This window comes from Pseudomonas sp. p106 (assembly GCF_003936645.1).
Taxonomy (GTDB): domain Bacteria; phylum Pseudomonadota; class Gammaproteobacteria; order Pseudomonadales; family Pseudomonadaceae; genus Aquipseudomonas; species Aquipseudomonas putida_E.
The window spans coordinates 1-429,122 of the sequence record NZ_RHQR01000001.1 but is presented as its reverse complement, the minus strand read 5'-3'; the positions used below and the strand labels follow the sequence as shown (position 1 = coordinate 429,122).

Annotated in this window: 438 protein-coding genes and 6 pseudogenes; 216 read left to right on the top strand and 228 right to left on the bottom strand. The window is 63.4% G+C overall.

Features of this window, described 5'->3' with window-relative positions:
* Positions 1-300 precede the first annotated feature (300 nt).
* The 9 genes from EGJ09_RS02200 to EGJ09_RS02160 all read right to left on the bottom strand — a co-directional run bounded on the left by EGJ09_RS02200 (position 301) and on the right by EGJ09_RS02160 (position 10,682).
* A complete protein-coding gene (locus EGJ09_RS02200; protein WP_125923097.1) occupies positions 301-1,548 on the bottom strand; it encodes a cytochrome c in 1,248 nt (415 codons plus the stop codon).
* Positions 1,549-1,559: 11 nt separating this feature from the next.
* Positions 1,560-3,344, bottom strand: coding sequence for a GMC family oxidoreductase (locus tag EGJ09_RS02195; RefSeq protein WP_012314419.1), 1,785 nt, complete (start codon positions 3,342-3,344; stop codon positions 1,560-1,562).
* Positions 3,345-3,347: 3 nt separating this feature from the next.
* Positions 3,348-4,085, bottom strand: coding sequence for a gluconate 2-dehydrogenase subunit 3 family protein (locus tag EGJ09_RS02190; RefSeq protein WP_125923096.1), 738 nt, complete (start codon positions 4,083-4,085; stop codon positions 3,348-3,350).
* Positions 4,086-4,310: 225 nt separating this feature from the next.
* Positions 4,311-5,594, bottom strand: coding sequence for an OprD family porin (locus EGJ09_RS02185; RefSeq protein ID WP_125923095.1), 1,284 nt, complete (start codon positions 5,592-5,594; stop codon positions 4,311-4,313).
* Between the two features lie 52 nt (positions 5,595-5,646).
* Positions 5,647-6,963, bottom strand: coding sequence for an MFS transporter (locus EGJ09_RS02180; RefSeq protein ID WP_046786349.1), 1,317 nt, complete (start codon positions 6,961-6,963; stop codon positions 5,647-5,649).
* Positions 6,964-7,028: 65 nt separating this feature from the next.
* Positions 7,029-7,553 (bottom strand): gamma carbonic anhydrase family protein, encoded by a 525-nt coding sequence (locus EGJ09_RS02175; RefSeq protein ID WP_125923094.1) that lies wholly within the window; start codon positions 7,551-7,553, stop codon positions 7,029-7,031.
* Between the two features lie 2 nt (positions 7,554-7,555).
* Positions 7,556-8,749: a CaiB/BaiF CoA-transferase family protein gene (locus EGJ09_RS02170; RefSeq protein ID WP_046786351.1), complete on the bottom strand. Its 1,194-nt coding sequence runs from the start codon at positions 8,747-8,749 to the stop codon at positions 7,556-7,558.
* An 11-nt stretch (positions 8,750-8,760) separates the two neighbouring features.
* Complete coding sequence (locus EGJ09_RS02165) at positions 8,761-9,669, bottom strand: hydroxymethylglutaryl-CoA lyase (protein WP_115274955.1); 909 nt, start codon at positions 9,667-9,669, stop codon at positions 8,761-8,763.
* Positions 9,670-9,770: 101 nt separating this feature from the next.
* Complete coding sequence (locus EGJ09_RS02160; protein ID WP_125923093.1) at positions 9,771-10,682, bottom strand: LysR family transcriptional regulator; 912 nt, start codon at positions 10,680-10,682, stop codon at positions 9,771-9,773.
* 196 nt (positions 10,683-10,878) lie between these two features.
* Between EGJ09_RS02160 and EGJ09_RS02155 the strand changes: the two genes are divergently transcribed.
* Entirely contained in the window at positions 10,879-11,730 is an 852-nt protein-coding gene (locus tag EGJ09_RS02155) for a LysR family transcriptional regulator (protein WP_115274957.1), read from the top strand.
* Positions 11,731-11,826: 96 nt separating this feature from the next.
* On the top strand, positions 11,827-12,822 hold the full coding sequence (locus EGJ09_RS02150; RefSeq protein WP_046786354.1) for an aldo/keto reductase: 996 nt from the start codon (positions 11,827-11,829) through the stop codon (positions 12,820-12,822).
* Between the two features lie 69 nt (positions 12,823-12,891).
* Here EGJ09_RS02150 and EGJ09_RS02145 read toward each other — a convergent pair whose 3' ends face one another.
* The 7 genes from EGJ09_RS02145 to EGJ09_RS02115 form a co-directional block, all read right to left on the bottom strand.
* Positions 12,892-13,950: a lipocalin-like domain-containing protein gene (locus EGJ09_RS02145; RefSeq protein WP_125923092.1), complete on the bottom strand. Its 1,059-nt coding sequence runs from the start codon at positions 13,948-13,950 to the stop codon at positions 12,892-12,894.
* Positions 13,940-16,399: an ABC transporter permease gene (locus EGJ09_RS02140; protein ID WP_125923091.1), complete on the bottom strand. Its 2,460-nt coding sequence runs from the start codon at positions 16,397-16,399 to the stop codon at positions 13,940-13,942. Before EGJ09_RS02140 ends, EGJ09_RS02145 begins: the two co-directional genes overlap by 11 nt.
* Entirely contained in the window at positions 16,399-17,055 is a 657-nt protein-coding gene (locus tag EGJ09_RS02135) for an ABC transporter ATP-binding protein (RefSeq protein ID WP_125923090.1), read from the bottom strand. Before EGJ09_RS02135 ends, EGJ09_RS02140 begins: the two co-directional genes overlap by 1 nt.
* Positions 17,056-17,142: 87 nt before the next feature.
* Positions 17,143-17,916 (bottom strand): IclR family transcriptional regulator, encoded by a 774-nt coding sequence (locus EGJ09_RS02130; protein WP_125923089.1) that lies wholly within the window; start codon positions 17,914-17,916, stop codon positions 17,143-17,145.
* A 69-nt stretch (positions 17,917-17,985) separates the two neighbouring features.
* Positions 17,986-19,443, bottom strand: a complete 1,458-nt coding sequence (locus EGJ09_RS02125) for an amidase (RefSeq protein ID WP_125923088.1) — start codon at positions 19,441-19,443, stop codon at positions 17,986-17,988.
* Positions 19,440-20,750, bottom strand: a complete 1,311-nt coding sequence (locus tag EGJ09_RS02120) for a citrate-proton symporter (RefSeq protein ID WP_046786359.1) — start codon at positions 20,748-20,750, stop codon at positions 19,440-19,442. The genes EGJ09_RS02125 and EGJ09_RS02120 overlap by 4 nt, the downstream gene beginning before the upstream one ends.
* A gap of 60 nt (positions 20,751-20,810) precedes the next feature.
* Positions 20,811-21,980: a M20 aminoacylase family protein gene (locus EGJ09_RS02115; RefSeq protein WP_125923087.1), complete on the bottom strand. Its 1,170-nt coding sequence runs from the start codon at positions 21,978-21,980 to the stop codon at positions 20,811-20,813.
* A gap of 476 nt (positions 21,981-22,456) precedes the next feature.
* Between EGJ09_RS02115 and EGJ09_RS02110 the strand changes: the two genes are divergently transcribed.
* Positions 22,457-22,699, top strand: a complete 243-nt coding sequence (locus tag EGJ09_RS02110; protein ID WP_042111452.1) for a hypothetical protein — start codon at positions 22,457-22,459, stop codon at positions 22,697-22,699.
* Between the two features lie 164 nt (positions 22,700-22,863).
* Positions 22,864-23,133 (top strand): DUF3077 domain-containing protein, encoded by a 270-nt coding sequence (locus EGJ09_RS02105; protein WP_125923086.1) that lies wholly within the window; start codon positions 22,864-22,866, stop codon positions 23,131-23,133.
* A 227-nt stretch (positions 23,134-23,360) separates the two neighbouring features.
* Here EGJ09_RS02105 and EGJ09_RS02100 read toward each other — a convergent pair whose 3' ends face one another.
* A complete protein-coding gene (locus tag EGJ09_RS02100) occupies positions 23,361-23,711 on the bottom strand; it encodes a hypothetical protein (RefSeq protein ID WP_125923085.1) in 351 nt (116 codons plus the stop codon).
* Between the two features lie 525 nt (positions 23,712-24,236).
* Here EGJ09_RS02100 and EGJ09_RS26905 point away from each other — a divergent pair.
* Positions 24,237-24,368: pseudogene (locus EGJ09_RS26905) on the top strand (DUF2345 domain-containing protein); the annotation flags it as partial.
* Between the two features lie 101 nt (positions 24,369-24,469).
* Here the strand turns inward: EGJ09_RS26905 and EGJ09_RS02085 are convergent.
* A complete protein-coding gene (locus EGJ09_RS02085) occupies positions 24,470-24,763 on the bottom strand; it encodes a hypothetical protein (RefSeq protein ID WP_125923084.1) in 294 nt (97 codons plus the stop codon).
* Positions 24,764-24,893: 130 nt separating this feature from the next.
* On the opposite strand from EGJ09_RS02085, the gene uvrA reads away from it, so the two are divergent.
* From uvrA to EGJ09_RS02065, 4 genes are all read left to right on the top strand, one after another.
* Entirely contained in the window at positions 24,894-27,410 is a 2,517-nt protein-coding gene (uvrA, locus tag EGJ09_RS02080; RefSeq protein WP_125923083.1) for an excinuclease ABC subunit UvrA, read from the top strand.
* Positions 27,411-27,527: 117 nt separating this feature from the next.
* Positions 27,528-29,177 (top strand): MFS transporter, encoded by a 1,650-nt coding sequence (locus EGJ09_RS02075; protein ID WP_125923082.1) that lies wholly within the window; start codon positions 27,528-27,530, stop codon positions 29,175-29,177.
* Complete coding sequence (locus EGJ09_RS02070; RefSeq protein WP_125923081.1) at positions 29,174-30,307, top strand: HlyD family secretion protein; 1,134 nt, start codon at positions 29,174-29,176, stop codon at positions 30,305-30,307. Before EGJ09_RS02075 ends, EGJ09_RS02070 begins: the two co-directional genes overlap by 4 nt.
* A 128-nt stretch (positions 30,308-30,435) precedes the next feature.
* Positions 30,436-31,068, top strand: a complete 633-nt coding sequence (locus EGJ09_RS02065) for a hypothetical protein (RefSeq protein WP_125923080.1) — start codon at positions 30,436-30,438, stop codon at positions 31,066-31,068.
* A 35-nt stretch (positions 31,069-31,103) separates the two neighbouring features.
* Here EGJ09_RS02065 and EGJ09_RS02060 read toward each other — a convergent pair whose 3' ends face one another.
* Positions 31,104-31,979 (bottom strand): AEC family transporter, encoded by an 876-nt coding sequence (locus EGJ09_RS02060; RefSeq protein ID WP_046787642.1) that lies wholly within the window; start codon positions 31,977-31,979, stop codon positions 31,104-31,106.
* 532 nt (positions 31,980-32,511) lie between these two features.
* Here EGJ09_RS02060 and EGJ09_RS02055 point away from each other — a divergent pair.
* The 6 genes and pseudogenes from EGJ09_RS02055 (at position 32,512) to EGJ09_RS02030 (ending at position 37,269) form a co-directional block, all read left to right on the top strand.
* Complete coding sequence (locus EGJ09_RS02055) at positions 32,512-33,804, top strand: MFS transporter (RefSeq protein WP_115274974.1); 1,293 nt, start codon at positions 32,512-32,514, stop codon at positions 33,802-33,804.
* 111 nt (positions 33,805-33,915) lie between these two features.
* Positions 33,916-34,227, top strand: a complete 312-nt coding sequence (locus EGJ09_RS02050) for a hypothetical protein (protein WP_125923079.1) — start codon at positions 33,916-33,918, stop codon at positions 34,225-34,227.
* Positions 34,228-34,275: 48 nt separating this feature from the next.
* Positions 34,276-34,827, top strand: a complete 552-nt coding sequence (locus EGJ09_RS02045; protein WP_125923078.1) for a YbhB/YbcL family Raf kinase inhibitor-like protein — start codon at positions 34,276-34,278, stop codon at positions 34,825-34,827.
* Positions 34,828-34,871: 44 nt separating this feature from the next.
* Positions 34,872-35,543 (top strand): bifunctional 2-polyprenyl-6-hydroxyphenol methylase/3-demethylubiquinol 3-O-methyltransferase UbiG, encoded by a 672-nt coding sequence (locus EGJ09_RS02040; RefSeq protein ID WP_125923077.1) that lies wholly within the window; start codon positions 34,872-34,874, stop codon positions 35,541-35,543.
* Positions 35,544-35,743: 200 nt separating this feature from the next.
* On the top strand, positions 35,744-36,580 hold the full coding sequence (locus tag EGJ09_RS02035; protein ID WP_012314347.1) for a bifunctional allantoicase/(S)-ureidoglycine aminohydrolase: 837 nt from the start codon (positions 35,744-35,746) through the stop codon (positions 36,578-36,580).
* Between the two features lie 89 nt (positions 36,581-36,669).
* A pseudogene (locus EGJ09_RS02030) lies at positions 36,670-37,269 on the top strand (START domain-containing protein).
* Between the two features lie 6 nt (positions 37,270-37,275).
* Here the strand turns inward: EGJ09_RS02030 and sodC are convergent.
* Positions 37,276-37,791 carry a superoxide dismutase family protein gene (sodC, locus tag EGJ09_RS02025; protein WP_125923076.1) on the bottom strand — a complete coding sequence of 172 codons (516 nt, stop codon included), beginning with the start codon at positions 37,789-37,791 and terminating at the stop codon, positions 37,276-37,278.
* A 206-nt stretch (positions 37,792-37,997) separates the two neighbouring features.
* On the opposite strand from sodC, the gene EGJ09_RS02020 reads away from it, so the two are divergent.
* The 3 genes from EGJ09_RS02020 to EGJ09_RS02010 all read left to right on the top strand — a co-directional run bounded on the left by EGJ09_RS02020 (position 37,998) and on the right by EGJ09_RS02010 (position 40,681).
* Positions 37,998-38,915, top strand: coding sequence for an AEC family transporter (locus EGJ09_RS02020; protein ID WP_046787648.1), 918 nt, complete (start codon positions 37,998-38,000; stop codon positions 38,913-38,915).
* 48 nt (positions 38,916-38,963) lie between these two features.
* Positions 38,964-39,575, top strand: a complete 612-nt coding sequence (locus EGJ09_RS02015; protein WP_125923075.1) for a cell wall hydrolase — start codon at positions 38,964-38,966, stop codon at positions 39,573-39,575.
* Between the two features lie 254 nt (positions 39,576-39,829).
* A complete protein-coding gene (locus tag EGJ09_RS02010) occupies positions 39,830-40,681 on the top strand; it encodes a CAP domain-containing protein (RefSeq protein WP_046787650.1) in 852 nt (283 codons plus the stop codon).
* Here the strand turns inward: EGJ09_RS02010 and EGJ09_RS02005 are convergent.
* Positions 40,648-41,643 (bottom strand): GlxA family transcriptional regulator, encoded by a 996-nt coding sequence (locus EGJ09_RS02005; RefSeq protein ID WP_119688966.1) that lies wholly within the window; start codon positions 41,641-41,643, stop codon positions 40,648-40,650. The two genes, EGJ09_RS02010 and EGJ09_RS02005, sit on opposite strands and share 34 nt — an antisense overlap.
* 106 nt (positions 41,644-41,749) lie before the next feature.
* Between EGJ09_RS02005 and EGJ09_RS02000 the strand changes: the two genes are divergently transcribed.
* The 4 genes from EGJ09_RS02000 (at position 41,750) to EGJ09_RS01985 (ending at position 44,335) form a co-directional block, all read left to right on the top strand.
* Positions 41,750-42,361: a LysE family translocator gene (locus tag EGJ09_RS02000; RefSeq protein WP_125923074.1), complete on the top strand. Its 612-nt coding sequence runs from the start codon at positions 41,750-41,752 to the stop codon at positions 42,359-42,361.
* Between the two features lie 98 nt (positions 42,362-42,459).
* On the top strand, positions 42,460-42,813 hold the full coding sequence (locus EGJ09_RS01995) for a cupin (protein WP_125923073.1): 354 nt from the start codon (positions 42,460-42,462) through the stop codon (positions 42,811-42,813).
* A 41-nt stretch (positions 42,814-42,854) separates the two neighbouring features.
* Positions 42,855-43,499: a DNA oxidative demethylase AlkB gene (gene alkB, locus EGJ09_RS01990; RefSeq protein ID WP_125923072.1), complete on the top strand. Its 645-nt coding sequence runs from the start codon at positions 42,855-42,857 to the stop codon at positions 43,497-43,499.
* A gap of 113 nt (positions 43,500-43,612) precedes the next feature.
* Positions 43,613-44,335, top strand: coding sequence for a ribonuclease (locus EGJ09_RS01985; RefSeq protein ID WP_115274981.1), 723 nt, complete (start codon positions 43,613-43,615; stop codon positions 44,333-44,335).
* 90 nt (positions 44,336-44,425) lie between these two features.
* Here EGJ09_RS01985 and EGJ09_RS01980 read toward each other — a convergent pair whose 3' ends face one another.
* The 19 genes from EGJ09_RS01980 to mnxG all read right to left on the bottom strand — a co-directional run bounded on the left by EGJ09_RS01980 (position 44,426) and on the right by mnxG (position 65,709).
* Positions 44,426-45,277 (bottom strand): CsgG/HfaB family protein, encoded by an 852-nt coding sequence (locus EGJ09_RS01980; RefSeq protein ID WP_046787657.1) that lies wholly within the window; start codon positions 45,275-45,277, stop codon positions 44,426-44,428.
* A gap of 33 nt (positions 45,278-45,310) precedes the next feature.
* A complete protein-coding gene (locus EGJ09_RS01975; protein ID WP_012314333.1) occupies positions 45,311-45,724 on the bottom strand; it encodes a curli assembly protein CsgF in 414 nt (137 codons plus the stop codon).
* Positions 45,721-46,128, bottom strand: coding sequence for a curli production assembly/transport protein CsgE (gene csgE, locus EGJ09_RS01970; RefSeq protein WP_046787658.1), 408 nt, complete (start codon positions 46,126-46,128; stop codon positions 45,721-45,723). Before csgE ends, EGJ09_RS01975 begins: the two co-directional genes overlap by 4 nt.
* A complete protein-coding gene (locus EGJ09_RS01965; RefSeq protein ID WP_046787659.1) occupies positions 46,125-46,652 on the bottom strand; it encodes a type II secretion system protein in 528 nt (175 codons plus the stop codon). The genes csgE and EGJ09_RS01965 overlap by 4 nt, the downstream gene beginning before the upstream one ends.
* On the bottom strand, positions 46,627-47,001 hold the full coding sequence (locus EGJ09_RS01960; RefSeq protein WP_039601767.1) for a type II secretion system protein: 375 nt from the start codon (positions 46,999-47,001) through the stop codon (positions 46,627-46,629). Before EGJ09_RS01960 ends, EGJ09_RS01965 begins: the two co-directional genes overlap by 26 nt.
* Positions 47,002-47,006: 5 nt before the next feature.
* Complete coding sequence (locus EGJ09_RS01955) at positions 47,007-47,480, bottom strand: type II secretion system protein (protein ID WP_039601768.1); 474 nt, start codon at positions 47,478-47,480, stop codon at positions 47,007-47,009.
* Positions 47,477-49,354, bottom strand: a complete 1,878-nt coding sequence (locus EGJ09_RS01950) for a secretin N-terminal domain-containing protein (protein WP_125923071.1) — start codon at positions 49,352-49,354, stop codon at positions 47,477-47,479. Before EGJ09_RS01950 ends, EGJ09_RS01955 begins: the two co-directional genes overlap by 4 nt.
* Positions 49,351-49,848, bottom strand: coding sequence for a hypothetical protein (locus EGJ09_RS01945; protein ID WP_125923070.1), 498 nt, complete (start codon positions 49,846-49,848; stop codon positions 49,351-49,353). The genes EGJ09_RS01950 and EGJ09_RS01945 overlap by 4 nt, the downstream gene beginning before the upstream one ends.
* Positions 49,848-50,411 carry a type 4a pilus biogenesis protein PilO gene (gene pilO, locus EGJ09_RS01940; protein ID WP_046787662.1) on the bottom strand — a complete coding sequence of 188 codons (564 nt, stop codon included), beginning with the start codon at positions 50,409-50,411 and terminating at the stop codon, positions 49,848-49,850. Before pilO ends, EGJ09_RS01945 begins: the two co-directional genes overlap by 1 nt.
* Positions 50,398-50,940: a PilN domain-containing protein gene (locus EGJ09_RS01935; protein WP_012314325.1), complete on the bottom strand. Its 543-nt coding sequence runs from the start codon at positions 50,938-50,940 to the stop codon at positions 50,398-50,400. Before EGJ09_RS01935 ends, pilO begins: the two co-directional genes overlap by 14 nt.
* 1 nt (position 50,941) lies before the next feature.
* Complete coding sequence (locus EGJ09_RS01930) at positions 50,942-51,736, bottom strand: hypothetical protein (protein WP_125923069.1); 795 nt, start codon at positions 51,734-51,736, stop codon at positions 50,942-50,944.
* Positions 51,717-53,426 (bottom strand): GspE/PulE family protein, encoded by a 1,710-nt coding sequence (locus tag EGJ09_RS01925; RefSeq protein WP_119688961.1) that lies wholly within the window; start codon positions 53,424-53,426, stop codon positions 51,717-51,719. The genes EGJ09_RS01930 and EGJ09_RS01925 overlap by 20 nt, the downstream gene beginning before the upstream one ends.
* Before the next feature lie 57 nt (positions 53,427-53,483).
* Positions 53,484-54,017: a response regulator gene (locus EGJ09_RS01920; RefSeq protein ID WP_042111969.1), complete on the bottom strand. Its 534-nt coding sequence runs from the start codon at positions 54,015-54,017 to the stop codon at positions 53,484-53,486.
* A gap of 237 nt (positions 54,018-54,254) precedes the next feature.
* Positions 54,255-54,896: a SurA N-terminal domain-containing protein gene (locus tag EGJ09_RS01915; protein WP_119688960.1), complete on the bottom strand. Its 642-nt coding sequence runs from the start codon at positions 54,894-54,896 to the stop codon at positions 54,255-54,257.
* Between the two features lie 12 nt (positions 54,897-54,908).
* A complete protein-coding gene (locus EGJ09_RS01910) occupies positions 54,909-56,435 on the bottom strand; it encodes an ABC transporter substrate-binding protein (RefSeq protein WP_125923068.1) in 1,527 nt (508 codons plus the stop codon).
* Between the two features lie 69 nt (positions 56,436-56,504).
* Positions 56,505-57,170, bottom strand: a complete 666-nt coding sequence (locus tag EGJ09_RS01905; protein ID WP_125923067.1) for an SCO family protein — start codon at positions 57,168-57,170, stop codon at positions 56,505-56,507.
* On the bottom strand, positions 57,167-57,823 hold the full coding sequence (locus EGJ09_RS01900; RefSeq protein ID WP_125923066.1) for an SCO family protein: 657 nt from the start codon (positions 57,821-57,823) through the stop codon (positions 57,167-57,169). Before EGJ09_RS01900 ends, EGJ09_RS01905 begins: the two co-directional genes overlap by 4 nt.
* Entirely contained in the window at positions 57,820-59,802 is a 1,983-nt protein-coding gene (locus EGJ09_RS01895; RefSeq protein WP_125923065.1) for a cytochrome D1 domain-containing protein, read from the bottom strand. The genes EGJ09_RS01900 and EGJ09_RS01895 overlap by 4 nt, the downstream gene beginning before the upstream one ends.
* Positions 59,803-59,820: 18 nt before the next feature.
* Positions 59,821-65,709: a manganese-oxidizing multicopper oxidase MnxG gene (mnxG, locus tag EGJ09_RS01890; RefSeq protein ID WP_125923064.1), complete on the bottom strand. Its 5,889-nt coding sequence runs from the start codon at positions 65,707-65,709 to the stop codon at positions 59,821-59,823.
* A gap of 313 nt (positions 65,710-66,022) precedes the next feature.
* On the opposite strand from mnxG, the gene EGJ09_RS01885 reads away from it, so the two are divergent.
* A complete protein-coding gene (locus EGJ09_RS01885; protein WP_046787671.1) occupies positions 66,023-66,310 on the top strand; it encodes a hypothetical protein in 288 nt (95 codons plus the stop codon).
* A 79-nt stretch (positions 66,311-66,389) separates the two neighbouring features.
* Here the strand turns inward: EGJ09_RS01885 and EGJ09_RS01880 are convergent, their stop codons facing one another.
* From EGJ09_RS01880 to EGJ09_RS01870, 3 genes are all read right to left on the bottom strand, one after another.
* The gene (locus EGJ09_RS01880) at positions 66,390-66,650 is read right to left on the bottom strand and encodes a DUF1652 domain-containing protein (protein WP_046787672.1); all 261 of its coding nucleotides are present in this window, start codon (positions 66,648-66,650) and stop codon (positions 66,390-66,392) included.
* Between the two features lie 281 nt (positions 66,651-66,931).
* Positions 66,932-67,804, bottom strand: a complete 873-nt coding sequence (locus tag EGJ09_RS01875) for an alpha/beta fold hydrolase (RefSeq protein ID WP_125923063.1) — start codon at positions 67,802-67,804, stop codon at positions 66,932-66,934.
* Between the two features lie 21 nt (positions 67,805-67,825).
* Positions 67,826-68,455, bottom strand: a complete 630-nt coding sequence (locus EGJ09_RS01870) for a LysE family translocator (RefSeq protein WP_125923062.1) — start codon at positions 68,453-68,455, stop codon at positions 67,826-67,828.
* A 128-nt stretch (positions 68,456-68,583) separates the two neighbouring features.
* On the opposite strand from EGJ09_RS01870, the gene EGJ09_RS01865 reads away from it, so the two are divergent.
* A complete protein-coding gene (locus EGJ09_RS01865) occupies positions 68,584-69,063 on the top strand; it encodes a GNAT family N-acetyltransferase (RefSeq protein WP_046787675.1) in 480 nt (159 codons plus the stop codon).
* A gap of 139 nt (positions 69,064-69,202) precedes the next feature.
* Here the strand turns inward: EGJ09_RS01865 and EGJ09_RS01855 are convergent, their stop codons facing one another.
* Positions 69,203-70,324, bottom strand: coding sequence for an MFS transporter (locus EGJ09_RS01855; RefSeq protein WP_177433139.1), 1,122 nt, complete (start codon positions 70,322-70,324; stop codon positions 69,203-69,205).
* 230 nt (positions 70,325-70,554) lie between these two features.
* Here EGJ09_RS01855 and mexE point away from each other — a divergent pair, with 230 nt between their 5' ends.
* The 5 genes from mexE (at position 70,555) to EGJ09_RS01830 (ending at position 79,362) form a co-directional block, all read left to right on the top strand.
* On the top strand, positions 70,555-71,796 hold the full coding sequence (gene mexE / locus EGJ09_RS01850; RefSeq protein WP_125923059.1) for a multidrug efflux RND transporter periplasmic adaptor subunit MexE: 1,242 nt from the start codon (positions 70,555-70,557) through the stop codon (positions 71,794-71,796).
* A 12-nt stretch (positions 71,797-71,808) separates the two neighbouring features.
* Positions 71,809-74,988, top strand: a complete 3,180-nt coding sequence (locus EGJ09_RS01845) for an efflux RND transporter permease subunit (protein WP_012314307.1) — start codon at positions 71,809-71,811, stop codon at positions 74,986-74,988.
* Positions 74,985-76,400, top strand: coding sequence for an efflux transporter outer membrane subunit (locus EGJ09_RS01840; protein ID WP_125923058.1), 1,416 nt, complete (start codon positions 74,985-74,987; stop codon positions 76,398-76,400). Before EGJ09_RS01845 ends, EGJ09_RS01840 begins: the two co-directional genes overlap by 4 nt.
* Before the next feature lie 200 nt (positions 76,401-76,600).
* Positions 76,601-77,656 carry a tetratricopeptide repeat protein gene (locus EGJ09_RS01835; protein WP_125923057.1) on the top strand — a complete coding sequence of 352 codons (1,056 nt, stop codon included), beginning with the start codon at positions 76,601-76,603 and terminating at the stop codon, positions 77,654-77,656.
* Between the two features lie 92 nt (positions 77,657-77,748).
* Positions 77,749-79,362, top strand: a complete 1,614-nt coding sequence (locus tag EGJ09_RS01830) for a response regulator (protein ID WP_125923056.1) — start codon at positions 77,749-77,751, stop codon at positions 79,360-79,362.
* Positions 79,363-79,367: 5 nt separating this feature from the next.
* On the opposite strand, the gene EGJ09_RS01825 is transcribed toward EGJ09_RS01830, so the two are convergent.
* Complete coding sequence (locus tag EGJ09_RS01825; protein ID WP_125923055.1) at positions 79,368-81,356, bottom strand: ATP-binding protein; 1,989 nt, start codon at positions 81,354-81,356, stop codon at positions 79,368-79,370.
* A 334-nt stretch (positions 81,357-81,690) separates the two neighbouring features.
* Here EGJ09_RS01825 and EGJ09_RS01820 point away from each other — a divergent pair, with 334 nt between their 5' ends.
* Together EGJ09_RS01820 and EGJ09_RS01815 are read left to right on the top strand one after the other, a co-directional pair.
* Positions 81,691-82,374: a type 1 glutamine amidotransferase domain-containing protein gene (locus EGJ09_RS01820; protein ID WP_115275006.1), complete on the top strand. Its 684-nt coding sequence runs from the start codon at positions 81,691-81,693 to the stop codon at positions 82,372-82,374.
* A gap of 134 nt (positions 82,375-82,508) precedes the next feature.
* Positions 82,509-83,315, top strand: coding sequence for a CSS-motif domain-containing protein (locus EGJ09_RS01815; RefSeq protein ID WP_125923054.1), 807 nt, complete (start codon positions 82,509-82,511; stop codon positions 83,313-83,315).
* Positions 83,316-83,331: 16 nt separating this feature from the next.
* Here EGJ09_RS01815 and hppD read toward each other — a convergent pair whose 3' ends face one another.
* Entirely contained in the window at positions 83,332-84,408 is a 1,077-nt protein-coding gene (hppD, locus tag EGJ09_RS01810; RefSeq protein ID WP_125923053.1) for a 4-hydroxyphenylpyruvate dioxygenase, read from the bottom strand.
* Between the two features lie 297 nt (positions 84,409-84,705).
* Here hppD and EGJ09_RS01805 point away from each other — a divergent pair, with 297 nt between their 5' ends.
* Positions 84,706-86,292, top strand: a complete 1,587-nt coding sequence (locus tag EGJ09_RS01805) for an EAL domain-containing protein (RefSeq protein WP_125923052.1) — start codon at positions 84,706-84,708, stop codon at positions 86,290-86,292.
* 32 nt (positions 86,293-86,324) lie between these two features.
* Positions 86,325-87,212, top strand: a complete 888-nt coding sequence (rarD, locus tag EGJ09_RS01800; protein WP_125923051.1) for an EamA family transporter RarD — start codon at positions 86,325-86,327, stop codon at positions 87,210-87,212.
* Here rarD and EGJ09_RS01795 read toward each other — a convergent pair.
* The gene (locus tag EGJ09_RS01795; RefSeq protein ID WP_125923050.1) at positions 87,175-88,746 is read right to left on the bottom strand and encodes a TerC family protein; all 1,572 of its coding nucleotides are present in this window, start codon (positions 88,744-88,746) and stop codon (positions 87,175-87,177) included. The two genes, rarD and EGJ09_RS01795, sit on opposite strands and share 38 nt — an antisense overlap.
* Positions 88,747-89,003: 257 nt before the next feature.
* Here EGJ09_RS01795 and EGJ09_RS01790 point away from each other — a divergent pair, with 257 nt between their 5' ends.
* Positions 89,004-89,585, top strand: a complete 582-nt coding sequence (locus tag EGJ09_RS01790; protein ID WP_125923049.1) for a LysE family translocator — start codon at positions 89,004-89,006, stop codon at positions 89,583-89,585.
* A 19-nt stretch (positions 89,586-89,604) separates the two neighbouring features.
* Here EGJ09_RS01790 and EGJ09_RS01785 read toward each other — a convergent pair whose 3' ends face one another.
* From EGJ09_RS01785 to EGJ09_RS01770, 4 genes are all read right to left on the bottom strand, one after another.
* Complete coding sequence (locus tag EGJ09_RS01785; protein ID WP_046787688.1) at positions 89,605-90,381, bottom strand: AraC family transcriptional regulator; 777 nt, start codon at positions 90,379-90,381, stop codon at positions 89,605-89,607.
* A gap of 143 nt (positions 90,382-90,524) precedes the next feature.
* Positions 90,525-91,943, bottom strand: coding sequence for a short-chain fatty acid transporter (locus EGJ09_RS01780; protein WP_012314293.1), 1,419 nt, complete (start codon positions 91,941-91,943; stop codon positions 90,525-90,527).
* Between the two features lie 148 nt (positions 91,944-92,091).
* Entirely contained in the window at positions 92,092-92,748 is a 657-nt protein-coding gene (locus tag EGJ09_RS01775; protein WP_046787689.1) for a CoA transferase subunit B, read from the bottom strand.
* A gap of 35 nt (positions 92,749-92,783) precedes the next feature.
* On the bottom strand, positions 92,784-93,482 hold the full coding sequence (locus EGJ09_RS01770; RefSeq protein WP_046787715.1) for a CoA transferase subunit A: 699 nt from the start codon (positions 93,480-93,482) through the stop codon (positions 92,784-92,786).
* Positions 93,483-93,621: 139 nt separating this feature from the next.
* Here EGJ09_RS01770 and EGJ09_RS01765 point away from each other — a divergent pair, with 139 nt between their 5' ends.
* Positions 93,622-94,527 carry a LysR family transcriptional regulator gene (locus EGJ09_RS01765; RefSeq protein WP_125923048.1) on the top strand — a complete coding sequence of 302 codons (906 nt, stop codon included), beginning with the start codon at positions 93,622-93,624 and terminating at the stop codon, positions 94,525-94,527.
* Entirely contained in the window at positions 94,515-95,336 is an 822-nt protein-coding gene (locus EGJ09_RS01760) for an aldo/keto reductase (RefSeq protein WP_115275012.1), read from the top strand. The genes EGJ09_RS01765 and EGJ09_RS01760 overlap by 13 nt, the downstream gene beginning before the upstream one ends.
* Positions 95,337-95,391: 55 nt before the next feature.
* Here the strand turns inward: EGJ09_RS01760 and EGJ09_RS01755 are convergent, their stop codons facing one another.
* From EGJ09_RS01755 to lexA, 4 genes are read right to left on the bottom strand one after another with little or no spacing between them, the layout of a single operon-like run.
* A complete protein-coding gene (locus tag EGJ09_RS01755; RefSeq protein WP_125923047.1) occupies positions 95,392-98,472 on the bottom strand; it encodes an error-prone DNA polymerase in 3,081 nt (1,026 codons plus the stop codon).
* Positions 98,469-99,887 carry a DNA polymerase Y family protein gene (locus EGJ09_RS01750; protein ID WP_125923046.1) on the bottom strand — a complete coding sequence of 473 codons (1,419 nt, stop codon included), beginning with the start codon at positions 99,885-99,887 and terminating at the stop codon, positions 98,469-98,471. Before EGJ09_RS01750 ends, EGJ09_RS01755 begins: the two co-directional genes overlap by 4 nt.
* 6 nt (positions 99,888-99,893) lie before the next feature.
* The gene (gene imuA, locus EGJ09_RS01745) at positions 99,894-100,514 is read right to left on the bottom strand and encodes a translesion DNA synthesis-associated protein ImuA (protein WP_125923045.1); all 621 of its coding nucleotides are present in this window, start codon (positions 100,512-100,514) and stop codon (positions 99,894-99,896) included.
* Complete coding sequence (gene lexA / locus EGJ09_RS01740) at positions 100,514-101,131, bottom strand: transcriptional repressor LexA (protein ID WP_177433133.1); 618 nt, start codon at positions 101,129-101,131, stop codon at positions 100,514-100,516. Before lexA ends, imuA begins: the two co-directional genes overlap by 1 nt.
* Positions 101,132-101,224: 93 nt before the next feature.
* On the opposite strand from lexA, the gene EGJ09_RS01735 reads away from it, so the two are divergent.
* The 3 genes from EGJ09_RS01735 to EGJ09_RS01725 all read left to right on the top strand — a co-directional run bounded on the left by EGJ09_RS01735 (position 101,225) and on the right by EGJ09_RS01725 (position 104,444).
* Complete coding sequence (locus EGJ09_RS01735; RefSeq protein WP_125923043.1) at positions 101,225-101,890, top strand: HAD family phosphatase; 666 nt, start codon at positions 101,225-101,227, stop codon at positions 101,888-101,890.
* A 119-nt stretch (positions 101,891-102,009) separates the two neighbouring features.
* Entirely contained in the window at positions 102,010-102,732 is a 723-nt protein-coding gene (locus EGJ09_RS01730) for a thioredoxin family protein (protein ID WP_046787697.1), read from the top strand.
* Between the two features lie 131 nt (positions 102,733-102,863).
* Positions 102,864-104,444: a sensor domain-containing diguanylate cyclase gene (locus EGJ09_RS01725; RefSeq protein WP_256658360.1), complete on the top strand. Its 1,581-nt coding sequence runs from the start codon at positions 102,864-102,866 to the stop codon at positions 104,442-104,444.
* Here EGJ09_RS01725 and ureG read toward each other — a convergent pair.
* The 8 genes from ureG to EGJ09_RS01685 are packed head-to-tail and all read right to left on the bottom strand — an operon-like array spanning position 104,407 to position 109,972.
* Positions 104,407-105,030 carry an urease accessory protein UreG gene (ureG, locus tag EGJ09_RS01720; RefSeq protein ID WP_119688944.1) on the bottom strand — a complete coding sequence of 208 codons (624 nt, stop codon included), beginning with the start codon at positions 105,028-105,030 and terminating at the stop codon, positions 104,407-104,409. The genes EGJ09_RS01725 and ureG overlap by 38 nt on opposite strands.
* Positions 105,031-105,041: 11 nt before the next feature.
* Positions 105,042-105,716, bottom strand: coding sequence for an urease accessory protein UreF (locus EGJ09_RS01715; protein ID WP_046787699.1), 675 nt, complete (start codon positions 105,714-105,716; stop codon positions 105,042-105,044).
* Positions 105,716-106,261 carry a HupE/UreJ family protein gene (locus EGJ09_RS01710; protein ID WP_046787700.1) on the bottom strand — a complete coding sequence of 182 codons (546 nt, stop codon included), beginning with the start codon at positions 106,259-106,261 and terminating at the stop codon, positions 105,716-105,718. Before EGJ09_RS01710 ends, EGJ09_RS01715 begins: the two co-directional genes overlap by 1 nt.
* Before the next feature lie 20 nt (positions 106,262-106,281).
* Positions 106,282-106,779 carry an urease accessory protein UreE gene (ureE, locus tag EGJ09_RS01705; protein WP_125923041.1) on the bottom strand — a complete coding sequence of 166 codons (498 nt, stop codon included), beginning with the start codon at positions 106,777-106,779 and terminating at the stop codon, positions 106,282-106,284.
* A 10-nt stretch (positions 106,780-106,789) separates the two neighbouring features.
* Positions 106,790-108,493: an urease subunit alpha gene (ureC, locus tag EGJ09_RS01700; protein WP_125923040.1), complete on the bottom strand. Its 1,704-nt coding sequence runs from the start codon at positions 108,491-108,493 to the stop codon at positions 106,790-106,792.
* The gene (locus EGJ09_RS01695; RefSeq protein ID WP_039602758.1) at positions 108,490-108,807 is read right to left on the bottom strand and encodes an urease subunit beta; all 318 of its coding nucleotides are present in this window, start codon (positions 108,805-108,807) and stop codon (positions 108,490-108,492) included. The genes ureC and EGJ09_RS01695 overlap by 4 nt, the downstream gene beginning before the upstream one ends.
* A 19-nt stretch (positions 108,808-108,826) precedes the next feature.
* Positions 108,827-109,129 carry an urease subunit gamma gene (locus EGJ09_RS01690; RefSeq protein WP_046787702.1) on the bottom strand — a complete coding sequence of 101 codons (303 nt, stop codon included), beginning with the start codon at positions 109,127-109,129 and terminating at the stop codon, positions 108,827-108,829.
* 9 nt (positions 109,130-109,138) lie between these two features.
* Positions 109,139-109,972 carry an urease accessory protein UreD gene (locus EGJ09_RS01685; RefSeq protein WP_125923039.1) on the bottom strand — a complete coding sequence of 278 codons (834 nt, stop codon included), beginning with the start codon at positions 109,970-109,972 and terminating at the stop codon, positions 109,139-109,141.
* A 329-nt stretch (positions 109,973-110,301) separates the two neighbouring features.
* On the opposite strand from EGJ09_RS01685, the gene EGJ09_RS01680 reads away from it, so the two are divergent.
* The 5 genes from EGJ09_RS01680 to EGJ09_RS01660 all read left to right on the top strand — a co-directional run bounded on the left by EGJ09_RS01680 (position 110,302) and on the right by EGJ09_RS01660 (position 114,538).
* A complete protein-coding gene (locus EGJ09_RS01680) occupies positions 110,302-110,679 on the top strand; it encodes a glyoxalase superfamily protein (protein WP_046787704.1) in 378 nt (125 codons plus the stop codon).
* Complete coding sequence (locus tag EGJ09_RS01675) at positions 110,676-111,038, top strand: hypothetical protein (protein WP_046787705.1); 363 nt, start codon at positions 110,676-110,678, stop codon at positions 111,036-111,038. The genes EGJ09_RS01680 and EGJ09_RS01675 overlap by 4 nt, the downstream gene beginning before the upstream one ends.
* Positions 111,039-111,231: 193 nt before the next feature.
* Positions 111,232-112,251 carry a branched-chain amino acid aminotransferase gene (locus tag EGJ09_RS01670; protein WP_046787706.1) on the top strand — a complete coding sequence of 340 codons (1,020 nt, stop codon included), beginning with the start codon at positions 111,232-111,234 and terminating at the stop codon, positions 112,249-112,251.
* Positions 112,252-112,488: 237 nt separating this feature from the next.
* Complete coding sequence (locus tag EGJ09_RS01665; RefSeq protein WP_046787707.1) at positions 112,489-113,169, top strand: response regulator transcription factor; 681 nt, start codon at positions 112,489-112,491, stop codon at positions 113,167-113,169.
* The gene (locus EGJ09_RS01660) at positions 113,147-114,538 is read left to right on the top strand and encodes a HAMP domain-containing sensor histidine kinase (protein ID WP_125923038.1); all 1,392 of its coding nucleotides are present in this window, start codon (positions 113,147-113,149) and stop codon (positions 114,536-114,538) included. Before EGJ09_RS01665 ends, EGJ09_RS01660 begins: the two co-directional genes overlap by 23 nt.
* 369 nt (positions 114,539-114,907) lie before the next feature.
* Here the strand turns inward: EGJ09_RS01660 and cysS are convergent, their stop codons facing one another.
* Together cysS and EGJ09_RS01650 are read right to left on the bottom strand one after the other, a co-directional pair.
* Positions 114,908-116,290, bottom strand: a complete 1,383-nt coding sequence (cysS, locus tag EGJ09_RS01655) for a cysteine--tRNA ligase (protein WP_039603150.1) — start codon at positions 116,288-116,290, stop codon at positions 114,908-114,910.
* A gap of 9 nt (positions 116,291-116,299) precedes the next feature.
* Positions 116,300-118,003, bottom strand: a complete 1,704-nt coding sequence (locus EGJ09_RS01650; RefSeq protein WP_125923037.1) for a glutamine--tRNA ligase/YqeY domain fusion protein — start codon at positions 118,001-118,003, stop codon at positions 116,300-116,302.
* 248 nt (positions 118,004-118,251) lie between these two features.
* Between EGJ09_RS01650 and EGJ09_RS01645 the strand changes: the two genes are divergently transcribed.
* A complete protein-coding gene (locus EGJ09_RS01645; protein WP_039603152.1) occupies positions 118,252-118,752 on the top strand; it encodes a peptidylprolyl isomerase in 501 nt (166 codons plus the stop codon).
* A complete protein-coding gene (locus tag EGJ09_RS01640) occupies positions 118,749-119,471 on the top strand; it encodes a UDP-2,3-diacylglucosamine diphosphatase (RefSeq protein ID WP_115275026.1) in 723 nt (240 codons plus the stop codon). The genes EGJ09_RS01645 and EGJ09_RS01640 overlap by 4 nt, the downstream gene beginning before the upstream one ends.
* 118 nt (positions 119,472-119,589) lie before the next feature.
* Here EGJ09_RS01640 and EGJ09_RS01635 read toward each other — a convergent pair whose 3' ends face one another.
* Positions 119,590-121,881 (bottom strand): acylase, encoded by a 2,292-nt coding sequence (locus EGJ09_RS01635; protein ID WP_125923159.1) that lies wholly within the window; start codon positions 121,879-121,881, stop codon positions 119,590-119,592.
* A 223-nt stretch (positions 121,882-122,104) separates the two neighbouring features.
* Between EGJ09_RS01635 and EGJ09_RS01630 the strand changes: the two genes are divergently transcribed.
* A complete protein-coding gene (locus EGJ09_RS01630; RefSeq protein ID WP_115275028.1) occupies positions 122,105-122,479 on the top strand; it encodes a fe2+ zn2+ uptake regulation protein in 375 nt (124 codons plus the stop codon).
* A gap of 36 nt (positions 122,480-122,515) precedes the next feature.
* On the opposite strand, the gene EGJ09_RS01625 is transcribed toward EGJ09_RS01630, so the two are convergent.
* Positions 122,516-122,704 carry a hypothetical protein gene (locus EGJ09_RS01625; protein ID WP_012314261.1) on the bottom strand — a complete coding sequence of 63 codons (189 nt, stop codon included), beginning with the start codon at positions 122,702-122,704 and terminating at the stop codon, positions 122,516-122,518.
* Between the two features lie 151 nt (positions 122,705-122,855).
* Here EGJ09_RS01625 and EGJ09_RS01620 point away from each other — a divergent pair, with 151 nt between their 5' ends.
* The 4 genes from EGJ09_RS01620 to EGJ09_RS01605 all read left to right on the top strand — a co-directional run bounded on the left by EGJ09_RS01620 (position 122,856) and on the right by EGJ09_RS01605 (position 125,323).
* Positions 122,856-123,314 carry a hypothetical protein gene (locus tag EGJ09_RS01620; RefSeq protein WP_046785436.1) on the top strand — a complete coding sequence of 153 codons (459 nt, stop codon included), beginning with the start codon at positions 122,856-122,858 and terminating at the stop codon, positions 123,312-123,314.
* A gap of 275 nt (positions 123,315-123,589) precedes the next feature.
* Positions 123,590-123,970: a transcriptional regulator gene (locus EGJ09_RS01615; protein ID WP_115275031.1), complete on the top strand. Its 381-nt coding sequence runs from the start codon at positions 123,590-123,592 to the stop codon at positions 123,968-123,970.
* 65 nt (positions 123,971-124,035) lie between these two features.
* Positions 124,036-124,692, top strand: coding sequence for a DUF2589 domain-containing protein (locus EGJ09_RS01610; protein WP_115275032.1), 657 nt, complete (start codon positions 124,036-124,038; stop codon positions 124,690-124,692).
* A 73-nt stretch (positions 124,693-124,765) separates the two neighbouring features.
* Positions 124,766-125,323: a DUF2589 domain-containing protein gene (locus EGJ09_RS01605; RefSeq protein ID WP_125923036.1), complete on the top strand. Its 558-nt coding sequence runs from the start codon at positions 124,766-124,768 to the stop codon at positions 125,321-125,323.
* A 10-nt stretch (positions 125,324-125,333) separates the two neighbouring features.
* Here EGJ09_RS01605 and EGJ09_RS01600 read toward each other — a convergent pair whose 3' ends face one another.
* From EGJ09_RS01600 to EGJ09_RS01590, 3 genes are read right to left on the bottom strand one after another with little or no spacing between them, the layout of a single operon-like run.
* On the bottom strand, positions 125,334-129,008 hold the full coding sequence (locus tag EGJ09_RS01600; protein ID WP_125923035.1) for a translocation/assembly module TamB domain-containing protein: 3,675 nt from the start codon (positions 129,006-129,008) through the stop codon (positions 125,334-125,336).
* A complete protein-coding gene (locus tag EGJ09_RS01595) occupies positions 129,005-130,747 on the bottom strand; it encodes an autotransporter assembly complex family protein (RefSeq protein ID WP_125923034.1) in 1,743 nt (580 codons plus the stop codon). The genes EGJ09_RS01600 and EGJ09_RS01595 overlap by 4 nt, the downstream gene beginning before the upstream one ends.
* A gap of 51 nt (positions 130,748-130,798) precedes the next feature.
* A complete protein-coding gene (locus EGJ09_RS01590) occupies positions 130,799-131,449 on the bottom strand; it encodes a GNAT family N-acetyltransferase (RefSeq protein ID WP_046785440.1) in 651 nt (216 codons plus the stop codon).
* Positions 131,450-131,612: 163 nt separating this feature from the next.
* Between EGJ09_RS01590 and xthA the strand changes: the two genes are divergently transcribed.
* Complete coding sequence (gene xthA, locus EGJ09_RS01585; protein WP_125923033.1) at positions 131,613-132,425, top strand: exodeoxyribonuclease III; 813 nt, start codon at positions 131,613-131,615, stop codon at positions 132,423-132,425.
* A gap of 161 nt (positions 132,426-132,586) precedes the next feature.
* On the opposite strand, the gene EGJ09_RS01580 is transcribed toward xthA, so the two are convergent.
* Both EGJ09_RS01580 and EGJ09_RS01575 read right to left on the bottom strand, forming a co-directional pair.
* Positions 132,587-133,339, bottom strand: coding sequence for an anti-sigma factor (locus EGJ09_RS01580; RefSeq protein WP_046785442.1), 753 nt, complete (start codon positions 133,337-133,339; stop codon positions 132,587-132,589).
* Complete coding sequence (locus EGJ09_RS01575) at positions 133,336-133,857, bottom strand: sigma-70 family RNA polymerase sigma factor (protein ID WP_046785443.1); 522 nt, start codon at positions 133,855-133,857, stop codon at positions 133,336-133,338. Before EGJ09_RS01575 ends, EGJ09_RS01580 begins: the two co-directional genes overlap by 4 nt.
* 129 nt (positions 133,858-133,986) lie before the next feature.
* Between EGJ09_RS01575 and EGJ09_RS01570 the strand changes: the two genes are divergently transcribed.
* From EGJ09_RS01570 to EGJ09_RS01555, 4 genes are all read left to right on the top strand, one after another.
* The gene (locus EGJ09_RS01570; RefSeq protein WP_115275563.1) at positions 133,987-135,033 is read left to right on the top strand and encodes a catalase family peroxidase; all 1,047 of its coding nucleotides are present in this window, start codon (positions 133,987-133,989) and stop codon (positions 135,031-135,033) included.
* Positions 135,030-135,563 carry a cytochrome b gene (locus EGJ09_RS01565; protein ID WP_046785444.1) on the top strand — a complete coding sequence of 178 codons (534 nt, stop codon included), beginning with the start codon at positions 135,030-135,032 and terminating at the stop codon, positions 135,561-135,563. Before EGJ09_RS01570 ends, EGJ09_RS01565 begins: the two co-directional genes overlap by 4 nt.
* Positions 135,564-135,647: 84 nt before the next feature.
* On the top strand, positions 135,648-136,850 hold the full coding sequence (locus EGJ09_RS01560) for an MFS transporter (RefSeq protein ID WP_125923032.1): 1,203 nt from the start codon (positions 135,648-135,650) through the stop codon (positions 136,848-136,850).
* A gap of 76 nt (positions 136,851-136,926) precedes the next feature.
* Positions 136,927-137,472, top strand: coding sequence for a cupin domain-containing protein (locus EGJ09_RS01555; protein ID WP_012314247.1), 546 nt, complete (start codon positions 136,927-136,929; stop codon positions 137,470-137,472).
* A gap of 57 nt (positions 137,473-137,529) precedes the next feature.
* On the opposite strand, the gene EGJ09_RS01550 is transcribed toward EGJ09_RS01555, so the two are convergent.
* Both EGJ09_RS01550 and EGJ09_RS01545 read right to left on the bottom strand, forming a co-directional pair.
* Positions 137,530-138,123, bottom strand: a complete 594-nt coding sequence (locus tag EGJ09_RS01550) for a 2-hydroxychromene-2-carboxylate isomerase (protein WP_125923031.1) — start codon at positions 138,121-138,123, stop codon at positions 137,530-137,532.
* A 26-nt stretch (positions 138,124-138,149) separates the two neighbouring features.
* Positions 138,150-138,881, bottom strand: a complete 732-nt coding sequence (locus EGJ09_RS01545) for an SDR family oxidoreductase (protein ID WP_125923030.1) — start codon at positions 138,879-138,881, stop codon at positions 138,150-138,152.
* A gap of 89 nt (positions 138,882-138,970) precedes the next feature.
* Between EGJ09_RS01545 and EGJ09_RS01540 the strand changes: the two genes are divergently transcribed.
* Positions 138,971-139,534 (top strand): TetR/AcrR family transcriptional regulator, encoded by a 564-nt coding sequence (locus EGJ09_RS01540; RefSeq protein WP_125923158.1) that lies wholly within the window; start codon positions 138,971-138,973, stop codon positions 139,532-139,534.
* On the top strand, positions 139,521-140,114 hold the full coding sequence (locus EGJ09_RS01535) for a DUF4157 domain-containing protein (protein ID WP_125923029.1): 594 nt from the start codon (positions 139,521-139,523) through the stop codon (positions 140,112-140,114). The genes EGJ09_RS01540 and EGJ09_RS01535 overlap by 14 nt, the downstream gene beginning before the upstream one ends.
* Before the next feature lie 15 nt (positions 140,115-140,129).
* Here EGJ09_RS01535 and EGJ09_RS01530 read toward each other — a convergent pair whose 3' ends face one another.
* Positions 140,130-141,122: a bile acid:sodium symporter family protein gene (locus EGJ09_RS01530; RefSeq protein ID WP_046785449.1), complete on the bottom strand. Its 993-nt coding sequence runs from the start codon at positions 141,120-141,122 to the stop codon at positions 140,130-140,132.
* Positions 141,123-141,240: 118 nt separating this feature from the next.
* Between EGJ09_RS01530 and ampC the strand changes: the two genes are divergently transcribed.
* Both ampC and EGJ09_RS01520 read left to right on the top strand, forming a co-directional pair.
* Positions 141,241-142,380, top strand: coding sequence for a class C beta-lactamase (gene ampC, locus EGJ09_RS01525; protein WP_125923028.1), 1,140 nt, complete (start codon positions 141,241-141,243; stop codon positions 142,378-142,380).
* Positions 142,381-142,678: 298 nt separating this feature from the next.
* Positions 142,679-143,011 (top strand): hypothetical protein, encoded by a 333-nt coding sequence (locus EGJ09_RS01520; RefSeq protein WP_012314240.1) that lies wholly within the window; start codon positions 142,679-142,681, stop codon positions 143,009-143,011.
* Between the two features lie 57 nt (positions 143,012-143,068).
* Here EGJ09_RS01520 and EGJ09_RS01515 read toward each other — a convergent pair whose 3' ends face one another.
* From EGJ09_RS01515 to EGJ09_RS01500, 4 genes are all read right to left on the bottom strand, one after another.
* Positions 143,069-143,368 carry a hypothetical protein gene (locus EGJ09_RS01515; protein WP_125923027.1) on the bottom strand — a complete coding sequence of 100 codons (300 nt, stop codon included), beginning with the start codon at positions 143,366-143,368 and terminating at the stop codon, positions 143,069-143,071.
* A 143-nt stretch (positions 143,369-143,511) separates the two neighbouring features.
* Entirely contained in the window at positions 143,512-143,700 is a 189-nt protein-coding gene (locus tag EGJ09_RS01510) for a hypothetical protein (RefSeq protein WP_115275044.1), read from the bottom strand.
* Between the two features lie 142 nt (positions 143,701-143,842).
* Positions 143,843-144,163 (bottom strand): YbjQ family protein, encoded by a 321-nt coding sequence (locus tag EGJ09_RS01505; RefSeq protein WP_012314237.1) that lies wholly within the window; start codon positions 144,161-144,163, stop codon positions 143,843-143,845.
* A gap of 96 nt (positions 144,164-144,259) precedes the next feature.
* Positions 144,260-145,147 carry an EamA family transporter gene (locus EGJ09_RS01500; RefSeq protein WP_125923026.1) on the bottom strand — a complete coding sequence of 296 codons (888 nt, stop codon included), beginning with the start codon at positions 145,145-145,147 and terminating at the stop codon, positions 144,260-144,262.
* 241 nt (positions 145,148-145,388) lie between these two features.
* Here EGJ09_RS01500 and EGJ09_RS01495 point away from each other — a divergent pair, with 241 nt between their 5' ends.
* Together EGJ09_RS01495 and EGJ09_RS01490 are read left to right on the top strand one after the other, a co-directional pair.
* Entirely contained in the window at positions 145,389-146,444 is a 1,056-nt protein-coding gene (locus EGJ09_RS01495) for a GlxA family transcriptional regulator (RefSeq protein ID WP_115275045.1), read from the top strand.
* An 82-nt stretch (positions 146,445-146,526) separates the two neighbouring features.
* Positions 146,527-147,732, top strand: a complete 1,206-nt coding sequence (locus EGJ09_RS01490) for an NAD(P)/FAD-dependent oxidoreductase (protein ID WP_046785453.1) — start codon at positions 146,527-146,529, stop codon at positions 147,730-147,732.
* Positions 147,733-147,789: 57 nt separating this feature from the next.
* On the opposite strand, the gene EGJ09_RS01485 is transcribed toward EGJ09_RS01490, so the two are convergent.
* Positions 147,790-148,692 carry a LysR family transcriptional regulator gene (locus EGJ09_RS01485; protein WP_115275047.1) on the bottom strand — a complete coding sequence of 301 codons (903 nt, stop codon included), beginning with the start codon at positions 148,690-148,692 and terminating at the stop codon, positions 147,790-147,792.
* A gap of 216 nt (positions 148,693-148,908) precedes the next feature.
* On the opposite strand from EGJ09_RS01485, the gene EGJ09_RS01480 reads away from it, so the two are divergent.
* The gene (locus EGJ09_RS01480; protein ID WP_371928061.1) at positions 148,909-149,877 is read left to right on the top strand and encodes an AbrB family transcriptional regulator; all 969 of its coding nucleotides are present in this window, start codon (positions 148,909-148,911) and stop codon (positions 149,875-149,877) included.
* A 29-nt stretch (positions 149,878-149,906) separates the two neighbouring features.
* On the opposite strand, the gene EGJ09_RS01475 is transcribed toward EGJ09_RS01480, so the two are convergent.
* Positions 149,907-150,386: a VOC family protein gene (locus tag EGJ09_RS01475; protein WP_125923024.1), complete on the bottom strand. Its 480-nt coding sequence runs from the start codon at positions 150,384-150,386 to the stop codon at positions 149,907-149,909.
* 243 nt (positions 150,387-150,629) lie between these two features.
* Here EGJ09_RS01475 and EGJ09_RS01470 point away from each other — a divergent pair, with 243 nt between their 5' ends.
* A complete protein-coding gene (locus EGJ09_RS01470; RefSeq protein WP_125923023.1) occupies positions 150,630-151,847 on the top strand; it encodes a hypothetical protein in 1,218 nt (405 codons plus the stop codon).
* Positions 151,848-152,105: 258 nt separating this feature from the next.
* Positions 152,106-152,756, top strand: coding sequence for a TIGR04211 family SH3 domain-containing protein (locus EGJ09_RS01465; protein ID WP_115275050.1), 651 nt, complete (start codon positions 152,106-152,108; stop codon positions 152,754-152,756).
* Positions 152,757-152,863: 107 nt separating this feature from the next.
* Here EGJ09_RS01465 and EGJ09_RS01460 read toward each other — a convergent pair whose 3' ends face one another.
* The gene (locus EGJ09_RS01460; RefSeq protein WP_046785459.1) at positions 152,864-153,745 is read right to left on the bottom strand and encodes a LysR family transcriptional regulator; all 882 of its coding nucleotides are present in this window, start codon (positions 153,743-153,745) and stop codon (positions 152,864-152,866) included.
* Between the two features lie 125 nt (positions 153,746-153,870).
* On the opposite strand from EGJ09_RS01460, the gene argC reads away from it, so the two are divergent.
* Together argC and EGJ09_RS01450 are read left to right on the top strand one after the other, a co-directional pair.
* Positions 153,871-154,812, top strand: coding sequence for an N-acetyl-gamma-glutamyl-phosphate reductase (gene argC / locus EGJ09_RS01455; protein WP_115275051.1), 942 nt, complete (start codon positions 153,871-153,873; stop codon positions 154,810-154,812).
* A 78-nt stretch (positions 154,813-154,890) separates the two neighbouring features.
* On the top strand, positions 154,891-155,577 hold the full coding sequence (locus EGJ09_RS01450; RefSeq protein WP_125923022.1) for a GNAT family N-acetyltransferase: 687 nt from the start codon (positions 154,891-154,893) through the stop codon (positions 155,575-155,577).
* 54 nt (positions 155,578-155,631) lie between these two features.
* Here the strand turns inward: EGJ09_RS01450 and EGJ09_RS01445 are convergent, their stop codons facing one another.
* Positions 155,632-156,171 (bottom strand): Rrf2 family transcriptional regulator, encoded by a 540-nt coding sequence (locus EGJ09_RS01445; protein ID WP_046785462.1) that lies wholly within the window; start codon positions 156,169-156,171, stop codon positions 155,632-155,634.
* 266 nt (positions 156,172-156,437) lie between these two features.
* Between EGJ09_RS01445 and EGJ09_RS01440 the strand changes: the two genes are divergently transcribed.
* A complete protein-coding gene (locus EGJ09_RS01440; protein ID WP_125923021.1) occupies positions 156,438-157,637 on the top strand; it encodes an NAD(P)/FAD-dependent oxidoreductase in 1,200 nt (399 codons plus the stop codon).
* Positions 157,638-157,861: 224 nt separating this feature from the next.
* Positions 157,862-159,487 (top strand): methyl-accepting chemotaxis protein, encoded by a 1,626-nt coding sequence (locus tag EGJ09_RS01435; RefSeq protein WP_125923020.1) that lies wholly within the window; start codon positions 157,862-157,864, stop codon positions 159,485-159,487.
* Positions 159,488-159,595: 108 nt separating this feature from the next.
* Here the strand turns inward: EGJ09_RS01435 and EGJ09_RS01430 are convergent, their stop codons facing one another.
* The gene (locus EGJ09_RS01430) at positions 159,596-160,999 is read right to left on the bottom strand and encodes a cytosine permease (RefSeq protein ID WP_115275055.1); all 1,404 of its coding nucleotides are present in this window, start codon (positions 160,997-160,999) and stop codon (positions 159,596-159,598) included.
* A 316-nt stretch (positions 161,000-161,315) separates the two neighbouring features.
* On the opposite strand from EGJ09_RS01430, the gene EGJ09_RS01425 reads away from it, so the two are divergent.
* The 10 genes from EGJ09_RS01425 (at position 161,316) to EGJ09_RS01380 (ending at position 170,857) form a co-directional block, all read left to right on the top strand.
* Positions 161,316-161,801, top strand: coding sequence for a flavin reductase family protein (locus EGJ09_RS01425; protein WP_012314149.1), 486 nt, complete (start codon positions 161,316-161,318; stop codon positions 161,799-161,801).
* Positions 161,802-161,867: 66 nt separating this feature from the next.
* On the top strand, positions 161,868-162,911 hold the full coding sequence (locus tag EGJ09_RS01420; RefSeq protein WP_125923019.1) for an LLM class flavin-dependent oxidoreductase: 1,044 nt from the start codon (positions 161,868-161,870) through the stop codon (positions 162,909-162,911).
* Positions 162,912-163,184: 273 nt separating this feature from the next.
* The gene (locus tag EGJ09_RS01415) at positions 163,185-163,781 is read left to right on the top strand and encodes an amino acid synthesis family protein (RefSeq protein WP_003256068.1); all 597 of its coding nucleotides are present in this window, start codon (positions 163,185-163,187) and stop codon (positions 163,779-163,781) included.
* A 68-nt stretch (positions 163,782-163,849) separates the two neighbouring features.
* Entirely contained in the window at positions 163,850-164,683 is an 834-nt protein-coding gene (locus EGJ09_RS01410; RefSeq protein WP_046785467.1) for an alpha/beta fold hydrolase, read from the top strand.
* Positions 164,680-166,161, top strand: a complete 1,482-nt coding sequence (locus tag EGJ09_RS01405) for an aldehyde dehydrogenase (RefSeq protein ID WP_115275057.1) — start codon at positions 164,680-164,682, stop codon at positions 166,159-166,161. Before EGJ09_RS01410 ends, EGJ09_RS01405 begins: the two co-directional genes overlap by 4 nt.
* Positions 166,162-166,174: 13 nt before the next feature.
* Positions 166,175-166,660, top strand: a complete 486-nt coding sequence (locus tag EGJ09_RS01400; RefSeq protein ID WP_039605333.1) for a flavin reductase family protein — start codon at positions 166,175-166,177, stop codon at positions 166,658-166,660.
* Between the two features lie 99 nt (positions 166,661-166,759).
* Entirely contained in the window at positions 166,760-167,149 is a 390-nt protein-coding gene (locus EGJ09_RS01395; RefSeq protein ID WP_012314144.1) for a carboxymuconolactone decarboxylase family protein, read from the top strand.
* A gap of 88 nt (positions 167,150-167,237) precedes the next feature.
* Positions 167,238-168,002, top strand: coding sequence for a GntR family transcriptional regulator (locus tag EGJ09_RS01390; protein WP_012314143.1), 765 nt, complete (start codon positions 167,238-167,240; stop codon positions 168,000-168,002).
* A gap of 2 nt (positions 168,003-168,004) precedes the next feature.
* On the top strand, positions 168,005-168,568 hold the full coding sequence (locus tag EGJ09_RS01385) for an NUDIX hydrolase (RefSeq protein WP_046785469.1): 564 nt from the start codon (positions 168,005-168,007) through the stop codon (positions 168,566-168,568).
* A gap of 105 nt (positions 168,569-168,673) precedes the next feature.
* Entirely contained in the window at positions 168,674-170,857 is a 2,184-nt protein-coding gene (locus tag EGJ09_RS01380; RefSeq protein ID WP_125923018.1) for a response regulator, read from the top strand.
* A 6-nt stretch (positions 170,858-170,863) separates the two neighbouring features.
* On the opposite strand, the gene EGJ09_RS01375 is transcribed toward EGJ09_RS01380, so the two are convergent.
* Positions 170,864-173,029, bottom strand: a complete 2,166-nt coding sequence (locus tag EGJ09_RS01375) for a response regulator (protein ID WP_125923017.1) — start codon at positions 173,027-173,029, stop codon at positions 170,864-170,866.
* Between the two features lie 140 nt (positions 173,030-173,169).
* Positions 173,170-173,784 (bottom strand): LysE family translocator, encoded by a 615-nt coding sequence (locus tag EGJ09_RS01370; RefSeq protein ID WP_125923016.1) that lies wholly within the window; start codon positions 173,782-173,784, stop codon positions 173,170-173,172.
* A 109-nt stretch (positions 173,785-173,893) separates the two neighbouring features.
* On the opposite strand from EGJ09_RS01370, the gene EGJ09_RS01365 reads away from it, so the two are divergent.
* The 5 genes from EGJ09_RS01365 (at position 173,894) to EGJ09_RS26505 (ending at position 178,772) form a co-directional block, all read left to right on the top strand.
* Complete coding sequence (locus EGJ09_RS01365) at positions 173,894-174,346, top strand: Lrp/AsnC family transcriptional regulator (protein ID WP_039604202.1); 453 nt, start codon at positions 173,894-173,896, stop codon at positions 174,344-174,346.
* A gap of 287 nt (positions 174,347-174,633) precedes the next feature.
* On the top strand, positions 174,634-176,046 hold the full coding sequence (locus EGJ09_RS01360) for a cytosine permease (RefSeq protein ID WP_125923015.1): 1,413 nt from the start codon (positions 174,634-174,636) through the stop codon (positions 176,044-176,046).
* Positions 176,047-176,266: 220 nt separating this feature from the next.
* Positions 176,267-176,506 carry a FeoA family protein gene (locus EGJ09_RS01355; protein ID WP_125923014.1) on the top strand — a complete coding sequence of 80 codons (240 nt, stop codon included), beginning with the start codon at positions 176,267-176,269 and terminating at the stop codon, positions 176,504-176,506.
* Complete coding sequence (locus EGJ09_RS01350) at positions 176,506-178,332, top strand: ferrous iron transporter B (protein ID WP_125923013.1); 1,827 nt, start codon at positions 176,506-176,508, stop codon at positions 178,330-178,332. The genes EGJ09_RS01355 and EGJ09_RS01350 overlap by 1 nt, the downstream gene beginning before the upstream one ends.
* A gap of 275 nt (positions 178,333-178,607) precedes the next feature.
* Positions 178,608-178,772: a hypothetical protein gene (locus tag EGJ09_RS26505; protein ID WP_168216541.1), complete on the top strand. Its 165-nt coding sequence runs from the start codon at positions 178,608-178,610 to the stop codon at positions 178,770-178,772.
* 21 nt (positions 178,773-178,793) lie between these two features.
* Here the strand turns inward: EGJ09_RS26505 and EGJ09_RS01345 are convergent, their stop codons facing one another.
* Entirely contained in the window at positions 178,794-179,498 is a 705-nt protein-coding gene (locus tag EGJ09_RS01345; protein WP_039602274.1) for an NUDIX domain-containing protein, read from the bottom strand.
* 138 nt (positions 179,499-179,636) lie between these two features.
* Here EGJ09_RS01345 and EGJ09_RS01340 point away from each other — a divergent pair, with 138 nt between their 5' ends.
* Both EGJ09_RS01340 and pncB read left to right on the top strand, forming a co-directional pair.
* A complete protein-coding gene (locus tag EGJ09_RS01340) occupies positions 179,637-180,287 on the top strand; it encodes a nicotinamidase (RefSeq protein ID WP_125923012.1) in 651 nt (216 codons plus the stop codon).
* Positions 180,284-181,483: a nicotinate phosphoribosyltransferase gene (gene pncB / locus EGJ09_RS01335; protein WP_125923011.1), complete on the top strand. Its 1,200-nt coding sequence runs from the start codon at positions 180,284-180,286 to the stop codon at positions 181,481-181,483. The genes EGJ09_RS01340 and pncB overlap by 4 nt, the downstream gene beginning before the upstream one ends.
* A 22-nt stretch (positions 181,484-181,505) precedes the next feature.
* Here pncB and EGJ09_RS01330 read toward each other — a convergent pair whose 3' ends face one another.
* A complete protein-coding gene (locus EGJ09_RS01330; protein ID WP_012314132.1) occupies positions 181,506-182,375 on the bottom strand; it encodes a LysR substrate-binding domain-containing protein in 870 nt (289 codons plus the stop codon).
* Between the two features lie 110 nt (positions 182,376-182,485).
* On the opposite strand from EGJ09_RS01330, the gene EGJ09_RS01325 reads away from it, so the two are divergent.
* Positions 182,486-183,547, top strand: a complete 1,062-nt coding sequence (locus EGJ09_RS01325) for a YeiH family protein (RefSeq protein ID WP_125923010.1) — start codon at positions 182,486-182,488, stop codon at positions 183,545-183,547.
* Positions 183,548-183,597: 50 nt separating this feature from the next.
* Positions 183,598-184,971 carry a nucleotide 5'-monophosphate nucleosidase PpnN gene (gene ppnN / locus EGJ09_RS01320; protein ID WP_046785477.1) on the top strand — a complete coding sequence of 458 codons (1,374 nt, stop codon included), beginning with the start codon at positions 183,598-183,600 and terminating at the stop codon, positions 184,969-184,971.
* A 103-nt stretch (positions 184,972-185,074) separates the two neighbouring features.
* Here the strand turns inward: ppnN and EGJ09_RS01315 are convergent, their stop codons facing one another.
* Complete coding sequence (locus EGJ09_RS01315; protein ID WP_125923009.1) at positions 185,075-186,241, bottom strand: GGDEF domain-containing protein; 1,167 nt, start codon at positions 186,239-186,241, stop codon at positions 185,075-185,077.
* 82 nt (positions 186,242-186,323) lie between these two features.
* Entirely contained in the window at positions 186,324-187,652 is a 1,329-nt protein-coding gene (pssA, locus tag EGJ09_RS01310) for a CDP-diacylglycerol--serine O-phosphatidyltransferase (RefSeq protein ID WP_125923008.1), read from the bottom strand.
* Positions 187,653-187,808: 156 nt separating this feature from the next.
* On the opposite strand from pssA, the gene EGJ09_RS01305 reads away from it, so the two are divergent.
* Positions 187,809-188,801, top strand: coding sequence for a GlxA family transcriptional regulator (locus EGJ09_RS01305; RefSeq protein WP_125923007.1), 993 nt, complete (start codon positions 187,809-187,811; stop codon positions 188,799-188,801).
* Positions 188,802-188,805: 4 nt separating this feature from the next.
* Here EGJ09_RS01305 and EGJ09_RS01300 read toward each other — a convergent pair whose 3' ends face one another.
* The 13 genes from EGJ09_RS01300 to EGJ09_RS01240 form a co-directional block, all read right to left on the bottom strand.
* Entirely contained in the window at positions 188,806-190,140 is a 1,335-nt protein-coding gene (locus tag EGJ09_RS01300) for an MFS transporter (RefSeq protein WP_125923006.1), read from the bottom strand.
* A gap of 114 nt (positions 190,141-190,254) precedes the next feature.
* The gene (locus tag EGJ09_RS01295; protein ID WP_125923005.1) at positions 190,255-191,466 is read right to left on the bottom strand and encodes a M24 family metallopeptidase; all 1,212 of its coding nucleotides are present in this window, start codon (positions 191,464-191,466) and stop codon (positions 190,255-190,257) included.
* Between the two features lie 437 nt (positions 191,467-191,903).
* Positions 191,904-192,422: a DUF2514 family protein gene (locus EGJ09_RS01290; protein ID WP_125923004.1), complete on the bottom strand. Its 519-nt coding sequence runs from the start codon at positions 192,420-192,422 to the stop codon at positions 191,904-191,906.
* Positions 192,419-192,850 (bottom strand): lysozyme, encoded by a 432-nt coding sequence (locus EGJ09_RS01285; protein ID WP_125923003.1) that lies wholly within the window; start codon positions 192,848-192,850, stop codon positions 192,419-192,421. Before EGJ09_RS01285 ends, EGJ09_RS01290 begins: the two co-directional genes overlap by 4 nt.
* A gap of 56 nt (positions 192,851-192,906) precedes the next feature.
* Positions 192,907-193,500, bottom strand: coding sequence for a tail fiber assembly protein (locus EGJ09_RS26900; RefSeq protein ID WP_305955509.1), 594 nt, complete (start codon positions 193,498-193,500; stop codon positions 192,907-192,909).
* A complete protein-coding gene (locus EGJ09_RS01275) occupies positions 193,500-194,291 on the bottom strand; it encodes a phage tail protein (RefSeq protein ID WP_125923002.1) in 792 nt (263 codons plus the stop codon). The genes EGJ09_RS26900 and EGJ09_RS01275 overlap by 1 nt, the downstream gene beginning before the upstream one ends.
* Positions 194,292-194,302: 11 nt before the next feature.
* Positions 194,303-195,316: a hypothetical protein gene (locus EGJ09_RS26500; RefSeq protein ID WP_177433132.1), complete on the bottom strand. Its 1,014-nt coding sequence runs from the start codon at positions 195,314-195,316 to the stop codon at positions 194,303-194,305.
* The gene (locus EGJ09_RS01265) at positions 195,316-198,819 is read right to left on the bottom strand and encodes a phage tail protein (RefSeq protein ID WP_125923001.1); all 3,504 of its coding nucleotides are present in this window, start codon (positions 198,817-198,819) and stop codon (positions 195,316-195,318) included. Before EGJ09_RS01265 ends, EGJ09_RS26500 begins: the two co-directional genes overlap by 1 nt.
* Complete coding sequence (locus EGJ09_RS01260; RefSeq protein WP_125923000.1) at positions 198,819-199,217, bottom strand: hypothetical protein; 399 nt, start codon at positions 199,215-199,217, stop codon at positions 198,819-198,821. The genes EGJ09_RS01265 and EGJ09_RS01260 overlap by 1 nt, the downstream gene beginning before the upstream one ends.
* A gap of 2 nt (positions 199,218-199,219) precedes the next feature.
* Positions 199,220-199,822, bottom strand: a complete 603-nt coding sequence (locus EGJ09_RS01255; protein WP_096010339.1) for a hypothetical protein — start codon at positions 199,820-199,822, stop codon at positions 199,220-199,222.
* Positions 199,822-200,406 (bottom strand): hypothetical protein, encoded by a 585-nt coding sequence (locus EGJ09_RS01250; protein ID WP_125922999.1) that lies wholly within the window; start codon positions 200,404-200,406, stop codon positions 199,822-199,824. The genes EGJ09_RS01255 and EGJ09_RS01250 overlap by 1 nt, the downstream gene beginning before the upstream one ends.
* A 16-nt stretch (positions 200,407-200,422) precedes the next feature.
* Complete coding sequence (locus tag EGJ09_RS01245) at positions 200,423-203,155, bottom strand: phage tail tape measure protein (RefSeq protein WP_125922998.1); 2,733 nt, start codon at positions 203,153-203,155, stop codon at positions 200,423-200,425.
* Between the two features lie 57 nt (positions 203,156-203,212).
* Positions 203,213-203,803 carry a hypothetical protein gene (locus EGJ09_RS01240; protein ID WP_125922997.1) on the bottom strand — a complete coding sequence of 197 codons (591 nt, stop codon included), beginning with the start codon at positions 203,801-203,803 and terminating at the stop codon, positions 203,213-203,215.
* A 180-nt stretch (positions 203,804-203,983) separates the two neighbouring features.
* Here EGJ09_RS01240 and EGJ09_RS01235 point away from each other — a divergent pair, with 180 nt between their 5' ends.
* A complete protein-coding gene (locus EGJ09_RS01235; RefSeq protein WP_125922996.1) occupies positions 203,984-204,184 on the top strand; it encodes a hypothetical protein in 201 nt (66 codons plus the stop codon).
* Here EGJ09_RS01235 and EGJ09_RS01230 read toward each other — a convergent pair.
* The 39 genes from EGJ09_RS01230 to EGJ09_RS01045 all read right to left on the bottom strand — a co-directional run bounded on the left by EGJ09_RS01230 (position 204,177) and on the right by EGJ09_RS01045 (position 226,385).
* Positions 204,177-204,383: a hypothetical protein gene (locus EGJ09_RS01230; protein WP_125922995.1), complete on the bottom strand. Its 207-nt coding sequence runs from the start codon at positions 204,381-204,383 to the stop codon at positions 204,177-204,179. The genes EGJ09_RS01235 and EGJ09_RS01230 overlap by 8 nt on opposite strands.
* Before the next feature lie 31 nt (positions 204,384-204,414).
* The gene (locus tag EGJ09_RS01225; protein ID WP_371928058.1) at positions 204,415-204,660 is read right to left on the bottom strand and encodes a DUF1799 domain-containing protein; all 246 of its coding nucleotides are present in this window, start codon (positions 204,658-204,660) and stop codon (positions 204,415-204,417) included.
* 68 nt (positions 204,661-204,728) lie between these two features.
* Positions 204,729-205,112, bottom strand: coding sequence for a phage tail assembly chaperone (locus EGJ09_RS01220; protein WP_125922994.1), 384 nt, complete (start codon positions 205,110-205,112; stop codon positions 204,729-204,731).
* Positions 205,113-205,121: 9 nt separating this feature from the next.
* A complete protein-coding gene (locus EGJ09_RS01215; RefSeq protein WP_125922993.1) occupies positions 205,122-205,781 on the bottom strand; it encodes a phage tail protein in 660 nt (219 codons plus the stop codon).
* Between the two features lie 72 nt (positions 205,782-205,853).
* Positions 205,854-206,504: a hypothetical protein gene (locus EGJ09_RS01210; RefSeq protein ID WP_125922992.1), complete on the bottom strand. Its 651-nt coding sequence runs from the start codon at positions 206,502-206,504 to the stop codon at positions 205,854-205,856.
* Between the two features lie 15 nt (positions 206,505-206,519).
* Complete coding sequence (locus EGJ09_RS01205) at positions 206,520-207,023, bottom strand: KilA-N domain-containing protein (protein ID WP_125922991.1); 504 nt, start codon at positions 207,021-207,023, stop codon at positions 206,520-206,522.
* Between the two features lie 128 nt (positions 207,024-207,151).
* A complete protein-coding gene (locus tag EGJ09_RS01200; RefSeq protein ID WP_125922990.1) occupies positions 207,152-207,565 on the bottom strand; it encodes a phage tail terminator-like protein in 414 nt (137 codons plus the stop codon).
* On the bottom strand, positions 207,562-207,987 hold the full coding sequence (locus EGJ09_RS01195; RefSeq protein WP_256658354.1) for an HK97 gp10 family phage protein: 426 nt from the start codon (positions 207,985-207,987) through the stop codon (positions 207,562-207,564). The genes EGJ09_RS01200 and EGJ09_RS01195 overlap by 4 nt, the downstream gene beginning before the upstream one ends.
* A 13-nt stretch (positions 207,988-208,000) precedes the next feature.
* Positions 208,001-208,390: a hypothetical protein gene (locus tag EGJ09_RS01190; RefSeq protein WP_125922988.1), complete on the bottom strand. Its 390-nt coding sequence runs from the start codon at positions 208,388-208,390 to the stop codon at positions 208,001-208,003.
* Positions 208,391-208,393: 3 nt separating this feature from the next.
* Positions 208,394-209,407, bottom strand: a complete 1,014-nt coding sequence (locus tag EGJ09_RS01185) for a hypothetical protein (RefSeq protein WP_125922987.1) — start codon at positions 209,405-209,407, stop codon at positions 208,394-208,396.
* Positions 209,404-209,925: a DnaT-like ssDNA-binding protein gene (locus EGJ09_RS01180; RefSeq protein ID WP_125922986.1), complete on the bottom strand. Its 522-nt coding sequence runs from the start codon at positions 209,923-209,925 to the stop codon at positions 209,404-209,406. The genes EGJ09_RS01185 and EGJ09_RS01180 overlap by 4 nt, the downstream gene beginning before the upstream one ends.
* A 42-nt stretch (positions 209,926-209,967) precedes the next feature.
* Positions 209,968-210,366: a hypothetical protein gene (locus tag EGJ09_RS01175; RefSeq protein ID WP_125922985.1), complete on the bottom strand. Its 399-nt coding sequence runs from the start codon at positions 210,364-210,366 to the stop codon at positions 209,968-209,970.
* 12 nt (positions 210,367-210,378) lie between these two features.
* The gene (locus tag EGJ09_RS01170) at positions 210,379-211,341 is read right to left on the bottom strand and encodes a DUF2184 domain-containing protein (RefSeq protein ID WP_125922984.1); all 963 of its coding nucleotides are present in this window, start codon (positions 211,339-211,341) and stop codon (positions 210,379-210,381) included.
* A 1-nt stretch (position 211,342) separates the two neighbouring features.
* Entirely contained in the window at positions 211,343-211,822 is a 480-nt protein-coding gene (locus EGJ09_RS01165) for a hypothetical protein (protein WP_125922983.1), read from the bottom strand.
* 12 nt (positions 211,823-211,834) lie between these two features.
* Positions 211,835-212,965 (bottom strand): DUF2213 domain-containing protein, encoded by a 1,131-nt coding sequence (locus EGJ09_RS01160; protein WP_125922982.1) that lies wholly within the window; start codon positions 212,963-212,965, stop codon positions 211,835-211,837.
* A gap of 3 nt (positions 212,966-212,968) precedes the next feature.
* The gene (locus EGJ09_RS01155) at positions 212,969-213,910 is read right to left on the bottom strand and encodes a hypothetical protein (protein WP_125922981.1); all 942 of its coding nucleotides are present in this window, start codon (positions 213,908-213,910) and stop codon (positions 212,969-212,971) included.
* Positions 213,903-214,283, bottom strand: a complete 381-nt coding sequence (locus EGJ09_RS01150) for a hypothetical protein (protein ID WP_125922980.1) — start codon at positions 214,281-214,283, stop codon at positions 213,903-213,905. The genes EGJ09_RS01155 and EGJ09_RS01150 overlap by 8 nt, the downstream gene beginning before the upstream one ends.
* A 12-nt stretch (positions 214,284-214,295) precedes the next feature.
* Positions 214,296-215,645, bottom strand: a complete 1,350-nt coding sequence (locus EGJ09_RS01145) for a DUF1073 domain-containing protein (protein WP_125922979.1) — start codon at positions 215,643-215,645, stop codon at positions 214,296-214,298.
* Positions 215,645-216,964, bottom strand: coding sequence for a terminase large subunit domain-containing protein (locus EGJ09_RS01140; RefSeq protein WP_125922978.1), 1,320 nt, complete (start codon positions 216,962-216,964; stop codon positions 215,645-215,647). The genes EGJ09_RS01145 and EGJ09_RS01140 overlap by 1 nt, the downstream gene beginning before the upstream one ends.
* Positions 216,961-217,581 carry a terminase small subunit gene (locus tag EGJ09_RS01135; protein WP_125922977.1) on the bottom strand — a complete coding sequence of 207 codons (621 nt, stop codon included), beginning with the start codon at positions 217,579-217,581 and terminating at the stop codon, positions 216,961-216,963. The genes EGJ09_RS01140 and EGJ09_RS01135 overlap by 4 nt, the downstream gene beginning before the upstream one ends.
* Positions 217,582-217,714: 133 nt before the next feature.
* Positions 217,715-217,936, bottom strand: a complete 222-nt coding sequence (locus tag EGJ09_RS01130; protein WP_125922976.1) for a YodC family protein — start codon at positions 217,934-217,936, stop codon at positions 217,715-217,717.
* Positions 217,937-218,056: 120 nt separating this feature from the next.
* A complete protein-coding gene (locus EGJ09_RS01125) occupies positions 218,057-218,353 on the bottom strand; it encodes a phage holin family protein (protein WP_158621124.1) in 297 nt (98 codons plus the stop codon).
* A complete protein-coding gene (locus EGJ09_RS01120; protein ID WP_125922974.1) occupies positions 218,350-218,742 on the bottom strand; it encodes a putative holin in 393 nt (130 codons plus the stop codon). The genes EGJ09_RS01125 and EGJ09_RS01120 overlap by 4 nt, the downstream gene beginning before the upstream one ends.
* Positions 218,743-218,762: 20 nt before the next feature.
* On the bottom strand, positions 218,763-219,020 hold the full coding sequence (locus tag EGJ09_RS01115; protein ID WP_125922973.1) for a hypothetical protein: 258 nt from the start codon (positions 219,018-219,020) through the stop codon (positions 218,763-218,765).
* Between the two features lie 134 nt (positions 219,021-219,154).
* Positions 219,155-219,700, bottom strand: a complete 546-nt coding sequence (locus tag EGJ09_RS01110) for a hypothetical protein (protein ID WP_125922972.1) — start codon at positions 219,698-219,700, stop codon at positions 219,155-219,157.
* Positions 219,697-219,837 carry a hypothetical protein gene (locus EGJ09_RS26415; RefSeq protein WP_158621123.1) on the bottom strand — a complete coding sequence of 47 codons (141 nt, stop codon included), beginning with the start codon at positions 219,835-219,837 and terminating at the stop codon, positions 219,697-219,699. The genes EGJ09_RS01110 and EGJ09_RS26415 overlap by 4 nt, the downstream gene beginning before the upstream one ends.
* A complete protein-coding gene (locus tag EGJ09_RS01105; protein ID WP_125922971.1) occupies positions 219,834-220,451 on the bottom strand; it encodes a recombination protein NinG in 618 nt (205 codons plus the stop codon). The genes EGJ09_RS26415 and EGJ09_RS01105 overlap by 4 nt, the downstream gene beginning before the upstream one ends.
* Positions 220,448-221,185 (bottom strand): NUMOD4 motif-containing HNH endonuclease, encoded by a 738-nt coding sequence (locus tag EGJ09_RS01100; RefSeq protein WP_125923155.1) that lies wholly within the window; start codon positions 221,183-221,185, stop codon positions 220,448-220,450. Before EGJ09_RS01100 ends, EGJ09_RS01105 begins: the two co-directional genes overlap by 4 nt.
* Positions 221,178-221,582: a recombination protein NinB gene (locus EGJ09_RS01095; RefSeq protein WP_305955513.1), complete on the bottom strand. Its 405-nt coding sequence runs from the start codon at positions 221,580-221,582 to the stop codon at positions 221,178-221,180. Before EGJ09_RS01095 ends, EGJ09_RS01100 begins: the two co-directional genes overlap by 8 nt.
* An 11-nt stretch (positions 221,583-221,593) precedes the next feature.
* Complete coding sequence (locus tag EGJ09_RS01090; RefSeq protein WP_125922969.1) at positions 221,594-221,827, bottom strand: hypothetical protein; 234 nt, start codon at positions 221,825-221,827, stop codon at positions 221,594-221,596.
* Positions 221,824-222,183 (bottom strand): hypothetical protein, encoded by a 360-nt coding sequence (locus EGJ09_RS01085; RefSeq protein ID WP_125922968.1) that lies wholly within the window; start codon positions 222,181-222,183, stop codon positions 221,824-221,826. Before EGJ09_RS01085 ends, EGJ09_RS01090 begins: the two co-directional genes overlap by 4 nt.
* On the bottom strand, positions 222,183-222,380 hold the full coding sequence (locus EGJ09_RS01080) for a hypothetical protein (RefSeq protein WP_125922967.1): 198 nt from the start codon (positions 222,378-222,380) through the stop codon (positions 222,183-222,185). The genes EGJ09_RS01085 and EGJ09_RS01080 overlap by 1 nt, the downstream gene beginning before the upstream one ends.
* Positions 222,377-223,183: a hypothetical protein gene (locus EGJ09_RS01075; RefSeq protein ID WP_125922966.1), complete on the bottom strand. Its 807-nt coding sequence runs from the start codon at positions 223,181-223,183 to the stop codon at positions 222,377-222,379. Before EGJ09_RS01075 ends, EGJ09_RS01080 begins: the two co-directional genes overlap by 4 nt.
* Positions 223,170-224,153, bottom strand: coding sequence for a phage replication protein (locus EGJ09_RS01070; RefSeq protein WP_125922965.1), 984 nt, complete (start codon positions 224,151-224,153; stop codon positions 223,170-223,172). Before EGJ09_RS01070 ends, EGJ09_RS01075 begins: the two co-directional genes overlap by 14 nt.
* A gap of 1 nt (position 224,154) precedes the next feature.
* Positions 224,155-224,793: a hypothetical protein gene (locus tag EGJ09_RS26685; protein WP_256658353.1), complete on the bottom strand. Its 639-nt coding sequence runs from the start codon at positions 224,791-224,793 to the stop codon at positions 224,155-224,157.
* Complete coding sequence (locus EGJ09_RS01060; RefSeq protein ID WP_012273060.1) at positions 224,790-225,647, bottom strand: BRO family protein; 858 nt, start codon at positions 225,645-225,647, stop codon at positions 224,790-224,792. The genes EGJ09_RS26685 and EGJ09_RS01060 overlap by 4 nt, the downstream gene beginning before the upstream one ends.
* Positions 225,648-225,725: 78 nt before the next feature.
* Positions 225,726-225,932, bottom strand: a complete 207-nt coding sequence (locus EGJ09_RS01055; protein WP_125922964.1) for a hypothetical protein — start codon at positions 225,930-225,932, stop codon at positions 225,726-225,728.
* An 18-nt stretch (positions 225,933-225,950) separates the two neighbouring features.
* Positions 225,951-226,151, bottom strand: a complete 201-nt coding sequence (locus EGJ09_RS01050; RefSeq protein ID WP_060476701.1) for a hypothetical protein — start codon at positions 226,149-226,151, stop codon at positions 225,951-225,953.
* A 30-nt stretch (positions 226,152-226,181) separates the two neighbouring features.
* Complete coding sequence (locus EGJ09_RS01045) at positions 226,182-226,385, bottom strand: YdaS family helix-turn-helix protein (protein ID WP_125922963.1); 204 nt, start codon at positions 226,383-226,385, stop codon at positions 226,182-226,184.
* Between the two features lie 83 nt (positions 226,386-226,468).
* Between EGJ09_RS01045 and EGJ09_RS01040 the strand changes: the two genes are divergently transcribed.
* The 15 genes from EGJ09_RS01040 to EGJ09_RS00965 all read left to right on the top strand — a co-directional run bounded on the left by EGJ09_RS01040 (position 226,469) and on the right by EGJ09_RS00965 (position 234,278).
* Positions 226,469-227,194, top strand: a complete 726-nt coding sequence (locus EGJ09_RS01040) for a helix-turn-helix transcriptional regulator (RefSeq protein ID WP_256658352.1) — start codon at positions 226,469-226,471, stop codon at positions 227,192-227,194.
* Between the two features lie 510 nt (positions 227,195-227,704).
* The gene (locus EGJ09_RS01035) at positions 227,705-227,899 is read left to right on the top strand and encodes a hypothetical protein (protein WP_064491408.1); all 195 of its coding nucleotides are present in this window, start codon (positions 227,705-227,707) and stop codon (positions 227,897-227,899) included.
* A gap of 73 nt (positions 227,900-227,972) precedes the next feature.
* The gene (locus EGJ09_RS01030; protein WP_125922962.1) at positions 227,973-228,158 is read left to right on the top strand and encodes a hypothetical protein; all 186 of its coding nucleotides are present in this window, start codon (positions 227,973-227,975) and stop codon (positions 228,156-228,158) included.
* 65 nt (positions 228,159-228,223) lie between these two features.
* Positions 228,224-228,520, top strand: a complete 297-nt coding sequence (locus EGJ09_RS01025) for a hypothetical protein (protein ID WP_125922961.1) — start codon at positions 228,224-228,226, stop codon at positions 228,518-228,520.
* 20 nt (positions 228,521-228,540) lie between these two features.
* Complete coding sequence (locus EGJ09_RS01020; RefSeq protein ID WP_125922960.1) at positions 228,541-228,846, top strand: hypothetical protein; 306 nt, start codon at positions 228,541-228,543, stop codon at positions 228,844-228,846.
* A 496-nt stretch (positions 228,847-229,342) separates the two neighbouring features.
* On the top strand, positions 229,343-229,678 hold the full coding sequence (locus tag EGJ09_RS01015; RefSeq protein WP_125922959.1) for a hypothetical protein: 336 nt from the start codon (positions 229,343-229,345) through the stop codon (positions 229,676-229,678).
* A complete protein-coding gene (locus EGJ09_RS01010) occupies positions 229,675-229,860 on the top strand; it encodes a DUF551 domain-containing protein (RefSeq protein ID WP_125922958.1) in 186 nt (61 codons plus the stop codon). The genes EGJ09_RS01015 and EGJ09_RS01010 overlap by 4 nt, the downstream gene beginning before the upstream one ends.
* Positions 229,861-229,880: 20 nt before the next feature.
* A complete protein-coding gene (locus EGJ09_RS01005) occupies positions 229,881-230,297 on the top strand; it encodes a hypothetical protein (RefSeq protein ID WP_125922957.1) in 417 nt (138 codons plus the stop codon).
* Positions 230,294-230,485, top strand: a complete 192-nt coding sequence (locus tag EGJ09_RS01000) for a hypothetical protein (protein WP_125922956.1) — start codon at positions 230,294-230,296, stop codon at positions 230,483-230,485. Before EGJ09_RS01005 ends, EGJ09_RS01000 begins: the two co-directional genes overlap by 4 nt.
* Positions 230,482-230,682, top strand: a complete 201-nt coding sequence (locus EGJ09_RS00995) for a hypothetical protein (RefSeq protein WP_125922955.1) — start codon at positions 230,482-230,484, stop codon at positions 230,680-230,682. Before EGJ09_RS01000 ends, EGJ09_RS00995 begins: the two co-directional genes overlap by 4 nt.
* A gap of 157 nt (positions 230,683-230,839) precedes the next feature.
* Positions 230,840-231,157 (top strand): hypothetical protein, encoded by a 318-nt coding sequence (locus EGJ09_RS00990; RefSeq protein WP_125922954.1) that lies wholly within the window; start codon positions 230,840-230,842, stop codon positions 231,155-231,157.
* Between the two features lie 158 nt (positions 231,158-231,315).
* Positions 231,316-232,242 (top strand): recombinase RecT, encoded by a 927-nt coding sequence (locus tag EGJ09_RS00985; protein ID WP_125922953.1) that lies wholly within the window; start codon positions 231,316-231,318, stop codon positions 232,240-232,242.
* The gene (locus EGJ09_RS00980; protein ID WP_125922952.1) at positions 232,239-233,006 is read left to right on the top strand and encodes a lambda exonuclease family protein; all 768 of its coding nucleotides are present in this window, start codon (positions 232,239-232,241) and stop codon (positions 233,004-233,006) included. Before EGJ09_RS00985 ends, EGJ09_RS00980 begins: the two co-directional genes overlap by 4 nt.
* Entirely contained in the window at positions 233,003-233,530 is a 528-nt protein-coding gene (locus EGJ09_RS00975; protein WP_125922951.1) for a hypothetical protein, read from the top strand. Before EGJ09_RS00980 ends, EGJ09_RS00975 begins: the two co-directional genes overlap by 4 nt.
* A 238-nt stretch (positions 233,531-233,768) precedes the next feature.
* On the top strand, positions 233,769-234,278 hold the full coding sequence (locus tag EGJ09_RS00965) for a hypothetical protein (protein WP_125922949.1): 510 nt from the start codon (positions 233,769-233,771) through the stop codon (positions 234,276-234,278).
* A 1-nt stretch (position 234,279) separates the two neighbouring features.
* On the opposite strand, the gene EGJ09_RS00960 is transcribed toward EGJ09_RS00965, so the two are convergent.
* Positions 234,280-235,071: a hypothetical protein gene (locus tag EGJ09_RS00960; protein ID WP_125922948.1), complete on the bottom strand. Its 792-nt coding sequence runs from the start codon at positions 235,069-235,071 to the stop codon at positions 234,280-234,282.
* A gap of 103 nt (positions 235,072-235,174) precedes the next feature.
* On the opposite strand from EGJ09_RS00960, the gene EGJ09_RS00955 reads away from it, so the two are divergent.
* On the top strand, positions 235,175-235,771 hold the full coding sequence (locus EGJ09_RS00955) for a hypothetical protein (protein WP_125922947.1): 597 nt from the start codon (positions 235,175-235,177) through the stop codon (positions 235,769-235,771).
* A gap of 68 nt (positions 235,772-235,839) precedes the next feature.
* Here EGJ09_RS00955 and trbK read toward each other — a convergent pair whose 3' ends face one another.
* From trbK to EGJ09_RS26405, 3 genes are read right to left on the bottom strand one after another with little or no spacing between them, the layout of a single operon-like run.
* A complete protein-coding gene (gene trbK, locus EGJ09_RS00950; RefSeq protein ID WP_125922946.1) occupies positions 235,840-236,058 on the bottom strand; it encodes an entry exclusion lipoprotein TrbK in 219 nt (72 codons plus the stop codon).
* Positions 236,055-236,222, bottom strand: a complete 168-nt coding sequence (locus EGJ09_RS26410) for a hypothetical protein (protein WP_158621122.1) — start codon at positions 236,220-236,222, stop codon at positions 236,055-236,057. Before EGJ09_RS26410 ends, trbK begins: the two co-directional genes overlap by 4 nt.
* Positions 236,219-236,374: a hypothetical protein gene (locus EGJ09_RS26405; RefSeq protein WP_158621121.1), complete on the bottom strand. Its 156-nt coding sequence runs from the start codon at positions 236,372-236,374 to the stop codon at positions 236,219-236,221. Before EGJ09_RS26405 ends, EGJ09_RS26410 begins: the two co-directional genes overlap by 4 nt.
* Positions 236,375-236,502: 128 nt before the next feature.
* On the opposite strand from EGJ09_RS26405, the gene EGJ09_RS00945 reads away from it, so the two are divergent.
* The 13 genes from EGJ09_RS00945 (at position 236,503) to EGJ09_RS00890 (ending at position 243,102) form a co-directional block, all read left to right on the top strand.
* A complete protein-coding gene (locus EGJ09_RS00945; protein WP_125922945.1) occupies positions 236,503-236,748 on the top strand; it encodes a hypothetical protein in 246 nt (81 codons plus the stop codon).
* Positions 236,745-237,470: a hypothetical protein gene (locus EGJ09_RS00940; RefSeq protein WP_125922944.1), complete on the top strand. Its 726-nt coding sequence runs from the start codon at positions 236,745-236,747 to the stop codon at positions 237,468-237,470. The genes EGJ09_RS00945 and EGJ09_RS00940 overlap by 4 nt, the downstream gene beginning before the upstream one ends.
* Positions 237,471-237,487: 17 nt before the next feature.
* Entirely contained in the window at positions 237,488-238,315 is an 828-nt protein-coding gene (locus EGJ09_RS26680; protein ID WP_256658351.1) for a hypothetical protein, read from the top strand.
* A gap of 413 nt (positions 238,316-238,728) precedes the next feature.
* Complete coding sequence (locus tag EGJ09_RS26615) at positions 238,729-239,001, top strand: hypothetical protein (protein WP_218567544.1); 273 nt, start codon at positions 238,729-238,731, stop codon at positions 238,999-239,001.
* The gene (locus EGJ09_RS00925; RefSeq protein WP_125922942.1) at positions 238,998-239,249 is read left to right on the top strand and encodes a hypothetical protein; all 252 of its coding nucleotides are present in this window, start codon (positions 238,998-239,000) and stop codon (positions 239,247-239,249) included. Before EGJ09_RS26615 ends, EGJ09_RS00925 begins: the two co-directional genes overlap by 4 nt.
* The gene (locus tag EGJ09_RS00920; protein ID WP_060545661.1) at positions 239,246-239,434 is read left to right on the top strand and encodes a hypothetical protein; all 189 of its coding nucleotides are present in this window, start codon (positions 239,246-239,248) and stop codon (positions 239,432-239,434) included. Before EGJ09_RS00925 ends, EGJ09_RS00920 begins: the two co-directional genes overlap by 4 nt.
* Positions 239,431-239,841 (top strand): phage protein NinX family protein, encoded by a 411-nt coding sequence (locus EGJ09_RS00915; RefSeq protein WP_125922941.1) that lies wholly within the window; start codon positions 239,431-239,433, stop codon positions 239,839-239,841. Before EGJ09_RS00920 ends, EGJ09_RS00915 begins: the two co-directional genes overlap by 4 nt.
* On the top strand, positions 239,838-240,116 hold the full coding sequence (locus EGJ09_RS00910) for a DUF4031 domain-containing protein (RefSeq protein ID WP_125922940.1): 279 nt from the start codon (positions 239,838-239,840) through the stop codon (positions 240,114-240,116). Before EGJ09_RS00915 ends, EGJ09_RS00910 begins: the two co-directional genes overlap by 4 nt.
* Positions 240,117-240,165: 49 nt before the next feature.
* The gene (locus EGJ09_RS26400; RefSeq protein ID WP_158621120.1) at positions 240,166-240,339 is read left to right on the top strand and encodes a hypothetical protein; all 174 of its coding nucleotides are present in this window, start codon (positions 240,166-240,168) and stop codon (positions 240,337-240,339) included.
* Positions 240,340-240,406: 67 nt separating this feature from the next.
* On the top strand, positions 240,407-240,784 hold the full coding sequence (locus EGJ09_RS00905; protein WP_125922939.1) for a hypothetical protein: 378 nt from the start codon (positions 240,407-240,409) through the stop codon (positions 240,782-240,784).
* A gap of 37 nt (positions 240,785-240,821) precedes the next feature.
* The gene (locus EGJ09_RS00900) at positions 240,822-241,556 is read left to right on the top strand and encodes a metallophosphoesterase (protein ID WP_125922938.1); all 735 of its coding nucleotides are present in this window, start codon (positions 240,822-240,824) and stop codon (positions 241,554-241,556) included.
* A 14-nt stretch (positions 241,557-241,570) separates the two neighbouring features.
* Positions 241,571-241,747, top strand: a complete 177-nt coding sequence (locus EGJ09_RS26495; RefSeq protein WP_177333902.1) for a hypothetical protein — start codon at positions 241,571-241,573, stop codon at positions 241,745-241,747.
* A 170-nt stretch (positions 241,748-241,917) separates the two neighbouring features.
* Positions 241,918-243,102: an Arm DNA-binding domain-containing protein gene (locus tag EGJ09_RS00890; RefSeq protein ID WP_125922936.1), complete on the top strand. Its 1,185-nt coding sequence runs from the start codon at positions 241,918-241,920 to the stop codon at positions 243,100-243,102.
* Here EGJ09_RS00890 and katG read toward each other — a convergent pair.
* On the bottom strand, positions 243,097-245,352 hold the full coding sequence (gene katG, locus EGJ09_RS00885) for a catalase/peroxidase HPI (RefSeq protein WP_125922935.1): 2,256 nt from the start codon (positions 245,350-245,352) through the stop codon (positions 243,097-243,099). The two genes, EGJ09_RS00890 and katG, sit on opposite strands and share 6 nt — an antisense overlap.
* Before the next feature lie 312 nt (positions 245,353-245,664).
* The gene (locus EGJ09_RS00880) at positions 245,665-246,543 is read right to left on the bottom strand and encodes a DMT family transporter (protein WP_012314122.1); all 879 of its coding nucleotides are present in this window, start codon (positions 246,541-246,543) and stop codon (positions 245,665-245,667) included.
* Between the two features lie 227 nt (positions 246,544-246,770).
* Between EGJ09_RS00880 and EGJ09_RS00875 the strand changes: the two genes are divergently transcribed.
* Positions 246,771-247,595, top strand: coding sequence for an aldo/keto reductase (locus EGJ09_RS00875; protein WP_115275071.1), 825 nt, complete (start codon positions 246,771-246,773; stop codon positions 247,593-247,595).
* Between the two features lie 26 nt (positions 247,596-247,621).
* Here EGJ09_RS00875 and EGJ09_RS00870 read toward each other — a convergent pair whose 3' ends face one another.
* The 4 genes from EGJ09_RS00870 to EGJ09_RS00855 all read right to left on the bottom strand — a co-directional run bounded on the left by EGJ09_RS00870 (position 247,622) and on the right by EGJ09_RS00855 (position 251,218).
* A complete protein-coding gene (locus EGJ09_RS00870) occupies positions 247,622-249,721 on the bottom strand; it encodes a bifunctional diguanylate cyclase/phosphodiesterase (RefSeq protein ID WP_125922934.1) in 2,100 nt (699 codons plus the stop codon).
* A 136-nt stretch (positions 249,722-249,857) separates the two neighbouring features.
* On the bottom strand, positions 249,858-250,352 hold the full coding sequence (locus EGJ09_RS00865; RefSeq protein WP_115275073.1) for a GNAT family N-acetyltransferase: 495 nt from the start codon (positions 250,350-250,352) through the stop codon (positions 249,858-249,860).
* Positions 250,353-250,472: 120 nt separating this feature from the next.
* Entirely contained in the window at positions 250,473-250,685 is a 213-nt protein-coding gene (locus EGJ09_RS00860) for a PLDc N-terminal domain-containing protein (protein ID WP_012314118.1), read from the bottom strand.
* Between the two features lie 53 nt (positions 250,686-250,738).
* On the bottom strand, positions 250,739-251,218 hold the full coding sequence (locus tag EGJ09_RS00855) for a hypothetical protein (protein ID WP_046785487.1): 480 nt from the start codon (positions 251,216-251,218) through the stop codon (positions 250,739-250,741).
* A 139-nt stretch (positions 251,219-251,357) separates the two neighbouring features.
* On the opposite strand from EGJ09_RS00855, the gene EGJ09_RS00850 reads away from it, so the two are divergent.
* On the top strand, positions 251,358-252,365 hold the full coding sequence (locus EGJ09_RS00850; protein ID WP_046785488.1) for a GlxA family transcriptional regulator: 1,008 nt from the start codon (positions 251,358-251,360) through the stop codon (positions 252,363-252,365).
* A 7-nt stretch (positions 252,366-252,372) separates the two neighbouring features.
* On the opposite strand, the gene EGJ09_RS00845 is transcribed toward EGJ09_RS00850, so the two are convergent.
* The gene (locus EGJ09_RS00845; RefSeq protein ID WP_012314115.1) at positions 252,373-253,044 is read right to left on the bottom strand and encodes a TetR/AcrR family transcriptional regulator; all 672 of its coding nucleotides are present in this window, start codon (positions 253,042-253,044) and stop codon (positions 252,373-252,375) included.
* A gap of 173 nt (positions 253,045-253,217) precedes the next feature.
* The gene (quiC, locus tag EGJ09_RS00840; RefSeq protein ID WP_012314114.1) at positions 253,218-255,125 is read right to left on the bottom strand and encodes a 3-dehydroshikimate dehydratase QuiC; all 1,908 of its coding nucleotides are present in this window, start codon (positions 255,123-255,125) and stop codon (positions 253,218-253,220) included.
* Positions 255,126-255,618: 493 nt separating this feature from the next.
* On the opposite strand from quiC, the gene EGJ09_RS00835 reads away from it, so the two are divergent.
* The gene (locus EGJ09_RS00835; RefSeq protein ID WP_046785490.1) at positions 255,619-256,992 is read left to right on the top strand and encodes an MFS transporter; all 1,374 of its coding nucleotides are present in this window, start codon (positions 255,619-255,621) and stop codon (positions 256,990-256,992) included.
* 35 nt (positions 256,993-257,027) lie between these two features.
* On the opposite strand, the gene EGJ09_RS00830 is transcribed toward EGJ09_RS00835, so the two are convergent.
* The 5 genes from EGJ09_RS00830 to EGJ09_RS00810 form a co-directional block, all read right to left on the bottom strand.
* Positions 257,028-258,440 carry a DOPA decarboxylase gene (locus EGJ09_RS00830; protein WP_046785491.1) on the bottom strand — a complete coding sequence of 471 codons (1,413 nt, stop codon included), beginning with the start codon at positions 258,438-258,440 and terminating at the stop codon, positions 257,028-257,030.
* A gap of 200 nt (positions 258,441-258,640) precedes the next feature.
* Positions 258,641-259,585 (bottom strand): LysR family transcriptional regulator, encoded by a 945-nt coding sequence (locus EGJ09_RS00825; RefSeq protein WP_046785492.1) that lies wholly within the window; start codon positions 259,583-259,585, stop codon positions 258,641-258,643.
* 136 nt (positions 259,586-259,721) lie between these two features.
* Entirely contained in the window at positions 259,722-260,432 is a 711-nt protein-coding gene (locus tag EGJ09_RS00820; RefSeq protein ID WP_039603624.1) for a YebC/PmpR family DNA-binding transcriptional regulator, read from the bottom strand.
* Between the two features lie 95 nt (positions 260,433-260,527).
* Positions 260,528-261,919, bottom strand: a complete 1,392-nt coding sequence (locus EGJ09_RS00815) for an FAD-dependent oxidoreductase (RefSeq protein WP_125922933.1) — start codon at positions 261,917-261,919, stop codon at positions 260,528-260,530.
* A gap of 14 nt (positions 261,920-261,933) precedes the next feature.
* Positions 261,934-263,250: an MFS transporter gene (locus tag EGJ09_RS00810; protein WP_046785494.1), complete on the bottom strand. Its 1,317-nt coding sequence runs from the start codon at positions 263,248-263,250 to the stop codon at positions 261,934-261,936.
* Positions 263,251-263,490: 240 nt separating this feature from the next.
* Here EGJ09_RS00810 and EGJ09_RS00805 point away from each other — a divergent pair, with 240 nt between their 5' ends.
* The gene (locus EGJ09_RS00805) at positions 263,491-264,360 is read left to right on the top strand and encodes a LysR substrate-binding domain-containing protein (RefSeq protein WP_125922932.1); all 870 of its coding nucleotides are present in this window, start codon (positions 263,491-263,493) and stop codon (positions 264,358-264,360) included.
* Between the two features lie 101 nt (positions 264,361-264,461).
* Positions 264,462-264,836, top strand: coding sequence for a DUF2784 domain-containing protein (locus tag EGJ09_RS00800; RefSeq protein ID WP_125922931.1), 375 nt, complete (start codon positions 264,462-264,464; stop codon positions 264,834-264,836).
* On the opposite strand, the gene tam is transcribed toward EGJ09_RS00800, so the two are convergent.
* The gene (gene tam / locus EGJ09_RS00795; RefSeq protein ID WP_046785497.1) at positions 264,826-265,602 is read right to left on the bottom strand and encodes a trans-aconitate 2-methyltransferase; all 777 of its coding nucleotides are present in this window, start codon (positions 265,600-265,602) and stop codon (positions 264,826-264,828) included. The two genes, EGJ09_RS00800 and tam, sit on opposite strands and share 11 nt — an antisense overlap.
* 102 nt (positions 265,603-265,704) lie before the next feature.
* Between tam and EGJ09_RS26675 the strand changes: the two genes are divergently transcribed.
* Positions 265,705-265,884, top strand: a complete 180-nt coding sequence (locus EGJ09_RS26675) for a hypothetical protein (protein WP_046785498.1) — start codon at positions 265,705-265,707, stop codon at positions 265,882-265,884.
* Between the two features lie 3 nt (positions 265,885-265,887).
* On the opposite strand, the gene EGJ09_RS00785 is transcribed toward EGJ09_RS26675, so the two are convergent.
* On the bottom strand, positions 265,888-267,297 hold the full coding sequence (locus EGJ09_RS00785; protein ID WP_125922930.1) for an amino acid permease: 1,410 nt from the start codon (positions 267,295-267,297) through the stop codon (positions 265,888-265,890).
* Positions 267,298-267,622: 325 nt separating this feature from the next.
* Between EGJ09_RS00785 and EGJ09_RS00780 the strand changes: the two genes are divergently transcribed.
* The 5 genes and pseudogenes from EGJ09_RS00780 to EGJ09_RS00760 all read left to right on the top strand — a co-directional run bounded on the left by EGJ09_RS00780 (position 267,623) and on the right by EGJ09_RS00760 (position 272,437).
* Positions 267,623-269,047, top strand: coding sequence for a PLP-dependent aminotransferase family protein (locus EGJ09_RS00780; protein WP_039601970.1), 1,425 nt, complete (start codon positions 267,623-267,625; stop codon positions 269,045-269,047).
* A gap of 342 nt (positions 269,048-269,389) precedes the next feature.
* Complete coding sequence (locus EGJ09_RS00775) at positions 269,390-271,129, top strand: S-type pyocin domain-containing protein (RefSeq protein ID WP_125922929.1); 1,740 nt, start codon at positions 269,390-269,392, stop codon at positions 271,127-271,129.
* Positions 271,126-271,392 carry a hypothetical protein gene (locus EGJ09_RS00770; protein ID WP_125922928.1) on the top strand — a complete coding sequence of 89 codons (267 nt, stop codon included), beginning with the start codon at positions 271,126-271,128 and terminating at the stop codon, positions 271,390-271,392. The genes EGJ09_RS00775 and EGJ09_RS00770 overlap by 4 nt, the downstream gene beginning before the upstream one ends.
* Positions 271,393-271,572: 180 nt before the next feature.
* A pseudogene (locus tag EGJ09_RS00765) lies at positions 271,573-271,764 on the top strand (LysR family transcriptional regulator); the annotation flags it as partial.
* 130 nt (positions 271,765-271,894) lie between these two features.
* Entirely contained in the window at positions 271,895-272,437 is a 543-nt protein-coding gene (locus EGJ09_RS00760) for a WYL domain-containing protein (protein WP_125922927.1), read from the top strand.
* A gap of 4 nt (positions 272,438-272,441) precedes the next feature.
* Here the strand turns inward: EGJ09_RS00760 and EGJ09_RS00755 are convergent, their stop codons facing one another.
* The 5 genes from EGJ09_RS00755 to EGJ09_RS00735 all read right to left on the bottom strand — a co-directional run bounded on the left by EGJ09_RS00755 (position 272,442) and on the right by EGJ09_RS00735 (position 277,870).
* Complete coding sequence (locus tag EGJ09_RS00755; RefSeq protein ID WP_125922926.1) at positions 272,442-273,176, bottom strand: hypothetical protein; 735 nt, start codon at positions 273,174-273,176, stop codon at positions 272,442-272,444.
* 98 nt (positions 273,177-273,274) lie between these two features.
* The gene (gene codA, locus EGJ09_RS00750; protein ID WP_125922925.1) at positions 273,275-274,516 is read right to left on the bottom strand and encodes a cytosine deaminase; all 1,242 of its coding nucleotides are present in this window, start codon (positions 274,514-274,516) and stop codon (positions 273,275-273,277) included.
* A 4-nt stretch (positions 274,517-274,520) separates the two neighbouring features.
* Positions 274,521-275,738 (bottom strand): PucR family transcriptional regulator, encoded by a 1,218-nt coding sequence (locus tag EGJ09_RS00745; protein ID WP_125922924.1) that lies wholly within the window; start codon positions 275,736-275,738, stop codon positions 274,521-274,523.
* Positions 275,735-277,000: a cytosine permease gene (codB, locus tag EGJ09_RS00740; RefSeq protein WP_115275088.1), complete on the bottom strand. Its 1,266-nt coding sequence runs from the start codon at positions 276,998-277,000 to the stop codon at positions 275,735-275,737. Before codB ends, EGJ09_RS00745 begins: the two co-directional genes overlap by 4 nt.
* A 240-nt stretch (positions 277,001-277,240) precedes the next feature.
* A complete protein-coding gene (locus tag EGJ09_RS00735) occupies positions 277,241-277,870 on the bottom strand; it encodes a glutathione S-transferase family protein (RefSeq protein WP_125922923.1) in 630 nt (209 codons plus the stop codon).
* Positions 277,871-278,016: 146 nt separating this feature from the next.
* On the opposite strand from EGJ09_RS00735, the gene EGJ09_RS00730 reads away from it, so the two are divergent.
* The 3 genes from EGJ09_RS00730 to EGJ09_RS00720 all read left to right on the top strand — a co-directional run bounded on the left by EGJ09_RS00730 (position 278,017) and on the right by EGJ09_RS00720 (position 280,337).
* A complete protein-coding gene (locus EGJ09_RS00730; RefSeq protein ID WP_012314095.1) occupies positions 278,017-278,538 on the top strand; it encodes a GNAT family N-acetyltransferase in 522 nt (173 codons plus the stop codon).
* Positions 278,539-278,664: 126 nt separating this feature from the next.
* Entirely contained in the window at positions 278,665-278,982 is a 318-nt protein-coding gene (locus EGJ09_RS00725) for a DUF2388 domain-containing protein (protein ID WP_012314094.1), read from the top strand.
* A 122-nt stretch (positions 278,983-279,104) separates the two neighbouring features.
* Positions 279,105-280,337, top strand: coding sequence for a M20/M25/M40 family metallo-hydrolase (locus EGJ09_RS00720; RefSeq protein WP_125922922.1), 1,233 nt, complete (start codon positions 279,105-279,107; stop codon positions 280,335-280,337).
* A gap of 60 nt (positions 280,338-280,397) precedes the next feature.
* Here the strand turns inward: EGJ09_RS00720 and glcC are convergent, their stop codons facing one another.
* Positions 280,398-281,165 (bottom strand): transcriptional regulator GlcC, encoded by a 768-nt coding sequence (glcC, locus tag EGJ09_RS00715; protein WP_125922921.1) that lies wholly within the window; start codon positions 281,163-281,165, stop codon positions 280,398-280,400.
* 196 nt (positions 281,166-281,361) lie between these two features.
* Here glcC and glcD point away from each other — a divergent pair, with 196 nt between their 5' ends.
* The 5 genes from glcD (at position 281,362) to EGJ09_RS00690 (ending at position 286,084) form a co-directional block, all read left to right on the top strand.
* Complete coding sequence (gene glcD, locus EGJ09_RS00710) at positions 281,362-282,861, top strand: glycolate oxidase subunit GlcD (protein WP_125922920.1); 1,500 nt, start codon at positions 281,362-281,364, stop codon at positions 282,859-282,861.
* Positions 282,861-283,913 (top strand): glycolate oxidase subunit GlcE, encoded by a 1,053-nt coding sequence (gene glcE / locus EGJ09_RS00705; RefSeq protein ID WP_125922919.1) that lies wholly within the window; start codon positions 282,861-282,863, stop codon positions 283,911-283,913. The genes glcD and glcE overlap by 1 nt, the downstream gene beginning before the upstream one ends.
* A 9-nt stretch (positions 283,914-283,922) precedes the next feature.
* Positions 283,923-285,158: a glycolate oxidase subunit GlcF gene (gene glcF, locus EGJ09_RS00700; protein ID WP_125922918.1), complete on the top strand. Its 1,236-nt coding sequence runs from the start codon at positions 283,923-283,925 to the stop codon at positions 285,156-285,158.
* Positions 285,151-285,552, top strand: coding sequence for a heme-binding protein (locus EGJ09_RS00695; RefSeq protein WP_125922917.1), 402 nt, complete (start codon positions 285,151-285,153; stop codon positions 285,550-285,552). The genes glcF and EGJ09_RS00695 overlap by 8 nt, the downstream gene beginning before the upstream one ends.
* A 193-nt stretch (positions 285,553-285,745) precedes the next feature.
* Positions 285,746-286,084, top strand: coding sequence for a hypothetical protein (locus tag EGJ09_RS00690; protein ID WP_125922916.1), 339 nt, complete (start codon positions 285,746-285,748; stop codon positions 286,082-286,084).
* A 201-nt stretch (positions 286,085-286,285) separates the two neighbouring features.
* Here the strand turns inward: EGJ09_RS00690 and EGJ09_RS00685 are convergent, their stop codons facing one another.
* The gene (locus EGJ09_RS00685; RefSeq protein ID WP_125922915.1) at positions 286,286-287,296 is read right to left on the bottom strand and encodes an AraC family transcriptional regulator; all 1,011 of its coding nucleotides are present in this window, start codon (positions 287,294-287,296) and stop codon (positions 286,286-286,288) included.
* 168 nt (positions 287,297-287,464) lie between these two features.
* Between EGJ09_RS00685 and EGJ09_RS00680 the strand changes: the two genes are divergently transcribed.
* Genes EGJ09_RS00680 through EGJ09_RS00670 form a run of 3 tightly spaced genes read left to right on the top strand, consistent with a single transcriptional unit; the run spans position 287,465 to position 290,105 of the window.
* Positions 287,465-288,649 (top strand): acetyl-CoA C-acyltransferase family protein, encoded by a 1,185-nt coding sequence (locus tag EGJ09_RS00680; protein ID WP_046785516.1) that lies wholly within the window; start codon positions 287,465-287,467, stop codon positions 288,647-288,649.
* Between the two features lie 13 nt (positions 288,650-288,662).
* Positions 288,663-289,511 carry a 3-hydroxybutyryl-CoA dehydrogenase gene (locus EGJ09_RS00675; protein ID WP_125922914.1) on the top strand — a complete coding sequence of 283 codons (849 nt, stop codon included), beginning with the start codon at positions 288,663-288,665 and terminating at the stop codon, positions 289,509-289,511.
* 12 nt (positions 289,512-289,523) lie between these two features.
* The gene (locus EGJ09_RS00670; RefSeq protein ID WP_012314083.1) at positions 289,524-290,105 is read left to right on the top strand and encodes a TetR/AcrR family transcriptional regulator; all 582 of its coding nucleotides are present in this window, start codon (positions 289,524-289,526) and stop codon (positions 290,103-290,105) included.
* A gap of 36 nt (positions 290,106-290,141) precedes the next feature.
* Here EGJ09_RS00670 and EGJ09_RS00665 read toward each other — a convergent pair whose 3' ends face one another.
* Positions 290,142-290,783: a DUF1109 domain-containing protein gene (locus EGJ09_RS00665; RefSeq protein ID WP_046785518.1), complete on the bottom strand. Its 642-nt coding sequence runs from the start codon at positions 290,781-290,783 to the stop codon at positions 290,142-290,144.
* Positions 290,773-291,357 (bottom strand): sigma-70 family RNA polymerase sigma factor, encoded by a 585-nt coding sequence (locus EGJ09_RS00660; RefSeq protein ID WP_046785519.1) that lies wholly within the window; start codon positions 291,355-291,357, stop codon positions 290,773-290,775. The genes EGJ09_RS00665 and EGJ09_RS00660 overlap by 11 nt, the downstream gene beginning before the upstream one ends.
* A gap of 199 nt (positions 291,358-291,556) precedes the next feature.
* Between EGJ09_RS00660 and EGJ09_RS00655 the strand changes: the two genes are divergently transcribed.
* From EGJ09_RS00655 to EGJ09_RS00630, 6 genes are all read left to right on the top strand, one after another.
* A complete protein-coding gene (locus tag EGJ09_RS00655) occupies positions 291,557-291,835 on the top strand; it encodes a DUF2282 domain-containing protein (protein ID WP_115275101.1) in 279 nt (92 codons plus the stop codon).
* 16 nt (positions 291,836-291,851) lie between these two features.
* Complete coding sequence (locus tag EGJ09_RS00650) at positions 291,852-292,685, top strand: DUF692 domain-containing protein (RefSeq protein ID WP_125922913.1); 834 nt, start codon at positions 291,852-291,854, stop codon at positions 292,683-292,685.
* Complete coding sequence (locus EGJ09_RS00645; protein ID WP_125922912.1) at positions 292,682-293,437, top strand: DNA-binding domain-containing protein; 756 nt, start codon at positions 292,682-292,684, stop codon at positions 293,435-293,437. Before EGJ09_RS00650 ends, EGJ09_RS00645 begins: the two co-directional genes overlap by 4 nt.
* Positions 293,438-293,447: 10 nt before the next feature.
* Positions 293,448-293,915: a DoxX family protein gene (locus EGJ09_RS00640; RefSeq protein WP_125922911.1), complete on the top strand. Its 468-nt coding sequence runs from the start codon at positions 293,448-293,450 to the stop codon at positions 293,913-293,915.
* Positions 293,916-294,053: 138 nt separating this feature from the next.
* On the top strand, positions 294,054-295,394 hold the full coding sequence (locus EGJ09_RS00635) for an MATE family efflux transporter (RefSeq protein WP_125922910.1): 1,341 nt from the start codon (positions 294,054-294,056) through the stop codon (positions 295,392-295,394).
* Positions 295,395-295,466: 72 nt separating this feature from the next.
* A complete protein-coding gene (locus EGJ09_RS00630) occupies positions 295,467-296,111 on the top strand; it encodes a TetR/AcrR family transcriptional regulator (RefSeq protein WP_125922909.1) in 645 nt (214 codons plus the stop codon).
* 8 nt (positions 296,112-296,119) lie between these two features.
* On the opposite strand, the gene EGJ09_RS00625 is transcribed toward EGJ09_RS00630, so the two are convergent.
* Together EGJ09_RS00625 and EGJ09_RS00620 are read right to left on the bottom strand one after the other, a co-directional pair.
* Complete coding sequence (locus tag EGJ09_RS00625) at positions 296,120-298,774, bottom strand: glycoside hydrolase family 3 protein (RefSeq protein ID WP_256658375.1); 2,655 nt, start codon at positions 298,772-298,774, stop codon at positions 296,120-296,122.
* Between the two features lie 76 nt (positions 298,775-298,850).
* Entirely contained in the window at positions 298,851-299,093 is a 243-nt protein-coding gene (locus tag EGJ09_RS00620) for a hypothetical protein (protein WP_115275108.1), read from the bottom strand.
* A gap of 485 nt (positions 299,094-299,578) precedes the next feature.
* Between EGJ09_RS00620 and gspE the strand changes: the two genes are divergently transcribed.
* The 13 genes from gspE to EGJ09_RS00555 all read left to right on the top strand — a co-directional run bounded on the left by gspE (position 299,579) and on the right by EGJ09_RS00555 (position 313,242).
* Positions 299,579-301,267: a type II secretion system ATPase GspE gene (gene gspE, locus EGJ09_RS00615; protein ID WP_125922907.1), complete on the top strand. Its 1,689-nt coding sequence runs from the start codon at positions 299,579-299,581 to the stop codon at positions 301,265-301,267.
* A gap of 1 nt (position 301,268) precedes the next feature.
* A complete protein-coding gene (locus tag EGJ09_RS00610; protein ID WP_125922906.1) occupies positions 301,269-302,468 on the top strand; it encodes a type II secretion system F family protein in 1,200 nt (399 codons plus the stop codon).
* Between the two features lie 10 nt (positions 302,469-302,478).
* Positions 302,479-302,901, top strand: a complete 423-nt coding sequence (gspG, locus tag EGJ09_RS00605; protein ID WP_046785525.1) for a type II secretion system major pseudopilin GspG — start codon at positions 302,479-302,481, stop codon at positions 302,899-302,901.
* 2 nt (positions 302,902-302,903) lie between these two features.
* Positions 302,904-303,344: a GspH/FimT family pseudopilin gene (locus EGJ09_RS00600; RefSeq protein ID WP_046785526.1), complete on the top strand. Its 441-nt coding sequence runs from the start codon at positions 302,904-302,906 to the stop codon at positions 303,342-303,344.
* Positions 303,341-303,703, top strand: a complete 363-nt coding sequence (locus EGJ09_RS00595; RefSeq protein ID WP_046785527.1) for a type II secretion system protein — start codon at positions 303,341-303,343, stop codon at positions 303,701-303,703. Before EGJ09_RS00600 ends, EGJ09_RS00595 begins: the two co-directional genes overlap by 4 nt.
* Positions 303,700-304,305, top strand: a complete 606-nt coding sequence (locus tag EGJ09_RS00590) for a prepilin-type N-terminal cleavage/methylation domain-containing protein (protein ID WP_125922905.1) — start codon at positions 303,700-303,702, stop codon at positions 304,303-304,305. The genes EGJ09_RS00595 and EGJ09_RS00590 overlap by 4 nt, the downstream gene beginning before the upstream one ends.
* Positions 304,302-305,015 (top strand): general secretion pathway protein GspK, encoded by a 714-nt coding sequence (locus tag EGJ09_RS00585; RefSeq protein ID WP_125922904.1) that lies wholly within the window; start codon positions 304,302-304,304, stop codon positions 305,013-305,015. Before EGJ09_RS00590 ends, EGJ09_RS00585 begins: the two co-directional genes overlap by 4 nt.
* Entirely contained in the window at positions 305,003-306,052 is a 1,050-nt protein-coding gene (locus EGJ09_RS00580) for a type II secretion system protein GspL (protein ID WP_125922903.1), read from the top strand. Before EGJ09_RS00585 ends, EGJ09_RS00580 begins: the two co-directional genes overlap by 13 nt.
* Entirely contained in the window at positions 306,036-306,647 is a 612-nt protein-coding gene (gspM, locus tag EGJ09_RS00575; RefSeq protein ID WP_115275113.1) for a type II secretion system protein GspM, read from the top strand. The genes EGJ09_RS00580 and gspM overlap by 17 nt, the downstream gene beginning before the upstream one ends.
* Positions 306,644-307,153 carry a type II secretion system protein N gene (locus EGJ09_RS00570; RefSeq protein WP_125922902.1) on the top strand — a complete coding sequence of 170 codons (510 nt, stop codon included), beginning with the start codon at positions 306,644-306,646 and terminating at the stop codon, positions 307,151-307,153. The genes gspM and EGJ09_RS00570 overlap by 4 nt, the downstream gene beginning before the upstream one ends.
* On the top strand, positions 307,150-309,387 hold the full coding sequence (gspD, locus tag EGJ09_RS00565) for a type II secretion system secretin GspD (RefSeq protein ID WP_125922901.1): 2,238 nt from the start codon (positions 307,150-307,152) through the stop codon (positions 309,385-309,387). The genes EGJ09_RS00570 and gspD overlap by 4 nt, the downstream gene beginning before the upstream one ends.
* Before the next feature lie 398 nt (positions 309,388-309,785).
* On the top strand, positions 309,786-311,918 hold the full coding sequence (gene mtlD, locus EGJ09_RS00560; RefSeq protein WP_119688787.1) for a bifunctional mannitol-1-phosphate dehydrogenase/phosphatase: 2,133 nt from the start codon (positions 309,786-309,788) through the stop codon (positions 311,916-311,918).
* A gap of 199 nt (positions 311,919-312,117) precedes the next feature.
* Positions 312,118-313,242 carry a mechanosensitive ion channel family protein gene (locus EGJ09_RS00555; RefSeq protein WP_046785533.1) on the top strand — a complete coding sequence of 375 codons (1,125 nt, stop codon included), beginning with the start codon at positions 312,118-312,120 and terminating at the stop codon, positions 313,240-313,242.
* A gap of 24 nt (positions 313,243-313,266) precedes the next feature.
* On the opposite strand, the gene EGJ09_RS00550 is transcribed toward EGJ09_RS00555, so the two are convergent.
* The gene (locus EGJ09_RS00550; RefSeq protein WP_115275117.1) at positions 313,267-313,647 is read right to left on the bottom strand and encodes a termination factor Rho; all 381 of its coding nucleotides are present in this window, start codon (positions 313,645-313,647) and stop codon (positions 313,267-313,269) included.
* Positions 313,648-313,862: 215 nt separating this feature from the next.
* On the opposite strand from EGJ09_RS00550, the gene EGJ09_RS00545 reads away from it, so the two are divergent.
* From EGJ09_RS00545 to EGJ09_RS00535, 3 genes are read left to right on the top strand one after another with little or no spacing between them, the layout of a single operon-like run.
* Positions 313,863-315,338, top strand: coding sequence for an MFS transporter (locus EGJ09_RS00545; RefSeq protein ID WP_125922900.1), 1,476 nt, complete (start codon positions 313,863-313,865; stop codon positions 315,336-315,338).
* A 16-nt stretch (positions 315,339-315,354) separates the two neighbouring features.
* Positions 315,355-317,208, top strand: coding sequence for an ABC transporter ATP-binding protein (locus EGJ09_RS00540; RefSeq protein ID WP_046785535.1), 1,854 nt, complete (start codon positions 315,355-315,357; stop codon positions 317,206-317,208).
* Between the two features lie 3 nt (positions 317,209-317,211).
* Complete coding sequence (locus EGJ09_RS00535; RefSeq protein WP_125922899.1) at positions 317,212-318,972, top strand: S8/S53 family peptidase; 1,761 nt, start codon at positions 317,212-317,214, stop codon at positions 318,970-318,972.
* 34 nt (positions 318,973-319,006) lie between these two features.
* On the opposite strand, the pseudogene EGJ09_RS26670 reads toward EGJ09_RS00535, so the two are convergent.
* From EGJ09_RS26670 to EGJ09_RS00470, 13 genes and pseudogenes are all read right to left on the bottom strand, one after another.
* A pseudogene (locus EGJ09_RS26670) lies at positions 319,007-319,147 on the bottom strand (DUF6021 family protein); the annotation flags it as partial.
* 297 nt (positions 319,148-319,444) lie between these two features.
* Positions 319,445-320,227, bottom strand: a complete 783-nt coding sequence (locus EGJ09_RS00525; RefSeq protein ID WP_115275122.1) for a cyclase family protein — start codon at positions 320,225-320,227, stop codon at positions 319,445-319,447.
* A complete protein-coding gene (locus tag EGJ09_RS00520; RefSeq protein WP_125922897.1) occupies positions 320,224-321,207 on the bottom strand; it encodes an NAD-dependent epimerase/dehydratase family protein in 984 nt (327 codons plus the stop codon). The genes EGJ09_RS00525 and EGJ09_RS00520 overlap by 4 nt, the downstream gene beginning before the upstream one ends.
* Positions 321,198-322,190, bottom strand: coding sequence for a fumarylacetoacetate hydrolase family protein (locus EGJ09_RS00515; protein ID WP_125922896.1), 993 nt, complete (start codon positions 322,188-322,190; stop codon positions 321,198-321,200). Before EGJ09_RS00515 ends, EGJ09_RS00520 begins: the two co-directional genes overlap by 10 nt.
* Positions 322,187-322,759: a cupin domain-containing protein gene (locus EGJ09_RS00510; RefSeq protein ID WP_046785541.1), complete on the bottom strand. Its 573-nt coding sequence runs from the start codon at positions 322,757-322,759 to the stop codon at positions 322,187-322,189. The genes EGJ09_RS00515 and EGJ09_RS00510 overlap by 4 nt, the downstream gene beginning before the upstream one ends.
* A gap of 70 nt (positions 322,760-322,829) precedes the next feature.
* A complete protein-coding gene (locus EGJ09_RS00505; RefSeq protein WP_125922895.1) occupies positions 322,830-324,020 on the bottom strand; it encodes an MFS transporter in 1,191 nt (396 codons plus the stop codon).
* Positions 324,010-326,508, bottom strand: a complete 2,499-nt coding sequence (locus tag EGJ09_RS00500; RefSeq protein WP_125922894.1) for an RND family transporter — start codon at positions 326,506-326,508, stop codon at positions 324,010-324,012. Before EGJ09_RS00500 ends, EGJ09_RS00505 begins: the two co-directional genes overlap by 11 nt.
* A 3-nt stretch (positions 326,509-326,511) precedes the next feature.
* The gene (locus tag EGJ09_RS00495) at positions 326,512-327,573 is read right to left on the bottom strand and encodes a YCF48-related protein (protein ID WP_125922893.1); all 1,062 of its coding nucleotides are present in this window, start codon (positions 327,571-327,573) and stop codon (positions 326,512-326,514) included.
* Between the two features lie 54 nt (positions 327,574-327,627).
* A complete protein-coding gene (locus tag EGJ09_RS00490) occupies positions 327,628-328,995 on the bottom strand; it encodes a DUF1329 domain-containing protein (protein ID WP_046785546.1) in 1,368 nt (455 codons plus the stop codon).
* Between the two features lie 14 nt (positions 328,996-329,009).
* Entirely contained in the window at positions 329,010-330,680 is a 1,671-nt protein-coding gene (locus EGJ09_RS00485; RefSeq protein WP_046785547.1) for a DUF1302 domain-containing protein, read from the bottom strand.
* 84 nt (positions 330,681-330,764) lie between these two features.
* A complete protein-coding gene (locus EGJ09_RS00480; RefSeq protein ID WP_125922892.1) occupies positions 330,765-331,889 on the bottom strand; it encodes an FAD-dependent oxidoreductase in 1,125 nt (374 codons plus the stop codon).
* Positions 331,890-332,029: 140 nt separating this feature from the next.
* A complete protein-coding gene (locus EGJ09_RS00475) occupies positions 332,030-332,368 on the bottom strand; it encodes a Rieske (2Fe-2S) protein (protein ID WP_371928057.1) in 339 nt (112 codons plus the stop codon).
* A gap of 12 nt (positions 332,369-332,380) precedes the next feature.
* The gene (locus EGJ09_RS00470; RefSeq protein ID WP_125922890.1) at positions 332,381-333,322 is read right to left on the bottom strand and encodes a VOC family protein; all 942 of its coding nucleotides are present in this window, start codon (positions 333,320-333,322) and stop codon (positions 332,381-332,383) included.
* Between the two features lie 279 nt (positions 333,323-333,601).
* Here EGJ09_RS00470 and EGJ09_RS00465 point away from each other — a divergent pair, with 279 nt between their 5' ends.
* Both EGJ09_RS00465 and EGJ09_RS00460 read left to right on the top strand, forming a co-directional pair.
* A complete protein-coding gene (locus EGJ09_RS00465; protein ID WP_046785551.1) occupies positions 333,602-334,540 on the top strand; it encodes a LysR family transcriptional regulator in 939 nt (312 codons plus the stop codon).
* A gap of 182 nt (positions 334,541-334,722) precedes the next feature.
* Positions 334,723-335,880: a S9 family peptidase gene (locus EGJ09_RS00460; protein WP_125922889.1), complete on the top strand. Its 1,158-nt coding sequence runs from the start codon at positions 334,723-334,725 to the stop codon at positions 335,878-335,880.
* Positions 335,881-335,954: 74 nt separating this feature from the next.
* On the opposite strand, the gene EGJ09_RS00455 is transcribed toward EGJ09_RS00460, so the two are convergent.
* Positions 335,955-336,335 carry a nuclear transport factor 2 family protein gene (locus EGJ09_RS00455; protein ID WP_115275131.1) on the bottom strand — a complete coding sequence of 127 codons (381 nt, stop codon included), beginning with the start codon at positions 336,333-336,335 and terminating at the stop codon, positions 335,955-335,957.
* Between the two features lie 257 nt (positions 336,336-336,592).
* Here EGJ09_RS00455 and EGJ09_RS00450 point away from each other — a divergent pair, with 257 nt between their 5' ends.
* Both EGJ09_RS00450 and EGJ09_RS00445 read left to right on the top strand, forming a co-directional pair.
* The gene (locus EGJ09_RS00450; protein ID WP_046785554.1) at positions 336,593-337,936 is read left to right on the top strand and encodes an amidohydrolase family protein; all 1,344 of its coding nucleotides are present in this window, start codon (positions 336,593-336,595) and stop codon (positions 337,934-337,936) included.
* 2 nt (positions 337,937-337,938) lie between these two features.
* Entirely contained in the window at positions 337,939-338,382 is a 444-nt protein-coding gene (locus EGJ09_RS00445; protein WP_115275132.1) for a heme-binding protein, read from the top strand.
* Here the strand turns inward: EGJ09_RS00445 and EGJ09_RS00440 are convergent.
* Together EGJ09_RS00440 and EGJ09_RS00435 are read right to left on the bottom strand one after the other, a co-directional pair.
* Entirely contained in the window at positions 338,373-339,302 is a 930-nt protein-coding gene (locus EGJ09_RS00440) for a LysR family transcriptional regulator (RefSeq protein WP_046785556.1), read from the bottom strand. The two genes, EGJ09_RS00445 and EGJ09_RS00440, sit on opposite strands and share 10 nt — an antisense overlap.
* A 102-nt stretch (positions 339,303-339,404) precedes the next feature.
* Positions 339,405-339,803, bottom strand: a complete 399-nt coding sequence (locus tag EGJ09_RS00435; protein WP_046785557.1) for a nuclear transport factor 2 family protein — start codon at positions 339,801-339,803, stop codon at positions 339,405-339,407.
* 183 nt (positions 339,804-339,986) lie between these two features.
* Here EGJ09_RS00435 and EGJ09_RS00430 point away from each other — a divergent pair, with 183 nt between their 5' ends.
* Genes EGJ09_RS00430 through EGJ09_RS00415 form a run of 4 tightly spaced genes read left to right on the top strand, consistent with a single transcriptional unit; the run spans position 339,987 to position 345,771 of the window.
* Complete coding sequence (locus tag EGJ09_RS00430) at positions 339,987-341,159, top strand: ABC transporter substrate-binding protein (protein ID WP_046785558.1); 1,173 nt, start codon at positions 339,987-339,989, stop codon at positions 341,157-341,159.
* 15 nt (positions 341,160-341,174) lie between these two features.
* Positions 341,175-342,044: a branched-chain amino acid ABC transporter permease gene (locus tag EGJ09_RS00425; RefSeq protein ID WP_046785559.1), complete on the top strand. Its 870-nt coding sequence runs from the start codon at positions 341,175-341,177 to the stop codon at positions 342,042-342,044.
* A 2-nt stretch (positions 342,045-342,046) separates the two neighbouring features.
* Positions 342,047-344,527, top strand: a complete 2,481-nt coding sequence (locus EGJ09_RS00420; protein ID WP_256658348.1) for an ATP-binding cassette domain-containing protein — start codon at positions 342,047-342,049, stop codon at positions 344,525-344,527.
* Positions 344,524-345,771, top strand: coding sequence for an amidohydrolase family protein (locus EGJ09_RS00415; protein ID WP_046785561.1), 1,248 nt, complete (start codon positions 344,524-344,526; stop codon positions 345,769-345,771). The genes EGJ09_RS00420 and EGJ09_RS00415 overlap by 4 nt, the downstream gene beginning before the upstream one ends.
* On the opposite strand, the gene EGJ09_RS00410 is transcribed toward EGJ09_RS00415, so the two are convergent.
* Both EGJ09_RS00410 and EGJ09_RS00405 read right to left on the bottom strand, forming a co-directional pair.
* Positions 345,740-346,435, bottom strand: a complete 696-nt coding sequence (locus EGJ09_RS00410) for a GntR family transcriptional regulator (RefSeq protein WP_039601266.1) — start codon at positions 346,433-346,435, stop codon at positions 345,740-345,742. The two genes, EGJ09_RS00415 and EGJ09_RS00410, sit on opposite strands and share 32 nt — an antisense overlap.
* Positions 346,436-346,509: 74 nt before the next feature.
* Complete coding sequence (locus tag EGJ09_RS00405) at positions 346,510-348,051, bottom strand: gamma-glutamyltransferase family protein (RefSeq protein ID WP_256658347.1); 1,542 nt, start codon at positions 348,049-348,051, stop codon at positions 346,510-346,512.
* Positions 348,052-348,189: 138 nt separating this feature from the next.
* Between EGJ09_RS00405 and EGJ09_RS00400 the strand changes: the two genes are divergently transcribed.
* Positions 348,190-348,438 (top strand): CsbD family protein, encoded by a 249-nt coding sequence (locus tag EGJ09_RS00400; protein ID WP_012314048.1) that lies wholly within the window; start codon positions 348,190-348,192, stop codon positions 348,436-348,438.
* Positions 348,439-348,561: 123 nt separating this feature from the next.
* On the top strand, positions 348,562-348,777 hold the full coding sequence (locus EGJ09_RS00395) for a TIGR02450 family Trp-rich protein (RefSeq protein ID WP_125922887.1): 216 nt from the start codon (positions 348,562-348,564) through the stop codon (positions 348,775-348,777).
* A gap of 51 nt (positions 348,778-348,828) precedes the next feature.
* Here the strand turns inward: EGJ09_RS00395 and EGJ09_RS00390 are convergent, their stop codons facing one another.
* Positions 348,829-349,599 carry an IclR family transcriptional regulator gene (locus EGJ09_RS00390; RefSeq protein WP_119688774.1) on the bottom strand — a complete coding sequence of 257 codons (771 nt, stop codon included), beginning with the start codon at positions 349,597-349,599 and terminating at the stop codon, positions 348,829-348,831.
* A 176-nt stretch (positions 349,600-349,775) separates the two neighbouring features.
* Here EGJ09_RS00390 and EGJ09_RS00385 point away from each other — a divergent pair, with 176 nt between their 5' ends.
* The 3 genes and pseudogenes from EGJ09_RS00385 (at position 349,776) to EGJ09_RS00375 (ending at position 351,004) form a co-directional block, all read left to right on the top strand.
* Positions 349,776-350,585 (top strand): shikimate dehydrogenase, encoded by an 810-nt coding sequence (locus tag EGJ09_RS00385; protein WP_125922886.1) that lies wholly within the window; start codon positions 349,776-349,778, stop codon positions 350,583-350,585.
* Between the two features lie 4 nt (positions 350,586-350,589).
* Positions 350,590-350,892: pseudogene (locus EGJ09_RS26970) on the top strand (FAD-dependent oxidoreductase); the annotation flags it as partial.
* Positions 350,831-351,004, top strand: a complete 174-nt coding sequence (locus tag EGJ09_RS00375; RefSeq protein WP_371928060.1) for an FAD-binding protein — start codon at positions 350,831-350,833, stop codon at positions 351,002-351,004. The pseudogene EGJ09_RS26970 and the gene EGJ09_RS00375, both read left to right, overlap by 62 nt.
* A gap of 93 nt (positions 351,005-351,097) precedes the next feature.
* Here EGJ09_RS00375 and EGJ09_RS00370 read toward each other — a convergent pair whose 3' ends face one another.
* The 3 genes from EGJ09_RS00370 to EGJ09_RS00360 form a co-directional block, all read right to left on the bottom strand.
* Positions 351,098-351,913, bottom strand: a complete 816-nt coding sequence (locus tag EGJ09_RS00370; RefSeq protein ID WP_125922885.1) for a sugar phosphate isomerase/epimerase — start codon at positions 351,911-351,913, stop codon at positions 351,098-351,100.
* A gap of 51 nt (positions 351,914-351,964) precedes the next feature.
* Positions 351,965-353,017: a Gfo/Idh/MocA family protein gene (locus EGJ09_RS00365; protein ID WP_125922884.1), complete on the bottom strand. Its 1,053-nt coding sequence runs from the start codon at positions 353,015-353,017 to the stop codon at positions 351,965-351,967.
* A gap of 164 nt (positions 353,018-353,181) precedes the next feature.
* Positions 353,182-353,958 (bottom strand): IclR family transcriptional regulator, encoded by a 777-nt coding sequence (locus EGJ09_RS00360; RefSeq protein WP_125922883.1) that lies wholly within the window; start codon positions 353,956-353,958, stop codon positions 353,182-353,184.
* Positions 353,959-354,142: 184 nt separating this feature from the next.
* Between EGJ09_RS00360 and EGJ09_RS00355 the strand changes: the two genes are divergently transcribed.
* Positions 354,143-355,855, top strand: coding sequence for an FAD-dependent oxidoreductase (locus tag EGJ09_RS00355; RefSeq protein ID WP_125922882.1), 1,713 nt, complete (start codon positions 354,143-354,145; stop codon positions 355,853-355,855).
* A 12-nt stretch (positions 355,856-355,867) separates the two neighbouring features.
* Here the strand turns inward: EGJ09_RS00355 and EGJ09_RS00350 are convergent, their stop codons facing one another.
* The 6 genes from EGJ09_RS00350 to EGJ09_RS00325 all read right to left on the bottom strand — a co-directional run bounded on the left by EGJ09_RS00350 (position 355,868) and on the right by EGJ09_RS00325 (position 362,195).
* Positions 355,868-357,160 (bottom strand): OprD family porin, encoded by a 1,293-nt coding sequence (locus tag EGJ09_RS00350; RefSeq protein ID WP_125922881.1) that lies wholly within the window; start codon positions 357,158-357,160, stop codon positions 355,868-355,870.
* Between the two features lie 138 nt (positions 357,161-357,298).
* Positions 357,299-358,612 carry an MFS transporter gene (locus EGJ09_RS00345; protein WP_012314033.1) on the bottom strand — a complete coding sequence of 438 codons (1,314 nt, stop codon included), beginning with the start codon at positions 358,610-358,612 and terminating at the stop codon, positions 357,299-357,301.
* Between the two features lie 209 nt (positions 358,613-358,821).
* Complete coding sequence (locus EGJ09_RS00340; RefSeq protein ID WP_046785571.1) at positions 358,822-359,463, bottom strand: N-carbamoylsarcosine amidohydrolase; 642 nt, start codon at positions 359,461-359,463, stop codon at positions 358,822-358,824.
* A 14-nt stretch (positions 359,464-359,477) separates the two neighbouring features.
* Positions 359,478-360,230, bottom strand: a complete 753-nt coding sequence (locus EGJ09_RS00335) for an Asp/Glu racemase (RefSeq protein WP_115275151.1) — start codon at positions 360,228-360,230, stop codon at positions 359,478-359,480.
* A 13-nt stretch (positions 360,231-360,243) separates the two neighbouring features.
* A complete protein-coding gene (gene nicD, locus EGJ09_RS00330; protein ID WP_125922880.1) occupies positions 360,244-361,050 on the bottom strand; it encodes an N-formylmaleamate deformylase in 807 nt (268 codons plus the stop codon).
* Positions 361,047-362,195 (bottom strand): FAD-dependent monooxygenase, encoded by a 1,149-nt coding sequence (locus EGJ09_RS00325; protein ID WP_012314029.1) that lies wholly within the window; start codon positions 362,193-362,195, stop codon positions 361,047-361,049. Before EGJ09_RS00325 ends, nicD begins: the two co-directional genes overlap by 4 nt.
* Before the next feature lie 327 nt (positions 362,196-362,522).
* Here EGJ09_RS00325 and EGJ09_RS00320 point away from each other — a divergent pair, with 327 nt between their 5' ends.
* The 4 genes from EGJ09_RS00320 (at position 362,523) to EGJ09_RS00305 (ending at position 368,334) form a co-directional block, all read left to right on the top strand.
* Positions 362,523-363,575, top strand: coding sequence for a 2,5-dihydroxypyridine 5,6-dioxygenase (locus EGJ09_RS00320; protein WP_125922879.1), 1,053 nt, complete (start codon positions 362,523-362,525; stop codon positions 363,573-363,575).
* A 68-nt stretch (positions 363,576-363,643) separates the two neighbouring features.
* Entirely contained in the window at positions 363,644-364,120 is a 477-nt protein-coding gene (locus tag EGJ09_RS00315; protein WP_012314026.1) for a MarR family winged helix-turn-helix transcriptional regulator, read from the top strand.
* Between the two features lie 167 nt (positions 364,121-364,287).
* Positions 364,288-364,755 carry a (2Fe-2S)-binding protein gene (locus EGJ09_RS00310; RefSeq protein ID WP_046785575.1) on the top strand — a complete coding sequence of 156 codons (468 nt, stop codon included), beginning with the start codon at positions 364,288-364,290 and terminating at the stop codon, positions 364,753-364,755.
* A 15-nt stretch (positions 364,756-364,770) separates the two neighbouring features.
* Positions 364,771-368,334, top strand: coding sequence for a molybdopterin cofactor-binding domain-containing protein (locus EGJ09_RS00305; protein WP_125922878.1), 3,564 nt, complete (start codon positions 364,771-364,773; stop codon positions 368,332-368,334).
* A 16-nt stretch (positions 368,335-368,350) separates the two neighbouring features.
* On the opposite strand, the gene EGJ09_RS00300 is transcribed toward EGJ09_RS00305, so the two are convergent.
* Positions 368,351-368,989, bottom strand: a complete 639-nt coding sequence (locus EGJ09_RS00300) for a TetR family transcriptional regulator (protein WP_115275155.1) — start codon at positions 368,987-368,989, stop codon at positions 368,351-368,353.
* A 307-nt stretch (positions 368,990-369,296) separates the two neighbouring features.
* Here EGJ09_RS00300 and EGJ09_RS00295 point away from each other — a divergent pair, with 307 nt between their 5' ends.
* On the top strand, positions 369,297-369,563 hold the full coding sequence (locus EGJ09_RS00295; RefSeq protein ID WP_046785578.1) for a hypothetical protein: 267 nt from the start codon (positions 369,297-369,299) through the stop codon (positions 369,561-369,563).
* Positions 369,564-369,669: 106 nt separating this feature from the next.
* On the opposite strand, the gene EGJ09_RS00290 is transcribed toward EGJ09_RS00295, so the two are convergent.
* Positions 369,670-369,921: a hypothetical protein gene (locus tag EGJ09_RS00290; RefSeq protein WP_125922877.1), complete on the bottom strand. Its 252-nt coding sequence runs from the start codon at positions 369,919-369,921 to the stop codon at positions 369,670-369,672.
* Positions 369,922-370,179: 258 nt separating this feature from the next.
* Between EGJ09_RS00290 and EGJ09_RS00285 the strand changes: the two genes are divergently transcribed.
* From EGJ09_RS00285 to EGJ09_RS00260, 6 genes are all read left to right on the top strand, one after another.
* A complete protein-coding gene (locus tag EGJ09_RS00285) occupies positions 370,180-371,589 on the top strand; it encodes an amino acid permease (RefSeq protein ID WP_046785580.1) in 1,410 nt (469 codons plus the stop codon).
* Positions 371,590-371,711: 122 nt separating this feature from the next.
* On the top strand, positions 371,712-372,248 hold the full coding sequence (locus EGJ09_RS00280; RefSeq protein ID WP_046785581.1) for a 2,4'-dihydroxyacetophenone dioxygenase family protein: 537 nt from the start codon (positions 371,712-371,714) through the stop codon (positions 372,246-372,248).
* Positions 372,249-372,345: 97 nt separating this feature from the next.
* A complete protein-coding gene (locus EGJ09_RS00275) occupies positions 372,346-373,251 on the top strand; it encodes a LysR family transcriptional regulator (RefSeq protein WP_125922876.1) in 906 nt (301 codons plus the stop codon).
* Positions 373,252-373,322: 71 nt separating this feature from the next.
* Positions 373,323-374,585, top strand: a complete 1,263-nt coding sequence (locus EGJ09_RS00270; RefSeq protein ID WP_125922875.1) for an aspartate aminotransferase family protein — start codon at positions 373,323-373,325, stop codon at positions 374,583-374,585.
* A 185-nt stretch (positions 374,586-374,770) separates the two neighbouring features.
* Positions 374,771-375,997 carry an MFS transporter gene (locus tag EGJ09_RS00265; protein WP_046785584.1) on the top strand — a complete coding sequence of 409 codons (1,227 nt, stop codon included), beginning with the start codon at positions 374,771-374,773 and terminating at the stop codon, positions 375,995-375,997.
* Positions 375,998-376,086: 89 nt separating this feature from the next.
* Positions 376,087-377,004, top strand: a complete 918-nt coding sequence (locus EGJ09_RS00260; protein ID WP_125922874.1) for a pyridoxal-phosphate dependent enzyme — start codon at positions 376,087-376,089, stop codon at positions 377,002-377,004.
* A gap of 51 nt (positions 377,005-377,055) precedes the next feature.
* On the opposite strand, the gene EGJ09_RS00255 is transcribed toward EGJ09_RS00260, so the two are convergent.
* Positions 377,056-377,514 carry a metallophosphoesterase family protein gene (locus EGJ09_RS00255; protein WP_125922873.1) on the bottom strand — a complete coding sequence of 153 codons (459 nt, stop codon included), beginning with the start codon at positions 377,512-377,514 and terminating at the stop codon, positions 377,056-377,058.
* A gap of 236 nt (positions 377,515-377,750) precedes the next feature.
* Between EGJ09_RS00255 and EGJ09_RS00250 the strand changes: the two genes are divergently transcribed.
* Positions 377,751-378,848, top strand: a complete 1,098-nt coding sequence (locus EGJ09_RS00250; RefSeq protein ID WP_125922872.1) for a carboxynorspermidine decarboxylase — start codon at positions 377,751-377,753, stop codon at positions 378,846-378,848.
* 32 nt (positions 378,849-378,880) lie between these two features.
* Positions 378,881-380,125: a saccharopine dehydrogenase family protein gene (locus EGJ09_RS00245; protein WP_125922871.1), complete on the top strand. Its 1,245-nt coding sequence runs from the start codon at positions 378,881-378,883 to the stop codon at positions 380,123-380,125.
* Positions 380,126-380,202: 77 nt separating this feature from the next.
* Here the strand turns inward: EGJ09_RS00245 and EGJ09_RS00240 are convergent, their stop codons facing one another.
* Positions 380,203-381,249, bottom strand: coding sequence for a class I SAM-dependent methyltransferase (locus EGJ09_RS00240; RefSeq protein ID WP_046785588.1), 1,047 nt, complete (start codon positions 381,247-381,249; stop codon positions 380,203-380,205).
* 231 nt (positions 381,250-381,480) lie between these two features.
* On the opposite strand from EGJ09_RS00240, the gene EGJ09_RS00235 reads away from it, so the two are divergent.
* From EGJ09_RS00235 to EGJ09_RS00225, 3 genes are all read left to right on the top strand, one after another.
* Positions 381,481-382,701, top strand: coding sequence for a putative DNA modification/repair radical SAM protein (locus EGJ09_RS00235; protein WP_115275162.1), 1,221 nt, complete (start codon positions 381,481-381,483; stop codon positions 382,699-382,701).
* Complete coding sequence (locus EGJ09_RS00230) at positions 382,692-383,534, top strand: TIGR03915 family putative DNA repair protein (RefSeq protein WP_119688760.1); 843 nt, start codon at positions 382,692-382,694, stop codon at positions 383,532-383,534. Before EGJ09_RS00235 ends, EGJ09_RS00230 begins: the two co-directional genes overlap by 10 nt.
* 165 nt (positions 383,535-383,699) lie before the next feature.
* Positions 383,700-385,868, top strand: coding sequence for a TonB-dependent siderophore receptor (locus EGJ09_RS00225; RefSeq protein ID WP_125922870.1), 2,169 nt, complete (start codon positions 383,700-383,702; stop codon positions 385,866-385,868).
* A 75-nt stretch (positions 385,869-385,943) separates the two neighbouring features.
* Here the strand turns inward: EGJ09_RS00225 and EGJ09_RS00220 are convergent, their stop codons facing one another.
* The 3 genes from EGJ09_RS00220 to EGJ09_RS00210 all read right to left on the bottom strand — a co-directional run bounded on the left by EGJ09_RS00220 (position 385,944) and on the right by EGJ09_RS00210 (position 388,649).
* Positions 385,944-386,915 carry a biotin-dependent carboxyltransferase family protein gene (locus EGJ09_RS00220; RefSeq protein WP_125922869.1) on the bottom strand — a complete coding sequence of 324 codons (972 nt, stop codon included), beginning with the start codon at positions 386,913-386,915 and terminating at the stop codon, positions 385,944-385,946.
* Positions 386,912-387,799, bottom strand: a complete 888-nt coding sequence (locus EGJ09_RS00215) for an allophanate hydrolase subunit 1 (protein ID WP_012314008.1) — start codon at positions 387,797-387,799, stop codon at positions 386,912-386,914. The genes EGJ09_RS00220 and EGJ09_RS00215 overlap by 4 nt, the downstream gene beginning before the upstream one ends.
* A gap of 91 nt (positions 387,800-387,890) precedes the next feature.
* Positions 387,891-388,649 carry a 5-oxoprolinase subunit PxpA gene (locus EGJ09_RS00210; protein ID WP_119688758.1) on the bottom strand — a complete coding sequence of 253 codons (759 nt, stop codon included), beginning with the start codon at positions 388,647-388,649 and terminating at the stop codon, positions 387,891-387,893.
* A gap of 119 nt (positions 388,650-388,768) precedes the next feature.
* Here EGJ09_RS00210 and EGJ09_RS00205 point away from each other — a divergent pair, with 119 nt between their 5' ends.
* The 3 genes from EGJ09_RS00205 (at position 388,769) to EGJ09_RS00195 (ending at position 392,579) form a co-directional block, all read left to right on the top strand.
* Positions 388,769-389,686 carry a LysR family transcriptional regulator gene (locus EGJ09_RS00205; RefSeq protein WP_046785595.1) on the top strand — a complete coding sequence of 306 codons (918 nt, stop codon included), beginning with the start codon at positions 388,769-388,771 and terminating at the stop codon, positions 389,684-389,686.
* 88 nt (positions 389,687-389,774) lie between these two features.
* The gene (gene treS, locus EGJ09_RS00200; protein ID WP_125922868.1) at positions 389,775-391,841 is read left to right on the top strand and encodes a maltose alpha-D-glucosyltransferase; all 2,067 of its coding nucleotides are present in this window, start codon (positions 389,775-389,777) and stop codon (positions 391,839-391,841) included.
* A 120-nt stretch (positions 391,842-391,961) separates the two neighbouring features.
* Positions 391,962-392,579 (top strand): riboflavin synthase subunit alpha, encoded by a 618-nt coding sequence (locus tag EGJ09_RS00195; RefSeq protein WP_125922867.1) that lies wholly within the window; start codon positions 391,962-391,964, stop codon positions 392,577-392,579.
* A gap of 130 nt (positions 392,580-392,709) precedes the next feature.
* On the opposite strand, the gene proP is transcribed toward EGJ09_RS00195, so the two are convergent.
* The 7 genes from proP to EGJ09_RS00160 all read right to left on the bottom strand — a co-directional run bounded on the left by proP (position 392,710) and on the right by EGJ09_RS00160 (position 401,907).
* Positions 392,710-394,212, bottom strand: coding sequence for a glycine betaine/L-proline transporter ProP (gene proP, locus EGJ09_RS00190; RefSeq protein ID WP_046785598.1), 1,503 nt, complete (start codon positions 394,210-394,212; stop codon positions 392,710-392,712).
* A 91-nt stretch (positions 394,213-394,303) separates the two neighbouring features.
* Entirely contained in the window at positions 394,304-395,278 is a 975-nt protein-coding gene (gene hemB / locus EGJ09_RS00185) for a porphobilinogen synthase (RefSeq protein ID WP_046785599.1), read from the bottom strand.
* Between the two features lie 126 nt (positions 395,279-395,404).
* Entirely contained in the window at positions 395,405-395,782 is a 378-nt protein-coding gene (locus EGJ09_RS00180; RefSeq protein WP_012313999.1) for a response regulator, read from the bottom strand.
* Between the two features lie 47 nt (positions 395,783-395,829).
* Positions 395,830-397,056, bottom strand: a complete 1,227-nt coding sequence (locus EGJ09_RS00175) for a hybrid sensor histidine kinase/response regulator (RefSeq protein ID WP_115275169.1) — start codon at positions 397,054-397,056, stop codon at positions 395,830-395,832.
* Positions 397,050-397,625: a chemotaxis protein CheB gene (locus EGJ09_RS00170; RefSeq protein WP_115275170.1), complete on the bottom strand. Its 576-nt coding sequence runs from the start codon at positions 397,623-397,625 to the stop codon at positions 397,050-397,052. The genes EGJ09_RS00175 and EGJ09_RS00170 overlap by 7 nt, the downstream gene beginning before the upstream one ends.
* Positions 397,622-398,443, bottom strand: coding sequence for a protein-glutamate O-methyltransferase CheR (locus tag EGJ09_RS00165; protein WP_046785602.1), 822 nt, complete (start codon positions 398,441-398,443; stop codon positions 397,622-397,624). Before EGJ09_RS00165 ends, EGJ09_RS00170 begins: the two co-directional genes overlap by 4 nt.
* Entirely contained in the window at positions 398,440-401,907 is a 3,468-nt protein-coding gene (locus tag EGJ09_RS00160) for a response regulator (RefSeq protein ID WP_125922866.1), read from the bottom strand. The genes EGJ09_RS00165 and EGJ09_RS00160 overlap by 4 nt, the downstream gene beginning before the upstream one ends.
* Before the next feature lie 249 nt (positions 401,908-402,156).
* Here EGJ09_RS00160 and EGJ09_RS00155 point away from each other — a divergent pair, with 249 nt between their 5' ends.
* The gene (locus EGJ09_RS00155) at positions 402,157-402,507 is read left to right on the top strand and encodes a response regulator (RefSeq protein ID WP_125922865.1); all 351 of its coding nucleotides are present in this window, start codon (positions 402,157-402,159) and stop codon (positions 402,505-402,507) included.
* Between the two features lie 44 nt (positions 402,508-402,551).
* Here the strand turns inward: EGJ09_RS00155 and cobF are convergent, their stop codons facing one another.
* Together cobF and EGJ09_RS00145 are read right to left on the bottom strand one after the other, a co-directional pair.
* Entirely contained in the window at positions 402,552-403,307 is a 756-nt protein-coding gene (gene cobF / locus EGJ09_RS00150; RefSeq protein WP_125922864.1) for a precorrin-6A synthase (deacetylating), read from the bottom strand.
* 65 nt (positions 403,308-403,372) lie between these two features.
* Positions 403,373-404,662, bottom strand: a complete 1,290-nt coding sequence (locus EGJ09_RS00145) for an OprD family porin (RefSeq protein ID WP_125922863.1) — start codon at positions 404,660-404,662, stop codon at positions 403,373-403,375.
* 354 nt (positions 404,663-405,016) lie between these two features.
* Between EGJ09_RS00145 and EGJ09_RS00140 the strand changes: the two genes are divergently transcribed.
* The 3 genes from EGJ09_RS00140 (at position 405,017) to EGJ09_RS00130 (ending at position 406,480) form a co-directional block, all read left to right on the top strand.
* Positions 405,017-405,376, top strand: a complete 360-nt coding sequence (locus EGJ09_RS00140; RefSeq protein WP_046785606.1) for a histone-like nucleoid-structuring protein, MvaT/MvaU family — start codon at positions 405,017-405,019, stop codon at positions 405,374-405,376.
* Between the two features lie 224 nt (positions 405,377-405,600).
* Positions 405,601-406,128, top strand: a complete 528-nt coding sequence (gloA, locus tag EGJ09_RS00135) for a lactoylglutathione lyase (RefSeq protein ID WP_125922862.1) — start codon at positions 405,601-405,603, stop codon at positions 406,126-406,128.
* A 109-nt stretch (positions 406,129-406,237) separates the two neighbouring features.
* On the top strand, positions 406,238-406,480 hold the full coding sequence (locus tag EGJ09_RS00130) for a hypothetical protein (RefSeq protein ID WP_039601125.1): 243 nt from the start codon (positions 406,238-406,240) through the stop codon (positions 406,478-406,480).
* Between the two features lie 58 nt (positions 406,481-406,538).
* On the opposite strand, the gene EGJ09_RS00125 is transcribed toward EGJ09_RS00130, so the two are convergent.
* On the bottom strand, positions 406,539-407,360 hold the full coding sequence (locus EGJ09_RS00125) for a shikimate 5-dehydrogenase (protein WP_125922861.1): 822 nt from the start codon (positions 407,358-407,360) through the stop codon (positions 406,539-406,541).
* Positions 407,361-407,580: 220 nt separating this feature from the next.
* Here EGJ09_RS00125 and EGJ09_RS00120 point away from each other — a divergent pair, with 220 nt between their 5' ends.
* Positions 407,581-407,763, top strand: a complete 183-nt coding sequence (locus EGJ09_RS00120) for a hypothetical protein (protein ID WP_012313987.1) — start codon at positions 407,581-407,583, stop codon at positions 407,761-407,763.
* A 242-nt stretch (positions 407,764-408,005) separates the two neighbouring features.
* The gene (gene pbpG, locus EGJ09_RS00115; RefSeq protein WP_042111355.1) at positions 408,006-408,932 is read left to right on the top strand and encodes a D-alanyl-D-alanine endopeptidase; all 927 of its coding nucleotides are present in this window, start codon (positions 408,006-408,008) and stop codon (positions 408,930-408,932) included.
* Positions 408,933-408,991: 59 nt separating this feature from the next.
* Here pbpG and EGJ09_RS00110 read toward each other — a convergent pair whose 3' ends face one another.
* The gene (locus EGJ09_RS00110; protein ID WP_125922860.1) at positions 408,992-409,423 is read right to left on the bottom strand and encodes a hypothetical protein; all 432 of its coding nucleotides are present in this window, start codon (positions 409,421-409,423) and stop codon (positions 408,992-408,994) included.
* Positions 409,424-409,623: 200 nt separating this feature from the next.
* On the opposite strand from EGJ09_RS00110, the gene EGJ09_RS00105 reads away from it, so the two are divergent.
* The 9 genes from EGJ09_RS00105 (at position 409,624) to EGJ09_RS00065 (ending at position 417,182) form a co-directional block, all read left to right on the top strand.
* Positions 409,624-410,958 carry a lysine N(6)-hydroxylase/L-ornithine N(5)-oxygenase family protein gene (locus EGJ09_RS00105; RefSeq protein ID WP_125922859.1) on the top strand — a complete coding sequence of 445 codons (1,335 nt, stop codon included), beginning with the start codon at positions 409,624-409,626 and terminating at the stop codon, positions 410,956-410,958.
* Positions 410,959-411,127: 169 nt separating this feature from the next.
* Positions 411,128-412,321 (top strand): PepSY domain-containing protein, encoded by a 1,194-nt coding sequence (locus EGJ09_RS00100; protein ID WP_115275179.1) that lies wholly within the window; start codon positions 411,128-411,130, stop codon positions 412,319-412,321.
* The gene (locus EGJ09_RS00095) at positions 412,318-412,857 is read left to right on the top strand and encodes a hypothetical protein (RefSeq protein ID WP_046785613.1); all 540 of its coding nucleotides are present in this window, start codon (positions 412,318-412,320) and stop codon (positions 412,855-412,857) included. The genes EGJ09_RS00100 and EGJ09_RS00095 overlap by 4 nt, the downstream gene beginning before the upstream one ends.
* The gene (locus EGJ09_RS00090; RefSeq protein WP_012313981.1) at positions 412,854-413,174 is read left to right on the top strand and encodes a hypothetical protein; all 321 of its coding nucleotides are present in this window, start codon (positions 412,854-412,856) and stop codon (positions 413,172-413,174) included. The genes EGJ09_RS00095 and EGJ09_RS00090 overlap by 4 nt, the downstream gene beginning before the upstream one ends.
* A gap of 11 nt (positions 413,175-413,185) precedes the next feature.
* Positions 413,186-413,755 (top strand): DUF6162 family protein, encoded by a 570-nt coding sequence (locus EGJ09_RS00085; RefSeq protein WP_125923152.1) that lies wholly within the window; start codon positions 413,186-413,188, stop codon positions 413,753-413,755.
* A gap of 16 nt (positions 413,756-413,771) precedes the next feature.
* Entirely contained in the window at positions 413,772-414,674 is a 903-nt protein-coding gene (locus EGJ09_RS00080) for a metal ABC transporter substrate-binding protein (protein ID WP_012313979.1), read from the top strand.
* Positions 414,671-415,417: a metal ABC transporter ATP-binding protein gene (locus EGJ09_RS00075; protein WP_046785615.1), complete on the top strand. Its 747-nt coding sequence runs from the start codon at positions 414,671-414,673 to the stop codon at positions 415,415-415,417. Before EGJ09_RS00080 ends, EGJ09_RS00075 begins: the two co-directional genes overlap by 4 nt.
* The gene (locus EGJ09_RS00070; protein ID WP_046785616.1) at positions 415,417-416,316 is read left to right on the top strand and encodes a metal ABC transporter permease; all 900 of its coding nucleotides are present in this window, start codon (positions 415,417-415,419) and stop codon (positions 416,314-416,316) included. Before EGJ09_RS00075 ends, EGJ09_RS00070 begins: the two co-directional genes overlap by 1 nt.
* Entirely contained in the window at positions 416,313-417,182 is an 870-nt protein-coding gene (locus EGJ09_RS00065) for a metal ABC transporter solute-binding protein, Zn/Mn family (RefSeq protein ID WP_125922858.1), read from the top strand. The genes EGJ09_RS00070 and EGJ09_RS00065 overlap by 4 nt, the downstream gene beginning before the upstream one ends.
* A 58-nt stretch (positions 417,183-417,240) precedes the next feature.
* Here EGJ09_RS00065 and EGJ09_RS00060 read toward each other — a convergent pair whose 3' ends face one another.
* The 8 genes from EGJ09_RS00060 to EGJ09_RS00025 form a co-directional block, all read right to left on the bottom strand.
* Positions 417,241-418,293, bottom strand: a complete 1,053-nt coding sequence (locus EGJ09_RS00060) for a DUF1615 domain-containing protein (RefSeq protein WP_125922857.1) — start codon at positions 418,291-418,293, stop codon at positions 417,241-417,243.
* 26 nt (positions 418,294-418,319) lie between these two features.
* Positions 418,320-418,871 (bottom strand): hydrolase, encoded by a 552-nt coding sequence (locus tag EGJ09_RS00055; protein ID WP_046785619.1) that lies wholly within the window; start codon positions 418,869-418,871, stop codon positions 418,320-418,322.
* A gap of 57 nt (positions 418,872-418,928) precedes the next feature.
* Positions 418,929-419,648, bottom strand: a complete 720-nt coding sequence (locus EGJ09_RS00050) for a thioesterase II family protein (RefSeq protein WP_125922856.1) — start codon at positions 419,646-419,648, stop codon at positions 418,929-418,931.
* Positions 419,645-419,866: an MbtH family protein gene (locus tag EGJ09_RS00045; RefSeq protein WP_012313972.1), complete on the bottom strand. Its 222-nt coding sequence runs from the start codon at positions 419,864-419,866 to the stop codon at positions 419,645-419,647. The genes EGJ09_RS00050 and EGJ09_RS00045 overlap by 4 nt, the downstream gene beginning before the upstream one ends.
* 112 nt (positions 419,867-419,978) lie before the next feature.
* A complete protein-coding gene (locus EGJ09_RS00040; RefSeq protein WP_119689145.1) occupies positions 419,979-420,380 on the bottom strand; it encodes a hypothetical protein in 402 nt (133 codons plus the stop codon).
* Between the two features lie 84 nt (positions 420,381-420,464).
* A complete protein-coding gene (locus EGJ09_RS00035) occupies positions 420,465-422,000 on the bottom strand; it encodes a DHA2 family efflux MFS transporter permease subunit (protein WP_046785623.1) in 1,536 nt (511 codons plus the stop codon).
* Positions 421,997-423,190, bottom strand: a complete 1,194-nt coding sequence (locus EGJ09_RS00030; protein WP_125922855.1) for an HlyD family efflux transporter periplasmic adaptor subunit — start codon at positions 423,188-423,190, stop codon at positions 421,997-421,999. Before EGJ09_RS00030 ends, EGJ09_RS00035 begins: the two co-directional genes overlap by 4 nt.
* 28 nt (positions 423,191-423,218) lie before the next feature.
* Positions 423,219-423,692, bottom strand: coding sequence for a MarR family winged helix-turn-helix transcriptional regulator (locus tag EGJ09_RS00025; protein ID WP_039603231.1), 474 nt, complete (start codon positions 423,690-423,692; stop codon positions 423,219-423,221).
* 243 nt (positions 423,693-423,935) lie between these two features.
* On the opposite strand from EGJ09_RS00025, the gene EGJ09_RS00020 reads away from it, so the two are divergent.
* Positions 423,936-424,946, top strand: a complete 1,011-nt coding sequence (locus EGJ09_RS00020) for a FecR family protein (RefSeq protein ID WP_119688742.1) — start codon at positions 423,936-423,938, stop codon at positions 424,944-424,946.
* Positions 424,947-424,950: 4 nt separating this feature from the next.
* Here EGJ09_RS00020 and EGJ09_RS00015 read toward each other — a convergent pair whose 3' ends face one another.
* Positions 424,951-426,270, bottom strand: a complete 1,320-nt coding sequence (locus EGJ09_RS00015) for a Na+/H+ antiporter family protein (protein ID WP_125922854.1) — start codon at positions 426,268-426,270, stop codon at positions 424,951-424,953.
* A gap of 216 nt (positions 426,271-426,486) precedes the next feature.
* Here EGJ09_RS00015 and EGJ09_RS26965 point away from each other — a divergent pair.
* The 4 genes and pseudogenes from EGJ09_RS26965 to EGJ09_RS26490 all read left to right on the top strand — a co-directional run.
* Positions 426,487-427,773: pseudogene (locus EGJ09_RS26965) on the top strand (HAMP domain-containing protein); the annotation flags it as partial.
* 102 nt (positions 427,774-427,875) lie between these two features.
* On the top strand, positions 427,876-428,631 hold the full coding sequence (locus tag EGJ09_RS26960) for a methyl-accepting chemotaxis protein (protein ID WP_371316831.1): 756 nt from the start codon (positions 427,876-427,878) through the stop codon (positions 428,629-428,631).
* 127 nt (positions 428,632-428,758) lie between these two features.
* The gene (locus EGJ09_RS26395) at positions 428,759-428,926 is read left to right on the top strand and encodes a hypothetical protein (RefSeq protein WP_158621119.1); all 168 of its coding nucleotides are present in this window, start codon (positions 428,759-428,761) and stop codon (positions 428,924-428,926) included.
* Positions 428,927-428,932: 6 nt separating this feature from the next.
* Positions 428,933-429,122 (top strand): hypothetical protein (locus EGJ09_RS26490; protein WP_177433130.1); only part of this gene is annotated, 190 nt, incomplete at its 3' end.

The following is a 429,122-nucleotide window of genomic DNA, read 5'->3' as shown; positions in this document are numbered from 1 at the left end:
GTCTACAGCCGACGCCAACCCTGTAGGAGCCGGCTTGCCGGCGATCACCGGCAAAGCCGGTGCCATGCACCGCAGCGCCTGCATCGCCGGCAAGCCGGCACAAAAGGTACTGCACCGGCCTGATCGAGTGGCATCCAAGCGGTTTAACCACCTTCCGTGGCACTGACATACTCAATTTCTACAGCCGGCGCCAACCCTGTAGGAGCCGGCTTGCCGGCGATCACCGGCAAAGCCGGTGCCCTACACCGCAGCGCCTGCATCGCCGGCAAGCCCCACAACGTATGGCGCCGGGCGCCGGCCTTAGCGGATGGCTTTCACATCACTGGCCGAAACAACACTGCCTTGGTTACCCCAACTGGTCCGGATGAAATTCACCACCTCAGCCACTTCCTGGTCGCTCAAGCGCCAGCCGAACGCTGGCATGGTGAGGTTCGACGGCGCGGTATGCGTCGCCGGCACCGTGCCGCCATCCAGCACCACATGGATCAACGAGGTGGCATCGGCCGTCTGCACCACCGGGTTGCCGGCAAGCGCCGGGAACACGCGGGTATACCCCTGGCCGTCGGTACGGTGGCAGGCAGCGCAGTTGTCGATGTACACCGCCGCACCCGGCTTGCTGTCGTCACCGTTCCACAAAGCCTGTGCCACGTGCTTGTCGTACACATGCGGCTGGTCGTGCGGGTCGCTTGCCGGCAGCGTCTTGAGGTAGCGGGCAATGGCCGTCAGGTCGGTATCGCTCAAGTGCTGCATGCTGTGTTCGACCACATCGCTCATGCCGCCGAACACGGCACTGCGGTCACTGCGCCCGGTTTTCAGGAACTGCACCAGCTGTTCCTCACTCCAGCTACCCAGGCCGTCCTTGTGGTCACCGCGCAGGTTCTTGGCGATCCAGCCTTCCAGTGGCGCACTGCCGGCCAGGAACTGCTTGCCATCAGCGGGGCTCAGGGCCTCTTCCTGCATGGTCAGGGCACGCGGGGTATGGCACGCGCCACAATGGCCCAAACCCTCCACCAGGTAGGCGCCGCGGCTGACCACGGGGTCGGCACCGGCCGGCGCTTGCCAGGCTTTCACCTCTGGTGCGAACAGGCCACGCCAGATCGCCAGCGGCCAACGCATGCTCAGCGGCCAAGGGATGTCGGTGGCCTTGTTAGGCTGCGCCACCGGTTGCACGCCTTGCATGAAGTAGGCGTACAAGGCGCGCATGTCCTCGTCCTTGACCCGCGCATAGGACGGGTACGGCATGGCCGGGTACAGCGTGCTGCCGTCCTTGGCCACACCTTTGCGCACGGCCAGGTCGAAGTCTTCGAAACTGTACTGGCCGATGCCGGTGGCATCCGGGGTGATGTTGGTGGAGTACACGGTGCCGATGGGGGTTTCCATCGGCAGCCCACCGGCAAAGGGCTTGCCGCCCTTGGCGGTATGGCAGGCCACGCAGTCACCGGCGCGGGCCAGGTACTCACCCTTCTTCACCAGCGCATCGGTAGCTTCATCAGCCTGGGCAGCCAGGCCCGTGCCCAGCAGCAGGGTCGCGATCAACAGTTTTTTCATGCCATCGCTCCTCAAGCCTGAACCAGCGGGCCGGGGTTTTTCAGGTACTGCTCGCGGATGGCCCGCGCCGACCAGTAGGTCAGCGCAGCCACCAGGCCGGTGGGGTTGTAACCCAGGCCCTGGGGGAACGCCGATGCGCCCGGCACGAACACGTTGTGCACGTCCCAGCTTTGCAGGTAGCGGTTCAAGGCACTGGTTTTGGGGTCGGTGCCCATGATCGCGCCGCCGTTGAGGTGGGTGGTCTGGTAGCTGGCGGTGTTGAAGTGCTCCTGGACCTTCTTGCCTAGCACAGCGATGGCCTTGGGGTTCATCGCCTGGGCGATCTTGCTCAGCTTGTCGACCATGAACTGGTTCATCTTGATGTCGTTTTCCTGCCAGTCGAAGGTCATGCGCAGCAGCGGCTGGCCGTAGGCATCCCGGTAGGTCGGGTCGAGGTCCAGGTAGTTGCCGCGGTACGACTGGTGCGCGCCGTGGGCGTCCATCGACAGCTGGTGGGTGTAGTAATCGGCCGTGGCCTTCTTCCAGGCACTGCCCCAGGCGGGCGTGCCGGGCGGGTTGGCAATACCGGCAATCGGCCGGCTGCCAGCCTGGTTGACCCACATCGGCGAGCCGCCGACGAAACCGTGCGGCCCATGGTCGAAGTTGTCGGCGTTGAAGTCGTCGATCGCCACCCCGTTGCCGCCGGCGCCGATGAAGTTGTTGGTGTAGGTGTCTTTGTCGAAGAACGCTTTCACCGTGCCCATGTTCTGGTAGGCGAAGTTGCGCCCCACAACCCCTTCGTTCTTGATCGGGTCATAGGGTTTGCCGATGCCCGACAGCAGCATCAGGCGCACGTTGTTGAACTGGAACGCGGCAAGGATGACGATGTCCGCCGGCTGCTCCACTTCCCGCCCCTGGGCATCGATGTAGGTCACCCCGGTAGCCTTGCGCTTGCTGTCGTCCAGGTTCACCCGCAGCACATGGGCATTGGCCCGCAGCTCGAAATGGGGTACCTGGCGCAGCGCCGGCAGGATGTTCACGTTGGGCGACGCCTTGGAGTACATGTAGCACACGTACCCACTGCAGAAGCCGCAGAAGTTGCACGGCCCCATCTGCGCCCCATAGGGGTTGGTATAGGGCCCCGATGTGTTGGCCGAAGGCAGGTTGTAGGGCTTGTAGCCCAGGCTGGCGGTTGCCTTCTGGAACAGCTGCGCCGACACTACGTTCTTCTGCGACACCAGCGGGAAGGGGTTGGAGCGGTCCGGTGCATAAGGGTTGCCACCCTTTCCTTCGCCGACCACCTTGCCGTTCACGGTCCAGGCCTGGCCCGAGGTGCCGAAGACCTTCTCGGCGAAGTCGAAGCAGGGTTCGAGCTCCTCGTAGCTCACGCCAAAGTCCTGGATCGTCATGTCTTCAGGAATGAAGCGTTTGCCGTAGCGCTCTTCGTAGTGGCTGCGCATGCGCAGCTCCATCGGGTCTACACGAAAATGCACGCCGGACCAGTGCAGGCCTGCGCCGCCCACGCCCTTGCCGGGCAGGAAGGCACCGAGCTGACGGTTGGGCAGCGCGACATCGTTGACGCTGTGGCGGATGGTGACGGTTTCTTTGGAGACATCCACGAACAGCTTCTTGCGCACACTGTAGGTCAGCTCATCGATGACCTGCGGGTAGCTGCCCTCGGGGTAGGTGTCCTGCATCGGTCCGCGCTCCAGCGCGACCACCTGCAACCCGGCCTCGGTGAGTTCCTTGGCCATGATGGCGCCCGCCCAGCCGAAACCGACGATCACCGCATCGACCTTCTTCATTGCATTGGCCATGCCTTACGCCCTCTCGCCACGAATCGATACTGCCGGGAACGGGTAAGGCTCGTTGCGCTCGACCCAGTCCATGAAGTCTGCACGGGCGCCGGGGAAGCCGATTTGCGTCCAGCCGACCATACCCTTGTTGCCACCGTGAATAGGGTCGCAGAAGAACCCCTCGCGGGTGTTCTGCACCAGCAGGCTGAAAAACACTTTGGCAGGCAGCTGTTCGAAAACGATCTCACCGGCTTCGATCTTGCCGAGAACCTTGTCTCGGGTAGCGCTATCTTGCTCGGCAAAGGTTTTACCGCTGGCGTTTTTGCACCATGCATCCGCAGCGGCGATGCCCAGGCGGTAGATCTGCTGGGGGCTCAGTTGCAGCTGGTAGCCAAGCTCTGGCGCAGCGTCGGCCTTGAACGGGCCCTGCATGTACCACTGGGCACCTGTGGCATAGGGGGTGTTCATCTGGCGATCGATAAACTCGGCGGCGCCTGCTTCGAGTGCGCCGGGGCCCAGCTCGTCATCGGGGATGATGCGCGACACCGCCGCCTGCACGAAGACCCATTCTTCGGCGGTGAAGAAAGTCGGCTGGTAATGGCCAGCGGGCGGTGTAGCGGGCACCTTGGGTTCGCGGGCCGGCTGGGCCAGCAGCTGGCCGGCACCAAGGCCTGTGCTGGTAGCCACGGTGACCACGGGAATAAGGGTCAACGTTTTGCGCAGGAAGTCCCGGCGCGGGTTGTCGGGGGCATGCTCAGGCATTGCAAGTCCTCATCAGCATTGGGGCGGCCTTGGGTTGCGCCGTCTGGGGGATCAGGGAGAGGCCCTGAGAAAGCCGCGTAATCTAGCTGGTTCGGAAACATTTTGAAACCGGTTTCATAGAGGGCGTTAGGCCCTCCCAACGCCGTTAACTTGATGACATGCGCCCAGAACGGCCCCTTCCAACACACACGATATCAACCTAAGAGCACATTTGTACTCCAACGCTCAAAACTCGACCGTGTACCCCACGATCACCCGATTTTCATCCGCCGCATCGGCAAAATTGGAGCGCATGGTCGCATTGCGCCAACGCAGCGACAGGTTCCTGAACACCCCCGACTGCACGACATAGCTGATGTCGGTGGTCCGCTCCCACTCCTCACCTTCGCCACCCCGCGCGGCCAGCGCCCGGCCTTTGCTGCTGGCAATCCGCTGTGGGTCGACCTGGTCACCCTTGACGTAGCGCACATTGAACGTCAGCCCCGGGATGCCCAATGCTGCAAAGTTGTAGTCGTAACGCAGCATCCATGCCCGCTCGTTGGCCAAGGCAAACGTGCTCACCTGCTGCTCGCTGAACAGGTAGGTATCGGTCCCGCCAACATACGCATAGGCGGTATTTCCACTGGCCTTCTGGTAACCACCGCTGAAGGTATGCCCGTGCAGGCCATAGCCGATGTTGGTGCTCAAGGTCCGGTTATCCACCTCGCCCAGCAACGCCCTGCCCTGGTCGTGCGCGTTGAACCAGCGCCATTCGGTGAATGCCTCCCCCGGCCCAAGGCCGGCCCTGTACTTGAACCCCGCAAAGTCCCGCTGGAACAGGTCTTCAAGCTGACTGGTGTGCACGCTGAGGGTCAGGCTCTTCGCCGGCTGATAATCGACACCCGCGTAGTACAGGCGGTCGCTGGTCACCGTGGCCGAATAGGCGCCCTGTTGCGCCATGGCGGTCAGGCTTTCAAAGTCGGTGGAGTCGCGCAGCTTGGTGGCATCGACCTGCAGCAAGGTAAAAGTGAAACGGTCCAAGTCCTTGCTGACCAACTGCGTACCCTTGAACCACTGCGGGAACAACCGGCTGTAGTTCGACACCAGCAATGGCAACTGGGGGCTCAAACCACCCAGCTGCAGTTGGCTCTGCGAAAGCTTCGCCTTGACGGTGGCAACTGCCTTGCCATAGCCATCCACCGCGCGCCTGTCGCTGCCGCGGGGCAACAGCCCGCTGCCGCTGCGGTCCGGGGACGAATCGAGCTTGACGCCGAGCATCCCTGCCGCGTCCAGGCCAAACCCGACGACACCTTCGGTGTAGCCCGATTGCCACTTGAGCAAAGAGCCCTGGGCCCACTCACCGCGCCTGGACTGGCTGGCAGCAGCACCGTGAAAGTCGCGATCAAAGTAAAAATTGCGCAGCTCCAGGCTGCCTTTGCCGTCAGCGACAAAGGCAGCCTGGGCCGATTGCCACGCACAGCACAACACCGCGAGCATCAGTGATGCCCGCCGTGAGACGGAAGTGTTCATGGGTTATGCCTTGTTATTGTTCTTGTTGTTCAGCGTCAAGGGCGTGCCAGGTTCAGACCTTGGGGTTTCTGACATAGCGCATCACCACCAGGCAGGCGAGCAGAATGAGCGGTGCAATCGAGAGCATGCCCATGTACGTGCTGCCTGTGATGTCGTTGATCTGCCCCACCATCACCGGTGCCACGATGCCGCTGAGCTGGCCCACGGAGTTGATTGCTGCGGTGCCGGTTGCAATCGCCAACCCGGAGAAGGTCGACTGCGGGATGGTCCAGAAGATCGGGATGGCAATGAACGTACCCGCTGTCGCCATTACCAGCGCCGCCATCATCGCCCACGACGAGCCCGAGAACAGGCACGCGAGCAAGTAACCGACGGCTGCGGCCAGCAGGCAGTACACCAGGTAGCGCTTGCGCTCGCCGGTGCGGTCCGAGCGCCGGGTGAGCAGCACCATGCCGACGCACGCCACCGCATAAGGCAGTGCAGACAACACACCGACCCACAGCATGTCCTGTACCCCTGATGACTTGATCAGGTGCGGCATCCAGAAATTCAGGCCATAGGACGCGCTTTTGATCACGTAATAGATGAACGCCATGATCGCCACTTCTCGGGTCAGCAGCACCCGCCACAGCGAACCCAGCACCGGTTTGTCCGCGCGTTTGTCCTGGGCAAGGTTTTCCTGCAACAGGGCTTTCTCTTCAAGGGTCAGCCACTTGGCCGACGCAATGTCGCGATCGAGCTTGCACAGCACCAGCACGCCCAGCACCACGCACGGCAGGCCCGACATCAGAAACAGCCAGTGCCAGCCGGCAAGGCCCAGTACACCGTCCATGGTCCCTAGCAAAAAGCCCGCCGCAGGGCCGCCAACCGCGCCAGCCAAGGGCACGGCCAGAAACCACAGCCCGTTCATCTTCGCCAGGTGCTTGCGGGGGAACCAGCAGGCCAGATAGAACAGGATGGCCGGCCCGAAACCGGCCTCCATCACACCGATCAGAAAACGCAGGAAGTACAGGGTGTAATGGGTATAGGCAAATACCAGAGCCGCAGTGGCCAGCCCCCAGGACACCATGATCCGGCAGATCCACGCCGGCGCGCCGTAGCGTTTCAGGCCCAGGCTGCTCGGCACCTCGAACAGCACGTAGCCAATGAAGAACATGCTCGCGGCCAGCCCGTAGGCCGCGTCGCTCAGGCCAAGCTCGGCCTGCATCTGGGTCTTGGCGAAGCTGATGTTGATGCGGTCGAAATAGGAGAACAGGAAACAGATGATGGCCAATGGCATGATGCGCCAGGCCACCCGCCGGTACAGCAGCAGTTCATTGATGTGACGCTCATTGCGCTCACGCGCCAGAACACCGGTCAAGGCAACCATGGTGGATCTCCGTTCTTGTAATTATTGGAGAGCGGCGGCGCCCTTCAGGGCGCCACTGAAGGGGGTTAGCCGATACGCACGAGCTTTTCCTTGCAGGCTTGGCCTTTGCGCACATAGTCGGCGGTATTGGCGTGCATGTGCGCGATGGCCTCAGGCGATAGCTCACGCACCACTTTGGCAGGTGCACCGAGGATCAGTGAATTGTCGGGGAAGACCTTGCCTTCGGTGACGATGGCACCCGCCCCCACCAGGCAATTGCGGCCGATGACCGCGCCGTTGAGTACCACCGCCTGTATGCCGATCAGTGCACCATCGCCAATCGTGCAGCCATGCAGCATCGCCTGGTGGCCGATGGTCACGCCACTGCCCACGGTCAGGGCGAAACCAGGGTCGGCATGCAGCACCGCGCCCTCCTGCACATTGCTGTGCTGGCCAATGTGGATCGGTTCATTGTCGCCGCGCAGCACCGCTTGCGGCCACACACTAACGCCTTGCGCCAGCGTGACATCGCCGATCACCGTAGCTTGCTCGGCAACGAAGGTTTCCGGGTGCAGGTTCGGGACAAGCGTGTCGTATCGGTAGATGGCCATTTTCAGCGCTCCTGCTCGTCAGTCTTGAGCACGCCTGCGGCGCACAGCTCGGCAATGTGCGCATCGCTGTAACCAAGCTCGCGCATGACTTTCTGGGTGTGCTCGCCAATACGCGGGATCGGCCGGCGCGGTTGCAGGCGCTGGCCATCGAGCGCCAGCGGCAGCAGTGGCATCGGCGTGCTGCTGCCGTCCTCCAGGGTGAGGTCAGCCATGCCCCCGCTTTGCATCAGGTGCGGGTCATCGAACAGCTCCTCCGGGCGACGGATCGGCGCGAACGGGATGCCATTGGCCTCAAGCTCGACCGCCAGTTGCTGCGCATCGAGTGTGGCGAACACCTCGGCCAGGTGCGCCAGCAAACGCGGCCGCTGCAACACCCGGTCGTTGTTGCTGGCCAGGGTGGGGTCGTCGCGCAATGCCGCCTGGCCAAGCACGGTGCACAGCGCCTGCCACTGGCCCTCCCCTGTGGCGGCGACAAACATCTGCTCCCCCCCGGCAAAGGTGAACACGTCATAAATGGCCCAGGCACTGATGCGGTTGGGCATTGGCGCTGCCGCCTCCCCCGTGACCACAAACTGCTGCATGTGCTGGGCGGCCAGCAGCACGCAGTTCTCGTACAGTGCGCTCTGCACCTCGCGGCCAACGCCGGTGCTGTTGCGCTCGTTGAGCGCGGCCAGCACACCAATGGCCCCGAACATGCCGCCCATGATGTCGTTCACCGAACTGCCCGCACGCAGCGGCCGCCCCACCGGCCCGGTCATGTAGGCCAGGCCCGCCATCATCTGCACCACTTCATCCAGTGCCAGCCGATTGTCGTAAGGGCCGTTGAGAAAGCCCTTGTGCGAGGCGTAGATCAGCCGCCGGTTGCGCTCGCGCAGCGCTGCGTAGTCAAAGCCGAGCGTATGCATGCGCCCTGGCTTGAAGTTCTCGATGAACACATCGGCCGTGTCGATCAGCGCGAGCACGGCATCCCGGCCCTGGGGCGTTTGCACATCCACGGCGATGCATTGCTTGTTGCGGTTGAAGGTGCGGAAAAACCCGGCGCCTGCGCCGAGCAAGCGCCGTGTGCCATCGCCACGGGTGGGCTCGATCTTGATCACCTCAGCGCCAAGATCACCGAGGATCATGCCGCAGGTGGGGCCCATGACCATGTGCGAAATCTCAACGACACGAATGCCGTCCAAGGGGAGTCTGGACATACGGGTAGCCCTTAGTAGTTGAGCGGCAGGCCGGCGCGGGCGAGCGCGCCGTACAGGGGTTCATCGGGCAAGGCATCACGCAGCACCTGGCGTGAGTCGATCAATGCCTGCAGGTCGATGCCGGTGTCGTAACCCATGCTTTGCAGCATGAACACCAGGTCTTCGGTCACGGTATTGCCGGAGGCACCTGGCGCGAACGGGCAACCGCCAAGCCCGGCCAGCGAGGCGTCCAGCTCGCGGATACCTTGCTGCACGGCGACCAGGCTGTTGGCCAGCGCCAGGCCACGGGTGTCGTGGAAGTGCGCGGCGCGCAGGCGCTCCCCGGCAATGGCCCGCACCGCCTGGATCACCTTGGCTACCTGCCCGGGGTTGGCGTAGCCGGTGGTGTCGGCCAGCGAAACCAGGTCGCAACCCGCCTCGATCACCTGGCGTGTCAATGCGCACAGGTCACCCAGCGGCACATCACCCTGACGGGTGCAGCCGAAGGCCACTGACATGCCGGCGATCATCTGCACGTCATGCCGGCCCATCTCGCTGCGCAACTGGCACATGCGCCCCAGCTCCTCAACCATTTCCTGCGGCGTGCGGCGTACGTTGGCCATGCTGTGGGCGTTGCTTACCGACACTGGGGCGACGACGCGTTGCGCACCAGACTCCAGTGCATCCTGGGCACCGCGCAGGTTAGGGGCCAGTACCGTAACCAGCAGGCCTGGGTAGGTCAGTGCGTGGGCGACCACCTGTTTGGCGTCGGCCATCTGCGGCAACAGCCTGGCCGGCACGAACGAGGCAACTTCCATGTGGCGCACGCCAGCGGCATACGCGCTGTCGATCCAGCGCAGCTTGGCGGCGGTCGGCATGACCGTCTGCAGGCTCTGCAGGCCATCACGCAGGCCGACTTCATTGATTGTTATTGTTGTCATCAGGGGGCTCTCTGTCTGAAGCGTGTGGCCAGACTAAGAGCCGCATGGCGGGCAGAAAAGACGTCTTTCACGGGCTGATCCATCGTCAGCCGCGATGGATATCAGGGCATAACCTGCCAGGCCGGCGCGCGCAGCAGCAAGTGGTCCAGCAGGCGCCGCGCCGACAGCGACAGCGCGTGCCGGTCACGCATGCAGATGACGAACTCACCCAACGCCCAGTCATCGGTCAGCGGGATCACCCGCAAGTCGAACAGTGGCGCATAACGCGCCACCGCCTCCTGCGGGAACACCGCCAGGCCCAGGCCGAACTGCAGCAGCCGGTAGGCCGCATCGAACGACGACACGTACGAGCGAAAACGCAATTCCTTGCCAGCTGCCTCGGCGCTCTTGCACATGAAACTGTTCAACGTGGCGAACGCCGACAGCCCGAGGTGCTCGTAGCCAAGCGTTTCGGCAAAGGCAATGCTGCTGCGCGCTGCCAGCGGGTGGCTGGCACCGACCACCACCGCCAGGTGGTCTTGCCGATAAGGCACGAACTCAAGGCCGCCGACTGCGGTGGACTTCCTGCAGATACCCAGGTCGGCATTGCCCTCCGCCACGCCACGGACCACATCGGGGCTGAAGCGCTCTTCGATATCGGCCTGGATCAACGGGTTTTCCAGCATGAAGGCCGACAGTTCCTCGGGCAGGAACTCCATGATCGACGAGACATTGGCCAGCACCCGCACATGCCCCCGTGCGCCCTCGGCGTATTCGCTCAGCTCACTGTCGAGGCGCTCCATGGCCCGGGTCAGGCCGCGGGCATGGCGCAACAGGGCAAGCCCTGCCGGGGTGGGTTCGACCCCGCGCTTGCTGCGCTTGAACAGCGTGGTGCCAAAGCGCGCTTCGATGTCCGAGATACGTTTGCTGACAGCCGAAGGCGCCATGAACGCCCGCTCACCGGCGCGGGCGATGGTGCCCTCTTCGCAGACCACGATGAACAGGTGCAAGGACAGGTGGTCGAGGGGCTGCATGGCGGTATCCGGGTAAGGAGAAGCAGCCATCCTAGCATCAGTTATTTGTGTTGCCCCATCGCCGGCAAGCCGGCCCTGGCAGCGATGGCGGTGCTTTTGAAATTGACGCGAAACGTGTGTGCCGGCGTTGGGGCCGGTTCAGGTCGTGGGAATCGCCAGGAGGCTTTATCATGGCCCTCCACCACAGAGGCCCGCCATGTTCGATTGGGAAGACCTGCGCCATTTCTGCGCCTTCATCAGCACCGGCTCCCTGTCGGCCGCAGCCAAGCAGCTGGGCGTCGACCACGCCACCGTGGCCCGGCGCATCGCCGCACTGGAAGCTGCGCTCAACCTCAAGCTGGTCGACCGCCGCCCCAGGGCTTACGTGCTGACCGAGCAAGGCCGCCGGGTGGGCGATTACGCCGAGCAGATGACCCAGGCCTCCTTCGCCCTGGAACACTTCGCCAGCGCAGGCCAGCAGCAGGTTGAAGGCCAGGTGGTACTGGCCGCCCCGCCCGCCTTGCTCGGCAGCCTCATTGCGCGGCGCCTGGCCACCCTGTGCAACCGCTACCCGCAGCTGCACCTGAAACTGGTCGGCAGCAAGTCGCGCGCCTCGCTGGCGCGCCGCGAGGCCGATATCAGCGTGGCCCTGGCCCGGCCCAGCGAGCCCACCCTGGTGGCCAGCCTGCTGGGCTACCTGGATTACCGCCTGTACGCCGCCCCCGGCTACCTGCGCAGCACCAGCACGCCGCGCTATATCGGCTACGATCAGTCCCAGGCCAAGTCGGCGCAGCAACAGTGGCTGCTCGCCCAGACCCACCACCAGCCCTTTGTAGTGCAAAGCAACGATTTGCGCATCCAGGCCCAGGCCGCTGCAGGCGGCATCGGCATTGCCTGCCTGCCGGCATTCATGGCCCAGGAGCATGGCCTGCAAGCCATCGGGGACGAAACACAGACCATGAGCATCGAACTATGGCTGGCCGTGCATGAAGACGTGCGCAACACACCGCGCATCAAGGCTGTAACCGATTTTTTGCAGCAACAGGTCAAGCCACTGCTGCGCTTGTGAATTTCTGCAGAGCTCGCCTGCACCGATACGGGATTTCCGCACGCCCACAGCCCCGCTAAGCTTCCCCCATCGCAAACGACCACCGAGGAGAAGCAGATGCAGTACGTCAAGTTGGGCAACACCGGCCTGGATGTTTCGAAACTGTGCCTGGGCTGCATGACCTTCGGCGAGCCGGGCGCCGGCACCCACCCCTGGACCCTCGGCGAAGCCGACAGCCGCCCGATCATCCGCCACGCCGTGGAGCAAGGCATCAACTTCTTCGATACCGCCAACAGTTACTCGGCCGGCACCTCGGAGCTGATCCTGGGCAAGCTGCTGAAGGCGTTCACCCGCCGCGAAGAAACCGTGATCGCCACCAAGGTGTTCTTCCCGGCCAACATGTGGGAAGGCAGCACCCGGCCCAACGAACAGGGCCTTTCACGCAAGGCGATCATGGCCAACATCGACGCCAGCCTCACCCGGCTTGGGACCGACTATGTCGACCTGTACCAGATCCACCGCTGGGACTACCATACCCCGATCGAGGAGACCATGGAGGCGCTGCACGATGTGGTCAAAGCCGGCAAGGCGCGCTACATCGGCGCATCCTCGATGTATGCCTGGCAGTTCGCCAAAGCCCAACAGGTGGCGGCCAGCAATGGCTGGAGCCGCTTCGTGTCGATGCAGAACTACCTCAACCTGATCTACCGCGAGGAAGAGCGCGAAATGATCCCGCTGTGCCTGGACCAGGGCGTGGGCCTGATGCCTTGGAGCCCGATGGCCCGCGGCCGGCTGACCCGCCCGCATGGCCAGCAGACTGAACGTACCCGTACCGACATTTCCGGCCAGTCGTTCTATGAAAAAACCGAAGTGGAAGACGGCCGGGTGATCGATGTGGTCGAACAGATAGCCCGCGAGCGTGGCGTGCCCATGGCCCAGGTGGCGCTGGCCTGGGTACTGGGCAAGCAAGGGGTTTCGGCGCCGATCGTGGGCGCGTCGAAGGTGGCGCAGCTCGATGATGCGATTGGCGCGTTGCAGTTCGAGCTCAGCGCCGAAGAAGTGGAGCGCCTGCAAGCCCCCTATGTGCCGCATGCAGTGACGGGCTTCAAGTAGGCCCGCCCGGGCCTCACCAGCGGCAAACCGATGCCCGCACAGGTACTGCACCCAGGCAGGTGCAGTACCTCAATAGCCCGTCATTTCCAGATACCCACGCCCCTCCTTACCCACACGCACCGGGCCCTCCCAGTAAGGGAAGCGTGTGCCCATCCAGGCCTTGGGCTCCAGCGCATCCACCTCGACATCCACCTGTACCGCTGGCACCTTGACCCGCCAACGGGTGGGCACCTTTTTGCCATTGTCCTGCCGCGTCCAGGCCAGCGGTGTCAGCTCGATCTGCCCGCCCTGCAGCGCACGCGCCTGCCCTTGGGCATCGACCCAGGTGCCCGCGCGGTAAGGCGGCCCCTGATCCTCGCGCACCTGGAACAGCATCAGCTTGGCGCCCGTGCCCAGGTGCAGCGAAAACCAGTCCCAGCCACTTTGCCCGGCGGCCAGCGGCTGGCTGCTCCATTCACGGTCAAGCCAGGCCTGCCCTGTGACGGCGACCCGCTGCCCCTCTCGCTCGACCTCGCCACTGACCCTATAGAACGGCTGGCTGTAGTAGTACGACGCCTGGCCCTTGCCGGATTTTTCGCTGTAACCCTGAACACCGTGCAGCAGCAGCGGCTGATCGCTGGTGAGGGCCAGGTCATAACCAAACCCTTGGCCCCTGGCCCGCATCTGCAGGCGGTCGACTCCGGGTTTGCCCTGCAACGACCAGTCGTTGATCCACGCCCGGAACGGTTGTGCCTCGACGCCAGCCTGGCCAACCCCGCCGCGCGCCAGCGTTTCACTGACCTGGTGGCCGCCCGGGCCGGTCAGCGCGGCGTGGCCCATCCACAGGTTGGGGCTGTTCCAGTTCCAGGTCTCAGGCCCAGGCCGCAAGGCGGAGCGGAACAACGTCCATTGCACACCCCAGCCACGGCCCTGGGCATCGCGCAGGTTGGCGGTGACGTACCACCATTCGATACGAAAGCCCCCATGCGCGCCATGGTCCCGTGGGAATACCAGCGCATGCCCCGGTATCACCTGCCTGAACGCCGCCGCATCGTCGCCCAGGCCCGCATAACTCTTGGGTTCTGGCGCAGGCGGGTCGCACCCTGCCAGCAGCAGGCAGGCCATCAATAGCAAGGTTTCAGCTTTCATCGGCAAATTGCCTCAACAGCGCGCCTGGCTGGCTGCGTGCCAGTTGCCACAACGGCCAGGCACTGGCCAGCAGGCTGGTCAACAGGCCCAGCACGGCCAGCTGCACCAGTTGCCCGGTAAATACATGCCAAGGCAGACGCCAGCCGAACGCCTGCACATTCACCACCGCCACCAGGCACCAGGCCAGCAGCAGGCCCAAGGGGATCGCCAGCAGCACGGTGAAGCAGCTGAGCATCAGCGTTTGCCCCAGGCTCAGCCAGGCCAGCCAGCGCCGTGGTACACCCAAGGCCCACAACGGCGCCAACTGCCCCAGGCGTCGCTGGCTCAAGGTCAGCTGGCTGATGAACAACGCCACGCCGGCAACCCCCAGGGTCAGGCTGTTCAATGCCGCCGTGACCGCAAAGGTGCGGCTGAACACCTCGCTGGACCAGGCTTTGAGGCGGGCCTGCTCCACCACCTGATTGTCATCCAGGGCATAGCGCCGTTGCAGTTCATCCTTCAGCGCAGCCACCCGTTCAGGCCGCACCAGCAGGCTGAAACCCGCGAGGCTGGCCGCTGGTGCATGGCTACGCAACCAGCCGGCGTTGACCAGCACATGGCCCTTGGGGTTGCCATAGTCGGCATAAACGCCCACCACGGTCATGGCCTGGGGCGGCTCGCCAGGCAACTGCAGCGTCTGCCCTACAGCCAGGCCAAGGCGCCGGGCAAGTTGCTCGCTGAGCATTGCACCACGGCCGGCGGCCAGCGCCTGCCAGGCGCCCGGTGCCTGCTGCAGCAGTGGCCAGTGCTGGCGGTAGAACGGGTGATCATCCACCCCCTGTACCTGCACCGGCCACTGCTGCAGGCGCCAGTCCACCCGCCAGCTGGGCAGCACCGCGCTGACGGTACGGTCTGCCAGCAAGCGCGCGTAGATCTGCTGCGCCTGCGCGCTGTCGCGGGGCGTGACGTACACATCGGCGGCCAGGCGCTGGTCCAGCCAGCCGATGAAGGTGCGGCGAAAGCCTTCGGTCATGCCGCCAACCCCGACACTGGCGGCCAAGGCCAGCAACAGCGCCATCAACGCCAGGCTCAAGGCCGGCAGTTGCTGGCGGCTGTCGGCAACGAACCACTGCGCCAGCGGGCGCTTGCACACCCGCGCCAGGCCGCCGAGCAAGAGCGCCAGCAACCCCGGCAACACCAGCGCCGCCGCCAGCAGCAAAGCCGCCAGCATGCCGAATGCACTGGGCAGCCCATTGCCCAGGTAGCCGCAGCCTGCCGCCACCATCAGCAGCACAGCGCCGGCGACACCCTGGCGCCGCAACCACGGCACTTGCGCCAGGCGCCAGGCCTGGGGCTGCGCCAAGGCCAGCAATGGCAGGCGCGCGGCACGCAGCAGGCTGTCGAGCCCCGCCAGCAGCGCGCCCAACAGGCTGACGGCAATGCCTGCCAGCCACCAGGTGGCCGGCAAGTGCAACTCCCCCGCCACCTGGGCGCCATAAAGCCCGCGCAAGCTGGAGGCGAAATCAGGCAGCATCAGTGCGGCCAGCAGGTAACCTGCAGCCACGCCTGCCACACCGCCCAGCACGGCAAACAACCCTAGCTCCAGGGCAAGGGCTGCCAGCAGCACCTGCAAGCTCACGCCGCAAGCGCGCAAGGTGCGGATCAACCCGCGCCGCTGCTCCAGCGCCAGGCCAATGGCCGCATGGGCAATGAACAGCCCCACCACGAAGGCCAGCAGGCCGAGGGCGGTGAGGTTCAGGTGAAAGCTGGCGGTCAGCCGCTGCAGGTCGGCATCATCGCCGGGCGGCTGCAGCTTCAGGCTCGCCGCAATGTCGCGCGGCAGTGGCCGGTCACTGTCGCTGAGCAGCCACGACAATTGCCCGGGGGCATTGAGCAAGGCCTGCGCCTGGCCGATGTCGACCACCACCACACCCGGTGCCAGCTGCGCATGCAGGGTAAGCGGCGGCAATACCTGCCCGTCCACCGTGGTCAGCTGCTCGCCGGGCTGGCGCCCTAGCTGGCGCAGCGTGTCCGGGCCCACCCACGCTTGCCCTGGCGTGCCCACGAACGCCTGCAGGTCAAAACCCTGCACATCGGCACCGGCAACGGCCATGCCCGGCAACAGGCCAAGCGGCTCGATCCCGACCAGGCGCAGCGCAACCTGCGGCGCTGCAGCCAGCCGCAAGCGCCCTTCCAGCACCGGCGTCACCGGCCAGCCCAGCCTGCGCAATTGCACATACAGCGCCTGGTCGAAGCGCTGCCCCGAGCGTGCCACCAGTTGCGGGCGGGCAGGCCCGGCGAGCACCGCACTGGCTTGTGCGTAGTCGTTGCGCGCCTGAGTGTTGAGCGCCTGAACGCCGGCCCACAGGGCCGTGGCCAGCCACAAACCGGTGAAGATGCTGATGCACTGCAGCCGGTGACGCCACCAATGGCTGCACAGGGCCTGCACGGTGATCCGTAAGCTGTTCATCACCCCTGCACCCGGCCCATCTGCAGCACGCAGCGGCGCTGCAGCATGGCGGCCAGGCGCTGGCTGTGGGTCACCATCAGCACGCTGCTGCCCGCCTCGTGCACCAGCTGCAGCAGCAGCGCCAACACCTCGTCGCTGCTGGCCTCGTCAAGGCTGCCGGTGGGTTCGTCGGCCAGCAGCAGCAAGGGCCTGCTGGCCAGCGCGCGGCCGATGGCAACGCGCTGCTGCTGCCCACCAGACAGTTGCTCCGGGTAGCGTTGCAGCAACGGGGCCAGCCCCAACCGGGTGGCCAGGTGCGTCACCCAGGCCGGGTCATGGCGCCCCGCCAGGCGCGCCTGGAAGGCCAGGTTGGCGGCCACGTCCAGGCTGCTGATGAGGTTGTACTGCTGGAACACCAGGCCGATGCCCTCGCGCCGCCAACGTGCCAAGGCAGCTTCGCCGCGGTTGTCCAGGGGTTGGCCATCGATCAGGATGCGCCCGCTGTCAGCGCGGTCCAGGCCCGCCAGCAGGTGCAGCAAGGTGCTCTTGCCGCTGCCGGATTCGCCCATCAGGGCCAGGCTGCTGCCGCGTGCCAGCGTCAGGTCCACCCCGCGCAGCACCTGCAGCGGGCCTTGGGCGGTGGCGAACGACTTGCACAGGTTCTCGACGACCAACATTGGGGGGGCCTTATTTGCCGGGTCAGACTGTAGGCATAGCTGCAAACGCCGCTTTGGGGCAAATGGCTTGTGCTGTTTTCAATGGCCTCAGTTCACCAACGCGTGCTGCACCTGCCCCACCGTCGCCGCCAAGCTGCTCAGGTGCAAGCTCAGCACCCGCTCCACCGGTGCCTGGTCCAGCGGCCAGTGCAGCGCAATGCTGCCCGCCAGCCGCCCCTCCACCCGCACCGGTAAGGCAATCGCCCGGATCAGGAACGGCAAGCGCACGGGGTATTCCCAAAACCCTTCGGTGCGCTGGCCAAAGCCTTTGTGCCCATCGGCCTCGATATCGCGCAACAGCGCTTCATCGCCCACCCGCTGATGCGTCGCCAGGCGCTGCACCTCAGCCGGCGCCAGCTCCTTCAGGCACGCCCGGCCCATGGCCGAGTGAAACAAGCTGGCATGGTGCCCGACGAGCTGGCAGTTGTGCGGGTAGCGCTTGCGCAGCACCTGCGGGATGGCGCTTTCCATCACCTCCAGCCGCTCGCCGTCGAAAGAAGAAAGGTCCGCCACCAGCCCGGTGCGCTCGCTCAGCTCCAGTAGCAGCGGCGCGGCGCGTTCCACCAGTTGGCGCTTGAAGCGCAGCTGGCGGTCGCCAAACAGGCGCCGGGCACACAAGCGGTAACGGCGGTCGCTCAGGCCACGGTAGACCCAACCCTGATCCTGCAAGGTGGCAAGCATGCGCGATACCGTGGCCTTGGGCAGTGCCGTCAGGTAGTGCAGCTCTTCGAGCCCCAGCGCCTGGTGCTCGCCAAGCAGTTCGACGATTGCCAGTGCCCGCTCCACCGAGCGCACGCCACCGCTGTCTGCAGTAATACCCATGGGTTCGACCTCCCTGTCTGTGCGTGGATGGTCATCATGCCCAGCAAGATACGGGCCTGCCCAGGGCTTTCAGCGCGCCTGCAAACACCCAGGCGGCCGCCGCGCTACCCAGCGCGTCAGTTGTTCATGGGCATAGGCCAGTTGCAGCACGGCGTGATCGGCCTGGGCCGGGCCTATGATCTGCAGGCCCATCGGCAGCCCGGCGGCGTTGAAACCCACCGGCACGCTCATGCTCGGCAGGCCGGCCAAGGTCGGGCCAATCACCACCTCCATCCAGCGGTGGTAGGTGTCCATGGCCTGCCCGCCAACCACCTTCGGCCATGGCTCGGCTGCGTCGAATGGGAACACCTGGGCAGCCGGCAACAGCAAATAATCGTAACGCTCGAATAATTTACCCAGCGCCTGGTACCACGCGCTGCGGTCCAGCGAGGCCTGGTAAACGTCCGCCGCGGTCAGGCGCAGGCCGCCCTCCGCTTCCCACTGCGCCTCAGGCTTGAGCATTACGCGTTTGCCCGGGTCGGCATACGCCGCGCCCAGGTTGCCGTGCACCAGGAAGTGGCGATGGGTGAGCCAGCATTGCCATAAACGCCCCAGGTCGAACCCCGGCTGGCACGCCTCGACCTCGCAGCCCAGCTCGGCGAAGTCTGCCAACGCTGCCTGGCACAGGCCCATCACCCCCTCGTCCATCGGCAGGTAGCCGTCAAAGTTGCCCAGCCAGCCAACCCGTACACCCTTGAAATCGCGCTGCAACCCGGCGGCAAAGTCACGTGGGCCGTCACTGAGCGACAGGGGCGCGCGCGGGTCGTGCCCGGCCTGCACCGACAGCAACCGCGCCACGTCCGTCACCGTGCGCCCCATCGGCCCCTCGGTGGCCAGCTGCTGCACGAACAGCTCCGGCGTTGGCCCATACGGCACCCGCCCTTGCGAGGGGCGCAGGCCGAACACGTTGTTGAACGCTGCCGGGTTACGCAGCGAGCCCATCATGTCGCTGCCATCGGCCACCGGCAGCAGGCGCATGGCCAACGCCGCTGCGGCGCCGCCACTGCTGCCGCCTGCCACACGGCTGTGGTCGTAGGCATTGGTGGTGGTGCCGAACAGCGTGTTGTAGCTCTGCGAGCCCAAGCCGAATTCCGGCACATTGCTTTTGCCGACAATGATCACCCCGCTCGCCCGCACCCGCGCCACGCTGATGGCATCATGCACCGGCACCTGCTCGGCAAACAGCGGCGAGCCCAGCGTCGTGCGCAGCCCCGCCGTGGCCGCCAGGTCTTTGACTGCCTGCGGCATGCCATGCATCCAGCCACGCGACTGGCCGGCGGCCAGCTCGCGGTCGCGCACCTCAGCCTCGGCCAGCAGCACCGCGCCCTCGCGCAGCGACACCAGCGCATTGACCTGCGGGTTGAAGCGCTCGATATGGCCCAGGTAGGCCTGCATCACTTCACGGCACGACAACTGGCGCGCGTGGATCGCCTCGGACAGCGCCTGGGCATCGAGGGCGACGATCGGGTCGATGGCTAACGGGTTCACGGTTTAACTCCAAGGTTGAAAGCGACAGCCTTGCCAGCGCGGGGTGCTTCTTTCAGGCAATAGGTGCCCAGCAGCGTCAACAGGCAGGCGAACAGCACATAGAACGACGGCGCCACCGGGGTGCCGAGCACCTTGCTCAGCCAAGTGACAATCAACGGAGCAAAGCCGCCGAACACCATCACCGCCACGTTATAAGCCACCGACACCCCGGTGGAGCGCACCTCGATCGGGAACTGCTCGGCCAAGGCGGTTGGCGCCGGGCCGAAGAAGCCGCCAATGGCGGTGCACAGCAGCAGTTGCATCACCAGCAGGCGCTCGATCGACGGCGCTGCGGCCACCCACACGTACAGCGGGTACACCATCACGAAAAATGCCAAGGTAAAGGCCATCAGCACCGGCCGCCGGCCAAGCCGGTCCGACAGCGCTCCGGCCAGGGGGATGACCACGGTCATCAGGCCCACGGCCAGCATCTGCACCAGCAGCACCTGGTCCAGTGGCAGGCCAAGGTTTTTGTGGGCGAAGGTGGGCATGTTCACCAGCACTACGTAAAACGACACCGTCGCACCACAGGCCAGGCCCATCGAGACCAAAAGGCTGCGCCGATGCTCCCGCAGCACCTGCCACAGGCCGGGCGCCTGGCCCTTGGCCTGCTTGCGCGCCTCCAGGAATTCCTCGGGTTCTTCCATGTGCTTGCGAATCCACAGCCCCACCGGGCCGATCAGCAAACCGATCACGAACGGAATCCGCCAGCCCCAGCTATCCAGCGCCTCAGGCGTGCACAGGTGGGTCACCAGCGCGACCATCCCCGCCCCGCTGAACACCGCCAGGCACTGCCCCACCAGCTGCCACGAGCCGTATAGCCCCTTGCGGTGGGCCGGTGCGCTTTCCACCAGAAACGCCGTTGCACTGGCGTACTCACCGCCCGTGGCAAAGCCCTGCAGCATGCGCGCCACCACGATCAACAGCGGCGCGCCCATGCCAATGGCCAGGTAGCTGGGGGCAAAGGCGATCATGGCGATGGACACCGTCATCAGGCGGATGATCAGTTGCATCGCCGCCTTGCGCCCTTTGCGATCGGAATAGATGCCCAGCAGCACGCCGCCCACCGGCCGCATGAAAAAGCCCACGCCGAAGGTGGCCAAGGCCATCAGCAGCGAGGCGTACTCGTCGTCGGAGGGGAAGAACTGGCGGGCGATGATGCTGGCCAGAAAGCCGTACACGATAAAGTCATACCATTCCAGGGCATTACCGATGACCGCCGCGACCACTTGCCGGGTACGCGACGCGCCTGTGTGTGAAGTCTGCATGCGGAACACTCCATCAATCTGTTGGCCAGAAACGGCGGCGGGCTGCAGCTTGAAGCTTCCCTAGTTGAGCCAGCGCTCGGTCAGGGCGCCCCAGTAGGCGGCGCCGGTCAGCAGGATGTCGTCGTTGAAGTCGTAGGCAGGGTTGTGCACCATCGGCCGCTGCACGCCGTTGCCGATGAACAGGTAGGCCCCGGGGCAGCGTTGCAGCATCCAGGCGAAGTCTTCGCTGCCCATCAGCTTGCGGGTGTTGCCGTCCACCGCATCGGCGCCGAGCAGCTCGACGCCGACCTGGTGGGCAAAGGCGTTTTCGTCGGCGTGGTTGACCAGCACCGGGTACGCCGGGCGGTGTTCGATGCTGGCGGTGCAGCCGTAGCTTTGGGCCTGGCTGACAATGATCGCCTGCACCCGCTCCAGGGTCTGCGCCCGCACCTCGGCGTTCAGCGCACGCAAGCTCAAACGCAGCAACGCCTGCTGCGGGATCACGTTGGCCGCCTCGCCTGCCTGCAGTGCGCCCACGGTTACCACGGCCGCCTCCTGGGCATCGATATTGCGCGCCACCACTGTTTGCAGGGCCATCACCACACTGGCTGCGGCCACCAACGGGTCGACCGTCAGGTGCGGCATGGAGCCATGCCCGCCGACGCCTTCGATGGTCACGGTGAGCAGGTCCTGCGAAGCCATCATCGGCCCTTCTCGAAAGCCCAGGTGCCCCGCCGGCAACCCCGGCATGTTGTGCATGCCGAACAGGGCGTCACACGGGAAGCGCTCCAGCAGCCCATCGGCCAGCATCGCCTCGGCGCCGCCCTGGCCTTCCTCGGCCGGCTGGAAGATCAGCGTCAGCGTGCCATCGAACTGGCGCGTGGCCGCCAAGTAGCGTGCCGCGCCCAGCAGCATGGTGGTGTGCCCGTCGTGGCCGCAGGCGTGCATGCAGCCCTGGTGGCGGCTGGTGTATTCAGCGCCGGTGGCTTCTACGATGGGCAGCGCGTCCATGTCGGCACGCAGGCCCAGTTTGCGTGGGCTGCTGCCATTGCGCAGCACGCCGACCACACCGGTTTTGCCGATGCCGGTGTGCACTTCGTAGCCCCAGTCTTTGAGCAGTTGCGCGACCAGGGCCGCGGTGCGGCTTTCTTCGAAACCGAGTTCGGGGTGGGCGTGGATATCGTGGCGGATGGCGTGCAGGTCGCTGGCCACGTCGTTGAGCCAGGCCAGGATGTGCTGGTGTTGCTGCATGTGGAATCTCCTCGCGCGGGTGGGTCCCGTTCTTGTTGTTCGCTTTGAGATCACGACGGTTTAGGCAGGTCGTGGTTGCGGACAGATAAGCGCGAGTGAGGCGGGAGCACAATTGAATGTGGTTTCACGTGGTGGAACATCACATGGGCGGGGATGTTTTCCTACAGAAACCGGCTGAAAAAATCAGATTAATTCCCTTTCTTGTAGTCCGTTTCCCAAAGATACTGCCGACGCCTGTTTTTCGTTGCACGCGCTAAACGTGGGCCATAGTCTCGGCCGGTCGCTGCCAATTCAGCGACCGGCTTTGACAGGCCGTCGATTGTTGTCCGTGTGCATACGCTTATGGCGGCTGTACGTGCGGGCACCTTCGTGTGCGCCGAGTGCCAACAATCTCGGTCTGTCAACCCGCGTACAGCTGCCACCCTCTTGTTTGACAGCAAGGCGGCTTGCAGCTCAACCATTGTTGGAGCGTAAGCATGCTGAAGATAGTCCCCGATCCACCCTACACTTCCCACTCCCTGGAAGACACACTCATGATGGCTGCTGACTACGCACTTTGCGCAGAAGCCGTTGCCCAGCAGGCGATGATGATGCAACCCAAATCGCCCTCCTCCTTGTTGATCATGACCTCCATGCACGAGCTCGAAACCTTGCGCAAATTGCTTGAGGTGGCCTTGGCGCAAGTGCAAATGCCGACAGAGCCGAGAACGCTGCACTAAGTCGCATCACGTCAGGCCTGGCCTGGCTCTTTCAAAAGTTAACCACTCGCACGGCGCCGCCCCTGAGGTTGTAGACGACCCTTAGGCGCTCGGTGAACCCGTGTGGGCCCGGTTTGCCGGCGAAAGGGCCAGCCCAGGCACCCGCATTTTCAGGGAGCCAACCAATGCCAAAAGACGGCACAAACGAATACGCCACACCCGGTAAAACCATGTTCTACCAGGCAGAGGGCCAAACCCAACCCCTGTTCTGCATCGCCCCAGGCATCCCCTGCCAAGATGCCCGGGAGCAAGCCTCGGAGCTGATGGGGTGTGTGCGCGATCTGACCATCACCGGGCTGATGGAAGAAAACCCGCAACTGATCTGGGCGTCCTATTACCTGAGCGCGCTGGCCAAGGCGCTGCTGGATGATGCCGAGTTGGGGATGCAGCGGTAGGTCAGCAAGCGGCGGGCTCGCCCATCGAGGACAACTTGGCTCCGTACGAAAAGTTGTGTATCGCTGCCACCGTTGGAGCTGGCTTGTCAGCGCCTTCAGGAGTTTTCATACAAAGCCAAGTGATGGGCCAGTTCGATAAGGCGATGCGGTGATCATGGGCTCTCAAATGGCTCGATTATGGCACCAAAGGAGTACTAGCCAACGTGATCTCACGTGGAGGAACCTATCTACCAAACGTGATTGTACAGCGCGTACCCACACGCTAGTACAGAAGCGATCAGAATGAACGCAGAAATCCCGCGCCCTTCATAAATATGGCTCCAAGGCACTACATGTACCAGCCGCTCAGGCGGCACGCTTTTCAGAAAACGGTAGCGAATGATGAAGTACGTGATGCTGATCAGGGGATAAATGAATACGGCTATCCCTGCGGCATCCAGGCCACCAAAAAGCGCCAGGAACGCTGGGGTAAACAGGTAGGCACACTTCACCCAAAAGTCCAGTTCTACAAGGTGCTCATGGACTTCACCGCCGGGGTGCTGCGCTTTTTTCGTACGTTTGCTCGTCCTTGCAGGCATTTGAAATCTCCTTTTCCACTTATTGCGGCTTGGCGCGCACCGATAGCCTTGCCTGGGACCAGCCCAGTACCGCCCACCATGCTCAATTAGCGTGGATTAGCAGGGGAAGCGACCAGAACAATAACTGTCAAGCATCTTTTCACACCACGGCGTAACGTTCCCTTTTGCCAGCGCTTCAGCAATCAGCCCGATATCGTCAGAGACATATGCTGCTACTTCGGGATCCTGGGTGACACGATACGTCTGTTTAAATGCGAACTCCCTCAAGGCAGAGATAGCAGCCTCATCATCAGCATCCTGATAATTCAATCCTTGCACCGCATTGAATGCATCAATCCAACATTTATCAAAGGGTGGCTGATCTCGCTTCCCGAGAATAACTTCCCAATTCTCGACACCCGCGACAACTGATTCAAAATAACCATTTTCTTGAATCATATTCCTAAGTGCAATCAGGCCTTCCATACAACCAACTCCGTTTAGCACCACGTTTTTGACATTAAAACTCAAAACGATAACAAAATCCGGGGCAAGACCCCGGGTTACCAGAAGCCGCTGCTGGTCGCCTCCTCCCCGGCCGACATCGCCACCGCCACCCCGCAGGATACCCACCTGCACAGCGGCAAGCACCTGACCGTGAGCACCGGTGAGGACGTTTGGAGCTGAATGCAGTGGACGGTGGTCCTGGGTATCGCAGCGACGCACAAGCCCTTCAGTTCTGGGACAGCGTGACGAGCAGCCTCAAACGCCTGTAGCAATCACCCTTCCACGAACAGCAGCCCGATCGTGAACAGCATTTGCCCCCCCAAGGTCCAACAGAGCCATCTGGGGCGGCGCCCAAAAAGCCAGACCACGGCGTTCAGTACCAAGGTGATCACGTTGGTGAGCCAAAGGAACGTCAAAGCCCACATGACGGAGGAGCTGCCAATGAGCATGGGGGCGTGACCGCCTGAGTCGAGCGCCACATACAGGGAGAACAGCACGCCCACAACGGCGATACTGATGGATGTGAAACCGATGCGGCGAGCCAACCGAGATTGCAAAAGCGTCATGCGCGGGCGCTGCCCCTTGAAAAGGGCACAGTCTACCCAGAAGCACCCACTCCACAAACAAAAGCACGTACGCCCTTGGCAATGGAAATCCTGTTAACTTGAGCTTGAATCCGCCGCCAAGGACCGCCCCATGCCACCACGCCACCCCACCCCGCCAGGCTTCATCCGCGTACGTGGCGCCCGTGAGCATAACCTCAAGAACATCGACGTCGACATCCCCCGCGACGCCTTGGTGGTATTCACCGGCGTCTCTGGCTCAGGCAAGTCCTCGCTGGCCTTCTCCACCCTCTACGCCGAAGCCCAGCGCCGCTACTTCGAATCGGTCGCGCCCTATGCCCGGCGCCTGATCGACCAGGTCGGCGTGCCGGATGTCGACGCCATCGAGGGCCTGCCGCCAGCCGTGGCCCTGCAGCAGCAACGCGGTACCCCTAGTGCGCGCTCGTCGGTGGGTAGCGTCACCACCCTTGCCAGTTCGATCCGCATGCTCTACTCCCGCGCCGGCAGCTACCCGGCGGGCCAGCCGATGCTGTATGCCGAGGACTTTTCGCCCAATACGCCCCAGGGCGCCTGCCCCGAATGCCATGGCCTGGGCCGGGTTTATGAGGTGACCGAGGCGACCATGGTCCCCGACCCGTCGCTAACCATACGTGAAAGGGCGGTGGCAGCCTGGCCAATGGCCTGGCAGGGGCAGAACCTGCGCGACATTCTCGTGACCCTGGGCTACGACGTCGACATCCCCTGGCGTGAATTGCCCCAAGAGCAACGCGACTGGATCCTCTACACCGACGAGACACCCACCGTACCGGTGTATGCCGGCCTCACCCCGGCGCAGACCCGCACCGCGCTCAAGCGCAAGCTCGAACCCAGCTACCAGGGCACCTTCAGCGGTGCCCGGCGCTATGTGATGCACACGTTCATGCATTCGCAGAGTGCGCAGATGCGCAAACGCGTCTCCCAGTTCATGCGCCCCAGCCCTTGCCCGCTGTGCCAGGGCAAACGCCTGAAGGGTGAAGCGCTGGCAGTCACCTTCGCCGGCCGCGACATCGGCGAGCTGTCGCGCCTGCCGCTGCAGGCACTGGCCGAGGTGTTGCGCACAGTGGCGGCGCCCGGTTACCTGGAGCAGCATGAAGACACCCTGACGCTGGAAAAACGCCTGGCCGCACAGCGCATCGCCCACGAGTTACTGGAGCGCATCGCGCCGCTGATCGACCTGGGGCTCGGCTACCTGGCCCTGGAGCGCAGCACACCGACGCTTTCTTCGGGCGAACTGCAGCGCCTGCGCCTGGCCACGCAGCTCAACTCGCAGCTGTTTGGCGTCATCTATGTGCTCGACGAGCCGTCGGCCGGGCTGCATCCGGCCGACAGCGAGGCGCTGTTCGAGGCGCTGCAGCGGCTAAAACAGGCGGGCAACTCGGTGTATGTGGTGGAGCACGACCTGGACACCATGCGCAGGGCCGACTGGCTGATAGATGTCGGCCCTGCGGCGGGTGAGCATGGCGGGCAAGTGCTTTACAGCGGCCCGCCACCGGGCCTTGCACAGGTTGCGGCGTCGCGCACCGGCGCCTACCTGTTCGCCGGTCAACAGCCGGCCAGCCGCACGCCGCGCCCGGCGCAAGCCTGGTTGCGGCTTGAAGGCATTACCCGCAACAACCTGCGTGAGCTCAGTGCGCAGTTTCCGCTGGGCTGCTTCACCGCGGTCACTGGCGTCTCTGGCTCGGGCAAGTCGAGCCTGGTCAGCCAGGCTTTGCTGGAGCTGGTGAGTGCACACCTGGGCCATGCCGCACAGCCGGCCGATGCCGAGGAACAGAGCCTTGAAGACGCGCCCGAGCAGCCCAGCAGCGGGCGCGTGAGCGCGGGGCTGGAGTGCATCAAGCGGCTGGTGCAGGTCGACCAGAAACCCATCGGCCGCACGCCACGCTCCAACCTGGCCACCTACACCGGGCTGTTCGACCATGTGCGCAAGCTGTTCGCCGCTACCGAGCAGGCCAAGGCCCTTGGCTACGATGCCGGGCGCTTCTCGTTCAACGTCGCCAAGGGCCGCTGCGCGACCTGCGAGGGCGAAGGCTTCGTCAGTGTCGAGCTGCTGTTCATGCCCAGCGTCTATGCGCCCTGCCCGACCTGCCACGGCGCACGCTACAACCCCCAGACGCTGGCCGTGACATGGCAAGGCATGACCATCGCCCAGGTACTGCAATTGACCGTCGACCAGGCGCTTGAAGTGTTTGCCGAACAGCCCCCGGCCCGGCGCTGCCTGCAGGTGCTGCAGGACATCGGCCTGGGCTACCTGCGCCTGGGCCAGCCGGCCACCGAGCTGTCCGGCGGCGAGGCGCAGCGCATCAAGCTGGCCACCGAACTGCAGCGCACCGCCCGCGGCGCCACGCTGTATGTGCTGGATGAACCCACCAACGGGCTGCACCCGCAGGACATCGACCGCTTGCTGGTGCAGCTCAACCGCCTGGTCGACGGCGGGCACAGTGTGGTGGTGGTCGAGCATGACATGCGCGTGGTAGCGCAGAGCGACTGGGTGATCGACATTGGGCCGGGGGCCGGGGAGGCGGGGGGCACGGTGGTGGTGAGTGGTACGCCTCGGGATGTTGCGGGGTGTTGTGCAAGCCGCACAGCCGAGTTTCTGGCCAGAGCCCTATAGCGCCTGTACTGGCCCTATCGCCGGCAAGCCGGCACAAGTACCCCGCTGCTCTCAAGCTCAGCGCAAACCCAGTGAGCCGGCTTGCTGGCCGTAGGGCCTGTGGGTACAGTCTGCGCCATGGATAAATACACCCCTCACCAGTGGCTCCCGCACGAAAAGCCGAGCCTGCCCGGTTCCCCTTCCACGCCCTTGCATACCCCGGCCAAACGCCTGGCCTTCGGTGTGGTCGGCCTGCTGGTGGCGATCACCGGCGGCCTGGGCAATGCGCTGGTCACCGCCAACCTGGTGTTTCTGCAGGGTGCCTTGGGCGCAACCACCGCAGAAATGGCCTGGCTGCCTGCCGCCTACGTGATGACCAACGTGTCGATCAACCTGCTGCTGGTCAAGTTTCGCCAGCAGTTCGGCCTGCGCGCCTTCACTGAAGTGTTTCTGGTGCTCTATGCACTGGTCACCTTCGCCCACCTGTTCGTCAACGACCTCAACTCGGCCATCGCCGTACGGGCGGCCCATGGCATGGTGGGTGCCGCGCTGAGTTCGCTGGGCCTGTACTACATGATCCAGGCGTTCCCGGCGCAGTGGCGCCTCAAGGCCATGGTGCTGGGCCTGGGTGCCTCGCAGCTGGCCCTGCCGCTGGCACGGATTTTCTCCGAAGACCTGCTGCAAATCGCTGAGTGGCGCGGCCTGTACCTGTTCGAACTGGGCCTGGCGCTGGCCGCGCTGGGTTGCGTTCTGCTGCTCAAGCTGCCCCCGGGCGACCGCTTCAAAACCTTCGAGCCGCTGGACTTTCTGACCTTCACCCTGATGGCCGGCGGCACCGCCCTGCTCTGCGCCGCCCTGTCGCTGGGGCGCATCGAGTGGTGGCTGGAGGCGCCGTGGATAGGGGTCGCCCTGGCAGCATCGATCGCCCTGGTGTTCAGCGGCCTGGCCATCGAGCACAACCGCCAGAACCCGCTGTTGATGACGCGCTGGCTGGGCAGCGGCGCGATCATCCGCCTGGGCTTGTGCGTGATCCTGATCCGCATGGTCACCTCCGAGCAGTCCACCGGCGCCGTGGGTTTTCTGCAAGTGCTGAACATGGGCAGCGAGCAGATGCGCACGCTGTACTGGGTGATGCTGCTCGGCGCGGTGGCGGGCCTGGCCAGCAGCGCGCTGACCATCAGCCCCAACCACCTGGTGCTCCCGCTGTTGATCTCGTTGCTGGCCATGGCCACCGGGGCGTTCATGGACAGCAGTTCGAGCAACCTCACGCGGCCGGCGCAGATGTACCTGAGCCAGTTTTTGCTGGCCTTTGGCAGTACCTTCTTCCTCGGCCCGTCCATGGCCCTGGGCATCAGCCACGTGCGCGCCAACCCGCGCAACCTGGTGAGCTTCTCGGTGCTGTTCGGCATCTGCAACAACCTCGGAGGCCTGATCGGCGCCGCGCTGCTGGGTACCTTCCAGACCTGGCGCGAAAAATTCCATTCCAGCCACCTGGTCGACCGCCTCAGCTACCTCGAACCGCTGGTCAACGCCCGCGTGCAAAGCGGTGGCGGTGGTTATGCCGGCATCCTCGCCGACCCGGCCCTGCGCAGCGAGGCCGGGCTGCGCGTATTGGCCAACGCGGCCACGCGTGAGGCCAACGTCATGGCCTACAACGATGTGTTCATGCTGATCGGCAGCATCGCTATCCTCACCATGATCTGGATTTGCATCCGCGGTTCCTGGCTGTGGTACACAGCCCGCCAGGCCGCTTCACCCGACTCCACCAGCGGTACTGCCAACCGATGACCGACCAAACCCGCACAACCACCACCACTGCCCTTGCCGAAACCCCGGAAGGCGCCGCACCGCCCAGCGAACCGACCAGCCCGGTACGCACGCGACGGGTGCGCATCCTGTCTTCGGTCATGTTCGCCTGCGTGGCCCTGGCCGGCATCCTGCTGGTGCTCTATGCCTGGCACCTGCCGCCGTTCGGCAGTGCCATAGAAAGTACCGAAAACGCCATGGTACGCGGCCAGGTCACCATCATCGGGCCGCAACTGAGCGGCTATGTGGTCGATGTGCCTGTGCATGACTTCCAGTTCGTCAAGGCCGGCGACTTGCTGGTGCAACTGGACGACCGCATCTACAAACAGCGCCTGGCCCAGGCCATCGCCCAACTGCAACAGGAGCAGGCGGCGCTGGCCAACAACCTGCAGCAGCGCAATAGCGCCGAAGCCACCATCGCCCAGCGTCAGGCCGCCATTGGCGATGCCAAGGCCCAGGCGGACAAGGCCCGCGCCGATCTTGGCCGCAACCAGGCGCTGGTCAGCGATGGCTCGGTGTCGCGCCGCGACCTGGACGTTACCCGCGCCAGCCAGGCCGCCGCCGTCGCCACCCTCGCCCAGGCCAAGGCCGCGCTGGCCATCGCCCGCCAGGACCGCGAGACGGTCATCGTCAACCGCGCCGCGCTGGAGGCCTCGGTTGAAAACGCCAAGGCTGCCGTGGAGCTGGCCCGCATCGACCTGGACAACACCCGGGTCACTGCGCCGCGTGATGGCCAACTGGGGCAGATCGGCACCCGCCTGGGCGCCTACGTCAACTCCGGCGCACAACTGATGGCGCTGGTGCCCGATACCGTGTGGGTGATTGCCAACATGAAGGAAACCCAAATGGCCAATGTGCGCATCGGCCAGCCGGTGACCTTCACCGTGGACGCCCTCAACCACCTGAAGCTGCGGGGCCATGTGCAGCAGATTTCACCGGCCACAGGCTCCGAGTTCGCCTTGCTGCAGGCCGACAACGCCACCGGCAACTTCGTCAAGATCGCCCAGCGGATACCCGTGCGGATCACTGTCGATGCCGACCAGCCAGCGGCGAGGCGCCTGAGCCCAGGGATGTCGGTGGTGGTGAGTATCGATACCCGTGATGAAAAATGACTGGCCCCGCGCGGGGTGAATCTGAGAACCGCGTCGAGATGCCGTCCTGCCACGATTGCGCCGCTCTAGCCCGTGGGTTCTAATTCTGACCCACCGGTTTTATCTTCGCCATCCAAGGACGCTTGATCATGTACAGGAAGCTCGTACCGCTGGCGCTGCTGGCCACTCTGGCCGGCTGCTCGGACACCACGGACACCAGCGAAACCCATTTCCAGAAAGCAGCGCAGGCCTACCTCGACACCCAGTACCCCCATTGCTTCGTGATCACATCTTTCCCCGCCAAGACCCAGGACTTCGATACCAACGGCACCAACAAGGCGCTGCATGCGCTGGCGCAAGTCGGCGTGGTCAGCGAGAAGGAAATCTCCCGCACCGAAGTGCCGGAACGTCTGTGGCAGCCGGCACGCACCGACATCTATTACGCCTACGACCTTACCGCTGAAGGCCGCAAGTACTACAAGGCCGATGCGCAGAAGATGCTCAACGGCAGCACCCGCGGCGGGCTGTGTTTCGGCAAGGCGCAGGTCACTGCGATCGAGCGTTTCACCGAGCCGGGTGAAGTGATGGGCCAGACGATTTCCAACGTCACCTATGCCTACACGATCACCGGCCTGCCAGCCTGGGCGGCTGACAACGAAGTGCAAGCGAACATCCCCCCGCTGCGTGAGGCCTTTGCCACCAACCAGACCCCGGCCAGGGAGACACGGGCGATGGTGCTGACCAACAAGGGCTGGGTGCACGAGCGCCTGTTTGATAAATGAGGGTGCCTACCGGCCCTTTCGCGGGGCCGGTCCCGTCACAGCCACCAGGCCAGCACCAGCGGTAACCAGGCAAACGACAGCACTGTCGAGCACATCACCAGGTTGGCCACCTGCTCCGGCTCACGGTTGGCGCGCACTGCCATCAGGTAGTTGAACACCGCCACCGGCATGGCCGACTGCAGCATCAGCACCGCGCGCTCCATCTGCTCCAGCCCCAACGCCATGCCCACTGCCCAACCCACCGCCGCCCCCAGCACGATGCGCAGGCCGCCCAGCACCAGGCCGCTGCCAATGTGCTGCGCGCGGATGCTCGCCAGCGATACACCCAGGGTCAGCAACATCAGCGGGATCGACATGCCACCGAGCAGGTCTGCCGTGTTGGCCAGCCAGCGCGGCAGCTCGAAGTCCAGGAAAATGATCGGCATGGCCCCAGCCAGGCTGATGACGATGGGGTTGCGCAACAGCGCCTTGAACGAGGCCGCCGTACCGGCGATGGCCATGCCGAGGGTGAACTGCACGATCGACAGGGTAAGGAAGAACGCTACCGCCAACGCCAGCCCATGCTCGCCGAAGGCGTACAGGCTGATGGGCAGGCCCATGTTGCCGGTATTGGGGAACATGAACGCTGGCATCAGCACGCGCCAGTGCTGGCCCGAGGCGCGACACACCAGCCAGCCGCCCAACGCCATCGCCAGCGTGCACAGCAGGCAGGCCATTGCCATGCTGGTGAAGGCTGCCGGGTCCAGTTCGGTGCGGCTGAGGGTCGACAGCACCAGCGAAGGGGTGCCCACCGTCATGACCATGCGGGCGACGAACGCGGTGGGGTAGTCCAAGCCCTTGCGGGCCCAGGCGTAGCCGATGCCGGCGACGATGAAGACCGGGGCCAGAACGGCGAACAGTGAAGCGAGCATGGGGTAGGCCTTCCTTGGAGCGTTTGGGCGACAGTATGCCGCAGCCTTCAACATCGCGGGGTTGCTTTGCAGCCCTATCGCCGGCAAGCCGGCACAGGGACAGCAGTATGCTTGGGATCACGCTGTCGGGGTGGGAGCTGGCTTGCCAGCGATTGGGCTGCAAAGCAGCCCCACACAATGTCGGCTCCAGACACAAAGCCGAAGTATTCCGACCTGCGGCGTCCTGTCGCACTCTACACCCCCTTGGGCAAACCCCTCGCAGGCCGTAGAATCGCGCCTCCTTTTCGCCCGTCGCCTTGAACGGTGGCAACCGGCAGCAACGACAGAGTCCAAGCCTGACCACATGCCCGTCCATGTGAAATAGGCTCAACCGACCCCGCCCGGCCCAGCTCTTTGTGCGGCCAGCGGTTGAGTCTTGCCCAGGTCGCATCCAGCCCAGGCACACCCGTGCAGCCTTGCGGCCCTCATTGGGCCTGTTTGGCGTGCGCGTTCGAAAAGGCGCTCCCAACCGCCACTCCAACTTGAGGTTTGTATGTCTGCGCGTTTGCTGGCCATGGCGCTGGCGCCCCTGCTCGGGCTGTTCATCATTGCCCTGGGCAACGGTTTCATGTCTTCCCTGACTACCCTGCGCCTTGGCGCTGCCGGTGAATCGGCAACGATGATCGGTATCGTCTCGTCGAGCTACTTCCTGGGCCTGACCCTGGGCGCGATCTTCAACGACCGGCTGATCCTGCGCATCGGCCATATCCGCGCCTACTCCAGCTTCGCCGCGCTGATCGCCGCGACCATCCTGCTGCAGGGCCTTTTCTACGACACCACCTGGTGGTCGATCCTGCGCCTGATCAACGGCTGGGCGGCGGTCGGTGTGTTCCTGGTGATCGAGAGCTGGCTGCTGCTGGCGGGCGACGCGAAAATCCGCGGCCGGTTGCTGGCCCTGTACATGATTGCCTTTTACGGCGCCGGGGTGATTGCCCAGGCCGGTTTGGGCGAAATCACTCACCTGGGTGACAGCGCTCCGTTCATGCTGGCCGGCATGCTCGCCGCGTTGTCGGTGCTGCCGATCGTGATCCTGCCGCGGGTATCGCCGCTGCTGGACCAGGTCGAACCGTTGAAACCGCGCCAGTTGCTGGGTGTGGCGCCTTCCGGGCTGGTCGGCTGCTTCGGCTCGGGCGTGGCCATTGCCGGGATCTACGCCTTGCTGCCGCTGTACCTGCAGCGCATCGGCCTGGACGTGGGCGAAGTCGGCAACATGATGGCCTGGGTGATCCTCGGCGCCATGCTGCTGCAGTATCCGGTGGGGCGCTGGTCCGACCGCAAGGACCGCCAGGATGTGCTGATCGCGCTGGCAGCGCTTTGCGTGGTGCTGTCGCTGATCACCGTGTTCCTGCCGTCGCAGTCATCGTTGCTGCCGGTGATGCTGTTCCTGCTCGGTGGTGGGGTGTTCACGCTGTACCCGGTGGCGGTCAGCCATGCGGCCGACCGGGCCCCGTCCGATGCGCTGGTACCGATGATCCAGGGCCTGCTGCTGATCAACTCGCTGGGTTCGGCCATGGCCCCGCTGGCGATTTCGCCGGCCATGACCGAGTTTGGCGAGGCGGGGCTGTTCTGGGCCTTTGCCGTGGTCAACCTGGGCATGGTGTGCTTTTTCCTGTGGCGCCGGGGCAAACGCCCGGCGGCGGAGCACCCGGCACCGTTCACCGCCTCGACCACGTTCTCGCCGACCGGCGCCGAACTGCGGGTGACCGAAGACCTGAAGCAGGCGGCGCAGGAGCACCCGCCGCTGGAGCCGGCAGAGGCTCAGGCCTCAGGCGTCAACGCGCACTGAACCCAGGGGGCTGCAGGGCACCCCTGATGGTGACCGCCCGTCGCCCCAAGGGCACCCCACCATCACTGGCCAGCCAAACGAATGACAGATCATCCGCACAGGAGATTCGCCATGATCCGCATTCGTCCCCTCCCCCTGCTCTTCACGCTCGCCTTGGGCCTGGGCTCGGCCACCAGTTTCGCTGCTTCCGATACCTCGAACACCAACACCGACACCTACCCGAAAACCGACCAGCAAGGCGGCAAGACTGCCGGTGAGGGCAGCAGCGTCAACAGCCCCGGCAGTAGCCAGGACAACGACAGCGCCGACACCGGTGGTGATGCGGCCGATGGCGCCGCAGGCGGCTCCAACAGCACTGGTGAAGCAACGGGGTCTGGCGCCGGGCGTACCGGCGGCACCGCCGAAGACCAGGACAGCCGCTGACAGCAGCCTGGGCTACACTGCGGCGAGTCGCCCTGCCAAGGAATTGCCATGAACCTCAAACCCTGGCTGTTCGCCGCGCTGCTGCCCTGCACTGCACTGGCCGCGGGCAGCGGCTCCGGTGCGCTGTCGATCAGCTCCGCGTCTTTCACCGATGGCGGCGTCATCGCCCTGCAGCAGGTCGGGCCCGACCCGGCCTGCGGTGCTGGCGAGCAGCGTTCCCCGCAGTTGAGCTGGGCGAACTTGCCTGCCGGCACGCGCTCGCTGGCCTTGGTGATGTTCGACCCGGACGGCGGCAAGGGTATCGGGGTGGTGCATTGGGTCGCTTATAACATCGACCCTGAACTGGGTAGCCTGGAAGAAGGCAAGTACGCCTTGACCACCAAGGGTGTGACCGTGGGCCGCAATTCGCGCGGCACCCTCACCTACCGCGGGCCGTGCCCGCCAGCCGGGGATAACCCGCACCACTATGCGTTGACACTGATAGCGACTGACATACCCATCGGCGTCTTGCCCGAGGGGCTGGACCGCAATGGTCTGATGGAGTTGCTGCAAGGGCATGCCTTGGGTGCGCAGAGCCTTGTTGGCCGGTATGGACATTGAGGTTGAAGGCGCCGGTTTTTTCGCAGGCAAACCCGGAGGCCACCATGCCCTCACCTGAAACAGCCCTGCGCCTCAGCTGGCAGCAAAACGCCAAAACCTGGATCGAAGCCGTGCGCAGCGGCGCCATCGAAAGCCGCCGGCAAGTTACCGATCAAGCCATCCTTGTGGCCATACTCGGCCGCCAGCCCGAACATGTTCTCGACCTGGGCTGTGGTGAAGGGTGGCTGCTGCGCGCCTTGGCCGAGCGTGGTATCGACGCCACCGGGGTGGATGGCGATGCTTCGCTGGTCGAGGCGGCACGGGTAGCCGGCTCGCCACAGGTGCACCTGGCAAGCTATGAGCAGCTGTGCAATCGCGCGGTCGAGATTGGCAGCGGTTACGACCTGATCTGCAGCAACTTCGCCTTGTTGCAACAGGACATCATCCCCCTGCTGGCGGCGCTTGGCGCACTGCTGGCACCCGGCGGTGCGCTAGTGATCCAGACACTGCACCCTTGGAGTGAGGCGCACGGTGATTACCAGGACGGCTGGCGCGAAGAATCGTTTGCCGGTGTTGCCGGCAAGTGGCAGCCGATGCCCTGGTACTTCCGCACCCTGGCCAGCTGGTTGAACGCGCTGGAAATGGCAGGTTTCAGGTTGGCGAGCCTGCAGGAGCCGCAACACCCACAGAGTACAGGGCCGCAGTCATTGCTACTGGTGGCTGAGCGGGTTGATTGACTGTGCCGACAGCCCGGGGGAAACCCTGGGCAAGGGCAAGCACAGCGTAGCGGCCTGGCATTCAGCAACCAAATACCGAGCATTCCAACATTTAATTTGTGGATGTGTGGGGCTGGCCCCTATGCTGTCAGTGCATCCCCTGCACGCACCGGCCGGTGTGGTCCAAGGCATGGGGAGAGAACAACAAGTCGAGATCGTTCATGTCGAATCACTCCTACTTCGCCCCCCACGGTGGGCACCCGGCTCAAACCGAGCTGCTGACTGACCGTGCAATGTTCACCGAAGCCTATGCCGTCATCCCCAAAGGCGTGATGCGTGACATCGTCACCAGCCACCTGCCGTTCTGGGACAAGATGCGCATGTGGGTCATCGCCCGCCCACTCACCGGCTTTGCCGAAACCTTCGCCCAGTACATCGTCGAAGTGGCCCCGGAAGGCGGTAGCGAGCGTCCTGAACTGGACCCCAATGCCGAAGCTGTCGTATTCGTCGTCGAAGGCGAAATCGACATCACCGTCGAAGGCAAGCACCACACCCTGGGCCAGGGCGGTTACGCATTCCTCGCCCCGGGCGCCGAGTGGAGCCTGCGCAACAACAGCAAGTCCAACGTCACCTTCCACTGGCTGCGCAAGCACTACCAGAAGGTTGAAGGCCTGGACATCCCTGAGTCGTTCGTCACCCACCGCGACAACGCCACCGTCATCGAAATGCCGGGTACCGAAGGCCGCTGGGTCACCACCCGCTTCGTCGACATGGCCGACATGCGCCACGACATGCACGTCAACATCGTGACCTTCCAGCCGGGCGGCGTGATTCCGTTCGCTGAAACCCACGTCATGGAACATGGCCTGTACGTGCTGGAAGGCAAGGCGGTCTATCGCTTGAACCAGGACTGGGTCGAAGTGGAAGCGGGCGACTTCATGTGGCTGCGCGCATTCTGCCCGCAAGCCTGCTACGCAGGCGGCCCAGGCAAGTTCAGCTACCTGCTGTACAAAGACGTGAACCGTCATGTGCACCTGACGCTGAACCCGCAGCGTTAAGCCCTGAATGCTGTAGCAGAGCCCGCCACCTGGCGGGCTTTGTGTTTGCCGCACATACTCAAGGGCCTACCCACTTCGCGGTGCACGCCATGAACCGCAGTACCCTGTTTGCTGCCCTGTTGGCCTTCACCTGCGTGCAAGCTGCTGATGACTGGAGCCTGGCTTACGACCGCGAAGGCATTCGCGTGTACCTGCGCGGCGTGACCGGCTCACCCTATCAGCAGTTCCGCGGGGTCAGCACCATGCAGGCCAGCGTGCGCACCCTCACCGACCTGCAGGAAAATCTACGTGTCGCCTGTAAATGGCTGTATGCCTGCGCGCAGATGCGCCTGCTGGAAGTCGCGGGCGACAGCACCTGGGTCTACCTGACCACCGACTTGCCATGGCCTACCCTGCCGCGCGACGTCATTCTCAAAGTCACCAGCGAACGGCTCGACGACGGCACCCTGGTACGCCACTTGAGTGCCGAGCCGAACAAGTTGCCGGAGCAGCCGGGGCTGATCCGTGTGTAGCACCTGAGTGGCGAGTGGGTCATGAAGCCGCTGGGCGAGCGCACGACCGAGGTGACCTATCAGCTACAGGCCGATCCGGCCGGGGATGTGCCAGGCTGGCTGGCCAACCGCTTCGTGGTGGATGCGCCGGTAGTGACGCTGCGCACCCTTCGGGCCGTGGCCGAGCGCCAGCCTTGAGGCAGCCTACTGAACCACCCCGCAAGCGACCCGTGCACCGCCGCCACCGAGCTTCTCGGGGTGGTCACTGTGGTTGTCGCCCCCTGCATGCACCATCAGCGCGTGCCCTGTGAAGTCCGAAGCCTTCAGGCGTGGCGCCAGTACCGGGTAGGTGGCCTTGCCATCTGCGCCCACATACAGCGCCGGCAGGTCGCCGCGGTGGCCGCTATCGTCGTAAGGGCCCTTGTGTGCATTGGTCGAGTCCGGATCCCAGTGGCCGCCCGCTGCACCTGCAGGCACAGGTTTGCCATTTTCCTCGGCAGGTGCGCAAGAAGGCTTCTGGTGCAGGTGGAAGCCGTGCACACCCGGTGGCAAGTCTTTGAGGTCCGGGGTGAGCACGGCGCCGTACTTGCTCTGCTCGATGCTGACGGTGCCGATCACTTTGCCCGGGCCGTCCGCGGCGGCCAGCTTCAGTTCCACGGTCTGCGCTGCCTGGGCGAGGCCGGCCGAGGCCAGCAAGGCGCTGAATACCAGTGCTTTCATGATGTATCTCCATGGTTTGAGGTGAGCGGGTGTCATACCCACATAACAGGTGGGACTGCACAGGTTGGCAGGCATTCAATCCAGCCACAGAATGAAATACTTCCTACCAGAACCGGTCAGCGTATTCTGCAAAGCCCAAATAAGCGTTTTTACCAACCCGCCAGCCGCGCTAACCTGTGGCCGTTACCCGGCCACGGACCCCGCCCATGCTCCACCTCCTGCTGACCACGCTGGCTCCCATCATCCTGCTGATCGCCCTGGGCACATTTTTGCGCGTACGCGGTTTTCTGGCTGAAACCTTCTGGCCTGGTGCTGAGCGCCTGAGCTACTACGTGCTGCTGCCATCGCTGTTCCTTCATGGCCTGGCCACCGCCAACCTGGACGGGGTGCCGGTGCTGGGCATGGTCGGCGTGCTGATGCTCTCTACCTTGCTCGGCGCCGCGCTGCTGGTGCTGTATCAAGGTGCGGTGAACCACGATGGCGCAGACTTCACCTCGGTGTTCCAGGGCGGCGTGCGGTTCAACAACTATATTGGCGCCACCCTGGCCGCCGGGCTCTACGGCAGTGCGGGCATTGCCCTGGCGGCGGTGGCGAACGCCGCCATCGTGCCATTGGTGAACCTGCTTTGCGTGCTGGTGTTCGCCCGTTTCAGCGCACGCCACAGTTCCCCGGTCACCGTGCTGCGGGCGATCTTCGCCAACCCGTTGATCGTGGGCTGTGCTGGCGGGCTGCTGCTGCGCGTCACCGGGTTGGGGCTCCCTGCCGGCATCGAGCCTACAGTCAAGGCGCTAGGCCAGGCCGCCCTGCCCTTGGGCCTTTTGTGTGTCGGCGCAGCACTGGGCGGCGCCAGCGTCGGCCAACAGGTACGCCCGCTGTTGGCGGCTTCGACGTTCAAGTTCCTGGTCATGCCGCTGACCACCTGGGGCCTGTGCCGCCTGCTCGGCCTGAGCGGCCAGGCGGCGGTGGTGGCGGTGCTGTTCCAGGCATTGCCTACAGCATCGTCGTCCTATGTCATGGCGCGGCAAATGGGCGGCAACGCACCGTTGATGGCGACCATCATCGCCTTGCAGACCGTGGCCGCCGCGGTGACCCTACCCTTGATGTTAATGCTTTCGCTCAATTGAAAACGCTTGGCTAGACTGAGGATCAGCAAACACTTCGGAACCTGGACCATGCGCCTATCGTGGATGGTGATCGGCTTCACCTCGGCCCTGCTCGCAGGCCCATTGAATGCCGCCGACACTGCCAAGGCCACTGTTGCCGAGGAAAAGGCCGAGGTGCTTGAAGAGAAGGTGGCCGACGATGCGCCAGCACCGAAAAAAGCCGAAACCCTGACGCCCAGTGAAGTCAAGGCAGTCGACCCCGCAGGCCAGGCGCCGCTGGACGACAGCATCACCTGCCTGGCACGCACGATCTACTGGGAAGCCAAAGGTGCCGATGAAAAAGACATGAGCGCTGTGGCCAGCGTGGTGCTCAACCGCCTTGGCAAGGACGGTTTCCCCGACACCATCTGTGGTGTGGTCAAGCAAGGGGTTGAAAGCAAGTCCTGCCAGTTTTCCTGGTGGTGTGACGGGCGCTCCGACCAGGTCGAGGAGCCGCAGCGCTACGACATCGCCAAGGAGATCGCGCGCAAGGCGCTCAACCAGCAGCTCAAAGACACCACCGGCGGCGCGCTTTACTTCCATGACCGCACAGTGCGCCCCGGCTGGGCCAAAGCCTACCGCAGGACCGCCCAGACAAGGCTCTTTCTGTTCTACAAACCCAACCCGGCGTTGGCGCGCTGAGCCGGGTGACTGTTGCGCAGCCCCTGACACCGGCGAACGTTTGCACACAGCGCGCAGTCAAACTCAAGCCCCGACAATGATGGGCAACGCATCGCACTTTTCAGGCAACCCGCGGTCTACCACCTCTTTTGTCGCCTGCAAGCCATTGCTGGTGTTTTGTTTTCATTGCTTTGCACGACACCGGGCCAAAAGCCTTGGGCTTGTGTAGGATGAGCAGCGCATACCAAGACGCTGCCAGTCACAGGGAGATCCACATGCGCGTCCTGTCATCCGTTGCCGCCTTGTCGTTAAGCCTGGCCGTTTCGACTTCGAGCCTGGCTGCCAACGGCGAAGAGGCGCAACTGATCGATTCGATCAATGCCTACCGCAGCCAGGCCCAACCCTGCGGCGATGGAGCATCGCTCGAGCTGCCGCCGCTCAACAGCGACACCCGCCTGGCGCTGTCGCCCGAAGGTACGCGCGACCTGCAGCAGGCCATGACCCGCGCGGCCTACCCCATGGTCAACGTACAGGCGATCAGCCTGTCCGGCCCGCGCGACGCCCGCGCCGCGATGCATGCCATCCAGGAAAGCTTCTGCCAGGTGGTGCTCGACCCGCAGTTCGTCGACATTGGCGTCAGCCAGGAAGGCCGCGACTGGCGCATCGTACTGGCGCGCCCATTGCTCAGCGGGCGCCTGGGCGACTGGCAGGCAGAGGGGCAAAATGTGCTGCAGGCGATCAACGCTGCGCGCAAGGCACCGCGACAATGCGGCGGCCAACCCTTTGCCGCGGCACCCGCGCTTGGCTGGAGCACCGCGCTGGCGGGGGTGGCGGCCAACCATACACGGGCCATGGCCAACCAGAATTTCTTCGACCACATCGACCGCGACGGCCGCACGCCGGGTGACCGTGCTGAACTGGCCGGCTACCTGTACCAGCAGATTGGCGAGAACATCGCAGCCGGGCGTGACTCGGCACAAAAGGTGGTAGATGGCTGGCTGGCCAGCCCTGGGCATTGCGCAACCTTGATGAACCCAGACTTCCGCGAAATGGGGGCTGCCTATGCAGTGGACCCCAAGAGCGATGCGGGCATCTATTGGACGGCGTTGTTCGGCACGCCGCAATGAGCCGCTTTGCGTAGCGCCTGCGCCGTGCAACCAAAGCGCTGTCGCACGCGCCTGCCCAGGTAACTGGCATCTCCAAGCCCTACTTCCTCGGCAATCTGCGCCAGGCCATGGCTGGAGTTGCACAGCCGCCAGCGGGCCTGTTGCAGGCGCATTTCCAGCCACCAGGCCTTGGCGCTCATGCCGTGGCTGGCCTGGAACTGGCGGTCCAGTTGCCGCCGGCTGATCCCCAGCTCTGCCGCCAATCGCTCGATGGACAGGCGCGCCCCCATATGGTGGCGCATCAACGCCAGCGCACGCTGCACCTGGCGCCCTTGCCCTGCGCCGGCCTCCAGCGAGCGCAGGGCATGGCGGCTGTCACGGGTCTCATCCACCAGCATGTCGGCCAACCCCTTGAGCGCGCGAGCGCGGCCACAGGCCTCTGACAACAGCGCCACCGCCAGGTCGATGGCTGCCGTGCCACCGGCGCATGTAATACGGGCCCCGTCGATGCAGTACAGCTGCTCGCGCAGTACCTGAAGGTGCGGGAACAATGCGCGGAACTCGGTTTCGTGACGCCAGTGCACAACCACCCTGTGCGCCTCCAGCAAACCACAGGCCGCCAGCAGGAAAACCGCGTTGTCGACGCCGACCAATTTCACCCCAGCCCTGGCTGCGCGCTTGAGCAGGCTCTTGTAGCGAGGAGCCAACCCGGCAGTTGCCTGCGCGTTGCGGCTGCCGAACAGCACCAGGTAATCGAAACCCTCCAGCGCCAGCGAATCGGTAATCGCCGCCACTTGCACCACCGCGCCGCTGCTGGAAACCACAGGCTCCCCGGTCAGCCCGCCGAGTGTCCAGCTGCAGTAGCGCTGGCGGCTGTAATCTTCGTCATCGGCGCTGAAACGCAGCTTGTCCAGAAATGCGCCAAAGGGCAGCAACGCGAAATCCGGCAAGGGCAGGATCAGCAGGCGAATATCGGGGGCCATGCGAGGATGTCCAGAAAGTACCTTCGAATGTCCAGATCATACCCTGCCCCAGCCACGCCGTCGCTTAGACTGGACACCTGAACACTGATCGAAAAAGGCGCGTTGCATGGCTCTGGATACCTGGCTCATTTACCTGCTGGCAAGCATCGGCCTGTCGCTGACCCCAGGGCCGAACAGCTTGCTGGCGTTGACCCATGGCGCGCTGTATGGCGCTCACCGTACCTTGTTCACCATCGTTGGCGGTGTGTTCGGCTTCAGCGCGCTGATCGCCCTGGCCATGTTCGGCCTGACGGCCCTGCTGCAAACGTCAGCGGCATTGCTGACGGTATTGAAGTGGGTAGGTGGCGCCTACCTGGTGTGGTTGGGCATTGCGCTCTGGCGCAGCCCGCCCTTGCACCTTGAAATGAACACGCGCCCCGCGCAGCTGAGCAATGCCGGTCTGTTCCGCCAGGGCCTGCTGTCGGCCATGGCCAACCCCAAGGTGCTGCTGTTCTATGGCGCATTCCTGCCACAGTTCATCGACCCGCAGCGCGGCTTGCTCACGCAGTTTGTGATCATGGCCGCCACCTTCGCCAGCGTGGAGTTCGTGGTCGAATACCTGCTGGCTCGGTTGGCGTTCCGTATCAGGCCTTGGCTGGCCAAAGCTGGCAAGGGTTTCAATCGGTGCTGCGGGGGCTTGTTCGCGTTGATCGGAGTGGCGTTGCCTTTCGGCCGATAAATCTCAGAAAATCCCTACATTCGAGATAGGTGGTCAAGAAGCGCGCGACCTTTCGATCCAGTCCATAGTGAAATACCTCCCATACAGCGAGATGCGCTATGACACCTGCCAACGTGCTGACCACCCTCCCACCGTGTGACCCTGCCACACCGGAACGGGTCGATGACCTCCTGCAACGCCCGGGCCTGCGTATCGAGCGCATTGTTTCAAGCGGCCAGTGCAGCCCTCCCGGGTTCTGGTACGACCAGCCCGAAGGCGAATGGATCGTGCTGCTGAGCGGCAGTGCCGGCCTGCGCCTCGAGCATGAGCCCTACACACGGCTGCTTGCGCCGGGTGATTGCCTGGACATCCCGGCCCATTGCCGCCATCGCGTGGAATGGACCGCACTAGGTACCCATACCGTGTGGCTCGCCGTGTTCTATAGCAGTGAAAAACCCTGGCCTGCCTGCTGAGCGGGTTAGAATGGCCACACACATCCCTCGACATCACGACCATGATCCAGTCCGATCTCGACCTGTTCGGCCCCCAGCCACAACGACTGGCCAGCCACACCGTGCTGTTGCCCGGCTTTGCCCTTGCGCAAGTCGAGCGGCTGCTCGACGCTCTGCGCCCTGTGCTTCGCGCAGCCCCCTTCCGGCACATGCGTACGCCTGGTGGGCTGCACATGGCGGTGGCCTTGACCAACTGCGGTTCGCTGGGTTGGGTCAGCGATGCCAAGGGCTACCGATACAGCCCGACCGACCCCGTCAGCGGCGAACCTTGGCCAGCCCTGCCTGAAGCCCTGCTTGACCTGGCCGGGCGTGCTGCGGCCGCGGCAGGCTTCGACGCGTTCATACCTGATGCCTGCCTGGTCAACCACTATCTGCCCGGTACCCGCCTGAGCCTGCACCAGGATCGCGACGAAGCGGACTTCGGCCAGCCGATCGTGTCGGTATCTCTGGGGTTGCCGGCGGTGTTCCTGCTGGGTGGTTTCCAGCGCTCGGACAAGACCCGGCGAATAGCGTTGAGCCATGGCGATGTGCTGGTCTGGGGAGGTGAGGACCGGTTGCGCTTTCATGGCGTACTGCCGATCAAGCCGGGCGTGCATCCGCGGATGGGTGAGCGGCGGATCAACCTGACTTTGCGCAAGGCGGGGTGATGCAGTCAAATAGCCACCCGACATTTTTGCCAGTAGACGCGCGCCCTCCTGTTCCCGGTTAATTGGGCTGACGCCGCCACTACCAGAGCGGCCTCGTTCAAGGGAGTGAACCCATGCGCATGTTGATCACAATCCTGCTAGTGCTGACCCTCTTCGGGGCAAGCCGCGTCATGGCGCTCGATGCCAATGAAGAGGCCTATGCCGATGCGCCGCCCGCCAAGTACCTGGTCTACTCCGTCACTTGGCAACCAACTTTCTGCATCATGCGGCCCTCAACGCCAGGCTGTGACCAGGCACCGCAACGCTTTCTCACCCACGGTGTCTGGCCCTACAGCGAAAGCATTGGCAACCTCACCAATCGTCACCCCCAGTACTGCACCAAGTCCCCTGACTGCACCAACGGCGAAGCCTGTGCAATGAGGGCCGATGAGATGAGTGCAGTGCTTGCCAACAAAGCCCTGCGGGACATCGTTACCCGCGAGCCCAAGGGTATGTTGGCGCATGAATGGCAAAAACACGGCACCTGCTCGGGCAAGGATATGCAGGCGTACTTTCAGGACTTCGTCGACTTGAGAAAGGTGGTCAGTTTTGACAATGACGCGTTCCAGGCGATGGTAGGGCACGCTACCGAGTTTTCGAAGATTCGCGAGGTCTTCCCTGAGAACACGGCGTTCAGATGTTACCGGGATAAGCAGGGTAAGCAGTACCTGCATGAGGTGTTCTACCTGATCGACGAAAAAGGGAACCCGTATAGGGACGAAACCAACCTGCAGATCGGCGTTCAGTGTGAAGCGCAGAAAACATGGATCCCGGAGCCTGCCAAGGCGACGTCCTGAAGGCAGGCTGTACGTGGACAAGGATGGCACCTCGAGGTACAGCGCGCTCGGACGCCGCTGTACCGGCGAGGGACGATCTCGTCTCCATGGTCATTGCGCCTGAGACTGGCTCAGGTACTTGTCCACCCCAGCCTTGCCATCCCCTGCATCCCCCGCCACCTGCCACAACCGCCGCTCGATCCCCTGTGCCAGCAAATGCCCTACCGCCGACTCGATAGCCGACAGCACGCACAACTGCGCGGGTTCGTTGGTGGTGTAGCCCACTTCTGCTTCGAGCAGCTTCTTGAACTCGATGAACTTGAACACCCCGGCGCTACGCCCCACCGAGTAGATGGTCTTGCTGGTCATCACGTTGGCCAGTACCTGCCCGGTGCGTACGTCCACCGCCCGCAGGTTGACCGTGACCTGATCGACCCGGTACTCGCGGGAGATGTCGATGCCCAGGTAGCGTGCCCCTTCCCCGCCGCTGCGCACATTGGTGTCGTAGGCGATGATGCCGCCTTCGAGCATCAGGTTGGCCGCTTGCAGCGGCGGCAGCTCGGTCTGGATGTTCTCCGGTACGTCGGCCTTTTTCTGCGAGGCGCGGATGATCTTGCGTTCGGTCAGCAGGTTCTGCAGGCCTTCACGCTCCAGCACCACGAACCAGCCGCTGGCATTGAGGGCATCCATCAGCATGCTCGCCGCCCCTTGGGTGACACTGGTGGAAAACGAGCTGGCCGGGGTCGGCTTGTATTGCCCGGTCTGGTCGCGGAAGCCATACACCACCGCCATCAGCCGGCCCTTGGGCCGTGGCATGTTGATCAGGTCGTAGTAAGTCGACGCGCGCGGGGTCAGGGTCGGGCTTTCCGAGTCCTGTTCGGCCGACATCGGTTCGCGCAGGCCGCAACCTTGGAGGCCTTGCAGGGCGGCGAGGATCAGCAAAGTGCTCAGCAGACGTTTCATGGTGTTCTCTCCCCAGATAACAACCCGTCCCTCTCAGGGGTTCAGGCCGCTGACCTCAATGATCGAAATTTCTCCTGTGACGCGGTCGGTGACCTTGATGCTCAGGGCACCGGAGTCATCGATCACATCGATCAGGAAGGCATCGGTGGCCATGCTGCCGGTTTGGCCATTGCTGATGTTGTCCAGCAACTGCGACAACATCCGCGACTCCAGCTGGTTGCTGAAGCGCTCCAGGGCCGAGGTACCGCCAAAGGCGGAGGTGCGGTCCTTGAGGTCGGGGTCGTCATAGTCGTTCTGCGCCTGGGCATTGTTCAGCAACCAGGTGCCGTTGAGCGGGTTGCCACCGAACGCCGGGTTGACCGGGGTGTACACCAGCTCCGTGGCCTGGGCGGTAACGGCGCAGGCCACGAGACAGGCGGCGATGCAGTGGGGTATACGCGTGTTCATAGCTCGTCCCTCTCCAGATCAGTGGTGTCTTGCAGCAGGCGTTGCAGCTTGCGTTGAATCACCTCCTGCTTGACCAGGTCGGCGGCCGCAACGGCCTCTTCTTTCAGTTGGGTGACGTTGGGTGGCAGAAAGCGGCGGTACAACACGTCGCGCTCGAACTCCACCGTGATCAGGCTGCCCCAGCGGGCATCCGGGCGTTCTCGCACCACCAGGTTGAAATCCAAGCGGCTGGTGGCGCGCAGGCGGTCGGCAAAGTAGTAGTAAAAGTCGTGGCCGATGTGCGAGATGGTGTTGTCGACGATAAAGCCCTTCATCTCGTCTTCGGCATCGGCCTGCGCCACATCGGATACCCCGGCGGCCAGCAGCAGGCCAAGGCTCAGGCAAAACACGTTCAGGCGTTTCATGGCGCGTCCCCCGGGCTGCTGTGGGTCTGTGCGCCACTGGCGCTTTCGTTGAAGGCCTGCTCGGCGACGAACTGCCAGTCGCTGTAGTGCTCGAGGCCTTCGAAGCCGGACCACTGCGTGTCGAAGCCGCTGCGTTTGAACGGGGTGGCGTCGGAGCGGCTGTGCACCCCGGTGATACGCCCGTCGATCGAACGCAACAGCCCCCATTCATCACTGCCGGTGACCGGGTCCGGGTACAACCGGCGGATGTGCCGTTTCGGCTCGGGAAAACGGTTGTCCTCAAGCAGGTCGGCCAGCGCCTGCGGGTACTGCGCCAGGCCTGGCGAAGCGCGGTAATAGCTGCGCAGTGCCTGGGCATACTGGCCACCCACCCACAGCAACTGACGCTCCTTTTCGCGCTGCGCCGCGCTGGACCACAGCGTGCCGCTGGACGCCAGGGCCACGCTGCTGGCTGCGATCAGCAGCAATACACCCAGGTAGGTGAAGCCGTTGCAGGCCTTACCATTGTGCGAAGTGGCTGCCATCACGTGCCCTCCCTGTCGCACCGCTCTTGATGTCGGCCACGCCTCCGGCCACCCCTTCTGGCGGCGGCACCAGTTGCCAGGCATCACCGCGTTCGGTAATCGGGTCGATCGGGGTGTTGCGCAGGTAGCGCTGCTCGACCAGTTGTTCCAGCGAGTCGGGGTAGCGGCCGGTGTCGCCGTAGTAGTGGTCCAGCGCCTCACGCAGCACCGCCAGGCTCTGGCGCAGGGCAGCCTCACGGGAGCTTTCCAGGCTGTTGAAGTAACGTGGCATGGCAATGGTCATCAGCGTGGCGATGATCGCCATCACCACCAGCAGTTCGATCAGGGTGAAACCTCGGCTGCGTTTCATGGCCGTCACCATTGCCCGTAGGGGATGTTGTTGAGGCCTTTGCCGCGGGCCTTGGAGTACACGTCGTAAACGTCTTCGCCATCACGCGGGTTGTCCGGCCCGCTGTCATAGGCGCGCAAGCCCCAGCCACCGCCGTCATCGTCTTTTGCCGCTACCAGCGGGTCGTGCGGGATGCGCCGCAGGAAGTAGAACTTGTTGCCCTTGGCGCTGCGTACATCGCGCACCCCGTCGACCAGTACCTGCAGGTTTGGCGGGTAGCCACTGGCATCCAGGCCTTTTTCGATGAAACCTGCGTCGAAGGCCCGTTTGTAGGCATCGATGGCATCGCGGATCTGGTACAGCGCCTGACGCAATTGCTGCTCCTTGGTGCGGCGCACCACGGTTTCGGTCAGCGGTGCAGCCATGCTGGCGAGCAGCCCGAGCAATGCCAGGGTCAGCACCACCTCGATCAGGCTGAAGCCTTGCACGCGGCGTTTCATGGCCGTGGGCCCTTGCCGGCAGGCACCACCGCCATCTGGCTGTCGACAACCGGTGCATCGCCAGGCGCCTGGCCCGGCTCATCGGCCGGCAGCGCGCCGGCTGGCAAAGGCAGGGCCAGTTGGCGCACCTGCATGCTCGATTCGGTACCGGTGGCGAACTCCATGTCCGAGGGGCTCTGGTAAGGCAGGTTGCGTACGATCCGCGGGGTGATCGCCAGTACCAGTTCGGACTTGCTCATGTCATCGCGGTTGCTGCCGAACAGCCGGCCCAGGCCAGGGATGTCGCCCAGGCCCGGGATCTTGTTGCCGCTGGAGGTCTTGTCATTGCGCACCAGCCCCGCCAGCACCTGGGTTTCGCCGTCGTGCAGGCGCAGGCTGGTCTGGGCGTTGCGGGTGTCGACCTGGACCGGGATGGTGCCCTGGCGGGTCGGCTCCAGCGGGGTGGCGTTGCTGACCTCGAGCGCCACCTTGATCGCCACCTCGTTGTTCAGGTGCACGGTAGGCTGCACTTCAAGCTTCAGACCGACATCCAGGTAGGTGACGCTTTCGGTGATCACCGGCCCTTGGGTGGAAGGTACCGAGGTGGCGCTGATGATCGGCACACGCTGGCCGATGTGGATGCGCGCCTGCTCGCGGTTGCTGACGCGGATCACCGGGCTGGCGAGGGTGTTGATGTCCTTGTCCTGGGCGTTGATCTTGGCCTGGGGCGCCGGCGAGATGCTGATACGCCCGGAGTTGATGCCGCGCAACTGGTCCAGCACGCTGACCGGGTTGCCCTCATCGCTCAGCACCCCAAAGGTATTGGGCCATTGCAGGCCAAGGTCGAGGATGCGCGAGCGGGCCACCTCCATCACCTCCACTTCCAGCACCACTTCAGGGTTGGACTGGTCCTGCGACTGCAGCAGCTTCTCGGCCATACGCACGGCGTCGGGGGTGTCGCGCATGGTCAGGGTATTGAGGCGCTCATCAACGAATACATCGCGGGTCTTGAGCATGGTCTTGACCATGTTCAGTGCGGTGTTGGCATCGATGCTGGTCAGGTAGAACGTGCGCATGACCAGTTCCTGGTAGTCCTTGGTCTTCTGCGGCGAGTCGGGGTAGACCAGCAAGGTGTTGTCGTTGACGATCTTCTGGCGCAGCTGGTTCTGTTCCAGCAACAGGGCTATGGCATCCTCGATGCGCACCTCGCGTACGAAGATGGTGGCCTTCATGTCCGGGCGCAGGTCCTTGTCGAAAATGAAGTTGATGCCGGCCACCTGGGACAGCACTTCGAAAATGACCTTGAGCTCGGCATCGCGAAACTCCAGGGTCACCGGGCGCTCCAGCTTGCTGCGCAGTTGCGGGAAGGGCTGCGCCGTGCGGGCCTGGACGTTCTCGATATCGCTGCGCAGCATGATGCCCTTCTGGTTTTGCGGGTCCAGGCGCAGCACCTCACGCATGTAACGCTCGGCACCGAACAGGTCGCCCTGGCGCAGCGCAGCCTGGCCCAGCGCAACACGGTCATCGAGGGTGCGCATCAGTTCCAGCTGGCGGATGCCCTCATGCGCGCGGCGGTTGTTCGGTTCCAGGGTGAGCACGCGGCCATAACCAAGGCGCGCGCCGGCGAAGTCGTGGCGGATGCGGTCGCTGTCGGCCTGGCCAAGCAGCGCCTCGACCGCGTGCTGGCGGCCTTGGGCCAGGGCAATGTTCAGGTCGGTGTCACGCGGGTCGTCGCGCAGCGCCTCTTCCAGGCGAGCGATACCGGCCTCGTACTGGCCTTCTTTCATCAGCGCCTGGCTGTCCTTGCGCACCGCGCTCGAACCGCAGCCGGCAATGGCCACGCAGAGCGCCAGCAGCATGAACGGAGCAGGCTTGCACAACTTCGATGGCTTCATGGTGCGCTCCCGACAGACAGAGTCTGTGACTGGTGCAAAGGCAGGTAGACCAGGCCCAGCTCATTGGCCGAAACCCGATCGAGGCGGTAGGTGTCGTCAATCACGTCGCCCTGGCGCACGACGTAGAGTTTTTCGCCGCTGCGCAGGAAGACCTGCAGGTCATCGCGATCGCCCAGGCGGCCGACGAACTGGAAAGGCAGCGCCGGGGCTGCGGGGGCAGCGGCTACCACCGAGGTGGCGACCACAGGTTGTTCGGTGACCGTGGCCAGGGCCTTGGGTTTGGTCCATTGCTGGCGGGGGAACAGGTCGCGCGTGGCCTGTTCTGGCTTCATCACCGGTACGCCGGCACTCTCAGAAACCGCTTGTGTGGGCGCCGGCTTGCCGGCGATCAGGGCCTCCTCGCTGTCCTCGCCGAACCAGTGCCCAGGCGCCCAGGCCAACGCCCCGGCAAGCCCCAGAAACCCCACCCACACCACTGCACGCTGAGTGTTCATCACGACCTCGACAGGTAAAGGGTCATGCGCAGGCGGCCATTGAGTTCACTGTCGCCAATGCGCTTGCGCTGCAGCTCCAGGTCTTCCAGCACCAGGGTCGGCAACTGGCCCAGCAGGCCGCGCACAAAGCCGCGGATCTGCGGATAGCTGCCGCGTACCGGCAGGACGATCTGGTAACGCGCCAGCTGGGTCTTGGGGTCGACACCCAGGGCGTACTCACCACGGGCCAGGCTGATTCGTTGGGCGCTGGCCAGGTGGTACAGGCGCTCGATCAGCTCGCTGGCTTCAGGTTGCCCTGGCAGTTGCTGGCGCAGGCTGTCCAGCGCTTGCTGTTCAGGCTTGACGGCGACTTTGAGCTCGCCGCGCCTGACCCGCTCGACCTGGGCGCTGGCATCGGCCTCGCTGGCGCGCAGCTCGCGCAGGGCCTGCCACTGCGGCAGCACCCCGGCCAGCGCTACAGCGACTGCCAGGACGGCCATTGCGGCACCGGCCAGGCCGACCGGGCCGATACGGCGCAACTGCTCCTGAAGGATCAGGCTGTTTATCGAGTCAGGGGCGCGCATGGCCGGTCTCCCAGGTGGCGGTAAGGGTGAAGCGCACCGGGTGCTCGGGTTGGCCCGCCACCACCTCATGGTTGAGCAGCGATACATCGCTGAGCTCGGTGCTCTGTTCCAGGCGGTGGTGGTACTGCAGCATCGCTTCCAGGTTGCGGGCCTCGGCGGCAATGCGCACCTGGCCCTTGCGGGCATCGGGCGTCAGGCTGAGCAGGGCCACGTCTTCCTGGGGTTGCGCTTCAAGCATGGCGAACAGTTGCTGCCAGGGCCGTTGCAGTTGCTGGGAAACGCTGCGCATCTGCGCCAGGCGTTCAGCCTGCTCGCGGCTGGCGGCGCTGTTCTGCGGGGCGACCGTGGCCGGGCGGCGGCCCAGTTGCAGCTCCAGGCTGTGCAGCCGGGCCTCAAGGTGAACCTGCTCGGCTTGCAGGTGCTGTTGCAGCAGTACCAGCACGGCCACCACCGCGCCGCCCAGGGCCAGCAGCGACCAGGCCAGCGGGCTGCTGCGCCGGGGCTGGAATTCCAGGTCGAGGCGGCGCATGTCAGGCCACCGCCCGCCACATGGCGCACAGCGGGTCGGCTTCGCTGGCCGGCTGGCACAGCTGCACCGCCGCCAGTTGCGGCACGTCGCCCCGGCCCGGGGCATGCAGGTAGACCTGCGGCATGTGCTCGCCATACAGCTCGCAGGTCCGTTCGATCAGCGCCTGCAGGGCTTGGTCGCTGTCGGCGCAGCCCTGCGTCAGCACCTGCTGCCAAGCGCCACCGGCGGCCAGCAGCAGCACGCTGCGCCGTGGCTCGGCGAGGACAAACAGGAAATCGCCCGCCTGCAGCTGCGATGAGCAGCGGTTGTAGGCAGCCATCAAGTACGGCTGCACCGAACGCAGGCGCAAGCGATTTTCCCGGGCCAGTGCCTGCAGCCCCTGCAGCAGTGCCTCAGGCAGCGCTGTGGCGATACGCGCAGCGCCGGCCGGCTCTGGCGAAAGGGCGATGCGCCAGTCGTCGAGCGGCTGGGCATAGAGGTTCTCGAAGCAGGCCCGGGCGTAGGCCTCAAGCTCGCGTGGATGGCTGATGGCAGCGCTCCAAGGCACCAGGCAGAACCGGCTGTAGCGCGCCGACAGCAGCACCTGGCACTGGCCACCGCGCACGGCATGCTCGCCCAGCAGCGCGGCCAGGGCCTGCAGGGCAGCATCCCAGGCCGGTTGCCCGGCGTCACCGGTGAAGGCGCGGCTGCCCAGCCATTGGTGCTGGTTGCCGTCCCAGCGGCCCAGGCCGACGCCTTCGGCGCCGAGCACGGCGCAGTAACGGGTAGAGGCATGATCACGCAATGAATGTGACACGGTTGATCTCCTCAAGCGTGGTACGGCCCTCGCGGACCAGGTCCAGGGCGGATGCGCGCAGCAGACGCAGGCCGCGCTGGCAGGCCAGCGCCTTGATCTGCGCCAGCGGGCGACGTTCGACGATCATCTGCCGCAGGTCGTCGTCCAGGTGCAGCAGTTCGGCGATGGCGCTGCGGCCGCGGTAGCCACTGCCGCGGCACTGGCCACAGCCCTGGGCGCGGACGAACGTCCAGCCCTGCACGGCGTCACGGGTAAGGCCGGAGGCGGCCAGGGTTTCGTCATCGGCCTCGCACGGCGTGCAGCAATGCGGGCAGGCCAGGCGGATCAGGCGTTGGGCCAGCACAGCGTTGAGGGCGGAGACGAAGCTGTAGGGGTCGACCTGCATCTGGCTGAAGCGGCCGATCACATCGAAAACGTTGTTGGCGTGGATGGTGGTGAACACCAGGTGGCCGGTAAGTGCCGACTGCACGGCGATCTGCGCGGTGTCGGGGTCGCGGATTTCGCCGACCAGGATCTTGTCCGGGTCGTGGCGCAGGATCGAGCGCAGGCCACGGGCGAAGGTCAAACCCTTCTTCTCGTTGACCGGGATCTGCAGCACGCCGGGCAACTGGTACTCGACCGGGTCTTCGATGGTGATGATCTTGTCCACACCGTGGTTGATCTCGCTGATCATGGCGTACAGCGTGGTGGTCTTGCCGCTGCCGGTGGGGCCGGTGACCAGGATCATGCCGTAGGGCTCGGCGGCCAGGCGGCGCAGGGCGCGCAGGGTTTCATCGGCAAATCCCAGGGCCTGCAGCTGCACGCCGCTGACACGGTCGGACAGGTCCTGTTTGTCGAGCACCCGCAGCACGGCGTCTTCACCGAAGATGCTGGGCATGATCGACACCCGGAAGTCGATCTGGCGCTCGCCTACGGCAACCTTGAAGCGGCCGTCCTGGGGCACGCGCTTTTCACCGATGTCCAGCTCGGCCATGACCTTGATGCGCGAAATCACCTGGTCGGCGAAGGCGCTGCCACTGGCCTTGCCGGCCGCGTTGAGCACGCCGTCGATGCGGTATTTGATGGTCAGGCCCTGGCCGGTCATGCCCAGGTGGATATCGCTGGCATGCTGCTTGAGGGCGTCGTAAAGGGTTGAGTTGACCAGCTTGACCACCTTGCTCTGGTCTTCGCTGATGCTGGTCAGCGACAGCCGTTGCAGCGGGTCGCTTTCGCTGCTGGCTTCGGCGTCGTGATCGAGGGCATCGACGGCGTGAAAGCTTTCTTCGTGGCGGGCCAGGAAGGTGGCAAGGTCGGCGGCGTGGGCCAGGTACAAAGGCGCGCCTTGCAGCACATCGTCGATCCAGGCCAGGCGGGCGTGGTCGAAGGGGTCGGCGAACACACCCAGCAGTTCACCGCCCTGCTCTATCAGCACGAACTCGCGCTTCAGGCATTGGGCCAGGCTGATCTTGTCGAAACGAGGGGTGCTGGCCAACAGGCTCTGGCTGTCCAGTACCGGGTAATGCAGGGTGCTGCCCAGGCGGCGGATGAAGGTGTCGGGGGTGTCGCAGGCGAGGCGTTCGAGGCAGTTGAGCAGGCGCTCGCCGCTGGCTTGCAGGCGGGCCTGGGCCATGAGATCGCGGGGGTAGCTTGAGGCTGGCGGAGCCTGTACCGGCGATGAGGCCGAAACGCTGTGGTCGAATACATCTGACATGGCCTGCGACTCCGCTCAGGGGGCGCGTCGCAGGCTCGGTGAGGGCTGCGGGCGCCGCTATTCCCCAGTGAGCAGTTGGTCGTCGTCGGGTCCAGGGGGCTTGGCGCCATTACGGCGGCGGTCGGCCAGTACCCAGCTACCATCGTACAACTGCAAGGGGAACGATTCGTTCCTGTTCTGGCGTCGTTCGACGAACCCTTCTGCCGGGTTGTCCGTGGCCCTGCGCCGGCGCTCGATGCCCATCAGGTCGAAGATCGGGCGCGCCAGTTCCGACAGCGGGAACGGCTTGAACAGGACATGGGTCACGCCAAGTTCGGCGGCTCGCTCACGGACCTCGGCGGTCGGGTGGGCGGTGATCAGCACGAAGTGGCACTGCCTGTTCTTGCGCACGGTCTCCAGGACCTGAAAACCCTCCATATCGGGCAAGCGGTAATCCAGCACGATCACATCCGGTGCCAGGCACTCAGCCAGGCCGATACCACTGGCACCGTCGTGGGCAACATGGACTTCCAGGCCTTGCGCCTGCAGGTACGCTTGCAGGTTTTGCGCAAGGGTCTGTTCGTCATCGACTACCAATACTCTGTTCACCAAGGTCGACTCCCAAGAACTGCCCGGTTACCCGGTCTGCGAAGTGCGGCCTTGGTAAGGCTTGAGCAGGCTTCGTGCCAGGCATGAATAGTCATGTTGCACCACGTCAAGTTATTGATTTTGCTGGCACCTTTGATAGCCCTACGAACAGGCTCAGGCCCGCTGCCCCACATCCGGGGCACCTGATGGCACTTTGCCAAGCCGTTATTCCCCAGCTTTGGGGAAACGCCATCGCAGGCTTCAGTCAGCGATTTCCACTTTAGCGGATTCGCGCAAACGTTGGCGCGCCGCTTGCCGTGACTGTGCCTGCAACTGGCTGATGAGCGAGGCCCTGGCCAGCACCAGGCCCTGTTCGCGTATGACCGAAGAATTATCACTTTGGTTCTGCGCTCCTTGCAGTCTCTGTTGGTTGGCCTGATAAAACGCTTCCACCTCGGCCTGGGTGGGTTCGGCTACCGCGCTGAGCTGGGCATACACCTGTTGCGCTGCCAGCTCCCGGTGCAGGTAGTCAGCGTATGCTGCGCGGTCGAACCCTGCCTCTGCAAGCCGTCTTTCAAACAGCGCTGGGCTTGCGAATGCCGCCTCGACTTCACCTAGCTGCGCCGACACCTGTTCATCACTGATGGCGATGCCGCGGCGCTGGGCTTCTTGCCACAGCAACTCCTTGTCGATCAGTTCGTCCAGGGCCTGGCTGCGCAGACGTTTGTACAGCGCAGGGTTGCGGATACTGGTCACCGCCCGCCCCTGTGCCTGCAGGTACTCGCTGAAATAGCGCTCCAGGCGCAGCAGCCCGATGTCCACACCATTGACCCGCGCCGCCGGGCTATCGGCCCAGCCCGCCTTGGCGACCAGCAGCAACAGGCACAGCAACAGGATACGCATGGCAACCTCCACTCAAGGGCTGACCGGTACAGGCCGATACGGGGCGACAGCTGTAAAGCGTGGCCCAGGCAGCGCCACCGCGACCACATGGGCGCCGGCCAGGCCCTGGCGCTGGCCCGGCCCGAAGCCCAGCGGCGGGGTCAGGCCGGTATCGACGCCATGCAGGCCCTCCAGCGCCGCAACCAGGCGCTCGCGGCTGGCGTCACGGCCGATCTGCTTGAGGGCTTCGCCAAGCAGGCGCAGGGCACATAGGGTGTTGACTTGCAGCGAGGCCTGACGCGTGTCGAGGCCTTGACGCTGCTGCAGGCCGGCCAAGGTCGCCATGCCCTGTTCGGTCCAGTCGGCCGGCACGAACGGATAGGCCAGGAACACCCGCTGCGACCACTGGGCCGGTAGCGAGGCCACGGCACCGGCCACCTGGCTGGAGGTGGCGAACAGATAGGGGGCACGGCCTGCCGCCTGCAACGCCGTGGCCAGCTCGGCAAAGGCCTGGGCGCGGCCTAGAAAAACAATGCCCTGCCCCTGCACCGACTGGCCTTTGAAGGCCTCGACCGGTGCTGGCGCCCAACCCAGCTGCTGCAGGCGCTCGCGCACCTGTTCGGCTTGCGCCGCCTGGTCATCGCCGGCATACACCACACGCAAGCCATCTGGCGCCAGGCCCAAGGTATCGCGGGCATGCAAGGCCAGGCTCAGCAATTGCGTGGCGATACCTGGCATGGGGTCGAATATCTGCGCACTGCCGCCACCGCGCGGTGTACTGCCAACCAGTGGCACGCCGTGCTGTTCGAGCAGCAGGGCCAGGCGCGGGTCGAGCATCGGTGCCAGCGGGCTGATCAGCGCAAATACCCGCTGCTGCTCGAGCAACTGCTGCAGCGCATGCTCGGCACTGGCCAGGTCGCTGCCGGGGTCGATCACCACCAGTTCCAGGCGCCGGCCATGAACGCCGCCCTGCTGATTGAGCTGGGCCACCCCGTCCTCGAGCACCGCGCGCACCACCTGCCCGGCCTCGGCCAACGGCCCGCTGGCGGGCAACAGGGTACCCAGGCGTAGCACCCCTTCTTCCACGCCAGGGTCGCGCTCATCAGCCAGGCGTTTGAGGTAGGCGGTGAGGTTGCGCTGGTCGGCCAGGGTCAGTTCAAAGCGAGGCATGGCCGGGTCCAGGCGGTTGCCGGCCGGGTCCAGGCCGTGCTGGATGGCGCGGGCCAGGCTGTTGTCGGTGTAAGCCGGGTAGCTGCGGCCGTTGCTCTGGCGTGCGCCCTGGCCCTGGGCCAGGCGCTGCCAGTCGAGGCTGGGCGGGCGCACCCCGCCTTCGGCGCGGCCACGGCCATCATTGCCGTGGCAACTGGCGCAGGGCAACACGCTGGCGGGCACGCGCATGTCGCTGGCACCAACGCGGGCCAGCAATTGTGCGTCGCTGCTGGATAGGCCTTCGCGGTACAGGCGTTTACCGGCTTGCTCGTGGGCGGTGAGGTCAAGGGCAAGCGCCTGAGCGCAGCAGGTCAGGCCCAGCGCCAAGCAAAGTAATCTCGCTGTGTTCATTCTGGCCTCATCGCCGGCAAGCCGGCTCCCACTGTGTTCTGCGCCGCGGCGCAGATCCTGTCAGTGCATTTACCGTCCGGCCAACGGCTGGGTCAGCAACTGCATGCGCTGGGCAATGGCCGCTGGCGGTGCATCGGGGCGGATCTTGCTCCAGCGCTTGCCCGCCACGTCACCGGCTATCAGCTGGGTCGAGTGCTGCTCGGGGCTGGGCAGGAACTGGCCGATACGCCCCAGCACCAGATCGACGCTGGCCTTGTCGCCGGTCAGGAACAGCCAGTTGGCGCTGTCCACCCCCTGTTTTTCAGCAAAGGCCTTGAGCGCTGCCGGGGTGTCGTTGAGCGGATCGCTGCTGATGGACACGAAGGTCACCTGGCTGGCCAGCTCCGGGCCCATGGCCTCGCGCACCTCACGCAGCTTGCGGGTGATCAGCGGGCAGGCATCGGTGCAGTGGGTGAAGATGACGTTGAGCATCACCACCTTGTCTTTGAGCACATCACTGTAAAAGCGCAGCGCGCGGCCATTCTGGTCCTGGAGCACGGTGTCGGTGAACCAGGTGTGCGCATCGCGGGTGCCTTCGCCACTGGTCATCACCGGGGGCGAAGGCTGCGGGCTGGGAGCGCTCGGTGCATGGCCTTCGTGGGCCATGGCGACCGACGCGAAGATCCACAGGCAACCGGCCAGGGCCAGCCAGTCGAAGCTGCGCATGCCGACGCGACAGGACGCTTGGCTGCTCATGGTTGCACCTCCTGGTGCTCGGCGATGGCCGTACTCTTGGCATGCACCCGACGGGCGCTGAGGCGGTTGATTTCGTCGATCAGCACGGCCGGGTCGGTGAAGCCGTAATAACGCGTCCAGTGGCCGCTGTGCCCGTCACCCACCATGATCAGCGGGGGGTGCTGGCTGAGGTCGGCACTGAAGCTGCCCAAGCCTTTGAGGGTCTCGGTGATGGCATAGGGCGAGCCGGTCAGCCAGCTCCAGCCGGGGCCGTGCTGGAAGGCCTTGGCGTAACTCTGCAAGCGTTTGGAGTCGTCACGCTGCGGGTCCACGCTGATCGACACCAGGCGGATTTCCTCGCCTACCCGGCCACCCAGTTGCTGCTGGACCTTGCCCATGATCGAAGACACTACCGGGCATACCGTGGTGCAACTGGTGTAAATGAAGCCCATCACCACCAGATGATCGCCGACCAGGTCCTTCTCCAGCCGCACCGGCATGCCATCCTGGTCGAGCAGTGAAACATCGGCAAAGCGCACACTGGCTTTCTCCTGATGTGCCGCAGGCGGCTGCGGAGCATGCCCACTGTGGTCATGGCCCGCGTGGGCCATAGCGAGCTGGCTGGCCATGGCCATGGAAAGTGCGAGCAGCTTGCAAGAATGTCTGGCGTTCATTGCACATTCCTCACTTCAGTCTGGGAAGCAGTAGACGCTGCAGCCGGCAGGACACGCAGGCTGGTGTAGTTTTCTTCGGCGAACTTGTGCCCCAGCGACGGCGACTGCACATGCAGGTACCACGCGCCGGCTTCAGGCAGCATCAGTGCAGCCTGGTAAATACCCTCGCCCACCTCTTCCAGGCGCAGGTTGCGCGGCATCGATGACGGCGCCAGGAAGTAGCGCAGGGTCAGGTCGTCCAGGCCAAGGCGCGGGCGGCCGTCGTCACCGAGGATGCGCACTTTGGCGGTGATGGCGCGGTGCTGTGGCAAGGGCTGGTCCAGGCCGATGAACTCGGCATGCGCGCCCTTGCGCTTGACCGCATCCGGGGCGGCAGCCACGTCGGTGCTGAAACAGTGGATGATTTGCGGCTGGTTGAGCAGGAACGCCACGTCGAACTTGCCCGACGCCGGCATCTTCACCGTCGAGCCATACACCCCCGGGGCCAGTTCGCGCAGGCTGCGGTCGATGACGATGGCGGCGCGGGCCTGGTGGCCGCGGTTGTTGTAACCCGACATCGGGGCATTCATGCCTTCGGTATAGAAGTACGTGGTGTTGTCCACCGGATTGACCACGAATACCGAGTTGTCATCCCGTGACACCGACAACCCCTGGGCCAATGGCAGATCCCCGGCCTGGCGCGGCGCGGCGGGGCCGGCATCGAAGCCCTGGATGATCGGCTGACGGCCTTCGCCCAGGCTGCTCAGGTTGATCATGCTGACCTTCGAAGACGCCAGGCCGCGCACGTAGGCATAACCTTTGGTGAACGTCAGTTGGTACGGCTCGGCCGCCACCGGGATGCGGTGGATCAACCTGTCGGTACTGGCATCGATCACCAGGGCCTGGTTTTCCAGAGTGTTGAGGACGATGCCGTAACGGCCATCACTGCTGAAGCGCATCGGCCCCAGGCCCTGCTCGGCCTGGACGGTATGGCGCAACTGATGGCTGCGGGCATCGTACACCCGCACCGTGCCTTCTGAACCATCGCTCACGTACACCGCCTGGGACAGCGCCGAGTAGGCCACTGCCAACGGATGCGGGCCAACTTCGAGGGTTTTCACCAGGCGCATCTCGGGGATGTCGATGATGCTCAGGGTGCCGCCGTCGCGGTTGCTGACGTAGGCGTAGCGCGAATCGGCGCTGAAGGCGATTTCGTGGTGCCCGGAGCCGGTGGCGAAGCTCTTGAGCGTGGTGCGGCTATGCACATCGATCACCGTCACCCCGCCCTTGGCCGGGTCGTCGCTGTTGTTGCCGACCCACAACCGGCGCTGGTCCGGCTGCAGGGCCACGCGCAGCGGCATCTCGCCGGCCTCCAAGGTGGCCACGCGGGTAAAGGTTTCGGTGTCGATCACCGCGACCTCGCCGCGTTCGGGAATTGACACGAATACCTGCTTGTCATCGCCGGTAGCCACCCAATCCATGGGCCGACCCGGCAAATCGATGCGTGCCAGGGTGCTGGTAACACCGCCCACCGAGACTGTCGGGTCGATCACGGTCAGGCTCGCGTCCTTGTTCAGCACCAACAGGAAGTAGCTGTTCAGGTCCAGCAGCGGCCTGGCGCCGATGCTGCTCTTGAGAAACAGCGCCACCCGGGCCTTGCAGCTCTGGTCGCGGCTGCTTTCCAGTGGGGCCGACTGCGCCGGGTCGATCCACGCCCCTGGCGCCATCCCCGACAACGGTTGGCCGCTGTTCTGGTCGGTGACCTTGAAGCGGATATTGGCGAAGGCGCCTTCGCGCAGCTCGCTCCCGGCCAGGGGCCGGGCTTCGAACTCCACGGTCACCCCATCCCGGCTGAGCCGGTGCAGCGCCTGCGGGTCGGCAGGTTCCTGCAGCAGCTCGCGCGGGTCGCACCAGAGCTCCTCGTAGGCCACGCCCAAGCCGATCAACGCCGTGCCCAGCAATACCCCCAGCACGGCGGGGCGGATTTTCCTGTTATGCATATTGGTGCGCCCCTTTTCTTATTGTGCCGGCGCCGTTGCCGGCGGTGCGTCGTCGGTAACCCGCAGAATCCCCCACAGCCCCGAGGTATTGCCGTAGGCGGCGTAGTCTCGGAACAGATAGTCGCCCGGCACCGCGTTGGCGCCCCCGGCGCTAGGCAACATGAAGCTGAAGTGCGCGGCGGGCAGTACGCTCTCCTGGGCACCGATGTACATCGACATCGGGTTGTAGCCAAAGCGCACCGACCCGATCCCAGGCTGCTTCATCGGGTAGCCATCGAGGTCGTTTTTCTCGGCCTGGTAGGCATGCAGTGGCCACAGGTGCCCGTCAAGCTGGTAGGTGATGCCACGGCTGCCGCCACTGGGCATCACCACATGGTTGCGCACGGGTTGACCGGGTTTGGCATACAGCACCGGGGTTTGCGGGTCGCTGCCCACCAGGGCATTGCTGTAGGCCATGTGCGCGTTGGGTACATCCGCGAAGCCAAAGCCATCGGCACGGCCAAACGGAGCGTCCGGTGCCAGGCCGAAGCGCAACCACAGCGGCTCGGTCTTGTAGTTGATGGCCATGTTGCCGTTGTCTTTGGGATCACCTGGCACACCGTTGCCTTCGGTGGCGATACCCTCCACCGGGCGGCCGTCGGCCCAACGCATGTTCAGCGCACGCTGCCAGACGGTGACGAAGTCGCGGTAGTCCGGCTGGCCACTGACCTTGACCGTGGCCTGGGCCCGGCTGGCCGCGTCCTCGGTGAAGGTCGCGGTCTGCGGCAGGATGCTCATGGCGCCCACCAGGCCTTTCTGCGGTTGCTTGATGACATCCGCCGGGGTGAGGTTGAGGGCGCCGAACTCGATTGCCGTGGTGCGGATGTTGTCCACCGTGCGGCCCAGTTGCAGCACCGGCTTGCCTTCACGCTCCAGGTGCCCGGCATAGTACTGGTACACCCTGGTCGGGTAGGCACCGCTGTTACCGCTGCGCGGCGGTACGGTCTGCTCCGGGTTGAGGCCGACGTTGACGCCATCGGACTTGGTGATGTCATAGGCCAGCAGCTGTGCGTGCAGGCCAACGTGGCTGGAGGGCCGGATCAGGTTGTTGTTGAAGGCGGTAGCGCCTTCGCTGTCATTGCGGTCGCGCTTGACCACGTTCTGCATCACCGCCGTGCTGGGCAGGTCCGGCATCACCAGCGGCAGGCGGTTCTCCAGGGTGATGCTGATGCAGTCGCCGGCATTGGCTCGCAACACCAGAGGCTCGACCGGCACCCCGGCCTTGAGCTTGCCGGTGCTGGTATCCAGGTCGGCCTTGCGCACGTACAGCACGGCGGTCGGGTCGTGCAGTGGCGCGCTGTGCCCGCCCACGGTGAAGGTGGTGCCATCCTCCTCGTCGGTCACCGTCACCTGCGGGATGCTGGTGGTACGGCTGTTGAACACCAGGGTGCCGCCATTGGCCTTCAGCGGGCCGCCGACGTGCTGGCCGATACCGGCCGGGTCGTTGATGCTCACACCGTTGCGGTTTTCGAGGATGTCGTTGGCCAGCGCGGCGACGATTTCGTAGTTGCGCTTGACCGTTGGCCGGCTGCCGACGCCGCTGGGGTTGGCCGTGGTTCTCGGGCAGATGCCATCGAAGTTGATGGTGTTGCGCATGGCCACCGGCTGCGGGTTGTTCGGCAGCGCGAACAGGTCGGCACGTTGCGCGGTGTAGTTGCGCATGACGCCCCAGATGCCGTTCCAGTAGCCTTCCAGCGCTGCGTCCAGCGAATACAGGTAGTCGCCATTGGTGGCTGCGGAGCTGGAGATCATCGACACCGGCGCCAGGAAGCCCAGCTGCTCGGATATGCCGATCATCTGCGAGGCCTTCCACCCCGAGTTGGAGCTGCTGCCGTAGCCGGTGCCGTTCTGCAGCCATTTGACGCCGTGCATCGTGACGTTGTGCTCCTCCTCATAGCCGCCAGCGTGCATGCGCAACCGCACGTTGTCGCCAGAGTAGGTGCGCAGCATCGGGGTGAACGGGTCGCCTGGCTCGCTGCCTGCCGTGTTGATGTGCGGCGGGAACAAGGTGGTGCCACCCGTAGGGCCGACCGCAGAGTTGATCGCCGAGGGTGCCAGGTTCATGGCCGGGATGGCACGGTCGGTACGGCTCTGCAAGGCATACCCCAGGTCGCCACCGAGGCCGTCGGCCTGCATGCCGCGTTTGCCATCCGGCGCCACCTTGTTCGGGTCGAACACGCGCAGGGCCAGCGGCTCGTTGCGGTAGTTGACGACGAACATGCCCGGGTCATCCACGGAGATCGCCTGTGGGCATGGCCGGGTCGGGCAACCAGGGTTGAGGCCACCGCGCGATTCGACGATCGACTCCAGCAGGTTCGAGGCCTTCTGCCGCACCGGCGGGTTGATGGCGTAGCGGAAGCTGTCGGCCGTGGCTGGGTAGGCCTGGGCGTTGGGCACACCATCGGGGCCGGCGCCCACATACACGCCCGCTTCATAGGCATGCTGGAAGTCGCTGTACTCAAGGAAGAACTCGCGATAGCTGTCGTTCTTGCCATCACCGTCGTTGTCGCCGGTATTGATCACCGCCTGCCACGAGGTCGGGCCACCGTCCTGGCGCAGGGCGGGGTTGTACAGCTGCTCGCCGGTTTCGGCGTGGTGCCAGGTGGAGCCGGCAGGCTCGGCCAGCACAGTGGCATACAGGCCCAACTGCTGGTGGGTCGATGGGCCGAAGTGGTCATGGGTGAAGATGGTGCCCAGGCCGCGGTCGACGTTGTGCACGTTGACCAGCGGGTCGGCGAACCAGCGCTGCATGGCTGTGCGCGCGCCCACCCAGTCGGCCCGGCCAAAGCGGCCGAAGTACGGGTGCAGCTTGGCTGTCGGGCAGGCGGCGGTGCCGTCGCGGCTGTCGCCCTGTGAACAGCCATTGAACGCACGGATGGCGTTCACGCGTTCCACCACGCTGCCGGGTGAGAGGACACCGTCCTCGTAGTTCCAGCCGTTGGCCGAACCGTCGGCTGCGGTCAGGTCCCACTTGGGCAGGTGGATATGCTGGCCGATCACATCGGTCGGTGTACGCACCTGGTAGTCGTCCATTTCATAGAACGCCGGGATCAGGTTGGTCTGCTGGTACATGGTGCAGTCGAAGGTGTTCATGCGCATTACCAGCGGCTCTGGTGGGCGCTGCTTGGTGATCACTGGCCAGGCGTCTTCCCACAGCGCCAGGATGCGCGCCTGTGGGAAGTGATAGCCGACTTTGTTGTACACCGCGTCGAACTGGATGTTGGCCGCCTTGTAGATGCGAGGGCGGTCGGCAGTGAACGTGGAGGCACCGCGGAAGTTGATGCCGCTCAGGCTCTCGCCGCTGAAGTATTCGCCCGTGGACGATGCCTGGGTAAGGCGTTTGCCGCGGTCATCCATGCAGGGTTCGAAGAAGGGGGCGCCGGCGGTTGGCAGTGCACCATTGGTGCGAAACGCCTTGGCCACCGGCTGGCTGCCAGGGATCAGGGCAAAGCTTGGGTGCTCGGCCTTGGCGTGGAACTGCATGGCGGCCTGCTCGACGTCGGTACCCTCCTCGGGGAGATAGATCGGCTTGGCCTTTTCTACCACCTTGGAAAAATCAAGCTTGGTGGTGGTGGTCACGGCCTCACCACCGGCCGACACTCCATCGAGGGCATGGCGGCCCAAGCCGCCATCCCAACCGTCGACCTGGTTGCCATCGAGGTTGGCCCACAGTGCTGCGCCGCTGTCTTTGAGCTGGCGCGCCATGGCCGGGTCGAGCATGTCCAGCGGCGGGGTCGGCGGACGCTGGCCGACACTGCTTTCCATGCCGCCGATCCAGAAGGGGTAACCTGGGTTTTTCAGGGTGCCGTCAGCGTTGCGGTTGGTTTCGCTGCGGTCGACCAGTGCCAGCGAGCCTACAGCCTTGGCTGCGCCTGGCGCGTCGCTGTGATCGTCATCGCCGTGCTCTGGGTCATCATGATCCTCGTCATCCTCGGCGATCAGCTCTTGCGCCAGTTTCGGCACGACCACGACCTTGCCCGGCATCGGCGCCATGGCTTTGCCTGGCAGCGGCACGATTGCCGGGATCGGCGTACCTGCAATGATTTCGCCGTCCGGCAGCGCACGTGCGCCGGCCGCCGGCTTGCCGCTGCGCAAGGCGAACGGCGTGTCATGGAAGCCGCCCTCCCCCTGCCCGCTGACTTCCAGGCGGGTACCCTCCTCGAACACATCGTGCACCCGCCACATGGCCCACATGCCTTGGGCGAAGTGCGGATAGAAGTGGCAATGGTAAATGGCATCACCCGCCACACGGTTACGGTTGCCCGAGCCGCCGTTGGCGATCTCGTAGGTGTACCCAACACCTGGGCCTATGCCCTGGGCGTCGATGTAGTCGGAGTTGTCGTCATTGGGGTTGAACAGCCACTGGTGGCCATGCAGGTGGAAAATGTGTTGCTCATGGCCGTTGTGGGTGTTGCGGAACTTGGTGAAGTCGCCAATGTAGCTGTGGTGCACGTTGGCCGGCTCCGACGGGTACAGCGCCATGTTGGCCTTGACGCCAATGGCGCTGGCCGGCGGGGTCTCGCCTGGGCGAATGTGTTCCAGGCCGATGTTGGCTGGCACGTCCACCAGGGTGCCGATATCACCCACGGTGTGCGCGCTGAGGAAGAACTCTTCATAGGCGCAGGACAGGCAATCGTGCATCGGCCCGACCCCCAGGCGGTTGGCCACGACTTCCGCGCCCATGCCCCCCGAGCCGTAGTTGATCATGAACGAGTCGCGCGTAGGCTCCAGCACATGCCCCATCACCGGGTCGGCCCAGTAGCCGGGGAAGGCCTGAGTGGCGGCCACTTCATCGGCAAACTGCGAGGCGAAATCGCGGAATGCCTCCAGGCGGTTGGGTAAGGCCGGGTTGCGCTTGTTGATGCTTTCCAGTGGGTAGGTGGAACGCGGGAAGCTGCCGTCCGGGTTGGGCCCCATGACAATGGCGTCGGTTTCACTGCTGAGGATTTCGTTGCCGTCGACCATGGCGATGATCGGCTTGCCGGCCTTGCCTTCGGCTATCCACGGCTCAACCTGTGGGTAGCGGGCCTCGTAGTCGACCACGGGCTGGCCGGTGGCGGCACGGCCGGTACTGGCCAGGCGCATTTCCTCTTCGGTCAGGGTGTTTCGATAGGTGCGCCCACCTTTGGGCACCACCACCACCTGGCCGAACAGGCCATTGGCGACGTTGCCGGCGTTACCCTGGCCGCCGAACGTGGCACCCTGGCTGGTGGCGGCGAAGGCACCTTCGCGCTCGGCGTAGAGGGTGTAGCTGCGGGTAGCGCCCGGGGCGATCAGGAAGTTGCCATTGCGGCCGGTGTTGGCGGCAATGTCGCCGATGCTGTTGACGGCCTGAAGGCCGTTGACCTGAAAGCCGACGTGGCGATCAGTGACCTGCTCGTCGGCGACGAAGTGCTCGCCCCCGTCATTCTCCACTTCTGCAGCTTCTTCGGTTTCATCGCCTTCTTCGGCTTCTTCTCCCTCTACACCTTCGAACTCGTTCTCATCATGGTCGATACCGTGTTTGTTGGGATTGGCCTGATAAGCCAACAGGTTGGTCAGGTTGACCGTCAGGCAATCACCGGCGGCAACCCGCAGCACGATGGGACGTGGGCGTTTGTCCGGGCGCAGGGTCACCTTGCCCGGCACTGCGGCGCCCCCCTTGCTCAAGGGTACCAGGTGCTCGTCCACCACATCCTGACGCAGGGCGAACATCATGCCGTTGGCGTTTTGCGCGCCAAGGCGGTTGAACATCAGGGGCTGGTCCAGGGCGATCACGTTGGCCACCAAGGTGCGCTGGCATTGCACAGCCGCCTCGCTGGTCGCTGTCCAGCCCAGCAGGGCCAGTACAAGTGATGTGAGGACGGGGCCTTTGTTGGGGGTCGACATGCTGCACCTCCGGGACACAGGAACTGTGCAAGAGGGTCAGCAAGGTGTATGCCAGAAGCAAATATCCTTTTTATTCAATGGCTTGGGCGATCAATCGAACCGGATTGGGGTGGATTCCCCGCTGCGCCCCCCACATCAGGGGATGGTATTCGTTGTCATTGCGGGGGGTGTGGGTCACCAGAAAATGGGGTATTCATGGTTTGCCGCAGGGGTGGGTAAACGACCTGTAAACAGGCCCCATAAAAAGTTGAACGTCCGCACTCAGTTGCTTTCCACATGCTGATCGACGTCAACTTCCAGGAGCCCCGCAACGATGAAGATGCCCGGCCGTGCCCCCAACGCCAACGTGCAACTGGACTATGTGCGCGACACGCTGTTCGGCCCGATTGCCATGAGCGTTGAATGCCAGTGCCAACTCGCTGCACTGAACGTGCAGGGGCGCCCTGCCCTGCGCCTGCACATCTGCCCGCCGCTTCCAGACAAAGTCGAGCGGGCGCACAGCGTGGCCTTCGTGTGGGATGGCCGCAGTTACCATGGTGTGGTCCGTGACCAAGGCAAGTGTGGTGATGGCGGGCTGAACCTGCTGCTGGAGCTGCAATGAGCCGATCAACGACGGCGAGGTGGGCTGACGGCAGAATATGGCGCCCGGCCAGCTTCGGCTGACCGGTGCCCCTGGGTGGTCAGGCGATCGCCTTCAGCGACGCTGGCTGGCTGTCACGCAGCGCATGCAACTGGTCAACCAGTTTCACCACGTCACGGCAACTGTTCAGGTTCTGCAATGGAACGCCTGTAAGCGTCACACCCTGCTCCATGTTTGGCCCCTGACCCAAGCGAATGGTCAGGCTTGTGCCATCCAGGCAACTCACTTCACAAAGATCAGGCAGGCAGGCCTGTTCGATCAGTTGGCGCATTTCCAGCATCGAAACACCTATCAACGACATGTTAAGACCCTCTCTTGAGTGGATGGCCTGTTTATCGGAGTACGCCTTTGGCAGGCAGGGTGCCAATTGATAATGCCCATGCCCGGGCGGCCGTCCATGCGCCGGGGCAATTGATGATGCGCAAGATCAACTAGCACCTTAGTGGAAGAACCGGCAAGCCCTCTTACCGTTCGATCCAATCGAGGCACTTCACGACAGGCGGTCAGCGCTGGCGACCGCGTGGCGGGTAGCGCATAAACAGTGCCAATGACGTCGAGCGCCCCCGCCCATGTGATCGTTGCTCAGCCTTTGAGGTGCTCCAGTACCTGTTGCGCCGCCGCGGCCGGATCCTCCTGCATGAAGCAGTGACCTCCGGCGACCTGACGAGCCTGGACCCTGGGGTTGATCGCGGCCAGCCGCTGCACCGAATGCGGCACGAAAGGATAGGTCTGTTCGCCATACAACACACGGGTGGGAACCTGAATGGCGGCAAGATGCGCCCACATGCGCGTCGGGAAGGAACTGAAAATTTCCACTTCACGGCTGGGCCGGCACTTGAGCACCACGCCCTCACCGCAATCGCCGATGGCATGCTCGATGTAGGCCTGCAGCGCCCCATCGCTCCAGCCCTTGAAGATGCCCCGCCCCTGCAGCGAAGCCGTTGCCGCTTCGCGGTCGGGCCAATGGCTGCGGCGGTTGGCGGCCTTGCGCGCCAGGGCATGCCGGCGGTGCAGGCCCACCAGCGCAGCAGCCCCCATGACCCCGATCATGCGCCGGCTGAACAATACCGGGTCAAGCAATACGGCGCGCTCGAACAACCCAGGCCTGATGGCCAGGATCAGCCCGGTGAGCACGCCACCAAAACTGTGCCCCAGTGCATAGCGAGGTACCTCGCCATACTCGCCACGGCCCGCTTCGAACGCCTCCACTGCCAACTCAGCCGTGCGGTTCCAGCCGCGGAACACCCCGCCATGGTCACTGTCGCCGTGCCCCTGAACATCACTGAGCCAGAGGTCGAACTGCTCGCCGAGACGCGCCAGCATCGGCTGGTAGGCCAGGCAGCAGAAGCCATTGCCGTGCAAGAAATGCAGCAGCGGCTTGCCGCTGGCCGGCGAGCGCCAGCCGCGTAAGGTGAAACCTTCGGAGCATTGGTGAGACCAGGGAATCAACTGCATCGGTTTGCCGTACTCGACGCGTTACGAAAACGCCGATTCTACAAACAGCAGCGGGTAAAGCGATATCACCAGCAGCAAGGCCATCAGGACATTGAACAGCATCAGCCAGCGCGGGTTCTGCAGCAGGTTGCGCAGCGCACTGCCAAACATCACCCACACGCCGACGCTGGGCAGGTTGACCAGGGCGAACACGGCCGCGATGACGATCACGTTCAGCACATAGCCCTGGGCCGGTGTGTAGGTGGTGATCGCCCCTACCGCCATCACCCACGCTTTGGGGTTAACCCACTGGAACGCGGCTGCCCCCCAGAAGCCCAGCGGCTTGCGGACATTGGCCGAATCGGCGCTCAACGGGCCGGAGGTGGCGATTTTCCAGGCCAGGTAGAGCAAATAGGCGGCGCCCACGTAACGCAGCACGGTGTACAACGCAGGCCAGGCCTTGAACACCTCGCCAAGGCCCAGACCAACGGCCAGCACCAGGACCATGAAGCCGATGCTGATGCCCAGGGCGTGAGGGATGGAGCGACGCACGCCAAAGTTCACCCCAGAGGCCAGCAGCATGGTGTTGTTCGGGCCTGGGGTTATCGAGGAAACGAAGGCAAACAGCACAAAGGCCATCAGCAGGTCGAAAGAGGCAAGCATGGCAGGCATTCCAGAATGGTAATGAGTGCTGTCACACTACGGCAGTCGCCTTCCGTACAACCGGTACAGTTACATTAAATTACGCAGATACACATGACTGTATCGATACGACGCATTGCTTATCAAGGAAGCCCAGCATGAGCCTTACCATTCGCCCCGCAGTACGCACTGACGCCGCACAGATTCTTGCATTCATCACCGAACTGGCCGAGTACGAGCGTGCGCGCCATGAAGTGGTCGCCACCCTTGCCGATATCGAGCACAGCCTGTTCGATGAGGGCAGCACGGTGCACAGCCTGATCTGCGAACGCGATGGCCAGGCAGTGGGGTTTGCCGTGTATTTCTACAGCTATTCGACGTGGCTGGGGCGCAACGGTATTTACCTGGAAGACCTGTACATCACGCCTGAGCAGCGCGGCGGTGGCGCGGGCCGCGACCTGCTGCGGCACATTGCCCGCGAAGCCGTAGAGAACCGCTGCGGGCGGTTGGAATGGAGTGTGCTGGACTGGAATGAACCGGCGATCGGGTTCTACAAATCGCTGGGGGCCGAGCCGCAGGATGAGTGGGTGCGGTACCGGCTGGATGGGGACAGGCTGCTGCAGTTTGCCCGCGGTTGATCAGTAACCTGTGTGGGCTTGCCGGCGATGCAGGCGCTGCGGCGCAGGGCACCGGCTTTGCCGGTGATCGCCGGCAAGCCGGCTCCTACAGGGACCCCGCTGCTCTCAAGCTCAGCGCTAACCCAGTGGGAGCCGGCCGTCACGCGCCGCTGCGCACACGATGCATCACCACCCCCACCAGCACCACATTGACCAGCGCCAACAGGCACAAGGTCACCAGCACCCCCATCGCGCCAAAGTGCTCGAACAGGTAGCCCCCCACCACCGGCGTCAACGCTTGGCCGATCAGCGACGGCCGCGACATGCGCCCCATTAACAGCACGTATTGCGCAGGCGGCATCATCGCCAAGGGCAACAGCCCGCGCACGATCGCCCGCAAGCCATTACCACAACCGAACACCAGCAGGCCCACGGCCGTGGCCGCCGGCACCAGTGTCACCAGCAGCAGACCGACCAGCACCAGGCTGACCCAAGCCAAGGCCGTCCAGATCGGATGGCGCTGGCCGGTCAGAATCTGCAACACCCTGGAGGCCACCTGGCTGGGACCGAGCATCGCCGCCAGGCCAATTGCCACCGGCAGCGAGTGCCCAAGGCCCTGGAGCACGGCTACCAGTTGCACGGCAATTGCCGTCATGATGATCGCGCCAATAGCGAACATGCTGGTCAGCAGCAGATAAAGCTGGCGGTCGACCCCGGTCGCGGTGCCTTGATCCTGTGCCTTGCGCACCTCCACCCGCCCCCCGGCCGGCAACACTCGCCAATACAACGGCGCCACCACCACCAGCAGCACGAGCGCATAGCAGGCGCAGGTGGTGCGCCAGCCCAGGTGTTCAACGGCCAAGGCCACTGTCGGCCAAGACAGGGTCGAGGCGAAGCCGGCGATCAGGGTGATGCCCGTGATTGCCTTGCCCGCACCCTCGCCATACAACCCGCCAAGGGTGGCGAACAGTGCCTCGTACAGCCCCATCGCCATGCCGACCCCGATCATCGCCCAAGCCAGCAAAAACAGCCCCAGGCCCTGGCTGGCTGCCATGATCAGCAAGCCCACCGCAACCACGGCGCCACTGGCTGCCATCTGCGGACGGCCACCGTAGCGTGCAACAAGGCGGCTGGACAGCGGGGCAAACAGCGCCGAGACCATCAAGCTCAGCGATAGCGCACCGTACACCCACTGGCTGGGCCAGCCGGTGTCGCGGCTGATCGGCTCGGCCATCACCGCCATGAGGAAGAACGAACCGCCCCAGACCAGGATTTGCAGTATGCCCAGGCAGACGATGCCGAGGGGCCCGGGTAGTTGCGGGGAGCTGTTCACGATCGGGCCTTGGTTCACATACGGGGGAGGATCAGAGCCGGCACCCTACCATGCTCGCCATCGATGAAATATCCCGACATATCATTGCGCGTGATAATAACCTTCGCTGCGTTCGATTCGTGCGTCACGCGCAAGGCACTCACACTCCGCCCACTACTAATACTTTGGCGGAGTTCTCCATGGACCACTCACTCAAACCCTTGCGCTTCCCCCTCGCTGCCCTGGCAGTGGTGGTGCTCAGCGCTTGTGGCCGCACCCCAGATGCCGTGCAGGCTCCCGCCGCGCCCAAGGTCACCGTCGCCAAGGTGATCGAGCAGCCGATCAACGAATGGGACGAATTCACTGGCCGCCTCGAAGCCCCGGAAACCGTCGAAGTGCGCCCGCGCGTGTCCGGCCAGATCGACCTGGTGGGCTTCACCGAAGGCGCTCAGGTCAAGAAAGGCGACCTGCTGTTCCAGATCGATCCACGCCCGTTCCAGGCTGAAGTGCGCCGCCTCGAAGCCCAGTTGCAACAGGCCAAGGCCACCGCCATCCGCAGCGCCAATGAAGCTCGCCGTGGCGAGCGTCTGCGTGACAGCAACGCCATCTCCGCCGAGCTTGCCGAGTCGCGCAGCAGCGCTGCCGCCGAGGCCCGCGCCGGTGTCGATGCGATCCAGGCCCAGCTTGACCTGGCCCGCCTGAACCTCAGCTTCACCCGCGTCACCGCGCCGATCAGCGGCCGCGTCAGCCGCGCCCAGTACACCGCCGGCAACATCGTCACTGCCGATGTCACGCCACTGACCAGCGTGGTCTCCACCGACAAGGTCTATGCCTACTTCGATACCGACGAGCGCGTGTACCTCAAGTACACCCAGCTGGCGCGTGAAGGCCAGCGCGGCCAGGCCACCCCGGTCTACCTGGGCCTGACCAACGAAACCGGCAACCCGCACCTGGGCCACATGAACTTCGTCGACAACCAGGTCAACCCGCGCACCGGCACCATCCGTGGCCGCGCCGTGTTCGACAACCGCGACGGCCAGTTCACCCCTGGCCTGTATGCCCGCCTGAAGCTGGTGGGCAGCGCCCAGTACGACGCCGTACTGATCAACGACGAAGCCGTGGGCACCGACCTTGGCAAGAAGTTCGTACTGGTCATGGACAAGGACAACAAGGCGACCTACCGCGCCGTGGAACTGGGGCCCAAGCTCGAAGGCCTGCGTATCGTGCGCAGCGGCCTGGGCAAGGATGACCGCATCGTGGTCAAGGGCCTGCAGCGGGTACGCCCTGGCTCGCCAGTCACCCCGCAGGAAACGCCCATGGCCAGCGAGCAGACCCTCGCCGCCCTCGCCCAGCAGCGCCAGGCTCTGGAAGCCAGCAACCCGGCGCCGAAGGTTGCCGGCACCCATGCAAAAGTCGCCGGCGCCCAAGCGCCGCGCGGTTAAGGGACAACACCGATGAACTTTTCGAAATTCTTCATTACCCGGCCGATCTTCGCCGCGGTGCTGTCGCTGGTGCTGCTGATCGCGGGCTCCATCTCGCTGTTCCAGTTGCCGATCAGTGAATACCCGGAAGTGGTGCCGCCTACCGTGGTGGTGCGCGCCAACTTCCCGGGTGCCAACCCCAAGGTGATCGGCGAAACCGTCGCCGCACCGCTGGAGCAGGCCATCACCGGTGTCGAGAACATGTTGTACATGTCCTCGCAATCCACTGCCGATGGCAAGCTCACCCTGACCATCACCTTCGCCCTGGGCACCGACCTGGACAACGCGCAGGTGCAGGTACAGAACCGTGTCACGCGCACCCAGCCCAAGCTGCCGGAAGAAGTGACCCGTATCGGTATCACCGTCGACAAGGCTTCGCCCGACCTGACCATGGTGGTGCACCTCACCTCCCCGGACAACCGCTACGACATGCTCTACCTGTCCAACTACGCCATCCTCAACATCAAGGATGAACTGGCGCGCCTGGGCGGCGTGGGCGATGTGCAACTGTTCGGCATGGGCGACTACTCGCTGCGGGTGTGGCTCGACCCGAACAAGACCGCTTCGCGCAACCTGACCGCCGGTGACGTGGTCGCGGCCATCCGCGAGCAGAACCGCCAGGTTGCCGCGGGCCAACTGGGTGCCCCGCCCGCCCCCGGTTCGACCAGCTTCCAGCTGTCGATCAACACCCAGGGCCGGCTGGTGAACGAGGAAGAGTTCGAGAACATCATCATCCGCGCCGGTGCCGATGGCGAAATCACTCGCCTGAAGGACATCGCCCGGGTCGAGCTGGGCTCCAGCCAGTACGCCCTGCGCTCGCTGCTGAACAACCAACCGGCGGTGGCCATTCCGATCTTCCAGCGCCCGGGCTCAAATGCCATCGAGATCTCCGACGAAGTACGGGCGAAGATGGCCGAGCTGAAGAAAGACTTCCCTGAAGGCATGGACTACAGCATCGTCTATGACCCGACCATCTTCGTGCGCGGCTCCATCGAAGCGGTGGTGCACACCCTGTTCGAAGCGCTGGTGCTGGTGGTGCTGGTGGTGATCCTGTTCCTGCAGACCTGGCGCGCCTCGATCATCCCGCTGCTGGCTGTGCCGGTATCGCTGATCGGTACCTTCGCGGTGATGCACCTGTTCGGCTTCTCGCTCAACGCCCTTTCGCTGTTCGGGCTGGTATTGGCCATCGGTATCGTGGTCGACGACGCCATCGTCGTGGTGGAGAACGTCGAACGCAACATCGGGCTGGGCCTCAAGCCGCTGGAGGCCACGCAAAAGGCAATGGGCGAAGTGACCGGGCCAATCATCGCCACCGCCCTGGTGCTGTGCGCAGTGTTCGTGCCCGCCGCGTTCATCTCCGGGCTTACCGGGCAGTTCTACAAACAGTTCGCCCTGACCATCGCCATCTCGACCGTGATTTCGGCGTTCAACTCGCTGACCCTGTCGCCGGCCCTGGCCGCCGTGCTGCTCAAGGACCACCACGCACCCAAGGACCGTTTCTCGCGGCTGCTGGAAAAACTGCTGGGCAGCTGGCTGTTCGCCCCGTTCAACCGCTTCTTCGACCGCGCCAGCCACAGTTACGTCGGTGGCGTGCGCCGGGTCATCCGCTCAAGCGGCATCGCCCTGTTCGTCTATGCCGGCCTGATGGGCCTGACCTACCTGGGTTTCTCGTCCACCCCGACCGGTTTCGTGCCAGCGCAGGACAAGCAGTACCTGGTGGCGTTCGCCCAGTTGCCTGACGCCGCCAGCCTCGACCGCACCGAGGCGGTGATCAAGCGCATGAGCGAAATCGCCCTGAAGCAACCCGGCGTGGCTGACTCGGTAGCCTTCCCGGGCCTGTCGATCAACGGTTTCACCAACAGCCCCAACAGCGGCATCGTGTTCACCCCGCTCAAGCCGTTCGATGAGCGCAAGGACCCGAGCCAGTCGGCAGCGGCCATCGCTGCGGCGTTGAACGCCCAGTTCGCCGACATCCAGGATGCCTACATCGCGATCTTCCCCCCACCGCCAGTACAAGGTCTGGGCACCATCGGCGGCTTCCGCCTGCAGATCGAAGACCGTGGCAACCTGGGCTACGAAGCGCTGTACAAAGAAACCCAGAACATCATCGCCAAGAGCCACAACGTGCCGGAGCTGGCTGGCCTGTTCACCAGTTACCAGGTGAACGTGCCGCAGGTCGATGCGGCCATCGACCGGGAAAAGGCCAAGACCCACGGCGTGGCGATCACCGACATCTTCGACACCCTGCAGGTTTACCTGGGCTCGCTGTACACCAACGACTTCAACCGCTTCGGCCGCACCTACCAGGTCAACGTCCAGGCTGAGCAGCAGTTCCGCCTCGATGCCGAGCAGATCGGCCAGTTGAAGGTGCGCAACAACCTGGGCGAGATGATCCCGCTGGCGACCTTCCTGAAGGTCAGCGACACCTCCGGGCCTGATCGCGTGATGCACTACAACGGCTTTATCACCGCGGAAATCAACGGTGCGGCAGCCCCGGGGTACAGTTCCGGCCAGGCCGAAGCGGCCATCGAGAAACTGCTGAACGAGGAACTGCCCAACGGCATGACCTTCGAGTGGACCGACCTGACCTACCAGCAGATCCTCTCCGGCAACACCGCGCTGCTGGTGTTCCCGCTGTGCGTGCTGCTGGCGTTCCTGGTGCTGGCAGCCCAATACGAAAGCTGGAGCCTGCCGCTGGCGGTGATCCTGATCGTGCCGATGACCTTGCTGTCGGCGATTACCGGAGTGATCGTCTCCGGTGGTGACAACAACATCTTCACCCAGATCGGGTTGATCGTACTGGTTGGCCTGGCGTGCAAGAACGCCATCCTGATCGTCGAGTTCGCCAAGGACGAACAGGCCAAGGGGCTCGACCCGCTGGCTGCGGTGCTGGAAGCCTGCCGCCTGCGCCTGCGGCCGATCCTGATGACCTCGATTGCGTTCATCATGGGCGTGGTGCCGCTGGTGTTCTCCTCCGGTGCCGGCTCGGAAATGCGCCATGCGATGGGTGTCGCGGTGTTCTCGGGGATGATCGGCGTGACCGTGTTCGGCCTGTTCCTGACACCGGTGTTCTTCTTCCTGATTCGCCGTTTCGTCGAACGTCGCCAGGCCCGCAAGGCCGAACGTGTTCAATCGCTGGAGAACCACGCATGAAGCTGCTCAAACCCCTGACCCCGAGCCTGCTGGCCCTGGCCCTGGCGGCCTGCGCGGTAGGCCCGGACTACAAAGCGCCGGACACTGAGCCTGCGCGTTTGGCCAGCGACGTGCAGGCCAAGGCCTTCGACCGTAGCCGCTTCGAAAGCGTGTGGTGGAAGCAGTTCGATGACCCGGTACTCAACCAGTTGGTGCAGGCTTCGCTGGACGGCAACCGCGACCTGCGCGTGGCCTTTGCACGGCTCAAGTCGGCGCGGGCGATCCGCGATGATGCCGCCAATGACCAGTTGCCGGTGGTCACCAGCCGCGCCAGCAGTGAGCTCGGCAAGGGCCAGGTACCCGGCCAGACCGATCAACGGGTCAACAGCGAGCGTTACGACCTGGGCCTGGACATGGCCTGGGAGCTCGACCTGTTCGGCCGTATCCAGCGCCAGATCGAAGCCAGCGACGCTCAGGCAGCGGCCGCCCAGGCCGACCTGCAACAGCTGCAGGTCAGCCTGATCGCCGAACTGGTCGATGCCTATGGCCAACTGCGTGGTGCACAACTGCGCGAGAAGATCGCCGTGGCCAACCTCAAGACCCAGCAGGAGTCGCGCAGCATCACGGTGACCCTGCGCGACGCCGGGGTCGGCAACGAGCTCGATGTGGTGCGCGCCGACGCCCGCCTGGCCGGGGTCGAAGCCACCGTGCCACAACTGCAGGCCGAGCAGGCACGGGCTCGCCACCGGATTGCCACCCTGCTCGGCCAGCGCCCGGATGCCCTGAGCGTGGACCTCTCGCCCAAGGCCTTGCCGGCTATCGCCAAGGCCCTGCCGGTGGGCGACCCGGGTGAGCTGCTGCGCCGCCGCCCGGATATCCGTAGTGCCGAGCGCCAACTGGCCGCAGCCACCGCCAATGTGGGCGTGGCGACTGCCGACCTGTTCCCGCGGGTGAGCCTGAGCGGCTTTTTAGGCTTTACCGCGGCGCGCGGTTCGCAGATCGGTTCGTCGGCAGCCAACGCCTGGGGGCTGGGGCCAAGCATCACTTGGGCTGCGTTCGATCTGGGCAGCGTGCGGGCCCGACTGCGCGGTGCCAAAGCCGATGCCGAAGGGGCCTTGGCCAACTATGAGCAACAGGTACTGCTGGCTTTGGAAGAGTCGGCCAACGCCTTTAGCGACTATGACAAGACCCAGCAGCGGCTGCTGTCGCTGATGCGCCAGAGCGAGGCCAGCCGCAAGGCGGCTGACCTGGCTTCGGTGCGTTACCGCGAAGGTACGGTGGATTATCTGGTGCTGCTCGATGCCGAGCGTGAGCGGCTGAGCGCCGAAGATGCACAGGCGCAGGGCGAGGTTGACCTGTATCGCGGCATTGTCTCGATCTACAAGGCGCTGGGCGGTGGCTGGCAGCCGGACTCGGTGGCCAGCGTGCGCTGAGCTCCCACTTTTTAAACGACTCCTTTGGTTGGCTCCTCCCCCAACCGTTTGCCCCGCTGGCCTTGGCTTGCGGGGCTTTTTTTGGTTTGTTTACAGGTCGCTGATGGTGCGGCCGGGCGCATGCCTTGATTGCTGTGCTGCCCTTGCAGCCCACGCCAATCTGCCCCAAGCTTCCACTTCCCCCGCCATGGCCCCCTCCGATGCCCACACGCCACCGCTACCTGATCGCTGTGTTACTGCTGATTCTGGTATCAGTCGGCATCGCCTACCTGCGCCGGGATACCCCGCCAGCACAACCGACACTACCCCCGCACAGCTACGCCAAAGCCCTACGCCAGGCGCATGAAGGCCAACCGGGCGCCGCGCGGGTGCTCTACCAGCAACTGCAACGCAACGACCTGGCGCCGATCCGCCGCGCAGCCCTGTACGCAGAGCTGCCCAACTACCCCTCGCCACAAGCGCTGAAACTGGCCCGCATGGACCTGGAAAACGATGAGCCCTTGGTCCGTCGCGCAGCCATCGCCAGCATCCGCCGCCTGCTGCCCGCCGCACAACGCAGCCTGGTTCTTGGCCCCCTGCTCGATGATGACGAGCAAAGCGTACGCTTTGCCGCCGTCGATGCCTTGCTTGGCCTGGACCCCGACGCCATTGGTCTGTACTTCGGCCCACTGCAGGCGGCACTGGAGCAATACCAGCAAACGCTGGAAAAACAACCTGAGGATGCGGCGGCCCAGGTGCACCTGGCACGCCTGTATCTGCATGAGAATGACTACACCGAGGCCGCAGCCGCCCTGCACCGCAGCCTTGCATCAAATCCGGACAACCTCGACGCCCTGGCGACCCAGGTACGCTTGCTCGAACGTCAAGGCCATCACGACCAGTCCCGGCAGGTACTGGCCCAGGCACTGGCGCTGCGACCGGATTCGGCCTTCCTGCAACACGAACTGGGGCGCTGGCTGATCCGCCATGGCCAGCGCGAATTCGCCCTGCTCGCGTTGTCCCGCGCGGTCGAGCTGGAGCCGGACAATGCCGACTATCGCTATAACCTGGCAGTGACCCTGCACGACCTGGAACAGTCCGATGCAGCGCAAAAGCAGCTTGAAACCCTGCTCAACCGGCAACCGGCCAATCGCCGGGCACGGGTGTTGCTGATTCAATACTGGAAAGAAACAGGTCAATTGCAGAACGTTCAGGTGCTGCTTGCCGAACTGGAGCGGCAAAACCCTGATGACCCATTTCTGCAGCAAGGACTTTAGATACGTTGAACCCTGGGGGTTTGCCTGCGGTCCAGTGGGTAACGGACCACTCACGGCTTGGCCAGGCATGGCTGCCCTTAAGGAGAATCGCATTGGCCAGCTCGCTGTCGCTGGACGAACGTGCCTTGATTCTGGCACCCAGGCAACTTGCCACGCACACCTCGACGTTTCTGACGGGTGCTGGCATCGATTGCGTGTGTTCGCGCGACATCACCCATCTGCGGGACGGGCTGGACAGAGGCGCAGGCTTGCTGGTCGTCGACGAACACACGCTCAACAGCAGCCAAAACGAACTGCTGCAGGCTTTTATCGACCAGCAACCGCCCTGGTCGGACCTCCCCATCGTGCTGCTCACGCAAACCCCACAAGCCTCAGCCAGCCCCTGTACGCCCCCCGACCATCCACTGGGTAACCTGACACTGCTGGCTATTCCGTTCGAAGATGAACAGTTGCTTGAACTGATCAAGTTGGCGCTGCGTCAGCGTCGCCGGCAATACCTGGCTCGCGACCAGTTAGTCGATCTGCAGCAACGCCTGGATGGACACCGCGAGGCACAGCACAGCACCGAGCAGGCTATGCACCAGACCCGCAAGATGGACGCCATCGGGCAATTGGCCGGGGGGGTGGCTCACGATTTCAATAATCTGCTGACCAGTATCGGGGGGAGCTTCGAACTGATCGACAGGCGGTTGAAACAAGGCAGCACCAAGGGGCTGGAAGGCCTGCTCAGCAGGGGGCAGGAAGCCGTTTCGCGTGCAGCGCGCCTCACCCATCGGCTGTTGGCGTTTTCGTCCCGACAATCGCTGCACAGCCGTCGCATCGACTTACGGGCGCTGCTGCAGCCACAACGGCTGGAGGCCGTACTGCAGCATGGCGTATTACTGCAACTGCAAATACCTGAACACACCTGGCCAGTGGCCGGCGACGACACACAATTGCAAGAAGCCGTGGACAACCTGCTGCTCAATGCCTGCGAAGCCATGCCCAACGGTGGCAAGGTGCGTGTCGAAGCCAGCAATCGAGAGGTAGCAGCGACGCAGTTCGCCGATGGCAGCCTGGCGGTGGGCGACTATACGTGCCTGAGCGTCACTGACGAAGGCCAAGGCATGTCGCAGAGCACGCTCGAACATGCCTTCGAGCCGTTCTTCAGCACAAAGCCGGTGGGCCAGGGTATCGGCCTGGGCCTTTCGATGGTCTACGGCTTCAGCAAACAGTCCCAGGGGCATGTGGTACTGCATAGCCAGATAGGCCAAGGTACCCGCGTAGATCTTTACCTGCCGCGCCACCTGGAGCAGGAGCAAACCCAGGTGCAAGCAGCCCCACCACGTTCACAGGGTGGCGGCCGCACGGTACTGGTGGTCGAGGATGATCCGGATGTGCGCCAGTTGTTGTGCCAGACCCTGCAGGAGCAGGGTTTCCCGTGTTGCAGTGCCTGCAACGCCAGTGAGGCCCTGCAGGTATTGCGCTCATCGAAGGCAATCGACCTTTTGGTCAGCGACGTAGGCCTTCCGGGCATGAACGGGCGGCAATTGGCAGAGATCGCCCGTACCTTGCACCCGCATTTGCCCATATTGTTCATCACTGGCTACACCGAAACGGCAATGGCCCGGGAGGGTTTTCTCGGCGCCGGCATGCAACTGATGTGCAAACCATTCGAACTGGCGCAATTTCATGCCCGAGTGATGCAGATTCTCGGTGAGACCTGACGGGCTCAGTCGTCCAGCAACAGCAGTGCCTGGTTGGCCAAGGTCGACAATTCAAAGGGTTTGATCAGCAGCGCCGTGCCTGGCACTTGCAACAGGCCAGGTTCCAGCGGTTGATCGGTATAGCCGGTGATGAACAGCATCTTCTGGCAAGGGTTGACCGTACGCATGGCCTTGGCCAATTGCTGCCCACTGAAGCCTTCAGGTAGCCCGATGTCGGTGATGACCAGATCGTACGGGCCATCGTGACGAAAGCGCTCCATCGCGGTATTGGCGTCGGCCACATCACTCACCGTAAAACCTCGCTCGCTCAGATACTCGCCCATGACCGTGCGCAGGTTATGCTCGTCGTCGATCAACAACACACGCCGCCCACTGGCCAGGGAAACCTGGGGCATCGCCGCAGCAGGCGTTTGCGGTATCGCTTCCAGGCATCGGGGGAAGAGCATGCAGACCTTCGTACCTTGCCCCGGTGACGACTCGATCCATACGTAACCGCCAGATTGGCCGACGAAGCCATGCACCATCGCCAGCCCCATCCCTGAGCCGCGCCCAGTGGGCTTGGTGGTAAAAAATGGCTCGAAGGCCTTGGCCACATCCTTGGCCGGCATGCCATGGCCATCGTCCATGATCTGCAAGCCAAGATAGTCACCTGGCGCCAGACCGCCCTCTTCAGGGAAGGCCGAGGCCAGCCTGGTGTTGATCGTGCGAATCGCAACGTTGCCGCGGCCCAGGCAGGCTTCTCGCGCATTGGCGCACAGGTTGATCAGGCTGCTTTCCAATTGGCCGACATCCAGACACACGGTCCATGGGTCGACATCCAGTTCCCAGGACAAACTCATTTCAGTGCCAACTGCATGGCGCAACATCGGTTCCATGGCAGCCAGGTGGCGGTTCATGTCCAGCGGTGCCGGGGCCAAAGGCTGATGGCGGGAGAAAACCAACAGGCGGTGGGTCAGGTTCATGGCCCGCTGCACCGAGTCGCGCGCCAACGCCACGTAACTGTCAATGCGCTCCATGCGCCCCTGGCTCAAACGCCGCTGCAACAATTCAAGGCTGCCGCCAATACCCGACAACAGGTTGTTCATCTCATGGGCCATGCCCCCGGCCAGATGACCGACCACCTCCAGCCTCTGGGTGTTGCGCAGCAGGACCTGAGACTGACGCATGGCCGCCTCACGGTCGCCTGTAATGTCTCGCCCAACGGCAGTCAGCACCGAGCCGTCGAAGCTGCCACTCCAGTGGAACCAGCGGTAATGCCCGTCGACATGGCGCACACGTGTTTCGAGCTCTGCAGGCCCTCTGTCGTTGACGAAATCGATTGCAGCCGCTTCAACTTCATCCCTGTCGGCCGGATGAACCAGTTCCAGGATCGACATGCCCCGCACCTCAACCTCGCTCCACCCCAGGGCGCGATGCCAGGCCGGGTTGGCTGCCAGCATCTTCAGGTCCAGGCTCACGGTGATCATGGCATCGCGCGACAGGCGCCACATGTAGTCGCGGTCAGCCATGTATCGCGCTATCTGACGCTCGAATGTCTGCGCCTGCTCGCGCCACTTGCCATGTGCAGCCACACCGGCGGAGCTCTGGATCACGGTGTGAAGCATACCTACAACTTCATGGTGCTCGTCACGAATTGGCGCATAACTGAAGACGTACCACGCCTGCCCCCCCGTCTTTGCGCACTTGATCTCATAAGGCTGATCATCGACAAAACTGGTACCACCCTGCAGTGCCTTGAACACCCATGGACCGATATCGTCCCAAACGTCGCTCCACAACGAATCGAAGCGCCTGCCCAGTGCCTGATCCAGGCCACCCAGCAGCGCCACATAGGAATCGTTGTGAACAACGGTCATATTGGGCCCCCAGACCACGGCACTGGGGAAAGAGGAAAGGAGCATCATGTCGATCGCAATGCGCAACGAAGGCTCCCAGTGCGGCAAGGGCCCAAGGTCCGTATGCCGCCAGTCGAACTGCACGATCCTCTCCCTCATGCCACCAGCCGACTCTTTTGTAGGGGTCAGTAATACGCCGTTCGGCGAGGGATCGTAAGGTGTGCTGTTAGCGACCAAAGTGATGGTTCCACTGTTGCTCAAGACTGACGAAGTGATCCTGCATCATCGGCTCCCCGGTTAACTGCTGCAATAGGCCTTTGGCACCACGCCTGCACTCTGGCACCCAAGAGCGGGCAGTGCAAACAACATCGGCCAGCGCAGGAAGCAGCACAAGGCCACTCCCCATACGCTTGCCCGCAAACGCCAGCTATGCTCTATAGGCTTTGCGTGCCATGAGCTGACTTCCCGTTTGATTACAGGCAGGAGTGTAGTAATGAGCAAGAAAATTCTGGTGGTGCTGACCAATACCGCCAAATATCCGACCCTGAGCAGGGCAACCGGTTTATGGCTGGGTGAAGCCGTGCATTTTGTCGATGTGGTTCAGCAGGCAGGTTTTACGGTCGACTACGTCAGCCCCGGCGGCGGCTACGTGCCAATCGATCCGCACAGCCTGCAGATGGCCCCCGAGTTGGATTGGAGCTATTACAACGACAAGGCCTTCATGAACCGGCTGGGCGCCTCGCTAAGCCCCGGCCAGGTCACAGCGGACGAATACTGTGCCATCTATTACACCGGTGGCCATGGCGTTATGTGGGACTTCCCTGACAACCCGCAATTGCAGGAGCTGGCGCGCAAGATATACGAAAAGAATGGCGTTGTGGCCGCTGTCTGCCACGGGGTGGCAGGCCTGCTGAACATCAAGCTCAGCGATAACAAGTTGCTGCTCAAGGACAGCCAGGTCACCGGTTTTTCCAATACTGAAGAAAAGCTTGCCGAACTCGAGGAGGTGGTGCCGTTTCTCACCGAGAACGAACTGGGAGCACGAGGGGGTATTTACAGCAAGCATGATGATCCCTGGAAGCCTTTTGTAGTCTGTGACGGCCGCCTGATCACGGGACAAAACCCCGCCTCTACGCGTTTACTGGCAGAGAAGGTAATTCAGACGCTCAATGGGTAATCCTTCTTACGTCTCGACAATGCAAATCCTCAGTCAGACACGGTTGCGGATTACAGTAGGGGCACCCCTGAATACATAGGCTCTTCGGTCAACTGTCCATCCCGGACAACTCGGATCAGGAGGGCTGCAGTCCCATGTCAAAATTCAGGGTTCTCGGTCGCAGCATGATGGCGCTGCTGCTGACACTGGCGATCAGTTTGATACCTGTTGCGTCAGGCTTGATGGTGATGGTCTATCAGCATGACAACAAGCTCAAAGAGACGGCTCGCGTATCGTTGAAGGAAGCCATCTTTTCCATTGATATGTCCCTTAACCGCTTGCACGACGCTGCTTTGGTGGCAATGCCGCTGGCTGGCAGCGCTTGCGAGACAGCCAAGGCGCACCTGTTGAAACAGGTTCAAGACGTCCGTTACCTGCGAGCGCTGGCATTGACCGCCGATGGCCGTATCTACTGTGACACCCTGGTTCCTCCCCGTGCGAAAAACAGGTTTGCGACTGGCTCCGAGGCACCGGTACAACTGATCTTCGATTCTCCTGCAGCGCCCAATGCAGTGCTTGTCGCCTACCAGCTTCGCCGCGAAAATCTGGGTGTGATAGCGTCAACCTACGGCATGGAGCTGCGCAACGAACTGCGTGCATTTCAAACCGGGCTGGTGTTGCTGCTGGAGTTCCAAGATTTTTACATCTGGGCAGATGGCGACAGCCGAGACCCTGCCCGCCCCTCTCAATCCGAGTTCTTCATGACCGGGAAATCGGACAAGTACGGCTACACCGTCAAGGTCGGCTATCCCGACGGCTTTGCCGCTGATGAAAGGCGCCAGATGCTGATGCAGATCCTGCCGTCACTTGCGTTGATCGGCATCATCACGGGCTCGATTTTCTACTGGGGGCTGTTCAGGCAATGGGGTAAACGTGACTGTACCGCCGCCCGAAAAGCATGACGGCGGTACACTTCACTTATTGAACGTCGAGCACACCTCGGCGAACCTGGTCGCGCTCGATCGACTCGAACAGCGCCTTGAAGTTGCCTTCGCCAAAGCCGTCATCGCCTTTGCGCTGGATGAACTCGAAGAATACCGGCCCGAGCAAGGTTTCAGAGAAAATCTGCAGCAGCAGGCGCTTGTCGCCTGCCTCGGAAGCGCCGTCCAGGAGAATGCCGCGAGCCTGCAATTGGTCGACCGGCTCACCGTGCCCTGGCAGGCGCTCTTCGAGCATTTCGTAATAGGTCTGCGGCGGCGCAGTCATGAAGCGCATGCCGTAGTCCTTGAGCGCATCCCAGGTCTTGAGCAGGTCATCGGTGAGGAAGGCCACATGCTGGATGCCCTCACCGTTGAACTGCATCAGGAACTCTTCGATCTGCCCCGCCCCTTTGGACGATTCTTCATTGAGCGGGATGCGGATCATGCCATCCGGAGCGGTCATGGCCTTGGAGGTCAGGCCGGTGTACTCGCCCTTGATGTCGAAGTAACGAATCTCGCGGAAGTTGAAGAGTTTTTCGTAGAAGCCGGCCCAGTAAGCCATACGGCCGCGATACACGTTGTGGGTCAGGTGATCGATGATCTTCAGGCCTGCGCCTGCCGGGTGGCGGTCGACGCCTTCGATGAAGTTGAAATCGATGTCGTAGATCGAGCTGCCTTCTTCGAAGCGGTCGATCAGGTACAGCGGAGCGCCGCCGATGCCCTTGATCGCCGGCAGGCGCAGTTCCATCGGGCCGGTTTCGATCTCGACTGGCTGGGCGCCCAACTCCAGGGCACGGGCATAGGCTTCATGAGCGTTGCGTACCCGGAACGCCATACCGCACACCGACGGACCATGCTCGGCTGCAAAGTAGGAGGCGATGCTTTTCGGCTCGTTATTGAGAATAAGGTTGATGCCACCTTGACGATAAAGGTGCACGTCCTTGGAGCGGTGTGTCGCCACCTTGGTGAAACCGAGCATCTGGAACACCGGCTCCAGAACGCCAGGGGTTGGCGAAGCCAGTTCAATGAATTCAAAGCCCATCAGGCCCATAGGATTGTCGAAGATATCAGCCATGTTCGTGTCCTCATCTGCAGCGAAAATTATTGAGTGCGTGGGATGTGGTACGAAAATGGCGGCGAGCAGGGGATGCCGCGCACGCTTCTGGCGAGGAAGTCACCAATGATCAGCTTGAACCCTTGGTTTGTCATATAGTCCCATTCTCGGTGGGGTTGATCCTTCAATGAAGAAAGACCTTATTGTTGTAATCGTAAACCGATTCTACAGTGCGTAAATTTCTTTGTCGCGCATTAGTTCTCCGCCCGCGCCGACAAACGGCTATCCTCAGTCATTTCATGTAAAGATTACGCCAACATGCCCCTGCGCAGTAAAAGTCCCGCCCGCTGGAGCTGGCGCACCCTTCTCCCCTGGGGCGTTGGCATCTTGCCTCTGGCGTTCGGCCTGATCGTGATGAACTGGCAAATCGAGCGCGAACTGCGCGCCAGCAGCCAGGCCACCACGCGGCAAGTGGTCGAACAGGTCGAGCATATTCTCGACAGCCTTTCCGGTGCCGCTCAGGCCCTGCTGCCGTTGGCTGGCAGCCCGTGCGGGCAAGTCGAACTGGCCTTGCGTGGGCAAGTGACGCGCAACGCCTTTGTGCGTTCGACCAACCTGTTCCGGCAAGACACGCTGTACTGCACCTCTCTGTTCGGCGAGTTCGACGAGCCGGTAGACGCCCGCGACTACACCGATGGCAAGCTGTGGCTGATGGACGGCAATTCGGTGACACCCGGGCACCCATTGCTGGTGTATCGGGCCAGTGACGGCGACCGAGGCGCCATCACCACCGTGGATGGCGACCATCTGCTGACCGCACTGCGCCTTATCGGCCCCAGCGAGGCGCTGCAATTGCGTGTCGGCACGGCGTGGATGGGCAAGGATGGCGTGGTGCATCAAGGCCTACCGCCCACCGCAGCCATTGGCGACGTGACACTCGGATCGACGCACTACCCTTTCAGCGTTCACGGCGGTTATGCCGCCGACAAGCGAGGCGAAGTGCTGCGCAGCCGCTACCCGGCACTGCTCAGCTTGCTGCTGTTGCTCGGCATGGCGGCAGGTTGCGCATGCCGCTGGCAGATCCGCCGCGCCAACTCACCACGCGCCGAACTGCGCCGCGCACTGGAAGCTGACGAGTTCCTGCCGTACTTCCAGCCAGTGGTACGCAAAGGCGATTATCGCTGGGCTGGCGCCGAAGTGCTGATGCGCTGGAACCACCCGCACGAGGGCTTGGTGCGCCCCGACCTGTTCATTCCCTATGCCGAACACAGTGGCCAGATCGTCGACATGACCCGTGCGCTGATGCAGCACACGGCGCACAGCCTGGCGCCTTACGCTGCGTTGCTGGAAGACGGCTTCCATATCGGCATCAACATTACGGCCGATCACTGCCGTGACCTCGCCCTGATCGACGACTGCCGCTCATTCCTCGAGCACTTCCCCCCCGGGCGGGTGGTGCTGACGCTGGAGCTGACTGAACGCAAACTGATCGAGGCCACCGGGGTAACCCTCGAACTGTTCGAAAAACTCCACGAAATGGGCGTGATGATCGCACTGGATGACTTCGGCACCGGCCAGTCCAGCCTCAACTATCTGCGCCAGTTCAAGGTCGACTACCTGAAAATCGACCAGAGCTTCGTGGCAATGATCGGAGGTGATGCACTGTCGCAGCACATCCTTGACAGCATCATCGAGCTGTCGGCGAAGCTAGGCCTGGGCATCGTCGCCGAAGGCGTGGAAAGCGAAGTGCAGCGCGACTATCTGGCCCGTTATGGCGTGGACTTTCAGCAAGGCTATCTGTTCGCCAGGCCAATGCCGGCCGCGCAATTTCTTCAGGCACTGGCCACGCGCCCCGGCGTGAGACAGTTGCCGCATGACGCGGCCCCTGAGATCATGCGCGGCTGATCCAACCGCCCATCCCGCTATTCGAGGCATTCGTGTCAAAAGGCATTCTCTGTTCGGTCATGGCCTCCTGCCTGTTCGCCGTGATGTACTTCTATACCTCCCTGCTCACCCCGCTCGATGGCGAAGAGATCTTCGGCTGGCGCACGCTGCTGACGCTGCCCTGCCTGACGCTGTTCATGCTGGCCAGCAAAGACTGGAAACGGGTCGGTGACTTGCTGGCGCGCGTGCGCCAGACCCCAGTGCTGCTGCTGGGCATGGTCGGCACCTCTTGGCTGATGGGCGTGCAACTGTGGCTGTTCCTTTGGGCGCCCCTGCACGGGCGCAGCCTCGAGGTCTCGATGGGCTACTTCCTGCTGCCGCTGGCGATGGTGCTGACGGGCCGCCTGGCTTACGGCGAACGCCTGTCACGCCTGCAAAAAGTGGCAGTGGCCTGCGCTGCGCTGGGCGTGGCGCATGAGCTTTACCAGCACGGCAGCTTTGCCTGGGAAACCATGCTGGTGATGGTCGGCTACCCCGTCTACTTCGTGCTGCGCCGACGCTGCCGCACCGACCACCTGGGCGGTTTGTGGTGCGACATGTGCCTGTTGCTGCCCTGGGCCCTGTACTTCGTCATCCAGGGGCCGTTGTCCAGCGCTGACCTGCTCACGCACCCAGGCCTTTACGGCCTGATTCCGCTGCTGGGTGCGATCAGCGCGTCAGCCCTGATCGCCTACGTGCTGGCCAGCCGACTGCTGCCGTTCAGCCTGTTCGGCCTGCTCAGTTATGTAGAACCGGTGCTACTGGTGGGCGTGGCGCTGCTGCTGGGCGAAACCATCGGCCCGGATCAGTGGCTGACTTACCTGCCGATCTGGGCCGCGGTCCTGGTGCTGGTGCTTGAGGGTTTCAGGCACCTGCTGCGCCAACGTCGCCGTTCGGTTTGAGCCGCACCTGGCGCACCCGCCGTTCCTCCACCGCCACCACAGTCATGCTCCAGCCGTTCCAGGCCAGGTGGTCACCGACCACCGGCAGGCGGTCGAGCAGGCTCATCACCAGGCCGGCAAGGGTCTGATAGTCTTCGGTGGCACGCGCGCTGAAGCCGGTACGCGCCTGCACCTGGCTGAGGTTCAGCGCACCGCTGACGACGAAGCCGTCACCGTCCTCGATGATCGCCGGGCCTTCCACCTCGCTGGCATCAGGCAGCTCACCGGCGATCGACTCGAGGATATCGGTCATGGTCAGCAGGCCGGTGAAGTCACCGAACTCGTTCACCACGAAGGCGATGTGCGTCGACTGCCCGCGCATCTGCTCCAGCGCATTGAGAATGCTGAAGCTCTCCAGCAGGTTCAGCGGCGCCCGGGCCATGCGCTCCAGGTCCGGCTGGTTGCCCGAGAGCAGCTCCTTGAGCAGCTCCTTCTTGTGCACGAAGCCCAGCGGCTCATCGATGCGGCCGTCACGAATCAGCGGCAGGCGCGAGTAAGGTGAGTTGGCCAACGCCTCGGTAATGGTTGCAGCAGGCTGCGCCAGGTCGAGGACGTCGACTTCGGTACGGGCAGTCATTACCGTGCGGATCGGCCGCTCGGCCAGGTTCAGCACCCCACTGATCATCACCCGTTCGCGGCGGTCGAACAGCACATGTTCTTCACCACCGGCGACCAGGTCAGCGATCTCCTCGCCGACCTCGTCAGCCTCCACCCTGCGCCCGCCGAGCAAGCGCAGCACGGCGTGCGCGGTACGCTCACGCAATGGCCGATGCTGCTGCAGGCTTTGCTTGCGGCGGGCACGGGCAAGCTGGTTGAACAGCTCGATGAGGATCGAGAAACCTATGGCCGCATACAGATAGCCTTTGGGGATATGGAAGCCCAGGCCTTCGGCGGTCAGGCTGAAGCCGATCATCATCAAAAAGCCCAGGCACAGCATGATGACCGTCGGGTGGGCATTGACGAAGCGGGTCAGCGGCTTGCTGGCGACGATCATGATACCGATCGAGAAGATCACTGCGATCATCATCACCGACAGGTGTTCGACCATGCCGACGGCAGTAATCACCGCATCCAGCGAGAATACGGCGTCGAGCACCACGATCTGCGCCACGATGGGCCAGAACGCGGCATGGCGCACCGCGCCACTGGCCTGCGTGACATGGCCTTCGAGGCGTTCATGCAATTCCATGGTGGCCTTGAACAGCAAGAACACACCGCCGAACAGCATGATCAGGTCGCGGCCGGAGAAGCTCTTGCCGAACACCTCGAACAACGGCGCGGTCAGGGTGACCATCCACGAGATACTCGCCAGCAAGCCCAGGCGCATGATCAGCGCCAGGCTCAGACCGATCACCCGCGCGCGATCGCGCTGATGCGGCGGCAGTTTGTCGGCCAGGATGGCGATGAACACCAGGTTGTCGATACCCAGTACCAGCTCAAGGACGATAAGCGTCAACAGGCCCAGCCAGGCCGTGGGGTCGGCTAGCCATTCCATTAACGGGTACTCACGAAGGAAGCGTCACGAAGACGGGGAAAGGATGGCCAGGACGACCGAAAACTGGGGGGTTCCGCGAAGGTGCTCATGGGGACCTGAATAGAAAATAGGGAAAATGATCCTACAAGAGCAGAACATTATTCTGATAGCGCCAAACTATTACAAAACCTGTACGCAGTTTTGGGGGACTTTTCTTCAATACCACGGCTTGGCTTCTGGGCAGCATGGCAAACACCCCCTTCACACGGACATTCCCGATGAGCCTGTACCTTTCAATGGCTGCGTTTGCGCTGGCAGCATCGATATCCCCTGGCCCTGTCAACATCGTCGCCCTTGGCAGCGGCGCACGTCACGGCCTGCGCGCCAGCCTCGCGCACGTTGCCGGCGCGACCTTGGGCTTTTGCCTGCTGCTGGTGCTGGTGGGCCTGGGCTTGCACGCCCTGTTGTTGCGCTGGCCGTTGCTGGGCGTGGCGCTGCACTGGGGCGGCGTGGCGTTTCTGCTGTACCTGGCGTGGAAGCTGGCCAGTGATGACGGCCAGTTGGGTGGTGAGCAGCAGCAACGTGCACCTTCGGCCTGGGAGGGCGCAGCCATGCAGTGGCTGAACCCCAAGGCCTGGCTGGCGGCGGTGGCGGGCGTGGCTGCCTATACCGGTGGCGAGCAGCAGATGCTGTGGCTGTTCACCTGGATCTATGGGCCGATCTGTTTTGTTTCGGTGGCCAGCTGGGCTTGGGCAGGCAGCATGATTCAGCAGTACTTGCGCAAGCCGCGCTACCTGCAGATGTTCAACCGAGGCTTGGCGTTACTGCTGGTGATCAGTGCGCTGTATCTGCTCGCTTGATGCTCGCTGAGCCGGGCCTTCAGGCCTTGCGATAATGCCCGGGTGTCGCCGCCAGATGTTGCTTGAACGCACGCTGCAGATGCGCCTGGTCGGCAAACCCTGCCTCCAGTGCCACCTCGGCAATCGCCCGCCCCGTGCGCAGTTGCGCGCGGGCATACTGCACGCGCTGATCCAGCAGGTAGCCATGCGGCGTCAAGCCGAAACGCTGGGCAAAGGCACGGATCAGATAAGAGCGGGACAACCCGCTGGCGGCACAGATGTCTTGCAGCGTCAGCGGGTCGGTGCGGTGGGCCCGGATGAACGCAGCTGCCGCCTCCAGCTGCGGGTGATGGGCTTGCGTTTTGCCGGTAGCAGCCTGCAGGTAGTCTGGCAGTGCATTGAAAAAACACGCAAGCCGGGCCTCTCGGTCATCCAGGTTGCCGTCGAACAGGTCGGCAAACACTTGCAGCACGGCACTGTACAGTGCCGGCGAGGTACTGCAGGTTTGCGCCGGCAAGTTGAAACCCAGCGCCTTCAGCCACGGCATGTCGACGAACAGCATCAGGTACGACCACCCCTGCCCTGCAATCGGATTGCACGTGTGGACCACACCGGGGTTCATGAGCACCGTGGTACCAGCGCCCACTTCGACTTGGCTGGTCCCACTCAGGTAGGTGCTGCGCCCCCCGGTGATCACACCGAGCGAAAAGCTCTCATGGGAATGGGCGGCATAGCACACCTGACGCCCATCCCCAACGCGCCTTGCTTCTACAAAAGGCAACGCCGAATCCCGCCAGAACCGCGACACCTCGATCATCGCCCTGCCCTCACCTGCTGCTGTAGCCGGGCCTCTGCTCAGACGCTAACGCCTGCGCGACAAGAGCCACGCTTCGTGCCCGGCTCGCCATGATACACACCCGTAAAAGGTGTGTTCAGCCGCGCCTTCTATGAAAGTTCAGCTCAAGGCATCACCGGCGGCACGTACTGCAAGGTCGTACCCAACGCCCACAGCAGCACCAGTACCAGCGGCACATGCACCAGCAGTTGCACGAACGAAAAGCCGATCAGGTCACGTGCCTTCAGGCCCAGCACCCCCAGCAGCGGCAGCATGTAGAACGGGTTGATCAGGTTCGGCAGCGCTTCGGCGGCGTTGTAGATCTGCACTGCCCAGCCCAGGTGGTACTGCAGGTCGTTGGCCACCAGCATCACGTAGGGCGCCTCGATGATCCACTTGCCACCGCCCGAAGGGATGAAGAAACCCAGCACCGCCGAGTACACGCCCATGAGCACGGCATAGGTGTCATGGGTGGCGATCTGGGTGAAGAAAAGCGAAATGTGGTGGGCCAAGGTCTGCTCGTCGACCCCCTTCACCTGGGTGAGGATGGCGGCGATCGAGCCATACAGCGGGAACTGGATCAACACCCCGGTGGTGGTCGGCACCGCACGCGCCACGGCGTCGAGGAAGCTGCGTGGGCGCCAGTGCAGCAAGGCACCGAGCATGATGAACAGCAGGTTGTAGGTATTGAGCCCGGAGATTGCAGTAATGGCCGGTTTGGTGGCGAACTCCTGGTACAGCCAGCCGCCGGCCAGCGCCACCATCAGCAGGATAAGGATCGGGCTATATTCCAGCCATTCACCCGGGCGAGTGCGCTGGGGTGCGGGCGGCGCGGTAAAGCTGGGGTCGACACCGCAGTCTTCGGCACTGCGCGCACTGTTCGGGCCGGGTGCGGTCGCGTAGGCGATCACCAGCGAGACGATGACCAGCGCGGCCAGCAACACCCCGGACTGCCAGAGGAAGATGGTCTCGGTGAACGGAATCACGCCGGTTATCGACAGAATGGACGGCGGCAGGCTGGCCGGGTTGGCCTGCAACTGCGCCGCTGAAGACGACAGGCCCAAGGCCCAGACCGCACCCAGGCCCAGGTAAGCAGCGGCACCGGCGGCGCGGTAGTCCATCTTCAGGTCACTGCGCCGTGCCAGCGCGCGCACCAGCAGGCCACCGAACACCAGGGACAAGCCCCAGTTGAGCAAGGATGCCAGCATCGAGATCAGCGCCACCCAGCACACCGCCGAACGGCCGTTCTTCGGCACCCGCGCCAGGCGGTCGATCAGCCGTGCGGCAGGGGGTGAGCTGGCCACCACGTAGCCGCCGATGACCACGAAGGCCATTTGCATGGTGAAAGGGATCAGGCTCCAGAAGCCATCGCCAAAGGCCTTGGCGGTATCGGTAGGTTTGGCGCCCATGACCATGGCGCCGAGGCATACCAGCACCACTGCCAGGGCAGCGAACACCCAGGAATCAGGGAACCAGCGCTCGGCCCAGTTGGAGCAACGCAGGGCAAAGCGGGCGGAGCGGCTGTCTTGGATTTCAGCGGCCACGGTAACTTCCTTTTATTGGTTTTATGGGGGGCTACGTTTCAAGCACAACGCACAAAACCCTGTGGCAACGACGGCTCCGGCGAAAGCGTTGGTGCATTGACCATCGCATTCGTAGCTGCCGCCGCTGCCACAGGGCTGGGGGGGTGTATCAGAAGGTCATTTCCTTCACATCATCCGGCACGATCAGCTTGCCGGCGGTTTTCGCGATGATTTCTTCAACACTCACCCCGGGCGCGGTTTCGCGCAGGATGAAGGCGCCGTTGTCGATTTCCAGGTAGGCCAGGTCGGTGAGCACCTTGCGGATGCAGCCGGCACCGGTCAGCGGCAGGCTGCAGCGCGGCAGCAGCTTGGACTCGCCATCCTTAGAGGCGTGGGTCATGGTGACGATGATGTTCTCGGCCCCGGCTACCAGGTCCATGGCGCCGCCCATGCCCTTGACCAGCTTGCCCGGGATCATCCACGAGGCGATGTTGCCCTCGACGTCCACTTCGAAGGCCCCGAGCACGGTGAGGTCGACATGGCCGCCACGGATCATGGCGAACGATTGTGCCGAATCGAAGATCGAGGCGCCGCGGCGGGCGGTGACGGTCTGCTTGCCGGCGTTGATCATGTCGGCGTCGATCGTGCTCTCGGTGGGGAATTCGCCCATGCCCAGCAGGCCATTTTCCGACTGCAGCATCACATCCATGTCAGCAGGGACGTAGTTGGCCACCAGGGTGGGGATGCCGATGCCGAGGTTGACGTAAAAGCCGTCCTTCAGTTCACGTGCGACGCGTTGTGCCATCTGTTCGCGGGTCAGTGCCATGGTGAGAATCTCTTTGTTGTTCTGGAGGACGGCGCTCAGGCCTTGACGGTGCGCTTTTCGATGCGTTTTTCGAAGGTGCCCACAATGACCCGGTCGACGAAGATGCCGGGGGTGTGGATCTCGCTGGGCAGCAGCACGCCTGGCTCGACGATCTCTTCCACTTCGACCACGGTGATCTTGCCGGCGGTGGCAGCCAGCGGGTTGAAGTTTTGAGCAGTGTTGCGGTAAACCACGTTGCCGTAGTGGTCAGCCTTCCAGCCTTTGACGATGGCGAAGTCACCGGTGATCGATTCTTCCAGGATGTATTTGCGGCCCTTGAACTCGCGCACTTCCTTGCCTTCGGCAACTGGCGTGCCATAGCCGGTGGCGGTATAGAAGGCCGGAATGCCGGCGCCGCCGGCGCGCATTTTTTCGGCAAGGGTGCCTTGCGGGGTCAGTTCCACTTCCAGCTCGCCACTGAGCAACTGGCGCTCGAACTCGGCATTCTCGCCTACGTAGGAGGCAATCATCTTGCGGATCTGCCGCTCTTCCAGCAGTACGCCCAGGCCGAAGCCATCGACGCCGCAGTTGTTGGAAACCACGGTGAGGCCCTTGACGCCACGGCGCTTGATTTCGGCGATGAGGTTTTCCGGGATGCCGCACAGGCCGAAGCCGCCGGCCAGTACCGTCATGTTGTCGGTCAGGCCTTCAAGGGCCTGTTCATAGGTTGCTACGCGCTTGTCCAGTCCGGCCATGCTGATCCGCCTTTTGTAGTTGTTGACCGACGAGGCTGTCGGTGAGCGTGTGCAGGCATCTTCACCGCTGGCGACTGATTTGTTAATTTTGTTTTCGTCATCGATTGATAACTTTTTCAAAACAACCTGCGAGCCCGCCATGAACGTCAAGCAACTACGCGCCTTCGTCGCCGTGGCCAAGTACCAAAGTTTTGCCCAGGCCGGCGAACACCTGCATGTCTCGCAACCGGCATTGAGCCTGACCATCAAGGCGCTGGAGGACAACCTTGGCGGCGCCCTGCTCACCCGTACCACGCGCAGCGTCAGCCTGACGGCCGAAGGTGAGGTACTGCTGCCACTGGCCCGGCGCCTGCTGGCCGACTGGGACGACACCGAGGAGATGCTGCGCCAGCGTTTCACCCTGCAATTGGGGCGGGTGTCGGTGGCGGCCATGCCGGCTTTTGCCGGCAACCTGCTGCCCCACTCACTCAAGGTGTTTCGCCAACGTTACCCGAAGGTCAACGTCACGGTGCACGACGTGATCAACGAGCAGGTACTGGAACTGGTGCGCCACCGCCGCGTCGAACTGGGCATCGGCTTCGAACCGGAAAACACAGACGGCCTGAGCTTCCACCCGCTGTACCTGGACCGTTTCGTTGCCGTGGTGCCCACCGACTCCCCGTTGGCCGAGCTGGCCGAAGTCAGCTGGGCGCAGTTGCTGGCCGAGGATTTCATCGCCCTGCAGCGCCCTTCGGCCGTGCGCCTGCTGCTGGAGCAGAACGTGGCGGCACTGCACGGCAAGCTGGCGGTGGCGTTCGAAAGCCACCAGCTCTCGACCATTGGCCGCATGGTCGCCAGTGGGCTGGGCGTGAGTGCGGTGCCGGCGCTGTGCATCAACCAGATGCAGGAGCTTGGCGCGCGTTGCATTACCCTGGTAGCGCCCACCGTCGAACGGCGGATCGGCGTAATTGCCTTGAGCGACCATAAACTTTCCACTGCAGCGCAGGCGCTGCTCGAGGTACTGCTTTCCCACACACAGACTCCGGAGGTGACATGCGTTACATGAAACTGGCAGGTTGCAATGTGCCGGCCATTGGCCAGGGCACCTGGTACATGGGCGAAGACCCGGCACGCAGGGCTGACGAGGTGGCCGCCCTGCAACAAGGCATCGACCTGGGCATGAACCTGATCGATACGGCCGAGATGTATGCCGAAGGTGGCGCCGAGGAAGTGGTCGGGCAGGCCATTGCCGGGCGGCGCGATCAGGTCTTTCTGGTCAGCAAGGTGTACCCGCACAATGCCAGCCGGCGCGGCGTACCCGCTGCCTGTGACCGCAGCCTCACTCGCTTGGGCACCGATGTCATCGACTTGTACCTGCTGCACTGGCGCGGCCAATACCCGCTGGAAGAAACCGTCGAGGCGTTCGAGCGCTTGCGCGAACAGGGCAAGATTCGCCACTGGGGTGTTTCCAACTTCGATGTCGACGACCTGCGCGAGCTGGACAACCCTGATTGCGCCACCAACCAGGTGCTGTACAACCCGGTGCAGCGTGGCATCGAGTTCGACCTGCTGCCCTGGAGCCGGCAACGCGGGCTGCCGACCATGGCTTACTGCCCGTTGGCCCAGGCCGGGCAGCTGCTGCAGCATCCGCTATTGCACGAGATTGCAGAGCGCCATGGCGCCACCCCGGCGCAGGTCTGCCTGGCCTGGGTGACGCGCGAAGACGGGGTCATAGCGATTCCCAAGGCGGTGTCGCCGGAGCACGTACGGTTGAATGCGGCCGCCGCAGGCTTGACTTTGACCAGTGAGGACTTGCGGGCCATTGACAGGGCATTCCCGGCGCCAACACGCAAACAGCACCTGGCAATGGTCTGACAACTCGGCCAACAACGGCGACTGCGGCTGCTTTGCAGCCCGTTCGCCGGCCAAATCAATGGAAGTCCCGGCTCCTCACATCCAGCCCCTGCAGCAACACACTGACATCCTCCAACCGCCGTGCAATCAGGTGCCGCACCCCGTTCGCCTGTTCCAGGCGGCCACTCACCTTGAGCAATTGAGACCCCACCAGCGCGCGCCGCTGCCGTTCGGCCAGCTCGCGCCAAACCACCACATTGACCATGCCGAATTCATCCTCAAGGGTCACGAACGTCACCCCGCTGGCGGTCTGTGGCCGTTGCCGCCCCACCACCAGCCCAGCCACGGCGACTGCATCGCCATGCTCAACGCCCGCCAGTTCCTGCGAGCTGCGACAGCCCAGCACCCGAAGGCGCTGGCGCAGCAACGTCAGCGGGTGGGGCCCCAGCGTGGTGCCCAAGGTGGCGTAGTCGGCCACCAGGTCTTCGCCGACAGTAGGCACAGGCAATGCCACCGCGGCTTCGGGCGTTGCCTGCAGTTCGGCGAACAGGGGCAGTTGCGGCTGCACCGCCGCGACCTGCCAGCGTGCCTGGTGGCGATCCTGTGCCAGGGCGCGCAACGCACCGGCATCGGCCAGCCGGGCGCGGGCTTTGCTGTCGAGGCCGGCACGCAAGCACAGGTCCTCGACATCGCGCCACGGCCTGGCCGCCCTCGCCGCTTCGAGCCGCCGAGCATCGGCTTCGGCGAAACCGCGGATCTGCCGCAACCCCAGGCGGATGGCCAAGGCACCCTCGGCGACTGGCTCCAGTGTGCAATCCCACTGGCTGTGGCCTACATCCACCGGCCGTACCTCGATCCCCTGGCGGCGTGCCTCCTGCAACAGTTGGTCGGGGCTGTAGAAGCCCATCGGCCAGCTATTGACCAGCGCACAGGTGAATATCGCCGGCTCATGGCATTTGAGCCAACTGCTGGCATAGCACAGCAAGGCGAAACTGGCCGCGTGCGATTCCGGGAAGCCATAACTGCCAAAACCCTTGATCTGCTCGAATATGCGCTCGGCAAACGCAAGGTCGTAGCCGTTGCGCAGCATGCCCTGCACCAGCCGTTCGCGGTGTGGCTCCAGGCCGCCATGGCGCTTCCAGGCGGCCATGCTGCGGCGTAACTGGTCAGCCTCGCCGGGGCTGTAGTCTGCCGCCACCATGGCCAGTTCCATGACCTGCTCCTGGAACAGCGGCACGCCCAAGGTGCGCTCGAAGACTTCCTTGAGCTTGAGCGATGGGTAGGTCACCGGCTCCTGCTTCAAGCGCCTGCGCAAGTAGGGGTGGACCATGTCGCCCTGAATCGGCCCCGGGCGCACGATGGCGACTTCGATTACCAGGTCATAGAAGGTGGTGGGCTTGAGCCGCGGCAGCATGGCCATCTGAGCGCGTGATTCGATCTGGAACACGCCCATGGTCTCTGCGCGGCTGATCATCGCGTAGGTGGCCGGGTCTTCGGGGGGGATCGTCGCCAGGGTCAGGTGCCGGCCCCGGTGCTGCTGCAGCAGGTCGAAACAGCGGCGCAAGGCACTGAGCATGCCCAGGGCGAGCACATCGACCTTGAGCAGGCCGACCATGTCCAGATCGTCCTTGTCCCACTGGATGACCGTGCGTTCAGCCATGGCGGCGTTTTCGACTGGCACCAGGTGGTCCAGCGGTTGCTCGGAAATGACGAAGCCGCCTGGGTGCTGAGACAGATGACGGGGGAACCCTATCAGCTGCGCGGCCAGCACCAGTATGCGGCGCAACGAAGGGCTGCCGGGCTCGAAGCCGGCCTCGGCCAGGCGTTGCTCGTCCGGGATGCGATCGCTCCAGCGGCCACAGCACTTGGCCAGGGCATCGACCTGATCGGCAGGCAAACCCAGCACACGGGCGACATCACGCACCGCGCCAGCGGCGTGATAGGTGTTGACCACTGCGGTGAGCGCTGCGCGGTGCCGGCCATAACGCCGGAACACGTACTGGATCACTTCTTCGCGACGATCGTGCTCGAAGTCGACGTCGATGTCCGGTGGCTCGTTGCGCTCGCGGGACAGGAAACGCTCGAACAGCAGACGATGCTTCATCGGGTCGAGCTCGGTGATACCCAGCACGAAACACACCACCGAGTTGGCTGCCGAACCGCGGCCCTGGCAAAGGATGTGCTGGCTGCGGGCAAAGGCGACGATATCGTGCACGGTCAAAAAGTAACTTTCGTAGCCAAGCTCTGCGATCAAGGCCAGCTCCTTGGCCAGCACCGCGCGCACCTTGTCGCTCGGCCCCGACGGCCAGCGATGCGCCAGGCCACGCTCGCACAGCTGGCGCAACCAACTGGCCGGGGTTTGCCCCTCGGGCACCAGTTCACGCGGATACTGGTAGCGCAACTCACCGAGGTCGAACTGACAGCGTTCGGCAATGCAGAGTGTTTCGCTCAGCAGGTCGGGCGGATAAAGCTCGGCCAGTTGCTCGAGCGTACGCAGGTGACGCTCGCCATTGGCGAAGAGAAACCGACCTGCCTCGGCGACGCTGCAATGCTGGCCGATAGCGGTCATGCAATCCTGCAAGGCCCGCCGGCCGCGTACGTGCATGTGTACATCACCGCAGGCCACGGCGCGAATGCCCAGTTGCCCAGCCAGGCCGCGCAGCCGGGCCAGGCGGGCCTGGTCATCGCTGCCCCGATGCAGGTGCACACCCAGCCACAAGCGTTCGCCGAACAGGGCATGCAGCCACTGGCCGGTGACCAGGTCGCTGGAGCCCTCGGCAAGCCATAACGCCAGCAGCCCTTGGTGCAGTTCGCGCAGGTCGTCACGGAACAATTGGTAGCTGCCCTTCTCCGCTCGCCGACGGGCGCGGGTAATCAAGGCGCACAGGTTCTGGTAACCACTAAGGTCCTGTACCAGCAACACAAGCTTCGGGCCGTCGTGCAGGCGCACTTCACTGCCGACGATCAAGCGTATCTGCTGCGCTTTGGCAGCCTGCCAGGCACGCACGATGCCGGCCAGGGTGCACTCATCGGTAATCGCCAGGGCTTGGTAACCCTGTTCCCGAGCCCGGCGCAGCAGCTCTTCGGCGCTGGATGCACCGCGCTGGAAGCTGAAGTTGGACAGGCAATGCAGTTCGGCGTAGCCCGGTGCGCTCATGCGAACCAGCCCTGCAGCCACAAGGGGCCGGGCTGGGCCAGGTCGCGATAGGCCCAGCCGCGCAGGCCTTCTCGGGTTTCGATGCGGTAATAGTCGCGGCGCACATCACCGCCATCCCACCAGCCCGACTCGATACGCTCGGCCTGGCCCAGCACCCTGTGAACGCTGGCGTCCAGTGCCAATGGCTGGGGCAACAGCCAGCCTGGGCGGCTCCCAGGCAAGGCGGGCAGGCTGCCCTGCCCGCCTTGCTCGGCGGACTGCCAGGCACATTCGGGGCGGTGGTCGGCTTCAGCGCGCAGGCCCTTGACCGCGTCGTCGCCCAGGCGGGCACGCAAGCGCTCACGCAGTTGCTCCCAGGGTTGGGCCTGCTGGGCGCGTGGGTCGAACAGCGCGTGGTGCTGGGGCACGAAAGCCGGCAAGTCATCGGCCACCAGGCGCAGTTTACGCACCGGTGCCGGAATGCGCAGAGGCTCCAGGCGCCCGCGCGCCAGCTCGAAGAGCATTGCCGCATCACGTTCTGCAGCCAGTAAGCCAACCTGCAGTTGCGTGTCCGGCCCCTCGGCGTGCTCCAGGTACAGGCAAAACCGCTGCACACCGCAGTCTCGCCCGGCGAGGAAAGCGGCCAGGTCGTTGAGCATGCGCCGCAACGGGAACAGCAACGCCTGGTGCGATTCGACGTCGAAGTTGAGCTCCAGTCGCGTTTCGAAACGGTCCGGCGGCTGATAGAAACCCAAGCCAAGCGTACGCAGGCCCAGCAACTGGTCCAGGTGCAACTGGACCTGGGCACTGAAGCGCCTGGCCAATGCATCACGCGGCAAGGCCAGTACCTGGCCGAGCTGATGCAGCCCCATGCGGGCGAACGCTTCGGCGGCGTCCTGCGGTAAACCCACCCGCGCAATGGGCATGCGCGCAAGCGCCGCCCGGGTTTCTTGCGGGCAGCTCAATGCCAGCCCGTCATGGCCGTTGGCAAGCATGCGCGCCGCCACCGGGTTGGTGGCCAGGACAATCCGCTGACGCAGCCCCAGGGCTGCGAGTTCCTCGCGCAGGCGCGCCTCGAACACCGGCCAGGGGCCGAACAGTTGCAGGCTGGAGCCCACTTCCAGCAACAAGGCACGCGGGTAGTGCAGGCTGACCTGGGCACTGAAGCGGTAGGCCCAGGCCGCCAGCAATTGCTGCAGTTGCTCGATGCGCGCCGGGTCTGCTTCAACACAGGTGAAACCGTCGGCCAAGGCGCGGGCGGCCGTCAGGGTTAGCCCAGCGCGCAGACCGAGCGCCGCCGCAGCGGGGTTTACGGCTTGCACCACACGCCGCTGCACAGGCCCGCCAATCAGCACCAGTGGCGCATCGGCGTCATCGCGTTCACGCAGGATCGAGTCCAGCGCCAACTGCGGTAATAAGATGCAGGCCCAGAGCATGTTGCATCAACCCTGCCCGACACAGGCTATGGCTGCAGCCGGCGGTAAACCGCCCCGGCACTTGAGCACACGCCATTGCGCGGGCCGCGCGTCGATGGCGATGCGCACCGCGGCCGGGGATGGATTGTGCGCAGCCTGTTGTGGCCTGCAGGCAAAAGCCAGCGCCTGCCCGGTTTCTGCCGCCACCTGCAAGCGCCGCAACGCACGGTCATCGGCACGCTCCGGCCAGCACAGCACGGCGGCGCAACTGCCAGAGCGCAGGCACTGCTCGGCAGCCCAGAGCGCGTCAGCCTGTTCGGCATCGACCTGGACCAGCCAGCGCAAGTCCACCCCGGCCGCTTGCCAGGCCGGTGCGTAGGGAATGAAAGGGGGCGCCACCAGCACCACTCGCCCGCCATCGGCGGTCAGCCGGGCCAACGAGGGCCACAGCAGTTGCAGTTCGCCACACCCGGGGCTGGCCAGCAGCAACTCGCTCAGCGCAGCCGCGGGCCAGCCACCCTCCGGCAACCGTTGATCAAGCGCCGCATGGCCAGTGGGCTGCAACCCGGTCGGCCGTACCCGGGCCTGCCGGCCGCGCCAGACCTGGCGCTGGTCCAGCAACCGGTCAAGATCGACCACCGCGCCCATCAGTCGCGCCTCAACAGGCCGCAGAACACGCCTTCGATGAAGAATTCGCGCTCAGGCCCCACATCGATCGGCGCATAGGCAGGGTTGCGTGGCAGCAGCCGGTAGCCGCCCGCTTGGCGTTGCAGGCGTTTGATGGTGACCTCACCGTCGAGGCGGGCGACCACGATCTGGCCATCACGGGCCTCGCCTTGCTGGCGGATGCCCACCAGGTCACCGTCGAAGATACCGTCATCGATCATGGAGTCGCCGCGCACCTTGAGCAGGTAGTCCGGTGTGCGTCGGAACAGGCTGGGGTCAATCAGCAACTGCTCGTGAATGCCAAGGTCGGGGCCAATCGGCGCGCCTGCAGCCACCTGGCCCAGCACGGGCACTTCGAGAATTTCCGGGCGGCGCAAGGGTGCGGCCAGGCGGATGCCCCGTGCCTGGTTGGGCGTGACGTCGATGTAGCCGGCCTGACACAGGGCAGTGATGTGCTTGCGCGCAACGCTGCGTGATGCAAAGCCGAAGCGGATGGCGATGTCGGCAAGGCTCGGCGGCTGGCCATGATCGGTGATGCGTTCACGGATGAAGTCGAAGATTGCGCGGCGTTTGGGGGTGAGATTGTCCATGGAGCACATTTGTACTCTTTTCGTCGAAGGCTGAACAGCCCCCTTCGTCGCCAGGTTTCGTTATCATCCCCTGACATGAGTTTTCTACTGCCTGGATGCCTGATGCTGACTGCACTGCTGTTCGATCTCGACGGGACCCTCACCGACACCGACACCCTGCATTTGCAGGCCTTCCGTCAGTTGCTGCGCGACCATGACGGCCGTGAACTGACCCAGGCCCAGTTCGATTCGCAGATCAGTGGCCGGGCCAATGGGCCATTGTTTGCCGAGCTGTTTCCAAACGCCGGCGCGCATGAATGCCTGGCCCTGGCTGATCGCAAGGAAGCACTGTTCCGCGAGCTGGCCCCTGCCCTTGAACCCATGCCGGGCTTGCTGCGCCTGCTGGACTATGCCCAGGCGAGCCGTATCGACATGTGCGTGGTGACCAATGCACCCCGGCTCAATGCCGAGCACATGCTCAATGCAATGGGCCTTGGCGCACACTTCGAGCATGTACTGGTGGCCGAAGAGCTGGAACGGCCCAAGCCTGACCCGCTGCCGTACCTGACCGGCCTGCAGCGCCTGGGGGCAACGGCCGAGCAAGCGCTGGCGTTCGAGGATTCGTTGCCGGGCGTGAACGCGGCGAGCGGTGCCGGGATCTTCACCGTGGGGGTGGCGACTACACAGGCAGCAGAACGGCTGATGGCTGCGGGGGCCAGGCTGGTGGTGGATGATTTTGACGATCCACGGTTGTGGGAGGTCATTGAAGCGATGCAGTGTGGCGATTGAGCCTCATGGTGTGACTGGGGTGGCGCGGCGCACAACCATTCGTCGCAGCAACAGGGCCTGCTGTCGATCTCACCCCGCCCCGCTCGACCACACTTGAACCCCCGTGCGGAGTCATCCTCATGAACCCTCAAAAGCCCGACATCGTCTCGCGCAGCCAATGGCTGGCCGCCCGCCGTCAGCTATGGCTGCATGAAAAGGCCTTCACCCACCAGCGCGACGAGCTGGCCGCCGCCCGCCGCGCCCTGCCCTGGGTCAAGCTGGAACAGCCCTACCGTTTTCAAGGCCCGGACGGCCAGCTGAGCCTCGCCGACCTGTTCGCCGGGCGCAGCCAATTGCTGGTCTACCACTTCATGTTCGCCGAAGGCTGGAGCGAAGGTTGCCCAGGCTGCTCGTTCCTCGCCGACCATTTCGACGGTGCCAACCTGCACCTGGCGCATCACGATGTTTCGCTGGTCGCCGTTTCGCGTGCCCCCCACGCTGAGTTCCAGGCATTTCGCCAGCGCATGGGCTGGCGCTTTCCCTGGTACTCGTCAAACGGCAGCAGTTTCAATGAAGATTTCGGCGTCAGTGTCGCCACTGGAGGCAACAGCCAATACAACTACGAACCCTATACCGGCAACGAAAGCGAGCTTCCTGGGTTGAGCGCCTTCTACCGGGACCCGGGCGGCACAATCTTTCATACCTACTCCACCTATGCCCGCGGGCTCGACATCCTGGTCAATACCTACAATTTCCTCGACATCGCGCCATTGGGGCGCAACGAGGCAGGCACCATGGATTGGGTGCGGCATCACGATCGCTACGAAGGCCAGCCCGGCAAACCTCATTGCTGCCATGACTGAACACGCCACAGTGCCGCCTGTGCCATGGCTGAACAGCCCAGGCGGCACAATGGCTGCAGTTCGGCAGAATACGGCCATACTTGAGCCCGTCGCCCTTGCATTACAGGCCCCCCATGCTCAAGCGCTTGCCCATGTTCCACCTACGAACCCTGGTTGTCGGCATTGTAGTGCTGGCGTGCCTGGCAACCCTGTGCAACACCCTCGCTGTCGCCTACCGGGTGCAGCACCGCGCCTTGGTAGACCTTGAGCTGAAGGCCAACCAAGCCTATGCGAGCAAACTGGCATCGGATATCAACGAGTTCCTGCGCTCGGCACACAACCACCTGTCCTACACCGCCGGGCAGCTGGACGGTGGCCTGGACGACATGACCATGCTGAAAAGGGAAGCCAAGCGCCTGCAGGTGCAGGACAAGGACTTCAACTCCATCGTCATCGTCAACGCCCAAGGTCAGGTGCTGGTGGCTTATCCGAACATTGAACAGGTCACCAGCCACCACCAGCACTCCAGTGAAATCCGCCAAGCCGTGCAAGCCCGTCAGCCGTGGGTCAGTTCCGCCTACACCTCGCGGGGGGGCGAACTGGTGATATTCGTTTCGCAGCCGGTCTTTGCCGCCGATGGCCGTTACCTGGGCATTGTCGGCGGTTCGGTGTTCCTCAAGAAAGAAAGCGCACTGCATACGTTGATTGGCCTGCACTACCAACAGGACGGTACCTTCGCTTTCGTCGCCGACGCCAATCAACGCCTGCTGCACCACCCCGACCATGCGCGCATTGGCACCCAGGTCAGCAGCAGCCCGACGATCAGCGCGGCCTTGCGTGGCGAGGCAGGCACCCTTGAAGTGCCCAACTATATCGGCGTTCCCATGCTCGCAGGCTTTGCCCCGGTGCCTGAAGCGCACTGGGCAGTGGTGGTCCAGACACCGCGGGATCTGGCCTTGGCACCACTGGGCGAAATGACCCGCAAAGTGCTGCTTTATATCCTGCCGGTCAGCATTATCGGCTTGCTGTTGATGCTATGGATGACCTACCGCCTGACCTTGCCGTTACGCCAACTGGCACACAGCGCCAGTCACCTGTCCGCCACCCAGACCGGCGAACAGCTGCGCCGTATCGACGCGTGGTACGTAGAGGTCGCAGCCATCCGCCGCGCCTTGCTGACAGGCGAGCAATTGCTGCAGGAAAAATTTGGCAAGCTGCGCCAGCAGGCTCAGAGTGATGCCCTCACTGGCCTTGCCAACCGGCGTGCCATGCAGCTGGCGCTGGATGCCTTGATGCAAAGCTCTAGAGCATTCGCCGTGCTGGCCCTGGACATCGACCACTTCAAACGGGTCAACGACACCTTTGGCCACGATGCTGGCGACGAGGTGCTCAAACACCTCGCCGAGCTGCTGCGTCACAATTCACGCCAGGATGACCTGCCCTGCCGGGTCGGCGGCGAGGAATTCACCATGCTGCTGCCGGACACTGGCCTGGCCGATGCCCGGCGCATTGCCGAACGGATACGCAGCGCAGTCGAACAGGCTGACTCACCCCATGTGGGCAAGCTTAGCGTGTCGATTGGCGTAGCCTGCCGCCGGCCCGATACACAACAGGCCGACAGCGTGCTCAAGCAAGCCGACGAGCAGCTATACAAGGCCAAGCACAGCGGCCGCAACCGCGTCGAAGTGCTTGACCTCAGCCCCTCACCCCCAGCATCCCCCGCTCCACGATGAAATCGATCACCGCCTGCAGGCCCTCGCCTTTCTTCAGGTTGCTGAAAGTCCAAGGGCGCTCCGGGCGCATACGCTGTGTATCGCGCTCCATCACCTCCAGCGAGGCGCCGACGTAGGGCGCCAGGTCGGTCTTGTTGATCACCAGGAAATCGGACTTGGTGATGCCGGGGCCGCCCTTGCGCGGGATCTTCTCGCCTTCGGCGACATCGATCACGTAGATGGTCAGGTCGGCCAGCTCCGGGCTGAAGGTAGCACTAAGGTTATCGCCACCGCTCTCCACGAAGATCACTTCAAGGTTGCCGAACTTGCGTGCCAGCGCTTCCACTGCTGCAAGGTTCATCGAGGCATCCTCGCGAATGGCGGTGTGCGGGCAGCCACCGGTTTCGACGCCAACGATGCGCTCGGGCTCCAGGGCGCCAGCCTCGGTGAGGATGCGCTGGTCTTCCTTGGTGTAGATGTCGTTGGTGACCACGGCGATCTGATAGTGATCACGCATGGCTTTGCACAGGCATTCGAGCAGCGCGGTCTTGCCGGAGCCGACCGGGCCGCCGACGCCTACGCGCAGGGGTTGCTGATAGCTTTGCATTAAGGCAGTCCTCAAGAACGGAACAAACGGGTGTATTGGGTTTCGTGACGCGATGATGCAATGGCCAATAGCGGCAGGCCGCCACCGAGCTGGTCGTCGCCAAGCGCCAGGGCCTGGTCGATGACGCCGGGCAGTATCTCGCCCAGGTCGCGCAGCAGGGTCTGGGCCGCCTGCTGGCCGAAGGGCACCAGTTTGACCCCAGCCATGACCGCGCCCTCCAGCCAGGCGAAGGCATGCCCGAGGGCAAGCTGGCGCAACGGGATCGACCAGTGCACGGCCAGCCAGGCCATGCCGCCCAACTGGCTGAGCTCAAGGCTTGGGCGCCAGGCCGGGGCCTGGCCCAGCTGCCAGCCATCGAGCAAGCGTGCCAGGGCCGCGCCACGCTGCTGCTCTTCCAGGCGCAGCTCGGCGGTTTCGCGGTTGGCCAGCAGAAAGCGGCTCCAGCGCGCAAACGCGTCGGCATCATCGGCCTTGCACGCGTGGTACAGGCGCGCCAGCACCGGCCAGTCCAGGTAAGCGAGGGTGTCGTGCATCTGCTCGCGCTGCCAGGCGCTGAAGCTTTTGATGTCACGCACCCAACCCGCCTCGACGGCCCACTCAAGGCCCTGTGAGTAGGTAAAGCCACCCACCGGCAAGCCGGGGCTGGCCAGCTGCAACAAGCGCAGCAGTGCCAGATCGCTGTTCATCAACCGGCCAGCACAACTGCGGCGCCGGCAAGCATGCCGCCGCCAAAGGCTTTCTGCAGGGCGCTATGGCGGCGCAGCAGGCAACCGACAGCGAAGCCCACTACCAGCAGCAAGCCGCTGACGGTGACGAAGCCGGCGCTGAACAGCCAGAAGGCGCTGGGTGTGGCTTCCACGCCGTGGGCCCAGCCATGGAACAGGGCAAACACCGGCATGGCCAGCGCCAGCAGCAATTGCCGGCTAGGCAGCAGTACGGCAACGCCAGCCACCAGCACCGACACGGCGATCATGGTTTCCATGCCCAGCACATCACCGAACAGGTGGCCGCATAGCGCACCAGCGAACATTGCTGCCAGGGTTGCCAGCGGCAAGGCCAGGTTGCGCCGGGTCAAGGCCGCCAGTACGCCGGTCCCCAACAGCATCAACAAGTGGTCAAGGCCGGTCAGCGGATGCAGCAGGCCATCGTGCAGCGGGTTGCTGTCATGGCCGGGGTGGGCGAAGGCCGGCAGCGCAACCAGCAGCAGGGCAAGGGCGAGCGTTTTTTTCATTGTGGGCTCCAAGGGGCAGTTCAGGAATGGGCTGGTAGGCGCACGAAGGGGTGATCATGCGCATGGCTGTGGCTGTGGCTGTGGCTATGCGGTGCGCTCTGGTAGGCACCGGCTTCCGGCTCGAACGGCGCCTGCTCGGCCTCGACCGTCAGGCCCAGGCCGCGCAGCATGTCGTCGAGCACGTGGTCGTGCTGGTAACGCAGCAGGCCCGGCTCGATCTGCAGGGGGACGTGGCGGTTGCCCAGATGGTACGCGGCACGCGCCAGCAGGTGCGGGTCGCTGCAGCGCACGGTCGATACTGCCTCGGGCGCTGCGAGTACGCGCACCACCTGGCTGCCGGCGGCGTCGGCCAGCAGTTCGCCACCGCGCAGCAGGTGGCCGCGTTCGAGCATCAGGCCGGCCTCGCGGCCATCGTCGAGGGTTACGCGCAGGCGGCTCTTGATACGGCTGTCGACGTCCAGGGTAACGGTGCCGGTGATAGTGTCGGATGCATCGATCCGGCGGTTCAGGACAATCATCTTCGCTCCTTCAGAACAGGAAATAACGCTGGGCCAGCGGCAGTTCGCTGGCCGGCTCGCAAACCAGCAGTTCGCCGTCGGCGCGCACCTGGTAGGTCTGCGAATCGACTTCGATCACCGGTTGCAATGTGTTGTGGACCATGTCGGCCTTGCGCACCCGGCGGCAGCCGTGGGCCACACCGATCAGGCTCTGCAAACCCAGTTCCTGGGCCAGGCCACGGTCCATGGCGGCCTGGGGCAGGAAGGTCATGCGCGTGGCATGGCGGGCGGCACCGAGCGCGCCGAACATGGGCCGGTAATGCACTGGCTGTGGCGTCGGGATCGAGCCATTGATGTCGCCCATGGGCGCTGTGACGATCATCCCGCCCTTGATGACCAGCGCCGGCTTGACCGCGAAGAAAGCCGGCGACCACAGCACCAGGTCAGCCAGCTTGCCCACCTCCACCGAACCCACCTCATGGGCGATACCATGGGTGAGCGCAGGGTTGAGGGTGTATTTGGCGATGTAGCGCTTGACCCGGAAGTTGTCGCTGTAGCTGCTGTCCGGCGCCAGCGGGCCGCGGCGCACTTTCATCTGGTGGGCGACTTGCCAAGTGCGCAGCACCACCTCGCCGACGCGGCCCATGGCCTGGGAGTCGGACGAGGTCATGGCGAAGGCGCCCATGTCGTGCAGGATGTCCTCGGCGGCGATGGTTTCACGGCGGATGCGTGATTCGGCGAACGCCACGTCCTCGGCGATGCTCGGGTCCAGGTGGTGGCAGACCATCAGCATGTCGAGGTGTTCATCAACGGTGTTGACCGTATAGGGCAGGGTCGGGTTGGTCGAGGACGGCAGCACGTTGGCCTGCCCCGCCGCGCGAATGATGTCGGGTGCATGGCCGCCGCCGGCCCCTTCGGTGTGGAAGGTATGGATGGTGCGATCACCGATGGCGGCCAGGGTGTCTTCAATGCAACCGGATTCGTTGAGGGTGTCGGTGTGGATCGCCACCTGGATGTCCATTTCCTCGGCGACGCTCAGGCAGCAGTCGATGGCTGCCGGGGTAGACCCCCAATCCTCGTGCAGCTTCAGGCCCACCGCGCCTGCAGCGATCTGCTCGCGCAGCGCTTCAGGGCGCGAGGCATTGCCCTTGCCCAGCAGGCCGATGTTGATCGGCAGGCTGTCGGCCGCCTGGAGCATGCGCGCAAGGTACCAGGGCCCCGGGGTGCAGGTGGTGGCGTTGGTACCGGTGGCCGGCCCGGTGCCGCCGCCGATGAACGTGGTGACGCCACTGGTCAGCGCCTCTTCCACCTGTTGCGGGCAGATGAAGTGAATGTGCGAATCGATGCCCCCGGCGGTGACGATCTTGCCTTCGGCCGCGATCACTTCGGTGACCGGGCCGACCGGCACGGTGACGCCCGGTTGCACGTCAGGGTTGCCGGCCTTGCCGATGGCAGCGATGCGCCCGTGCTTGACGCCGATATCGGCTTTCACGATGCCCCAGTGGTCGATGATCAGGGCGTTGGTCAGCACCAGGTCCATGGCCTGGGCTGCAAGCATCTGGCCCTGCCCCATGCCGTCGCGGATGACCTTGCCACCGCCGAACTTGACCTCTTCGCCGTAAACCGTGAAGTCCTTCTCGACCTCCACCCACAGGGCAGTGTCGGCCAGGCGCACGCGGTCGCCAACGGTAGGGCCGAACATGTCGGCATAGGCCCGACGCGAAATGCGGCTCATGCCTGGCCCTCCAGTGCGCCCATCACTTTGCCCTGAAAGCCATACACCTCGCGCTTGCCGGCGTAGGCTACCAATTGCACGGTACGCGCCTGGCCCGGCTCGAAGCGCACGGCAGTGCCGGCCGGGATGTCGAGGCGAAAGCCGCGGCTAGGCTCGCGGTCGAACACCAGTGCCTCGTTGACCTCGTAAAAATGGTAATGAGAGCCCACCTGCACCGGCCGGTCGCCATGATTGGCCACTTTGACACTGACCGTTGCACGGCCGACGTTGAGTTCGATGTCGCCGGCGGCGACCTGGATTTCACCTGGGATCATGCTGGGCTCCTCGGCCAGGTCAGACGATGGGGTCATGTACGGTCACCAGCTTGGTACCGTCAGGGAAGGTGGCTTCGACCTGCACGTCATGGAGCATCTCGGGAACACCGTCCATGACCTGATCGCGGCCGATCACTTCGCGGCCCAGGCTCATCAGCTCGGCTACCGTGCGGCCATCACGGGCGCCTTCGAGCACGGCGGCACTGATCAGCGCCACCGCCTCCGGGTAGTTGAGCTTCAGGCCACGGGCCAGGCGCCGTTCCGCCAACAGTGCGGCGGTGAACAGCAGCAGTTTGTCTTTCTCTCTCGGGGTCAGCTCCATGGCGCTCTCTCAGGTGGCCCAGATGCGCGGCGGGCACGCCGGCAGGCCGAGAACGGCCGGCCGCAGCACGTGCCAGAGGCGCTGCAGGGTGTGTTGCAGATGTTGGTTGTCGTGGTCCAGCAGGCGAATCACCAGCAGCGAACCCAGCAAGGTGGCGCCGGCGGGCGTTTTCAGTTCCTCGAGCAGAGGCCGCACCCTTTCCAGCACGGATGGGTCTGCCGGGGACGCACAGAAGGTAGCGAGCAACGGGTGGCCGCCGAGCTTGTCGAGCTGGCCACCGGTGATGCGCAGGCGTTCGCACAAGCCAGGGTCATCGGGCAACTCGATGCTCAGACGGCTGTCCAGCGCGCCCTGATCGAATCGCTCGCCCATCACCGGGCGGCCCAGGCACAGCGTTTCCCAGGCCAGCAGGCGAGCACCGGGCTCAAGGGTGAAGCGGCTGTCGAGGCTGGCGCGAGCACCGGAAAAGAAAATGCTGTCCTGGGGCAGCCACTCCAGGGTGCTGCCCGCTTGCAGATGGAAACGTTGGGTCAGCCACGCGGTTGGGCCGATACTTCGATAAAACTTGCTGGCGCCGGGCATGGTCAGCAATGCATGGCTGCCAGGCTCTAGCTGAATATCCAGCTCCAGGCGGTCACCGGCAACGATGCCCCCTGGCGGGTGCAGCACATAGACGTGGCACGGCGCACCTTCCGGGTAGAACGGTCGCTGCACCAAAAGCGGGCCGAAATGGCGGCGCGCACCAAGACGAGTCACACCTCCACGCTCGACAAAGCGCAACTGCAGGTGGGCACTCCAGCCTGCATCCTGTTCAGATTGTTCGACGCGCTCGGCCAGCAACATCCTATAGCCCCTGATATCCACGGCCTGGCGGCCGTTAAAAGGATCACCGCCGCGCACTGACGTGCTGCAGGCTTGACCACTCGATCAAATTCGATTGGCTGGGATATAGCAGTTTGCGGGCCAACTACGCAGGTGAAGCCACATGAAACATATTGCGCGAGGCTCTGGCGTGGGGCATGCCGGGTCATGACGCACGACACGAGGGCACTCACCAGCCCTGTTTCGGTGCTCGAATCAGCCAGGGTATTGCGCCGCGAACAAGACAGTCCGCCGTGACAATCAGTAGACTGGCAATCCAGTCAAGTACCGCCCACGGCCAAGGAACCGCCATGCCTCTCGCCCCTGCCATCCCCATCCTGCGTATTTTCTCGGTCGAAAAGGCCAAGGAGTTCTACCTCGACTTCCTCGGCTTCACCCTGGACTGGGAGCACCGCTTCAGCCCGGACCTGCCTTTGTATGCGCAAATCCATCGCGACGGCCTGGTCCTGCACCTAAGCGAGCATCACGGCGACGCGTGCCCAGGCTCGACGGTGTTTGCCCGTACCGACGAACTGCTGGCGCTGGAACGTGAACTGCTCGACAAACAGTATGGTTACGCCCGCCCACAGGCCGAGCGCGTCGACTGGGGCCTGCAGATGCAGATACGCGACCCGTTCGGTAACCTGTTGCGTTTCTGCCAGCAGATCGATGACGAGGCCGCGCAATGAAAGCATTGGGCAAACGCGAGCTGGCGCGCCTTGAGCGGGAACTGGTGGCGTGCCTGACCGACGCCTGCGAAACGGCCAAGGCGCAAATCGTCGGGTTCAGCTGGCTGACACATCGCCTGGACCCTGATCAGTTCCCTGCCAGCTTGCGCGTTACGTGGGTCTTCGAGCGCGAGGTGGACAAGGCCGCAGCGCTGGCGGGTGATGCGAAGGCACGCATGCTCAAGCTGACGGCCCAGGCGCTGGACGAGGCAGGTATAAGGCTGGATCACCCGGCATGGCATGTGCGCTTTGACAGCGAAGAGGCGTGTGAGCGTAGCCACGGCGGGGATTGGAACAGGCGGCTTGGTGCCGGGCGGTAGCGCTGGAGGGAGGCACATGGCGCAGTGCTTGCCCTGATCGGTCTCAAGGGCACAGCGAACCCATCGCCAGCCCCCCGCCCCATCCAATTCGTGACTGGCCGTTCCCGATCCGCGGCGGATGTATTATCGTGGCGAGGTGCGCATATAACAGCAGCCTGAGCGATCGGGCACTTGCAAGACAATCGAGGGTGTCATGAGTAACGAAAGCATTAACTGGGACAAGCTGGGTTTCGACTACATCAAGACCGACAAGCGCTACCTGTCCGTGTGGCGCAATGGTGAGTGGGACAAAGGCACCCTGACCGAAGACAACGTGCTGCACATCAGTGAAGGCTCCACTGCCCTGCACTATGGCCAGCAATGCTTCGAAGGCCTGAAGGCCTACCGCTGCAAGGACGGCTCGATCAACCTGTTCCGCCCTGACCAGAACGCCGCCCGCATGCAGCGCAGCTGCGCCCGCCTGCTGATGCCGCACGTGCCGACCGATGTATTCATCGAGGCCTGCAAGCAAGTGGTCAAGGCCAACGAGAAGTTCGTCCCGCCACACGGCAAGGGTGCCCTTTACCTGCGCCCGTTCGTGATCGGCACCGGCGACAACATCGGCGTGCGCACCGCCCCCGAGTTCATCTTCTCGGTATTCGCCATCCCGGTTGGCTCGTACTTCAAAGGCGGCATGAAACCGCACAACTTCCAGATTTCCAGCTTTGACCGCGCCGCCCCGCAAGGCACCGGCGCCGCCAAGGTCGGCGGCAACTATGCGGCCAGCCTGCAGCCAGGTGCTGAAGCCAAGAAAGCCAACTTTGCCGACGCCATCTACCTCGATCCGCTGACCCACACCAAGATCGAGGAAGTCGGTTCGGCCAACTTCTTCGGCATCACCGCCAACAACGAATTCATCACGCCGAAATCGGCCTCGGTACTGCCAGGCATCACCCGCCTGTCGCTGATGGAACTGGCGTCCTCGCGCCTGGGCCTGAAGGTGATCGAAGGCGATGTCGAAATCAACAAGCTCGACCGCTTCATCGAAGCCGGTGCATGCGGTACCGCCGCAGTGATCACCCCGATCGGTGGCATCGAGTACAACGGCAAGCTGCACGTGTTCCACGACCTGGAAAAGGTCGGCCCGGTCACCCAGAAGCTCTACAACGAGCTGACCGGTATCCAGAGCGGCGACGTCGAAGCGCCGGCGGGCTGGATCGTCAAGGTCGCCTGAGCCATCGCGCCACGCTGAACCACGGGGCATGCCAGACGCTGGCATGCCCCTTTTTTTGGCTGAGCGTTCCGGCCCCATCGCCGGCAAGCCGGCCCACAGGGATTGCGTCATCTTTAGACGTTGAGCAAGACAGTTTGCCCCGCAGCAAACGAACTGCAGCCAGATGAATTTTTCTTAAATTCCCGGCAGTCTATTCTTTGGCACAATCAAGCCTCCATTAGACGCCCAGGAACCAGCATGCCACGCGTACTGACCATCGAAGACGACGCCGTCACCGGCCAGGAAATCGTCGCCGAACTCACCAGCCACGGTCTGGAAGTGGATTGGGCTGACAATGGCCGTGAAGGCCTGGCCAAGGCCATCGGCGGCGGCTACGACCTGATCACCCTGGACCGCATGCTGCCAGAGGTCGATGGCCTGACCATCGTCACCACCCTGCGCAACCTGAAAATCGCAACGCCCATCCTGATGATCAGCGCGCTGTCCGACGTCGATGAGCGTGTGCGAGGCCTGCGTGCCGGTGGCGACGACTACCTGACCAAGCCATTCGCCTCCGACGAGATGGCCGCACGGGTGGAAGTGCTGTTGCGGCGCAATAGCGTGCCGATGACCCAGACCCGGCTGCAGGTCGCCGACCTGCAACTGGACCTGATCAGCCATGAGGCCCGCCGCGGCGAACAGACGCTCAACCTGCTGCCCACCGAGTACAAGCTGCTGGAGTACCTGATGCGCCATAGCGGCCAGGTGATCACGCGGATGATGATCTTCGAGGAAGTCTGGGGCTACCACTTCGACCCTGGCACCAACCTGATCGATGTGCATATCGGCCGGCTGCGCAAGAAGATCGATGCCCCCGGGCAGTCGCCGCTGATCCGTACCGTACGGGGCTCCGGCTATGCCATTGCTGAACCCGTCTAAGGGCTGGAGCTCCTCGACCAGCCGCCTGCTGGCGCTGTACAGCTTCCTCTTCGTGGCCTGGAGCAGCATCCTCATGGGGGTGCTGTACTTCGAGGTGTCCAGCTACCTGAACAAGCTGACCCGCCACTCCATGCTGCAGCGCCAGCACCTGTTCGCGCACATGAGCGGCAAGCAACTGGACGACGCGCTGATCGCCAGCCAGGCGTTCGAGGAGCGCGCCTTTGATGCCTACGGCCTGTTCGACGCCCAGCTCAACCCGATCGGCGGGCGTATCCGTGCAATTCCGCCGGAACTCGGGCTGGACGGCAAGGTGCATGAACTCGAGCGGTGCCTGGACGCCGATGACCCGCACATGCCGCGTGACAGCTGCGACGCGGTGGCAATCAAGGTTCAGGACGGCCGTTGGCTGGTACTGCTGCGCGACAACGGCTCGTTGTTCGTGGTGACACGCATAATCCTGCACGCCTTGCTATGGGGCATCTCGTTGACCCTGATCCCAGGCTTCGCCGGCTGGTACCTGCTGCGCCGCAGGCCTTTGAAACGCATTCGGGCCATACAGGCGCAGGCAGAGCTGATCGTCGCCGGCGACCTCACCCACCGCCTGCCGCTGTCGGCCCGCCGCGACGAGCTGGACATGCTGGCCGCCATCGTCAACGCCATGCTTGACCGGATAGAACGGCTGATGCATGAGGTCAAGGGCGTGTGCGACAACATTGCCCACGACCTGCGCACACCACTCACCCGCCTGCGTGCACAGCTGTACCGCATCCGCCAGCAGACCGGGCTGGACTCGGCACAAGCCGAGGCACTGGACCAGGCCATCGGCGAAACCGATACCCTGATGGCACGTTTTCGCGGCCTGTTGCGCATCAGTGAACTGGAGGATCGCCAGCGCCGCGCCGGCTTCGTTCAGCTGGACCCGCGTGAGCTTCTGGTGGAGTTGCACGATTTCTACCTGCCCCTGGCCGAAGATGGCGGTATCCGCCTGCACCTGCAACAGCCTGAGCACTTGCCGGCGCTGCATGGGGACCGTGAATTGCTGTTCGAAGCGCTGGCCAACCTGGTGGGCAATGCCATCAAGTTCACGCCAGAAGGTGGCCAGGTGGCCATTACGGCTACGCAGGACGAAGCAGGCGTGCATATCGCTATCGAGGACAGTGGGCCTGGGATTGCGGAAGAAGAGCGCACTGCCGTGCTGAAGCGCTTTTATCGCAGCGAGGAAGGCCACCGCCACCCGGGGTTCGGGCTGGGTTTGTCGATCGTTGCGGCGATCGTCGACCTGCATGGGTTTGGGCTGGAGGTGGGTGACAGTGAGCTGGGTGGGGCTAAGCTGGTGTTGCATTGCCCGTTGCCGGGGTTGCCCAGGTAAAAGCGGGGGCTGCTATGCAGCCCATCGCCGGCAAGCCGGCTCCCACCACGACAGCACAACCTTCAAGCCCTGTGCAATACCTGTCGCCGGCTTGCCGGCTCTCACTACGACAGCACAACCTTCAAGCCCTGCGCAATACCTGTCGCCGGCTTGCCGGCTCTCACTACGACAGTGCAACCTTCAAGCCCTGCGCAATACCTGTCCCCGGCTTGCCGGCTCTCACTACGACAGTGCAACCTTCAAGCCCTGCGCAATACCTGTCGCCGGCTTGCCGGCTCTCACTACGACCGCGCAACCTTCAAGCCCTGCGCAATACCTGTGGGAGCCGGCTTGCCGGCGATGGGGCCGCAAAGCGGCCCCTTCACATCATCAGTCAGCCAGACGCCAGGTAGTCGCGCCCTTGCTATCCTCCAGCACCACGCCCATGGCGGTCAGCTGGTCGCGGATACGGTCGGATTCTGCCCAGTTCTTGTCGGCACGCGCCTGCAGGCGCGCCTGGATCAGCGCTTCCACTTCAGCCGCATCGACCTTGCCCTCAGCCCCTGCACGCAGGAAGTCATCGGCCTCCAGCTGCAGTACACCCAGCACATCACCCAGCTCACGCAGGCGCCCTGCCAGGCCGGCAGCCGCATCCGGGTCGCTGTCGCGCAGGCGGTTGATTTCGCGCACCAGGTCGAACAGCACGGCGCAGGCTTCGGGGGTGCCGAAGTCGTCGTTCATCGCCACGCTGAAGCGCTCGACGAATGCCTCACCACCCTTGGCCGCCACACGTGGCAAGCCACGCAGCGCGTGATAGAAGCGCTCCAGGGCGCCCTTGGCATCACGCAGGCTGTCCTCGGAGTAGTTGATGGCACTGCGGTAGTGGCTGGCCACCAGCAGGTAGCGCACCACCTCCGGGTGATACACATCGAGCACGTCACGGATGGTGAAGAAGTTGTTCAACGACTTGGACATCTTCTCGCCATTGATGCGGATCATGCCGCAATGCATCCAGGCGTTGGCGTACTGCTTGCCGGTCGCCGCTTCGCTCTGGGCGATTTCGTTCTCGTGGTGCGGGAACTCCAGGTCGCTGCCGCCACCATGGATGTCGAAGCTCTCGCCCAGGCAGCAGGTGGACATCACCGAGCACTCGATGTGCCAGCCCGGACGGCCAGGGCCCCAGGGCGAATCCCAGTACGGTTCACCCGGCTTGACGCCCTTCCACAGTACGAAGTCGAGCGGGTCCTGCTTGGCCTCGTCGACCTCGATGCGGGCACCGATGCGCAGGTCCTCGATCTTCTTGCGCGACAGCTTGCCATAGCCGACGAACTTGCCGACCCGGTAGTACACGTCGCCATTGCCCGGCGCGTAGGCGTAGCCCTTGTCGATCAGGGTCTGGATCATCGCGTGCATGCCGGCGATATGGTCGGTGGCACGCGGTTCCTGGTCCGGCTTGAGGATGTTCAGGCGCCGTTCGTCCTCATGCATCGCATCGATCATGCGGGCCGTCAGCGCGTCGAACGTTTCGCCGTTCTCGTTGGCCCGATTGATGATCTTGTCGTCGATGTCGGTGATGTTGCGCACGTAGGTCAGCTCATAGCCGCTCTTGCGCAGCCAGCGGGTGACCAGGTCAAAGGCCACCATGCTGCGGCCATGGCCCAGGTGGCAATAGTCGTACACGGTCATGCCGCACACGTACATGCGCACCTTGTTGCCATCGAGCGGCTTGAAGACTTCCTTGGTTTTGCTCAGCGTGTTGTAAATGGTAAGCACGGTGGTTCCTTAGCTGCCCCAGGAGTCACGCAGGGTGACGGTGCGGTTGAACACCGGGCGGCCCGGCTGGCTGTCCTTGAGGTCGGCGCAGAAGTAGCCTTCGCGCTCGAACTGGAAGCGGTCTTCAGGCTGCGCCTGGCCCAGCGACGGCTCGGCACGGCAGCCGGTCAGCACTTGCAGCGAGTCCGGATTGATGTTGTCGAGGAAGCTGGCGCCCTCCTCGGCCTTTTCCGGGTTCGGCGAGCGGAACAGGCGGTCGTACAAGCGCACTTCGCATTCGACACTGGCGTCTGCCGGCACCCAGTGGATCACGCCCTTGACCTTGCGGCCCTCGGGGTTCTTGCCCAGTGTGTCCGGATCGTAGGAGCAGCGCAGCTCGACGATGTTGCCCTCGGCGTCCTTGACCGCTTCGTCGGCGCGAATCACGTAGCTGCCGCGCAGGCGCACTTCACCAGCCGGTTCCAGGCGCTTGTAGCCCTTTGGCGGCTCTTCCATGAAATCGTCGCGGTCGATGTACAGCTCGCGGGCGAAGGGCAGCACGCGCACGCCCATGTCTTCCTTGGGGTGGCGCGGCAGCTCGAGCTGCTCGACCTGGCCTTCAGGGTAGTTGGTAATGACCACCTTCAGCGGGCGCAGCACGCACATGGCGCGCGGCGCGGTGCGGTCGAGGTCGTCACGGATGCTGAATTCGAGCATCGACATGTCGACCACACCGTCGGAGCGGTTGGTACCGACCATCTCGCAGAAGTTGCGGATCGAGGCCGGGGTGTAGCCGCGACGGCGGAAGCCCGAGAGGGTCGACATGCGCGGGTCGTCCCAGGCGCTGACGTGCTTCTCGTCGACCAGCTGCTTGAGCTTGCGCTTGGAGGTGATGGTGTAGTTCAGGTTCAGGCGGCTGAACTCGTACTGACGCGGATGCGCCGGTACCGGCAGGTTGTCCAGGAACCAGTCGTACAGCGGCCGATGGCCTTCGAACTCCAAGGTGCAGATCGAGTGGGTGATGCCTTCGATGGCATCGGACTGACCATGGGTGAAGTCGTAGTTGGGGTAGATGCACCACTTGTCACCGGTCTGGTGGTGGTGGGCATGACGGATGCGGTACAGGATCGGGTCGCGCAGGTTCATGTTCGGCGAGGCCATGTCGATCTTGGCGCGCAGCACGCGCTCGCCATCCTTGAACTCGCCGGCCTTCATGCGCGCGAACAGGTCGAGGTTCTCTTCGACGCTGCGCTCACGGAACGGGCTGTTCTGGCCTGGCTCGGTCAGGCTGCCACGGTAGGCCTTGGCCTGATCAGGGGTCAGGTCACAGACATAGGCCTTGCCACGCTTGATCAGTTCAACGGCCCAGTCGTGCAACTGGTCGAAGTAGTTCGAGGCATAACGCACGTCGCCGGCCCAGTCGAAGCCCAGCCATTTGACGTCGCGCTGAATTGCATCGATGTACTCCTGGTCTTCCTTGGCCGGGTTGGTGTCGTCGAAGCGCAGGTGACAGACGCCGCCGAACTCCTTGGCCAGGCCGAAGTTGACGCAGATCGACTTGGCATGGCCGATGTGCAGGTAGCCATTGGGCTCCGGCGGAAAACGAGTGACGATGCTGCTGTGCTTGCCCGAGTCCAGGTCGGCCTGGATGATCGGCCGCAGGAAGTTCGCAGGGACGGCGGGGGCGCCTTTGGCAGCGGCGTTGGGCGCGTTGTCGGCAGTGGGCTTGCTCATAGGATCCTTGAATGCACGTGTCCGGCCTGGGTAGGCCGATTGAATCAAAGGGCCTATCATAGCCGAAGCAGTCAAGCTGCTGACAGCCGGGCTCGGACAAACTGCCGTGATTTATCGCAGCTTTTTGTCGCGGCCTGGCAAAATGGCCAGTGCGCGCCATGTGTCGCGGTCGCCCGATCCTGCGTCAGGTGACTACAGGCGCACTGCGCACCCTAATTCCCGAATGCCTTGAAAGAGCGAATTCCAGCATGTCCAAAGTCAAACTGACCACCAACCACGGCGTTATCGTCCTGCAACTGGACGCCGAGAAAGCGCCGCTCACCACGGAAAACTTCGTTCAGTACGTCAAGGACGGTCACTACGATGGCACCGTGTTCCACCGTGTGATCAAGGGTTTCATGATCCAGGGCGGCGGCTTCGAGCCGGGCATGAGCCAGAAGAAAACCCGCGCCAGCATCCAGAACGAAGCTGACAACGGCCTGAAGAACACCAAGTACAGCATTGCCATGGCACGCACCATGGAGCCGCACTCCGCCTCGGCCCAGTTCTTCATCAACGCCTCCGACAACGACTTCCTCAACCACAGCGGCAAGAACACCCAGGGCTGGGGCTACGCGGTATTCGGCGAAGTGACCGAAGGCCGTGAAATCGTCGACGCCATCGAAAAGGTCGCCACCGGTTCCAAGGCTGGCCACCAGGACGTACCAAAAGACGACGTGATCATCGAGAAAGCCGAGATCGTTGAGTGATACTGCTGATCTCTGATCTGCATCTGCAAGAAGAACGCCCGGACATTACCCGGGCGTTTCTTGATCTGCTCGACGGCCGCGCACGCCATGCCAAGGCGCTTTACATCCTCGGCGACTTCTTCGAAGCCTGGATCGGCGACGATGCCATGACGCCGTTCCAGCAGTCGATCTGCCAGGCCGTGCGCCAGCTGAGCGACAGCGGCACTGCCGTGTACCTGATGCACGGCAACCGTGACTTCCTGATTGGCGAGGCTTTCTGCAAGGCCGCCGGCTGCACCCTGCTGGCCGACCCCAGCGTGATCAGCCTGGGCGGCGAGCAGGTTTTGCTGATGCATGGCGACACCCTGTGCACCCGCGACATCGGTTACATGAAAATGCGCCGTTATCTGCGCAACCCGTTGAGCCTGTGGATTCTGCGGCACTTGCCGCTTGCCACCCGGCAAAAGCTGGCGCGCAAGCTGCGTAACGAAAGCCGTGCACAGACGCGCATGAAGGCCACCGAAATTGTCGATGTCACACCAGAAGAAGTGCCAGCGGTGATGGCGGCACATGGCGTGAAAACGCTGGTGCATGGCCACACTCACCGGCCGGCGATCCACAAGCTGGTGGTGAACGGGGAGCCTGCCCGGCGCATCGTGCTGGGCGATTGGGACCGTCGCGGCTGGACCCTGCAGGTGGATGCGCAGGGCTTTCAGCTGGAGCCGTTCGAGTTTTCCTGAAACTGATAGCTTCGCCATACCGGCCTCATCGCCGGCAAGCCGGCGCCTACAGGTACGCCACTATCCTTGATACCTGTGGGCCGGTTTGCCGGCGATGAGGCCGGTACAGGTTTGTAACTTAAGGCTGGCTCGCCACTGCCCCCTTGTCCCGCTCACTGATCACATACTGCCGATACTCGGGGTCAGCCTTGATTTGCGCCTCGGTGAACGGGATGGGCGCCAACTGCTTGGCCGAGAACGCTTTGGTCTGGTCGCTCGCATGCGCCGATGCGGCTTCGCTGGACTGCGAGAAGGCCAACAACCCGCACGCCTGGGGCCCCTTATCGGTGAAGCTGACCAGTTGCAAGTAACTGGTGCCACTGACCACCAGCCGCTTGCCCGGCCCATGCGGGACGCTGTAGATCGCGTTATACACCCCCAAGCCCTGCGGGCCGCCCGGCACCGGTGTGCCATCGGCCGCCTGCTGGATCTGCCCCCAACGGCTGTCTTCAGCAACGCCGGCTTTGGCTACCTGCTGCAGTGAGGCCAGCGCCGCTTCGCGCAGCAACTTGCGCACCGCCGCCTGCTCCACTGCCAACCCACGCGGCGTGTGTTGTGGGTCTGCCGGGTCGAAGGCCACACGCCAGCTTTGCGGATACCTGGCCAAGGCGTCGACGATGTTCTGGAAGTGCACCAGGCCAATGCCACTGTTCAGGTCAGCCTTGCCATCCCAGCTCGCCAGGCTCGCACATAGCGCCTGCAAATCGGCCTCAGCGCCTTTGCACCATTGCAACAAGTCTGGAAGCACCAGGCTGGCCAGGTAGACCTCATCATCCATCACCATCCGCTGCAGGTCCTCCACACCCAGCTTGGCCTTGCCTTGCAGGCGCTCCAGCGCGAAGCGCCCGCGCATGCCCAAGGGCTGGTCGCTGCGGCTGATCAGCGGCGAGTACCCCGTCAACGGCTGGGCGGGGTTGGTCATCCATGCCGGATCGTTGGAGCTTTGCACAAAATCGTTGCGCGCAAGGCTGGGCAACAGATGCGCCGGGAAGATGCCAGGCTGCGCTGCCTGTGCATCGACCTTCCACTGGCAGGCGCTGCGCGAACCGTCGAGCACCACCAGCGGCCCTTGCGCCGCCGGGTTGCTGCACTGGCTCAGCAACTGCTGGTCCACATAAGGCACCACCGACTGGTTAAGGTACAACGCCTGGCCACCGGCATCGACGGCCAAGGTATTGACCCAGGGGATGCCCTGCAACTGCTCGACCGAGCCCTTCAGTGCCGCCAGGCTATCGGCACGGTTGATGCGATACCACTGCTGCAGCACGCGGGTATTTTCCAGATTGGCGTCGCGCAGGCTGTAGGCCGCTTTGCTGTCCCAGTCCAGGCGCCCTGGCCACTGCACCACCGGCCCGAAGCTCGAACTGTAGACCTGGCGCTGCACCTGGCTCAGCGTGCCATCCTCAGCCTTGACCGTGACACTCACAGCCTGGCGCGTCAGCGGCAGGGACTTGCCATCGAGCAGGTAGCGGGTCGGATCCTTGGGGTCCAGTTGCAGTCGATAGAGGGTGAAGTGTTTGGACGTATCGACCGTGTGGGTCCAGGCCAGGTGACGGTTGAAACCGATGTTCACTACCGGCAAGCCAGGCAGTGCGGCGCCCATGACGTCCAGTCGGCCAGGGATGGTCAGTTGCATCTGGTAGAAGCGCATCCCGCCCATCCAGGGGAAATGCGGGTTGGCCAGCAATAGCCCGCGGCCGTTGGCCGAACGCTCCGCACCCACTGCAACGGCGTTGCTGCCGCGCTCCGAAGCGAAGCGCTGCTGCTGGGCAAGTGCCTCGCCAAACGTGGGCGCTGCCTGCTGGCTCGCCAACTGCGGCGGCCGGGCAGCCGCCAGCGCTTCGGCGAACTGGCCCAACCCACCCTCAGCCAGCAGACGGCGGGTCAGCTTGACCAGGTCCAGGCTGGTGATCGGCCGCAACCACTGACCATCCCCGCACTCTGCCGGCAGCCCTTGGCTACGACGCTCGGCCAAGGCGCGGTTGAAACCACTGGCATAGCCCTCCAGCAAATCACGCACCTGAGCAGGTTGGGCCTGCAGGAAGCTGTTGACCGCAGTCGGCGTATTGAACCAGGTGAAGAACAGGTCGCTGGTCAGGTTATCGCGCTGCTCGAGGGTTTTGCCCTGCGCGCCAAAAAAGCGCGAACGTTCACCGTTGACCGTCAGTACTTCATTGGCCAGCAGGCACAGATTGTCTTGGCCATAGGCATAACCGATGCCGTAACCCAGGCCGCGCTCATCCTTGGCAACGATATGCGGCACGCCGAAACTGGTACGGCGAATTTGCGCAGTGGCATCAGACTTGGGTTCCAACGCCTGCGCGGCCATGCTGGAGACAACCAGCGCGGCCGCAAGGCCAGCGCAGGTCATGGGACGTGAAATTGAGAGCACGGGCACTCCTCGGCTTCTGGGATCATTCCCAATCAGACGAACGCCCACATGAAAATTTTACGCACAAGGAGAAACAGATTCGTCTTCATGAGACCGGCAGAGAATCTTTTTTTTGCGCAAAGGCTGCAGATTCTCCGTTCTCATTCGTCCTAGTAAGTGAGGCACCCATATTTCGGGAAAGTCCACGAAAAGGAGCATTCACATGTACAACCCGCAATCCTCACTTCAGACCGGGCGAACCCCGGCCAAAGCGGCCAATGGACAGGACGCCTGCGGGGAAGAGCGTGTCGGCAACGAACAGATCCGCGAGTTGCTGCGCACCTATGGGCTTCGTACCAGCCTGATTCGTCTCAAAGTGATCGATGCCCTGCACAGCGCCGGCCGTTCCGGCCGCAGCATTGGCGTGCGCGGTGTGCACGCGCATCTGGAACAACTGGATATTCCGCTGTCGTTTCTCAGTGTGCGGGAGGTGCTCAAGCGGCTGTGCGCAGAGGGCGTGATCAACCTGGGCAACGACAAGTGCTACAGCCTCAACCCGCAAGCGCGCGCCGTGCTCGAGCAACCCTCTGCACGCTGAGCGCATGGCCGGCCATACCTGGCCGGCCGGTACGGGTCAGGGCTTGACCTTGCGCCGCAGGATCCCGTTGATCACGACCACCACCACCGCAATGGCGATGGCCAGCAGCTGGAAAGTCTGTTCACTGATGGTGCCCTGCTTCTGCAGGTGTGACAGGCCCAGCATGAGGCCCAGCACCACCAGGATGATAAGAATCGAATATTTGAGGCGCTGCACGTGTGTCATCGATAGTTCCTTGCAACATCGGGGGCAAATGGCTCGCAACGAGCCGGGGCAATGATACAACGCCCGTGGCTTTCGGCGCTGCATTTCCTGCTTAGCGTGGCACCTCAAGCCTGAAAGCATTGGCCTTCCTACCGCCCATGCTGGAGGCTCCATGCTCAAGCCCGCCCTGCTCATTCTGTTGTTACTGCCCTCTCTCCCCACCCACGCCCTGGATATCCGCCAGATACCACCTGAGCAATTGCTCAAAATGGGCCGCGAACTGGCGGACTACGCCGGCAGCAACCAATGGCAACAGTTATGGCATCGAACAAGGGCAGCCGGGCACCTGCTCGCAAGGCCCGGCCACGCCCATTTCACAATCGAGCAGCCGCAGTTGCCAAGGCTCGCCTACGAAACCTTGGCCAACGCCGGACAAGTCGAAGCAGTGGGCAAGACCCTTGCGCTCTATCGCCGATCCTTCCCCGGTAAAGTGCTGGGCCGGCACGATAAGCAATCTCTCAGTGCCCTCTGCCTCGTGGTCGACTGGCGCAGTCTGCCTCAAACAATGGCCGATTGGCCCCACGCCTACCTGCGCAACGTGAGCTTGATGCATGTTTACCCCTGCGGTTGAGGGTACTGGCACCCAGTTGCCTCACGGAAAAGTGCCCCCCTGAGTATCAACGGCTGTAGGGCAACGCCAGAGCGATGTCCTACAACACGCGAAATCGTTGCCTTCAAATCTTGCTCCCCGAGGCTACAACAGCTGGACCACTTGGCGCCTAGCGACGTTATTCGACACTCACTGACAATCCTCTCACGCCAACGACAGAACGCCGATGGTAATCGCTGACCCGCCATTGCGGCTCATCAAAGCATCGCGCCCCATCTACCGCGAGGGAGCACCACATGGAATTGCCAGATCTCACAGCCATCGACATCAGCCTTCTGCCGCACTCGTTGCAGTCACTGATCGAATGTATCGGCATAGAAAACGCCTACCAACTGACCTGCGCCTTCGGCGGAAGGCCCAAATACATCCCCAAGCATCGTGAGCGCACCAAGCTCGCCGACGTGCTCCCTGGCGAAGCTCTGGACGCCCTGATCAAGCGGTTTGCCGGTGTAGCACTGGAAATCCCCAAGCCAGACCACTTCCTGCGGCAGTTGCGCAACCTGCAAATCCAGAAAGAAAGCGCTGAAGGGCTGTCACGCAGCCTGCTGGCCGACAAGTACGGCCTGAGCCTGCGCCAGATCGGCAATATCCGTCGCCAGGAGCCTTGCACGCGCTGACGACCCCCACCCGGCCGCACTGACGGCCGTATTTGCATCATCCAACAGAGAAAGAGAATCCAGCAATGTCCCTAGACAACAGCCTTATCGGATCGGTCATCAACGCCTTGCCCATGGACCGTATGATCGCCGGGCCGCTACAAGCCATGGTTCAGGCTCAGGTCACTGCGAGCAAATCCTATGCGGACTTCCTCATGCAGGTCTGCGTACAGGATGGCAAAGCGGTTGCCATCCAGTTCGACTATGACGAGACCATCGTCAACGAACAGGGCGAATACAAAGGCGTCGTCAGCAAGTCCATGAAGGTCCCGCTGCTGGCGGCCATTACCCACCCGAACATTGTCATTGAAGAAGGCAAGGTCGAGTTCGAACTGACCATCAGCCAAGCGGCTGAGGATTTCAGTGAGTCCAGCAAAGGTGGTGACATGGCCGCCTCGCTGGGCTGGGGCCCTTTCAAGCTGGACATGAAGGGCAGTATCAGCCACAAGTCCACGCAGACCCGCAAGTCCGATACCCGTGCCCGCTATGCATTCAACACCACCTTGCGCCGCCAGGATCCACCAGAGGCGGTGATGAGGGTCATCGATTTCCTCACCGATGCTGCCACCAAACCGACGGTGGTACCCAACTCGACCCTGATAAGCACGGATGCGATTTCCGATGCTGACGTACTGAAGGACGATACAGCGAGCACCGCCTCTGCAGGTGCCACCACTCCCTGATCCTTCGCCCTGTCTCAAAATGTCCGCCTCGCTGAACACAGCGGGGCTCCCCGTGTACCAAGGAGACAAGTGAGTGGACAACCACCCTGCCCCCATGACCGCGATTGACCTGCGGGATATCACCCGTGGCCTGCAGGAAGCCGCTGCGGCAACCAATAGCCTGATTGCCCAGCAGTACATCAATCTGTTCGATCACTTTTTCGACATCGATCCGCAGGCGCTCGGGGCTCCTATGAAAGCCAAGATGGTCGAGGTCGCCATGGACGACAAGCATGTGATACGCGTGCCGTTGTTCGCCCTGGTTTCACCCAAGGGGCTGGCTCTGGAGCGCATGCAGGTCGACCTCTCTGTGCGGGTCAATGGCACGGAGGCGCTGCGTGCGATGCAGGCGAATGAGGAGGCCGGCGGCGCTGCGGCCTTCAAGGTCACCATTGGCGCCCAGGGCCGCCAGGGGGAAACGCGAGACCCGGACGAGGTACAGCTCCGCATGCAGTTTCAAGCCAGCGAGCCACCCGAGGCGCTCAACCGGCTGATCGAGGAATATACCAAGCTGATCAACCCCACCCGCAAGCCGCCCACTGCGCCTGCCCCTGAAACCAATGAGTTCATCGAGGCCGCCACCGTGCGGTGATGGCGCCCCTTCAGAAGTCGCGCTTGTAGAAAATATCCAGCGAACTGGCCAGGCCACTCGCCGCCTCAAGGTAGACCTTCTTGCTCAGCTTGTAGCGCAACGCAATGGTATTGGCCGGCTCGAACACCCCTACCCCATATCGCAAGCTCAGTTTCTCGGTCAGGTTACCGCTAGCCACCACACTGGTGGAGTTGCCCGAGCCCTCAGTGTCCAACTGGAAATCGTCAATACCCAGGCTTGACGCGAGGCTGCCGGTGATTCCTGCGCTGCCAGCCAGGCCCAGCCCCAGGGCCGCCTCGGCAAGCATGTTGTTGTCCTCGCCCGAAGTGCCCAGCGGTCGGCCCAGCACCAGGTAGGACAGCGCCTGTTCCTGGCTCATCGCCGGCTCCGAAAACACCTTGGTAGTAGGCTGCTCGGCACTGCCGCTCAGGCGAATACCGGCGATCACGTCATCAACCTGCCGAATGGCTTCGATGTCCAGGTAGGGCTGGTCGATGGGCCCGGCGAACAGCAAGCGCGCACGGCGAATGGTCAGGCGCTGACCGTAGGCACGATAGCGTCCGTCAGCCAGGCTCAACTCACCACGGGTGTCCATGTTGTCGCCGATGTGTACATGGCCGAGCAAGTTGGCGGTAAGCCCAAAACCGCTGAACGACAGTTTGTCTTGCCCAACCTCTACATCAATGTCCATGGCCATCGCCATGGGCGTTTTGCCTTCCTCGGTCTGGTGGCCGACGATGACGGTGTCGTCCGATACTTTCACGGTCGATGGCGGCAGTTCGCGCACCGTGATCTTGCCTTTGGGCACCAGCACCTTGCCGGTCACCGCCAGTTTGTCGTCGATCAGGCGCAGGCTCAGGTCCGGCGCAACCTCAAGTGTTGCGTAGGGTTCGACGGTAACCGGCAACTGCTGGCCCTGCAGGCGCAGGTTCATGCCCAGGGCCTGGCCCCAGGTCAGGTCTCCGCTCAGCCGGCCACGGCCCGCCTCGCCACTGCGCCAACCACCGTTGAGCTGAACCTGCTCGCCAGCGATCAAGGCCTGCAGCGACAGGTCCTGCAAACTGACGGGCAGCTCAGCACCACTGACCTCGCCACCACTGAGCATCAGGTTGCCGTTGACCTTTGGCGCCAGCAAGGTGCCGGACAATCGGCCACTGCCATTCAATTGGCCTGCCAGGCGCTCGACCATCGGTACGAAAGGCCGGGCAACCGACAGGTCCAGACCGGCGAGGCGGAAGTCACCCGACAGCGGCTTGTCTTTCCCCAGCGGGTCGAGACGGGCGTTCAAGCTCAACTCGCCGAGGCGCTCGCCACGGAAATTCAGCCGTGTATCGATGCGGCGAGGCGCCAGGGTGCTGTCCAGGCGCAGCGCCTGGTAAGGGAAATCGATCCAGCGCCCATTGTCCCGCACCCTCAGGGTGCCGCCACTGGCATCGATACGCACGACACCCTTGGGGCCGCTGGCTGGAATGTCCAGATTGACGTCAGCGTTGAGCAGCCCCTGCCAGGCGAAATCCTTCGGCAGCCATTGGGCCAGACTGTCCAGCGGGAACTGTTTGAGGTGATAACGCAGGCGCGGCTCTGGTGCCAGGCGTTGATCCTCGCCACACAGGCTGGCCTGACCGGAGCGCCAGCAGTGGGCACCGAAGTCCAGTTGGCCGCTGGCCAGGCGCTGCAGGCGGGCCGGCGCCTGCAACTGCCAGTCCTGGCCACCGGCCTGGACTCTGCCGCTGGCCAGCCGGCCACGCCAGTCCCCCTTGTTCAACTGGCCGTCGAGCCCCAGGTCAAGCTTCAACTGCGGGCCATCGAGGCCCAGGGTCAGGGCTTGCTGGCGGATATCGCCCTTGCCGTTGGCCTGCAAGGTGCCCAACGCCGTATCGCCCAGGCGAATACCATTGGCCTTGAGGTTGATCACGCCACGCTGGGCGTTGTCCAGGCGTGCATTGAGGTCAAGCCGCTGGATACGGTTCTGCTCCTGCGCCAACTGCTGGCCTTGCAGGGTGAGGGTACCCTGGGGAGCGCTCAGCGTGCCGCTGACACCCAGCCGCCCTTTGGCCTGGCCTCGCAGCCCGGGCCACAGTTGCCCGAGCCGGGGCAGGTCGAGGTCGACACGCCCGGCCAGGCGCTGCTGCAGGCTGCCACTGCCGTTGATGCGGTTGTCACCCAACTGCACGGCCAGCGCACCGAGGGTCCAGTTCTGCCCGGCGCCTTCGGCCTGTACCTTGAGCATCGCCGGCTGGCCGCGCAGGCGGCCCTTTAGATCAAGCTGGGTATCGAGGGTGAGCTGCTCACCCTTCATTTCACCTTTGCTGCGCAACGGACCGGCCAGGGTACCGGGCAGTTCGGCGAGCCAGTAGGCGGGGTCGAGTGCCGACAACTGCAGGTCGACATCCCAGGCCAGGGTATCGGCAAAGCGCACCGCGACACTGCCGGCTGCCTTGCCTTGCCCGGCGGTCAGGGCCAATTGCGGCAGGCGCACCTGGCCAAGGTCACCCTCGAAAGGGCTGGCCAACGTAAAGGCTCCGGCTGGGCCGTCGAGGTCGCCATTGAAAGTACCCTGGTAACTGCCATCGCGGTATTGCACCTGCGCGTTGAAGCGCTTGAGCGTGACATCTGGCGGCGCGTCCAACGGGTACAGACGTAGCCACGGGAAATCCTGCCAGTCGAGCTGGGCATCGGCCACCAGGCCTTGCTGCCAGTCGGCGCTGGCCTGCAGCTTCACGTGCTGAGCGTCGCTGGCAGAAAGGTCCAACGCCTGAACGTTCGCCCCTTTGGCATCTACCTTGCCCTTGAGCAGCAGGGCGATCGGTGCCTGTTCTGCCGGCAGGCTGGCGCTACCGGACAACTGATAACCTTTGAGCAAATCGCCCTCGGCGTCGAGCTTGAGCTGATTGAGCTGCAGCGTGTCCGGCAGCGTTTGCGCGGGTTTGAAGGCATCGGAGCGCAGCTGCAACCTGGCCGGCAAGTGCTCGGCCAGTGCCTGCAACTCACCGGTCAGGCGCGCGTTGAGATAACCGCTGCTGGTCGCATCCAGTTCAAGGGTTTTCTGCAACTCGCCTTTGGCGGTCAGTGCCAGTTGCCAGGCCTGCCCTTGCACCGCAGGCAGTTGCACCTGCCCCTGCAGTTGCACCGGCCAGTCACCCTCGGGTTGCAGATCGCCCTGCACATTCAATTGCAGGTCATCGCGCTGCAGTTGCAGGCTGTCGATCTGCAGCCCTGTGGCAGTCCAGTGCGCCGCCAGGTGAAGATCGCCGAGCAGGTCGCTACCATCGAGGCGCACCTGACTAACCTTGACGTCACCCAGCTCGATGGCCACCGGCAGCCGCAAAATCGGTAACTGCAGCGGCCCGCTGTCGGCAGGTTGCTCGCTCGGTGCGAACAGCATGTCGATACGCTGGGCATGCAGTTGATCGATGCACAGCGTTGCCCGCAATAAACAGCCAGGTGTCCAGTTCAGCAGCGGAGCCAGCACTTCGACGCGGTTGCCGCCGTCAGCCCAGGTCAATTGGCTCGCCTGCCACCTGCCCGCAAGGCGCCCTTGAAAGTTATCGACCTGCAGGCCTGGCACGCGCCCAAGTACCCAACGGCTGCCGCCTTCGGTACCAAGTATCGCTGCCAGCGCCAGAACAACCAGTAACACACTGCCAAGCAGGCCCAGCAGAATGAATTTGAACACACGCATCACAGCTCAGGCCCCATGGAGAAGTGCAGGCGGATACCACCGTCGTCATCAAGGGCCTTGGCCAGGTCAAGGCGCAATGGCCCGACCGGCGAAACCCAGCGCACGCCGATACCGACCCCGGTCTTGAGGCTCGGCAGCTCCAGCGTGTTGAACGAATTGCCCTGGTCGACGAATGTCGCCACACGCCACTTCTCGGTCAGCGAATACTGGTATTCGACGCTGCCTGCCACCAAGTAGCGGCCACCGATACGGTCGCCGTCGCTGTTCTTTGGCGACAGCGTCTGATAGTCGTAGCCGCGCACGCTCTGGTCACCACCGGCGAAGAAACGCAGCGATGGCGGGATGTTGTTCTTGTAACCGTTGGTGGCGCTGCCACCGAACTGCACCCTGCCGAGCAAGCGGTGGTTGTGCCCGAGCGTGGTCAGGCCCTTGAGCAGCACGTTGCCATGCAACAGGTTGGTGTCGGACACCAGCCCTTCCTTGGCCACCTGGGTATCGAACTGCAGGCGGTAGCCATTGTGCGGGTCGATGCGGTTGTCGCTGCGCAGGTAGGAGAAACTTACGCCCGGCATAAGCAGGTTGCTCAGGCCCGAATCGTCGCCAAGGCGATACTCTTCACGCTGGTACTTGAGCGAGATCACCCGTTGCCAGCCACTGGGCAGCTTGCTGTGCCATTCCGGCCCCACGGTCAGCAGCTTGCTGAGTGTGTCTGTACCGGCGATCTCTTCATTCTGATAGCCGCCAGCGAAACGCAACTTGTCGGTCAGGGGCGGGTCAAGGGGCACGTCGTACCACAGCCCCACGTTTTGCCGGGGGGCTGAAAGTTCTGTTTCCCAGCCGTAGCTGTGACCTTGGGGGTTGACCCAGTGGCGTGTCCAATTGGCTTTGCCGCGCGGCCCGACATCCGTCGAGTAACCCAGGCCCAGGCCTATTGTCCGCGGTTTGCGGGTATCGAGGCGCACGTCCACGGGGATTTGCTCAGCCACTGCGGCAGTGGGCGCAGCATCGACCCGCACACCCTCGAAATAGCCGCTGGACTGCAGGTCGTTGTTCAGCTCAGCGACCAGTTCGGAGTCGTATGGCGTGCCCGGTTCGAACGAGACCATGCGCTGCAGCAGTTCTTCGTCCAGCGGCGTGTCGCCACTGAACCTGACCGCACCCAAGCGATAGCGTGGGCCGCTCTGATACACCAGTTCGATATCGGCCACCCCGGCCTGCGGGTCGACGGCAAGGCGCTGGCGGCTGAAATGCCCACTGAAGAAGCCGTAGCGCGACGCCTGGTTCTGGATCAACCGTTTGGCGTCCTCGTACAGCCCATGGTTGAGTTGCTCACCGGCGCGCAGGGCTTTGCTGTCGGGTACGCGAAACGCTTTCATCTCGCTGGCAGGCCCTTCGATGCGCACGGTTACGTTGCGCAAGCGCACAGGCTCACCCGGGTCGATATGAAGGATCAGCTTCGCCGGTTGGTCGGCCTTGGCAGGCGGCCTGACCTCGCTATCGATCTGCGCCTGATAGTAGCCAAGCGCTTGCGCCGCTTTTCGCGCCTGCTCCTGCGCCCCGCGGCTGAAGCGCAAAAGCGCCTCTTCATCGCGGTCACCCAGGGTACCTATGTAGCCTTCGACATTGGCTTTGAGCGCTTTGTTGGCAGGGTTTACCTGCACAAGCAATTCGCTCTGCCCCCATGCTGTGAAACTGGCGGCCCAGAAAACCAGGCCCCAAGTCAGTCTTCCTGAATACGTCATGCGGCGCATGCTACCAGAGCCAGGCGCTCAAGGGAGCCGCCTGGCGGGCTTTCATGCTGTCGGGGAAATTGAAGATACCGGACAGGGATGAAAAAACACTCTTTCTCGGATTGGCCCTACAGCCACCTCGCCAATCTCCTCATACCCCTGGCGCTCATAGAACGGGAGGTAATGCTCGTTGCCCGAATCCAGCACCACGCCTTGTGTGTTGGGGTCTTCTGCGCACCAGTCGTGCACGGCCTGTAACAATTGTTCGCCATAGTGCTGACCGCGAAAAGCTGGGTGCACACCCAGGAGCGGCAACATGTGGACCTGTTCTGTCGGCAGGCAACCGACCAGCGCCGCCTGATAATCCATGTAGCGTCGGGTGCAGCGTTGCCCGGTGCCCAGCAGCATGCGCAGGCGCCAGGCCCAACTGTCGGCCACGCCCAACCGGCGCTGCGGCGGTACGATCAGCGCCAACGCTATCAGGCGGTCATCCAGCAACAGGCCAATGGCCGGCAACTGCAGGTAGAAATGCTGTCGTACCCACTCGCGCACCATCACGCGCAAGCGTCGTTCATAGCCAGGGCGCTGGGCCTCGAAGATGTAGGCAAAGGTGGGCTCTTTCAGGTAGGCGTTGTACAGCAGTGAGCGTGCCTCACGGCTGTAGCCATCATCGAGTGTGCAGATGCGAGCCTGGGCGGCAGTGGCTTCGGGCATTGCGGGCAGTCCTCCTGGAATGGGCATACAGTGCCTTGGAGGAGCCCCACGGCGCATCGTTCCCCCCTTGAGTGCACGTTAGCAGCGCCTTCGCGAAGCCGCCACGCTGGTGATCAGGGACGATGTCGGCTAGCATCCGGCCTTTTACCGGGATTGTCTTTCCATGAAGATCGTCTGTTTCAACATCAATGGCCTGCGGGCCCGCCCGCACCAGCTGGCGGCGCTGATCGAAAAGCACCAGCCGGACGTGATCGGCCTGCAGGAAACCAAGGTCAGCGACGATCAGTTCCCCTTGGCCGACGTTCAGGCCCTGGGCTACCACGTGCACTACCATGGCCAGAAAGGCCACTACGGCGTCGCCCTGCTCTCGCGCCAGCCCCCGCTGAGCCTGTTCAAAGGCTTTGCCACAGACGAAGAAGACGCCCAGCGCCGTTTCATCTGGGGCACGTTCGCTGATGCCAATGGCACGCCGATCACCATCATGAATGGTTACTTCCCGCAGGGCGAAAGCCGCGACCACCCCACCAAGTTTCCGGCCAAGCAGCGTTTCTACAGCGACCTGCAGGCGTTGCTGGAGGGGCAGTTCAAGCAGGACCAACCGGTGCTGGTAATGGGCGACATGAACATCTCGCCCCAGGACTGCGACATCGGTATCGGTCCGGACAACGCCAAACGCTGGCTGAGGACAGGCAAATGCAGCTTCCTCCCCGAGGAACGCGAGTGGATGGAGCGCCTCAAGGGCTGGGGGCTGGTGGACAGTTTCCGCCACCTGCATCCAGAAGTAACGGACCGCTTCAGTTGGTTCGACTACCGCAGCCGCGGCTTCGAGGACGAGCCCAAGCGTGGCCTGCGCATCGACCTGATCATGGCTTCGCAGCACCTGGTGCCGCGGATCAAGGCCGCAGGTGTGGACTATGAGCTGCGCGCAATGGAAAAACCCTCGGACCACGCGCCGATCTGGCTTGAATTGAGCTGACAGGCTCCGGCGCCTTCACGAGTGAGGCAGCCCAACGCTTGTCGTGTGAACCGGCTCGCAGCGATGCAGGCACTGCGGTGCATGGCACCGGCTTTGCCGGTGATCGCCGGCAAGCCGGCCCCCACAGCGGACGCGTCGCGACGGGGGGGGGCTGACCGACACTAAAGGCCCAACCGCAAGGCCTCCCCCACACCCGCCCCGCGCACATCATCCGCCGCACTGACCAAGGCAAAGTTATAGGCCCCATGCGACCAATACCTCGCCTCCAGCTGGCCATCGACACGCTGCCCTTGCGGCATGCGCTCGAAACGCTCCCCAGGTGAGCGCAGGAACAGGCTGATGCGCTGCCCTTGGCGGTCCTGGAACACCAGCAACGCCGCTGGCCCTTGCTCATTGCTCAACAATCGTGCGCCCACAGGCTGGAACCCGTAGCCGGTGAGGTCAGGCAGCTGCCCCACCCTGCTGAAATGCCTGCCCAGCCAGTCGCGCAACTGCGTCGGGTCACTGGCCTGGATATCCAGCGCCTCGCTGCCGGCGAACAAGCGGTGCGCCTGAACGGCGTCAGCCATGGGCAACTCGTTCCCTGCCAGCGTGACCTGCCGGGCCTGCCAACCACCCACCCCGCCTATGCCCAGTGCCAGCAGCAAAACCGCAGCCGAAGCCAGGCGGCGTTGGCGCCGTTGACGCACACGCCGCTGCAACTGGCCCCGATCCAACTGCGCCGCCCTAGGTTGATCGCCAAACCCGGCCAGGGCCGTGCGCAAGCGTCGAGCATCGTTGCGCCAGGCCTCGATACGTGCAGCTTGCTCAGGGTTGGCCGTCAGCCAGGCCTGCACCTCGGCACGCCGCGTCGGCTCGAGTCGATCGTCAACATAGGCATGCAGTTCGTCTTCGCTGGGTATCAGGCGCGTCATTTCAGTCTCCGCAAGGCCGGGGGCTGGGGGTTGCCCTCAGTCAGTTCACGCAAGGCGGCACGGGCACGTGACAGGCGCGACATCACTGTGCCGATGGGGATGCCCAGTGCCTGGGCCGCCTCCTTGTAGCTCAGCCCTTCGACACTCACCAACAGCAACAAGGCACGCTGTTCGGTCGATAGCCGGGCAAAGGCCTGCAGGTCGGCCTGGGCCAGAACGATGCTCTCGATGTTACCGCCGAGCGCTTCGCTTTCCTGCTCCGCGCGGCCGAACCACGATAGCCAGCGGTTATGCAGGCGCTCACGGCGTTTACCGTCGAGAAACAGCCGGTAAAGAATGGTGAACAACCAGGCACGCAGCGCATCGGCATCACGTTGCTGGCTGCTGCGGCTGAGTGCACGTTCTACAGTGCCCTGCACCAGGTCGTCGGCGCTGCCCGGTTCGCGGCTCAGCCACAAGGCAAAGCGGCGCAGGCGCTGCAGCAACTCGCGCCACTGCTGTTCGTCCAGGTCGTGCATGGCAAGGTACCGGCTCGGGGGTTGTCAGTGTAGGGGGCAGACGCGCCGCCACAAAATTTATTCCCATCGATGGAATAAATAGTTCCCTGCCCCGTCGTACCGGCATCTTCACTGAACCGGATGAACACCATGAACTCACCCTTGCACGGCCCGGACAAGGCCCTGCGCCTGGCCGGCATTGGCGCCGTGATGCTGGCTTTGGGCGCAGGCTTTGCCTACGCCGCAGGCTGGATCGGCGGGCCGCAGCTGACTCCGCAACGCATCATCGACACCTTCGAAGCCCAGGCCGGCCACTACCCGGGCTATCGCAAGAACCACGCGAAAGGCCTGTGCGTCAGCGGCTACTTCCAGCCCAGCGGCCAGGCCGCCACGCTGTCGACAGCACGCGCGTTCACCCAGGATCGGGTACCGGTAATCGGCCGCTTCGCCATCGGTGGCGCCAACCCGTTCGCCCCCGATACGGGCATACCGGTGCGCAGCCTGGCAATTGAGCTGAGCACCGACGACGGCCAAGTCTGGCGCACCGGGATGAACAACCCCCCTGTGCTGGCGATCAGCACACCACAAGGGTTTTACGACCAGGTGCTGGCCAACGCGCCAGACCCTGCCACCGGCAAGCCGGACCCGGCAAAGCAGCAGGCCTTCTTTGCCGCCCACCCGGAAAGCGCTGCCTTCCGCCAATGGGCCGCAAGCTACAAACCCAGCGACAGTTTCGCCAACACCCAGTACCACAGCATCAATGCCTTCCGCCTGATCGACGCCAGTGGCACTGCGCACCCGGTGCGTTGGCAGCTCGAGCCACAAACGCCTTTCGCTGCCCTGCCCGGCAAGGTCGACGACAAACAGTTCCTGCAGCATGACCTGCAGCAACGCCTGACCCAGGGGCCGTTGCGCTGGACCTTGCGGCTTGTACTGGCCAACCCCGGCGATGCACAGGACAACCCGGCCCAGCCCTGGCCCGCCGAACGGCGCAGCGTAGATGCCGGCACCCTGGTCATCGAACAGGTGGATGCACCGGAGCAAGGCGCTTGCCGTGACCTGAATTTCGACCCGTTGATCCTGCCCAGCGGCATCCAGCCTTCCAATGACCCGATTCTCGCTGCCCGTTCGGCGGCCTACTCGGAGTCCTTCAACCGCCGCAGCCGCGAATCCCTCGGCGCAGGAGCCCGCCCATGAAACCCGAAGCCTTCCACCCCCTTGCCCGCTTGGTGCATTGGCTGATGGCGATACTGATCATCGCCATGCTGTTCATTGGCGTGAGCATGGTTGGCGACCTGTCGCTGCGCCACCCGGTGCTGGTAGAGTTGCACAAGGCCACGGGCCTGGCGCTGCTGCTTCTGGTGATCGTGCGTATCGGTCTGCGCCTGAGCCTTCCTCACCCCCCTCTGCCACAAGACCTGCCCGCGCTGCAGCGGCTCGCCGCAGGCGCATCGCACCTGTTGCTCTACGCGTTGATGCTGGCAATGCCGCTATTGGGCTGGGCCATGCTGTCGGCAGGCGGGTATCCGCGCCCGCTGCAACTGCCCGCGATCGCCCCGCACGACCTGCAACTGTACGCAATGTTGCGCCAGGCGCATGGCTGGGCCGGCTACCTGTTGTTCGCTACGGTACTGGTGCACCTGGGCGCGGCGCTGATGCATGCACTGGTGCGCCGGGACGGGGTATTGCGTAGCATGTGGCCAGGGCCGCTGCGCCGCAGTGACTGACGGCATGCGGTGCATGGGCTGGCCCGCAACGCTGAATGTCTCATCGATCTGCACGCCGTCTGTTCAACTGCCCTGGACTGCCCAATGAATGTCGCAAAGGACCCTGCCCCCTTGACCACCGCCAGTACACTGGACACGCGCCCGTTGCTGCTGGCCAACATGGCCTGCACCATGGCGATGATGGCATTCGTCGCCTTGATCGGGCCCATCGCCCGACTGCTCGGCATGGCCACCTGGCAAGCTGGCGCTGCGGTGACTGTGTCAGGTGTGGTCTGGGTGCTGCTGGCCCGCCCCTGGGGCCGCGCAGCCGACCGCCTAGGCCGCCGACGCATCCTGTTGCTGGGCAGTGCCGGCTTCACGGTGGCGTATTGGCTGCTGTGCCTGTTCGTCGAAGGCGCATTGCGCTGGCTGCCCGGGGCTACCTTGGCGTTCGTCGGCCTGATGCTCGCGCGCGGCTGCATCGGTGCCTTCTACGCGGCCATCCCGGTGGGCTGCAATGCGCTGATCGCCGATCATGTCGGGCCACAACAGCGCGCCCGTGCCATGGCATCGCTGGGTGCAGCGAATGCCGTGGGCCTGGTACTCGGGCCGGCGCTGGCGGCATTGCTGGCACGGTACAGCTTGAGCCTGCCCTTCCATGTGATGTCGCTGCTGCCTGCCAGCGCGTTTCTGGTCCTGCTGTTCAAACTCAAGCCACAACCCCTGGCCCATCGCCATGCGCCCAGCCCGGTGCACTTGAGCGACCCGCGCCTGCGCCGGCCGCTGCTGGTGGCATTCAGCGCGATGCTCAGCGTGACGGTGTCGCAGATCATCGTCGGCTTCTTCGCCCTTGACCGCCTGCAGCTGGGGCCGGCAGAGGCCGCCCAGGCTGCCGGCATCGCCCTGACCACCGTCGGGGTGGCACTGATCCTGTCACAAGTCATCCTGCGCCAGCTGGAATGGCCACCGCTGAAGATGATCCGCGTTGGCGCCAGCGTTTCGGCACTGGGCTTTGCCGCCGGTTCGCTGGCTACCAGCGCGCCGTGGCTGTGGGGGTGCTATTTTGTCGCTGCCGCCGGCATGGGCTTTGTCTTCCCGGCGTTCTCGGCACTCGCCGCCAATGCCATGCACGCTTCAGAACAGGGCGCCACCGCCGGCTCCATCAGCGCAGCTCAAGGTATGGGCGCGGTGATCGGCCCGCTGGCCGGGACACTGGTCTACGCCCTCGACCCACGCCTGCCATTCCTGGTGGTGGCTGTGCTGTTGCTGCTGGTCGGGCTGTGGCCTATGCCGCGCTCACGCGCCTGACAAGCACAGCGCGCGAGCGTGCAGAGTGTGTTTTAATGCGCCCATTATTTTTAACACCTCTGATTACAAGGCGGCTATGGACACGGGGACACGACTCAAACTGGTGCGTGAACGCAACAACCTTTCCCAACGCGAACTGGCCCGCCGCAGCGGGCTCACCAACTCGACCATTTCGCAAATCGAGCAGAACCGCGTCAGCCCATCGGTAAGCTCCCTGAAAAAACTGCTCGAAGGCATCCCGATGACCTTGGCAGAGTTCTTCAGCTTCGACGAGCCGGTACGGGAAGAGCGCTTCGTGTTCCGCGCCAGCGAGCAGCCCGACCTGGGCCGCAATGGCCTGCGCATGCTGCTGGTCGGTGCCAGCGTCGAGGCACGGCAGATGCGCATGCTGCGTGAACTGTATGCACCGGGTGCCGATTCGGGTGAGCCGATCGTGCATGCCGAAGGCGAAGAATGCGGACTGGTCACACGGGGCACCGTGGAACTGTGGGTCGATGGCCAGGTCAGCGTTCTGAACTCCGGCGATGGTTACTACATCCCCACCACCCTGCCGCACAGCTTCAAGAACATTGGTCAGGACGAGGCGGAGATCATCAGCGCCAACACGCCGGCCAACTTCTGATTCAAGGCCCAATGGGCCGGGCTGATCGCGGCCAGCACCGCGAACAGCCCGCAGCGCTCAAAGCTTCAGTGCATCGGCCACGAAGTCCAGACGATCCTGGCCAAAGTACATCTGGCCATCGACAAAACAGGTCGGCGCACCAAACACCCCGCGCTCCACAGCCTCTTCTGTCGCCTGTTTCAATGCCGCCTTCACCTCTTCGTCGCCAGTCAGCAGCTGAAATTCAGCGGCGGTAAAACCGGCTTCAGCGAGCACCTGCTCCAATACGGTGACATCACCAAGGTTGCGCCGTTGTACCCATAACCCGTTGAACAGCGCCGCGAGCAAAGCGTCGAAGCGTTCCGGCGCGCGCAACTGCGTGCCCACCAGGCCACGCATCAAGGCCAAGGTGTTGATGGGAAAGCCAGGCGGCAGCCCGAACGGCACGCCATAGCGCGCGGCAAACCGCGACAGGTCGGTGAACATGTAGCGCCCCTTGGCGGGGATCATCACTGGCGACGCGTTGCCTGTGGCCTGAAACACGCCGCCAAGCAACATCGGCCGGTAACGCAACGCTGCGCCATGGCGGGCGCACAGCGCCGGTAGCTGGGTCCAGGCCAGATAGCTGGCGGGGCTACCCAGGTCGAAGAAGAACTCCACGGTCTTGCTCATGCAACGCACTCCTTTAAGGGTAGGGCTTACCAGCGCTCCATCCACGGGCGCAGGTCGAGTTCGAAGGTCCAGGCGTCGCGTGGCTGTGCGTGCAGGAACCAGTAGCTGTCGGCGATGTGCGCCGGATCCAGAATGCCGTCCTGATCCTTGAGGGCGTAGCGTTCGGGGAAACTGTCACGGATGAATGCGGTGTCGATGGCGCCATCCACCACCACATGGGCAACGTGGATATTGCGCGGCCCCAACTCACGCGCCATGCTTTGCGCCAAAGCCCGCAGGCCATGCTTGGCTCCGGCGAAGGCCGCAAACCCGGATGCGCCACGGGTGCCCGCGGTGGCACCGGTAAACAGGATTGTGCCGCGCTCACGCACGACCATGCGCCGTGCCACCGCCTGGGCGGTGAGAAAACCTGCGAAGCAGGCCATTTCCCAGATCTTGAAGTACTTGCGCGGGGTTTCCTCAAGGATGCTACAGGGGACATTGGCGCCAATATTGAAAACGAAGGCTTCGATCGGCCCGATATCCCGCTCGATGGTTTCGACAAGCTCGGCGACTTCATCTTCCTTGCGTGCATCGGAGGCAAAACCGTGTGCCTGTCCGCCGGCAGCACGGATCTCTTCCACCAAGGGTTGCAGTTTCTCGACCTGACGCCGTGTGACGCAGGCGATGTACCCCTCACGGGCAAAGCGCTTGGCGATTTCGCCGCCAGTGGCATCTCCCGCACCGATCACCAGCACCACTTTTTGTTGTTCTGTCATACGCGCCTCAATTGATGAACGATCGTTTAGTAAACGAACGCTATGTTACGATCACCGGCATCGTCAAGCCCGCCCGCGAGGTTTTTCAGGTGCGCTACTCAACTGAACACAAGCAACAAACCCGTGACAAGCTGCTAGCCAGCAGCGGTGCGCTGGCCAAGCGCGGCGGTTTTGCCAGCACCGGCGTGGCCGGGCTGATGAAAGCCATCGGCCTGACCGGCGGCGCCTTCTACAACCACTTCCCGTCCAAGGACGACCTGTTTACCGAAGTGGTCCGTCAGGAGCTTTGCAACAGCCCGCTGGCACGCCTGGCCAATCAGGGCGCCAGCCGCGAACGCCTGGTGCGCTGCCTGCAGCAGTACCTGAGCCTGGCGCACCTGCACAATCCCGAAGGCGGTTGCCCGCTGCCGCCACTGGGCGTGGAGATTGCCCGAGCCGAACGGCCGGTGCGTGAAGAGGCCGAGCACTGGCTGGTGAGCCTGCACAGTGCGTGGAGCCAGGCGCTGGAGGATGAAGCCCTGGCCTGGGTGCTGATCAGCCAGTGTGTCGGGGCGCTGGTGGTCGGGCGCATGCTGGCCAGCGAGTCGGTCCAAACCCAGCTTCTGCAAGCCAATCGAAGTTGCGTCGAAAGGGCTCTGAATGAGAGCTGCTAGCCTGCTGTGTGCAATGTTGCTGAGCACTACGGCCTCGGCCGAGCAGGCCTGCCCACCAGGGCAGTATCAGGTCTGCCTGATGGGCTGCTTCTGCGCGCCGATCGACCTTGGCCAGGCCGGCCAGGTGCTCAAGGACGTCGAGGTCATGGCCTCCAGCAGCCTGGCCTTCGCCTTGCGCCAGGCCCGCGATGAAGCTACCGCCAACGGCAGTGAACCGATCCCCTTGCACATCCGAGCCCAGCTTGAGGGCTGGTATGCCTTTGCCGTGCTCGATGCAGCGCGCTATCGGGTTGGGGACGAGCAGCAGATCAGCGCCGCCAATGCTCTGCTGCAGAACCCGGATGTGAATGCGGTGACGCTGATCGACACGATCATCTTCCGCCATGCCAGTGATGCAGAGGACAACGTGGCACTGTGGGCGCATGAGCTCAAGCATGTGCAGCAGTATCAGGAACTGGGGGTAGAGGAATTCGCCCGTCGCTATACGCGCAATTACGAGGCGCTCGAAGAGCCGGCCTACAAGATCGAGGCCGAGGTGGGCAAGGCCTTGCGCCAGCGCAGTTCGGGGCAGGCTCGTTAGCCTTCACCGGCCTCATCAGGAGGAAGCAGTAGCCCCCTCACCCTCTTCCACCCTGCTGGCATACCGCTGCGCCAGCACCGCACACACCATCAACTGGATTTGATGGAACAGCATGAGCGGCAAGATCATGGCGCCGATGCCACTGCCCACGAACAACACTTGCGCCATTGGCACACCCGTGGCCAGGCTCTTCTTGGAGCCGGCAAACAGGATGGTGATGCGGTCTTCCAGGCTGAAGCCCAACACCTTGCCCAGCAAGCGGGTACCGTACAGCACTACAGCCAGCAGAATCCCGCATACGGCGAACAAGCCCGCCAGGTGCTGCGGCGATACCGTGTGCCACAAGCCCGTCACTACCGCCTCGCTGAACGCGGTGTAGACCACCAGCAGGATCGAGCCCTGATCCACCACTTTGAGCCAGCGCGCATTGCGCTTGACCCATGCGCCAATCCAGCGCCGCGCAATCTGCCCGGCGATGAAGGGCACCAACAGCTGCAGGGTGATTTTCAGCACTGCATCCAGGCCCGACCCGGTATCGCCCCCAGCCCCCAACAGCAGCATCACCAGCAGCGGCGTCAGGAAGATCCCGATCAGGCTGGACGCCGCTGCACTGCAAATGGCAGCTGGCACGTTGCCGCGGGCCAACGATGTGAAGGCGATGGCCGACTGCACAGTGGCCGGCAAAGCGCACAGGTAGAGGACGCCCAGATACAACTCGTTGCCCACCAGCGGCACGAACAGTGGCTTGAAGGCAAGGCCGAGCAACGGGAACAGCACGAAGGTGCAGGAGAACACCAGCAAGTGCAGGCGCCAGTGCCCGGCACCGGCGATGATCGCCTCGCGCGACAGCTTGGCACCGTGCAGGAAGAACAGCAGACCGATGGCCAGGTTGGTCAACCAGCCGAAATACACCGCGCCATCACCAGAGCAGGGCAACACGGTGGCGATCAGCACTACCCCGAGCAAGGCCAGGGTGAAGTTGTCGAACAACATGCGCAAATACTTCATAACAGTTTCCGTCTTGTCGTTGTGCAATGACAGACGATAAGGTCTTGGGCTTTTTCCCGCTAACGCTGGAACCCCCACCGGTGTCGCTCAACGGACACAGACTGAAAAGGATCTTTGCATGCACTTCGCTCCCCTCATTGCAGCTACCGCGCTGGCGTTGATCGCCGCCACGGCAAACGCAGCCGATCCCCTGCAGGCCCAGGTGGACGAGATCATCCGCCCACTGATGCATGACCAGGACATCGCCGGCATGGCCGTAGGCCTGTACGTAAACGGCCAGGCGCACTACTTCAGCTACGGCGTGGCCAGCAAGGCCGACAACAAACCCGTCACCGCCGATACGCTGTTCGAGATCGGTTCATTGAGCAAAACCTACACCGCTACCCTTGCCGCGCTGGCCAGCGCCGAAGGCAAGCTTGATCTCGACGCACCGGCCCAACGCTACCAGCCAGCCCTTGCCGGCACGTCGCTGGGTAAAGCCAGTGTGCTCGAACTGGGGGCGTACAGTGCCGACTGCCTGCCCCTGCAGTTCCCTGACACTGTCCAGACGGACGAGCAAGCGCTGGAGTTCTTCCGAACCTGGAAGCCCCGTGCTGAACATGGTACCCAGCGCTGCTATTCCAATCCCAGCCTGGGGCTGTTCGGCGACTTGGCAGCACGCGCGCAGCAGCAGCCATTCGCAGAACTGATGACCAAAAGCCTGTTGCCACAAATGGGCCTGAAACACACCTACCTGCAGGTACCTGCCAGCGCGCAGGGCCTCTATGCCCAAGGGTATGACGCACAAAACCGGCCGGTGCACGTCAGCCCGGGCCCATATGCCGATGAGGCCTACGCAATCAAGACCAGCGCCAGCGACCTGCTGCGCTACGTGCGCCTGCACATGCAGCCAGCCGAGCTGTCGCCTGCGTTGAGAAATGCGGCCGCCATTACCCAGGCGGGCTATTTCCAGGTCGGTGCAATGACCCAAGGCCTGGGATGGGAACGCTACCCCTACCCCGCAGCGCTCGAAACGCTGGTCGATGGCAACGGTTCACGGATGGTTCGGGAGCCTCAGGCCACCCAGCGTCTGAACCCGACGCGCCCCGCCCTGCCCCAGGCCTGGTACAACAAGACCGGCGCCACGGGCGGCTTTGGCGCCTATGCCGCGTTCATTCCGGCCGAAGGCAAGGCCATCGTTCTTCTGGCAAACCGCAATTATCCCAACGAAGAACGCGTGCGTGCGGCCTACCGGATCCTCTCCAGCATTGACCGCTGAAAGGCACCCCGAGCAGGATTGTCCGACAAGATGTAGTGAAAAAAAATATTCACTACAAAACGGTTGACGCCATTCATCGCGCTTGGGCATGATGAAGCCGTCTCCCTGATCGGGAGCGGTGGCAAGGGTGTTCCAGATGGCCTGCGCGGTAACGCAGGCCGTCCGTGGAGAGGGAACTGTCCAAAAGGCAGCGTGAGAAAGCCCCTGTTGCGATGCTGCTGTAGCAGCCTTGGTAGTGCGCTACATGCTGTAGCGCCAACTGTGAAAATCACCAACAAAAACGGGTAATGGGGGCTTTATGATGAACTTGAACAACAATCCCACAATTGACCAACTGGCCCAGCTGTTTGCCATGCGCAAGGACAGCCTCGACGACCACCTGCTGTGGGTCAGCCAAACCGGCGAAGTGCGCCTCGACCGCCTGCCGCCGAACACCATCGAAGATGAATTCGAAGAGCACCTGCCCAGCATGCGTGCCCGCTTCAAGGTCTACCGCCGTGGCCAGGGCTACGTCGGTAAGAAGGCCGCCGCCGACACCGAGTTCGTTGGCCGCGTGCTGCAGACCCTGCAACAAGAATGGCCCGCCGCCCGTGAGCGGCAGGCAGTCAAGGTGATCGAGCCGCTCAACTGACCCTTCATTGAGCTGCCACACCACTTCCTGAGCCCGGCCCGCATAGGCCGGGCTTTTTCATGCCTGGCGACGCTGTCGCTGCGGCAATGCCAATGCGCCGGTCGCCAGCGCCCTGGCCCGCTCGACGCCCCATACCAAAGCACGTGTCATGGTCTCACCCGGGCGTGCCGGGTAATACTCTTCCAGCAACGCCTTGCCGTCCTGGCCGTATAGCCCAAGGAACAGTTGCGTGGCGCCCAGCCGTGACAGGCGCACCTGTACATCGATGGTGGTGCCATCGCTCAATGCTTCATCGTGGCTGCGGCAGTGCAATTGCGCATCGGCCCACTGCCAGTAAGCCTCTTCCCTGACCCGCATGCAAACAGTGCTCCTTTCCTGAGATACCCAGGCAGAAGACCACAGCTGCATCGATTCGGCGAGCACAACCCAGCGTTACCATGAGCAAGATCAAACAAGGAACAAAAAAACCCCGCGAAGGGTGCGGGGTTATGTGAACGGGGTCACTTTCTCGGGGCAACCCTCGGCGTGAAGCGGCCCTTTTTGCTGCGTTGCAGATGTGCCGGTTGCAGCTGCTGCGAATCATCCAGCGTCATGTGGGCAAAGCCCAGGCGAAACGCTGCCTGACCGCAGCGCACCTGGCTGTTGATGGGGAACGCATCATTCATGTCTTCGAAAAAGGACTCACTCATGCCCTGTCTCCATTTCAGTGGCGACCGCGCCGGCAAGTGAAGGGTTTTGCCTGGAAAAACGCAGCCTGTGAAAGTGAGACTAGCCGGTCATTTACGGACTGCTCGGGCAAACCACCCGGAGCCGACAAGTGGCACAATGCCTTTATTTCAGGCGCACAGCGGTGCCCGTGGCGAACACTACAACCATGCCGCCTTGCACTGAGGGCATGCTGATTTCGAAATCCACACCCACCACTGCATCGGCTTGCAACTGCCGTGCCCGTGCTTTCAGTTCCTCGGTTGCCTGCTCGCGGGCGAGGCGTAGTGCGCCCTCCAGCGTCTGTGAGCGGCCGCCGAAGAAGTCGCGAAAGCGTGCAAAGAAATCGCGCACGAAGTTGATGCCTTGCACCGATTCGGAGCTGACTACGCCAAGGTATTCAGCAATCGGCCGGCCTTCGAGCTGGCTGGTGGTGGATATGATCATCGCAGGCTCCGGTGGCGTGACAAAAGAGCCCGAGTCTAACAAAGCATCGGCCCTTCGGGTTTACCCGGGAGAGGGCCGAACGGCTCTACACAACCATTATTGAGCGCTCGCAGCCCGTAACCGCTGGCCAAGCTTGGGTCCGAACACATTGACCAGCAGCCCGAGCATCACCAACAGCGCCCCCCCCCCCTGCACTGCCGTCAGCCGCTCACCCAGCAACCAGGCGGAAGAGCTCAAGCCAATCACCGGCACCAGCAACGAAAACGGCGCGACCTTACCCGCCGGGTGCCGCGACAGCAGCGTGCTCCACAAGCTGTAGCCGAGCATGGTGGCTACGAACGCCAGGTAGATCAGCGCCAGCACCGAGCTCCAGCTGATATTGGCCAGCGCATGGCCGATACGCTCGGGCCCTTCCAGCCACCAAGACAGGGCCAAAAACGGCAGCGGCGGGATCAGCCCGCCCCAGATCACCAGCGCCACCAGGTCGACCGAGCCAAACCGCCGTGTGATGATATTGCCCATGCCCCACATTGCGCCTGCGCACAAGGTCAGCAGTAGCGCCACCATCGGCACGTGGCCACTGTCCTCGCTGCCGATCAGCGCCAGCCCGCTGGCTGCAACCAGCAAACCCAGCAGGCTCGCCAGGCGCAAGCGCTCACCCAGAAACAGCGCAGCGAACCCGAGGGTGAAGAAAGCCTGGGATTGCAACACCAGTGACGCCAGGCCTGGCGGCATGCCGCTATACATGGCCTGGAACAGGAAGGCGAACTGCCCCAGGGAAATCGTAGCGCCATAGGCGATCAGCCAGCGCCACGGCAGTTTCGGCCGCTTGACCAGCAAGATCGCCGGGAACGCAACCAGCAAGAAGCGCAACGCCCCCAACAGCATCGGCGGCAGGCCATCGAGGCCCACCTTGATGACCACGAAATTGACTCCCCAGGCGACGATCACCACCAGGGCAATCAGCAGGTCCTTGAGCGGCATTGCAGCTTCCTTCTTCAGGCGTTCTAGACATATTTCGTTACAGCATAAAGCCATTTGCACATGCTGGACCGGCACAGTTAGGCTTCGGCCTTGCGCAACAGTACAGATATTCTGGAACGGGCTCGGGCGTTCACCCTGACTCAACCTCCCTGTAACGTTGCACAGCGCGACCAACTCATGCCTTGGGGCGCCCGGTGACCCAATAGTCAAGCGCAACTTTTCGTTTCAATCAGGCCACACCATGACCGATATCGCAGGGCAACTCGACCCTCCCCTGTTACCCGTCGACCAGCCTCGGGTGGTGGTCTTCGTTGCCTACCCCGCCATGGGCCTGCTCGACCTCAGCGGCGCGCAGACCGTGTTCTGGGCAGCCACCAAGGCCATGGCCGAGCGCGGCCTGCCCGGCTACCGCCTGCATACCGCCAGCCTCGACGGTGGCCTGCAGCCAACCGCCGAAGGCCTGGTGGTGGCCACCGAGCGCCTGGATGATGCCATGGCCCAGGCCGTCGACACGTTGATCGTACCCGGCGCGCCGGACATCATCCGCAGCCTTCCCGAACACGGTCCGCTGGTGGCCTGGCTGCGCCGCGCCAGCCAGCACGCCAGGCGCACGGCATCGGTCTGCAGCGGCACGTTCCTGCTGGCCAGTGCCGGCCTGCTCGACGGCCGTCGTGCTGCCACCCACTGGGCCATGTGCGAGGTGTTGCGGCGCGACTTCCCGGCCGTGCAGGTCGACCACGAATCGATCTTCGTCCAGCAAGGTACCCTGTGGACGTCGGCGGGTGTGAGTGCAGGGATCGACCTGGCACTGGCGCTGGTCGAGCTGGACTGCGGCCGCGACGTCGCGATGCAGGTGGCGCGCGAACTGGTGGTGTTTCTCAAGCGCCCGGGCGGCCAGGCGCAGTTCAGCGAACTGCTCAAGCTGCAAGGCCAGGACTGCGCGGAGTTCGAAGCCCTGCACCTGTGGCTCAATGAGAACCTGGGCGACCCACGCTTGAGCGTGGAGCGCCTGGCCGAACAGGCGCACATGAGCCTGCGCAATTTCACCCGGGTGTACAAACTGAAGACCGGCCGCACCCCTGCCAAGGCGATCGAGGTGTTCCGCCTGGAGGCGGCCCGGCGCCAGCTGGAAAACACCGACAGCCACATCGAGCAGGTCGCCCGCCTGTGCGGCTTCGGTAGCGAAGAACGCATGCGCCTTGCCTTCCAGCGCCACCTGGCCGTCACCCCGCGCGACTACCGTGCGCGCTTCGCCCGCAGCGTGCCGCTGGCCGAAATTCAGGGTTCTTTGGCCTAGGGCCCGCGCTTCGTCGCCCGTAGCATCGTTGATCGCAAACAAGGGCTACCTTGTTCTATCCGGACCTTCCAGGAGCACAACGATGAAAAACATCCTGATCATTGGCGCAGGTTTCGCCGGGCTGTGGAGCGCCCTGAGCGCTGTCCGCCAACTGGACCTGCATGGCCGTACGGATATCGAGGTGACGCTGCTCGCGCCTCAGCCCGAATTGCATGTGCGCCCACGGTTCTACGAGCCCGACGTGCACACCATGGCTGCACCGTTGCAGGCGTTGTTCGAGGCGGTGAGTGTGCGTTTCGTGCAGGGCACGGCGTTCCACATCGACGAAGCCGGCAAGCGTGTGAGCTACCGCACCCAGAGCGGCACCGAATGCAGCCTGCCCTACGACCGCCTGATCATGGCTTGCGGCAGCGTTCTCAACCGCCCGGACATGGTCGGTATCGAACATGTCTTCGATGTCGACAAGATCGACAGTGCCGCACGCCTTGAGGCCCACCTCAAGTCCTTGGCCAACCTGCCCGACACCCCTGCACGCAATACCGTGGTAGTGGCGGGCGGCGGCTTCACCGGCATCGAGACCGCGACCGAGCTGCCATCGCGCTTGCGCAATATCCTTGGCGAGCAGGCACGGCTGCGCGTGGTGGTGGTCGACCGCGGCGTGAAAATCGGTGCAGCTTTGGGCGACGGCATTCGCCCCTCTATCGAGCAGGCCTGCGAGTCACTGGGTATCGAATGGATCTGCGCGGCCAGCGTGGCCTCGGTCGACCCCGAAGGCGTACTGCTGGACAACGGCCAGCGCATCGAGGCCGGTACAGTGATCTGGACCGTGGGCTTCAAGGCCAACCCGTTGACCGAGCAGATCAGCGGCGAACGCGACCGCCAAGGCCGCCTGCACGTGGATGGCAGCCTCAAGGTCAAGGGCAATGATGCGGTGTATGCCGCCGGTGACGTGGCCTACGCGGCCTGCGATGAGGCGGGCAACTACGCGGTGATGTCCTGCCAGCATGCCATCCCGCTCGGGCGTTACGCGGGCAACAACGCTGTGGCCGAACTCATTGGCGTGGCGCCCATGCCCTACAGCCAGCCCAAGTATGTGACCTGCCTCGACCTGGGTGCCTGGGGCGCGGTATACACCGAGGGCTGGGAGCGCACGGTCTCGCCGCCCACGGACAAGGCCGAAGCGAAGGTGCTGAAGTCGCAGATCAACTCGATCTGGATTTATCCGCCAGCGGCCACGGACCGTCAGGCAGCATTGGCGGCGGCGGACCCGACCATACCAGTGGCCTGACCCAGCATCCATGGCCCACGCTTGGCAGCGCGGCAACACCTGCGCCGCGCAAGCAGTTCAATCCCGCTCGAAGAAGCTTGGGCCCTTTTCCTTCAGCAGCGCTACCAGCGCCCCGGCTGCCGGCGACAGGTAGCCGTCGGTGCGCACGGACACCGCCACGGTCCGGCGCATGGTGGTTTGCTGCAGAGGCACCTCGCGCAACCACGTCATCCCCAACCCGTGTTCCAGCGTTTCCCGTGCGACAAAGCTGAGCAGTCGCGTCCGGGCGATCAGCCGTGGCAACAGTGAAATCGCGTTGGTTTCCACCTGCACTTGCGGCGCCGGCAACTGGTGGCTGATGAATACATTGTCTATCCAGCGCCGCGCTGTAACGGTCGGCCCTGCCAGCACCCAGCGGTACTGGCAGAGGTCCTTTAGCTCGATGGGCCCGCAGAACACCGGATGCTCGGCGCTGGCCACCACGATCGCCTCATCTTCAAGGATGGCATGCGTGGTGAACTGCGGGTCATCGGCAAGCTGCGGCGAAATGATCACATCCAGGCGCCCCGCCCGCAGCGACTCCTTGAGTACATCGTCCTGCGCGATAGACAGCTTCAGGGTTACCTCAGGGGCCCGCTCGAGCAAGGCGGCGGTCAGGTGGGGCAGCAAGTGGTCGGCCATGCTCGCCGCGCAGCCCAGGCGAATGTTACCCACCAGCCCATTGGCAAAATCGCGCACCTCACGCTCGGTTTCGGCGATGTTCAGTTGCAGTTGCCTGCCCCGTGCCAGCAACAGCTTGCCGACATCGGTGAGTTTGATGCGGCGGCCGTCGCGCTGAAACAACCGGGTGCCCAGCGACTCTTCAAGCCGTTGAATGCTCTTGGTCAGTGCCGGCTGGCTGCGGTTGAGCTTTTCTGCGGCTCGGCCCAGATGGCCGAGTTCGGCGATGGTTTCGAAGTAGGTGAGATCACGCAGGTCCATGATTCATGAATTTCAGTTATGGATTCATCAAAAGTAGAAAATAGACTTGATCGATTACGCAGTCGATAATTTTCTGCGCTGGCGTTGCCAGCCCGCGTTGTCGCTACGCAAGGAGTATCCCCGTTGCAGACTGCCCTCCCAGGCTCTTCCAGAACCCCCATCCTGTGGTTAGCCCTGCTGACCTGCGCCGGTGCCTGCGGCCAGCTGCTGCATGCCATGGCCGTACCGGCCGGCTTGTTCCTCGGCCCCATGCTGGTAGCCATTGCGTTTGGCGTATCCGGAGCACGCTTGAGCATGCACCGCCAGGTGTTCCGCTTCGGCCAAGGCTGTGTTGGCCTGCTGGTCGCACACTCGGTGACCTGGGCTGTGCTGGTCTGCATGGCGCACTCCTGGCACATGATGCTGGTGGCCACCTTCATCACCGTTGCCCTGAGCGCCCTGGTCGGGCTCGGTACCGTGCGTTTCGGTGGCATACCTGGCAGCACGGCTGCGTGGGGAACCGCGCCGGGCGCGGCCTCGGCCATGGTATCGATGGCCGAGGAAAACGGCGCCGACGCCCGGGTGGTGGCGACCATGCAATATGTGCGGGTGGTGTGCGTGGTGATGATCGGTGCACTGGTCAGCCACCTGCTGGGCGCTACGCCGGGCAACGGCGCCGCCAGTTCACCGGCGGTGATGCAAAGCCCGAACCTGTTCGACACGGCACTCAGCGTGGGCGTAGTGCTGTTCGGTATGCTGGTGGGTAGCCGCATGCCGGCCGGCGCCCTGCTGATGCCGCTGTTGCTCGGCGGTGCGCTGCAACTGGGCGGCGTGCTGACGATCACCCTGCCCGCACCGCTGCTGGCCTTCGCCTATGGCGCCATCGGTTGCTACATAGGCCTGCGCTTTGACCGGCAGACCGTGCGCTATGTGTGGAAGCGCTTGCCGACGATGATTGCCGGCGCCATGGCCTTGATCATCCTGTGTGCCGCCTGTGCCTGGGTACTGGCAATGGCCATGGATACCGACTTTCTGTCGATGTACCTGGCCACCAGCCCCGGGGGGCTGGATGCCATGGCGATCATCGCGGTCGAGACGCATGCCGACGTCGGGCTGGTGCTGGCGATGCAGACCTTGCGCTTGTTTGGCGTGATTCTTACCGGGGCCTTCTGTGCTCGGCAGATCATTCGAATGACACAGGCATGACCTGCCTGATGCGCGCCCTGCGCTGACGGTCAGCCACGCAACGCCGCCTCGATTGCGGCCACATCGATCTTGCCCATGTCCATCATCGCCTCGAACGCCCGCCTTGCCGCCGCCCTGTCCGGGTTGCCGATGGCTTCGATCAGGATCCTTGGGCAGATCTGCCAGGATATTCCCCACTTGTCCTTGCACCAGCCGCAGACGCTTTCTTGTCCGCCATTGCTGACGATGGCGTGCCACAGTCGGTCGGTCTCGGCCTGGTCCTCAGTGCTGACCTGAAACGAAAATGCCTCGCAGTGGCTGAACGCCTTGCCGCCATTGAGCCCCACGCAAGGGATGCCCATGACGGTGAATTCGACCGTGATCACATCACCCGCCTTGCCTGAGGGGTAATCACTCGGTGCCTGATGCACCGCGATCACCTTGCTGTCGGGGAAAGTGCTGGCGTAGAAGTTCGCAGCGTCTTGCGCGTCGTGGTCGAACCACAGGCAAATCGTGTTCTTGGCAGTCATGGCTAGGCTCCAGGGATAGGCCGGGACCTTTCAGTCTAGCCCCTGGGCACGGCACGACGATGGGCGGGGCGCACGCTTGATCGGAGTGCGTCAAGCGCAGTGATTGCCGATGTCTGGCCAAATCAGAAAATCCCTACACGCAGCGGAGAATTATCGAGTCTTTGCACGCTTCACTTATCCATCCGGCAAGCACGATCATCTCCAAAGCGGCCTATAACCGACTTTTTTCAGGGAGATTCAGGTTTGTCGGACTTCCAAGCAAAGCTGCAGCACCTTACCGCTGAACAGGTCGAGGCGCTGTACAGCGAATACATCAGCGGTGAAAAGATTGCACACCTGCTCGAGCGCTACGCCATTGACGTGGCACCCAGCAGCCTGATCAAGGCGTTCCCGCCCCTGCCCTGCGCCGACCTGTGTTGCCCCTACTGCAAAACCAGCCTGTATGAACGGCGTAAAAGCCGCACAGCTTCGAGCTGCCACGAAAACATGGCCTTCTGCAAAACCTGCGAGCATCGCCATTACTTCCCCGGGCGTACCCAGTGGCGCCGCGATTGCGCGTGCCAACCGTGCCTGGCGGCGCGCCAACAGGCCAGGCTGGAGCTGCAAGCACAACAGCGCCAACGCATAAGGGAGCACTGGTCACTGGCCAGACGCCGGCCGATACCTCTGCGCAGCCTTTCGATAACCCGCAAGCTGCAACTGTTGGCCCTGCTCGAGGTGCGAATGGACAAACAGCTTGACCGCCTGCTCCCGGCAGAGCATCCCACTGGCGATGAATGTCTCAGCCCGTCCAAGACCATGGATGCAAACCTGCTGCAGGCTTTGCAAGAAGACCTGATCCTGCTGGTCGACCCTGATTCGCCGCCGGTATGTTTCAGCAATGACCCAACGCCCAAGGCATGGCGTGACAAAGTGTACTGGGTGGTCAATGTAAGCCTGCACGGGCACCAACGTACGCGCCTGGCGCCGCTGCATCGCGCGCTGCTTGAGCTGCTGGGCGCAGGCCCCCGGCCCGAGTGGCGCGAAGAGCTCAGCGAGGCAATCACAACCTTGGCGATTGAAGAGGTGTTTGCCTGCATTGCTTCGCGCTGCGCTGCGCATGGCCTGCCGTTCGAAGCTAGCGCAAAGGCCGAGCGGGTTGTCGCGCAACTGCTCGGTATGCTGCCAGTAGCGTCTGCCTGGTCGCTTGTCGACGGCGCGGTGCACGGCGCGCTTGCCTACAGGGCGCGCAGCCATGTCACGCCGCTTCATGCCAGCAGCACCATTCCCGCCAACATGCTGGCGGCGGCTGAACGGGCCGTGAGGGAGCAGTGGCAGTTCAGCCCGTGCAGCTACGCCAGCAACGCAGTGCTCAACCACTACAGCCGTGTGCTGTTCGATGTACTCCTGCGACAGGCGGATCACGGCCTGCGGCGCAGGATTGCCGAGTACATCGAGCAGCTTCCCTGTCGTGGCGCATAACGGCAGTCACTTCAGGGTTTTTTCCAGGCCCTTGACGATCCCGCGAACAGGCTGCTTCCGACAGGCGAAGCAGCCTGTTCGCCGAGGCGCTCTAGCCCGCCCTTTGCAACATCCTGCAGACAATTCCTACCCCCAGCAGTGAACCTGCTTGCAAAAATGCGGTCTTTCGCTGACGGTCAATCCACCGACCGGTTCGCCGGCCCAGCCAACGTTCCAGCGTCACCGGGCCTATTTTTCCTGATGCAGCGAAGACCCAACATGCCTGAATCCCGCCCAGCCTCCCTCGCCCTCCCTGCCCTGCGCGGCACCCTGATCGCCGCTCTGGTGGCTCTCGCCGCCCCCGTGCATGCCCAAGAGCCGGCCAGCGATGCGCGCTGGGTCAGCGACAGCCTGAGCACCTATGTACGCAGCGGCCCTACCGACGGCCACCGCATCGTCGGCACACTCAAATCCGGACAGAAGCTGACCCTCATCGGCAGTCAGGGCAACTACAGCCAGGTGCGCGGGCAGAACGGTGACCTGGTGTGGATCCTCTCCAGCGACCTGCAATCGGTCCCGGGCCAGGGTGAGCGCTTGCCTGAACTTGACGCACAGGTAGCGCAGTTGTCCGGGCAGCTGAAAACCATCGACGACAGCTGGAAGAACCGCGTGCAGGGCATGCAGGAAACCCTCGACTCGCGCAAAAAGCTGGTCGACGAACTGCAAGCACGCAACCAGGCATTGAACGAACAGCTTGATCAGACCCAGTCGAACCTGCGCGACGCTCAGGCACGCTTGGGTGATGAGAACAAACAGGTAATGATGCGTTACATGGTCTACGGCGGCAGCATTGCCGGCGCGGGCCTGCTGGCGGGGCTGATCCTGCCGGCGCTGACCCGTGGTCGCAAGAAGAACGACCGCTGGTTCTGAGGCTTGTCCGGCCAGGCAACGGGTTGCCAGTACCGGCCTGATCGCCGACGAGCCGGCTCCATAAGCCCCAGAACGAGGTTCCTGAACGGCGGGCTTGCCCGCGCCATTTACTGCCGCAACCGCTCCAGCGCCTGCAGTACGAACCTCGTCGCCCGTTCGGTCTCGCCTTCCCGGCAGGCAATCCCCAGTTGCCGCCACAAGCCAGGGCGCAGCGGCCGGCGCGCTATGCGCCGGTCCAGTTCGGCCATCTCGCCTTCCTGGGGCAGCAAGGTTGCGCCATAACCGGCACCCACCAGGCTCTTGATCGCATCGTTGTAGTTCAACTCGATCCGCGGCTCAGGATACAACCCGGCGGCAGCGAACCACTCTGCGGTCACCCGCGACAGTTGGGTGCTGCTGTCATTGAGAATCAGCGCTCGCTGCCCCAGCCAGGCCGGTGTAACCCTGGCCGGCGGCTGCCAGTCGGCCGGCACGTAGGCCAGGATCGGGTCGCGCCGCCAGGCGGTGACCTTGATGCCCTTGCCCGCCACCTGCGGCAAAGCCACCAGGCCGATATCCAGGGCGCCTTCGCGCAGCCGCAGCAGGGAAGCCTGGGAGGTCAGCACCTGCACCTGCACATCGATGCCTGGATGTGCCACCCGCAAGTGCTCCAATGCCTGGGGCAACAGGTGGGCGATGGCGCCGGTCGAGGCGCCCAGGCGCACCCGACCGGTCAGGCCTTCGACCTGGCGCCGCACTTCATCCAAGGCAAGGTCGGCATCGGCCAACAGCCGGCGGGCACGTACCAGCAGGGTTTCGCCGATGGCGGTGGGGCGCACCTGGTTGCGGTTGCGGGTCAACAGCGGCGCACCGACTCTCGCCTCGAGTTCGGCCACGTGCAGGCTGATGGTAGGCGGCGCCAGGTTGAGCTGGCGCGCAGCCTCGGCGAATGACCCCAGGTCGGTAATGACCACAAGGGTGCGGAGGCGATCGAGGCTGATTTCACGCATGGGGATGGGCCGGTTCAGGGTGCATTTCGTTCAGAAAATATGAACGTCTGCATCATGATATTCAAATTTTATTTACCAAGACGACAGGCGAGCATAGGCCATCTTCCTTTTGAACGGACCCGACCATGCGCACCCCTATTGTCTTCATCGACGGCGACCAAGGCACCACCGGCCTGCAGATCCATGCCCGCCTGCAAGGGCGCACCGATTTGCAACTGCTGACCCTGCCCGAGGCCGAACGCAAGGACCCGCAACGGCGCAGCGACGCCATCAACAGCGCTGACATCGCCCTGCTCTGCCTGCCCGACGCCGCCGCGCGCGAGGCCGTGGCGGCCATCCGCAACCCGGCGGTGCGGGTGATCGATGCGAGCTCCGCGCATCGCACCACCCCCGGCTGGGTCTACGGCCTGCCTGAACTGGACCCGCGGCAGGCCGAGCGCATTGCTTTGGCCAAGCGGGTCAGCAACCCCGGCTGCTACCCCACTGGCGCCATCGCCCTGCTGCGCCCGCTGGTGCAGGCTGGCCTGTTGCCCGCCGACTACCCGCTGAGCATCCATGCCATCTCCGGCTATTCCGGCGGTGGCCGTGCGGCGGTCGAGCGCCATGAGCAGCCCGGGGCGCAGCGGGCGCCCACCCTGCAGATGTACGGCCTGGAGCTGGCGCACAAGCATGTACCGGAAATCCAGCTGCATGCAGGCCTGGCGGCCCGGCCGATGTTCCTGCCTGGTTATGCGGCCTATCGTCAGGGCATCGTCCTGAGCATCCCGCTGCAATTGCGCCTGCTGCCAGGCCAGATCCGCGCCGAGCAATTGCAGGCATGCCTTGAACGGCACTACCAGGGCGCACGCCACGTGATGGTGTCCCCACTGCACCAGCAGGGGGCGGCCTCGCCGCTGGATCCTGAGGCATTGAACGACAGCAACGACCTGCGCCTGGCCCTGTACGCCAACCCCGAACACGGCCAGGTACTGCTCACGGCAGTATTCGACAACCTGGGCAAGGGCGCCTCGGGTGCGGCGGTGCAAAACCTCGAGCTGATGGTCGCAGCACCGCAGGCACACGGCTGACAGGTAAAAAGGGGTAGACTGTGCGCCCCGCATCAACCGGTGCGGGGCGATACAACAGCCGCCGGAGCCCGTCCACCGATGTTCATTCTGAGCCGCCTCGACAGCGTGCCGCCCGAATCCTTCCAGAACCAGATCCGTGAGCTGGTGATCCACCATGTCGGCGAACTGAGCAGCGTCGCCATTCGTGCCGACAACCCGTTGTACCCTCTGTACCAATACGGCGTCGGCATGGAGGTGCATCAGTACCTGCAGGCCATGGACGGTACTCGCGGCCTTGCCGTGGAGCTGACCCTGGCACTGGACGCCGAAGCGCCGGACCAGATGCTCGGTTTCGCCCTTACATTACCGGCCCAGGACAATGCGCAGGCCTGTGCACTGGCCTTTCTCGCCGTGGTGCCCGGGCATCGCCGTCAAGGTATCGGCCGCGCCTTGCTGGCCGATGTGCAGGCACGCTTTGCCAGCGTCGAACTGAACGCCTTTGCCAACCAGGTGCCATGGTTCGAAGCGAGGGGCATGCAGGTGGTGGCCGCCAGTGGGCCGCAAGTGTTGATGAGCAGCACCGGCCAAGCCAGCGGCGCGCTGATCGGCCGCCTGGATATCGCGCCGATTTACCAGGCCACTGAAGTGCACCAGATTCATACCTACCTGCTCAATCAGCAGGGTGAAGATGCGATGCTCGAAGCCGAGCAGCAGCGCGATGAGTGGCTGGATGAGCTGACGGAGCAGGCCCGCGCCTGTGTGAGGCAACGCAAGACGGTGCATTGACCGTGGGGCCTGATCGCGGGCGCCCCCGCGATCAGGCCTGAACAAGCACTTGAGCTAGACCTGACTAACCGGAATATCTCCCCCACCCTTGCCATCGCGCCGCTCCCCTATCCAGTCACTGACCTGCTGGCCGAACTGCGCCGGTGCCTTGCGCCCGAAGCGCCGTGCCAGGTCGAGGATAGTCTGCTGCGCCAGGGCCTCTTCCATCCGCTTTTGCGCCCCCAGCATTACTGCATGGATCGCACAGGTGCCCTCGGTGGCCCAACCCGGCGGTGAGCCTTCGAACAGCGTGCAACGCTCGCGGATCTCGCGGCAGTCGAAGATCTTCTTCGGCCCGTCGATGGCATTGACGATGTCCAGCACGGTGATCTCGTCCGACGGCCGGGCCAGTCGAAAGCCCCCCCGCACGCCTTCGGTCGCTGCCACCAGTTTGGCCCGGGCCAATTTGGTGAATACCTTGGCCAGGTATTCCTGCGGCACCCCCTGCAACTGCGCCAGGTCGCGAACACTCGACTCGCGTGTGTCACCGCGTTCGTCCACCAGGTACAGCAGGCAATGGATGCCGTATTCAACGCCAGCACTGTAGAGCGACATATAAATCTCCGACCAAACTTGTCGCCAATATTACGCTTACCGGCGTGCAATGGCAAAGCCATGAAATGCCATTGGTCGCTAGCCGTGCTCCCTGAGAATACCTATCAAACCCTTTATTCATAGGTCTTTCAACGCTCAGATCGGCTTCTCGGCCAAGGCTCGGCTGGAAAAAAGAGTTGCACGAGAGAACTACGATCAATACAGTCGTAGTTGTTTCGCACAGACACACACCCGTCGAAGCCCCCCCTTACCCACGGAGCATCCTCATGAAATCTAACGTTTTGATCATCGGTGCCGGCTTTGCCGGTGTATGGAGCGCTTTGAGCGCCGCCCGACTGCTCGACCAGGCCCGGCGCGACGACCTGAGCATCAGCGTGCTGGCGCCCCAGCCTGAACTGCGTATCCGGCCACGCTTCTACGAAGCCGACGTGCATGGCATGAGGGCGCCAGTGGGTGAGCTGTTCGAAGCCGTGGGCGTGCAGTTCCTCGCAGGCCATGTGCAGACCATCGACGCCCAAGGGCGCAGCGTGAGCTACACCGACGCGAGCGGCCTGCCCCGGCAGATCGCCTATGACCGCCTGATCCTGGCAGCCGGCAGCCAGGTGGCACGCCCGGCGATAGCAGGCGTGGCCGAACACACCTTTGACGTCGACCAGATGGAGTCGGCCGTGCGTCTCGAGCAGCACCTGGCGGGCCTGGCCGCCCTGCCCGCCTCACCGGCACGCAACACCGTGGTGGTTTGCGGCGGTGGTTTCACGGGCATCGAGACCGCTACTGAAATGCCTGCCCGCCTGCATGCCGTACTCGGTGACGCTGCGGTGCGCGTGCTGGTGGTCGATCGAGGTGCCCAGGTTGGCGCCGCGTTGGGTAAGGGCATCACGCCGTCGATTGTCGCGGCTTGCGAACAGGCGGGCGTCGAGTGGTTGGCCGGCACCTCGGTGGTTGCCGTCGATGCCGGTGGCGTCACCTTGGACAACGGCGAGTATATCGCCAGCAAGACCATAATCTGGACCGTGGGCGTCAAGGCAAGCCCGCTGACCACCCAGGTAGCGGGCGAGCGCGACACCTTCGGCCGTCTAAAGGTGGACGACCACCTCAAGGTGGTTGGCCAGGCACACATCTACGCCACGGGTGACACCGCCTGGGCAGCCGTCGACGAACTGGGCAACCATGCGCTGATGACCTGCCAGCACGCCATCCCCATGGGCCGCTACGCAGGCAACAATGCCATGGCCGACCTGCTCGGCGAACAGCCGGTGGTGTATCGCCAACCCAAGTACGTCACCTGCCTGGACTTGGGCGGCTGGGGCGCGGCGTTCAGTGAAGGCTGGGAGCGCGAACTTAAATTGCAGGGCCAGGAAGGCAAGGCCCTCAAGCGCCAGATCAACAGCGTATGGATCTACCCGCCAGCCGCTGACCGTGCCTTGGCCCTGGCGGCCGCCGACCCATTGATTCCGATCGTTTGACGTAACTTCCTGACAGATCCGTCAATAAATGACGGATTTGTCAGCAGATGACGCTGCATTGAATGTCTGGTCAATAATGATGGCAATATGGCACTATTCTGAAAAACAATAATCAGAGGTGAGGCACATAACTATATTGCAGCACATTGAGCGCTTGGCATCGCCCCGTTGAACCGGGTGTGTGCCCATTTGCTTGATTGCGCACCACCGTCAAGGAACATTCCATGCAGTTACGGAATATGAAGATCGGCATTCGCGCTGCCAGCGTATTTGCCCTGTTGGGCGCCCTGGTCCTGGTCATGGGCCTTATCGCACTCTATGAAACCCGGCAGATGGACGAGGCCACGGACGAAATCCGGGTTACCTGGATGCCCGCCGTGGTCGCCCTCGGTGACATCAGTACCAACCTCGGCCGCGCCCGCGCCATCACCCTGCGCGCCGCGCTGGATGACAGCCCCACCGAGCGCATGCGCAACATCGAGTTGTTCAAAGGCATCAATGAACAACTCAACAACGGCCTGAAGGACTATGAAGCCACCATCATCGCCGCCGATGACCGTGCCCTGTTCAACACATTGATCGCCGCCCATCGACAGTACTTCGGCCTGCAGTCACAGGTACTCAAAGACATTGCCGCCGGCCGCATGGCCGAGGCCAAGCAGCAGATCAGCGGCCCGCTCACCCAGTACGCCGATACCATGATGAAAGCCCTGTCGGCCTTGATCACCTACAACAGCAAGGGGGCCGAACAAGCCTCGCAGCGCAGCAGTGACGTGGCCGACGAAGCCTTCGCAGCCATTATCGGCTCACTGCTGGTGATCATGATCGCCCTGGTGGCCATTGCCACCGTGCTTACCCGCAGCATCGTCGTGCCATTGGCAGATGCCGTGGCCGTGGCCGAACGTGTCGCCACCGGCGACCTGACCCAGGACATCACGGTTACCGGCCGCGATGAGCCGGCTTTGCTGCTGCGTGCCCTGAGCCGCATGCAGGCAAGCCTGCGCGATACCATTCGCAAAATTGCGGCCTCATCCGACCAGCTGGCCTCGGCTTCGGAAGAGCTGCACACGGTTACCGAAGATACCAGCCGTGGCCTGCACCAGCAGAGCGCGGAGATCGACCAGGCGGCCACGGCCGTCAACCAGATGACCGCCGCCGTAGAAGAAGTGGCGAACAACGCGGTGAGCACTGCCGATGCGTCCCAGGGCGCCGACCGCACCACACGCGATGGCCGCGAGCAAGTCAACCAGGCGCTGGCCTCGATCCAGCACCTGGTCGATGACGTTACCGGCACCTCTGCCGAAATCGAGCAGTTGGCCAGCAATGCCAACGAGATCAGCCGCGTGCTCGATGTGATTGGCGCGATTGCCGGCCAGACCAACCTGCTGGCCCTCAACGCCGCCATCGAAGCCGCACGTGCTGGTGAAGCGGGCCGCGGTTTTGCCGTGGTCGCCGATGAAGTGCGTGCCCTTGCCCACCGCACTCAACAGTCCACGGCAGAGATCGAACAGATGATTGCCGGGATTCAGAACGGTACCGAGCGGGCAGTGACGGCCATGCACAGCAGCCAGGGGCGTGCCACCGGTACGCTGGAAGTGGCACAGGGTGCCGGGCAGGCGTTGGAAGTGATTGCCGAGGCGATCGCTTCGATCAACCAGCGCAACCTGGTGATCGCCAGTGCTTCGGAAGAACAGGCACAAGTGGCGCGGGAGGTGGACCGCAACCTGGTCAACATCCGCGACCTGGCGATGCAGACCTCGGCGGGCGCCAACCAGACCAGTGCGGCGGCGCAGGATTTGTCGCGCCTGGCGGTTGATTTGAACGGCATGGTCGCGCAGTTCAAAGTCTGAGCTGAAACTGCTGGGGCCGCTTTGCGGCCCTTTCGCGACACAAGGCCGCTCCTACGCAAATGTTTGAGCTTTTGTGTCGCGAAAGGGCTGCAACGCAGCCCCGGGCAACTACCCCTTGGCGCTAACAGCCCGCACAACCTTCTCGGCCTTGCCCCGCGTAGCCAGGCAGTAATACAACGGCACCGTCACGATCAAGCCGAACAGCCAGGACAAGTCCGCGCCCTCGACAATGTTCGAATAGGGCCCTACATAAAGCGACGTGTTGGCAAACGGCAACTGCACCAGAATCCCGCACGCATAGGCAATGATCGCGTGGGGGTTGAAGCGCCCGTAAATTCCGCCGTCAGCGCGGAAGATCGAAGCAATGTCGTATTCACCCTTCTTGATCAGGTAAAAGTCGATCAGGTTGATCGAAGCCCACGGCACCAGCACCAGCAACAGCGCCAGGATCAGCCCGATAAAGTGGCCGATGAAGTCCGCCGAGGCATTCAGCGCAACCATCCCGCACGCCACCAGGATCACTGCAGCCAGCATTACCCGCACCTTGATGCTGGGCGTCCATTGGGCGAAGAAGGTCTGGATGGCGGTGACGATCGACAGCACCGCACCGTACAGGTTGAGGGCGTTGTGGCTGATGATGTTGAGCAGGAACAGCACCATCAGGATCGGGCCCAGCCAGCCGGTGGCCTGCTTGACCGCATCCATCGCGTCGGTGCCTTGGGGCACGCACAGCACCGCCACCGCACCAAAGCTGAAGCACAGGATGGTGCCCAGGGTGGCGCCGAAGTACGTGGCCCAGAACGGCTTGGCAATACCGACTTCCTTGGGCAGGTAACGCGAGTAGTCGGAGGTGTACGGCGAGAAACTGATCTGCCAGATGGTCCCCAGCGACACGGTGGCGATGAAGCCCGACAGGTTGAACGCGCCTCGGCTGAAGAAGTCGGCCGGCAGTTCCTGGGTAAACATCATGATGAAACCGGCCAGCAATGCCGACCCCATCACCCAGGTGCCAATGCGGTTCAGGCTATGAATGAAGCGGTAGCCGATAACACCGATCGCCGTCGCGCTCAGGGCCCCGATGACGATCGCCGTGGGCATCGGCACGCTTGGGGCAATGCCGTGGATCGACTTGCCTGCCAGCACGATGTTGGAAATGAAGAAACCAACGTAGATCAACGCCGTGAAGAACACGATCAGCAGGGCACCGTACCGGCCGAACTGGCCGCGGCTCTGCACCATCTGTGGGATGCCCAGTTGCGGTCCCTGTGCAGAGGCCAGGGCGATGACCACGCCCCCGATCAGATGGCCCAGCACGATGGCGATCAGGCCCCACAGCAGATTCAGGTTAAATACCTGGACCACCATGGCGCCGGTGACGATAGGCAGTGGCGCGATGTTGGTACTGAACCAAAGGGTGAACAGGTCGCGCGCCTTCCCATGGCGCTCGGCAGGTGGAACGTAATCGACCGTGTGATTCTCGACAAACTGGTGTTGCGATGACGGTTGGGACATGGTTTTCAGCTCGAAAGGTCGTTTTTATCTTTGTAAGGAAACCGCGTCTAGGCGGCCTCTCAGCTGCGGACCATATTATGGTATTCCAAGCTTTTGACAACACTGATTCGGTTTTATAAACCCTTACTGATCCGGTTCAGCAACCGAGGCCACGCCCTGATTATTTCAGCAAAGCCCCATTTCATGCGGCCTTGAGCCATTCATCATGTTTTTTACAGCACTAAAAATTCCGCTTGCAAAACGAGTATTACGGTATACCATCAGACACATCAACGATAAAAAGCGGCCCACCGCTACCCCCTTCGAGGTACACGCCATGATCGACGCAACCGTTTACAAGAACGTCTTGGGCTCCTTCCCCTCAGGCGTCACCGTCATCACCACCCTGGACGACGACGGCTCGATCGTCGGCCTTACCGCCAGCGCCTTTTCTTCCCTGTCGATGGACCCGCCGCTGGTGCTGTTCTGCCCCAACTACAGTTCCGATTCCTACCCTGTGCTGATCAAGAACAAGCGCTTTGCCATTCACCTGCTCTCCGGTGAACAGCAGGCTGAAGCCTACGCCTTCGCCAAAAAGGGCAAGGACAAGGCCGCCGGTATCGAGTGGACCCTGAGTGAACTGGGCAACCCGGTGCTGGCGGGGGCCACTGCGGTGATCGAATGCGAGTTGTGGCGTGAATATGAAGGTGGCGACCACGCGATAATGGTCGGCAAGGTGCACAACCTGATCGTTCCCGAGCAGGCCCCACGGCCGATGGTCTACTGCCGCGGCAAAATGGCCAGCCTGCCCGCCTTCGCCTGAGACGCCTAACGTTATTACTGACGCCTGGCACGCCAGGCGAGACTTTCAAGCTGCGAGGAATGCCCCATGAAATTTTCGTTGTTCGTACACATGGAACGTTGGGATGAACAGGTCAGCCACCGCCAGCTGTTCGAAGACCTCACCGAACTGACCCTGATGGCCGAAAACGGCGGTTTCAGCACCGTGTGGATCGGCGAACACCACGCCATGGAATACACCATTTCGCCAAGCCCGATGCCGCTGCTGGCCTACCTGGCGGCACGCACCGAGAAGATCCGCCTGGGCGCCGGCACCATCATTGCACCGTTCTGGAACCCGATCCGCGTGGCCGGCGAGTGCGCCCTGCTCGACGTGATCAGCAACGGCCGCATGGAAGTGGGCCTGGCCCGGGGCGCCTACCAGTTCGAGTTCGACCGCATGGCCAATGGCATGCCGGCCACCGACGGCGGCAAGGCCCTGCGCGAAATGGTCCCAGCGGTACGCAAGCTGTGGGAAGGCGACTACGCCCATGAAGGCGAAGTCTACAATTTCCCCACCTCTACCAGTGTGCCCAAGCCGGTGCAGCATGGCATGCCGCCGATGTGGATCGCTGCGCGCGACCCGGACTCACACAACTTTGCGGTGAAAAACGGTTGCAACGTGATGGTCACCCCGTTGATGAAGGGTGATGAAGAAGTACTGGACCTGAAAAACAAGTTCCAGGCTGCGCTGGACAACAACCCCGAGGTGCCGCGCCCGCAACTGATGGTGCTGCGCCACACCCACGTGCACAGCCCGTCGGAGCCCGATGGCTGGAAAGTCGGCGCCCAGGCCATTTCGCGCTTCTACCGCACCTTCGATGCCTGGTTCGGCAACAAGACGGTCCCGGTCAACGGCTTCCTGGAGCCAAGCCCCGAATCGAAGTTCGCCGAGGTGCCGGCCTTCGCGCTGGAGAACATCCGCAAGAACACCATGATCGGCACCCCGGAAGAAATCATCGCGCGCATCAAGTACTACCAGGAACTGGGCGTCGACGAGTTCAGCTTCTGGTGCGACAACAGCCTGCCCCACGCCGAGAAGAAGAAGTCGCTCGAGCTGTTCATCAAGGAAGTGGTGCCGGCGTTCGCCTGAATTCCCATTGCCTGAAAGCGTTGCGGGATCAGCCCGCTCCCGGGGGCCGTCATGGCCCTCGCGAGCGGGCGTTTTTTTAGCTGCAAGCTGCAAGCAAGGGCGTACGTGCTCGTCCGCGTGCTTGTGGCTTGGAGCTTGCCGCTTGTGGCTCGAGGCCTGCTCACGCCGCCTTTCGTCTCCTCATCAGAGAAATTTCCAGCGGCCTCTTGCACAACAAATATTATGGTATACCATCAGACAACAAGAGCTGATAACCCTCACCAGGAGCCCCTCATGAGTTTCGAAATCCGCAAGATCGTCACCTACTCCGAAGAGACCCGTATCGAAGGCGGCAAAGCCACCGACAAGCCGGTGACCATGGTCGGCCTGGCCGTGGTGATCAAGAACCCATGGGCCGGCCGCGGCTTCGTTGAAGACCTCAAGCCGGAAATCCGCGCCAATTGCTCCGAGCTGGGTGCGCTGATGGTCGAGCGCCTGACTGCTGCCATCGGTGGTGCCGACAAGATCGAAGCCTACGGTAAAGCTGCCGTGGTCGGCGCTGATGGCGAGATCGAGCACGCTTCGGCGGTGATCCACACCCTGCGCTTCGGCAACCATTACCGCGAAGCCGTACAAGCCAAGAGCTACCTGAGCTTCACCAACAAGCGTGGCGGCCCGGGCACCTCGATCCAGATCCCGATGATGCAAAAGGACGACGAAGGCCTGCGCTCGCACTACATCACCCTGGAAATGCAGATCGAAGACGCCCCGCGTGCCGACGAAATCGTCGTGGTACTGGGCGCTGCCGACGGCGGCCGCCTGCACCCGCGCATCGGCAACCGTTACATCGACCTGGAAGAACTGGCTGCCGAAAAAGCCAACGCTCAATAACAACAACCAAGACGGGCCGGGGCGTGGCGTGCTTACCCGCCGCGCCCGACCTTCAAGGAGCGCCCTCCATGATTCAGCCTGTCGCTGAACGTACACCGGCCGGGACCAGTTACCTGGCCCAAGGCCAGGGCCAACCCGTGGTGCTGATCCACGGCGTGGGCCTGAACAAGGAAATGTGGGGCGGGCAGTTCGTGGGCCTGGCCAACGACTACCGCGTCATTGCCTACGACATGCTCGGCCATGGCCAGAGCGCACTGCCTGCCGCCGACACCGGCCTGGAAGGCTACGCCGCCCAGCTGGCAGAACTGCTCGACCACCTGCAGATCGCCCAGGCGACCGTGATCGGCTTCTCCATGGGTGGCCTGGTCGCACGTGCCTTTGCCCTGAACTACCCGCAGCGTTTGTCTGCGCTGGTGGTACTCAACAGCGTGTTCAACCGCAGCCCGGAACAGAGCGCCGGCGTCATCGCACGCGCGGCCCAGGCTGCCCAGCAAGGCCCCGACGCCAACGTCGACGCCGCGCTCGACCGCTGGTTCAGCCGGGAATACAAGGCAGCCAACCCGGCGCAGGTCGCCGCGATTCGCCAGGTACTGGCGAGCAACGACCCGCAGGGTTACCACACCACTTACTCGCTGTTCGCCACCCAGGACATGTACCGCGCTGGTGACCTGGGCAGCATTCAGGTGCCGACACTGATCGCCACCGGCGAACTCGACTCGGGCTCCACCCCGGCCATGACCCGCCAGCTCGCTGCCAGCATTCCTGGCGCGCAAAGTGTGGTCCTCGCCGAGCAACGGCATATGATGCCGGTGGAGGCACCCCGTGAAGTCAACAAGATGCTTCTGGATTTCCTCAGCCAAGCCCGCACCCTCACCGAATCCGCCAAGGGGATTGTTGCATGACCCTCGTTCGTTTCCAGATGTGCATCGACGGCCAATGGCTCGATGCCCAGAGCGGCAAGACCTTCGACAGCCTCAACCCGGCCACCGCCCAGGCCTGGGCGCAACTGCCCGACGCTGATGAAGCCGATGTGGAGCTGGCCGTCCAGGCCGCCCAGCGTGCGTTCGACAGCAAAGCCTGGCGCAGCATCACCGCCACTGCGCGGGGCAAACTGCTGCGCAAGCTGGGTGACCTGATTGCCGAGAACAAAGAACATTTGGCTCAGCTGGAAAGCCGTGACAACGGTAAGCTGATCCGCGAAACCCGTGGCCAGGTCGGTTACCTGCCGGAGTTCTTCCATTACACCGCGGGCCTGGCCGACAAACTCGAAGGCGGCACCCTGCCGCTGGACAAGCCGGACCTGTTCGCCTACACCGTGCACGAACCAATCGGCGTGGTGGCCGGGATCATCCCGTGGAACAGCCCGCTGTACCTCACCGCGATCAAGCTGGCGCCAGCCCTGGCCGCCGGCAACACCATCGTGCTCAAGCCTTCCGAGCATGCCTCGGCGACCATCCTCGAGCTGGCCCGCCTGGCCCTGGAAGCTGGCTTCCCGCCGGGCGTGGTCAACGTGGTCACCGGCTACGGCCCCAGCACCGGCGCTGCGCTGACCCGCCACCCGCTGGTGCGCAAGATCGCCTTCACCGGCGGCGCCGCCACCGCTCGCCACGTGGTGCGCAGCAGTGCCGAAAACTTCGCCAAACTGTCGCTGGAGCTGGGCGGCAAGTCGCCGAACATCATTTTCGCCGACGCCGACCTGGACAGTGCCATCAACGGCGCTGTGGCCGGCATCTATGCCGCCTCCGGGCAAAGCTGCGTGGCAGGTTCACGTTTGCTGGTACAGGACGAGATCTTCGACGCGTTCGTTGCCCGCCTGATCGAGCGGGCCAAGCGCATCCGCATCGGCAACCCCCAGGACGAAGCCAGCGAAATGGGCCCGATGGCCACCGCCCAGCAGTTGGCCGTGGTCGAAGGCCTGGTTGCTGCGGCCAAGGCTGAAGGCGCCAAGTTGCACATGGGTGGCAAGCGTGCCGAAGTCGAGGGCGAAGGCTGGTACTACGAGCCGACGCTGTTCGAGTGCGACAGCAACTCGATGACCATCATGCAGGAAGAAGTGTTCGGCCCGGTCGCTGCGGTCATCCGCTTCAAGACCGAGGAACAGGCCCTGGCCATTGCCAACGACTCGCAGTTCGGCCTCGCTGCCGGCATCTGGACCCGCGACCTGGGCCGTGCCCACCGCCTGGCCCGTGACGTACGTTCGGGGATCATCTGGGTCAACACATACCGCGCAGTGTCGGCCATGGCACCGATCGGCGGCTTCAAGAACAGCGGCTACGGCCGTGAAAGCGGCATCGATTCGGTGCTGGCCTATACCGAGCTGAAGACCGTGTGGATCAACCTGTCCACCGCGCCGATGCCCGACCCGTTTGTGATGCGCTAAGAGGTAATACACGATGATCGAACCAGGCATCTACAAAGACGTGATGGGCTCCTTCCCGTCCGGGGTTACGGTGGTCACCACCCTGGACGCCGACGGCGCCATTGTCGGCATCACCGCCAGCGCGTTCAGTGCGCTGTCGATAGACCCGGCGCTGGTGTTGTTCTGCCCCAACTACGCCTCTGATACTTACCCGATCCTGCGGGACAGCAAGCAGTTCGCGATCCACCTGCTGTCCGCCGAGCAGACCGCCGAGGCCTATGCCTTCGCTGGCAAAGGCAAGGACAAGGCCAAGGGCATCGAGTGGCACCTGAGCGAGCTGGGCAACCCGCTGCTGGCCAAGGCCACGGCGATCATCGAGTGCGAGTTGTGGCGCGAATACGACGGCGGTGATCACGCGATCATCGTCGGCGCGGTGAAAAACCTGGTGCTGCCCGCTGACCCGGTGACCCCGATGGTCTATCACAGAGGCAAACTGGGCGCCCTGCCGCCGCTGGGCTGATGCCCTTGGGGCTGCTGCGCAGCCCGATACTTCTTTTTCAGGGGCCGCGCGACCCTCTCACCCTTGGTTGCGGCCCCTCTTTTGATTCGGAGCTAGGCAATGAGCAACGAAAAGTACGAAAAAGGCCTGCAGATCCGTACGCAGGTGCTGGGCGAGGACTACGTCAACCGCTCGATCCAGAACGCCGACGACTTCACCAAGCCTTTGCAGGAGCTGGTTACCGAGTACTGCTGGGGCCATGTCTGGGGCCGCGATGGCTTGTCGCTCAAAGAGCGCAGCATGATAAACTTGGCCATGATTTCCGCGCTCAACCGGCCCCACGAGCTCAAGCTGCATATTCGCGGCGCCTTGCGTAATGGCCTGAGCCGTGAACAGATTCGCGAGATCCTGCTCCAGGTCGGCATTTATTGCGGCGTGCCCGCGGCGGTGGACAGTTTCCGCCTGGCCCGCGAGGCGTTCGCCGAAGCCGATGCGGAGTCAACCCGTTAACAACGGGCTGTTCGAACCACTGCAGGGAGCACCTCGGTTCGGGGTGTTCCGCGATGTTGGCGAAACAGCCTCATAAAGAGCGCACCTGATGAAACGCCAGCCACTCGACGACAGCTTCAAGGTCAACCGCAACCCCGTAACACTGCGTGAAATCGTGCTCGACAAGCTGCGCGGCGCGATCATGAATTTCCACCTGCTCCCGGGCGATCGCCTGGTCGAGCGCGACCTCTGCGACCGCCTCGGCGTCAGCCGTACCTCGGTGCGTGAAGCCCTGCGTCACCTGGAGTCCGAAGGCCTGGTGGAATTCGCCGATGCCAAGGGCCCACGCGTGGCCATCATCACCCTGGAAGACGCCCGCGATATCTACGAGCTGCGCTGTGTACTCGAAGGCCTGATCGTGCAGCTGTTCACCCTCAATGCCAAAGCCAAGGACATCCGGGCCCTGGAGCGGGCGCTGGAGGTCAACCGCGAGGCACTCGAGGAAGGCGAGTTGCAACAGGTGCTGGACTCTGTGCAAGGCTTTTACGAAGTGCTGCTCGAAGGCTCCGGCAACCAGGTCGCAGCGCAACAGCTGCGCCAGCTGCAGGCCCGCATCAGCTACCTGCGCGCCACCTCGGTGTCGCAGCAAAACCGCCGTGGCGCCAGCAACCTTGAAATGGAAAAAATCGTCGACGCCATCAAGAGTGGCGACCCGCTGGTCGCCCACCAGGCCTCGGTCGATCATGTGCGGGCCGCCGCCAAGGTGGCGCTGGACTACCTGCGCCAGAAGCAGGACGACAACACCAAGGTGCGCGACATGGTCGAGCCTTTGGCCCTGAAGGAACCCCGTATAGAACCCCGCATAGGCCGCTGACCATGCCCAACGCCCCGCGCTACTGCCCGCACTGCACCACAGAACTGGCCCGGGGCGTTCCCGACGGCGACACCCACGAGCGCCTGCACTGTACCGGGTGCGGCTATGTCCACTACATCAACCCGAAGATCATCGCCGGCTGCATCATTGAGCGCGATGGCAAGTACCTGCTGTGCCAGCGGGCGATCCCGCCCCGCCCAGGCACCTGGACATTGCCGGCCGGGTTCATGGAGGCCGGCGAAACCACCGAGCAGGCAGCGCTGCGTGAGGTGTGGGAGGAAAGCGGTGTGCGTGCCGAAATCGTCTCGCCCTACTCGATCTTCAGCGTGCCGAAAATCAGCGAGGTGTACATCATCTTTCGCGCCATCGCTACCGAGGAAACCGGGCAGTACGGGCCCGAGACGCTGACCTACACGTTCTTCGAACCCGACCAGATCCCTTGGGAAGAGATCTACTACCCGGCGATACGGCAGATTCTCGAGCGTTACATCCTCGAGCGGCAGGCTGGGGTGTACGGGATCTACATGGGCAATGACGACACCGGCAAGGTGCACTTCATTCGCTGAGCCTGCTGCGGCCTCATCACCGGTGCAGGCTGCATAAAGCCCTCGCCAATCCGCTATTCTCGGTGCACCCTTATCATCCCCGGCAGAAGGATGGGCAGAGCACACATGGCTAAATGGCTGGACGGCGGCGGGCTGATGGCCGAACGCATTCGCAATCACGACTGGACCACCACCTCCCTGGGCCCGATCGAGACCTGGCCTGACGTACTCAAGACCACCGTGGCCCTGTGCCTGGCCTCGCGCTTTCCTCAGGCAATTCTCTGGGGGCAAGACCTGCTCACCCTGCACAACGACGCATTTCTGCCAATTCTTGGCAAAAAACCGCAAGCGTTGGGCAAGCCGTTTCGCGAAGTATGGCAAGAAGCCTGGGCCGACATCGAGGCCATGGCCGAACGCGCCTTGGGCGGTGAAGCCGTCTATATCGAGGACTTCCCGCTGACCATCGACCGCAACGGCGGCCCGGAGTGCGCTTACTTCACTTTTTGCTACAGCCCTATCCGCGACCAAAACGGCGAAGTGGTGGGCATGCTCGACACGGTCACCGAAACGACCGCCAGCGTGGTCACCAACCAGCGGCTGGCGTTTCTGGACGACCTGGGCCGGGCCGTGGCCAATGCCACCGACTCGGACCGGGTAATGACCATCACCACCGGCATGCTGGTGGAGCACCTGCAGCTGTCCAGCTGTGCGTACGCCGTGATGGATGCAGACCAAGATGGCTTCACCATCTGCGGCGACTCTGTAGCACCCGGCTCGCCACGGCTGGTGGGCCACTACCGCCTGGGCGACTTTGGCCGCCTGGCGGTCAGCCGGCTGCGCAATGGCCTGCCGCTGGTTATAACCGACAACCTGAACGAACTGCCCAGTGAGGAAGCCGCCACCTTTCAGGCCATTGGCATTACCGCAACCATCTGCATGCCATTGATCAAGGCAGGCCGACTCACCGCGCTGATGGCCATCCACGACAAGGCGCCACGGCGGTGGTCGCCTTACGAGCAGGCGCTGATCGGAGAAGTGACGGAACGTTGCTGGGCGCATATTCAGCGGGTCCAGGCCCATGCCGAAGTGCGCGAGGCGCTGGCCGCACTGGAATCGCTCAACGCAAGCCTGGAACACCGGGTCGAAGAACGCACCGCTCAGCTGTTGCATACCGAAGCGGTCCTGCGCCAGGCACAGAAGCTCGAAGCCATCGGCCAACTGACCGGTGGCGTGGCCCATGACTTCAACAATCTGCTGACGATCATTCGCTCGTCACTGCACTTCCTGCAGCGGCCGAACCTCGACGAAAGCCGTCGCGAACGCTATCTCAAGACCATGACCGACACGGTCGACCGCGGCGCCAAGCTGACCGGCCAGCTGCTGGCCTTCGCCCGTCGTCAGGCATTGAGCCCCCAAGTACTCGAAGCCGGATCGCGCCTGCAGGCCATGGCCGACATGCTTGATGCCGCTACGGGCGCGCGGGTCCAGGTAAAACTGGAGTTGCCATCGACGCCATGCCACATCCGCGCCGACCTCAGCCAACTGGAAACCGCAGTGATCAACCTGATGCTCAACGGCCGTGATGCCATGGCTGGCGAAGGCACCTTGCACCTGCGCCTGCTGCCCAACCAAAGCATGTCTGGCCTGCGCGATCATCAAGAGCACCCAGAGCCGTTTGCCGCCATCTCGGTGGTGGACAGCGGTGTCGGCATCGCCGCCGAGTTGCTCGACCGTATCTTCGACCCGTTCTTCACCACCAAGGCGCCCGGCGAAGGCACAGGGCTTGGACTGTCGCAGGTGTTCGGCTTCGCCAAGCAATCAGGGGGCGATGTAGAGGTAGCCAGCATCCAGGGCCAAGGGACCACCTTTACGCTGTACCTGCCACAAGTGGAACAGCCTGCCGAGCAGGCCAATGCGGCCGCAGAGGCCAGCCAACCGCTGGTGAGTGGCGCGCGGCGAAGAATATTGGTGGTGGAGGACGACCCGGACCTGGGCACTTTCACCGCACAGATCCTCGAAGACCACGGCTACCGGATCAGCTGGGTGAACTCTGCGGAAGAGGCCTTGATGGCGTTGGACGGCGCGGCGGGAGATTTCGATGCGGTATTTTCCGATGTGATGATGCCCGGCATGGGCGGCTTGGCCCTGGCCCGCGAGCTACGCCGCCAGCGCCCGCAATTGCCTGTGATCCTCACCTCCGGCTACAGCGACGCGATTGCCGAAGGCGGCCATGAGGGGTTCACATTCCTGGCAAAGCCCTATTCGGCAGAGCAGGTATGCCTGCTGCTTGGGAAGGTGCTGGGGCCCTGATGGCTGTCAAGGCTTGCCGGTAAGCAAGCGCGCCACACTCTGCGCCAGTTCTGCGCGCCGGTACGGCTTGCGCAACACCTCGAAGCCCTTGAGTTCGCGCGGTGTCAGGTTGGCGTAGCCGGTAATGATCAGCACTGGCAGGTCAGCCTGACGCTCGCGCATCCGTTGAGCGAACCGCACCCCGGTCATATCAGCCATGACATGATCGGTCACCAGAACATCCGGCCACCAGCCCTTCTCCACCAGCTGCAACGCTGCAGCGGCACTGGCGGCTTCGGTCACCTGATAACCCAGTTCACGCAACTGCAGCGCTGTGGCATGGCGCACGATCTCCTCGTCGTCCACCAGCAGCACCCGAAGTGCGCCGTCGGCAAGCGGTACTTCGGCCATTTCACTGTCACGACACACCGCAGCCACATCGCTGCTCGGCAGCCATAACGTGGCAACGGTACCCTCCCCTTGCTGCGAGCGTATCTGGAAGCCGCCACCGGACTGTACGGCCAGCCCCTGGACCATCGGCAGGCCAAGACCAGTGCCCTTTCCCACGCCTTTGGTGGAATAGAACGGTTCGACGCAGCGGCGCAACTGATCTTCGTCCATGCCACTGCCACTGTCGCGAACCTGCAGCCACACCAGCGTCCCTTCAGTGAGGCCCGCAGGCCTTGGGGGCCCGTCGGCCTCAAGCCCTGCGCAGATCCTCAAGGTGCCACCGTCGCCCATGGCGTCGCGGGCGTTGACCGCAAGGTTGAGCAGCGCCAGTTCCAGTTGATGGGGGTCTACGAGGACTGCAGGCAGGGCTGGGTCAATCTGTACCTGCACGGCAACTGTCGGCCCCAGTGATCGGGCCAGCAGCTCGTGCATGTCTTCTACCAGAGCGGCCAACGACACGGCCTGTGGCTTGAGCGTTTGTCGGCGGGCAAAGCTGAGCAACCGCCCGACCAGATTGCGCGCACGCTCGGCAGCCTGCAGCCCCCCGTCGATCAGGCGCGGGGCACGTTCGGAGTGCGGCTGCCGGCGCAGCAACTCAAAAGAGGCGATGATGGGCGTGAGCATGTTGTTCAAGTCATGGGCAATACCGCCAGTCAACTGCCCGATCATTTCCAGCTTGTGCGCTTCGTGCAACTGCAGCATCGCAGCCTCACGCTGGGCGAGTGCCGCCGTGACGCGCTCCTCCAGGCTGTCGTTGAGCAGGTGCAGGGCGCGTTCTGCGCGGGCATGGGTAATGGCCGCCCAGCCTTGCTTGGCGGTTTCCGCCACCAACTGGCATTCCTCTTCAAGGCACTGGCGCGGGCTATGAAAGTGCACGCCAAGCATGGCCTCCAGGCGACCGCCACGCAGCACCGGTACATGCAGCGTGGAGCATAGGCCGCTCAGGGGTGACGTTGCGCTGTCATGCGCTTGCTGCACCACCTGCCCTGCCGCCAACTGCTCATGCAGCGATGCGCCGTAAGTCGCATAGTGGTGTTGACCGACCAGCGAGGGCACGCCCTCAGCCCAATCGTGCGCGACCTTGAAACCTGCGCCATCGCCCTGATCTTCGCCAAAACAGACTTGCGCCGCCCCCAGGTGCTCGGCCAGGCGGCTCACCACATAGGCTTCGATGCGGTCTGCTTCGCCCAGCCCGGGCAACGTGCGGCCCAACTCCAGCAAGAACGCCTGGTTCTGCTGGAGGCGCACCCGCTCGGTGGTCTCGGTGACCAGGCACAGCACACCGCCGACACTTCCATCGGCCTCACGCACCGCGGAATAAGACACATCGAAGTACACCGTCTCACCCAATCCGTGGCGTTCTATATAGAAGGGGCGATCCTTGGCCGAGAAGGTCTGGCCAGTCTCACGCACGCCACGCAGCAACGGCTCGAGGTCATGCCACAGTTCGCGCCAGTATTCCTTGCCTGGACGCCCCAATGCGTGGGGATGCTTGCTGCCAATGGTCGGCGCATAGGCGTCATTGTAAAGCGCAGCAAAGGCCTCACCCCAAAACAGCACGAACTGCGCCTGGGCCGGCAATAATGTGGCCATCACCGCCTGCAAGTGGGGCGACCATGCTTGAGGCGGGCCGAGCGGCGAGTCGCTCCAGTCCATCGTCTGCAGCAGGGTGCCGATGGCACCGCCATTGAGCAGGAAGTGTGGTAGCGGATTGGGGGTTTCGTGTCGTTGAAGCGGTTTCATGTCTGGGAAGTCCCGGGCATATTGCCATCTATCTGAGGATAAGAGATGTGCAATAAACAGTTCGTTCCCAGGGATTGGCCGTTAATTACTCGCCCGCTCAGCCGAGCATGCGCAGCCGAGCATGCGCAGCACAGGCACCATCAGCCGAGTTGCCCGATCATCAACCCCAGCGCCACCAGGATCATCACCGTTCCCGATAACCGCCCGACCCACTTCGCCGCCTCCGGCCGGGTACTCAGGACGGCTTTGGCGCCATAGCCGACCAGCAGATAGATCACCAGCGAACTGCACAGGTGGACCAACCCCAGCAGCAGGATCTGCACAGGCACCGGCCAGCTCGACTGTGGGTCGGTGAATTGCGGCAGCAAGGCCAGGAAAAGCAGGAACACCTTGGGGTTGAGCCCGCTCACGCAAAAGCCTTTTAGCGCCCAGCGCGAGCCGCTATCACCTGCATCACCCGGCCCTCCTTGCGGCACCGCCGGGCTCAGCAACAGGTTGCCGCCCAGCCAGAGCAGATAGGTGCAGCCAGCCAAGGTCAGCAACAATAAGGCCAGCGGGTGCCCGGCAACCAGGCTGCCCACGCCAGCTGCAACGATCAGGGTTGCCAGAAAATGCCCGGACAGCATGCCGGCTACCGCAGGCATCACCCAGCGCCCGCGCATGCCGGCCGAGATGGCGTAAGCCCAGTCTGCACCGGGGGTGATCACGAACAGCAATGACACGGCCCAGAACGCCGTCAGCACACTGATTGCCACTTGAGTCTTCCTTCACGGGATTTGGAGTGAGGAAAGCGTACGGATTCCATCAAGGGATTATCTTTCGTATATTTCCCTTTCAGGCCTTATTGATGGAAGATTCTTCTCCGTGGACAGGACAGACCGCAAGATACTTGCCGAACTGCAAAAAGATGGTCGTTTGTCGGTTACCGAGCTGGCCGATCGCGTGGGGCTGAGCCTCTCGCCTTGCCATCGGCGGCTAAAGGCGCTGGAGGAATCGGGGGCCATCCTCGGTTACCACGCACGCCTGGCACCAAGCGCCCTGGGGCTGAACTTCGCCGCGCTGGTGTTCGTCACGTTGCGCGAAGTCACCCGTCAGCCGGTGGCGGATTTCGAGGCGGCACTGGGCGAAATTCCGCAGATCGTCGAGGCGCAGCGGCTGTTCGGCGACCCGGATTACCTGCTGCATGTCGTGGCAAAAGACCTGCCGGCGTTTCAGAAACTGTATGACGAACAGCTGACCAGCATTCCCAACGTGAAGCGCTTGAGTTCGACCTTGGTGATGAAAGAGGTGATTCAGGACCGGATGCTGCCGATGTAATTGCATGCACTTCAATCGGGCAGCTCGCACCAACACCGCACACCCGTTTGAACGCATATCTGCTCAAACCGGCCAAACCCGCGCCTCCCAGCCCGGTGGCGCGCTCTTTGCTACCACTGGCCCCTTAACCTTTTGTCAGCCTTAGGTTTTTTAAGGTTTATGGGCACATATTTACTAATTTCTCCTTCCCCCCGCACCCCGCATCATCGCTCCAACAAGAACGCGTCGCCCTTTGCCGGCACGCACCCGGGCAGCACCCGATGCCCCACCTTGCCTTGGAGTCAGTCATGACCAGTGCAGCCAATTCGGCACCCCTCATAGAAAAACACACGATCGGCTACGTGCCCCCGCAAGACCGCCATGGAAAGGTAAGGGATCTGTTCACGCTGTGGTTCGGCGGCAACATCGCACCGCTGCCTATCGTCACCGGCGCGCTCGGCGTGCAGCTGTTTCACCTGAACCTGCTGTGGGGCATCATCGCCATTCTGGTTGGCCACCTGGTCGGCGGGGTGCTGATGGCGCTGCACTCGGCCCAGGGCCCGCAAATGGGCATCCCGCAGATGATCCAGAGCCGCGCCCAGTTCGGCTCGCTCGGGGCACTGCTGGTGGTGGTGATCGCCGGCGTAATGTACATCGGCTTTTTCGCCTCCAACATCGTCCTGGCCGGCAAATCGCTGCATGGCGTGGTAGACAGCGTGCCGGTACCGGTAGGTATCGTCATCGGCGCGCTGGGCTCGGGGATCATCGGCATCATCGGCTATCGCTTCATCCACGTGCTCAACCGCATCGGCACCTGGGTACTGGGCATCGGCATCGTGGTCGGTTTCGGCTACATCTTCACCCACGTGCAGAGCGACGATTTCCTCACCCGCGGCGGCTTCAACCTGGCCGGCTGGCTGGCCACCGTGTCGCTGGCGGCGCTGTGGCAGATCGCATTCGCCCCCTACGTGTCGGACTATTCGCGTTACCTGCCGGCTGACGTGAAGGTGTCTTCTACCTTCTGGACCACCTACCTGGGGTCGGCGCTGGGCTCGAGCCTGTCGTTCATCTTTGGCGCCGTGGCAGTGCTGGCGATACCCGCCGGCATGGACACCATGGACGCGGTCAAGCTCGCCACCGGCACCCTCGGCCCGATCATGCTGGTGCTGTTCCTGCTCAGCGTGATCAGCCACAACGCCCTCAACCTCTATGGCGCAGTGCTGTCGATCATCACCCTGATCCAGACCTTCGCCTACCGCTGGATCCCCACAGCCAAGAGCCGTGCGGTACTGTCGCTGATCGTGCTGGCGGCCTGTTGCGTAGTGGCAGTATTCGCCTCGGCGGACTTCATCGGCCACTTCGTCGACATGGTGCTGGTGTTGCTGGTGGTGCTGGTGCCGTGGACCGCGATCAACCTGATCGACTTCTATGTGATTCATAAAGGCGACTACGACATCCAGTCGATCTTCAAGGTCGATGGCGGTATCTACGGGCGCTACAACCCACAGGCGCTGACTGCCTATGCAGTGGGTATCGTGGTGCAGATTCCGTTCATGAACACGCCGCTGTACGTGGGGCCGATCTCCGAGCACATCAACGGTGCCGACCTGTCCTGGCTGGTGGGCCTGCTGATCACTTCGCCGCTGTACTGGTGGCTGGCGAGCCGCGACAGTGCCTATCGCCGTCGCCAAGCCAGCGCCAAGCTCGCGGCCGCAAGCTGATCAGGCAGATGCGCCAGGGCCTGGCGCAATGACAATCGCCTGGAAACGGGCGGTTGTGACAGCTCAGGGCGCCGCCAGCCACTGCTCGGTGTGTGAGCGTCTGCTGATAATGCCGCAGTTGTTTGGCCTTTCGTGAAGATATCTTCACCTTCCTTGCATCTGCCCAGTGCGGGAAATAGGATTATCGCAAATCCGAATCATTACCATCACGGGTAGTTCGATGTATCTGTGCGACTTGCCGCGTCAGCAAAAAGCGTTCGTCACCGAAGTTCTGAAGGCGGACACCACTGACTGCCTCAGCCAGCGCCTGCAGGATATCGGATTTGTCCCCGGTGAACCCGTAGCGGTAGTGGCGCGCGCGCCGTGGGGCGCAGACCCCATTCTTGTGCAGGTTGCCGGCACCCGCTTCGCTCTGCGCCGTAATGAAGCCATGCGCATAGTGGTCGAGGTAGCCCTCTGATGTCCGGGACCCGCTTAGCCCTGGTCGGCAACCCAAACTGCGGAAAGACAGCACTCTTCAACTTGCTCACGGGTGCTCGGCAAAAGGTGGCGAATTACGCTGGGGCGACGGTCGAGCGTAAAGAGGGCGTGCTTCGCACACTTTCAGGCCGAGCATGCTGCGTTCTAGATTTACCGGGCACTTACAGCCTTTCTGCCGTGAGCGAAGATGAACGGGTAACACTGCGCGTGCTCCAAGGCGACTATCCCGGCGAGAAACGCCCTGATTTACTACTGTGCGTAGTCGACGCCACCAACCTTCGTTTGCACCTGCGTTTTGTTCTTGAAGTACAACGCTACGGCATTCCCATCATCCTGGTCTTGAACATGGCCGATGCGGCGCGCAAGCGCGGTATATGCATCGACACGAGCAAGCTGTCAGCGGCGCTGGGTGCACCTGTTGTGCAGACCATCGCTGTTCGTCGCGACGGGGCTGATGAGTTGCTCAAGGCACTCGATGCCAACTGCGAACACCACGTCGCAGCGGTGCCGATGACAGGGGATCTGCACACCCGGGTTCGTCAGATTCTCGCGACTTGCGTGGTAACCCCGCAGTTGGGCGATACACGCGTAGATGCCATTGACCGATGGCTGATACACCCGCTAGCGGGCCCTTTAGTGCTGTTGACGGTCATGCTGCTGGTTTTTCAAAGTGTCTACCTGGTTGGTAAACCTATCACCGATGCCATCGCTGACAGTTTCGACATGCTGGCAACGGTGACCCGCACCCTTCTACCTGCCGGACCGCTACAAGGTTTGCTGTGCGACGGATTGATCGGTGGCCTGGGCACCGTGCTGGGTTTCATGCCGCAAATTCTGGTGCTGTTCTTCTGTATTTTCGTTTTGGAGGAGTCCGGTTATCTGCCCCGCGCAGCGTTCATACTCGATCGACTGATGCGAGGGGTGGGCCTGTCGGGTCGTTCGTTCATTCCTTTGCTGTCAAGCTTTGCCTGCGCCATCCCGGGAATCATCGGGGCACGCAGCATCAGCGATCGTTACGACCGGCTTACAACCATACTGGTAGCACCGTTGATGACCTGCTCGGCACGCTTGCCGGTATATGCGCTTCTGATAGGCGCCGTGATACCCGACAAAACCATAGCCGGGGTGCTTGGCTTGCAGGGGCTGGTACTTCTTGCGCTCTATTTACTGGGGATCATTGGTGCCATGGCCGTAGGCTGGGTATGCAAGCAGCTGAGGCCAACGGCCATGGCGCAACCGCTGCTGATGATGGAGCTGCCTGCCTACAGGATGCCCTGCGCACGGGACCTGGCCCAGAGACTGTGGGAGCGTGGGTACCTGTTTCTCAAGAAACTCACGGGGGTGATCCTGGCCCTTACGGTCATCATGTGGTTCATCTCTACATTCCCAAGTGCCCCTGTGGGTGCTGCCGGAGCCGCTATCGATTACAGCGTGGCGGGCTATCTGGGCAAAGCCCTGCAGCCGCTTTTTGCGCCGCTGGGTTTCAACTGGCAAATCACCTTGGCACTGATCCCGGCATTCGCAGCCAGAGAAACGGCGGTGGCAACGCTGGCAACGGTGTATTCAGTGGCTGGCGCCGAGGATGTGTCGTCGCTTGGCCAAGCCTTGTCGGCCCAGATCTCGTTGGCCAGCGCGTTGTCGCTGATGGTGTGGTTCGCATTCGCGCCTCAATGCATGTCGACCTTGGCGGTGATCCGTAAGGAGACTGCCAGTTGGCGGCAGGTAGGTTTGGCGTTCGGCTATATGTTTGCTGTAGCGTACGTCATGGCGTGGCTGACCTACTGCATCGTTCGGGCTGCCTCATGAGCCTCCTGGTTCAGTACGCAATCGTAGCGCTTGTGCTGCTTGGCTGCGCGCGCAGCCTGTGGCGCCGTTTGAGACCGTCCGCGGCAGGAACTTGCGCAAGCAATGGGTGCGGCACCTGCGCTGCAGGATGTCAGCCGGCCCAAAGGATACCGGCTGAAAATCTGCCAACGACCACCAAGGGCAGCGCCGAACAAGCGCCATGACGGACATGCCCTCCACCAGCCTGGGCGGCGTAAACCGCTCGGGTTTTTTGTCGTTTTCCGTTGGAACACCAAATGAAAAAATTGATCCTACCTGTCGCCATTTTCATCAGCGTTATCATTGCTGGGAAAGCATCCGAACACTTCGGGTTAGAGGGCGGCTGGAAAATCGGCCTGCTCTGCATCGTGGCAGCCGTTGTCCAGATCCTGATTACGCGTCACCAACGCACGCAGCGATAATACAAAGAATAGAAAGCGCCATTATTTGCCCTCGGGCAACAGGCTCCGGTCGAACATGAATGGCCGATCTCCCTGCGGCGTATATTGATACAACTGCTGTGGCCTGCCGAGCCGCGGCTGATTCTTCTCCCCCGTATCACACACCCAACCCAGCTCACGCAGGCGCTCCAGGCGCTTGCGCAGCGAGGTGTTGTTCACGGCCTGGCCCAGGCACGCCTGCACCGCCCCCAATGCATCGAGCACCGTGAACTTCTCGGCCAGCAGGTTCAGCGGCAGGCTGCTGTACACCGTCTTGCTCGCCAACCGTTCGCGGGCGCGCTCCACCAGCAGGTTGTGATCGAACGGCAGCAGGACCTTGCGGCCCAACACACTGTCCAGGTCAAAAAAGGCCAACTGGTCACCTTCGACCTGCTGCCGAGGGTCAAGCAAGGCAAGGTAATAGGTGCTCAACGACCAACCGCGCGGGTCGCGGAAGGCATTGCCTTCGGTGCCTACCTGCTCCAGGTAACGCGGCAGCACCCGGGCCTTCTCGCCCAGCGCGCGCTCAGCGGCGGCCTCCAGGCTGGTGTCCGGGGTACGGCCATTGACGAGCACGCCGGGCAAAGCCCACTGAGCGGCATGGGGCTCGCGCTCGCGGCGATGCAACAACACTTGCAGATGCTGGGCTTCGGGGGCCAGGCGCAGCGCGACGATATCGACGCTGGCCAGGACTTCGGCTGTACTCACTAAAAGGCTCCACTGCTCAATGACGCAATATTCCACCAGAGCGCTTAACTTGGGCAAGCATCGATAACTGCAGGACATGTGCTTGACACACTTATATCACCAGGTGAATTATATAGCCAGACCAGCGAGGAGAGCCCCATGAAAATCGCCAGTTTCGATGTCGACGCGCAAAACGGCTTCACCGTCAATGCCCCACAGGAATTGCCGGTGCCCGAAGGCAATGAAATCGCCGCCGACCTCAACACCATGGCCCTGCGCGCCGACCTGCGCCTGGGCAGCAAGGACGCGCACCCGGCCAATGCCGCGTGGGTGGTCACAGAACCTGGGCAAATGCTGCAACCGCTGACGCTGGCCAATGCCGACCTGACCTGGGTCAGCCACTGCGTGCCAGGTACGCCCGGCTTCGAACTGCTGCCAGGCCTGCCCGCCCCCATCGATTACGACTACTTCGTCTGGAAAGGCGTCGAACCCGACCTGCACCCTTACGGTGCTTGCTACCACGACCTGGCCGAGCGCCGCTCCACGGGCGTGATCGAATACCTCAAGGTGCAGCAGGTAGGCGCGGTGATCGTTGGTGGCCTGGCCCTGGACTACTGCGTCAAGACCACCGCCCGGCAGCTGCGCCAGGCGGGCTTCCAGGTACTCCTGTACTTGCCTGCCTGCCGCGCCCTGACCCAGGAAGGTGCCATCAGCGCGTGCGGCGCACTGGCCGCCGAGGGCGTCATCCTCTGCGGCGACGAGGCCGCGCTCGACCACCAGCTCTCTCTGATCAAGGAAGACCGCCCATGAGCGAAAGCGTTTTCGGCCCACGCATCGTCCAGAACCTGCTGGACACCGACTTCTACAAGATCACCATGATGCAGGCGGTGCTGCACAACTACCCCAACGCCGAAGTGGAATGGGAGTTTCGCTGCCGTAACGGCGAGGACCTCTCGCCTTACCTGGCTGAAATTCGCTATCAGGTGGAGCAACTGGCAGACGTCACAGTCACCCACGACCAACTGGCGTATCTGGAGAAAATCCCGTTCATCAAGCCGGACTTCATCCGCTTCCTCAGCCTGTTCCGCTTCAACCTGCGCTATGTCCAGGTCGGCCTGGATGACGCCGGGCAACTGGCGATCCGCGTGCGCGGGCCGTGGCTGCATGTGATTCTCTACGAGATCCCGCTGCTGGCGATCATCAGCGAGGTACGCAACCGCTACCGCTATCGCGAAGTGGTGATGGAACAGGTGGGCGAGCGGCTGTACCAGAAACTGGACTGGCTCAAGGCCCATGCCAGTGCCGATGAGCTGGCGGGCTTGCAGCTAGCCGATTTCGGCACCCGGCGGCGCTTCTCGTACCGTGTACAGGAAACCGTGGTACATACCCTCAAACGCGATTTCCCGGGGCGCTTCGTCGGCACCAGCAACGTGCACCTGGCCCGCGAATACGAGCTCAAGCCCATCGGCACCATGGCCCACGAATGGTTCATGGCCCACCAGCAACTCGGCCCGCGCCTGGTCGACAGCCAGGCTGCCGCGCTTGAGTGCTGGGTGCGCGAATACCGTGGGCTGCTGGGCATCGCGCTGACCGACTGCATCACCATGGACGCGTTCATGGGCGATTTCGACCTGTACTTCGCCAAGCTGTTCGATGGCTTGCGCCACGATTCGGGCGACCCGCTGGCCTGGGCAGAAAAGGCCATCGCCCACTACCAGAGATTGGGCATCGACCCGCAAAGCAAGACGCTGATCTTTTCCGACGGGCTGGATTTCGCCAAGACGCTTGGGCTGTACCGCGCCTTGCACGGGCGCATCAATGTGAGTTTTGGCATCGGCACCAACCTGACCTGCGATATCCCCGGCGTCGAGCCCATGAACATGGTGATCAAGATGACGGCCTGCAATGGCGCGCCGGTAGCCAAGATCAGTGACAGCCCAGGCAAGACTCAATGCCGCGATGAGAACTTCGTGGCGTACCTTAAACATGTCTTCAAAGTGGCTTGAGCACTGTCATATATCATGAGTGTCACGTACACAGCGCCATGAACCGCGCCGCCGCCCGCGAGGGCGTGGCCGCATGCGGCAGCAGGATGGAAAAGTGCCTGACCAACGGCTGCGGGGCGATATGCAAGCGCTGCAGTGCGCCACCCTCATGCCTGATCGACATCGCCGAAACGAAGCCGATGCCCATCCCCGCCCGCACCGCCTCCTTCACCCCTTCGACCCCGGCAATTTCCAAGGCTACGCGCATGGCCACGCCACTGCGCGCAAATGCCCGTTCAACGATCTGCCGAACCCCGGAGCCGCTTTCACGCAGCACCAAGGGGTAGCTGCCCAAGGCCTCCAGCGTCTGACCCGCCTGATTGGCCAACGGGTGAGCGCTTGGCACGATGGCGACGATTTCGTCCTCACGCCACGGCGTGACACCCGTGCCCAGCGGCAGTTCCTGCCCGGGCGGGCCTTCGATCAGGGCGATGTCCACACTGCCCAGCGCCGAGACGATCTCTGCGGTATTGCCGTGCAAGGTGCTCACCTGCACCTCGGGGTATTGCGCATGGAAGTCGGCGATCAGGTAAGGCAGCAGGTAGCTGGCGGGCGTAGTGCTGGCACCGATGCGCAAGGTGCCGCGCTCCAGCCCGCGCATGGCGTCGCGCAGAGCCTGGGCCTGGCGAAAGGTTTCGCGCAGGCGTTCGGCATGGGCCAGCAGTTGCTCGCCGGCCGCAGTAAGCCGCACGCCGCGGCCGGCGCGCTGGTACAGGGGCTCGCCGAATGCGTCCTGCAGCAGCTTGAGCTGGCCGGAGACAGCCGGCTGCGACAGATGCAAGGCCAACGCTGCATGGCTGATGTTGCCATGCTCGGCAACGGTGGCAAACGTTATCAGTTGTTCCGGGGTCATAAATGCAAAATATCAGCTAAGCGGATATTTGCCATCCTGAATTACGATTTTTTATAAGCTTATAACCAAATTAAAGTAGGCCCTGTCGAATCACTGTCCGGAGGACTCAAATGGCCACGGTACCGTCCAACCCTGCCTTTGCCCCTACCCTTTCTACCCGAGGGCGGCTCAACGGCATCCTGTTCGTCGCATTGTTCGCGTTCGCCGTCACCCAACTGGCGGCCATGCCCGTCATCGCCAACCTGGGCATCAGCCCGCTCATCGTCGGCATCGTCGCCGGAGCCCTTTACGGCAACGCCCTGCGTGATGGCGTACCGGCCAGTTGGGCGGCGGGCATCAATTTCTCTGCCCGCGGGCTACTGCGCATCGCGGTGGCCTTCTTCGGCCTGCGTGTCAGCCTGCAGGAAATCGCCGAAGTCGGCTGGTCAGGCCTTGCGGTCTCGCTGCTGGTGGTGGTCAGCACCCTGCTGATCGGCCTGTGGTGCGGCATGAAGCTGCTCAAACTGGACCGCGATACCGCCTTGTTGACCGCCGCCGGTAGCGCCATTTGCGGCGCCGCAGCAGTGCTGGCCTTCGAATCGGCGCTGCGCAGCGCACCGCACAAGAGTGCCATGGCAGTGGGCAGCGTGGTGCTGTTCGGCACCCTGTCGATGTTCCTGTACCCGCTACTGATCAACAGCGGCTGGTTGCCACTCGATACCCTGGGTGCCGGCCTGTTCCTGGGCGGCACCGTTCATGAGGTTGCCCAGGTGGTGGGCGCGGCAAGCAATGTCAGCCCCGAGGCCACGCACATCGCTACCATCGTCAAGATGACCCGGGTGATGCTGTTGGTGCCGGTACTGCTGGTGGTGGGTGTGTGGATCAGCCGTACCCGGCTGCCGGGCCAGGCACAGGGCAACGGCCGCATCGCCATGCCATGGTTCGCCTTCGGCTTCCTCGCGCTGGTATTGGTGAACTCGCTGCAGGTATTGCCAGGCAGCGTGACCCAAGCGGTCAACAGCCTGGACACCTTCGCCCTGACCATGGCCATGACCGCACTGGGCATGGAGACACGCTTGAGCCAGATCCGCCAGGCCGGCCCGCGGGCGCTGGTGACCGGGGCGATTCTCAACCTGTGGCTGCTCGGTGGCGGGCTGGCGATTACGCTGGGTGTGCAAAAGCTCTTCGCATGACTTATGGTGTTGTCAAAGAAGGATGTTTTACCTGCACAGGAAAGACTTAGATGCCCCAACGCCATGTCATCAATGCATCCGTCAGCCCCAAAGGCAGCCTGGAGACGCTGTCGCAACGTGAAGTCCAGCAACTGAGTGAAGCCGGCACCGGTAGCCTCTACACCCTGTTCCGCCAGTGCGCCCTGGCCATCCTCAACACCGGCGCCCATGTCGACAATGCCAAGACCATCCTCGAGGCCTACAAGGACTTCGAGGTACGCATCCACCAGCAAGACCGCGGCGTGCGCCTGGAGCTGCTCAATGCACCCGCCGATGCCTTCGTCGATGGTGAAATGATCGCCAGCACCCGCGAGATGCTGTTCAGCGCCCTGCGCGATATCGTCTACACCGAAAGCGAACTGGCCAGCCAGCGCATCGACCTGGAAAGCTCCCAGGGCATCACCGACTACGTCTTCCACCTGCTGCGCAACGCACGCACCCTGCGCCCGGGCGTGGAGCCGAAAATGGTGGTGTGCTGGGGCGGCCATTCGATCAGCAGCGAGGAATACCAGTACACCAAGAAGGTCGGCCACGAACTGGGCCTGCGCAAGCTGGACATCTGTACCGGGTGCGGCCCGGGCGTGATGAAGGGGCCGATGAAAGGCGCCACCATCGCCCATGCCAAGCAACGCATGCACGGCAGCCGTTACCTGGGGCTGACCGAACCGGGCATCATTGCCGCCGAGGCGCCCAACCCGATCGTCAACGAACTGGTGATCCTGCCGGACATCGAGAAGCGTCTGGAAGCCTTCGTACGGGTCGGCCACGGCATCATCATCTTCCCAGGGGGCGCCGGTACTGCCGAGGAATTCCTCTACCTGCTGGGCATCCTGATGCACCCAGACAACCAGGACCTGCCCTTCCCGGTGGTGCTGACCGGGCCGCGCAGCGCCGAGCCGTTCCTGCTGCAGCTGCATGCCTTCGTTGGTGCCACCCTGGGTGAGGCCGCCCAGCGCCACTACCAGATCATCATCGATGACCCGGCCGAGGTCGCGCGGCAGATGGTCGAAGGGCTCAAGGAGGTCAAGCAGTTCCGCCGTGAGCGCAACGACGCGTTCCACTTCAACTGGCTGCTGAAGATCGACGGTGGCTTCCAGCACCCGTTCGACCCGACCCACGCCAACATGGCGGAACTTGCCCTGCGCCGCGACCTGCCGCCGCATGAACTGGCCGCCAACCTGCGCCGGGCGTTCTCCGGCATCGTTGCCGGTAACGTCAAGGACAAGGGCATCCGCCTGATCGAGGAGCACGGGCCCTATCAGATCCGCGGGGAAAGTGCGGTACTGGAGCCGCTGGGGCGCCTGTTGCAGGCGTTTGTCGACCAGCACCGGATGAAGCTGCCCGGTGGCGCAGAGTATGTACCTTGCTATCAGGTTGTGACCTGAGGACAACAGGACCGCACTGCGGCCCATCGCCGGCAAGCCGGCTCACACTGGGTTTGCGCTGAGCTTGACAGCAGCGGGGTACCTGTGAGGGCCGGTTGAAAGGCTACCTGACCGGGTTCATCTCGCTGCGTTCAACCAGGCGAATGCTGTTACGCCCGCCACGCTTGGACTGATACAGCGCCACATCACCCTGCTCGATCAACGCGGCCAGGCTCGCCGGCGGATGGTCGAACAGGTTGGCGCCAATACTCAGGGTCACGGCCTGCGGGGTCGGCATTGCCTGCTCGGCAAATTGCTGGAACTGGCTACGCAAAACACCGCCCAGCTCCACCACCCGCTCACTGCTGGCATCGCTGAGCAGGATGACGAACTCATCCCCGCCCAGCCGCGCCGCCAATGACCGCTCCGGCAACACCGCACGGATCATCTCGCTGAGCGTGACCAGCAGCCGGTCGCCCGCCGCGTGGCCATGCAGGTCATTGACCAGCTTGAAATTGTCGATGTCTATCAGCAGCAGTGCCCCAGGCCGGGCCGGGCTCACGTCCTTGAACAGGTGCGTGGCGCGGACTTCCAGCGCCCGGCGGTTGTACAACGCCGTCAACGGATCGCGGGCAGCCAGCCGGGCGATCCGCTCTTCACGCCGATAACGCACAGTACCGGTCATCGACAGGGCGATCAGCATGATCGCCATGGCTCCCTCAACCAGCGACACCTGAATGATCAGGCCGCCGAAGGTCGCCAGGTCGATCAGCGTGCCAGGCGTCACCGCGATGACAGCCTTGACCACATAGAACAGGCCATGGATGAGCAGCACATAACGCAACTGCACCGCCCCCACGCTCAACGATTTGCCGTGCGGGCGCAACAGCAGGCTGGCCTTGAGCGTGAGCAGCGCCACCAGCAGCGAGTTGACCATCAGCATGACCTTCGACCACTGAGGCCCCACGGGCAGCAGCAGCAAGGCAAACCAGGCGACGACGATCAGCATCCAGCCCCGCGACAGGCGGGCCTGGGTAAAGCGCAGCACCCCCAGCAGGAAAAACGCATGCGCCACCACCAGCAAGCCGTTGGCGAACCAGATACCGATCAACAGCAAGCCGATCCCGCGCAGCAGGGCCAGGGTGGAGCCGATGGTGATGGTAGCGAAACCCGCGCTCCAGAACAGCAGCGAGGGTTCGCGGACGCTGCGCCACTCGATCGCCAGGTACAAGGCTGCGGCGGCAGCCAGGGCGATGGTGATGGTCAGCATCGTGGGTGGATCAAGCGCCATGAAAGTGTTGGCCTGTCTGGTTAACGTGGAAAACGGCTGATTGTATTCGTTTGCCATGACTTTTCAGAGAGGTAAAAACGGCTCACAACACCCGCTTGATCAACGGCTCCAGCCGGCTGAAACGCAAGCGGCGCAAGAACCTGCGCACTTCTTTGGGGTGCTCTGCCTTGACGCCCAATTCATGCGCCGAGCCGATCTTCGGTGCAAACCGGCGAATGCCCTCCAGTTCCACTTCCCGCGGCACCGTCCATTCGCCCTGCGGGTCGTCGATCAGCAGCCCGTTCTCCAAGTCCAGGTTGAACCCGCGCGGGTTGAGGTTGTTGCCTGTCAGCAACGAGTAACGCTGGTCGACCCAGACGCCTTTGGCATGAAAGGTATGCCCAGGGTCGTTCCAGATCCGAACCACCAGTTGGCCGCTGACGATGCTGGCATGGCGGCGCCGGGCAAAGGCGCGCAGGTTGTCTTCATACAGATAGGGCAACGCGCCACTGGCGCTGAACGGCTCGCCGGGTGCGATATAAAAATCATTGGCCGTAAGGTGGCCGACAATCAGTTCCACCCGCACGCCGCGATCCAGGGCGTGGTCGATCTCGCGCATCACCACCCGGGGCGGGTTGAAATAAGGCGTGCTGATGATGATCTGTGACCGCGCCGCAGCCAGCAGCGCGCACACCGCGCGGTTAAGCGGGTTGCCACGGCCAACGCCGAGCAATGGCACCACCCGCAGGCCCTGCCCTGCAACGGCAGCCGGTGCGTCATACGCCATGCGCCGCAGCCGTGCACGCAAGCGGCGAATATCGCCGCGCAGGCTACGGTTGGCCGGTGGCGCCGGCAGGTCCAGGCGCGGCGTTGCAGTGTGGTGCAGCAGCCGCCGCACCAGGGCGACCATGGCATCGGCCAGCTCAGGCGACTGGAACAGGTGGTAACGGTCCAGGCGATAACGGTCGAAACGGTGCAGGTAGACGTTGTTCAGGCTGGCGCCGGTATAGATCACACAGTCATCGATCACGCTGCCCTTGAGGTGCAGCACGCCGAACAACTCACGGGTTTGCACTGGCACGCCATGAATAACCACGTCCAACCCACGCAGCTGACGCTGGGCCTGGTACCAGGCGGCATTGCCCGGCTGACGCCCGGCGCCCAGCAGGCCACGGCGTGCGCGAAACCAGTCGACCACGATGACGATCTCCAGGCCCGGCCGCGCCGCCTTGGCCTGGTACAGGGCATCCAGCACTTCCTGCCCGGCCTCGTCCTCCTGCAAGTACAAGGCGACGATGACAATGCGCCGGGTCGCAGCGCCGATGCGCTCAAGCAAGCGGGTGCGATAGGCCGCGGCATCGGGCAGAACCTCGATGGCCTGCGGCGCGATGGCGAAACCTGGCAGCGCGGCCAGCATGGATTCGGGGTTCAAGTAGCTTCACCTTCTGTCTGCATTCAGGTCCATTCCTGGCCATCACGCCGGGGTGTAAGATCGACCGGGCAACGACCCATAACAACAAGAAACATGCGAGGCCTGTTTTTCACTGCCCCCGACGAATCACGCCTCAGCTTGCACAGGAAGATCGCAATGGTCCACCCCGTTTCTGCAATCGTCTCGCCTTGCCCAGCCAAGACCTTCGGTTTTCTGGTGCTGCCCAACTTCACCACCATCGGCCTGGCGTCGGCGGTGGAAACCTTGCGCATGGCCAACCTGGCAGCCCGCCGCCCCCTCTACCGCACCGTATTGCTCGCTGCCAGCGAAGCGCCGGTGATGGCCAGTAATGGCATGCGTATCCTGCCTGACCATGCCATCGCCGAGGCCCCGCCGCTGGATGCCCTGTTCGTGGTCGGGGCCAACCCGATCGACCGCAGCCGAGGTAACCGGCCACTGATCGACTGGTTGCGCCAACTGGCCCGCCAGCACGTACCGCTAGGGGGCATCTGTACCGGCAGCTACCTGCTGGCCAAAGCCGACCTGCTCAAAGGCTATCGCTGCACCATCCACTGGGAGGACATCGAGGCCCTGCAGGCGCATTTCCCCGGGATCGTCATATCCAGCCAACTGTTCGAACTGGACCGCGACCGTTACACCTGCTCCGGTGGCGTTGCGGCCATGGACATGATGCTGCAGCTGGTCGCCCGCGAAGCCGGTGGCCAGGACATCGCCGCCAAGGCGGCCGAGTTGCTGCTGTGCGACCGTGTGCGCGGCGAGCGCGAACGGCAGCGCGTACCGTTGCGCACCTTGCTGGGCAGTGCCCAGCCCAAGCTTAGCCAAGTGGTGGCGATCATGGAGGCCAACCTGGAGGAGCCGCTGGCGCTGGAGGAACTGGCCAGCCTCAACGAGGTGACCGTGCGCCAGCTCGAGCGGCTGTTCCACAAGTATTTGCAGCGCACGCCCAGCCAGTATTACCTGGAGTTGCGGCTGTCGCGGGCGCGGGAATTGCTGTTGCGCAGCGACGTGCAGGTGCGGGAGGTGGCGCTGGCGTGCGGGTTCAGCTCGCCGGCGCATTTTTCCAAGAGCTACAGCCGCTTCTTTGGCCTGTCACCGCTGGGGGAACGGCGGCAGGCATCGTTGCACTGATACCTCAGTCTTTCAGTTCATCATGGGCCGTTTCCCGGCACATCAACATGGCAACCAGCGCCACCAACGCTGCCGCCAGCAGGTACCCGGCCGGCGCCAGTTTGCTACCGGTCACATGAATCAACCAGGTGGCGATGAACGGTGCCGTCCCGCCAAACAAGGCGTTGGCCAAGTTGAAGCTCAAGGCAAAGCCACTGAAACGCACGCGGGTGGGGAAAATTTCCGCGAGCAGGCACGGCAAGGTGCCGTCGTTCATCGCCAGCATCGCCCCGAAGAAGATCTGGATCGCCAGCACCACCAGCAGCGGCTGGCCATCGAGCAGCTTGAACAGCGGCACGGTCAACCCCAGGAACAGCAGTGAAGCAACCACCAGCATGGTCTTGCGGCCAAAGTGGTCAGACAGGCGTCCCATCAGGAAAATCAGGCCAATGTAGGTGGCCAGCGAAACCGTCGAGGCGATGAACGAGTCACGCTCGCTCATGCCCATTTCATTCGACAGGTAAGTGGGCATGTAGCTGAGCAGCAGGTAGAACGCCACAGCATTGAGGCAGGTAACCCCGATACCGATGGCCAGGCTGCGGCGGTGCCGGCTGAGCAGTTCGCGGATCGGCGCCGGCGTCATGCAAGCCTTGTTTTCCAGCCGCTGTTCCATCTCCAGGAACTTGGGTGTGTCCTGCAGGCTCATGCGAATATAACGCCCCACCAGGCCGAACGGCGCCGCCAGCAAAAATGGCAGGCGCCAGCCCCAGCTGTGCAAGTCTTCAGTGCTGAGCAGCTCATGCAAGGCCGCGACGAATGCCGCACCGAACAACAGCCCGGCCGCGGTGCTGGCCGGCACGATGCTGGTGTACAGCCCCCGTCGGCCAGGCGGTGCGTATTCGGCGAGAAACGCCGCAGCGCCGGCATACTCGCCCGAAGCGGAAAAACCTTGCACCAGGCGGATCAGCAATAGCAGGCACGGTGCCCACAGGCCGATCTGCGCATACCCCGGCAGCAGGCCGATGCAGAAGGTCGAGATCGACATGATGAGGATCGACAGTGACAGCGCGTTGCGCCGCCCATGGCGATCGCCAAAATGGCCCCACACCACCCCGCCCAGCGGGCGTACGAGGAAGGACAGGGCGAATACCGCGAACGTCGCCAGCAGGCCGCTGGTCTTGTCGGTTTGCGGAAAGAAGGTGGCGGCGATGATGGTCGCCAGGTAGCCGTAGGCCGCGTAATCGAACCATTCGACGAAGTTGCCCATGAAACTGGCACGGGCGGCCTTGCGCAGGGCCTGGCGTTCGGCGCCTTGGGAGGCACCGGCGAGGGTGGGAGCATTCAGGGTGGTGCTGGACATGACGGATACCCTCTGGTTCTTCTAATTGGAGGCAGGGTCTGAAGGTCATACAGTTAATTGTTATTGTGTTGTTTGTGCCGGCCTCTTCGTTCGCGCAGAGGCCGGCACCTGTCATCATTTGCGAATGATGTTGCGCTCCGGTCCATACGGGAACTTGGTGATGTTCTCGGCACCCGTTTCATTGACGATCAGGATGTCATGCTCGCGGTAGCCCCCTGCCCCCGGCAGCCCTTCGGGCAGCATGATCATCGGCTCGATCGATACCACCATGCCCGGTTCCAGCACCGTATCGATATCCTCGCGCAGCTCCAGCCCTGCCTCGCGGCCGTAGTAGTGGCTGAGGGTGCCGAATGAGTGGCCATAGCCGAAGGTGCGGTACTGCAGCAGGTCATGGCGCAGGAAGATCTCGTTCAGCTCGCGGGCGATATCGCAGCAGCGCATGCCCGGTCGCACCAGCTTTAGCCCTGCTTCGTGCACCTCGACGTTGGCTTGCCACAGGCGCAAGTGCTCGTCCGGGCAGTGGCCCAAAAACAACGTACGCTCCAGTGCGGTGTAGTAGCCGGCGATCATGGGGAAGCAGTTGAGGCTGAGAATGTCGCCCGGGTTGACCTTGCGGCTGGTCACCGGGTTGTGCGCACCGTCAGTGTTGAGCCCCGACTGGAACCAGGTCCAGGTGTCCATCAACTCGCTGTCGGGGAAACTGCGGGCGATCTCGCGGACCATCGCCTGGGTGGCATGCAGTGCCACTTCATATTCCGGCACCTGGTCCTGCAGCGCCTCGACCACCGCCGCACCGCCAATGTCAGCCACCCGCGCACCGTGGCGAATGAGCGCCTGTTCTTCGGCGGACTTGATCATGCGCATGCGCATGCAGGGCGCACCGATGTCCAGCAGCTCGGCCCTTGGGTAGCAGGCAGCGAGCTTGGCATGGTTCTGCAGGTTGAGGTGGTCGTACTCCACGCCGATACGCGACGCCAGCGGCAGCGCCTGCTGGATGGCCACGAAGTAGTTGTCGCGCTGCCAGTCGGTATAGACGATGTTGTCGGTGCCGACCGTGCGACGCCAAGGTTGGCCACCGTCGATGTTGGCGCTGATCGACACCACCTTGTCGTGGGTCACCACCAGTGCATAGGGGCGACCGAACGAACAGTAGAGGAAGTCGCTGTAGTAGTTGACGTTGTGGTAGGAGGTGAAAATCGCCGCCTCGATATCCTGCTCGGCCATGTAGGCCCGCAACCGGGCATGCCGGGCGGCATATTCCTGTGCGGAAAAGGTCGGTTTGGCCTTGTTGCCGTTGCGGATCTTCAGGGTCTGGGGCATTTGCATGGTCGGTGTTCCTTGTCGTTGTGAGCACGCTGTTTCAGGCCGGCCGCCTGAGATGCATTGCAGCAGAACGAACGAGGACGCTTTTGTACCTATCCGACCTGGAATTGGCGCGATGGCCACTGCCCCATTGCAAACAAGCCGGCCCCCACAAGCACTCCACCGCCTTCAGGCTTTGTGGTGTAACTGTGGGGGCCGGCTTGCCGGCGATTGGGCTGCAAAGCAGCCCCAGTCATCGCGTTTATTTCAAATCAAAACGATCCAGCTCCATCAGCTTGCGTGGCAAATTTGCAGCCCTTTAAACACAAGGGCTGCATCGTTTCGACAAGTCATCCTTTAGGGCCTCTTGGGGCCTGCATGGCTCTGTAATGCCAACTTTATGGCAGCACTGCCATTCCCGCATCCGGCGTTCTGCCGACCGCTTCCCTTCCTTTATAAACCTACTCACCGCCATGGCGGATTCCATCGGCGACAGCCTCACAGGCCAGCCCAGCTATTCGACTTCGCTCAAGCGCTGTCGAGAGGTCTCCCGCCATTCGGTCAGCTTCTTCAAGCAATCCCCCAAGCACCACGACGGCAGAGGTTCCTGCCTGGCGCTGCTGGGCAGCGATGGTATCGCAGGTGGCTCGGTGCCCGGCGCGCAGTCGGGCGATTTCCCCGAGCAGGCCACCAGCAGCAGACTCAGCAGCAGCGGCGCGGCCTTGGGCCAGTTCCAGTTGTTGTCGTGCACTCTCACCCTCCTCGTCCGCCACTGCTTGGCGGCGTTGTTCTTTCTGTCTGTCCTGGGCAGCGGCGCGCCGGTCGCGCTCGGAAACCTCCAGACGGTAATCGGCCAGTTCGCTACGGGCAGTGCTGGTTTCGCCCTGCGCCACCACCACCCGGTACTGCTGGCCGCCGACGACCAACATCAGAGCGATCAGCCACCAGCCCCAGGCCGGTACCGCAGCAACCCAGGTCACGCAGCCTCCAGGAACAGCTCACGCTCTGCTGCGCGTCGGCGCACCAGCCCAGGAAGCACCTTGCCACCCGCCTTGTTCCAGCGCGGAAATTGCTCCGCAGCGCCGGCATAGTCACCAGCATTGAGCAGTCGACGAAGCGTGGACGACTCAAGGTTGGCAGCACCCAGGTTGTAGGTGAAGCTGATCAGCGCATCCCACTGGTTCTGGCTCAATGGCGCCGTGATCAGGCGCTCAACCTCGGGCTCAAAGCGCTGCACGTCATTCAGCAGCATGCGCTCGGCCTGCTCGTTGGTGATCGATATGCCAGCGCTTACGCCCCGGGTGGTGCCGTAGCCGATGGTCCAGACGCCGACGGCATCCTGATAGGCCTGCAGGCGCAGGCCCTCAAACGACTTGATCAGGCACAAGCCGCGCTGCGATGTACGCATGGGTTTTCTCCAGGCAAAAAAATACCGCCAGGCGGCGGTCGGTGGATTCGGTCGGGTCAGGCCGGCAGTGCGGGCCACTCGATGCTGTTCGGGTAGCCTTCCTGCTCGGGCACCCGGCTAAGCGCGACGCGGTATTTCTTCCAGAGCTTGAGGCGCGCCTCTTCGTCCGTCGTCGCTTCGTCGATGTCGACCGCATCCTGCAGCGGGGCGATTGCGGCATCGGCTACAGCCCGGCGCTGTGCCAGGTCGGCAACAGCTGCGGCAAGCATCTGTTCTGCAGCGGCTTGTGCCTTTGCTTCGGCAGTAATTACCTGCGACCAATCGATCACACCGGCAGTGGCAGCCAGGCGTTCGCCCATGTCCAGACCAGGAAGCTGCACTTGGCCGTCGGCTGGGTGGAGGTCCACCGGGAAGCGGGCAATCTCAGGCGCATCGGCAGAGTGCGGCAGCATTAGAGTCAGCACCAGGTCGCCGTTCACACGCTCAACTGGCGCGATCACGAACTCACAGCCGACCGCTTCAGCAGGCAAGGTCGCACCATCGGTCAAGCGTGAGAAGTCTAGCGACGTGCCGTTCACTTCCAGGGTCTCGCCGGCCTTGACCACTGCGAGCTGCAGGTCAGATCGGACTGGAGAAAGCTTGATGATCATCAGTACCACCTCCCGATGGCCTTCCAAGAGAATGTCACGTCTGCTGTGGACGAAATGTAGAGTTGGAAGGTCATTGTTCCGTTAGCGGTGTTCGCTCGATAAGGGACGCAGATAACCCGATATGAACCGCCAGTCACCCCGCCGCTCAGCTCAACGGGAGCCGAACTGGCAAATGCCACAGGCCAGGTGATTGTGTAGCCAGCGGCCGAAACGAAGACGGACGTAACGATTGCGGTTGTGATACCGCTGGTATAAGTCGCCTCACCCCAACAAATCATCGCCCCACAGGCGTATTTGATGTAGTGCCCATTGGCGTTGCTGCCCTGCTCAAATATGGCGCCGGTCGGGGTTCCGCCGCTCTGGCTGACGGTACCGACAATTTCAGCCACGGCGGCCGACTTCAGGCCAAGGCCACTGCGCCCCAAGGCCGCTGTATTGCCACCGGTACCGCCCTTGTTCACTGGCACCACGTTCTCGGTCGAGACAGAGCCGAGGCCAGCCAGAGTCGAACCCCAAGTGTTCGCGATATCGTTGAACTTGTCGGCCAGGGTCTTGGTGTAGCCCTGCACCGGCGTGATGGCGTAGGTACCACCGCTCACCGTTGCGCCTTGATAGGCCGGCAGAATGCTCAGCACCGTGCCGCTGGCAATGTTGGTCACCTCATACCAACGCCCGTCCGGGCCAAGGAAGGCATCCCCTACCCTGCCATTTGCCGAAAAGTTGGTGCCGGTACCGGTCACCGTATTTTGGCCAGCCGTGATCGCCACGGTGCCAGTTCTGTACCAAGGCATAGGGTTTCCTTTTAGATCGGCCGCATCAAGCGGGCAGCGAAGAGAGTTCGGCCGTTATTCGCCGAGCCATAGGTTTGGCTGTTGGCGGCGCTGTAGGCCTGAAGAAATGAACGATCAGTTCCAATGAATCCAACCGGGTTGTCGTATGAACTTGAACCGTCAAAAAACGGGCCACCGATCACCGAGTTGGCCAGAAAGTAATCTTGGGCACTGGATGTCCAGGGCATGCGGTAGCTTGTCCAGTAGTACTGGGGATCAGCGAGATCAGACCCGCTCCTCACAAAGCGGTCATTGCTTGGAAAGCCGTTCATGAGGATCAGGTTGTCGGTGGTCACGAAGATCTGCGCTCCAGTTTCATCCCGAAGCCTCAGTGCGTAATCCCCAGCAGAGCCCGAGGAGCCGAATACCCCCGCAACCCAGCTCACTACGAATTTCTGCGTGTTGCTGACGCCAGGCCACCAACTGAGTGAAAAACCCGTCCAGTTCCCTGCGGACCCTCGCATGGTGAACTTGTAAACCATCCCTGGACTATCGAGGTTCAAGAACACAAACGGCTGGTCCACCGTGGTGATAGGCGAACTGAAGGTGACAGTTCGATCCAGGACCGCGCTTCCTGGACCAAGGAAACCCATGGTGAACGCGCCATTCCTGGCCAGCGTCAGCACGCGGTTTGCGTTGTCGATCTGTGTGAAGCTCGAGCCGTTACGCGTCCTCAATCCGTATAACGCGACTTTGTCCGGGAGACCGTTGTATTCAAGGATCGTCACATTGAAGGTGCCGGTACTGGGGCGTCTCAGCTGCAACTGGCCAGTTGTCCACCATGCCGCAGGTAGCTCGCCCCCGGGGTTCACCGGAGTCACCACCACGAACGAACTGGCCTTGATCTGTGGGATTGCGAAGTACTGGTCGACGGTGCTCCCGCGGCCGGTCACTCGCGTGGTGTAGGCAGACCGCACGGTGGTTACCGTCGTGTCCAGAGTTACCACACCGGCCGAATCCTTAGTGCGTGCGCCATAGAGAGCCATTAGGACAGCCTCCCCAGGGCGCCGCGCTCAACGCTGTTGGCGTCGTACACGTAGATGCCTTTGTTGTTGAGAAGAACGGAGCCGTCAGCGTCCTGCCCGCGGACGGTAAACGCGCCTGTGACCATATTCAGTTCAATCAACGGCCGGCCGGCAGAATCTACAGCCTGGGAGCGCAGCGTCATCCCGAGGACGATGTTCTGGATATAAGCCGAGTTGATGAAGGCCTGGTTGATGTATACCTGGCCGCCTTGAACCACGAACGGCGATGACAATGTGCCGTTGACACCGTTGACCACAGCAAATCGATCAGCCGAGACCAGGAACTGACTCTGCAGCCCGGCCGGACCGTTCTCGATGCCAAGCCCGATACCTGCGGCTACATACTGGCCTTGGGCATTGACCTGCATCTTCACCGACCACATGGTGCTGGCTTTGTTGTCCAGGGCAGCCAGCGCCTGGCTGGTGATTTGGATCGCTGCAGAGGTCCTTTGGACATCAACGTTCGTCTTCCCAAGCTCGCCATTGGTCTTGTCTAGGCCGGAGTTGAACGACACCTCCAGCGTCTCGGTCTTGCGGGCTTGGACTTCAATCTCGGACGCCCGCACCTTCGACTCTTCGGCTATTTTGGCGGTGTTCTCCCAGCCCTTCAGTGCGCCAGCCAGCTCGCCTTCGCCGCTGTCGTCACGCTCACCTTGGGGAGCGGTGAACGACGCCTCCATGTAGCCGATGCGCTGCCCCAACGCCTCGTCACCAGATACCCGAGCCAGTTCTTCGTTGCCGATCGACGTTTCCGCATTATCGACACGGGCGTTGAGCGTCTGTAAACGGGACGCTGTCGACGACTCATTGTCGGTGACCGTCGTCTCCAGGGCCGATATGCTGGCCGAGTTGGTTCCGACTTTGGTGTTGACGTCCGTAAACCTGCTGGCCGTAGCCTGCTCATTCGTGACGACTGTCTGCTCCAGGCTGCGGATGCTGCCGGTGTTGCCGTCGACTCGCGCCTCTACACCGGTAATCCGCGATGCCATCGCTTCGTTCTGAGTTGCCCGGGTGCGCGACTCATCGGACACCTTGGCCAAGGTGTCCCAGCCCCGAAGCGCATCAGTGAGTTCGCCTTCCCCGGCATCATCCCGGTAGGCCGACTGTACAGCTTGGAGCATGGTGGCCGTGACAGTGAGCTTGCCATCGACCGTTGCAATATCGGCGGTGTTCTTATCCACCGCCTGCGCCAGGCCGTTTGCAGTTTCCGCGACACTACCGATATCAACCCAGTAGGTCGGGTTCGGCGGCGAGTTGCTTCCGTCTGCAGCTGCGGGAACCGGCGCGATTGCCATGTACAGGCGCTGGCCACTGCGCACGGCGTCGTTCTTGGCATAGGCGTCAGTGGCCACATACTCAAACGGGTCGCTGATCTCACCGATCTGGTCCTCGAGGTCCTGTTTGGCCTGGCTGATCCGATCATTCACAGAGCCTGGCTGATCCCCCGAAATCTTCTCAATTTCCTCCTGTAAATGCTGCCCGAGCTGCGTATCCTCGATCTGCCCAGCCAATGCATCCAACATGGCTGTAACGTCGTTCGACGTGGACGCCGCGATCTTCAGGAAGCCGCTGACACCGTACGCGTTACGCGAACGGATGAAGTAGTAGTAGTTGGTAAAGAAGGCCAGTCCCGTGTGCGTCAGGCTTAACCCCTGCCCCAAGTAAAGCGCCTGCCCGGCGGGCGTCTGCGGGTCTTCACTGAAGAAGTACTCGTAGGTGCCGCCATTCAGGCTGTGCAACGGGTTGCTCGGGAAAAGCGTGATAGTGTCGATGGTGGACTGTACCGTGCATGCCTCGGGTATGGGCGGCCCATCGATGTTGACCGTGATACTCGCCTCGCCGGAGCGCGCCAGCGGGCCCAGGGCGGCGACACTCATCGTGTAGTTGCCAGACGGAAGGCCCGAGAGTGGCAGCTGCAGCGTCGTTGCCGGCACTTGCTGCGCCTGGACGGCCGTATTGCCTTGACGCACGGTGACCGCGTAGCCAGTGACGACGCCCGCCGGCGCAACCCAAGACAGCACGCCCTGCACAACCTCGGCGGTGCCATCGGTCGTCCAGACCAAGTTGGTCGGGCTGCCCAGCCCACCGGTTGGCAGGCTGATGAAGCCGATGGGGTTGTAAGGCTGCCCCACGGCATCGTCGAACTGCGCTGCATCATACTGCTGCAGCTGGGCGGTACAACCTTGGTCCGCGCCCATACTCCAGTTAGTGACGATGAACTCTCCCAGGATGTTCAGCGATGGCAGGTTCACACGCACGGCCCGGCCTGGCCGGCAGTTGTAGCCCAGGAAATTCATTGGAATGCTGATGGTACCGCCCGCACGACGGCGCCGCAGTTCGATGTTCGCCAAGCGCTGGGCCTGGTAGGCGTCGGTGACGTAGGAGAAGGACAGCGTTTCTGCCGCCTCGCCACCATCCTCAATCACCCATTCGGCAACGCTGACCTCCGGATAGTCGGTCTCCGTCCACGATTGCGAGGTATCGATGAAGGTGCCGCGGACGGTGTTGATCGCGGCGTCATTAGTCGGCTCGGTGCTGCCAGTGATAGTGCCGACCACCATGTCTTCGGTGATCTCGAAGTCAAAGGGGCCGTAGTAGGCCCCGGCCTGGAACATCCAGCGCCCACCGACACGGATGGTCCGGCCGCCGCACGCGGCCTCTAGCTTCTGGAGCACGCTGGTGCGCTGCTCGTCAGCGCCGATCACGCAACTGCTCCGGTAGCGCGGGCTGGCGGTGTTGTCGGGGTTGGCGACAGACTCGTCGCAGACGTTAGCCCCGCTGGCGAAGGTCTCAAAGACGATCTCGTCGTCCGGTACGCCGCAGCGGTTACGCAGAAACCACAGGATATGCAGTGCAGTATTTTCGGTGTAGATGGACATCCCTGTACGCGGGTCGTAGATGTCGCTCCGGCCGCGCACGATGAAGCGTGCGTCAGGGATGCCAGACGGGAACTTCTCGGCGCTGTACTTGAGCGACAGTCGAACGACCGATAGGCCGCGCCCGATTTGCTCGTTTTTCCAGTCCGGGCAGTTGGCCTTGAGGAAGGCGTTCACCTGGGTCGGGTTGACGACCAGTTCATAAGAGGCGTGCTCTCCGTAGGTGGCGATCTCCTCCTCGCCCAAGTAGATGTTCTCCAGAGCGTCGACGGGGCCCTCACAGAGTACGTACACCAGGTGCAGCCACTCGCCATCGGTCTGGCCACCAACCTGCTCCTGCGCCCACACCAGCACGCCGCCGGTGCTGACGCGGCCCAAGATGAAGCGCGCCGGCGCCTTAGAGGAGCGGACGGTCTGCGCCGAAGGCTCGTTGTCGCGCAGAGGCGACTTGGTGTTGAGCTTTTCCTGCTGCTCGGCCATGTAGAAAGCCATGCCGGCGCCAATAGCTGCGCCCACCGGGCCGCCCTGGACGAAGCCAATCACAGCACCAACAGCTACCTGAGCAATCTTCTTGACGCCACCGGACATTATTCGACTCTCCAGACAGCTAGCGGGTCGCACACCACGCGGGTGACCCCGTCGTCAGTGGTCGCCCAGAATTCGTTTGCCCAGTACACGGCCATGGACCGGCCACCGGGCGCTTCGTACATCGCGATGTCACCGCGCTGGATGAATGCCGGCGCCACACGGGCGAAGCATGCATCCCAGGCAGCCTCAAGGCTGCCGTGCCGCTTCTTCAAAGCCCGCTTCGCTCCCGCCTCGGTCTTGTAGGTGCCGCGATACGCCTCAGCCGGGTCGGTACCGCACACAGCCACCGCGCAGTCCGCAGCGAACAGGCAGCAGTCGAAGTCGCCCCATGAAAAAGGCCGCTCTAAGGCGGCCTTGATCACTTCGCTGAGGCGTGTGGTCCAGTCTCGGTAGCGCATGGCTATTTCTCGTAGGTGAACGTCGGGGCGTCCTTCTTGGAGCCCCAGTAGATGGGCCATTCGGACATCTGGGCGATGGCGTAGAAGAATCGGTCGCCCTGGTGGCGGGCGCGGTGGTTCTCGTCGGTGAAGCGCTCGGTACCCGTGCGGCTCCACTCGGCCATACGGTCAACGATCGGGACGGTGATTTTGTTGCCGTCCTCACCGTTGCCTGCATAGGAAAAGGTGGCGGCGTCCATTCGGCCGGAAAACAGGATGTCGGCGGCGTAGTTGCCCTGCTCGTCGAACACGACAAACATCAGCTTGCCCGAGCGCCCGCGGCATCCCCGGATATTGGTCTCAGTGATGATGTAGCTGTCCAGTCCGGTGAGGGCCAAGTCGATCGACATGGGCGAGTTCGAGTTGTCGCTCTCCTGCGACTGCCCGACCTCGCCGAACTGCCCTACCCCCAGATACGTGATGCCGCCGATCACCAGGTCACCGGTACCGGTGTGCGCGTAGACCGGGCCATCCTCGAAGTCGAGCTGGCAGGCGTACACGCTGAGGAATTTGCCGGTGGCGATGATATCGACCACGCTCTGGCTGAATGGGAACGTCGAGGGCATCAGAAGGCCTCCCTGAACTGGTAGCTGCCGTTCGACACGGCTTGGCGCACGGTCATGCTCCAGGTGTCCTGGGTCATGCGCATTTCTGAGTACGGATTGAGGTATTCGATGGCGGCACCAACCTCCAAGGTCTGGCGAATGCGCTTGTTCACCTGCGCCACTGCCTGCCCTTGGGCGTTTGCCACGGCTGGTTTGATCACTTCGAACATCTCGCCTCCGACCGTCATGTAATCTCCGACGGAGAACACCGGCGCGTTCGGGGTGGCGCCGCCAACCTGGATTGAGCGGGACTGCGACGGGCCGCTGACGACCTTGAGCGCTCCCACACTGTTACCGCGCCGCCGAGTGAATGCCGGCACGTTGACCGTGCCGAACATCCCATCCAGCTCCCCGAGAAACGAAGTCAGCTGCCGCTCCTGCTTTCGCGTGAGGAGCCCGAACGTAATGGTGCACTGCCAATACGCCCCCGGCTGCCCAACAATCTGCTGGGCGTTCGAGAGCGTCGAGGTGAAGGCGCGGCTGTTGTTGACCAAGCCCCACGTCATTTCAGACGGGCGCAGCGATGCCGGCCATTGGATAGCCATGCAGTACTCCTTTTTGCTATCGGTTGCGGGCGATGAGCTGCCGCGCCGGGCCATTCATCTTGAAGTCGCGAAGGACTAGGTTGTAGCCGTCCTGAGCGCCTTTCTGTGCGGCCTGCTGTATCCGGGCCAGGGTCGCTTCGTCGGCGGTGCCTTGGACCGTGATGTCCTGGTGGATCGCCGGCATCTGCCCCGTAGACGCATCAGGCTGGCTGCCGGCGTAGGACGACGCATTTGAAGCAATGCGCGGTGTCACGAATCCGCCCGAGGCATAGCCCCTGACGTTGAGGCCTTCGAGGTAGTTACGCATGCCAGGCAGAGCAACCACCTCCTTGCGGAGGACGAATTCGCCGCCGTGCACCACGCCCTTCGGCTCAAACTTACCGCCGTCACCCGTGTAGCCGCCGCCCGAGAAGCCTGAAGAGGCGATCGTTTCGCTGTAGCCAGTCATGGTGCCCTGCCCCAACGCCTGACTTCCACCGGTCAGGAAACCGAATGCCGAGCCAAGGAAGCCTGCCGCCGCCTGACGCACCTGGATGCGGATTAGGTCCTCGATCACCCCGTCAGCGAAGTCCTTGAACGACAGCTTGCCGGTCTTCACGAAGGTGACCACGGCGTCTTCCATGTTGCTGAAGGCGTTGGTGAACAGGTTTCGCGTTTGCCCGGCGACGTTCTGCGCCTGCTCCAGGTAGGTGCTGAACGCGGCGCGCGCGCCCAGCGACCAGTCGGATTGCTGCTCGTCGACGCGCAGGTAGTACTGCTCCTGCATTGCCAGGCGCTGATCCAGCGCGCTTTGCAGTGCGGCATTTTCCTTCTGGTACAGGGATTCGCTTATCCTCCCCTCGTTGCGTTGCTGCAGCAGGTTGTCCATCTGCTGCTGGTACTGCTGCTCGATGCTGAAGCGCTCTTGCAGGCGCTGCTGGGCGACATCGCCCAGGCCCATGCCGGCCAGGTTGTTGCTCAGGCCCACCGAGGCGCGCTGCAACTGGCTGTTCAGGTTGCTCTCGAAGGCCGCAAGCTTCTGCGCCTCCTCGGTGGCCACCTTGCGTAGCTGCATCTCGCGCTCGAGCGCGGCGTTGCGCTTCAGCTGGGCGGTGATCAGGTCCTGGTTCGCCAGCAGCGATTTCTGGTCGGCGGTGAGCGTCTGCTTGTCCTTGATGTCGGCCAGCTGCTGCTCCCAGCGCACCAGGGCCTGGCCAGCCTCTCCCAACTTCTGCATCTCGCCCACCTGGGCGCCGATTAGCCCGTTCTGCTGCTGGAGGACAGAGTATTGCTGGCGGGCCTGGTCGAGGGCCTTGGTGCCGGCGTCCTCGCGATAGGCAGGGGTTTTCGGGCCCGGCTTGTCCTTGAACTGCTCGCGGGCGGCCTCGCGCAGCTGATTGAGCTCGGCTTCGGTGTAGACTCGGCCGCCGTCGCCTTTCGCCGACTTGCTGGCCAAAGCATCGATTTCCTTGAGCCTGGTCGCGAGCTTTTCCTGATTGCTTGCGGTGGTGCGCAGTTGGCCGTTCAGGGTTTCCTGGGCAAGAATGGAGTCGCGTTGCCGCTGGCGGTAGTTCTCTTGGGCCTGGTCAATTGCTTGCTGAGTTTTGAGTTGCCCTTCAAGCGCAGCCACCCGACTTCTGGCGACCTCAAGGTCTGATCTCGCCTGAGACCCGCTCGCTACTATGGGATTACCCTCAGCACTCCTTTCGAGCTTGCCCAACTCCTCTCGCGCCTCGGCCAGCTGATCAGCCAATCCTTGCGATCGTCCGAAGCTAAGCGCGGCATCTCCCGCACCCTTTGCCGCACCCCAAACTCCACGCCAGGCCCGCTCAATCCATCCCAGGTTCTCAGTGATTTCCCTGGTCCTTGAATCGATGGTCTGCGCGTAGGTATCTGTGAGCAGCTTGGCAGCACCGACAGTGTCCCCCTGCTGCCTAAGGGCAACGATCTGGGCGTAGGTGCTCGCAGTGAGGAAGTTGTACTGCTCATTGAGTTCGCGAGCGGCCGCGACAGGATCTTTACCTATCTTGACGAACTCTGCGACAGTTTCCTCTACTGCGCGGCCGGTAGCATCGCGCATTTGCAGAGCCGCTGTCGCCACGACACCGAAACTGTCGCCAGCAATTTTCCCGTTGCCAGCCAATTGCGCTAACACATCGGCGGCGGCGCCGGTGGTGCCTACAGTTGTGCTGATCTGCCTGGAAAGGTCAGCCAGAGCGCCAGCATTGCTTCCCGCTGCGTTGCCAGTGAGCACAAGAGACTTGCGAAACTCATCTGCCTCTTGAGAGCCCTTGTAATAAGCAATCCCCAGTCCTGCAACTGCAGCGCCCGCTATCGTGAAAGGGTTTACCAGGCCGGCGACGTAGCCTCCAAGGGCCCTGGCGGCCGGGCCTATTCCGCCAAACTGATCCTTCAGTTGCCCGCCTTGCTGGAGCAAGACAGTAAACGGATTCATGCCGCCCTGAAGAGATACAACAATATCGGTGAACTGGGCAGGGACGCCGCGCAAAGCGTTAACGTACGCCTTTGTCGACATTCCAGCGGCCTGGGCCTGCCGTGAATAGCCATCCATGGCGCGCTCGGCGGCCTGGGCACTCCCAGACAAGTCCTTGATTGAGACACCGGTCGTCTTCGCTTGCAGGCCGACTCCGGCCGCAGACTTCTCGGCCCGCTCTCCCGCGCTTGCCAGCTTGTCCAGGTCTTCAGCGGCCGCCTCCGCTTCAGCTGACTCTACCTTGACTTTCAGAACAGCAATATCGCCCTGGCTCATATATTCTCCACCAACAAAAAAGCCGCCCTAAGGCGGCTCGTTTGATGCTATCAGTGCTTACTGATCATTTTCGTTCACGTAAATATGATTGTAAGGCTTAGGCTTCTTGTATACGTCATCCCAGGAACGCGAGTAAAAAGCCATTTTTGAAACCTGTGAAATTGACCAGCCAGAGTTTGCGTCTGATCGCTCAAGGAGATATTTAAACGCATAGCCCTTTTCCTTGTTTGCCTGCTCCTCGCTATCAAGGGAGGCCCCAGGATCAGGCGGGGTCGTGTTCTTAATCAATGCGGTGACAATTGCACGAGTATCTGACTGGACATCAACAGACTCTATCTTCCGCTCGTACCTATCGGTAACCGTTGAGCATGTCGTACCGAAATTCAATTCGTCGTCAGCGATAGCCTTGGTTTTTTCTTCCAATTCCGCACGCGACTTGACGAGCTCTGTACAAAGCTCGTCATTCAAACGAATGCCAGCGTCTTTCAATGCCCACCATGACTTTACCGTCATGTCCGGCGACACATTGGACACCTTGATCTCAGACACAGCTTTCTTTGCGCCTGACAGCGCTGTATTGGTTTCACCCTTATCGAAGCAACCCGCGAGCGCCAAACTTGCCACGCCAACCAGCACCATGCCCTTCATGCACATCCTCCTTTTTGAAGATGCGAATCTACCACGCCATCACCCTGTCCGTGCATCCAGCGTGGATGGAAAGCCAGTACCGCGCCATCATCCCGCGTAGTAGCGTTGCACCTCCAACGAACCGCCCTGGTCCGTTGCCGGAAAGCCCATGGACTGGGGCATGCGCTACAAGGAAATTCCATGCAAAACAGCAAAAAGGTCGTTAGCGAATTGAATTCGGCGGTCCAAAAATTCAACCAGACGATGAGGTCGGTCGGATCTGGGCGGCCAGACGCGCAGAGCGCTGCTGACTGCTTCAATCGGCTCGTAGCTGCGATTACCGATATCGATAAAAGGCTGCTGGCTTTAGAGGAGGCGCAGGAAGCCAAGCAGCCTAGCTGAGCACCGTCGTGAATTCGATGGTGGTATCTCCATAGCCTTCAACATCTGGCAGAAGCTTCTCCAGATGCATGCGGGTCATTTCTCCATCATCAAAAGCTGGATCATTGCCGTACTTGAGGCGAAGTGCGGCAGTGATCTCGCGCGCGCTCAGACTGAACGTATCAACTCGGCAGTGGATGGTCTCTGTGGTCTTGCCCATGCTTCTCTCCTGCGGCTAGGCCGCTGCTGCTCTACTCCGCCGCCTCAGCCATCACCGCCAGCGCCTCGTTCTCCATGACGCGCAGGTCGTGGAATGCCTCGGCCAGCTCGCGGCGCTTCAGGCCAATCATCTTGGCGGTATCGGGGATGGCGGTGTAGTCGAGGCCAGACGGACCTCCCGGACCCAGGCGCCATTGAGTGCCCAGGGCTTCGAACAGGCAGAAGGCCGGCCATACATCCGGCCAGACCTCCACCTCCTCGACTTCAATGTCGTCCAAGGTCAGGCCCAGGAATGCCAGCTGTTCGGCGGACGGGCCTTGCTCGTACAGGGCTCGCGCCGCCGCCTTCAGTTTCCCAGGCGGGCCGGCCTGTAGGCTTCCTGATAGGCATCGAGAACAGCCTGAGGCGCGCCGACGCAAGTCGACACCAGGGCCGCGATGGCTTCGTCGGTGAACTCGTCGTCGAAGCTCCAGCCGGTCGTGACAACCTTGATCTGCTCGGCCTGCAATTCCAACTGGCGCGCAGTGAATTGCTCGAGCGTCCAGCCCTCGGTCTTGGCCTTCTCGGCATTCTCCTCGGCCGCCTGATTCCAGCCGTCGTACAGCTTGGCCAGATCAGTGCGATCGAAGTAGCGGAACTGGAAGTCGACCGACACCGGCTCGGCGCCTACGCGGGGGATGCTCACCGCAGCGCTGAACGTGGGGTTCTGCGCAATCTTGATCTTCGCCATGAGGTCTCCTTAGGCCGCTGCCAGGTAGCGAAGCGGGCGACCAGACAGGCCGACACTGATGGTGCGGGTCATGATGTTGTTCCGCTCCATGGTCGGCGTGGGCGTGATGCTGACGTAACCCGGGTACAGGATCTGGTCGCCGTTGCGCAGCTTCAAGCGGATGACAGTCAGTTCCTTGGACTCGTCGAAGCCCTCGACGGCGCCTACGTACGCGGCGGCCGGCTGGTCCTCGACCACGATCGACAGGTTCAGCGGGTTGCGGTTGGTCGGGAACTGGCGGTCATCATCGTCCTCAAGATAACCGACGGTGGCGAACTGCTGTTCACCGCCCGAAGGGGTGAAGCCGGTTACCTTCGAGATCTGCACCCAGCCCGAGACCGGAACAACAGAGCCCAGGCCTGCGCCGGGGGTGTAGATCTCCGCATTGGCGGTGCTGATGCTGCCCAGGCCAAAGCTATCGGCCATCGGGTTGGTGACACGCGCGGCGCGGTCGGTGAGCCTTGCCCAGCCGGAATCGATCAGCACGACGTCGGTGGCGTCCAGGTCGTGACCGACAGCACTGACTACTGGTGGCGCGGCGTTGGTGATCGCGGTGAAGGGGATAGCGGCGCCCAGGGTCGAGGCGATCTCGATAATAGCGCCGTTCGGCAGCGGGAAGCGTGCGGCCATGGTGTTTTCCTCTTGGTAGAAACGAAAAAGCCCGCACGCGGCGGGTAGATGGCTGGAAGTTCAGGTGGTTGCTCAGCGTGAGCGCTTGAGCTCGTCGAGAACCAGGCGGCAGCCCTCTTGGGCGCCTCGCTGGGCAGCGGTCTGGATTCTGCGGATGAAGTTTTCGTCGGTATCGAGTTGCTCTTGGCTGACCCCAATACCATCACTGGCGCTGATCTTCTCGATCTGGGAGCAGAGATCTACGCCCAATTGGCTCTCGGCGATGAAGCTTGCAAGATAATCCTGAACCGACGAAAACCCTTGCGACTTGGCTTTCTCGAAGATGCTCAGGCCTGGGCCAAGCCCTGACATGACTAGCTTGCCTGACGAGGAAAATTGCGCATAGAGTTGCGCTTTCGACTCAGCAGCTCGCATGGAGATCTCGCCTTTTTTCAAGTCGATTTCTACAAGTGGCTGCCCCTTTGCGTCAGTCGATTCGGATGTAAATTTAGCTTCTTGGATGCACCCCTCATTGATGTAGGTGATGCCATCCACGACGATGAAGGGCTCGGCCAAGTCCTGCCGGGTTAGGCAGATAGCAGCAAGCTGCTCGTCGGTTGGCTTTACCTCCTCGGCATCCAGGCTGCCGATCCGAACGGGACCATGCGGGCCTCCGTTCATCTCAATCAGGCCATTTTCCATCTTCCAGCCGGATACACCCGGCACATAATCGGCGCTCTGCATCAGTTCCTTCTCCTATTAAGCGGCGTCAAGGCCGAGAGTCATTTGCAACTGGTCGCGCCAGTAATCGACCTGATGCTCCAGGCCCGGCTTCTTCCAGCGGTACTTGGCCAATTCGCGGCCGCTGAGGCTTGCGACCTGCTTGGCATCATCCAGCGCACGACAGGCGCGGTCGAACTGCTGCTTCTCGTTGAGCTCGCCGCGCAGGAGGGCGTCGATGTGTAAGTCAGCCCAGACGGCAAACTTCAGATCCAGCCATCTCGCGAAAGAGACGCCCAATTTTGGGTGCAGCCAGGTGCCGCTCTGGTATCGGCCCCGACGCGTTTCTAAAAGTGATCCGGGGTCACAATTAAGCGCCTCGGCTAGGACGGCCATGTATTGTTTGGTCTCGTCCTGCTTCAACCAATCGACTGGGCGCTTGCCGAATCGCTTTGCCACGTCGGTGGCGTTGATCCAGCCTTCGCTGTTGAAGCGCACTGGCTGGCCTTGGTAGTGAAACGGAATGACGTTACTTGCATTCATCGATAACACCTCGTTCATCGGGCGAATAGAGACGCAGCCGGGGCGGACGGATGAACGAACATCCACCGTTCGGCTGTACGGGCCTAGGCTGCGTGTTTGGTTGGGCGCCCGGTGCGCCCCTTGAAGATTTACCGGTCCGCGACGCCGCGGTAGGTGAAGCTGGCCGGGATCGTGTAGGTCGCCGACTCTGTGATAGTTGGGCCCTGCTCTACCGGTTCGGTTATCAGGCCCTCGAAGCCACTGCGGATGAGCTCAGAGTCGACCGGGAACAGTTCTGACAGCGCTGCGATAAGCGCCTCAGCAATGCCAAGGGCCTGTCCGGTCGGGCAAACTATGCTGACCTGGTAGATCCCGCTGTATTCGTAGGCCTCGCCGGCCAGGTAGCGGCAGAGCGTACTGGCTGGCAGCTGAAAGGCGCGGAGGTAGGTTTCTCCGGGTTCGGCCTCGAACTCCTGGCCGAAGTTCGCCACCCGGATCGGGCGCGCGACTGCCCAGGCGGCCAGCTTGATCTCGATGGCCTGGCGGGCGCGTGCATGGCTCATGCGGTGACCTCTTGAACGGCTTGCTCGACGATTTGCTGGAAGCGATCGCGCGTAATCCTGACCATGCCCTTGGGCGCTTGACCGCTGTGGCCATATTCCAGAGGGATCGAATAAATCAGGTTGTTGACCAGGTAGGCGGTCTGGCCGTAGCTCAGGTGCTGCGCGTCGGCCACCAGCTTGGCGATGGTTTCATGCCCTTGCGGGTCGTAATTGTCGAGGCTGGCACTGGCCGGGGCATCGACGGTGAACTGCCAGTTGCCGCGGAATCGACCGGTGTCCACCGGTGACAGCCGGATGATCGTTGTCCCTATCTCGATCATGACGCGGCGGAACACCTCGTCCATGTCTTCCACGGTCTGGTCGCGGAACTGCTGCAGCTGCTGGGCGAACGAGCCATTCAGGCCGCCGAAGCGCGATGTCATGTGACTGGCCATGCTATGCCCTCGCCTGCACTTCGAAGCCGACCGCCAGGCCCGCGTAATCCCACGGCTTCACGCCAATGACGGTGTAGGTCTTGCTATCGAACAGGATGCGGTCTTGCGTGGTCGGCTCCGGCAGGTCGCTGCCGTCGAGCTTCTCGGGTGAGACCAGCAGCTTGACGTCGCCCTGCTTGATCACGGTCCCGTCGATGTCGCGCAAGGCGAAGGTGTCGCGGAAGGCTGAGCCCAGGTGCTCAACCGTTAGCGACGTTGATCCGCCCGCCTCGGGGTCGTACGGGCCCTGCTGGCGGCGCTGTAGCGTCATCTCGGCGCCCTTCCCGCCCTTTGCCCGCGGCGCGAGCATGCGCACCGCCAGCGCCCGGCTGCGGTCGTAGATGTCAGCCATGGGTCAGGGCCTCAGGTGGTAGATGATGTAGCAGCGGCAGTTGGCGGTTTCGTCGTAGCCGGCACCCAGGCTTGAGTCGCCCGGGTAACGCAGCAGCGCGCCGCTGTTGGTGCGGAAGGCCTGGCCCAGTATTACGGTCTGGCCGCGCATGTGCCGGTGGCTGTTGCGAACCTTCTCGTCGGCCCGGTCGCGCCATTCCTTCTCGATCTTCGCCCGGTCGATACCCTGGGCAACCAGCTGCTCCCAGGCCTGATCGCGGCCGGCGTTGAACGACTCGGCTGCGGCGGTCCTGGTCAGCATCTCGACGTGCGTCTTCAGCAGTCGCTCGGAGTACCGGCCAGCAATCTTGTCGACGTCGGCGGCAGCCACTGGCTTGCCGGCCTCCAGCGCGCGCCGGACGATGCCGTCGAAGCGGCGGTCGCGCCGGGTGCGAGCGAAATACTTGCGCATCTCGTCGGGGTCGCCGCTGAGCAGCTGCTGCCTGGCATTGACCACGTACTGCGCCATGTTGCCCGGCAGGCCCAGCACGCCACCGGTGCGCCGCCCTGTCTGCGGGCTGGTGCGCCCGACCAAGTCCAGGGCAGCCTGGCGTGCGGTGCGCTGTGGCCCGCCAATGGTGCGCCGGCTGCCCATGACGGCCCGGATAGCATCGCGCACACCGTCGGTGGACGCCTGGCGCGCCTGCTGGACCTGCTGAGCGATCCTGGCCTGGGCCTGCTCGGTGGATGGGTCGAACTCCTTCCGCCCGATCTCCCGGCGCAGCGGCGCGGGCAGCACAATGGCGACCATCTCGAAGCGGCCGCCGACCAGGAACGCGCCGCGCATCGCCTCGGCGAAGACTGCCAGCGCGCCCAGGCTCAGCAGCGCCACCAGGCCCTGCTCGTCATCCTCGGCAATGAGCCGCTCGACCTCCGCGATCACCGCAGCATCCACTGCGGCGCGGATCGAGTCGAGGTAGGCCCGCTGCATGCCCGGTTCCAGGGCCTCGATGGCTCGCAGGATCTCGACGGCCGTCATACGACGTACACCGCCGGCGCCGGGCAGCGCACGATCAGCAGCGGGTACAGCAGTGAATCGATGATGCCTATCACCGGGCGGATACTGGGGTTGCCGTTCTTGGCCACAGCAAATTCCTGCTCGAGCGGGCCGACCTTCTCGCGCTGCACCACCTGGGACGGCACGAAGTCGGGATTGAGGCTGCCCGGGGCGGCCTGCTCGCGGGCGGCTGCCTCATAGGTGGCCTGCTCGATGGCAGTAGGCACCACGTCGCTTGGCACCTGGTCGCCCATACGGTCAATGGCGCCGGTGCGCGGCCACTGCAGTGCCTGGCCGTAGCCTCCAGCCTTCTGGCCTGGGAACACGTACACGCAGCCAGCGGTATTGGGGGCGGCCTGGCCGACCATGCCGTCTATATACCCCGATGCCCGCACCAGGGCAGCCTGCTTGACCTCGTCAGTGGCTGCGGCCCAGGCGGCATTGCCGCGGGCAGCCAGGTACGCATCGGCGCCAGCCAATGTTCCGTAGAAATCGGGCATCGTGGTATCTCAAATAAGTGGGCGGCGAACCGCCCGGGGTTGTTACTGGTGCTTGGCCAGCTCGGCCTGCAGCTCTTCCAGGGTGACGTCGTCGCCAACGGCAACGCCCTTCTCGGTGAGCTTGGCGATGATGTCTTCCTTGGCCTTGGCATCAGCCTTCGCCTCAGCCTCTGCCAATTTCTCCTGCAGGGTCTTTACGCTGGAGTTCTTGCCAGCCTCGACTCCCAGCGCTTTTAGCTTGGCGAACAGCGCCTCCCGGCCATCCTCGCCTGCCTCGGCCTTCGGCGCTGCGCCGGAGACTTTCAGGAAGTCCAGACGAGAAGCCTGCTTGTGGCCGGGCTCGGTCAGTTCGAGGTCACGGGATTGGCCAGGCAGCAGGAAGACCACGCCGTTAACGGTGTGCACGCCCTGCGGAGCCTTCGAGTTGTTGGTCACTTTCATGACGCTCTCCTATCAGGCCACCGGGGCGGTGATTTCGTCGAGGTATGCGACCGCGCCTGGCAGGCGGATCTCGGTGCCACCGGTGCGGGCGATGATGCCAGTCTCGAAGCCCATGATGGACTTCTGACGCGGGGCCAGCACGCGACGTGGCATCGGAAGGTGGAAGCGAACCACTTCCGGATCCTTGCGATACGCGACCAGGCGACCACCACCGTCAGCGGAAGCGTTGCGGGCCTCACGCAGCGGCGCGATATCCAGCGGCAGGCCAGTCTCAGCGGTGTAGATGTTGTTGCGGCGCGCGTATTCCAGCACGGTGATCAGGCCATCACCGGCGCCCAGGCGGGCGGTGGCGATGTAGCGGAACGCGTCAGGAGGCAGGCGCAGGGTGTCGGCCCACTCGACTTCACCGGTATTGGTGCGAATCGAGCCCAGCACGCCGTTGATGTCGGCCATGATCTGGTCGACGGTCTTGCTCGACCAGTAGGTGGAGCCACCGGTACCGGATGCAGCCGCGTCCACGCGGGAGACGTTGCCGTCGTTCAGCAGGCCAGTCCAGCGCTTCTCGGCGCTGCCCACGAAAGCGATGCTGTTCAGCAGGCGCTCTACCTTGTCGGCGGCCGAATCGGCCTTGGTACCGCTCAGGTTGATGCCGTACAGCTGGGCCTGGTTGACCTCCTCCAGGTTCCACTCCCAGCCAGAGCCGATCATGGCGAAGTCGTGCGACGCCTGATCATGGGTGGCCGAGTTGAACGGCATGTCGGTACCGGAGCCAGACAGGAACTTGGCCTCGCCCGCGGTATCGACGGTGAAGAAGGTGGTGCCGATGGCCCATGGGGCGCCCTCGGTCACTACGGGGATGCTCGCCGCGTAGTTGAACGCAGGGTAGCGGCGCGTGTAGATGCGGGTTTCGATGTTGCGGCCCTGGGCCAGAACAAACGGAAACGCCGACTGCGCGTCTTCGAAAACTTGAGGCATGTTAAGCGCTCCGATGTTTGAGGGAGATTTCGACGATGTCGCCGTTCGCACCGGTGGTGTCGAAGAAGGCGCCCGGGATCAGCACAGCGCCCTCGGCGGCCGTGGTGACGTAGCGGTTGGTCGCAGCGACGTAGTACACGTCATCACCCGGGACAACCGCGGCGCCGGCGGTGACGTACATCTGGCCTTCGGTCATGAACGCGCCAGTGAAGTCCTGCGGGTAGCCGTCAACCAGCGTCGAGCCAGTGGCAACCGGCGGCACGGCAGCGGTCAGCACGGCCAGGCCGAGGAACAGGGTGCCAGTGGCGGCGATCTTGTGATCATTGCCAGCGCCTGCCACGCGGAAGCCAGGAGCGCCGAACACGATGCCCTCGGCATTCGAGACGGTGCGGGAGATCTTGTTGCACTTCTCCTCGTTGGCGACCAGGCCGGGCACACCCTTGGCGGGTGCATCGGTGTAGCTGTTTTGGTAGATAGCCATGGCGGGGTCTCCTTAGGCCTTGGGCAGGTGGGCGGTCTGCATGTCAGCGATCATCTGCAGGCGAGCTTTTTCGGCCTCGTCACCAGTGGTCTTGCCGTCCTGCTGGATCATGTGCTGACGGAATGGGTCGCCAGCCGGGTTCTTGGCAGCGTCCTCGAGCAGCATGTCGAAGCGAGCGTCGATGTAGGCCTCGCTCTTGCCTGCAATGGCGGCGTCGCCGATCTTGGCGATAACCACGGCCTTGCGGATCTCGGCCTCGCCCTTACCGGCGTAGTCACCGTCGTGGATGGCCTTGGCCTTGCCGATCAGGTCAGCGCGCGCCTGGACACGCTTGTCGATGTCGGCATCGCTGAGTTGCTTGGCTTTCAGGCCGTCGATCTCGGCGTCCTTCTTGGCCAGCTCGCTGTCCTTGGCGGCCAGGTCGGCGGCGTGAGCATCCTTCAACTGCTGGATGGTGGTCGCCGAGTCGGACAGCTGGCGGGTCAGCTTGTCGATCGCCTGGGCGCCCTGGTCGGTGGTTTGAACGGACAGGCCATCAACAATGACCGTGCGCAGGGAATCAGCCATTTGATGGCCTCCTTGTGGGGGTTGGGTTTGGGTGTCGCCGATGCGGAATTCTTCTCCAGCGCGAGCTCGATGCTCGAGGCTGAGATGGTTCATGTTCATTGGCCCAGCGGAACAGTGGAAATACTCACCATCCGGGGTGTAGCCATCTTGGAAAATGACTTCGCAGCTGTAGCCCATGGAAAGCTGCCGTTTGCCGGCCTCGTAGTCAGCGATTGCCGCCGCATCCATGAGGACCAGCGGCACGTCTACGCACTCGCCGTCCCGGATTACATCTCCTCCGGTCTGGCCTACTGCGAGCTCTTTCCAGTTGCTCGCATCAACGCCTTTGCCGCCGGGGTGGCCATTGGTCATCGGTCGATGGGCGTAGGAACGCATGGCGTCTTTGTGGAATACCGAACTTTCAGGCCGGTACATCTTGACGATTGGCACATCTCGCAAGCCGTGCTTGTTGTCAGGGTCTATCTCGGTGCCCAGGTAGTCCTGGATTCCGGTGCGAGCGACCTTGGCTCTCGCTGTGAGGTAGCCGTCAGCCGTCCGCCGCACATTGGAAGCGGTGACAGAGTCTTGAAGAATCATGGTTTACCTCAGGGCAACTACCCGGCAGGCGATGGTGAAGCTCGCGCCCAATGCCAGCAGCGGGGCTGAGAAAGTCACGACCAGCGTATTGGCGGCATTGGCCACGACGTTGTGGATGGCGTACCCGGCAGGCAGCGCAGCTGTTGGGAATAGCAGGATGTCGTCGTCCTTCTGAACACCCTGTACCGTGAGCGTGACACTCCGGATGCCAGCGGACAGCGCCAGGTTGGCGGTCTGAGTGACGATGACCGTGCCGAGCGAGACCTTGGATGACGGGCCGGTGATGGCTGACAGCAGCACCAGGTCAGCCCAGGTGCCGCCAGACTGCCGCCATTGGATCGCAGTTGTCGTCTTCTGCAGCTCGATCGACTTGCCGTTGCTGCCGGCCAGCGACGAGACCGCGATCAGGCTTCCCCAGGCCCCGCCGGTTTGGCGTGCCTGGATGTAGCCGTCGGCGACCTGAATCTCGACCGACCTGCCATCGGCGGGCGGGTGCGCCCCGAGGTAGACCGATACCGCCTGGGATACCTGGGCGTCCGTTGCGTTCTGGCCTGCTGCCGGTGGATTGGCTGCAATGTAGGTGCTGACCGCTGCCTGGATCTGCTCGACAGTAGGACTGACCCCGGGCTGGCCGCGGTTGTACGCCTCGTAGTCGGCATACGTTCCTTGGTGCCCGTCGTCAAGCCAGAGTTGATAGGCCGACTTGCCTGGAGCCCCAGGCGACTCGACCACCACTTGCTCCTCGCTGACCGTCGGCGCGAAGTCCTGGGCCTGGGTGAGGTCGGTGGTGTAGCCGTTCGGCCCGATGTACATGCCCTGCGTGTCGCTGACCGGTACGTCCATCGAACCCATCACCTGGAGCGCAACCTTGCTGCCGCTCATTACCGAACGCAGCACCGGCAGGCGAACGAACGTCTGGCTCGGCGGAGGCTTGATCTCAGGCATTGAGGCTTGCTCCGTAGTAGGCGATGTTGACGATGGCCCCGGCCTGCTGCGCGATCAGCCGCATGTCGAGCATGACCGCGTCGTAGACCAGCGACTCGCCGATCATAAGCGGCATGCCGATGGCCTGCGTGGGGTCTACGCCGTCGTCTCGGTAGCGAACCGGTGCACCCTCGACCTTCATCAGGGCGACGATGGTTCCAGCCGGAGGAACAGGCGCCGGAGCCACCGCATCGATGGCGACCGGCACCTGCTGATAGCCGAGGGCGTACAGCTGCCGAGTGCCTGCATAAGTCCCGCCTGGGCCGATCAGCATCACGGGCACGACTTCGCGCGGCCCACCGTCACCGGTTACCGTGGGTAGAGTGTCTGGCATGCTGCCTCCCTGCTATTGATCGTTCTCGGTGGTGTCCGGCTTGCCGGCTGTCTCGGTGACGCCCTCTTCCTCGCCCTCATCCAGTTCGGCGCCGAACTCCTCGACAGCAGCCTCAAGCCCTGGCAGGACACTTTGCTCGACCAGTAGCGTGGTGGCCGCCTGGCTCAGCGCGTCCGGAGCCCACAGATTGGTCTCGCCCAGTACCTTGATCGTCTCGGCGGTACGCTTGGCGATCTCCGAGCGCTCGGAAGCGGTTGGCTGCCATAGTGGGTTCCAGACGTAGTGGATCTTTGCGTCGCGAGAGCCCAGCGCGGAGCGAATCAGGCATTCATCGAGCAGGCTGATGGCAGGAGCAAGGTCGAGCTCCTGCATCGCTTGAATGCGGTCGTAGTAGTTGCGCAGGTCAGACTCTCCGGTCGAGCTCATGCCCGATGGCGACTGACCCAGGAGTCGAGTGGCCGGGATGTCAGCAGCACCAGACACCGCCTGCAGGAAGCGATCCATGATGTCAGGCAAGGAGCCGAAGCTGGCCGACTTGGACTCGTACTCTTCGTCCTTGTCCATGACGAGCGAGCCGCTGATCCCTTTGCCGGTGGCGGCCAGGCGCAAGCGCTCGAGCACAAGGTTCGCATACCCCTTGTCACCTTGCAGGCTGCTCATCAGGTCAGGGATACGGAACACGTCGACCTTGGCCTCGAACACCAGGCTCGCGACGTTGGCCATCGTGCCATCGGATTGCTTGATGGCATTGACCAGCGCCTGGAGCACTGAATCACCCCAGCCGAATTCAAGTCCGGTGGCGTATTCAGGCTCGGGATTCTCGGCGCCGATGAATACAACCAGGCGCGACGGGTGAACGGTAGTGCTGCTGCCGGTCAACGTGTAAGCCTTGGGCAGCCCGAACCGGTCCGATTGCGGGTCCTGCTCCAGCTCGGTTGGCGAGAGCTGCCGACGACTCATCACCGTCAGGTACTTCACGCCGCCCGCCCTGATGCGGTCAGGGTTGAGCGGCTGAGACAAGTCCCGGTCACCTGTGCCGATGAAGATGGCCGCCCCGCCGAACAGTCGCGCGCGGGTCATGGCCTGCTTCACCTTGGCGCGAACGCCCAGGCGAATCTCCTCGGCCTCGATCTTCTCGATCTGTTTCTTGTCCGCCTGCCAGGCTCTCCAACGGCGGGTAGCGTCCAAGGGCGGGATATCGACGATCTTGCGCGGCAGCCAGGCCCCGCGGTAGGCGTTGATCAGCTCTTCGTCGCTCATCACGACGTGGGCATAGGTCGACCCCGCCGCCTTGTCCCGCCCGGTGCCCATGCCGGCCACCAGGTTGACCAGCTTGTCGCTGAAGAATTGAACGACGCCCATTAGGAAACACCTTCGTAGGAGAAACGGCCCTTCGCAGGCCATTCAACGTCGACGCAGTAGCCGATCGCGGTTGTGATGTGTTGGTACTGGTTCTTCTGGTCCTCTTGGAACGTCGAACCTTCTTGGAGCTGGACGGTTGCCAGGCCCTTGTGGCACCAGGGTGCGGTTGTGGGATTTACGAACAGGCTGCTCTCGCCTGAGGCAGTGAGGATCTTGGCGCGCACGGCGTTCTGCCGATCCTTGATGGCTGGGTGTGCAGGCTTGACCTTGCGCGTATAGCGCCAGCCGGCCGCCTTCAGCACCGCTTCAATGTCTGTGTAGTCCGAGGCGTGACCGTGCTTCTCGCCCGCCTTGCCCGCCGGGTCGCCGTAGATCAGCACATGCTTGTTCTTGTGGTCCTTGTATCGCTCGACGAACTCAAGGGCCGCCTGGCGAGATATAGCGCTGGTCAGCACGATCTCATCGAGTAGATACAGGTCATTGCCGTTGTTGCGCCTCACGCCGATGGCTGACGACAGAGGTGTGAAGTTCTGGTCATGCATCCACATTAACTGTTCGTGCGACTCGATGGTGGCGGATGTCTGGTTGTGCTTGCCGTAGTCCTCGTAGATCCGGCCGGATGCCGTCTCGAAGCTGGCCTCGAACTCCTGCTTGAACTGCTTGGGCGACATGGCGCGCTTCATGGCATCCATCACGTCGGGCGGCAGGATCTCGGCCGACTTCCAATGGAACACCCTGAAATTCGGGTCTTGCCCGCTCTCGGCCTGCATGCACAGGTCGTAGTAGTGGTTCAGACCGTCTGGCACGCCAAGCAGCCAGCACCAGGCCCGGTAGTCAGGCATGGTCGGGTTGACCGTGTTGAGCGCCGGCAGGATGTTGGCCTCCCAGGCGTCCGGCTTCACGTCGGCGAATTCGTCGATGCCACCTCCGGTCCAGGGGATACCCTCGATCCGCTGTGGCTTGTCCAGGCCGATGACATGGATCTCACTACCGTTTTCGAGGTAGATGATCAGGTCCGACTCAGATGGCCTGCGGCTGTGCATGCTGGACAGCGTGAAGGCCTTCAGGTCGTCCCAGAAGATCTTCTTGGCCTGGGCGTGGGTCGGTGCCGCGGCGAAGTATGGCCCGCTGTAGGCCGTGGCCTGCTTCACGAGGAACCGCTTGAACCGCTCAGTCTTCCCGCTACGGCGGCCTGCTGGCACCAGAGGGAAGCGAATGCCCGACGGCACAGCGGCCATCAGTGCCAGCTGAACCGGGTGATCCTTGAGCTTGTACCAGCGCGCAAGTTGTCGATCGAGAATCAGGTTGCCTGTGTTCATCCTGGCAGTCTCGCTATCAGGTCGGCCAGCAGCTGGGCATTGGAAGACTGCGACCCGGCCTGCAGAGCCTTAAGCTCGGTCTTGCGCTTCTCGATCTCGAGCCGCTTCAGCTCAGCATCAAGCTCGGATGGCCCGCCATGCCCGAACATGCCCAGGTGCCGACCGATATCAACCAGAGCGCCCTTCTTGTCATGCAGCTTGACCTTGAGCCCGTCCTTCCCCTGGGAGACCTCGGCAATGGCTCCGGCCGTGTCGTCGTCGATCTCGGTGGAATCGATCAGGGCCAGGCCGTGGTAAGGCACCATGTCCTCAGCGCACTCTTCCTCGCCTTCAACCATGCGGACCATCGTTTCACCCCAGCGAACCACCTTGCGGATGTCGCTGAAGCCGATCTTGGCCAGCTCCTTGAGCACCATGTCCTGGGTGATGGCCACTCTCCCTGACCGCGCCTCCATCTCTCGGGCGATAGCCTCTTGAATGACAGGTTTTGACAGGTTCTCTGTACCCATCTGGCGAGCAGTCTTTTTGCTGTAGCCCGTACGAATAGCGGCCTGCGTGGCATTCAGGTCAATCAGGTACTCATCGACGAAGCGCTGCTGTTTTGATGTCAGCGCCATAGGAAATCCTTGAGATCTCAATGCATCACACGGATGTAATCGGGACGCTAGAGCCTGCTTTTCTGAGAGGAATGAAAAAGGGCCAAGACCTGGTGTGGCCTTGACCCTTCGATGTCACGGATATGCAGTCGTATCAGCCGCGGCCAACCATGAAGCCAACCGACGGCGCAGCATATGGCTTCAACACGCCCGCATCGAAGACCTGCTCATGCATCTTGGTCTTCTCGAACCATTGGCACTTGACGCCGTTCTGTGGCCCAAGCCCAGACCCGCTGTAATCGCCGACATCAGCGACAGTCATTTTCGGGCCACCACTGCGCATCACCACCACATCACCTACGTTGAAGCTGGACATATGTCACTCCCATGGGATTGGAATCTCTGTGATGGGGCTGTCGTGCCATCATTTCAATTCCACGGCTGTGACATGATGTTTCGCGCCACGAAACGGCGCACCTCGATTTTGTGGCGCGGATCAGCGCTGGAAGTTGAACGCCTGGGCCACGTTGCCGCGCGCCCGAAAGATCAGCAGGAAGATGATGGCGAAGATCCCGGTGTTGAACGGGGACACGATCGGCCACTCGCCGTAGAAAAGCACCCGCCCCATGATGCTCAGCCACTGCTGGCCGAACAGGGAAGCCAGGCCGAACGCCAAGAGGCTCGGGAAGAAGTGGTAGGCCGAATTCCCACGCCGGTACTTGAACGCGATCATGAAGCAGCTCGCGCCGCTGAAGGCAGCCTGAAGCAATGCGTAGATGTGGACTTCGTTCATTGCTGCCCTCTCCTGGCGAGCAGGCCCCAGACGAACTGGGCCCATCGCGGCGGCTTGCCTGTCTGAATGGACTCCACAAGACTCATGGAGATCACGATGCACAACAGACCAGCAATGAAGGACGCAATTCCCGAAGTCTTTGTCCAGGCCTGGGCGAGGAACTCGGCGGCACCGAAGTAGCCGCCGATCCATCCCACGATCAGGTAGCCAATGCGCTGCCAGTTGCTGATGTCCTTCGCGAATAGCACGAAGAAGAAGGCCCCGCCGAATGCGCCGATGACCGCCGACAGGTCGACGCCCGGGAACATCGCGGCGATGGTGATGCCGGTCCCGCCAACCGCAAGCGGTGCAGCGGCGGCGGTCGCGGCTGTAGTGAAAGCGTCGGCCATGTCTGGTCCCTAGTCTTGGCCTACCAAGGCCGTGGTCGAGCCCAATGCATGCCGGTGGCTGAACTGTATAGGGCGAAGATGATGATCCCGGCACTCAGGAGGGTGCAGAGCAGGGATATTCGATCCCAGTGGGCTTCGTGCACACCGTCTCGGTGCTTGAGGCCCTGGATGATGAACAGGACGCCCAGGAAGATATTGGCGCTGATGTCGCGGTGGGCGGTGTAGCTCAGTAGGGCCATGGCGAATGCCAGCAGGCTCCAGCATGTGGACCTGGACATTCAGCCTCCGGGGACTTTTGAGGGCCTCTTTGGGCACAAAAAAGCCCGACTCAGTGGCCGGGCTCTAATTCGTCATTCTTAACACGCAAGAAGGACAAGATAGGGATAAATGTATGCCACTCTGCCACTAGTCGTCAAGCGGCAATTTGAGCAATGAGCCCCTCCCCATCCAAGATGGCCTGCGCCTCGCTCAAGGCCTCATCCACCCGGCGGCGCAGGTCCTTGCAGATGGCCGATTTCCAGCGGTACTGCGTGCGCTCAGCGACCGGCTCATCCAGCCAGTTGTCCATGCAGTACCAGCCGGCCGGCAGGATGTTGGTTGACCGCTTTCCTTCCTGGCCTGGCAGCTTGGGCATGGCCCAGGTCACGACGGCTGCATGCCTGAACCGCTCGGGAGCAGGCGACCGGATAGCCTTGGCGATGGAGATGATCGCGGCATGCTTGCGCTCTGTGTGCGTCGAATACTGGGCGACCAGGACAAGCCATTGCTCGGGCGAGAGCTGGGCGCGCAGCCGGGCATGCACCATGCAGTCGACGAGGAAAGCAGCCTCCTTGCCCACGATCTCCCCCTTCTGCTTGGCGCACTGCACCTTCGGTTCGAAGTCGCACCCACCCGCGCTATTGATCGTCTCAGCGGCCAGGGCCCGCACTACTGCTGCCACTACGTTTCGATAGGTCACGCCACACCCCCTACTCGCTTGCACTTCTCCACCAGCGCCTCTTGCGCCTCACGCTTGCGGGCCAGGGCGAACCCCATCGCCAAGACCAAAGCCGACCCGGCGAGCTGCAGGCCAATAAATCCGATTGCGAGTGTCATGCAGCCTCCTTGAGCTGTTTGGTCTTTGCCCGGTAGTGAGCCTTGATGGCCTTGAGGTCATCGATGGTGTAGCGCTGGGCCTCATGAGGCCCTTCAAGTCGATCGACACGCTCTTGGCCGATCTTCTGGATCAGTCGCTCGCGGTATCCCTGGGCAACAGTGCGGCCCTTGGCGGCGTACTTGCCCGAGCCGCCATTGCAGGACTTGAGCTGCTTGTGGCAGTTGTCTTCGTCGAAGCGGAGCTCCGGATAGGCGCCGCGACCGAGGAAATGACCAGCGTCCCACTTGCCACCGGTGAGCCAGTCTTCGTCCGGCCCATAGCTGCCGCAGCAGATGCAGGGCTCGTTCTTGTCGCGCTCGCGGATGAAGGCGTTGAACTCGACCTGCGCCTCTTTGATGTAATCGGCCCGACTCTTGAGCTTCTCCTTGCGCACCTGGATCTCGCGGCGCTCGCGCTGGGCGATGGCCTTGCGAGCCGTTTCCCGCCCCTGCGGTGCCAGGGCCAGGGCGCAGGCCACGCTGCACGCCTTCTGCGTCGAGAGCGATGGCCGGAACTTGTCGCCGCAGGCCTTGCAGGTCTTCTGCTTCATTTCCTTGAGGGCTACGCGGGTCATTCCGGCACCGCCTGCGAAGCGCTTGATTCAACAAAGCCAAAGCCGGGGGCTGGTGGATAAAATTTTCCATTGCTTGTACGGCCCTGGCACTTGTAGCGGAGAACGTGCTGAGCAATGCCCTCGGCCGCCGCTGCCTCAGGGAGAGTGTCGTAAGCCTTCCCATTAACCAGCCACGCCTTTTTGCGCTTCGCGTACATGCCAGGTTGACGCTCAATGTGCTTCCACGCCTTCCCGTTGCGAATGAGGCCTACAAGCTCGGCTGTTACGCCGTGCCGGGAAGCAACCTCTGCATGTGAATCTGGTGAGCGCAAAATCGAGGTGACGTCTTGCTCGGTAAGCTTCGAATTCGGGCTATCAGCGCCCTTGATTGCTGTTCCGTGTAGCTCCCTGTCTTTCGCGTTTTCGGCCTTGGTGCCCCAGCGAAGGTTCGAGTGCCTGTTGTCTTTGCGATTTCCGTTGCCATGGCAGCACTCAAGCCCGGCCGGGGCCGGCCCGGTAAATGCCTCAAGAACGCAGGTGTGAACGGTCAGGTTCTTCTTCACGCCAGCCTTGTGAGACAGGAATTTTTGATAGCCCGCACCATCATCCGTAATGACGATCATTGCCCCAGGGAAGAACCTTCTGTGGCCACGTCTATCTACGAAATCCCGGTCAACAGATCTAACCCGGCCTAGATCGCTAACCTGGTACCAGCCCTCCAGGCCGACAATGTCCTTCCAAATTTCCTCAGTCATAGCGCCCGTCCCAGTAGTCCTTTTGCGTCCAGCGAACGCTGTGTTCTGCCCCGAAAGCCTCAACCCATGAAATTAGGTCGGCGCACTGCTTCACGCTGAGCTTGCTTGTGCGTTCGTAAATGACGTCAAAGCCGTTACCGTCTACCGCTGGTATCAGTTGAGGCTGCTCGCCGCTCTCACGCAGCCAGGCGGCCGTCAGGAGGCGCTTCCAGATCAGGACGTCCCACTTCTTGCCGGCGTGCTCGACCTGCTTGGCGATATCGGACAGGCAGGCGTGGAGCTTCTTGTTCTGCTCGCTGCTGCGGTCCTGGTCCTTGATCACGATCTTCTTCGGTCGGGTGAAGTCCTGGGCCTGCAGGATGCCGAAGAGACGATTGGCGTCGGCCATGCTGTGCATCACGAAGTCGGTCATGACACCACCGCCTTCGGCTGAAGCCGCTCCAAGCGCTCGCGCAGCTCGTTGATCTCATCCTGCGCGGCGTCCATCACCTTCTGCGCCTCGTGCACGTCGATCCAGTTGCCGCTGATGTCCTCGAACTTCTGGATTCGAGTGCCAGAGGGCGCAAGCAGGAAGCTGAAGCGCGGGATAGCGTTGAGCCGATCCCAGAACTCGAAGCCTTCGCGGGTCTTGATATTTCTCATGGCGCCACCTTCAGGCCCAGGGCCTCGATCGCTTCCTTGGCTTCAACCCTGCGGCACAGGCCGAATATCTCGTCTGCATCCTCAACGTCGATCATGCTCGGGACGAATTCATGATGGCGGTGCGAGTCATACGCTCCCTCGAAGCCAACTACCTTGGGCAGTTCCACCACCACGGCCTCGCGGGAGGCCTGCCAGGCCCACCAACCAGCGTGGGCGATAGGGTTCGAGTAGGTGCCGTCAGGTTCTTTCTCGACGAAGAAGAATTTCACCGACGACCTGAATCCTTCGCCACACCGAGCAACCATCTCCTCGACAAAAGCTGCCTCAAACTGCTCGCGCATCTTGTTGGTGTCCATCAGTGCTTCTCCTGCGCGTGCCATTTGGCCTTGTATTCGGCGATGAAGTCGGCCGGGAACTGCGAACGCCAGCCGCACCGGCACTTGAACTGCTCGCCATCCCAGGTGGTGCGCGGCATCAGGTGCGGACATAGCTCTCCACCGCAGTACGGCGAGTAGCCTTCGCGGGTCATCAGGTTTTCTCGAACTAGGCTCACACCCCCTCCCCGGCCGGCTGCCCGGCGCGCTTGATGTTCAACTGAGCAATGGCGACGCGTGTCTGCCGCTTGCGTAGGTAGGTGTCGACCCGGCGGCGCTGGGATTCCTTGGCACGCTCGCGGTCTTTCTTGGCTTTCGAGGCGGTCAGGATGCAGCGCACCTCCGCCAGCTTTTCGCGGACCTTGGGGCTGACCTTGGCGCGCACCTCACCAGTGAGCAGGCCGGCAATGGCCTGGCCGTCTTCGGTGATTGGCGCGATGCGCAGGTCGGCCAGGTACTTGGCCCCGGTCTCATGGGTGATGAGCTGGGCGCGGACGGCCGACTCGATCGCGGTCACGCGGCGGCCCTGGTCGTAGCCCAGCGAGACCTCCCACTTGGCCGGCTGATCCTCGGCGCGGGCGAAGCTGACCAGGCGCTCGTAGGCGCTCATGAACGCCATCCGGGCGCCGATCTTGTCGCCAGCCTCAAGGATCGGAGCGGATGCGATCATGGCCTGGCGGATTTCAGTGGTGAGCACAACGGTCTCGTGCTCGTCACTGGCCGCCAGCGCGATGGACCATGCCTCATCCTTCCCCGGCCGGCTGTCAGCCGCATGGATGTGCTTGAGGACCATGCCGAGCGAAAGGCGCCCAGCAGGCTCTCTACGGCACGCACGCAGTGCGCCGATGATGACGCCAGGCTCATACGCCGAAAGGTCCTCAGCGATGAGCTGAGCGCCTCCAGCGCTGATCGCTTGCCCCATCGCCTCGGCGGTGGCGCAGATGGCCACGGCCAGTTCGGCTTGTTGGTCAGAGGAAAGCATTGCGCTTACCCCCTTGGCTGTTACGGATTGCGTCAGCCGCCTCTTGCGCCGCGTTCATATTCGCCTGGGTCTGCTCTTGCTGGCGGGCAGTCGTGGCGTTCATCTGGCGATTGGTCACCCACTGGGTGTGGTAGGCCTCGGCTTTGGCCAGCAGGTCGCCCAGGTTGTGGCAGCCGTTGATCAGCTTGGCGTCGTTGATCCGCAGGTAGAACGCGGCGACATGGTGAGCAACCTCAATCCCGAGGCGGTCAATCAGCTGGCCCATCTGCCCGCCTGCCTTCGCATTCCATACCGGCCAGGTGTGATAGCGCTTGCGGTAGGCCATGGCGTAGTTGGCCCAGGCCTTGAAGGTTTTGCAGGACTGATCCTTCGGGCCTGGCATGTCCGCCGGGATTTCGCAGCGCGGCTCTTCGCCCCCAACAGGGATCAGTGCAACCACTTTTCCGGCAGGCTGGTTCGGCTCGTCCGAACCTTCCTGCGAACACTGACTGGTACCCTGATTGGTATCCTGATTATTGGTATCCTGATTTGTCGGATTTTTTTCCGACCTTGGCTCGGATTTTTTTCCGACCATGCTCGGATTTTTTTCCGAGGTAGATCGGATTTTTTTCCGACCTTTGGTACCAGTAGGCGGGGTCGGATATTTTTCCGACCCATCCAGTTTCTGGTTCCACTCAGTGGCCTTCTCCGTCAGACGGAACAGCGTGATGCTGGACGTGCTGGAAAGCTCGATAAGTCCGACCTCTTCCAAGGCTTTCAGCATGCGATAGGCGGTATCAGGCTTGCCGGTGAGCAGCGGGAGCTCGTCGGTGATCTTGGCCTTGCTCAGGGCGAAGTAGATCCCGTCCGGCGTCTGCATAGGCTTTGCCCAACTCGGGCAGCCATAGACGAACGAGAACAGCAGCGCCTGCTGGGAGTTGAGCCCCCATTCCAAGGCCTTCACCTGGTTGATGGTGAGGGTGAACTGCATATCAAATACCCCCTTGGGCTTTTTCGCTGCGGCGCTTGTCGCGGTAGGCGTAAACCTCTTCCAGGCCTTCCTCGATCTTCACCACCTCGCGGTCGAAGTAGGCTTGGGCCTGCGTTTCTTCTTCCGGAGGCAGTTCGCCAGGGCCGCGCAAGCCGTTCCAGATCCACTGCATCGCGGCATCGGCGCCCTTCCCTTTTTGCCACTCCACAACGGCGGCACGCATGCCAAGCAGATAGCGCCCAAACAGCAGGTCGAGCTCCTTGACCTGCATGCGCAGAGCCTCGTTCTCGTCAGAGATGCCGCGCTTGATGCGACGCTCAGCCTCAACAGTAAGCCTCCACGCCTCGTTATCGGTTTTGAGCTGATCTCGCTCAATGCGGAGCGCGCGGGCCTTTCGGAACTGCTCGCTATAGAGCAACTGAATGCGCTCGATCTCTGCCCAGTCCGAATCCACGCCAGCCTTGAGCCGCTCGATCTCGGCCAGCAGGGACAGGATCGTGGTCGGCCCTGCAGCGCCAATAAAATCGCGCTCTGCATCGCCAGTAACACGGGATAGTCCGAATGACTGAGGGCTGTACCAGTCTGGAACTTTGCTCGCAGCCTCGGCCATCGCCTTGAGTTGTGCCTTGTCGATGCTCATGCTGCACCCCGCACGGCCTTGTCGTGGGTGTGCAGGCCATCCCAGTTCTTCTTCATGGGCAGCTCACCAGCCAGGTACAGCTCGTACAGGCGCACGGCCCCCTTACGCAGCAGGATCGGCGTGTAGCTGATGAACGCCTCTTTCCCGTGCGGGGTGATCTCCTGCTGGTGCTCGGTCATGTACTTGTCGCGGGCATAGGCGGCCACGCGGTACCGGGTGCCGGACTTGCTCTCGTTGTAGAGCCAGTTGCGGCGCTCAAGGAAGTGCCCGACCTGCATCACGTTGACCCCATTGAGGCCCTTGCAGAACTGGACGTGGCTCATGCCTTCCTTGAACAGGTTTTCCAGGTGGTCGATCTTCTTGGCCTGGGCCTCGACCTGCACGGTGAGCAGGACGCGGGCTTTCTCCGATTCCAGCGCCATCTGGAGGATTTCCAGCTTGCTGAGGTCGGCGGGCTGGGCGGGGGCGGTATAGCCACCCGTTTTGCGAATGCTGGGCAGCACTTCGCTCACCACCCATTCCTCAAAGCGTTCGGCTTGAGGCATCTTCGAGCGCATTACCAGCCGGTATACGTCGCGCTCGGGGATGATGTTTGCCGACGGGCCAAGGGTGAACGAATCGTTCACCCCCACCGGACGCGGGCTTTTGCAGTGGTCGCGCACGGCTTTTTGTGGATTGGAGTAGCCGAGACCTTCGGCCACATCACGGGCAGAGAACCAAGGCTCACCATCAACAAGCACGACACGAACGTCGAACCCCTCGAAATTGAACAGGTTTACTGTGCGCGCCACGAAATCGTGGTTCGCATTTTGTGGCGCGAGGGCCACGGTATTGCTTTGGATGGTCTGGTGCATATATGATGACCTCACACAAGCGTTACGAATGCAGTACAAGAAACCGGGCGGCCACCCGGTTTTTTTGCGCCTGCGTTTTTAGGTGTCACTTTTGAGGCCCTCTTTCTGGACCAATTGGACTACCTGTGCTTTTGGCCTTCCGAGACGACTCGGTCCGCCCATGGCCAGGAACTCGATGGCTACTGCCTCAAGCGCCTGGTCGATGCTCAAGCCCTTGCTCAGGGCAAAGGCACTGATCTTTCTCTTCGCACCATCACTCAGGTGCTCGTAGTCGATTTCGGGCACGTGACCTCCATAGGGCCCCTAGGCCGCGCTAGACTGCTTGTCGTCCTTGCTCAGCGCTTCAATCGCACCGTTTTCCACGGCCCACTCGATCATTTCGTAGAGGTAGGTCGCGTGCTGCATCTCTGCGCGCTCTGCTGCCCGGGCCAGGATGCGGTCCAGGGTTTTGTTGAAACGGACCTTCCGAGGCGTATCACGCTTGTGGGATTGGTCTGCGTACATGCGGGTACTGCTCCTTGCGGTTGAAAGTGATTAAGCGGCTTCAGACGGGTACAGATCCGGGCGCAGCTCATGCCGCGAAACACCGGTGACCTTCTCGATAGGGAGTGCTTGGCGAGCTGGCACGCCTCTGGTCTTCCAGTAGGAAACGGCCATCGGCGTAACGCCCAGAAGCTCAGCCAGGGCTTTGCCCGAGCCGGCGGCGTAAATTGCACGCTCCAGAGGTGTGATTTCCATAAACAGTCCGCCCTAGGCGAATAAACATATCTCAACAATACGTTTATTTAATAAACAACGCAAGCCCGGTAAACTTCCTGTTTATGAATACCGAGACTTCAGGCGATCGCCTGCGACAACTGATGAATGAGCGGGGCTTGACCCCAAAGATGCTGGCTGACCAGCTGAACGTGACGCCCCAGGTCTTGAACAACTGGTTCAAGCGTGGCTTGCCAGCGCGCGCGGCCTTCCTGGCGGCCAGAGAGTTGCAGGTTTCGGTGGAATGGCTAGAGGATGGAACCATCCCAATCAGTGGGGGCCCGCCAGATCCGTATGTGCCTGCCTCAAATGCAAGGCTTCTAGGTCCAATCGATGCCTGGGACGACGACACGCCACTGGATGATGACGAGGTTGAGGTGCCGTTTCTCAAGGAAGTTGAGCTATCTGCCGGAAGCGGCCGCACAGTAGTAGAGCAGTCTCACAAGCAGAGGCTGCGCTTTGGCAAGCTAACCTTGCGCCGCCAGGGCGTTCAACCTGGGGATGCTGTTTGCGTGACGGTCAGCGGCAATAGCATGGAGCCGGTTCTTCCCGACAAGAGCACCGTCGGCGTTGATCAGGGCAGCACCGCGGTTGTAGATGGCAAGATGTACGCCATCGACCACGACGGCCAGCTCAGGGTAAAAACCCTCTACCGCCTACCTGGTGGCGGCATCCGCATGCGTAGCTTTAACCGCGACGAGCATCCGGATGAGGAGTACACCGCGCAGGAGATGATCGACCAGAACATCATCATCAAGGGGAAAGTCTTCTGGTCATCTGTCCTCTGGTAGCAGCCAAGAATCCCAGTACAGCCCGCCTAGTGCGGGCTTTTTTGTGCCTGCGATTTGACCTGGGCGTTTACTCGATAAACAAAAATAAACAAAAGGTGTTGACGTGTTTATAAACATCGCGTTTACTTGGCTCAACAACGAGGCGCTACACAGCCCCTCGAGAGGCCCTCAAGCCTCACCGCTCTTTCACATTGATGGGAACCTCGCGGATCGATCCCGGCAACGGCACAGCGCGAGCAATAAATTCGATCCCCATGCCAGCTCTGGAACTGGTGAATAGACCGCATTGCCTCTACCGGCGACCGGCGATCAGACAGCCCCGAAAGGCTGCCCACGACAGGGAGAACCCTGTACGGCTGATCGAGAGCGAAACGCTCGAACCGTTACGCCCAGTAGGCACGAAAGACCCGGCAAGCAATGCGCCCCGCCACCCCGGCGGTAATGGGACAGAACGATTTACTGATGCCGGTTCACTGAGCCGGCATTGGAAATCAACTGGAGGAAAACGAGATGGTTTACCGCAACGAGAAAGGCCAGTTCATTACCGAAAAGGCCGCGATGATCGAAGACTTCAAATTCTTCATCTCGGAATACAAGCGTTGGGCAATCGAAGCTCTGCGTAAGGGCGACAAGAAAACCGCGATCGAGATGCGCGAAAACATGGACAGCGTTCGCCGCTCGCTCAACGAGTTGGTTGCGGCGTAATCCGCATGACAGCCGATTCCCCGGTGCGCCTCAAGCGGGGCGCATCAGGGGGAATCCACTGGAGGAACACGACATGCACTTGAAAGACCAGGGCTTCAAGTTCTGCATCAGCCCGGACAAGAAGCAGGGCCAGTGGCTGCACCCAACGGTGTTCAAGATCATGCATCCCGACTGGACGGACGTCACGGAATGGCCGACTGAGCAACTGGTGGCCTACCTGATGCCGGTGCCTGAGCAGCAAGAACTGTTCGCAGCATGACGATTTCACTCGCAGCCATTCCCACGAGTGGCTGCTGGGAAATCAACCGCCCTGGAGGGCAAAGCATGAGCATCACATTCGACGCGGATAGCGTCAGCGTTGAAAGCGTGGGGCGTAACAGTCAGGTGCGCGTCACAGTTGACGCCAAGCCTCGGGAGATTGCCTCCGAGCTGGATATCGACGACCGCCTGCACGACCTGGAACCTCACGAGATCGTGAACCGCATCGGTGCCGGCAAGCTGCTGGAGACCATGGACGAGGCAGAGATTTCCGAATGGCTGGCCAGCAGCAACGTAGACCCGAACGATTTCCTCAGTGCTATCGGCGAGGAAACGGTCTTGAAGTGGCTCAACAACGAGTAACCGCCCTGGAGGGCAAGACGATGAGCTGCACCTGCATCAGCGATGCCGTGAAGCTGGTTACGGACCAGCTTGCTGAGGAGACGCCAGGATCCGGGCCTTTCTATATGCGCGCAGAGGGCCACAACCTTTCGCTTAACGTCGAGACCGGAAAGGCCATGCGCCGATTCTGCGTCGAAGTCACAGGCCACTACATGACGCCGAAGAAAACCGGCGGCATGAAGCGCGTGAACAAAACGGTTTCGGTGGTCGCGAACTACTGTCCGCTCTGCGGCAAGTCGTGCACCACCGAAGAGCCGGAAGAGGCAACCAACGCCACGCCAGCATGACGAAAACTGGCCGTCGGGAATCGCTGCGCAAGTTCGACGTTAAAGCACAGGCAGCGTGACAGCCGGAAAGACGGCCCGATGCCCTGCTCCCCATCGCAGGCTGCATCGGTGATGTGGCTTGTAGTTTGCCTCGGCGGATCAGGGGCGCCACACCAAGCTGGTGCGGCCAGTCAGGTAGCGCTGCCGAAGCTGGCGTAAGTCTTTGGGGTTCGAATCCCCGCCAAGTCACATCACCGATGCAGAGAAGCGCCCAGCTCCGGGCGCGGTTACCGAAGCACCTGTGGACGTCCCTTCCCTCGCTCTGGGGGTAAACGAATTGCGCCGCTGGATGGGTCCACGCCAAGCCAGCTGCCGGGGTAGCGCCCGGCCTCTGCATCCCCTCCCTTCACTTCGACCGCATCAGACAGGCTCCAGCCCTGCGCTCTCACGGCGCGCAGTAGGTTTGGTCACCTGCGCTGGCGCCTGCCTCATGCGGTTGGCTACCGAGGTTCACACGATGAGCAAGCACACTCCCGGCCCTTGGCATGTCCAGGACGATCACGGAAAGCGCTGGATCGAGACAAGCGGCAATGACGACACCATTGCGGAGATTCACCGTCGAGCCAGCAAAGGCGGCGTCTACTCCTGCAAAGAGGCTTCCGCCAACGCACAGCTGATAGCCGCCGCGCCTGAACTTCTCGCCGACCTTGAAGAGGCAGCGAAAACCCTGCGTCGTTACGAGATCCTCCATTGGGCAAAGGAAACCAACGAGAGCGATGCCAAGGCCAAGGTGAATGGTGATCTTGCTGCGCGCTTTGAGCGGACGATAGACAAAGCACGGGGTAAGCCATGAGCGGTTGGATCAAGTGCAGCGACAGGCTGCCCGAGGAGATCAAGGCGGATTATTTGATCGTCTGCGAGTCCGGCGAAGTCGCGCTTTCCGAATACGTCTACGACGACACCGAAGGTTGGGGATTCTGGTACGACCCGTACGCGACGCATTGGATGCCCCTCCCTTCCCCACCCACCGAGTAACCCACCACCTGGAGGCGACCATGGGCGCACTTCGAGCAGCACAATGGCGGTATGACCATGCTGAGCCTGACGACGACTCGGCGTATCAGGAAGCGGCGCAGAACTGGATTGAGAGCAAGGCCGAGGAACTGGTCGGCGGCTGCGACGTGCTGATCCCGCAGCGATTCGGCGGCCCGGTCGGCGTCCACCAAGAGCAGTTCGTGGCCAAGGTCGCCGAGCACCTTCGTGCTCTACAAGAGGCTGAGAAGGACGACCTCAACGCCTTGGCCCTCCTCCTGCTTCAGGCGCAGGCCGGTGGCACAGTGAAAAGCATGGTCCCTGACATCCTTGGCCCAAGCGACCACGTCAACGGCAAGCTCTACGAGATCGCTGAGTCAATGCTTGATGAATACGCCGAGCAGGGCCTGCAGTACGAGGCAGACGAGGCGCGCCTATGAGCCCCCACGTTCTGCTCGACAACGAACTAGAAACGCTGGCCGACCCATCAACCCCGGTGAGTTGGTCCGTGATGATCCAGAAGCAACTAACCGAAATGATGGCCGACCAGCGCATCACCATCGAAGAGTTCAACCACTACTGCGGGCGCCTCAACAAGATCGTTGATGGGCGCAAGGAGGCTGCATGACTACGCCAATCGTGAAAACGCTCATTGACGAGCAGGTCGAAGGCCTGGGAGACGTTCTCAAGCTACCGCGCGAAACCCTCGTGTGCGAGTTGGAATGCCCCGTCAAAGGCAGCTGGCGACAACCACCTCGCGACGCCAGCGCGTTCATGGAAGGCGACTGGGGAGTTGATCCTCGCGGTCGTTTGGTGGAGCTATGACCAGCCTCCAACGCGCCCGCCGAATCGCTACCTGGCGCGGCTCCTTCATCGCCCTCACCTTCTGCACCGGCTGGCTCCTCCTGAGCGCTCTGGCCGGCACCATCACACAGTAACCACATAATCAGCGCCCACCGCATGGATGGCGCGGGAGATTCGTATGCCTGAACAAAAGCACACGCCAGGCCCTTGGTTTATTGGAGGCCGTCTTCCTCACCAAGAAACGAAAATCTGCACAATCGTAGGCGGCGAAGCTGTGCATGGCAGCTCGGCCGCTGTTTCTGACTGGAGAGCGGATGCTGCGCTTATCTCTACTGCTCCTGACCTGCTTGCCGACCTGATTGAAGCAGCGTCGACCCTTCGTCGCTACGAAGCGTTGCACCGCGCAAAGAATACCGACGACAGCCTCAAGAAGGCTGAGGTCAACGCCGAATTGGCATTGCGCTTCGAGCGCACCATCGCCAAAGTCACACCCTGAATCACACGCACCCGAGCCCGGCGGGCCCTTAGGGGATAACCGGACCTACCCGGAGCGTAAGCGGCGAGAGCGCGCAACCATCCACCGCAGCCAGGGCCTGGAGCGTACCTCCGTGCCTGGGTGACCTGGCATTCATCAACTATCAACCGGAGGCGATCATGAGCAACGCCGTTGCCACAATCTCCCAGGACATTTACGGCACCCGCGACTCCTTCGCCTCGGTGCTGACCGACCGCTCGCTGAATTTCGAGCGCGAGGCTGAATTCGCGATCCAAACCATCACCGCCAACGACTACTCCATGAAGCTGGCCGTGCAGAACCGGCAGTCGGTGGTCAATGCAGTGACCAACATCGCTGCCATTGGCATTAGCCTGAACCCGGCCAAGAAGCAGGCTTACCTGGTGCCACGAGACGGCAGGATCTGCCTCGACATCAGCTACATCGGCCTGATGGATCTGGCCATGAACACAGGCGCCATCCGCTGGGCCCAGTCGGAACTCGTCTACACGAGCGACAACTTCGCTCTCAACGGCTTCGACAAGCCACCAACCCACTCCTACAACCCGTTCTCCAAGGATCGCGGCGAGATGATCGGCGTCTATGTGGTGGTCAAGACCGCCGACGGCGACTACCTGACCGAGACCATGAGCGTGGACGAGGTCAATGCGATCCGTGACCGGTCCAGCGCCTGGAAGGCCTGGATCTCAAAGCAGAAGTCCTGCCCATGGGTTACAGACTGGGGCGAGATGGCCAAGAAAACCTGCGTGAAGCGGGCCTACAAGTACTGGCCGAAGACCGAGCGCCTGGAAGAGGCCATCCACTACCTCAACACCGAGGGCAACGAAGGTCTTTCGCCAATCAACGGCAAGCCTCAGGCCGATGCCGATCTTGCGCGGCGCTGGATAGACCAGGCTGTGTCGTGCCAGTCGGTCGACGCGCTGCAGCAGATCTGGCAGGCCGGTCTGGCCGACATCAAGGCCGCCAAGGACATGGCCGCGTACAGCCAGTTCAAGACGCAGGTGGAGAAACGCCGCGCAGAACTGCTTGAGCTCGAACCCGCAACTCTGGAGGGTGAACCGCAATGATCCTGATCGAATGCGAACAAGGCAGCGCCGAGTGGCACCGGGCGCGCGCCGGCTGCATCACCGCAAGCATGTTCGGTGTCGCCCGGTCGCGCACCGGAGGCCTGGACGAGAAGCAGCAGGCCTACGTTACCGCAATGCTGGCCGGCGCAAGCGAAGGCGAGGCCCGTGCTGTGGCCGGCTACAAGACCGCGCCACGCGCCGAATCCATCCAGCTGGCCCTGCAAGGCAAGCCGGTCGGCCAGCCTACCGAAGCTGCGCTGAATTACGCCTTCAACCTCGCCGTTGAGCGGATCGCCGGTGAGGCCCTGGACAATGGCTTCGAGACTTGGCAGATGAAGCGCGGCCACGAGCTTGAGCCTATGGCCCGGATGGAGCACGAGATGCAGACGGGCCTGATCGTTCAGCGGGCCGGCTTCGTGACAACCGATGATGGCGCGTTCGGTGCCAGCGCAGACGGCCTGATCGGCGAGGACGGTGGCAGCGAGTACAAGTGCTTCATTGCTCCTGACAAGCTACGGGCCTTCCACATCGACAACGACGCCAGCGGGATCATGGACCAGGTACAAGGCTGCATGTGGATCACTGGCCGCAAGTTCTGGCATGTCGGCATGTACTGCCCTGCCCTGGAGGCAGTTGGCCGACAGCTATGGTGGGCCGAATTCAAGCGCGACGACGACTACATCGAGCAACTGGAGGCCGACCTCTGGCAGTTCAAGCTTCTGGTGGACGGCTTTGAGGCCAAGCTGAGGAGCAAGGCAGCATGAACCCATCAATAGACCTGGAGGCAGCGAAGGCTGCCTTCTTCGCGTCTGGCGGCCAGCTTGTCGTGCTGGAGGGCTTTACCTACCGGCCACTGCCGGAGCGCAAGCATCCAAAGCCCAAGCAAAAACGGGCCAAGCCAGCTGAGCATAAGGCAGTAAGCCAGCATAAAAGCCGTGCCAGGGCCCGCGCCGAAAAGGTTGCCGAACTCGCCAAGACCATGACCTGTGGCGAGGTAGCGAAACTTCTCGGAGAAACCAAGAGCGCGCTATGGGGTGTGGCGGCACGCGAAGGCTTCAAGTTCGCCAGTCCGCCACGACAGCCCAAGCCGGTGAAAGACCCCGTAGCCCAAGAAAAGGCAGACCGGGATCTCGCAGATCAGATCATTGCTCTGCGCGACTGTGGGATGTCCCGCTGTCGAGCCACGGCAAAGCTAGGCATCGGAAACCGCAAGCTGGAACGGATTCTGGTGGCCTTCGGGATCAACTTTCCGCTGCAAAGGCACGGGGGTTCGGCATGCCAAGAGTGAAGCCTGAAAAAATCCACCCACTCCCCTATTACCAAGGCCGGACCGCTCGTGCTGCCGGTCGCTGCCGGGCGTATCAGCCTCACCCCGAAATGTCGGTCGACAGCGCCTGGTGGCTCGGGGGCTGGCACGACTGCGACATGGAGTTATCGCATGAACCGAAGAATCAGCCGATCGCTGCAACTGCACAGGCGGCGCGAGCAGTTCAACCTACCGCCCAGCGGATTGAAGGAGGTGCCGTATGGCGATGTCACCGCAAGAGCGCGACAAGCGACGGCGCGAGAAAGCCGAGCGCCTGCAGGAAGAAGACCTTCGCTTGAAGGTTCGACCAGGGACTAAACAGGCCCTGCTGGAAATGATGGAGTGGGCCGGCATCGAGGAACAAGGCGAGGCGATGACGCTGATGATTCATCACATCGAAGCGCTCGGGCATCACGCACTGTTCAGGATCGCGCGCCACGAAATCGAGGCTCACCGATCTGTGGCGCGCAGTGAGGTGCTACGTCTGAACGCTCGCCCACGCACCTCCCAGCACCTGGCCGCGATCTGCGGATGGGCAGACCTCAACCCTGGACGAATGATGGAAGCGCTGATACATGGTGTCCACGCACTGGGCGAGAGGCACGGGGCGAAGTTCATCACACCGCCCCGCCATCAGATCAGTATATCGCCACGCATGGCCCTGGCCTTCGACCGGAAGAGCATGCTGATGATTCAGCAGGACCCGGGGGATGAGATACTCAGGCCCTAAATCAAGTCTTTTCTTTGCTGACTCGGTTCATGAGATCCACAAAAACATCGATTGATACGGAAACTATTCCAGATAAGGGGTAATTCGGCTGTCGCCATGGGTCAATCAATGCCAAGGCTATCAGCAGATGGTTAACGATCCCTATTTGCTTGTCTATGAACGCTTTAACGTCCCCAGCAGGTTTCGGAATGCCTGCCGGTGTTGCGTATAGGAGCGTGTTCCTGAAGTTCGCTCGTTGATCTATAAGCCGTCTGATCTCGTGGGTTTTATCAAGCCCTAAAAGCTCCTTCATCTCAGCCTGAAATTCTTCCGCTAGCGTCCGCTCCCCCTGGACCACGAGATGCAAAGGAGGTGTCGGATGAACCGCGGTATTCGAACGGCCGAGTTGGATAGCTACACGTAAACCGATGCGGCCATCAATATCATCAAAAAAAATGCGGTGCTCGCCTAACTGCTCGCCTGCCTGAGCTTTGCGGTTTTGAAACCACTGCATGACCGTACCTACAAACAGAACTACGGCATGCTTATCGTCGTGTCTTCGGAAGTGGAGTTTTTCTGCGCCCTCATAGCCCACATCTTTCAGTGAGTTGATTAATGCAGTGGCAGCCTCTTCTTCCGCGCACACGGCGCGAAACGCCGCCATAGCCGGGTCAATGCTCGAGATCTCTACGGACTTGCGGAGGTGGGAAATTGCGTTAATTGCGGCCCACTTTGTCCGGCCAGAGCAACCCTCCAAAAATCCCTGAAACTGCTTGAGGACTTCGACATCAAGGCTCCGCGCTGCGTTGTCCATGCTTCACAATCCCGACTTAAATTTCAACCAATACCTCATCTCAAACCAAATTGCCACCATGCCGCATCCGGCAACGGAGGGCGGCGCATGCATGGAGAAAGCCATGGACAAGAACACCAAGATCCTCATCGCCGAGATCCCGGGCGAATGGACCGAGCGCACCCGCTCCGGCCACACGAACATCTGGAATGGCAAGGATCATGATCGTCCGCATCGTAACGGCCTGCCCGAGGTGAAGCTTGAGCCGCCAGAGAAGGGTTTGTATGCCGAACGCATCGACGGCGCCTGGTATTGGGTCTCCGGTTGCAATAAGTGCAACGGTGAAGCGGGCAAGTGGAGCTACATCGTCTGCGACGCGCACAACGTATGCAGCTGCTGCGGAACTCACCGCTCCCAGTTGACGGACATCCCATGGGGTACACGAGATGGGTTCAACTGCAAGCCTTGCCAGGAGCGTCTGGACGCTGCTGCCAAAGCAGGGGCCCTGGCCAAGTTTGCTGAAGCGGAGTACGACGACTCAGACTTCGAGTATCAGGACGACTGCAAGTGTCCGCATTGCGCCTCAGTCATTCACATCGAAACCGAGGACTACGGCGACAAAACGATGGCCTGCGACGTGTGCGATGGCCAATTCGAGCTGACCCTCAACTACGAGATCACCTTCAGCACAAAGGTCATCGGCGAGCGCGTTACGGCCTGACCCTCCGGCGCTGCCCGCAAACGAAAACGCCGCCTGATGAGGCGGCGCTGGATGACGAAGAACCGACGTTACCAGGTCTTCGGCTCTGACTTCTTGTACGAACCACCAGTCATGCACTTCTCGACCAGATCTTCGCGAGCCTTGTTGTCTGGAAGCGTTTTCAGGTAATCGGGCTGGCAGTGTTCAGTAGTCGGCTCGTAGGCGGCAGTGTCGGCGGCGTCTTCTTTGCAGCCGGCAAGTCCTGTAGTGACCGCCGCCGTGAGCATAAAGGCAAGCGAGCGCATCATGGCTTGAAACCTTGATCTGGGGTCTTTGGAGGCGGGATGTCCCAGAGCTTGTCGCTAGAATCCTGCTGGGCCTTGGCTTTTTCCTCGGCTTCTGACTCGAAGCATCCGCTGAGCATTACGGAACTGACCAATGCCAGCATGGCGAGTGCAATAGAGCGCTTCATGGCGTGAAGCCCTCGTCCTTGCTCCGGTCTGGCTTGGGGATGTTCCAGAGCTTTTCGCCGGCCGCCGGCTTTTCAGTCTCGGAATCCCAGCAGCCGCTAAGCGACAGCGCAGTGATAGCTACAAGAATTGCTCCAATGATGGTGCGTTTCATGAGGTTCCTTCCTGTGAAATGGCCGGGCGTTATAGCAAAGATCCACACCTCCCGCAAAACGTGGCGCTGTGCCATCAGTCAGCGCCTTCCCCTATTCAACGATCACGCCACACCGGCGAGGACCGCCCATGAACATCTATCGCCACACATTCACCGCGGTCTGCCCGAACGACGCCGAGGTGATCGTCTACAGCCTGGAGATCCGTAGCCCGCAGATGATCCTCGTCGAGCACATCAAGACGGCCACCGCGCTCATCAAGGAAGGCTATCAGGAGCAGATCGCCGACGAGCTAGCCGAGCGCTTCGGCGGCGACCAGGTGATCAAAGCGGTGCACCAGGGCGTCGAGATTGAAACGGTGAGGCTGAGCGGATGATCCACTATCACGGCACGCCCATCGGCGGATCACGGCAAGACGCGGCGCGGTTGCTTGCCGGCAGGCACGCCTTGGTGCCATTCCCCCGCCAGGACGACATTGGCATCGTCGCCGAGGCCTGCCAGACCTTCGTCTTCGACAACGGAGCTTTCACCGTGTGGAAGAAAGGCGGTCAGGTCGACGTGGAAGGCTATACCCGCTGGGTGGATGACTGGCACCGGCACCCTGGCTTCGACTGGGCATTGATCCCAGATGTGATCGACGGAGACGAAGAAGCCAACGACCGCTTGCTCGAGCAATGGCCTGGCCACCTGCCGGGCGTGCCGGTCTGGCACATGCATGAGTCGATAGAGCGGCTGGAGCGCCTGGCAAAGGCCTGGCGAACTGTCGCCCTGGGAAGTTCCGGGCAGTGGCGATCACCCGGTACCGCCGCTTGGTGGAAGCGCATGGGCGCAGCGATGGATGCGATCTGCGACGACCTGGGTCGCCCCATCTGCCGCCTGCACGGCCTGCGAATGCTTGACCCGGCTATCTTCCAAAGCCTGCCCCTGGCATCCGCTGACAGCACGAACGCCGCGGTGAATGGCGGCAGCATCAGCCGATTCGGAATGTACACCCCACCATCGGCCGGCCAGCGCGCCAGCGTGATCGCCGATCGAATCGAATCCCACACCAGTTCCCCTATTTGGCAGCGCGAGAGCCAGGCCGAACTGGCCTTGTGAACGACAGAGGTATCCCCATGCCCACAGAAAACCGATCCAGCAACAACGAGATGGTCAGTGTGCCCGAAGGCTACATGCTGGTAGAGCGCAGCATCTGGACAGAACAGCAGGTCGAGGCCGCCACAGCGTGCATCACTCGCCTGAAAGGCGTGCACGGCATGCGCGACCGCGACTTGGCGATGGCTGCCATAGATGCCGCCCAGTGCAAAGCGCCCGATATCGCCCTGGCCGACCTACTTCCAGCCCCGCAGCCCCACCCCGAGCCAATAGCCTGGATGGTTGGTACTGCCATCTGGTGGACCAAAGAAGAGGCAGAGAGGGATGCGGCAAATACTGGGCTACCGATTGTTGATCTGGGGCCGATGACCGGTGCCGCCGAGGTTGATCGGCTGCGGGTAGAGCTTGGCTACATGCGGGAGGAGCGCGACGACCTTAGCGCCAAGCTCGATCGTTTCTACTCGCGGAGCCATGGCATCAAGAACCTGGCCGCCATCGAGGAGCTGAGCGACAAGCTGGCCGAGCGAGATGCGCTGCTGCGCGACAAGTCTGGCGACCTTATCCGCATGGCGGCTAACCTAATCAGCGCACCGTTATTCGCTCTGCAAGACCTTCAGGACGAAGACAAGAAAATGACCAGAGCACGGGTTGACCATGCCGTTGACGTTGCTGATGCACGATTGAAGGATGCCGCCTACGAGCTACGCCGGATCGCTGTTGCCCTATCCGCCAGCGCAGGACCAAGCTCGCCAACATGGTCGTGCCAAGCATGCCAGGCTGAGCAACCAACTGACCGCGCGTGCGATGCGTGTGGCGGCCAAACCGCGTTGATCGCCGCCGAATCCTGACAGTAGTACATCCGTACTCTTTCCGCTGTTACCCCTCTCCCCTCTATTCACTGCCGCGATATGGCGGCCAAGGAATCATCGTGCCCGAGAAAAGTGGAATCATCCTCAACCGCGCGGCGCTTGCTGTAGTGCTCGAGCGCCAGCGGCAGGTCAGCGACGAAGGCTATTCGCTGTATCGCGATGACGGCTACACCAGCGGCGAACTGGCCAGGGCGGCGAGCGTCTACGCACGGCTGGCAGGTCAGCCTGGCACCATGAGCACCGATTGGCCGTGGGCGCCGGGAACATTCAAGCCAAGCGCTGATCGGCGCCGCGACCTGGTGAAGGCTGGTGCGCTGATACTCGCAGAGATCGAACGCCTCGACCGCCAAGGCCTGATCAGGCCAGCAGTGGTGCGCCGTGACGAATACGGCATGTTTCAGCACCCTGACCTGCCCGACTTCGACGAGGGCGACGTCGAGAAAAGCAGGGATTGGGTCGCCCAGCAGGGGCTTGAGGTAGTCCGAGTCGAACTCGAAACCGACGCACCGGAGGACATCGCAGAACGCTACTTCGAGTCTGGCGACCCCGATTGCAGCTACTGGGATCCAAGCAAGCCAGAGGGTGATGGCTGGTTCTGCCTGGCCATCTACGACACAGACGCCGGGCCATCATGCTGGTGGGGTCGTCGAGTGGTGACGCCATGACCCGCCTCGCCCTCTGCCTCCTGCTGCTGGCCACCGGCGCCAGCGCAACCGAGAACGTCATCGACGTGCAGCGCGACAGCCAGCGCGGCGTCACCTGCTACCTGCTAAATGGCGTCGGCATCAGCTGCATCCCCGACAGCCAGCTGCAGGCCGGCAACAAGCGCCAGCTCTCCCCGCACGAAACACAACCCGAACCTACACCCGCACTGGCGCCTGGGCGCTGGATTGATGAGAGGTATCAGCTGTGAGCAAGACAGTCATTCTGACCGGGAAGGCCGTCGTCAACTTCCGGAAGGTCATTGAGGGTGTACCTGATGATGAAGCCCAGGACTTAGTGGACATGGCCGATCTTCGGGAAAGCCAGATTGTTGAGGATGATCTGCTCGACATCGAGTGGATTCACGACGACGTTGCGATTGAGGTGCACACATGACCGACCTGATCGAAGTGAAGACGGCAGACCTGGTGGGCGAAGCGCTTGGCTGGGCCGTTGGCAAAGCCGAAGGGCTGAACCTTGAACTGGTCCAGCCGCAGTACGGCAACCCCTGGCGGGTGTTCGCACGGTACCAGGGCCAGGCCATCGAGCACACCAAACGCTACAACCCGTGGGAAGACTGGGCGCTGGGCGGGCCACTGATTGAACGCATCGACCCAGAAGAACGCCGAGTTCCCAAAGTGCTTGGCGGCGGCCGCGGCGCAGAGGTTTGGATCGATCTCGGTGACGGCGATGCCCGGGCGGGATTCGGTAGCGGTGAAAACCGTTTGATCGCAGCAACACGCGCCTACGTCGCCGCCAAGCTCGGTGATACCGTTCAGGTGCCGAAGGAGCTATGCGCATGACCGTATACGTCGACGACATGAACGCCGGCTTCGGCCGCATGAAGATGTGCCACATGTTCGCAGACAGCACCGCAGAACTGCTGTCAATGGCCGACAAGATCGGCGTGCAGCGCAAGTGGATTCAGCACGCCGGCACCATCAAGGAGCACTTCGACATCTGCCTGAGCAAGCGCGCCAAGGCTGTAGCCATGGGCGCTGTCGAGATCACCTACCCCGAAGGCACGCAGCAGTTGATGCGCCAGCGCAAGGCGGCAGCAAAGGAGGCCCAGCCATGATCCTGCCCCTGATGTACATGGCCTACCTGATCTACAAAGGGCCGCGACCATGAAAGCACGAATGACCTACTGGAACGGCTCCTGGTGGTGCCGACGTATGGGAGTGACCGGCCAGGGCACCACCATGAAGGAAGCCTGGGACGACATGTGGAGCCTCTATTTCGAGGCTGTCCGCCCTGCTCGCCCGCAGACGTTCCACTCCCCGCGCATCCGCTGCGGCTAAGCCGAAACTTCCCCCATCCCCAACGACTCAAGCCCGCCGACATGCGCGGGCATGGAGAGCTATTGCCATGACGAAACACAAACACACGCCCGGCCCATGGGAAGTCCTGAACGAAACCGAGGTTTTCACCGGTCTCGGCGCTGACAGCGGCGATGGCGTGAAAGCGCTCCCCTCTGACGGCTGGATGATCGCTGACTGCGGCGACTGCGTGACCTTCACCGAGATCGGCCCTGCGGAACTCAGCCGGGACCTGCGCCGGGCCAACGCAAAGCTGATCGCCGCGGCGCCCCTGCTTCTGGCCGACCTGACCGCAGCCGCCGCCCAGTTGCGCAAGTACGAAACCCTGCACAGGGCCAAGGGCACTGCTGACAGCCTGGCCAAAGCCGAGGTCAACGCTGAGTTGGCGTCACGGTTCGAACAGACCATCGCGCAGGCCACGACCTGACCACCAACCTGCCGCCACCGGCGGCGTGGAGACACCAATGCTCGAAAACATCGAGGTGGTGCGCATCAAGCGCTTCGCCGCAAACACGGCTGGCCGCGATTTCGCGGTCGGCGATATCCACGGGCACTTCACCCGGCTGCAGCGTGCCCTGGACACAGCCGGCTTCAACCCGGCAGCTGACCGGCTTTTCAGTGTCGGCGACCTGGTCGACCGTGGGCCGGAAAGCCTGTCCGCCATGGAATGGCTTGATCAGTCTTGGTTTCACGCTATTCGCGGCAATCACGAGGAAATGACCGTATCGGCCTTCCGCGAAGGAAGCACCGACCTGCACTTCTGCAACGGCGGAGCCTGGTTCTACGCGCTATCGCAGGATGAGCGGGCCGATGTTGTTGTGGCGCTTGAAGCCCTCCCCCTGGCCATCGAGGTCGAAACAGCGCGCGGGATTGTCGGAATCGTTCACGCGGACGTGCCATACGGTCGCTGGCCTGATTTCAAGCTGAGCATTGAGACTGGCTCCCCGGCAGAGGTGGACCATGTTCAGGCCGTCGCCCAGTGGTCCCGCAGCCGGATCAATGAGGGCAATACCGAACCAGTATCTGGCATCAGCGCCGTAGTGGTCGGACACACCCCGCTCCGGCAGCCGGCCGTGCTCGGCAATGTTTTCCACATCGACACCGCCGGCTGGATGGATGGCCACTTCACCCTGCTGGAGCTTGGCTCCCTCCAGTGCACGCCACCAATCAAGCCAGGCGTCAGCCACGACTGGGACTGACCAAGGAGGCATCCATGAACCTGATCGATTGCTACGTCACGAAGATCCTCGGCGAGCCGTACCGCATGTTCGGACACTGGTGGGTTGAGGCCGAGTACGAATCGGAAGGCCGCCCAGGCAAAACCCGGCTCATGTTCCGCACCGAGGAAGCCGCCCGTGCGGCGAAGGTCGGGCACCACTTCACGGCCTGAGGAGGCCCTAACATGGTCCGATACAAGACCGTAGAACAGTTCTCTCGCGAATCCGGCTACACACCCGACGCCATAAGGACCAAAATCCGTGACGGCAAATGGCCGAAGCACATGGTCTGGCGCAAAGCGCCGGATGGAAGAATCCTAATTGACGTTGAGGGGTATTACTCATGGGTAGAGATGGGGGAGGCGTCAGGCCCGCGTCTTCAAGTAGTATCGAAATCACATTCCAATACCAGGGCGTCCGGTGCCGGGAACGGGTCCAGCTCAAGCCCACCGCCGCTAACCTGAAAAAGGCCGAGCAGCATAAGGCTGCCATCGAGTACGCCATTTCAAACGGAACGTTCGACTACGCAGCCACATTCCCGCGATCAAAGCGTGCTGCCCAGTTCGCCAGGACCAGCTCGAACCAGAATATCGGCGTCTACCTTGACGAATGGCTGGAGCGGAAGACGCAGAACTTCAAATCGAGCACCACAGCCCTGTACCGGTCGATCATCAGGTCGGTGCTCAAGCCAATGTTCGGGAATCTCTCGCTCGGAGAGCTGAACAAGAAGGTGATCAAAGATCAGTTTTCCGGGTACAAAGTGTCGAACAAGAGGCTGACGACTGTTCAGACCTGCTTTCGGTCAGCTCTCAATGATGCGGTAGAGGACGAAATCATTGAGACGAATCCTCTTTCTGGATGGGCATATAAGAATCGGGAGGAGGTCAAAGAAGAGGACGATGTGGACCCGTTCACCCGGGAAGAGCAAGAAGCTCTGCTCAAGGCATCACGAGGAGAGACATGGGCGCAGCTTCAGTTCGCCTTTTGGACGGGGCTTCGTCCTAGCGAGCTGATTGCGCTGGAATGGGGGGATATCGATTGGATCGCTGGTGAGATCCGAATTGTCCGGGCCAAGACTAGGGCAGCCAAGGTTCCCGAGTCGACCAAAACCGCCTCAAGCCGGAGAACGGTTAAGCTACTTGGCCCTGCAAGGGAGGCACTGCTCAAGCAGAAGGAGCTGACCTTTCTGGCCGGAAAGCACGTATTCCTGAACACAATCACTGGCGAGCCATGGCGGCATGCTGGCTACATCTACCGAGTGATCTGGGTTCCTGCTATGAAAAAAGCAGGCGTACGGTGGAGGCGCCCTTACCAGAGCCGACACACATACGCCTCGATGATGCTCAGCGCTGGCGAAAACCCAATGTGGGTTGCCCAGCAAATGGGCCACAAAGACTGGACCATGATCGCCAAGGTTTATGGTCGCTGGATGCCCTCCGCTGACGTCGGAGCCGGAGGGCGCGCAGAGGCACTTTTTGCGAGTAATGCCAGCGTTATGACAACATCACCCCTAGACCCCGCATTATAAGTCGAAACGATCCAGCTCCATCACCTTCACCCAAGCCGCAACGAAGTCCTTGACGAACTTGTCCTTGCCATCGCTGCTGCCATACACCTCGCTCAGCGCCCGCAACTGCGCGTGCGAGCCGAACACCAGGTCCACACGGGTGCCTGTCCACTTCACCTGCCCGGTCTTGCGGTCGCGGCCTTCGAAGCTTTCGTTGTCGCCCGAGGTGGCCTTCCACTCCACACCCATGTCCAGCAGGTTGCGGAAGAAGTCATTGCTCAGGGTGCCAGGCTGGTCGGTGAACACGCCGTCCTTGCTGCCGCCATGGTTGGCACCGAGCACCCGCAGGCCGCCGATCAGCACGGTCAGTTCCGGCGCGGTCAGGGTCAGCAACTGGGCTTTATCCAGCAGCAGTTTCTCGGCCTTGACGCTGTAACGCGCCTTGGTGAAATTGCGGAAACCGTCAGCCAGTGGCTCGAGCACGGCAAACGACTCGACATCGGTCTGTTCCTGGGAGGCGTCGACGCGGCCCGGGCGGAATTGCACGTTGCCAGCGTAGCCGGCATCCTTGGCGGCCTTTTCCACCGCGGCGGTACCGGCCAGCACAATCAGGTCGGCCAGAGAGATGTGCTTGCCACCGTTGTTGAATTCACCCTGGATCTGCTCCAGTGCCGCCAGCACTTTGCCCGTGCCCTGGTTGGCTGGCCAGTCCTTCTGCGGCGCCAGGCGCAGGCGCGCACCGTTGGCGCCACCGCGCTTGTCGGAACCACGGAACGTCGAGGCGGCCGCCCAGGCGGTGGATACCAGCTCACCGACGCTCAATCCCGACGCCAGTATCTTGCTCTTGAGCGCGGCAATGTCCTGCTCACTGGGTAACGCTTGATCGGCCTTGGGCAGCGGGTCTTGCCAGAGCAGTTCCTCGTTGGGCATTTCCGGCCCGAGGTAACGTGCCAGGGGGCCCATGTCGCGGTGGATCAGCTTGTACCAGGCACGGGCGAAGGCGTCTGCCAGCTGGTCGGGGTTGTCCTTGAAGCGCCGGGCGATCGGCTCGTAGATCGGGTCGAAGCGCAGGGCCAGGTCAGAAGTGAGCATGGACGGTGCGTGGCGTTTGCCTGGGTCATGGGCATCCGGCACGGTGCCAGCGCCTTTGCCCTCCTTGGGCTGCCACTGATGGGCACCGGCCGGGCTCTTGGTCAGTTCCCACTCGAAGTTGAACAGGTTGTTCAGGTACTCGTTGCTCCAACGCGTTGGCGTAGAGGTCCAGGTCACTTCCAGGCCGCTGGTGATGGTGTCGCCACCCTTGCCGGTGCCAAATTTGTTGGCCCAGCCCAGGCCTTGCAGTTCAAGGCCGGCGGCCTCCGGTTCGGGGCCGACGTTATCAGCAGGGCCTGCGCCATGGGTTTTGCCGAAGGCATGGCCACCGGCGATCAGGGCCACGGTTTCTTCATCGTTCATGGCCATGCGGCCGAAGGTTTCGCGGATATCCTTGCCCGAAGCCACCGGGTCGGGGTTGCCTTCCGGGCCTTCCGGGTTGACGTAGATCAGGCCCATCTGCACGGCGGCCAGCGGGTTTTCCAGGTTGCGCTCGGCCGACAGGTCGCGGTTCTGTTCTTCACCATGCTTGGCGGGTTCGGCCACCAGGTCCCCCTGCCCGGGCGCCTGGGCCTTGACCTGGTCCTTGCCGTAACGGGTATCGCCGCCCAGCCAGACCTTTTCCGAACCCCAGTACACGTCTTCGTCCGGCTCCCACACATCCGCCCTGCCGCCGGAAAAACCGAAGGTCTTGAACCCCATCGATTCCAGGGCGACGTTGCCGGTGAGCACGATCAGGTCGGCCCAGGAGATCTTGTTGCCGTACTTCTGTTTGATCGGCCACAGCAGGCGCCGGGCCTTGTCCAGGCTGACGTTGTCGGGCCAGCTGTTGAGCGGTGCGAACCGCTGCTGGCCAGAGCCGGCGCCGCCGCGGCCGTCACCGATGCGGTAGGTGCCGGCGCTGTGCCAGGCCATGCGGATGAACAACGGGCCATAGTGGCCGAAGTCGGCCGGCCACCAGTCCTGGGAGTCGGTCATCAAGGCGGTCAGGTCTTGCTTGAGCGCCTGGAAGTCGAGGCTCTTGAACGCCTTGGCGTAGTCGAAGTCCGGGTCCATCGGGTCGGACTTGGCGCCATGTTGGTGGAGAATCCTGAGGTTGAGCTGGTCAGGCCACCAGTCTCGGTTGGTGGTGCCGCCACCTGCGGTTTGATGGAACGGGCATTTCGATTCGTTCGACATCTGCTGTTACCTTTGGGTCGGTTATCCAGATTTCCGGTCTATGCCAGGTGTTCTTTGAGCCGAGCACATGGGCTCATGCCTACCCCTCATCAGGTCAGGTCGGTCACGTTCCGACAGGGGCTTGCGAAGCTGTCACGGCGTGGCGGCAGGGTCTTGCACCCAGGTGCTCTGACGCCGCCCGCAGGGGAATTCGCAGGGCCACGGTCAAGACTAGTCGAGCTTGGGCAGACTTCTAATAGAGTGGCTATTGGAGGGTGATAGGTAGGCTCTGTCAGGATTGCCGGGCAGGCGACAGCGCCCCCTGCCACCGGCTCACTTCCTGCGTTGCATCCAGGCAGCCCCAAGCCCACTCAGGCAGATGATGGCGATACCCAGCAAGGTGGTGCTATCGGGCACTTGCCCGTAGATCAGCAACCCCAGCAAGCCGGCAAACACGATCTGGCAATAACTGAACGGCGCCAGCAGAGCTGGCGCGGCGTGGCGGAAGGCCTGGGTCAGCAGCAGGTGCGCACTCATGCCGAAACCGCCCAGTGCCAGCATCAGCAGCGCGTGGTCCCAGCGCGGCAGCTCCCAGAAAAACGGCACCAACGCACTCATCACCAGCGTGTTGCACAGCCCGGCGTAGAAGTTGCTGGTGGTGGGGCTGTCATGGGCGGCGAGTATGCGCGTGAGCAACTGGTAGAAGCAAAAGCCTAGCGCCGAGCCGAAGGGGTACAGGATTGCCGGGGTGAACATCGCGCCACCGGGGTGCACCACCACCAGCACGCCGATGAAGCCCAGCACCACCGCCACCCATTGCCCTGGCGTGACGCGCTCCTTGAGCAGCGGCGCCGACAGCGCAGTGACCAGCACCGGGGCCAGGAAGTTGACCGAGGTCGCCTCGGCCAGCGGCAGGTACTGCAAGCCGGTGGTGAACAGCAGGCTGGTGCTGAGCAGGCTCAACGCGCGCAACGTCTGTAGCACCGGGCGCCGGGTGCGCAGCACATTCAGGCCGGATTTGGGCAGGAATATGCCGGCCATCAGTAGTGTGTGCACCAGGTAGCGGGCCCACACCACCATGATGATCGGGTAGAGCCCACCGAGGAATTTGGACAAGGCATCGTGGCTGGCGAACAGGAACGTGGCCACCACCACCAGGGCGATACCGCGCAGGGGGTGGTTGACTCCGGACAGCGGTGTGCTGGAACTCATGGCGTTCTCGATGGCGGCGCTGCGGCATGCAGCGCCAGGTGAAGGCAGTGCGACAACAGGGATTCTAGAAGAGATACGACGACTTAAGGAAGGTCAATTGACACGCCGGTTCAAGCCAATGTGTTTTCCGTTCGCTGATCGACCACTTTCAGCTCCCTACTCGTGGTCCCTGACAGGCGAAACGCGCACCATCGAACGTGGCCCTCGAACCCGAACAAGGAGTTTTCATGCATAGGCTCACCACCCGCAACGGCCTCGACCTACCCAGCATCGGCCTGGGCACCTGGCCGATGACCGGCGCCGAGTGCACGCGTGCAGTTCACCAGGCACTGGAGCTGGGTTACCGGCACATCGATACCGCCACCGCCTACGACAACGAAGCTGCTGTTGGCCAGGCGTTGCGCGACAGCAGCGTGCCACGCGAACAGATCCACCTGACCACCAAGGTCTGGTGGGACCGCCTGGCGCCCGAGGCCATGCGCCAATCCCTGGAGAACAGCCTGCGCGCCCTGGGCACCGAGCAGGTCGACCTGTTCCATATTCACTGGCCCGGCAAGGACTGGGACCTGGCCCGCAGCATCGAGACGCTGGTGGCCCTGCGTGACGAGGGCAAGGTACGCAGCATCGGCGTGGCCAACTTCCCCCTCGGCCTGCTGCGCCAAGTGATCGAAACGCTGGGCGCGCCGCTGGCGGCGATCCAGGTGGAATACCACGTGCTGCTCAGCCAGCAACCGCTGCTCGACTACGCCCGCCAGCACGACCTGCTGCTCACGGCGTATACCCCGCTGGCCCGCGGGCGGGCGGCGGCGCAGCCGGTGATCCAGGACATCGCCCGCAAGCATGGTGTGTTGCCGAGCCAGGTGGCGCTCAAGTGGTTGCTGGACCAGGACGGCGTGGCGGTGATCCCCAAGGCCAGCAGCCGCGAGAACCAGCTGAGCAACCTGGCGGCGCTGGATGTGCGCCTGGATGATCAGGATCGGGCGCTGATTGCCGGGTTGCCAAAGGATCAGCGGGTGGTGAACCCAGACTTTGCGCCGGACTGGAACAGCTGAATGCCAGGGGCCGCTTTGCGGCCCCTTCAACCCACCGCCAAAGCCACCTGCTTCAACCGCTCCCCCGCCGGCACCGGCCGCCCATACAAATAACCCTGAAAGTGCGAGCACCCCTCCGCCGCCAGGCGCTGCATCTGCTCTTCGGACTCCACCCCCTCTGCCGTGGTCTTGATCATCAGGCTGTTGGACAGCTCAGTGATCGCCCGGATGATGGACATCGCCTCGCGGCTGTCGCACATGTCATGCACGAACGACTTGTCGATTTTGATCCGGTCGAACGGGAACGAGCGCAGGTAACCGAGCGACGAATACCCGGTGCCGAAGTCATCCAGCGAAATCGACACCCCCAGGTCTTTCAGCGCGCGCAAGGTACGCACGTTCTCCTCGCTGTTGCCCAGCAGTACCGATTCGGTGATTTCCAGCTCCAGGCGCTGGGGCGCCAGGCCCGAGTCGGCCAGGGCCAGCGCCACGGTATGGACCAGGTTGGCGTTCTTGAACTGCACCGGTGACAGGTTGACCGACACCGTCTGCTCACTGTCCCAGCTGGCCGCCTCCTGGCACGCCAGGTTCAGCGCACGGGTGCCGAGTTCGTGGATCAGCCCGGTCTCCTCGGCAATGGGAATGAAGTCCATGGGCATGACCATGCCACGGGTCGGGTGCTCCCAGCGCAACAGCGCCTCGTAGCCAGTCACGCTGCTGGTCTGCTGGTCCACTATCGGCTGGTAATGCAGGTGCAACTGCCCAAGGTGCAGCGCAGTGCGCAGGTCGGTCTCGACCAGGCGGCGCTGGCGGGCGGCGACATCCAGTTCGACGTGGAAGCACTCGTAGCGGTTACGGCCATTGCGCTTGGCTTCGTAGAGGGCCATGTCGGCGTAACCGAGCAGCTGCTCGGCCTGCTCATTGTCATCGGGGGCGATGGCGATGCCGATGCTCACGCCCACCGTGAACTGGTGGCCTTCGATCTGGAACGGCGGGCAAATCGCTTCAATCAGGCGCTTCGCCGTATTGCAGGCAGCCTCGCGGCCGTCCAGGCCAGTCAGCACCACGGCGAACTCGTCGCCGCCCAAACGGGCCAGGGTGTCTTGCTCGCGCAGCTCGCGGCGCAGGCGCTTGCCCAGGGCGCGCAGCAGCTTGTCGCCGAAAGCATGGCCGAGGGAGTCGTTGATGTTCTTGAAGTTGTCCAGGTCCAGGCACAGCGCTGCGGTCAGCTTGTCGTTCTGATGGCCGCGCACCAGTGCCTGCTTGAGCCGCTCGTTGAACAGTGTGCGGTTGGGCAAACCGGTCAGCGCGTCGTGGTGCGCCATGTGGTGGATCTGGGCGTGGGCGGCCAGTTCCTCGGTGGCGTCTTCTGCCACGAACAACACATAGTCGGCCTGGCCCTCGCGGTTCTGGCTGAGCAGTGCGCGGCTGCGCAAGGTACGCGGGCCACAGGCGGTATCGACCCGGGTTTCAGCAGCATAACCCTTGGGGTTGCGCGCGCCACGGGCGAGCTGCTGTTCCAGGTAGTCAGCCGCAGCCGGTGCCAGGCACTCACCCGGCAACTGGCCGATCATGCTGCTGCCGCGACCACCGAACAGGCGTTCGGCCTGCTGGTTGGCCAACAGGATGCGCTGGCTTTCCAGGTCCTGGACGATAACGCTGGCGGGAATGTTGGCGATCACCGAATCAAGGAACTGCGAGAGCTTGGTCATCTCCTGGCTGTACTGTTCAGCCAGCTCCTTGGCCTGCAACAGCTCCAGTTCCTGCTGGCGCCGCTCGGAAATGTCGCGGGTGACCTTGGCGAAGCCAATCAGATGGCCGTTGTCATCGCGCACCGCCTCGATCACCACGTGGGCATGAAAGGTCGAGCCGTCCTTGCGCAGGCGTGCGCCGGTTTCTTCGAAGCGGCCCGTGTCGCGCGCCTGCGCAAGGTTCTGCTCGGGCAGGCCGGCGACGCGCTCGGCTTCGCTGTAGAACAGCGAGTAGTGCTTGCCGACGATTTCGTCGGCAAGGTAACCCTTGGCCCGCTGGGCGCCCGGGTTCCAGTTGGCGACGATACCGTCGGGGGTGAGCAGGTAGATGGCATAGTCCACCACGCTCTGGATCAACAGCCGATACATGATGTCGGGGCTTGCGACTAGCGACATGAAAATTTCCCTGAACCTGCAACGCGCACGAAAAGGAACCCCAGGCCAGAGCGACCGGGTCTTGAATACGAGGTAATGGCATTATGCCGCTTGAGTGGATTTTGTGAAGTGGCTCACAGTTTTTTGCCAGCGCCGCTCAGTGGTAAGCGGACGTAACCTTATAGGTGAGCAGGTCCGGGTCATCACCCAGCACGATTTGCTGCACCGGCCGCGGCAAGTCGGCCACGACGGCTTTGCAGAAGGCAACGGCGGTGGGGTCCGGCGCATAGCAGCGCAGGAGCCAGTCTCCGGCACCGCTGAGCAACTGCAGCGCGACCGCACGGCCAATACCCTGCCGGCGGTAGCGCTTGAGGATGAACAGGTCGGCCAGTTCACTGGCATTGATGCCAGGCAGCTCGCTGCGCTCGACCAGCACGAAACCGGCAATGAAACCATCCACCAGTACCAGGTTTGCGCTCCAACCGTTTGCAAGCCAATAGCGCTGCAGGTGCTCTTCGTGAATGTAGAAGCGCCCGTCTACCTCGACGTCTTCCTGCTCCCAGTCAGAGGACTCGTAGGCATAGAACTGATAGAGATTACGGATCAGGTCGGCCTGGTCGCGGGTAGTGGTGAGCAATTCGATGGGCAGCATGGGGGGCTCGGGCACAGGGGTGGTTGAAAGGCTTTCATGTTGAAAGTACCGGCCCCCAGATTATGGCTCAACTCAGCGCCATGAACGGCATCAGGCGCCCCGCACCTGATGCCGTGCCCCTCACTTTTCTTGCAGTACCGCCCTGCCCTTCACTGCCCGCGGCCCGCGCCAGGCCCAGAACAGCAACCCGGGGAACGGGGCGTAGACGACGAAGACGATCCATAGCATCTTGCGCTCCGCGCGCCGTTCGCTGCCGATGATGTGCCAGATGGCGAAGATCTCCAGCAAGATGACCAAGGCCGCGACAATGATCCAGATCGTTCCGATTTCCATGAGCACTCTCCCGTTGGCATGTAAAGGGTTGGGTTACTGCCAGCGGCAAGGGTTCATTCGGATTTACTTGCCTGGGCCTTCTCCAGTGCAGCCTTCAAAGCCTTCGCATCAGCGAACTCCTGCTGGCTGACCAACGCACCCTGCTCAAGCTGCAACCACAGCACCTTGCCTTCCTGCCCAGGATAGCGGCTGGCCACCTGCCCTTCACGATCAAGCATAACCCGGTAGTTGTAATCACGCATGGCCGGGATGGCGAACAGCTTGCTGATCAGCGCCGGCATGCGCTGGATATCCGCCACAAACACCGCATCGCGCGACTCCAGGTAGCCCTTGGGCTGTTCAGCCAGGGCCGCCTTCACCAGCTTGGCGCCGTCCATGTCGCGGGCCACCAGCAGCACATGCGTGCCGGCGTCCAGGGTATAGGGCTGGTCATGCTGGTCGAGCAGCGTCCACGGTGCGAGCTTTTCCCCGGTTTGCAGGGCGTTTGCCACCAGTGGCAGCAGGCTGAACAACAGGGCGACGGCGTATTTCATCGAGGTTCTCCAGGTGGGAGGCGCCAGCATAGCCCAGTTGCCTCAATACGACCTCCAATACCACAGGCCCACCCAGGCGATTGTCTTTCCCCTAGCTACCGGCCACACTCGCCAGGCCATCCAGGAAGCGGAGTCCAGAGTGCCCACCCCACGCCAGTTCAGCAAGAAGACCAGCACCACCAACATGCTGCGGCTCAAGGCCACCGCGGGCAGCCCCCAGGCGCCCTACCGCGTCGACTTCGTCCTGCTCAAACACTTCTCCATGGCCAGTTTCACCGTGGCCATGGACGTGCTGGTCACCGCCAACCTGCTGCGCGCCGACAGCTTCAGCTTCACCCCACTGTCGCTGGACGGCGACCGGGTGCTGAGCGACCTGGGCCTGGAGCTGGTGGCCACTGACCTTGTTGCCAGCGAACTGAAAGCACTTGACCTGCTGATCATCTGCGGAGGCTTGCGCACACCGCTGAAGTACCCTGAACTGGATCGCCTGCTGGATGACTGCGCCGCCCACGGCAAGGCCCTGGGCGGGCTATGGAACGGCGCCTGGTTTCTTGGCCGCGCCGGGGTACTGGATGACTATGGCTGCAGTATCCACCCCGAGCAGCGCGCCAGCCTGTCCGAGCGCAGCCCGCAGACACGCATCACCCCGGCCAGCTTCACCCTGGACCGTGACCGGCTCAGCGCCGCCAGCCCCAATGGCGCCATGGAACTGATGCTCGGCCTGGTCCGCCGCCTTTACGGTGACGGCCTGGCAGAAGGCGTCGAAGAAATCCTGTCGTTCTCCGGCGCCCGCTACCGGCAGGTCGGCCCGGGGGCGAAAAAGTCGATGAGCCTGCACCTGCGCACCATCGTCGAGCTGATGGAGAACAACCTCGAGGAAACCCTCAGCCTCGACCAGTTGGCGGCCTACAGCGGCCGCTCGCGGCGGCAGATCGACCGCCTGTTCCAGGCCCAGTTGGGCACCTCGCCGCGGCGCTACTACATGGAACTGCGCATCACCAAGAGCCGCCGCCTGCTGCAGTACTCCGACCTGTCGGTGATGGAGGTTGCGGTGGCCTGCGGCTTTGTTTCGGTGTCGCACTTCAGCAAGTGCTACGCGGCCTACTTCGGCTACCCGCCGTCACGTGAGCAACGGCTGGGCGAGTGAACGGCACTCAGGCCTGGATGTAACGCATCACTGCTTCGCAGATCATGGCCTTGTGGCGCAGTTTGACCTGCTCATCCAGCAGGTCGATCTGGAAGATATCGCCGAAAGTATGGCGGTTCGAGACCCGATAGAAGCAGAACGCGCTCATCAGCATGTGCAGGTCGATGACCTCGATGCCCGGGCGGAACACCCCCTCTTGCACGCCACGCTCCAGCGTGCGGCCCAGCGCCTGCAGCACCAGGCTGCTCATCTCGCGGATGGCCGGGGTTTTCTTCACGTACTCGCCGTAGTGGATGTTTTCGGTGCAGACCATGCGCACGAAATCGACGTTGCGGTCGTGGTGGTCGAAGGTGAACTCGGTCAGGCGCTGGATGGCCTGCTCGGCCGGCAGCGACTCCAGGTCCAGGCGGTGCTCGGTCTTGCGGATGTCGCCGTACAGCTTGACCAGGCACTCGACGTACAGCTGCTCCTTGCTGCCGAAGTAGTAGTAGATCATGCGCTTGGAGGTGGCTGTGCGCTCGGCGATGGCATCCACCCGCGCGCCCGCCAGGCCTTGCTGGACGAACTCGTTGATGGCGGCCTGGAGGATGTCCTCGCGGGTTTTTTCAGGGTTGTTCTTGCGCGACTTGCGTGTCCCTTCGATCTCGGGCTGGCCGAGGGGGGCAACGGGATTGCTCATAGCTGCTCACGGGGTATTTATTGGGATTTGGACGGGATTATCCGTGAGTGGAGGGTTGGAAGGAAGCGCGCTGTTGATCGGGTGGGCAGGATTGGCGGGGGCCCAGCCTGAGCCCCTTGATCAAGCGCTGCACAGGCAGCGCCCGATCTCACAAGCCGTGAACCCTTGGGCCGTTACAGCACCGGCTTGCGCGCCGCTCCGCTGCGCCGCTTGGCCATCGCCGCCAAACGCACAGGAACGTTGGCCGCACCGTACCCGGCATACCCCCCCTTGCGCTGGATGATTTCAAAGAAGAACCGGTCCTCGAACGCCTCGGTGTATACGTGGAACAGCTCGCCACCCTGGGCATCGCGGTCATACAGCACGTTGTAGTACGCCAGCTCGCTGAGGAACTCGTCGTCGAAATCGAAACGCGCCGCCAGATCGTCGTAGTAATTGAGCGGAATTTCCAGCAACGGCACACCGGCTTCCTTCGCCCGGGCCACTTCCTTGAAGATGTCGGCACAATCGAAGGCGATATGGTGAACGCCCGACCCGCGATAGCTCGACAGCGCGTGGGCGATGGCGGTGTTGCGGTTTTCCGAGATGTTCAGCGGCAGGCGCAGGCTGCCGCACTGGCTGCGCAGGGCGCGGCTTTTGACCAGGCCGTACGGGTCGGGCAACACCACTTCATCATCTGCGGCAAAGTCGAACAGGCTCTTGTAGAACAGCACCCAGCTGTCCAGCGACTCGGCCGGCAAGGCCAGGGCCATGTGGTCGATGCGCTGCAGGCCACCGGTGCTGCTGGCGCTCTGGTCCAGGCGGAAGTCGGTGTCGTACAGCGACGGGCCTTCCTTGCCCTGCTCCACCAGGTAGATCAGGCTGCCATCCGGGGCGCGTACTGCAGGCACCTCACATTCGTTGGGGCCGACCAGCCCACGGAACGGCTGGCCGCGGAAGTCGGTGGCGCGTTGCAGCGCCGCGTGCTCGTCCTTGACCCGCAGCGCGGTGGCGCACAACGATGGGCCGTGGGCCTCGAAGAAGTTGTGGCCAAAGGAGTAGGGCTCGGCATTGAGCACGATGTTGATGTCGTTCTGGCGCAGCAGGCGTACGTCCTTGCTGCGGTGCTTGCCGGCGTCGGCAAAACCCAGGCGCTTGAGCCAGCTGCCCAGACGCGCGCCGACCGCTTCGTCCACGGCAAATTCGAGGAATTCCACGCCGTCGTAGGTACTGGCGGCGGGCGGTGCGAACAGCACACCCGGCTCGATCGCAGTGCCCTCCTGTTGCAGGCGTAGGCGGGTCTGTTCCTCCAGGTACAACAGCGAACGCAGGCCATCGGCGGCGTTCTGGCGCGGTGGTGCGGCGCGGAAGCCGTCGTTGAAGATTTCCAGCGACAGCGGGCCGCGATAACCGGTGGCCAGGATCGGCGCGAGGAAACCGGCCAGGTCCATTTCGCCCTGCCCCGGGAAGCAGCGGAAGTGGCGGCTCCACTCCAGCACATCCATGGCCAGGATCGGCGCGTCGGCCATCTGCACGAAAAAGATCTTGTCGCCGGGGATGTCGCGGATCGCGGCAGGGTCGCCCTTGAGCGACAGGGTGTGGAAGCTGTCGAGGATCACGCCCAGCGCCGGGTGGTCGGCCTGGCGCACCAGGTTCCACACTTGCTGGTAGGTGTTGACGTGACGGCCCCAAGCCAGGGCTTCGTAGCCGATGCGCATGCCGCGTTGGCCGGCGTGCTCGGCGAGCAGGCGCAGGTCGTCCACCAGCAGTTGTTCTTCGCCCAGGGCGTCGGCCTGCACGTTGCTGCACACCAGCACCAGGTCGGTGCCCAGCTCTTGCATCAGGTCGAACTTGCGCTCGGCGCGGTCGATGTTCTTCTGCAGGCGGTCGCGGCGGCAGCCTTCAAAATCGCGGAACGGCTGGAACAGGGTGATGGCGATGCCGAGGTCGGCGCACATCTGCCGCACCTCGCGCGGGCTGCCGGCATAATAGAGAAGATCATTTTCGAAGATCTCGACGCCGTCGAACCCGGCGGCGGCGATGGCTTCGAGCTTTTCCGGCAGTGTGCCGCTCAAGGACACGGTGGCTATCGAACGCTGCATGGTGGAATTCCTTGTTATGGGGCTACTGGGCTGGAAGCTGGGGCTAAGCAACACACCATCAGACTTCTTGGCATGATGAATTATTCGCAGGTAAAGTCATGGCAGCAATCACTTTGTACGGAACGGTTAGTTTTGCGTTCGATTACCGCACAAAACCCGTTTTGGCGAATTGATTCACTGCCACCCCTGCGCAACCATGAGACCAGACGCAGGCACACCGACCACCACTTTCTGCCCAGTGGCCGTTCGGCACAACCTGCGCTCACAAGCCCAGCGCCACGACATAATAAGTTCAATAAAACGGGTACAGACCTATGCAAACATCCCTCGCCTTGCAACCCGCACCTGCTCGATCGTTGTCTCCAAACAGACTTGGCTCGCGATCGTCGGCCCTTTAAGCACCCACATACTCCCGATAGCGATCGCACACCCACTGGCTTGCCGCCTGACGGCACCGGCTGTGCGGCGACCAACAAAAACAACGGAGACAACGATGGCTAACTCCAGCTCTCAAGCCAAGAAAGCGACCGCCAGCGGATGGATAGGCTCGGCACTCGAGTACTACGACTTTTTCATCTATGCCCAGGCTGCGGCACTGATCTTCCCGCAGATCTTCTTCCCCAACACCGACCCCAAGATGGCGATCATCGCCTCGCTGGCCACCTACGGCGTGGGTTACCTGGCCCGTCCGGTCGGCGCCTTCGTGCTCGGCCACTGGGGTGATACCCGCGGGCGCAAGAACGTGCTGCTGCTGTGCATGTTCCTGATGGGCATTTCGACCATGGCCGTGGGCCTGCTGCCTACCTACCACGATATCGGCATGCTCGCCCCGGCCTTGCTGGTGCTGCTGCGCCTGGTCCAGGGCTTTGCCGTGGCCGGTGAAATCTCCGGGGCCAGTTCGATGATCATGGAGCACGCACCGTTCGGGCGGCGCGGCTACTTCGCCAGCTTTACCTTGCAGGGCGTCCAGGCCGGCCAGGTAATGGCGGCGGCGGTGTTCCTGCCACTGGCCTACTTCATGCCCAGCGAGGCGTTCAACGACTGGGGCTGGCGCATTCCGTTCCTGATGAGCGCCATCGTGCTGATCGCAGGCTTCATCATCCGTAAGGAAGTGCACGAAACTCCGGCCTTCGTGAAGGAAGAGAAGCAGGACAAGGTTGCCAAGTCGCCAATCAGCGAGGCCTTCCGCCACAGCTGGAAGCACATGGTGCTGGTGATGTTCATGGCCTTGATGAACGTGATCCCGGTAGTTGCCACCATCTTCGGCGCGGCCTACGCGGTACAGCCGGCCTACGGCATCGGCTTCGACAAGAGCGTGTACCTGTGGATCCCAGTGGTGGGCAACATCGTTGCAGTGCTGGTTATCCCGTTCGTGGGCAATCTTTCCGACAAGATCGGCCGTCGCCCGACCATGATCGCCGGTTGCCTGGGCTCAGGCCTGCTGGCCTTCGTTTACCTGTATGCAATCAGCATCCAGAACGTGCCGCTGGCCTTCGCTACCTCGATCCTGATGTGGGGCATGGTCTACCAAGGCTACAACGCGGTGTTCCCAAGCTTCTTCCCTGAGCTGTTCAACACCCGCTACCGCGTGTCGGCCATGGCCATTGCCCAGAACATCGGCACCATGCTGACTGCGATGCTGCCGGCGTTGTTCGCCCTGGTAGCGCCACCAGGCTCGGATAACATTCCGCTGGTGGTTGGCGGCCTGGCGTTCTTCATCACCTGCGTATGTGCCCTGGCAGCGTATGTCGCGCCGGAAACCCATCGCCTGGCGATGGAAGACCTGGGCAACCCGCAGGCCAAGCCGATGGACAAGGAAGCCTATGAGGCCAGCCGCAAGGGTAGCCTTCAGACAGTGAGCCACTGACAGACGCAAGGGGCCGCACTGCGGCCCCAAGCATTTCAGCCGTTGACCACTGCCTGCAAGCGCTGCCACAACCGCTCGACATGCTCGCGCTCAGTGGGCAGCGCCCCCACCGAAACCCGCACCATCCAGCGCCCGTTCAAGGTCGCCGGCGTGACATAAGCCTCACCGGAGGCATTGAGCCGCTCAGCCCATGCCTTGGTATGCGCATCCAGCGCCTCCCCTTCCAGCCCCCCAGGCCGATGCACAATGCACAAGGTCTGCAACTGTACCGGCGCCAACAACGCCCACTCCCCTGCCGCCTCAACCTGTTCGGCCAGCCAACGGGCATTGTCCAGGTCGCGCCGCAAGCGCTGCTGCAACGCCTCGACCCCCTCGCTGCGCAACATGAACCACAGCTTCAGCGCGCGGAAGCGACGCCCCAGCGGGATGCCCCAGTCACGCAGGTTCTTCACCTCACCATCGACCGCCGACTGTAGGTAGCTGGGGTTGGTGCTCATCACCCGGATCAGGTGCTGCGGGTCTCGCACGTAGTAGATCGAACAGTCGAACGCCACCCCCAACCATTTGTGCGCGTTGACTACCACAGAGTCGGCCAGCTCGATGCCGTCCCACATCCAGCGGCATTCGGGCAGGATCATCGCTGAGCCGGCCATGGCTGAATCGACGTGCAGCCACAGCCCCTGGGCCTGGGCGATTTCGCCAATCTGGCGCAAGGGGTCCAGCGCCGTGGTGGTGGTCGTGCCGGTGGTAGCGACCACTGCGCAGGGTTGGTTGCCTTCGGCCAGGTCCTGTTCGATGGCCGCCAACAAGGCATCGGGGCGCATGGCGAACTGCTCGTCGGTGGCGATCAGGCGGATGTTGGTGCGGCCGAAACCGGCCAGCAGCGCGGCCTTGTCCACCGAACTGTGGGCGTGGGCGCTGACATACACGATCAGCGGTTTGGCTTCGGCTTGCAGGCCGCCACGCACCAGGGCGTAGTCGGTGGCACGTTCACGGGCACAGATCAGCGCGACCAAGGTGCTGGTAGACGCTGTGTCCTGAATCACGCCGCTCCACTGCCCCGACAGGCCCAGCAACTGGCGTACCCAGTCCAGAGTGGTTTCCTCCAGCTCGCTCAGCGCAGGGCTCGATTGCCATGACAGGCCCAGCACACCCAGGCCCGTGCTGAGAAAATCGCCGAGCACCGAGGACAAGGTGCCGTTGGACGGGAAGTAGCCATAGAAATCGGGGTGTTGCCAATGCGACAGGCCTGGCATCACCAGCGTGTTGACGTCATCGAGGATCGCTTCGAACGGCTCGCCCTGTTGCGGGGCGCCGGCAGGCAAGGCAGCTTTAAGGTAGCCGGGCTCGACCTGGGCCATCACCGGGCGGTCACCGACGCTCTGGCGGTAATCGGCGATCAGGTCGATCAATTGATGGCCGTACTGGCGGAATTGTTCTGGGGTCACGCGCGGTCTCCTGTGGGTTGTCCGCTGTCAGGCCCACCCCCATCGCCGGCAAGCCGGCTCCCACAGGTACTGCACTGGGCTTGAAGGCTCTGGGCACCTGTGGGAGCCGGCTTGCCGGCGATGGGGGCATCACCAACAGCACAAGGGCCCCAGTCTAGGCGCCTGCCGCCACGCCAATAACCCCGCTTGGCGCATACCTGCTATGGCAAAGCCGCATGCCCACCCTGCACGCCGAACTGAGACTGGCGCCACAGCTCGAACACCCGGTTGCGCAACCAGCGGTGCTCGGCCGACGCCTGCAGGCGCTGGTGCCACACCACCCAGTAGCGCTGGGTATGCTCCACAAACCCCAGCGGCCGCCAGGCCAGGCCATGCAGCCGGCACAGTTGGCAGGCAATATGCTCGGGCACCGTCGCCAGCGCCTGGCTGTTGCCAATGACCTGCACGGTGGCCGAGAAGAACGGCACTTCCAGGCTGATGCGCCGCTGCAGCCCCTGGGTGCGCAGGTGGCGGTCGATGAAGCTGTCCTTGTCGCCACCGCCGGAGATGCGCACGTGCTTGAAGGCCAGGTAGTCGTCCTGGCTCAGCACTTCGCAGGCCGCCAGCGGATGGTCCCGGCGCATCAGGCACACCGCACGGTCCTCGCCAAGCAGGCGACCGTGCAGGTTGGCCGGCGATTCGTCGAACAGCGTGGTCGCAAGGTCGATCTCGCCGCTGGCGAGCAAAGCGTATTGCCCGGCCTGCCAGGTGCGGTAGTCGATGCTCACGCCCGGTGCTTCCTGCTCCAGCGCCGCCACCAGCAGCGGCAGCATGTGCTCTGCAACATAGTCGGACGCGGCCAGGCAGAAGCGCCGCTCGCAACGGGCCGGATCGAACGCGGCCGGCTGGCGCAGGGCCTGAAGCTCTTCAAGCACCTGGCGCAGCGGCTCGACCAGGGCTTGGGCGTACTCGCTGAGCACGTAGCCACGGCCCTGGCGCACCAGCAATGGGTCGTCGAAGGCTTCGCGCAGATGGGCCAGCTGGCGGCTCAACGCCGACTGGCTGACGCCCAGGCGCTCGGCGGCGTGGCTGAGGTTTTTCAGCTGCAGGAGGCAGTCGAGGGTACGCAGGTGGGCGAGGCTGAGGGAGGCGAAGGTTGGGTTCATGCAGGCTTCCCCAGGCTGAACACAGGCCCATTCGCCGGCAAGCCGGCCCACACAAGTACCGCGCAGAACCTGAGCTTTGCACTGTACCTGTGGGAGCCGGCTTGCCGGCGATTGGGCCGCAAAGCGGCCCCGTCTTTTACTCGGTCAGGCCAACGTAGACGTTCTGTACGTCGTCGTTCTCGTCGATCGCCTCGAGGAACGCCTCGACTTCAGCCAGTGCCTCGGCACTGAGGCTGGCAGCGCTCACCGGGTTCTTCGGGGTGTAGCCGATCTTGGCCGAGGAGACGGTGAAACCATGCTCGGGCAGGGCTTTCTGCACTGCATCCAGGTCGGTGGTGTCCGTGATGAACAGGGTCGAGCCCTCTTCTTCACCTTCTTCAAAGTCCTGGGCACCGGCTTCGATGGCGGCCATTTCCGGGTCGGCATCGCCGTCGGGCATGGCTTCGATCAGGCCCACATGGTTGAAGTCCCAGGCCACCGAACCGCTGGCACCCAGCTGGCCCTTGCGGAACAGCACGCGAATCTGCGCGACGGTGCGGTTGACGTTGTCGGTCAGGCACTCGACGATCAGCGGCACCTGGTGCGGCGCGAAACCTTCGTAAGTCACCGCCTGGTACTGCACGGCATCACCGTCCAGGCCCGCGCCCTTGCGGATTGCCCGGTCCAGGGTCTCGCGGGTCATGGAAGCCTTCTTGGCTTGCACGATGGCCAGGCGCAGGCGTGGGTTCATGTCGGGGTCGGCGCCCGACCTGGCTGCGATCTGGATTTCCTTGGACAGCTTGCCCATGATCTTGCCCTTGGCATTGGCAGCTGTTTCTCTATGCTTGGCTTTCCACTGTGCGCCCATGTCGACTCTCTTGTTTCAGCGGCCGGTTCAGGAAGCGACCGGCCAAAAAGTGGGAGCAGTTTATACGCCCTCGGGCCAGTGTTCGACAAGAAATCTCACGCTTTGTCGGCCTTGCCCGCCGCCGCTGCGAACCGGGCCAGCCGCACGTCCAGGTGGCGTGGCCGCAGCCCCCGGTCTTCGGCGCGCTCCTTGCGCCGGATTGCATTGCGCACCATCAGCGACCCCAGGTAACGGATCGGCTCCGGCGGGAACAGCCCCAACGGGCCCTTGACCAGTGGCGAGCGGGTCCACGGGTTGTCCAGCCCCAGCGCCAGCGACGAGAGGATCTGCCCGCCCATGTGGCACGGCCCTACCCCGCTGCCAGAGTAGCCGAAGCCATAGAACACGTTGCCCTGCCCGTCCAACCGCCCGAAGAACGGCAGCCCGGTCACCGAGCGGTCGGAGGGGCCGTTCCAGCTGGCCGCCAGGGGCACCTGGGCCAAGGCAGGGAAGAAATCGGCCAGGCTCTCACGCAGCAGCGGCCGGTATGGCGAGGGTTGATCGAACACAGGCAGCATGCGCCCGCCATAGGCGAAGGTGTTGCCACCCTTGCCGAGCATCAGGCGACCATCGGAGGTGTTGTGGTAGTAATGCACGAAGATCCGTGAGTCCAGCACGCTGATGCCGTTGTTCAGGCCGATCTCGTGCAGCAGCTCGGGGCACGGTTCGGTGATCACCATGTCACTGGAGACGATCGCCACGCTGCGCTCGAACTGCGGGAAGGCACGCGCCATCCAGGCATTGAGGCCGAGCACCACGCGGTCGGCACGCACCGTGCCGTGGGCCGTGCGCACCAGCGCCGGGGTGCCATGCTCCAGGCCGGTCATGGCCGTGCCTTCATGAATGCGCACGCCGCGCTGCAACGCCACACGCCGCAGGCCGCGAACCAACCGGCCAGGCTGGACGGTGGCGGCGGCCGGCGAAAACCAGCCCTCCAGGTGCCGCGCCGAGCCGGCCAGGCGCTGCACCTCATCCAGCGGCAAACGCTCGAATGAATTGATCCCCTTGTGCTCCAGCGCAGCGATCACCGCATCGGTTGCACCCACCTGGGCCTGGTTGGTGGCGGTGTACAGTGTGCCGTCCAGGCGGTAGTCGCACTCGATGCCATTGGCCGCGCAAAACGCGCCAATGGCACCGATGCTGCGCTCTGACTCGCTTACCAGGCGCACCGCTTCGGCCACCCCGAACAGACGCTCGAGGGTGAAGTACTTGGCCGACCAGGACAACGCGCAACCACCGTTGCGCCCACTGGCGCCCGCACCGCAGATGTCAGCCTCGATCAGCAGCACGTCCAGCGCCGGCACCGCCTCCTTGAGCATCAGCGCGGTCCAGAGGCCCGTGTAGCCGCCGCCGACGATGCACACGTCGCAGCGGGCATCGCCTTGCAGTGGCGGGCATACCGCGTCCTGTTCACAATCCAGGGCCTGTTGCAGCCAGAAGGGTCTCATTCGCTCGCTTTCCTTTAGGTACGCAGTGGCTTGATCGCCATGCTGGTGTTGGGCGCCACATCATTGGCCTGGGCTGCGCTGGCCGGGCGGCTGTTCCAGTGCGGCAGCAGCACCAGGGCCGAGAACAGTGCGCAGCCGGCGAACACGATGAACACCGTGACGCTGTCGAAGTAACCGGGCAACAGGCCGCCGAGCACCGCGCCCACCGAACCGCAGCCATTGACGAAACCGGCTGCCGTGGCACCGGCCTTGGCGGTGCCGAAGTCGATGGCCGCCGCGCCGCTGATCATCGAGTCTGGCCCGTACAGGGTCAGGCCCATGAAGAACAGCAGGCCAACCACCATGGCGATGCTGCCGCTGTGCATGGCTGCCATGAACGCTGCCAGGGCCACGGTCAGCAGCACCAGGCTGATCACACAGGCCGGCATGCGCCGGGCGCCAAACAGCTTGTCCGAGGCCAGGCCGATGATGATCGGGCCCAGCAGCCCGGCCAGTTCAAAGGCCGTGGGGATGATCGCAGCACCCACCTTGCCGACCGAGGGCATCTGCTCGAAGACGATCACCGGCCCCCATAGCAAGATCGCGTAGCGCGCCGGTTTTAGAAGAAAGTACGCCAGGCCCAGGGTCAGTACCGTGCGGTTGCGCAGGATCTCGCGCAGCGGCGCCCACACACTGCACAGGCTGCCGGCCGGGGCCATGCTCTGCGGCTCGGGCTCGACCGCCGGCAAGCCCACATCCTCGGGTTTGTTGCGCTGCAGGAAGAAGAACAGCACCGCTACCGCCGCCACCACCGCGGCAGTGGAGAAGAATGCCGCCTGCCAGGTGCCGATCAGGGTATAGGCCCACCAGCCGGCGAACGGCGAGGCGACCAGGCCGCCGAATGCATAGCACGAGCTCCACAACCCCAGTACCCGGCCGCGCTGCACGGCGGGGAAGAAGCTGCCGATGTTCTTGCACAGCCCGGCCCAGCCGGTGGACTGCGCCAGGCCCTGGATCAGCATGCAGGTGGCGAAGATCGGGAAGGTCGCGTAGCTGCCCATCACCACAGCTGCCGCCGCCGAGATCAGCAGGCCACCGAGCACCACCACGCGCGGGCCGAAGCGGTCGGCAAGCATGCCCCAGGTGAACTGGCCCACGGCATAGGCGGCCAGGTAGATGGCGTCGAGGTTGGCCATGGAGGCCTTGTCGAGCATGAAAGTCGGGTCTTCACCAATGCCGAGCTTGGCCACCGAGAAGGCCTTGCGGGTGAAGTAGAAGGCGGCGTAGGCCAGCCAGGTGATAGCGAAAATCTGGATGCGCCAGCGTTTCAACGCGGCTAGGGAGTGATTCATGTGCGTCTGACCTCTTGCTCAAGTGTGCCGGCAGAATGTGAATAAACGCCTGTCTTGTTTTTGTGTTGCGCACTGCATGACGTGGCTCGTCATCTGGTCAGATGGCGCAGGGGTGCGCGCCATGCCCGGCGGCCGCTTGTGGCAGCGCTGGGTTGGTCAGTATGGAAACAGGTGGTGACTGATAAATAAAATCGATTTATCGTATTTCACACATAAGCTCAGCTTGTTACTGGAGTTCACATGTCGGTGTCCCACGCTCAACTCAGGGCTTTCCACGCAGTGGCCGTGCACGGCAGCTTCACCCGGGCGGCAGAAAAGCTGTTTTTGACCCAGCCGGCCGTGTCCGACCAGGTGCGCAAGCTCGAAGAGCGCTTCGGGGTGCTGCTGTTCCACCGCAACAAGCGTTCGGTGCAGTTGACCGACCTGGGCGAACGCCTGCTGGGCATCAGCAAGCGCCTGTTCGCCTGTGAGGCCGAAGCCCACGAACTGCTGCAGGACTCCCGCGCCCTGCACACCGGCAGCCTGGTGCTGGCGGTGGATGCGCCGGTGCATGTGCTGCCGCAGATCGCACGTTTCTGCCAGCGCTACCCGGGCATCCAGGTCAAGGTCGAGACCGGCAACACCGACGAGTCCCTGGCCCGGCTGTTCAGCTATCAGGCTGACCTGGCACTGTTAGGGCGCGATGTCGACGATGAGCGACTGCACTGCATGCCGCTGCGCCGCGACCCGATGGTGGCGTTCGTCTCGCACAACCACCCCTGGGCCAGCCGTGGCTCGATCAGCCTGGCGGACCTGGACGACACGCCGCTGGTGCTGCGCGAGCCTGGCTCGGTGACCCGGCAGACACTGGAGGAAGAAATGCAACGCGCCGGGTTGAAAATACGCGCGGCAATCCAGGTCGAAGGCCGCGAGGCCGCGCGCGAGGCGGTGGTGGTGGGGATTGGCGTGGGGGTGGTGTCGGCCGCTGAGTTCGGCGCCGATGCGCGGGTGTGCGCGCTGCCCATTGTCGATTGCCAGCGGCACCTCACCGAGACACTGGTATGTTTGAGCGAGCAGCGTACACGGCGGGTGGTGGCGACGTTCCTGCAGTTGGTGCAGGAAAGCTTGTAGGGGCCTTCCCGGCCCTATCGCCGGCAAGCCAGCTCCCACTGGTTTTGCGCTGAGCCTTCATAACTATGCTGGGTATACATTCCTCTCAAAATGCACAACTCATGATTTTCCGCCTAGCCGCCGACACGCTGGTGCTGCTGCACCTGGCCTTCATCCTGCTGGTGCTGTTCGGCGGCCTGCTGACGCTCAGATGGCGCCCCGCCCTGTTCATCCACCTGCCCGCCCTGGCCTGGGGCCTGGCGGTTGAGGGCCTGCACCTGGAGTGCCCGTTGACCGGCTGGGAGAATCGCATGCGCTTCGCCGCAGGCGATGCCGGCTACCACGGCGGCTTCGTCGAGCACTACATCTGGCCGCTGATCTACCCCGCGGGGTTGACGCCGCAGATCCAGTGGCTGCTGGGCGGCGTCGTGCTGCTGGTCAACCTCGGCGTCTATAGCTACGTGATCTGGCGCTGGCGCCATTCACCTACCGCGTAGCAATCACAAACAGCCGCGGGAACGGCAGCAGCACCTTGCCGTCGGTGGCCGCCGGGTAGTCGTGCTGCATGGCCTGCAAGTACATCTGCAGGAAGCTCGCCTGCTCCTGCTCGTCCAGCCTGGCCAGATAAGGCCGCAGGGCCGAGCCCTTGAACCACTCCACCACGGCCTCGGCGCCACCGGTCAACGGGTGATGGTAGGTCGTGCGCCACACATCCACCCGCGTACACAGCGGGCTGAGCAGGTCGTAGTAGAACGCTGCGCTATGCCGGGGCGGCAAGCTCAGGTCGGCGAATTTTTCGGCCCAGGGGCCGCGGCCGGCAATCTCGCGCAACTGGCGGTGGGCCGGCTCGTCGAGGTTGTCCGGGGTTTGCACGGCCAGGCTTGCACCTTCACTCAGCTGGCGCACCAGGTGCGGATAGAGCGAACCGTGGTCGGGCACCCATTGCAGCGAAGCGTTGGCCAGGATCAGGTCCTGCGGTTCGGGGGCGGTCCAGTGGGCGATATCGGCAATTTCGCAACGCACCCTGGGGATGCGCAGGCGCTGGCGTGCGCGCGCCTTGTCGATCATATCCGGGTCGCTGTCCAGGGCAGTCACCTGGGCATCGGGGTGGCGCTGCAGCAGTATTTCGGTGGAATTACCAGGGCCGCAACCTAAGTCGGTAGCGTGGCGCACCGGGCGGGGAGGCACCGCGGCAAGCAGGTCGCGCACCGCACGGGTGCGTTCGTCTTCGAACAGGGAATACTGGGTGGCGGACCAGGCCATGAGGGGCTCCTTTTGGCGGGCAATGTGCTCAGCATAAGCCATCTGTCGCCTGTACGGGCCCTGTCGCGGGAACTGTTAGCTCATCCTTGAAGTCAGCCCCTTATGCGCATGCCCATGAAACCATTCCTCGCCCTGGCCCTACTGGCCCTGATCAGCGCCGCCGCCCTCCTCGGCTCACCGTGGATGAACGGGCGCTTTCACATGCCAGCGGACAAAACTCCCGCCCATCAACGCGAAACGGCCGGGTCCTCGAGGGAGCCGGCCGCTTCGGGCAACCACTAGCGCTTAGTGCTTGCGGGCGCTGCGCATCTGGTGCACCAAACCCATGGCCACCACGACGGCGGCAGCAATGCCGGTGGAGATCACCAGGATCTGGTAGTCAGGCATGAAGGCCATGGTCACCAGTGCGGCGACGATGAAGGCGATCACCAGGTAGGTCAGCCACGGGAACAGCCACATCTTCAGGCGTACTTCCTTGCCCTCGGCGATCAGCTTGCGGCGCATGCGCAGCTGCGAGAAGGCAATCACCAGGTACACCAGCAAAGCGATCATGCCGGTGGTGTTCATCAGTGTATCGAGCACGTCTTTCGGGCGCAGGGTCTCGCTGAAGTTGATCAGCGCACACACCACGGCCACGGCGCACGAACCGATGATCGCGTTCACCGGTACGCCGGTACCGGCGCGGGTTGTCTTGAAGAACGACGGCGCATCGCCACGCTGTGCCAGCGAGAACAGCATGCGCGAAGCGGTGTAGTGGCCCGAGATCAGGCAGCTGCTCACCGACGTCAGTACCACGAAGTTCATCAACAGCTCGGCATACGGCACACCCAGCAGTTCCAAGGTGCGGCGGTAGGCGCCATAACCGGAAACGCCCAGGTGCGGGTCGTTCCACGGCACCAGGCAGACGATCAGGAAGATCGAGCCGACGTAGAACAGGCATACACGCCACACCACCGAGTTGGTGGCCTTGACGATCTGGGTGGCCGGGTCCTTGGCTTCGGATGCGGCGATGGTGACGATTTCGGCACCGAGGAAGGCGAACATCACGCCAAGCAACGCACCGATCACCGTGGTGATGCCATTGGGCATGAAGCCTTCGGCGGTCAGGTGGGTGATGCCGCGCACTTCACCGAACTGCCAGATGTTCATCACCGCTGCAGTACACACGATCAGGAAGCAGACGATCGCGATCACCTTGATCAACGCGAACCAGAACTCGAACTCGCCGTAGTGCTTGACGTTGAAGAAGTTGACGGTGATCAGCACCAGGGTCGTGGCCAGCACGAACACGTTGACGCTTACATCAGGGAAGAAACCATGCAGGATCTTGCCCGCCACATAAGCTTCCCAGGCCATGAGGATGACCCAGTACCACCAGTACAGCCAGCCGATGGTGAAACCGGCCCAACGGCCAATGGCGCGGTCGGCGTAGGTGGAAAACGAACCGGTGTCGGGCGACGAAGTCGCCATTTCACCCAGCATGCGCATGATCAGTACCACCAGGATGCCGCCTGCCAGGTAGGCCAGGACAGCAGCCGGGCCGGCGCTGTGGATCACGCTGCCGGAGCCGACGAACAAGGCGCCGCCGATAACCCCGGCGATCGACATCATCGTCAGGTGGCGCGACTTGAGCGAGGCACTGAGTTTGCTCTCGTGCCCGCTGTTCGCGGTGGTGGTTGTGGATGTTGCGTCCATCAGTTGTGTACCCCGTGCTTCTTTTTATCCAAGGAAAACTGTAAGACCGCGATGGTCATCGGCCTCACCTGTACATCAGTGCTAATGCGGGCAGGAGGTGTGCTGTTACACACGCAGGCCTTCCATGGCGGCCTGCTGACGCGCCCCAAGGTTTGCCCCTGGAGCGAACTGAACATGCTTTATGTGGCGCTATCTGACACCTAATGTAAAAATGTCCGACACATAGAGCCATGCACAGTGGCATGAAAGTCGCACTGCACTGTACAGGTCGCCGATGCAATACACCCTGCAGGCGCCTGCCGTTACGCACCCTCAAGGCCCCCGAATGCTTGAATTACACCCAGACTCCTCGACGCCGTTGGTCAACCAGATCATCGACGGGCTGCGTGAGCTGATCGACAACCAGACCCTCAAGCCAGGTGCCAAGGTCCCGTCGATCCGCGCGTTTGCCGCGACCTATTCGGTGAGCACCTTCACCGTGGTCGAGGCTTACGACCGCCTGGTCGCCCAGGGGCTGCTGGTGAGCAAGGGCAATGCCGGGTTCTTCGTCAACCGCGCGGCGGCCGAATTGCTGGACAACCACAGCGCCGAGGCCGACGCCAGTCGACCATCGTTCAACTCCGAATGGTACCTGCAGCAGATCTTTGAGACCCGTCAGTTGCCATTCAAACCGGGCTGCGGCTGGCTGCCCAACGACTGGATGTACGAAGAAGGCCTGCGCCGCGGCCTGCGCCAGGTTGCCGGCAGCCCGCTGGAACTGTCCGGCTATGGCGACCCGATGGGCCTGCCGGAATTGCGCGCGCTGACCGCGCAGAACCTGCAGCAGGAACTGTCGATCGTCGCCAACACCGCCCAGCTGATGCTCACCCACGGTGCCAGCCAGGCTTTGGACCTGGCCGTGCGCACGCTTGTGCGCCCCGGTGACGTGGTGCTGGTGGACGACCCCGGCTACCCCAACCTGATGAGCATTCTGCGCACCCAGGGCGCCACCTTGATCGGCGTGCCGCGCACCCCCAACGGCTACGACCTCAACCACCTCGAACAGCTGTTGGCGCACCACCGCCCGACGGCTTTCTTCACTCAGCCGCACCTGCACAGCCCGACCTGTTCGCGCACCCCGCTGGCGCAGCTGCACCGCTTGCTGCAGCTGGCCAGCCAGCACGGCTTTCGCCTGGTGGAAAACAACCTGTACGCCGACATGGTCGCCGAGCCGCAGCCGTGCCTGGCCAGCCTCGACCACCTGCAGCAGGTGGTGTACGTGGGCAGCTACTCCAAGAGCATTTCGCCCAACGTGCGGGTCGGCTACCTGTTGGCCAACCCGGAACTGGCGCAGAAGCTGCTGCACCTGAAGATGCGCTCGGGCCTGACCACCTCGCAGGTGATGGAGCGTGTGGTGTATGCCGCGATCATCGACGGCCGCTGGCGCAAGCACCTCAAGCGCCTGCGCCAGCGCCTGGCCGAGGCCCACCAGGAAGTTGGCCGGCACCTGCACCGGCTGGGTTTCGAGCTGTTCATCGAGTCGGATGAAGGCATGTATATCTGGACCCGCCACCCGGCCATCCCGGACAGCGCAGCGCTACTGGATGATGCGCTGGAGAAAGGCATCATGCTCGGGCCCGGGCAGTTGTTCATGGTCGATGCCAAGCCGACCGGGTGGATGCGGTTCAACGTGGCGTTCAGTACCGACCCTGCGATGTGGGAGTTGTTGGAGAAGGTGTTGGTGAAGCACGTGCGCCGGGCGGGGATTTAGGGCTCAGGGATTGTGCTGTGGGGCTGCTCGCCGCGGCATTTCCAGCGTCTGCGACAGCGAGCGCCGCGCGCGGCGCTCTATCCGCAGGGTGCTATGAGCAGGCACATCGTGTGTTCACACAATACCTCTGCGTAGGTAAACACCGGGGCCGATAACCACAGCCCTGCTCATGCCTCGCTGCCCAGTCTTCGAACGCACCCTCAGTCGCTGCGGCGCCACTCCCAATGCCTGGGCGAATAAAGTCAGGGCCATGAAAGTGGCCTAAGAACCAATTCCATCTTAGTCTTGGGTGACAACAGTCACATCATATTTCTCTCCAAACCTGCATCACAGGAAAGAGAAATGACTGCCCGCAGAACCATAACAAACCCTGAACTTGACGAAATATACTCCTCCGCGCCTTTTGATTATGACTTCGAAACCTTGCTCTCATGGAAACAGCCTTTCACAATACCAATAACGCCGCCAGACATAACAGCGCTTACTGACAATGCGCTTTTGGAGAGTGCTGAAAGTATTGCGCAGAATGTGATCAACAGCATTGAAGCGTCTTGTCCTGCGGGGGAACCCGGTCTTGCAACCTACTTGGAAAAGCAGTATCTAGACATTGACCAGACTCACAGCGAAACCGCCGGCAAGCTCTTTGCAAAAAAGGCACTGCTCCTGCTTCTTTACAGCGAAATTCGTCGTCAGGCAGGCCAGCACACAGACCTCTACAACGGCATTCATGTTTACGCCCCAAACGACCAGACCTTGGCCCAGTTTTTCGAGGTCACGGCATACGTATACATCGAAGAAGAAAGCGAATTCTTCATAATTGAAGAGGCATTGTACAAACTCGCAATCAGCCTCACTGCCGCCCAAATCGAAATTGTGCTGAAGCGTTGCCTGAAGAAGGTTTTGAGAGAGCTGGAAAAAACTCACCATACAGCAACATCAGTTCTACAAAACAGAAACCAGGAGCGCCCTCACAGCAACACCATCATCCTGACGACGAACCCAACAATTCAATTAGGCACAACCCAAGGCCCCATAGCAATAAGTCGATACATTGAATTCGGACTGAAGTATGCAGGACGTAGACTGATTAACATGGCCGAAGCTGCAGCATTGCGAATTTTCAGACTGGGTATCGGCGGTGTCCTTTACTCCCCTGAACTAGGGAACTCTGACCTGTACCATGATTCGGCCTTGAGCATCCCGGCAGAGCTGCTGATCCCTGACCTACCCGAGAACCTTAATGAGCTTGCTACAACCGAAGGTCTCCTTGAGTCCCCGCTTCGAATCCACACTGACCTCGACACCTACATCCTTACGAGGCATCTGAGTACAGCAGATGCAGCGCACCAGATACCCGTGCGCGCCCTCATATTCGATGAAGCGAGTAACAGTTACGTCTCGGTCCCATCAAGGGACTTCCCGATACGACTTACATTCCCCATTCATGTCGCTGGTGGCTCTTCGACCACATCTCCAGGCATACCCGTCAAGCCCAACCCCTATAAGGGTGTAAATCTCGAAACGGCCAGCAGCGCGGCGACGCCCTTCCCCGCAAATGAACCCCAAAATCCCAGAGATTGCATTTACTGCTTCCCGGTAGAGTCTGGCCTGCCGCCGTTATATATCGTATTCAATTCGCCGTATCCCGGCGCTACAACTATAGGCACATACAGCGGCAGGGCCTACAATCCAGACAAAGCAGGCGGGCCTATCGAACGCCTGGACTGGCGAGAAGCCACGATCAACCAAACGGGAGTTGACCTAGTCAAATTGCATGTCAGTCGATTCGAACCCTCCGATGCCAATGACATCATGATCGACAGGCTTGAAAAAATCCTACAAGGCACATCACAAGCGACCGACACAGATAAGCGATTCTACACTCATGAAACAAGGGAGCTTGAGCGCTTTCGCGCACTTGGAATCCCAGATAAAATCAGACCAAGCGATGTTGGTGAGGTGTGGAACAATACACACACAGCAACACTGGAAGACTACCAACTCACCTCAGAACCCGAACTGCTTTACACTCCAGAAGCCATCGAAGCAGATAACCAACAGATTGCGCGAGAAAACAAATGAACACGATCAGCGAAATAGTAACGAACGAGAGCCCCACAGATGTCATTTTGTGGCTCGCCAGGAGTGATGGCATTTCTCACCCACGGCTCGACAATCTGTACAACCGGCATGCATGGGTAAACATTGGCGATTGCCTGCAACTCATGAACTTGATCAAGAAAATGATTGACGAAGGACTGATACAACAGGGTGGATACGGGTACATCAAAGGTCCCAATTGGCGAGAACCCGATTTTTTGACCCAAAAAAAGTATGTGCTCTGAGCAGCGCTGACACCACAGCTCCAGGAAGCGAAATCTCGTTCGCCAAGATCGAAGATCAGCATAGACGCCGGCAGCAACAACAAAGTTGCCGGCAAACAGCACTTACCGCCAATCTGCCCCGTCCATTCGCCTCCAGGCTCTCCAGGTTCCCCTCTCCTGTGCAATCACACACGGCAAGCGCAACGGGAGATCTTCGTCGGTTTCACCAGCGACCAGATTGGCGGAATGCTCTCGCCGCTGACCATCGTCCGTGACCAGCAGGGATTTCCCGACCGCATCGTGGCGTCTTAGCCGAGCCTTGAGGAAATGCTCCGCCTGGTGATCGCCGGCTTTGGCAGCGCCTGCCTGCCTGAGCATGGGGTGGCGCCGAATCGTGAAACAAGTGCGCAGGCCGCTCATCCTGCTGAACTTGGATCCTATTCACTGAACGGGTATGCTCGCGGCAATAGCCAATTGCCATCATTCAGGCATGCACCACGCCTGAACTTCAAGGACGAGCCCTTTGCCCAGCAACTCTACCCGCCACACGATCGCCCGCCAGTGGCAACTGCTCAAATTGCTGCCCGACCGCCATCCGGGCATGAGCTCCACACAGTTGCAGGCCGCGTTGGCCAAGGTCGGCTACAAGACCAGCAAACGCACGGTGGAACGTGACCTCAATGAGCTTGCGTCGCTGTTCCATTTACGCTGCAACAACAAGGGCATGCCCTACGGCTGGTACTGGCAGCCAGGCCGCAGCCTCGGTGAGGCTCAGCAACTGCAGCCGGATGCGCTCTGCCCTGCCCGGCAGATCGAATTGCGCGCCTGGGTGGATGACGCCCTCGCACGGCGCCTGGAGGACCAGCCCTTGTCAGATGACATGCGCCTGGCCCCGCACGGCAACGGCGGGGCGACCCTGGATGCCACTGTCGACGACAGCCGCGCGTTGATGGGCTGGCTGCTGTCCCAAGCGGGCTCCATACGTGTACAGGCGCCAGAGGCATTGCGCACAGCCGTGATCGAGCAGTTGCGCCAAAGCCTGGCCCTGCACGACGGCAGCCACTAAGTCATCAGGAGGGCAATGCGGGCTTGCGTGGCCGCGCAAGGCAGGCGTAGCCCAGGCCCAGCACACTGAGCCCCAGCACACCAAGCAGCACCATCAGCTCCCGGCTGTAGCGCGCCACCAACGCCGGGAAACCGATGAATTCTCGATACACCTGCACATCCGCCACACCGTCGGCATGGCTGATGCTGATACCCCCCTGGCGGATCTGCGAGTAGTCGGCATCGAAATACACCCACACCTTGCACGCCCTGCCTTGCTCGATGACCGGGATCTCGACCATGGGCGTGGAGGCCTCGTAGAGGGTGTCGTTGCCTGAGCCGTCGCGCACTTGCACCAAACCCTTGGCCGGCAGGCGCACCTTGACCTCGCGCACCTCGGTGTGACCGGTGTTGCGCAGCTCTATGAGCAAGCCGGTACGGTGATCCACCAACCCGGCCTCGAACGGTTTGGCGAACAGTTGGGCGTAGGGTGCCTGGGCCAGGTCGATCAGCCTGTCGACCTGATCCTGGCTCAGCGCCCCCTGGCCAATGCCGGCGATGCGAGGCTGCAGCCGCTCGTACTTGAGCTGTTCGTTGGTCTTGCTGATGCGCTCGCTGAACTGGCTTGGGTAGGTGAGGTAGGAATAGGTCAGGGAAGCTTCGAGGCGGGCGTTGTCCTTGAGCACCACGTAGGCCACCAGCCAGACCATCAGGCCAAGCAACAGGGCTACGAGCAGTTTCCCGATTTTGTCCCAACTCAACGGTAGGTTTCCTTCTGTCACGGCATGGACGGTTCGGCGGCCACAAAGGGTGCCAAGTTCAGCGTCGCCAGGCAAGCACTCAGTGGCCCCTTCCCGCTTCAGGCGAACCGTTCGACCTGCGCCTGTGTACGGCGCATCAGCACCTTGCCGTGGCGCACCGACACCAGCGCATGGCCCTGGCTGCGCACCATCTCATAGTCGTCCGGCGCCGACAGCAACAAAAGGTTCGCCGGGCGCCCCACCTCGATGCCGTAGCGCTCACCAAGGTTGAGCGTGCGCGCACTGTTGTCGGTGATCAGGTCCAGGCAACGTTGCAGGTCTTCGTAGCCCAGCATGTGGCAGATGTGCAGCCCTGCCTCGAGTATGCGCAGGATGTTGCCATTGCCCAGCGGGTACCAGGGGTCGACGATCGAATCCTGGCCGAAGCACACGTTCATGCCTGCCCGGTCGATCTCGGCCACACGCGTCAGCCCGCGGCGTTTGGGGTAGCTGTCGAAGCGCCCCTGCAAGTGGATGCTCTCGGTCGGGCACGAAACGAAATTGATGCCCGACATTTTCAACAGGCGGAACAGTTTGGAGCAGTAGGCATTGTCATAGGAACCCATGGCCGTGGTGTGGCTTGCGGTCACCCGTGGCCCCATCCCGCGCACCCGCGCTTCTTCGGCCAGCACCTCGAGGAAGCGCGACTGCGGGTCGTCGGTCTCGTCGCAATGCACGTCTACCAGGCAGCCCGTACGCTCGGCCAGCTCCATGAGGAATTTCACTGACGACACGCCCTGGTCGCGGGTGTTCTCGAAATGTGGAATGCCGCCGACCACGTCGGCGCCCATCGCCACCGCCTCGGTCATCAACGCACGGCCGTTGGCGTACGACTCGATGCCTTCCTGCGGGAACGCGACGATCTGCAGGTCGATCAGCTCGCGCACCTCCTCACGCACCTCGACCATCGCCTTGAGCGCCGTGAGCTTGGGGTCGGTCACATCCACATGGGTACGCACATGCTGGATGCCATGGTCCACGAGCATGCCGATGGTCTTCTTGGCGCGGGTCTTGATGTCGTCGTGGGTGGTGATTGCCTTGCGCTCGGCCCAGCGCTCGATCCCCTCGAACAGCGTGCCGCTCATGTTCCAGTTCGGCTCACCGGCGGTCAAAGTGGCATCGAGGTGAATGTGCGGCTCGACGAAGGGGGGCACCACCAGGTTCTGTTGGGCGTCCAGGTCGTCGGGGCTGGCGGGCATGACGGCATTGGCCTGGGGCACAATGGCGGCGATACGCTCGCCGTCCAGTTCGATGCGCATCAGGCAGGGCTTACCGCGCAGTCGTGCGTTGATGATGTTCATGGAGTTACTCCTTGCCTTGGGCTTCGGTCATGCGCCATATCAGCATAGCGACCGCAGCGTTCATACGGAAAAGCGGGTCGTCCAGGGACTGCCCGCTCAGTTGCTCGATGCGTTGCATCCGTTGGTTGATGGTGTTGCGGTGCAAACCCAGGCGCTGCCCGGCCTTGAGACCGTTGCCGTTTTCCTTGAGCAGCGCGTCGAGGGTGTGCAGCAGTGCGTTGGGCTGTTTACGCCCGGGGGCGCGCAGCGGGCCGAGGGTCTGGGCGACGAAGTCATCGATCAGCGAACGGTCGACGATGCCCTGCAGCAGGCGCAATACACCGAGCTCGCTGAAGTCGCACAAGCCGGTGGCCGGGCGCAGGTTTTGCGCAACCTCCAGGGCCTGACGCGCCTGGTTGAGGGCTTGGCGGTAATGGCCACAGTCCTCGGCGAGGCTCGACAGGCCCATGAACAGCCCCATCTCACCTGCCTGCGCGGCCAACTGCCGGTGCAGGCCGGCCAAGGCTGCACGCAAGTCCGGGGTATCGGGCAGCAGCAACACGAACAGGTCACCGGCCAGTTGCGCGGTGACCGCGCCGGCCCGGGCCCGGCACCAGGCTTCAAGCCGGTCTTCCAGGGTTTGGCGGGTGTCCTGCCACAGGCGTTCGCCTTTGGCCAGGCCATGCCGCTCGAACAGCCCGTCGACCGCCGACAAGCGCAACGCCACCAAACGCCGCGGCCCGTCCAGGTCGAGCTGCAGGTGCGCGGCCCGCTGGCGGGCGATGGCCAGGCTTGGATAGTCACCGGTCAGCAGTTGCCCGAGGATGTCGTTGCGCGAGCGGCGCACCTGGGCCATCTGTACCAGTGCGGTACCGATCAGGTGGGTGACCACCACCATCTTCAGGGCATAGGGCTGTTCGATCAGTGGCAACCCCAACTGCTCGGCGCGCGCGATTACCGCGGCCGGAATACACTGGATGAAGGTACCGCCCGTGAGGATCACCATGCCGGCGATACCCACCGCATCGCCGTCTTCGACCAGGCTCAACAGGTTGCCCTCGCCACGTGGGTGGTTGATGCCGGTGACGAACACCAGCTCACCGCCCATCACCCATTCGGCGATGCCCTCGTTCTCCGCCACGTAGGGCCAGCGCACCCGCCGCTGCAGGTTGCGTGCGCCAGCCCGCACGCTCATCTCGTGCAGGCCGGGCAGGTGCAGGATCTCTTCCAGGGCCAGGCTCACGGCTCGGCCCGCGCCTGGCCCAGTGCCCGGCGTCGGCCGCCGAGCTCAAGCAGCACGATATAGCACAGCGCCGAGGCGCCGATACCCACCAGTGGCGCCACCCAGGGCGAGGCATAGGCCGCCAGCGCACCGACCCCATAGGCGAACAGCCCCAGCAGGTTGTAGCGCGGCAGGCTGACCGTGGCCAGGGCCGGATACTTGCCACGGTGGCGGTACCAGAAGTCGGCCATGATCACCCCACCCACCGGCGGGATGATCGAACCCAGCAATACCAGGAAGGGAATCAGCAACTCGTACATGCCACCGATCGCCAACACGATGCCTACTCCTGCCGCCACCAGTGTTGCCGTGCGCCGGCGTTCGCTGCGCACCAGGTGACACGCTGCGGCGGCAACGTTGTAGATGGTCGGCCCCTGGATGGTCCACAGGTTGAGGCAGAGCATGACCACCGCTGCGAACGAGAGCCCTTGCAGCATCATCACCTCGACGATGTCGGCCTGCTGGTAGACCATCGCGCACCAGGCACCGGCCACGACCATCAGCCCGTTGCCGAGCAGAAATGCCACCATACTGGCCGTCACCGCCACCCGCCCGCTGCGCGACAGGCGCGTCCAGTTGGTGGCTTGGGTGGCGCCGCTGGCAAAGGTGCCGAAGACCATGGTCACCGCTGCCGAGAAGGTCATGGTCTCATGCGGCACCAGCGCCGCCAGTTGCTGCAGGCCACCCACGTCGCGGGTGGCGATTACCATGGAGACGATCAACAGGGCGAACATCAGCGGTACCGATACCCGCGACAACAGGTCCAGCCCCTTGAAACCGACCAATGCCGTGATGCTGAAGCCCAACCCGAACAGCACCATCAGCGGCACGGTGAAGCCCTCGGCCAGCCCAAGCAGCTTTACCAGCACGATCGCTACAGTGGCCGTGCCCCACGCATACCAGCCCAGTTCGGCGAAACCGAGCAGGAAGTCCGACAGCCGGCTGCCCGCCTCGCCGAAGCAGAAGCGCCCCATCAGTACAGTGTTGAGCCCGCTGCGCGAAGCGATGAACGCCAGCGCGGCGGCGTAAAGGGCCAGCAGCGTGTTGCCGAGGGTGGCGATCCAGAGCATGTCGATGAACCCGAAGGCCATGCCCAGCTTGCCCCCGGCGAACATCGTGCCGGTGAAGAAGGTGAAACTGAACAGGACCATGGCGATTGGCAAAAGGCCCTTGCGGGCGTGCTGCGGCGCCTCGCAAAGCGGGAATTCGGAGGGGGAACTCATTGTCAGGTGCTCCGGGTTTAGGTTGGAGCAGCTAGAGCAATATGCGGGCCGCTTTTTGCTGGCCGATGTACGGCGAAATAGCAGGCGCACGGCATGACAAATAGTGTGCAGGTTGCACAGAATGGCCCGTTCTTGATGGTTTTTTATGTGCCTGTTGACTCAATTTGAGGCCGCCGCGCACCAAAGCAGGACGCGGCTGGGTAGTTTTCACCCGGCCGCCCTCAAGTACGACGCGGCCGATCAGACCGGCGCTGTGCGTGGCATCAGTTCATAGGGATGCTTCCAGCCCGGCAGCGCCTGGATACGCGCTTTCCACGCTTCAATATGGGTGAACTGTGCCAACGGGATGCCGGTATCTTCCGGCATGAACACATAGCCCGCCAGCGACAGGTCGGCGATGGTCAAGCGCCCACCGACCATATAGGGCGTTTTCGCCAAGTGCGCATCGACCACCCGGTAAGCAGCCGTGGCGCGCTCGCGCAGAAACTGGGTTACCGGTGTTTCGCCAGCGTTCTTCAGGCAGAAAATGAACCGCAGCGCCGCGTAATAGGCAGTGAACTTGTGGTTGTCGAACAGCATCCAGCGCCAGATTTCGCGCTTTTCGTTGTCATCGCGCGGGCCGAACTGGCCGGTGCGTTCGGCGAGGTATTCAAGGATCAGCGCCGACTGGGTGATTTTCTGGCCCGCATGCTCCAGCACCGGCACTTCGCCCTGCTCGTTGACCTCATCACGCCAGCTTTGCTCACGAGTCTGGCCGTTGAAGAAATCGACGAACACCGGCTGCCAGACCTGGCCGGTGAGTTCGAGCATGAGGGCAGCTTTATAGGCATTGCCGGATTCGGCGAAGCAGTGCAGTTTGTAGTCGGGCATGGTGGTCCTTCATTTTCCCAGGGTCGATGGCGCTGTTCGTGGGGACCGCAAATGGGTCGTCAAGCTGAGCAGACCACGCCCGCTCGACACGGTCAATGCAGTACGCGCAAAGTAGAGTGGTACTCCTTCACGCCAGGATGGCCCGTATGCCCTACCCCACACTCCCTTTCTCCCTGACCACCCCGCGCACCCGCCTGGTCCGCCCCGACCCGGCCCTTGCAGCGCAACTGCGCCAGGCCCTGCTCGAAAGCTACACCCTGCACCAACCCTTCCTGGCCTGGGCCAAACCTGACTGGACGCTGCAGGAAGTACGCGAGAGCCTGCAACTGAGTGCCGGTGAATTTCTCGACCCCGCAGCCGAAAAGCGGTACTTCGTGCTGCACGCGGACAGTGACGCAGTCATCGGCTGCATCGGTCTGCGCCCGGGCAACGCAGAGTACGAGGTAGGTTACTGGGCCAGCCAGGCGTTCAGTGGCAAAGGGCTGATGCGCGAAGCATTGACCGGCCTGCTCGATGCCATCGCAACCCCGGTGTGGCTGACCACCGATATCGACAACCAGGCCAGCCAGCGCCTGGCAGAGCGCGCCGGCTTCGTCATAGCCGGCGCCAAGCTCACCGAACTCGATCCGAGCACGCCGCGCCCGCTGTATCGACGCTCACCAGCATAAGCGCTGAAAGTTTTGTCAATCCGCGCTCGACGGTAATGATCCACCAAGGGAACTACCACCCCAGTTGCGCCATCTTACTCACTGAGTGGTATTTCCCTTGGGCTTCACGCTATTGGAGAACACGCTATGCGCCACCTATTCCTCGCACCTGCATTGCTGCTCCTGCTGCCTGCCGGTGCTGCCATGGCCCGCGTCGATGCGGGCGACGTCGCTACCTCGGCCGGTGTATCCGCCTCGCTGTATTCGACTTTCAAGGATGACAAACGGATCATCCCCGCCCGTGACGAGTTGTCTGCATTCGTCGCCAGCGGTGGTGCTATTCGAGGCGCCTACGTGGAATCGGCGCTGGAACAGGCACGCAAGGACAATCCTGGCTTGCAGGCCAGCGATGAAGAGCTGGCTCGAGCCATATTGTCCCAAGATGACCCAATGGCTCACCACTGAGGCCTGTATGACTTTCTCGCGGGCCGCCCCCCGGGGCGTGCCCGCGAAAAGGCTGCATTTGCCCGGGCAGGTACACGCTTGAGGGGCTAGGCTCAACGGTCCACCACGACAAGGAAGAACCGATGCCTTTGCCCCGCCCTCCCCACGCCATCGCCCTGGCGCTTTTGATCGCCTGTACCCAGGCAACCGCTGCCCAACCTTCTCCCCAGGACCTGCTCAAGCAAGCCCAAGGCGAACAGGCAGCCTACCTAGAAACCCTCAAGAGCCTGGTTTCGGTCGACACCGGTACCGGCACCGAGCCCGGCCTTGAACAAGTCAGCGCCGCGCTGGTCCAGCGCCTCGAGGCATTGGGTGCCCAGGTGCAAACCCACTCCGCCAAACCGTCAGTGGGCGACAACATCGTCGGCACCTTCAAAGGTACCGGCAGCAAAGATTTCCTGCTCATGGTCCACTACGACACCGTCTTCGTCCCTGGCACCGTGGCCAAGCGCCCGTTCCGCGTGGATGGCCCACGCGCCTACGGCCCGGGCGTTGCCGACGCCAAGGGTGGCGTGGCGATGATCCTGCATGCACTCAAACTGCTGCAACAGCAAGAGTTCAAGGGTTACCGCACGCTCACCGTGCTGTTCAACCCGGATGAGGAAATGGGTTCGGCCGGGTCGAAGCAGATCATCGCCGAACTGGCGCGCAAGCATGACTACGTGTTCTCTTACGAGCCACCGGACAAGGACGCCGTGACGGTCGCCACCAATGGCATCAACCGCCTCAGGCTCGAGGTCAAGGGCCGTGCCTCGCACGCAGGCTCGGCCCCCGAGGAGGGGCGCAACGCGTTGACCGAACTGGCCCATCAGTTGCTCCAGCTCAATGACCTGGGTGATGCCAGCAAAGGCACCACGGTGAACTGGACCCTGGCCAAAGCCGGCGAAAAGGCCAACATCATCCCGGCATTGGCCACTGCCGAAGCGGACATGCGCTACTCGGACCTGAGCGAGACCGACCGGGTGCAGAGCGACGCTCAGCGCATCGTGAAAAAACTGCTGGTCGCCGATACCCAAGCGACCGTCACCGTCGAAAAAGGCCGCCCCCCCCTGGCACGCAATGACGCATCGGCGAAGCTGGCCCAGACTGCCCAGCAGCTGTATGCCGAGGTCGGCCACAAGATCGAGCCGATTGCCATGCGCTTCGGCACCGATGCCGGCTATGCCTACGTACCGGGCAGCGACAAGCCGGCGGTACTGGAAACCCTGGGCGTGGTCGGCGCGGGGCTGCATGGTGACGACGAGTACATCGAGCTGAGCAGTGTGGCGCCGCGCTTGTACCTGACGGTCGCGATGATCCGGCATCTGGCGCAATAATAAAGGTACTTCCACAACTGCCCTATGGGCCGCCGGCAATCCGGCGCCCTCAGGGTCACCTCACCCCCACCCGTCCATGCGCATCGTCGCCCGCACCAACCGCTGCTCCTCCTGCTCGATCTCGCGCAAACTGTCGCGAATCCCGTTGATGTGTTCGCGCGCCGCCCGCTGCGCCTGCTCCGGCAATTGCTCCATCACTGCGTGATACAGGCGCGCATGTTGGCGGTCGATCTGGCGCTTCTGCGCGGGGCGGCAATACAGGTTGTTGACCGATGCGAACACCGTGTTCAAGGTCAGGTCGCTGAGCGACTGCAGGGTGTGCACCAGCACCGGGTTGTGCGAGGCCTCGCTGATCGCCCGGTGGAATGCATGGTCGCGGTGGGCGTGCTCACGCGCATCCAGCCCTTCGGGCGCTGCGTGGGCGGCGAGCATGTCTTCGTAGCGACGGCGGATCAGCAGGCGGTCCACATCGGTGGCACGCAACGCTGCCAGGCGTGCGGACTCGGCCTCGAGCAGCGCGCGCACTTCCAACAGGTCGAACAAGGTGCGCGGTTGCGAGCTGAACAGGTGCATCAGCGGGGTGACGCCCACCTGCTGCCCGGTCAGGTCGGCGACGAACGAACCGCGCCCCTGCTCGGTGTCGATGATGCCGCGCCCGCGCAGGATGCGCAGGCCTTCACGCAGTGCCGAGCGTGAACAGCCGAGCTTTTCCACCAGGCGTCGCTCCGAAGGCAAGGCCTGCCCCACCTTGAGCACACCCTCGACGATCAACCGTTCGACCCGCTCGGCAACCTGGTCGGCGACCTTGGCCTTGCCTTCAGCAACCATGTGCACCCCCTCAACTGGTAGGACCACTTCCATAGCTTGCGCCAATCTACGCATCCCAACCGGTAAATAACCAGCACCTGCCAAAAAAACTGGTAGGACCAGTGCGCTGCAGGCTCGACCTGAGGCAACGGGGCGCGCAGGCTGCGGGGGTGAACGGTTTACCCACAACAACAAAAACTGCCGTTGAGTGAGCCTGATGAACATTCTCTACGACGAACGGGTCGATGGCGCGCTGCCTGCCGTGGACCAGCCGGCCCTGCTGCAGGCCTTGCGCGAAGCGCTGCCCGACCTTGAGATCCTGCATCGGGACGAAGACCTCACACCTTACGAATGCGACGGCCTCTCTGCTTACCGCACCGTGCCCCTGATGGTGGTGCTGCCCGAGCGTCTGGAGCAGGTGCAGACGTTACTCCGGCTCTGCCACCTACGCGGCGTACCCGTCGTGGCGCGTGGCGCCGGCACGGGCTTGTCAGGCGGCGCATTGCCACTGGCCAAGGGCATCCTGCTGGTCATGGCACGCTTCAACCGCATTCTTGAAGTCAACCCGCAAGGCCGTTTCGCCCGGGTTCAGCCGGGGGTGCGCAACCTGGCCATTTCCCAGGCAGCGGCGCCCTATGGCCTTTACTACGCGCCAGACCCCTCTTCGCAAATCGCCTGCTCCATCGGCGGCAATGTCGCTGAAAACGCCGGAGGCGTGCACTGCCTGAAGTACGGTTTGACCGTACACAACCTGCTCAAGGTGGAGATCCTCACCGTCGAAGGCGAACGCCTGACCCTGGGCAGCGATGCCCTCGACAGCCCAGGCTTCGACCTGCTGGCACTGTTCACCGGATCCGAAGGCATGCTTGGGATCGTCACCGAAGTGACCGTCAAACTGCTGCCCAAGCCCCAGGTCGCCCGGGTCCTGCTGGCCAGTTTCGATAGTGTCGAAGACGCCGGCCGGGCCGTGGCCGAAATCATTGCTGCCGGGATCATCCCCGGTGGCCTGGAAATGATGGACAACCTGGCGATCCGCGCCGCCGAAGACTTCATCCACGCCGGCTACCCGGTAGAGGCTGCGGCGATCCTTTTGTGCGAACTCGATGGTGTCGAGGCCGACGTGCAGGACGACTGCGAGCGTGTGGCAGCGGTACTGCAGCAGGCCGGCGCCCGCGAGGTGCGCCTGGCCTGCGACGAGGCCGAGCGCGTGCGCTTCTGGGCAGGCCGCAAGAACGCATTCCCGGCGGTGGGGCGCATCTCGCCGGACTACTACTGCATGGACGGGACCATCCCGCGCCGCGAACTGCCGCGCGTGCTCAAGGGCATCAGCGAACTGTCCGCGCAGTACGGCCTGCGCGTTGCCAACGTGTTCCACGCCGGCGACGGCAACATGCACCCACTGATCCTGTTCGATGCCAACCTGCCCGGCGAACTGGAACGCGCCGAAGCCATCGGCGGGCGCATCCTTGAACTGTGCGTGGCAGTGGGCGGCAGCATCACCGGCGAGCATGGCGTGGGCCGCGAGAAAATCAACCAGATGTGCGCGCAGTTCAACAGCGACGAAATCACCCTGTTCCATGCCGTGAAGGCAGCGTTCGATCCCAAAGGGCTGCTCAACCCGGGCAAGAACATCCCCACCCTGCACCGCTGCGCCGAGTTCGGTGCCATGCATGTGCACCACGGGCAACTGCCCTTCCCTGACCTGGAGCGCTTCTGATGAGCCTGGACCGCGACATGAGCCAGGACCTGCTCGAACAGGTCAACCAGGCCTTGAACCTGAACACCCCGCTGCGCATTCAGGGCAGCAACAGCAAAGCCATGCTGGGGCGCCCGGTGACCGGGGAGCTCGTCGATACCCGCGGCCACTGCGGCATCGTCAGTTACGACCCGACCGAGCTGGTGCTCACCGCTCGCGCCGGTACGCCACTGCAAGAGATCGAGGCGGCGCTGTTCGAGGCCGGGCAGATGCTGCCATGCGAACCGCCCCACCTCGGCGCCGGGGCGACCCTGGGCGGCATGGTAGCAGCGGGGCTGTCCGGGCCCCGTCGGCCCTGGGCCGGGTCGGTACGCGACTATGTACTCGGCACGCGGGTCATTACCGGCCACGGCAAGCTGCTGCGCTTTGGCGGTGAGGTGATGAAAAACGTTGCCGGTTACGACGTCTCGCGGCTGATGGCCGGCAGCTTCGGCTGCCTGGGCCTGCTAACCGAAGTATCGCTGAAGGTGCTACCACGGCCCCGGCAATGCCTGAGCCTGCGCCTGCCGATGGACCGCCATCAGGCCCTGGCTGAACTGGCCGAATGGGGTCAGCAGCCGTTGCCGATCAGCGCAGCCTGCCACGACGGCGAAGCACTGTACCTGCGCCTGGAAGGCGGTGAAGGCTCGGTGCAATCGGCCCGCCAGCGCCTGGGCGGCGACGTGCTCGACAGCCCGTTCTGGAGTGACCTGCGCGAGCAGCGCCTGGCCTTCTTCGAGGGCCCCGAACCGCTGTGGCGCCTATCGGTGCCCATTGCCACCGCCGAACTGGACCTGCCGGGGCGCCAGCTGATCGACTGGGGCGGCGCGCAGCGCTGGCTGAAGTCCAACGCCCCCGCAACGGCGATCCGCGAGCTGGCGGCCAAGGCCGGCGGCCACGCCATCGGCTATGCCCAAGGCGAGCACAGCAGTGCACCACTGCCGGCCACGCTGATGCGTTATCACCACGCCCTCAAGCGCCAACTCGACCCCCAGGGCTTGTTCAACCCTGGCCGCCTGCACCCGGACCTGTGAGGCCACGCCATGCAAACCAACCTGAGCAACACCGCCAAGCGCCTGGCCCGCGCCGAAGAGGCCGAGAGCATCCTGCGCGCATGCGTGCACTGTGGCTTCTGCACGGCCACCTGCCCCACCTACCAGTTGCTCGGCGATGAACTGGACGGACCGCGCGGGCGCATCTACCTGATCAAGCAAGTGCTCGAAGGTGCGCCGGTCACCGCCAGTACCCAACTGCACCTGGACCGCTGCCTGACCTGCCGCAACTGTGAGACCACCTGCCCGTCAGGGGTCAGATACCATGACCTGCTGGACATCGGCCGCGCCGTGGTGGAGCAGCAAGTGCCGCGCCCGCTCGGCCAGCGCCTGCTGCGCCAAGGTTTGCGTGCAGTGGTGCCGCGCCCGGCGCTGTTCAAGGCGCTGACCCGCGCAGGCCAAGCCCTGCGCCCAGTCCTGCCGGGCCCACTCAAGCGCAAGTTGCCCGCCCAGGTGGCCTCCCCTGGCAAGCGCCCGGCGGTGCGCCACGCGCGCCGCGTGCTGCTGCTTGAAGGCTGCGTGCAGCCGGCCCTGTCGCCCAACACCAACGCCGCCACCGCGCGGTTGCTGGACCGCCTGGGCATCAGCGTGGAACCTGCATTCGAAGCTGGCTGCTGTGGCGCGGTTGATTACCACCTCAATGCCCAGGAGCAAGGCCTGCAGCGTGCCCGGCGCAACATCGATGCCTGGTGGCCCGCCATCGACGCGGGCGCCGAAGCCATCGTGCAGACCGCCAGCGGCTGCGGCGCCTTCGTGCGTGACTACGGCCACCTGCTGGAGAAGGATCCGCTTTACGCGGCCAAGGCAGCGCGGGTCAGTGCGCTATCGCGCGACCTGGTGGAAGTGCTGCGCGACGAGCCGGTCGAGCAACTGGGCGTGTGCACCGAACAACGCCTGGCTTTTCATTGCCCGTGCACCCTGCAGCACGCCCTCAAGCTCGGCGGCCAGGTGGAGAGCCTGCTGGCCCGGCTTGGCTTCACCCTCACCGCAGTGCCCGACGGCCATTTGTGCTGCGGCTCTGCCGGGACCTACTCGCTGACCCAGCCCGAACTGTCGCGGCAACTGCGCGACAACCGACTCAACGCGCTGGAAAGCGGCAAGCCGCAACTCATCGCCACCGCCAACATCGGTTGCCAGACCCACCTCGACGGTGCCGGACGCACACCGGTACGGCACTGGATCGAAATCGTCGAAGCAGCCCTGAACCAGGAGAACAGCCATGCATAGCAAGTCCGTGATAGGCCAGGCCGAAGTTGCCCGCCTGCTTGCAGCCGCCCGCCAGGAGGCCCTGGCGCACCAGTGGAAGGTCACCATCGCGGTGGTCGACGACGGCGGCCATCCGCTTGGCCTGGAGCGCATGGACGGCTGCGCGGCAGCCAGCGCCTACATCGCCGTTGAAAAGGCTCGCAGCTCGGCCTTGGGGCGCAAGGAAACGCGCGATTACGAACAGATGGTCAACGGCGGGCGCACCGCGTTCGTCACCGCGCCGCTGCTGACCAGCCTGGAGGGCGGCGTGCCATTGCGGGTGGATGGCCAGGTGGTCGGCGCCATCGGTGTATCCGGGGTCAAGCCTGAACAGGATGCCCAAGTGGCCAAGGCCGGAGCGGCGGCCATCACGTAATCCGCGCCTTGACAGCTCACCGCCAACAGAAGAGCCGGGCCGCGGTTGGCTTTTGCAGGTCGACCGCTTGCAAGCCACCCAGCACCTCTCTACACGTTCAGAAAATTCCTACCCAACCTCTCGGAAGCGTCCTACTTGCCGCGCACCACCATGGGAAACATGATCGGCACTTGTGTCCCAGAGGAAGCTGCGCATGCATCCACACACCCGCACCACTGCCGAGTTGCGCAGCGCCCTGCGCGAGCTGCTGGCCCATGATGTCAGCAACCCTGACGACGACCCGCACTGGTCGGGAGTACTGTTCTTTTGTGCCACCGACGAGCGCACGCGGGGGCTGATCGAACGCATCGAGTTGCTGGCCAGCGAGTTGTTTTTCGACGCATGTGGCCGCCTCATCGCGCACCGCATCCGTAACATCGCTGTCGAGGGCGTTTGCATCAAGCAAAAGCGCAAGGCCCCAGCCGATGAGACGGTGATCCGCATTGCGCTGCTGGACAAGGGCTATATCACGGTGAGTACCGCACGGTTCTGAAGCCAGCAGGCGACTGTGACGCTGCTGCGGTGCCGTTGATTCATTTTTGCCTTGCTTTGTTTTTCTTTTGCTTTTGCTTCTAAGTGCGCGGTATGCCAGGCACCGCCGATTGCGACTTCAGGAGGCCGAGCGCAGGTCTTGCGCAGGGAGGTGACGGGCATGGATGCCCGTCAAGCGCTTCGGCCCATGGCTGGGCCAACGCTACTGCCCAACCAACCTAGCCCGATATCTCCCCGGGCTTTGCCCCGTCCACTTCTTGAACGCCCGATGAAACGCACTGGGCTCCTGGAACCCTGCCTGCTCGGCGATTTCGGCAATGCTCATCACCCCCTCACGCAAACGCTCGAACGCCATGGCACGCCGCACCTCATCCTTGATCTGCTGATACGAACGCCCTTCGCGCTCCAACTGGCGGCGGAAAGTGCTGGCACTGATCCCCTGCTGCTCAGCCAGGGCCGCCAGCGTCGGCCATTGCCCATAGCGCCGGGCACGCAGATGCCGGTACACCTGGGCCACCAACCCATTCTGGTTGCGAAAGCGGATCACCAGGCCCTGGGGCGCGCTACGCAGGAAGGTTTTCAGACCGGCCAGGTCCTGGACCACCGGCAGACGCAGATAGGCGCTGTCGAACTCAACCTCGGTGCGCCCGCTGCCCAGGCGCAAGTCCGGCCCCCACAGCAGCAGGTCGTCGTCCTGGGCCGGGCGCGCCACTGCCAGTTCGGTGCGGTCGATGGCCAGACGGCGCCCGGCCAGCCAGCACAGCAGGCCAACCACCAGCACCAGATAGGTCTCCTCGGCATAAACCCGGGTCGACGGGTCGGCAATGTCCGAGTGCACGCTGATCACCGCCCGCCCGGCGCGCACCGTCAGGCTGCCGCGCAGGTCATGCAGGAACAGGCTGAAATTGCCCAAGCATTGGCGCAGTGCCTTGTCCAGGTTCGGCTCCTGGATAAGGCCGCGACAGATCAGGGCAAAGCTGCCCAGCGGCATGCCATGGCTGTCGAGGCGAAAGAACTCATCGTCCAGTTGCTGGATCTGCGTCAGCCACAATTGGGCGAACGCCTTGGCCGGTACGCGGGCCTGCGGCTGATCGAGCAACGCCGGGTCGATGCCCACCGCACGCAGATGAGCGTCACGCGCCAAGGGCTGGTCGCGCAGGGCATGAAACATGGCATTGAGAAAGTACACGGCGACCGAATCGCTATCGCGCATGGCGTTATTCGCTGTCTATGCTGAGTGGCAAAAAGTGCCAGGTTGACTGAACAGATCCGGCATAGGCTGGAACAGGGCCTTTGCCTAGACTCGGACTCAACGAGGGAGCGCCGGCCATTCTCGCAGAGCCTGGCCCGCTTCCGCCATGCCTTCGCAATCGGAGCCTCTATGAGCAGCGCAGAAATCTACGTCGTCAGTGCCGTCCGTTCCGCCATCGGTGGTTTTGGTGGCTCGCTCAAGGACCTGCCGCTGGCAGACCTCGCCACTGCCATCAGCCGCGCCGCCCTCGAACGCTCGGGCGTAGCCCCTGAGCAGGTCGGCCATGTAGTCATGGGTAATGTCATCCCCACCGAGCCACGCGATGCCTACCTGTCGCGGGTCGCCGCGATGAACGCTGGCATCCCCAAGGAAACCCCGGCGTTCAACGTCAACCGCCTGTGCGGTTCGGGCCTTCAGGCCATCGTTTCCGCTACCCAGTGCCTGCTGCTGGGTGATGCCGATGTGGCCCTGGCCGCCGGTGCCGAGTCCATGAGCCGTGGCCCTTACTTGCTGCCACAGGCCCGCTGGGGTGCGCGCATGGGCGACCTGCAAGGCATCGACTACACCGTCGGCGTTCTGCAGGACCCGTTCGAACACTTCCACATGGGCATCACGGCGGAAAATGTCGCCGCCAAGCACGGCATCACCCGCCAGATGCAGGATGAACTGGCCCTGACCAGCCAGCGCCGCGCCGCCCGTGCCATCGCTGAAGGCCGCTTCGCCAGCCAGATCGTGCCGCTGGAACTGAAAACCCGCAAAGGCACCGTCGAGTTCGCCGTTGACGAACACGTACGCGGCGATGTGACCGCCGAACAGCTGGCCGGCATGAAGACCGTCTTCAAGAAAGACGGCACCGTTACCGCCGGCAACGCCAGCGGCATCAACGACGGCGCTGCCGGCCTGGTGCTGGCGACCGGTGACGCCGTACGTCGCCTGGGCCTCAAGCCGCTGGCGCGCCTGGTGGCCTACGCCCATGCCGGCGTCGAGCCCGAGCTGATGGGCCTGGGGCCGATTCCGGCAACACGCAAAGCGCTGGAAAAGGCCGGCCTGAACATCAGCGACCTGGACGTGATCGAGTCCAATGAAGCCTTCGCCGCCCAAGCCTGTGCCGTGGCCCGCGCGCTGGACTTCGACCCGCAGAAGGTCAACCCGAACGGGTCCGGCATTTCCTTGGGCCACCCGGTGGGTGCTACCGGGGCGATCATTGCCACCAAGGCCATCCATGAACTGCAGCGCATTCAAGGCCGCTACGCGTTGGCCACCATGTGCATTGGCGGCGGCCAGGGCATCGCCGTCGTCTTCGAGCGCGTCTGAGGGAACTTGCAACATGAGCATTGAACAGATCGCCGTGATCGGCGCCGGCACCATGGGCAACGGCATCGCGCAAGTCTGCGCGGTGGCCGGCTATCAAGTGCTGCTGGTGGATGTCGCCGAGGCCGCACTAGAGCGCGGCATAGCCACCCTGAGCAAAAACCTGGAGCGCCAGGTCAACAAGGGTACCCTCGATGCTGAGCGCGCCAGCGCAGCCAAAGCGCGCATCAGCACCAGCACCGATTATGCCCGCTTGAGCACTGCGCAACTGGTGATCGAGGCGGCGACCGAAAACCTGCAGCTCAAGCAGCGCATCCTTCAGCAAGTGGCTGCCAACGTGGCGCCCGATTGCCTGATTGCCACCAACACCTCGTCACTGTCGGTGACCCAGCTGGCGGCCAGTATCGAGCACCCTGAGCGGTTCATCGGCGTGCACTTCTTCAACCCGGTGCCGATGATGGCCCTGGTCGAGATCATCCGTGGCCTGCAAACCAGCGACAGCACCTATGCCCAGGCCCTGCTGGTTACCGAGAAGCTCGGCAAGACGCCGATCACTGCCGGTAACCGCCCGGGCTTCGTGGTCAACCGCATCCTGGTGCCGATGATCAACGAAGCGATCTTCGTGCGCCAGGAGGGCCTGGCCAGTGCCGAGGACATCGACACTGGCATGCGCCTGGGTTGCAACCAGCCGATCGGCCCGCTGGCGCTGGCCGACCTGATTGGCCTGGACACCTTGCTGGCGATCATGGAAGCCTTCCATGAGGGCTTCAACGACAGCAAGTACCGCCCTGCCCCACTGCTAAGGGAAATGGTCGCGGCCGGCTGGCTGGGGCGCAAGAGCGGCCGCGGCTTCTTCACCTACTGAGGAGCTAACAGCATGCCCCCGGTCAATGCCGCGATGCGCTGTGCCAATTTTGAAGAGCGACGTGACCGGGCCATGGCGCTGTTCGCCGAGAAGGGCTTCGGCCAGGTGAGCATGCGCGAACTGGCGGCACATCTGGGCGTGACCGCAGGTTCGCTGTATCACCACTTCCCGAGCAAGCAGGACTTGCTGTACGACCTGATCGAAGAGTTGTACGAGGAGCTGCAGGCGACCCTGGAGCCTGGCCGCCGCGCTATGGCGCGTGGGGGTTCGGCGTTGGCTTGCCTGATTGCAGCGCACTGGCAACTGCATGCCGAACGGCCCCTGCAGTTTCGCCTGGCCGCACGGGACTTCTGCTGCCTGAGCGAAGCGCAGCAAACGCGCCTGGCGTTGTTGCGCAAACGTTACGAGACAGGGTTGCTGCGGTTGATCGCACCACAGGCGAAACTGCCCGACGCAGCATTGGCGGCGACGGCGCAGGTGGTGGCGACGTTGCTCAACCAGTTGCCTGGGATGCTGAAGGCTTTGCCTGAGGAACAAGGGTTGGGGTTGATGGAAAGCCTGCTGGTTGGGGGAATTGAGCGAACATTGCGCTAGCCCACCGTATCGCTCGATCAGCCAGGCTCTACATCTTCACCACCTCAACAAACGCGGGCCAAGCACTGCTCCCATCAACGTGGGCACCGACATCCCCAGCACGTACCAGATCCCCCAGAACGGCACCTGCATTTCCGGGCAGTGCAGGCAGTAAACCAAGGTTGCGGTCGCACCGGCGAGCAGGCCCGCGGCTGCGCCAGCCTGGCGCAGCCGCGTCGGTGCCAGGCCACGCAATGCCCAGAACAGGGTGATGAACACCGGCACGCACAGCAGCGTGATGTTCAACGCACAGGTGCGCCAGGTACGCCCAAAGATCAAATCGGCACGGGCTTCGACCGGAGCCCCGAACAGGCTGATCGCTGCTCCCAGCCAGACCAGCAGCAACGGTAGCCCGAGCAGTTGCCACACCACCCCGCCGCGCACGCCGGGCCTGGCCAGGCGCTGCGTCAACCACAGCCCGAGCAGCGCCAGGCTGGCGGGCAAGGCCAGCTTGGCCCAGAACAGCGGCGTACGCGCCACTTCGGCAAGGTCGCTGCGCACGCCATAGACGGCCACCGTCATCAGCACCGCAGCCAGTGTGCCTGCTAGCAACGCCAGCGCCAGGCGCCGTGCCAGCGCATGGCGCCCCACCGGCGCTTCACCAGCAGCCAGCAGGGTAATCAGTTCATCAGTCTTCATGCTCTTCACTGCCTCGAATCAGCTTGGCCAGCGCCTTGAGCCCCCGGTGTATGCCCACCTTGACCGCCGAACAGGAAAGCCCGGTGATACGCGCAGTCTCCTCCACCGACAGCCCTTCGAGCTTGACGTGGACAATGGGCAAGCGTTGGCGCGCCGGCAACCGCCCCAACAGCTTGCCCAGATCGCGGCTGGCCTGGGCAGGCGCTTCATCACTGGTGGCGAACAGGTCACTGTCGTCTTCCAGCACCTCGTGCAACGCGTCGTGGTGCGCATAGCGGCGCAGGTAATCTGCCAGCTTGTAACGGGCAATCGCCTGTACCCACGCCGTCAACGGCTGTTGCGGCTGGTAGGTATGACGTGCGTTATGCACGGCCAGCAACACTTCCTGCAGCAAGTCTTCGATTTCGGCCGGGCGCTGCTGCAGCCGCCGCCGCAGAAACCCACGCACATGCAGCGCCAGCGCCGCAAGGAATTCGCGGTAGGCCCGTGCATCGCCCGCCAGCCCGCGCAGCAGCAAGCCCTGCAACTGCGCCTCGCGTGCGCCGAGGTGGTCCTGAGAGTTAGTTCGTTGCATGGGGGGCCAAGGTTACACCGTCTGTAGTTTTTTCTTTTATCGAACCTTAGCCGCTGCTGCGCTTTTCAGCGCATGAGTCAGGTCAAATGCAGCAACCTGAAAATATTTTCGCGGGCCTGTAACCGCAGCAGCGGCCACCGCGAACTAGTCCATGAGCCTTCGGTACATCACCACGGCCCCACTCTCTGGAGACCCCCCCATGAATACCCTCGCCCTTACCACTGCCGCCCTGGCCCTTGCTTCCATGGCCAGCGTCGCCACCGCCGCTGATACCACCAGCAACGGTGCAGCCATGGAAAAATGCTACGGCGTCGCCATGGCCGGCAAGAACGACTGCAAAGCCGGTGCCGGCACCAGTTGCGCAGGCAGCTCCAAAAAAGACTACGACGCCATGGCCTGGAAAAACGTCCCGGCCGGCACCTGCACCTCGATCAAGACGCCCAATGGCATGGGTTCACTGACCCCGATCAAGTCTTGAGCAGAGGCCGCCGACCATGAACCGAACTGCCCCTCTGGGCGCCGGGCTCGGGCTCAAGGCTGAACACTTTGCCCAGGCCTTGGCCTGCGATGCAGAAGGCCTGTGGTATGAGGTGCATCCAGAGAACTACATGGTCGGCGGGCCGCGCCTGGCGTGGCTGCAGCGCATGGCCGAACGCCATGCGCTGTCGCTGCACGGCGTTGCGCTGTCACTGGCAGCGGACGCCGAACCGGACACCACCCACCTGCGCCGGTTGCGCGTGCTGATCGACCAGGTAAACCCGGTGCTGGTGTCGGAGCACCTGGCCTGGTCCTCCTGGCGTGACCAGTATCACCCCGACCTGCTGCCGTTCCCCCGCAGCCACGAAGCCTTGGCACGCATCAGTGACAATATCCTGCGCACCCAGGATGCCCTGGGGCGCTGCATCGCCATCGAAAACCCCAGCCACTACCTGCAACTGCAAGGGCACGACCTGGACGAAATCGAGTTCCTCGGCGAGCTGGTGCGCCGCACCGGCTGCACGCTGTTGCTGGACATCAACAATGTTCATGTCAGCGCCCACAACCTGGGTTTCAACGCCCAGGGCTACCTCGACCGCTTCCCGGCCCATGCCATCAGCGAAGTGCACCTGGCCGGCCACAGCCACGACGACCAAGGCGCACTGCTCATCGACTCGCACGATACAGCCATTGCCAAACCGGTCTGGGCGTTGTACCGCCGGCTGATCGCGCGCATCGGCGCGCGCCCGACACTGATCGAACGCGACGGCAACCTCCCCGCCTTCGATGAACTGCTTGCCGAACGGGCGATTGCCCAGTCGACCCTCGACCACGCAGGAGCCTTGCCATGAACCTGCCACTTGGCCAGTTCCAGGACGCCTTCATCGATGCACTCTACCTGCGCCCTGCTCCGCTGCTGCACAACCTGACACGCCAACCGGCGTTCGCGGTCTACCGCAATACCGTGATGGCCGGCTGCGTGGACGCACTGCGCGCCAACTTCCCCAGTGTCGAAACTCTGGTCGGCGCCGGCTGGATGCAGCAAGCCGCTGCCGCCTACGCACAACACACCCCACCTGACGACGCACGGCTGATCCGCTACGGTGCGACGTTCGCGGCGTTTCTGCAATCCAGCCAGGCCAGCCACGGCCTGCCCTACCTGGCCGATGTCGCACGCCTGGACTGGCATTGGTGCGAAGTGTTCAGCGCCATCGAGCAACCTTGCCTGGCCCTGGCCGACCTGGCAGGCATGACGGCCAGCGACCTGGGTGGCAGCCACCTGCGGCCGCGCCAGAGCGTGCGCTGGCAGTGGTTCGCCGCTCACCCGGCACTTAGCCTGTGGCGCCGCAGCCGCGAGGGCCTGCCATGGCCACAGTCGCAACCCTGGGTGGCAGAAGGCGCACTGTTGAGCGCCGACCAGGACGGCGTGAACCATCAGCCACTCGAGGCCGGTGGCTGCACGTTCCTGGATGCCTGCGCAGCCGGTCACTCACTGGAAGGCGCCTCGCAACTTGCCCTGCAACGCCAGCCTGACCTCGACTTCACCAGCCTGCTCGGTCGCCTGATGCAGGCCCGGGTCTTTCTCCCGCTTTCATTCGATTGAAGGAACGGCCATGGACACCCTGCGCCCCCCAGCTCCACCCATTGGCCTGCGCCAACGCTGGAACGGCCTTGCCGACTGCCTGCAACGGCTGCTCAACGACAGTGCGTTGTGCCTGGTCGCGCGGTTGGGCATCGCCTCGATATTCTTCCTGTCAGGCCGCACCAAGGTCGAGGGTCTGCTGAGCATCACGCCCAGTACCTACGAGCTGTTCCAGAGCGAGTATGCCTTGCCGCTGCTTTCGCCCTGGCTCGCAGCCCACCTGGCAACCTACGCCGAGCACCTGTTCCCACTGCTACTGGTGCTGGGCCTGTTCACCCGGCTTTCAGCGCTTGCCCTGCTCGGCATGACAGCGGTCATCCAGATATTCGTCTACCCGGACGCCTGGCCTACCCACCTGTCGTGGGCTGGCCTGCTGCTGTTGCTGATAGCCCGGGGTGCCGGCGCTCTGTCACTGGACCGGTTGCTACGGCTGCATTGAGCCCAGCCGGCCAGCTACCACTTGGCAGTTGCAGCGTGTCGGGTGAAGAACACTCACGCGGCTTTTCCATTAAACTCTTCGCAGCCCACGTTGTCTTGGTACCGCACTGTTGCACCCACCCTAGCGGTCCCCCCCAAGATGAAGCACCCCGCCACATTCACCCAAGGTTCATTGACCCACCACGTACGGGTAATGGCGTTTACCAGTGCGCTGAGCCTGCTGGCGATTTTCCTGACCGACATTCTCACGCTCACGTATGTCGCCCTGCTGCATGACGAAGTACTCATTGCTGCGGTAGGCATCGCCAAGACCCTGGCCTTTTTCAATTCAAGCCTGGTGGCAGGCATTGTCGTCGCTGCAGGCACCATGATCTCCCGCAGGGTCGGCCAGGGTTCGAGCGCCTCGGTGCCTGTGCTGACCAGCCACATGCTGATCCTCGCCGCGCTGGTCTCGGCCAGTGTGTCTGCACTGCAGTGGTACAACCTGGACTTCTTCGCCGGCCTGGTGGGGGCCGATGCGCCCGCCTCACCGCTTGCCCGGCAATTCATTGCCATGACGCTGGTGGCGTCGGTGCTGATGGCGCTCACTCAAGCCACGGCCCAAGTGCTCCGGGCGCAAGGTTTGAGCGGGCGCGCGCTGGCAGTGGTGCTGGCCAGTGCCGCCTGCCTGGCCATCGTCGACCCGATACTGATCTTTGGTCTGGACCTGAAACTGTTGGGCGCCGGCCTTTCCTGCCTGGTGGCAGCCACAGCAGGCAGCCTGACGGGCCTGTACCTGGTCAGGGCCCATGTCGGCCTTGCCACGCGCATACGCCTACGCCCGCTGCGGCTGTATGGCGCACGCATCATGCGCATTGCCTTGCCTTACACCCTCGCTAATCTTGCGATGCCCGTCGCCCTGACCTACACCATGGCGCAGCTGGCACTGTTCGGGGTCTCGGTCATGGCTGGCATGGCGGTGATGGACAGAGTGCTGCAGATTACCTACTGCCTGTACTTCGCCTTGCCGGGCGCGCTGGTGCCGATCCTGGCACAGAACCTGGGCGCGCACCGCCATGCGCGTTCACAGGCAGCCTTGCACAGCGCCGCCAGGCTGGTGGTGGTGTACGGCCTGGTCGCCTGGGCAGTGCTGGCAAGCGCCGCGCCGTGGCTTGGCCATGCCTTCGCGCTGTCAGGCCCGGGGCAGGCACTGATCGAGGACCTGTGCCGGTACGGGCCGGGGCTGTGGGTCATCATGGGCCTGGACTTCATCGCCATTTCGCTGTTCATCTGCCGTGGCCAGGCAGGGTGGGTGGCCTTCTACGCCTGGCTTCGCGCCACCTTGGGTACCCTGCCCTTCGTCAGCGCAGGCGCAGCACTGCAGGGTGCCAGCGGCGTCATGCTCGGGCTGTGGGTCGGCAATGCCCTGGTCGCACTGGCCAGCGTCGCCACGGCCATCCTGATCAACCGCCCAGGCGCATACCGGGCGCACGAACCCTAGAACTTTTGCCATAATCGCCCTCGCCGCTTCAGCGGAACCGGCACACCACCCACCACAGCTTGAAGTTGGTTTATGTCAGGTCAGGATCACGAAAGCGAAGCGTCCAGCACACCGGTCACCAAACGCCGCCGCGCCCCCAAGGGCGAAATGCGCCGCGCCGCCCTGCTGGATGCGGCCACCGCCGTGTTCGCCAAAGACGGTTATGCAGCGGCCTCCATGCGCGATGTGGCCGAAATCGCCGGCATCACCACGGTCGGGCTGTTGCACCACTTCCCCAACAAGGTGTCGTTGCTGCAGGCCTTGCTCGATCGGCGCGATCGGCGAGTGACGGAGAAGTTTGCCGAGCTGGAGATGGCGCCGACGCTTGCGAACTTCCTGGCCTTCGTGCGCATGAGCATGAACTTCAGCGTGCAGAACCTGCTTGAATGCCAGGCTTCGATGATGATCAGCGTCGAAAGCCTGTCCGAGCAGCACCCGGCCTGGCCCTGGTACAAAGAGAAATTCGCGCTGACCCACGCCCACGCCCAGGCGCACCTGGCGGCGCTGGTCGAGCATGGCGAGGTGCGCAAGGACATTGATGCGAAGGCGTTGGCGACCGAGATCTTCGCCGTGATGGATGGCCTGCAGATCCAGTGGCTGCGCGCCCCGGACCAGGTCGACGTCGAAGCGGTCTTCGACGCCTACCTGCTACGCCTTGCCTCTTGCATCAAGGCCTAGTGCGACGGTCAGTAAGCCTGGCTGTCGCTGACCTGCACCGCCGCTTGCAGCGGTGCCGGTAGTGGGTTGCTGTCACGCGTGGTCAAGTGTTGCGGCATGAGCGTGACCAGCGTGCGCTGCAGCGTGAGGTTTTCCGAGTCCGGGCCGACCCACACCTTGAACTTGCCGGCATCGACGTCCCAACTGTCGGTGTTCTGTACGAAGTACGCCAGCGAGCGCGAGTCGATCGGCAAACTCACGGTCTTGCTCTGGCCCGGCTCCAGGTACACCTTGGTAAAGCCCTTGAGCTCCTTCTTCGGGCGGTCGACTTGCGGGTCGATCGGCTGAATGTACAGCTGCGCGACCTCAAAGCCCGCCTTGTCACCCGTGTTGGTCAGGGTGAACGTGGCGTTCACCGTGTTGCCCGGGGTCATCACATTGGTCGAGAGCTTCAAGTCCGAATAGCCGAACGTGGTGTACGACAAGCCGAAGCCGAACGGGTACAGCGGTTTGGCGTGCTTCTTGTCATAGCCGCGGTACCCCATGTAAAGCCCCTCGCTGTAGTCGATCTCGGTCAGCGGGTTGTCGCCACGGTAGGCGGCCGGGTCCGGGTAGGACGCGTAACTTGGGTTGTCTTCGATCTTCTTGTCGATGGTCACCGGCAGCTTGCCCGACGGGTTCACCTTGCCATACAGGATTTCAGCCAGTGCCTGGCCACCCTGTTGCCCCGGGAACCAGGCATGCAACGCTGCGCCAACCTTCTTGGCCCACGGCTGCATGTCGGCCACGCCGCCGCCATGGGTGACGACGATGGTGTTCGGGTTGGCCTTGGTGACGAATTTGATCAACTCGGCCTGCTGGTCCGGCAGCGCGTAGCCGTGGTCGGAGCCTTCACCCTCGTTCTCGTAGTTGGTGCCCGCGGCGATCACCACGGCATCGTAGCTGGCGATGTCCTTCGGCGGTCGCAGGGACGCCCAGCTCATCTGAACGCCTGCCAGGCCGCCCAGTGCCGGCGTGAAGTTGCCTTGCACACGGCGGTACTCAAGCTTGACGTTGTAGGACTTGCCCGCCACCAGGGCAGCGCTCTTGCCCGAGGTGGTCAGCGCGTTGACCACATCAGAGGAGTACGGCACGCCGTCGCTCTGCACCACCAGCTTGCCATCGACCCAAAGCTTGTAAGGGCCGTCGGCGCGCACCTTGAACACATGCGCACCCGAGACGGTCGGCTTGATCGTCGCACTGAAGCGTGCGGAGAACGCCCCCGCCGTCGGGCTGAAGCCGGACACGGCAGTGGTGCCGGTGCTGGTTTCATTGGTGCTGGTGGTCCAGTTGAGGTTCACGCCCGGCTCGATGCGGGTCAGTACCGGGTTGCCGCTGAGGCTGGTGTTGCTGAAGTATTCGGCCTTCACCCCGGCATTGCTGACGCCGCTGCCGGACGAGGTCGGCTGGTACCAGACTGCCGCCTTGGGGTTCAGGCTCAACGCCGACAGGTAAGTGACATTGGCGCTGTTCGACGCCAGTTGCTGCAGCCCGCTGAGTTCGGTCACGTAGCTGTTGGGTGGCGAGTTGGCGGTACCGAACGGCGAGGCAGGCGCCTGGTTGGCCCAGTCGCCGATCACTGCGATTCTGGCGGTACGCGCCAGCGGCAGCAGCGGCTTGCCAGCAGCGGTATCGGCGTTGCGCAGCAGCACGATGCCTTCACGTGCAGCGTTCAGCGAGGCGCGCTGGCCATACTCGGTGTGCTCCAGCGTCTTTGCCGTGTTGAGGTTTTCCTGGAAGTCGTAGCTGACCACGGCGCGCAGGTTGCGCTTGACCTTGTCGTCGATGACGTTCTGGGTCAGCTGGCCGCTCCACAGGTACGGCAGCAGGTTGGCCTCGGTGAACTGCAGGCCCGAAGGCATGTCCAGGTCGGTGCCCGCCCATGCCCCCTTGAACGGGTCGTGAATGGCATTGAAGTCACTGATCACGGTGCCCTGATAGCCCCACTCGCCTTTGAGCACCTCGGTGATCAGGTGGTGGTTTTCGCAGGCGTAGTCGCCGTTGACCTTGTTGAACCCGCACATGATCGACGCCACGTTGGCGTTCTTGACCATCGACTCGAAGCCGGGCAAGTACAGCTCACGCAGCGTGCGTTCATCGGCCACGACATTGACCGCCTGGCGATTGGCCTCCTGCTCGTTGGCCAGGTAGTGCTTGCCGCTGGCCTGGATCCCCTGGGCCTGGATGCCGTTGACGATGGCCGGCGCCAGCACCGCGCCAAGGAACGGGTCCTCGCCACTGACGTATTCGGCCGAACGCCCGTTGTAGGGCGTGCGGTACAGGTTCACCCCGGGCGAGAGCATCTGCTGGCCGCCGGAAATACGCGTTTCATAGGCAATGGCCAGGCCGAACTCTTTGGCCCGGTTGATGCTCCAGGTGGCGGCCAGGGCCGACTGCGAAGGGTACTGTGCGCCAAAGGTGGCGTTATTGACGTGCACGCCCATGGACGAGTCGTACGCCACCGTGCCCTGGATACCCCACTTGAGCAGCGACGGGATCATGTGGCCGTCGTTGACCCGGGTGAAATTGATCTTCTCGGCCTGGTTCATGTTGTCCAGGATGGAGCTGACCCGGGCCTCCACCTCGTTGCCGGTGGCCGGCCCGGCCGCCAAAGCGCCCGAGGCCTGCATGACGCCGAGCGCCATCAGGCTCACGGCCTGTTTGAAATGTTTCACGGGTTGAATCCTCAAGAACAGAATGGGAGCAGGCAAACCTGCGGCCTTACGGCTGGCTGACCAGCGCCGGCGCATCAGCGGTGTCTACCGGCGCGTCGACAAAGGCATTGGCATCAGTGGCGCCCTTTGCAACATCGCTGACACCGGACAGTTGTTCACGCTGGCTGTCCAGTTGTTCACGGGCTTCATAAGCCGCTGTACCGGAAGTGGCGCCGTTTGTATCTGCGAAGGCATTTGGCACAGTGGCCAGCAGTGCCGAACAGGCGAACGGCAGCAGTAGTCTATTCATCGAATAGTTCTCGAAAAAAGAATGCAGGAATTAGCGGACCGCAAACAGGGCCCGGCCGGCGCGTAAGTCTGGGCAGTTAACTGAAAAGTTCAAGCGCTCATGAAGTGCACAGTGAGCAACGCATCAAAAAACCAAAAAAACCACGCCAAATAACATCGAAATATAAAGAATAGAATTACATTAAACACATGCTAAGAGCATATTAATATTCACAGATTCCAACATTTGTTAGAACTGTGGTTTTTTCATGCTTTTTTTGAGAATCAACGGCAATAATTTACCTTCCACTAAACCTAGTTGCAATTAGGTTTAGATGGGTGATATGCTTTCGAGACCGCTGAAAACAGCCAGCTAATTCACACTGAAAAACCCAAAAATATAGGCTGTTGCAACGGTTAAAATTCCAAAGTATTCTCCGGGCCACCTCAGGCCTGACAAGTAGTAAAGTGCCGCTATATGGCCAGCACTTGCACTAAGCCATCATAATGAAATCAACTATTCCTTCTGCTGACGATATATGTGAGTGGCTGCTCAATGCTGGCGCATTGCAACCGGCTGATATGAATCGTGCTGCACGCCTGGGCGTGGCGCAGGCAATGGGCGAACATGAAAAACTGCGCACCTTGCTGCGCCTGGGTGCAGTAAGAGAGCAGCAAATGGCCGCGGCCTACGCCGAGTTGCTGGGCGTGCCCAGGCTTGACGGGCAGCGTGTCGACACCCCGCCTGTGGCCACCGAACGCTTTGCTCGCCACTACGGCGTGGTCACCCTCAGTGAAAGCAGCAGCCACTTGCAGGTCGCCGCCGCCGTGCCGCTTTCGGCCTACGCGCTGAACGCACTCGGTTACCAGGCGGCAAAACAGGTAGAGCTGGTGGTAGGGACCAGCGACGAGATCACCGCCCTGATCGAACAGGCCTACGGCGAAGGCCGCTCGGCCATGGGCGCGCTGATCCAGACCCTGGACGACGACAGCATCGACGAAGGCGACATCGAACAGCTCAAGGACATGGCTTCCGAGGCGCCAGTGATCCGCCTGGTCAACCTGATGCTGCAACACGCCGTCGACCGTCGCGCTTCGGATATCCACGTAGAACCTTTCGAAACCCAGCTGAAAGTGCGCTACCGGGTCGACGGCGTGCTGGTCGAAGGCGAAGCACCACCGGCCGGCTACGCCGCGGCGGTCATCTCGCGGCTGAAGATCATGGCCCGGCTGGATATCGCCGAGCGCCGCCTGCCGCAGGATGGGCGGATCATGCTGCGCATTCAGGGCCGCGAGCTGGACTTGCGGGTCTCGACCGTGCCGACCAGTTTTGGCGAGTCGGTGGTGATGCGCCTGCTGGACCGGCAAACCGTGAGTTTCGACTTCGCCAGCCTGGGCATCCGTGGCCCCACCCTGCACAGCATCGAGCATCTGCTGGCGCGCCCCCATGGCATCTTCCTGGTCACAGGGCCCACCGGCTCGGGCAAGACCACCACCCTTTACACCGCGTTGTCGGGCCTGAACACCGCCGAACGCAAGATCATCACCGTGGAAGACCCGGTCGAATACCAGCTCACCGGCATCAACCAGATTCAGGTCAAGCCTGCCATCGGCCTGGGGTTTGCCACGGCATTGCGCTCGATCGTGCGCCAGGACCCGGACGTGATCATGATCGGTGAAATGCGCGACCTGGAAACCTGCCGCATCGCCATCCAGTCATCGCTGACCGGGCACCTGGTACTGTCGACCCTGCACACCAACAGCGCCGCCGCCAGCATCACCCGCCTGCTGGACATGGGCGTCGAAGGTTACCTGCTCGCCTCCACCCTGCAGGGCATCCTTGCCCAGCGCCTGGTGCGCCGCCTCGACCCGGCCACCCGTATCGCCTTCCAGGCACCGGCCGAACTGGTCGAACGCCACCAACTGGCCCGCTATACGCAACAGCGTCCGATCATGCTGTACCGCCCAGACGAGCAGGCGCCGGGCGGCGGTTACCATGGGCGCAGCGCGATCACCGAACTGCTGGTCATGGACGAAGACCTGCGCGGCATGCTCATGCGCCAGACCGATGCCGCCACACTGGAGGCCCACGCCCGTCGCAACGGGCTGGTGACCCTCTATGAGGACGGCCTGCGCCAGGCCCTGGCCGGCGTCACCTCGCTTGAAGAAGTGCTGCGCGTCACGGGTGGTGATTGAGGTGCCGACCTTTTCCTATACCGCGCTCGACAGCGAAGGCCGCAAGCAGCAAGGCGAACTGGACGCCAGTGACCGTGACCACGCCGCTCGCCAGTTGCAACGGCGCGGCCTGCTCATCCTGCAGCTCAGGCAGGGCAGCCGCCTGCTGCGTTCGGGCAAGGCGCGCAGCGTGTTCCAGCCGGTGGAACTGATCACCATCACCCAGCAGCTCACTACCCTGCTCAGCGCCGGGCAACCCCTGGACCGGGCGCTGCGCACCGTACTGAAGAACGTGCGCAGGCCCGCCGCCCAGGCCGTGCTGGAGCGGGTGCGCGAGCAGGTCAAAGCCGGCTTGCCGCTGTCCCAGGCGCTTGAAGAACACCCCGGCAGTTTCTCACCGTTCTACACCAGCCTGGTGCGGGCCGGCGAGGCCGGCGGTGTACTCGAAGCGACCCTTGGCCAGCTTGCCGGCTACCTGGAACAAAGCCACAAACTGCGTGGCGAAGTGATCAACGCGCTGATCTACCCGGCTTTCCTGGTGATCGGTGTGGTCGGCTCGCTGGCGCTGCTGCTGGCCTACGTGGTGCCGCAATTCGTACCGATCTTCCAGGACCTGGGCGTGCCCATTCCGCTGGTGACCCGCGCCGTGCTGGCCATGGGCGAGTTCGTCAATGCCTGGGGGCTGGCCTGCCTGCTGACGCTGTTCGGCGCCGGCTGGCTTGGCCTGGCCGCACGGCGTGACCCGCGTCGGCGCGTCGCCCAGGACCTGCGCCTGTGGCGCAACCGCCTGTTCGGCCCGCTGCTGCAGCGCCTGGAAACCGCACGCCTGGCGCGCACCTTGGGCACTTTGTTGAGCAACAGCGTCACCCTGCTCGGTTCACTGGCGATCGGCCGCGAAGTCAGTGCCAACCATGCACTGCGCGAGCATGTGGAGCGCACCACCGACCAGGTCAGGCAAGGCAGCAGCCTGAGCCTTGCGCTATCGGCAGAGGCCCTGCTGCCGGAGCTTGCCCTGCAGATGATCGAAGTCGGTGAACAGTCGGGCACCCTCGGCGCGATGCTGCTCAAAGTCGCCGATGTCTACGACCTTGAAGCCAAACGCACCATCGACCGCCTGCTCGCGGCGCTGGTGCCCACCCTGACCATCGTCATGGCGGTGATGGTGGCGGCAATCATGCTCGCCATCATGCTGCCGCTGATGAGCCTTACCAGCAATATCTAGGAAACCGCCCATGCCCTCCAAGCAACGCTTCAACGCCCGCCAAGCGGGCTTCACCCTGCTCGAAATGCTTGCCGTGATCGTGCTGCTGGGCATTGTCGCGACCATCGTGGTGCGCCAGGTCGGCGGTAACGTCGACAAGGGCAAGTACGGTGCCGGCAAGGCGCAGTTGGCCAGCCTGAGCATGAAGGTCGAAAGCTATGCCCTGGATGTCGGGGCGCCGCCGGCAACCCTTGAACAACTGCTAAAAAAGCCGGCCAACGCCAGCCGCTGGGCCGGGCCGTATGCCAAGCCCTCGGACCTGGTCGACCCCTTTGGCCATGGTTTCGCTTACCACTTCCCCGGTAGCCACGCCAGCTTCGACCTGATCTTCCTCGGCCAGGATGGCGCGGTCGGTGGCGAAGGCTACAAGGCCGACGTGGGCAACTGGGAATAACCATGGCAGCGCGCCCGCCCCGCGAACGCGGTTTTACCCTGTTCGAACTGCTGATCGTCATCGTCCTGGTCGGCGTTGCCACGTCGATCCTGGCCGTTGGCATTGGCCGGGGCATGCTGGTGGCCCATGAGCGCAGTGCATTGGCAAACATGGTGTCGGCGCTGCGTAGCGCCCGCGTGCAGGCCATCGCCAGCGGGCAACCGGTGCGCGCGAGCTTCGACCTGCAGCGCAGGCAGGTGCAGGCACCCGGGCGCACGCCCCAGGGCTGGCCCGAAGACTTCACCGTGCGCCTGCAGACGGCCCGCGGCCTGGGGGCGGGCTTTGAGTTCTACCCCGATGGCGCGGCCAGCGGCGGCAACATCCTGATCAGCCGCGGCCAAGCGCGTTGGCGCATCGACGTCAGCTGGCTCACCGGCAGTGTGCAAGTGCGGGAGTTGCCATGAACCGTCAGCGCGGTTTCACCCTGCTGGAGATGCTGGCAGCAATTGCCCTGCTGGTGGTGGCCTCGAGCATCCTGCTGGGCGCATTCGCCCAGAGCAGCCGCTCACTGGCGCAGGTAGAGCGCAGTGACCGCCACAATGCGGCGGCGCGTTCGCTGCTGGACGACTTCGACCTGGGCCCGCTTGCCGTGGGCCAGCAACGGGGTAGCTGGCAGGGCATCGACTGGGTGCTGGACGTCACCCTGGAGCAGGCAGTGCCCACACGCCTTGACCTGTACCGGCTGGACCTTACCCTGAGCGAGAGCGGGCACACCTGGCGCTACAGCACCCTGCGCGCACGCGCGCCAGGCAGTGAAACATGAAACGCCAGGCAGGCTTTACCCTGCTGGAGATCCTGGTGGTCATCAGCCTGCTGGGGTTGCTGCTGGGGCTGGTCGGCAGCGCCCTGGTGGCGGCCAACCGCTCAGTGGCAAAGGCCGAGCGCTACAGCGCCCGGCTCGATGAACTGCGTGCAACCCAGCGGTTCCTGCGCCAGGCGCTGGGCCAGGCGTTGCCATTGACCGCAGCGACCGGCCAGGGCGCCCACACCGCGACGTTCGAAGGGCAAAACGACACAGTGGTGTTTTTCGCCCCGCTGCCAAGCTCTGTAGGCGGGGGGATCTACCGCCAGCGCCTGCAACTGCGTCAAGGGCGTCTGCAGATCCAGTTGGCCAGGCTGCAAGGCCAACGCCTGCAGGCCTGGGGCGAGCCCCAGCGTTTGCTGGAGGGGGTCAAAGGGCTGCACCTGAATTACCGCGGCTACTCCCCGCTGGGCAAGGCCACCGGCTGGATGCCCCAGTGGCCGTGGCCCGAGCGGCTGCCCCAGGCAGTGCGCGTGGCGGTGCAACTGCAAGGCACTCAGGCCTGGCCACTGCTGCAGGTCAACCTGCTGCTTGACCTGTCCGGCGACGGTGGCCGGCCATGAGCCGCCAGCGCGGCGCGGCCCTGTTGCTGGTGCTCTGGGTCGTCGGTTTGCTGAGCGTGCTGCTCGGCGGTTTGGCGGTATCGGTCCAACTGCAGCAGCGCCAGGCCCGCTGGCAAGGCAACCAGACCCAGGCCGGGCTCGCCGCCCAGGCAGGCTTCAACCTGGCCGTGGCCAACCTGCTGCGCGGCGGCCAGGCGCGCTGGCTCGCCGATGGCCAAGTCCACGTGGCCCACTTTGCAGGCAGCACGCTGCACATCAGTGTGGTCAGCGAACGGGGCAAGCTGGACCTCAACGCAACACCTTCAACGAGCCTGGCAAAACTGCTGCGTGCCAGTGGCGCCACCGCCGAACGCTCGAAAATCATCACTCAGGCTTTAAGGACGAGGCGCAACCAGGTACCCCTGCGAATGCTCGAAGAATTTCGCGAACTGCCCGGCATGAGCTACGCCGTCTATGACCGTGCCCTGCCCTTCATCACCGTCTGGTCGGGCAATGCCCAGCCCGACCCCAGCCTGGCATCACCCACACTGGCCAGTGTGCTGGGCCTGCCCCACTATCACGGGCCCTCGCCGGATGGCGGGCCGATCCTCACCGTCACCAGCCAGGCCACCTTGCCCGGCGGCTTTCAGTCACGCCTGAAGGCAACCTTCGTGCTGCTGCCGGCCTACTCCGGTGGCAAGCCTTACCGGGTATTGAGGTGGCAGGATTGATCCGCCTGGCAAAACACTGTGCGGCACGCTGGGGCAGCCAACAGCAGCTTTACCAGGCACGCTGGCGGGCCAGCCGTGCCCGGTACTGGCTCAGCGCATGGCGGGCCGAGCTGCTGGGCATGCTCCCGCAGGCGGTCGCCGCGCGCCTTGGCAACGGTAATACGCCGCAGGTGCTGCCATGGCCGTTGCCTGCCGACTGCCAGCACAGTCAGCCTGCCGTTCTGCTGCTGCCTGCCTCGCACGTGCTGACGCAGCACATCGAGTTGCCCGTTGCCGCCACGCGCAACCTGATGCAGGTGCTGGCCTACGAAATCGATCGCTACACGCCGTATACCGCCGACCAGGTCCATTTTGTCGCCCGCGTGGCGCAGCGCCGCGCACCACAGGCCCAGGTTGAACTGGTGGCCATCGCACGCAGTACCCTGGACACCCTGCTGGTTGCCTGTGGCGAACAGGGTGTGCACCTGGTCGGCATCGATGCACTGGACGCCCGCGGCGAACGCCTGATGATCGACTTGCTGCCGGCCGAAAGCGCCCGCACGCGGTCACGCCCAGGCCAGCTGGGCCGGTGGCTGTGGCTTAGCTGCGCAGCCTGTTGCGTAATGCTTGGCGCAGCCTGGCTGGAGCGCCGCCAGGGCGAGGTTCTGGCCATGCAGCGCGAAGTGGCGGCACAACGCGAGGCCGCCCAGCAGGTGCAGCACTTGCGCCAGGCCCTGGACACCACGCTGGGCGCCTCGACCTACCTGGCCAGCCTCAAGGCACAACGCCCCACTGTCACCGCGCTGCTGGCCGACCTCACCGCCTGCGTGGGCGACGACACCTGGATAGAGCAGCTGGAAGTGAGCGATGGCACGCAGGTGACGTTCACCGGCCAAAGCGAACGCACCAGTGCCTTGCTGGCGCAGGTAAAGACCTGCACCACGCTTGAGCACGCGCAGTTCAAAGGCATCATCCAAGCCGACAAAACCACGGGCCGCGAGCGCTTTTCCATCACCGCCCAGCTCAGCCAGGAGGTGCCGCATGCGCCCACTCACTAGCAGAGAACGCAAGCTCTGCGCCTTGGGCGTGCTCGCGCTGTTGCTTTGGCTGGCCTGGTACCTGGTGTTCGAATGCCTGCTGCTCGCCCCCCTGCGCAGCCTGGACGCGCAAGCCCAGACGTTGCGCGAGCAGCAACGGCGCTATGCCAGCCTAATGCTTCAGCAACCTGAACTGCAGGCCCAGTTGCAGCGCAGCCGCAACGACCCCGCCCAACGCAACAGCCTGCTGCCGGGCGAAGACCCCAACGCCGTAGCCGCCGACCTGATGCAGCGTGCCGTCGATCAGGTGAAGGCGCAGGCGCACGTCGGCCCCGGCTGCGATATCACCCAGCGCATGCCCATCGCCCCCGCCGAGCAGGGCCAGGCCGAGCCTTATCGCCCGGTCAAGGTCAGCCTGACGCTGGCCTGCGCCATCGAACCGCTGGCGGCCCTGCTGCATGCACTGGAGTACGGCCAGCCCAGCCTGTTCATCGACCAGCTGAGCATACGCCGCAGTGCTGCGGCGCCAGCCAAGGGGCCTGCCGGGCGCCTGGAAGTCCACCTGCTGATACGCGGTTACCTGCACGCGCAGCCAGCAGAAGGAAGCGACTCATGATGCGTGCCGCTCATCTGGTGCTGCTGGCTGCCAATGTCAGTGCCCTCGCCGTGGTCGCCTGGATGCTTGTCGCGCCAAACCCACCGCAGTGGCTGCCGGCGCAAAAGCCTTCAGCGACGCCCGCCCACCAGCCACCCGCGCCACTGGCCGAGCTTGCCCAGCCAGTGCGTGCCGCCACCTGGGCGCACCCGATCTTCAGCGTTGACCGTCAGCCCGACCCACAACAGCAAGGCCAGCACAGCCCTGCATTGGCCAACCTGACGCTGACCGGCGTGGTGCTCGACGGGCAGTCGCGCTGGGCCTACCTGCGCGAAGGCCGCAAACCAGCCAGCAAGGTTGCGCTGGGCAGCACGCTGGCAAGCGGCTGGACCCTTACCCGGCTGACGGCGCTGAGCGCAACCTTCACCCGTGCCGGGCAACAGCACACCCTGAGCATGCCACTGCTGCGCCTGCCGCCGCCGTCCAAGGCCTCCGCCATCACTCTTCCGCGTATTGAAACCCCATGACCATGCAAGCTCCTTCACGCCACCCATTCCCTACTCTGCGTGCGCCATTGCTCGGCCTGAGTGTCGCCATCGCCCTGGCCGGTTGCGCCACCACGCAACGTGACCTGCACACCGACCCGGCGCTGCTGCAGCAAGCCTTCAACGGCGCCGACGCCCCAGCACCTGTGGTCACCAGCCTCGAGCCCGCTGCCGCGCCCGCTGCTACGGCCCCGCGCACGGCGCCTGGCCGGCAGATCATCACCGGCAACCAGCGTTTCATCCGCAAGGCCTCGGCAACGCCCCCCGCCGCGAAGGATGAGCAAGGCGATATCGTGTTCAACTTCACCGACCAGCCCATCGAGGCGGTGATCAACAGCGTCATGGGCGACCTGCTGCATGAAAACTACAGCATCAGCCAAGGCGTCAAAGGCAGCGTCAGTTTCTCCACCTCAAAGCCGGTCACCAAGCAGCAGGCACTGTCGATCCTGGAAACGCTGCTGTCGTGGACCGACAATGCCATGATCCGCCAGGGCGAGCGCTATGTGATCCTGCCGGCCGACAAGGCCGTCGCCGGCAAACTGGTGCCACAGGTGCCGGTCGCCCAGCCTGCCACGGGCCTTGCCGCCCGGCTCTACCCGCTGCGCTACATCGGTGCCAGCGAGATGCAGAAGCTGCTCAAGCCCTTCGTGCGTGAAAATGCCTTCCTGCTGGTCGACCCGGCTCGCAACGTGATCAGCCTGGCGGGCACCCCCGATGAACTGGCCAACTACCAGGACACCATCGACACCTTCGACGTCGACTGGCTCAAGGGCATGTCGATTGGCGTTTACGGCCTGCAACGCGCTTCGGTGGCCGAGCTCATGCCGCAGCTGCAAAAACTGTTCGGGCCCGACAGCGGCATGCCTTTGTCGGAGATGGTCAGGTTCATGCCCAACGAACGCACCAACTCGATCGTCGCCATCTCTGCGCAACCGGAATACTTGCAGGAAGTCGGCGACTGGATCCGCACCATCGATGAAGGCGGTGGCAACGAGCCACAGCTGTTCGTGTACGACGTACGCAACATGAAAGCAACTGACCTTGCCCGTTATCTGCGCCAGATCTATGGCTCGGGGCAGATCAACGACGACAAGGCGGCCAGCGTCGCGCCAGGGCTCAAGACCACCAGCCTGACCTCGCTCAACGGCACCGGCGGCCAGTCGGCCCAAGGCCTGGGCGGCACTGGCATGAGCACCCAGGCCAGTATCGGCCAGGCGCCATCGGAGGATGACTACGAGGACACTGAGCAAACCCAGGCCAGCAGCGCCGAGCCGGGCGACGGCTCGGTCAAGAGCCTTCAAGAGTCGGTGCGCATCACCGCGCAGAAAAGCAGCAACCAGCTGCTGGTACGCACGCGGCCAGCCCAGTGGAAAGAGATCGAATCGGCCATCAAGCGCCTGGACAGCCCGCCGCTGCAGGTGCAGATCGAAACACGCATCCTCGAAGTCAAGCTCACCGGCGATCTGGACCTGGGCGTGCAGTGGTACCTGGGCCGCCTGGCCGGCAATTCGTCCAGCACCACCGTCGCCAACGAAAGCGGCAGCCAAGGTGCACTGGGTGCCGGTGGCGTCGCGCTGGGCAGCGCCTCGATGTTCTACTCCTTCGTCAGCAGCAACCTGCAGGTGGCCCTGCGCGCGCTGGAAACACGCGGCCTGACCCAGGTGCTTTCGGCCCCCTCGCTGGTGGTGCTGAACAACCAGCAGGCGCAGATCCAGGTCGGCGACAACATTCCGATCAGCCAGACCACCGTCAACACCAGCGACTCCGATACCACCCTGAGCAGTGTCGAATACGTGCAGACCGGTGTCATTCTCGATGTCGTGCCCCGGATCAACCCCGGTGGCCTGGTGTACATGGATATCCAGCAGCAAGTGAGCGACGCCGACGACAGCGCCGTCACCACCACCCAGCCCAACCCGCGCATTTCCAGCCGTGCGGTATCGACCCAAGTAGCGGTGCAAAGCGGCCAGACGGTACTGCTGGGGGGGCTGATCAAGCAGGACAACGGCCAATCCGATACCCGTGTGCCGGGCCTGTCGAGCATACCCGGGCTGGGCTGGCTGTTCGGCAGCACCTCCAAGAGCCGTGACCGTACCGAGTTGATCGTGCTGATCACGCCAAGGGTCGTGAACAACCCCGAACAGGCGCGCCAGGTCACCGCGGATTATCGCCAGCAGATGCAGGTGCTCAGGGAGCAAGCAGCGCTGAACAGGTAGAGAACGAACCGTGCATGGTTCCCTACTGGGCCCTTGCCGGTTGCATGTCACTGCGCATCCGTGCAAGGGTAAAAAAGGAATCCCAGTTACAAACAAAGGAAGCGAAGTACCCCATGCCAGGAATCACACGTATCCATCGCTATTTGCGCTCACTGTCTGCAAACCGATCTGCAGCCAGTGGGCGTGAAGTCAAACAAGGCGCCCGAGCTGCCTCGAAGCTCGCAGACATCCTCTGCACTCCCCGCTCTGTCCCCCCTTATTTCTACGTCGCGCCGGTGCGCGGCCCTGTCGATCGCATGCCCCCTACCTGACAGCTCAAGCAGCGGTTTTTTCGCAATGCTCGCTTGTACCCGTCTGCAAGCCGAGATGAATCACGATTCACCAAGGGGCAATACCGAATGATCTTTTTTCAGGGCAAACGCATTTTCAGTGCCATCTTCGATATGGATGGCACCATGTTCGATACCGAGCGCCTGCGCTTCAAGACGTTGAAACAAGCGTCGCTGGAAATTGCCGGCAAGGCGCTGAGCGAGCAAACATTGATCGGCTCGCTGGGCCTGAGCGCGAAGAAAGCCGAGGCCCTCGCCAAGGCCCACAACGGTGACGGCTTCCCGTACGCCCAGATCCGCCAGCGCGCCGATGAGCTTGAGCTGGAGTACGTGCGCAATCACGGCGTACCGATCAAGGCCGGCTTGCTGGAAGTGCTGGAAAGGCTACGCAAGTCTGGCCTGACCATGGCGGTCGCCACCTCCAGCCGCCGCGCCATCGCCGAGGAGTACCTGATCAATGCCAATGTACTCAAGTATTTCGACATCACCGTGTGTGGCGACGAAGTCAGCCAAGGCAAGCCCCACCCCGAAATCTTCCTGCGCGCCGCCACCGCACTCAATTGCGAGCCGAGCCAGTGCTTCATGGTCGAAGACTCGGAAAACGGCATGCTTTCGGCCATCCGTGCCGAAGGCCAGGCGATCCTGATCGAAGACATCAAGCCGCCGGCCGCTGAAGTCAAAGCGGGCGCGCTGAAAGCCTACCGCAGCATGAATGAATTCCTCGCCGACTTGAGCGAGTGCGTGCCTGACTTGGGCATGCCGCAGCTTGAAGAGCCCTTTCCAGCGTCACTGAACCAGTTCCGTGTCGGCATTCACGGGTTCGGCGCCATCGGCGGCGGTTACCTGACCCAGGTGTTTTCCCATTGGGACGGCTACACCCGGCCATGTGAAATCATCGCCGCCACCCGTTCGCGCATGCTGCGCGAGACCGTTTCTGCGTTTGGCCGTTACAGCGTGCGTTACGGCGCCACCTCGTTCGACCAGACCATCGAAAATGTGCGCATGATCGACATGGACGATGCCGAGGCGGTGATCGACATGTACAACGCGGCAGAAATCATCGGCCTGAGCCTGCCGGAGCAGGCCATCCGCAAACAGGCCAAGGTGATTGCCCAAGGCTTGCTGCGACGCTTCGAGCGCCGGGGCCGTGACCTGACCATCCTGATCGTGCTGAACAAGATCGGTGGCGCCGCGTTCGTGCGCCTGCATGTGCAAGCGGAGCTGGAATTGCTGTGCACGCCGGACATCACCCAACAGATCCTGCAAAAGACCCATTTCGCTGAAACGGTGGTCAGCCGCATCGTGTCCAAGCTCAGCAACGAGGCGTTGGTCCGCCAGTTGCGCATCAAGTCGCAAATGTTCCAGAACAGCCTCGACGACGAGCCTGCACCGGCCAGCAAACCATCCGCGCCGGTACCTGAATACGAGCGCTTGATCTGCCGATTCCGGCCTTTCGCGCAGTCCAGCAACGCGATGAGCCAGTTGCACCTGATCCTGTTCAACAGCGAGCCGGACATGCCGTTGTATGTGGAGCGCGGCAGTGACCTGCTGGAGCGTCTGCGCCAGGTGAAAACGGTCGCCGACATCGCCCAGATCCAGGTCATCAAGAACCGCTTGTGGAACGGCCCTCACGCCATCATTGCCTGGTATGCAAGCCTGCTGGGCTATGACTGGGTTGGCCAGGCCATGGGCGACGACCGGGTCAGTGAACTGGCCGAGCGCCTGATCGGCCAGGAAGTCGCGCCAGCACTGGTGGCTGAGAATGCCGACATGGCAGAGGCGGTGCGCGATTTTGCCAGCACCTTCCTGGAGCGCTGCAAAACGTCGTTCAAAGACCCTTGCGCCCGTGTGGGGCGCGACCCACTGCGCAAGCTTCAGCGCAACGAGCGCATCCTGAGCAGCATCGACCTTGCCCACAAGCACGGCATCGAAACCCCCGGCCTGGCTTTCGGGGCTGCACTTGGCATTCACTATGCGTTGCGCTGCAAAGACAGCAAGGACCTGGAAGCGCAGACCATCAAGCGGCTTTACCAGGACAATGGCGAAAGCGTCGAGGCTGTGCTTACCCACAAGGGCGATTACAACGGCAAGCCTTACCCGGGGTTGGACCCGGTTGGCGACGCGGCGCTGATCGAGGCCATTGCAGGGAATTTCAGGCAGTTGCAGCAGGAGCAGGATTCGGTGATGTACGCGGCGCAGTGAGGCCTGGTTCGTCGTGATATGCAGACGCCCTTGAGAGCGAGCGCCGCCCGCGCGGCGCTCGCTCTCAAGGGCGTCGAAGCGCTCAAGGCATGCAAAGGCCGAGAAAAACCCAAAATCCGATCGACCTCTCACGCCCTGTCGGCGTCCGATGAACTGCACGTGCGAATTCACTCAAGGGCAACCAGGAGGCCAATCGCTCATGAACGATCGCATCATCGAATTTTTCACCGACACCACCGTGTTCGGTATTTCCATCCTCAACCTGCTGCTGGCGCTGGCTGTCGCCGCCCTGACCTTCCTGGCCACCCGGGCGGCCATCAGTTTTTTGCTCAGGCGGGTGCAACGCTGGTCCGAGCATGACGGCGCACTGAGCCAGGTAATGGCCAAAGTGCTGTCCGGAACCAGCAACTTCCTGCTGTTCCTTGCCTCTGTACTGGTAGGCCTGAGCATGCTCGACCTGCCCGAGCGCTGGCTGAGCCGGGTGGGCAGCCTCTGGTTCGTGGTGGCGGCGCTGCAGATCGGCTTGTGGGTCAACCGCGCCATCGGCCTGGGCCTTAACCGTTACTTCGCCCGGCACAGCACCGCGGGCCTGAATCAGGGCAGCGCCCTGGCCACCCTGGCGGGGTGGGGCGCACGGGTGCTGCTGTGGTCGGTGGTACTGCTGGCCATGCTGTCGAACCTGGGCGTGAACATCACCGCCTTCGTCGCAAGCCTGGGCGTGGGCGGCATTGCCGTTGCGCTTGCCGTGCAGAACATCCTCGGCGACCTGTTCGCCTCGCTGGCGATTGCCGTGGACAAGCCGTTCGAGGTGGGCGACTTCATCGTCATCGGCGCACTGGCCGGCACCGTCGAGCAGGTCGGGCTGAAGACCACGCGCATCCGCAGTTTGGGCGGTGAGCAGATCGTCATGGCCAACGCCAGCATGATCAGCAGCACCATCCAGAACTACAAGCGCCTGCAGGAGCGGCGCATCGTCTTTGAGTTCGGCCTGTCGTACGACACCCCGACCGAAGCAGTGAAAAAAGCCCCGGCCATTGTCGAAGAAGCGATCAAGGCACAAGAGCAGGCGCGTTTCGACCGCGCCCACTTGCGCGGTTTCGGCAAGGAGGCGCTGGAGTTCGAATGCGTCTACATCGTCAAGGACCCAGGCTACAACCTCTACATGGACATCCAGCAGGCCATCAACTTCCGCCTGCTCGAACGGTTCTCCAGAATCGGCGCAAAATTCGCGGTACCGGTGCGGGCGATCAAGGTCACAGCGCTGCCGCAAGGGGCCGATGCCCTGGGCCAGGGCATCGAGGGGCGGGGCTTCAAGGAGGCCTGAGCGGCACTTGGGCCCTGGCCGTTTTCAACCGTGCCTGCGCAGGGCATCGACCAATTGGGCCTTGGTCATGCTGGAGCGGCCCTTGATGTCCTTGCTGCGGGCCTCCTTCATCAGGCTTTCCTTGGTCTGGGTCTGCAGGGACGAGCCTGATGCGCGGGCATGGCCCTGACGGGTTTTGGCCGCACGCCTGGCGGAATCAGAACGCGCGGTGCTCTTTTCGCCGGGCGTGGTCTTCTTGCCTGAGCCCCCAGCTTTCTCGCCACCTCCGGACTGCTTGTTGACGGTAGCCCATGCGCGAGCCTCGGCCTCATCCTTGGAGACCCCCTTATGCTCATAGCTTTCTTCTATGTGCTCAGCCTTGCGCTTTTGCTTTTCGGTGTATTTGTCCTTGTCTCCACGTGGCATGACATTGACTCCTCTGTGGATGGAATACCGGGCTCCAGGCACAACCTTGAGACCCATTGATTTTGAGGGAGTGGGGCCGTGAATGTTCACCGTGGCATGCCAAACTGGGCTGATGGCCTGCCCCGAGCGAAACGAATCAAACTTTTATCCGCCTATGGGCTCTTCTGAAAGACGCTGACTCAACAGCCCTGCCCCGTCAGCCAACAGGACGTGCCATGACGACCCACGCCTTGCAGCAACCAGCCGGCGCTTCTGTGCAGGAGCGCTTCTACAGCACCGACATTCCGGCCCGCCTCGACCGGCTGCCGTGGACGCGTTTTCACACCTTGCTGGTCATGGCGCTGGGCATCACCTGGCTGCTCGACGGCCTTGAGGTGACTTTGGCCGGCTCGGTGTCGGGCGCCCTCAAGGCCAGCCCGACGCTGGCAATGACGAATATCCAGATCGGCCTGGCAGGCGCAGCCTACATCGCCGGGGCCGTACTGGGTGCATTGCTGTTCGGCTGGCTCACCGACCGCCTGGGGCGGCGCAAGCTGTTCTTCATCACGCTGTTGCTGTACATCGGCGCAACGGCGGCCACGGCGTTCGCCTGGGACCTGTGGAGCTTTCTGCTGTTTCGCTTGCTCACCGGGGCCGGCATCGGCGGGGAGTACACCGCCATCAATTCGACCATCCAGGAATTCACCCCGGCGCGCTACCGCGGCTGGGTCGACCTGACCATAAACGGTACGTTCTGGATCGGTGCAGCGTTGGGTGCAGTGGGCGCAGTGGTTTTGCTCGACCCAGCGGTGCTGGGCGGCGAACTGGGCTGGCGGCTGTGTTTCGGCATCGGCGCGGCACTCGGCTTGCTGATCCTGCTGATGCGCCTGTGGATACCGGAAAGCCCACGCTGGTTGATGGTTCACAATCAGCCGGAAGAGGCCGAGCGCATCGTCGCCGCCATCGAGCGCCATTACCACCAGCGCGGCATCCCCATCCCCCCGCTGCAAAGCCCGGCCCTGCGCCTGCGCGCACGCGATCACACGCCCCTGCGCGAGGTGTTCCACAGCCTCTTCGTGGTGCACCGGCGGCGGGCACTGGTCGGGCTGACACTGCTGAGCGCCCAGGCCTTTTTCTACAACGCGATCTTTTTCACCTATGCACTGGTGCTGACCGACTTCTACAACGTGCCGCCTGCCCAGGTAGGCTGGTACATCCTGCCGTTCGCCCTGGGCAATTTCTGCGGGCCGTTGCTGCTAGGCCGGCTGTTCGACGTGGTCGGGCGGCGCATCATGATCAGCTCGACCTACCTGCTTTCCGGGGTATTGTTGGCCGGCAGCGGTTACTTGTTCCAGCAGCAACTGATCGATGTGACCGAGCAGACGATTGCCTGGATGGTGATTTTCTTTTTTGCCTCGGCAGCCGCCAGTTCGGCCTACCTTACCGTGGCAGAAACCTTCCCCCTGGAAATCCGCGCGCTGGCCATTGCCGTATTCTATGCATTCGGCACAGGGCTTGGCGGCCTGATCGGCCCGACCTTGTTCGGCGCGCTGATCGAGACCGGCGAGCGCCTGAATGTCCTGTACGGCTACCTGATCGGCGCGGCGTTGATGATCATCGCGGCACTGGCCCAGGCGCTGTGGGGCGTGGCGGCAGAACGACGGCCACTTGAACACGTGGCCAGACCCCTGTCGCAAGTGAGCGACACCTGACCCATTCGGAGACCTTATGCTGCGCGCCTTTGAACGACGGCTCGACCCTTTCCCACCCGACGAGGCTCCACCACCCCCGGTTGGCCTGCTGCGCTTCCTGTGGGCCTGCACGCGAGGCGCGCGTGGCTATGTGCTTGCGCTTGCGCTGCTCAGCGCCGGGGTGTCGATCTATGAAGCCTGGCTGTTTTCCTTTCTGGGGCAGGTCGTCGACCTGCTTTCGGCCTGGCAGGCGGGCGGCGCAGCCGATGGGCAGGAAACCCGGGTGTTGTGGGGCATCGCCATCGTATTGCTGACCAGCATAGGCCTGGTGGCGCTGCGCACGATGGTGCAGCACCAGGTACTGGCAATCAACCTGCCGCTGCGGCTGCGGTGGGACTTCCATCGGCTGATGCTGCGTCAGAGCCTTTCGTTCTTCTCTGACGAGTTCTCCGGCCGGGTCACCACCAAAGTGATGCAGACGGCCCTGGCGGTGCGCGAGGTGTTGTTCACCATCATCGAGATCGCACCGGGCATCGGCGTGTATTTCATCGCGATCATCGCCCTGGCCGGCGGCTTCGACCTCAAGCTGATGCTGCCTTTCATTGCCTGGGTCGCGTTGTTCGGGCTGGCCATGCTGTACTTCGTGCCGCGCCTGGGGCAAGTGGGGCAGGAGCAGGCCCACGCGCGTTCGTCGATGACCGGGCGAGTGTCGGACGCCTACACCAACATCACTACGGTGAAGCTGTTCTCGCACTCCAAGCGTGAAGCGCACTTTGCGCGGGCGGCCATGGAAGACTTCAAGCTCACCGGTTTTCGCCAGATGCGGCTGGTCAGCCAGTTCGAGATCGTCAACCAGGCGCTGGTGGTCGGCCTGATCGCTGGCGCTGGCGGCTATGCCCTATGGCTCTGGCACCAGGGCGAAGTGGGCACGGGCGCCGTTGCGGCGATTACCGCCATGGCACTGCGGGTCAACGGCATGTCGCACTGGATCATGTGGCAGATGACCTCGCTGTTCGAGAACATCGGCACCGTGCAGGATGGCATGGAAACCCTCACGCGCGGCCCGAAGGTGCAGGATGCACCGAACGCCGGGGTGCTCAAGACCACTGGCGGCGCAGTGGACTTCGACAATGTCAGCTTCAACTACAATGGCGAACGTCAGGTGCTCGATGGCCTGACGCTGCACATTCGCCCCGGTGAAAAAGTCGGCCTGGTGGGCCGTTCCGGCGCGGGCAAGTCCACACTGATCAACCTGCTGCTGCGTTTTTACGACGTCGACAGCGGCGAAATACGCATCGATGGGCAGAACATTGCCAAGGTCACCCAGGACAGCCTGCGCAGCGCCATCGGCATGGTCACCCAGGACACCTCCCTGCTGCACCGCTCCATCCGCGACAACATCGCCTACGGCCGCCCCGATGCGACCGAGCAACAGATACGCCGCGCCGCAGCCAACGCCCAGGCCGACGCATTCATCGAGCAGCTCAGCGACCGGCAAGGCCACAGCGGCTATGACACCTTGGTGGGTGAACGCGGCATCAAGCTTTCAGGCGGGCAGCGCCAACGCATCGCCATCGCCCGGGTCATGCTCAAGAACGCCCCGATCCTGCTGCTCGATGAAGCCACCAGCGCGCTGGATTCGGAAGTCGAGGTCGCCATCCAGGAAAGCCTCAATGAAATGATGGAGGGCAAGACGGTCATCGCCATCGCCCACCGGCTGTCGACGATCGCCGCCATGGACCGGCTTATCGTCATGGACGAGGGGCGCATCATAGAACAGGGAACCCACAGCGAACTGCTCGCCAGGAACGGCACCTATGCCAGGCTGTGGCAGCACCAGAGCGGTGGCTTCCTGGGTGAGGATCAGGGCGTGGCCGAGGCCATGGAGTAAGCCATGGGCCGTTCACGCATTGCCCTTGCCCTGGCACTGGCTGTCAGCACCGCTGCGTTCGCCGAGCAGCCGTTGCGTCTGCAACAGCTCAAACGCTGCGGCGACTTGCTGAACAGCCAGCAGCAAACCTGGTGCCTGCGCGTGCAGGGGCTTGGCCAGGCCACACCGCAACTGCTGCTCAGCGGCCAAGCAGTGGCCCCGGAGCGTGTCCAGCGCCAGGGTGATACCTTGCGCCTGCAACTGGACGGCACGGCCGTGCAAAGCGGCCCGCTGTGGTTGCAGGACGGCCCGCGTGCCAGCAATGCCGCCTGGCTTACCCTGCGCAACAACCATGTGCTGGCCGCAGGGCCCAAGGAAGTGGCCAGGAACATGGATGGCCTGACCACCTATGTCGATCTGGTCAGCGTGCTGATAGAAGAGGACCACGACGGCCGCCAGGAAGCCGAACGTTTGGCGCGCAAATACGGGGCCAAGGTGGTGGGCAGCATCGCTCCTCTGAACCTGTATCAGTTGCGCCTGCCCGCCCAGGACCTGGTACAGCGTGACGCGCTGGTGTTACGGCTGGGCGGTGAAACCAGCGTGGACGCGGTGGTGGTGGAGGAATCGGCAGCCGAAGAGGCAGAACACGCCGCCCCCAAGGCGCCGGGGGCCAGCAAGCCTGCGCAAGGCTCGGACGAATGGGCTGCCAACCGCTTTCTCGATGCAGTGCACTACTACCAGCGGCGCATCCCGGGCCGCCAGGTGCCGGTGCTGCCCACTCCGGTTCGGGTCGGGGTGATCGAACGCAATGTCGACTTCGATACCGCAGATTTCGCCGATTACCTGGGCGCCTGCGACGGGCACCGCACCTGCGTGTATGCCCAGGATGCCAGCAAGCCGGACAACCACGGCACAACCGTCGCCGGCATTCTCGCCGCCGGCTGGGATGACGGGGGCAACACCGGCTTCCTGCGGGGGCTGGACAAGGCGGCAGGTGGTTTCGAGGTGATTGTCGAACGCAACTCCGATGCCGGTATCACCGCCAACATCGCCGCATCGGTGAACCTGGTCGAGGACGGCGTGCGCGTACTCAACTGGAGCTGGGGCATTCACCGCGTCGGTGCGCGCAACGTGCAAGGCGATGAGGTGGATTCCCTGCTGCGCTCCGGGATTGCCATGGGCGGCTATGAAGAGCTGCTCGAGGAGTTCTTTCTCTGGCTGCGCAAGGCCCATCCGGATGTGGTCGTGGTCAACTCGGCCGGCAACGGCGCCTCGTTCTCGGGCACCGACGAGTATCGCCTGCCCTCCTCCTTCATCACCGAACAACTGCTCGTGGTGGGCGGCCATCAACGTAGCGGGCAGGCTTCTGTCCCTGTCGAGTCACCGAACTACGCCGTCAAGCGCAGCACCTCGAATGTAGACATGCGCGTCGACATCACCGCCGCAGCCTGCGCCCACGCCTCGACCCGCCAGGCAGGCCAGCCCGGCGCGGTGCATTGCGGCACGTCCTATGCCACCCCGATGGTCACAGGCCTTGTGGCCGCGATGCTGTCGATCAACCCGCAGTTGCAGCCCGAGCAGCTACGCATGCTGCTGCGCCGCAGCGCCATGACCATTGGCGGCAATCACGACTTCGAGCGAGAGGACGCCGAAGACCTCACCGCACCGATCCTGCCCTCCGAGCGCAACTTTCAGTTGCATGACCGGGACGTGGGGCGTTCTGCGCGGCTGGACATGCAAAAAGCCCTGGAGCTTTCGGTACAAAGCCGTGAGCGGGTGCGCTGAGCATCACCCAGCACATCCGCGCTCACGGCCTCGATCATGTTGCCTTTTTCTCCACATCCCTGGGCGGCTTGGCCGGCCCTTGGGGATCGACCTGCGGGTCGTCCAGATCCGGTGAGTCCGGGTCAAAGCCCAGGTCATCCTCGGTGTCGGCGTGTTCGGACGAGTGCGGCCCCTTGCCTCGCGCGGTTTGCTGCGCGGTGGAATCATGCGCCGTACCGCTTGAGCCGTCTGGCCGACGGGCATCGTTGTCCCGCTCTACTTCACCTTGGCCCTTTGCCTGGCCTGCTTTTTCAGGCGCTAGCGTGCTTTGCGTCTTCATTGCCCCTCCTCAACCTTTGGCGTGATGCAGCGCTGGCTGCCCCACCGGGGCAACCGCTGCTGTAACAGAGGAAGCCTGGACGCCCGATAAAGTTCACCTCGCCATCGTTGTGCCAGGATGGGCGGCCAGCTCGGCGGCTGGCCGCCAGCCTTGCTAATCGAAGATGGCCACTGCTCGAACGAACCCGGCGGATGCCTGGCGGATCTTGTAGGGGAAGCAACTGACCATGAAGCCATAGGCCGGAAGCTGCTCCAGGTTGGCCAGTTTCTCCATCTGCCCATACCCGATGTCGCGGCCAGCCTTGTGGCCTTCCCAGATGATCGACGCATCGCCCGTGGCGCTGAAACGTTCACGGGTGTACTTGAACGGTGCATCCCAGCTCCAGGCATCGGTGCCGACCACCCTTACCCCCCGCTCCAACAGGTAAAGCGTCGCTTCGCGGCCCATGCCAACCCCGGCTTCGAGGTAGCCGGGCTGGCCAAACAGGCTGCCTGCGCGGGTATTGACCAGCACGATGTCCAGCGGCTGCAGTTGATGGCCGATGCGAGCCAGTTCGGCCTCCACCTGCGCCGCCGTCACCACGTGGCCGTCCGGCAAGTGGCGAAAATCCAGCTTCACACCCGGCTGCAGGCACCACTCCAAAGGCAGCTCATCGATGCCGAACGCCCGCTCGCCGCCATTGGTGGTGGACGCATAATGCCAGGGCGCATCCATGTGCGTACCGCTGTGGGTGGTGATCTGCAGCCGTTCAGCTGCCCACGACTCATCGCCCGGCAGGTCTTCCTTGCGCAGGCCAGGGAACATCGCGGCCATTTCCGGCCAGCCCTGCTGGTGGTCCATGTAGTCGATCTTTGGCAGCAAAGGCGGTGGGTCGGTGTAGGGGTTGTTGTCCAGGGTTACAGAAAGGTCCAGCAAGCGACGCTTGTTCACGTTCATGCACACATTCCTTTACGGGTTGCCGCAATGCTGCGGCGCGGTGGCAGATCAAGGGCGTTGCGCAGCAGGCCAAGCACTGAGCCGTCATGGCAGAAGCCCAGCTTGCGGGCCTGGGTTGTGCGCAAGGGTGGATAACGACCGAACAGCGCTTCGAGCTGTGGCTCGGGATCGAAGCTGATGCATGCATGGTTCTCGTCGCCAAGGCAGGCCTGCAGCCCGGCAAGCACCTGGGCGATCGACAAGTGCAGCACGGGCAACTGCCAGATCCGCCCGTAGCCCGGGTCTTGCAGTTCGGCGGCATGCAGCAGGTTGTCCACGCAACAGCGCGCCGACATCCACCAGGCGCTTGCTTGAGCCGAGACCGGGCAGGTATAGGGTTCGCCGGCCGCATAGGCGTGCAACAAGTCGCTCATGAACGCCGAGCGCAGCCCGTTCGGCTCGCGCGGGCGGGCGACGATGCCGGGCAGGCGCAGCGCGCGGCCGTCCACCTCGCCGCGCCGCGCCAGGTCCTGCAGTGCGATTTCCACCATGCGTTTGTGGGCCGCATAGGACAGTTGCGGCGAGGCCGGCTGGTCTTCATCCATGCGCTGGGGCAGATCGCCGCCATACACCGCAACGCTGCTGGCGTACACCAGCACTGGCGGTTGCCGGGCATTGCGCAACTGGTCGAGCAGCTCCAGGCTGCCCTGCAGATTCACCTGGTAACCCAGCTCGTACTGCGCCTCTGCGGCGCCCCCGGGCAGACTGGCCAGGTGGAACACCACATCCACACCATCGGCCAGCGCCCGGCGCAACAAGGCAGGGTCGGTGACACTGCCGTAATGGCGCCGTAGCCGCGCATCGTCGGGCAACCCGTCCAGTTGCTGGTCCAGCACCAGCAATGCCTGGATGCGCTGCCCGCGCAGCGTCCCCGCCTCCAGCAGGCGCCCTACCAGCTGGCGACCGACGAAGCCATTGGCCCCGCTGACCATCACGCGCATTGCCAACCTCCCGGCACCACACGCTGCTCGATGGCGCCGAACAGCACCTCGCCTGAGGTATCCCGTGCCTCCATCCGCACGCGGTCGCCGAAGCGCATGAAGGCCGTGCGCGGTGCACCGTGGGCGATGGTTTCAATGGCACGGCGCTCAGCGATGCACGCCGACCCTACGGAACGGTCCGCGTTGGACACGGTACCCGAGCCGATCAAGGTGCCGGCGCTAAGGCGCCGGGTCAGCGCCGCGTGAGCGATCAGTTGGTGGAACCCGAAATGCATGGCTCCGCCATGGGGGTGGCCAAACCACTCGCCGTTCCACTCCACGTTCAACGGCAGGTGCACACGACCGTCGCGCCAGGCGTCGCCGAGTTCGTCCGGGGTAACCGCCACCGGAGCAAAGCTGCTGGCGGGCTTGGCCTGGACAAAGCCGAAGCCGGTCTTCATTTCCCTGGGCGCCAGTGCACGCAAGCTGACGTCGTTGAGTTGCAGCACCAGACGCACATGCTGCAAGGCCCGGTCCGGCGGGCAGCCCATGGGCACGTCATCGACCAGCACCGCGAACTCGCCCTCGAAATCGATGCCGTGGGCCTCGCTGGGCAAGGGAATGTCGGCCCGCGGCCCAAGAAAGTCGTCGCTGGCCCCCTGATAGATCAACGGTATGTGCTCGACGCCATCGATGGGGTCCAGGTTGAAGGCCTTCTGCATCAGCTCGCCGTGGCTGAGGAAGGATGAAGCGTCCAGCCACTGCCTGGCCTGGGGCAGCGGCGCGGCGAGCAGTGCCAGGTCAAGGTCGAACGCACCCGGGGCCTGCCCGGCGTTGAGCTGCTCATACAATTGCTGCAGGTCGCCCTCGACCTGCGCCCAGTCGTCCAGGGCAGCCTGCAGCGTAGCGGCGATGCTGCTGGCCTCCACCGCCCGCTCCAGGTTGCGGGCAACCACCAGCAGGCGGCCAGCGCGGCTACCGTCATTGAGTGTGGCGAGCTTCATGGCAGCACCTCCTTGAGCTGCTCGGCGTAACGACCGTCAAGCAGGATGAACACCATGCGCGCCATCTGCGCGGTGCGGTTGCTCCAGGCATGATTGGTGCCGCGCTGCACGACGATGTCACCCCGCTTGAGGTGTACCTCGTCGCCGTCCAGCACCAGCCACACCTCACCTTCAGTGACGATCCCGTAATCCAGGGTTTCTGTGCGGTGCATCAGTTTGTGCTTTGAATCAGCGTTGCCCGTGCCGGCATGCGCTTCGCCGATTTCGGCGAAGGCGGCCGCCGCCTGCTCAGCGCTGACCTGGTTCTGCAGGCTGTCCGGCGGGATATCCACCACGCGGATCACACTGCCCAACGGGCCGGGGCTCAATTGCAGGGGCCGGGCGGTCGGGTCGTCGCCGTTATCCAGCAGCGCCGGGCTGCCGGCACTGTTCCACACTTCGTAGAACACCGTGCCAGGCACCGCCTTCAGCGCAAAGTCATGCGCCGTAGGGCCACAACTGGCCACTACCGCCTGCCCTTGGGAGTCGTGGCCGGTGACGACGCGTTTGAAGGTTGCAAGTGACTGCATGCTGTCTCCTGTCAATTACCGTGGCCGGTGCCAGGGGCGGCACCTGGGCCTGTGTTGGAAAGCTGATCGTTCACAGCGCCCCCACTGCGCCCGCCGCGCGGGCGCGACGCAACAGCAGCAGGCACAGCGGCGCCAGGATCAGTTGGCTGAGGGCAACCAGTAGCAGCGCCTGGGGCAGATGCGGCGCCGCGCCGCCGGTCAGCGCAAGCACCAGCAAAGGGCTGATGAATTCACCGGCAAAAATCGCTGCGGTGAAGCCGCCCGTGGCCCGGCCGCGCTGGTCGAAACCGACGTGCTGCATGACCTGGCTGATCAGGGTGGGCAGCAACAGGCCCACGCCCAGGCCATTGACCATTACGGCCAACACCACCATTGCGTGGCTGGTGGAAAGCGCCATCAGCCCGCCGCCAAGCCCCGCCGTGGCAAACCCCAGCGCCAGCAGGCGGCCAGCAGGCTGGCGGGCCAGCAAACGGAAGGCCAGTGCGCCGGCCAGCACGCCGAGCTGGTTGGCGCCCATGGTCAGGCCCACCTGCTGGGGCGCATCCACCTGCAGCAGTTGCAGCAGGTAACCAACCTGCACCGGTACGATGAACAGGCTCACACCTGCCAGGCCGGTCAGCAGGTAGATCGGCGCCAAGGCGGCCCAGGGAAAGCGTGAAGCCTGGGCGTGTTGAGGTTCGACACAGCGGGCCTGAGGCTCCCACAACAGCAAGGCCATCAGCGGCAGGCACAACACGCCGACTGCATACAGCGCGAACGGCGTACGCCAGCTGTCCTCGCCCAGTGCCCCGCCCAGCCCCATGAACAGGGCGGCTGACAGCGAAGTGGCGACCATTTGCAGGGCAAACAGGCGCTCCCGGCGCTGGCCATCGAAGTAGTCACCCATCAATGTGGTGCAGCAGGTCATGATCCCGGCTTCGGCCAGGCCAATGCCGGCGCGGCTGGCGATGATCAGGCCAAGTGAATCCAGCCACAGCGGCAGCACCCCGCAGACGCTGTAAAGCAGCATGCTGGCGAGCAGCAAAGCCCGTCGGCCGACACGGTCCGCCAGCATCCCGGCCCATGGTGCCGCCAACGCAATCACCAGCGCAGGCAGCGTCAGCACGACCGGTACCAGCACCGCGACGCCGGGCGTCTCGGTGAAATGCATCTGCATGCGTGGCAGCACAGGCGCGATCAGCACTGCCCCCAGCACCGGCAGGCAGCTGCCGAACAGCAATAGCAGCGCCTGAACACTGCCGGCGATACGTTCAGCGGCCATGGCTCACCTCCTCCAGCGAATGAAGCTTCGCCTGGCGCGGGGTGAGTTCAGCGCCTGCCAGGCACTGTTGCGACAAAGGCTCACGAGCAGGCAACACCGGATCCGCCTGCGAACGCACCTGGCCTTGCGGCAGCAGGAAGTAGGCCAGTGCCGGCAGCAGGACCAGTGCCCCGACCATGTTCCACACGAACATGAAGGCCAGCAGCACGCCCATGTCTGCCTGGAACTTGATCGGCGAGAAGATCCAGGTGCCCACCGCAATGGCCAGGGTCACGCCAGTCAGCATCACCACCTTGCCGGTGAACAGCAGCGCGCGGTAATACGCCTGGGAAAGGCTCGCCCCCTGTCGCAGCTGGGCCAGCACGATGCTCATCACATAGAGCGCGTAGTCCACTCCGATGCCGACGCCGAGCGCGATCACAGGCAAGGTCGCTACCTTCACGCCGATGCCCAACGCCACCATCAACGCTTCGCAAAGGATCGAGGTGAGCACCAGCGGCACCACCGCGCAAAGCACCGCACGCCAGGAGCGGAAGGTCACCAGGCAAAGCAGGATGACGGCCCCGTAAACCCACCAGAGCATGTCGCGGTTGGCCTGTTTCACCACCTGGTTGGTGGCGGCCTCGATGCCGGCGCTGCCGGCAGCGAGCAGGAAGGTGGCCTGTTCGCTGTCGTTGTCGCGGGCAAAGGTCTGCACGCTGTCCACCACCCGCGCAAGCGTGTCGGCCTTGTGGTCAGTGAGGTAGGCATAGAGCGTGAGCAGGCTGCAGTCATCGTTGTACAGCCCGCGCGGGGCGTTGGCGGTGACCATGTTCAGGGTCGCCTGGTTGTTCACCAGCTCGTACCACTTCGGGCTGCCTTCAGACAGGCCAACCAGTACCCTGCGGTTGAGCAGCGCCAGTGAGTTGGTCGAGTCCACGCCCGGCAGGCCGCGCAACTGCCAGTCAAGGTCGTCCACACGCTTGAGGGTATCGTAGGCCGAGCAGCCGCCGGCTGGCGTGCGCACCATCACCGCAAACACGTCACTGCTGGCACCGTAATGCTCGGTGATGAAGGCGTTGTCGCGGTTGTAACGCGAGTCCGCACGCAGCTCGGGGGCGCCAGCATCCAGGTCACCGACCTTCAGGTGCAGGCTCACGGCGAATCCGCCAGCGGCCATCAGTACCGCCAGTGCAATGCACCACGCCGCCCAGCGGCGCCGGGTGAAGTGGTCCAGCAGGCGCCACATCGCGTGCTTCTGCGCCCCGCTTGCCTCCGCCTCTTCGGCGCGCAGGCTACGGCGCGCACCTCGGGCGCTGACGCCGACATAGGAAAGCAGCACCGGCAGCAGGATCAGGTTGGTGAAGATCAGCACCGCCACGCCGAGGCTGGCGATGACGGCAAGGTCCTGGATCACCTGGATACGGATGATCATCAGCACCGCAAAACCCACTGCATCACACAACAGCGCAGTGAGCCCGGCCAGGAACAGCCGGCGGAAGGTGAAGCGCGCCGCCACCAGGCGGTGCATGCCGCGGCCGATGTCCTGCATGATGCCGTTCATCTTCTGTGCGCCATGGCTCATGCCGATGGCGAACACCAGAAACGGCACCAGCACCGAGTACGGGTCCAGTTCGTATCCCAGCACCGGCAGCAGGCCCATTTGCCAGATCACTGCCACCAGTGAGCAGGTCACCACCAGCGCCGTACTGCGCGCACATCGGGTGTACCAATAGAGCACGACAGCCGTGATGGCGATGGCGGCGGCGAAGAACAGCAGGATCTGCCTCAGCCCATCGATCAGATCGCCCACCACCTTGGCGAAGCCGGTGATGTGAATCTGCACACCCTGCTGCTGGAAGCGTTCACGCAGGGTTTCCAGTTCGCTGGCGAAGGCGGTGTAGTCAAGCGCCTTGCCGTCCGGCGTCGTTTCCAGCAGCGGCACGTAGACGATGCTCGAACGCTGGTCGAAGGCCACCAACTGGCCGATCTCGTTGGAGCGTTCGACGTTGCGCTTGAGCGCTTCGAGGCTCGCGAGGCCGCCGTCATAGCCGTCGGGGATCACCGGGCCGCCTTCCAGGCCCTCCTCGGTCACCCCGGCCCAGCGGGTGGAGGGGGTCCAAAGCGACTTCATCGCCGCACGGTCGACGCCCGGCAGCAGGTACACCGCGTCGTTGAGCTGCTGCAGGCTGTGCAGATAGTCCTTGTCGTAGATGCTGCCACTGGGGTTGGCCACAGCGATACGCACCGCGTTGCCCAGGCCGGCAAGTTCCTGGCGGTGTTCCAGGTAGTTGTGGACGAATGGGTGATCGCGCGCAATCGTCTTCTCGAAGCTGGCGTTGAGCGTCAGGCGCGTGGCCTGCCAGCCAAGCAGCAAGGTCGCGGCCAGGCACAACAGCAGGACCAGCGCCCGGTGGTTGAACAGTGCACGCTCCAGCAGCGACCCGGACATGTTGTCGAAGTCATCGAGACGGCCGCTGCAAGGCGCGGGCGGATTCATGGCATGCATGGCTCAGTCCTTCGTGGAAGAGGAAGAAGAAGGTGCCAGGCGGCGTGCACCGGCCATGCCGACGGCGACGATGGCACCGTCGGCGGCAGTGGTGGCGGCAGTCAGTGGCAGGCCATCGGAGACCGGCAAGGGATGCGCGGCAAAGGCGCTGAGGCTGCTGCGCAGCAGCATCCCGGCCTGGTTGGCCAGCAACACGTGATCACCGGCGACGCGGATGCCATTGAGCGAAGCAGGAATCGGGTTGGCCAACGCCTGGAAACTGGCACCGCCGTCATCGGAGGCAAACAACGAACCGCGCAACCCGCCGACCAGCAGCCGCCCGTTGGGCAGCACGCTGGCAGCGAAGTAGCTCCCGTCATAAGGGCCTTGCAAAGCCTCGAAATGAGCACCGCCATCGCGCGAACGCAGCAGCAGGCCCTGTTCGCCGGCGACATACACGTCAGCGCCCTGACGTGCCAAGGCATACAGGTGCAGGCCGCGGCGGTTGGGCAACAGGCCCATGCCGGACTGCCAGCTGCGCCCGCCGTCGGCCGTGATCATGGCCAGGCCGTAGGCGCCCACGACCAGGCCGTGCTGCGCATCGGCAAAGCTCAGCGCCAGCAACGGCTTGTCGGCACCGTCGGCCAGCAGCCGTTGTGCCGCGGCCAAACGGCGCTCATCAGCAGATGCCTCGGCTGCCTGCAACTCCAGCGCAGCGGCGCGCTTGCCGTCGAGCTGCAAAGTCCAGTGCTCGCCGCCATCCTCGCTGCGCAGCACTACGCCGGCGTGGCCAACCGCCCAGCCGTTGCGCTCGTCGACGAACTGCACCGCGGTCAGGCTGACACTCACCGGCACGGTCTTGGCCTGGCGCCAGGCCTGGCCGTTGTCATCCGAGAGCAGCACCACGCCACGTTCGCCCACCGACACCAGGCGCGTGCCGGCACGGGCCACATCCTGCAACACCGCTCGCAAGGCCTGGGGGCCCTGCACTGCGGGCTGCGAGAGCACATCCACGCTACCGCCGGCGTAGGCCGGGGGCAGCGCGCAACAGGCGGCCAGCAGCCAGCCATGGAGCATCTTGTTCATCGCACGCAACCTTTTGTTCTTGTAGTCGATACAGCCCAGGTGCAATGCGCCTGCTCAGCGCACGCCCTCACCCGCCATGGCATCGGCGGTGAATACCGAGTCCTTGTAGGGCGGCACGATGCGGTACTGCTCCTGCTTGCCGGCAAACAGATCGCCGGCAAACCACGCGCCGGACAGCAGGTCATAGAAGCCGTTGGTCAGGGTCACCACGCCAGGCAGGTCAGGCAGTACCACCGGCGAGGTCCAGACCACTTTGGCCAACTGGTTGCGTGCGTCGTATCGCTCACCCAGCACCGCCGCCCAGGTGTCTTCATCGAGGTAGTAGGTGCTCTTGGGCATCACGTGACGCTGGCCCTCCTTGAGCGTCGCCTCCACCACCCACACCCGATGCAGTTCCCAGCGGATGGCTTGTGGCTTGAGGTGATGCGGGTCGAGCAGCGCTTCGGCGTTGGCGGCGGTAAACACCTTGTTGGCGTTGTAGGGGATGTACATCTCTTTCTTGCCCACCAGCTTCCAGTCGAAGCGGTCCAGGCGGCCGTTGAACACGTACAGTTCGTCGAAACTCATCACCCCCGCTGTAGCTGGGGTCGGCGTGTCGCAGCAGGCATTGGGCAGGCGGCGCACGCGGCGCTGACCAGGCAGGTAGGTCCACACCGCCGCTTTATCGGCATTGAGGTTTTCAAGGCCGGTGATGGCCTCGCCCGCCCGCAATGGCGGCCCATCGTTGGTCATGCGGATGGACCAGAACACACCTTTGTCACCACTGCCCCCAGGCAGATACCAGGGCATCTGCAAATCGGCGCGCGAATCGTTGGTCAGCACGTGCTTGCCGTCGGCGGTGGTCAGGTACTGGTTGAAGCTGGCGTGCCACGAGGCCCCGCGCCAGCGCAGCAGGTGGTTCCACATGGCTTCTACGCCATTGCCCGGGATCGGGAACGGAATGCCCCCGGAGGCGCCTTCGGGCATGGCGCCGGCAGGGCCGTCCACCAACTTGCCGCTGGTGGCGTTGGCAAAGGTTGCGTCATACACCGATTGCGGTGCGGCAGCGCTGCGGTGGGTCGGGTACACGTCCAACCGGTAGCTGTCGGGGTACTTCTTGAGCATCGCCTGGATGCCTGGGGTCAGCTTGTCAGCGTACTGCGTCATGTTCTGCGCAGTGATGGTCAGCAGCGGCTTGTCAGCGGCGAACGGGTCGCCACGCTTGCCGCCGTCCTTGTAAGCGGCGTCGACCTGGGTGTAACCGCCGGTCCAGGCGGGGATACTGCCGTCGGCATTGCCGGCACGCTCGCCGCCCAATGGGGTCAGTGTGGTCTTGAGCGTTGCCGCCTGCTCGGGGGACACCGCAGCAAAAGCGCCGTGGGCGAGCAGCAGCGAGGCACTCAGGGCAGTGAACAGGGAAACGACTTTATTGTTGTGTTTCATCGGGTAGTCCTCGGTCAGAAGGTACGGCTGACGGTGAAGGCGATGAAGTCGCGGTCTTTGAGCGACTGTTCGAAGGTGTAGTTGTTGTCGGCATCGAGGAAGGTGTTTTCCGGGCCGTAGTAATGCGTGTAGGTCAGGCCAAGGCTCCAGGTATTGAGATAGTTGCCCTTCAGGCCGATGTTCAGGTCGCCGCCATGGTCGGTGCCAAAGCCGGTACCCAAGGCCATCGAGGCACCGTTGGTGTAGCTCGCCCCGATCGGCACCGAGAGGTCCAGGCCTGGGTAGATCTGCCGGTACATCGGTTCGAAGACCAGGCGCAGGCTGGTGGCGTCACGGTCGGCGTTGGGGTCGACGGCGTCGGCGTTCTTGCTCACGCTCATCACCCGGTTCCAGGCAATCTCGCCCAGGAAAGTAGACTCGGCGGCAATGAAGTTAGGCTCCAGGCTCGCCAGCCAGGAGACGTTGGCATGCAGCGTGCGGCCGGTGGCGTAGACCGGGTTGTCGTCGTTGTCGATCACCTCGCCCGTCGCCAGTGCATGCTGGTTGGTCGAGGCCAGTGGCTGGTTCCAACGGGTGGAAAGCTCGCCAGCGACGTTGAAGTTGCCCAGGGTGGTGGAAAAACTGGCGCCCAGTGCCTCGATGCCCTCGGGGTACACCCAGTAGAACTCGCCGGCCTTGCCACTGACCGGGTCGAGGTTGGCGAAGTCGGGGCGTACGTTGAGCTGCGGTGACTTGTCGTGGAAGCGAATGGCATAGAGCCCCCAGTCCACGGTCTCGGTGCGCCAACGCAACTGCACACCGCCCTGCCCCGAGTCTTTGGCTTCCTTGTCGTTGCCATGATAGAAGGCCAGTGGCTGGCCACCAGGGAACACCGGCGCGCCAACGAACATGCGCTCTGCGCCGTCCCCAAAGAAGTCGTCGTTGGAGAAATAGCTACCGGCTGCCGGCAGGCGGTTGGCCTCCCACTCGAACTGGTAGTAGGCGCCCAGGGAAACATCCGGCGTCAGCTGCAACTGCCCGGAAATCTGCTGCACCGGGCGGATCAGCTCCTTGAACTGGGTGTTGGGCACCGACAGGCCCTTGACCACATCCACCGGCGCCATGCCTCCGGCGATGCCGTTCATGCCGTAGAACAGGCTCTCGCCCCACTGCATGGCGTAACGGCCCAGGCGGCCAGACACCGGCAGCTCACCGATCTCGGCCTTGCCAAAGATGAACGCATCGAGCAGCTCGCCCTTGCGCCCGTGCAAGGTGCGGGTGTCATCGGTGAACTCGTCGAAATCTACCGAATAGCTGTTGGCGCGGCTGGGGTCGCCATTGTCGGTACCTTGGTTGTAGACATCGTCATACCAGGCCGCGCCACTGACCCGGGCGCCGACGTTGCCGTAGGTCACATCCAGCTCTGACAGCAGGTCCAGGCGGTTGGAAATCAGGCCTTTGTCGAAGTTGCGGTCACCATCATCCAGGTTCAGTGCCGTCTGCCCCTCGGTGAGTTTGCTGCTGGCATCCTGGGTGCGCCAGGCGGCGCTGTACTTGAGGGTATTGTCCCAGCGTACCCTCAGGTCCGGGTTGCCAGTATCGAATTGCAGCGCCTGGGCCTGGCTGGCCGCCAGCGCGAAAATCGCCAGGGTGAGGGGTTTGAGCGGCGGCAACGGCCGGGCGGTTGCACCTTTACGAGTCAACATCGTGGTTTCCTCTTTCTTGTTCTTGTGTCGGTGTTGGCATGCGTCGCGGCGCGCCAGCAAGGCAGGGTGCGCCGGGCACAGGTATCAGATCGGCCGGGCCGTGACCTCCAGCATCTGCTTGACCAGGCCGATGCGGTCAAAGGACGGGGCACGCTGGACCTCTTTCTCGCCCGCCAGCAGCGACATGTCGCTGATGAACTTGCAGCGCTCGAAACGGCGGCCCATGAAGCACTGCAACTGCTCGTCCAGGCTGCCGCCGGCGGTCAGCGCTTCGGCCAGCACCACGGCATCTTCGATGGCCATGCCCGCACCCTGCCCCAGGTGCGGTGTGGTGGCATGGGCCGCATCGCCAATCAGCAGCACGCGGCCGCGGTACCAGGGCTCGTCGACGAACACCGCCTCCAGTGGCTTGTAGACGACCTCTGCGCTGTCACGGATCTGTTCGCGCAGCTCACCGATCAACCCGCCAAACCCCGCCAGGCGCTGGCGCAGGCCAGCAGCAAGCCCGGCCGGGTCCATCCACGGGTTGCCCGGTTCGTGGGAGGTGGTGAACAGGTACATCAGGTTGTCGGCCAGCGGCACCAGCCCAGCATTGCCCGAGGGGCCCTGGTAATTGGCCAGGTGGTCGATACCGGCTGCGCGCGGGAAGTTGTGGCGCCACACCGACTGGCCGGTGAATTGCGGCTGGTAGGCATCACCGAACAGCAAACCACGGATCTTCGAGTACAGGCCATCGGCACCGACCACCAACGCATAGCGCCCCTGGCGGCCATCGCTGAACAGCACGTCCACACCAGTGGCATCCTGCTCGAAGCTCTCCACAGAGGTGCCCAGGCGCACTTGGGTACCGAGTTCGATGGCGGTTTCGCTCAGCACCTTGTGCAAGGCACGGCGAGAGATACCGACGTTGGCCGGGTACTGCGGGCCGGCCAGGCGCTGCCCCGGAATACGCGCCAGCTGGTGGCCTTCAGTGGTGTAGATGGCTACGTCCTCGAAGGCGTAGGCCGCGCTCAGGTAGGCATCGAGCACCCCCAGGCGGTGCATCTCGCGCACCACGTTGCTCTGCTGGATGATGCCGACGCCGTAGACGGTCCACTCGGTCTTGAGTTCGACCAGGTCGACCGCCATCCCCTTGCGGCGCAGCGCGATGGCGGCGCACAGCCCGCCAATCCCGCCGCCCACGATCAGTACGTTGCTCACAGTATTCATGGCATCCCTCACGTCTTGTTCTTGTTGTTCGCCGCAGCGTGGGCGGCGGGCATTTCCTGTGCCTTGGGCACAGCTTCCCGGCAGCGCCGGGCTTTGACCAATCGAGTCCTGGGATGCGACCTATCACGCGGCGCGATACCTCAGGGGTGCAACTGTTGCAGCGGCACTACCAGCCAGCCGTCCACCTCGCGGTGATCAAGCGCCTGCAGCGCATCGCCACGGCAAGGGCCGTGAACGCAGGTGCCATCGTCAGGCCGAAAGCGTGCGCCATGGGCGTAGCAGACCACCCACTGGCCATCGGCACTGAGGAAGCGGTCCTTGCGGTACTCCAGCGGTACCAGCAGGTGCGGACACAGGTTGCGGTAAACACGCACAACGCCGCGGTGCCGCAGGGCGAACAGGCTGTCTGCCCCCCTGCCCTGCGGGTCGAAGCCGCGTGCCTTGCCCTCGCCCAGTTCCGCGAGCGGGCACAGCGCCACGCAAGGCACAGCTCAGGGCTGCTTTGGCGGTGGGCCACCGGGCGCCCACTTCTCCCGCGAAGCGAAAAGGAACAGCTGCGAGTTGTCGGCCGACATCGGTGCCTGGCGCGCCGCCCACTCATCGTCATGCTTGTCCATGTCGGCGTCGTACTCGATGTGGCAGCCCAGCGGGCTGTTGAAGTACCAGAACCAGTTCGAGCCCAGCAGGTGACGGCCCGGGCCCCAGAAACTGGTCCAGCCCTTTTGCTGGAAGCGATTGCCGGCCAGCAGCACTTCCGTGCCGCTGCCCATATGGAAGGTGAAATGCTCGCAGCCCTGCATGTGTGGCGGCGTCTGGATCATGAACAGGCAGTGGTGATCGTCCATGCCAGCGGTGCGCATGAACGGGCCGACGCCGATGAAGCTGTCAGTGGTGACGAAGCCCAGGCGGTCGCGATAGAAGGCTTCGCCTTTGGCCGCATCGGGCACGAAGTACACCACATGAGACAAGGTGCGCGGCTGCGCTGGCATGTCCAGCGTGATGCCCAACTGGTTGAGGGGGCGCTGCGGCGCGCTACCGGGAGCGTTGGTGAGGTCGGCCGGCGCCTGGAAGCTGCGTCTGCAGGAGACCTGAAAGGCGATGGCAAAGCCCAGGTCGTCGACACTGTGCAGCACACCCTGCTCGTCACGGCGCACCTCGCGGTCGCGCCCCAGCTCGTCGGCGATGGCCTCAAGGTCCTGCGTCGCTGCCACGCCATAAACGGTTTCACGCAGCGATGGGGCCGGGCCCAGCGCCGGCGGCAGGTGGGGGTCATCGCCGTGACGGATGATGATCGCAGTGCCGTCGAGCGCTTCGAAACGGCCACCGTCGGCATCCAGTTGTACGGCTGTAAGGCCGTAATCACGCAGGCAATCGGCGCAGGCCTGGATATCGTCGACGCCGAATACCAGTGCGTCGAGTCCAAGAATGTTCATGGCTACCACTCCATTGAAATTGTTGTTCGGTGCCAGCCAGGGTCACCGGTAGCAGGTCGGCGCGGCGGGCAGGCCGCTCGACTGGAGGGCAGATTGCTGGCTGATCGGCCAGGCTGACCAATCGCGAGTCAGGATGCGAGGCATCGGTAATCGCGATACCTGTGCGCAAGCCCATGGCGCCTGGCGCTGGCTCGGCTGGACAGCGGATAGGCCTTGACGTATCGGCAATGCGGCGGGAAGGTATCGCGAAAATAACTACAAGAACCGTGAGCTATCACCATGCGCTTTCACCACCTGGATCTGAACCTGCTGGTCGCACTGGATGTCCTGCTCGAGGAGCAGAACATCACCCGTGCCGCTGAACGCCTGCACATGACGCAATCGGCCACCAGCGGGGTGCTGGGCCGCTTGAGAACGTTTTTCGAGGACGAACTGCTGGTGCAGGTCGGCCGCAAGATGCAGCCCACACCCTATGCACTGGAGCTGGCCCAGCCGGTGCGCGAGGTGCTGCTGACCATCCGCTCCTCGATTACCGCCAAGCCGGTGTTCGACCCCTCGAGCAGCAAACGGCACCTGCGCCTGGTGACCTCGGACTACCTGATCAGCGTGCTGTTCGCCCAGGTCATCCAGAAAATCCACCTTCAGGCGCCGCACATCACCTTCGAAATGATCAGCCCCGGTGACAACAGCGCCGAGCTTTTGATGCGCGGCGAAGTCGACATGATGATCGTGCCCGAGCGTTACCTCATCGATGGCCACCCGTCGCAGCTGTTGTTCGAGGAAGACCACGTGTGCGTGGTCTGGCGCGACAATCCGCAGGTCGGCGAGAGCCTGACGCTGGAGCAGTACATGCAGATGGGGCATATCTCGGTGGGCTTTGGCCGTAACCGGCACCTGAGCATCGAGGACTGGTTCATGAACCAGTACGGCTTCAACCGCCGCCTGGAAGTGATTACCAACGACTTCAACACCCTGCCGCAGCTGCTGGTAGGCACCCCCCGCGTGGCCACCATGCACCGGCGCCTGGCGCAGCTGTATGCCCGCTACCTGCCCCTGCGCATCCTGCCGCCACCGGTGAAGATCCCGGTGATGCGCGAATTCATGCTCTGGCACCGCAGCATGGAGGGTGATCCCATGCACCGCTGGTTGCGTGAACGCATCAGCGACTTCATTCAGCACGTCGACCAGCAACCCGACGCCCTGCTCGCCAGCGCCTGAGCGGCAGCCATCGCCCCGGCCGGCGCAACGTCGCCGGGGCATCGCGTTTGGCGATACCTCGCATCCTTGTTCACGATTGGCCCCACCTCGCCGTGTCTGCGTACCTTGCCTTCGGACAGCGCCTTGCGTACCTGTCGCAATTGTCAGGCGCCGGACTCAACGACCGCAGAAGGACAACAACAATGTTCCGTTACTTCCCCACCAACTATGTCTGGAATCTCTCGGTGGACCTGGCCATCGAAATGGGCGCCCGCCTGGGCGAGATCGAAGCGATGTGCGCGCCGCTGCAGGAGGCGGCCCTGCAACCCGACGCCGCCGGCACCCAGGCGTTTCGCGAAACCTGGTCGAAGATGGCCGACAAGCTCTGCGCCCTGGCCGAAGAAGACGAGGCCGCAGGCCGATGCCTGTCCGCTGGCGAAAAATACAACCGCGCTGCCACTTACTACCTGACCTGCGAACGCCTGCAGGCGCATGGTGCGCCAGGGCGCGAGGCCCTGTACCAGCGTTTTCTCGAGACCTTCGCCCGCGGCATCGACCTGTCCAGGGAAAACTGCGAGCGAGTGGAAATCCCCTACGAAGGCGAGCATCTGAGCGGGCTGCTCGTGCGCGCCGAAGGCACGACCGGCCCGGCACCACTGCTGGTGCAGGTCAACGGGCTGGATTCGACCAAAGAGATGAAGTACCGCGTCGGTCTGCCAGCGTGGCTGGCCAAACGTGGCGTGTCCTCGCTGATCATCGACCAACCCGGCACGGGCGAGGCGTTGCGCCTGCAAGGCCTGACCGCGCGTTACGACAGCGAGCATTGGGCCAGCCGCGTAGTGGACTGGCTGGAAACCCGCCCGGAAGTCGACCCCAAGCGCATCGGTATGGAAGGGGTATCGCTGGGGGGGTACTACTGCCCACGTGCGGTGGCCTTCGAACCGCGCTTCGCCTGCGGTGTGGTGTGGGGCGCCAACCACGACTGGCGGGATGTACAGAAGCGTCGCCTGGAGAAGGAAGGCGACTTCCCGGTGCCGCATTACTGGGCGCACGTGTGCTGGGTCTGGGGCGCCAAGGATATGGACGAATTCATGACCATTGCCGAAAACGTGCACCTTGATGGCGTGCTCGACCGCATTCGCGTCCCCTTCCTGGTGACCCACGGCGAAAAGGACTCGCAGATCCCGCTCAAGTGGGCCCATCGCACCTACGAGCAGTTGGTCAACAGCCCCAAGCGCGAATTGAAGGTCTTCACTGAGCGCGAAGGCGGCGTGCAGCATTCAAGCTTCGACAACAGCATCAATGCCGGCCAGTTCATCGCCGACTGGGTTGCCGAAACGCTCGGCGGGCATACCGCCTGAACCCTTGCTGGTGAAGGTGCCGGGGCAGCCTTTATGGCGACTGCCCCGGTGCCTGTCAGCGGTTCATGCCGTCATCAGGCCGGTGCCCGCGTACCGTGGAATGATGCGATCCGCCACCCCTTCTCCCGTTTGACCCAAAGCTGCGTGGCGAAACCTTCGGCGCGCACCGGTTCGCCGCCGCCGCGTTTTTGCAGCAGGTTGCATTGCACCCCGCTCATCAGCGCCAGCCCGTCGGCAAACACCCGCACCGTCAGCTCACCGCGATCCACGGCCAGGTAGCGCACGGCATTGCGGGCATAATCCAGGTACTGTCCTTTGTCCTGCACCAGCCCCGTGGTGTGGACATAAAGCAGATCATCGTCGAACAGCACCTCGAGCTGCTCATGGTCCTCGTGGACCAAGGCGCGCTGGCGTTCGGCTTCAAGGCTCAGCAACTCATCACGAATAGCCTTCATGGTACTTCCTTCAGGATTGATTGAGCGGCACATCCTCACCTCACCCCCAGCATAAGGAACAATCGTGGATATCCATGCCTGCCATCGACACTGACGATACCTGGCCATTGCCCCCTGCCGGCCCGGGCAACCCGGCAGGCACAGGGGTTGCGGCAGGTATCGATGCCATCAATGGGTGGCCAACGACAGGATCTGATGGTGCCTGCCGCCGCAGGCACATAGCCTGCCGGAAACAACAAGACGAGTAGAACCCGACCATGAGCGCCCTGCACCTTCACTGCGCCACCCTGTTCGATGGCGCCAGCCTTCAGGCACGCCAGCAACAGACGCTGATCATCGAAAACGGCCTGATACGCCATGTTGGCGCGACGGCCCAGGCGCCACGCCCATTGCCCGGTGACCGCGAAGTGCGCGGCGACTTCGTCATGCCGGGGCTGGTAGACGTGCACACCCACCTGGCGTTCGGCAACGCCCAGAGCGAGGAAGACATCGACATCTGGACCAGCGACGAATTCCGCGCCTTGCGCGGCATGTTCTTCGCCCAGCACGTGCTGGCTGCCGGGGTCACCTCGATGGTCTGCCCGGGTGACAGCGGCCAGCTCAGCATCGCCGTGCGCAACACGGTCAACGCCGGGCTCTTCGAAGGCCCGCGCATCGCGGCAAGCAGCCGCGTGATCACCAACCGGCAAAGCCTCAACGACTGGTTTCCCAGCCGCGTCGGCGCACCGGAATACTTCACCGCTGCGCTGGTCACCAGCCGTACCGAAGCCATCGCGCAGATCCGCAAACAGGCCAAGGATGGCGTCGACCTGATCAAGATCGCCATGGACGGTACGCACCGCCGTCCCAACGGTGAAATCATCGCCGCCTTCACAGCCGATGAAACCCGCGAAATGGTCGACGAAGCGCACCGCCTCGGCTGCCGGGTAGCGACGCATGCCTACGGCCGCGAAGCCGTGATGTACGCGGCCAAGGCAGGCGTCGATCTGGTCTTTCATGCCTTCTACATGGACGACGCCTGCATCGAAGCACTTCTGGAGGCAGGCAGCGTGCTGGCGCCCACCATGACCTTCCCACAGAACACCGTAGATTTCTGCCAGCCCCACGACCCGGCGGTGACCACAGGCTACGCCGGCTACTGTGCCCGCACGCTGGAACTGGGCACGCCGGTGCTCAAGCGCGCCAAGGCGGCCGGTATTCCGTTCGCCTGCGGCAGCGACAGCGGTTTTGCCGTTACCCCTTACGGTGAGTGGCATGCGCGTGAACTGGAGTTGCTGGTCACGCGCCTGGGCTTCACCCCGGCACAAGCGCTGCACGCTGCGACCAATGTCGGCGCACGCCTGATGCCACGCGGTGAAACGCTCGGCACCCTGGAGCCAGGCAAACAGGCCGACCTGTTGATCCTCGACGGCTCGCCGCTTGACGACATCCGCATCCTGCAAGACCGCAACCGCCTGCAGGCGGTGTACAAGGCAGGCCAGCCGGTGCGCCTGCAACGCACGCCCTACAACCCTAAGCAGGTCTCGGACTTCAACTCCCTGAAATGGACCGAACTCTACACCCGCGACCGTGTAGCCGAACTTGGCAAATGGAGCCAGTGACCATGCAGACACTCGATTTCGAAACCGCCGCGCGGCTTGCCGCGTCTACGCTGCGACACGCCCGGGCCTTGGGCGTGCGGCCTTTGGCAGCCGCCGTGCTCGATGCTGCAGGCCACCCGCTGGCGCTGTTGCGCGATGAGCAGGCCAGCGCCTTGCGCCCACAGATCGCCACCGCAAAAGCCAGCGGCTGCCTGGGTATGGGCTTCGGTGGCCGGGAGCTGGCAAGGCGCGCTCAGGTAATGCCAGCATTCTTCGACGCGATCAACAGCCTGACCCAAGGCCACGTGATCCCAGTACCCGGCGGTGTTCTGCTGCGCGACACCGAGGGGCACCTGCTGGGGGCAATCGGCGTCAGCGGTGACACCTCGGACAACGATGAGCGTTGCGCCTTGCTGGCCATCGAAGAGTTGGGCCTTGTCGGTGACACGGGCGACCTTCAGGCGTGATCTACCCCGGCCGCCTGCTCGGTCAGCACCTGTCGCAGCCAGCTCAGGGCCGGGTCGGATGCTTGTTGCGGGTGCCATTGCACCACTTGCACAGCCACCGGGAAGGCGATGGGCGATGGCAGTACCCGTAGCTGATGATGACGCGCCAGCCCTTGGGCCTGGCGCCGAAACAACGTAGCGATGCGCGGCGTACCGGCGACGAAGTCGCCCATCAGCGCGAAACTCTGCACCGCCACGGCCACACGCCGCTCGATGCCGATTTCACGCAGGTGCTGGGTGTCGAGCGAGAGGTTCTGGCCATCGGTGAACTCGCGCACGACATGCGCGGCTGCACAGAACTCAGCCAGGCCAAGGCCCGCCTGGTAAGCCACTGCATGCGCGCAAACAACGCAGCACAGCTCATCCTCGAGCAACACTGAGTGGGGGTAGCGCGGGTTTATGCGCCGCTGGGGCACGACCACCAGGTCGCTGCGGCGATAGTCCAGTGCCTCGGCAACCACGTCACCGTCACGCGACAGCGGCAGGTCGCGAACCGTCAGCGATATGCCGGGCGCCAGGCGCGCCAGTACACGGCTGAGCGCAGGCATGACAGTGGCCGCCACATAGTCCGACGCCACCAGGGTAAAGCGCCGCTCACAGCGGCCGGGGTCGAAGTCCAGGGACGTCTGCACCACCTCCCCGACCAGGCTTAGTGCCTTTCGCACTCTGGGTGCCAGCTGCCGCGCCAAGGCACTGGGCTCAAGGCCGCGCCCGAGCGGGATCAGCAGGGGGTCCTGAAAATGTTCGCGCAGGCGCCCCAGCGCAGCGCTGGTGGCAGACTGGCCAAGGTTGAGGCGCTGCGCCGCCCGGCTGACGCTGCACTCCTCGAGCAGCACATCCAGGGCGACCAGCAGGTTGAGATCAAGACGTCGATAGCGCATGGGCAACTTATACCCGACAGGGGTGTGCTCACGATGCGGTTTTCGCACTACCAGGTATCGCCCTGCGCGATACATCGGGCTGCATCGCAGCAGTAGCCGCGTTCAGGCCTTGCCAATCTCCGGCACCAGCATCCACTCCGCGCTGTCGTTCCACACATCCATGCGCACGATCTTGCCCGCCTTCACTTCGAAGCGGTCCAGATAACGGTTGCCGGAAAAGCTGCGGCCATCCGGCCACTGCCCGTACAGCGTGCCATTGGAATACACCACGGTGTGGTCCTCGCGCTCGCACCAGTCGAACTGCCCCAGCTGCTTTTTCACCCAGGTGTAACGCGCGCCGTTGAACGCGGTGATGTCGGTCGGGGTGGGCATCGCGCGGCCGCCGGTAAAGGTGATGCGCACGTCGTCGCTCATGAACGTGGCGGCGCGCACCGGGTCGGGGGCCATGGAGGCGGCGAGGAAGTCGCGCACGATCTGTACGGCGCTGTTGCTTTCGGTCATTGCAAGTCTCCGAGGGTGTCCAGAACGGGGCGTCGGCCCCGAACGATGCCTTGATGCAGTGCACGCGAGGGCGCTGAAGCCAAGGCGTAAGCCCCAAAACACGGGGTGCCCGAAGTATTTTCCAAATGGCACCTGTTTTGCTAGCACATTTTTATAAATTGCTAGCAATCAAGAGTTCGAACCATGTTCAGCCGTTCCTTGCTACGTCGCTGGCTGCCCTGCGCAGCCTTTTCCCTGGCCTGCTGCACAGGCTGGGTACAGGCTGCCGAGCCGATCAAGGTGGGCCTGGTGGCCGCGTTATCGGGGCAGTCGGCCAAGTCCGGCGAGGCCCTTACCCGGGGCCTCACCCTGGCCATCGACGAAATCAATGCCAAAGGCGGGCTGCTGGGCCGCCCGGTGGAGCTGGTGCGCCGCGATGACGAAAGCAACCCGGCCAAGGGCATGCTGGCGGCGCGCGAGCTGATCCAGCGGGAGAAGGTCAGCGTGCTGTTCGGCGGCCTCGACACCCCGGTGTCGCTGGCCATCGTGCCGTTGGCCAACCAACTGAAAACGCCGTTCATGGGCATCTGGGCGGCAGGCACCAAGATCACCGAGAACGGCGCGAAGGACAACTACGTGTTCCGCGTGTCGGCGGTGGATGAACAGGTGGATGAAGCGCTGGTCGCCTATGGCCTGCGCCAGGGCATGAAACGACCGGGTTTGATCCTGGCCAACAACCCTTGGGGCGAGTCGAACCTGGCAGGGCTCAACGCGGCCCTCGCCCGCCGCGACATGGCCCAGGCACCGGCCGAGCGCTTTGAAGACAGCGACCTGGACATGGTGCCGCAACTCACCCGCCTGAAAAGCGCAGGTGTCGACACCCTGCTGCTGGTCGGCAACGTCGGCCCGTCGGCGCAGGTGGTCAAGTCGCTCCAGCAGATGGGCTGGAACGTGCCGGTGGTGTCGCACTGGGGCCCGGCCGGCGGCCGCTTTGGCGAGCTGGCCGGGCCAGACGCCGGGCGCGTGCACTTCATCCAGACCTTTGTCTTCAGCGCCCACAACAGCGCCCGCGGCGATGCCTTGCTGGCCGCACTCAAGCAGCGCTACCCACAGGTCAAGACCCTGGCCGACGTAACCCCGGCCGTGGGCATCGCCAACGCCTACGACGCCATGCACCTGGTGGGCCTGGCGATCGACAAGGCCCAGGACACCCAAGGCACGAAGGTGCGTGACGGCTTTTATGCCATCAGCGACTACGACGGGCTGATCAAACACTACCAGCAGCCGTTCAGCGTTGACCGCCACGATGCCCTGGGCCCTGACGACTACATTTTCAGCCGCTTCGATGGCGACACCATCGTGCCCGTGACGCCCTGAGCGGAGACCCTCGACATGATCACCACCGCACTGGTCAGCGGCCTGGGCCTGGGCAGCATGTATGCGCTGCTGGCTTTGGGCTTTCACCTCACCTATGCCGTGTCGCGCACGGTCAACTTTGCCCAGGGCAGCGCGATGATGGTCGGCGCCGTGCTGGGCTACAGCCTGGCGGTGACCTGGGGCTGGCCGCTGTGGCTGGCACTGCCCACTACCCTGCTGCTGTGCGCGGTGCTGGGCCTGGCCATCGAGCGCTTTCTGGTGCGGCCCTTCCATGCCCGTGGCTCGGACGCCTGGCTGATGGCGACGGTGGCGGGCGGGCTGCTGCTGGACAACCTGGCGATGTTCACCTTCGGCAAGGAGCCGCGGCAGTTCGGCAGTGCCCTGACCAGCCTGCGTCTGGACCTGGGCGACAGCAGCCTGAATGCCGTGCAACTGGCCATCCCGCTGGCCGGCGCGGCGGTGGCGGCCACACTTTACTGGGTGCGCAGACGCACGCAACTGGGCTTGCGCCTGGAAGCCTGCGTGCAGAACCCACGGGCAGCGCGGTTGATGGGCATCGAAGTGAACCGCGTGGTGGCGGCGGCCTTTGCCCTGTCGACCGTGTTCGCGGCGCTGGCGGGCCTGCTGATCGCACCGCTGTACAGCGTGCACGCGGACATGGGCACGCTGTTCGGTCTGAAGGCTTTCGCCGTGGCCATCCTGGGCGGCATCGCCAGTGCCGGTGGGGTGTTTGCCGCAGGCCTGCTGTTTGGCCTGCTCGAGGCGGTGGTCACGCTGTATTTCGGCTCTGCGTTCACGCAATTGCTGTGCTTTGCACTGGTGATCGTGGTGCTCGCGGCACGTCCTGATGGCCTGTTCGGCCGCAAACTCTGGGTAAAGGTATGACCATGCGCGAGCGACTCGCCCCCCTCGGCCTGGCCCTGTTCGGGGTCGCCTGCCTTGGCCTGGCACTGGGCCTGGACAGCTACTGGCTGTTGATCCTGACCTTGTACGCGCTGGCGGTCACCGTCGGCGTGGGCCTGAACATCCTGATCGGTCTGTCCGGGCAGATGTCCTTCGGGCACATCGCCTTCTATGCCATCGGTGCCTACCTGTCAGCACTGCTGACGCTGGCCGGCCTGCCGCTTTCGGCCGCCCTGCCCCTGGCCGGCCTCGGCTGCGCGGTGCTGGGTGGCTTGCTGGCGATCCCGGCGCTACGGGTCAGCGGGCCTTACCTTGCGATGATCACCATTGCCTTTGCGCTGGTGGTGCACAACGGTCTGATCGAGTGGCGCAGCGTCACCGGAGGGGCCAATGGCCTGATGGGCATCCCGCTGCCTGAACTCGGCACGCTGGACCCGGCGCTACTGCTGGCACTGGCTTCGGTGCTGCTGATGCTGGCCGCACTGGTCTTCTACTGGAGCCTGCAACGCAGCGGCTGGGGCCTGGCTATGCGTGCGGTGAAGGCTTCGGAAATTGCCGCGCGTTCACTGGGGGTCAACCCGGTGCAGACGCGGACCCTGGCCTTTGCCCTGTCGGCAGGCCTGGCGGGGGCGGCCGGGGCACTGGTAGCGCCGGTGCTGATGTTCATCAACCCGGCGGCGTTCCCGTTCTCGCAGTCGATCCTGTTCGTTCTGGCGGTGATCGTCGGTGGCGCCGGCATGCTGTTCGGGCCAGTGCTCGGTGCACTGGTGATCGTGCTGCTGCCCGAATTGCTGGCCGACTTTGCCGAGTACCGCTTGCTGGCATTTTCGGTTTTGCTGCTGGCGGTACTGTGGGCTGCACCACGCGGTGTGCTGGGCAGCCTGACCAAGCGCTTCTGGCGGCCGCGATACGAGCCAGTCACGGCACAGCCCGACACGGCAGCGCTGCAGGCGTTCTTCGCCGGTGGTGCGCAGCATGGGCTGAAGGTCGAGGGCATCGGCATCCGTTTCGGCGGTGTGCAGGCCGCGCAGCAGGTCAGCCTGCAGGCTGTACCTGGCAGCATCACCAGCCTGATCGGGCCCAATGGTGCGGGCAAATCCACGGTGCTCAACCTGATCAGTGGTTTCTACCGCACCGACACCGGCTCGATCCAGCTGGGCGGGGAGCTGGCCGGGCAGCCGGCCTGGCGCATCGCCCGCGCCGGTATCGCCCGTACGTACCAGACCACCCAACTGTTCGGTGAGCTGAGCGTGCTTGAAAACCTGCTGCTGGCCTTCCAGCAAGGGGCCATCGAGCGGCCCTGGCCATGCCAGCAGGCCACACGCAAAGCCATGGCCATTGAGTTGCTGGCGCTGGTCGGCTACCGCGGCAACCTGCACGTCGTCGCCGATGACCTGCCCCACGTCGACCGCCGCCTGGTCGAGATCGCCCGGGCCCTGGCCAGCCGGCCGCAGGTGCTGCTGCTCGACGAGCCTGCCGCCGGCCTCGGCCGGCAGGACACCGACCGCCTGGCCACGCTGCTGCAACGCCTGGCCGCCTTCAACCTGGCGATCATCCTGGTCGAGCACGACATGCCGCTGGTGATGGCAGTGTCGCAAAGGCTACTGGTGCTCGACGCCGGCAAACCGATCGCCTGGGGCACACCTGAACAGGTGCGCGCTGACCCGCGGGTGATTGCCGCGTACCTGGGGGGCACCGAGTACCAGGCCCAGCCGCGCGCGCAAGCCTGGGCAGGCTCGCGTGATGCCGTGCTGCACGTGCGCGACCTGTGCATCGACTATGGCGCGGCGCCAGTGGTCGAAGGTGTCGACCTGGTGGTCAACCCGGGCGAGCTGATCGCCATTCTGGGCGCCAATGGCGCCGGCAAATCGAGCATCCTGCAGGCCCTTGCCGGCCTGCACCGGCCGCGCGGCGGCAGCATCGTGCTGGACAACCGCAGCATCGAAAGCCTGGATGCCAGCCAGATCGCCCGCCTTGGCCTGGCCCTGGTCCCTGAAGGCCGGCAGCTGTTCGGCCAGTTGAGCGTGCGCGAGAACCTGCTGCTGGGGGCCAATGTGCGCCAGGATGCCGTCGATGCCGACGCCGAGATTGCCGCGATCCTCAAACGCTTCCCCCGCCTGCGCGAGCGTATCGACAGCCCGGCCGGGCTGCTCTCGGGCGGTGAGCAGCAGATGGTCGCGATCGGCCGCGGGCTGATGGCCAAGCCGCGCATCCTGCTGCTCGACGAACCGTCCCTGGGCCTCTCCCCGGCGATGATCGGCGAGCTGTACGACGCCCTCGCCGCCCTGCGCGACGAAGGGGTGACGTTACTGCTGGTCGATCAGATGGCCAACCTGGCACTGCAGGTGGCCGACCGTGCCTACGTGCTGGAAACAGGCCGTATCGTCAAACAGGGCAGCGCCGAGCAACTGCGCGGCGACCCACAACTGGAAGCCGCCTACCTGGGCACAGGAGCCGCCGCATGAACCACCTGGAACTGATCAATGTGCGCCTGGGCGACGGCCCGGCACTGAGCCGCCTGCTGATCGAAGACGGCCGGTTCGTGGCCCGGCTGAGCCGGCCGGCGCCCAAACTCGACCTCGGCGGCCGGCTGGTGTTGCCCGGCCTGATCGAAACCCATATCCACCTGGACAAGGCCTGCATCCTTTCGCGCTGCCAGCTGCGCGAAGGCACGCTGGCCGAAGCCATCGCCCAGACCCGCCTGGCCAAAGCCGATTTCACCGAGGCCGATGTGTACGCGCGCGGCGCGGCAGTGCTGGAGCAAGCCATCGTGCAAGGCACCACGCACATGCGTACCCATGTCGAGATCGACCCCGGCATCGGCCTGACCGGCCTGCGCGCCATCCGCAGGCTGCAGGCTGATTACGCCTGGGCCGTGACCCTGGAGATCTGCGTGTTTCCGCAGGAAGGCATGCTCGACAACCCCGGGACCGAAGCGCTGTTGTGCCAGGCCCTGGACGAAGGCGCCGAAGTGCTGGGCGGCTGCCCTTACACCGACGCCGACCCGCCTGCACAGATCCGCCGGCTGTTCGAACTGGCGGTGGCCTACGATCGCGACCTGGACCTGCACCTGGACTTCGACCTGCAGGTCGCCGGCATGACCCTGGGCGAGGTGATCCGCTGCACCCACCAGCATGGCTGGCAGGGCCGGGTCACCGTTGGCCATGTGACCAAGCTCTCGGCACTGCCGCAGGCCGAACTGATGCGTATGGGCCACGCCTTGGCCGAAGCCGGCGTGCAGGTCACCTGCCTGCCGGCCACCGACCTGTTCCTCACCGGCCGTGACCGCTTCCATGACAAGCCCCGGGGGCTGGCACCGCTGGCGCAGTTGCATCAGTGCGGGGTGACCTGTTCGTTGTCGAGCAACAACATCGGCAACCCCTTCACGCCCTACGGCGATGCCTCCCTGGTGCGTCAGGCCAACCTGTACGCCAACGTCGCCCAACTGGGCACGCCGCAGGAACTACTGCTGTGCCTGGGCTGGATCTCACGCCAGTCGGCGCGCCTGCTGCGCCTTGCCGACTATGGCCTGGAACCGGGTTGCCGAGCCGACTTCGTGGTGTTCGATGCACCCTCGCCGGCCGAGGTGATCGGCCGTATCGCCGCGCCGCTGATGGGTTTCAAACAGGGCCGGCAGACCTTCAGCCGGCCACCCGCCGAGCTGTTCCCGGCACAGCTCACAGCCCTGACAGTGCCTGACGCAGGTTGACCTCAGGCGCAGCTACATCCTCGAGGGCCAACTGGCCCTCGAGCTCGTCCAGGTGCGCGATCATTTCGTCCACGGCCGCCTGGGTATTGCCGGCGCGCAACGCATCGATGATCGCCTGGTGCTCGTCCGAGGCACAGGGCGGGCTGTCACCACGCTGGTAAAGGGCGACGATCAGCGAGCTGCGCACCATCAGGTTGCCGAGGATGTCGGCCAGCACCTGGTTACCGCTTACCTCCCCCAGCAACAGGTGAAACTCGCTGAGTTCGCGGACGATGGCGCGGCGATCGGTGCTGGCAGTGGCTGCGCGCTCGTTGTGCATGTGCTGTTCGATGCGCACCTGATGCTCGGCGACATGGGCCGGGGTGATGGCCTCGACGATCGCCCGCTCCACGGCGCGGCGTGCGGCGAAGATTTCCCGTGCTTCGCGGGCACTGGGCTGGGCCACGGTGGCGCCGCGGTTGGGCTCGATGTCGACGATGCGCTGCATGGCCAGGCGTTGCAGCGCAGCCTGCACATGGTTGCGGTTGGCCTGCAGGGTCTCGACGATGTGCGCCTCGACCAGCCGCACGCCAGGGCGCAGGCGATGCTGGGCAATGGCCTTGGCGAGCATCTCGGCGATGCGCTGGACTTCTTGTTGCTTGCTGCTGACCGTCTTGCCTTTCATCGAGACCTCTAAACCCTCAAACGCATTGGGCCGGCATTATCCGCCGGGCCAGGCATTGCGGCAATCGGCGCGGTTCAGTCCTGCTGGCCAAGGGCGCTGCCCTGGCTGCGCGGGTCGTAGGCAGCGGTGCGCTGGCCGTCAGGGCCGATGGCGATCACGCCGGCCAGGCCCATCAACGGGCTGAGCGCAGGCGTGGTCTCGACCTGGTGGCCCCGGTCGGCCAGCCCCTGCACCACCGATTCGCCGATATCGGCCTCCAGCTTGAGGTTGTCGGTGCTGTCGAAGAAGCTGCGCCCAAGCAGAAAGCGCGGTGCACGCAATGCCACCTCGGCAGGCTGCTGGTAGTCGATCAACTGGGTGGCAAGCACCATCTGCGTCTGGGGTTGGCCGTCACCCCCTTGGGTGCCGAAGAACCAGCGGCGCCCATCATCGACCAGGTAGGCCGACGGGTTGAGTGTGTGCGCCGGCCGCTTGCCGGGCGCCCAGGCATTGCGGTGCCCCGGCTGGGGGCTGAAACCTGCCGCACGGTTGTGCCAAAGGATGCCGGTATCGCCCAGGATGCAACCGGAACCGAAATCATGGAACAGGCTTTGGATCAGGCAGGCGCTGCGCCCGGCGCGGTCGGTGGCGGCCATCCACACAGTGTCGGCAGGTTGCCCGGGCTCGCCCCAGGGCGTCGCCCGCTGCTCGTCAAGGGTCGCGGCAGGCTGAGCAAGCGCGTGCTCGAAGTCCCAGCCGCTGGCGAGCGGGTCATGCAGTTGAGCGTTGCGCTGCAGCAGGCCCTGCTTGATGGCTTCGACCAGCAGGTGGTAGTAGCGCGGCGTGCCGTTTTCGCCCAGGTTCACAGCCTGCAGGGCAGCCATGGCGCGCAGCGTGTACAGGCCTTGGGTGGGTGGCGCGACGTTGTACAGCCGGCCGTTGCGATAGCGTATGGAGATAGGCGCCGCCAGGCAGGCCCGGGTGGCGCGCAAGTCTTCGACGCTCAGGCCGCAACCCAGCGCGTCGAACGCCACACCAAAGGCTTCTGCCAGTTCCCCGTGATAGAAGTCGCCTGGGCCACGCCGCGCCAGGTGCTCCAGGCTGTTGGCCAGCGCGGGTTGGCGCAGACGGCCACCCTGGGGCGTACACAATGGCTGCAGGCTGGGCAGTGTCTTGATCAGGCTGGCGCGCTGCCCTTGCCAGAACAGTTGCGAGGGCGATACCTCAACCCCGTCGCGGGCCAACCCTGCGGCGCCAGTCAGCAGGTCGGCCCAGCCCAGCCGCGACCCCCACTGCTCGCTGATTGCCTTGGCCTGCGCCCAACTGGCCATGGCCCCGGCCGTGGTCCCGACCGAGGCCGGCCCACGCAGGCTGATCGCGCCTGCTGCGGGCAAGCGCATCCCGGCCTGGCCGATCCCGATGATGGTGCGTACCTGATCGTCATGGAGCAACCACAGTGCATCGCCACCCAGGCCCGTCATGTGTGGGTACACCGCCGCCAGCACGGCACTGGCGGTGAGCATTGCATCGATTGCGCTCCCCCCGCCGTCGAGCACCTCCAGGCCCGCCGCGCTTGCCAAGGGGTGTGGGGTGCACAGCACGCCACCGCGGGAGTGGGCGACCAGGGACTCGTTCATTGCTAGCTCCTTTTCTGATATTGCTAGCAATCAGCAAGGATCGTTCCCATTTGCCAAAACCGCTTTGAACTAATCCCCACCCCCCGCTCCCTAACCTTGTGCGTTCCCATTGCCACTCACTAGGAAGGTTTGATCACTATGAAAAGCGAACAAGTTGAAGGTGTTGCACAGAAAGTCGCTGGCAAGGCGCAGAGCGCAGTGGGCCGGCTGTTCGAGGACCCGGCCCTGGAGGCAGAGGGTGATGGCCGCCAGGTCGCAGGCCAACTGACCAAAACCTATGGTGACGCACTGAACAACGTCTCCACCTTCGTAAAAGAGAAGCCCATCACCGCCCTGGCGATTGGCGCCGCGCTCACCCTGGTGGTGAGCCGCCTGCTGCGTCGCTGAAGGCCAAAAAGGTCGGTATAAGGGTTGGATGTCCTTCAGATCGAGCGCCGCAAGGGCGGCGCTCGATATCACGGTGCAGCAAAAGCCGGTGACATGCGTGCCTGCACTACCCAAGGAGCATTGATGAACGCTTTCAACCCCCGCAAATTGAAACTCTCGAAATGGACAGCGCGACACCCTGAAAACCGCGAAAAGCACTTCCTGGTGACCGACCTGGAACTGGATGAAGAGGGGCATGTGCTGCGCGTGGAACTGGAAGCGGTGCACAGCAAGCGCAGCCAGTGGCTGGACTGGCGGGTACTGCGTGACCCCGAGGTTTGGCTGATGGGCTGGCAGTGAAAACGGCCTGATCCGCCGCCGCCCCGATCGCGCTCAACACACGTTCCGCAGTCAGCCAAACACCGGCTTCAGCAAGGCCTGCGCCTCATAGAGCGGTGGCAGGTAACGCAGCCGTATCTCATCCATGCTCAGCCGCGATGCATGGGTAGTGATGGTCAGTGTCGCCTTGAGCTGCCCCGCCCGGTCCAGTAATGGCACGCCGATTACGCGCATGCCGACTTCGAACTCCTGATCGACGATGCAGTAGCCCTGCTCGCTCACCTGCTGCAACGTCGCGTCCAGCAGCGCCCTGTCGGTCTGGGTGTAGGGCGTCAGCGGGTGTAGCGGGTTGCGCGCGAAGTAGTCATCGCGCTGCGCCTGATCCAGGGCCGCCAGCCAGACCCGCCCCCCGGCAGTGCAGTACATCGGCACCCGCGAGCCGGGCCGTATCGACAGTGAAGCGATGTGGCTGTAGCGGCTGCGCACCAGGTGGATGATCTCGTCATCGTCGCGTGTGCCCACCGAGACATGCTCCTGGGTCTGCCGCGCCACTTGCTCGACGATCGGGCGCAGCATGCGTGGCAACTGCGCCGAGTCGACATAGGCCTGGCCGATACGCAGGGCCTTGGGGGTCAGCCAGTAGTGGCGATTGTCGGTTTCGGCGAAGCCTTCATGCACCAGGGTCAGCAGAAAACGGCGCGCTGCGCTGGGCGTAAGGCCTGCTTGCCTGGCGGCCTGGGGCACGGTCAGGCGCGGCTGCTCGGCGTTGAACAGCTGCATGAGCGCCAGGCCTTTCTGTAAACCGGCAATCAGGTCGCGGGGGTGAGTCTGGGGTTTGTCCATGCGGTGCACCCGTGAGTGGGGAAAAACGTGCCGCTGAGCAGCGCTGAACAGCGCCTCTACTGCGAATATCGGTTTATCGATGCGATTATCGCATCGAACCGTTGGCAAGCACATTGTGACAACGCCGCCGCCGCATCACCCTGACTTCCATAACAACACCCCTAACGGAAGTCTCCATGATCAAAGGTTCGACAGCGCTGGTCGCCATCGTCGGTTCGCCCATCGCCCAGGTGAAATCGCCTGTAAACTTCAACACCTGGTTCAGCAACAATGGCCTTGACCTGGCCATGCTGCCCATCGACTTGCAGCACGCCGCGCTGGACGCTTTTGTCGACACCCTGCGCGGCTGGCGCAACCTGCGCGGTTGCGTGGTGACCGTGCCCTACAAGCAGGCATTTGCCACCCGCCTGGACGGCCTGAGCGAACGTGCAACAGCCCTGGGCTCGGTGAACGTGGTACGGCGCGAAAACGATGGCCGCCTGTATGGCGACAACGTAGACGGCGCAGGTTTTTTAGGCGCAGCACGCAAGCACGGCTTCGACCCTGCGGGCAAGCGAGTGCTGGCCATTGGTTGCGGCGGGGTCGGCAGTGCCATCGCCTACGCACTGGGTGAGGCCGGGGTTGCCCAGGTCACCCTCAGCGACCCGGAAACGTCTCGCGCCGCAGCACTTGCCGCGCTGCTGGGCAAGACCTTCCCTGGCGTCGGCATCACCACTGCATACAGCACGCTGGACGCCTTCGACCTGGTGGTCAACGCTTCGCCCGTGGGCATGGGCGGCACGGGCGAGCTGCCGCTGCCGGCTGCCCTGCTGGGCACGCTCAAAGCCGCCACGCTGGTGGCCGATGTTGTCACCTCACCGGAGATCACCCCGCTGCTGCAACAGGCGCGCGAACGCGGCTGCGCAGTCCAGACAGGCGCGCAAATGGCCTTTGCGCAGCTTGGCCACCTGGGCGCCTTCATGGGCGTCACGCCGCTGGAGATCTGAGGCCATGCCCCCTATCGAAAACGCGCAACCGGTGTACGACCTGGTCGTGCTCGGCAGCGGCGCCGGTGGCCTGGCTGCCGCCGCCACGGCATCGCGCCTGGGCCTGAAGGTCCTGGTGGTGGAAAAGGCCGAACACTTTGGCGGTACCTCGGCGATCTCCGGCGGAGCAGCATGGTTATGCGGTGAAGTTGCTGCCGGGCAGCCTCGGGACCTTTGCCGGGCTGGGCACCGATGCTTCGGCGAGGGTGCTCGATGGTGCCGGGCAAGCCATACCGGGGCTGTTTGCCGTGGGCAACGACATGCACAGCATCATGGGCGGGCACTACCCCAGTGGCGGCATCACGCTGGGGCCCGGGATGACCTTTGGGTACCTCGCGGGCCTGGCGCTGTGCGGATCACCGCAGCCCGGACAGGCCTGATCAGCTCCTGCCGGAACCGCGCAGTTCTTGAGGTCTGCGCTTTACCTGTGGGAGTCGGCTTGCCGGCGATGGGCCGCAAAGCGGCCCCTTGGCTCAAATCAATGCCAACACCGCCCGGGCCTTTTCCAGTGCCATCCGCGCACGCTGTTCGCCACTGACGCCCTGCTCCAGCAGTTGCCGCGTGGGGATCTCCAGGCTTAACGGAACACTCGCTGGCAACCCGCGCAACAGGCCCGTCAGGTCGGCATCACCCTCCCCCGGAAAACGCCGCTCGTTACGGGCCTGGCGCAAGATTTCATCCATGTCAGCCGGTACCGGCCCAGCCACGTCACACAATTGGGCGTAGCGCATGCGCTGCGGGGCCAGGCGCGCCAGGTCGTCGAGCGACGACCCGGAGCGGTTGAAATGAAAGGCATCCACCAGTACGCAAGCGTTCGGGCGGTCTGCGTTGGCAACGATGCGCATGGCCTGTTGCAGGTCGCGAACGTCGGTCCAGGGCATGAACTCCAGATGCGGGTGAATACCGTAGCCGGCAGCCAGGTCGCACAATTGAGCGAAGCGCTCGGTGAGGCGCGCCTCGCTCGGGTCGTTGCCGGCAACCAGCAGTTCGCTGCCGCCAAGCTCTGCACCGACCGCCAGCATCGGCTCGAAATCGGCCACGCAGGTGTCGGGTTTGAGACGCAGGATTTCCAGGTCCAGGACTTTGATGCCGGTGTCGCGCAAGCGCGCCTGGGTCTGGCGGCGCAGCTCAGCATCGGTAACCAGCGGGAAGTGCTGCTCTTCGCTGGTCGCTGGCAGCAAGCGCAGGCCAACGTGGCTGTAACCGGCACGGGCGGCGGTTTCGACCATTGCCGGGGGTGACAGCTCCAGTACGGTGAGCGCGGCCAGGGAAAAAATTCGGTCAGTCATGCGGGTTACCTGCAGGCAAATGGGTACGGGGCAAAAGAACGCTCACGCGGCTCACACGATTGTCTCTGGCGCGCAAGCCCGGCCGGTGGCGGCCGCCTGGCGGATCGCCTCGATCAACGCCAGGGTGCGGCCACCGTCGGCTGCATCGGTCAATGGCGCTTCCTGCCCACGGGCAACACGGACAAAGTGCTGCAACTGCAGGGTCAATGCCGCCCCCGCCGCAATGCCCGCCTCGCTCTGCAGCAACGGTGTATGCCAACCCGAGTTTGCCTCGGCGTACTGCCAGTGCTTGAGCTGCGGGATGCTCAGCGCTCCCCGGGTGCCGGCCAGCAGGTAGCAGGGTTGGTCCGCCTGGCGTGGATAGACAGGGCTTTCTCCCGAACTCAGCTCCCAGCTCCACGGCGCTGCCACCGCATCGGAGCCGGTCAGGCTGCCCAGCGCACCGTTGGCGAACTCCAGCAGCACTGCCGCGCTGTCCTCGTTGGCAAAGCCGCGCACCTGGTTACGGGTGAACGCCTGCACCTGTACCACCTCACCGCACAGGTAACGCAGCAGGTCGAGGTCGTGGATCAGGTTGGTCAGCAGGAAACCGGCGCCGGGCTCGCGGCGCCATGGGGTGTCGAAATAGCTGTCGGGCTTTTGCAACTGCCACAGCGCGGTGACGTTGACCAACCGGCCCAAGGCCCCTTCGGCGATCACGCCGCGCGCGCTGGCGATCAGCGGGTTGTGCCGCCGGTGGTGGCCGACCAGCACCGGCACGCCGCAGCGGCGCGACGCCTCCACCAGCGCCCGCACTTCATCCAGGTGCACTCCCACCGGTTTTTCTACCAATACCGGCACGCCGGCTTCGACACAATCGAGGGCGGTGGCCACGTGCAGGTTGTTCGGATTGGCCACGATCACGGCCTCGGGGCGCACAACCTCCAGCATCTGCCGGTGATCGGCGAAATACGCCACCCCGCACTCGGCGGCGAAGGCTTCAGCCTGGGGGCCGGGGTCGGCCACCGCGCACAACTGCGCTTGCGGCACCTGGCTCAGATGCTGGTAATGCTGGCGGCCCATGATGCCGGCGCCAATCAGGGCGATGCGAAGGGGTGCGTTCAACGGGCGGTCCTCTTTTCATTGTTGTTCTGGCAACTTCGGAACCCAGTTCCAAAATCAGCTATAGCTAATTTAGAACTGCGGTCCGCTTTGCAAAAGGACGCTGGGCATAGAGTGTGCGGTAATCGACCGGAAAGTTCAGAGGCAGGCCCGTGCTGCCGTGCATGTCAGGCAAACAACTCACTCGCCTGACTGGCTGCCGACAACTCCTCCACCGCCGCCAACAACAACGGCGCCAGCTCCGGCAGGCGTGCTTGCGAAAGGCGCGCACTGGGCCCGGCAATGCTCAGCACGCCAATGACCTCGTTACCCTGCGGCCGACGCACCACCGCAGCCAGGGCCGAGGTACCGACTGCCGAAGTTTGCTCGACCCAGGCATAACCCCGCTCACGGGCGCCCGCCAGGTAGCTCAGCAACTGTTCAGTGGAGCGCGGTGCGTTGGGGCCGAATTGCTCGGGGTCGGCAATGCCCTGGCGCAGGACCATCTGCAGCGCCTCGCCATCGCTCAGGCTGGCCAGCCAGGCATGCCCGGAGGCGGTATAGAACAGGGGCGCATCGCGGCCCATGTCCGGGTCGTAACGCAACCCGGACCGGGCGCCCTGGGATTTGGCGATCCAGGTCTGGCGGGCGCCGTCGATCACGCCCAGGCGCACCAGCTCGCCGCTTTCCTGGGCCAGGCGGTCGAGTATCGGCTGAATGATGTCGGCGCCGCTGCTGGACAGGTAGCGAAAGCCCAGCGCCACCAGCTTGGCGGACAACTGGTAACGGCTGTTGTCACGGTTCTGGCGTACGTAGCCCAGGCGCGCGAGTTCAGCGAGCATGCGATGGGCTGCGCTCTTGGGGATCTGAAGCTGGTCAGCCAGGGTTTGCAGGCCCAGGCCCTGGGGCTCGGCGGCAAGGCTTTCTACAAGACTGAAGGCGCGTTCGATCTGACTACCGGCCATGACAGGGTTTCCTGATAAAGAAGGCAAATTCTGGAAGATGATTCCATATCTCGTTGGCCACCGCAGCTGACCAGCCCTGAAGTGTCCGTTTATCGACCACTACTTGCTGGCGTCACTTGCATCCCGGCGGGTCAACCAAGAAGAATATGGAACCTTGTTCCAATAATAATACCGGAGACCCGCAATGCCCACCGACACCTTGCAAGCCGAATGCGATGTACTGGTCATTGGCTCCGGCGCCGCCGGGCTGGCTGCTGCGGTCACGGCTGCCTGGCATGGGCAGCGGGTTACCCTTGTGGAAAAAGACCCGGTGTTCGGCGGCGCCACTGCCTGGTCCGGCGGCTGGGCCTGGGTGCCGCGCAACCCGCTGGCGCGCCGCGCCGGTATCGAAGAAGACATCGAGCAGCCACGCACTTACCTGCGCAACGAACTGGGCGCGCATTACGATGCGCAGCGCATCGACGCCTTTCTCGAAGCCTGCCCGCACATGGTCGCCTTTTTCGAGAAACACACGGCCCTGCAGTTCGCTGAGGGCAACGCCATCCCCGACATGCACGGCGACACCCCTGGCGCCGCCACCGGTGGGCACCAGGTCATCGCCGCCCCTTATGACGCCCGCGAACTCGGTGCGCTGTTGCCACGCTTGCGCAGGACACTGCGCGAAACCTCGTTCATGGGCATGCCGATCATGGCTGGCGCCGACCTTGCGGCCTTTCTCAACATGACCCGCTCGCCCCGCGCCTTCTGGCATGTGTGCAAGCGCTTCAGTCGCCACCTGTACCACCTTGCCCGCCATGGCCGGGCCATGCACTTGGTCAACGGTGTGGCACTGGTGGCGCGCCTGGCCAAGTCGGCCGAAGACCTGGGCGTGCGCCTGCTTGAGTCTGCGCCAGCCAAACGCTTGCTGATGGAGGACGGCCAGGTGCGTGGCGCGGTGATCGGTACAGCGCAGGGCGACATTACGCTTCGCGCCAAAGCCGTGGTGCTGGCCGCTGGTGGCTTTGCTCACGACCCCGTGCGGCGCCGGCAATTGTTCCCGCGCGATGCCAGTGGCCACGCCAACCTCGCACTGCCGCCGCCGTCGTGCTCCGGCGACGGCCTGCGCCTGGGCGAATCAGCCGGCGGCGTGGTAGCCACCGACCTGAAGTCGGCGGTCGCCTGGGCCCCGGTGTCCAAGGTAGCGCACCGTGATGGCAGCGTCGGCCACTTCCCGCACATCATCGAACGCGGCAAGCCGGGCATCATCGGTGTGCTGGCCAACGGCAAGCGCTTCGTCAACGAGGCGCACGGCTACTACGACTATGTCGCCGCCATGCTCGACGCCGTACCGCAAGACGAGCAAGCTTGCTCCTGGCTGATCTGTGACCACCGCTTCCTGCGCCGGTATGGCCTTGGCCACGCCCGCCCCGCCCCGCTGCCGGTGTGGCCACACCTGCGCAGCGGCTACCTCAAGCGCGGTGTCAGCCTGGAACTGCTGGCCCGCGCCTGCGGCATCGACCCTGCGGGGCTGAGTGCCACGGTGGCCGAGTACAACCGCCACGCGCGCCAAGGCCAGGACCCTGAGTTCGGGCGCGGCAGCACCCCGTTCAACCGCAAACAGGGCGACCCCCAACACAAGGGGCCCAACCCCTGCGTCGCGCCGATCGAGCAAGGCCCGTTCTACGCGGTCAAGGTGCAGCCCGGCTGCTTCGGCACCTTCGCCGGCCTGCGCACCGACGGCCACGCACGTGTGCTGGATGAACACGGCCAGCCCATCGGCGGCCTGTATGCAGCGGGCACCGACATGGCCAGCGTGTTCGGCGGCTGGTACCCGTCCGGGGGTATCAACCTGGGCCCGGCGCTGACGTTCGGTTATGTGGCCGGTCGGCATATCGCCGGGGCCCAGGCGCAGGAGTAAGCCAGCCCGGGGTCAGAACAGCTTTACCGTATAACTGAGAATCAACCGGTTCTCGTCAATGTCCGTGCGGTAGTTCGAGCGGGCCATCACGTTGCGAACCCGCACCCCCAGCCCGGCCAGGGGGCCGCTCTGCACCACATAGGCAAGGTCCAGATCGCGCTCCCGGTCACGCCCCTCGAAGCCCAGGCCGGTCTCCACGTCACGCCCCTTTACATAGCGCAGCGTCGAGGTCAGCCCGGGTATCCCCAGCGCAACGAAGTTGTAATCGTGACGAACCTGCCACGAGCGCTCACCGGGCGCTGCGAACTCATAGGTGGGCAGGGTATTGCCCATCGGGTTGGTGTTGGCGCCAACCTGGATGAACCCGTCGTCCCCGCCGATCTGCTGGTACCCCACATAGAAGGTATGCCCACCCGTTTTGGCCGAGAACAGGCTGAACAGTGCATGGTTGTCGTAACGGCCTGCGATCTGCCGGCCATCCTCCTGGGCATCGAAGTAGCCGGCATTCACCCCCAGGGTCCAGTCACCCAAAGGTTCGGCGTGCTTGAGGCTGTAAAAACGCTGCTGGTAGATGTCTTCCAGCTGCGCTTGCCACACGCCGACCTGGGTACGGTTGTCGTTGAACGCATAGTCCGCGCCGACATAATTGAAACGATCACTGGTGAATCGCGCCAACCGTGAAGGGTTGATCGGGTCATTGACCAGGGCATACATCTTCTGGCTGTTGGAGGAGTCGCGCAGGCTGGTGGAGCGAAACTGCCCGGCGCTCAAGGTCAACCCGGCAAACTCGCGGGACTCGAGCATGGCGCCCTGGTAGGTCGGCGGCAGCAGGCGCAGGTCGCTGAACAGCAACACCGGCAGGTTGGGCATCAATTCGCCCACCTTCAGTTCGGTGCGCGACACCTTGAATTTCACCGCCGCGCCAAGGCGGCTGTAATCGTCTGCCGACTGGCCGCTGTCAAGGCTGGGCAACAGCCCTGACCTGGCATGCGCGGGGCTGCTGTCGAGCTTGAAGCCCAGTAGCCCGGTGACGTCCATGCCAACGCCGATGGGGCCTTGGGTGTAGCCAGAGGCGGCATTGAGGATGAAGCCCTGCGCCCACTCCTGGGTGCGCGACTGAGTGCTCGCGCCTTTGATATCGGCATAATCGCGGCTGAAGAAATAATTGCGCGCTTGCAGCGTAGCACTGGCGCCCTCGATGAAACCGGCCTCTTCGGCCGTCGCTTCAGCACAGAGGGCTGCGGCGATACAGCCGCCAGCCAGGCGCGCGGTCGGGGAATGACGCTGTGGCATGTTAACGGGCATTTGAAAACGACTCCTGGATTCGGGCAACAGCTCCCCGCCGCAGTGGCCTTGAGGCCACCCGCGCGGAGTGTTTTTGGAAGGGTCTTCAAGCGGGCTGGCTGGCCCGCTTGCACTGCCGTGACGCGAAGAGTCAGGCCGTTATCGGTTGACCAGCTTGGCCGGCAAGGCGATGACCAGGAAGCAGCTGAGCAGCAAGCAGAGGGCGAACACCCACAGCGCCGCATGGGAGGTGCCAGTCAGGTCGGTGACCATCCCCATCAGCGAGTTGCTCACCAGCCCCGCGATGTTGGCCAGCGAACACGCCAGGGCGAAACCGGTCGCCGCAGCGGTGCCTTTGAGGAAGGTCGCCGGCAGGCTGAAGAACACCGGCACTGCGCCGATGATGGCTGCCGAGGCGATGGCGAACAGCAGCACGGTCATCACCAGGTTCTGGCTGAACAGGGTGCTGCTGGCCATGGCAATTGCACCGATGATGAAGGGCACGATGATGTGCCAGCGGCGTTCGCGATGACGGTCGGAACTGGCTCCGATCATCAACATGCCAAGCAATGCCGCCAGGCTCGGGATCGCCGTGAGCAGGCCGATATGGAAGGTATCGCTGACACCGGCGTCGCGGATGAAGGTGGGCATCCAGAAGCCCATGGCGTAGGCGCTCAGCAGGATCGAGAAATCGATGCCACCGAGCATCCACACTTTCAGGTTGAAGAAACCGTCGCGGAAGCTGTGCTTGCTGCCCTTGCCTTCGGCATCGTCGGCGGCAAGGTCGGCGGCCAGTTGTGCCTTGTCGTCTGCGGACAGCCACTTGGCCTGCTGGAAGTTGTTCGGCAATGCCCAGAACGTCAGGATACCGAGCAGCACACTGGGGATCGCCTCCAGCAAGAACAGCCATTGCCAGCCCTGCAGGCCATGCACCTGGTCGAAGTGGCCCATGATCCAGCCCGAGATCGGCCCGCCGATCACACTCGACAGCGGCAGCCCGATCATGAACAGCGCGATGATGCGCCCGCGCCGATAGGTCGGGTACCACATGGTCAGATAGAACAGCACCCCCGGCAGGAAGCCCGCTTCGGCCGCCCCGAGCAGAAAGCGCAGGACGTAGAACTGCGTGGTGGTGGTGACGAACATGGTGCAGGCCGAGAGCAGGCCCCAGGTGATCATGATGCGGGCGATCCACAGCTTGGCGCCGACGCGCTGCAGGACCAGGTTGCTTGGCACCTCGAAGATGATGTAGCCGACGAAGAACAGGCCCGCCCCCAAGCCATAGGCTGCGGTGCTGAACTGCAGGTCTTCGAGCATCTGTAGCTTGGCGAAGCCGACGTTGATGCGGTCCAGGTAGGCCGCAAGGTAGCAGAAGCACAGGAACGGTATGAGCCTCCAGGTGATCCTGCGGTAAAGCGCTTGAGTCGATTGGTCGATGTCGCTGTGGACCGCTGTTGCATTCGCAATTGGCATTTCCTGTCTCCTGGCGGGTGACTTTGTGGTTTTGTTTTCAGGCCAGCAGTTTTCGACGCTCCGGGCGCGCCGCGCACTATACGCGGCGTTTGAGGATGGCGTCACAAGACCCCGGGTGCTCCTGCGGGGTGGCCGCCCGCACAGCGGACGGTCATGCAACGGGCTTCCCGCGCCGTTACTTGATTGTTATGGGTGCAAGGTGTGCGGTTTCAGCTGGCCAGGCGCTGGAGTTGCGCCATGGCTTCCTGCAGGCTGACGACATCGCCGTACTTGCTGTCGATGTCGAACAGGTTTGCTTCGTGCGGCGCGGGGTGGCGATCACCGACGCACTCACGCACCACGATGGTTCGCAAGCCGTGCTGCAGCGCATCCACCGCACTGGCGCGGATGCAGCCACTGGTGGAGCAGCCGGCCAGCACCACGGTGTCGATCCCTTGTGCATGCAGCAGCGGTGCCAGGCTGGTGCCGAAGAACGCGCTGGCGTACTGCTTGGTGAGCACCGGCTCATCAGCCCGCGGCACGACGGCCTCGCAGAACGCCGCCAGCGGGTTGCCTTCGACCATGTCCTTCATTACCGGCGCCTTGCGTACCCACACGCCGCCATCGGCAAAATGCGGGGCCTGGTAGCGGATATTGGTATGGACCACCAGCGTACCGCAGTCCCGGGCCAATGCCAGCAGCACGGCAGCCTGCTCGACCGCCGTCACCACGCCGGGGGCGTAGAGCGGCGCACCGGGGGTGGTGTAGCCCTGCATGAAGTCGATCATCAGCAGGGCTGCCTTGCGCCCGAAGCCGATACGCTGACCCCATACGCCCTGGTAGTTGTCGCTGGCGCTTTGTGCGTCGCTCATGTTCGTCTCCCGATTCAGTAGGCGCCCGACAGCAAGGCGCCAGCGCCCGGAACCACCGGTTCCAGGTCCAGCGCCTTGAGCATGGCGTAGGTGGTGGCGATGGCAGCGGTGACCACCGGTTTGCCGGTTTGCGCCTCGACCTTGGCGACTGCCGGCAGCGACTGCATCTGCACGCAGGCCGAAAGCACCACCACATCGACGCCCTCAAGGTTCATGCCGGCGACGATGCCCGGCAGGTTGGCCGGGTCGTGACGGGCCACGGCGAGGTTGTCGGGGATTTCCAGCGCGCGCCAGTCCTGCACCTCGAAGCCTTCCTCACGGATGTAGTTGACCACCAGTTCGGTCAACGGCTTCATGTAGGGCGCGACGATGGCGATGCGCTTGGCCTTCATCACGTGCAGGGCCTCCACCAGCGCACCGGCACTGGTGATGACCGGCGCCAGTGCGTCGTTGTCGGCGGTGGCTTTTTGCAAACGCTTCTCTGACTGGCGGTGGTACCCCAGCCCCATGGCCATGATCGCCACCAGGCAGGCATAGCCGAGCACATCTACCTTGGCATCTGACAGCTCCACTGCACAGCGGTCGGACTCGCCGTCCATTGCCGCCAGTTCTTCCTTCTTCACCTGCTTCATGCGCATGCGGCTGGAGTGGAAGGTGAAGCGCTCCGGGCGGATCGCCTGGCGGGCCAGGAGCATCGCCGGGATCTCGGTTTCCATGGTGGTGTTCGAACTCGGCACGATCTGGCCGATACGGTAGGGCTTGGTCATGTCGCGTGCTCCTTCAGACAAGGGAGTGGCCCAGGAAATCACCGAAGGCGGCAAAGAAGCCTTCGAGGTCATCCCAGGGAATCATGTGGCCGGCGTTGTCGACGTGAGCGACCTGGATGTCCGGCTTGAGCTCACGGATCTCGGCGATGTCCTGGTGCTGGATCACCCCGCCTCGCCCCGCCACCATCAGCAATGCCGGTTGGCGCACGTGGGGCAGGTCCTGGTGGATGTCCACCTGGTGGAAATCGTTGAAGGCGCGCACGATCGCAGGCTCGTGGCAGGTGTGCAGCCACTCGGCGCGCAGCGCCAGCTGCTCGTCGGTCCAGGTTGCACAGAAGGCGCGCATGTCGTCACCGCTCATGCCACTGCAGGCCTGCCGGATAGAGTCGACGTACCACGGCAGCTTGCTCGGGTATTCGCGCCGACCCGGCCCGGATACCGGCGGGTCGACCAGCACCAGGCGCTGCAGCCCGGGCGCCCCTTGCGCGGCGGCGCGGATGGCGAAACGCGCGCCCATCGAATGGCCTACCAGGTGGTAGCTGGCCAGGCCCAGCGCCGCTGCGAACGCCGGAATGTCCGCAGCGCAGGCATCGGTGCCATAGTCCAGTGCAGGCCCGCTCGCGGACAGGCCGCGGCCGCGTACATCCAGCACATAGGTGTCGAACTGCTGCCCAAGGCGCTCGGCGACGAAGCCCCAGGTGATCGCCGGGCTGGTGATGCCCGGCACCAGGATCAGCGCAGGGCCCTTGCCGCCGTAACGCAGGTAATGCTGACGGATGCCATTGGCGTTGACGTTGCCGCCGGCGACGAAGGTGCTCATGCTGCCTCCCCGCTCTTGAGCGCCTGGCCGTAGAGGTCGTAGCCATAGACCCATGCCGGGTCTTCCTGGGTGTAGAGGAAGGTGTTGGCGTTGGAGACCGCCTGCACCCGCGAAGCGCGCTCCTTGCGGTTAGCCTCGTACAGAGCGAAGGCGGTGCGGTGGTCGGACAGCCCGGTCTCTTCCAGGCAACGGGTGAGCATCGCCGCATCCTCGATGGCCATGCACGCACCTTGCGCCATGTGCGGCTTCATCGGGTGGCAGGCATCCCCCAGCAGCACCAGGCGGCCACGGCTCCACAGCGGCAACGGGTTGCGGTTGCGCAACGGCCACTTGGTGATCGATTCGGTGGCGTCGATCAGCTTTTGCACCGTGGGGTGGTAGCCCTGGAACGCAGCACGCATTTCTTCCTGGCTGCTGTCCACGAACGGGCCCTGGAAGTCCCACGCTTCGTGCGGGACGCCGGTGACGAAGTAGTACTCGTCGCGCTTGCCGGTGGTGTAATAGACCATCATGTGGCGGTCTTCGGTCCACCATTTCACGCAGTCCTCGAACACGTCGGCATGTTGCGCCAGATGCTCACCGCGGATCAGTGCGCGGTGAGCCACCCAGCCGCTGTAGATTGGCGCTTCGACACCCAGCAGCGCTTCACGAATGCGCGAATGGATGCCGTCGGCACCGATGACGATGTCGGCCACGGTATGAGTACCGTCGGCGAAGTCCAGGCGTACCTGATCGCCGTCGTCCAGGATCTTCTCCAGGCGCTTGCCGAAGTGCACGGTGCCCGGCTTGATCGCATCGATCTGCAGGGCGTGCAGGTCGCCACGGTGAATGGTGATGTACGAGGCACCGTATTCACGACGGGCGTAATCGCCCAGCGGGATGCGCGCCAGGTAGTCACCGGTGTTGCCGTCGCGGCTGAACCAGAAATCCGGGTGCGACCCCATCAGCTCCAGCTTCTGCTCCAACCCCATGCGGCGGAATATCTTCATCACGTTAGGGCCGATGTGAATACCCGCGCCAAGGCGGGTGAACTCCGGTGCCTGCTCGTACACGTCGACTTCAAAGCCGGCCTGCTGCAACAAAGTGGCGGCGGCTGCCCCGCCCAATCCTGCACCGACGATTGCGATTTTCTGCCTGCCCCGCATAGGTATGTCCCCTCTTGTTCTGTGATGTAGTCAGCCGAACCGCCTGACGAATTAGAGTGTATACGCTGTATTTTTTTTTGGGGAAGGGGAATATTCAAAAAAATTCAAACGGGTGATCGAAATCGGCGAGTCGGCTAGATGTCACCGCATTACCTAGGCTATGTGTGGATTCGTAACGTTTCAACGCACCACTTGCGCTTGCAGGCCGGATACGCTTTCATCAACGCATATAGGGCGTACACGCTATTAATTCGCACCGAGATAAAGCGCCCCGCACCACTGCGGTGCGGCATTTCGGTTTCATCGAGGCCTGCCAGGAGAAAGCTGATGCCGGTTAGCAACGCAGAACTGACCCAGATGTTCGAACACGTACTCAAACTGTCCCGGGTGGACGAAACGCAGAGCGTCGCCGTGCTCAAGAGCCACTACTCCGACCCGCGTACGGTCAGTGCCGCGATGGAAGCGGCGCAGCGGCTCAAGGCGAAGGTCTACGCCGTGGAATTGCCCGCGTTCAACCACCCCACGGCCATGGGCAACGATATGACCGCCTACTGCGGCGACACCGCCCTGACCGGCAACCTGGCAGCCCAGCGGGCGCTGGAAGCCGCCGACCTGGTCGTCGACACCATGATGCTGCTGCACTCACCCGAGCAGGAGCAGATCCTGAAGACCGGAACGCGCATACTGCTGGCGGTCGAACCCCCGGAAGTCCTGGCGCGCATGCTGCCCAGCGAAGACGATAAGCGCCGCGTGCTGGCCGCCGAAACCCAGCTCAAGCAAGCCCGCACGATGCAGGTGCGTTCCAGGGCCGGCAGTGATTTCCACGCCCCACTGGGCCAATACCCGGCCGTTACCGAATACGGCTATGCCGACGAGCCCGGCCGCTGGGACCACTGGCCAAGCGGCTTTCTGTTCACCTGGCCGAACGAGGACAGCGCCGAAGGCACGCTGGTACTGGATGTGGGCGACATCATCCTGCCGTTCAAGAACTACTGCCGCGAGCGCATCACCCTGGAGATCGAGAAAGGCTTCATTACCGGCATCCATGGCGGCTTCGAGGCCGAGTACCTGCGCGACTACATGAAGTACTTCAACGACCCCGAGGTCTACGGCATCTCCCATATCGGCTGGGGCCTGCAGCGGCGTGCCCAGTGGACCGCCATGGGGCTGCACGACCGCAACGACGGCATGTGCATGGATGCCCGCGCGTTCTATGGCAACTTCCTGTTCTCCACCGGCCCCAACACCGAAGTCGGGGGCAAGCGCAAAACCCCCTGCCATCTGGATATTCCGCTGCGCAACTGCGATATCTACCTGGATGACCAGGCCGTGGTGCTGGCCGGTGATGTGGTCGCGCCTGAGGAGTCCAAGGCGCGATAGTGGTTATACTGGCCCGGCGCCCCGTTCCGGGGGGCCGGCCAGCCAACCCACACAGCCCAAGCCAACCCATGTCGAATAAAAACACCCCCGCTCCCGCTGCACCCGACACTGCCCCCTACGACGTGACCGAACAGGTCGGCCACCTTTTACGCAAGGCCTACCAACGGCACACCGCGATTTTCCAGCAACAGGCGTGCGACCCGCAGTTGACCTCGATCCAGTTCGTCACCCTGTGCGCCCTGCGCGACCACGGCCCCAGCTCCCAAGCCGAACTGATCAAGGCCACCGCCGTCGATCAGGCGACCATCCGCGGCATTGTCGAACGCCTCAAGGCACGCGGGCTGATCGAGCTGTCACCAGACCCGGATGACCGGCGCAAGGTCATTGTCGGGCTCACCGACAGTGGCGCAGCCTTGCTCGATGCGATGATCCCCTGCGCCCGGCAAATCAGTGAACTGAGCATGGGCTGCCTGAACGCCGCAGAGCGGGTGGCGATCCTGTTTCTGCTGCGCAAGATGATCGACGGGGACGATCAGGCGGGCTGAGCGCGCCCAATACCCCGAGCAACCCCTACGGAATCGTCCCTGGCCTGCTTCTTGCCTGAACATTTCATGTAGTGAGTACTTACCTAAACAAGCGCACCACTTGAGTGGTTTGGTAGCGCAGGTACTCGCTTTTGAACGGCATGCAAACTTCCAGAGATGAGCCAACCATGCAAATCACCCTCCCCCTGCGGGTCAACGGCCAGGATGTCGAAGTCAGCGCCATGGCCGACACGCCCTTGCTCCTGGTCCTGCGCAACGACCTGCGCCTGAACGGCCCCAAGTACGGCTGCGGCCTGGGCGAGTGCGGGGCGTGCACGGTGATCATCGACGGCGTGGCCGCACGCGCCTGCGTGATCCCGCTGTCCGGCGCCGCCAACCGCGACATTACCACCCTCGAAGGCCTGGGCAGCAAGGCCGCGCCACACCCGGTGCAACAGGCGTTCATCGATGAGCAGGCCGCCCAGTGCGGCTACTGCATGAACGGCATGATCATGACCGCCAAGGCCCTGCTCGACCGCATCCCCGACGCCAGTGACGAACAGATCCGCAACGAACTGTCAGGCAACCTGTGCCGTTGTGGCACCCATGTCGAAATCCTGCGCGCGGTGCGCCGCGCTGCCGGCCGCCAGGCCTGAGACCCGGAGCAGAACATGAACCACTCCCAACACGTTCCCACCCGCGACCAGTTGCTGGGCAAAACCGGCGTACTGTTGATCGTCGACCAGATCACGCCGCCCTCGGGCCCTGTGGCCAAGGGTGTGACACCCACGGTCAAGGCGCGTGAGCTGGCGCTGTTTCTTGCCGTAAGCGATGACGGCATGGTCTACGCCTTCAATGGCCACGTTGACCTGGGCACCGGCATCCGCACTTCGCTGGCTCAGATCGTTGCCGAAGAACTCGACCTGCGCATGGACCAGGTGCACATGGTGCTGGGTGACACCGAGCGGGCGCCGAACCAGGGCGCCACCATCGCCAGCGCGACCCTGCAGATTTCCGCCGTGCCGCTGCGCAAGGCCGCAGCAACGGCGCGGCGCTTCCTGCTGGAACAGGCCAGCCTGCGCCTGGGCTGCCCGGTGCAGGCGTTGCGCATGGATGCCGGCATGCTGATTACCGAAGATGGCCGCACCCTGAGCTTTGCCGACCTGGTCGGCGGGCAGCGCCATCAACTGCACATTGCCGACGATGCGCCGCTCAAGGCCGTCGAGGATTACCGCCTGGTCGGTCGCAGCGCGGCACGGGTGGACATCCCTGGCAAGGCGACCGGCGAACTGACCTACGTCCACGACATGCGCCTGCCCGACATGCTGCATGGCCGGGTGATCCGCCCGCCCTATGCAGGCCACGACAGCGGCGAGTTCGTCGGCAACAGCCTGCTGGCAGTGGACGAATCGTCTATTGCCCATGTGCCGGGGGTGGTCGCGGTGGTGGTCATCCGTGACTTCGTCGGTGTGGTTGCCGAGCGTGAGGAGCAGGCGATCCGCGCCGCCCACGACTTGAAGCTCAGCTGGAAGCCGCTCACCGGCAAATTGCCCGACCTCAGCGATGTCGCTCAAGCAATCCGCGACAACCCCCGTGTGCAACGCACCGTGCTGGACCAGGGCGATGTCGACGCCGGCATCGCCAACGCCAGCCAGCGCCTGAGCCGCAGCTATCTCTGGCCCTACCAGTTGCATGGCTCGATTGGCCCCTCCTGCGCGCTCGCCGACTACACCGACGGGCAGATCCGCGTCTGGTCGGGCACCCAGAACCCGCACCTGCTGCGTGCAGACCTGGCCTGGCTGCTGGACTGTGCCGAACAACGCATCGAGATCATCCGCATGGAAGCGGCCGGCTGCTATGGCCGAAACTGCGCGGACGACGTCTGCGCCGATGCAGTGCTGCTGTCGCGTGCAGTCGGCCGCCCGGTGCGGGTGCAACTGACCCGCGAGCAGGAGCATGCCTGGGAACCCAAGGGTACCGCGCAGCTGATGGAAATCGATGGCGGCCTGAATGCCGACGGCACGGTCGCCGCCTACGACTTCCAGACCAGCTACCCCTCCAACGGTGCACCCACGCTCGCCCTGCTGCTCACAGGCGCCGTGGAGCCGGTACCGGCACTGTTCGAAATGGGCGACCGCACCTCCATTCCCCCCTACGACTACGAGCACATGCGCGTCACCATCAATGACATGACGCCCCTGGTACGCGCCTCGTGGATGCGTGGTGTGTCGGCCATGCCCAACAGCTTCGCCCATGAGTCCTACATCGACGAACTGGCCTTTGCAGCAGGCGTCGATCCGGTCGAGTACCGCCTCAAGCACCTCAGCGATCCGCGCGCCATCGACCTGGTCAAAGCCACGGCCGAGCGCGCCGGCTGGCAGCCGCGCACCGAGCCCATGCAGACACCCGCCGAAGGTGATGTGTTGCGCGGACGCGGTTTCGCCTATGCACGCTACATCCACAGCAAGTTCCCGGGCTTCGGGGCTGCGTGGGCGGCCTGGGTCGCCGATGTTGCAGTAGACCGGCGCACCGGCGAGGTCGCCGTGACGCGTGTGGTCATCGGCCATGACGCCGGTATGATGGTCAACCCCGACGGGGTGCGGCACCAGATACACGGCAATGTTATTCAGTCCACCAGCCGTGTGCTCAAGGAGCAGGTGAGCTTCGAAGAATCGACGGTGGCGAGCAAGGAATGGGGCGGATACCCGATCCTGACCTTCCCCGAAGTACCGGCCATCGATGTAATGATGCTGCCGCGCCAACACGAGCCTCCGATGGGCAGCGGTGAATCAGCCTCGGTACCCAGTGCCGCAGCCATCGCCAACGCCGTGTTCGATGCCACCGGCATTCGTTTCCGCGAACTGCCGATCACGGCTGAGCGGGTGCGCGAGGCACTGAGTGGCGATAGCCAGGGCTCCGACGGGCCGGCGCCGGCACAGCCCGCGCCGAGGCGCTCGAAATGGTGGTTCGGCTCAATCGCCGGAGTGTTCGGCGCCGCGTTGGGCATGGCCGCTACCGCCCTGCCCTGGCGCGCTGAAATCGCCCCGGTGACACCACCTGCTGCTGGCAGCTGGTCGGCCTCGATGCTCGAGCGCGGGCGCCAAGTGGCTGCTGCCGGCGACTGTGCTGTCTGCCATACGGTACAAGGCGGCAAGGTCAATGTCGGCGGCCTGGCGATGGAGACTCCGTTCGGTACGCTCTACAGCACCAATATCACTCCCGATCCGGATACCGGTATCGGCCGGTGGTCGTTCGCCGCCTTCGAGCGGGCCATGCGCGAGGGCATCAGCCGCGACGGCCGGCACCTGTACCCGGCCTTCCCCTACACCTCATTTCGCAACATCACTGACGCCGACATGCAGGCCCTGTACGCCTACCTGATGTCGCAGACGCCTGTATACCAGGCGCCCTCGGCCAATCAGATGCGCTTCCCGTTCAACCAGCGCCCACTGATGGCCGGCTGGAACGCGCTGTTTCTCAAGCGCGGCGAATACCAGCCCAACCCGCAGCGCAGCGAACAATGGAACCGCGGCGCCTACCTGGTCGACGGGCTCGGCCACTGCGCGGCGTGCCACTCGCCACGCAACCTGATGGGCGCGGAGAAAAGCGGTAACAGCTACCTTGCCGGCGGCATGGTCGATGGCTGGGAAGCGCCCGCGCTCAACGCCCTGGGCAAATCATCGACACCCTGGAGCGAGAATGAGCTGTTCACCTACCTGAGCACCGGTTTTTCCGACAAGCATGGCGTGGCTGCCGGCCCCATGGGGCCGGTGGTCAGCGAACTGGCAACTTTGCCGCAAAGCGATGTACGCGCCATTGCCCATTACCTGGCCTCACTGGACGGCACGCCGCAAGCGGTCGCAGCCAAGGCGCCAGCGCAAGTCGACACCCAGGTGTCCCTGAGCAATGGCGAGCGGGTGTTCAAGGGCGCGTGCATGGCCTGCCACAGCGACGGGCTGGGGCCGAAGCTGTTCGGGGTCAGCCCGTCCATGGCTGTGAACAGCAATGTTCACAGCGACCTGCCGGACAACCTGCTGCGCGTGATACTGCACGGCATACCGGCGCCGGCGACACGTGAGCTGGGCTACATGCCAGGGTTCAAGGACAGTTTGTCGAACCGCCAGGTGGCGGACCTTGCCGCTTACCTGCGCCAGCGCTTCGCGGCCCAAAAGCCGGCCTGGGAGGGGCTGGTGGCCAAGAGCGCCCAGGTGCGCGCCAACCCCGGCAGCCATTGACCCGTGCGCTTGCCCGTCAGCAGCGCAGCCCGCGCAAGGCCAGGTCGCTGATGAACGCCAGCCAGTCGGACTTGGCCTGTTTATCGGCCAGGTCCACGGCAAGAAACGAACTGAGCGTGTAGCGGTTGGAGTTATAGAAATAGCAGAGCGAGGCAATCATCAGGTAGGTGTGCCTGATGTCGATATCCGTGCGGAACACGCCCTTGGCCTGGCCCGCCTCGACGATCGGCCGCAGTACGCCGACCGCCTCGCCGGACAGCCCCTTCAGGTTTTGCGACTGCCTGACGTGCTTGCCCTGATGGAGGTTCTCTGTGGCCAGGAGGGTGACGAATTCGGGATGGCGCACGTAGTAGTCCCAGATGAACGCCACCAGCTCGCGCAGTGCCGCCTCGGGGTCGGAAAGGTCCAGTCGCAGCTTGGCTTCAGCTTGGTTGAAGCTTGCGTAGATGTGCTCCAGCACGCTGATGAACAGCTTTTCCTTGTTGCCGAAGTAGTAGTAGATCATCCGGTCATTGGAGTTTGCCAGCGAGGAGATCTGCTCGATGCGCCCGCCAGTGAAGCCTTCCTTGCTGAAGACCTTCACCGCCGCCTGAAGAATGTTGTGCCTGGTGCGGTCCGCCTGCTGGGCGCGAACACCGGTTTTGCGAGTTTGCATGTGGAACCACTGTGGGGCTGGCCAGATGCCTAACACTGCCACAGACGTTGGGCCTTTGCGCGGCTTTTTCAGGTGCGGCGCCAACCATCGACAGCACTGCGCCTGGACGCATCATCACGATGCCGGCTGCTCGCCTACGTGCCGTGTGCGCCCGCCGCCGTTTGGCGCACGGTGCAGGCGCCCTCGTGAAAACAGGCTAAGCTCGGGTTTCCGAGGCCACACCAGTGCCCGGCACAGCATCGCAGGTCCATCGTCGCTCGGGCGATCCACACCGACGGGCCGTTAACGGCTCAAAGAGGGTGCAGCAATGGCGACAATCGAGACAACAGCGCTCGCTCAGGGGCTGCAGCAGGTGGAAAACAGCTGGCAGGCTTATCTTGCCTCGCAAAAGCACGCACAGGGGCTGACCGGCGAGCAGCTCAGCACAGCGCTCAAGGCCTGTAGCCGCGATTACATCAGGTTCCAGAACCAGAGCCAGCAGTTCTACGCTGAAGTACGCAAGCGCGTGGGGGATGCTGAAAAGCTGGAACTTGACCGGGTGCTTTACCCTCACCACTTCACCGACAAGCACTGAGACACCTGCAGACCAGTGGCTTGCTCGAGCAGGCAGGCGCTGATGCACCGGTGTAAACCCATCGGGTATACAGAGGCCCAGGGCGCCTGACCCTGGGCCGGGGCCATCACGGCTTGATTTTTTGCCAAGGCTGATAGCTGTACCGTTCAGCCTCAGAAGCCCTGGACGGGTCCGGCCGACCCGAACCTCTTTCGCCTTCCGTGCGCGCCTTCTCATCCCTATGGTCATCAGAAGCCTGTGCTTTGGAGTGCTCGTCCTGCTCACTGTCCTCGTCGTCTTCCCCGGTTGGCCAGTCTGCGTCCTCATGGGGTTTGGCACCTGGGGCATCGATATCCGTGAAGCGCTTGCCAGTGGTCATACGCACCTCTCAACGCCCAGAAGTCCTGGGCTGTTTCGAGTGTGCGCCTTCCCGTCCGGCAACAGGGTTATATCGGACCGACTGCGCGGCCCTGCCCTGCCTGCCGGGTACTGCCCTGCTCAGCTATGAACTGTGTTCACACCCGGTGTGACGCCTGGCCGGCTAATCCCACACGCCTTTGCCGCTTAAGGTGACCCTGCAAGGCCGTTGCGCAGACGGCCCACGACAACAACAAGCGAGCAACCGAGGTGCAAGCCGATGCGTGGCGATCAAGGCAATACAAACAACAAGCTGGGGACGGGCTTGAAAGGCAGGCAGGTCACGATGATCTCGATCGGCGGGGTAATTGGCGCCGGCCTGTTCGTGGGCTCCAGCAACGCCATCGTCACCGCCGGGCCGGCGGTACTGGTGGCGTACCTGATTGCCGCAGCGATCGTGGTGCTGGTCATGCAGATGCTCGGCGAGATGGCCACGGCGCGGCCAGACACCGGCTCGTTTTCCTCCTACGCCGACCAGGCCATCGGGCGCTGGGCCGGGTTTTCCATCGGCTGGCTGTACTGGTGGTTCTACGTGCTGGTGATCGCCATCGAGGCCATCGTTGCCGGCAACATCCTGGGTGACTGGCTGGGCTTGCCGCACTGGCTCACCGCCTTTGCCATGACCTTGGTACTGGTCTTGTGCAACAGCCTCAGTGTCGGTTCGTTCGGTACGCTGGAGTACTGGCTGTCGCTGTTCAAGGTGGTGTCGATCGTCAGCTTCATCGGGCTCGGCGTGCTGGCGATCCTGGGCCTGATGCCCGGCTCGTCCACCAGCGGCATCAGCAACCTGTACGCCAACGGCGGCTTCGCCCCCAACGGCAATGTGGCCATCGTCGCTGCGCTGCTGACCGCGATGTTCAGCTTCCAGGGCAGCGAGGTGGTGACCATCGCCGCCGCCGAATCACCCGACCCCAAAGCCAACATCAAAAAGGCCATCCGGGCCGTGGTGTGGCGCCTGGGCCTGTTCTACCTCGGCTCGATGTTCGTGGTGGTGTGCCTGATCCCGTGGAACGCCCCGGGCCTGGCCCAGGGCTCGTACCAGGCGGTGCTGAACGCGATGAACATCCCTTGGGCGCCGGGCATCATGAGCATCGTGGTGCTGGTGGCCGTCACCAGCTGCCTGAACTCGGCCATCTACACGGCGTCGCGCATGGTCTATTCACTGGCGCGCCGCGGCGATGCGCCCGACGCTGTTTCCCGCACCACCGCCCAGGGCGTGCCGCTACTGGCTGTGGCCCTGACCTCGGCGGCCGCACTGGCGGCGCTGGCCGCCAACTATCTGCTGCCGGCCCAGGTGTTCCAGTTCCTGCTGGCCACCAGCGGTGCACTGGCCCTGCTGATGTACCTGGTGATCGCCATCACCCAACTGTGCATGCGCCGCAAGCTGGTTGCCCTGGGCAGGCCACTGGCGGTGCGCATGTGGCTGTTCCCTTGGCTGACCCTGTTCACCATCGCCTTGATCGTCAGCGTGTTCGCCATCATGGCGGCGTTCCCCGGCCAGCGGGCCGAGTTGCTCAGCACCCTGGGGCTGACGGCCGTGCTGGTGGCCATCGGCGTCTACCTGCAAAAGCGCCAGCCGGCGCTGTCGGCCCAGCGCAGCGCCTTGCAGTTCGAGGCCTGCCAGCCGTGACCCCGCGTCACAGCAGCTGTGCCGAGCAAGCCCTTTTTCGCCCTGCAGCGCATCCCTAAGCTGCCTGCAACCCCGGCCCTGAACGGGCCGGGGATTCAAGAAACCCAACTGTGGAAGCCCTCATGAGCATTGCCCCCAAACCCGACGAACTGGCCATCCCCTATCAACTGCCGCAAGTACCGTTCATGTCCCCCGACATGGTCCACCCCGGTGTACTCGGCAAGTGGCTCGAAGACGACCAACTGTGGGTCCCGGTGACCGCTTCGGTATCGTTCAAGCCCTTGCTGCTGAGCGTCTCTGGCGGCTATTACATCAACCTGCTGCGGGTGCGCCAGAGCGGTGTGCTGTCGCGTCACCGCCACACCGGCGGCGTGCATGCACTGGTGCTCAAGGGCCGCTGGTACTACCTGGAGCACGACTGGGTCGCCGAGGAAGGCTCGTTCGCCTTCGAGCCACCAGGCGAAACGCACACCCTGTTCGTGCCGCAGGACGTCGAAGAGATGATCACCTGGTTCCACGTGCAAGGCGGTTACACCTATGTCGACCCACAAGGGGTCGCCGTGGGGTACGAGGACGTGTTCACCAAGCTTGAGGCCGCCCGCGCCCACTACAAGGCGCTCGGCCTGCCGGACGATTACATCGAGCAGTTCATTCGCTGAACGGCCACCACGCCACCCGACCCGCGTATCCCGATGCACGCGGGTTGCCACCCCGACGCGGCGCTGCCAGCATTCTGCTGATCACCGGAGGCAGAACATGGACAACTACTCACAACTGCTGGCCTTCCTCGGCGCTGCCGAACACGGCAATTTTTCTGCTGCGGCGCGTGCTTGCGGCATGACCCCGTCGGCCATCAGCAAGCTGATCTCGCGCCTGGAAGACCGCCTGCAGGTGCGCCTGTTTCAGCGTGGCACCCGCAGCCTGACGCTGACCGAGGAAGGTGCCGCCTACCTGGTCAGTGCCCGTGCAGTCAGCAATGCCATGGCCGAAGCCGACTCGCTGGCCGAGGCGTTTCCTACCCGCGTCAGCGGCACGCTGCGGGTCCACACCATGACCACCTTCGCCAAGCACCAGATCATCCCCTGGCTGCCGGAGTTCCTGGCTGCCTACCCGGGGCTGACCGTGGATATCCAGGTTGGCGCGCAGTTCAGCGACCAGTTCGACCAAGGGCTGGACGTGGCGATCCACAGTGGCGTGCTGCCCGACTCCTCGCGCATCGCCCGCAAGATCGGCCAGAGCCGTTGGATCCTCTGTGCATCGCCCGCCTACCTGGCCGCGCACGGCACACCTTCACACCCTGGGCAGCTGTTGCAGCACACCTGTTTTTCCTTTGGTTTCAGCAGCGTGTGGAACACCTGGGGGTTCGTGGTCGATGGCCAGGCCATCACCGTACCGGTGGTTCCCAAGGCCACGTTCGCCCAGGGCGACCTGCTGCGCGACCTGGCGCTGGGCGGCGCCGGCATCGTGCGCCTGGCGGAGTTTCATATTGGCCAGGACATCCAGGAGGGCCGCTTGGTCCCTCTGCTGCAGGCATACGCCCAGGACAGCGTCGAACCGCTCTACATGATCTACACCAATCGCAAACACCTCAGCCCGCGAATCCGCGTGTTCCGCGACTTTCTCGAACAGAAGCTCGCCAGCAGCCCGTGGAACACCCGCTGAGGGGACGAAATCCTGCCAGCAGAACCTGACCCGCCGTCAGCCCTGCTGCGCACCATTACACAGAGGTACTCATGCGCAATCTCGTAGGCGATGTTTCCAGCGCCGCCCGTATCCTGCCGGCACTCGACGGTCAGGCCCTGTTCATCCGCAACGGCAAAGGCCCGTACCTGTGGGATGACCAGGGCCAGCGCTACATCGATACCGCACTGGGCTTCGGCGCCGTACTGCTCGGCCATGCCGATGACAGCGTCAATGCGCAGGTGGCCCAGGCCCTGGGCGACTCCGCATCGCCCTCTTGGGCCCACGTGCGCGAACATGCTGCAGCCAGTGCGCTGGCAGCGCACACCGGCACACTCAGCCGCGTGATCTTCACCAACTCCGGCAGCGAGGCCGTGCACCTGGCCTGCCGCGCTGCCCGCGCTTACACCGGGCGCGGGCGAATCGCCAAGATGGCAGCCGGTTTCGACGGCTGGTTCGACGATGTCAGTTTCGGCAACGTCGGCTCGCCCGAAGCCGCGTTCGCTGATGGCGAGCGCCCCTCGACAGGCCGTACCACACTGCTGCGTTTCAACGACTTCGACGATGTGGAGCGGTTGTTCGCGCAGGACCAGGACATCGCTGCCGTGCTGCTGGAGCCGATGCTCGCCAATGCCGGCTGCATCATGCCGGCGCCAGGTTACCTGCAGCATGTGCAGGCCGTGGCTCATCGCCATGGCGCACTGGTGATCAGCGACGAAGTGCTGATGGGCTTTCGCCTGCATGCCGGCCTGGCCAGCTTGCAGGCAGGCCTTGACCCGGACATCGCCAGCGTCGGCAAAGCCATCGGCAACGGCGTGCCGGTATCGGCCATCGTCGGCAAACCGCACATTCTGGCGGGCTTCGAAGAGGGCAAGGTGCTGCGCGGCGGAACCTTCAGCGGCAACCCGATGGCCTGCGCAGCGGTGCTCGCCACGCTGGCAACACTGGACAGCGCCGCTTACCCACAACTGATCGAGCGTGGCGAGAAGCTGCGCCACGCCGTGCAGGCGATCTTCAAGGCCCAGGGCATCACCATCAGCACCAGTGGCTACGGCAACGTGTTCGCCATCTGGCCATGCGAACGCGCGCCCTCCGATTATGAAGAAGCCGCCGCGTTCGCCGACGCCGCGTTCAGCCAGGCGCTGCACCTGGCGCTACGTGCCGAGGGCGTGCTGGTGATGCCCTCGCCGTATGGCCGTATCTACCTGTCGTTCGAGCACAGCGATGAAGTCGTCGATCAGATAGCGCACGCGTTCGAAGCAGCAGCAGCGCGCCTGGCTCCACGTTTTGCAGGGGGTGGCGTCAACACCCGATGACGTGAGGGTGCAGCACACAAGCAATCAGAAAGGCGCCTGCATGGGCGCCTTATCAATCGCACTGATGATCACTATCGAAAGACCCGCCTGTCGGCCTGGCAGACAGGCCCCGTATACTCCTCCCCGAATTCTCCCCGCTCCACGCGCCTGCTCAAGGCGACACTCCCCTTCTGGAACCCCGCACCATGTCAAATACCAGCCCGGCCCCAAGTGGCCTCCCCGAACACAGTCAGCAAAGCGTCAAACAGCAGTGGCTGGCGATACTCTCGGTCGCCGTGGGTGCCTTCGCTTTGGTAACCAGCGAGTTTCTGCCGGTAGGCGTATTGAACGATGTCGCCAGTGACCTGGGCATCAGTGCAGGCCACGCCGGCCTGATGGTCACCCTGCCCGGCATCATGGCCGCCCTCGCCGCGCCCTTGCTGTCGGTGGGCATCGGTGCACTGGACCGGCGCTATCTGCTGATCGGCCTGACGCTGATCATGATCATTGCCAATGCGGTGGTGGCCTATGCCAGCGACTTCAACCTGCTGCTGTTCGGCCGCGTTTTGCTGGGCATCAGCATCGGCGGTTTCTGGGCTACCGCCATTGCCCTCAGCGGCCGCCTGGCACCCAAGGGGGTGGGCGTTGCCCAGGCCACCTCGATCATCATGGTCGGTGTGACCCTGGCCACTGTGCTGGGCGTGCCGGTAGGCACCTGGCTCAGTGGCCTGCTGGGCTGGCGCATGACTTTTCTGGTCACCGCCCTGGTAGGCGTACCGGTGCTGCTGGCGCAGATCCTGCTGCTGCCGCGGCTCAACCCGGACAAGGCCATCCGCATCAGTGACCTGCCGGCGTTGTTCATCAACCCACAAGCCCGGGTGGGCCTGATTGCGGTATTGCTGATCGGCCTGGCGCACTTTGCCGCGTACACCTACGTCGCGCCCTTCTTCAAACAGAATTCCGGTTTCGATGGGCCGACCATCGGTTCGCTGTTGCTGCTGTATGGCGTGGCCGGGGTGATGGGCAATATCTTTGCCGGTTTCGCCGCCAACCAAAGCGTGCGTCACACCCTGTTGCTGGTCGCGTTGATGATCGGCATCAGCACCGCCCTGTTCCCACACTTCGCCACCGGGATGACTGGCGCGGCGATGCTGATCGCGCTCTGGGGCTTCGCCTTCGGCGCCTTTCCGGCCTGTGCCAGCATCTGGATGTTTGTCGTTGCACCCAAGGATGTCGAACGCGGCATGCCACTGTTCGTCGCCATGTTCCAGGTGATCATCGCGCTGGGCTCGTTCTTCGGCGGGCAGATCGTCGACCAGTTGGGCAGCTCGGTGCTGCTGAGTCTGGCCACGGCGCTGGTGGGCTGCGGGTTCGTCACGGTGCTGGTGCTGGGGCGCAGCGTCAGCAATAGCGCTGTGGCCGAGGCTTGCTGACAGGCAGGGTGCAATCACCACGAATTCAACGACATACACCTGGCATCCCGCGTTACCATTGACCCCTACCCGAAGCATGGAGCTACGCGATGACCCTGCATATCCACACCCCTCTGATCGAATCCCGCCCGCTGTCACTGGCCGCTGGCCGCTCGATCTGGCTGAAGCTCGACGCGCTTCAGCCCTGTGGCTCGTTCAAACTGCGCGGGGTGGGCCATGCCTGCGAAGTGCACCATGCCCGGGGCGCCCGCCACTTCGTGTCCTCGTCCGGTGGCAATGCCGGCCTGGCGGTAGCCTACGCCGGGCGCCAACTGGGTGTGCCGGTCACGGTGGTAGTGCCTGAGACCACCACCGAACGCGCCAAGGAACTGTTGCACCAGGAGGGTGCCAAGGTGGTGGTGCATGGCAGCTCGTGGCAGGAGGCCAACGCGTTGGCGCAAACCCTGGTCGGGCCGGACGATGCCTTCATTCACCCCTTCGATGACCCGCTGCTGTGGGCCGGGCATGCCAGCCTGGTGGATGAAGTTGCGGCAACCGGGTACAAGCCCGATGCGGTGGTGCTGTCGGTGGGCGGCGGCGGCCTGCTCAGTGGCGTGGTCGAAGGGCTCAGGCGCAACGGCTGGAACGATGTCCCTGTGCTGGCGGTGGAAACCGACGGGGCGGCCTCGCTGCACGCGGCGGTACAGGCAGGTCACCCGGTAGAGCTGGAGCGCCTCACATCGGTGGCGACCTCGCTGGGCGCCAAGCGTGTTGCCGACCAGGCCCTGGCGTGCGTGCAGGAGCATCCGGTGCACAGTGTTCTGGTCAGTGATCGCGCGGCGCTTGAAGCCTGCGAGCGGTTTCTGGCGGACCATCGGGTGCTGGTGGAGCCTGCCTGCGGGGCGGCGTTGGCGTTGGCTTATGAGGCCGCGAAGCTGGACGGTTACCAGAATGTGCTGGTGGTCGTTTGTGGGGGGGCTACGGCCACGCTGAAACAGATTCAGGACTGGTTGAAGCAGGTCGCCTGAGGTTGCCTTCACGGCCCTGATCGCCGGCAGGCCAGCGATCAGGGCGTAGCATCAATCAAGCAATTGAATGATGCGCGGTGCCAAGTGCTCGCCCTCGATTTCAATGACCGCCACCGTCACCGGCAACTTGAACCGCCGCGGCCCGGCACTCCCGGGGTTCAGGTACAAGCGACCTTCCCGCCAGTCGACCAATGGCTTGTGCGAATGCCCTGTGATCACCACACGCACCGCCTCATCCAGTTCGGCCGGCACATCGGCAATGTCGTGCACCAGCAGTGTCTGCCACCCCTCCATGTCGAAGCGTCGTTGATCGGCCAATCGAGCTGCCCAGGGCAGCTTCAGGTCGTTGTTGCCGCGCACCACCTGTAGGGGTGCCAACGCCTGGAGTACCTCAATGATTTCAGGTTTGCCGATATCACCGGCATGCACGATCAGTTCGCAACCGGCCAGCGCATCAAGCGCCTCGGGCCGCATCAAGCCGTGGGTGTCGGAGATAACGCCAGTTTTCATTCATGGCTCCTGTGCCGGTCTGTTCTGTTACAGCTACTCATCGGATTCTCCTTCAGATGCGCAGCCGGTGATTAGGATGGTCATACTGGCCTGTTCCAATAAGCTCGCCGCAATCGGAAAAATTCCGGCCTGTCGGCAACGACCTCGACGAAATGCATATCTCGCCCTTTCGGTATGCAGCAAGTGAAGGCACAATGCGTGTCCTTTTTTTGGCCGGCCTGGCCGGGGGCCTTTAAATGATCAAGACGCCGTATTACCTCATCGATAAAACCAAGCTGCTGAGCAACATGGAGAAGATCGCCTACGTGCGCGAACACTCCGGTGCCAAGGCTCTGCTCGCCCTCAAGTGCTTCGCCACCTGGTCGGTCTTCGACCTGATGCAGCAGTACATGGACGGCACCACGTCCTCGTCGCTGTACGAGCTCAAGCTCGGCCGCCAGAAGTTCGCCGGCGAGACCCACGCCTACAGCGTGGCCTGGGCCGACGACGAGGTCGAGGAAATGCTCGAGAACTGCGACAAGATCATCTTCAACTCGATCGGCCAACTGCAGCGCTTCGCCGAGAAGTCCGAAGGCAAGGTCCGCGGCCTGCGCGTCAACCCGCAGGTCAGCAGCTCCGACTACCTGCTGGCCGACCCGGCCCGCCCGTTCAGCCGCCTCGGCGAGTGGGACCCGGAGAAGATCGAGAAGGTCATCTCGCAGATTTCCGGCTTCATGTTCCACAACAACTGCGAGAACGGTGACTTCGGCCTGTTCGACAAGATGCTGACGCACATCGAAGAGCGCTTCGGCCACCTGCTGCACAAGGTCGAGTGGGTCAGCCTGGGTGGCGGCATTCACTTCACCGGTGAAGACTATGCCGTCGATGCGTTCTGCGCGCGCCTGAAAGCCTTCGCGCAGACGTACGGCGTGCAGGTCTACCTGGAGCCGGGCGAAGCGGCCATCACCAACAGCGCCTCGCTGGAAGTGACCGTGCTCGACACCCTGTACAACGGCAAACACCTGGCCGTGGTCGACAGCTCGATCGAAGCACACCTGCTCGACCTGCTGATCTACCGGCTGAACGCCAAGATGGCCCCCAACGATGGCGAGCACACCTACATGGTCTGCGGCAAATCGTGCCTGGCCGGCGACATCTTCGGCGAGTACCAATTCGATCGTCCGCTGGCCATCGGCGATCGCCTGTCGTTCATCGACACGGCGGGTTACACCATGGTCAAGAAAAACTGGTTCAACGGTTTGAAGATGCCATCCATCGCGGTCAAGCAGCTCGACGGCAGCGTCGAAGTGGTGCGCGAGTTCGGTTTCGAAGACTACGTTTCCAGCCTGTCGTAAGACCGGCTATCAAGTAAGGAGCAAGGGATAAATTGAAGAAGAACGTTCTTATCATTGGTGCAGGAGGTGTCGCCAAGGTGGTGGCCCACAAGTGCGCGCAGCATAACGACGAACTCGGTCGTATTGCCATTGCGTCGCGGAACATCTCCAAATGCCAGGCCATCATCGACAGCGTCAAGGCCAAGGGTAGCCTCAAGGTACCCGCCGACATCCAGGCCTTCTCGCTCAACGCCCTCGATGTCGAGGCAACCAAGGCACTGATCCGCGAGACCGAATCGCAGATCGTGATCAACGTGGGCTCCGCCTTCCTCAACATGTCGGTGCTGCGTGCCTGCATCGATACCGGTGTCGCCTACCTGGACACCGCGATCCACGAAGAACCGGGCAAGATCTGCGAGACGCCGCCCTGGTACGGCAACTACGAGTGGAAACACCTCGAAGAATGCCAAGAGAAGAACATCACCGCCATTCTCGGCGTCGGTTTCGACCCAGGTGTGGTGAACAGCTACGCAAAACTGGCGCAGCAACAGTATTTCGACAGCATTGATTCGATCGATATTCTCGACGTCAATGCCGGGTCCCACAGTAAGTACTTCGCCACCAACTTCGACCCGGAAATCAACTTCCGCGAGTTCACCGGGCAAGTATGGAGCTGGCAGAACAGCCAGTGGACCAGCAACACCATGTTCGAGGTCAAGCGTACCGACGACCTGCCGGTCGTGGGTTCGCAGAACCTGTACCTGACCGGTCACGACGAGGTCCACTCGATCTCGAAGAACCTGAACGTGCCGAACGTGCGCTTCTGGATGAGCTTCGGCGAGCACTACATCAATGTGTTCACCGTGCTGAAGAACCTTGGCCTGCTTTCCGAGCAACCGGTCAAGACCGCTGAAGGCTTGGAAGTGGTGCCGCTGAAAGTGGTCAAGGCCGTGCTGCCTGACCCGGCTTCGCTGGCCCCGGGCTACACCGGCAAGACCTGCATCGGTGACCTGGTCAAGGGCACCAAGGATGGTCAGCCGCGTGAAGTGTTCATCTACAACGTGGCCGACCATGAAGAGGCCTACGCCGAGACTGACAGCCAGGGTATCTCCTACACCGCCGGTGTACCGCCAGTGGCTGCAGCCCTGCTGGTTGCCCGTGGCGAGTGGGATGCCAAGCGCATGGTCAACGTCGAGGAGCTGCCAGCCGAGCCGTTCCTCAAGGCGCTGGACGTCATGGGCCTGCCGACCCGCGTGAAAGATGAAAAAGGCGATCGTCCTTGGGACGCTGAAGCCTAAGCAGCAAGAGAAGGGGCGCCAACAGAGCGCCCCTTCTTTTTGTCTGCACCGGCCTCATCGCCAGCATTGATCTACGCCTACTTCCTGGCTTCCAGTATCAGGTTGAACGGTGTCTGTGTCGCCCGCCGGAACTGCGTGAACCCCGCCTCCTCGAACACCGCCCGCAAGCGCGCCTCCCCGGCCTGTGCACCCAGCCCCAGCCCAACCTCCTGGGACAACGAATTCGGTGTACAGATGAACGTCGACGCGGCATAGAACAGGCGACCGACCGGCGTCAGGTTGCCGTCCAGCGTGTCCTCGGCATAGGGTTCCACCAGCATTACCGTGCCGCCGGGCTTCAACGCCTGGTAGGCATGCCGTGCAGCGCCAACGGGGTCGCCCATGTCGTGCAGGCAATCGAAGAAGCACACCAAATCATGATCGCTGCCCGGGTAATCCTTGGCCGACGCCTGCTGGAAACTCACCCGCTGGGTCAAGCTGGCCTCACTGGCGCGTTCGCGGGCCGTGCTGATGGACGGCGCATGGTAGTCATAGCCGATGAAGGTCGATGCTGGAAACGCCTGAGCCATGACCAGCGTCGAAGCGCCATGCCCGCAACCGACATCCGCGACCTTCGCGCCGGCCTGCAGCTTGGCCACCACACCGTCGAGCGCCGGCAGCCAGTCGGCCACCAGGAAGGTGCGATAGCCGGGCCGGAAGAAACGCTCGGTACCGCTGAACATGCAGGGGTGATGGTCGCCCCAGGCCAGCCCGCCATCACCGCGCATGGCAGCCACCAGCTTGTCCTTGTCATGGAACAGCGCGGCCACCACCGCCGCGCCACCCGCCATATAGGCCGGTGAGTCCTCCAGCGCCAGTGCCATGGCCTGTTCCTCGGGCAGCACGAAACTGCCCTGGTCATGGACCATATAGCCGGACGCGGCCTGGGCGTTGAGCCATTCGCGCACCAGCCGTGGGTGGCAGCCGGTCCGGGCCGCCAGCACCTCGGGGGTGACCGGCTGACTATCAGCCATGGCCCGGTACAACCCCAGTTCGTCGCCGAGTATCACATTGGCCAGGGTCGCCGCAGCGCCCATGTCTCCCACCAGCTTGCCCATGAAATCATGAAGCTTTGCCTCGTCCATGACCTGCCCTCCTCTGCAAGAAGGCCACCGTCAGCGAGGGATGTCCGGTCCGGGGTCGCGGTGGTCGAATTAAGGTGTGAGAGCCCGCCGTGATGGAAACCGCGGCGGGCTGTTTGTAAGTTTAGATGTCCTGACTGAGCGGGTCGGAACGTTTGACAGGGCTGCTGCGCCACTTGCATTCAGTCCATTCTCAAAATACTGTATGAATATTCAGTATCACGAGACACCCTCATGCAGCTCATTGCCAAGCTTGGCATCCTCGCCGATGCCGCCAAGTACGACGCGTCCTGTGCCAGCAGTGGCGCGCCCAAACGTAGCTCGCGCGGCAGCGAGGGCCTGGGCGCCACCAATGGCATGGGCATCTGCCACAGCTATACACCGGACGGGCGCTGCGTTTCGCTGCTCAAGGTGCTGTTGACCAACTTCTGCCTGTACGACTGCCAATACTGCGTCAATCGCCGCTCCAGCAACGTGCCGCGGGCACGTTTCACGCCCGAGGAGGTGGTGCGCCTGACCCTGGATTTCTACCGGCGCAACTGCATCAGCGGCCTGTTCCTGAGCTCCGGCATCATCCGCTCGGCCGACTACACCATGGAACAGTTGATCCGCGTGGCGCGCCTGCTGCGTGAGGAGCACAACTTCCGGGGTTACATCCACCTCAAGACCATCCCCGACGCCGACCCACTGCTGATCGAGGAAGCCGGGCGCCTGGCCGACCGCCTCAGCGTCAATATCGAACTGCCCACCGATGCCAGCCTCAAGCGCCTGGCCCCGGAAAAACACGCCCACACCATTCGCCAGGCCATGGGCGTGATCCACCAGGGGCAGCAAGCCGTGGCGGGCGAACCGAAGGCACCGCGTTTCACCCCGGCCGGGCAAAGCACCCAGGTCATCGTCGGCGCCGACGCCACTGACGACAGCACACTGCTGCGCAACGCCGAGTCGCTGTACCAGGGTTACGGCCTCAAGCGCGTGTATTACTCAGCCTTCAGCCCGATACCCGACAGCCCCGGCAGCGTGCCGCTGGCAGCCCCACCGCTGCTGCGCGAGCACCGCCTGTACCAGGCAGACTTCCTGTTGCGCGGCTATGGCTACAAAGCGGGTGAGTTGCTTGGCCAGGAGGGTAACCTGGCGCTGGACATAGACCCCAAGCTTGCCTGGGCGCTGGCCAACCGTGAGGTGTTTCCGCTGGATGTGAATCGTGCCGAGCCGGCACTGCTGGCACGCATCCCCGGCATCGGCCTGCGCAGTGTGCAGCGGCTGGTGGCGCTGCGCCGTGAACGGCGCGTGCGCTACGACGACCTGATCCAACTGCGCTGCGTGCTCGACAAGGCCCGGCCATTCATTATTACCAGCGACTACCGCCCAGGCCAGGCGGAGCTGCGCAGCGGCCTGCTGCGCGAGCGCCTGCGTGAACCACAGGCACCTGTGCAGATGGGGTTGTGGGGGTGATCGCGCTCGACTGTGACGAGCACTTCAGCACCTGGCGCGACCAGGCCCGCACGCTGCTCGGGCACGGCATCGACCCGGCGCAAGTGACCTGGTCGCAAGGGCCGATCGACGACCTGCTGGCGGTGCCTGCCCCCCTGCCAGACGGGCCCGGCCCGTTCCGCGCCAAGGTACCGGCAGCGCTGTTGAGCCTTTTGGAACAGGCATCGCGCTACCGGGGCGAGCAACGCTGGAACCTGCTGTACGAAGTGCTCTGGCGCGTGGCCCACGGTGACCGCACGGCAATGCTTGCAGGCGACCGCCTGGGCAGTGAACTGCACCGGCGTATCAAGCAGGTCAGCCGTGAAGCACACCACCTGCATGCGTTCGTACGTTTCGTGCCCTTGCCGCCAGCACTTGCCGAGCAGCTGCAACTGGACCTGGTCGCCTATCACGAGCCGGCCCATGACATTCTGCACAGTGCCAGCGCGCACTTCGCCGACCGCCTGGGGCGCCAGCGCTGGTTGATCGCCACACCGGGGGACGGTATTCGCTTCGACGGCCAAGGTTTCGAATATCAGCGGCACTGCCCGGACGCTTGGCGGCAGTGGGCGCGCAATGCCGATGACCCGGGTGCCGAGCTGTGGCGGACCTACTACCGCCATACCTTCAACCCCGCCCGCCTCAACCCGGATGCCTTGCGCCTGCACATGCCGGGGCGTTTCTGGCGACATTTGCCAGAAGGCATGCTGATCCCGCAACTGGAAGGGTTGGCGCGCCAAGGCAAGCAACGTGATGGCCAGGCTGCGGAAGTGGCTGTGCAGCAGGGCAAGACGATAAACCGCGCTGAACCCTGATCCCCTCTGCACGAAGCCGCCTGGCCACCGCCACAAATGTGAAAAAAAGGTAAAAATTCCTACATCCCAATCTTTCAAGGGCAGGCAAATCCTGACAAACTGATTGTTAATCGTTCTCATACACATCTTCAATAACGTTTAACAATGTACAGGAACCCACCCCCCATGCCGTCGCCACTCGCGCCCTCGCGCAATCTCCCTGCCCGCAACCTGCTCGCCATGGCCGTGTGCATGGCCATCGTCACACCGGCCCTGGCCGAAGACGACCAGCCCACCACGCTGGTGTTGGGCGCCACCGAGATCAGCTCCGATCGGCTGGGCAGCACCACCGAGGGTTCGCAGTCCTACACCACAGGTTCCATGTCCACCGCCACCAAGCTGCCATTGAGCCTGCGTGAAACGCCGCAGGCGGTGACCGTGATCACCCGTCAGCGCATGGACGACCAGGCGATGACCAGCATCAACGACGTGGTCAAGGCCACGCCAGGGCTGTTCCTTGACTATTCCGGCGGTCCAGGTCGGCAAAGCTACACGTCACGTGGCTTTGACATCGACAACCTGATGTACGACGGCATTCCGAGCGGTTACAAGCCCTACACCGTGGGCGCCCAGCCTAACCTGGCCATGTTCGACCGCGTCGAGATCGTCCGCGGCGCGACCGGCCTGATCACCGGCTCCGGCAACCCTTCGGCGGCCATCAACCTGGTACGCAAGCGTCCGCTGGCCGAACAGAAAGTCACCCTGACCGGCGCCGCTGGCAGCTGGGACGACTACCGCGGCGAAATCGATGCCTCCAGCCCGCTCAACGACAGTGGCACACTGCGCGGTCGCGTGGTGACGTCATACCGGGGGGCCAACAGCTACATCGATGATGTCGAAGAAGATCACGGCCTGTTCTATGCAATCACCGAGGCGGACCTGTCCGAAGACACCACCCTGACCCTCGGCTTCTCTCACCAGAAAGACCAGACCAACAACTTCTGGGGCGCCATGCCAACCGCCCTGAACGGCCACCACATGGACTTCTCGCGTTCCTACAACCCAGGCAGTGACTGGGAGAACAAGGACCAGGAGATCAACACCGTATTCGCCGAAGTGCAGCAGCGCCTGGCCAATGACTGGAAACTTCAGGTCAACGCCAACTATTCCCAGCAGGACGGCACCTTCACCGGCTCCTACCAGTCGCGTTGGGCAGGGCTCAATGCGCCGTTGTCCCGCACCGCTTACCAGTCCAAGCACCAGGAAAACCAGGCCGGCCTTGACGGCTTCGTCAGCGGCCCGTTCCAAGCCTTCGGCCGCACCCATGAATTGGTGGTGGGCGCCAGCAAGCGCATCTACGACATGGACACGCGCAACTACAGCCCGTACGACACCAACTGGCCGATCAATGCCGGCAAGCCGAACTTCGTGCACACCAACAACGTACGCGAAGTCACTACCCAGGAAGGTGTGTACATGACCACCCGGCTGAGCCTGGCCGATCCGCTGAAGCTGATCCTGGGCGGCCGCCTGGACTGGTATGACTATGACAACAAGGAAAGCGCCAGCGCCGATTACAAAGTCACGCGCAACGTCACTCGCTACGCGGGCCTGATCTACGACCTGGACGATCATCACTCGGTGTATGTCAGCTACAGCGACATCTTCAACCCGCAGGAGTACAAGGACGCTTCCGGCAGCCCGCTCAAGCCGGTCGAGGGCAAGAACTATGAAATCGGCGTCAAGGGCGAGTACTTCGATGGCGCCCTCAATGCCAGCCTGGCGCTGTTCCGTATCGACCAAGAAAACCGTGGCGTTTCGCAGACCGACCTGGCCGGCTGCAGCGACCCTACCAACTGCTACGTCGCATCCGGCGAAGTGCGCAGCCAAGGTATCGACATGGAGCTGCAAGGTGCGCTGACCCGCAACTGGCAGGTCGGTGCCGGCTACACCTATGCCCGCGTCCACACGCTTAAAGACGCCGCCAACCCCGGCAACGTCAACCAGCGCTTCGACACCGACACCCCGGAGCACCTGTTCAAGCTGACCACCACCTACCGCTTCGAAGGCCCGCTTGAGAAGCTGCGCATCGGCGGCAACATCTCCTGGCAGAGCCGCATCTACAACGACTTCACCGTTGCCGATGGCAGCGAGTACCGCCTGGTCCAGGGATCGTACGCGGTCACCGACCTGATGGCCGGCTACCAGGTCAACAAGCACCTCGACCTGCAGCTCAACGCCAACAACGTGTTCGACCGCAAGTACTACTCGGCCGTGGCCACCTCGGTCAACTATGCCGGCGACACCTGGGGCGCGCCGCGCAACATGATGCTGACGGCCAAATACAGCTTCTGACCTGACGGGTTGCCAGCCTGTACCGGACGCTTCGCAGCACAACCCGCGAAGACGCCGGTACAGGCACCCCACGAATCAGCTGAACAATTTGCTCAGATACCCCAGCCTCTTCTTGTACGACCGCCGCGCCTCAAGCGCATCTTCCATGCTCACCGGCAAGAACCGCGCCTGCTGGTTCGGCTGCATCTGCCCGATCAGGTCCAGGTCGGCGCTGATCACCGTGCCGATCATGGCGTACCCACCGCCAGACACCGCATCGCGGTGCAAAATGATCGGTTCCAGCCCGGCTGGCACCTGTATCGAACCGATCGGGTAGCAACTGTCGACGATATTGGACGGGTCCGAACCTGCGCCGAATGGCTGCTCTCGCGGCTGGAAAGTCAGCGCGTTGCCGCCCTTGTAGCGGTAGCCGATGCGGTCGGCCTCGGAGCCCACCGTCCAGGCATCGGTGAAAAAGCTTTTCGCCGCAGCATCAGTCAGGCGGTGGAAGTACAGCCCCGGTACCACGCGCAACACCACTTCCCCTCCCAGTGCCTGGCGCAGCGCCATTGGCAAGCTGGCTCCGGCACGGGCTTTGGCGCAGGGCACACCGACCGGCAATACATCGCCTGCCAGCAGCTTGCGACCGTGAAAACCGCCCAGCGAGCCCAAGGCGTAAGTGGACCGGCTACCCAGCACTTCTGGCACATCGATGCCGCCCGCGACTGCCAGGTAGGCACGTGCCCCGGCTGTGGGGAAGGCGAAGCGCAGCACCTGGCCTGCCCTGACTGCAAACGAAGTGTCAGGGCGCTGTTCGCGGCCATCGAGCAGCACCGGCATCTGTGCGCCACACACCGCCACCAGCGCATCCTGCAGAAACTCCAGCTCCGGCCCCACCAGCGCACATTCAAGGCCAGCAGTACCCGCCGGGTTGCCGACCAGCTGATTGGCTGCGCGCAACGCATATTGATCAAGCGCACCGGAGGGCGGGATACCCAGGTGGTAATAGCCTTCACGGCCCAGGTCCTGCACCGAGGTTGCCAGGCCAGGTTTGAGTACCTTGATCATGCCAGCACCTCCTGCAACGACTTGGGATAGCCGACCGGGTCGGCCAGGAAAGCATCGAGGGAAAACTCTACCGGGCGAATGCGCAGGTCGAAACGGCCGTCCTCGACATCCGCCACCGCCTGGTCGTAGGCCTGACGGTCGATGGGTTTGAACTGCACGATGTCCCCTGGGCGGAAGAACACCATGTGCTCCTTCAGGTAGTTCAGGCCCTGCTGCGGGTCGTAGATCGGCGCCGGGGTAACGCCGAACATCTGGTAGCCCCCTGCCCCGCGCACCGAATAGATGCAACCGAAACAACCGCCGTGGCCCAAGGTCAGCTTTGGCGTGTCGGTGCGTGGGCGCAGGTACTTGGGCACCTGCAACTGGCGCTCGCGCTCGACCATCTGGAACATGAACGGCAGGCCGGCGACGAAGCCGACCATCGACACGAACCAAGGCGCGCCACTGTGCGCGGCGATGAACGCATCGACATCGGCCAGGCCATTGATGCGCGCCGCGTATTCGAGGTCGGTACTGTTCGGGTCCTGGTGGCGGTCGCGAAAGCGCATGAGGGTTTCATGGGTCCAGGGGTCGTTGTACAGCACCGGGATCTCGATGATCCGGGTGTGCAACGCGCGTTCGGCAACCGCCTCGGCCTCTGCACCGCGCACCGCTGCAAGCAGTACATCGGGGGCGATGCGGTCGGGGTCGAAGCGGATCTGGAACGAGGCGTTGGCCAGGCAAATGTCCAGCACGCCCTCCAGCGCCAGGCGCTCCACCGCCCGGGTGACGGCCATGCCTTTGAAAAAGGCCTCGAGCGACATGCTGTCGCTGACCTCGGCAAACAGGTGCTCGTCGGCACCAAAGCTGTAGCGGATCGGGGTACTGGCAAGCGGCTCGGCCATGTCTGCTCCTTTTTTGGAATCTTTATCGTAAGGCAGGCAAAAACAATGCAGTGCAGCGGCACCGGTGTCTGGGCACCGGGTGCCTTGAACCTCAACGGGGCGTGCGCACCTCGATGCCGGCGGCGTCAAGCGCTGCGCGTGTGGCTTCGACCAGGTCGAGCGCGCCGGGAGTATCACTGTGCAGGCAGATCGAGTCGAATTCGATGGCCAGGTCCTGGCCCTCGACCGTGCGTACCACGCCCTCGCGGCAAGCCCGCAGCACGCGCTCGGCGACCGCCTGCGGCTCATGGCCACGCACATTGCGGGTAAACACGATGGAGCCGCTCAGGTCGTACTCGCGGTCAGCATAGAACTCACGCACCACCGGCTGGCCGAGTGCCTGCGCAACCCGGCAGATCACCGAGCCAGGCATGCAGTACAGCAACAGCTGCGGCTCGATCACCTGCAGGTTCTGCACCAGCAACCGGGCGGCTTCCTCATCACGGGCCAGGTGCATGTACAGGGCACCATGGGGCTTGATGTGTTGCAGTTTCACGCCCTGCGCACGGGCGATTTCACGCAGCGCACCCAACTGGTAGAGCATGTCGTCGACCAGTTCCTGGGCCGGCGCGTTGATGTGCCGGCGGCCGAACCCGACCAGGTCACGAAACCCCGGGTGAGCGCCTACCGCCACGCCCAGCGCCTTGGCCCGCTCGACCGTGCGACGCATGGTGCCAGGGTCGCCGGCATGAAAGCCGGTGGCGATGTTGGCCGAACTGATGAAGGCCATCAGTTCGTTGTCGACGCCGTCGCCGATGGTCCACGGGCCGAAACCCTCGCCCATGTCAGAATTGAAGTCTACTGCCTGCATGCCTACGCTCCCGGTGCTTGTGACGGTGTGAAGGTCACGTTAGATTCTCCACAACCCCCTTGGGAAGATCTATAAACAGATAGGGTGTCTTCTGAAAAACAGATACCCAGGAGTCTCCTGTGTCACTGACCTTGCGCCAGGTTCGCTACTTCGTCGCCACCGCCGAGATCGGCCAGATCTCCCAGGCCGCCATCCACCTCAACATTTCCCAATCGGCGGTCACTACCGCGATCAAGGAACTGGAGGCAATGCTCGGGGTGTTGTTGTTCCAGCGCTCGGCGCAAGGCATGAGCCTGACCGATGCGGGCCGGCATTTTCTCAACCGCGCCTATGTGATCCTGCGCAGTGTCGATGACGCACTCAACAGCCCGCTGCCGGACGTGCGCGCCAGTGGCCTGCTGCGCCTGGCGGCGAGCTACACGGTGATCGGCTATTTCCTGCCGCACCACTTGCAACGCCTGGAACACTGGCACCCGGACGTAAACCTCCAAGTACACGAGCAGGAGCGCAGCGCCATCGAACAAGGCCTGCTGGAAGGCCGCTTCGACATGGCGGTGGTGCTCACCGCCAACCTCACCCACCCAGATATCGTGTCCGAAACCCTGTTCAACTCCGAGCGCCGGCTGTGGCTGCCCAGCCACCATCCATTGTGCGAGCGCTCTACGGTCAGCCTGGCCGATGTTGCGCGTGAGCCGTTCATCCTGCTGACCGTGGACGAAGCCGAGCAGAGCGCCATGCGTTACTGGGAGCTGGCCGGCCAGCGGCCCAGCGTGCGGGTGCGCACCAGTTCGGTCGAGGCGGTGCGCAGCATGGTCGCCAATGGCAGCGGCGTGGCGATCCTGTCGGACCTGGTGCACCGGCCCTGGTCGCTCGAAGGCAAGCGCATCGAGACCGTGACCATCAGCGACCCGGTAACGCCCATGAGCGTGGGCCTGGCCTGGCACCGCGAGCGGGCATTCAGCCCGGCGATGCAGGCCTTGCGCGACTACTTCCATGGTGCTTTTCTGGCGCCGCAACAGTTGTCGGCTCGGCGCTGAATGGCCAGTGCCTTGAGACCTGAGCCGAACGTTCCGGCGCCGTCGTCGTCATAACTTGGCCGGTGCCGCCACGCAGAGAGGACGCGAAATGACTCAACCAGACCCGTCATACGTCAAATGGCTCGAAGAGCGTTCCATGCTCAAGGCCTCGCAGGAGCGGGCCCGACTGTATTCTGGGCAATCGCGCCTGTGGATGAACCCCTACGCCGAAACGCAGCCACGCCGCGCCACCGACATTGCGTCGGTATGGCTCACCGTCTACCCCGACGCGATCATCGCGCCTGAAGGCTGCTCGGTGCTCGGCGCGCTGGGCCACGAAGCCTTGTGGAAGCGCCTGTCGGAAATTGGCGTGCAGGGCATTCATACCGGCCCCATCAAACAGTCCGGCGGTGTCAGCGGGCGCGATTTCACCCCCAGCGTGGACGGCAACTTCGACCGCATCAGCTTCGACATCGATCCGCTCTACGGCAGTGAACAGGAGCTGGTACAGATGAGCCGCATGGCGGCGGCGCACAATGCCGTGACCATCGACGACCTGATCCCCTCGCACACCGGCAAGGGCGCCGATTTCCGCCTGGCCGAGCTGGCCCACGGCGCCTATCCAGGGCTGTACCACATGGTCGAGATCCGCGAGGAAGACTGGCCGCTGCTGCCAGACGTGCCCCCTGGCCGCGACTCGGTCAACCTGCTGCCCGCACAGTGCGACGAACTCAAGGCACACCACTACATCGTCGGCCAGCTGCAACGGGTGATCTTCTTCGAGCCTGGCGTGAAGGAGACCGACTGGAGCGCAACGCCACCGATCACCGGTGTCGATGGCAAGACGCGGCGCTGGGTCTACCTGCACTACTTCAAGGATGGCCAGCCGTCGCTGAACTGGCTGGACCCAAGCTTTGCCGCCCAGCAAATGATCATCGGCGACGCCCTGCACGCGCTGGATTGCCTGGGCGCGCGCGGCCTGCGCCTGGATGCCAACGGTTTTCTCGGGGTCGAGACCTGCGCCAGTGGCACCGCCTGGTCGGAAAGCCACCCGCTGTCGATCGTCGGTAACCAACTGATCGGCGGCATGATCCGCAAGGCCGGCGGGTTCAGCTTCCAGGAACTGAACCTGACCCTGGACGACATCGCACAGATGTCCAAAGGCGGCGCCGACCTGTCCTATGACTTCATCACCCGCCCGGCGTACCAGCATGCACTGTTGACCGGCGATACCGAGTTCCTGCGCCTGATGCTCAAGGAAATGCACAGCTTTGGCATCGACCCGGCGTCGTTGATCCACGCCCTGCAGAACCACGACGAGCTCACCGTCGAGCTGGTGCATTTCTGGACCCTGCACGCCCATGACATGTACCTGTACCGGGGCCAGACCCTGCCCGGCAACATCCTGCGCGAACATATCCGCGAGGAAATCTACGAACGCCTCTCGGGCGAACACGCCCCTTACAACTTGCGCTTTGTCACCAACGGCATCTCCTGCACCACCGCCAGCCTGATCACGGCGGCGCTGGGCATCCGTGACCTGGACCAGATTGGCCCGGCAGATGTCGAGCTGATCCAGAAGGTGCACCTGTTGCTGGTGATGTACAACGCCATGCAGCCCGGTGTGGTCGCACTGTCGGGCTGGGACCTGGTCGGCGCCCTGCCGCTGCCGGCCGAGGCGGTGGCGCAAAAGATGGCCGATGGCGATACCCGCTGGATCCACCGTGGCGGCTACGACCTGGCCGGGCTCGATGCGCAGGCCGAGGCATCGGTGCGTGGCATGCCGCGCGCACGCGCACTGTACGGCAGCCTCGACCAACAGCTGGAAAGCAGCGATTCGTTCGCCAGCAAAGTTAAAAAACTGCTCGCCGTGCGCCAGGCCTACGGTATTGCCAGCAGCCGCCAGGTACTGGTGCCCGAGGTCAGCAGCCCGGGATTGCTGGTGATGGTGCACGAGCTGCCGGCCGGGCGTGGCATCCAGATCAGTGCGCTGAACTTCGGGCAGGAGGTGATCGCTGAAGAGCTGCTGCTGACCGGCTTCACGCCCGGGACGGTGGTGGACATGATCAACGAGACGGTAGAAGGCGACCTGACTGAGGATGGGCGGCTGATGATCAACCTGGACCCGTATGAAGCCTTGTGCCTGAGAATCGTCAACAGCAGTGGGCACGTCTGAGGCTGTATCAGCTACACCTGTGGGCGCCGGGTTGCCGGCGCTCACGGTCCGCCCGGCTTGCTTTTAAAGCTCCAGGGGCATAGTTTCCGGGCATCATTTACCGCGCCCAGGAGCAACTCCATGTACACCGGCATCGTCCAGGCCGTCCGCCCCCTGCTTGCTGTGACCACCTACCCGGGCCACAACCAGTTCACCATCGACCTTACCCCCGAACTGCTCGACGACCTGAAGATCGGCGCCAGCGTGAGTGTCGAGGGCACCTGCCTGTCGGTCACCGAAATTGACGGCACCCACGTGAAGTTCGACGCCATGACTGCCACCCTGGAGCGCACCAACCTGCGCTGCTTCAAGGCAGGCCAAGGCGTGAACATCGAGCGCTCGGCGAAAATGAACGCCGAAGTCGGCGGCCACCTGATGGCCGGCCACGTCGCCACCACCGCCGAGATCGTCGAGCTGTCGATCAAGGAAACCGGCGCCTTCATCACCTTCCGCATGCCGCCGCAGTGGGCCAGATACGTGTTCCCACGCGGGTTTCTCGGGGTCAACGGCTGCAGCCTGACCGTCGCCGACGTGGACGACACCTTGGTCACCATCAACCTGATCCCGGAAACCCTGCGCCAGACCACTTTCGCCAACTACCAGGCCGGTGAACTGATCAACATCGAAGTGGACCACCAGACCATGGTCCTGGTCGATGTGGTGGAGCGCACACTCAAAGCCACGCTGGCCCGTGCCTGATCAGATGCTGCGGGTAATACCGCCATCGACCCTGATGTTCTGCCCGGTGATAGGCACTGCATGATTGGCATGACCAGCCGCCTCGGGCGGATGACATTCAGTTTATCGACTGGGTGAACAGGCCCTTCCCTTACTCGATGCGCGGGTGTTGCTGCACCAGCGACTTGCGCTTGGCCTCAAGCTCGGCAATCTGTTCGTCGATGTCTTCGATCTTCTGCTCGATGTTGTCGTGGTGCTCCTGCAGCAGCTCACGCGCTTCATCGATATCCGATGCCGCCGGGGCGGCGCCACGCAGTGGCTTGTTGGCGGTTTCTTTCATGGTCAGGCCGGTAATCAGGCCGATGGCGGCAACCACCATCAGGTAGTAGGCCGGCATGTACAGGTCGCCGGTGCTCTCTACCAGCCAGGCAGCCAGGGTTGGGGTCAGGCCGGCGATCAGCACCGAAATGTTGAAGGCGCTGGCCAGGGCGCTGTAACGAATGTGGGTGGGGAACATCGCTGGGAGGGTCGAAGCCATCACGCCGATGAAGAAGTTGAGCAACACGGCGATGATCAGCAAGCCGGCGAAGATCACCCCGAGCACACCGCTGTTGATCAGCATGAAGGCCGGGATGGCCAGGGCGAACAGACCGACACTGCCGACAATGATGAACGGGCGGCGGCCCCACTTGTCGCTGAGCAGGCCGATGATCGGCTGCACGAACAGCATACCGACCATGATCGCGATGATGATCAGCACACCGTGGTCTTCGCTGTAGTGCAGGTTGTGCGACAGGTAGCTGGGCATGTAGGTGAGCAGCATGTAGTACGTGACGTTGGTGGCGATCACCACGCCAATGCACGTCACCAGGCTGCGCCAATGTTTAGTGGCGACTTCCTTGAACGACACCTTGGGCCCCGATGCCAGGCCTTCGCGGTCGCCCTGTTCAAGTTTTTCGACATGCTGCTGGAACGCCGGGGTCTCTTCCAGCGCATGGCGCAGGTAGAGGCCGATGATGCCCAGCGGCAAGGCCAGGAAGAACGGCAGACGCCAGCCCCATTCAAGGAATTTTTCCTCGCCCAGGAAGGTGGAAATCAGCACCACCACGCCCGCGCCAAGGACGAAGCCGGCGATCGAGCCAAAGTCCAGCCAGCTGCCGAGGAAGCCGCGCTTGCGGTCGGGTGCGTATTCGGCGACGAAGATCGAGGCGCCGGTGTATTCACCACCCACCGAGAAGCCCTGGGCCATTTTCGCCAGCAGCAGCAGGATCGGCGCCCAGATGCCGATAGAGGCGTAGGACGGTATCAAGCCGATGGCGAAGGTACTGAGCGACATGATCACAATGGTCGCGGCGAGGATTTTCTGTCGGCCGAACTTGTCGCCCAGGGCACCGAAGAACAGCCCGCCCAGCGGGCGAATCAGGAACGGAACCGAAAAGGTGGCCAAGGCCGCGATCATCTGTACGCTGGGATCGGCGTTGGGGAAAAACACCTTGCCCAGGGCGTAAGCGACAAAGCCGTAAACGCCGAAGTCGAACCACTCCATGGCGTTGCCCAGTGCAGCGGCAGTGATCGCCTTGCGCATCTTGGCGTCGTCGACGATGGTGATGTCTTTCAAGCCGATCGGCTTGACGGTTTTCTTGCGTGATTTCATCCCTGTGTCCCTGTCACTGAGGCTCTTTGGCATCAGATACACAGGGACACAAAATAATTCCACACTCAGCGATTTCTCGCGTGTATTGGCCTCAGATGCCTTCGCGGGCCAGGTCCATGGCGAAGTAGGTCAGGATCAGGTCGGCACCGGCACGCTTGATCGCGCCGATGCTCTCGCGCACCACTCGCCCTTCGTCGATGGCGCCGGCCAGGCCGCCGAACTTGATCATCGCGTACTCACCGCTGACCTGGTAAGCCGCCAGCGGCAAACGCGACGCAGCGCGAATGTCGGCGATTACGTCCAGGTAGGCACCCGCCGGTTTGACCATCAGCACATCGGCGCCTTCCTGCTCATCGAGCAGCGACTCGCGCACCGCTTCGCGGCGGTTCATCGGGTTCATCTGGTAGCTCTTGCGGTCGCCCTTGAGCGTGGTGCCACCGGCTTCACGGAACGGGCCATAGAGCGACGAGGCGAACTTGGTGGAGTAGGCCATGATCGCGGTGTCGTGAAAGCCCGCGGCATCCAGTGCACCACGGATGGCCTGAACCTGACCGTCCATCGCCGCCGACGGTGCGATGAAATCGGCACCGGCCGCGGCAGCGACCACCGCCTGCCTGCCCAGGTTGGCCAGGGTGGCGTCGTTGTCCACACCATGGTCGTGCAGCACGCCGCAATGGCCGTGGCTGGTGTACTCACAGAAACAGGTGTCGGACATCACCACCATTTCCGGCACGCTGTCCTTGCAGATGCGTGCCATGCGCGCCACCAGGCCGTTCTCGTTCCAGGTATCGCTACCGGTGGCATCGAGGTTGTGCGAAACGCCGAAGGTCATCACCGACTTGATGCCGGCGCGGGCGTAGCGTTCGATTTCCTGGGCCAGCAGTTTTTCGGGAATGCGGTTGACCCCCGGCATGCTGCTGATCGGCACGAAGTCGTCGATGCCTTCCTCGACGAAGATCGGCAGGATCAGGTCTTCGAGGCGGAATTCCGTCTCCTGGAAAATCGTGCGCAGCGACTCGTTCTGGCGCAGGCGGCGGGGGCGAACGGAAGGAAAAAGATTGGACATGACAGCTCCAGGGAATATGGACGGCGTACACCATATGCCTGTTGAGCTTCAGTGAAAAGGCTCAATGACGAGATTGTGCCTTGCATCAGGGGCAATAGCCGGGGCGGTCAGCCCCGGTACACGGCCTCAGCGCAACAGGTCCTGGATCTGCTTGTGCAAGGTATCCAGGTCAAACGGTTTGGCCAGGATCGGCGCCTTGCGTGCGATGGGGCTGCCCGACTCAAGAATCTCCGCCGGGTAGCCGCTGATGAAGATCACCTTCAGGTCCGGTCGCAGTTTCACCGCAGGCTCGGCGATCTCGACGCCGGAAATGCCGCCGGGCAAGCGGAAGTCGGTGACCATCAGGTCCAGGTGCGGCTTGCTCGCCAGGATGGCGAACGCCTGTTCACCGTCCTCGGCCACCAGTACGTGATAGCCCTCGCCTGCCAGGTAGTCACGCAGGATCATCCGGATTGCCGGTTCATCCTCGACCACCAAAACCACATCTTGTGCATCTTCACTCATGACAACAACGCCTTGAAATTCATACAGTTGGCCATCGGACCCCAGGCTCAGGCAGAGGTTGCCCGCACCTGGTCGTTTTGTTCTGTCAGCCGCGTCAGCGGCAATTGCAGGCAGAAGGTGGCGCCCTTGCCTTCCTCGCTCTGCACCTGGATCTGCCCACCATGGGCCTGGACGATCTGCTCCGAGATATACAGCCCCAACCCCAGCCCGGCGCTGGCCTGCTGGGTGGCCACGCGCTCGAACTGCTGGAAGATCCGTTGCTGATTCACGCCACTGATGCCGATGCCGTGATCCTGCACTTGCACGCAGGCCATGCCCGCCTGCTCGAATACCCGAACCTCGACCGGCTGGCGTTCGCCATAACGCAAGGCATTGGACAACAGGTTGGCCAGTACTTGTTCAATCCGGAATTCGTCCCACTCCCCCTGCAGGCCATCGCAGCGCTGCAGATCGATATGCGTGCCCAGCGCGGTGGCCTGGGCGGTGAAGTTTTCTACCAGGCCACGCACCAGCTGGCCGAGGTCGAACAGCTTTGGCCGCAGCGACAGCTTGCCGGTGCGGATGCGCGACACATCGAGCATGTCTTCGATCAGACGGATCAGGCTATTGATCTGCCGTTCGTCGCGCTCGACCATGGCCTGCAGCTTGTCGGCGCTGAACGCCTCCAGGCTGCCGCGGGCCAAGTGCATCTTGCGCAGCTGGGTCTCGAGGATAAGGCCATTGAGCGGCGTGCGCACCTCGTGCGCTACGATCGACATGAAGTCGTCGCGCATGCGTACCGCATGCTCCAGCTCACTGCGCGCCACCTGCAACTGCGTCAGCAGCAGCTCCTGCTCCTGGCGGCTGCGCTCAAGGGCCTGCAACTGCCTGTCGAGCACTTTGCGCTGGCGGTAAAGGTCGACAAACACCGTCACCTTGTTTTTCACCGCCAGGGTATCTAGCGGCTTGTACAGGAAGTCCACCGCGCCGCTTTCGTAGCCCTTGAAGGCGTAGTTCATCTCGCGCCCGGCAGCGGTAACGAAGACGATCGGGATATTGCGGGTCTTTTCCGTGCCGCGCATCAGTTCGGCCAGTTCAAAGCCGTTCATGCCCGGCATCTGCACGTCGAGAATGGCCAGGGCAAACTCGTGCTCCAGCAGCAACGACAAGGCGGCTTCCGCAGACTGGGCCTGGTGCACCTCACGGTCTTGGCCCTGAATCAGGGCGTCGAGGGCCAGGAGGTTTTCCGGCAGATCGTCGACGATCAGCAGTTTGGCGGTGATGTGGCTTAGCATGCGCTGGATTCCAGGTTGGCGAGCAATTGCCCGATGCCGCTCAAAGAAAGAATAAGGTCGGGCTGGTGGAGCGCCAATGCGGCCTCCGGCATCAGCGCCACCTGGGCGTCGCGGGGGTCCTGGACCACGGTCCGGCCGCCGCTGTTCTTGATGTAGGCAAGGCCTTTGGCACCGTCCTCGTTGGCGCCTGTGAGCAATACGCCCAGCAGGCCCGCGCCATAGGCATCGGCAGCCGAGATGAACAGGAAGTCAATGGCCGGGCGCGAGAAATGCACCGGCTCCTCCTGGCTCAGCGACAGGCTCAAATCCTGCTCGACCGACAGGTGATAACCAGGCGTCGCCACGTAGATCTGGCCGGGGGCGATGGCCTCTTTGTCCCGAGCCTCACGTACCGGCCTGTGCAGACGCCGCTGCAGCACTTCGGCCAGATGGCTGTGACGGTCATCGGGCAGGTGCAGCACGCACAGCACAGGCGTCACGAATGCCGGCGGCAGGCCACCGAGCACCTGAAACAGCGCCTGCACGCCGCCCGCCGAGGCACCGATCACCACCGCGCTCACGCCCTTCATGATTTCCGGAAGATCCGTTCAGGCTTGACCAGCGGCTCGAAGCGGTCGCTGTAAGCGGAGAAATCCACCGATTCCTTGCTGCCCAGCACCAGAAAGCCACGGTGACACAAGGACTCATGGAACAGCCCCAGGGCGCGGTCCTGCAGGTCCTTGTTGAAGTAGATCAGCACATTGCGGCAGGACACCAGCTGGGTTTCGGAAAACACGCTGTCGGTGGCCAGGCTGTGGTCGGCGAAGGTCACGTTGTCGCGCAGGCTGCTGTCCATGATGGCGTTACCGTAGGCGCTGGTGTAGTACTCGGCAAAATCGCGACGCCCGCCGGCCAGGCGGTAGTTTTCTTCGTACTCGCGCATGCTCTGCATCGAGTAGATGCCCTGCTTGGCCCTGTCCAGGGAACGCGGGTTGATATCGGTGGCATACAGGATGGTGCGCTCGAGCAGCCCCTCCTCGCGCAGCAGGATGGCCATCGAGTACACCTCCTCGCCGGTGCTGCAGCCGGCGATCCAGATCTTGATCGACGGCCAGGTGCGCAACAGCGGCACCACTTCGTTGCGCAGGGCAAGGAAGTGGCTCGGGTCGCGGAACATCTCGCTGACCGGGATCGTCAGGAACTGCAGCAACTGCATGAACATGCCCGGGTCGTGCAGCACCCGCTCCTGCAGGGCCGACACCGTCAGGCAATCGAACTGGCGCAGGGCATGGAGGATCCGGCGCTTGATCGAAGCGCCGGAGTAGTTGCGAAAATCGTAGCTGTACTTGAGGTAGATCGCCTCGATCAGCAGCCTGATCTCGATGTCGGTGTTGCGCTCGCTAATCAAATTCGCTCCAGTTGCGGCAGCCACACACGGATCAACGAGAACAGGCGGTCCAGGTCGATCGGTTTGGCCAGGTAATCATTGGCGCCAGCCTGCAGGCAGCGCTGCTGGTCATCCTTCATCGCCTTGGCGGTTACGGCGATGATCGGCAACTTGCGCCAGCGCGGCTGCTGGCGGATCAGGCGGGTAGCCTCGAAGCCGTCCATTTCCGGCATCATCACATCCATCAGCACCAGGTCGATATCGTCATGCTGCTCCAGGCGTTCGATGGCCTCACGCCCGTTGCGGCCGATCTCGACGATGGCGCCCTTGTGCTCCAGGGCACTGGTGAGGGCGAAGATGTTACGCACATCGTCGTCCACCAGCAGCACCTTGCGCCCTTCGAACACCTTGTCACGGCTGCGCGCGGTCTTGAGCATGCGCTGGCGTTCATGGGACAGCTGCGATTCGACTTTGTGCAGGAACAACGTCACTTCGTCGAGCAAACGCTCTGGCGAGCGGGCCCCCTTGATGATGATCGAGCGTGAATACTTGAGCAGCTCGGCTTCTTCTTCGCGGGTGAGGTTGCGCCCGGTATAGACGATCACCGGTGGGAAGGAGCGGATATCTTCTGCAGTCATGCGCTTGAGCAGCTCATTACCGAGCATGTCGGGCAGCTTGAGGTCGATGATCATACAGTCGTAGATGTTCTCGCGCAGCAACGCCAGGGCGTCCTGGGCCAGGGCCACGGCGGTGATCTCGATATCGTCGTCGCCGATCAGGCGGGCGATGCTCTCACGCTGCAGGTCGTCATCCTCCACCAGCAGGATGTGCTTGAGCTTCTGCGTGAGCTTGGCTTCCAGGCGAGCGAACACTTCCTTGAGCTCTTCGCGGCTGGTCGGTTTGACCGCGTAACCCACCGCCCCCATGTGCATGGCCGCCTCGACGCGGTCTTCCACCGATATGATGTGCACCGGGATATGCCGGGTGGCAGCCAGCTCCTTCAGGCGCTGCAACACGGTGAGGCCGGAGTGGTCGGGTAGGCGCATGTCCAGCAGGATCGCATCGGGAATGTACTGGGCTGCCAGCGCGAAGCCCTCGTCGGCGGCCTGGGCCACCAGGCAGCTGTAGCCCAGTTCGTGAGCCAGGTCGAAGAGGATACGGGCGAAGTTCGGCTCGTCCTCGATCACCAGGATGCAGCGGTTGCCGAACGGGGCGTGCTCGCGGTCATCGGTGAAGGTCGGTGCCGGCAGTTTCGGCGCCACTGCCGTAGCCACCTTGGGCTCTGGCGGCAGCGTGTCGACCGCCGGACGCAGGCTGTGGGCCTCGACTTCCTCGGCCTCGGCTTCGTAACGTTCCGGCATGGTCAGGCTGAACACACTGCCCTGGCCTGGGTTGCTGTCGACGCTGATCTGCCCACCCAGCAAATGCGCCAGGTCGCGGGAAATCGACAGGCCCAGCCCGGTGCCGCCGTATCGGCGGTTGCTGCTGCCATCGACTTGGTGGAAGGCGCCGAAGATCGCCTGCTGCTGGTCGGCGGCGATACCGATGCCGGAATCGCGCACGGCGAAGACAATGCCGGTGCCTGCCTGGTGGCTGATGGTCAGGCTGACCTGGCCGTGGTCGGTGAACTTGATCGCATTGGACAGCAGGTTCTTGAGTATCTGCTCCAGGCGCTGGCGGTCGGTGAACAGTGTCACCGGTACATGCGGTTCGACCTTGACCTCGAACGCCAGGCCCTTGTGCTCGGCCAGCGGCAGGAACATGCCGCGCAGGCCTTCGACCAGGCGCTCCAGCTGAGTGGTCTCGGGGCGCACTTCAAGCTTGCCGGCCTCGACTTTGGCGATGTCGAGAATGTCGTTGATCAGGTTGAGCAGGTCATTGCCGGCCGAATAGATGGACTCGGCGAACTTGACCTGTTCGGCGCTGAGGTTGCCCTCGCCGTTCTCCGCCAGCAGCTTGGCCAGGATCAGCGAGCTGTTGAGCGGCGTGCGCAGCTCGTGGGACATGTTGGCGAGGAACTCGGACTTGTACTTGCTCGAACGCTGCAGCTCATCGGCGCGGGCCTGCAACTCTTGCTGGGCCTGCATCAACTCGTCGTTCTTGCGGTCCAGGGCATCGGTGCGCTCGGACAGTTGCTCGTTGGTCTGCTCAAGCTCGGCCTGCTGGGTCTCCAGGTGGGCCTGGGACTCCTTGAGCACGCGGGACTGCTCTTCAAGCTCCTCGTTGGCAGTCTTGAGTTCTTCCTGCTGCACCTGCAGCTCTTCGTTGAGCTGCTGAGTCTCGGCCAGCACTTCCTGGAGGCGCTGGCGGTAGCGGGCGCTTTCGATGGACATGCCAAGGTTGCCGCCAACCCGCTCCATCAGCTCATCGTCACGCTCCTGCAGCGGGCGCAGGAAGCCCAGCTCGATCACGCCGTTGATCTGGCCATCGTCGATGGCCGGCATCAGCAAGGCACTGCGCGGCAAGCCGCTACCCAGGCCGGAGCTGAGGCGGTAGTAGTCTTCGGGCAGGTCATCCAGGCGCAGCAGGCGGCCTTCGCGCACAGCCTGCGACAGCAGGCCATCGTGGGCGGCCAGCACCTGTTCGCGGCCCTGTTCCTCGGCATCCAGGCCATAGCTGGCGACGCGCACCAGGCGCCCATGGCCGTCGCGCACGTAGACCGCACCGACCACACTGCCCAGGTAGCTGGCGAAGAAGCGCAGGATGTTTTCGCCAAGCATCGGCAGGGTCAGCTGCCCCAGCACCTGTTCGGCCAGCTGGGTTTGACCGTTGCGCAGCCAGGCCTGGTGCTCCAGGCGCTCGGCCGAGCGCTGCTGGGCCTTGAGGTTGTCATCGTAGCTGGTCGACAGCGCCATCAGGTCGCGGCGGCCCAGGTAAGCCAACAAGGCGCTCAGGCCAACGATCAACAGCACGAACGCTGAAATGGCGGTCACTGTAACGTTGCTGACCTTCTCGTTGCGGGCCATGCGCAGCTGCTGTTCAGTGCCGATCAGGTCGTCGAATTCCTTGCGGATCTCGTCGGTGATGCGTTTGCCGCGACCGTTGATGACCGACTGTCGGTAATCCCCGCCATCGCGGCGCTGGTTGATCATCTCGCCGCCAAACTCATTCCAGGCATGCTGCAGGGCGATCAAGCGGTCGATGCGGTCGACCTGCTGAGGGTTGTCCTCGACCATACCGCGCAGGCTGTTGAGGCTACCCTGAATCTTCGGTTTGGCGACCTCGTAAGGGTCCAGGAAGCGCTCGTCACCGGTGATCAGAAACCCGCGCATGCCGGTTTCCATGTCGATCGACAGCTTGACCGCTTCGTTGGCATTGCCGATCACCCGATCGGTGTGCTCCACCCACTGCATGGCCGACAACAGGTAGTTGATCACCGCGACGAAAGCCACGGCACCGAGCAGGCCCACCCCCAGGGGCAAGCCAATGTTGCGGCTCAACAGCTTGCGGAAGCTTTGCTGGTCCATCGAGGCTGCTTGAATCATTTGAAAACGCCCGAGCGAAAAAGTCCATTGAACGGTGTGGCGGATAAAGCCTGTTCTTGTATGCCGCCGCGCTCACCGGTTAACAGCGAGTCTAACCAGCTTTGCTGGCCGCGACAGGGCATTTAGCCAGTATTTGAAGGTTACCTTCAGCAATCGTTCCATCCAATCGCAACGATCGGTATCCTCACGGAACTTCTGACGCTGGCCAGCGCACAGAATAAAGACATTCTTCTGATACAGGATCACAAAATGCACCTCTTGGTAGTCGAAGATGACGACATCGTCCGTATGTTGATGGTCGATGTGCTCGACGAACTGGGCTATGAGACCCTCGAGGCGAACTGCGCCAATGCCGCGCTTAAGATCCTTCAAGACCCAGGCAAGGCGCTGGCCCTGCTGATGACCGATGTAGGCCTGCCGGACATGCGCGGCGAAGAACTGGCGAAACAGGCCCGTGCCATCCGGCCAGCGCTGCCAGTGCTGTTTGCCAGCGGCTACGCCGAAAGCCTCGATGTGCCCGACGGGATGCACATGATTGGCAAGCCGTTCAGCATCGAGCAGTTGCGCGATAAAGTGGTGGGGATTTTGGGTACGCCGTGACATCGGTGGCGCCTCTTCGCGGTTTTACCTGTGAAGAGGCCGGCTCAAGTCCATGACTCGCGCCGCAGCAGGTAGGTATCCATGATCCACCCCTTGCGCGCCCTCGCCTCCTCGCGCACCTGCAGAATCCGCCCCTTCACCGCCTGCAAAGGCCCGGCGATCAGCACTTCGTCCTCCGTTCCCAGGTAAGCCCCCCAATAGATCACCAACCCAGGGTCGTCGATCCGGGCAAATGCGCATTGCCCGTCAAGCATCACCACCACATTGTCGATCTGCCCTTGTTGCGCCAGGCGCCGCCCCGGTAAAACCACCAATGGCTCGCCTATACGGTTCAGCGGCACCTGATGCCGCGCCGCCAGCGCCTGCACACTGCTGATGCCTGGGATGACCTGCAGGCGCAGCGCCACACCACGCTCGCGAACCAACTGCAGAATGCGCAGGGTGCTGTCATACAAGCCAGGCTCGCCCCACAGCAAAAAGGCGCCGATATCCTCACTGCACATTTCATCGGTTATCAGCCGGGCATACAGCGCCGCGCGCTGGCGATGCCAGTCCTGGACCGCAGCCACATAGTCGGCCGCGTCAGCATCGCGTTGCGGGTCCGCCACCTGTACCAGGCGGTAGCCGCCCTGCGGCCTGTAGCGTTCAACAATGGCCTTGCGCAGATTAACCAGCTCGTCTTTGTCCGAACCCTTGTCCAGTACGAAGAAGACGGTGGCGCGACGCAACGCCTCGACAGCCTCGTAGGTCACCTGGCGCGGGTCGCCCGGGCCGATACCAATCAACAACAGGTCTCTCATGGCTTCGCCCTGCACAAAAACCAGCAGCCATTGTCGGCCGACCGCGGGTGTTTGGCAAAGCGCACTCAGAAGAGCGAGAAGTTGTAGCTGACGATGACCCGCGTTTCGTCCATGTCACGCGCCCACTTTTCGTAGTTGCTGCGGTAGGTAGAATTGCGCAGGCGCACGCTGACATCTTTGAAGGTACCGCTCTGTACCTGGTACTTGAGCTCGGTGTCGCGCTCCCACTCCTTGCCTTGGGCGTCACTGCCCGGGACCTTGATGTGGTCGCCATTGATATAGCGGGTGAAGAACGTCAGGCCCGGCACGCCCAGGGCCTTGAAGTCGTAGTCGTAACGCAACTGCCATGAGCGCTCCTGCGCGGCGGCGAAGTCGTTGACCTGCGCATAGTTGACCAGGTACGGGTTGCTGCCATCGAGGTAGGGCATGGCGTTTTCGCCATACATGCGCTGCCAGCCTGCGCTGACCTTGTGGCCGCCCAGGCTGTAGCCGAGCATGGCGCTGAAGGCGCGATGATCGATTTGGCCTGCTCGGGCGCTACCGATGTCATCGCTCTTGATCAGCCGCAGGTCGGCCGACAGGCTGCCGACTGCAAGCGGCTGGCTGGCCACCAGGCCAAGAAAGTGCTGACGGTAGATGTTCTCCAGCCTGGCCACTTGGTATTGAGCACTGAACCGGTCATTGAACCGGTAATCCAGCCCTGCCAGGTCGAAGTGGTCGGCTTGGGTATCGCAGGCATAGCGCTTGTTCTTGCAATGCACGCGAATGTCCTGGCGGTCGGTGGAATCACGGGCGGTGTACTTGTTCAGGCGGGCCAGCGTGAACTTCAGGTCGTGCACTTCTTCTGAAGTGAGCATGGCGCCGTGGAACAGGGTGGGCAACAGGCGACCGTCGTTGTATTTCAACAACGGTACATCCGGCATCATCGAGCCGTATTTGAGCACGGTATTGGACACCTTGGCCTTGGCAGCCAGGCCCATCTTCGCGTATTGGTCGGCAGCGCGCCTGGGGTCATGGCCGGAAGAAGGCAACAAACCGCTGTTACTGTCCGCCGGGCTGGAGTCCAGCTTGATACCGAACATGCCCAATGCATCCACACCAACGCCTATCGGGCCTTGGGTATAACCCGACTGCACATTGAGAATGAAGCCTTGTGCCCACTCTTCGCGCTTGGACGCACCTTGGCTGGAAGTGCTGTGGCCGTCACGAAAGTCCCGGTTGAAATAAACAGTGCGTGCCTCGACCTTGGCACGGCTGTCTTCAAGAAAACCGGCGGCCTGGGCGTGCGTGCCGGCACACATCAGCAACAGGCCGGCAACTCGGCGCCCGGGGGCGAGAGGAAAAGAGGCAAACATGCGAGGGAACATCCAGAGAAAGACAGAAACAATGCACGGCGAACGCACGCGGCGCAGACAAGACGCGGCCGAACAATGCTCGGCCATCATCAGAAATGATCGCGAAAAGGCTCTGGCGCGCACCATTGGACCATGGTCTAGATGCGCCGGGCCGACGGCCTGTACCCACCGGAATTATGCGCCCGGAAAACTTGTAAAGTTCCCGTCTTATTTGGAAAAGTTTGCGGTTTACCCAATTGTCACAAGTGTCTACACTCGTCATCAGCGAACAGTTTAACCCACCCGCGTGGCCGGCGTTATTTCTCTTCAATGTTCGTCACGCCCCGCCACAGATGACGTACAGGAGTGATTACAGTGTCCAGACTTGCAGAGTTTCGTGCTGCCGAAAAAGCGCTCCAGGAACAGATGGCTCAACTGGAGGCGCTGAAAAAGGATACCGGCCTAAAACGTGAAATCGAATTCGAGCAGAAACTAGTCGGCCTGATGAAAAGCTATGACAAAAGTCTGCGCGATATCATCGCCATCCTCGACCCCAAGGCCGTCACCCGGGGCGCAACCAATGCGCCAAAGCAACAACGCCGCCCACGCGTGGTGAAAGTGTATGAAAACCCGCACACCGGCGAGCTGATCGAGACCAAAGGTGGTAACCACCGCGGGCTGAAGGCGTGGAAAGAACAGTACGGGGCCGGCACGGTGGAAAGTTGGCTGCGCTGATGAAACGTCAACGCTTGCTTCACACTTTTTTCACAAGGGCTGGCTCAATATCGAGACAGCTAAAGGACTAGCGACCCCATCACGCGCCCGCACACGCGGGCCTCTAATTCCAGCGCCCTGCACTCGTGCAGGGCGCTTTCATTTGCGCAATCGGTTCACTGCCGTATCATGGCCCTCCTGTCTGTTCCGCTGGCCCCGGTGCCAGCCTCGCCTCTGGAGTACCCATGAGCCTGCACGATCTGCAAAACCTGCCTGGCGTCACCGCGCAGCCCGACGCCGCCACTGCCCAATTCGTCTTCAACCACACCATGCTGCGGGTCAAGGACATCGAGAAGTCGCTGGACTTCTACACCCGTGTGCTGGGCTTTCGCCTGGTCGACAAGCGCGACTTCCCGGAAGCGGAATTCAGCCTGTACTTCCTGGCCCTGGTAGACCCGGCGCAGATTCCAGCCGACGACGCCGAGCGCCATCAGTGGATGAAATCGATCCCCGGCGTGCTTGAGCTGACCCACAACCACGGTACAGAGAACGACCCCGCGTTCGCCTATCACAACGGCAACACCGACCCACGTGGTTTCGGCCACATCTGCATTTCGGTGCCGGACGTGCGTATTGCCTGCGCCCGCTTCGAAGAGCTGAACGTGCCGTTCCAGAAACGCCTGGCAGACGGGCGCATGAACCATCTGGCCTTCGTCAAGGACCCGGACGGTTACTGGGTCGAAGTGATTCAGCCCTCTGAGCTCAAGGGCTGATCCGAAAGTGTGAGCTTCGTCGGCTCGCGCTCGTCAGGCCGGGAACTCCCGGCCCCTCGCTGTGGTATATGGGAGTAACAGCTTCACTAGCCACAGCGAGGTAAGGACGATGCAATCTCTTCACTGTGAATACCGCGACCACACCATCACCGCCAGCGTGATGCCTCACCCAGACTCCCCTCTGCCCTATTCTGCGGGCTGCCTGATCACCGATCCGCAAGGCCATACCAGCAAGCGTTTATCCATGCCGATGAAGTTCTTCTCTGACCTTGAAAACGCTCAGCATGTGTCGCTGGCCCATGGCCGGGCCCTGGTGGACGAGCAGCTGGACAAGGGGCACAAGGCGTTCTGATCTTGGGCACAGACGGCCTTCTCGCCGGGTTGCCCGCGAGGAGGCCGCAGAAGAAGAGCTAGACGTCCCGGGCGTACGCCACTGCAGCCTCGACCTGCTCCCGGGCAGGTCGCACGCCGGTATACAGCACGAACTGCTCCAGTGCCTGCAACGCGATCACCTCCAGGCCGGTAATCACCGGTTTGCCCAGCGCCTGTGCCCGCTGGATCAAGGGCGTCTGCGCCGGCATCGCCACCACATCGAAGACCCGCTGCGCCGCAGCAATGGCGTTCTCGCTGAACGCCAGCTCATGGGCCTCCTGCCCGCCCGCCATGCCGATCGGCGTCACGTTCACCAGCATCGGCGGGCACCGGTCACCCAGCTCAGCGACCCAGCGATAGCCACAAACGTCGGCCAGCTGCCGCCCCGCCTGCTCGTTACGGGCGACGATGATGCCCTCCTTAAACCCGGCATCGCGCAGCGCACTGGCAACCGCCTTGGCCATGCCACCACTGCCGCGCAGGGCAAAGGCTGTAGACGGGTCGACACCATGCTGTTCGAGCAACTGCCGTACTGCCAGGTAGTCGGTGTTGTAGGCTTTCAGATGACCAGCCGTGTTGACCACGGTGTTGACCGACTCGATGGCTGCCGCTGACGGGTCAACCTCATCGACCAAGGCCATGCAGGCCTCCTTGTACGGCATGGAAACACCACAGCCGCGGATGCCCAGCGCGCGGATACCCGCCACAGCGGCCGGCAAGTCATCGGTGCTCATCGCCTTGTAGTAGTAATCCAGGCCCAACTGCCGGTAAAGGTGGTTATGAAAGCGAACGCCAAAGTGACCTGGCCGGCCGGCCAGGGAAATGCACAGCACGGTGTCCCTGCTGGGAGTTGCCGTCATGACCTGCTCCTTGTTCGTAACTGAAACGTTTGTTCAGCGTAACAGACCCGCCCGTTCATCGTCCCTTACACAACCTTTACCGTTTCCCTGCGCTCAGCTGACAGTGGCAAGAGCCATAGTAGTGAACAGTTGATAAAGCTGATGAGCACTATTGAGCGAGTCGATTTCAAACCGAGCTGGCCACTGCGTAAGGTAGCGGCATGTTTTACAGGAGGTCCACATGGCCACTATCCAGATCATGTCCGTCGTCGGCAGCGCCGTCCCCTCTACTCTGCGTGAGCAGGGCCTGCTGGCATGCTGGTACCTGGTGCGTAACGGTGAAGCGGTGAGCGGACCGTTGGCCACCCGTGCATCAGCCCAGGCCCTTGCTGATCGACTGAAGGACGATTGCCTGCTCGCTTGAAACGAATGTGTTGTGCGTTGCTCTTTGCCCTGTTCTGGCCCGCCTTTTGGCGGGTCTTTTTTTGCCGGCGCGAAACCGACGAACGGAGGCAGAATAACCGTTACAGCATGAAGGTTTTTTCATTTCGACCGGGTGGCTCCACGAGCATTCGACAGCCGCTGAGCCATACTCCAGAATGCGAGCGGTTTTTGGGGGAAACCCTTGCACAGCCAACGACATACCAACTTTTAGTGAGCCTGAACGTGAAAACATCCCTGTCCATCCTCAGCCTGCTGCTGTTGCTCACAGGTACCGCGACCCTACCGTCGACCGCTGCTGCACAACCCCCAGCCCAGATTCAACGCGACCCTTCAAAGCTGCATCTGGCTTCCGGCAGCGCCCTGCTGATCGACCTCAATACCAACAAGGAACTGTATTCGAGCCACGCCGACCGCGTGGTACCGATTGCCTCGGTGACCAAACTGATGACCGCGATGGTGGTGCTGGACGCCAAGCTGCCCATGGATGAGATGCTCACCATGACCATCGCCAACAACCCGGACATGAAAGGGGTGTACTCGCGCGTGCGCCTGGGCAGCCAACTCAACCGCCGCGAAACCCTGCTCATTACCCTGATGTCGTCGGAAAACCGCGCCGCCACTTCCCTGGCCAACCACTATCCAGGGGGCTACCCGGCTTTCATCAAGGCAATGAACGCCAAAGCCCGCAGCCTGGGCATGGCGCACACCCGCTATGTCGAGCCGACCGGCCTGTCGACGCAGAACGTCTCCAGCGCCCGCGACCTGGCCAAGCTACTGATGGCGTCGCGCAAATACCCGATGCTCAGCGAGCTGTCGACCACCCGCGAAAAAACCGTGGCCTTCCGCAAACCCAACTACACACTGGGCTTTCGCAATACCGACCACCTGGTCAACAAGAGCAACTGGGACATTAAGCTGACCAAGACCGGCTTCACCAATGAGGCCGGGCATTGCCTGGTGCTGCTGACGCGCATGGACAACCGCCCGGTGGCCATGGTGATCCTCGATGCGTTCGGCAAGTACACCCACTTTGCCGATGCAAGCCGCATGCGCCAGTGGCTGGAGACCGGCACAGCCAAGCCGGCACCGGCAGTGGCGATGCAGTACAAGTCGGACCGGCAGAACAAGAGCCGCCTGGCCGCAGAGTAACGCCTCAAGGGGCTGGCCCGTTTGCGGCGTTATCCGCAGGCGGGCCGGTTCACACAGGCTCAGGCCTGAGTGCTGACGACCGTACCCGCAGTGCTGCCACCCGTCTCCTGCAACGCTTCGAGCAGTTGCGACGTGGCGGTCATGATCTGGCCATTGAGCGTGGTAATGCTCGCCTGCCTGGCGCTCACGGCAGCGGTCTTGGCTGTCTCTTCCATTTTCTGCGCCATCAGGTTGGCCAACTGCTTCTGCTCTTCGGCCAACTGCTTTTGCAGCTGCTTGATCATCTCGCGCAATTGCTTGATGTGCGCAGGCTCCGAACTTTCATCGCTTTGCTGCGCACCTTGCGCACCGCCGCCACCCTGAGCCTTGGGCGTTTCTGCCGACGCGGCCGACGCTCCACTTTTCTGTGCGTCTTCGCTTTTTACCGTTTCATTGCTGCCGGCGGCCTGCGCCGAAACGTTGTTGATGGTGATTGCCGCGATACCTGCCATGTTCCGGTCCCTGCCTTGAAATAGGTCCTTGCGTTGACCTGCCTATCGGCCACGCGGCGCACTTCTTTAGCCCGGCTGCACAAGCTGTGCGCAATGCCCCCAGTAAATTCCCCGGTACATGGCTCGTTCCAACCAATGTACTCACGCAGGCGCCGGAGCCCCGGCGGGCGCACACATTCGACCATTATGGGATCGCAGCCATGAGCCAGTCTTCAAACCCGGAAACCATCAAGGATCTGATCGGCGTGGGCTTTGGCCCTTCCAACCTGGCCTTGGCCATCGCCCTGGAGGAACTCGCCCACACCCAAGGCCGCGCCCTCGACGCGCTGTTCATCGACAAGCAGAAGCAATACCGCTGGCATGGTGAAACGCTGGCGACCCAGAGCGAGCTGCAGATATCCTTCCTCAAGGATCTGGTCTCGCTGCGCAACCCCACCAGCCCCTACAGTTTCGTCAACTACTTGCACCAGAAGCAGCGCCTGGCCGATTTCATCAACCTGGGCACCTTCTACCCCTGCCGCCTGGAGTACAACGACTACCTGCGCTGGGCCGCCGAGCATTTCGCCACTCAAGCCGTCTATGGCGAGCAAGTGCTGCGCATCGAGCCGGAAGTTAAGGCTGGCCGTGTCGAGCATTTGCGCCTGGTCTCTCAAGATGCGCAGGGCCGTGAATACACCCGGCGTACCCGTTCGGTCGTGGTCGGCACGGGCGGTACGCCGAAAATCCCGGAAAAATTCGGCGCCTTCAAGGACGACCCGCGCGTCTTCCACCACTCCCAGTACCTGAGCAGCCTGCAAAAGTTGCCATGCACCGAGGGCAAACCGATGCGCATCGCGGTAATCGGCTCTGGCCAGAGCGCCGCAGAAGCATTCATCGACCTCAATGACAGCTACCCGTCGGTCAAGGTCGACATGATACTGCGCGGTTCAGCGCTCAAGCCTGCGGACGACAGCCCGTTCGTCAACGAGATCTTCTCGCCGGACTACACCGACCTGGTCTACAACGAGCCGGCCGAGCAGCGCGCCAAGCTGCTGGGTGAATACCACAACACCAACTACTCAGTGGTCGACCTGGACCTGATCGAGCGCATCTACGGCATCCTCTACCGCCAGAAGGTTTCGCATCAGGTGCGCCACAACGTGCTGTGCCGTCGCCAGGTGGAAGCGGTTGTCGCCACCCGCGACGGCATCGAACTCACCCTGCGCGACCTGGCCACCGACCAGCATCAGACCCACCGTTATGATGCGGTCATTCTGGCCACCGGCTACGAGCGCCGCTCGCATCGCGACCTGCTGGCACCGCTGGCCGGTTACCTCGAGGATTTCAACGTCGACCGCAACTACCGGGTACTGTCCAGCCCGGACCTTGAAGCGTCGGTTTACCTGCAAGGCTTCTGTGAGGGCAGCCATGGCCTGAGCGACACCCTGCTGTCGGTACTGCCGTCCCGTGCCGCAGAAATCGGCCAGGCGCTGTACCAGGACCTCGCCCGCCGACACGGCAAAGCGCAACCGCCGGTCGCCCTCACCAGCGCCTGACCCTCTGCGGCCTTCAAGCCGACACGGCGCCCCGCGCCTTGTCGGCTTTTGCTTTTCTGAAATATTTGCTTGCATTTAAATAGGCAGGATTTCCATTCTCATTCGTCTTTATAGATGCAGCCCCTGTGGTTGGGCATATGCTCGACCCTCATTTTCAGAAGACCGACCGATGGCCAAATCAACCAAAAAATCCAAGTCCAAGCTGTGGTTCCTGGTCCACAGCTGGCTCGCCCTGCCGATCTGGTTCTTCGTGCTGATCGTCTGCTTCACCGGCATGCTCGCCGTGGTCAGCCAGGAAATCGTCTGGCTGGCCAACGCCGATGTGCGCGCCAACAAGCCCGACGACAGCGCCGAACGCCTGAGTTTCCAGCAAGTGCTCGACGCCCTGCACAAGGCCGAACCGGATATGGTGGTGCGCACACTGAGGCAGCCGGACGGTTCGCACTTTGCGCTCAACGCCGGGGTTACCCTGCCCGACGGCAGCAGCCCGACGCTGTACGTCAACCCCTACACCGGGGCCATCCAGGGCAAGGTCCCGGACTTCAACTTCGAGGCGTTCACCCGTGCCTTGCACGGCTGGTGGCTGGTGCCCTTCACCAACGGTTTCAGTTGGGGCTGGTACCTGGTCTCGCTGCTGGGCCTGCCGATGCTCGCTTCGCTGGTGACTGGCCTGGTGGTGTACAAGAAGTTCTGGAAAGGCTTCTTCAAGCCCATTCGCACCGGCCACGGCTCGCGCATTTTCTGGGGCGACCTGCATCGCCTGGCCGGGGTCTGGTCGATCTGGTTCATCGCGGTCATTGCCATCACCGGCACCTGGTTCCTGATCCAGGCGATCCTGTTCGATAACCACATCACGATCTCCAGCCAACCGATCACACCTGTGATCGCCCGGGAAGATGTACCGCAAACCGCCGATGGCAGCCCTGCCCCGCGCATCGACCTGGACGAAGCGGCGCGCATCGCCGGCCTGGCCATTCCTGGCCTTGAAATCAACGCCATCTCGCTGCCCGCCACGGCCTACAGCCACATCACCCTGAACGGCCCGGGCTGGTACCCGCTGATGTTCCAGAGTGCCAACATCAACCCCTACACGCGTAACGTCGACAGCCAGTTCCTGATCAGCGACCGCTCCGCCCTTGAGTTCGTCACCGAATCCATGCGCCCACTGCACACCGGCGACTTTGGCGGCCTGCCGGTCAAACTGATCTGGTTCTTCTTCGGCCTTATCCTGACGCTGATGGTGTTCAGTGGCCTGCTGATCTGGACCAAGCGTACCGCCCAGGCGACCGCCGCCGCCCTCAAGCGCAGCGAGCGTGCGCCCCGCGCCACCGCCAGCGACACCCCCGTGGAGATCCGCCCATGAGCCAGGCCCAGGCCCTGCCCACCCGCCCACTCAAGCAGTGGTGGCTGAAGTGGCGCTTTCACTTGAACATTCTGCTGATTCTCATCCCGCTGGGCTTCATGCCCAAGTATTTCGCCGACGCCAAGCTGTTTCGCGGTGATGCCGGCTTGGGCGTGAACCAGATCAGCGATATTCAGGTTGGCCCTTACAGCCTGGACCTGGCCGAACTGCGCAGCGAAGCGCCCCGCGCCGACGGCCCGGCGGGCTACTTCAAGCCCTTCAACGCCGCGCTTTGCAAAGCCTGCATCAACGACGTCAAAGCCGTGTACCTGCGCATCGGCAAACCCCGCAGCCTGCGCGCCGCCGGCACCATCTTCTTCGGCGCGCCCTACCGCATGGGTACCAACCTGCCGATCCCTGCGCGCACCAAGCCCGACGCGCAGATCTGGATCACCCTCGAAGGCTGGGACGGCAGCATGCATCAGGCATCGGTCCCGCTGAGCAAGGCTTCGCCAGCCACCGTGGCCTGGCTCGAAAAACAAGGAGGCAAGAAATGAAGCACATGATGCGCAGGCTCGCCCTGCCCCTGCTGGTGCTGGCCGCAGGCCCGGCCCTGGCCCACAACCCGATGTGCGAGTGCGAAGAACTCGATGGCGGCCAGGTCAAATGCACCGGTGGCTTCTCGGATGGCAGCGGCGCCCCGGGCGTGACCCTGGACGTGATCGGCTATGACGAGCAGGTACTGGTCGGCGGCAAGCTGGGCGATGACTCGACGCTTACCTTCAAGCGCCCCGACGGCGAGTTCTACGTGCTGTTCGATGCCGGCCCCGGCCACGTGGTGGAAGTCGACTACGCCGACATCGCGCAACCATGAGCGGCCCTACCCTGAGCCGCACCCAGGTGGTGCGCCCCGCCGGCGCCGGGCACGAAACCCTCTACGTGCTGCTGGTCAGCCTGCTGATCGTCATCGTCGCCGCCTGCGTGGTGCTGATGCGCGGTGAACGCGAAGACGAGCAGCCCATCGCCAGCCACCAGATCGACGCCCGCCGCGACCTGACGCCCGCCGAACAAGGCATCTATACCGACCTTCGCGTCGCATTCGACGAGGTTCAGTTGCTGCGCGAAGAAACCGCCGCCGTACCCAGTGTGGCGTCGTTGGCCGAGGAAGGCTTGCCACCGTTCGTGGTAGATGCCGGCAGCCAGAGCCGTGGCAGCCACCAATGGCAGTGGCTGGAGGCTGGCGCCTATCTGGGTCGCAGCCAGGCCCCGCAGGTCGCCGGCAGCTTTTTGCTGATCGTGCCGCACGAGCACAGCGCCCAGCCTGACGTCTGGCTGCGCCGCGACAGCGCCGCGGTGATGCCGGACGACCTTGGCCAGGCAGCCCTGATCGCCGCTGGCTGGCAGCAAGTGGCTAGCCATTACGACGCCGGGGTCACCCGCGAACACCGTCACTGAACCCAAGGAATTCCCCATGTTGCGCTCCGCCCTCACCCTGCTCCTGGCCCTCGCGTTACCGGCCCTGGCCCTGGCCGACACCGGCAAGCCCTTGCGCATCGGCATTACCCTGCACCCGTACTACAGCTATGTGAGCAATATCGTCGGCGACAAGGCCGAAGTGGTGCCGCTGATTCCCGCAGGCTTCAACCCGCACGCCTACGAGCCACGTGCCGAGGACATCAAGCGTATCGGCAGCCTGGACGTGGTGGTGCTCAACGGCGTCGGCCATGACGATTTCGCCGACCGCATGATCGCTGCCAGTGAAAAGCCCGACATCAAGACCATCGAAGCCAACCAGAACGTGCCGCTGCTGGCGGCCACCGGCATCGCCGCCCGCGGTGCCGGCAAAGTGGTCAACCCGCACACCTTCCTGTCCATCAGCACCACCATTGCCCAGGTCAACAACATCGCCCGTGAACTGGGCAAGCTCGACCCGGACAACGCCAGGTTCTACACCCAGAATGCCCGCGCCTACGCCAAGCGCCTGCGCGGCTTGCGCGCCGAGGCGCTGGCCAAGGTCACCGAAGCGCCCGGCGCCAACTTCCGTGTGGCCACCATTCATGCAGCCTACGACTACCTGGTGCGCGATTTCGGCCTGGAGGTCACGGCAGTGGTGGAGCCGGCCCACGGCATCGAACCGAGCCCGGCACAGTTGAAGAAAACCATCGACCAGCTCAAGGCGCTGGACGTCAAGGTGATCTTCTCGGAAATGGACTTCCCGTCGGCCTATGTCGAGACCATCCAGCGTGAGTCCGGTGTGCGCCTGTATCCGCTGACGCACATTTCCTACGGCGAGTACACCAAGGACAAATACGAAGTAGAGATGAAGCGCAACCTCGACACCGTGGTCCGCGCCATTCAGGAGAACCGCGCATGACCGCGGCCGCCAACCTCATGGTGCGCGGCGGGCCCGGCATCGAATTCGCTGGCATAGACCTGACGCTTGGCCGCACGCGCATCCTGGAACAGGTCCAGTTCAGCGTCGCCGCCGGCAGCGTACATGCCATCGTCGGGCCCAACGGCGGCGGTAAAAGCTCGCTGATCAAGACCCTGCTCGGGCAGATGCCACACCAGGGCCAACTGACCCTGCACTGGCCGGGCGAGCAGCAGGTGATCGGTTACGTCCCCCAGGCGCTGGAGTTCGACCGTGGCCTGCCGATGACCGTGGACGACTTCATGGCCGCAATGTGCCAACGCCGCCCAGCCTTTCTCGGCCTTTCGCGCCGCGTGCAACCGGCCATCGACGCAGCGCTGGCGCAGGTCGGCATGCTCGACAAACGCAAGCGGCGCATGGGCGCTTTGTCGGGCGGCGAACGCCAGCGCGTGCTGCTGGCCCAGGGTTTGATCCCCGAGCCGCAGTTGCTGGTGCTCGACGAGCCCATGTCGGCGCTCGATGAAGCCGGCATCCGGGTGTTCGAGCACTTGCTGCAGGGCTGGCGCCAGGCCGGCACCACCGTGCTGTGGATCGAACACGACCTGCAAGCGGTGCTGCGCCTGGCCGACCGGGTCACCGGGCTGAGCCGCCAGGTACTGTTCGACGCCCCACCTGCCCAAGCCCTTACCCCGGAGCGCCTGCTGAGCCTGTTCTCCGTCCACCCGCGCAGCGAGGGCCGCACCTGATGAGCTACGAAGCATTCCGCCAACTGGTCCAGGAATGGGCCGGCGCTGGCTACCTGCCCGAGGCACTGGCCTACGGTTTCGTGATCAACGCACTGCTCGCCGGCCTGATGATCGGCCCGGTACTGGGCGGCCTGGGCACCCTGGTGGTGGTCAAGCGCTTTGCCTTCTTCTCCGAAGCCGTCGGGCATGCCGCCCTGACCGGGGTGGCCATCGGCATCCTGCTCGGCGAACCCTATACCGGGCCTTACGGCAGCCTGTTCGGCTACTGCCTGCTGTTCGGCATCCTGCTCAACTTCCTGCGCAACCGCACCGGGCTGTCGCCTGACACGCTGATCGGGGTGTTCCTTTCGGTGTCGCTGGCTTTGGGCGCGAGCCTGCTGCTGATGCTGGCCGGCAAGATCAACGTGCACATCCTCGAGAATGTGCTGTTCGGCTCGGTGCTGACGGTCAGCGCCCAGGACCTGGTGGTGCTGGGCATCGTCGCTGCCCTGGTGCTGGCGCTGGCCCTGCCGCTGTACAACCGCATCATCCTGGCCAGCTTCAACCCCCAGCTGGCCGCCGTACGCGGGGTGGCAGTGAAGACTCTGGACTACCTGTTCGTGGTGCTGGTGACACTGGTAACGGTGGCGTCGGTGAAGGTGATCGGGGCAATCCTGGTCGGTGCGCTGCTGGTGATTCCGGCCGCTGCCGCGCGCCTGGTCAGCCAGTCGCTCAAAGGCTTTTTCTTCATCTCGGTACTGATCGCCACCCTGAGCACGCTGCTGGGCATCCTGATGCCGATCGTCTTTGACCTGCCGGTACCGTCGGGTGCCGCGATCATCCTGGTTGCCGGCATTTGCTTCGCCCTCGCGGCTCTGGCCCGCGCCCTCGTCCCACGCCTGCAAGGAAACCCGGCATGAACCTGAAACAGCTCACCCTGGGGCTGGCCCTCACCGGCCTGCCCTCGTTCGCCCTCGCCACCGAGGTGCTGACCACCCTGCCGGTGACCCACAGCCTGGCTGCGGCCTTGCTCGACGGCACCGCCGTGCAGCTCAAGCGCGCCGCGCCCGCCAACCTGCCAGCCAGCCGCCAGCCTTCGTACTTCAGCAGCCGTGGCGGCGCGAGCCTTGCCAAAGCGGCGCAGCAGGCCGATGCGGTGATCGGCCTGCGCTCGATCTGGCGTGACGACCCGCTGTACCCCATGGCCCGACGCAGCAATATCCGCATCGTCGAAATCGATGCAGCGCGGCCGGTGGACGGTGCCCTGCCGGGCATCGCGGTCAGTGGCGATGACGCCTACAACGCCTACCCCTGGCTGAACCCGACCAACCTTGGGCGCATGGCCGACGTGCTGGCCAACGACCTGGAACGCCTGGCGCCCGCCGACAAGGCGAAGATCCAGGGCAACCTGGCGGGGCTCAAGCGCCAGTTGCTGGAATTGACCGCCAGCAGCCAGACCAAGCTTGCCCAAATCGACAACCTCAGCGTGGTCAGCCTGTCCGAGCGCCTGGGCTACCTGGCCAGCGGCCTGAACCTGGATGTGGTGGAACAGGCACTGCCGGCCGAGGGCAAGTGGGACGACGCCGCGCTCAAGGCACTGGGCGAGAACCTCAAGAACCAGGATGTGGCGCTGGTGCTGGACCATCGGCAGCCGGATGCGGCAGTGGCCGAGGTGATCAAGGCCTCGGGGGCCACGTTGCTCGTGGTGGAAAGTGACCCGCAAGACGCCGTGGCCGGGCTCAAGGCCAGTGTCGATCAGGTGGTCGGGGCGCTGAGCAAAGGGTGATGCAGCCTGTACCTGCCCGATCGCCGGTTTGCCGGCGATCGGGCCAGGGCAGACAGCCCTAGCGTTTCATGCACCGCTGATACCGCTCATCCACCCTCCCCGCAAACCACGCCGTGGTCAGCTTGCGGGTGATTTTCGGGCTTTTCAGTTCGATCCCCGGCAACTTGGCGCGCGGCACCGGCTTGCCTGCGGCTGCGTCAGCCAGGGCGAACACCCCGCTGTACAGCTTGCTGTCCTCGAAGGCCAGGCTGTCACCCAGTTCCAGCTGGCTGCGGATCTGCGGGTTACGCAGCCCCAGCTTCACACCCAGCTTGCGCGCCGCCTGCTCGGTGCTGCCGGGCATGATCGCGCCGGGGGCGATCAGGTCACCATCCAGGGCCAAGGGCACGCCCGTCACCTTGCTCAGGGCCGCCTGAAACGCGGCATTACGGCTGGCGTACCAGCCCGCGTTGAAGTCGGCGAAGCGATAGAGCTGGCGCTCATAGTGCGCGGGGTAACCCAGCAAATGGCCGATACCGAAATACATGCCGCCACGACGGCTGAAGACCTCCTGGCGAATGGTGCCGTCGTAGGTGTAGGGGTAATCCTTGGCATGCTGCTCGGCAAACTCGACGCTAACCTGCATCGGCCCACCGGTGTGCACCGGGTTCAGCCCGCCCAGCAAGGTCCGGCCCAGCGGCAGGCCGGTTATGAACTCGTCGTACAGTGCACTCAGTTGCTTCTCACTGCGCACCGCAAGCAGCCGCTGCTGATACGTCTGGCCATTGCCAGAAGCCGTATTCAGCGCGCCGTCCACCAGCAACCGCGGGATATGCAGGCTCGCCGCGCGGCGGTCGACCTCGGCACGGGCAATGCGCCCAAGGTTGGGGACCTGCGGGTCGGCATTGAAGGTCGATTCCTGCTCGGTCACCGCCAGCACCGCACACAGGTTGCTCTTGCTCGGGGCGATGCGCTGGGCTTCGAACGCCACCTGGATATCCCTGGCCCAGGCCTCGCGGTCCCTGGCCTGGGCTGGCAACAAGCGCACCAGTTGGGCACGCACCTTGGCAGGGTCGGCCTCAGGCTCTTCCTCACGACGCCCGGCGCAGCCCTGCAGCAGCGCCAGGGCCATCAACCCGGCAGCCAGCAGCCGGCCGTTCAGGGCTGCTCCCCGACCAGATAGGTCTTGCTGATGTGGCGAAATTGCGGGTGGCTGGCGTTGCCCATGAGCTCGAACAGCACCATTTCGCGGGTGACTACCTGCGCCCCGGCCTGCCGCATCCGCGCAAGCCCTGCAGCCTTGTTGGCCAAGGTACGGCTGTCGCAGGCATCCTCGACCAGGAACACCTGCTTGCCCAGGCCCAGCAGGCCGAGCACGGTCTGCAGCACGCAGACGTGGGTTTCCATGCCGCACACGATTACTTGCTCGCGCGCCAACAGGCTGGCTGGCAGGCACTGGGCCGCAACGCAGGAAAAATGGGTCTTTTCCACGATTTCAGCTGCAGGGGCGGCGGCGAGAAGCTCGGGCAGGGTGTGACCCAGCCCTTTGGGATATTGCTCGCTGATGACGATCGGCAGTGCGAGATCGGCGCATGCTGCCAGCAGCCAGCGTGCCCGGGCGCGGGTGCCCTCGGCGTCGCTCATCGCGCCAATGAGCTTTTCCTGGATGTCGACGACCAGCAACGTGGCCTGGTGAGGATCGATCAGCATTGTCTGCCTCTTGCCTGGGAAAACGCCTAGCATCCCCAAGGCAAGCGGCAACGTCAATCAGGCGCAAAGCCGATGGGGCTCCAATGCTGCAGCCAGCGCCGTGAGCACACGGTCCTCCTGCTCATGGATGAAGAAGTGGCTGCCCGGAAACATCTGCAAGGTGAATGCACCCTGGGTTTCCTGGCCCCAGGCCCGCAGTTGCTCTTCACTGGCGCGGTCGTCTTGCCCGCCCAGCACATGCAGCGGGCACGCCAAGGCAGGCCTTGGGCGGTAGCTGTAACGGCCACAGAGCAGGAAATCCGCCCGCAGGATCGGCAACGTCAGGCTCATCAGCTCGGCATTGGCCAGCACCTCCTCCGGCGTGCCATTGAGTTCCCGCAGTTCATTGCGCAGCTCGTCATCGGTCTTGGGCTCACGCCAGTTCTTGCCGTCATAGTCCTCACGCCGGGTGGGCGCCGCAGTACCGCAAGCGAACAGCGCCACCGGTAGCGGGCACCCCAGCGCCTGCAGCTCGTGGGCCAGCTCGAAGGCCAGCAGCGCCCCCAGGCTATGGCCAAGCAGCGCATACGGCGCAGCAGCGGCCTGGCGCTGTTCGGCTGCCAGTTGCCGGGCCAAGGCCTGCATGTCGGTGTGCAGCGGCTCGCCCATGCGCGCGCCGCGCCCGGGCAACTCGACCGGGCGTACCTGCAGCCAGGCTGGCAGCTTGCGCCGCCAACGGCTGTAGACCATGGCGCTGGCCCCGGAATAAGGCAGGCACAGCAGGTTGAGCGCGGTCACTGTGCGGCAGCGTCCGCCATCTTCTGGCGCAGGCTCAGCGGGCGCATATCGGTCCAGACTTCGTCGATGTAGGCCAGGCAGTCCTTTTTCAGCCCGCTCTTGCCCACAGCGCGCCAGCCGTTGGGGATCGCCTTGTAGTCGGGCCAGATGGAATATTGCTCTTCGTGGTTGACCACTACCTGGAACTGGATATCGTCGCGGTCGAAAACGGAAGTCATTGCCTGTCTCCTTGAGTGATGGATGCCGGTACGCGCTTGGCGTAGGGCGGCTCTCTGGTAGACGTAGGAAACATCCGAAAAATTAGCGTTTGGGCATGACAACTTCTGGGGCTCAAGCATCCCTCAGCAAGTCATGGGTATCCAGCAAGCGATAAGCCACCTGCGGATTGCGCTCCAACCCCCGCCGTATAGCCGCCGGGATCGACTGGCGGGTCTTGCGGCATAGCCCAGGCTGGTCATCGAGCTCGATGACTATCCCGCGCATGGTACGCACCTCGTTGTAACCGGGCGCGATATGCAGCCGAATGCCCAGGTTCTCGTACATCCTGGCCTGCAAGCGCTGCAGGTCTTCAAGGTCCTTGAGGTTTTCCAGCCGCTCGATCAGGCGCTTCTCCTCCTGGCGGGTGAGCAGGAGGATGCGCTGGGCCGCAGGCGGCTGCGCGGCCAGGTGCTCGCGGCCGCAGTCACAGGCGCCAGGTGGGCAAGGTTGGCGTAAGGCAAGTGCTGTGCTCATGGGCCAAGCATAGCGCGTCGCGGCGAAAGAGCGTGCGCCAACCGCTTGCGCAAAATTGAGCGCCGCCCCCAAAACCGCGCCTGCTCAATGCCCCGCTGAAGCCGGCCCCGCCTTGGCAGCAAACGGCGGTTTGGCCAACCACACCAGCAGAATCAACCCGGCAAACACCCAGCCCATCAAGGTGAAGTAATCCACCGTCGACATCATGTAGGCCTGCCCGTTGAGTATCTGCTCCAGCTGCGCATAGCTTTGCGGGTTTGCCCCGCCCAGTTGCTCCAGCGTGTGCCGCGTCGCCGGGTCGAACTGGCTGATGTTCTCGCTCAGGTAGGCATGATGCTGGTCCGCCCGGCGGATCCAGATCCACGTGGTCAACGACGCCGCAAAACTGCCGCCCAACGTGCGCAGGAACGTCGCCAGGCCAGACCCGTCGGCGATCTGATGCGGCGGCAGGTCCGACAGCAGGATGCTCAAGGTCGGCATGAAGAACAGCGCCACACCAATCCCCATGAACAGCTGCACCAGGGCAATGTGCTGGAAGTCCACCTCGTTGGTGAAGCCCGCGCGCATGAAGCAGCTGGCACCGATGGCCAGGAACGCCAACCCCGCCAGCACCCGCAAGTCGAAACGCTGCGCGTACTTGCCCACGAACGGCGACATGATCACCGGCAGCAGGCCGATCGGTGCCACTGCCAGGCCTGCCCAGGTGGCGGTGTAGCCCATCTGCGTCTGCAGCCACTGGGGCAGGATCAGGTTGATGCCGAAAAAGCCTGCATAGCCCCCCACCAGCACAATGGTACCGATGCGGAAATTACGGTGCGCGAACAGCCGCAGGTTGACCACCGGGTGGCGGTCCGTCAGCTCCCAGATGATGAATATCGCCAGGAACACGACCGAAATCAGGCTGCCGATGATGATGAACGACGACTCGAACCAGTCCAGGTCATTGCCCTTGTCGAGCACCACCTGCAATGCGCCCACACCGACAATTAAGGTCAGCAGGCCGATGTAGTCCATGGGCTGGCGGCTGGTCACCACCGGCCGTGCGCGCATCTGCTGGCGCACCACCGCAGCAGCGAACAAGCCGATCGGCACGTTGATGAAGAAGATCCACGGCCAGCTGTAACTGTCGGTAATCCACCCGCCCAGGATCGGCCCGGCAATCGGCGCCACCACCGTGACCATCGCCAGCAACGCCAGTGCCATCCCCCGTTTGGCTGGCGGATAGACGGCAATCAGCAAGGTCTGGGTCATCGGGTAAAGCGGCCCGGCCACCACCCCCTGCAGCACACGAAAGCCCACCAGCTCCGGCATCGACTGCGAGATACCGCAGAGGAAAGACGCCAGTACGAACAGCAGCGTGGCCCAGATGAACAGCTTGACCTCACCGAAGCGCCGGCTGAGCCAACCGGTCAGCGGCAATGCGATGGCATTGCTCACCGCAAACGAGGTGATCACCCAGGTGCCCTGCTCGGAACTCACCCCCAGGTTGCCGGAAATGGTCGGCAAGGCCACGTTGGCGATGGTGGTGTCGAGCACCTGCATGAACGTTGCCAGCGACAGGCCTATGGTGGTCAGCAGCAGGCTCGGCGGGGTGAACTGCGCCGCAGCGTTGTTGCTCATCGTTGCGCCGTCTTGCCAGGGGCGCTGTTGTCGTGGATCAGCCGAGCGATCAGATGGTCAGCTTCGTCCAACTGACGGTCGTACACCTGGGTGGTGTAGCTGGCCTGCTGCGGCGGCTGTTGGGCCAGGGCCGGGCCGCTCTGATCGTGCAAGTCGACCTCGACCACCGTGGACAGGCCAATGCGCAGCGGGTGGGCCTTGAGCTGGTCCGGGCTGAGGTGAATGCGCACCGGTACACGCTGGACGATCTTGATCCAGTTGCCGGTGGCGTTCTGTGCCGGCAGCAAGGCGAACGCGCTGCCGGTGCCGGCGCCCAGGCTGTCGACGGTGCCGCTGTACTTCACGTCGCTGCCGTACAGGTCGGCGCTGATTTCCACGGGTTGGCCGATACGCATGTCGCGCAGCTGGGTTTCCTTGAAGTTGGCGTCGATCCACACCTCGTCCAGCGGGATGACTGCCATGGTCGCGGTGCCCGGCTGCAAACGCTGGCCGAGCTGCACGGTACGTTTGGCGACGTAACCGGTGACTGGCGCCACCAGCGTGGTGCGTGCGTGGTCCAGGTAAGCCTGGCGCAGGTCGGCGGCGGCGGCCATGACCTCGGGGTGCGAAGACACCACCGTGTCGTCCACCAGCGCCGTGCTGGTATTGAGCTGCTGGCGCGCGCTGTTGACGGCGGCCTGGGCCACGGTCAGGTCATCGCGGGCATGGGAGATTTCTTCAGCAGCGATCGCACCGCTGTCAGCCAGCACCTTGCGCCGGTTGTAGTTCTGCCGGGCCTTCTGCAACTCGGCCTGGCGTGTCTGCAACTGGGCCTTGAGGGAATCGACGTTGCTGTACAGGCCGCGCACCTGGCGCACCGTACGGGCCAGCTTGGCTTGCGCGGCCTGCAGGGCCACCTCGCTGTCGGCCGGGTCGAACTGCAACAGCACCTGGCCAGCATGCACCAGGTCGCCGTCATCGGCGCCGATGCTGGTGACGGTGCCGGTGACCAGCGGGGTGATCTCCACCACATTGCCGTTGACGTAGGCGTCGTCGGTGCTTTCGTGCCAGCGCCCGATCAGGCTGTACCAGGCCCAGGCGCCAGCGCCGGCAAGCAGCACCACCAGCAACAGGCCAAGCAGCCAGACTTTGCGCTTGCGCGACGGTTCGGGTGCGGCGGAGGGAGTTGAGGTGTCTGCGTTACTGGCCATGACAATACCTTGGAATATGAAACAGGAATCAACGATCGCCGAAGCGGCGGATCGTCAGAGGGTCGCCGGCACCGAGCAGGACCTTGGCCAGCAGGCCTTCAAGGGTCTTGAGCTCATCAGGCTGCAGCACGCCGACCAGTTCGTTCATCGCCGCCGCGCCGATCTCGGGCAAGCGGTCGGCCAGGCGTTGGCCTTCGGCGGTCAGGGCCAGGCGTACCTGGCGACGGTCGTCGGCGCAGCGGTTGCGCAAGATCAGGCCCTTGTGCTCGAGGCGGTCGAGCATGCGGGTCATCGAGCCGCTGTCCAGGCCCAGGTAGCGGCACAGCTCGGCCGGCGTATCCACCTGGTACTGGGTGACGATGATCAACACTTTGAACTGCGCGGCGGTAACGCCTTCTGATTCGAGGTGCCAGTCGAGAATGCGGTCCTTGAGGATCGCCGCGCGGCCCAGCAGCATGCCGATGGCGCAGGACTGGAAGTTTTGCGGGGTGAAATGGGACATCGGCAGCAGCTCGGGCAATTGTGTAAAAATATTACTGCCTAGGCAGCAAATGTCAAAGCTTTCGTTAGGGGGCTATGGGAATAGCCCAGGGCCATACGCCAGGTGGGTGCCGGGAAGGGTTCTCAAACGCTGGAAAATCCGGGCGAAACCGATCAAAACACACATAACTGATAGTCATTCGCCATTACCTTGGTTCTCGGGAGGCCCCTCGCAGGGGTAGAATGCGCAAAACCCGGAGCCGCAATGAACCAAGACCGCCTCAATCCCAGCCCAGACGATGCCATCACCGACGCCGCCGCGCAGTGGTGCATGCGCCTGCACGCCGACGATTGCACCCAGGCCGAGCGTGAAACATTCGCACGCTGGTTGGCAGCGGACCCGCGCCACGCTGATGAATACCAGGCGATGCTGGAAATCTGGCAGACCGCCGACCTGCTGCCGCGCAACGCCACGGTCATCGATTTCAACCCACCTGTACGCACTATGGCGCGGCAACGCCGCCACTGGCGGCCCATGGCCTCGGCAGCAGCCATCGCCCTGCTGGTGTTGCCGCTGGCGGGCTGGGTTGGCTGGGAACAGGGCTGGCTACCCAACCACTACCAGCACGTTGAAGCAGGCGACCAGGCGCGGACCGTGCAACTGAGCGACGGCAGCACGGTGGAGCTCAACCTCAACACCGAACTGACCTACTTCAACTACAAGGACCAGCGTCAGGTCACGCTCAAGCGAGGCGAGGCGTTCTTCAAGGTGCAGCATGACAGCACCCACCCCTTCATCGTGCGTGCCGGCCACGGCCAGACCCGGGTCACTGGCACCCAGTTCAACGTGTGGAAGTATCAGGACCAGGTCAAGGTCACCCTGGTACAGGGTTCGGTGCTGGTCAGCAGCGACGGCAGCACCGGCGGCTACCGCCTTGGCCCAGGCATGCAGGCCAGTTATCGCACCGGCGACTTCGAGCCGCAGTTGGCCCAGAGCGAAGACTATGGCAACAGCCTGGCCTGGCGCAGCGGCAAGCTGGTGCTCGACAACCTCAGCCTCGAACAGGCACTGCCAGTGATCAACCGCTACCTCGATGCGCCCCTGCTGCTGGCCGATGCCAGCACCGGCCGCATCCGCATCAGCGGCATCTACAACACCCGTGAAGTCAAGCGCCTGGTGGACAACCTGCCCAAGGTGCTGCCGGTGTACCTGACCCGCAGCAAGGACGGCAGCACCGTCCTCAACCGCATTTCCCCGCCGCCCGACAAGGGCTGATGCGCTAGAGCGTCATCGCCGCCAGCCAGCCAAACGCCATCAGTGGCAGGTTGTAGTGGATGAACGTCGGTACCACGGTGTCCCAGATATGGTGATGCTGGCCATCGACGTTGAGCCCCGAGGTTGGCCCCAGGGTCGAGTCCGATGCCGGCGAGCCTGCATCGCCCAGGGCACCGGCGGTGCCGACGATGCACACCGTGGCCAGCGGGTCGAAGCCCAGCTGCACGCACAGCGGCACGAAGATCGCCGCCAGAATCGGCACCGTCGAGAACGACGAACCGATGCCCATGGTCACCAGCAACCCCACCAACAGCATCAGCAAGGCACCAACGCCCTTGCTGTGGTCGATCCATTGCGCCGAAGTTTGTACCAGGCCGTTGACCTCGCCAGTGGCTTTGAGCACCTCGGCGAAACCCGAAGCTGCGATCATGATGAACCCGATCATGGCCATCATCTTCATGCCTTCGGTGAACAGGCCGTCGGTGTCTTTCCAGCGCACGATGCCCGACAGCGAGAAGATCAGGAAACCGACCATGGCGCCGATGATCATCGAGTCCAGCCACAGCTGGACGATGAACGCCGCAGCGATCGCCAGCCCCGCCACCAGCAGGGTCAGCGGGTTGTACTGCACGCTGGCCTGCTCGACCTGCTCGATGCGCGCCAGGTCATAGTCACGCTTCTTGCGGTAGCTGAAGAACACCGCCAGCAGCAAGCCGGCCAGCATGCCCGCCGCCGGAATGGCCATGGCATGGGTGACGTTGACACCGCTCACGTCCACGCCTGCGCGGGCAACGTTGGCCAGCAGGATCTCGTTGAGGAAGATGTTGCCAAACCCTACCGGCAGGAACATGTACGGCGTGATCAGGCCAAAGGTGATCACGCAGGCGATCAGCCGGCGGTCGATGCGCAGACGGGTCAGCACGTACAGCAGCGGCGGCACCAGCAGCGGGATGAAGGCGATGTGGATGGGCAGGATGTTCTGCGACGACACCGCCACCACCAGCATCAGGCCGATCAGCAGCCACTTGACCTTGCCGCCGCTGGCATGGCCCTGGCGGTCGATCATCGCCAGCGCACGGTCGGCCAGGGCGTGGGCCAGGCCGGACTTGGCAATCGCCACGGCAAAGGCGCCGAGCAAGGCGTAGGACAACGCCACCGTGGCGCCACCGCCCAGGCCGCCGTTGAAGGCCTTGAGCGTGCCCTCGATGCCCAGGCCACCGACCAGGCCACCGGCCAGGGCGCCGATGATCAAGGCGATGACCACGTGCACGCGCGACAGGCTGAGTATCAGCATGATGCCTACCGCGGCAATCACTGCATTCATGGTTTGGCTTTCCTCGTAGCTGCAGACAAAAAGCGCGCACTCTGCAGCACTGGCGCACAGATGTCAAAAGCGCCAGGCGGCGGCGTATTACGCGGGCCGGCAAATTTAAATTGAATGTTTGAATAAAGAAAAAACCGGGGCCGCCGATATAGCAGAGGGATTGAGCCCCACCCAAGATCCAAAGCCAAACCCTTACCCTCAAAAAAGGGACGCCCCATGCCTTTGCGACAACTTTCCATCCAGTGGAAGATCACCCTGCTTGCCGGCCTGTGCCTGGCCAGCATCGTCACACTGCTCGTCGGCCTTTCGCTGTACCGCATGGACCACAGCTCGGACCTGGTCAAAGCCAGCAGCGAGAAGATGCTCAGTGAGGCAGCGCAGGCGCGCATCGAGTCGCAAGGCGAGGTCCAGGCCTTGAACATCAGCCGCCAGTTCATGGATGCCTACCAGTACGGCGCCGGGTTCGCCCGCCAGGTGCTGTTCCTGCGTGAACAGGCGGAAAAGCGCTTCCTGGATGCCTACGACCTGCGCGAAGACATGACCCGCCAGGTTCGTGCAGCCCTGCAGGCCAACCCCGACCTGCTGGGCCTGTCACTGGTGTTCGAACCCAATGCCTTGGATGGCAAGGACAGCCTCTTCACCGGCCAACCCGAGCTTGGCAGCAACGAAACCGGCCGCTTCGCCCTGTACTGGTCACAGCCGCGCGTGGGCCAGCTGACCGCCATGGCTCTGCCCGAGCACGACATGGCCAACACCGAGATCGGCCCCAGCGGCCAGCCCGCCAACACTTGGTGGGTGTGCCCGCGCAGCAGCGGCAAGGTCTGCGTGGTGGAGCCATACTTCTACGACATCGACGGCCACCGCGTGCTGATGACCAGCATCGTGTTCCCGCTGGCGGTAAACGGCAAGGTGATCGCCACCCTGTCCATCGACATCAACCTCAACAGCCTGCAGGCCCTGAGCCAGGAAGCCAGCCGTAGCCTGTACGAAGGCCGCACCACGGTCGGCATTCTCAGCCCCGTGGGCCTGCTGGCCGGCTACAGTGCCGATGCCAGCAAGCTGGCCCAGCGTTTTGACCAAGTTGACACCAGCAAAGGCGCCGAACTGGTACGCAAGCTGGCCGAAGGTAAATTGAGCGTCCACCACGACCAGCAACGCCTCAAGGTACTCGCAGCGTTCCAGCCGATCCCTGGCGCCCAGCCATGGGGGGTGCTGCTGGATGTGCCGGAAAACGCCCTGACCGGGCCGGCCGAGGCGCTGAAACAAGAGCTCGACGCCCTGAACACCAGCGGCACCCTGTTGGAGCTGGGCCTTGGCCTGGGCGCTGCGATTGCCGGCCTGCTGCTGGTGTGGCTGATGGCCCGTGGCGTGACCCGGCCGATCCTCGGGGTGGCGGCCATGCTCAAGGACATCGCCAGTGGTGAAGGCGACCTCACCCGCCGCCTGACCTATGACAAACAGGACGAGCTCGGCGAACTGGCCGGCTGGTTCAACCGCTTCCTGGACAAACTGCAGCCGACCATCGCCGAGGTCAAACGCTCGGTGCAGGCGGCCCGCAGCACCGCCGACCAGTCCTCGGCGATTGCCACGCAAACCAGCGCCGGCATGGAACAGCAATACCGCCAGGTCGACCAGGCGGCCACCGCCTCGCACGAAATGAGCGCCACGGCCCAGGATGTCGCCCGCAGCGCCGCACAGGCTGCACAGGCCGCCCGTGAAGCAGACCAGGCGACCCGCGAAGGCCTGGCGGTGATCGACCGCACCACCCGCAGCATCGACACACTGGCAGCAGACATGAGCCATGCGATGGCCGAGGTCGAAGGGCTGGCCCACAACAGCGAGAAGATCGGCTCGGTGCTGGAGGTGATCCGCTCGATCGCCGAGCAGACCAACCTGCTGGCACTCAATGCCGCCATCGAAGCCGCCCGTGCCGGTGAGGCCGGCCGTGGCTTCGCCGTGGTCGCCGATGAAGTGCGCAACCTGGCCCAGCGCACCCAGGAGTCGGTGGAAGAAACCCGCCAGGTCATCGAAGCCCTGCAGGCCGGCACCCGCGAGGTGGTCGGCGCCATGGACAACAGCCACCGCCAGGCCCAGGGCGGTGTGGAGCAGGTCGGCCAGGCCGTCACCGCGCTGCAGCGCATCGGCCAGGCCGTGACCGTGATCACCGACATGAACCTGCAGATCGCCTCCGCCGCCGAAGAACAGAGCGCAGTGGCCGAAGAGATCAACAGCAATGTCGCGACCATCCGCGATGTCACCGAGTCGTTGTCCGGGCAGGCCAACGAGTCGGCGCGGGTCAGCCAGTCGCTCAACAGCCTGGCCAACCAGCAGCAGGGGTTGATGGACCAGTTCCGCGTCTGACGGGTGCTTCTCATCGCTGGCATGGCTACGCAAACATTCCAGCGATGAGGCCTGCAACAGCTGACATGCAGCGGGGTGCCTGTGGCCGGGTTGCCGGCGACAGGATCGGGCTGCATGAGGTGAGTGAATGTCAGGTCCGATCACCTCCATGATCATCCCCGACATCATGATTGACCCCATCATCAGCACCATGCCCTACGCCGTGGGCCTCACCCACACCATGACTGGCTTCGTGATTCGCTTCATGGTTGGCCCCATCATCCGCCCCGTTGCGGCCACTTTCACCGCGACCTGAGCTAGCATGACCGCCGCCATCACCGCTGTGGCCGCTACCGCCGTGGCCTGCGCCACTGCCACCGCTGCCGCCTCCATGCCCCCCACCGCCGTGACCGCCGCCTCCGTGACCTCCCCCACCGCCGTGGCCACCACCACCGCTACCCCCACCGTGGCCGCCACCACCGCTACCCCCACCGTGGCCGCCACCACCGCCA

What these genes read in the sequence shown, in the direction of transcription:
- mtlD (WP_119688787.1), top strand. Translation starts at nt 309,786, where the DNA reads ATGATCTTTTTTCAGGGCAAACGCATTTTCAGTGCCATCTTCGATATG.
- EGJ09_RS01445 (WP_046785462.1), bottom strand. Translation starts at nt 156,171, where the DNA reads ATGTCGCTCTACAGTGCTGGCGTTGAATACGGCATCCATTGCCTGCTG.
- hppD (WP_125923053.1), bottom strand. Translation starts at nt 84,408, where the DNA reads ATGGCTGATATCTTCGACAATCCTATGGGCCTGATGGGCTTTGAATTC.
- gspE (WP_125922907.1), top strand. Translation starts at nt 299,579, where the DNA reads ATGAAATCAACTATTCCTTCTGCTGACGATATATGTGAGTGGCTGCTC.
- EGJ09_RS00985 (WP_125922953.1), top strand. Translation starts at nt 231,316, where the DNA reads ATGAGCAACGCCGTTGCCACAATCTCCCAGGACATTTACGGCACCCGC.
- EGJ09_RS00990 (WP_125922954.1), top strand. Translation starts at nt 230,840, where the DNA reads ATGCCTGAACAAAAGCACACGCCAGGCCCTTGGTTTATTGGAGGCCGT.
- EGJ09_RS02010 (WP_046787650.1), top strand. Translation starts at nt 39,830, where the DNA reads ATGCGCGTCCTGTCATCCGTTGCCGCCTTGTCGTTAAGCCTGGCCGTT.
- EGJ09_RS00685 (WP_125922915.1), bottom strand. Translation starts at nt 287,296, where the DNA reads ATGCGCGATAGCGATTCGGTCGCCGTGTACTTTCTCAATGCCATGTTT.
- EGJ09_RS26410 (WP_158621122.1), bottom strand. Translation starts at nt 236,222, where the DNA reads ATGAAGCGCTCTATTGCACTCGCCATGCTGGCATTGGTCAGTTCCGTA.
- EGJ09_RS00510 (WP_046785541.1), bottom strand. Translation starts at nt 322,759, where the DNA reads ATGCAGTCACTTGCAACCTTCAAACGCGTCGTCACCGGCCACGACTCC.
- EGJ09_RS00620 (WP_115275108.1), bottom strand. Translation starts at nt 299,093, where the DNA reads ATGAATAGACTACTGCTGCCGTTCGCCTGTTCGGCACTGCTGGCCACT.
- EGJ09_RS01840 (WP_125923058.1), top strand. Translation starts at nt 74,985, where the DNA reads ATGAAGCTGCTCAAACCCCTGACCCCGAGCCTGCTGGCCCTGGCCCTG.
- EGJ09_RS01770 (WP_046787715.1), bottom strand. Translation starts at nt 93,482, where the DNA reads ATGGCCGGACTGGACAAGCGCGTAGCAACCTATGAACAGGCCCTTGAA.
- EGJ09_RS01575 (WP_046785443.1), bottom strand. Translation starts at nt 133,857, where the DNA reads ATGCACGACCTGGACGAACAGCAGTGGCGCGAGTTGCTGCAGCGCCTG.
- EGJ09_RS01565 (WP_046785444.1), top strand. Translation starts at nt 135,030, where the DNA reads ATGAAACCCGAAGCCTTCCACCCCCTTGCCCGCTTGGTGCATTGGCTG.
- EGJ09_RS02060 (WP_046787642.1), bottom strand. Translation starts at nt 31,979, where the DNA reads ATGCTCGCTTCACTGTTCGCCGTTCTGGCCCCGGTCTTCATCGTCGCC.
- EGJ09_RS01760 (WP_115275012.1), top strand. Translation starts at nt 94,515, where the DNA reads ATGCGTTACATGAAACTGGCAGGTTGCAATGTGCCGGCCATTGGCCAG.
- EGJ09_RS01305 (WP_125923007.1), top strand. Translation starts at nt 187,809, where the DNA reads ATGGTCCACCCCGTTTCTGCAATCGTCTCGCCTTGCCCAGCCAAGACC.
- gspG (WP_046785525.1), top strand. Translation starts at nt 302,479, where the DNA reads ATGCCCTCCAAGCAACGCTTCAACGCCCGCCAAGCGGGCTTCACCCTG.
- EGJ09_RS01975 (WP_012314333.1), bottom strand. Translation starts at nt 45,724, where the DNA reads ATGAACACGCGTATACCCCACTGCATCGCCGCCTGTCTCGTGGCCTGC.
- EGJ09_RS02185 (WP_125923095.1), bottom strand. Translation starts at nt 5,594, where the DNA reads ATGAACACTTCCGTCTCACGGCGGGCATCACTGATGCTCGCGGTGTTG.
- EGJ09_RS01485 (WP_115275047.1), bottom strand. Translation starts at nt 148,692, where the DNA reads ATGGACCTGCGTGATCTCACCTACTTCGAAACCATCGCCGAACTCGGC.
- EGJ09_RS00590 (WP_125922905.1), top strand. Translation starts at nt 303,700, where the DNA reads ATGAAACGCCAGGCAGGCTTTACCCTGCTGGAGATCCTGGTGGTCATC.
- EGJ09_RS01285 (WP_125923003.1), bottom strand. Translation starts at nt 192,850, where the DNA reads ATGCGTACATCGCAGCGCGGCTTGTGCCTGATCAAGTCGTTTGAGGGC.
- EGJ09_RS00695 (WP_125922917.1), top strand. Translation starts at nt 285,151, where the DNA reads ATGCATAGCAAGTCCGTGATAGGCCAGGCCGAAGTTGCCCGCCTGCTT.
- EGJ09_RS00210 (WP_119688758.1), bottom strand. Translation starts at nt 388,649, where the DNA reads ATGCAGGCAGTAGACTTCAATTCTGACATGGGCGAGGGTTTCGGCCCG.
- EGJ09_RS01050 (WP_060476701.1), bottom strand. Translation starts at nt 226,151, where the DNA reads ATGTACGCAGACCAATCCCACAAGCGTGATACGCCTCGGAAGGTCCGT.
- EGJ09_RS02075 (WP_125923082.1), top strand. Translation starts at nt 27,528, where the DNA reads ATGGATAAATACACCCCTCACCAGTGGCTCCCGCACGAAAAGCCGAGC.
- EGJ09_RS00305 (WP_125922878.1), top strand. Translation starts at nt 364,771, where the DNA reads ATGAACCACTCCCAACACGTTCCCACCCGCGACCAGTTGCTGGGCAAA.
- EGJ09_RS00405 (WP_256658347.1), bottom strand. Translation starts at nt 348,051, where the DNA reads ATGAACGAGTCCCTGGTCGCCCACTCCCGCGGTGGCGTGCTGTGCACC.
- EGJ09_RS01950 (WP_125923071.1), bottom strand. Translation starts at nt 49,354, where the DNA reads ATGAAGCCATCGAAGTTGTGCAAGCCTGCTCCGTTCATGCTGCTGGCG.
- EGJ09_RS02110 (WP_042111452.1), top strand. Translation starts at nt 22,457, where the DNA reads ATGCTGAAGATAGTCCCCGATCCACCCTACACTTCCCACTCCCTGGAA.
- EGJ09_RS01415 (WP_003256068.1), top strand. Translation starts at nt 163,185, where the DNA reads ATGAGTTTCGAAATCCGCAAGATCGTCACCTACTCCGAAGAGACCCGT.
- xthA (WP_125923033.1), top strand. Translation starts at nt 131,613, where the DNA reads ATGAAGATCGTCTGTTTCAACATCAATGGCCTGCGGGCCCGCCCGCAC.
- EGJ09_RS00835 (WP_046785490.1), top strand. Translation starts at nt 255,619, where the DNA reads ATGGCTAACTCCAGCTCTCAAGCCAAGAAAGCGACCGCCAGCGGATGG.
- EGJ09_RS01820 (WP_115275006.1), top strand. Translation starts at nt 81,691, where the DNA reads ATGAGCAAGAAAATTCTGGTGGTGCTGACCAATACCGCCAAATATCCG.
- EGJ09_RS01490 (WP_046785453.1), top strand. Translation starts at nt 146,527, where the DNA reads ATGAAAAACATCCTGATCATTGGCGCAGGTTTCGCCGGGCTGTGGAGC.
- EGJ09_RS01220 (WP_125922994.1), bottom strand. Translation starts at nt 205,112, where the DNA reads ATGGCGAAGATCAAGATTGCGCAGAACCCCACGTTCAGCGCTGCGGTG.
- EGJ09_RS00915 (WP_125922941.1), top strand. Translation starts at nt 239,431, where the DNA reads ATGACCGACCTGATCGAAGTGAAGACGGCAGACCTGGTGGGCGAAGCG.
- EGJ09_RS00145 (WP_125922863.1), bottom strand. Translation starts at nt 404,662, where the DNA reads ATGTTTGCCTCTTTTCCTCTCGCCCCCGGGCGCCGAGTTGCCGGCCTG.
- EGJ09_RS00445 (WP_115275132.1), top strand. Translation starts at nt 337,939, where the DNA reads ATGCAGACACTCGATTTCGAAACCGCCGCGCGGCTTGCCGCGTCTACG.
- EGJ09_RS00100 (WP_115275179.1), top strand. Translation starts at nt 411,128, where the DNA reads ATGGCCAAATCAACCAAAAAATCCAAGTCCAAGCTGTGGTTCCTGGTC.
- EGJ09_RS01960 (WP_039601767.1), bottom strand. Translation starts at nt 47,001, where the DNA reads ATGAAACGCAGCCGAGGTTTCACCCTGATCGAACTGCTGGTGGTGATG.
- EGJ09_RS01690 (WP_046787702.1), bottom strand. Translation starts at nt 109,129, where the DNA reads ATGGAGCTGACCCCGAGAGAGAAAGACAAACTGCTGCTGTTCACCGCC.
- EGJ09_RS00025 (WP_039603231.1), bottom strand. Translation starts at nt 423,692, where the DNA reads ATGTCCCATTTCACCCCGCAAAACTTCCAGTCCTGCGCCATCGGCATG.
- EGJ09_RS01775 (WP_046787689.1), bottom strand. Translation starts at nt 92,748, where the DNA reads ATGGCACTGACCCGCGAACAGATGGCACAACGCGTCGCACGTGAACTG.
- EGJ09_RS02040 (WP_125923077.1), top strand. Translation starts at nt 34,872, where the DNA reads ATGCCCTCACCTGAAACAGCCCTGCGCCTCAGCTGGCAGCAAAACGCC.
- EGJ09_RS01070 (WP_125922965.1), bottom strand. Translation starts at nt 224,153, where the DNA reads ATGCAGTTCACCCTCACCATCAACCAGGTGAAGGCCTTGGAATGGGGG.
- EGJ09_RS01340 (WP_125923012.1), top strand. Translation starts at nt 179,637, where the DNA reads ATGAAAATCGCCAGTTTCGATGTCGACGCGCAAAACGGCTTCACCGTC.
- gloA (WP_125922862.1), top strand. Translation starts at nt 405,601, where the DNA reads ATGAGCCTGCACGATCTGCAAAACCTGCCTGGCGTCACCGCGCAGCCC.
- EGJ09_RS00945 (WP_125922945.1), top strand. Translation starts at nt 236,503, where the DNA reads ATGAACATCTATCGCCACACATTCACCGCGGTCTGCCCGAACGACGCC.
- EGJ09_RS00390 (WP_119688774.1), bottom strand. Translation starts at nt 349,599, where the DNA reads ATGGACAAACCCCAGACTCACCCCCGCGACCTGATTGCCGGTTTACAG.
- EGJ09_RS00110 (WP_125922860.1), bottom strand. Translation starts at nt 409,423, where the DNA reads ATGGCAGGTATCGCGGCAATCACCATCAACAACGTTTCGGCGCAGGCC.
- treS (WP_125922868.1), top strand. Translation starts at nt 389,775, where the DNA reads ATGACTCAACCAGACCCGTCATACGTCAAATGGCTCGAAGAGCGTTCC.
- EGJ09_RS00640 (WP_125922911.1), top strand. Translation starts at nt 293,448, where the DNA reads ATGGACACCCTGCGCCCCCCAGCTCCACCCATTGGCCTGCGCCAACGC.
- EGJ09_RS01395 (WP_012314144.1), top strand. Translation starts at nt 166,760, where the DNA reads ATGAGCAACGAAAAGTACGAAAAAGGCCTGCAGATCCGTACGCAGGTG.
- EGJ09_RS00220 (WP_125922869.1), bottom strand. Translation starts at nt 386,915, where the DNA reads ATGATCAAGGTACTCAAACCTGGCCTGGCAACCTCGGTGCAGGACCTG.
- EGJ09_RS00570 (WP_125922902.1), top strand. Translation starts at nt 306,644, where the DNA reads ATGATGCGTGCCGCTCATCTGGTGCTGCTGGCTGCCAATGTCAGTGCC.
- EGJ09_RS01155 (WP_125922981.1), bottom strand. Translation starts at nt 213,910, where the DNA reads ATGCCTGAGATCAAGCCTCCGCCGAGCCAGACGTTCGTTCGCCTGCCG.
- EGJ09_RS01015 (WP_125922959.1), top strand. Translation starts at nt 229,343, where the DNA reads ATGAGCAAGCACACTCCCGGCCCTTGGCATGTCCAGGACGATCACGGA.
- EGJ09_RS00060 (WP_125922857.1), bottom strand. Translation starts at nt 418,293, where the DNA reads ATGGCCCTGGCGCTGCTGCAGGGCTGCGCCGGGCGTCGTGAGGAAGAG.
- EGJ09_RS01535 (WP_125923029.1), top strand. Translation starts at nt 139,521, where the DNA reads ATGAGAGCTGCTAGCCTGCTGTGTGCAATGTTGCTGAGCACTACGGCC.
- EGJ09_RS00540 (WP_046785535.1), top strand. Translation starts at nt 315,355, where the DNA reads ATGCTGCGCGCCTTTGAACGACGGCTCGACCCTTTCCCACCCGACGAG.
- EGJ09_RS01165 (WP_125922983.1), bottom strand. Translation starts at nt 211,822, where the DNA reads ATGGCTATCTACCAAAACAGCTACACCGATGCACCCGCCAAGGGTGTG.
- EGJ09_RS02050 (WP_125923079.1), top strand. Translation starts at nt 33,916, where the DNA reads ATGATCCGCATTCGTCCCCTCCCCCTGCTCTTCACGCTCGCCTTGGGC.
- EGJ09_RS00400 (WP_012314048.1), top strand. Translation starts at nt 348,190, where the DNA reads ATGAAAAGCGAACAAGTTGAAGGTGTTGCACAGAAAGTCGCTGGCAAG.
- EGJ09_RS01115 (WP_125922973.1), bottom strand. Translation starts at nt 219,020, where the DNA reads ATGTCCAGGTCCACATGCTGGAGCCTGCTGGCATTCGCCATGGCCCTA.
- EGJ09_RS00020 (WP_119688742.1), top strand. Translation starts at nt 423,936, where the DNA reads ATGAACCAAGACCGCCTCAATCCCAGCCCAGACGATGCCATCACCGAC.
- EGJ09_RS26615 (WP_218567544.1), top strand. Translation starts at nt 238,729, where the DNA reads ATGTTTCAGCACCCTGACCTGCCCGACTTCGACGAGGGCGACGTCGAG.
- EGJ09_RS00500 (WP_125922894.1), bottom strand. Translation starts at nt 326,508, where the DNA reads ATGCATGCCATGAATCCGCCCGCGCCTTGCAGCGGCCGTCTCGATGAC.
- EGJ09_RS00595 (WP_046785527.1), top strand. Translation starts at nt 303,341, where the DNA reads ATGAACCGTCAGCGCGGTTTCACCCTGCTGGAGATGCTGGCAGCAATT.
- EGJ09_RS00270 (WP_125922875.1), top strand. Translation starts at nt 373,323, where the DNA reads ATGCGCAATCTCGTAGGCGATGTTTCCAGCGCCGCCCGTATCCTGCCG.
- alkB (WP_125923072.1), top strand. Translation starts at nt 42,855, where the DNA reads ATGATCCAGTCCGATCTCGACCTGTTCGGCCCCCAGCCACAACGACTG.
- EGJ09_RS01530 (WP_046785449.1), bottom strand. Translation starts at nt 141,122, where the DNA reads ATGAAGTATTTGCGCATGTTGTTCGACAACTTCACCCTGGCCTTGCTC.
- EGJ09_RS00650 (WP_125922913.1), top strand. Translation starts at nt 291,852, where the DNA reads ATGAACCGAACTGCCCCTCTGGGCGCCGGGCTCGGGCTCAAGGCTGAA.
- EGJ09_RS01845 (WP_012314307.1), top strand. Translation starts at nt 71,809, where the DNA reads ATGAACTTTTCGAAATTCTTCATTACCCGGCCGATCTTCGCCGCGGTG.
- EGJ09_RS00555 (WP_046785533.1), top strand. Translation starts at nt 312,118, where the DNA reads ATGAACGATCGCATCATCGAATTTTTCACCGACACCACCGTGTTCGGT.
- EGJ09_RS02190 (WP_125923096.1), bottom strand. Translation starts at nt 4,085, where the DNA reads ATGCCTGAGCATGCCCCCGACAACCCGCGCCGGGACTTCCTGCGCAAA.
- EGJ09_RS01145 (WP_125922979.1), bottom strand. Translation starts at nt 215,645, where the DNA reads ATGGGCGTCGTTCAATTCTTCAGCGACAAGCTGGTCAACCTGGTGGCC.
- EGJ09_RS00995 (WP_125922955.1), top strand. Translation starts at nt 230,482, where the DNA reads ATGACTACGCCAATCGTGAAAACGCTCATTGACGAGCAGGTCGAAGGC.
- EGJ09_RS26405 (WP_158621121.1), bottom strand. Translation starts at nt 236,374, where the DNA reads ATGAAACGCACCATCATTGGAGCAATTCTTGTAGCTATCACTGCGCTG.
- EGJ09_RS00470 (WP_125922890.1), bottom strand. Translation starts at nt 333,322, where the DNA reads ATGAACATTCTTGGACTCGACGCACTGGTATTCGGCGTCGACGATATC.
- EGJ09_RS26680 (WP_256658351.1), top strand. Translation starts at nt 237,488, where the DNA reads ATGCCCACAGAAAACCGATCCAGCAACAACGAGATGGTCAGTGTGCCC.
- EGJ09_RS01505 (WP_012314237.1), bottom strand. Translation starts at nt 144,163, where the DNA reads ATGATCATATCCACCACCAGCCAGCTCGAAGGCCGGCCGATTGCTGAA.
- EGJ09_RS01410 (WP_046785467.1), top strand. Translation starts at nt 163,850, where the DNA reads ATGATTCAGCCTGTCGCTGAACGTACACCGGCCGGGACCAGTTACCTG.
- EGJ09_RS01355 (WP_125923014.1), top strand. Translation starts at nt 176,267, where the DNA reads ATGTATCTGTGCGACTTGCCGCGTCAGCAAAAAGCGTTCGTCACCGAA.
- uvrA (WP_125923083.1), top strand. Translation starts at nt 24,894, where the DNA reads ATGCCACCACGCCACCCCACCCCGCCAGGCTTCATCCGCGTACGTGGC.
- codA (WP_125922925.1), bottom strand. Translation starts at nt 274,516, where the DNA reads ATGAACATCATCAACGCACGACTGCGCGGTAAGCCCTGCCTGATGCGC.
- EGJ09_RS01075 (WP_125922966.1), bottom strand. Translation starts at nt 223,183, where the DNA reads ATGCTTTCCTCTGACCAACAAGCCGAACTGGCCGTGGCCATCTGCGCC.
- EGJ09_RS00195 (WP_125922867.1), top strand. Translation starts at nt 391,962, where the DNA reads ATGTACACCGGCATCGTCCAGGCCGTCCGCCCCCTGCTTGCTGTGACC.
- EGJ09_RS01020 (WP_125922960.1), top strand. Translation starts at nt 228,541, where the DNA reads ATGAGCTGCACCTGCATCAGCGATGCCGTGAAGCTGGTTACGGACCAG.
- EGJ09_RS01500 (WP_125923026.1), bottom strand. Translation starts at nt 145,147, where the DNA reads ATGCCGCTCAAGGACCTGCTGATTGCCCTGGTGGTGATCGTCGCCTGG.
- EGJ09_RS00770 (WP_125922928.1), top strand. Translation starts at nt 271,126, where the DNA reads ATGAACACGATCAGCGAAATAGTAACGAACGAGAGCCCCACAGATGTC.
- EGJ09_RS00870 (WP_125922934.1), bottom strand. Translation starts at nt 249,721, where the DNA reads ATGTCGCTAGTCGCAAGCCCCGACATCATGTATCGGCTGTTGATCCAG.
- EGJ09_RS00125 (WP_125922861.1), bottom strand. Translation starts at nt 407,360, where the DNA reads ATGACGGCAACTCCCAGCAGGGACACCGTGCTGTGCATTTCCCTGGCC.
- EGJ09_RS02045 (WP_125923078.1), top strand. Translation starts at nt 34,276, where the DNA reads ATGAACCTCAAACCCTGGCTGTTCGCCGCGCTGCTGCCCTGCACTGCA.
- EGJ09_RS01245 (WP_125922998.1), bottom strand. Translation starts at nt 203,155, where the DNA reads ATGAGCCAGGGCGATATTGCTGTTCTGAAAGTCAAGGTAGAGTCAGCT.
- EGJ09_RS01440 (WP_125923021.1), top strand. Translation starts at nt 156,438, where the DNA reads ATGAAATCTAACGTTTTGATCATCGGTGCCGGCTTTGCCGGTGTATGG.
- EGJ09_RS01715 (WP_046787699.1), bottom strand. Translation starts at nt 105,716, where the DNA reads ATGAACAGCGATCTGGCACTGCTGCGCTTGTTGCAGCTGGCCAGCCCC.
- EGJ09_RS01030 (WP_125922962.1), top strand. Translation starts at nt 227,973, where the DNA reads ATGCACTTGAAAGACCAGGGCTTCAAGTTCTGCATCAGCCCGGACAAG.
- EGJ09_RS00845 (WP_012314115.1), bottom strand. Translation starts at nt 253,044, where the DNA reads ATGAGCAATCCCGTTGCCCCCCTCGGCCAGCCCGAGATCGAAGGGACA.
- EGJ09_RS00485 (WP_046785547.1), bottom strand. Translation starts at nt 330,680, where the DNA reads ATGTTGACTCGTAAAGGTGCAACCGCCCGGCCGTTGCCGCCGCTCAAA.
- EGJ09_RS00155 (WP_125922865.1), top strand. Translation starts at nt 402,157, where the DNA reads ATGCACCTCTTGGTAGTCGAAGATGACGACATCGTCCGTATGTTGATG.
- EGJ09_RS00735 (WP_125922923.1), bottom strand. Translation starts at nt 277,870, where the DNA reads ATGCCCGACTACAAACTGCACTGCTTCGCCGAATCCGGCAATGCCTAT.
- EGJ09_RS02035 (WP_012314347.1), top strand. Translation starts at nt 35,744, where the DNA reads ATGTCGAATCACTCCTACTTCGCCCCCCACGGTGGGCACCCGGCTCAA.
- argC (WP_115275051.1), top strand. Translation starts at nt 153,871, where the DNA reads ATGCGCACCCCTATTGTCTTCATCGACGGCGACCAAGGCACCACCGGC.
- EGJ09_RS00295 (WP_046785578.1), top strand. Translation starts at nt 369,297, where the DNA reads ATGGCGACAATCGAGACAACAGCGCTCGCTCAGGGGCTGCAGCAGGTG.
- EGJ09_RS01250 (WP_125922999.1), bottom strand. Translation starts at nt 200,406, where the DNA reads ATGGCTATCCAATGGCCGGCATCGCTGCGCCCGTCTGAAATGACGTGG.
- EGJ09_RS26505 (WP_168216541.1), top strand. Translation starts at nt 178,608, where the DNA reads ATGAAAAAATTGATCCTACCTGTCGCCATTTTCATCAGCGTTATCATT.
- EGJ09_RS02195 (WP_012314419.1), bottom strand. Translation starts at nt 3,344, where the DNA reads ATGGCCAATGCAATGAAGAAGGTCGATGCGGTGATCGTCGGTTTCGGC.
- EGJ09_RS02180 (WP_046786349.1), bottom strand. Translation starts at nt 6,963, where the DNA reads ATGGTTGCCTTGACCGGTGTTCTGGCGCGTGAGCGCAATGAGCGTCAC.
- EGJ09_RS00040 (WP_119689145.1), bottom strand. Translation starts at nt 420,380, where the DNA reads ATGAGCACAGCACTTGCCTTACGCCAACCTTGCCCACCTGGCGCCTGT.
- EGJ09_RS00585 (WP_125922904.1), top strand. Translation starts at nt 304,302, where the DNA reads ATGAGCCGCCAGCGCGGCGCGGCCCTGTTGCTGGTGCTCTGGGTCGTC.
- EGJ09_RS00730 (WP_012314095.1), top strand. Translation starts at nt 278,017, where the DNA reads ATGCCCTACCCCACACTCCCTTTCTCCCTGACCACCCCGCGCACCCGC.
- EGJ09_RS00065 (WP_125922858.1), top strand. Translation starts at nt 416,313, where the DNA reads ATGAACCTGAAACAGCTCACCCTGGGGCTGGCCCTCACCGGCCTGCCC.
- EGJ09_RS00875 (WP_115275071.1), top strand. Translation starts at nt 246,771, where the DNA reads ATGCATAGGCTCACCACCCGCAACGGCCTCGACCTACCCAGCATCGGC.
- EGJ09_RS00460 (WP_125922889.1), top strand. Translation starts at nt 334,723, where the DNA reads ATGTTCCGTTACTTCCCCACCAACTATGTCTGGAATCTCTCGGTGGAC.
- EGJ09_RS00725 (WP_012314094.1), top strand. Translation starts at nt 278,665, where the DNA reads ATGCGCCACCTATTCCTCGCACCTGCATTGCTGCTCCTGCTGCCTGCC.
- EGJ09_RS00960 (WP_125922948.1), bottom strand. Translation starts at nt 235,071, where the DNA reads ATGGACAACGCAGCGCGGAGCCTTGATGTCGAAGTCCTCAAGCAGTTT.
- EGJ09_RS00490 (WP_046785546.1), bottom strand. Translation starts at nt 328,995, where the DNA reads ATGAAACACAACAATAAAGTCGTTTCCCTGTTCACTGCCCTGAGTGCC.
- EGJ09_RS01510 (WP_115275044.1), bottom strand. Translation starts at nt 143,700, where the DNA reads ATGAGTGAGTCCTTTTTCGAAGACATGAATGATGCGTTCCCCATCAAC.
- EGJ09_RS01815 (WP_125923054.1), top strand. Translation starts at nt 82,509, where the DNA reads ATGTCAAAATTCAGGGTTCTCGGTCGCAGCATGATGGCGCTGCTGCTG.
- EGJ09_RS00130 (WP_039601125.1), top strand. Translation starts at nt 406,238, where the DNA reads ATGCAATCTCTTCACTGTGAATACCGCGACCACACCATCACCGCCAGC.
- EGJ09_RS01610 (WP_115275032.1), top strand. Translation starts at nt 124,036, where the DNA reads ATGTCCCTAGACAACAGCCTTATCGGATCGGTCATCAACGCCTTGCCC.
- gspD (WP_125922901.1), top strand. Translation starts at nt 307,150, where the DNA reads ATGACCATGCAAGCTCCTTCACGCCACCCATTCCCTACTCTGCGTGCG.
- EGJ09_RS02020 (WP_046787648.1), top strand. Translation starts at nt 37,998, where the DNA reads ATGCTCCACCTCCTGCTGACCACGCTGGCTCCCATCATCCTGCTGATC.
- EGJ09_RS01085 (WP_125922968.1), bottom strand. Translation starts at nt 222,183, where the DNA reads ATGGACACCAACAAGATGCGCGAGCAGTTTGAGGCAGCTTTTGTCGAG.
- EGJ09_RS01925 (WP_119688961.1), bottom strand. Translation starts at nt 53,426, where the DNA reads ATGTCAGATGTATTCGACCACAGCGTTTCGGCCTCATCGCCGGTACAG.
- EGJ09_RS00900 (WP_125922938.1), top strand. Translation starts at nt 240,822, where the DNA reads ATGCTCGAAAACATCGAGGTGGTGCGCATCAAGCGCTTCGCCGCAAAC.
- EGJ09_RS00120 (WP_012313987.1), top strand. Translation starts at nt 407,581, where the DNA reads ATGGCCACTATCCAGATCATGTCCGTCGTCGGCAGCGCCGTCCCCTCT.
- EGJ09_RS02155 (WP_115274957.1), top strand. Translation starts at nt 10,879, where the DNA reads ATGTTCGATTGGGAAGACCTGCGCCATTTCTGCGCCTTCATCAGCACC.
- EGJ09_RS00070 (WP_046785616.1), top strand. Translation starts at nt 415,417, where the DNA reads ATGAGCTACGAAGCATTCCGCCAACTGGTCCAGGAATGGGCCGGCGCT.
- EGJ09_RS01195 (WP_256658354.1), bottom strand. Translation starts at nt 207,987, where the DNA reads ATGACATCGCGCTTCGGCGGCCTGAATGGCTCGTTCGCCCAGCAGCTG.
- EGJ09_RS00320 (WP_125922879.1), top strand. Translation starts at nt 362,523, where the DNA reads ATGCCGGTTAGCAACGCAGAACTGACCCAGATGTTCGAACACGTACTC.
- EGJ09_RS00785 (WP_125922930.1), bottom strand. Translation starts at nt 267,297, where the DNA reads ATGGACGCAACATCCACAACCACCACCGCGAACAGCGGGCACGAGAGC.
- EGJ09_RS00170 (WP_115275170.1), bottom strand. Translation starts at nt 397,625, where the DNA reads ATGAAGGGCGTGAGCGCGGTGGTGATCGGTGCCTCGGCGGGCGGCGTG.
- EGJ09_RS00285 (WP_046785580.1), top strand. Translation starts at nt 370,180, where the DNA reads ATGCGTGGCGATCAAGGCAATACAAACAACAAGCTGGGGACGGGCTTG.
- nicD (WP_125922880.1), bottom strand. Translation starts at nt 361,050, where the DNA reads ATGAGCACCTTCGTCGCCGGCGGCAACGTCAACGCCAATGGCATCCGT.
- EGJ09_RS00240 (WP_046785588.1), bottom strand. Translation starts at nt 381,249, where the DNA reads ATGGACGAGGCAAAGCTTCATGATTTCATGGGCAAGCTGGTGGGAGAC.
- katG (WP_125922935.1), bottom strand. Translation starts at nt 245,352, where the DNA reads ATGTCGAACGAATCGAAATGCCCGTTCCATCAAACCGCAGGTGGCGGC.
- EGJ09_RS02130 (WP_125923089.1), bottom strand. Translation starts at nt 17,916, where the DNA reads ATGGGTATTACTGCAGACAGCGGTGGCGTGCGCTCGGTGGAGCGGGCA.
- EGJ09_RS01105 (WP_125922971.1), bottom strand. Translation starts at nt 220,451, where the DNA reads ATGACCCGCGTAGCCCTCAAGGAAATGAAGCAGAAGACCTGCAAGGCC.
- EGJ09_RS01630 (WP_115275028.1), top strand. Translation starts at nt 122,105, where the DNA reads ATGTACAACCCGCAATCCTCACTTCAGACCGGGCGAACCCCGGCCAAA.
- ampC (WP_125923028.1), top strand. Translation starts at nt 141,241, where the DNA reads ATGCACTTCGCTCCCCTCATTGCAGCTACCGCGCTGGCGTTGATCGCC.
- EGJ09_RS01765 (WP_125923048.1), top strand. Translation starts at nt 93,622, where the DNA reads ATGAACGTCAAGCAACTACGCGCCTTCGTCGCCGTGGCCAAGTACCAA.
- EGJ09_RS02175 (WP_125923094.1), bottom strand. Translation starts at nt 7,553, where the DNA reads ATGGCCATCTACCGATACGACACGCTTGTCCCGAACCTGCACCCGGAA.
- EGJ09_RS00535 (WP_125922899.1), top strand. Translation starts at nt 317,212, where the DNA reads ATGGGCCGTTCACGCATTGCCCTTGCCCTGGCACTGGCTGTCAGCACC.
- EGJ09_RS00635 (WP_125922910.1), top strand. Translation starts at nt 294,054, where the DNA reads ATGAAGCACCCCGCCACATTCACCCAAGGTTCATTGACCCACCACGTA.
- lexA (WP_177433133.1), bottom strand. Translation starts at nt 101,131, where the DNA reads ATGTGCTCCATGGACAATCTCACCCCCAAACGCCGCGCAATCTTCGAC.
- EGJ09_RS00550 (WP_115275117.1), bottom strand. Translation starts at nt 313,647, where the DNA reads ATGCCACGTGGAGACAAGGACAAATACACCGAAAAGCAAAAGCGCAAG.
- EGJ09_RS01670 (WP_046787706.1), top strand. Translation starts at nt 111,232, where the DNA reads ATGAGTAACGAAAGCATTAACTGGGACAAGCTGGGTTTCGACTACATC.
- EGJ09_RS01060 (WP_012273060.1), bottom strand. Translation starts at nt 225,647, where the DNA reads ATGCACCAGACCATCCAAAGCAATACCGTGGCCCTCGCGCCACAAAAT.
- EGJ09_RS00030 (WP_125922855.1), bottom strand. Translation starts at nt 423,190, where the DNA reads ATGGCCAGTAACGCAGACACCTCAACTCCCTCCGCCGCACCCGAACCG.
- EGJ09_RS02115 (WP_125923087.1), bottom strand. Translation starts at nt 21,980, where the DNA reads ATGCAGCAACACCAGCACATCCTGGCCTGGCTCAACGACGTGGCCAGC.
- EGJ09_RS00275 (WP_125922876.1), top strand. Translation starts at nt 372,346, where the DNA reads ATGGACAACTACTCACAACTGCTGGCCTTCCTCGGCGCTGCCGAACAC.
- EGJ09_RS01945 (WP_125923070.1), bottom strand. Translation starts at nt 49,848, where the DNA reads ATGAACACTCAGCGTGCAGTGGTGTGGGTGGGGTTTCTGGGGCTTGCC.
- EGJ09_RS00925 (WP_125922942.1), top strand. Translation starts at nt 238,998, where the DNA reads ATGACCCGCCTCGCCCTCTGCCTCCTGCTGCTGGCCACCGGCGCCAGC.
- EGJ09_RS00720 (WP_125922922.1), top strand. Translation starts at nt 279,105, where the DNA reads ATGCCTTTGCCCCGCCCTCCCCACGCCATCGCCCTGGCGCTTTTGATC.
- EGJ09_RS01635 (WP_125923159.1), bottom strand. Translation starts at nt 121,881, where the DNA reads ATGACCTGCGCTGGCCTTGCGGCCGCGCTGGTTGTCTCCAGCATGGCC.
- EGJ09_RS01895 (WP_125923065.1), bottom strand. Translation starts at nt 59,802, where the DNA reads ATGCATAACAGGAAAATCCGCCCCGCCGTGCTGGGGGTATTGCTGGGC.
- EGJ09_RS01465 (WP_115275050.1), top strand. Translation starts at nt 152,106, where the DNA reads ATGCCTGAATCCCGCCCAGCCTCCCTCGCCCTCCCTGCCCTGCGCGGC.
- EGJ09_RS01425 (WP_012314149.1), top strand. Translation starts at nt 161,316, where the DNA reads ATGATCGACGCAACCGTTTACAAGAACGTCTTGGGCTCCTTCCCCTCA.
- EGJ09_RS01900 (WP_125923066.1), bottom strand. Translation starts at nt 57,823, where the DNA reads ATGAACGCCAGACATTCTTGCAAGCTGCTCGCACTTTCCATGGCCATG.
- EGJ09_RS01405 (WP_115275057.1), top strand. Translation starts at nt 164,680, where the DNA reads ATGACCCTCGTTCGTTTCCAGATGTGCATCGACGGCCAATGGCTCGAT.
- EGJ09_RS01650 (WP_125923037.1), bottom strand. Translation starts at nt 118,003, where the DNA reads ATGAGCAAGCCCACTGCCGACAACGCGCCCAACGCCGCTGCCAAAGGC.
- EGJ09_RS00910 (WP_125922940.1), top strand. Translation starts at nt 239,838, where the DNA reads ATGACCGTATACGTCGACGACATGAACGCCGGCTTCGGCCGCATGAAG.
- EGJ09_RS01835 (WP_125923057.1), top strand. Translation starts at nt 76,601, where the DNA reads ATGCCCACACGCCACCGCTACCTGATCGCTGTGTTACTGCTGATTCTG.
- EGJ09_RS00055 (WP_046785619.1), bottom strand. Translation starts at nt 418,871, where the DNA reads ATGCTGATCGATCCTCACCAGGCCACGTTGCTGGTCGTCGACATCCAG.
- mnxG (WP_125923064.1), bottom strand. Translation starts at nt 65,709, where the DNA reads ATGTCGACCCCCAACAAAGGCCCCGTCCTCACATCACTTGTACTGGCC.
- EGJ09_RS00645 (WP_125922912.1), top strand. Translation starts at nt 292,682, where the DNA reads ATGAACCTGCCACTTGGCCAGTTCCAGGACGCCTTCATCGATGCACTC.
- EGJ09_RS00175 (WP_115275169.1), bottom strand. Translation starts at nt 397,056, where the DNA reads ATGCTAAGCCACATCACCGCCAAACTGCTGATCGTCGACGATCTGCCG.
- EGJ09_RS01685 (WP_125923039.1), bottom strand. Translation starts at nt 109,972, where the DNA reads ATGTTGCTGGCCGAGCGCGTCGAACAATCTGAACAGGATGCAGGCTGG.
- EGJ09_RS02005 (WP_119688966.1), bottom strand. Translation starts at nt 41,643, where the DNA reads ATGGCCCCCGATATTCGCCTGCTGATCCTGCCCTTGCCGGATTTCGCG.
- EGJ09_RS01170 (WP_125922984.1), bottom strand. Translation starts at nt 211,341, where the DNA reads ATGCCTCAAGTTTTCGAAGACGCGCAGTCGGCGTTTCCGTTTGTTCTG.
- EGJ09_RS01330 (WP_012314132.1), bottom strand. Translation starts at nt 182,375, where the DNA reads ATGACCCCGGAACAACTGATAACGTTTGCCACCGTTGCCGAGCATGGC.
- EGJ09_RS00350 (WP_125922881.1), bottom strand. Translation starts at nt 357,160, where the DNA reads ATGCCCGTTAACATGCCACAGCGTCATTCCCCGACCGCGCGCCTGGCT.
- EGJ09_RS00260 (WP_125922874.1), top strand. Translation starts at nt 376,087, where the DNA reads ATGACCCTGCATATCCACACCCCTCTGATCGAATCCCGCCCGCTGTCA.
- EGJ09_RS01675 (WP_046787705.1), top strand. Translation starts at nt 110,676, where the DNA reads ATGAAAGCATTGGGCAAACGCGAGCTGGCGCGCCTTGAGCGGGAACTG.
- EGJ09_RS01520 (WP_012314240.1), top strand. Translation starts at nt 142,679, where the DNA reads ATGATGAACTTGAACAACAATCCCACAATTGACCAACTGGCCCAGCTG.
- EGJ09_RS00660 (WP_046785519.1), bottom strand. Translation starts at nt 291,357, where the DNA reads ATGCAACGAACTAACTCTCAGGACCACCTCGGCGCACGCGAGGCGCAG.
- gspM (WP_115275113.1), top strand. Translation starts at nt 306,036, where the DNA reads ATGCGCCCACTCACTAGCAGAGAACGCAAGCTCTGCGCCTTGGGCGTG.
- EGJ09_RS01100 (WP_125923155.1), bottom strand. Translation starts at nt 221,185, where the DNA reads ATGACTGAGGAAATTTGGAAGGACATTGTCGGCCTGGAGGGCTGGTAC.
- csgE (WP_046787658.1), bottom strand. Translation starts at nt 46,128, where the DNA reads ATGAAACGCCTGAACGTGTTTTGCCTGAGCCTTGGCCTGCTGCTGGCC.
- EGJ09_RS01560 (WP_125923032.1), top strand. Translation starts at nt 135,648, where the DNA reads ATGAATGTCGCAAAGGACCCTGCCCCCTTGACCACCGCCAGTACACTG.
- EGJ09_RS00340 (WP_046785571.1), bottom strand. Translation starts at nt 359,463, where the DNA reads ATGAGCGACGCACAAAGCGCCAGCGACAACTACCAGGGCGTATGGGGT.
- EGJ09_RS01000 (WP_125922956.1), top strand. Translation starts at nt 230,294, where the DNA reads ATGAGCCCCCACGTTCTGCTCGACAACGAACTAGAAACGCTGGCCGAC.
- glcD (WP_125922920.1), top strand. Translation starts at nt 281,362, where the DNA reads ATGAACATTCTCTACGACGAACGGGTCGATGGCGCGCTGCCTGCCGTG.
- EGJ09_RS00975 (WP_125922951.1), top strand. Translation starts at nt 233,003, where the DNA reads ATGAACCCATCAATAGACCTGGAGGCAGCGAAGGCTGCCTTCTTCGCG.
- EGJ09_RS01230 (WP_125922995.1), bottom strand. Translation starts at nt 204,383, where the DNA reads ATGGGCAAGACCACAGAGACCATCCACTGCCGAGTTGATACGTTCAGT.
- EGJ09_RS01235 (WP_125922996.1), top strand. Translation starts at nt 203,984, where the DNA reads ATGCAAAACAGCAAAAAGGTCGTTAGCGAATTGAATTCGGCGGTCCAA.
- EGJ09_RS01865 (WP_046787675.1), top strand. Translation starts at nt 68,584, where the DNA reads ATGAGCCTTACCATTCGCCCCGCAGTACGCACTGACGCCGCACAGATT.
- EGJ09_RS01185 (WP_125922987.1), bottom strand. Translation starts at nt 209,407, where the DNA reads ATGACGGCCGTCGAGATCCTGCGAGCCATCGAGGCCCTGGAACCGGGC.
- EGJ09_RS00280 (WP_046785581.1), top strand. Translation starts at nt 371,712, where the DNA reads ATGAGCATTGCCCCCAAACCCGACGAACTGGCCATCCCCTATCAACTG.
- EGJ09_RS01755 (WP_125923047.1), bottom strand. Translation starts at nt 98,472, where the DNA reads ATGAGCGCACCGGGCTACGCCGAACTGCATTGCCTGTCCAACTTCAGC.
- EGJ09_RS00415 (WP_046785561.1), top strand. Translation starts at nt 344,524, where the DNA reads ATGAACCACCTGGAACTGATCAATGTGCGCCTGGGCGACGGCCCGGCA.
- EGJ09_RS00525 (WP_115275122.1), bottom strand. Translation starts at nt 320,227, where the DNA reads ATGAACGTGAACAAGCGTCGCTTGCTGGACCTTTCTGTAACCCTGGAC.
- EGJ09_RS00630 (WP_125922909.1), top strand. Translation starts at nt 295,467, where the DNA reads ATGTCAGGTCAGGATCACGAAAGCGAAGCGTCCAGCACACCGGTCACC.
- EGJ09_RS00315 (WP_012314026.1), top strand. Translation starts at nt 363,644, where the DNA reads ATGTCGAATAAAAACACCCCCGCTCCCGCTGCACCCGACACTGCCCCC.
- EGJ09_RS00680 (WP_046785516.1), top strand. Translation starts at nt 287,465, where the DNA reads ATGAGCAGCGCAGAAATCTACGTCGTCAGTGCCGTCCGTTCCGCCATC.
- glcC (WP_125922921.1), bottom strand. Translation starts at nt 281,165, where the DNA reads ATGGTTGCTGAAGGCAAGGCCAAGGTCGCCGACCAGGTTGCCGAGCGG.
- EGJ09_RS02170 (WP_046786351.1), bottom strand. Translation starts at nt 8,749, where the DNA reads ATGTCCAGACTCCCCTTGGACGGCATTCGTGTCGTTGAGATTTCGCAC.
- EGJ09_RS00035 (WP_046785623.1), bottom strand. Translation starts at nt 422,000, where the DNA reads ATGAGCAACAACGCTGCGGCGCAGTTCACCCCGCCGAGCCTGCTGCTG.
- EGJ09_RS01300 (WP_125923006.1), bottom strand. Translation starts at nt 190,140, where the DNA reads ATGTCCAGCACCACCCTGAATGCTCCCACCCTCGCCGGTGCCTCCCAA.
- EGJ09_RS01360 (WP_125923015.1), top strand. Translation starts at nt 174,634, where the DNA reads ATGACCAGTGCAGCCAATTCGGCACCCCTCATAGAAAAACACACGATC.
- EGJ09_RS02200 (WP_125923097.1), bottom strand. Translation starts at nt 1,548, where the DNA reads ATGAAAAAACTGTTGATCGCGACCCTGCTGCTGGGCACGGGCCTGGCT.
- EGJ09_RS01995 (WP_125923073.1), top strand. Translation starts at nt 42,460, where the DNA reads ATGACACCTGCCAACGTGCTGACCACCCTCCCACCGTGTGACCCTGCC.
- tam (WP_046785497.1), bottom strand. Translation starts at nt 265,602, where the DNA reads ATGGCCTGGTCCGCCACCCAGTATTCCCTGTTCGAAGACGAACGCACC.
- EGJ09_RS00825 (WP_046785492.1), bottom strand. Translation starts at nt 259,585, where the DNA reads ATGAACCCAACCTTCGCCTCCCTCAGCCTCGCCCACCTGCGTACCCTC.
- EGJ09_RS02145 (WP_125923092.1), bottom strand. Translation starts at nt 13,950, where the DNA reads ATGAAAGCTGAAACCTTGCTATTGATGGCCTGCCTGCTGCTGGCAGGG.
- EGJ09_RS01350 (WP_125923013.1), top strand. Translation starts at nt 176,506, where the DNA reads ATGTCCGGGACCCGCTTAGCCCTGGTCGGCAACCCAAACTGCGGAAAG.
- EGJ09_RS01090 (WP_125922969.1), bottom strand. Translation starts at nt 221,827, where the DNA reads ATGAGAAATATCAAGACCCGCGAAGGCTTCGAGTTCTGGGATCGGCTC.
- mexE (WP_125923059.1), top strand. Translation starts at nt 70,555, where the DNA reads ATGGACCACTCACTCAAACCCTTGCGCTTCCCCCTCGCTGCCCTGGCA.
- EGJ09_RS00665 (WP_046785518.1), bottom strand. Translation starts at nt 290,783, where the DNA reads ATGAAGACTGATGAACTGATTACCCTGCTGGCTGCTGGTGAAGCGCCG.
- EGJ09_RS00385 (WP_125922886.1), top strand. Translation starts at nt 349,776, where the DNA reads ATGATCAAAGGTTCGACAGCGCTGGTCGCCATCGTCGGTTCGCCCATC.
- EGJ09_RS01140 (WP_125922978.1), bottom strand. Translation starts at nt 216,964, where the DNA reads ATGAACACAGGCAACCTGATTCTCGATCGACAACTTGCGCGCTGGTAC.
- EGJ09_RS01955 (WP_039601768.1), bottom strand. Translation starts at nt 47,480, where the DNA reads ATGAAACGCCGCGTGCAAGGCTTCAGCCTGATCGAGGTGGTGCTGACC.
- EGJ09_RS00890 (WP_125922936.1), top strand. Translation starts at nt 241,918, where the DNA reads ATGGGTAGAGATGGGGGAGGCGTCAGGCCCGCGTCTTCAAGTAGTATC.
- EGJ09_RS01035 (WP_064491408.1), top strand. Translation starts at nt 227,705, where the DNA reads ATGGTTTACCGCAACGAGAAAGGCCAGTTCATTACCGAAAAGGCCGCG.
- cobF (WP_125922864.1), bottom strand. Translation starts at nt 403,307, where the DNA reads ATGAGAGACCTGTTGTTGATTGGTATCGGCCCGGGCGACCCGCGCCAG.
- EGJ09_RS01985 (WP_115274981.1), top strand. Translation starts at nt 43,613, where the DNA reads ATGCGCATGTTGATCACAATCCTGCTAGTGCTGACCCTCTTCGGGGCA.
- EGJ09_RS00495 (WP_125922893.1), bottom strand. Translation starts at nt 327,573, where the DNA reads ATGAACAAGATGCTCCATGGCTGGCTGCTGGCCGCCTGTTGCGCGCTG.
- EGJ09_RS00215 (WP_012314008.1), bottom strand. Translation starts at nt 387,799, where the DNA reads ATGGCCGAGCCGCTTGCCAGTACCCCGATCCGCTACAGCTTTGGTGCC.
- EGJ09_RS00505 (WP_125922895.1), bottom strand. Translation starts at nt 324,020, where the DNA reads ATGGCCGCTGAACGTATCGCCGGCAGTGTTCAGGCGCTGCTATTGCTG.
- EGJ09_RS01480 (WP_371928061.1), top strand. Translation starts at nt 148,909, where the DNA reads ATGGCCGTACCGGCCGGCTTGTTCCTCGGCCCCATGCTGGTAGCCATT.
- EGJ09_RS00250 (WP_125922872.1), top strand. Translation starts at nt 377,751, where the DNA reads ATGATCAAGACGCCGTATTACCTCATCGATAAAACCAAGCTGCTGAGC.
- EGJ09_RS00625 (WP_256658375.1), bottom strand. Translation starts at nt 298,774, where the DNA reads ATGGCGCTCGGCGTCATGCAGGCCTCGGGCGCTTTGGCGGCCGGGCCG.
- EGJ09_RS01580 (WP_046785442.1), bottom strand. Translation starts at nt 133,339, where the DNA reads ATGACGCGCCTGATACCCAGCGAAGACGAACTGCATGCCTATGTTGAC.
- EGJ09_RS00300 (WP_115275155.1), bottom strand. Translation starts at nt 368,989, where the DNA reads ATGCAAACTCGCAAAACCGGTGTTCGCGCCCAGCAGGCGGACCGCACC.
- EGJ09_RS01210 (WP_125922992.1), bottom strand. Translation starts at nt 206,504, where the DNA reads ATGCAGAGCGCCGATTATGTGCCGGGTGTATCCGGCTGGAAGATGGAA.
- EGJ09_RS01325 (WP_125923010.1), top strand. Translation starts at nt 182,486, where the DNA reads ATGGCCACGGTACCGTCCAACCCTGCCTTTGCCCCTACCCTTTCTACC.
- EGJ09_RS00800 (WP_125922931.1), top strand. Translation starts at nt 264,462, where the DNA reads ATGATTTTCCGCCTAGCCGCCGACACGCTGGTGCTGCTGCACCTGGCC.
- EGJ09_RS01730 (WP_046787697.1), top strand. Translation starts at nt 102,010, where the DNA reads ATGAACCCTCAAAAGCCCGACATCGTCTCGCGCAGCCAATGGCTGGCC.
- EGJ09_RS01570 (WP_115275563.1), top strand. Translation starts at nt 133,987, where the DNA reads ATGAACTCACCCTTGCACGGCCCGGACAAGGCCCTGCGCCTGGCCGGC.
- EGJ09_RS01590 (WP_046785440.1), bottom strand. Translation starts at nt 131,449, where the DNA reads ATGCCCGAAGCCACTGCCGCCCAGGCTCGCATCTGCACACTCGATGAT.
- EGJ09_RS00545 (WP_125922900.1), top strand. Translation starts at nt 313,863, where the DNA reads ATGACGACCCACGCCTTGCAGCAACCAGCCGGCGCTTCTGTGCAGGAG.
- EGJ09_RS00265 (WP_046785584.1), top strand. Translation starts at nt 374,771, where the DNA reads ATGTCAAATACCAGCCCGGCCCCAAGTGGCCTCCCCGAACACAGTCAG.
- EGJ09_RS00810 (WP_046785494.1), bottom strand. Translation starts at nt 263,250, where the DNA reads ATGAATCACTCCCTAGCCGCGTTGAAACGCTGGCGCATCCAGATTTTC.
- EGJ09_RS00670 (WP_012314083.1), top strand. Translation starts at nt 289,524, where the DNA reads ATGCCCCCGGTCAATGCCGCGATGCGCTGTGCCAATTTTGAAGAGCGA.
- sodC (WP_125923076.1), bottom strand. Translation starts at nt 37,791, where the DNA reads ATGAAAGCACTGGTATTCAGCGCCTTGCTGGCCTCGGCCGGCCTCGCC.
- codB (WP_115275088.1), bottom strand. Translation starts at nt 277,000, where the DNA reads ATGAGTTCCCCCTCCGAATTCCCGCTTTGCGAGGCGCCGCAGCACGCC.
- EGJ09_RS01390 (WP_012314143.1), top strand. Translation starts at nt 167,238, where the DNA reads ATGAAACGCCAGCCACTCGACGACAGCTTCAAGGTCAACCGCAACCCC.
- EGJ09_RS00310 (WP_046785575.1), top strand. Translation starts at nt 364,288, where the DNA reads ATGCAAATCACCCTCCCCCTGCGGGTCAACGGCCAGGATGTCGAAGTC.
- EGJ09_RS02065 (WP_125923080.1), top strand. Translation starts at nt 30,436, where the DNA reads ATGTACAGGAAGCTCGTACCGCTGGCGCTGCTGGCCACTCTGGCCGGC.
- EGJ09_RS01130 (WP_125922976.1), bottom strand. Translation starts at nt 217,936, where the DNA reads ATGTCCAGCTTCAACGTAGGTGATGTGGTGGTGATGCGCAGTGGTGGC.
- EGJ09_RS01180 (WP_125922986.1), bottom strand. Translation starts at nt 209,925, where the DNA reads ATGCCCGATTTCTACGGAACATTGGCTGGCGCCGATGCGTACCTGGCT.
- EGJ09_RS02055 (WP_115274974.1), top strand. Translation starts at nt 32,512, where the DNA reads ATGTCTGCGCGTTTGCTGGCCATGGCGCTGGCGCCCCTGCTCGGGCTG.
- quiC (WP_012314114.1), bottom strand. Translation starts at nt 255,125, where the DNA reads ATGCAGCGTTCGATAGCCACCGTGTCCTTGAGCGGCACACTGCCGGAA.
- EGJ09_RS00410 (WP_039601266.1), bottom strand. Translation starts at nt 346,435, where the DNA reads ATGAAAGGCAAGACGGTCAGCAGCAAGCAACAAGAAGTCCAGCGCATC.
- EGJ09_RS00355 (WP_125922882.1), top strand. Translation starts at nt 354,143, where the DNA reads ATGCCCACCGACACCTTGCAAGCCGAATGCGATGTACTGGTCATTGGC.
- EGJ09_RS01870 (WP_125923062.1), bottom strand. Translation starts at nt 68,455, where the DNA reads ATGCCTGCCATGCTTGCCTCTTTCGACCTGCTGATGGCCTTTGTGCTG.
- EGJ09_RS02160 (WP_125923093.1), bottom strand. Translation starts at nt 10,682, where the DNA reads ATGCAGCCCCTCGACCACCTGTCCTTGCACCTGTTCATCGTGGTCTGC.
- EGJ09_RS00080 (WP_012313979.1), top strand. Translation starts at nt 413,772, where the DNA reads ATGTTGCGCTCCGCCCTCACCCTGCTCCTGGCCCTCGCGTTACCGGCC.
- EGJ09_RS01915 (WP_119688960.1), bottom strand. Translation starts at nt 54,896, where the DNA reads ATGCGTATCCTGTTGCTGTGCCTGTTGCTGCTGGTCGCCAAGGCGGGC.
- trbK (WP_125922946.1), bottom strand. Translation starts at nt 236,058, where the DNA reads ATGATGCGCTCGCTTGCCTTTATGCTCACGGCGGCGGTCACTACAGGA.
- EGJ09_RS26500 (WP_177433132.1), bottom strand. Translation starts at nt 195,316, where the DNA reads ATGGCTCTCTATGGCGCACGCACTAAGGATTCGGCCGGTGTGGTAACT.
- EGJ09_RS01135 (WP_125922977.1), bottom strand. Translation starts at nt 217,581, where the DNA reads ATGGCGCTGACATCAAAACAGCAGCGCTTCGTCGATGAGTACCTGATT.
- EGJ09_RS02015 (WP_125923075.1), top strand. Translation starts at nt 38,964, where the DNA reads ATGCGCCTATCGTGGATGGTGATCGGCTTCACCTCGGCCCTGCTCGCA.
- EGJ09_RS00865 (WP_115275073.1), bottom strand. Translation starts at nt 250,352, where the DNA reads ATGCTGCCCATCGAATTGCTCACCACTACCCGCGACCAGGCCGACCTG.
- EGJ09_RS00455 (WP_115275131.1), bottom strand. Translation starts at nt 336,335, where the DNA reads ATGAAGGCTATTCGTGATGAGTTGCTGAGCCTTGAAGCCGAACGCCAG.
- EGJ09_RS00880 (WP_012314122.1), bottom strand. Translation starts at nt 246,543, where the DNA reads ATGAGTTCCAGCACACCGCTGTCCGGAGTCAACCACCCCCTGCGCGGT.
- EGJ09_RS01005 (WP_125922957.1), top strand. Translation starts at nt 229,881, where the DNA reads ATGGGCGCACTTCGAGCAGCACAATGGCGGTATGACCATGCTGAGCCT.
- EGJ09_RS00235 (WP_115275162.1), top strand. Translation starts at nt 381,481, where the DNA reads ATGCAGCTCATTGCCAAGCTTGGCATCCTCGCCGATGCCGCCAAGTAC.
- EGJ09_RS01885 (WP_046787671.1), top strand. Translation starts at nt 66,023, where the DNA reads ATGAAGATGCCCGGCCGTGCCCCCAACGCCAACGTGCAACTGGACTAT.
- EGJ09_RS00655 (WP_115275101.1), top strand. Translation starts at nt 291,557, where the DNA reads ATGAATACCCTCGCCCTTACCACTGCCGCCCTGGCCCTTGCTTCCATG.
- ureC (WP_125923040.1), bottom strand. Translation starts at nt 108,493, where the DNA reads ATGAGCCGCATTTCGCGTCGGGCCTATGCCGACATGTTCGGCCCTACC.
- EGJ09_RS00690 (WP_125922916.1), top strand. Translation starts at nt 285,746, where the DNA reads ATGCATCCACACACCCGCACCACTGCCGAGTTGCGCAGCGCCCTGCGC.
- EGJ09_RS01045 (WP_125922963.1), bottom strand. Translation starts at nt 226,385, where the DNA reads ATGGAAATCACACCTCTGGAGCGTGCAATTTACGCCGCCGGCTCGGGC.
- EGJ09_RS00905 (WP_125922939.1), top strand. Translation starts at nt 240,407, where the DNA reads ATGACGAAACACAAACACACGCCCGGCCCATGGGAAGTCCTGAACGAA.
- EGJ09_RS01175 (WP_125922985.1), bottom strand. Translation starts at nt 210,366, where the DNA reads ATGAAAGTGACCAACAACTCGAAGGCTCCGCAGGGCGTGCACACCGTT.
- EGJ09_RS01315 (WP_125923009.1), bottom strand. Translation starts at nt 186,241, where the DNA reads ATGGCGCTTGATCCACCCACGATGCTGACCATCACCATCGCCCTGGCT.
- EGJ09_RS01150 (WP_125922980.1), bottom strand. Translation starts at nt 214,283, where the DNA reads ATGCCAGACACTCTACCCACGGTAACCGGTGACGGTGGGCCGCGCGAA.
- EGJ09_RS26685 (WP_256658353.1), bottom strand. Translation starts at nt 224,793, where the DNA reads ATGAGCATCGACAAGGCACAACTCAAGGCGATGGCCGAGGCTGCGAGC.
- EGJ09_RS00225 (WP_125922870.1), top strand. Translation starts at nt 383,700, where the DNA reads ATGCCGTCGCCACTCGCGCCCTCGCGCAATCTCCCTGCCCGCAACCTG.
- EGJ09_RS00255 (WP_125922873.1), bottom strand. Translation starts at nt 377,514, where the DNA reads ATGAAAACTGGCGTTATCTCCGACACCCACGGCTTGATGCGGCCCGAG.
- EGJ09_RS00325 (WP_012314029.1), bottom strand. Translation starts at nt 362,195, where the DNA reads ATGCGGGGCAGGCAGAAAATCGCAATCGTCGGTGCAGGATTGGGCGGG.
- EGJ09_RS01550 (WP_125923031.1), bottom strand. Translation starts at nt 138,123, where the DNA reads ATGAGCAAGACCGTGGAGTTCTTCTTCGACCTGGGTAGCCCCGCCAGC.
- EGJ09_RS02140 (WP_125923091.1), bottom strand. Translation starts at nt 16,399, where the DNA reads ATGAACAGCTTACGGATCACCGTGCAGGCCCTGTGCAGCCATTGGTGG.
- EGJ09_RS01660 (WP_125923038.1), top strand. Translation starts at nt 113,147, where the DNA reads ATGCCATTGCTGAACCCGTCTAAGGGCTGGAGCTCCTCGACCAGCCGC.
- EGJ09_RS00940 (WP_125922944.1), top strand. Translation starts at nt 236,745, where the DNA reads ATGATCCACTATCACGGCACGCCCATCGGCGGATCACGGCAAGACGCG.
- EGJ09_RS01295 (WP_125923005.1), bottom strand. Translation starts at nt 191,466, where the DNA reads ATGCAAATGCCCCAGACCCTGAAGATCCGCAACGGCAACAAGGCCAAA.
- EGJ09_RS02085 (WP_125923084.1), bottom strand. Translation starts at nt 24,763, where the DNA reads ATGACGCTTTTGCAATCTCGGTTGGCTCGCCGCATCGGTTTCACATCC.
- EGJ09_RS01025 (WP_125922961.1), top strand. Translation starts at nt 228,224, where the DNA reads ATGAGCATCACATTCGACGCGGATAGCGTCAGCGTTGAAAGCGTGGGG.
- EGJ09_RS01515 (WP_125923027.1), bottom strand. Translation starts at nt 143,368, where the DNA reads ATGCGGGTCAGGGAAGAGGCTTACTGGCAGTGGGCCGATGCGCAATTG.
- EGJ09_RS01680 (WP_046787704.1), top strand. Translation starts at nt 110,302, where the DNA reads ATGCCTCTCGCCCCTGCCATCCCCATCCTGCGTATTTTCTCGGTCGAA.
- EGJ09_RS00860 (WP_012314118.1), bottom strand. Translation starts at nt 250,685, where the DNA reads ATGGAAATCGGAACGATCTGGATCATTGTCGCGGCCTTGGTCATCTTG.
- EGJ09_RS01750 (WP_125923046.1), bottom strand. Translation starts at nt 99,887, where the DNA reads ATGCTCTGGGCCTGCATCTTATTACCGCAGTTGGCGCTGGACTCGATC.
- EGJ09_RS01240 (WP_125922997.1), bottom strand. Translation starts at nt 203,803, where the DNA reads ATGAAGGGCATGGTGCTGGTTGGCGTGGCAAGTTTGGCGCTCGCGGGT.
- EGJ09_RS26675 (WP_046785498.1), top strand. Translation starts at nt 265,705, where the DNA reads ATGCGCATGCCCATGAAACCATTCCTCGCCCTGGCCCTACTGGCCCTG.
- EGJ09_RS02165 (WP_115274955.1), bottom strand. Translation starts at nt 9,669, where the DNA reads ATGACAACAATAACAATCAATGAAGTCGGCCTGCGTGATGGCCTGCAG.
- EGJ09_RS01420 (WP_125923019.1), top strand. Translation starts at nt 161,868, where the DNA reads ATGAAATTTTCGTTGTTCGTACACATGGAACGTTGGGATGAACAGGTC.
- EGJ09_RS02105 (WP_125923086.1), top strand. Translation starts at nt 22,864, where the DNA reads ATGCCAAAAGACGGCACAAACGAATACGCCACACCCGGTAAAACCATG.
- proP (WP_046785598.1), bottom strand. Translation starts at nt 394,212, where the DNA reads ATGAAATCACGCAAGAAAACCGTCAAGCCGATCGGCTTGAAAGACATC.
- EGJ09_RS00515 (WP_125922896.1), bottom strand. Translation starts at nt 322,190, where the DNA reads ATGAAGCTCGCCACACTCAATGACGGTAGCCGCGCTGGCCGCCTGCTG.
- EGJ09_RS01665 (WP_046787707.1), top strand. Translation starts at nt 112,489, where the DNA reads ATGCCACGCGTACTGACCATCGAAGACGACGCCGTCACCGGCCAGGAA.
- EGJ09_RS01275 (WP_125923002.1), bottom strand. Translation starts at nt 194,291, where the DNA reads ATGCCTTGGTACAGAACTGGCACCGTGGCGATCACGGCTGGCCAAAAT.
- EGJ09_RS00435 (WP_046785557.1), bottom strand. Translation starts at nt 339,803, where the DNA reads ATGACCGAAAGCAACAGCGCCGTACAGATCGTGCGCGACTTCCTCGCC.
- EGJ09_RS01400 (WP_039605333.1), top strand. Translation starts at nt 166,175, where the DNA reads ATGATCGAACCAGGCATCTACAAAGACGTGATGGGCTCCTTCCCGTCC.
- EGJ09_RS00180 (WP_012313999.1), bottom strand. Translation starts at nt 395,782, where the DNA reads ATGAGTGAAGATGCACAAGATGTGGTTTTGGTGGTCGAGGATGAACCG.
- EGJ09_RS00345 (WP_012314033.1), bottom strand. Translation starts at nt 358,612, where the DNA reads ATGCCAATTGCGAATGCAACAGCGGTCCACAGCGACATCGACCAATCG.
- EGJ09_RS01260 (WP_125923000.1), bottom strand. Translation starts at nt 199,217, where the DNA reads ATGCGCTACCGAGACTGGACCACACGCCTCAGCGAAGTGATCAAGGCC.
- EGJ09_RS01125 (WP_158621124.1), bottom strand. Translation starts at nt 218,353, where the DNA reads ATGAACGAAGTCCACATCTACGCATTGCTTCAGGCTGCCTTCAGCGGC.
- EGJ09_RS00775 (WP_125922929.1), top strand. Translation starts at nt 269,390, where the DNA reads ATGACTGCCCGCAGAACCATAACAAACCCTGAACTTGACGAAATATAC.
- EGJ09_RS00395 (WP_125922887.1), top strand. Translation starts at nt 348,562, where the DNA reads ATGAACGCTTTCAACCCCCGCAAATTGAAACTCTCGAAATGGACAGCG.
- EGJ09_RS01805 (WP_125923052.1), top strand. Translation starts at nt 84,706, where the DNA reads ATGCCCCTGCGCAGTAAAAGTCCCGCCCGCTGGAGCTGGCGCACCCTT.
- EGJ09_RS00440 (WP_046785556.1), bottom strand. Translation starts at nt 339,302, where the DNA reads ATGCGCTATCGACGTCTTGATCTCAACCTGCTGGTCGCCCTGGATGTG.
- ppnN (WP_046785477.1), top strand. Translation starts at nt 183,598, where the DNA reads ATGCCCCAACGCCATGTCATCAATGCATCCGTCAGCCCCAAAGGCAGC.
- EGJ09_RS01475 (WP_125923024.1), bottom strand. Translation starts at nt 150,386, where the DNA reads ATGACTGCCAAGAACACGATTTGCCTGTGGTTCGACCACGACGCGCAA.
- EGJ09_RS02100 (WP_125923085.1), bottom strand. Translation starts at nt 23,711, where the DNA reads ATGCCTGCAAGGACGAGCAAACGTACGAAAAAAGCGCAGCACCCCGGC.
- EGJ09_RS26960 (WP_371316831.1), top strand. Translation starts at nt 427,876, where the DNA reads ATGGAACAGCAATACCGCCAGGTCGACCAGGCGGCCACCGCCTCGCAC.
- EGJ09_RS01910 (WP_125923068.1), bottom strand. Translation starts at nt 56,435, where the DNA reads ATGAACACAGCGAGATTACTTTGCTTGGCGCTGGGCCTGACCTGCTGC.
- EGJ09_RS01695 (WP_039602758.1), bottom strand. Translation starts at nt 108,807, where the DNA reads ATGATCCCAGGTGAAATCCAGGTCGCCGCCGGCGACATCGAACTCAAC.
- EGJ09_RS01825 (WP_125923055.1), bottom strand. Translation starts at nt 81,356, where the DNA reads ATGAGGGAGAGGATCGTGCAGTTCGACTGGCGGCATACGGACCTTGGG.
- EGJ09_RS00955 (WP_125922947.1), top strand. Translation starts at nt 235,175, where the DNA reads ATGGACAAGAACACCAAGATCCTCATCGCCGAGATCCCGGGCGAATGG.
- EGJ09_RS00075 (WP_046785615.1), top strand. Translation starts at nt 414,671, where the DNA reads ATGACCGCGGCCGCCAACCTCATGGTGCGCGGCGGGCCCGGCATCGAA.
- EGJ09_RS01435 (WP_125923020.1), top strand. Translation starts at nt 157,862, where the DNA reads ATGCAGTTACGGAATATGAAGATCGGCATTCGCGCTGCCAGCGTATTT.
- EGJ09_RS01495 (WP_115275045.1), top strand. Translation starts at nt 145,389, where the DNA reads ATGACCGATATCGCAGGGCAACTCGACCCTCCCCTGTTACCCGTCGAC.
- EGJ09_RS26400 (WP_158621120.1), top strand. Translation starts at nt 240,166, where the DNA reads ATGAAAGCACGAATGACCTACTGGAACGGCTCCTGGTGGTGCCGACGT.
- EGJ09_RS02120 (WP_046786359.1), bottom strand. Translation starts at nt 20,750, where the DNA reads ATGCAGACTTCACACACAGGCGCGTCGCGTACCCGGCAAGTGGTCGCG.
- EGJ09_RS00105 (WP_125922859.1), top strand. Translation starts at nt 409,624, where the DNA reads ATGAGCCAGTCTTCAAACCCGGAAACCATCAAGGATCTGATCGGCGTG.
- EGJ09_RS00450 (WP_046785554.1), top strand. Translation starts at nt 336,593, where the DNA reads ATGAGCGCCCTGCACCTTCACTGCGCCACCCTGTTCGATGGCGCCAGC.
- EGJ09_RS01265 (WP_125923001.1), bottom strand. Translation starts at nt 198,819, where the DNA reads ATGTCCGGTGGCGTCAAGAAGATTGCTCAGGTAGCTGTTGGTGCTGTG.
- EGJ09_RS01795 (WP_125923050.1), bottom strand. Translation starts at nt 88,746, where the DNA reads ATGGAATGGCTAGCCGACCCCACGGCCTGGCTGGGCCTGTTGACGCTT.
- EGJ09_RS00480 (WP_125922892.1), bottom strand. Translation starts at nt 331,889, where the DNA reads ATGAATACTGTGAGCAACGTACTGATCGTGGGCGGCGGGATTGGCGGG.
- EGJ09_RS01905 (WP_125923067.1), bottom strand. Translation starts at nt 57,170, where the DNA reads ATGAGCAGCCAAGCGTCCTGTCGCGTCGGCATGCGCAGCTTCGACTGG.
- EGJ09_RS00965 (WP_125922949.1), top strand. Translation starts at nt 233,769, where the DNA reads ATGGCGATGTCACCGCAAGAGCGCGACAAGCGACGGCGCGAGAAAGCC.
- EGJ09_RS01430 (WP_115275055.1), bottom strand. Translation starts at nt 160,999, where the DNA reads ATGTCCCAACCGTCATCGCAACACCAGTTTGTCGAGAATCACACGGTC.
- EGJ09_RS00805 (WP_125922932.1), top strand. Translation starts at nt 263,491, where the DNA reads ATGTCGGTGTCCCACGCTCAACTCAGGGCTTTCCACGCAGTGGCCGTG.
- EGJ09_RS00430 (WP_046785558.1), top strand. Translation starts at nt 339,987, where the DNA reads ATGTTCAGCCGTTCCTTGCTACGTCGCTGGCTGCCCTGCGCAGCCTTT.
- EGJ09_RS01385 (WP_046785469.1), top strand. Translation starts at nt 168,005, where the DNA reads ATGCCCAACGCCCCGCGCTACTGCCCGCACTGCACCACAGAACTGGCC.
- EGJ09_RS01615 (WP_115275031.1), top strand. Translation starts at nt 123,590, where the DNA reads ATGGAATTGCCAGATCTCACAGCCATCGACATCAGCCTTCTGCCGCAC.
- EGJ09_RS01735 (WP_125923043.1), top strand. Translation starts at nt 101,225, where the DNA reads ATGCTGACTGCACTGCTGTTCGATCTCGACGGGACCCTCACCGACACC.
- EGJ09_RS00370 (WP_125922885.1), bottom strand. Translation starts at nt 351,913, where the DNA reads ATGACTGACCGAATTTTTTCCCTGGCCGCGCTCACCGTACTGGAGCTG.
- EGJ09_RS01880 (WP_046787672.1), bottom strand. Translation starts at nt 66,650, where the DNA reads ATGTCGTTGATAGGTGTTTCGATGCTGGAAATGCGCCAACTGATCGAA.
- EGJ09_RS02150 (WP_046786354.1), top strand. Translation starts at nt 11,827, where the DNA reads ATGCAGTACGTCAAGTTGGGCAACACCGGCCTGGATGTTTCGAAACTG.
- EGJ09_RS00360 (WP_125922883.1), bottom strand. Translation starts at nt 353,958, where the DNA reads ATGGCCGGTAGTCAGATCGAACGCGCCTTCAGTCTTGTAGAAAGCCTT.
- EGJ09_RS01120 (WP_125922974.1), bottom strand. Translation starts at nt 218,742, where the DNA reads ATGGCCGACGCTTTCACTACAGCCGCGACCGCCGCCGCTGCACCGCTT.
- EGJ09_RS00160 (WP_125922866.1), bottom strand. Translation starts at nt 401,907, where the DNA reads ATGATTCAAGCAGCCTCGATGGACCAGCAAAGCTTCCGCAAGCTGTTG.
- EGJ09_RS00675 (WP_125922914.1), top strand. Translation starts at nt 288,663, where the DNA reads ATGAGCATTGAACAGATCGCCGTGATCGGCGCCGGCACCATGGGCAAC.
- EGJ09_RS26900 (WP_305955509.1), bottom strand. Translation starts at nt 193,500, where the DNA reads ATGATCATCAAGCTTTCTCCAGTCCGATCTGACCTGCAGCTCGCAGTG.
- EGJ09_RS01980 (WP_046787657.1), bottom strand. Translation starts at nt 45,277, where the DNA reads ATGAAACGTCTGCTGAGCACTTTGCTGATCCTCGCCGCCCTGCAAGGC.
- EGJ09_RS02070 (WP_125923081.1), top strand. Translation starts at nt 29,174, where the DNA reads ATGACCGACCAAACCCGCACAACCACCACCACTGCCCTTGCCGAAACC.
- EGJ09_RS00095 (WP_046785613.1), top strand. Translation starts at nt 412,318, where the DNA reads ATGAGCCAGGCCCAGGCCCTGCCCACCCGCCCACTCAAGCAGTGGTGG.
- EGJ09_RS00815 (WP_125922933.1), bottom strand. Translation starts at nt 261,919, where the DNA reads ATGAGACCCTTCTGGCTGCAACAGGCCCTGGATTGTGAACAGGACGCG.
- EGJ09_RS01785 (WP_046787688.1), bottom strand. Translation starts at nt 90,381, where the DNA reads ATGATCGAGGTGTCGCGGTTCTGGCGGGATTCGGCGTTGCCTTTTGTA.
- EGJ09_RS00420 (WP_256658348.1), top strand. Translation starts at nt 342,047, where the DNA reads ATGCGCGAGCGACTCGCCCCCCTCGGCCTGGCCCTGTTCGGGGTCGCC.
- EGJ09_RS00335 (WP_115275151.1), bottom strand. Translation starts at nt 360,230, where the DNA reads ATGACCAAGCCCTACCGTATCGGCCAGATCGTGCCGAGTTCGAACACC.
- EGJ09_RS26495 (WP_177333902.1), top strand. Translation starts at nt 241,571, where the DNA reads ATGAACCTGATCGATTGCTACGTCACGAAGATCCTCGGCGAGCCGTAC.
- pilO (WP_046787662.1), bottom strand. Translation starts at nt 50,411, where the DNA reads ATGCGCGCCCCTGACTCGATAAACAGCCTGATCCTTCAGGAGCAGTTG.
- EGJ09_RS01095 (WP_305955513.1), bottom strand. Translation starts at nt 221,582, where the DNA reads ATGCACAGCATGGCCGACGCCAATCGTCTCTTCGGCATCCTGCAGGCC.
- EGJ09_RS01595 (WP_125923034.1), bottom strand. Translation starts at nt 130,747, where the DNA reads ATGACGTATTCAGGAAGACTGACTTGGGGCCTGGTTTTCTGGGCCGCC.
- EGJ09_RS01645 (WP_039603152.1), top strand. Translation starts at nt 118,252, where the DNA reads ATGTCCAAAGTCAAACTGACCACCAACCACGGCGTTATCGTCCTGCAA.
- EGJ09_RS01725 (WP_256658360.1), top strand. Translation starts at nt 102,864, where the DNA reads ATGTTCCACCTACGAACCCTGGTTGTCGGCATTGTAGTGCTGGCGTGC.
- pncB (WP_125923011.1), top strand. Translation starts at nt 180,284, where the DNA reads ATGAGCGAAAGCGTTTTCGGCCCACGCATCGTCCAGAACCTGCTGGAC.
- EGJ09_RS01375 (WP_125923017.1), bottom strand. Translation starts at nt 173,029, where the DNA reads ATGAAACCGCTTCAACGACACGAAACCCCCAATCCGCTACCACACTTC.
- EGJ09_RS01160 (WP_125922982.1), bottom strand. Translation starts at nt 212,965, where the DNA reads ATGATTCTTCAAGACTCTGTCACCGCTTCCAATGTGCGGCGGACGGCT.
- EGJ09_RS00780 (WP_039601970.1), top strand. Translation starts at nt 267,623, where the DNA reads ATGCTTGAATTACACCCAGACTCCTCGACGCCGTTGGTCAACCAGATC.
- EGJ09_RS00045 (WP_012313972.1), bottom strand. Translation starts at nt 419,866, where the DNA reads ATGACTTCCGTTTTCGACCGCGACGATATCCAGTTCCAGGTAGTGGTC.
- EGJ09_RS01790 (WP_125923049.1), top strand. Translation starts at nt 89,004, where the DNA reads ATGAGCCTGTACCTTTCAATGGCTGCGTTTGCGCTGGCAGCATCGATA.
- EGJ09_RS00090 (WP_012313981.1), top strand. Translation starts at nt 412,854, where the DNA reads ATGAAGCACATGATGCGCAGGCTCGCCCTGCCCCTGCTGGTGCTGGCC.
- EGJ09_RS01215 (WP_125922993.1), bottom strand. Translation starts at nt 205,781, where the DNA reads ATGGCCGCACGCTTCCCGCTGCCGAACGGCGCTATTATCGAGATCGCC.
- EGJ09_RS01205 (WP_125922991.1), bottom strand. Translation starts at nt 207,023, where the DNA reads ATGAATGCAAGTAACGTCATTCCGTTTCACTACCAAGGCCAGCCAGTG.
- EGJ09_RS02000 (WP_125923074.1), top strand. Translation starts at nt 41,750, where the DNA reads ATGGCTCTGGATACCTGGCTCATTTACCTGCTGGCAAGCATCGGCCTG.
- EGJ09_RS00855 (WP_046785487.1), bottom strand. Translation starts at nt 251,218, where the DNA reads ATGAAATACGCCGTCGCCCTGTTGTTCAGCCTGCTGCCACTGGTGGCA.
- EGJ09_RS00465 (WP_046785551.1), top strand. Translation starts at nt 333,602, where the DNA reads ATGCGCTTTCACCACCTGGATCTGAACCTGCTGGTCGCACTGGATGTC.
- hemB (WP_046785599.1), bottom strand. Translation starts at nt 395,278, where the DNA reads ATGTCCAATCTTTTTCCTTCCGTTCGCCCCCGCCGCCTGCGCCAGAAC.
- EGJ09_RS00600 (WP_046785526.1), top strand. Translation starts at nt 302,904, where the DNA reads ATGGCAGCGCGCCCGCCCCGCGAACGCGGTTTTACCCTGTTCGAACTG.
- imuA (WP_125923045.1), bottom strand. Translation starts at nt 100,514, where the DNA reads ATGGGCGCGGTGGTCGATCTTGACCGGTTGCTGGACCAGCGCCAGGTC.
- EGJ09_RS01875 (WP_125923063.1), bottom strand. Translation starts at nt 67,804, where the DNA reads ATGCAGTTGATTCCCTGGTCTCACCAATGCTCCGAAGGTTTCACCTTA.
- EGJ09_RS01555 (WP_012314247.1), top strand. Translation starts at nt 136,927, where the DNA reads ATGGACACGGGGACACGACTCAAACTGGTGCGTGAACGCAACAACCTT.
- EGJ09_RS01965 (WP_046787659.1), bottom strand. Translation starts at nt 46,652, where the DNA reads ATGGCAGCCACTTCGCACAATGGTAAGGCCTGCAACGGCTTCACCTAC.
- EGJ09_RS01200 (WP_125922990.1), bottom strand. Translation starts at nt 207,565, where the DNA reads ATGAGCCATGCACGCGCCCGCCAGGCCATCGAGATCAAGCTGGCCGCC.
- EGJ09_RS00290 (WP_125922877.1), bottom strand. Translation starts at nt 369,921, where the DNA reads ATGACCACTGGCAAGCGCTTCACGGATATCGATGCCCCAGGTGCCAAA.
- EGJ09_RS00820 (WP_039603624.1), bottom strand. Translation starts at nt 260,432, where the DNA reads ATGGGCGCACAGTGGAAAGCCAAGCATAGAGAAACAGCTGCCAATGCC.
- EGJ09_RS26415 (WP_158621123.1), bottom strand. Translation starts at nt 219,837, where the DNA reads ATGACACTCGCAATCGGATTTATTGGCCTGCAGCTCGCCGGGTCGGCT.
- EGJ09_RS01935 (WP_012314325.1), bottom strand. Translation starts at nt 50,940, where the DNA reads ATGCGCCGCCTCGACCTGGAATTCCAGCCCCGGCGCAGCAGCCCGCTG.
- EGJ09_RS01545 (WP_125923030.1), bottom strand. Translation starts at nt 138,881, where the DNA reads ATGACAGAACAACAAAAAGTGGTGCTGGTGATCGGTGCGGGAGATGCC.
- EGJ09_RS01010 (WP_125922958.1), top strand. Translation starts at nt 229,675, where the DNA reads ATGAGCGGTTGGATCAAGTGCAGCGACAGGCTGCCCGAGGAGATCAAG.
- EGJ09_RS01450 (WP_125923022.1), top strand. Translation starts at nt 154,891, where the DNA reads ATGTTCATTCTGAGCCGCCTCGACAGCGTGCCGCCCGAATCCTTCCAG.
- EGJ09_RS02135 (WP_125923090.1), bottom strand. Translation starts at nt 17,055, where the DNA reads ATGTTGGTCGTCGAGAACCTGTGCAAGTCGTTCGCCACCGCCCAAGGC.
- EGJ09_RS00425 (WP_046785559.1), top strand. Translation starts at nt 341,175, where the DNA reads ATGATCACCACCGCACTGGTCAGCGGCCTGGGCCTGGGCAGCATGTAT.
- EGJ09_RS00980 (WP_125922952.1), top strand. Translation starts at nt 232,239, where the DNA reads ATGATCCTGATCGAATGCGAACAAGGCAGCGCCGAGTGGCACCGGGCG.
- EGJ09_RS01255 (WP_096010339.1), bottom strand. Translation starts at nt 199,822, where the DNA reads ATGCCCTCGACGTTCCCATTCAGCCAGAGCGTGGTCGATATCATCGCC.
- EGJ09_RS01625 (WP_012314261.1), bottom strand. Translation starts at nt 122,704, where the DNA reads ATGACACACGTGCAGCGCCTCAAATATTCGATTCTTATCATCCTGGTG.
- EGJ09_RS00520 (WP_125922897.1), bottom strand. Translation starts at nt 321,207, where the DNA reads ATGCGCGTGATGGTCAGCGGGGCCAATGGCTTCGTCGGTCGCCAGCTG.
- EGJ09_RS01620 (WP_046785436.1), top strand. Translation starts at nt 122,856, where the DNA reads ATGCTCAAGCCCGCCCTGCTCATTCTGTTGTTACTGCCCTCTCTCCCC.
- ureG (WP_119688944.1), bottom strand. Translation starts at nt 105,030, where the DNA reads ATGCAAAGCTATCAGCAACCCCTGCGCGTAGGCGTCGGCGGCCCGGTC.
- EGJ09_RS00015 (WP_125922854.1), bottom strand. Translation starts at nt 426,270, where the DNA reads ATGAATGCAGTGATTGCCGCGGTAGGCATCATGCTGATACTCAGCCTG.
- glcF (WP_125922918.1), top strand. Translation starts at nt 283,923, where the DNA reads ATGCAAACCAACCTGAGCAACACCGCCAAGCGCCTGGCCCGCGCCGAA.
- EGJ09_RS01460 (WP_046785459.1), bottom strand. Translation starts at nt 153,745, where the DNA reads ATGCGTGAAATCAGCCTCGATCGCCTCCGCACCCTTGTGGTCATTACC.
- EGJ09_RS01710 (WP_046787700.1), bottom strand. Translation starts at nt 106,261, where the DNA reads ATGAAAAAAACGCTCGCCCTTGCCCTGCTGCTGGTTGCGCTGCCGGCC.
- glcE (WP_125922919.1), top strand. Translation starts at nt 282,861, where the DNA reads ATGAGCCTGGACCGCGACATGAGCCAGGACCTGCTCGAACAGGTCAAC.
- EGJ09_RS01380 (WP_125923018.1), top strand. Translation starts at nt 168,674, where the DNA reads ATGGCTAAATGGCTGGACGGCGGCGGGCTGATGGCCGAACGCATTCGC.
- ureE (WP_125923041.1), bottom strand. Translation starts at nt 106,779, where the DNA reads ATGATTGTCCTGAACCGCCGGATCGATGCATCCGACACTATCACCGGC.
- EGJ09_RS01040 (WP_256658352.1), top strand. Translation starts at nt 226,469, where the DNA reads ATGAATACCGAGACTTCAGGCGATCGCCTGCGACAACTGATGAATGAG.
- EGJ09_RS26395 (WP_158621119.1), top strand. Translation starts at nt 428,759, where the DNA reads ATGTCAGGTCCGATCACCTCCATGATCATCCCCGACATCATGATTGAC.
- EGJ09_RS01190 (WP_125922988.1), bottom strand. Translation starts at nt 208,390, where the DNA reads ATGGCTGACATCTACGACCGCAGCCGGGCGCTGGCGGTGCGCATGCTC.